This window comes from Arthrobacter sp. D5-1 (assembly GCF_017357425.1).
Classification (GTDB): domain Bacteria; phylum Actinomycetota; class Actinomycetes; order Actinomycetales; family Micrococcaceae; genus Arthrobacter.
In genome coordinates, this window is sequence record NZ_CP014571.1 from 3,541,718 (window position 1) to 4,003,090 (window position 461,373).

The following is a 461,373-nucleotide window of genomic DNA, read 5'->3' on the forward strand; positions in this document are numbered from 1 at the left end:
TCGTCGCCGTCGACCTGGCGGCTTCCGGGAGCACCGTTCACGGAGGCCTTGGCCGCAGCGAACTTCTCATTGAGCCGTGAGTGGCGCTGGCCGTAGGAGAAGTAGATGACCATGCCAATGACCAGCCAGATCGCGAAGAAGATCCAGGTTTCCACAGCCAGGTTCGTCATCAGGTAAAGGCAGAGGATTGCTGAGACCCACGGCAAGACCTTGCCGAACGGAACGCGGAAGGCGGGCTTGAGGTCCGGGCGCTTCTTGCGCAGCACCAGGATGCCCAGGCTCACCATCACGAACGCAGACAGCGTTCCGATGTTGATCATTTCCTCGAGCAGGTCCACCTTCGTTACGCCGGCCACCAGGGCTACGGCCGCACCGCAGATGATCTGCAAACGGGCCGGCGTGGAACGCTTTTCGCTGGTTTTGGACAGCGAACGTGGCAGGAGTCCGTCGCGGCTCATTGCCAGGACCACGCGGGACAGGCCCATCAGCAGCACCATGATCACGGTGGTCAAGCCCACCAGGGAACCGAAGGCGATGATCTTGGCAGCATCAGTGTTGCCCACGGCTTCGAAAGCTGTGGTCAGGGTGGGGTTCTTCACCTCGGCCAATTGTGTGTAGGAAACCATGCCAGTCAGCGCAAGGGAGACCAGGATGTACAGCAGCGTCACTACGGCAAGGCCACCGAAGATGCCCCGGGGAAGGGTCTTCTGCGGGTTCTTGACCTCTTCTGCGGAGGTCGCCACTACGTCGAAGCCGATAAAGGCGAAGAAGACCAAGGCTGCGCCGGCGAAGACGCCCAGGGTTCCATACTGGGCCGGAGCGGCGCCTGTGAGGAAGCCGAAGAAGGACTGCTTCATAACGTCGGCGGCGCCGGAGTCGGTGGGCTCGGAGGCTGGAATGAAGGGGGTGTAGTTGGAGAACTTCACGTAGCTGAAACCAACCACGATCACGAACAGCACCACCGCAATCTTGATCAACGTAAAGACGTTGCCGACGCGGGCGGACAGCTTTGTCCCCAGCACCAGCAGCACTGTGAAGATCGCAACAATGAGGAACGCACCCCAGTAGAGGTCAACGCCGGCTACCTGGATTGACGGTGGCATCTCCACGCCCATCAAGCCAAAGACCGTACTGAGGTAGATGCCCCAGTACTTGGCGATCACGGCTGCGGCGGTGAAGAGTTCAAGGATGAGGTTCCAGCCAATGATCCACGCAAGGACTTCGCCCATGGTGGCGTACGTGAAGACGTAGGCGGAGCCTGCCACGGGGATCGCCGTGGCGAACTCGGCGTAGCACATGATGGCCAAAGCACAGGTGACAGCTGCAATGGCAAAGCTAATGGTGACGGCGGGGCCGGCAAAGTTGGCAGCGGCCTTGGCGCCGACGGAGAAGATACCGGCGCCGACAGCAACGGCGACGCCCATGATCATGAGGTCCCAGGTGCTCAGGCTGCGCTTGAGCTTGCGACCGGGTTCGTCGGCATCGGCGATCGACTGCTCGATTGACTTGGTCCTGAAAATGTTCATAAAAATGCCACATTCTGGATGGGAGTGGTATAGGACTCATCAAGAATAGTGTCCGGCCAATGGACGGCCATATTTATCCCAGATAGTGAGACGCCTACGCAATTCCCGTGACAGGTGTGGCTGGTGTGATGAAGGCACGTAGCGTCGATCACACCAGCCAGCCACCCTAAATGCTGGGCACGTCCCAGTCCATGAGGGTTGAACGGATCAGGAACCGCTTCCCTTCGGGAGACTCAACGGAGAACCCACTCCCCCGGCCCGGAACCACATCTACGGTGAGGTGGGTGTGGGACCAGTAGTTGAACTGTTCCTTGGACATCCAAAACTCGAGAGGCTGTGGCTCGCCGCCGATTCCAATGTCGAACCTGCCAAGGAGGATATCGGAGTCGCCGGTCAGGAACTCCCCCGCCGGGTAGCACATGGGGGCGGAGCCGTCGCAGCAGCCGCCCGACTGATGGAACATGAGAGGCCCATGCTGGTCCCAAAGCTTACGGAGCAGTTCCACGGACACCGCAGTGAGCGCCACCCGGGAGAAGTCTTCCCCGGGCAGCGTCACCGCGGCTTCCAAGCCGTTGGGATTCATCAGAACTTCAGCACCACACGGCCGTCGATCTTGGCGTGCTTCATCTCGTCAAAGACCGCGTTGACCTCGGAGAGCTCCCGGGTAGAGACCGTTGGCTTGATCTTTCCCTGGGCGTAGAATTCCAGCGCCTCTTCAAGATCCTGCCTTGTGCCCACGATCGAGCCGCGGACGGTCAGGCCCTTGAGGACGATCTCGAAGATGGGCGCCGGGAAGTCTCCTGGTGGCAACCCGTTGAAGACGATCGTTCCGCCACGACGAGCCATACCGATCGCTTGTCCAAAGGCCGACGGGTGCACGGCCGTCACCAGGACTCCGTGGCAACCGCCGGTTTCCCGCTGAATGACTTCCGCCGGGTCCTCGTGGAGGGCGTTGACCGTCAGTTCGGCGCCGTGCTCGCGGGCCAGAGCCAGCTTGTCGTCGGCAATGTCCACGGCAACCACGCGAAGCCCCATGGCCACCGCGTACTGAACCGCGATGTGGCCCAGTCCGCCGATCCCGGAAATAGTGACCCATTGTCCCGGCCTGGCTTCCGTCATCTTGAGGCCCTTGTAGACCGTGACGCCGGCGCACAGGACGGGCGCCACTTCCACGGGGTCCGAGCCCTCCGGAATCCGAGCGGCAAAGCGTGTGTCCACCAGCATGTACTCACCGAACGAGCCATCCACGCTGTAGCCACCGTTCTGCTGGGACTCGCACAGGGTTTCCCACCCGGTCCGGCAGTACTGGCAGTCACCGCAGGCAGACCAAAGCCAGGCATTGCCCACCAGGTCGCCGACAGCAACATCCGTGACACCCTCGCCGAGGGCCACTACTTCTCCCACACCTTCATGGCCCGGGATAAACGGTGGCGTCGGCTTGACCGGCCAGTCGCCTTCGGCGGCGTGCAGGTCGGTGTGACATACCCCCGAGGTGATGAGGCGGACCAGCGCCTGGCCGGGACCCGGCGTCGGCCTTTCCACTTCCTTGATCTCGAGGTCGGTACCGAACTTGGTGACGACTGCAGCTTGCATGGTGGTCATTGACGATCTCCTTTGATCGGTAGACAAGACGGTTTAGAAGAAGCCGAGCTTGTTCTCGTTGTAGCTGACCAGGAGGTTCTTGGTCTGCTGGTAGTGGTCCAGCATCATGGCGTGGTTCTCACGGCCAATACCTGAGGACTTGTAGCCGCCGAACGCAGCCCCTGCCGGGTAGGCGTGGTAGTTGTTGACCCACACGCGGCCGGCCTGGATTTCCCGGCCTGCGCGGTAGGCGACGTTTCCATTGCGCGACCAGACTCCGGCACCCAAGCCGTAGAGAGTGTCGTTGGCGATGCCGATGGCGTCGTTGTAGTCGCTGAACTTGGTGACGGACACCACCGGGCCGAAGATCTCCTCCTGGAAGATCCGCATCCGGTTGTGGCCTTCGAAAATGGTGGGCTGCACGTAGTAGCCGCCTGCCAGGTCACCCGAAAGCTCCGCCCGGGCACCACCGGTGAGCACCTTGGCGCCCTCCTGCTTTCCAATGTCGATGTAGGACAGGATCTTCTCCAGTTGGTCGTTGGAGGCCTGGGCTCCAACCTGGGTGTCGGTGTCCAGCGGGTTGCCCTGGATGATCTTGCTGGTCCTGGCCGTGACGTCGGCCATGAAGGAGTCGTAGATGCCTTCCTGGACCAGGGCGCGGGATGGGCAGGTGCAGACTTCGCCTTGGTTGAAGGCAAAGAGCGTGAATCCTTCCTGGGCCTTGTCGTAGAAGGCATCGTTCTGGTCGGCGACGTCATCGAAGAAGATGTTCGGGCTCTTGCCGCCCAGTTCCAGCGTGACCGGAATGAGGTTGTTCGACGCGTACTGGCTGATCAAACGGCCAGTGGTGGTCTCACCCGTAAAAGCGATCTTGCGGATCCGGGAGCTGGAAGCCAGCGGCTTTCCGGCCTCAACACCGAAGCCGTTCACGACGTTCACCACGCCGGCCGGAAGGAGGTCTCCGATGAGTTCCATGAGGACCAGGATGGACGTCGGCGTCTGCTCGGCGGGCTTGAGCACCACGGCGTTGCCGGCGGCGAGCGCGGGTGCCAGCTTCCAGACCGCCATGAGGATGGGGAAGTTCCAAGGGATGATCTGGCCAACAACGCCCAGCGGCTCCTTGAAGTGGTAAGCCGTGGTGTCCTCGTCAAGCTGGGACAGGTGGCCTTCCTGCGCCCGGACGGCGGAGGCGAAGTAGCGGAAGTGGTCCGCTGCCAACGGGATGTCGGCGTTAAGGGTCTCGCGGACCGGTTTGCCGTTGTCCCAGGTCTCAGCAACCGCGAGGAGCTCCACGTTCTCGTCAATGCGGTCGGCGATCTTGTTCAGGATGGCTGCTCGCTCGGTGGCGGAGGTCTTGCCCCATGAGGGTGCAACCTTGTGGGCGGCGTCCAGCGCCAGCTCGATGTCCTCGGCGGTGCCGCGGGCAACTTCGCAGAAGGCCTTGCCCGTAACCGGTGTGATGTTCTCGAAGTAAGCGCCCTTGACCGGGGCAACCCATTCGCCGCCGATCCAATTTTCGTAGCGGTCCTTGAACGTGACCTTCGAACCCTCGGCACCCGGCTGTGCGTAAACAGTCATTGCTAGCTCCTTTGCTGCGAATCACGGTGGCTGTCGCCATTGATCCGAGCCTAGGAGTCGGGAGGTTGCAGCTACGTTGCAACCATGTGAGTCAGCTCACGCTTTGAGTTCCGTTTCGATCCGCTCAAGATCCGCGACGACGGCGGCCCGCTTGGGCGAGCGCGGCGGCAGCAGCTTCAGCACCGCAAGGCGGAGGTCGACGTCGTACTTCGCCTCGGGCAGCTCAGCGTACTTCAGGAGCGAATCAACGCTGCCGTCGCTGAGCAGCGCCTCACGCAGCAGATGCGAAACCCGCTCACGCAACTGCACGACGCCGGGCGCCTCCGAGCGTGGCAGGACCGCACCTTTGTAGATTTCCAGGGCAATGCGATGGGCGCCACGCTGTAAGCAGTTGAGCACCTGGCCGGAGTCGGGAAGCAACTCCACGGGGAGCCGGTATGGACGCGATTCAGGAACCGCGTCCGGGCTAAGCTCCTGGATCACTTTGCGGAGGCGCACCATCTCGGCCCGCAACGTGGCCGAGTAGCCGTCTCCGGGGTACAACTGGGCGCAGAGGTCCTCAGCGCTGAGCCCGTCAGGATGGCTGCCCAGGATGGCCAGGATTTCACTGTGCCGCGCGGAAAGGGACACGGTCCGGCCGTCGATGCTGAGAAGGGCCTGGTCGCGGCCCAACAGTTGCAGGCTGTTGCGGTACAGGGCATGGCCGGAGGTGGCGGCTGCGCTCCGGCGTCGTGGTTTCTCGCGGACGGCCGCGGCCAGCGTCAGGCGTTCGATCCGCAACTGGGCCTGCGCAGCGGCGACCGTGGCCTCCACCAGGGAGAGGGTGTGCGCGGCGACGGCGGTTTCGGTGCCCGTGATATCCACGACGCCCAGCACGGCACCGGAATCGGGGTCGTGGAAAGGAACCGCGGTGCAACTCCACGGGTGGACGGAGCGTTTGAAGTGTTCAGCACCGGAGATCTGGATGCTTCGGTCCAAGGCGAGTGCCGTGCCGGGTGCGCTGGTGCCCACGGAAGCCTCGGACCAGTCGGCGCCGGCCACGAACATCATGCTTTCAGCGCGGCGCTGCATCACCGGGTCGCCATCCACCCACAGGAGCCGGCCGACGTCGTCGCCCACCGCCACCAACAGGCCGCTGTCATGGCTGGGTTGGACCAGCAGCTTCTTGATCACGGGCATGATGGTGGCCAGCGGATGCTGCCGGCGGTATTCCTCCAGCTCGTCCTGGTCCATCGCGAGGGGAGCCTCTGCGACGTCGGGGTTGGCTTGCAGGCTGGCCGAACGCTGCCAGGACTCGCGCACCAAGCGGCGAAGGCCTGAGATCTCCTGGGTGGCTGCCGTGGTTCCGGGACGGATGGAGTCCAAGCGCTCGTGGCCCATCAAGGCACGCTTCTGCACCAGCGCCGCGGCCTCGCTGCCTGGAACAGGCGGATGGATTGGATTCCTCATCGAACTCCCTGGTAGTCCGCACTAACGGTGCTCTGCACGTGTGGTGGGCGGGACAGTACGGTGAAGTCTAGTTCGGGGAAGGGAGAATGTCAGCCGCGGGAGATACGGATCATTTCCTCGCGCGGAACAACCTTGATGCGCTCACGGACCACGCCGTCACCTTCGCTGTCGGGCCCTCCCCCGGAAGTCCACGCGGCACCCAGCGCAGCCTCGTGGGCATCGAGCCGGTTCCAGCCCTCCCAGGTGGTGTACTCGATCCCGCGCTCCTCAAGGAGATCGATAATCGCCTGCGGATCCGGGTTTTCGGCCGGGGGCAGGTTGAGCCTGTCTTCCAGAAGGAAGCCAATGGTCTCCAAGGCATCACCCTTGGTGTGGCCGATCAGTCCAACCGGTCCGCGCTTGATCCAGCCTGTGGCATAGATTCCCGGTACGGGCTCGCCGTCGGCACCCAGGACGCGACCGCCGTCGTTCGGTATGACGCCGCGGCGGGCATCGTACTCCAGCTCCTCCAGAGGGGAACCGTGATATCCGATGGCACGGTAGACGGACTGCACCGGGTACTCGATGAATTCACCCGTTCCCTTGACGTTGCCCGTTCCGTCCAGCTGCATGCGCTCGAATTTGATCCCCGAGACCTTGCCGGGAGTTTCCGGCGAGTCCAGGATTTCCACCGGGCTGTGCAGGAAGTGCAGGTGCAGGCGTCGGGAGGAGGGCTGCTCGGATTCGGTGTGCTCTTCCACCAGCCAGTTGGTCATGGTGTTGACCATGGTCTTGATCTGGTTGTTGGACTTGATGGCTTCATCCGAGGCCGCATCAAACTCGAAGTCCTCCGGGTACAGGACAATGTCCACGTCCTTGCAGTGGGACAGTTCGCGCAGTTCCAAAGGGGTGAATTTCACCTGTGCAGGGCCACGTCGGCCGAAGACGTGGACATCGGTGACCGGAGACTTCTTCAGCCCGGCGAAGACGTTGTCCGGGATCTCCGTGACCAGCAATTCCTCCGGGTGCTTGACCAGCATCCGGGCCACGTCCAAAGCGACGTTGCCGTTGCCGATGACCGCGATCTCTTTGGCGTCAAGGGGCCAGTCCCGGGGAACGTCCGGGTGTCCGTCGTACCAGGAAACGAAGTCCGCGCCGCCGAAGGAGCCCTCCAGCTCGACCCCCGGGATGTTCAGGTCCGCATCCTTGATGGCGCCCGTGGAGAAAATCACGGCATCGTAGAAAGCCCGGAAATCGTGGAGCGTCAGGTCCCTGCCGTAGGTCACGTTTCCCAGGAACCGGATATCACCGCGGTCCAGGACCTTGTGCAACGCGTTCACGATGCCCTTGATGCGCGGATGATCGGGAGCCACGCCGTAGCGGATCAGCCCGTAGGGCGCCGGGTACGCCTCGAAAAGGTCAATGCTGACCTCCACATCGCCGTCCTTGACCTCGTTGGATTTGGTCAGGATGTCCGCGGCATAAACACCTGCGGGACCTGCGCCGACAATGGCAACGCGAAGTGGACGTTGGGGGGTGGTTGCGGCTGAGTTGGACACCGTTAGCCCTTCCGAAGCAGTGAGCCACGCCGTTGTTGGGGCGCGCAGGTTCCAATTCTAGATGTCCACCCCACGCCCGGCCGCTTATATGGCAGGAGTCACGGAAATTCACCAAGATTGCGGAATATTGCGTGCCTAGGTGGTGTTGCCGACAATGTGTCGACTCCGGATCAGATAGCTGCCAGCTCTCCCACTACAAGCCAGCCCACGACGACGACAGCCGGGGGCGGCGGGCAAAGTACCGGCGGCGTCGGCAAACTTGGCAAGGGTTCCGGCAAGCCAGTACGCAGTGAGTCGACGGCGGGCATCCTCTTCGGTATAGGCGCCTACGGCCTGTGGGGCCTTCTTCCTCTGTACTTCTTCGTCCTGATGCCGGCCAGCGCCATCGAGATCGTGGCCAACCGGATCGTCTGGTCCCTGCTCTTCTGTGCGCTGCTCATCACCATCACGCGGGCATGGCGGGTTTTCGGTGCCGCGGTGAAGGACCGTAGCGTGTTCGGCCCCTTGGCCTTGGCAGCGGGCCTGATCGCCATCAACTGGCTCACCTACACTTTCGGGGTCACCACCGGCCACGCCGTTGAGACGTCACTGGGCTATTTCATCAATCCCTTGGTCTCAGTCCTCCTGGGTGTCTTTGTTCTCAAGGAAAAGCTGCGTCCCCTGCAGTGGGCAGCGGTGGGTATCGGCTTCGTTGCAGTGGGAGTCCTGACCTTTTCCTACGGCCAACTCCCGTGGATCGCCCTGATCCTGGCCTTCAGCTTCGGCCTGTACGGTTTCGTCAAAAAGCGTGTGGGACCTAAGGTGGACGCCCTCACCAGCCTGAGCGTTGAGACAGTCGTCCTGGCTCCATTCGCGGCCATCACCATGGTGGTCCTGGGTGTGACAGGCGCTGAAACACTCACCACCATGGGCGCCGGCCACTTCTGGTTGCTGGTGGCTTCCGGTGTGATCACGGCCGTGCCGCTGCTCTTCTTCGGTGCTTCAGCCCGCCGTTTGCCCATGACCACCATCGGCCTGCTGCAATACTTTGCCCCGGTCCTCCAGTTCGTCGTGGCCCTGACGGTGTTCAACGAAACCATGACCACGGCCCGCTGGATCGGCTTCTGTGTGGTGTGGCTGGCCCTGATCCTGCTCACCATCGACATGCTCCGCACCACCCGAAAGAACTCGGTGCTGAAGAAAAAGGCCCGACTGGCTGCCGCGTAAGCGCGAGGACAGTCCGCCAAATCGCGGGAATCCTGCCAACTCGCCGGAAGTTTCCCGGCGAACTGGCACGGTTCCCGCGAACTCGCTTTTTGGCCACATCACGGGCTGTGCAGTTCTGTTCATTTCTGTTGAGAGAGCCGGGACTCGGACATAAGGTTGCGGAAACTTTCCCCACCACGTCCACCTCTCGCCTTCAACGCCTGGTCGCCCTCTTAGCTGCTTGTCGTGGCCCTTCCCATCGCTGGGGAGACCGCCGTCGCATATCTGTTGGGTGGGGTGGCGTTCCGGGCCGCAGCCTTGAACGGAGCAGTTTTGAACTTCAACGGACCCACTATGAGCCGCCGGACCCTTTTCCAAACCGCAGGGGCAGCCGCCCTCGCGGGTGCACTTCTTTCCCACGCCGGACCGTCTTTTGCGGCCTCCGATCCAGGGTTGCAGGAGCTCATCAACCGCAGGCGCCTGGTGCTGACAGGTGGCCGAAACGCAGCAGACATCCCCGAACTCGCTGCCCAGCTTGAAGGAATGGGCAAGACCGCCGAAAAGTGGTGGACGTCCATGGACAAGACCGCTGCACGAACGTCGCTGTGGAGCGACATCCCTTTGACCGGGATCGGACAGTCCGCCGCAGCTACCGGCAACATGGGCCTGCACTTCAACCGGCTCTACGACATGGCACTTGGATACGCGGTCCAGGGCAACCCCTACGCAGGGAACCCTGAGCTGGCCGCAGACATTGTTGCCGGGCTTCAACTTCTCAGCAGCACTGCGTACAAGCCGTCCATCAAAGCAGCAGGGAACTGGTGGTTCTGGGAGATTGGCGTCCCCCGCAAGACCGTGGACATCCTGACGCTGCTTCATGCGGAAGTCCCGGAAGCCTTGCGGACATCCCTGCTGGCAGCCGTCCGCTGGTTCGCCCCCAACCCCAACTGGCGCGGCCGTGCTACATCCCTGGCAGAAACCGGCGCCAACCGGGTGGACAAGTCACTGGCCTGCTGCATGCGGGGCATCCTGGACAACAGGACGGACGAGATCACGCTGGGCCGGGACGCCCTGAGCGATACCGTGCGCGGCGGGACCAACAGCGTCTTTACCTACGTGACCAGTGGTGACGGCTTCTACGCTGATGGTTCCTACGTTCAGCACTCCTACCTCCCCTACGCAGGAACATACGGAGTGGTGGCCTTGGCAGGGATCGCCGAGATCATCGCAATGTTGGGAGGCAGCACCTGGGCAATCAACGACCCCAAACGTTCCGTACTCTTGGACGCCGTGGAGGACACCTACGCCCCGTTCGTGTGGGACGGCCGCATCATGGACACCATCCGGGGGCGTGCGGTCTCCCGTCAGCGCGAACCCGACTACGTCAGCGGGTTCGGACTCATCTCTGCGGTCCTGTTGCTGGCACCGGGTTGCGACGAGCCCTACCGTTCACGATTCCTGGCTCTGGCCAAGGGCTGGTTGGAACGCTGCGCGGACCAGAAACTCGTGGGGCATCCGACGCAGAGCCTGGCAAAGTCCTTGCTGTCCCTGGGCGTCCTCTCCGATTCCGCCGTAGTCGCTGTCCCGGCGCCCGTCTACAGCCGCATGTTCGCCGACCAGGACCGACTGGTCCATCACCGCCCCCAGTGGGGCTGCACGGTGAACCTCTCTTCCAAGAGGATCGGCCGCTACGAATGGGGCAACAGCGAGAACAACCTCGGCTGGTACCAGGGTGATGGCATGACCTTCCTGTACACGCGAACCGATCCGTCCCAGTTCAGCGCTGACTTCTGGCCCACCGTGGACCCCTATGCCCTGCCCGGGACCACCGTCAATGACCAGGTCCGGGCGAGCGGTGCAGGGGGAGCAGGGACCGGGATCCCCCGCGCTTTCCAAGCCTTCGCCGGCGGCCTCACAGTAGACGGCCGTTGGGGTGTGATCGGCATGGACCACCTCAACCACAACAAGACGCTTTCCGGCCGGAAGTCGTGGTTCTTCCTGGATGACGCGGTGGTCTGCCTCGGCGCGGGCATCACCGGCACGGGAGGTACGGCAGTCATGACCACTGTGGAGAACAGGTCGTTCGCCGCAGGTTCAGTGCCGGCTGTGAGGACCGATTCCCGAAATCGTCGGATGGGCGCCGGTGATACACCCGTTGTCGTGGAGCGTTCCGTGCACCTCGAAGGCCACGGAGGTTACGTGTTCCTCGACGCACCCGGCGTTTCGGGAACACCCGAGGTTGCCGTCGTCAGCCGGACGGGAAGCTGGTTCGACGTCAATTCAGGGGCAGACACCGGCGGCACCACCGATCCCGTCTCCCGGGATTATGTGACCATCACTCACCGCCATGGCAAAGACCCGGTGGCGTCCGGCTACGCGTATATGGTCCTGCCGGCTGCAGGCCACTCCACCACGTTCTCCCAGTCCGCAAGCCCCGACGTGAAGGTCCTGGCCAACTCTGCCGGGGTCCAGATGGTGGAAGTGGCCAAGGACAAGCTGGTGATGGCCAACTTTTTCGCGACAGGTTCCGCCGGCGGATACACAGCCTCCGGGCCGTGCACGGTGGCCGCAATGCAGTCCGGGGACAAGCTCACTTTGTCCGTGGCAGACCCGTCCCGGACGCAATCTTCAGTACGGATCACTCTCGATGACTCGGCGAGGTCCACGCTGGTGGATTCCGATGCCGGGGTGTCCCTGGTGAGCGCCAATCCGCTGGTCATCGAGGTCCAACTCGACGGACACGGCCACCAGAAAAACCTGACGCTGGGCAGCTAGGCGCGATCCGCCGTCGAGCGTTCAGTGTTCCCAGCGCCGAGATCGCGGGAACGGTGCGAGAACCCCCGGAAAGCTCCGGCGAACACGACGCGCTCCCACGATCTCGGCGCAGAGACACAAAAGGAGGGCCGGGAAATCCCGGCCCTCCTCCTGTCTACAGTGTGAAGAATTAAGCGTGTGCCTTGATGGCTGCGGCGAGGACCTCGAGGCCGTCGATGAGCAGCTCGTCGCTGATGACCAGCGGCGGGAGCAGACGGATCACGTTGCCGTAGGTACCACAGGTCAGGATGATGACACCTTCCTTGAGGCAAGCGGCAGCAACGGCCTTGGTGAGCTCAGCGTTCGGTTCCTTGGAGCCGGGCTGAACGAGCTCGATGGCCAGCATGGCGCCACGGCCACGAATGTCGCCCACCACGGAAACTTCGCCGGCCAGTTCGCGGAGCTTGCCCAGGGCGAGCTCTTCGATGTGGCGGGCGCGGCCGTTGAGGTCGTGCTGTTCCATGGTGTCGATGGCTGCCAGTGCTGCTGCGCAAGCAACCGGGTTACCGCCGTAGGTGCCGCCGAGGCCGCCCGGGTGAACGGCGTCGAGCAGGTCGGCGCGGCCGGTGATCGCGGACAGCGGGAGGCCGCCGGCGATGCCCTTGGCCAGGGTGATGATGTCCGGGACAACACCCTCGTGGTCAACGGCGAACCATTCGCCCGTGCGGCAGAAGCCGGACTGGACCTCGTCGGCGATGAAGACGATGCCCTTTTCCTTGGCCCATGCGGACAGTGCCGGGAGGAAGCCTTCGGCCGGAACGATGAAGCCGCCCTCGCCCTGGATGGGTTCGATGATGATCGCGGCAACCTGGTCGCCACCGATCTGCTTCTCGATCATGGTGATGGCGCGCTTGGCGGCCTCGGCACCCGTGATCTCCGGGTTCTCTTCACGGAACGGGTAGCTCATGGGCATGCGGTAGACCTCGGGCGCGAACGGGCCGAAGTTGGTCTTGTACGGCATGGCCTTGGCGGTGAGTGCCATGGTCAGGTTGGTGCGGCCGTGGTACGCGTGGTCGAAAGCTACGACGGCGTCGCGGCCGGTGGCCAGGCGTGCAACCTTGACGGCGTTCTCCACGGCTTCAGCGCCGGAGTTGAACAGCACGGTGCGCTTGGCGTGGTCGCCCGGGGTGAGGCGGTTGAGCTGCTCGGCAACTGCAACGTAGCCCTCGTACGGGGTCACCATGAAGCAGGTGTGCGTGAAGTGCGCGGCAGCTTCCTGGACAGCGGCAACGACGGCGGGGTCGGACGCGCCGACGCTGGTCACGGCGATGCCGGAGCCCAGGTCGATGAAGGAGTTGCCGTCGACGTCGCGGATGATGCCGCCGTCGGCGTCTTCAACGTAGACGGGGACGCCCGAGGCGACGCCGGCAGCTACGACGGCGGAGCGACGCTCTGCCAGTGCCTGCGACTTGGGGCCGGGGAAGGCGCCGTTGATGTTGCGCTTCTGCTCGATGCGGTACGAGAGTTCGTTCGCGGTGGTGGTCATGTGGTGGTTGCCTTTCTGGGAAATTCGTACGGGTGGGGCGAACGCGCTACGCGTCGAGTGCACTCATCACGTGCTTGATGCGCGTGTAGTCCTCAACGCCGTACATGGAGAGGTCCTTGCCGTAGCCGGACTGCTTGAAGCCACCGTGCGGCATCTCTGCCGTCAGGAGGATGTGGGTGTTGATCCAGACCGCACCGAAGTCCAGGTCGCGGCTCATGCGCATGGCCGTACCGTGGTCGGTGGTCCAGACGCTGGACGCCAGGGCGTATTCGACGTCGTTGGCCAGCTCGAGTGCTTCGGCTTCAGTGCTGAACTTCTGCACGGTGATGACCGGACCGAAGGTTTCCTTCTGCACGATGTCGTCGGTCTGCTTGGCCCCGGAGATGATGGTGGGCTCGAAGAAGAAGCCCTTCTCGCCTGCCCGGTGGCCACCGGTTTCGATCTTGCAGTTGGCCGGGAGGTGCTCCACTACGGAGGTGACGGCGTTGAAGTGGTTCACATTGTTGAGCGGGCCGAAGTAGTTGTCTTCGTCGTTCTGCGAACCGGTGTGCAGTGTCTTGGTGTGTTCCACCATGGCTGCCACGACGTCGTCGTGAACGGAGTCTTCCACCAGCACGCGGGTGATGGCGGTGCAATCCTGGCCGGCGTTGAAGAACGCGAACTCGGCAATGGCCGCGGCGCTCTTCTTGATGTCGGCGTCCTTGAAGACGATGGCCGGAGCCTTGCCGCCAAGTTCCAGGTGTGCCCGCTTGAGGCCCTTGGCTGCGCCGCTTGCCACGGCGATGCCTGCACGGACGGAACCGGTGATGGAGACCAGGCCGGGGACCTTGTGGTCCACCATCATGGCGCCGGTTTCACCGGTGCCGAGGACGACGTTGAGGACGCCGGCCGGGAAGATCTCACCGGCGAGGCGTGCCAGTACCAGGGTGGATTCCGGAGTGGTGTCGGAGGGCTTGAGGACAACGGTGTTGCCGGCAGCCAGGGCGGGGCCGATCTTCCAGATGGCCATGAGGAACGGGTAGTTCCACGGAGCAACCTGGGCTACGACGCCGATCGGTTCGCGGCGTACGTAGGAGGTGTGGCCCTCGAAGTACTCGCCTGCGGACTTGCCTTCCATGATGCGTGCAGCACCGGCGAAGAAGCGGAGCTGGTCTGCACCTGCGGCGACCTCTTCGGAGGCGATCAAGGAGCGCACCTGTCCGGTGTTGCGGTGCTGGGCCTCAACGAGTTCGTCGCTGTTGGCCTCCACTGCGTCGGCAAGCTTGAGCAGCATAAGCTGACGCTGGCCGGGGGTAACGTGCTTCCAGGTCTTGAACGCGTCGGCCGCTGCGGTCATGGCGGCATCGACGTCGGCCTGCACCGAAATCGGCGACTTGGCAACGATTTCCCCATTGGTGGGGTTCACGATGTCCAGAAGACCCGTACCTGCCGGCGTAACGAATTCGCCGTTGATGAAGTTCTGCAAGGTTTGAACCACGGTGTGCAACCTCTTTCGGTGTCTGGGCATGGGTTTTAGCTGATCAGAGCCTATGCCAGGGAGGGGGTGCAAGGAATAGTCAGCTGCACACACAACGAGCCCCGGCTTAGTGCGCTTGACCAGCCCCGGGTTACGCTTTTAAGCATGGCAATGTCCCTCGCTTCCCTCGTCGCTGTCCCCTCCCTGAAACTCCGCCAAGCCGGCCTCGCCGAGACAACGTGGAACCAGGACATCAGCTGGGTTGCCGTGACGGAATTGGAGGACCCACAGCGCTTCCTCAGCGGCGGGGAACTGGTCCTCACCACGGGGTTGCGCCTCAAGAGCGCTGCCGACCAGCGGCGCTTTGTCCGTCAGGTCCAGCGCGCAGGCGCCGTGGGCATCGGTTTCGGCATCGGCCTCACGCACGAGGCGGTTCCGGAAGCCCTCATTGCCGAAGCCAACCGCTGGGGCCTCCCGCTGGTGCAGGTGCCCTACGAAATCCCCTTCATCGCCATCGGAAAGCTCGTGGCGGAGTCGCACTCGGCGGACCACTATTCCAATTTGGAACGACTCCTGGCCGGACACCAGATCCTGGCCCGCTCGCTCCTCACCGGCGGCGGCTTGAACGAACTCCTCAAACAGCTGGGAAGTATGCTCCGCACTGAGGTTGTGCTCACCCAGTTCAGCGCGCAGCTCTACAACAGCGTGGCCGGGAAGCCGGCCCCGACAGCGGATGGCTGGGCGTCGTATCCGATTCCCACCGGCCGCAGGGACGCCTGCACACTTTGGCTCAGGCAGCCCTTTGTGGACTCCGGAATCGTCAGCTACGCGCAGAACCTCATCAGCGTTGAGCTCAATAACATGGTCAAGCAGCGCCAGTCCCAACGGGCCATGGCCGGGCAGGTTCTGGACGATGTTATCCACGGCACCCTGGAAACCATCGAAGCCGCCCGCCGCTTGGCCGGCGTTGGCATCAACAGCACCAGGAAGAACGTCGTGCTTGTTGCCGAATCCACCGCACACCACAAGCAACTGGTCAGCATTTCGCTGCCCCAAGCGCTTGAAGCGGGCGTCAGCGCCGTCGTCGGCAAGGACCTGGTCACGGTGGTCAGCGATGACGGCAGTTCCGCCACGGCTTTGGCCAAGAGCCTCAGCGATCATCTTCAGGAGGCCGGAATCCATGCCGTGATCGGCATCGGCGGCGCCTACACCAAGCCGAACGGTTTGCGCTGGAGCTACTTTGAGGCGCGCGACGCCGTGGCGCACGGCTTGCCGGTCAACGAGCCGGAACGCCTCAGCCTGACATCCCTGTTGCTGGCCAGCGAGGACGTTCCTCTCGCGGACATGGCCAGCGAGTCCCTCACACCACTGCGGAAGTTCGACGCCGCCCACGGGGCCGAACTGGTGGCCACACTGGAAAGCTATCTGAACCACAACGGGTCAGTGGCTGCAGTGGCGGAAGCCCTGACGTTGCACCGGAATACAGTGCGGTACCGCCTTGCACAGATCACCGAATTGACGGGCTACGACCCCTCCCAAACGCCGGACCGTGTGCAGCTGTGGCTGGCCTTGGCGGTGCAGCGTTTGGGCTCGCGCAACCCGCGCTGAAACGCCTCCCGCGACCATATGCGGAGAGCTTCGCCACATAACTCTAGACATTAGACGTCAAACGTCTAACCTTTAGGTATGGCCGCGACGACTCCTCTTACCCCCAGCACTGGAAACATCCCTACTGTTAGCCCTGCCCAGGTGACGCCCGGGCTTTCGGCAAGCCCGGCAGTCCCCAAGACGCGCGTCGTCGCCGTCGTCGGCATTATTGCCGTGGTGCTCATCGGCCTGAACCTGCGGGCCGGCATCACCAGCGCCGCAGCCCTGTTCCACGAACTGCAGCAGGTCCTGGGGTATGGGGCCTTGGTGGCTTCCATCCTGCCTTCCATTCCGCTTTTGTGCTTCGCCGTCGCGGGCATGGGAACGTCCTGGCTGACTCGGCGGGTCGGCGTCGAGAAAGCCATCGCCATTGCTTTAGCGCTGCTGGCCGGCGGATTGCTGGTGCGTGGCGTTCCGGTGACGGGCGCCCTCCTCGGTGGCACCGTCCTGGCCATGTCCGGACTGGCAGTATGCAACGTGGCCATGCCGTCATTCATCCGCGAGCACTACTCCGAGCGCACCTCCGTGATGACCGGCCTTTATACCTTCACCATGTCCGGTGGCGCCACCTTCGCCGCAGTCGTCAGCGTTCCCTTGGCGCAGGAACTCGGGTCACCCTCCATGGGTCTGGCTGCCTGGGGCCTGCTGGGTGTCGCAGCCCTCCTCGGCTTCCTGCCGATAGTCCTGCACACCCACCGGAACACCACCAAGACTGATCGGCCGCGGGTCTCCATGTGGCCGTTGCTCCGCACCCGGCTGGGCATCCTGATTACCGCGATCTTCACCTTCCAGGCTTTCCTGGCATACGCAGTGATGAGCTGGTTCGCCTACATCCTGACCTCCCAAGGCCTCAGCGCCTCTGAGAGCGGCCTGCAGTTCGGCGTGATGCAGTTGGTCTCCGTGGCCGCCGGCATGATCCTGCTCGCCTTCGGCTCCCGGCCCGGCATGCTCCGCCCCGCCCTCTACCTGGCCAGCAGCTCCACTTTGCTGGCGATTGCCGCCATGATTTGGCTGCCGACGTCACTGGCGGTTGTTCCGGCGGTGCTGTTCGGTTTTGGTTTGGGCATCTTCCCGCTGGTCCTGGTCATCATCAGCCGCAGCGGACGGTCGACTGCGGAAACCACCGCACTGTCCACCATCGCCCAATCGCTGGGATACTTGATTGCGGCAATCGGCCCGTTTGGCATGGGCCTGCTCCACAGCGCCACCGGCGGATGGGTGCTGCCCCTGGGCCTGCTGTCCATCGTGGCCGTGGCGCTCATGGTTACCTGCCACATGCTCACCAGCAAGCGCACTGCCACCAAGACCGGACCGAGGACTGCATGACCCTGACCCCTTCGCATCGCCCGGCCCTGGCCGAGGAGATCACCGCCAAGCTGCGGGACATGATCAAGTCCGGTGAATGGCCACTTCAGGAGCGCATCCCTGCTGAGCCTGAGCTGATGTCCACCTTGGGTGTTTCGCGGGGAACCCTGCGCGAAGCCATCAAGGCACTGGCCCACTCGGGCATGCTGGAGGTTCGTCGTGGGGACGGCACCTACGTCCGGGCGAACAGCGAGATGTCAGGCGCAGCCCAGCGGATGTACCTGGAGCACACGCAGGAACACATAGTGGAAGTCCGGCTCGGCCTGGATACGCAGGCAGCACGCCTGGCCACCAAGCACGCCACGGCCGAGGACCTGGCCGAGATGCGCCGACTCCTCGCGCTCCGCCATGACGCCTGGCAGGCCGAGGACTACCCCACGTGGGCCAGCGCCGACTGGGAATTTCATGAACGGGTTGCCTTGGCATCAGGTAATCCTTTGCTGCACCAGCTGTATGTTTCGTTTGGCGGGGTGTTCCACAATGACCTCCTCCGGCAGCAGCGCAAGGGCGGTTTCAACGGCATCCCCCGCGAAGGCCATGACGAGCTGGTAGACGCCTTGGAAGCCCACGATCCCGATGCCGCCGTGCAGAGCGTGTACCGAAACCTGGACTACTGCTCGGATCAGGCGCCGCGTTAGCTCAGCAACGGTTTACGGAGTCGTTTCGACCCCTGCCCCGGCGGCGTCCTTGAACCTGGCGTTGATCAGCACCACCTTCCGACCGGCCCGGTCCAGCAGGCTGGCGGCAACACTCGCCCTGTAACCCGTGGCGCAGTGTACCCAGATCCGGGCATCCGGTAACTCCGTGATCCTGCCGAGCAGATCGTAGACAGGAATATTGCGCGCTCCCCTGACATGCGAGACCTTGAATTCTTCCGGCCGGCGGACGTCCAAAACCATGTCTTCCGGCTCCCGGCTTTTCAGCAACGCAGTCCAGTCCCCGTGCGGGTAGCCCACCTGTGGAGACCCGGGCGCCAACGCACCCAGATCCAAGGGCTTGGCGTGAAGCCCGACGGCGGCATCCGGACTGTCGATGCCGATCCTCGCCAGGTCCCGGATCGCCTTTTCAACCTCTTCCACCGGGCCCAGCAACGTGAGCGGCTGGTTCCACGGGATTACCCAGCCAAGGTAGCTGGTGAAGTTGTCGCCCGTCCCATACTCGAAGCTAACGCTGCCGTGAAGATGACTGTCCGCGAAGGCCACGCGATGACGCAGATCCACCACCCACTCCCCTGCCCGCAAGCGACGGCTCAGTTCCTCAGGATCAACTGAGTCCGGAACGTCAAGGGTTGCCGGGCCAACACCGGCGGCATTGAGCGGGCTCATGTGGGCGTAGTACGCAGGGTAGGCCGTGATGTTCTCCAACAATTCCGAGACGAAATGGTCTTCATTGGGATCCGTCAAGGCGTGGTTGGACTTGGCCTGCTCGCCGATCGTTGATGATTCCTGGTGGCTCGCGGGGCCGATGGAACAGAACGATCCGAAGCCGTGGGTCGGGTAGAGCGCCGCATCAGGATCCGCAGAGTCCACCAATCGGCGGACCGACGAGTACTGGTCGTGGGCCAGCTTCGCGGTGTCGTCCCGCGAGACCAGGTCCGTCCGCCCCACCGAACCGTAGAGCAAGCTGCCGCCGGAAAACACGGCCTCCCGGCCGGCGTCGTGCGTGTCATCCCGGACCACGTACGAGAGGTGCGTGTGGGTGTGACCCGGCGTGGCCACCACTGTTACCGAGAGCCGGCCAACATGGAGAACCTGGCCGTCGGTAACGGGGACACGGGCGAATGAAACCTCATCGGCAGCGTTCACCAGATAGTCAGCGCTGTGCTTCCCGGCAAGAACCAGGCCGCCTGTGACGTAGTCGTTGTGGAGGTGGGTTTCCGCTACGTGCGTGATCCGGACGCCGGCTGCCAAGGCTGCGGCTTCAACCCGGTCAATGTCCCGTTGAGGGTCAATGACCAACGCCACAGTGCCGTCATGCACGAGGTAGCTGCGGTCCCCCAGTTGGGGAGTTTCGATGACGACGACGTCCATGGTTCAGGGTACCGCTGAAGGTTGACCCCTTTAAAAGCAGCGGCGGGGCCACACACGTGAAGTGCGTGACCCCGCCTGCCATTACAGAAGCTAGACCTGTGCGGCTACGCCATCACGGGAGATGTTGACCATGTCCTCACGCGGCACAACCTTGATGCGCTCACGCTTGACCTCCACACCGTGGGAGGTGCCGGCCTCGGTTGCTGCTGCACCGAGCGCGAGCTCGTGGGCGTCCAGAGCCAGCCAGCCTTCCCAGCTGGTGAACTTCACGCCGCGGGAGTCAAGGAGTTCCACCACTGCGTCAGCGGCGGGGACCTCGGCAACCGGCAGGTTCTCGCGGTCTTCCAGGAGGTAGGTGACGGTTTCGAGGGCATCGCCCTTGGTGTGGCCGATGAGGCCGACCGGCCCGCGCTTGATCCAGCCCGTCGCGTAGAGGCCCGGAACGTGCTGGCCGTCGGCGTCCAGGACGCGACCGCCGTCGTTGGTGACAACACCCTTCTTGTGGTCGAATTCGACGTCCGGCAGGGCCGAACCGAAGTAGCCGATGGCCCGGTACACGGCCTGGACCGGGTAGTCGATGAACTCGCCGGTGCCGCGGGCGTTGCCCGTGCCATCCAGTTCAGTGCGTTCGAACTTGATTCCCGCAACCTTGCCCGGGGTTTCGGCGGAGTCCACGATCTCCACCGGGCTGTGCAGGAAGTGCAGGTGCAGGCGACGGGAAGCCTTGAGCTCGGAGAGGTCCTCGGGCTGCTCGGCGATCCAGTTGGTCAGCGTGCCAACCATGGTCTTGATCTGGTTGTTCGTCTGGACCTGGCGGTCGGACTCTTCGTCGAATTCGAAGTCCTCGGCGTAGAGGATGATGTCCACGTCCTTGGAGTGCGAGAGTTCGCGCAGTTCCAGCGGGGTGAACTTCACCTGGGCGGGACCGCGGCGGCCGAAGACGTGCACGTCCGTGACGGGCGAGCTCTTCAGGCCGGCGTAAACGTTGTCCGGGATTTCCGTGACCAGCAGGTCATCGGCGTGCTTGGACAGGACGCGGGCCACGTCCAGGGCCACGTTGCCGTTGCCCAGAACGGCGATTTCCTTGGCCTCGAGCGGCCATTCACGGGGAACGTCCGGGTGTCCATCGAACCAGGAGACGAAGTCGGCGCCGCCGAAGGAGCCCTCGAGTTCGATGCCCGGGATGTTCAGGTCCGCGTCCTTGATGGCGCCAGTGGCGAAGATGATGGCGTCGTAGTGCTTACGAAGGTCCTCGATGGAGATGTCCGTGCCGTAGTCGACGTTGCCGAAGAAGCGGATGTCGCCGCGGTCCAGGACCTTGTGCAGGGCGTTGACAATGCCCTTGATGCGGGGGTGGTCCGGGGCAACGCCGTAGCGGATCAGGCCGTACGGTGCCGGGTAGCGGTCGAAGAGGTCGATGCTGACGGTGAGTTCGCCGCTCTTGACGGCTTCGCTTTTGGTCAGGATGTCCGCTGCATACACGCCGGCCGGGCCGGAGCCGATGACGGCGACGCGAAGCGGACGGTCCGCAGAACCTACGGGGGTGCTAATTGACACGGCTGTGTTCCTTCTTCTTCTCAGTTACTGCGGACGCGGGGACGATTTGGGGTAATAGTGCTGTAGTCAGCGGTCTTGAAGTGCTGCGGTGCAAAGGGGCTGACACGGACAACATCGCCGATCACAATGACCGCCGGGTTGGCCACGCCGACGGCTTCCGCCTGGTCCGCGATGGTTCCCAGAGTGCCGATGGTGACGCGCTGTTCCGGCAAATACCCGTTCTCTACGATACCTACTGGTGTGTCCAAAGGCAGACCCGAGCCTGCCAGCGCAGCCGCGGAATCACGCAATTGCGCTACTCCCATGAGCAACACCACAGTGTGATCGGGGCGTGCGGGGACTTCGGACAGCTCTTCATGGCCGGTCACCACGCTGAAGCCCTTGGCCAAGCCGCGGTGCGTCACGGGAATACCCGCAGCGGCCGGAACCGAGATTGCCGACGTCACGCCGGACACCACTTCAACCTCGACGCCGTTCTGCCGGCAGAATTCTGCTTCCTCGCCACCACGCCCCAAGACATAGGGGTCGCCGCCTTTGAGGCGGACCACGCGGTTACCCTGCAGGGCTTCGTCCACAAGGATTCGGTTGATCTCCAGTTGCGGAACCGGGTGGTGGCCGGGCGTCTTGCCTACCTCGATGACGCGGACGTCCGGGGCAAGTTCCTTCAGCAGCTCCCGCGGGCCAAGTCGGTCTGCAACCACGACGTCGGCCTGGCCAAGCAGGCGCCGACCGCGGACGGTGATGAGTCCCGAGTCGCCCGGACCGCCGCCCACCAAGGCGACAGAACCAGCCGGAGTCTTGCCAGCGGCGTCCGGCTTACGGTGGCGTCGCAGCGGCAGGTCACCTGTTTCCAGGGCAGTGGCAACAGCATTGCGGAGAGCCATGGCACGGCGTGGGTCTCCCCCGGCGTTGATGGCGATCTTGACGTCGTCCACCACGGCGACGGCGGGTGTCCACGCGGCTGACGCTTCGTGGTCCGAGGCATTGACGCACCAGAGGCGCTGCGCCTCGGCGTCGGCCGATACCTGGGTGTCCACAGCGGCGGTGCCAGTGGCTGTCTGAACGAACCAGACGCCGTCGAGGTCTGACGTGCGGTACTCGCGCTGTTCCAGGTTGAGCAGCCCGGAAGCGGCGAGTCCGTGGAGGTTTTCGGTGGCAACGGGCGCGACGACGGTAACTTTCGCACCGGCGTCGAGCAGCCCTTTGGCGCGACGCTCCGCGACGGGGCCGCCGCCCACCACCAGCACCGGGCGGCCAAGCAGCCGCAGCGCGGTGGGGTAAATGTCCTGTATTGCCATGAAAAAACTGTAGGGCGGCCCCGTAACATGCTTCAAAGGCTCGGAAACACCCGGTAACGCTGGGTAATCCAACGTCACATAATCCCCGGCCTAGTTCGGGGAAACCCTGTCTTTAAGCGTCAGGTAGTGGGCCCGCTGCTCCTTGCCCAGATGCTCGATCGCGTAACGTAACGCCGTCCGAGGCATGGTGGCGGCGTGCTCGTCCAGGAACGCCAGCAGGCGTTCGCGGCTGCTGCGCCCTGCGTCGCGGACCCAGCCGCCTACTGCTTTGTGGATGAGGTCTTCTTTGTCATGCAGCAGGATCTCTGCGATGGCGAAGGTGTCGTCCAGTTGGCCTTCACGAATGAATGCCGACGTCGCGACGATGGACGTCCGGCGCTCCCACATATCCTCCGAGCGCGCCAGTTCATACAACGGATCCCGTGGCTTATCCATGAGCCAGCCACCCACCACGTTTCCCGCGCCCAGGTCCACGAGGTCCCAATTGTTGATGCGATCGTGGCGGCGCAAGTACATCTCGTAGAGGTTGCGGCGCCGCTGTTCCGTGGTCTTCTTTTTCTGCGTTTGGAGTGCCATGATCTTCACGGCTCCAGCCCTGGCCTCGTGGATGTCCTGCTCCAGGAGCTTCTCGATCTCCTCCGGTGGCATGGCTGCAAATTCCTTGGCCAGTGTGAAAACCTCGCCCATGCGGACGCCCAGGAAGAAGTCGCCCTCGGCATAGTTACCCTTGCCGGTCTTGAAATAGCGCTGGTATTTGGCCTGCTCGACGTCGGACTGCCGGGCTTGGAGCCGCGCGAGGAACTCGACGGCGGTGGGCTCGGTTCCCGGCGCCAACGCCGCTTTGGGTGCCTTCCCTGCCTTGGGGGTCATCCCTCCATCATGCGCCTAAAACACCGACCAGCCAGTACGTGTGGTGAATTCGTCCAGCGCTGCGACACCCGCCACCGAATTCCCGGACCTTCCCAGACCGGGGCTCCACACGCTGATGGAGCACTTGTTCGGAACCACGGCCACGATGCCGCCGCCCACGCCGCTCTTGCCCGGAAGGCCCACGCGGTACGCGAATTCGCCCGCGGCGTCGTACGTTCCACACGTGAGCATGACGGCGTTGATCCTCTTGGTCTGCGCCGGTGACAACAGCAGTGTCCCGTCTGCGCCCAGGCCGTTGGAGGCGAGGAACCGGGTTGCGAGCGCAAGGTCTTCGCACGTCATGGCCACTGCGCATTGCTTCGCATAAGAGTCCAGGACATCCTCCACAGGGTTCTCCAGGTTGCCGCAGCTTGCCAGGAAGTGGGCCAAGGAAGCATTGCGGTGGCTGTTGGCCAGTTCCGAGCCAGCCACGTGGTGATCGGTATCGATGCTGTCCTTGCTGGTCTCCTGGCGCATCAAATCCCGCACGGCGTGGGCGGCGTTTCCTGTCAGGCTCAGGAGCCGGTCCGTCACAACTATTGCACCGGCGTTGATGAACGGATTTCGGGGAATGCCGTCTTCGCTTTCCAACTGGACCAATGAATTGAAGGGGTTGCCCGACGGCTCCCGGAACACCCGTTTCCAAATGCTGTCCCCGTCGAAGGCCAGCACCAAGGCGAGCGCAAAGACCTTGGAGATGCTTTGGATGGAAAACTCCACGTGGGCGTCTCCGGCTGAATACACTTCGCCGTCACGGGTGGCCACCGAAATGCCGAATTGTTGGGCATCCACGGCCCCAAGCTGGGGGATGTAGTCAGCCACGTTTCCTTGGCCGACATGCGGCTGCACGGCCCCGACGATGTCGTCGAGGAGATTCTGGATATCCATGGTTTCTAGACCTTGGTCCCTGCGTAGGTCCAGAGCCTGATCTGGAGGTGTGCCAGCAGGCGTTCATCTGCGGAGTGCAGGTCCAGGCCAGCCACCTCGCAGGCACGGCGGAGCCTGTAATGAACGGTGTTGCGGTGGACAGCCAATTCCTCGGCGCACCGGTTCACGTCGCCAAAGAACTCCAGATAAGTCAGGAGGGTCAGCGCGAATTCCGGATAACGGCTGCACAGCCGGGTAATTCCTGCATGACGCAGGGTGGTCCGCGATTCCAGCAGCTCCAACAATTCCCTGGTCAGGACTGTTGTTTCCACGTCGCTGTACGAGGCCACGCGCACGTCCGGTGTTGCTTCCATGACTTTGAGGACGCTGCGCACGTGATCAAGGGTGGCGTGCAGGGCGTCAAGGCGCGGAACGATGGGACCAACTGCTGCCTGCACCTGGAAATGAAGGTGGGTGGTGGCATCACGAACTATGGTGTTGACCAGCCGGTTGATGGCGGGGAGGGATTTCAGTGGATCCACGTCAGGCAGGATGATGGCCGTTTCCATTCCGAGGGCCCCTACCACCGCGCCTGGCCGGTAGGCTGCTGCATGGATTGATGCCACCTTGGAGAGCTCTCCCCTGCGGAGCTGAAGCCCCGCCGCGCTCTGGCTCAGCCCGCCCGCCGAGATCAGCACTAAAGCCGCTGGTTTCGACGGATCGATGCCTGCCGATTGGGCCTGCGAATGGACTTGGGCGGTGCCACTGAGCAGGCTGGACACCCGGTCCTCGCGCATCGACTGGGACTGCTCATTGCGGTGGCGTACCAACTCGATGGCGGCGTGCCGGGCCGCACCCACCATGATGCGGTCTGTGTTGGCCGCCAAGGGTTCAGCACCTTCCTGCAACCAGATGTATCCCATGACACGGCTGCCCGCGTGGATGCCGATTGCCACACGTTCACGAAGACCCGCATCAAGGTTGGCTTCCACATGGACAGGCGCTTCAGTGGCCTGCAGGTGCTTATAGACCCCTGATTCCTTCAGGAGTTTTTGGTACTTTTCAGGGCCACGCCTCGCCAGGATGGACAGCCGGCGGAGCTCGTCAACGTCATTGGATGCCGGGGAGTACGCAAGCACCCTGTTGCCCGGATCTTCGATCACCACGTGGCCATTGGTCAGCGTGGCCGTGGTTTGGGCGATCGCGAACAAGTCGCGGTGAACTGACGTGGGGGTTTCGCCTGGCACATCGTTCTCACGGACCCGGTCCAACGCGATGCTCTCGAACTTATCCCAGCGGAGCCCCGGGGCAACAGCCACCAGTCCAATGCCGGTCGGTTGGAGCAACTCTGCTGCGGCTTCCAACTCGCGTTCACTGCCCTTGACAGCAACTGCTGTGGGGCGGCCCACCATGATGCGGCGGAGTGCAGGGAGCGCCGCACGCCCGCGAACACCGATCAACATGACCAGTTCGCCTGGGCGGATCTCGTCGTCGTCTTCAGCATCAACAATGACAGTTTCGCGAACGGTTCTGTTGTCCTCTGCCGGGGCCAGCAGCAACCGGGCGTTGCCGACACCCAGGTCTTCCATGACGTCGCTCAATACGGTGACGACTCCGTCGTCGTCAATTTCCAGGGCTTTCAACGAAGCTATCGCTTCCTCTCCACATCAGTTTCTTCAGCAGTACGCTTCCTCGCCATTGAGGGGCTCCGCCGGTACATGTGCGCAGGCACGCACAGCGAGAAACATTACCGGCCCTTCAGAACACCAGTGTTGTCCCCCCGGCACAAGAGCCGGGCCCTGAATTTGGTTCGCCAGCCAATTTGTTGGTGACGGCAGCGACCTAGAGTTGGTGACTGTCCCACACACCACAAAGACTGACTGCAGCGCGGCCAATTTCAGGCACAACTGCGAGGCAGCCAGCCCCACGTTGTGGAGTATTGAGCCACCCTGTGGTGGCAACGGAGTCAAAGGAGACCCCCGAAGTGATACCCACCCCTGCGTCCACACAAACCCTTCCCTCCCCGACAGACCTGGCTGCCAGTCCGTCGTCGAACGCTTTCGCCCAAGAGGAAACCGGCTACCGGAAAACCCTTAAGCCCCGGCAGATCCAGATGATCGCCATCGGAGGTGCGATCGGTACCGGGCTCTTCATGGGCGCCGGAGGCCGCCTCAACGGGTCCGGGCCTGCGTTGGTCCTCGTTTATGCCGTCTGCGGATTCTTCGCGTTCCTGATCCTGCGGGCACTGGGCGAGTTGGTGCTGTACCGCCCCACCTCCGGCTCGTTCGTTTCCTATGCCCGCGAGTTCTACGGCGAGAAAATGGCCTACACCGCGGGCTGGCTCTACTTCCTGAACTGGGCCATGACCTCCATAGTGGACGTCACCGCGGTTGCCCTGTACGTGAAGTTCTGGGGCCAATATTGGGCACCCATCAACGACATCCCGCAGTGGTTGATCGCGTTGATCGCTTTGGTAGTGGTGCTCTCCCTGAACCTGGTGTCCGTGAAGATCTTTGGCGAGATGGAGTTCTGGTTCGCCATGATCAAGGTGGGCGCCTTAGTGACGTTCCTCGTGGTGGGAATCTGCTTCATTGTTTTCGGCGGCCGGACGGACGTTGGCGTTCCGGGCTTCAACGTCATCGCTGAGAACGGCGGCATGTTCCCCATGGGCTCCGTGGCGCCGCTCCTGGCCATCAGCGGCGTGGTATTCGCCTACGCCGCCGTGGAACTCGTGGGCACTGCAGCCGGCGAAACCGCCAACCCCCACAAGGTGATGCCCAAGGCCGTGAACACCGTAGTAATCCGCATCGGGGTGTTCTACGTGGGCTCCGTCCTGCTGCTCTCGCTCCTGCTTCCCTTCACGTCCTACAAAGCCGGCGAGTCCCCCTTTGTCACCTTCTTCTCCCACCTCGGCGATCCGCAGGCCGGAGCCATCTCCGCGTCCGTGATGAACTTCGTGGTCCTCACCGCCGCGCTCTCCAGCCTCAACGCCGGTCTCTATTCCACTGGCCGCATCCTCCGGTCCATGGCTGTGAACGGCTCGGCTCCGCAATTCACCGGACGGATCAGCGCGTCCGGAGTGCCCTACGGTGGCATCCTCCTGACAGCGGTCATCACCCTGGTGGGCGTTGGATTGAACGCCGTTGTCCCCTCGCAGGTCTTTGAGATCGTGCTCGAAGTCTCGGCCGTGGGAATCATCGGCGGCTGGGCCACCATCATGCTCTGCCACATCAAGCTCCAGCGATGGGTACGCAGCGGCAAGGTGGTACGCCCGGCCTTCCGGCTGTTCGGAGCTCCTTTTACCTCCTACCTCACGCTCGGGTTCCTGGCCTTTGTCCTGGTCACGATGGGGTTCTCGGAAACAGGTCGCTGGGTGCTGGCCTCGTTGCTGGTGTTGGCTCCGCTGCTGATCGCCGGCTGGTACGCGTATCGCGGCCGCATCCGCACAGCCCTGATGTCCTAGACCCCTTTTCAGTTTGAAAGTGAAACACATGAGCACCCCTTCCCCGTCCCCCAAAATCGGCACCCCCAGCAGGGCCTGGCGGTCCCGAGCCGATGCGTGGGAGTTTTTGGGATACGCCCTCAGGCAGCTCGCTTCGGCCCGACACCAGGAGTCTGGTTTGCTGTCCCAGATCGACCGGACTTTTGCCCTCCTGGCGGCGGTGGAACCCTATTGGGCCGAGCCTGGAGTCAACACCGTGGCCCAGTTGCGCCAATTAATCGACGACGGCGAACCCCAGGCCGCGCTCCAGCTTCTGGGCGGTTTGTCCCACCTCCCGCTCGCCTCTGCCGGGGAAACAGCTGCGGTGCCGCGCGCTGAGCTCCCGGACGAGGAAGCTGTTGACCAGCCCGAGCCGGCGGAGCGGCCACGCTTTGAGGTCCTGGTGGTGGACACCATGGATCCCGAAGAAGCCGAGGCGCTCAAGAACACCATGGCTGCGCAGCGCCGTCCTTCGGATGCGTTCACGTACACGGTCAACGTGGTTCCCAGCTATGAGGATGCGTTGGTGGCCATCATGCTGAACCCCGATATCCAGTCCGTTGTTCTTCGCCCGGGCTTTTCCCTCCGCAGCACCCATCTGTTGGGCAGCGACCTCCAGCGGTTCCTGGCCCGGCACACCTCGGCTGACTTGCAGGACTCGCGACCCATCAGACGGATCCTTGCGCTGGCCGATGCAATTTCCGGGCTGCGGCCGGAACTGGACGTCTACTTGGTGGCAGGGGTTTCCATCGAGTCCCTGGCGGGATCCCTCACCAGGAAGTTCCGGCGGATTTTCCGGCGACAGGATCATCTGGACCTGCATCTGTCACTGCTGTCCGGGGTGGCCGAACGCTACGAAACACCGTTCTTCACGGCGCTGCAGGACTACAGCCGCCGCCCGGCCAGCGTCTTCCACGCCCTGCCGATTTCCCGGGGTGCGTCTGTAGGAACGTCACCGTGGATCCGGGACATGGCCGATTTCTACGGGACAAACCTCCTGTTGGCCGAAACGTCCGCCACCTCAGGCGGTCTGGACTCTTTGCTGGATCCGCACGGGTCCATCAAACGCGCACAGGAACTCGCCGCCCGGGCCTTTGGGGCGCAACGAACCTACTTTGTCACCAACGGCACATCCACGGCCAACAAGATCGTGCACCAGTCCCTGCTTGCCCCGGGCGATGTTGTGCTGGTGGACCGCAACTGCCACAAATCGCACCACTACGCCTTTATGCTTGCCGGTGCCCGTGTGTCCTACTTGGATGCCTATCCCCTGGACAAGTACGCGTTTTATGGTGCTGTCCCTCTGGCCAGCCTGAAGCGCAGGCTCCTGCAGTACCGCCGGGCGGGCCGGCTCCACGAGGTGAAAATGGTGACCCTCACCAACTGCACCTTTGACGGCGTTGTGTACGACGTCGAAAGGGTCATGGAGGAATGCCTGGCCATCAAACCGGATCTCGTCTTCCTATGGGATGAGGCGTGGTTTGCCTTCGCCCGCTCCCATCCGGTGTACCGCCGTCGAACCGGCATGGCGGCAGCAGCCGCCCTGGAAGCTTCCTTCAGCGATCCTGCCTACGCCACCCGGTACGCGGAACAGGCCGCCGCCCTTCATGACCCGGTCACCGGCGAACCCGTTGATGACGAAGCCTGGCTCAACACCAGGCTTATTCCGGATCCTGCCAAGGCACGCCTCCGGGTCTACGCAACGCAGTCAACCCACAAAACGTTGACCTCGTTGCGGCAGGGTTCCATGATCCACGTGTATGACCAAGACTTCGCCGACTCCAACCGGGAGTCCTTCCGCGAGGCGTACATGACCCACACGTCCACCTCCCCCAACTACCAAATTCTGGCTTCCCTGGACATTGGCAGACGACAGGTGGAACTGGAAGGTTTCGGCCTGGTGCAACGGCAATCCGACCTTGCCGTATCCGTGGCCCAGGCCGTGGCCCGGCATCCCCTGCTGAAGAAGTACTTCCGTGTGCTGACCTCGCGGGACCTCATCGGTCCGCGCTATAGGGAAACCGGCTCCAGCATGCCGCTGCGGGATGGGCTGTCGGAGCTGGAGGACGCCTGGCAGCGGGACGAGTTCGTCATCGATCCCAGCCGCCTCACGCTGGACATCAGCAAAACAGGGATCGACGGCGACACTTTCCGCCACAGCTACCTCATGGACGATCACGGCATCCAGGTGAACAAGACGTCACGGAACACTGTGCTGTTCATGACCAACATCGGCACGTCCCGAAGCTCCGTGGCGTACCTGATCGAGGTCCTGGTGAAACTCGCTGAAGGCTTTGAGAACCCGCATCCTTCGGCGCGGGCTCGGACGCTACCTGCCTCGTCCGACGCTCCCCGCCCGACTCCCCCGCTCCCGGACTTCAGCACCTTCGCCGCGCGCTTCCGTAGGGATGATTCCTGCGAGGACGGTGATATCCGGGCCGCCTACTTTGAGAGTTACAAACCCGATTCCACGGTGTACCTGTCCGCGGCTGAGGTGGCTGCGGCGGTGGCCAAGGGACAGGAGGTGGTCTCGGCAGGATTCGTTACGCCGTATCCGCCCGGATTCCCCATCCTGGTCCCCGGGCAGGTGATCACCCGGCAAACCCTCGAATTCATGGCCGCCTTGGATACGCGTGAAATCCATGGGTTCGATCACGAACGGGGGTACCGGGTGTTCGCGGAGCCTGCTTCTTCTTCTGTTCTCGAGTTGGTGGCGGTGGCGTCCTAGACTTTGGCGCTCCAACCGAAAGCAGGGGCGACGTGCTTGGCGACGTTGCCCAGCAGCTTGGCGTTGTAGTCGACGCCAAGCTGGTTGGGCACTGTGAGCAGGACCGTGTCGGCTGCTTGCACGGCTGCGTCGTTCGCCAGTTCGTCTGCTAGTTGATCCGGCTCGCCGATGTAGCTCTTCCCGAAACGGGACAACGCGCCGTCGAGAATTCCCACTTGGTCTTGGCTGTCCGCTTGGGCGCGCAGACCGAAGTAGTGGTTGTCGACGTCGTCCACGATGGGGATCACGCTGCGGCTGACGGAGATCCTCGGTTCAAAGTCGTGCCCTGCGGCGGCCCAGGCTTCGCGGAACATTCGGATCTGCTCTGCCTGCAGTTCGTCGAAAGGAACACCGGTGTCCTCGGTGAGGAGGGTTGAACTCATGAGGTTCATGCCTTGCTCTGCTGCCCAGACTGCAGTCTTCCGGGTTCCGGCGCCCCACCAGATTCTCTGCGGGAGGCCGGGTGACTGGGGTTGGATGGGCAGCAGACCTGTGGCCCCGCCGGCGTAATGGGGGTCCGCTTCGGCCACCCCGTGCCCGGCGATGGCTTTGCGGAACAATGCAGTGTGGCGGCGGGCCATGTCGCCACCGTCCTCACCGTCCTCGGGGACGTAGCCGAAGTTCGCTGCTCCGTTCCGTGCAGGTTCGGGTGAACCACGGCTCACTCCGAGCTGCAACCGCCCATCACTGATGAGGTCTGTGGCTGCTGCTTCCTCGGCCATGTAGAGGCTGTTTTCGTATCTCATGTCGATCACGCCGGTGCCCATTTCGATCCGGCTGGTCCGTGCCGCAATAGCGCTCAGCAGTGGAAAGGGCGATGCTTGCTGCCGGGCGAAGTGGTGCACTCGGAAGAAGGCCCCGTCGATGCCCAGTTCCTCAGCGGCCACAGCGAGTTCGATGCCCTGTTTCAGGGCCTCCCCAGCCGTTGGCACGAGGGAACCCGGGACGCGGGCCCAGTGACCGAAGGAGAGGAAACCGATCCGTTTGTTGTGCATGTTCGGGACAACTCCGCGGGGGCCCGGAGAATTCCACGGAGCCGCTCGCCCACCGCTCAGCGCCTTCTGAAAGTGATTCAGGAATCGTCGAGCGCATTAGGTATAGTGGAGCCGTCGGGGGTTTATCTATTCGATGGAGTAAAATGAATTTCGACACGGGGGTTGCCGATCGTCTGATCGGTGCATGTCGAGACGCAGCGCGTACGCTGCAGGATCAACGCGGCGGACGGGAATCGATCTCGACTGCTGCTCTTACGGAATTCCGGGGCGTGTTCGCTGACTGTTTCCGGGAGAACGTTGCCGCTGAACGGGCGGCCCGTTCGGAGCTGGTCCATATGTTGGAAGATGTTGCCCGTCAGGTCCAGGATGCGAAGAGCGCCGCGGAGGTTGAGCAGCGTCGCTTGGATGACGTGACGGAGTGGGTGCTTGCCTCCGGCTGGGTGCGTGCTGGCGGCGGTGTTGGAGTGAATGTGGGGCCGCGCCCGTCGATGGAGGAGACTGACCGTCCGGTGGTGAGCGTGAACACTGTGCGGCAGGGGTTGCGTGTCTGGGCGAGTGGAAGCACTGCTGGGGCGAGTTCCGCTGATCCGGACACCTTGGAATCCGCAGTGTCAACCTTCAGGATCCAGGACGGCTCAGACCGGGGTGCGGCTGACAGAGTCAGTGCAGCTGGGTCCGAGTTCGAGGACAAGTGCTCCTGGGTGCACTCTGATCTCGACGCTGTCCGTGGCGGGCTGCGACGGTTCTTGGAAGACAACCATCAGGACGCGACCCGGCTTTCCGACATCGCTTCGACGTTACGCGCTGCCGGTGGCAGCGGAGACGTCGGACAGGTAACGGTATCGAACGGCCTTCTGGTGCTTGCCACGGTGCCGATGTCCTTATCGGGTGTGGCTCTGCTGAGCTACTTGTCCACTGCGACGGAGGCTGACGTCAAAGCGTTGGCCACAATGCCCGGATGGCAGCAGACCCTGCAAGGCTTGGACCCATCGAAGATCGGGACTTGGTGGGCGGGCATGAACGCGGGAGCCCACCCTGCAGCGAACGAGTCCGGGCTCACGCAGGTGCAGGAGCTCCTGCTGGCTGCGGCTCCGGCCATGTTCGGCGCTTTGGACGGGATGCCCGCACTGGCCAGGGTCCGGGCCAACCGGTTGAACTCGCCAAGCCTGCTCCGTGCGGCGGAGAAAGACCTGGAAACAGCCCGGAAGTTGTGGGGATCGGGCAAGCACACCACGACCCGAACCGAACAAAGATGCTGGAAAATGAGGTGGCCTACCTGAAGCAGGTGGAAGCCGGGGACGTACGGCTTTACCTCTATGACCGGGACCAGTCCCGGATTGTGCAAATGATCGGCACCCCAGACCCCAACACACGGCATGTGATCACCTACGTCCCGGGAACGTTCACCGGACTGAACATCTTCTACGAAGGCGGCGTACAGCAGGTCTCGAAATACCTCAATAGCAACGTGCCGGGGACGGTGGCTTTCGTCTATAAGGATGGGCGGTTCCCCGGGGAAGAGGACACCGCCGGCGGCCCCAACCTCGCGAGAATCGGTGAGGCGAACGATGAGAAACTCGCACGCACGTCCGGGCAGCAACTGGCAGGTTTCGAGACCGGGATGCGTATTGACCCCTACTTGAACGGTGCCGAACAAACCGGCATCGGACACAGCTGGGGCCTGGCGAACCTCACCAGTTCCGAGGTCGCCGGAGCCCGATATGACAAGGTGATTTCCCTCGCCGGGGCCGGAATGCTCCCGGACTGGAAACCACAGCCAACCACGGAATACTCAAACCTGTACTACCATGATCTGCTCGTCCAAGGTCAGGTAGTTCCCAACCCCATCACGAAAAAAGGGCTGGTGTGGGAGGGAAACAACCCGATCCATCGCGATGAGTTCGAACAGCACTTCTACCGCGGCCCCGACGACGACAAAATCAACGGTGCGATCAACACCCTCGAAGAAGGGAACATCCTCATGGAAAACCACAACCTCATCGCCTCAAACAGCAAGGACAACCGGAGGGTTTTGGATGAAGTGTCTGAGGTGTTGAAACGATGAAAATTTCCAACTTTGCAGCCTACATCGCCGCGATCGTGACCATTGGTGGCGTCTCAAGCTGCGCAACTTCGGACATTCCAAGAGAGGAACATAACGTGGTTACGCAAGTGAGGTGGCAGGAAGCTAAAGCAAGCACGGAAAAGGAAGCGCTGGAGATCGCGGCCTTGATCCCAAAGGACAAGATTACTTCCATAGTCCAGAAAGAGACGGGCGTTCTCCTATCCTGCAGCAATACCGAACACAACTGGAACGGTTCGACTTCGATCACGCTGACTCAGGGAAGCGAAGCTGAATCTGTCGTGAAAGAACTTGAGACGGCTGCTCGGGCGCACTACACGGATCATCGTTTTGAGGTCTCAAGCGACCGGACCATACAAGGCACCTTTCGTGTTGAGATAAGCGATCCGGCCACCTCGGAAATGTATCTCATCAGGGAGGACGATCCCGGCGTCATTCGCATTGCATCAGGTTCGCCTTGCTTCACTTTGCCCGAGGGCATCTACCCGGGTGGGGATTTCTAGATCCTCATGAGCAACCAGAACCTCATCGCCTCCACAAGCGAAGACAAGCAAGCAAGTACTCAAAGACATGCTTGGAATTGTGGCTAGATGAGGGCACGTCGCGGTGCCATGGCGTTGTGGCTGGTCGTTTCAATCGGGCTTGCCGGTTGCGCCGGGCCACCCACCGGGAGTTCGACGGAGTCGACTGTGCCAACTGCGGCCAAAACACAGGAGGCAACGATGAATGCTGAGCTGACATGGCAGCAAGCGAAAGCTCATACACAAGCAATGGAACTGGAGATCGCCGCCCTGATCCCAAAAGAAGCTGTTATCTCGATCGATCAGAAGAAGAAGGGCGTGCTCTTGTCCTGCAACAAGACCCAGCACAGCTGGAATGGTTCAACGACAATCACGGTCACCGGAAAAACCAAAATCGAGCCGATCCTGAAAGAAGTCGAAACCCACTATCAAATTGGAAAATACGAAGTCGGGAACAGGCTTGATATCAGAGGATCCTACGAAGTCCAAGTAAGCCCTCACAACACAAGCGATGAAAACTATATTGTCGCCGAAGGGTTAGCCCCACATCAGATTCGCATTGATTCCGGTTCGCCGTGCTTCACATTGCCCGAGGGCATATATCCCGGTGGAGATTTCTAAAACCGGAATTCATGGGGATGGTTGGTGTTGTCATGTTGCCTGCACATTCCTCATTCAGCCCGGCGATAATGCATCGCCACCGCTCCGTTACTGAGCGGCTCTGCTGAGATCAGCTCAAGATGCCGGGTGCTGGGCAGTCCGCCTTGGTAAAGGGTGGGTCCGTGGCCTGTGATCATGGGGTGGATGAGGAATTTGTACTCGTCGATCAGGCCCAATCGGTCCAACTCTGTTGCTAGTTTCCCGCTGCCAACAAGCACCCCTTTGGGAGTCCTGTCCTTAAGCTCCTGAACGGCCGTACCCAGTTGGCCAACCAGCCGATGACTGTTGGTCCAGGGGAAGTCGCTACGCGTTGTGGAAACGACGTACTTGGGTTTTCCCTCCAAGGTGATCGCCCACTCGCGTAGGGCTGGCGGCGCTTCTACTTCGCCACGGGCAACCAAGGGCCAGTAAACCTCCATCATTTCGTAGGTAGTCCGGCCCCAGAGCATTGCGCCGCTCTGATCCAGGAGACGCGTGAAGTGGGCGTGCGTCTCGTCGTCGGCGATGCCCTCCTGATGGTCCACGCAACCATCGAGCGTGACGTTGATGCTGAACGTTAGAAGGCCCATTCGACGATTCTAGGCCGCGAATCGCAATGGCGCAGCGGACAACGGAGGAATGCCAAGGGCAGGCAGCGCCAGCAGAAAATGAATCGCTCATTTATACCCTACCGGGGTATACTGTCAGCAGCGGAAGTAGACGAAGGTGGTGAAGCATCGTGAGCAAACTGCTGTCCCCTCAAGCTCTTGCCGCCTCCCTCGTGCGGGCGTTGCTTCTACTTCTGGTAACGGCCGTCATTGCAGGCATATTCGGAATGCACATCATCAGCGGTCCGCATGGGGCAGGGGGAACGCATGCGTCTCATGCGGCATCACCTGTAGTGAGCACCTCCTCATCCCACCACGCGCACGGCCCTTCTCATGAGGTGAGCGGTGCCTCGGCTGGCGACGATCACGGCACGGAATTTGGAAGCTGCTCCTGCACTCAGGCTGCCGGTTGCATCCCATCCCTCACAACAGCTTCTCTGAGCGCTCCCCCACCCGGCACGACAGGCGAAGTCACCCCTGCATCGTGGGAACTGCCCACCATCTTTCCGTCCTGGTCCTACCAACCCCACGGTCCTACACCCGGGCAACTCTGCATCAGCCGCACGTGAGCACTGGGTGGTCCGGTAACAGCCGGGACCGCACATCCATTCACTATCTGCTGACTACCGGGCGGCTGACTATCACCGCCGCCCGAAATGCAAAGGACTTTTACTCATGAACAGAACTCACTTCACTGTGACCGGAGCGGCTCTCGCAACTCTGCTTGCCCTGGCTGGTTGCGCTTCCAACCCCGGCTCCGGTTCCATGCCGGGCATGGACCATGGAAGTTCCGGCACCTCCATCAGCCCCTCTGCGAACAGCAGCGACGCCGGGCACAACGCCGCAGACACCATGTTCGCCCAGATGATGATCCCCCATCACTCCCAAGCGGTGGAGATGTCCGACGTCATGCTGGCAAAGGCTGACATCCCGGCCTCGATTACCAACTTGGCCGTGAAGATCAAAGACGCGCAGGCACCCGAAATAGAGAAGATGACGGGCTGGCTGAACAGCTGGAACATGCCTGTCATGGGATCCTCGGGGCATGGCGGCCACGGCATGGACGGCATGCTGAGCGAGGCGGACCTGCAGAAGCTTAGGGATGCCCAGGGTGTTGAAGCGGCCAAGCTCTTCCTCACGCAGATGATCGCGCATCACGAAGGTGCTGTGACCATGGCCAAAACCGAGATAGCCCAGGGCAAGAACCCGGAGGCTGTCCAGCTAGGCAAGGACATCGTCACGGCGCAGGAAGCAGAGATTCGGGAAATGCGGGATCTGCTGACCGGACTCTAACCTCACCGTCTGGTGACGCAAGGGCTCGACGGCGGGAGGTCGCCGTCGAGCCTTTGCGCGCCGTCCGGAAGTCGACTGTTATGCAGCGGCCGACGCGAAGTGCCGAGCGCCTAAAGCGTGTCTGGATCAACAATTGTCGTCGGGTAAGGCTTGCCCGGCCTGAGAGGGGAGATACTGACGATCTTCCAGCCTTCCCCGGATTTTGCCAGTTCAACTTTTTGGTCGTAGACGTAGCCTTCGCTGGGGCCTTGCACGCCGTTCACCGGACCGTGTTCCAGCTGTGTCTGCTCCGAAATCTCTATGTTGGCGCCGGCATCGGTGATGGTGAATTTCTTGATGGTGATCTCCGAGCCGCTGTCCGTCAAAAGAACGCCATGGGGAGCAATCGCGTCCCTGCGTTGGTGGAGCTGTCCGTACTCCAGCTCAATACGATCGACTGCGTCCGGCACAAAATCCTTGCCGATGTCTTCCTTGGCGGAAGAGAAGCCACTGACCACTTGATGGTTCCTGCGGTCGATCGCCCGCTCAATGAGGGCCTGGACAGCGGCCTTCGCTTCCGCATCCGGCTGCGGGGCTGGCGCTGCACACGACGTCACGGCAAGCAATGCAACTACCGCAACCATCGTGATTCTTTGCTGCCTGGTCATGACCTGCCACCCTTCACACGACTCCCGGGAATCGCCTCCCCCACATGCAAAGGCTGGTGGCAACGTAGCATTTCGTCCGGGTCGAAACCAGAACCGGTTAGCGGCTGCTGCCCGCCAGCAAACCCCGGCGCTGCAGCAGTCGCTTCTCGATCGGCCCGAACACCAGGAGCTCGATCAGGATGCCTACGAACAGGATCAGCAGGATCGCGGACATCACAATGGTCATATCGGAGAGCAGTCGACCCTGATCCAGCAGTGAGCCCAGCCCGAAGCCGATGGTGCCGCCCACTGCGATGATTTCGGCGGCCATGAGGGAGCGCCAGGAGAAAGCCCAGCCCTGCTTCAGCCCACCGATGTACCCGGGAAGCGCGGCGGGCAGGACAATCTGCAAGGCCATCTGGAGCCGGTTCGCGCCAAGGACTGTGCCCACGCTGCGGTACTGCGGCGGGATCTGGTCCACACCGGAGATGAGCCCGTTGATGATGGACGGAATAGCGCCCATGAACACCACGAAGTAGACGGTGGCGTCGGTCAGGCCGAACCAGATGATCGCAGCGGGAACCCATGCCACGGACGGCAAAACCTGCAACCCGGAGATCAGAGGCCCGAACGCACGGCGCAAGGGAGCTACCTGAGCCAGGATCAACCCCACGGGAGTAGCGATGACCACGGAGATCAGGAAGCCGATCACACCACGCTGCAGCGAAGTCCACACCGCTTCCTGGACTTTGCCTTCGCCCCACATCGTCACGAACTGGGTGAGGACGTCAAGGGGCCCGGGAACGAGGTCGCGCCGTTTGAATCCAAGGGAGACATAGAACTGCCACGCGAGGATAAGCACCACAAGTGCAGCGACGGGCAGCAGCACGCGCTTCCATTCGATGCCGGCCTTGCGCCCACTGTCGGACTGGAGGTTGTCCAGACCGGCTTCGAGGTCCCTGAGTTCCGAGGCGTTGCCCTTCAGCGACGGCGAAGTGATGTGCTCTTTGGAATCTGTCACGGGAAGGGTCCGCTCTTCGGTGGTGATGGGGTTACTTGGCATGGCGGCGGATCTCCTCGCGAAGACGGCGGGTAATGACACCGGTCAGCTCCCCGGCACGGCCAGCATCGGTACGGTGTTCCTCGGTGACATCCCATTCGGCCACCACACGGCCGGGACGTGAGGACAGCAGCAGCACGCGCTGACCCAGTCGAACAGCTTCGCGCACGTTATGGGTGACGAACACGATGGTCCGGCCCGTTTCCTTCCAGATCCGCTCAAGCTCGTCGTGCAGAAGATCGCGGGTGATCGCATCAAGGGCTGCAAACGGCTCGTCCATCAGCAGCAACTGCCGGTCCTGGGCCAGTGAACGGGCCAACGCAACGCGCTGCCTCATGCCGCCGGACAATTCGTGCGGGCGCTTGTCGCCGGCGCCACCAAGGTGGACCAGTTCCAACAGTTCGGTAGCGCGTTCGCGCCGGCTCGCCTTGGTGCTGGACTTGTCAGCCAGCTGCAACGCCAACTCAATGTTGCCGCGTGCCGTCAGCCACGGGAACAGGGCCGCGTCCTGGAACATGAAGGCAGCGCCGTCGCTGGGTACTTCAAGAGCGCCCGACGTCGGCGGTTCCAGTCCCGCCATGATGTTCAGCAAGGTGGACTTACCGCAGCCGGACGCACCGAGGAGGGCGACGAACTCGCCTTGAGCGATGGTGGCGTTGACGTCGTCCAGCACCGGGGCGCCGTCGCCGAAGCGCTTGCCCAGGTTCTCGAGTACGACTGGCATGGTCCCGTCCTTCGTGTTGATTGGTAAAGCTGATGCGGCCAAAAGCCGGCCCGCTTCCCCCGTGTGAACCGCAAGGGGAAGCGGACCAGCCCGTTACTGCTTAGTCCTGGCCAAGACCTGCGGCTGAGGTCTTCTTGCCTTCAACCTCGTTCAAGGTGCGGAGATCGAAGATGCCGTTGATGTCGGCCTGCTGGGTTGTCCCGGCTTTCACACCGTCTTCCAGCAGCTTGTTGTACGTTCCGGCCAAGGGGTCTGTAGTGAACTTGATGTTCTGGAGCGCGCGTTCAATCACGTTGGCCGGAAGCGGCTTGCCTGCCGTGTCCTTCAGGACCGCGTTGATGGTGGTCGCCTTCTCCTCAGCCGAGGCCGAGTTGAGCCAGTTCACGGATTCAACGTGACCCTTCAGGAGAGCCTTCACGGTTTCCGGGTGTTCCGCGGCGAACTTCTTGTTCACGATCAAGATGGTGGTGGTGAAGTCACCGTTTTCCCACAGGTCCTTCTCATCAACCAGCACCTTCGCCCCGGCTTCGAGCACCAGGCGGGAGGCCCACGGCTCAGGCAACCACGCGCCGTCGAGCTTTCCGTCCTGGAAGAGCTTCAGCGACTGGGCGTTTTCGGTCGGGTTGATGTTGACGTCGCCGCTGCCATCAGTGTTGGTCTTGAAACCTTGATCGCCCAGCCAGGCGCGAAGGGCCACGTCCTGGGTTCCACCGAGCTGCGGGGAGCTGAGGATCTTGCCCTTGAGATCGGCCGCGGAGTTGATCTCCGGCTTGACCACCAGCTGGGCGCCGCCCGATGCTGCGCCGGCGATGATGCTGATGGACTCGCCCTTGCTCTTGACGAAGGAGTTGATGGCCGGGTTCGGGCCGATGTACGTGGCGTCGATGGCGCCGGCGTTCAAGGCTTCGATCGCGGCGGGGCCGGCGTTGAAGACCTGGGTGCTGAGCTTGGTATCGCCGAGCTCCTTGGCGATCAGGCCCTTGCTGGTGCCTACCAGCGCCGGGCCGTGGGTGACGTTGCTGAAGTAGCCGAGCTTCAGCTCAGCAGCCGGGGACGTGGTGGGAGCCGGCGCGGCCTGGTTGTTCTGCGAAACAGCGGAAGCAACAGCGGCGCCTGCACCGATCAGCAGCACCAGGCCGACGGCCAGGGCGATCTCAACAGTGCGGCGGCGCTTGGGCTTGGGCGCGGTCTCACCGGCGACGATGCGGGTGGTGCCGGAATCGGGTTTCTGTGACTCGGGGGTGTTCGACATGAGGGTGGGTCCTTATGAATGTGGGATGCGAAGTGGGGGCGAAGATCAGGCCCCGTGACATCGCCCGTCGAGGGCAAGCAAGGACCATTCCGGAGAGGTCATGCCTTCACAGTAGGGACTGTCATATTTCGGCTTCAATCCCGTAGAAATCAAGGTTCACGCAGGTTCACGTGGCGTCATATTCGCCGCGAGGGCTTCAATGTCGCGCGGAGTTGTGCGGCAGCAGCCACCTATGAGATGGGCGCCCCGGTCCTGCCAAACGGCTGCGTTTCCAGCCAAGGTTCCGGTGCCCTGAACGCCCTCCGACGGACCCCACGTTTTGGTCACGGCATCGTACGTTTCACCGGAATTCGGGTAAGCCACCAGCGGCTTGTCGGAGGACTGCTGGAGAGTGCCGAGCGCGTCCGTCACCAGGTCCAGCGGCACACAATTGACTCCGACGGCGGCCACCCGCGGTTCCGCGCTCAGCAACGCCGCGACGTCCGCAAGGGGCGTTCCGTCACTGATGTGACCGCTGTCCCGCAGCGTAAACGTAAACCAGGATTCGACGTCGAACTCTGCCACGAGCGCCAACAGCGCCTCCGCTTCGGCGAAAGACGGCAGCGTCTCGCACGCCAGGAAATCCGCGCCGGCCTCCACCAGCGCCGCGATACGCGGGCGGTGGAAGTCCCGGAATTCCGCGGCAGAAAGCTTGTAATCACCGCGGTACTCGGAGCCGTCGGCAAGGTAGGCGCCGTAGGGGCCCACCGATCCGGCCACCAGCAAAGGGCCGTTCGCAGAACCCTCCGCCAAGGCTTCCTGGCGGGCTTCGTCGGCCAGCCGGACGCTCAACGCCACCAACTCCAATGACTCCTCCACGGACAACCCGCGCCGCGCAAAACCCTGCGGAGTGGCCTGATAGCTGGCCGTGATGGCCACGGAGGCACCGGCGTCGAAGTAGTCGCGGTGGACTTGCTTGATCAGATGCGGCTTCTCCAGCAGGACCTTGGCAGACCACAACGCGTCTTCCAGGTCGCAGCCGTGGGCCTCCAATTCCGTGGCTAACGCACCGTCCAGGACCAAGTCCTTGCCGGCGTTGAGGAGAGTGCTGAGCGTGGTGTTCTGTGGCATGGGTCCTTCCCCAAAAAGAAAACCGCAGCTTGTCCGAAATTCCCGCCGTACAACGTGAGGAGTCGCGAACAAGCTGCGGTTTTGTGACTACGTGTGACCCTAGATGACGTAACGTTCGTCTTCGTGGTCGCCCGGGTGGTCCTTCACCAAACCGGCGGCAAGGGTGTTGCCGTCGATGGGGTCGATCACCAGGAAAGCGCCAGTGCGGCGGTGGTGCAGGTAATTCTCCAACGGCAACGGAGCAGAGAGCCGGAGCTGTGCGTGTCCGATGTCGTTAAGTTCCAGGTTGGTCGCCGGCTCAACGTTGAACGTGGCGAGGTCCAGCTTGCCGGTGACGTTCCGGACCAGTGCCTGGACCGTGCGCGTACCGTGCTTCACCAGGACCTTCTGGCCCTCACGGAGCGGCTTCGGCGAGAGCCAAGCCAACGACGCATACAGGTCTGCAGTGCTTTCGCGGACCGTACCGGCAGCGGCGATGGTGTCGCCACGGGCGATGTCGATCTCGTCAGCCAGGCGAACAGCCACCGACTGCGGTGCTGCGGCCTCGTCCAACGACTGGCCGGCGAAGTCGATGCCGATCACCGTGGTGGTGCGCGGTTCGTGGCCCGGGCTGATGACACTCACTTCGTCGCCAACCTTGACCGACCCCTCGGTGATCTGGCCGGCGTAGGCACGGTAATCGCGGTACGCCTCCACATCGAGCCCGGCAGCAACAGCATCCGGAGCCAAGGCACCCTGCGGACGGATCACCAGCTGAACAGGAAAGCGGAAGCTCTCCAGTTCGGCCTCGAGCTCGTCAGCGGCCGGGAGGGTTTCAAGGACCTCCAACAGCGCAGGACCGGTGTACCAAGGGGTGCGCTCGGAGCGGTCCACCACGTTATCGCCATCAAGGGCGGACACAGGAACCACCAGCAAGTCAGCAACACCATCGGAACCCAGTCCGAGCTCGCGGGCAACCTTCTGCACATCGGTCTCGATGTCGCGGAACACCTGCTCGCTGAACTCCACCAGGTCAATCTTGTTCACGGCCACAATCACGTGGGCAACGCGCAGCAGCTGCAGAACGGACAGGTGACGACGGGTCTGCTCCAGCACACCCTTGCGGGCGTCAATCAGTACGACGACGGCATCCGCAGTGGACGCGCCGGTCACCGTGTTCTTGGTGTACTGAACGTGGCCGGGGCAGTCCGCCAGGATGAAGCTGCGGCGATCGGTGGCGAAGTAGCGGTAAGCGACATCGATGGTGATGCCCTGCTCGCGCTCAGCACGCAGGCCGTCGGTCAGGAGGGCGAGGTCGATCCCGCCCTTTTCGCCTCCGAAGCCACGGTCCGCAGAGGTGCGGGCAACGGCGTCGAGCGTGTCAGCAAGAATCGCCTTGGAATCGTGAAGGAGGCGACCCACCAGAGTGGACTTGCCGTCGTCCACCGAGCCGGCAGTGGCGAAACGGAAGAGTGTTGTGGGCAAGGCTGTTTCCAACCCGGCTGCCAGTGTTTCGGTGCTCATTTAGAAGTAGCCGTCCTTCTTGCGGTCTTCCATGGCTGCCTCGGAGATGCGGTCATCTGCTCGGGTGGCGCCACGTTCGGTCAGGGTGGAGGCAGCGACTTCAACAACGACGTCGGCCACGGTGCGCGCATCGGATTCCACAGCACCTGTGCAGGACATGTCTCCCACCGTGCGGTAGCGCACCAGTTTGGTGATGACGTCCTCGTTGGGCAGCGGCTGGGAGACTTCGCCCACCGCGCGCCACATTCCGTCGCGGGCGAAGACTTCGCGCTCGTGGGCGTAGTAGAGGCTGGGGAGCTCGATGTTCTCGCGCTCGATGTAGCGCCAGATGTCCAGCTCGGTCCAGTTGCTGATGGGGAACGCACGGACGTGCTGGCCCACCGTGTGGCGGCCGTTGTACAGGTTCCACAGTTCAGGACGCTGGTTGCGCGGATCCCACTGGCCAAATTCGTCGCGGAGGCTCAGGATGCGCTCCTTGGCGCGGGCCTTGTCCTCGTCGCGGCGGCCGCCGCCGAACACGGCGTCGAACTTGTTGCGCTGGATGGCGTCCAACAGCGGAACGGTCTGCAGCGGGTTGCGGGTGCCATCGGCACGCTCAGCCAGTTCGCCGCGGTCTATGAACTCCTGGACCGAGCCCACCACAAGCTTCAGGCCAAGACGCTCAACAGTGCGGTCCCGGAAGTCGATGACCTCCGGGAAGTTGTGGCCTGTGTCCACGTGCAGGACCGGGAAGGGAACCTTGCCCGGCCAGAACGCCTTCGTGGCCAGGTGCAGCATGACCACGGAGTCCTTGCCGCCGGAGAACAGCAGCGCAGGCTTCTCGAACTCGGCGACAACCTCACGGATGATGTGAATGGCTTCGGACTCGAGGGTGTCCAGGCTGCTCAAACGCTCGGCTGAGGGTCCGCCGTGCCCGCTTCGCGATGCCCGCCACGCCGCGGCGGACCCCTCAGCCTCACTCTGCAACTGGTTCAACTCGAGGTCCTCGCTGGTTGTTTGGGTGCTCATGTGTGTAGTCCGCATTCTGTCTTGTCGGAACCTGCCCAGCGGCCGGCGCGGGGGTCTTCACCCGGGGCAACCTGGCGGGTGCAGGGCTGGCAGCCGATGGACGGGTAGCCCTGGCTCAGGAGGGGGTTGACGGGAAGGATGTTGTCCTCGGAGTACTCGATCAGCTGGTCGAAGGTCCAGTCGACCATCGGGTTCACCTTGACCAGGCCGAAGCCCTCATCCCAGGTGACAACCGGTGTGTTGGTACGTGTGGGGCCCTCGTCGCGACGGACCCCGGTGAACCACACCTCGTAGCCGGCCAGTGAGCGGCGCAGGGGCTGGACCTTGCGGAGGGCGCAGCACTGTGCAGGGTCGCGGGCGAACAGGTCCTTGCCAAGCAGTCGGTCCTGCTGTTCCACGGTGGTTTCCGGGAGGACGTCCACCACGTTGACGCGCAGATTCGCGGCAACTTCGTTACGGGTGTCGTACGTTTCCTTGAAGTGGTAGCCGGTCTCCAGGAACAAGACGTCGACGCCGGGAAGCTGGTCCGCGACCAAAGCCGGAAGGACGGCGTCGGCCATGGAGCAGGCCACCGTGACGGTGGGCAGCTCAAAGTTGCGGGCCACCCAGGCGATGGCTTCGGTGGCGGAGGCGTTCCAGCCGAGCTCGGCGGCCCCGGCCTCAGCAAGTGCCTTGAGCTCTTCATGGGAACGCAGTGCCGGCCGGGCTGCCGCAGCGGCGAGGTTGGTGATGGTGACGGGATCTGTCATTGGAGATCTCCTTCATCGGCGGAGTGTGCCCACTCAGCGAAGGTCTGGCCCTCGGCGCCAACGGCGACGAACTTACGGACCACACGCTCCACGTAGTCGGGCAAGTCTTCCACGGTGACCTTGAGGCCGCGGACCGTACGTCCCAGACCGGCTTCCTCGCGCTCATTGTTGGCCAACCCGCCACCGAGGTGGACCTGGAAACCCGGGGTGGGGTCGCCGTCCGGCGTTGGCAGCATCATGCCCTTCAGGCCGATATCGGCCGTCTGGATGCGTGCGCAGGAGTTGGGGCAGCCATTGATGTGGAGGGACAGTGCCGACGGCAGCTGCTTGGTCTCCACGAGGTCGGCCAGGCGGCGTTCCAACTCGGCGATGGCCGTAGCGGCCGTGACCTTGGTTTCCACGATGGCCAGCTTGCAGAATTCAATGCCTGTGCAGGCAATGGTGCCGCGGCGGAACACGGACGGCCGGGCGGAGAGGCCCAGGGTGTCCAGTTCGGCGATCAGGGGTTCCACCTGCTCCTTGGCGACGTCCAGGATGACAAGCTTCTGGTGCGGCGTAGTGCGCAGGCGGTAGCTGCCGTGCTTCTCCAGAGTGTCAGCCAACTGAACCAAGGCCTCGCCAGAGGTGCGGCCCACAGTCGGGGTGACGCCGATGAAGAACTTGCCGTCCTTCTGCTCGTGGACGCCGATGTGGTCACCCGGAGCGGTGGGCTTGGGAGCGGCGGGGCCGTCCGGAAGCTTGAAGCCGAGGTATTCGTCTTCCAGGATCTGGCGGAACTTGGCCGGACCCCAGTCGTTCATGAGGAACTTCAGTCGGGCCTTGGTACGCATGCGGCGGTAACCGTAGTCGCGGAAGATGCTGGTGACGCCCAGCCACACTTCAGCGGCGACGTCAGCGGAGACGAACACACCGAGGCGTTCGGCCAGGCGGGGGTTGGTGGAGAGGCCTCCGCCAACCCAGAGGTCGTAGCCGGCGCCGAGTTCGGGGTGGACAACTCCCACCAAAGCGAAGTCGTTGATCTCGTGCACCACGTCCTGGGACGGGTGGCCCGTGATGGCGGTCTTGTATTTTCGCGGCAGGTTGGCCAGCTCGGGGTCGCCGATGAAGCGTTCGGCGAGCTCGTGGATCAGCGGCGTGGGGTCGATGATCTCGTCTTTGGCGATGCCCGCAACCGGGGAACCAAGAATAACGCGGGGAACGTCGCCGCAAGCCTCGGTGGTGGACAGCCCGATGCCCTCGAGGCGGCGCCAGATCTCCGGCACGTCTTCAACGCGGATCCAGTGCAGCTGGATGTTCTGGCGGTCCGTCAGGTCGGCAGAGCCGCGGGCGAAGTCCACGGAAATCTGTCCGATGACGCGCAGCTGTTCGGTGGTCAGCGCACCGCCGTCGATGCGCACGCGGAGCATGAAGTACTTGTCTTCGAGCTCGTGCGGCTCAAGCGTTGCCGTCTTGCCGCCGTCGATCCCGGGCTTGCGCTGGGTGTAGAGGCCCCACCAACGGAAGCGGCCGTGAAGGTCCGTTCCGTCGATCGAATCGAAGCCCTCTTTGGAGTAGACAGACTCGATGCGCTCACGGACGTTCAGTCCGTTGTCTTCCTGCTTCCAGGTTTCGTTGGCGTTCAGTGGCGCGGTGCCGTCAACCTTCCACTGGCCGTGGGGCTTGGCGGCAGGGCGGGTGCGCGCCGGACGCGAGGGAACTGCGGTGTCCGAGGACGCACCGGCTACAGCTGTATCTGTCATACATCGACTGTAGGTCTGGCCAGATTTCGCCAGCAAAGGTCCGGAAATGCTAAGTCACCTAGGGAAACATTTCGTCACGAACACGCCAGCGGCCTTGTCCGGAGGGCCTGTTTTGTGCAGGTCGATTTGGCCCCTTTTCCGCGTGAATAAAGGTTAGGAGAGCCTTTCCAACACTGCGTCGTACCGTTCCAGCGCGATCTCCGCGAGCACCTTTGACGGCAGCAACGGAGCCGCGACAACGTCCGCGCCGGCCTTCGCCAACTGATCGTGGAAATAGCCTGTCGCCAGCAGGTACGAGGCAATGAAAACCCTGCCTTCTGGTCCGCTCGGTCCGCTCGGCTCGGCGGCGAGTTCGGCACGCAAGGAGGCGACGCCGTCGGGCACTGTTGGCTGGGCGCTGGCACCATAGGCCACCCGCACCTTGTTCGGCAGCAGCTCGGCGAGCAGTCGCGCCTGCTCTACCGAATCAACCGAGCCGTCCGGAAGGGACGATCCCGCGGCAGCCAGCAGGACGCCGTCGTGCTCCTGCAGCCCCGCCGCGCGCAAGTGTGTGGCCAACAACTCAGCGAGCCGCGGGTCCGGACCCAACGGCCGGGCGGCCACTACCTCCGGGCGGGTCTTGATGGCCTTGGGCACGTCCACCTTGATGTGGAAGCCGGTGGACAGCAATAGCGGGACGACGACGGCGGCAGTCCCCTCGGGCAGGCCCTCCACCACGCCGCCCAGCTCGGGTTCCTGGACGTCGACGTACGCCTCAACCACGCGCAACCCGGGACGGAGGGCTTCAATTTCCGCCATCACGCGACGGATGGCGGCCTGCCCTTCGGCGTTCCGGGTTCCGTGGGCGCAAGCGATCAAAACGGGGCTGTTCATGGGAGCTAGCGTAACGTTGAGCCAGCATCTATTGAGAGTCGCAGCCAGAAAGAACCCGTCCACTTGATTTCCATCGACATCGTCCTCCTTTGGCTCGACCTGGTTGGCGTGTTCTTCTTCGCGGTCTCGGGATCCCTGCTGGCCGCCCGCAAACAGTTCGACATCGTTGGCTCCGTGCTCCTCGGCTCCATTGTTGCCCTCGGCGGCGGCGTGATCCGCGACATCGTCATTAACGTCGGTCCCCCGATTGCCTTCACAAATCCCGCCTACCTGGCTCCCCCGCTGCTCGCTGCGATGCTGGTCTACTTCCTGTTCTCCTCGGTCCAGCGTTTCACGTCCCTGTTAACACTGTTCGACGCCGGTGGGCTGGCTCTGTTCTGCATCACCGGAACGCTGAAGGCCCTGACTGCCGGAATGAACCCCGTGGCCGCGATCCTGCTCGGTGTCACCACCGCGGTGGGCGGAGGCCTGCTGCGCGACATTACGGCGAACGAAATTCCTACGCTGTTTAACGCCCGCGATCTCTATGCGCTTCCGGCGTTTGTGGGGGCAGGCCTCACCACCCTCCTCTGGAATCTGGGCACGTTCACTGGGCTCCATGCGTGCGTTGTGGCAGCGGTTGTTTTCGCCTTCCGCGTGACGGCCTGGCGACGCAGCTGGCACGTACCCCTGGCCGTTCGTGGCTGGCACCGCCCCGGCGCCGGCCCGGGCGCAATTTCGGGTGCCCGGGATTAGCTAGGATAAGTACATGACTGACATGTTCCTCGAGAAGTTCCGCGCGCTGGTCCCAAAGTATCTCGAGGATGAATGGCAGGAAGAAGACGGCCTCACGCCCGAGGAACTGGACGACGCCCTCTCCGATCACACGTTCACCATCCCGCTGGTCCTGCGCGAGTTCTACCTCGCAATCGGTGGCTGCGAGGACCTCATGGAGGCGTACCACTACTTCTGGGACCCCGAGGAACTCGAAGTAGATGACGAAGGTTTCCTCATGTTCCTTGAGGATGAAGACGAGCAGTTCACCTGGGGCTTCCGTACCGCCGACCTCAGCATCCCCGATCCCATTGTCTGGCGCCGCAACAACGCCCGCGGCCAGTGGAAGAGCGAGGAAGGCACGTTCTCCGAGTTCGTGTTCGACATGTTCGAGTGGGCCTTCAACGACGACGAAGACTAATTCCCCTGGGGCCTCCGTGGCTTCCCGACCCTGTTAGAACGACTTTCAGCCCCTATGTACCCTCTATTGGTTGCATAGGGGCTGTTCTGTGTTCAAAGAAGGTCAGGACGCCACGGAGTTTGAGGTTAAAAGGAATGGCCCCGGTTCGTTGCAACGTTACGAGTCATACGCTGCACCGAACCGGGACCACAATCTCCGTTCGCATCAGACCCACCGGAGGCATTTAGTGGATCCGTGAATAGCTTATGACAACTCTGTCACATATGCAACTTCCTGGGTCAATGTATTTTTTCGCATCCCGTGATCGATTTACAGCAACGTTGAGTTATCCACATAACGACGAAATGCCTATCCCGGACCCCGGCAGGCACGGCAACCATGGCCAGATGGACCTCGTCGAATTCCTCCGTCTCCGACACGGAGTCGCCCGCACACTCGACCTGCAACGAGCTGGATTCACTGAGCGAAAGCTGGCTGCCGCGATCGAGTCCGGGCTGGCCACCAGGTTGAAACGCGGCGTCTACGCTGCCAAGGGGGCAGACCCGGACGTCGTTGCAGCCTTTCGACTGAATGCCAGACTGACGTGCATCTCGGCAGCGAGGTTCTACGGACTGTGGCTGCTTCATAAGCCGCAAGACCTCCATCTCAGCTGCGGCAACGGTGTTCCCGCTCCGGCAATCATTGATCACACCTCCTGCGCCCATCCCCGGCACCCTTATCTTCCGGTTGCTGGTGTGGCCGATGTGCTGCTGCATGCTTTGAGGTGCCGGCCTGAGCTCGAGTCACTGGTCTTGGTTCAGAGTGCCGTAAGTCAGGCCCTGCTGGGCACTGACTTTCTCAGGTCAAGACTTCCCGGGAACCGGAATGGACGGGCCCGGCAGATACTCGATCTGGTCTTGCCTCGGGCAGACTCCTTACTGGAAGTCTTGGCGCACACCCACTTTCGGCGGGCCGGACTCCTGGTCCGCATGCATGTTCAGTTGCCCGGCGTCGGCGAAGTCGACTGCCTTATCAACGGTTCCCTGGTCATCGAACTCGACGGCGGCACTCACTTGGAAGGCAGGCAGGTGAAGAAGGACCAGTACCGGAACAATGCGAGCATGCGAGGCGGCTTCCTTGTCCTTCGCTATTACTACTCCGACGTCGTTCACCATCCGGAAAAGATGGTGGCTGAGGTGCTTGAAGTCCTGAATAACAGGGAAGCCGGGCGTTTCGGACCGTCACGCTGGACGCCAAAGTGGGTACCGGCGTCGTGATGTGAGCGGAAAGTGTGGCGTCCTGACCCTCTTTGGGACCACAACAGCCGCTATGCAACCCAATGAGGGTGCATAGCGGCCGTCATGTGCTCAAACAAGGTCAGGAACTAACGCAAAACTAGCTACTGCGGTCCACCACGGCATGCGCGAAGTTGGTCAGCGAGGCCTTCACCACTCCCTCGGGCAGCGGGGCCAGGGCGGCGACGGCTTCCGCGGACCACTGGCGGGCGATCTTCCAGGACTCGTTGGTCACCGGGTGCTCGCGCAGTCCGGCCACGGCCTCAGCCAGGGCGGCGTCGGAGGACAGGTCGCCGTCGATCAATTCCAGGAGAGCAGTGGCCGAGGCATCTCCTGCAGCGGCGTCACGGCGCAGCAGCAGCACAGGCAACGTGGGCACGCCTTCGCGGAGGTCGGTCCCCGGGGACTTGCCGGACTTGACCTTCACACCGGTGACATCGATGACGTCGTCGGCGAGCTGGAAGGCAACGCCCACCTTTTCGCCGTATTCAACCAGCAGGTTCTCGTAGGCTTCATCGGCGCCCGCAAAGATCGCACCGAGCTGCCCGGATGCGGCCACCAAGGACCCGGTCTTGTCCGCGATGACGGACAGGTAGTGGTCCACGGGATCTTCGTCTTCGCGCGGTCCCACGGTTTCGTGGAGCTGGCCAAGGCACAGGCGTTCGAAGGTTCGTGCCTGGATGCCCAAAGCGCGGGAGCCGAGCTCGGACACCAAAATGGAAGCACGGGCGAAAATCAGGTCACCGGTGAGGATGGCCACCGAGTTGCCCCACACTTCATGGGCTGTGGGAGCGCCGCGGCGGAAGGGAGCGGAGTCCATCACGTCGTCGTGGTAGAGCGTTGCCAAGTGAGTCAGCTCAACCACCACCGCAGCTTGGACAACCTCGGGACGGGAGGCATCGCCAAGGTGCGCACACAGCAACGTGAGCAGGGGGCGGATCCGCTTGCCACCGGCTTCAACCAGGTGACGCGACGTTGCATCAGCCAGGGGGTCGGAGTTGGAGATGGCTTCGCGGAGCTTCTTCTCCACCCGGGCGAGGTTGGTGGTGATGGCAGGACCCAGCTCCGGATCTCCGGCAATAGCGGCAAAACCGGCGGGCAGTTGGAGTCCCGTTGCGATCGCGGTGGTGTTGGGAGCAGGCTCAACAGCCTGCGGCAAGCCGTGCCCGGCATGAGTCCAGCTGTGTTCGGCAGAGTTCGTCACGGGTTAACCCTAACTAGTTGGTGCGGAAACCGCGGTGTCGGAGCCTGCCGGCGTCAGGGCACGGGCAGAGGAAGTGTTGGACGTGGCCGGAACCAGCATCTCGAGGACCCGGATGACACGGTCCTCGAAGCCCTTCGCTGCGGGGTCGGTGAGGTTGGCGAGCATCCGGACCACAAAGCGCATCAGCACAGGAATCGGCATCCCGGTTCGCAGGGCGAGCTTCATCACGGCAGGCTTGCCGATCAGGAATGCGAAGGCCCGACCCAGCGTGAAGTGCGATCCCCACTGGTCCCGCACGTAGTCCGCGTACCGCGAGAGGTGCGCGTCGGCGTCGTGCGTTGACCAACCGGCTGAAGCCGAACGCGCGGCACCGTCGATCAGGAACTCTGCCGCGAACCGCGCGGACTCCATGGCGTAGGAGATGCCTTCGCCGTTGAACGGGGACACCATGCCACCGGCGTCGCCCAGCAGGAGCAGCCCGGGTGAGTAGTGCGGGGTGCGGTTGAAGCCCATGGGCAGCGCGGCGCCGCGGATCTCCCCCACCTGGTTTTCAGGGGTGAAGCCCCATTCCGTGGGCATACCGGCGGTCCATTCGCGCAGAACCTGCTTGTAGTCGAGCTTGCCGAACTCCTTGGAGGAGTTCAGGATGCCCAGGCCCACGTTGGAGGTGCCGTCGCCAACACCAAAGACCCAGCCGTAGCCGGGCAGCGGCTTGCCGGATTTGCCGGGAAGTTCCAGCCAGCCTTCCATCCAGTCGTCGTCATGGCGGGGGGACGTGAAGTAGGTACGTACGGCGACACCCAGTGGACGGTCGTCGCGCTTATGCATCCCCAGCGACACGGCGGTTCGTGTCGAGTTGCCATCTGCGGCGAGGACGACGTCGGCATGGAAGTCGCGCGTTTCACCCGTCTTGCGTCCGGACTCGTCAAGGATGGACGCCCGTGCGCCGATGACGCGACCGTCGTCGGCGGTCAAAGCGGAGGTAACGCTGTGGCGTTCAAGAACGACGGCGCCAGCGGCCTCGGCGTGCCGGGCCAACGATTCATCGAAGCCAAGACGCGTGCGGATCAGGCCATACGTGGGAAAGTCGGAAACCTCGGGCCAAGGCAGTTCAATGGTGCGACCGCCGGCGATGAGGCGGAGGCCCTTGTTCCGGCGCCACCCGTCCTCCACAGCATGGGACAACCCAAGCTTCTGGATCTCGCGGACGGCGCGGGGGGTAAAGCCGTCGCCGCACACTTTCTCACGCGGGAAAGAGGTCTTTTCCAGCACCGTGACGTCGATGCCCGCCTGGGCGAGGTAATACGCGGCGGTGGACCCGGCCGGGCCCGCGCCAACAATCAGTACTTTCACGTCGTCCTAAATCAGCAGGCGGTACGGGGTCAGCCGGCCTGTTGGCGCGGCTTGATCTGGCGGCGAAGCTTGGCCACGGGAACACTTTCGCGGTGCTCGGCGGGCTTCTGTGCACGGTGCACGGCGACGATGCCGCCGCTGAGGTTGCGGTAAGTAATGTCGGTCCAGCCGGCGTCGCTGAGCCACTGCGCCAAGTGATCCTGGTCCGGCCAGGCACGGATGGACTCGGCGAGGTACACATAGGCGTCAGGGTTGGAGGACACCTTGGTGGCGATGGCCGGGAGCGCACGCATGAGGTACTCGGTGTAGAGGTTGCGCCACAACGGCACTACGGGGTGCGAGAACTCGGCGATGACCAGACGGCCGCCGGGCTTGGTGACGCGCAGCATTTCCTCGAGGGCCTTACGCGGTTCAACGACGTTGCGCAGGCCGAAGGAGATGGTGGAAGCGTCGAAGCTGTTGTCTGCGAACGGCAGGTTGGTGGCGTCACCGGCGATGAAGTCGATGTCCGGGCGGCGGCGCTTGCCCACTTTCAGCATCCCCAGGGAGAAGTCGCAGGCCACAACGTCCACGCCGGCGTCTGCATAGGGTTCGCTGGAGGTTCCGGTGCCGGCGGCGAGGTCCAGGACCTTCTGGCCAACCTTCACGTCTACGGCATCAACCACGATCCTGCGCCAACGCCGTGTCTGCCCCATGGACAGGACATCATTGACGACGTCGTATTTTGGGGCGACATCATCAAACATCGTCGCAACTTCGTCCGGACGCTTTTCCAAGGATGCTCGGTTCACCCTGTAATTGTCTCAGACATTCAGCCGACTTTGCTGCGCTGTAGAAGTCGGCTCAGATTCTGGTTGTCCTCGGGAGTACTGTTGTTCCATCATGACGAGCACGCTCCGCACCTTGACAGTCCCCCTCGATGTTAAATCATCCTCCGGGGGGCTGCCGTCGTTTCTGGTGCGGGACGACGTTCTTTGCTGGTCCCGCCGCGAGGCCGGACTGGTGGGCTACGGCGAGCTGACCCGCTTCAATGCCACCGGGCCCGAGCGTTTCCTTGAGGCCGATATCTGGTGGCGGCACCTCATTCTTGAGGCCGAAATCACTGATCACGTGGAGCTTCCCGGTACCGGCCCGGTGGCTTTCGGCTCGTTCGCCTTCTCCAAGACCTCCCCGCACGTGTCCCGTTTGATCCTCCCGGAGCTGGTGGTGGGAATCCGCGATGGCCGCGCCTGGGCAACCCAATTAACGTTCGACGACGCCGCCCTCACCGAAGCGGGCGTCCTCGCCTCCGTGCACCGCTGGCTGACTGAACCGGAACCGAACGGTGAGGATCCAGCGGCGGGAGGGTCCGGCGTCGTGCTCTCAACTGAGGTGATTGCCGCAGACGGTTCCGCCGGCCACCTCAGCCATGGTTCCCTCAGCGAGGCTGCGTGGATGCAGGCAGTGTCCAACGGCGTGGAGGAGATCCGCGCCGGGAAACTGGAGAAGCTGGTGTTGGCGCGCGACGTCGTCGCGAACCTTCCGGAGGGCGTCAACGCTGCGGAGGTACTTCGCCAGCTCGCCGCAAGGTACCGCGAGTGCTGGACGTACGGCGTGGACGGTTTGGTGGGCGCAACGCCAGAGATGCTGATTCAGGTGGAGGGCCGCACCGCACAGGCCCGTGTGCTGGCAGGAACCCTGGATCGACGTGACGCTGATGGCATGGACGGCTCCCCCATGGAATATGCGGAGCGTGTCCTGGCTGGATCCGAGAAGCAGCGGCATGAGCACGAGATTGCGATCGATTCCCTGACGCGTCAGCTTGCACCGTTCTCGGAAGCGATGAACGCGCACAGCGAACCGTTCATTCTTGAGCTGCCCAACGTGTGGCATCTGGCCTCCGACGTGAAGGCAGAGTTGGCGGACATCGAGGGTCACGTCCCCACGTGTTTGGCCCTGATCAACGCGCTGCATCCCACGGCCGCAGTGTGCGGAACTCCGACGCTGGTTGCCGGTGCGTTGATCCGCAAACTCGAACACTTGGACCGGGGCCCGTACGCCGGACCCGTCGGTTGGCTCGACGCCGCCGGCAACGGTGAGTGGGGTATAGCGCTTCGCGGCGCGGTGATCGAGGACGCCAACACGGTGCGCCTGTACGCAGGGTGCGGCATCGTCGAGGGCTCCCAGCCGGAAGCTGAACTGGCGGAAACATGGGCGAAATTCCGGCCGATGCTTGAGGCGCTGGGTATCCGCCGCTGAATCTGGGATTCCAGACAGATCCCTCTCGGACATGGTTGATAAGTGCGTAGACTTGTTATCCAATAGTGAAACTTCGTTTCCTGTGATGCACATCTCACGTTCGGCGCTACACTAAAACCGACTCAGTTCAGCATCCACCGCAACAAAAGGTAAACAACATGCAGATCTCCCGTTCGGTTCTGTCCGGCACCAAGATTGCCGCTGTGCTCGCAGCCGGCGCACTGGCCCTCACCGCCTGCGGTGGCTCGTCCACCCCGGCTGCCACGGACGCCTCCGGCCTCAAGCTCATCAACGCCGGCAAGCTCACTGTGTGCTCGGACGTTCCTTACGAGCCCTTCGAATTCCAGAAGGACGGCAAGATCGTCGGCTTCGACATGGACATCGCAGCCGAGCTCGCCAAGGACGTCAAGGCCGAACTCAACGTGGTGGACAGCTCCTTCGAAGCAATCGAGACCGGCACCGCCCTGACCGGTTGCGACGTGTCCATCTCCTCGATCTCCATCACCGACGTCCGCAAAAACGTCATGGATTTCTCCACCCCTTACCTGGATGACGATCTGACCCTCGTGGCCACCTCGTCCTCCGGCATCAGCAACATCGACGGCGCCAAGGGCAAGAAGGTAGGCGTCCAGCAGGCCACCACCGGTGCCCAGTACGCCAAGGACAAGGGAATCGACGCACAGCAGTTCGAGGATTCCGGCCTCCTGGTCCAGGCCCTCAAGGCAGGCACCATCGACGCCGCAATCGGCAACCAGTCCGTCCTGGGCTACGCCATCAAGGACGACTCCAACCTCAAGCGCGTTGAAGACTACGCAACGGGCGAGAAGCTGGGCATCTCCATCAAGAAGGGCAACACCGCTATGACGGACGCCGTGAACGCCACGCTGAAGCGCATCACCGACGACGGCTCCCTCAAGAAGTTCGAGACCACCTGGTTCGGCGAAGCCACCAAGTAGTCCGAGCCCAGGCTCCCCCAGATCCACGCAGGCGGGCCCCGAAACGACACGTTGTTTCGGGGCCCCACCTGCGCAACATGAATGTGAGAACCCCATGGCAATGACTGCACGTCAACGAGCCAAAGTCAGTTTGTACGTCCAGGCCGGAATCTTCGTCGTGGCCGTGGCCGCAGTGATCCTCGCTGTGGACTGGAAGACGATTGGCACCAGCGTCTTCAACTTCTCCAAAATCGGGCCGATGTTCCCGGACATCTTCCTGGTGGGCCTCAAAAACACCCTGATTTACACGTTCCTCGGATTCGTGGTGGGCTTGTCCGGCGGCCTTCTGCTGGCCCTGATGAAGCTCTCGTCCTTCCCGCTGTACCGCTGGCTCGCAACGGGATATATCGAGTTCTTCCGGGGTGTTCCCGCACTGCTGGTCTTCATCGCCTTCGGCTACGGCGTTCCACTGGCCTTCGGAATCCAATGGGACGTGAACATCATCGTGATGGTCTCGCTGGGTATGGTGGCAGCGGCGTACATCGCTGAAACCCTCCGTGCAGGCCTCCAGGCCGTACCCAAGGGTCAAATGGAAGCAGCCCGTTCCCTGGGCATGCCGCAGTGGCGGGCCATGGTTTCGATCGTCATCCCGCAGGCTTTCAAGATCGTCCTGCCGCCGCTCACCAATGAGATTATCCTTCTCACCAAGGACTCCTCGCTGATCTACGTCCTGGGTCTCACTGCGTCCCAGTACGAGCTCACCAAGTTCGGGCGCGACGGCATCTCCAGCCTCGGAGCCGGCCTGACGCCGCTGCTCGTGGCCGGCGCCTTCTACCTGGTCATCACCATCCCCTTGAGCCTCCTGGCACGGAAGTTCGAAAGCCGCTCCGCGCGGACGAAGCGATAGGCAGGACAGTCATGAATAACTCCACTGGGAGCACGTCCGGCGTTCGCGCTGCGGGCGTCGACATCAAAGACCTTCGCAAGTCCTACGGCAGCAACGAGGTCCTCAAAGGGATCTCCCTGACCGTTGAACCTGGTCAGGTAGTTTGCTTGATCGGGCCCTCGGGCTCCGGCAAGTCCACCCTCCTTCGCTGCGTTAACCTGCTCGAGCAGCCCAACGCCGGCACCATCAACGTGGGCAAGTTCGAGGCCACCGACCCCGACGTGGACCTCAACAAGATGCGCCAAAGCGTTGGAATGGTGTTCCAGCACTTCAACCTGTTCCCGCACCTCAGCGTCCTGGACAACTGCACCATCTCGCAGACCAAGGTCCTCAAGCGTTCCAAGTCCGAGGCCTCGGACGTAGCGCGCCACAACCTGGAGCGCGTGGGCCTGGGACACCTCGCCGACCGCTTCCCGGACCAGCTCTCCGGTGGCCAGCAGCAGCGCGTAGCTATTGCCCGCGCACTGTCCATGGACCCGCAGCTCATGCTTTTCGATGAGCCCACCTCTGCCCTCGACCCCGAAACCGTGGGCGATGTCCTGGCCGTCATGCGCAAGCTGGCACAGGAAGGCATGACCATGCTGGTGGTGACCCACGAGATGGGCTTTGCGCGGGAAGTGGCCGACCGCGTGGTCTTCATGGATGCCGGTGTTGTGGTCGAAGAAGGGCCGGCGGAAAACGTCATCAGCGCCCCCACCCAGCCCCGCACCAAGGAATTCCTGCGCCGCGTCCTGGATCCTACGCACATTGGTGTGGAGGAAGCCTAGCTCCTTCGCTTTGCTCCGCCGACGGGCGGGCGGCACTCCTTTTGTGGGTGTTGCCCGCCCGTTTTGCGTTGGGTAAGGCGCGGACGGGTTTAGCCATCCCGGGCCGGGCTTAGCCGGTTGTCAGGACCTGGCCCACAGCAGCCGAAATGGCCTCCTTGATCCGTGCATGGAGCGCCCGCAGGCCCGTCCGGTCCACGCTCACCTCCACAATGGTGCGTCCCTTGAGCGGCGCCCTGAGCGCCGAGGCAAGTTCCGCCGTCGTACTTACCGCTTGATGTCCGACGCCGTACGCCGCCGCGAGTGCCGCGATGTCCACTGAGTGCGGGGTGCCAAACAAGCGTTCGACGGCGGTGCCGTAGGCACCTGAGTCCTCCACGGCGCCGTGCTCAAGGAGGCTGAAGATCGCCCCGCCGGAGTCGTTGAGCACAACGATGCGCAGATCCGGCACAGGTTCACCGTGGCCGAGGAGCAAACCCCCGGCGTCGTGGAGGAAGGTGACATCGCCCAGAAGGACCGTGGTTTCGCGTCCGCTGCCCAAGGCAATGCCTGTGGCTGTGGCGATGGTGCCGTCGATGCCGGCGAGGCCGCGGTTGGCGTAAACACTGGCAACCGGTTCGGGGTGGGGCTGTCCGGCGAGGTCGACGTCGCGGATGCCGTTGGAGGACCCGAGCACCAGCTGCCCGCGGGAATGCTCCCAAACCGTGGCGCCGACGGATGGGCCGCTGGCAAGGGTCTCCCCCGCGAGCACTCCATCCAAGCCGTGTTGGGCGGCAGCGCCGGCGAGGAGCCAGGAATCCAACCATTCGGTTGACCCGCGGCCGGCGAATTCTGCTAGCTCGGGAAGGGTTTCGATGGGCACTTCGCGGCGACGGCCGGCTTCGTACCAAGCAACAGGAACGGGCTGGTAGATGGCTGTCTCTACTGATTCGCGTGCCAGCAAGGCGGCCACGGGACGGGACAGAGTGGCGCGGCCAAACAAGACCACACGTTCGATCGGAGATGCTGATTGGGGCCCGAAGTGCTCCAGCAACACCCGGTACGGTCCCACTGCATTCGGGCCAAAGCGTGCATTGGACGACGGCTCGGCGAGCAGTGGCAAGCCATGGGCGCGGGCGAAGGCCTCCGCCACAGGGCCAGCGTCGTGACCTGCGAGGACCACGGTGCGTCGCTCAGCGAGTTCTCTGGATGCTTCCGGGAGAACCAGTGCCTGGGGTCCGGCGTCGTAATGAAACACGCCATGTCCCCCAGCCGTCGGAAGCGCGTCACCGTCGGCTGGTACCAAGGGGTCGCGGAAGGCAAGGTTCACTTGGACGGGGCCGGGCGGGGTGTCCTCGAGGGCACCGGTTGCTGCGTACAGAGCCGTGGCAACGGCTTTTTGGGGATGGTCGCCGGCGGGAACGTCGACGGCGAATCTCACGTGATCGCCGAAGAGGTCCAGTTGGGTGGTGGTCTGGTTCGCCCCGGTTCCATGGAGTTCTTCCGGGCGGTCCGCGGAAATGACCACCACGGGAACGGCCGAATGGTTGGCTTCCATGACGGCCGGCAGGAGGTTGCCAACAGCCGTGCCGGACGTGGTTACCACCGCCACGGGAGCTTGGGTGGAGAGGGCCAGTCCCAAGGCAGTGAATCCAGCATCCCGCTCGTCGATGCGGACGTGGAGCCGGACGCGGCCCGAAGTTTCTGCTTCAGCGAGGGCGTAGGCCATGGGTGCGGAGCGCGAACCCGGCGCCACCACCACGTGCCGCACACCGCCGTCGAGCAGTGCCGTAACGGCGATCCGGGCGGCACCAATGGATGTCAGAGAGTCCTGGGAAGTCACCGTTCCAGTCTATTGGCGCAGGCGAGCCCTCAATGTTCTCTCACATCCCGGCCCACATCGGACATCCCTCTCTCACATCCCGGCCCACATCGGACATCCCTCTCTCACTAGGGTGTCGCCGTTGTTCCGCACCTCGGGCGCTACCAGTTGTGGCGCAAGCCGCCAGAACGCGGGAAGTGACAGAGCGTCCGGCTCAAAGACGCGGGAGGTGACAGAGCGTCCGGCTCAAACACGCGGGAGGTGACAGAGCGTCCGGCCCAAGCACGCGGGAGGTGATAGAGCGTCGGGGAATACAAAGTGCTCCCCCACCCGGCAACCCGGGCGGGAGAGCACTCGTCATGCGCAAGTACAAGAACCTACTTACGGAAGACCTGCACCACCGAGGGGCGGGGAGCCCGCGCCGCACCCGCAGCGGGCGTAGCTCCGGCCGGGACGTAGTCCGGGAAGAAGGAGTTCTGCGCCGCGAACGAGCCATCTTCACCTGGGTGCTGGACGGCGACGAACACTGTGCGCTCTTCGTCGTGGATGATCGGACCACAGGTTTCAGCGTCGCGGGGAACGGCAAGGAACTGCTCAACCTTGCCGCGCTCAGGTCCTTCGAGGGTGACCTTGAACAGGCCGTCGGCGTAGCCAATGGTGCCGGGGGCGCCGTCAGTGGAGATCCAGAGGTTGCCCACGGAGTCGAAGGCTACGTTGTCCGGGCAGGAGATCGGCGAGACCTTGTCCGCCGGGAAGCCTGAGAAGTACGTGGAGGTGTTCTTGGCGGGGTCACCGGCCACCAGCAGGAGGTTCCAATTGAACTTGGTGCCTGTCTGCTCGCGGCCCTCGGTAATTTCCACGACGTGGCCGTCACGGTTGAGGGTGCGCGGGTTGACCTCGGTAGCGCCTTCCTTGCCCGGCTTGCCGCGGTCCGTGTTGTTGGTGCAGGCCACGTAGACCTTGCCGGTACGCGGGTTGGGCTCAACATCTTCGCAACGGTCCATCTTGGTAGGCCCAACCTTGTCGGCGGCCAGGCGGGTGTAGACCAGGACCTCCGGAACGGTCATGCCGGGAACTGCGGAGGTGCCGTTGACTACCAGGGGCAGCCATTCGCCGGTGCCGTCGAAAGCGCCATCGGCGGGAAGCTTGCCGGTGCCGTCGATGTCGGCAGGCGAATCGCCCGTGAACTTGGCAACGTAGAGGTCACCTTCGGAGAGCAGGTTCATATTGTTCTTGCGGGCCTCGCGGGAGTCCCCGGCCTGGTACTTGCCCTTGGAGACGAACTTGTAGAGGTAGTCGAAGCGCTCGTCGTCGCCCATGTACGCCACTACCTTGCCGGACGGGGCAACAATGACGTTGGCGCCTTCGTGCTTGAAACGGCCCATGGCGGAGTGCTTCTTGGGAGTGGAGGTGGGGTCGAACGGGTCAACTTCAACAATCCAGCCGAAGCGGTTGGTCTCATTGGCGTAGCCCGGGTTGCGGGTGTCGAAGCGCGGCTCGTCGAGTTCCCACTGGCGGGTGGTCGGCTTCGCCGAAATTCCATAGCGCTTGTCGCCATCGCTGGTCCCCGGGGCAGCGAAGTAACCGTTGAAGTTTTCTTCGCCGGAGAGGATGGTTCCCCAGGGGGTGGTTCCACCGGCGCAGTTGCCCAGCGTGCCCTTGATCCAGCGGCCTGCCGGGTCATCGATCGTCTTGACCAGGTTGGTACCGGCCGCGGCGCCCGTCAGTTCGTAGACGGTGTCCGTGAGGAAGCGACGGTTCAGGGGTGCTCCCTGGACGTAGTTCCACGGCTTGTTCTTGTTCTTGCGCTCGAGCTCCACCACGGCAAGGCCATGCCCTGCCCGGCCGATGGCACGTGCCTCTTTGGGGTCGAAGCCCTCGGGCAGCATGATGTTCTCGTTGGTGTACTCGTGGTTGCTGAAGAGCACGGCACGGCGGTCCTTGGAACCCGGGATAGGCAGGATGTCCGTGTAGTCGTTGTTGTACCCGAACTGGCGGGCCTGGGCTGCGGCAGTCTGGGCGTTGAGGTCGAAGGCAGGCGAGTCGGCAAAGAGGGGGTCGCCCCAGCGGATGACAGGCTTCCAGTCGAAGCCCTCGGGTACGGTGAAGGCGTCCACCGCTGCGTCTACCGGCTTGATGGCAGTGAACTTGAGCTTGGACTTGTCGAAGCCCTTCTTCGCGGCATCGGAGAGTCCGTTTCCAGGGTCGGCTACGGCGGTCTCCCCACCGGTCACGGCACCACCGAGCACGATGGCGAGCGCTCCTGCGGCACCGAGGCCCAGGGCGGCACGGCGGGACATGGCTGTAGAAGCAATGTCGCGGAAGTAGCCGTTGGCGCTGGTGTTGCAGACATCGCCGGAGCAGGCGTTGTCGCACTTCAAAGCACAGGTAACCGCGCTTCGCTTGCCCTTGGTGTGGCCGAGCATGGGGAGCAGCGGAAACGTGCGTCCGGTGGTTTCAGACATGGGGAAGACCTTCCAGAGATGTACGAGGTTCCCGCTGAGCCTTTCAGCGGAAACCGAATCTGAGAGGTCTCTCCGGTTAAGAAACGGTGAACAAAGGATGCTGGTTTCCCGCCAGGACTGCATGCACCCTGCGAAGCCGGTCAAGCCACCAGTCCCTGCGTTCCCCCGAGGCCGCGTACTCCTCCAGCAGCCCGGGGTCTGCGACAGCCTCGCGGACGTGGATGGCGCCGTCGTCGGCCACCAAGGGGTCCAGCGAAACGTCGGAGGCAAACAGCGAAACGGTGCCAAGTCCGCATGCGTAGGGAAGTGAGGGCAACGCGGCTGCGAGCGCGAGTCCGGCGCGGATGCCCACAGAGGTATCCAGCGCGGAACTGACGACGGCGGGCAGCCCGGCTTGCTCCACGATGTCCAGCGCCCGCCGGACTCCCCCGAGTGGAGCGACCTTGACCACAAGGAGGTCCGCGGCGCCTGCTCTGGCTACCCGAAGGGGATCGTCTTCCTTGCGTACGCTCTCGTCCGCAGCGATGAGGACCGGCGTCCCAGCGTCAGTGAGCCTGCGGCGGACCTCGGCCAGACCCTCAATGGTGGGTACTGGCTGCTCGGCGTACTCAAGGCCGACAGCCGAGAGCCTGCCCAGCGCTTTCACTGCCTGCTCTACGTCCCATCCCCCATTGGCATCCACGCGGAGGGCGGCCTCCGGCAAAGCTTCACGTACTGCGTTTACCCGCGCAACGTCGTCATTCAACGACTGCCCACGCTCGGCAACTTTGATCTTGACCGCGTCCACCCGCCCGAAGCGCCCCAGCACGTCCGGGACGCGTTCTGCTGAAACGGCGGGAACCGTCGCGTTGACCGGGATGGTGTCCCTGAGCTGAGGGGGAAACCCAAGCCAGCCGGCTTCGAGGGCGGCCGCCAGCCAGCGGGAGGATTCGTCGTCGTCGTATTCGGGGAACGGACAGAACTCGCCCCAGCCCATGGGCCCGCGCAAGACGAGCGTCTCGCGCTCCATGATGCCGCGGAACTTCACGCGCATGGGGAGTGAGACCACATGGGCCGAATCGAGAAGTTCTTCGAGTGGGGGAAGCGCAGGCATAGTGCCACTGTACCGGCGGCCTGCCGGCTCGATCGCCGGTGAATCCGGCTATGTGGACAAGCTAACCGGACCAGTAGTTCCGGCCCCTGCCCAAGGCATCCCCCAGCTGGACGCCGGACAATTCGAGGGAGCTTTCCGGTAGTCCCAAGGCCTCCCACCTGGCTACCAGCGTTGTGTCCCCTTCCAGCGGCAACGGCCACAACCAGTAGCGGCCGGCGAACTGGACATAGTCGCCGTTATTACTCCCTCCGCCTCCACCCAAGGTGGTCAGCACAGGCCCAGTGACGTCGTCGGTGTCTTCGAATGCCGCCGGTCCGTGGAGGGCAGCGACAGCCTTGCGTCCGTCTGCAAAGGAGACGCCTAATTGCAGCCCCGTCCTGGGGTCCAGGCTGGAGCGCGGATGGTTGTACGACTCTTCCACGATCTCCCGCCATTCCTGATCGGATTCATCCATGCGTCGAATAGACCACACCAAGTCCAGCAGGCAACCCGTGGAGTAAACCTCCACCAGTTTCAGGGCCACCACCATCCGCGGACTGGTGTGGAGAAAACCACCGGGAACCACTCCTGGCAGTTCGTCCGACGGCGGCCCGGCCCACCCCGGCCTGAGCGGTTGTGGTTGACGCGCCTGTTCGGGAGGCTCCGGAAGGTCGTCGAAGAAGCTCATAAACCACTCTTACACCACCTCACAGGCGCTGGGGAGAGGTGTGTGGCAACCGAGAGACGGCAATCGCGATATTCTCGGAATACGACTCAATGTGGGGGAGATATGACTCAATCAACACCCGGTTCCACGACGCCTCCCGGCTGGTACCCGGACCCTTCGGACCCCCGGTTGGTCCGCTGGTGGGACGGCCGCGCCTGGACAGCCCACCAGGCTCCCCGGCAGGCTCCGCAGCAGGTGCAGTACGCACCGGCTTTCAAGGCTCCGCGTACCCCGATCAGCGAGCAAACACCGGTCTACAACCCTTTCATTTGGGCCATCACGTTGCTGCCCTTGGTCTCGGTATTGTTCATGCTCACCTGGCAGCCGGAGTTCCGCGTCATCACCACGCGTCAAGGCGTCACCACCCTTGACCCCTTCTCGATCTATACGCCGGGGTACTTCCTGCTGATGGCATCGAGCCTGGTGATCTATGGCCTTTCGGTGTTCTTCGCGTACCTGGACTATCAGCGGTTGGCGAGGTCCGGCGTCGTACGTCCCTTCCACTGGGCCTGGACGTTCCTGAACTCGGCGGTCTATGTCATTGGCCGTTCCGTCATCGTCAATAAAGTGGCGCCCAAGCGCGGGCTGTTGCCGGTGTGGATCACCATCGCCGTCTTTGTGATCAGCATGGTGGTGGCCGGCATTTGGACGTCCAACATGATGCAGACCATGATGTCGTCCTTCGGTTCGTCCCTCACCACGTAGCGCCAAAGGGAAACCTCACACGCGTTAGGTAGACTGCTGTCAACGACCGGAAGGACTCTCCGCCATGAATCGCAAGGCCACTGCCCTGGATGTCGCCAAACGTGCGGGCGTGTCCAGAAGCGCGGTCTCGCTGGTTCTGAACGGCCGGGGCGATGGGAATGTGGCCAAGGAGAGCCAGGACCGGATCCGGGCGGCGGCGCTGGAGCTGAACTACTCCCCCAACGCGATCGCACTCAGCCTGCGAAATCAGCGTTCACGGGTAATTGGCATCCTGTCCGATGAAGTGGTGGTCAGCCCGTTCGACGGCAACATCATCGGTGGCGCGGATGACATCGCCCGCAGCCGCGGCTTTGTCACAGTTGTCATGGACACCGAGCGGGACAGCGCCCGGGATGCCGGCGCCATCGAGACCCTCCTGGACCGGCAAGTGGATGGGCTCATGTACGTCACTGTGGGCTTGAAACCGATCGACGTGCCGCAGGGCATGCTCCGCGTACCGTCCGTGCTGGCCAACTGCTACGACGCCCTCCCCCAGCCGCAGCTGCACCACGTTATCCCCGATGAGGTCACCGGCGGCCGCGAAGCTGCCGAGCACCTGCTGCAGCTGGGTCACCGGGACATCGCACTGCTGGCAGGATATGAGGACTCACCGGCCGCGCCACTCCGCGTTCAGGGGTACCGGGATGCGCACGCGGCGGCCAACGTTCCTCTACGGAGCGACCGGATCTTCATGGCCGGATGGGATATTGATGCCGGCTACCACGGCGCAATGAAACTGCTCGACGGCGTGTCCCCGGCTGAACGTCCGACGGCCATTATGTGCGCGAACGACCGGCTGGCCGTCGGGGTGATGCTTGCGGCTGCACGGCTTGGGCTCAGCGTCCCTGATGACCTGTCCGTGATGGGCTACGACGACGAAACCCGGATCGCGGACACCATGGTCCCGTCACTCACCACCATGGCGTTGCCGCTGCGGGAGATCGGCCGCGCCGCCATGACCACGCTGCTGGACGCCATCGAGGGAACCAACACCATAGGAAAGGGGACCACCGTGGAAACGATGGTCCCCTGCCGCCTCGTCATCCGGGAATCGACCGGCCCCGCACCCACCCGCTGATTCCTCACGTTGCGAGGCCCACTCCGCACCCCTCGACACACCCATAACGTGCAGAACAGGCCCCACAACCAGCGCACGACGCCGGCCTGCCGCCTTATGCGGGGAGGCTCAACTCCCACACGTCGGCAGTCGCACCGTTGGGCAAGGTGAGCTGCCATTCCTCCCCCGGGGCCGGGTAGGCCCGAAGGGTGGTGGCGACGGAACCGGCACGGTATACCTCCACGAGGGAAGCGTCGACGAAGATCCGGAGCTCCTCCCCCGCAGCAAGGGAACCCGCGTAGACCACTTGGGCATCGGCACCCGCACCAAGCACCAGCTCCACGGAACCGGAAGAACCGCCCCGAACCAGTACCTCGGCAAACGCAGGCACAGCAACGGAGCCGGCAGCACTTTCAGCCACAGCAGCACCCCGGTACGCCTCAATCTCAGGCGCAGGAGTAACAGTCAGGGCCCCGTCAACCACGGACAAAACGCGGGGGTGCGTCAGGACACCCGCCCACCCGGCGTCGTCGATTTCTTCCTGGGTGCGGCCACGGCGGCCATCGCGTCCGGGACCCTCGTTGGCCCACCCCCACAACAGCGCCGCAGGAGCAGGAACAGCAGCAGCAGCAGCAGACCCGGCAGAATAGGCCAACTGCACAATCTGCGGTGCGTAGAAGTCGCGGCCAAGATCCGCCTTGCCACCCGAGGCAGGAGCAAACACGGGCAACCCCGTGACAGGATCCGCGGACAGGGAGCCGGTCAGGTATCCCACCCCGTTGGCGTGCTCGTGGTCGTCGCCGGAGAGCCATAGGGAGAACATCATGACCCACGTGGAGCCACCGGAAGAGAGAGGCACCTCCACCAGTTGCGGGCACTCCCAAATTTCAGCCGGCGTATGCACAGCGGCCACAGGATCAGCAGAGGTCAGCCAGATGCCTTGGTACTCCCAGACGTCAAGGGAGTCCACTGTGTACAGCAGCAAAGCGGCGCGCCCGTCGGAGAGCCCTGCACCCTGCATGGCGTAACGGGCACCGTTGAAGCGGAAGATGAAGGGGTCGCGGACGGCGGTCACCAACGGATCCTCAGGCATGGACGCAGCCACGTGCCCGTCTTGCTCCCACGTCACCAGATCAGCGGAACCGCGGGCGATCACCACTTGCGAGTGCCCGCCGTGGTCCTTGATCCCGGAGTAGGCGGCGGTGGGCACGCCATCGTCCGAGGTCACAACGCCCGTCCAGCAACCGGCGGAGTCGGGCCCGCCCGCCTGGGGAGAAAGCGCCACAGGGTGCTCTTCCCAACGCACCAAATCACCAGAGCTCACGTGCCCCCAGTTGATCTGCGAATGCCGCGCGGACGAGGGGTTGTACTGGAAGAACACGTGGTACCGGCCGTTGATGAAGCTGATGCCGTTGGGATCGTTGATCCAACCCTGCGCCGGACGAGGGTGGAAGCGCGGGAAGGCGGGATCCGGGTGTGTCGCCGCCATGGAAAGAGAGGAAGAGAGTGCAAGGTCCGTCAACGGAACCCCTTTCAAAAGAGGGTGTGAATTATTTGCCCGTGCCCGCGGTGAGTCCGTCCTGCAGCGCGCGCTGGCCGAACATGAACACCACCAGCGCGGGAATCATGGAGAGGACAACGCCGGCCAGGACCACGGAGATGCTTCCGGTGCCGAGGTTGCCTTGAAGGGAGACCAAGCCCAGCGGGAGGGTGAAGTTCTGCTCGGAGATGGTCATGATGAGGGGCCTGAAGAACTCGTTCCAGTGGAAGTTGAACGCCAGAATGCCCACGATCGCCAGGCCCGGCATGGCCAGCGGCGCATACACGGAGCGGAAGGTCCGCCACGGCGAGGCGCCGTCGATCGCAGCCGCTTCAGCGAGCTCACCCGGCAGCCCCATGAAGTACTGGCGCATCAGGAAGGTACCGAACGCCGTCGGAATGGCCGGAATGATCAGCGCGAGCAGCGTGTCCGAGAGGCCCACGCCACGGATCAGCATGAAAACGGGCACGATCGTCACCTGCGCCGGAACCATCATGGTGGCCAGCACGATCGAGAACAGGGCACCCCGCCCCCGGAACTTCAGGTGCGCAAACGCGTACCCTGCCAGTGCGGCGGTGATCATCTGCCCCACCGCGATCAAACCGGTCACCAGGGCGCTGTTCACTACCAGCGCCACAATGTTGAGCTGCTTGAACACTTGTTCGTAGGAGGTCAGGTCCGGATTCAGGGGCAGGAAGGTGGGCGGCAGCTGGAAGGATTCCGACGGCGGTCGCAGCGAGGTGGACAGCGTCCACAGCACCGGCCCCAGGACAAAGACGGACGCGATCAGCAAGACAACGACGCGGATGGCCACTGACCAGTCGCGCTTCTTCCGCTTCACTACAGGCGCCGTGGTGGTGACACGTTCTTGAATGGTAGTCATGGCGGGCCTTACTGGTAGAAGACGAATCGTTTGCTGAGCCGGAATTGCGCGGCGGTGATGGCCATGATGATGAGCGTCAGGATCACGCCGATCGCCGATGCCTCGCCGAACTCAAGGCGCTGGAATGCGGACTCGAAGATCACCATCACGGCTGTACGCGTCGAGTCGCCGGGCCCGCCGCGGGTGAGGACATAAGGCTGGTCGAACACCTGCAGCGCGTTGATGATCGCCATGACCGAAGCCACCAGGGTGGTGGGACTGAGCAGCGGCAGGGTGACGAACCAGTGCTTGCGCCAACCCGTCGCACCGTCAATCGACGCGGCCTCGTACGTCTCCACCGGAATGGAGGCCAGGCCACCGATGAACAGGAGGAATGAGAACCCGAAGTTTTGCCACACGTACACAAGAATTACGACGGCGGCAGACCCGGTCGGCGTCGTCAGCCACGGGACCGCTGGGATGCCCACGATGGACAGCAACCAGTTCACCACGCCGAATTGCTCGTTGAAGAGGTAGCGCATGAAGATCGATACCGAGGCCGCGGACAGGATCAGCGGGAAAAAGAAGGCGGAGCGGAAGAACACCCTGAGCCAGGCCGGGAGCTTCTCCTGCACCATGATCGCCAGGCCCAGCGCCAGTCCGAGTTGGAGGGCCACTGCCACCACAACGAACACGATGGTGTTCAGGAACGAGACCCGGACGGTGGGGTCCTGGACTACCTCGGCGAAGTTATCGAAACCCACGAACGTCGGCGCTGAGATGATGTCCCAGCGGAAGAAGGCGAGCGCAATGGAAGCGACGATCGGCAGGAGGGTAAAGATGCCCATGCCCACGATGGTTGGGGCCAGGAAGGCCCACGGCAGCCAGCGTTGTTGGACGCGGCCGCGCTTGGAGATTTGTCCGTTCTTATGGGCGGCCTGGCGACGACCCGGCTCACTCCCCGTGCCTGTAGGAGTACTGGTGGCGGTGCTCATGGCTGCCTCCTCAGGGCAATTTCGAGGTCACGCTGCATGGAGCTCAGGGCGTCTTTGAGTTGGCGCTCGTCCCCACTGACAGCCAGGCTGACGTTTTTCATGAGGGCGGTTTCGACGGCGGCCTGCTGGGGTGGCGCTGGAATGGGCCCTGTGGTGGGGAACTTGTCCAGGGTGTCGTAGAAGACCTTCCAGTTCCGTGGACCTGTTCCTGCGTAAAGCTGTTCGTTGACCATGGAGCGCCGGGCGGGTGTGGTGTTCGGTGTGGGGAAGACGATCTGCATGGCTTCGCGGCTGGAGCTGAACTTCACCCATTCCCAGGCGGCATCCTTGTCCTTGGCGGTCTTCATGATCGCGTACCCGGCTGTGCCGAACTGGTGCCGTTGGGTGCGCCATTTGGGGAAGAACTGAACGTCGAAGTCGTTTTCGGTCATCCCCGCCTCGTGGAGGCCTTGGACCCAGTAGCCGCCCGCCGGCGTCGTACCTATCCTGTTGGAGGCGAAGAGGCCGATCAGAGCGCTGCCGCCGCCTTCCTCCGGCCGGACACCCAGCCCGTCCTTGACCAGTCCGCGGAGGTAGTCGAAGGATTCGAAGACCCGGGGATCGTCGGCGTTGGGTTCCAGCCACTGGTAGCCGCCGGAGCGGAGGCTCCGCGAGGGATCGTTGGCGTAGAAGCCGTCCCACAGCCACTCGCCGCCCGGGGACTTGGTCTCCTTGAGGAAGCTGGTGTCGTTGGCGTAGAGCCATGGCACCACACCGCCGAAGAGGCGGTTGGTCCAGTAGTACGGCGTGAAGTCCTTGGGATTTGCCTTCTTCATGGCTGCGAGGGTGCTGCGGAAGTCGGTGTGCGTCCAGTTGTCGGAGGGCCGTTCCAGTCCCGCTTTAGTGAGCGCAGTGGTGTTGTAGTACATGTTGGCGGCATTCCAGTCGATGGGGAGCTGGAACAGGCTGCCTTTGTACATGAATGCTTCCACCAGGCTGGGGTGGACGTCCTCGAAGTACTCCTTCATGTGGTCCGCGTCCCGGCGAAGGTAGTCATCCAGCGGATGGGCCAGCTTTTCTGCAAAGAGCTGCGCGCCTTCCGTGGCCACGTACACCACGTCCGGCGGGGTGCCTGCTGCCACCATGGTGAGGATCTTGGTAAAGAAGTCCTTCCAGTCGACAGCTTGGATCGCCTGGACCTTGACCTTGATATCAGGGTGGACTTTCGCAAAGGCATCGATGACCTTTTGACGGGCTGCGGCGTCGGCCGCGGTGCCCATGATGGCGATGCTGAGGCTGTTGTCTCCCCGGCCGGGGATGTCCGTCCCGGTCAAGCGCGGCCACGACGCCGCGGTTACTCCAACAATCCCGGCGCCGAGGGCTGTGAGGGCACTTCTGCGTGTGAATTGACGCAAAGCCCCATTGGTTCCCGACATGTAGATTTCCTTCCCTAACACGTGTTAGGAAGCCTAAACCTGTCACCTAACACGTGTCAACCGTCACAGGAATGTTGCAGGGATCTCACTTTGCCGCGCCACGCTAAGGCCGAACTCACACCGGCCTTCCAGAGAACTGTGGCACCCTAGACAGAATGAGTTCCCAGCAATTCCGCACCAGCGGGAGGTCGAGCAAACGGCCGCTTCAACAGCGCGACGCAGGCATCGGAACAGGATTCCTTTTCATCCTGGCCACCATCACCAGCGTGGTGGGCCTGGCCGCAACGTACTACTTCTTTGTGCGCACCACCATGGGCCAGTTCATCGACGAATCAGCGCTTGTTGAAGCCACCGTGCTGGGCGGAACAGCCGGGAGGGCCTCTACGGAGTTCCTGGACATGCTGCCCATGCTGTCGCTCGCGATCGCCGCCATCATGGTGCTCTTCGTAACCATCGCCCGGCGCCGCTGGAAAGCCGCCGGCATCGCCGTGGCCGCCTGCATCGCCGCCAATGCAGCCACGCAGATCCTCAAGTTCCTCATCCCGGACCGGCCCGACCGCGGCGTCCAAACCCTGGAATTGAACTCACTTCCCTCCGGGCACACCACCCTTGCCGCCTCCGCTGCCGCCGCCGTGTTCCTCATGGTGTCGCCACGCTGGCGCCCGCTGGCCGGGTTCCTGGGCAGCACCTTCGCCGTGGCCACCGGCGTTTCCACGCTCATCAACCAGTGGCATCGCCCAGCCGACGTCGTAGCGGCCTTCCTGGTAGTCGGCGCCGTCATGGTCCCCGCGGGGTGGCTCATCCTCCGCACAGGGACCAGCTGGAACGTGTGGAAGGGTTACGGCGAGCACTGGGCGGCATCCCGGCTGTGGGTATGGCTCACGGTAACCGCGCTGGTGGTGGCCGGCGTTGTCGCGGCCTACTCACTACTGCAGGTCATGCCCGGCCTGAGCACCGACAGCACCATCGACTACTTCTGGGCCGGCACGGCCTTCATTGTGATCGCCGGCTATCTGTCAGCACTGGGCGGCACTTGGCTCTTCGGACTGGCTGCGCGGAAGAACTAGACGCTCCATACGCACGACGGCGGCGCACCCTTCCGCGCCGATCGCACCAGTGCTTACGGCGGCGATTCGCGCAAAACGGTGCGCCGACGGGTAGCGACAGGGCTGCTAGTCCTCCGGACCCACTGAATCGAAGAACATGGGGTCCTCCGCGGCCACATTCCCCCGAAGGTGCGCCTGTTCCCGGATGAAGAGTTGGTCATCCGCAGTGAGCAAAGTGCCGCCGTGGATGTCCACGGCCCCGTCCTCGCCGGTTTCGTCATTGAAGATGGCAGTCATGGTTCGGGGCACAATCTTGCTTCCCGGATTGTCGATGAGCCATTGTTGCGTGTCCGGAGAAAGCTGACTCCAAAATTCCCTGATGTGCATAGTGATCAGCGCTGCCGTTCATTGTTGGGGTGGATTTGTGGGACCTGAATGCGCTGCGCAATCTCTCTGGATACTGGGGCGGGTCCTCCTTCTTCAGGCTACGCCCCGTCGGGTCATTCCTGACCCAAATGCCAAGACCTTTCTGAACAAGACGTCGACGTAACCCCGTTCAGTGGGTTACAGTTAATCCACTCGTTGGATAAACAAGGCAACTTCCCAGGAGCACCCATGTCTTCCACCCTCAGTCCCCGCCCGGCCCCCGCCACGGCATCGACTCTCTCCCTCCCGGCGTCCCGCGATCTCGTGGTCGATTTCATTCGCGTCGCCTGCATGTTTGCCGTGGTGGCCGTCCACCTGCTCATGATGGGCATCAGCGTGGACTCCTCCGGCATCGGGGTGGGGAATCCCCTGACGTCCTTGAGCTGGTTCGCGCAGGGTACGTGGTTCGGCCAGGTCATGCCGCTCTTCTTCGTGGTGGGCGGCTTCGCGTCGCTTACCTCGTGGCGGAGCCTGCAACGCAAAGGCGGAGACGCCGGCGACTACCTCCGGAACCGCGTGCTCCGACTGGTACGTCCCACGGTCGCCCTCTACGCCTTCCTCACCATTGCGCTGTGGAGCGCGACGGCGGCCGGCGTCCCGGGCGACCTTCTTACCGTTATCGCTGCGGGCGCCGGAGTTCAGTTGTGGTTCCTGGCTGCATACCTGATCTGCCAGGCGATGGTTCCCACCATGGCCAAGCTCCACGGCCTGGCACCGTACCGGACCGTCGCAGCGCTGGCCGCTGGCGCCGTCGTCGTTGATGTTGTTCGCTTGGGCTTGGAGCACAATCCGTGGGGTTTCGACTCAAATCCGGTCGGACTGCTGAACATGGTGTTCGTGTGGGGGTTGCTGCAGCAGCTTGGCTTTTTCTACGCCGATGGCTTCTTTGACCGGTTTGCCCGCTGGAAGCTGGTCCTGGCCGCGGTTGCTTGTTATGGAGCGCTGGTCCCGCTGACGGGTGCCGGCCCCTACCCCGTGGATATGCTGACCAGCCAGAACCCGCCGATGTTCCCGCTGGTGTTGGTGGGCTTGGCGCACGTTCTGCTGGTGAAGGCCGTGTATCCGATGTTGCAGTGGTGCGTACGGGTGGGCTGGGTGCAGAAGGTGATGTTCGTGGTGGGCAGCCGTGCCATGACCATCTACCTGTGGCACCTGCCGTTGATCATTGCCTTGTTCGGGATCGCGCTGGTCCTGCGGCTGCCGTTCCCTGAGCCCGCCAGCACCGAGTGGTGGCTGAGCCGTCCCCTGTTCTACGTTGCAGCGTGGGCGCTGGTGTTGCTGGTCTCTACGCCGCTGGTCCGCTTGGAACTTGCCGGCACCGCGCTGGCTCCCGGTGCTTCAAGACCGTCCATGTGGCGTATCGCTCTTGGTACTGTGCTGGCGATCATCCCGCCCTTCGTGGTGATGAGGCAGGCCCTTGATGTCACCAATGCGACGTGGGGTTTGGTTCTGTTGGTGATCGCCGTGGCACTTGTTACCGGCAAGGTCCCGGACCGGGCGTGGAAGACGCCGCGGCTGATGGGGCGGACAGAAGCCTGACCGGCTCAATAAAGCAAGCCTTCACCAGCGGGCTCCCGCGGGGTAGATTCTGCGCTACCGCACCCGGCCACCCAATTACCGGGTCACCACAGGGAGATGCAGGACATGCATACAAAGCACAAACCACGCATTGAAAAACGAACCTCTGCCCTTGCAGCAGGAGTGGCGACCATCGCGATTCTTGCCTTAGCAATAACTCCACCCGCGCTGGCTGCCAAAGGGACGGACAGTCAGGCCCTTCGGGACGCCGTCACTGCGGACGCAATCGTCGGCCACCTCGAAGAACTCCAAGCGATCGCTGAGGCCAATGGCGGCACGCGATCTGCCGGTACTGCGGGCCATGTGGCCTCGGCGGAGTACATCGAGGATCAGCTTGAAGCCGCAGGATTCGTGACACAGCGCCAGTACTTCGAATACCTCAAGTTCAACCTGACGGGTGAATCTTTTGAGCGCCTTACGCCAACCCCAAGGACATACACCGAGGACGATTTTGCTGCGATGTCGTACTCCGGCTTCGGCGAGGTTACGGGGAATGTGACCCCGGTGGACATCAATCTCACAGGCGACCGTGCCTCAACCAGTGGTTGCGAGGCTATCGACTTCACCGGATTTGTAGCCGGAAGTATCGCACTCATTCAGCGTGGCACCTGTCCTTTCAACACCAAGGCCGTGAACGCCCAAGCTGCGGGGGCAGCAGGCGTGATCATCTTCAACCAGGGCGACGCCGATGATCGGCTGGGCAGGGTGGATGGAACCCTCGGCGCCCCCACAGCTGACAACCCGGAAGTGACCGTCCCAACGGTAGGTGCAAGCTTTGCGGTCGGTGAGGAACTGGCCGGTCTCACGGGTGCTACGGTGCGCATCGTGGTTGAGGGCAATACCCAGCCGATCGAAACCTTCAACGTCCTGGCAGATACGGCCGGGCGCGCAGACCGCACCGTGGTGGTGGGTGCGCACCTCGATTCCGTCGCTGAGGGTCCCGGCATCAATGACAACGGCTCCGGATCCGGTGCCATCCTTGAGACGGCCTTGCAGTTTGCGGCACTTGGAATTTCTCCGGAAAACCGCGTGCGGTTTGCCTGGTGGAGCGGCGAGGAAGATGGCCTGATTGGCTCCGACTACTACGTGGCCCAACTGAGTAAGAGTGACGTCAAGAACCATGCACTCAACCTCAACTTCGACATGGTGGCTTCACCCAACCCGGTCAGGTTCGTCTACGACGGTGATGGCAAACCACTCGGAACCGCGGGGCCCAACGGTTCAGCCTTGATCGAGAAGGTGTTCCTGGACTACTTCGCCTCTCAAGGTCTGGCTACGGAGCCCACAGAGTTCGACGGCCGCTCGGACTACTTCGGGTTCATCGAAAACGGCATTCCGGCCGGTGGCCTTTTCACTGGTGCTGAGGAGATCAAGACCGCGGAGCAGGCGGCCATTTACGGCGGCACGGCAGGCGTTGCCTACGACCCCTGCTACCACCAGGCCTGCGACGACATCACCAACATTGACACTGCGGTCCTGGAACAGATGGCCGACGCCATTGCCCACTCCACGCTGGTCTTCGCTGAAACCCAGTCCGCGGTGAACGGCACCGCGAAGGGCACGGGCAACCTGAAGCTCGATTTCAAGGGCAACCAGGCAGTCCGCTAGTAGTTCTGTTTAAATGCGACAACGGCCGCCGGGCAATCCCTCACGGGGCTGTCCTGCGGCCGTTGGTGTCGTTGCGTTGGAGAGCAGGCCTATGTGTCGGAAGCAGCCTTTGCTGGAGCTGTATCCAACACACGCCGTTTCACGTCCTGACGGGTCGTCTCTGCTTGGAATCCAGAGGCAGTGAGTCCCGCCCGCCAGTCCCCGCGACACTTCGCCAGTTCTTCGAAGCACGCCCTGATCAGTTCCTTGGGCGGGGGGATGTGGCCATCACCAGTGTCGGGTCCCCACCGGTCCATCAGCATGAAGAGGTTGTCCGAGTCACCAACAACATCAACAAATGGCAGCTGGTGCTTCTGGATATGGAACCAGTCCTTGGCGTTCTGAATAAGAGCCACTGTGTGACTGAAGCCCGCCGAATACGCCGGAATAAGGTTATGAGCCACGCTGGCCGGTAATTCGGACATATCCTTGCCGTCCATCTCCCAGGCGTAAGTCATGTAGCGCTCCACCGCCCCAGGGTAGAAACGGGAAATGGATGTCTGCGGATTGACAGCAAGCGCCAGCGATGTTGGGAAGAACCTCGACAAAGCAAGGCTGGCGTATCCGCCGGCTGAACTGCCGAAGAACACCAGGTTGTAACCTCCGGTCTCCCTCACAATGCGTCTAACAACGTCCGCCAGGGTCTCCTGAAGGTCGGGCTGCTCTTTTGAGCCCGCATACCAAGCCAGGTTGAAGTCAGTTGATTTGCGGAGGCTGGGATCTGAGATAAAAATGCGGTTGACAGGTAGCCCGGCGGTGACTCCTTGCCCCAGGAACCACGGGAGTCGGACGTCTTTGTCGACCGCTCCGTGGAAGCACACCAAGGTGGTATCGGAATCGGCGGGGACGTTCAGTATCTCAAGCGGCAAGCCCTGGTGCTGGATCTCGATCAGCCCTGCAGGAACCTCTTCAGCGGACAGGAATGAGTGAAGGTCCGGGAAGCTGGATGGCGTCGGGGTATCGACAACTAGGTTTTCAGACACCACGGTAGTCTAGCCGCGGAGGTCGGAGACCCCAGAATCCCGGAACATGACCAGCACACCTCAGTAATTCCGCCGGTGCTTCAATCTGGGAATTGCGACGGCGAACACTACTGCCGCTGCGAAGCCCAGTACGCCTGTGGCCCAGATCCCTGCGGACAGCGAGATGGCGGCCGTCAGCCCGGAAAGCAGCACCGGTCCCCCGGTTCCGCCCGAGTCAGCAATGAAGCGCCAGATGCCCAGAAAGTGGCTCCTGCCGTTGTCCGGCGAGAAGTCGGCACCCAAGGTCATAATGAGTCCTGAACTAATGCCGTTGCCGAACCCGATCAGCAGCGCGACCAAAAGCAACGGCACAAACCCGGCAGTGAACGGAATCAGGATCAAGGCCGATCCCATGATCACCGTGGACGGGATGGCCACCCATTGCCGGCCCTTCCTGTCCATAAGCTTTCCGGCAGGGTAGAACACCAGCATGTCGATTGCGCCGGACAGGCCGAACAACAGCGAGGCATGGGTGGCATCAAGCCCCAAGTGATCCGCCCACAACGGGATCACCACCTGACGCGAGGCACGCAAGGCACTCAACAAGAGAATTCCGAACCCAACGGTCAGGAACACGCCCGCATGGGAGGCAGCGACGCTCCGCAGCGTGGACGCTGGAGGGCGAGGGGCGCCGTCGGACGTATCCGGAGCCACTAAATCCGGGATGGTGAGCGACAAAGCCGCGGCCGCCATCATGCCCGCAAAGCCCACCCAATACGCGCCGCTTATGCCCGCAAACTGCATGACGCCGGCCCCAACGAACGGTCCAATGAAGAGACCGATCCTGGTCACGCCACCCAATGTGGACAGTGCCCGTGCGCGATAGAGAACCGGGACCGCTTCGGTGAGGAATTTCTGCCGGGCAAGGTTGAAGACGCTGGCTGACATGCCAACGAGTGTCATCGAGACCGCCAGCAGCCACAGGCCGTGCTCCATTTGCGGTGCGAAAGCCGCCGCACCCAGCGCTATTGCGCCCAAGGCACCGGCCCCGACGATCGACCATCGTTCGCCGAACTTCTCCGTGATGATCGACGCCGGAATGTTGAAGATCCAGGAGCCCAGTCCAATCAGCGTCACTATCAGCGCGGAAACTGCCACGGACGCCCCGAGGTCACGCGCCGAGAGCGCGATGACCGGCAGGACCGCCCCTTCACCAATACAGAACAGCAACGCGGGCCCGAAGGCCGGCAAAGCAACGCTGCGAAGGCTGAACGTTTGGTTTGTCTGGGTCTTGGTCATCCCTTTCATCCTAGGACTGCGATTACCGAGGTCAGGGGCAGCATTACGTTGTGCAATGCCCACCCGTGTCCCAGTGCGCTCCGCAGTCCGTTGCGGCCCCTGGGTCCGGAGCCGCAACGAACTACCTGCCGAGCGGGATTGCGCGCCGAGGACTACCGGCGGTTGGCTGCTTCCTTCCGGCGGCTACCTACTGCCAAGAGGAGACCCATGAGGAGCATGGCGCCCGCCCAGAAAACGACGGTGCCGTTCAGTCCCGTAGTGGCCAGTGCGTTTGAGCTCCCGACGGCGGTAGAGGCTGCCGCCGTGATCGAGCCCTGGGTTGAACCAGCCGGAACAATCGTGGCGGCTTGGGTGCCGACACCTGCCGTATCGATACCGGTGTTACCACCGGGGACGAGTCCGCCACCAGCAGGCGGGTTCACGGTCGGAGGGTTCACCACCGGAGGCGTAACAACCGGAGGGTTCACTACCGGAGGCGTAACAACCGGAGGGTTCACTACCGGAGGCGTAACAACCGGCGGATTCACTACCGGAGGCGTAACAACGGGTGGCGTGACAGTGCCCACCGATCCGCCGCCGACCCCCACCGAGGTGGAGCCGACGCTTACAGGAGCCGTAATCGGAACGATCACCTGGGTGCCTGAGAGGAGTCCATCATTGCCGGAAGTGGTGCTGCCACCCGTGGTACCAGCAGGAGCACTCCCACCGCTGGTTCCGGTGTTCGTAGCTGATGAGTCACCCAACACACCGGCCGAGGTAGAGCCCACGTTCACCGGAGCCGTAATCGGCGCGACGACCTGAGTGCCAGAGCCGATGCCATACGAACCATTCGTCGAGGCACCCGACGAGGTCCCACTAGGAGCAGCTGGAGCAACAGGCGCGAACGAACCGGACGTAGCCGCAGAGTCCCCAGCTACACCCACAGCAGTGGCTCCGATGTTAACAGGGACCGATATCGGAGCCACTACCTGAGCGCCGGATGCGATTGACTCTCCCCCCGACGTTGTTGCCTGCGCCGGCGCAGGAGCCGGTGCAGGAGCTGGAACTGATGCTGCGGGCGTGGTGGTGACTGATGAATCCCCCAAAACACCGGCCGACGTCGAACCCACGGTGATAGGCACCGTCACTGGCGCTACCACTTGGGTTCCCGAGGCGATGCCGCCGGAACCGCTGGTCCCGGCCGCCGGCGTCGAACCTGTTGCCGCTGCTGGTGCGGCAGGTGTGGCTGGGCTCGCCACAGTGGAGCCCCCCAGCAGACCCACTGACGACGAGCCCAGGTTCATGGGCACCGTGACCGGGGCGACTACTTGCGTCCCGGAGCCGATGCTGCTGGAACCATTGGTGGTGGCGGCAGGCGCGTGGCCCGAACCTCCAGCAGTTCCCGGCGCGGACGCCGTAGCTGCTGAATCCCCCAACAGTCCCAGTGATGTGGCGCCCTTGGAAATCGGCGCTGTTACTGGCGCTATGACCTGCGTTCCGGAAAGGATTCCATCCTTGCCGGAAGTGGTGTCCGCGGCATTGGCCGCGGTTGCGCTGAGGACAATCATGCCCCCGGCAAAGCACGTGCCGATGAGGCACCTGCGTAAGGTCCTGTTCATGGTGATCTTCTCCTGAAAGTCTTGTTCCCGTAGGCGTCCGTTGACGGATCGCCTGCATTGCCGTCGACTGCGTCTTGTTGCGCAGCGGGGCTGGGGAACTAGTCAGGAGAGGAGCCGGGATCGAATGAAACCGGCTTTGGATGTTGTTCATCGCTGACCGGCTCCAGGTCAGTGAGGGAATCTGCGGGAATGATCAATGCACCGTGCAGGAATGCCGCTGCGGCGCTCGGGGGCCCGTTCTGGGAGTTACCCGAGCCGGTGCCCGCGAGTCCGGCCGGCACTGATCCGGAGCCGGCAGGGAGGTCTGCGGGTTCCGCAGGCTCCTGGGCTGACCCAACTCCGACGGCTTGTTCTGAGCTTGCAGAACCCAGCACACGGGATATGGACAGCACCGGCGACGCCGCGGTGGCGGTACCCGGAGCATTGGCACGGGTGGCTGGCACGGTTCCTGCCGCTGCAGGTACCTTGACTTCATTTTCGGTCGCAGCCGCCCCCGGCTGTGAACTTACGACGCCGGAACCCGGCAGAGTGCCAACGCCCGGTGCCGCGTCTCCTCCCGGCGCTGCTGGAGGTGAGGTTCCCACGCCTCCAGGCAGAGGTGGCAGAACCGGCGCGGTGACCGATCCGACAGGGGGCAGACCCTTGTCAACGACGTCATCAACCACGTCGACGATCGGCTGAACAATCGGGTTGGTCACGTCGGTGACTGGTTCCAGAGCAACAGGTTTCAGCGCTTCGTTGACGGGAGGGACCATTGTCGTGACCGCGCGGTCAACGGTTCCGGTTACCGGCGCGACCACCGTGTCCACAACAGTTTCGGCGGTGTCAGCCGGAACCACAAGGTTGACGACTGGGACGTTCTCCCCAAGTGCGTCGACAGATCCCGCAACTTGCTCCACGATGGGTGTCACTACCGGAACTGGAACGGAGATTGGTTTTGCGGGCACGACCGTTTTGACCGGTGCGGGCAGCGGCACGTTGGGAAAAGGGAGGCTGACTGCAGGGGCCGTCGCCTGTGGAACCGCAGCCTTTGCAGCGGCCCCGACGGCGTCAACAGCCGCTGTGGTCGTCGCACCTATCATCCTGGTTGCTTGGTCGGAGGTACTGCTTACCGACCCGGTCGCCGAGGGCACAGTTGAGGAGACGGTGGACGTTACTTCACCAAGAAGTGAGCGATTATCAGCGGCTCCGGTATCGGCACTGGCGCCTGTTGCGGAGAGAGCCATCCAAAGTGCCGTTCCGGCTCCAGCGATCATGACTGAGCGGAGAATGTTGGTAGCACGCGGGAAGACGCGTGTGCCCTTCATCTCGACACCCCCAGGTAGTCGCGAACCGAACGGTCGCCTTCATCCTAGGACTGGAGTTACCCAATAGTCCATGGTTGGGAGTCAACAAGGTGACAAATTCATAAGGAACCTTGTTACGAAGGGTAGAACCCGGTCTTTTCAGGCCCGAAGTCCGGCGTGGCCAGCGACGCACGACCCTGGGCATTGGTTTCCTGAAGCCTCTTGATGAACCAACGGGACTGCTCAGGGCCGTAGGGAAGGACCGGAATCGCTTTGGTCGCGTCCGAGGGCATGTCACGGATGGACTGTGTGGCCTGCCGGACTGCCGTACCCATGGTGTCTGCCATGGTCTTCACGAACTCGTCACTGGCAGGTTTGCCGTGACCTGGAACCAGGAATTCATAGCGGTGGCGTAGAGCGGAGATGTGCCGCAAGGCATCGGCCCACTCTTCCGGATACGAGTCCTCGAATGACGGATGCGCGCCCTGCTCCACCAAATCGCCAACATACAGCGTGGTGCTGGTGCCCACCAGGAGGTCGCCATCAGTGTGGGCCCTTCCAAGATAGAAGAGCGTGGCAGTGATCCCACCGAGGTCCACCAACACGGGCTGGTCATGGACCAACGCGTTCGGAACAACGATGTCAACGGCGTCACCCTCCCCCGCTGCCATCTCAGGTTCGTTGGTAGCGACGAAGCGCCGCTGGTTGTCGGCGTCTTTCTCGATAGCCGCCGCACAGTTGGCATGCGCCCAAAACTCCGTGACGCCGTCGTCCGCGAAGACGGCGTTGCCGAAGTAGTGGTCGTAGTGGGCATGGGTGTTCACAACCACCAGTGGAAGCTGGGTCTTCTCGCGCACTGCTGCGAGGATCTCACGGCCTTGGCGGGGGCCACAGCCGGTGTCGATGACCATAGCGAGTTCGGAGCCCACTACGAGCCCGGTGTTCAGTAAGGACCCCTCGGTTTCCAGGACGTAGTTGTTGGGACCGAGTTCTAGCCAAGCTGACAATTGATTCTCCGTTTACAGTGCAATCCGGCGATGTTCAGGCCTCTACTCTACCCACGGAAAGCTGGGAGGGCGCGGAACCCGGACTATCGCGGCGCACTGATTTACGTGCAGTGCCTCAGAGGATGGCAGTCATGATGTTCCAGCCGGATCCTACCTGGGTGGCATAGATCCAGCCGCCCGAACCGTTGCCGCCGTAGAGAACCAGGTCGCCGTTGCTGGCGCGACCCAAGAGGTCTACGGTGCCGTCCCCGTTGAAGTCGCCCGGAGATTCGATGGCGGTCATGATGTTCCAGCCTTGACCGATCTGGCCAGCCGGGAGCCAGCCACCGGAACCATTGCCCGGGTAGAGCAGGAGTGCTCCGGAGCCGTTGCGGGCCACGACATCGGCTTTGCCGTCTCCGTTGAAGTCACCCACGCCCTCAATGGCGGTCATGACGTTCCAGCCCTGACCGATCTGACGGGCAGGAAGCCAACCACCGGAACCATTACCCGGGTACAGCCACAGGACACCGGCGGAGTCGCGGGCAATCACATCGGTCTTGTAGTCCCCATTAAAATCACCGGGAGCTTCAATGGCAGTCATCACGTTCCAGCCCGAGCCGATTTGGCGGGCAGCAAGCCAACCACCGGAACCATTACCCTGGTACAGCCACAACCGGCCGCTGGAATCGCGGGCCAGGACGTCGGCATTGCCGTCGCCGTCGAAGTCACCGGGAGCCTCGATGGCCGTCATGCCATTCCAGCCCGAACCGATTTGGCGGGCAGCAAGCCAACCGCGGTAGCCGTTGCCTGCGTACAGCCACAACCGCCCGGTGGAGTCGCGGGCCAGGACGTCGCTGCGGGAGTCGCCGTCGAAATCGGTGATCTTTCTCCTGTTGACCGGGGCCGTCCCGCCGTACGTGGCGAGTGCCTTGTTGGCGTCAATAAGGCCGGCACCACAACCAGCCGGGCACCCGGCCGGAAGAGGCCTCGAGGTTGCTTTCAATTGCTGCTCCACCTGGGCCGGTGTGACGCCGCTGCCCTCGGCCGAGATCAGCAACGCCGCCAGCCCAGCCACCTGAGGTGCCGCCATGGAGGTTCCCTGCATCCAGGCGTAGGCAGATCCGGCGCTGGTGGTTTTTCCGAAGTTGAACGTAGACAGGATCCCGTTCTTGGCAGCCTGGCTCATGTCGCCGCCAGGTGCTGTGACGTCCACTGCACTGCCGTAGTTTGAGTACTGCGCGCGGCCGCCGGAAGCGTTGCTGGCGGCCACGGTGATGACGTTTTCGCAGTTGGCCGGGCTTGCATCTGCAGCGGGACGGTTGGAGTTTCCTGCCGAAACCACAACTACGGCACCGGCGTTGCGGGCGAAATTAATGGCGTTTTGGTAGGTAGCCGAGCAGGGCTTGATACCGCCGAGGCTGAGGTTGATCACGCGGGCCGGATTGGGGTTGACCGGCGCACCGGTAACGGTTCCGCCAGCGGCCCAGATGATGGAATCAGCGATGTCAGAGGTGTATCCGCCGCAGTAGCTCATGGCCCGAACGGGCAGGATCTTGGCATTCGGAGCTACGCCGGTGACGCCTTGCCCGTTGTTGGCAACCGCTGCGATGATCCCGGCCACATGGGTGCCGTGCCACGACGAGTTTTGAGCGGGGCTTCCAACCTCGCACACGCCAGCCGGCTCCCAGTCACCTTGATCGGTGGGGTCCGGATCGCGGCCGTCGCCGTCCCGGGCATCCTCGGCGTAGGAGATCATGTCATAACCGGGCAGGACGTTCGCGTCCAAATCCTCGTGCCGGGTGATCCCGCTGTCCACCACGGCAACAACAACGTTCTCGCCCTTGACGTAGTCCCAGGCTCCCGCCGCATTGATGCCGGCAGGACCCTTCAGGTTCCACTGATCCGGGAAGCCGGGGTCAGTGGCATCCGCGGTGGCGTGCATGATGTCATCCGGCTCTGCGTAGGCAATGGCTGGATCGGTGCGCAGCGTTTTGACGAAAAGCGCGGACTCCGCAGCGGAAAGTGGCTTATCGAGCTTGATGACATGCCCGCCCGCGGCGTTCTGGCGGGAAGCCTCGGCCACAGCACCGAGCGAGCTGGCCGTTTTGCCGGCAACATCGCGCACTGCCTTGTCGGCGGACTGGGCCGTGGCGTCCTTCATCCCCACAATGAACTGATCTGTGGGTGATTCGGGGGCAGGCTTCAGCACCTGCGGCCCAGCGGGAACAATATCCAGGGTGTCTGCTGCGGCCGGCTGGACGGCCAGGCCACCGCCGATCAGAAGAGTAGTGAGCGCCAGACCTGCAGCTCTCAGGGACCGGATTCGGGAGTCTTTAACCATCAGGGGCATCCTTGGGACGTCGCGACCAACCCTGAGCGGCTGATTGCGGGCAACTGGAGACCACCAGTTGACCCCCAAAGAATTGTAAGCTGACTCCCGGCTTTCCGGTGTACGAATCGCGGGTTGTTACAGCTCCCGCGAAAGCAACCAGCCAAGGCGCCCCGCCCCTCGGCGGAAGGGACGGGACGGATGAATATCCAACGCTTACTCAGCCGACGCGCTCAAACACCATCGTCGCCTGGATGCGGTCGCCCCCGCCGATCACGCCCTTGCTCCCGCTGCTGGCAGTGGTGATGGTGTGGAGCCGGTACCCCTTTGCGGCTTGATCGTTGATGGCCTTTTCGAGGGAGGGAAGGTTCCCCGAACCGGCTCCCCACATTTTCTCTTTCAGGATCACTTGAAGAACGACGTACTGCTGCATTGCACCACTTCCTTCTGTTGCCGGACGGTTGCGTGCAAGGCTACTCGACGCCGGCGGGGAACCCATGGGATTCAGCCCAGTTCACGGAGTCCAGCGGTCATGTCACCACCAGCGTCGCCAGTGTTGACGGTACCTTTTGGCTCGAACAGCAGTGCCTGGACCTCGTTTTCAGCCTTGGGGCAGTGCTCGGTTCCTCTAGGGACCACGTAGATGTCATTCGGCCCTAGCTCCACATCGCCGTCGCGGAGTTGAATGGTGAGATTGCCACTGATGACCATGAACAGTTCATCGGTATCAGGGTGGGTGTGCCACACAAACTCGCCCTGGATCTTCACCACTTTCACGTCATAGTCATTGATACTGATCAGCCGGTGCGGCTGCCAATGCTCCGAGATCGAATTAAGGGCGGCATTGATGTTGCGAACGGAATCGGTCATGTTAGTCAGCTCTTTCTTTTGATGTCATCATTCGGGCGTCGGGCGTTTCACGCATGCATTCGTGCGCCCTTGACGATCCGATCAACAACGTTTCGGGGTCCGCGGAGGGCTATTCCCACGAGATCGAGATCCGGGGCAGCGACGGCCGCCACGGCCGCGCGATTGGCCTCATCGTGGCCCGTGGCAAAGAGGTCACGGGTATACACGGCGATGGGAATTTCACGGGAAGTCGCCCGCTCCCGAGCCGCTGCCAGAAGTTTCCGACCGGCAGTAAGAACCAGGACGGGTTGGCGAAGCATAGGAAGGTAGCTGTTGCCGTCCCGGTCCTGGTAGTGCTCCCCCGTCAGACCGGGGGCACTGGTGGCAATGGCACTCATCAGGAAGGCTGTCACGTTGAGCTCTTGCCACGGCAAAAGATCGTCGCGAAGGACCACCACCACTTTTGTCTCGAAGCGGCCGGTTGCGGGGTAAGTGGAATCAATAACTGTTGAGGAGTTTTCCTGCATGTTTCCCAGCATGGCCGCCAACAGAAGTGGTCGTCTTGTACATTTCTTGCATGGGGAACTCGGTGCAGGCATGGCATCCCGCTGTGCCATACGTGCGCGAGGTGCTGCATGCAACGTTTGAGGATCACAGCTACCCATCCCACACGCATGAGGACTGGACTGTGCTTCTGATCGACAAAGGCGCAGTGACTTACGACCTCGGACGCACCGAGCATCAGGCAGTTCCCGCCTCAATCACCTTGCTGCCCCCGCACGTCCCGCACGACGGTCGCTCCGCCGTCGGAGGTGAATCGTTCCGTAAACGAGTCCTTTACCTGAGCGAAGACTGGCTGCCTGCCAAGGCAACGGAGGCGGCAGTGGCGCAACCATTACTACTGGATCCGCAGACGGTGGCAACCGTGACCGGCATCCATACGGCGCTTACCTTGCCGGCGGATGCGATGGAGGCCGAATGCGGCGTTCTGGCTCTCCGCGAATCCGTGCGTTCACACTTGGGAACGCCTTCATCGCCGGCACGGGACGCTCCCTTGGCCCGCCAGTTGCGCGAGATGCTGGACGACCGTCTTTTTGAGTCCTTCACCATCGCCGAAGCAGCCAAGATACTGGGGGCCCACCCGAGCCACCTGGTGCGGGCCTTCTCCAAGGCTTATGGCATCGCCCCCTACCGCTATGTCACGGGGCGCCGCGTGGACCGCGCCCGACGCCTGCTTCTCGACGGCCGCCCGGCGTCAGAAGCGGCGGTAGAGGCGGGCTTTCATGATCAGTCTCACCTGACCCGGCATTTCCGGCGTGTTCTGGGAACAACGCCAGGCGCATTCACCGTCTGATTGTCACCTACCAGGAGCGCGGAAGGGATCGGCGTCGGGCGATACTTGACTCTGACACTGTGGAAGGCGAGAGAACTGAGTCATGTTATCCATCGGAGCTTTCGCGCAGATCGGTCAGGTGACCCATCGGATGCTGCGGCATTGGGACACCGCGGGTTTGCTCGTACCAGCCCACGTTGACGAGTTCAGCGGTTACCGATCCTATGACCCCTCCCAGCTTGAGCGCCTGCATCGAATCGTTGCACTGCGCCAGCTCGGCTTCGGCCTTAACGACATCTCGTCGATTCTTGACCAGGGCGTCGAGGCCGATCGCATCGCAGCTCTGTTGCGGATTCGCCGCGCAGAGGTCGAGCAGGAACACCGGATCGCTGCTGGCCGCCTCGTCGACGTGCAACGGCGGCTCCATCTCATCGAGAAAGAGAACCACATGTCCCAGATCGAGATTATCGAGAAGTCTCTGCCCGCTGTCCGCCTCGCAGCCCGCCGCGCGGTCGTAGCAGACCAACCTGAGGTCGCAAGTGTCGTGGGTCCCTCCTTTGACGCCGTTGCCCAGGTCATCGGCGATGAGCGTGGAACTCTAGAGACGCCAGTCGCGCTGTACGAGACGATTGAAGACGGCCTGCAAATCATCGCCGGTTACGCCTACACGGGACCCGCCCGCGACGGCATCGAAATCATCGAGCTACCCGGTGTTGAAAATGCCGTCTGCGGCGTCCATCCAGGCTCCATGGAACACATTGCAGAAAGCTGGCAGGCGCTCCACGCTGAGATCTTCGCTCGAGGGCTGGTTCATTCAGGGGCGTGCCGGGAACTTTACGTCCGAGCGGTTACAGAGGACCAGTCCGACTGGGTGACCGAGCTGCAGCAGCCTGTTCGTCGCCGCTGAAACGCTCCCGGGTTCGTACGACGGCGCCTGAAGAATTAGGTTTCCGGGGCGCTTCCAGGCCATTGCCCGCCGCCCCAGCGTTCAAGCGCGACGATCGCCTCGCGCAAGGCGAGCCCTTTATCGGTCAGCGCGTAGGCCCGGGTGTTGTGCCGGAGTGGCAGGCGGGAAAGTACGCCGGCGACCTCAAGCTCGCGCAGGCGCGTCGCAAGCATATTGGTCGGCACTCCCAGCTCGCGCTGCAGATCGCCGTAACGCTGTGGTCCGTCGAGCAGCCGCTCCACGATAAGCAGTGCCCACCGTGCTCCGACGACGTCGAGGGCCGCGGCGAGGTTGCTCACGCTGTCGGATCAGAGTCCGGCTTCATCCAAAACGGGGAATAGTGGTAGCCGTCGGGGTCATCGAACTGGCGTTGGTACATGAAGGGGTAGTCATCGGTGTCACCGATCCGTCCGCCGGCGGCTCCTGCGCGCTCAATGAGTTCGTCCACCGCTTCACGACTGCCGAGGTCGAATGAGACCGTAACTTTCGAGGGGGTGTCGGGTCCCCCGACCAGTTCCTCGGCCCCGCCGACGCTCGCGTACATCTCGCGACTGCCGAGCATGACGTACTGCTCAGGCGCGATCGCAAAGCATGACACGTTGTGATCGGACATCTCAGTGTTGAGGGTCCAGCCAAGGGCGCTATAGAAAGCTGTCGCTCGCTCGACGTTCTCAACCGGGCAGGTGATAAAAAGGTTCATGGGGCACATACTTGCAAAATGCAAGTATCGCGTCAAGACTTGTAAACTCTTCTCGACCCAAGTGCGTGTCTATGAGTTCCGCCCCGTACATCGCGAAGGTCAGGGCTTACGCGGGCCAATAGGCGGGCCGCCCGGAATGGGAGGCCCGCCTGTGGGTCGGTACCAACCGCCTGATCAGCGCACTCCTGGAATTGCATGCGCCGACACTGATCTCCTTGCAACTCTTATTGTCATGGGTTCTGCGCCGGAGGAGACTTGAGGCGACGGCATCCGGTCTGGGGCCGCCCGCGAGGCCACTGAGCTGCGGGGCCTGGCATTACCCTAAAGCGGCTTGGTGGACCGATGAGCTCCATGACACCCCTTGAACTGGCCACTCAGCGATGGCGCTATCTCTTACCCTTGCTGGTTATCACACTGGTTGGATGCCTCGGTGGGTGCGACTCCAAACCCGACGACGTCTCCCTACCGTCCGCCAGTTTTTCGATAACAGAGGCTCGCACGGCCCCGGCACTGCCGGACGGTGGCGACCCTCCAACGGTCCCACTGATGCCGGAGAGTGGCGACATCGATGCCGGCACCTACCGCGTCCTCGTCAAGGGCTACTCGGCGCCTTTCGAGATCACCGTCCCAGCCGGTTGGTCGACTGACGACGGCGATGGTGTGGCCAAGGACGACCCGAATCACCCGGATGAATGGGGGGTCTACGTGGGTTGGTGGCCCGCTGACTATGTGCCGACGGACGCATGCGCTTGGGAGGGCGCGCTCGTCGAGATCGATCCTTCGGTTAACGACTTTGTCGACGCGTTGACAGCGCAGACATCAACGGCGAGCACCCCTCCCGTCAAGGTCAAGGTGGGTGATTACTCCGGCTTCGAGTTCGACCACTCCGTCACGGGCGACGTGGACACCACAGCCTGCGACCGCGGCAAGTTCTGCATCCACTCAGAATTTTCAAACGAATGCACACGCTGGTACTCGAGCGCCGCTGAGCGCGAAACCTACCGGGTGGTGGACTTGAGCGGCAAGCGCGCTGTGAGCTGGGTGGTCCAATTCCACGAATCGATCAATCCGGAGCTGACGAGAGAGGCGCGCGCCGTTTTCGACTCGATCGTGTACAGGTCCGGCAACTGATCTGGTGATGAGCAAGTTTCCACGTTCTTTGGCCTCGAAGACTGAATACAGTCGTCTGCACGATCAGAAAGCGGCCGATTCCCGGCATGCCGAGCCAGCATAGTTGGGGAGCATCCTGGTGCTGCCCGTGATCTCGAGTCCCATCGATTCAGCTGCTCAAGCTAGCCCGACATGCCGCTAAGCTTCGCATCCGATGGCTTCACTTGGCAGTAGGCCTTGGCCGAAAGCTTGTAAGCAGTAACTTTGAGTGCGCTGGGATTCGTCTCGCCCTTATCTGCGTAGATCTTCTTGATGACGTTGGTCTGGTCCCCGGACTTCATGGCGTTGAAGTCCTTACAGTTGGTGTTGGCTCCAGGGGTGCCGCACGATGTCAGCCCGGCAACAAACATCACAACCAGTGCCAAAAGCCCAGCACGTTTGGCGCCCGAAACTCCGGATTGCCGCACAGCGATTCCGTTGAACCTGTGTGTAGTTTCCATGGTTAAGTTCCCTTCGGAAAGAATGAACCGCAGATTGCGGAAGTGGTTCAAACTATGAGTCCACGCGAATCATGGGGAACCGCTGCAGAGCTGAATGTCACCACAAATGATGACCCGCCCATGGGCCCATACTTCAAGCGTTCAAAGTGATACTCCACTTCAGCCCGAGTCCTCTGCCGTAGTTCGAGTGACAAACATATGCTGACGTCAAAAGAGTCAGGGCAGCAATACGAGGGGGCTGGTTTGAATCGTCGTGTGGTGAAGGTTGGAGTGGTTGATGACCATGAAGCAGTCCGAATAGGGTTTGCAGCGGCCGCATCGTTGGACGCTAAGACTGCCGAAGTTCCAGTCGTTGCAGTTCGCCTGGCAGACACTGTGAATTCTCTTTTATCCGGGGGGCATACGGTTTTTGACGTAGTTGCCTTAGACATGTCACTTGCCGATGGGTCACGCCCCAGGGATAACGTCCGCCGACTACTTGCGGCAGGGTACCCCGTGCTGGTGTTCAGCGTCGGGGACAGACAAGAGGATTTGCGGGAGGCATTAGCCGCCGGAGCTTCGGGGGTCTCCCGAAAGTCAGAAAACATACGCCAGACCCTGGAACTGATCCGGCAGGTTGCTCTTGGCAAGACCATTGACAATCAGGAACTGGCTGCCGCCATTGACGGTGACCGTGAGTTCGTCGCGGCTCAGCTCAGCGACCGCGAGCGGGAGACTCTCCGCTTGTACGCGGCAGGATTTACAAGATCCCAGACCGCATCCAGGATGAACGTCTCCCCCAATACCGTGGGAACGAACATAAGGCGCATCCGGGAGAAGTATGCGGCTGCCAACCGTCCAGCGGCCTCCAAGCTCGAGCTTTATCATCGAGCCGTGGAGGACGGCCTCTACACACCGCCGCATGGACGAGACTAGGCAGACCGGTGGGAACCAACCGTGTCACCTGTTCTGATGACGAAAAACGTGAAGGGCGAATCCCTCCTGAAATTCCTTGGAGCATCCGGATAGTCTTCGGACAATAGTTTGGAGGATACGCGTTGACCCAGACAAACGTCCGCACGGGGAACCAGCCGTACTCCAGGGCGAACATCGAGTACCTTGTTGCCCGCTGCTCTGGCTTGGTGGCTCTGGTTTTATACTGCTTGGCTCTTCCCGAGATTGTGTCTCAAATTCCGCTGCACTCGCCCCTTTGGGATCTGACCTTCATGGTGGGGATCCCGATTACCATCCTTGGAACGCTGATGATTCGCCGGTCTTTGGCGCGGATCAAAGTCAGTGCCGGAGCCGCGGCTGCCCTGATATTTTGCGGCTTCGCGCTCTGGCATTTCGGCCTGATCGGAGACGGCAGTCAGGTTGAGTCCAAGCCTTGGTCAAACGGGGCACCATCCATAGGTGTTGCTCTGGCAGCAGTCTCCGTCCGCCCTGCAGCAGCAACCTTCTACAACGTCCTTTTCAGCACGATGCTCCTGCTGGTACCAGCAACGGGATACGGCAACACACGGGATTGGTATGACTCAGCACAGGATGGCCTCCTGTCTCTGGCACTCGGAATTGTCATCGTCACGTTGATGTCTGCTCTCCGTGACGCGGCGTCGGCTTCTGACCGGGCTGCGGTGAGGGCTGTAGAGAGATTTGGAGAGGTAGCCCGATCCGAAGCCATAAGAACGGAAAGGTCCCGGCTGGACGGGCTGATCCATGACACGGTGATGGCCACGCTGATAGTCGCGGCCCAGGCACGCTCCCAGGAAGTATTTGATGCGGCCCGTAAAGCGGCGGAATTGGCGTTGGCCGAGCTCGGTGCGATTATGTCTGGGCGCGCGGACGACAGCACGTCCATAAGTCGTGAAGAATTTGTGAACAGACTCCAGGCAGCCACATCCCACTACTCCCCTGACTTCACCTGCGGACGGGGACGGGATCCGATTGAATTCCTCCCCCTCGGTTCTGCGCGTGCCATCATTCAAGCCACCACAGAAGCGGTCAGGAACAGCAGCATCCATGCTTCAGGAACCCCGGCGCACGTAGCTGTCAGGTTTGATCAGTCACAGCGAGCGCCCAACCGGGAAGTTGTTGTGGAGATATCAGATCAGGGGCCAGGCTTCGAAGTATCCCAAGTGTCGCCGCGCAGGTTAGGCGTTCGTGTTTCGATCATTCAGCGGATGACCGAAGCCCACGGCGAAGCCCAAATATCTTCCTCGAAACACGGGACGACGGTGCGATTGACGTGGCGTGAAGGATCTGGCGGCCGTGGATAGAACCATATCGCGTCGTGTCATCCTCGCTTGCAGCATTCCTTATCCCGTGGTCCACATAGTTCTTGGCCTTGCGAATCTGCATCGAGTCACGTCAGCCACACAGACACTGGCTGCGATGGTCATTTGTGTTGCCGTCATAGTCGTCGTTTCCATATCGGACGCGCAGCGGCCGCTTGGCGTGGCGCCCGCTTGGGCGGCAACTGTCGGCGTCGTCATTATTGAGGTTCTCGTCAAAAGCGCGCTGCCCGTAGGTACACACCCTGGCTACGCGGCTTGGCATTGCGGGGCAATCCAGATGCTCTTGGTAACCGTGGCCCTCCGAGGCCGAAAGGCAATCGCCTGGTTTGGAATTGGTGTCTTCGCTGTAGTCGATTTTGTGGCTTCCCTTGCGCAGCAACTGACGCTGAATGCGGCGCTTGCAATGGTTGTGACTCCGCTCTTATGGATGGGTATGGCCACGGCCCTTAGTTTCATCCTCAGGCGTTGTGCCCGGCAAACTGCCGCCTTCACCGACCAGGAACAGTCTTCGGCACAGATCCTGGCCACCCAAAATGCACGTGACCTTGCTCAAAATGAATGGATGAGGGATCTCAGCAGGGCGACCCAGCCAATGCTGGAACGCATCGCTGAAGGGGCAATCGGACCAGCAGAGCAGGAAGCGTGTGTCCTTTTGGAAGCGGAGCTGCGGGATCAAATTCGTGGGCGGGCATTGGCTACTCCGGCCGTGTTGCACGCAGCCCGGGACGCCAGAGGAAGAGGGGTCCGGGTAGATATTTTGGATGACCGTGCCACGGATCTTCCCGAGGACTTACTCGCGGAAGCAACCGCACAGCTGATCGGAGCTCTTGATCGCGCTGAGGACGGTGCCGTGAAATGCCGTGCCCTCCCGGAAGGCGCTGACGTCGCTGTGACAATCCTGGCCTTCAGCGAAGACGCAAACGATGAGGCTCTGTTCATGGAAATCCGACACGAATTGAATGACGCCGCCAGTCACCAGTTGTGGTGACAATTCCCGCGGACCAGGGGCCTGAACTACATCAGGCACTTAGCCTTCAAGAAGCCAGAGCCATACGATTCCGGAAAGTCCGGTGATCGCCACTCTGAGATGAGAGGGTCGTGATCATCATGTCGGCACAGCCAATCCAGGCTTCTCCCCTATCGGGTAACAGCCATCATGCGGAACTTTCGCCCGAAGCCGAAACCACCTTGGGAATGTTCGCCCACCTGAGTGGGCTGATCGGAATTGTGGGTCCTTTAGTTGTATATCTCGTTTTGCAGGAGCGATCCCAGTTCGCCCGGAAGCAAGCCTTGGAAGCGATCAACTTTCATCTCACGGTGATCCTGGCAGTCCCGGTGGGTATTGCCTTCGCATTCGCCGGGAACCTCTTCGGCTCATACCAACCCATCACTGTCATCGTGGCTTCCGCCTTCATCTTCCCCATCGTGGCAGCTACCAACGCAGGAGCCGGCCAGCTCTACCGGTACCCCGTGGCAATCCGTTTCATCAAAAACTGAACCAAAGGCTCGAGAGAAGAAAAACCCATGCCTACAAAATTGTCACGCACCGCGATCACCATGGTCACCCTCATCGGGCTTGCCTCGTTGACTGCTTGCGCGGCTCCGTCACCTGACGTGGCCGAGCAACCGTCAGCCGAAGACGCATCGACCAGCTATTCGGCTCCCGCCTCGGCTCCCCCTTCTCCAACATCGACGCCGGCGAAGACCACCTCAAACGCCCCGTCGGAGACCGGGACCGCCTCACCTTCCGCATCAGTCTCAGCTAGCCCCACGGCAACTTCGCGATCTACAACCGCCACGGCTGGCTCCTACAGGCTCACGGATGTGGCCTCGGCAGCGTGGGGAAACGGATTCAACACCGAGGATGGAGTCACCATCCAAACCACCAAGTTCGCTGAAGCAATCGTAGGCAGCTATCCTTCCAGCTCTACCAACAAGATGAACACGGCGTCGTGGGCTCTTAAAGGACTGTGTACCTCGCTCACGGTTTCGGTTGGTCAGGATGCTTCGTCTCCTGACGTTGGCGGAAGCACCCACTTCATCGTCTTTGTTGACGGAGCTGAGAAGGCCCAGGAGTCAAAAGGGCCTTACGATCAGCCGACTGAGCTGACGGTCGATGTAACCGGCGGCAATCGTTTGGAGCTTCTGGACCTACGAACCCAGAAAGACGGTCATAACGTCTGGGGCAGCCCCCGGATTGCTTGCTCACAAAACCCATCCCCCAAGAAATGACTCCGGAGAAGGTAAAGCTCATGGGCAACAAGCTTCTATCCATCCCAGTATTAGCCGCAGCCGTCGCACTTTCGGGGTGCTCAGCGAGTGCAGTCCCGGTAGGCCAACCTTTGCCGGCGTTTGACTCGACCGTACCGCCAAGTGCGAGTTCGTCGTCCGCGCCGCCAGTTCCGACTACGCCAGCAGTCACGCCGTCGATCGCCCCACCATCTGAAATCATCTCCCCAGCGCCCCACACCATGGACTGGAAATTCGCCAACGACAGCGGCTACAGCTACACGATGTCAATCGGCCTTTGGGACACTGTGGCGGTTCCAGCTGATGGAACAGTTGTTCACCCCGGGAAGAGCAGTTTCCTCTTGGGAGGGACCTGCGCCTACGACCCTCAACGCGATGCCGTCATTCCCGGCGCTCTTGGAGCAAAAGTAACCACCGAATCCTTCACCACAGCAGTCAGCATGAAGGCCATCATTTCCAGTTCAGGACTGGACCTTGAGAAATACTCCGGGGCCGGAGTAGCGCCGGCACGCGAGGATAAACGCATTCAAGTTGCCCAGTCCTTCGAATCAGGCCCGAGCTGTAAGGCATTCTCGAGCGAGAACTCTGTGGGCTACGGCGAAGCCGGAGGGTTTGGCGTGAAGTGGACAGATCCCCAACAGCCGGGGGCCACGTTGTCGCATCATTTCTTCATCATCGTTAAGAACTACCGCAGTCCAGCCACACCCTCTGGAGACCAGGATCTGCTCAACGCCATGGGTATCCGTCCAATTTCGAGCGGCGACACCTCGGACGCCGCGAGCGTATTCAAAGAAGTGGGAGAACCGACTCAGGGTAAACGCAATTACCGAGGGCTAACGCTCTCCGGCACGAGCGCCAGCGGTTCATAAAGAAACATCGGTGGCTATTCCCTTAGGTGGGAAGAGCCACCGATGTGAGAGAGCATCCCGCCCAAACCCGAGGATCTGATAGAGCGACTCGCTCAAGCCCGAGGGATGTGAGAGAGGGTTACATGTCCGCGAGCGCTCCACCCGGGTTCTCGATGGCGTCAGCAACGTACCGGAGGAAGCCGGCCGCGGTTTCGCCGTCGCATACGCGGTGGTCGAAAGCCAAGGTCAGTTCGGTGACCTTCCGGACGGCCAATTCACCGTTGACTACCCAGGGCTTGTCGATGATGCGACCCACACCCAGCATGGCAACCTCGGGGTAGTTGATGATCGCAGCCGAGCCATCCACGCCGAACACACCGTAGTTGTTCAGTGTGAAAGTGCCGGAGCCCAGTTCGGTGGGGGTCGCCTTTCCGTCGCGTGCGACGGCGGTGAGTCGACGGATCTCTGCGTCCAGTTCACGGGCACTCAACTCGTGCGCGTTCCGCACGGAAGGAACCACAAGGCCCCGGTCCGTCTGCGCGGCGAAGCCGAGGTTGATGCCTTCGAAGCCAACGATCTCCTGCGAGCCGTCCGAAGCAGTTTCAAAGCGCGTGTTCAGGGGCGGATACTTTTTTAACCCAGCCGTGACAAAACGGGCTATAAAAGCCAGTAGGCCCGGGGTGTCGTTCGGTGCGCGCTTTTTGAGCTCGGCCCGCATCTCCAGCAACGCGGTGGCGTCCACGTCCACCCACACGGTCGCTTCCGGAATCTCCGAGCGGCTGCGGGTCATGTTCGCGGCAACCGCCTTGCGGACACCACGAACCGGCGTCCGCGCCGAGACGGCCAAACCCGTGCGGCTGTCAACTGCTCCCGCATCAGCAGGAGCGGCAACGGGAGCGGCCACCGGAGCTGGAGCAGAAGGAGCATCAACAGAAGGCGCCGTAATAGCAGCCTCCACATCCCTGCGCATGATCAGCCCGCTGGCACCTGAACCTTCGATTGCGTCGAGGGAGACACCATGGTCGCGCGCCATCTTGCGGACGAGCGGAGAGATGACAGCACTGAGCTTGCCAGGGATGCGCGTCCCCGCCACACCCGGCTCCATCACAGGCGCAACAACAGGCTCAGCCACCGAAACAGAAGAACCGACGCCGACACTCGCCTTCCGCGGGCGGGTCCGGCCACCGGTAGCTCCCCCGGGCGTACCGTACCCAATCAGCACGTTGCCCGAGCCGGCCTTCTCCTCGGTCCGGTACGTCTCGGCAGCAGCTTTCACAGAGGGCGAAACATCAAGGCCCGAGGACACCGGGGAAGGATCCACGGAACCGGTCGGAACAGGCGCCGCGGCAGCGGGCGCAGCCCCCACGGAGCCAGCGCGGGCGATCGAGATCAGCGGCTTGCCGACGTCGAGCGTTTGACCAGCCTCACCGTGCAGCTCGGCAACCGTGCCGGCGTAAGGCGAGGGCACCTCAACCATGGACTTGGCGGTCTCAACCTCGGCGATGGGCTGGTCAACCACAATCTCGTCGCCCACGGCAACGAGCCAGTTCACCAGTTCGGCCTCGGTGAGGCCCTCCCCAAGGTCGGGCAGTTTGAAGACCTGCATATCTGAGCTCATGGTCAGTCCTCCCATTGAAGGTCGTCGACTGCGTCGAGGATGCGGTCGACGCTTGGCAGGTAGTAGTGCTCCAGCTTGGGAGACGGGAACGGGACGTCGAAGCCGGTCACGCGGAGGATCGGGGCGGCGAGGTAGTGGAACGCGCGTTCCTGGACGCGGGCCACGATCTCGGAGGACACGGACGCGAATCCATGGGCTTCGGCGATCACGACGGCGCGTCCCGTCTTGCGTACAGACGCGCAGACGGTCTCGTCGTCGAAAGGGACGAGGGTACGGACGTCGATGACCTCAAGTGAGCGGCCTTCCTCTGCAGCGGCCGCGGCTGCGGCGAGCGCGGTGGGAACCGACGGGCCGTACGCGATGAGCGTTGCATCCGTACCGGGACGAGCGACAGCCGCGCGGCCCTCGGTGGAGGTGCCGGCGTTGTGCTCTGCCCGCAAGGCGCCCAAGTCCACCTGGTCCTTGGACCAGTAGAGCTTCTTGGGCTCCATGAACATCACGGGGTCATCGGAGTCGATGGCTTCGCGAAGCATGCGGTAGCCATCGGCCACTGTGGCGGGCGTGTAGACCTTCAGGCCTGCGGTGTGGGCGTAGTAGGACTCGGAGGAGTCGCAGTGGTGCTCCACTCCCCCGATGCCGCCGGCGTACGGAACGCGGATGACCATGGGCATTTTGAGCTTGCCCTTGGTGCGGTTGTGCATTTTGGCGACGTGGCTGACGATCTGCTCGAAGGCCGGGTAGGCGAAGGCGTCGAACTGCATTTCAATGACGGGCCGCATGCCGTTGATGGCCATGCCCACCGCCATACCGACGATGCCTGACTCAGCCAACGGGGTGTCGAAGCAGCGTTGTTCGCCGAATTCGGCCATGAGGCCGTCAGTGATGCGGAAGACGCCGCCCAGCATTCCGACGTCTTCGCCGAATACCAGGACCGAGGGGTCGGCGCGCATGGCGTCGGCCATCGCGGTGTTCAGTGCCTTGGCCATGGTGAGGCTCTGCGGGCCGGTGGCTTCTGCAGTGGCCGCGGCGGAAGCGGCGGCGCTGGCGGTGGCGGCGCTGACGTTAGCGGTGGTGGTGCCTGTGGCAGCAGCGGTGACGGTCATTTTGCGCTCTCCTCTCGTGCGAGTTCGCTGGCGAGCAGTTCGGACTGTTCTTTCAGCTGCGGCGTTTGCTTGTCGAAGACGTACTTGAATAGGTCCAGCGGCTGGACCGGGACGTCCTCACCAAGGCCTTCGCGGAGCTGGGTTGCGACGGCTTCGGCATGCACGGCGATCCTGTTGCTGGCCTCGTCGTCGAGGAGGCCCTTGTCAGTGAGGTAGGACTTCATTCGGGCCAGCGGGTCCTTGGCCTGCCATTCGGCGACCTCGCTGTCCGGGCGATAACGCGTGGCGTCGTCGGCGTTGGTGTGGGCCTGCATGCGGTACGTGTGGGCCTCAATCAACAGCGGGCCGGATCCCTCGCGGGCCAGCTTCACTGCGCGGTCCATGACTGCGAGCAGCGCGACGAGGTCGTTGCCGTCAACGCGCTCACCGGCCATGCCATAGCCCACAGCTTTGTGAGCCAGGGACGGCGCCACGGACTGGTGGCTGAGCGGTACGGAGATCGCGTACTTGTTGTTCTGCACGAAGAAGATTACGGGTAGGTGGAAGACTGCGGCGAAGTTCAGGGCCTCGTGGAAGTCGCCTTCGCTGGTAGCTCCGTCGCCGCACATGGCCATGACTACCGTGTCTTCACCGCGAAGCTTGGCAGCATGCGCGACGCCGACGGCGTGCAGCAGCTGTGTGGTCAGCGGCGTGCACTGAATGCCCACGTTGTGCTCTTTGGGGTCGTACCCGCCGTGCCAATCGCCGCGGAAGATGGTCATCACCTCAACGGGGTCCACCCCGCGGGTCATGACGGCGACGGCGTCACGATAAGTGGGGAACAGCCAGTCGCCGTCGCTGAGGCACATGGCAGCTGCAACCTGGCAGGCTTCCTGGCCGTGGCTTGAGGGGTAGACGGCCATGCGGCCCTGCCGGACCAGTGCCGAGTTCTGGTCGTTGACGCGACGTCCGACGACGAGCTGCTCGTAAGCGGCCATCAGTTCCGCATCGCTGGGCGTGGGGTACTCGTGGCCGGGCTCGGTGCCTTGCTCGTCATGGGAGCGGAGGGTGCCGTCCGGGTTCACCATTTGGATCTGGTGCCGGGCGGGGAGCATGTAGTCCTCAACGCTGATGCCGAATTTTGTTCGAACGTCAGCGGCGTGGTCCTCTACAGCCGTTTCCGGCGCAGAGTGGTCTGCGTGGATCGTCATTGGTCCGTCCTTCTCTAGCCACTATGTGCTTCCAGTATGTTCCCGAGCCTTGTTTCGTATCCAGCTTTCCGCTGAATCATGGAAGCCCTTTCCTGGAATGGGTATTCTGAAAGACGAATTGCAATTGTGAGCTGGGTAACGTGCCCGTGCTGTAGACGAATTGGAGAGCCAGTGAGCGAGGCCGAGGCGGAGCAGACCGCCGTACCACTGGACAGTGTGGACCGGGACATCATCCGGGAGCTGACCACCGACGGGCGCATGTCCGTCACCCAAGTGGCCGAGAACGTGCACATAAGCCGCGCCCACGCCTATACAAGGATCGCCCGCCTCACGGGCGAAGGTGTGTTGACCAAGTTCACGGCCCTGGTGGATCCCATCAGAGCCGGCCTTCGGTCATCGGCCTACGTGACGTTGAAAGTTCAGCAGCACTCGTGGCGCGAACTCAAGGAACAGCTGCGCGCGATCCCGGAAATCCACCACATCGCCCTGGTAGGCGGGGACTTTGACGTCATTCTTTTGGTCCGGGCAACGGACAACATCCACCTTCGGCGTGTGATCTTCGACCAGTTACAGTCCATGGACGGAGTGCAGGATACCCAGACTTTCCTTGTTTTCGAGGATGTTGATACGCGGTAGTCGGATTGGGTGGCCTTTTTCTGGGAGAACCACACATTTCCGAACCTTAGACTGTCCCCGTGCCCCTCAAAATTGCCCCCGCCACACGCGCCATTGGCGTCTTCGTGGGGGCATGTCTGCTGGCAGCGGTTCTTTGGTTGATCGCCGCGTTTCAGTTCTTCTACGACCCTCCGCAGGCAACCCCTCACCGTACTGATGCGATCGTTGTTCTGGGCGGCATGAGCAAGGAACGGTTGCCTGTGGCTCAGAAATTGCAGAAGAAACTGGATATACCTGTCCTCGTGGTCTCGACGACTGGCCTGGCGGGCAACGTGGAGGGCGATGCGCTGTGCGACGAGGATCAAGACGATCCTGACCTGGTGTGCTTCCGCCCCTCACCGCTGAATACGAGGGGCGAGGCCGAAGCTCTTCGCGACTTGATTGCAGACCATGGTTGGAAGTCCGTGACGGTGGTGACGTCGGAGTATCACGTGATGCGCGCCGGCACCCTCATTGAGCAATGTACTTCCGCAGAGGTGCAGATGGTTGGTTCCCAGCCTGACCTCTCAGCGGGAGCTTGGCTGGACCGGTTTGTGGTGGAAAGCGGCGGTTTGATGGATACGTGGATTCGACCGGAGTGCTCGAGTAGTTAGAGCCGGCTCCACGGACTTGGCCGGTATGACAAAACTAGTAACACCATATCGATCGCCGTCGGCTTCGAAGTCAAAGCACTTCATAGGTTTTGCAAACTTTTTGGCTACATGAAGGTTCCGGTCAAGCTATTGAGTTTTCGGGATCCAGCGCGCCATCCTTTTGCCATAGGTCCAAGGTCTCACCCTACGAGCCCAAGGATCCTCCGTGGCCACTTTTAGAGCAGAGCCGACACCTTTTCCTCCCCGCAGGTCCCGTCACCTTATAGCCGGCCTTATGGCAGCGGTCGTTCTGGTGCTCGGTATCCTTCACGGGTCCCCGGCACAAGCTGCAACTTCTCCTGTTTATCCCATCAGCGGTTACTTCATCTATGGCAGCACCAGTGACGCAAACAATTTGAAGAAACTGACAGACATTAAATCAGTGGGTGGTGACACCGTCATCACCTTCGGTTCGCTGCTCAAGCCTGCAACGCTGTCAACCATCCCGGCTGGGTGCACAATATCAGGCGTCAACTGTGCGAAGGCCGCTGCCTCCGGGGTCAGCGTGAATCGCTACTTCACCTATTCGGACAACAGCTCATGGGGATCGCCGGCCGTGCTGTGCGGGCGTGACAAAACAGTCACCAATGGCACCACGAAATACACCATCCTGTTGCTACCCGTTCAAGGAAGCGGTTGCACTTCATCCACCAATACCTATGACGTAGTTGTGATAACGGGTGGCCAGTCTTCAATTTCCATTTCGCTGGGGAAGACGGCCACCAGCTTGGGTATGAAGTACTACGCTGGACTGCCTTCGCCGGTCAAGAGAACCGACATAACGTACTTGCCCGATCTCTCCTACCAAGCCACGTTTTCACTTTTCACTGCGCGATTCCTGCTCTATCAAGAGAAAGTAAACGACGTTCCAGGCTTGGCAGGTTTCTACCACCACACGGAGATGCCGCTCAGCAATGGGGCCGTCTGGGATGCGGTCCTGACGGTTTACGAAATCCAGAACTCGAGGATCGCCCAGTACCAGCCAACTCGCTCAGCAATTGTCAGCCCCTATATCGACTCACGAAGCGCCTTCTCCGGCAGAGTCACAGTTGATCAGGCACGGCAAGCAGTTGAAAACATTGCCAACACCGCCAATGGCGTTGATCTGGCGATCGCGGTCCAAGATGGCATGGGCACCGGCAAAGGCGCTTCATTCTTCGGAAGCGAATCCGGAAACAGTGTGGATCAGTATGCCGCCGCGATAGTGGGCAGCGGAACATGGGGCGGTAAGTACTTGGCACCAACTCGTGATTACTTCGTAGCTCTGGCTGAAGGGGTTGAAGGTACCGGGGCGGAGCTTTGGGCGAACTTGGAAGGTATGGCGCCAGCTACATCGCAGAATCCTTGCAACAACAGCCTGCGCGGTCAGACAACAAAGTCCAGAATTAACAAACAACTCCAGCAGCTGGGCAACACCCCGGGAAAGGTGATTTCCTTCATGTGGGATCCGTACTTCACATGTAGTGGGACGTACGCCCCGATGCTGGACCGGCTCAAAACCAGCAGCACCACTCCGGTGATCACCGACTCCATTTTTTACGGAAACGGCGACGTCCTGGTCACCGGTCACAACTTGAGTGGTGGGACGGTACAGGTCAAATGGACCGATGCTTACGGGAGGGTGTTCGACAAGACCGTAACTGCTACGAGCTACAACGCAGGGTACGGGAAGCAATTGGGCATCAACCCACTTCTTGAGTCGGTGACGGCAAAGCTTGGCAGCACCTCCTTGGGGTCGGGCAAGAATTACTTCGTCAACGTGACCAACGGTTCGGGAATGAAGAACGACGCACTCTATTCTGATCGAGGTTGACAGAATTGCGAAGGGGCGGTTCGAGGTTGGAGCCGCCCCTCTGACACCGGAGATCGAGCTTCCCGCGGCGCCCGCAAAAGTTAGCGCACACGGCACTTCAACTCCTCCGAATGTTGCAGTTGGCGGCGTAGATGTAAGAATTGCCTGTGGCCATGGTCTATCTGGACGCAACTGAGGAGAAAACGTGACGGACCAAGTCCGCCGGTCGGCGGCTATTTCGCCTGTCCCTCGGCATCTACGCAAACGTCGGTTCAGGTCTGAGATTTCGCCGAGCCTCATGGCTGGGTACGAAACGCACGACGTCAATGCTCCTCCGCGCCCGCATTCGCAAACTCCAGCAGAGGCCACTAGAGCAGCTGTGTCCATCAGCGCGAGTCCGGAACCCGAGGAAAAGGACGCCTCCCCAGACGAACTCACGCTCCGTCGCAAGCGCCTGATAGCTCTGCTAGCTGTGATACTCGTCTCCATCAGTATCCCTGTACTGGCCCTGACCTTGATTTTTGCGCCCTAGGCCGGCGACCCCTCGGAACACAAATTGAAGTCCACGATGTGCGGTGCGATACCATCGGGAGGTCACTCAACGCCACTCCCGGGGGAAATCCATGCCCAGCGTCATGCCAATCTTCGGCACCCGTCCGGAAGCCATCAAGATGGCTCCAATTGTCAGCGCCTTTCAAGCGTCTGAGGATTTCGACTGCATCGTCACGGTCACTGGACAGCATCGCGAAATGCTGGACCAAGTCAACGAGTTGTTTGGAATCGTCCCAGACCACGATCTGAATATCCTTCAGCAGCGTCAGTCTCTTTCAGCCATCATGACTCGGACTATCGACGGTCTGGACAAGCTGTTTGCTGACAACAAACCTGATGCAGTGATCGTCCAAGGCGACACCACCACCTCAACGGCCGGAGCCATTGCTGCTTTCTACCACGGCATACCTGTTGTTCACGTCGAGGCTGGCCTGCGCAGCGGAGACCTGTTCTCGCCTTTCCCGGAAGAAGCGAATCGTAAGATCACAAGCCAGATCGCAAGTCTTCACCTAGCCCCGACCAGCGTCAGCCGTGCCAACCTATTGGCCGAAGGTATTTCGGAGAGCAACATCGTCGTCACTGGCAACTCCGTGATTGATGCCCTTCTCACTACTGTTAACAAGCACATCCCGTTCTCCGACCCACAGCTTGAGGAACTTGCCGCCAGCGGCCGTCGAATCCTTCTGGTGACCACCCACCGCCGTGAAAACCAGGGCGACGCTATGCGTGGAGTGGGACGGGCACTGGCACGTATCGCTGAGGCTGAACCAGACCTTGTCATTGTCCTGCCAGTGCACAAGAACCCTGTGGTCCGGGAAGCAGTGCTACCCGCGCTTGAAGGCAAGACGAACGTCGTCGTTACGGAACCCTTGGCATACGGCGAATTCACGCGCATGCTGTCTATGGCCCACATCGTGCTCACCGACTCTGGTGGAGTTCAGGAAGAGGCCCCGAGCCTCGGCAAACCTGTCCTGGTGATGCGTGACAACACCGAGCGCCCGGAAGCCGTGGATGCTGGAACAGTATCTTTGATCGGCACCGACGAAGAAACGATCGTCAAAGAAGTAGACCGTCTTCTTAACCAACAGGACGCCTTCGACGCCATGGCCAACGCCGTAAACCCATATGGGGATGGCAAGGCAGCTGCTCGGACTGTTGCTGCAGTTGCCGAATTACTGGGTGTCGGCACTCGAATCGCGAGCTTCTCCTAAGTCATTCAGGAACGCCAAAGCGGAAGGGGTTGTCCTCGACACAGAGTCGCGGGCAACCCCTTCTTGTTGGTCTTCAAAGCCCCACATGACCGCAACCGTTCCTCCCAAATAGACAGCCTTATCGGCAGGGTCCCAATTTCGGTTAGCTGCGGAAGAATTTTGGTCTATTACCCCCGGGCATCCCAGAAGGCCATGGCTTCCCCGAAATGTCGATCAAATTCGGTACCAGTAATCTTTCCATGTCCGGGTACTTCGCCTTCCTCAAACACAAACTCGTAGCGTCCAACCCTCGATCCGGCCGTGCTCTTGACAGCCTCAGCGAAAGGCCGGGCGAACGTGTCTGAGTGCCACTTGTCGCTTGTTGACTGTCTGTAATAAACGAAGTTATCCGGGTCTAAGGTTGTGTACAGATAGCCCATGTCGAACCGCTCGGGAAATGCCTCAAGCAGCTCTCTCTGCCCCCAACCAGGCCAGCACTCGCTGAAGAGGCGATCGCGATGCCCCTGATGGTAGAGGCCGACGTTAGTTTGTGGATCTGTCACAAACGCCAAGGAGCCTGGGAATAGCGTAGAAATGCGCAGTGCGGCGAACCCCCCAGCAGAACCACCCAGGAACATGACTCGCTCCGCACCCACATGTAGCTGAGCCTGGCGAACAACATTGGCGATATCGAAGATGGGGTCCCATCCGGAGCGTCCCGTATACCAGCCTATTCCGAATTCCTGATTGACACTGTGCTGCAGCGTAGGGTCTGCAAATGATAGGAATGCATCGACTCGGTTTTTCATCGATGAGACCCGTTGAAACTTCGGATACCGCTCCGGGCCAGGACGCATGGCCCCGTGCAGACAAACGAACAAATCTCGCGATTGGGAGAGCTTTGAATAAAAGTCGATACTGCGGCCCGGTTGAATAGGGATTGTGTGAATTGCCCTCGGATGATCACCCAAGGACAGCTCCGAGATGCTCGATTGCTGGACTATAGGAATTTTGTAGACCGTGTGGAACGCCTCGTGCATACGGCTCGCCGCGCCTGCTGTCGAATTCACCAACTGACTCCCTTACGCAGCTATACCGGTGAAAACAACAGATGGCACTTCTCCTGAAACCGCCGAACCACTAGGTTTCACTTTGATTGTGAGAGGGGAACCCGCTGGCACATAGTATATGCCCACCACTGCTACCACGGCACCGGGAGCAATTTGTTTCGGGAGCGCAGTACGCGTCGTACCGTCCTGCGCTACGACGGACCCCTCCACCTGTTTCTTGTCGGTTCCAGAGAACACCGTAAGCGGAGCCGACTGCAGCGGAATCGTTTCGGCCGCTGTGTTGCGGTATTCAAACTGAACCACAACTGCAAGTCTGCCAGGATCCTGAGCAGCGCTAAGTTCAGCTGCCTCAGCTGGGCGTAGACCTTTAAACGTCACTTCGACACCGGTTGATGTCTTCCCGGACTTTGAGGTGGTGACATTGACATCCACGGAGGTACTCGTGGGGGTCGGCACGGCGATGCTCTCGGTTGCCGACAACTGCGCTTCTGCGGATGAGCATGATGTCAGCAGAAGCCCACAGGCAAACGTGGCAACGATCGCTGGCATAGAATGGCTTTTCAAAATGTGTCCTCGATCAGGTGAAGTCATGTCGTTATACCCTATCGTGCTCAAACTACTAATTCCCCATCTGACCAAATGTACATTTTCTGAAATATCGCCTCTGCATTGCTGAGTTCCGTCGGGCGTGGTCCAGCTCATGGAGTAGCTAATCGCTTCTACCGTTGCCTAGAACCGAATAGTCCGAGCAGCAGGGATTATTCGGCTCTAGGCAACTGGCATGACGTTGGAATATCCAGGGGGTCGGAACCTAGATCATTGTGGTTGGGGCGTTCAGAAATCCTTTGCGGGCAAAAGTGCACAGCAATCGCCTCAGAACTTCCCGAGTGATGAACCCGCGGCCATGCGCTTATCGCTACTCAAGATCTTGACGCCGCCCAGAAGTCAGCGGGAAGAACCCCAGCACCAGAGCTTAGCCTGCTCAAAATGCCACTCGAAATCTTTCGGGAGCGGGGGGCCATGGCCGTCTCGTTCTGAATCAACTAGTACGTGTTTCACAAGCCCATTCTCATCACACCCGTCGACGGAAGTCACACCAAGTCTGCGTTTGAAGGGCCGATAATGTCCAACGACGTGACTTCCATCGCCCAGATGCTGCAAGTAGTAGACTCGCCGACTTCCAACACCATCCGAATATGGCAATCGCATATCAAAGCGAGCAGCTTCTACGCGCAGCTGTTCTTCCTGTTCCACGTCAGGAAATGCCGCAGCGAAGTACTTGTCCACGACTTTTCGCGTGTAGTTCGCAATGACAGTCTGCGGATTGAACACAAAAACCAGACAGTCATCTAGAGCTGCACCGACTCTCAACGCGGCGAACCCACCACCGGAGCCACCGACTAAATTCACCTCCACCGCTCCACTTACGCGAATCACCGAGCGGATGACGTCGACGATGGTATCTAATGGATCCCATACTGAGTTTCCGAGATACCAACCCAGATCGATGTCCTCCGAGATCATTAGGGTCGGATCTGCGAAGGAGATCAGAGACGTCCCGCCCCCACCCAGCGAACCCACGCGGTCAAACCTCGGGTAAGTGTCCGCGTTCGGTCGTACAGCGCCATGAAACACTACGTTGAGGATTGGGCCACGGCGAACCTTGGCGTATGCGTACAATTCTGGGCCCTTGTCGATAGGCGCCGCGAGAATGTAATTTCCATACTTTAGGTCACTGCCGCTTGAATAGTTGACGACGTCCGCCTCATAACGCTCCAGTTCTATTGGCCGCATCGTTGACCTCCGGCTCTCCCGTACAGCATCGCGGGATGCAACGCAGTTTTTGTTTCGCTCATCTGCTGGCATCACCGTCGCCGACCACGTGGGCGGCTATGCGGTCGCCTGCATTTCCATCCCACAATTCGGGTGGACCTAGGATGGTCCGCGGGCTCGACAGCTCCGACCGAACAGAGTCCACTACGGCACTTCTTTCCACTAGCTGGTTTGTCCCAGCCCATATGGTGACCGGTCGTTCTGTATTGGGACGCACCGTAAGGCATGGCACTCCTAGTACGGTTGTCTCTTCTTGCACGCCACCTGAGTCAGTCACGACAACGCGGGCCCCTGCCATGGTCCCCATGAACTCGAGGTAGCCCATTGGCTCCGTTACTAGAATGTTGGGGTTGTCCAAAATGCCGTGCGCAGCCAAGCTTTCCCTACTCCGAGGGTGCACAGGGAAAACGACAGGTAGCACTTCCGCTAAACCGCTGAGCATCCTTCCAAGTTCGTACGCATCCTCGGGCCGGTCGACGTTCGCGGGCCTATGAAGTGTGACCAAGCTGTACGGTCCTTTGATCGCACTCACATAATCCGGAGTCTCGAAGGATTTCCGATGTGAAAGCAAAGAGTCGATCATCGGGTTCCCGACAAAGTGAATCTTCTCAGCAGGGATGCCCTCATGCCCCAGGTTCTCAGAGGCATCCTTGCTTGTTGTGAAGAGAACATCAGCAATCGAGTCGACAACCAATCGATTGATCTCCTCTGGCATGGATCGATCATTTGATCGAAGGCCAGCCTCCACGTGTGCCACGCGGAGACCCATCTTCACAGCGACTAGAGTTGCAGCAACGGTCGAATTTACGTCCCCATAGACCATCACGAGATCCGGAGTCTCGTTAGCCATGACCGGTTCAATCGCACTCATAATCTTGGAAGTCTGTTCAGCATGCGATCCTCCCCCGACACCCAGATTGATATCAGGCTCAGGAATCTGAAGCTGCTCAAAGAACATAGACGACAGATTCCGGTCGAAATGCTGACCAGTATGAACGAGAACTTGATCTACGTCCCTAATCCGTAGCGCCTTCTCGACGGGCGCCATCTTAGGGAAATTCGGCCGCGCTCCGGTTACGTGCAGTACTTTCATGATGACTCCCCTAGTAGTTTGTGCTCGTGCCAACCATCCCCGCGCCCAACAAGCGCGCGGCTGGCCCTATAGACGAGACTCTGCATCTCCGCGTCGGCGAGATTTATCGGACGGCCCGCCGACACCAGACTGTTTCCGACCACTTCTGATGCCAAAACCCGTTCGTCCTCAGTAGCTGAGCGCACTGTTTTCGCAGTTTCAGGGGATGTGGCGGTCAGTAGAGTTCCGTCTGGGGTTAAGCCGTCCAGAACCGACCCCAACATGAGTGACAATTCCTGGTCGCTGAACTGAAACAGGTCATCAAAGACAATGTAGCTCCAGCCCCGCCTCAGCGCCTCCCCCAGGATGCGGGTCAGGCCTTCCTGGTCCAAGCATTCTGCGTCGATAAGTATGGTGTCTCCGGAAGAACCTCTTCGTACGCGAATCTTTCCAACGACTTTGCCGGCGGAGACTGTGAATGAGGATTCATGTCCTACGACTCGATCAAACCAGCCTCTCCACCCCACAACAGATGACCCATCCACACTGACCGGTTGTTGTAGACCGCTCAGAACGTCGACTTTAGTCCCTGTCAGTGTCTCGATTTGGGAGAGAAAACCACGGTTATGACTAATCGGATCAGGCACAAGGACAGTAGCTACGTTCAAGAAATCAGAGACTGACTGTGCCCTTCGAAGTACAGCAGTGAGCCAGTCACCTGAGCACGAAAGTTCTAACCAGGTTCTTTCGTCAAGCACGTGCTCTATAACCCAGCCGTAAGGACGGACGGCCGAAAATATGTCCTGATCCGTGAACAAAATGGGTCTGAAACCCATTGTGATGCTCTGCGCCGCATATATGGTCTGAAGCAAATGAGCAACGTCTGACTTGTTCATGCTGAAGATTGGAACCAACGCGATCGGCAAGTCTTTTGTGTACTCATCTGGGATCGCGTTGCCACCTGTAAACCTTTTGCTCTTGGCCACGGGTCCTGTTGTCGCATACGCACCGATAGTCGTTCCTATATCTGCGGCGCGAAGGCGGTCCGTTCTGATTTGCTTCACACTCCCAAGCCTTCCATGATTGCGGTTGCCGCCGCGCGGGCACCGTCAGGCAGTACTAGACTCGCCATTTTCGTCCGCATCGAGTCCCTCGTTTCATCGTCGACCAGCCTTGCGATCTGTTCCACCAAACTCTCACCCGGTCTACCAGAAAAGCACAGTCCGACTTTCTCATCTTGGGCCCATCGGGCTCGTCCAAGCTGATCGTCAACAGAGGTCTGTTCGTTCGGTATCCACAGAGTAGGAATCTGCATCGACGTCCACTCATGGAAACTGTTGTAACCTGCAGCAGAGATCGCAAAGTCAAAAGCCCTAGCAATCCTAGCAAGAGGATATGTTTCCAATACATTGAGTGAACTCTTGCCGATAGATTCTGCAATGGGCGGCTTCGTCACATACACTTGCCATTCAGGATGGGACCTAGCGAAACACTGCAGAATTGCGTCCTGAATGTCTCCAATATCATTGATGTTGCCCGCGCCCATCGTCAAAAGAACAGACTTTTCATCAGGTGCCATCCCCATGTGGGCACGAGCGTCTTCTCTTGAAAGAGTTTCTTCAGCTTCTAGAACAGTGATTGGGTTGACCAGAAGCTGTCCATCGCGAGATGATGTAGGACCTTCATCGTAGTCATGCGCATATTCTCCTGGCTCAATCACGAGGTCAAAGTTCGACTCTCGCGAGAGTGATTTACCCGATGCATCCTTCTTCCACATGCCTCGACGGATCCAGACCTTGACCAAGTCAGACTCTTGCAAAAACTTCACCAGCCCGACGTACGGCACGGTGCCGTCAAATACGATTGCGGCTGGTCTAAGAACTCTGACTGACTGCCGTAAACGTTCGAGGAGATATTCGTTCCATTCCGGCGCCGGCATTGCCATTGCTCCGCTAGAAGCGATGTACTCAAAAGGAAAGCCCTGAGCGGCAACCACCGGTACCCCTTGGGACAGGGAGAGGAAAAATGGCTCGACACGTTCCTTATTAGAGGCCCGTGCGATAGCCAGTAGCCTGGTCAAGTGCCCCATCCCCGCACCATTGCTGGTCAAGAATAGGACCCGCCGTAGACCCATGGCCTCCGACGCTGAAACCTCTTCAGCGCTCGCGTCTTTCGTTCTTGGTTGAATCCCATAAGTAGCTAGGCGGTCAGTATGAATCTCAGGACCCATTTTGCGGGCAAAGTTCTGGCCGCGTGTTGACTGAGCAATAAACTTGTCTCGATCGGCCGAGAACTGCCTGACTACTTCACGTACCTCACTTGGTTCCGCATAGACGGCCGCCGCACCAAATGTCGGTTCTAGGTAACTCGGCAAAATGACAACACAACCCGAATCTAAGGCCTCCATGATTGCACGGCCGTAGGCTTCCAGGGTGTGCGGATGGTGGAAATAAACCCAAAAGTCGATTTCAGCCAGGAAGTCAGTTGGCGGCAAAGAACCGAACTCGTACACAGTCCAGTTACTTGGGCGTTTGTTCAGCACGAGTTCGGCAGCCCTGGATCCACCCAAGATTCTGACATCAAATTCCTTATCCATTGGATAGGCATCCTTGATGTCTTTCGCCACTGATGGCCACTTAGCGGGCTGAGGTCGTGAGTGCCGCCCAATTGTGGGCCGTGGAGAATGGACTGCAGTACGCCGAATCTGAGCTTGCTCAGAAACGATGATGTTCATCCAGTCTTCACCCACCTCGATTGTGGAAGAAAACTCCTGGAGCGTGGCCCGCACGACGGGACCAATCGGACGCCATTCTGGCGTGACTCCGTACGCTCTTCGAAGTGCGGCATCAATCTCGGCTACATCATAGTTCACAGTCCCATCGCCGTCTTTAGCCGCGTGGTTGGCTACAACAACCAAGCGGTCCGGACGGACGATGGCAGACACGCGGCCTAGATCCTTTACGGACGAAGGATGCCGGATCACAAGCAGGCGTGTTCTCATTACTTTTCCGGGCGTGATGACAGAAACCCCGGGCAAGCCAGCAGCTTTCCGCATGGGCGGTGACCATGGCAAGGCACGTCGAATCATCGCACTGGGAACGTGCACCAGGCCCGTCGAAAAACCGGATTCTGACTGAGCCAGGACCTCTTGGAAAATTGAATGCGAGGTGCCGCCCGGTAACCTGAAATCGGACAGGTTGACGATGTCATAGTCGTAACGATCCGCTGCGTCAGCGCTCAAAAGTTCACTCATCGTTGCCCCTTATGTGCCTCTCGCGTTGGGAAGTCTCCAGCTGCGTCAATATCTGATTCTGCCCTTCCAATACAGCCCCAAAGAGCCTCCTTATGGCCTGCTGCGCTCGCCTCTCTTCAGCCACCGCCACTTCTCGCTGCTCCTCGAAGCCGCGATTCATGAGCTCACCCTTGGCTTCCTCTCGGTGTTCCATAACCGCAATCCGGTTACTGACCTCTTCGAGCATTGTGCGCAGATTGGCAAGCTGGGGACGGAACCCATCGATAGCCGTTAGAATTTGATATTCCTTCCGCGACTGCTTCAACCGCGAATCCCTAATTAGTTCGATAATCTCAAATTCTTTCCGCGATTGCTTGACTCTCGAATCCCTGATTAGTTCCAAGATCTCAAGTTCTCGTTTTGACTGTTTTGCCCTTGTGTCGCGAATAAATTCAAGAGATCTTCTCTGGGCGTTATAGCTCCTGGAAAGAGCTCTGGCATGCATGAAGCTTAGAGTCAGCAGGCATAGGATAACTCCAGAAGTCGCTATTATAAGCGCAAGCCTGTCACTCGGCTGATAGAACGCCGCCACCTGACTAGCACAAAATATAGTAGCTATCAAGCAATGTTTCATCAGATTAGACAATTTCATAACGGCAAGTTGCCTCGACCATTTCTCTATATCCATCAACTGGCATGGATTGGGGATTCCTTAACTGTGCAAATTCCGTCTAATTGCACGAAGTTCTAACGCCGTCTTCGGCCGATATACGACTTCATGCCGTTCCAATAGCCGAGCGAATACTAGGCAGACAGAGAGCTAGGCACGGCAACTTGCGCCTCGGTGCCCCAGATGCCACGAGAGTCAATCACCGTCTTGCCCGCGTAGGCCGCAGGAGAGATGGACTTGAACTCGTCATGATCCACCAAGACAACGATGACGTCAGCCTTGGAAATTGCATCCTCGGTAGCCACCAGTTCGACATTTGCACGGTCCTTCAGGGCAGCCGGAAGGACTTCGACGTGTGGTTCCACAACAAGGAGCTTTGCCGTGGGAAGCTGATCTGCAAGATCAGCAGCAATGCCGATCGAAGGCGATTCACGCAGGTCATCAATGTTGGCCTTAAACGCCAGACCCAGCGTTGCGATGATAGGTGCGGCACCAAATTCTTCGGCAGCCTTGCGAGCCTTAGCCACCACCCACTCCGGCTTGGCATCGTTCGTCATGCGGGCCTGACGGATAAGCTGTGCTTCCTCCGGAGCAGCTGCAACGATAAACCATGGGTCCACTGCGATGCAGTGTCCGCCCACGCCCGGACCGGGCTGCAGGATGTTTACACGGGGGTGGTGGTTGGCGAGCCGGATCAGCTCCCACACGTCAATACCGAGCTTGTCGCTGATTATGGACAACTCATTGGCGAATGCAATATTGACGTCGCGGTAAGAGTTTTCCACGAGCTTAGCCATCTCTGCCGTGACATCGTCGGTGACCAGAATTTCCCCCTGGCAGAAGACCGCATACAAGTCCTTGGCCAGCTCGGCAGCAAGCGGCGTAACGCCACCGACAATACGGTCGTTCGTGACAAGTTCGATCATGACACGACCCGGAAGGACGCGCTCAGGGCAGTGAGCGAAGTGGATCACGGGAGCACCATCGGCCCCGTCCAGCGACAGGTCCGGGCGAAGAGCCAGAATGTAGTCGGCCAGGTGTCGGGTTGCTCGCGGAGGCGAAGTGGACTCAAGAATGACCAGTTCGTCACCCTTCAATTGGGGTGCTATACCGCGCGCGGCGGCCTCAATGTAGCTCAGGTCTGCCGAGTAGTCCGCACGAAACGGAGTTGGAACGGCAACAATGTAGGCCTCTGCAGCTGGAGTTTCGGTGGTGGCCCGCAGGTTTCCCTGGCTCACAGCGCCGGCAACATGTACACCGAGATCGGGTTCCACGAAGGGAACCTCCCCGCGGTTCACCGCGTCAACCGTGTTCCGGCTCACATCGACACCCACAACGTTAATGCCGTTGGTGGCAAGAATCGCGGCAGTAGGCAACCCAATGTATCCAAGGCCGACAACAGCTACAGTCTTGATATTTGTCATTATCTTTCCCCTTTTTGGTTATACAGTGATGTGTTCTTTGGGGTCTCCAAAGAACTTTATTTCGCCCGAAGCAGCCAGTTCTTCATCCGACACATCCCAAGTGTGTCCTTCACCTTTTCTATGCTGGCAGAAGTTGAATCTGTCTGCTGAGTAAATCAAACCTCCTGCTGAGGAGACGGCCTTAAGAAAGGCAGTGTCTTCGCCCCTGTTAAGCGCCTCAAAAGGATGTGCTTCGAAGACTTCCCGCCGAGCAGTCATGGTGGGCCCCATTACAAGCCGAGCTGGTCGGTGTTCCATATGGGAACTCCTTAGAATGGTCGCATTGGTCGCGGCAAAGTACATATAGTGTGCCTGCTTTCCCACTACATCCGCTTTCGAATAATCGAGGGCGTACAGAAGGTCCACAAGATAGCGCGGTCCGTAGTAGTCGTCGTCGTCCATCTTGGTCAGGACTTCACCCGTTGATGCGGCAACGCAGCGATTGAGGCACTCACCGAGCGTCACATTTCTAGACGCGGTCAACAACTTGAAGCGGCTCACTCCATACTTTTGTGCGAGTTCTTGTACTTTGACTTCCGGCACTTCAAAGCCGTGTGTCAGCAGGACAAGTTCCATCTGGACATCTGTTTGGCTGCCGACCGTTGAGAAGACATGCTCCAGCTGATGCGGACGGATTGTGGGCACCAGAGCGCTGACGGTGGGCACCTCAGGCAACCGGACACGCTCAGGGAGAACTGACGCCACGACGGATTCGGCCCGGTGGGCGTATGTATGTTCCCTCCAGATTCGCCTTTGCCCCCGGTGGACAACGCGGTCATTCAGCTCCGAGCTCCGAGCGAGCATGCGGATCTGGTTCTCTGCCTGCTGGCGCGATCCGGCAACGAAAACTTGGTCTGCGTCGAAGAAATGGCCGATTGCCGCACTGGGAGTTGAAACGACGGGCGTACCCGACGCTGTGATTTCAAAAATCCGCCTGGCGCACATGCTGGGTGAATCAACGACGGAGTTGACGTTGAGGAACACCTTGTAGGCACGGTATGCCGTCAGCATCGTTGCGTAGTCCAAGGTACCCACCACATGTTCGTTGTAGGGCACTGGGAATTGGTAGTTCGAGTCACCGCCCAGTTGGCGAGAAAAGATCTCAAGTTTCGGTCCCGACTGGTCCGAAGCGTCGCGCGCAGCGGAGAGCAAAATGTCCATTTGCTGCCGCCGTTCCGGATACTTGTGCGCAAAGTACATGCCGGCAAATGCCACCCCCCGCGAGTGGTGGCCCTGTCCAACGCGCACCGGATTGTGGATGGCCGGCTGAGCTGCAAAAGGAAGCGCCGCAACTCGGGCGTGCCCCAAATCCTCGATGTACGATCTGATGCGGTCCGAGTCGCTGGTGAAAACGGCATCAAACTCGCGCGCAGCCGGAAGGAAATCGTGGTAATGGGGTGGGTCCTCCTTATTCCAGAAGACTGTTGGAATTGCCTGATCTCGGCACCACTCCATGAGGTCAAGGAATTCCTGCTTTGGTCCAGATGTACCCATGAGCTGGTACTTCCAAGACCCTTGGTTCCCGTTCCATGCAGACTCAACAAATAGGAAGTCGATCTTTGTCTCTTCGAGCTGCTGTCGCCACGACTCTTTCCGCAGCTGAAGCAGATTCCACTCAAAAGCAAACGATGCAATTGAGAAGTCATCCAATATGACACCGACGGTTAGGTCTTCCCGGCGTGGGCACCTATCCGGAACTCGGTGCGGGGCAAAAGTGGGACGAGCCGCGCTTACCCCTGGTCGGGAAGGAGATGAACTTCGTCGGCCGCTGATGCGTTTCTCAATTTTCTGCCGCCTCAGCCACTCCCGGACTTGAGCTGCGCCACCCTGTCTGAAGTGCCACGCGGCCTTGCGAATATTACTCATCAAAGGAATCTCAACGACCTTCCATGCGGCGCCCACTGGCCCGTTCTAACACGCGCGTAGCAACAAGGTTTGCCCGCGCTTCGTCCTTGATCCTTGCAGCGCTCAAGTTGTTGCCTTGAGATAGATTTGAGGAAAAGTTCCGGTAAACAGCAGTCGTCTCCTCGGGCAGACCATCCATGATCAGTTCGCCTTTATCCAACCAGAGCACCCTGCTGCACATATCGCGAATAGTGTCCAGACCGTGACTGACGATGAACACGCAGCCCGCTTGTGAGCGCAACTCGTCCATTCGCGCTTTACTTCTGTTGTTGAATTGTGCATCACCAGTGTTCAGCGCTTCATCGACCAAAAGAATTTCTGGATTCACTGCGGCTGCGATGGCAAATCGAAGCCTGGCCGCCATGCCTGAAGAATATCCCTTCATTGGAAGGTAAATAGCCGCGTCCAAGCCGGATACTGCAACGATGCTCGCGAACTGGGCATCGATCTGCTCCATGCTCATGCCCATAGCAAGACAACCCAGTACCACATTTTGATCTCCCGAGAGTTCTGGGACCAAGGCAGCGTTGACGCCCAGCAAAACAGGCGTACTTGATGCGTAGACAGCGCCGTGAGTAGGAACAACTTGACCGCTGATTAGCTTCATCATGGTGCTCTTGCCCGAGCCGTTGCGCCCGATGATTCCCACTGATTCACCACGTTCAACTACCAGTGAGATTTCTTTGAGCGCGCTAACCGTCACCAGGTTGGGCCTTTCGAAGACCCGCCGGATACGGTTTTTGATGCCTTTGCCTGTTGGGGTTGTCTTGCCCTCCGAAGTAGGAACCCGATAGGTCATCCGGACTTTGTCGATCACCACACACGGCGGTCCGTCCAGGAATACTGCTTCATCAATCGCGCCCATACGTTTCCTCCCCCTGCCAGAAAAAGATGAAGCCCACTAGGAGGGCGCCCAAGGACACAACGCCAAGGCTGGCCCATGACTCCCATGCTGGCATTCGGTTATATACAACACTGCTACGCACTATGTCGATCACGTTGAATAAGGGGTTGAATTTCATGATGGCTAGCAGGGTGGGGTCGGAGACGAATCTTTCATAAGAATAGAAGACCGCCGAGCCGTACATCCACGCCCGAAGGAAAAACGGTAGAAGGTGTGTCACGTCATGGACCCTTGAGATGATTCTGGCGAGAATCATCCCGATTCCAAGGTTGAAGATCCCTTGTAGCAACAGGGCCGGAATAACTAGGAACCAAAGCAAACTGATTTTTTCGGCCGGTGGAACGATAATGATGAGCAGCAACATCCCCAAGATCAGCGGAACAGCTGAAAGCATCTCTCGGATATTCGCGCCGATGGGGAGGGCAGCTCTCGGAAAGTTGAAAGCCTGAACGACAGACTTACCGCTTCGGATTGAGCGGGCGCCCGAGGTTATGGCCCCGGAGCTGAACTGATACAGGAATACCCCTACGATCAAATAACCAACGAAGTTCTCGATACCCCGGCTTGTTTGAAGCAAAAGACCAAAGATTACGTAGTATGTCAACCCGTTGAAAACTGGGTTAAGCAGCAACCACGCACTACCCAGCCGGTCCTTGCGCGTACCGCTCTGGACGCGAGCCCGAGCGTCATAAAAAATGAACTGCCGGTAGTCCCAAAGCTGAACCAGATAGTCCAGGAATCCTGGTCGTGACCCCACTCGGGACAGCTTGCGGATATCCACCGACATCCGCTGAATAGCCGCCGGCGGTGGAAGCTTGGTCTTTTTCGCCGACATCAGCTGGCCCTCCTCATATATTTAGTCGCCAGGGTTTCGTAGGCCTGCACGTACGCTTCCGCGTTCGCCTTCCACGTTCTGGTGTCAAGCACTTCCTGCCTTCCGGCTGTGCCCATACGAAGACGCAGCTCGCTGTCCTCGAGCAATTCCTTCAGAACCTCGGCCAGTCCCGCGGGATTCTCGGCGTCCGATAGGCGACCGTTGACGCCGTCGTCCACTATCTCGGACAAGGCGTCCAGGCGGCTGGCAACCACCGGCCGCCCAGAAGCAAGTGCCTCCACGGGTTTCAATGGAGTCACCGAACGTGTGACTGCCAAGTCCTTACGGGGTACAACAAAAACATCCAAAGCTTGATGATAGATGCGCGCCTGGTCCGCCGGGACTCTTCCCGTGAAAACGGTTCTTCCGGACAGTCCCAGTCGCAGCACTTGGTCGTGAAGAGCCGGAGCAGCCGTCCCGTCACCCACCACAACCAGCCTCAACTGTGGCAGCCGTAGCGCAAGCAATGCAAATGCTGTGACGAGGTCATCCAAGCCCTCGTAATCAACCAGGCTGCTCACTGTGCCGATGTACAACCCTTCTGGATCAAGGCCCAAACACTGCCGTGCATCCAACTGCGTCATGGGCTCACGAAGGTAGTCGCCGCCCACCGCATTGGGGGCAATGAGGATCCGATCCTCAGGAACTCCGACAGCGAGGATGTTCCGCTTCATGGAGTTTCCAAGGGTGACCACCAAGTCAGCACTGCGCATGAGTTCGGCTTCACGCTCCACAAATAGCCTGTAACGTTCGCTGCTCCGCGCTTCAGGTCCCCTGGTCGAGGCCCAGGTATCAGCAAGTTGTCCTCGGACCTCATAGACCCATGGAATACTCAACGCGTTGGCAACTTCGCGAGCGACCAAGCCGTTCACGAAATGCGTTGTCGTTTGGATAACACTGGGGCGAAACTCGCGTGCCACCTGCAATAGTGCCTCTGCCTGCTGCTGGAGCCTCTCGTCCATGGTCTTGGCCATATTCCCGGGCAGTAAGCGCTTGTAGGAGATGCCGTCAACGACGTCACTTTCGCGAGCGGTAAGGACGCCGATTTGGACCGGATAACCCAGCCGGGTGACCGCTAACGTGTCCCATCCGGCTTCCTCTTGAGCTATAAGAATCGAATGGCTGCGCCGAGCATATCCACTCGCCGTGTGCGGGACGGAGTTCGTCAACAAGTGGAGGACACGGTGTGGTTCTGGCCGTATCTGCGTCTGTGACAGCGAGGGCCGCCAACCCTCAAAAACTCGAAGTTCGGACTCCAGCCGTCTGCGCTGTTTCGCGCGATTTCCTCCTTCTCCATCCAGGATCGCGACTGCGCCTGTCATGTCGCCGGAGTACCACAGACGACGCGCTGAAGTCGCCGATATGTGTTTGCTGGCAGTTGCCCTTGTCAGGAACGCATCCGCCCATTCGGACTGCCCTGCGGCCAAGGCGACCTCTGCCGCCTTTCGAGACTGATTCGGAGATCCGGGGCGGTTAGTGGCGTTCTCGAACCGACGAATCAAAGAGGCTTCGTCACCGGCGACCTGGCTGGCCAACATGAAAACGGGAAGGCTGGAAGCTGGGGCCACCGCGGCTATGGTCCGGGCCAGAGGACGCGAAATGGTGGATGGCAGGCGCCTCGAAACCTGAAGCATCAAGACGAAAGGCGCCTCAGTCAAGTGTTCAGCCAGAGCGTTGGCCGCGAGGATCAGATTTTTTATCAGGGAAATCATCGGGCCTCGCCCCTGGACGAGACAGTCGCTTCCCTGCCGACCAGGCTGGCGATTTTGGACATGTACTGCTGAGCTAGCTCCGCATAATCGGCATGCTTTTGTACCCAATCACGACCGCTGGGACCCGCGTCAAGCCGCCCACGATCCTGAGCGAGTTCGCGCCACAACTTTGCGACTGCTTCGGGGTCGGCGGCCACCACATCGCCACCCTTCGCATCCAGGATGATTCGCTCGGCTTCGCCCCTCACGATTGCCGTGACATGACGACCGACAGCGAGCACCTCATAAGTCTTGGATGGGACAGTGGTCTCAAATGACTTCCAGTCGTCGCGCAAGGAAACAATGCAAGTATCAGCCTCCCGATACTTGGCCAGTACGGCTGATCCGTGCATGGGAGGAAAAAAGGTGACGGGCGCATTGAGTTCGCGCGCCAGTTTCACCAGTTGCGGTCTGTTGGTCCCCTGACCAACCAAGGTCAGGTGAAATCCTTCGCCCAGAAGGGCGCTGGCGCGGATCGCAATATCCAACCGCTGGCTCTTACCGTGGTTCCCAAGGTACAAGGCATGAAAAATCTCGCGTTCGGGCGCCGGGGGTTCGAGAAACGGCACAGTGCGAAGATCTAGGCCGTTGCTCACCGTCCCCACGTTCAGCATCCCTCTGGCCCGCAAGATGTCGGCGAATCCCTCCGTAACGGTTATCACCAAGTCGGCACGGTGCTGCACAAACTCGACTACACGTTCAACCAGACTTTTGACACTGCCCCGAACAAGGCGCGCATCCCTGGCCAGATCCGGCCATGCGTCGCGCATCTCAACGATCAAGGGAACTCCTCGAAGTCTGGAAAGCACATAGCCTGTCGCCAATGTGGGAAGGCTGGGTGCGGTGGCCACAATCGCATCCGGCTTCTTGCCCCCCAGTCCAACTGGCACGGACATTATCGCCGAGAAGAGTTGGTCGATGAGGCGAGCCACTGCAGATTTTCCGAGGTGACGCAGGTACGGGACTCGCCGGATCCGCTCGCCATGCGGCCCCGTCTGGCTGCTAAACGCGAAGCCAGCCTCACGTCGTGGGAGATCGCGTCGTCCATTCGGGTAATGAGCGACTGGGGCAATGACCTCTACGTCCCAACCCGCATTGCGGAATTCTCGGGTGAGGGAAGACCATCGTCGCTGCGGAGGACTGTGTTCAGGCCAGTATGAGTGAGTGAGGAGCATGAGGCGCATAGGTGATGCAGGATTTCCATCAGCTTTGTCCCTTGGGAGGGAGGGAACCATGGGCCTACTTGCCGTTGAGTCGAGGCTTTAAAGCCCGCTTGGAACGTAGGGCACGGAAGTAGGCGACACCAAGCAGGATCAAAACAAGGACTGTTATGCCCTGAACGATGGGGTTGTTTTCAGCGACCGGAGCAAGGGCGACCTTCAAAGGACCGGCAATGTCCGCGCTAGCGACGGGGATCGCCGCGGTCTTGGTTACCACCGGGGTAGGTGAGGGCGTCGATTCGACAGCCGCAGGCGCTTCGGTCTCAATGGGTAGTTCCTGTTCAGGGATGTACGCCTGAACACCTGGTTCCACAGGAGTAACAACGACCGGTCGTTCCTGGGAGGGATCAGCAGGAACCACAGGCGGAGCAACAGGCTCCGCCGCAGGAGGGTTGACGGGTGCGGGCGCCACGGGGGGCTGCACGGGGACAGGTGGGGTCTCTGGGTCCAACGGAATGAGGGGGGGAAGCGGTTCAAAGGTCGGAAGTACCACCGGAGGTTCCGCTGGAGTGGTTGGCGTTTCCGGACTGGACGGTTCCGGGGATTCGACCCCTGGTCCAGGCTCCGTTTGAGTGGCCATTGCAGGCTGCACGCCGACGAACCCAAGAATGGTCAGCATCGAGACCACAATCACGGCTTGAACACGTTTGATTCCGGTGCCCAACTTTCCCCCCCGTTGAATAAATTTCAGAACGCTGTAACTGCTCTGTCGAACACAGCCGCCTGAGACTTGGCGGCGCGCGGACGTCCACCTTCGGAGGGCGACCCGAATTAGTTTATCGTATGGACTAGACTCACTGCGTTCTGCAGTGGCCACACTGTAACGCTGGCCCATCACGCTGCGCGTTCCTTTGGTAGAGTCGTCCCTGCTGATGCCGATTCAGAGGAATACATGTCACCCGCGAGGCTCTCCCGACAAGCAGGGCCATTTCCGCCGATTACCGCACCTGTCCGGCGCTGGCCTCTTGCACTGATTGCGGTCATGGTGATGATCGCTGGCGTGTCATACGTACCGCCCGCTGACACTCCCCAGCATTCAGCCGAGTCGGCGTCCCCGCCGTCCTATCCCATCAGCGGTTATTTCATCACCGCCAACACAGTCCCTTCAAAGAACCGCGAAAAGCTGGCCGATATTGCCGACGTTGGCGGTGACACCGCCATTACGTTCGGAACACTCCTAAGACCCGCAACTGCGGAGTCCATCCCCGAGGACTGTGTGGTCGAGGGAACTGGATGCGCCAGGTTCGCGGAGGGTTCCGTGAAGGTAAATAGATACTTTACGTACGCGGACGGAAGTAACTGGGGTGACTCATTGATGCCCTGCCCCCGAGACAAAAGCTTCTCAAGCAGCGACAAGTCCTACGCCATCCTGTTTCTTCCCGCTGAGGGCATGGGGTGCACGTCCCCTGACGGAACCTACGACGTAGTGATCGTCGGAGGAAGCAAAACATCAGTTGAGGATCCAACCATTACTTTGGCCGCTGCAGCAACTGAGCTAAACATGAAGTTTTACGCGGGTCTGCCGGCGCCCGTCAAGCGCTCAGATGTGGATTACCTTCCCGATCTTTCCTACTCCCAAACCCTTGAACGGTTCACGGAGCGGTTCCTCCAATACCAGGCATCAAGAAACGATGTGACTGGTTTGGCTGGCTTTTATCACCACATAGAGATGCCAGTCAGCTCCAGCCCATTCTTTGATCCCATCCTGTCGCTGTACGCAATGCAGAACCGAGCCATACATCGCGTTCTTCCGACGCGTACAGCAATCGTCAGCCCCTACATTGAGTCCAGGACAGGTGCTTCAAACGTGAGACCTGAAGACGCTCGACTCGGAACGCGAAAGATCGCTCAAACTTCCAGCGGCTTGAAGTTAAGCATTGCCATCCAGGATGGCATGGGAACAGGAAAAGGTGCGGCCTATCTCGCGAGCGAAGCCGATTCACCTGTGGATGTCTTTGCAGCGAGCATCGTAGGAAAGGGCATGTGGGGAGAGAAATACGTGGCCCCAAATAGAGACTATTTTCACGCTGCAGCTGCCGGCGTTTCGGGAACAGATGCCGTGCTCTGGGCAAACTTGGAGGGCATGGCACCGGCGACCAAGTCCAATCCATGTGGCAATAGCCTTCGCGGGCAGACGACGGTGGCAAGAATGGACAGGCAACTTCAGCAAATGGCCGAAGCCACCAAAGTGATCTCTTTCATGTGGGACCCGTATTTCACATGCACGGATACTGGTAAGGACCTCAAGTCTCAAATAACTGATGGATTTAAATCACCCATTGTGACTGGGGCTGTTGCGGATTCGGCCGCTGGAGTGGTCATGGTCACCGGGTTCAACCTTTCTGGTGGCAACGCGACGTTGAAGTGGGACGAGGCCGACGGTTCATCCCATGAACGTAAATCGAAACCCCTGAGCACCGAGATAGATTTCGGTGAGAAAAGGGGACTGAACCCGAGACTGGAGTCAATCACCATAGACCTCGGCGACTCGAGATTGCCCCAAGGGAAATCCTTTAGCGTTGATGTCACCAACCAATGGAACCTCAGCCTGAACAGGGAGTTTGCGGACGGCGTATTCACGCCTTGATAGAATCGTCTCTGCTGCCGCCGACACCAAGGAAGTCATGACGATCCCGACAGACACCGAAACTCTCTCTGCAGAGTCCCGTCCCCGACGTCAGAGAAGCGGCAAGAAGACCGCACGCAACGTGCTTCTAGGCTTCGCCGCGGCGGTGCTGGTGGCAGGACTCATCGGCGGCGCCTACGTCGCCAATCTTGCACAGACGTTCAACTCGGGCACCACCAAGATTGAAACCGCTTTCCCCGAAGAGTCGACTCGGCCACAGAAGACCGAGCCAATCAATGGCACTGCGGCGGTGAACATCCTTGTGATGGGCAGCGACACCCGCGGTTCCGCCGAGCTCGACGTCGACGCTGAGGTATCCACCGACCAGCGCTCAGACACGCTCATGCTCGTGCATATCCCAGCGGACCGCAAGAATGTTTACGCTGTGTCCCTAATGCGTGACCTATGGGTGGAAATCCCAGGAAGGGGCGAGTCGAAGATCAACTCCGCCCTTGCCCTAGGCGGTGTTCCGCTCGTGGTCCAGACCGTGGAGTCACTATTCCAGCAACGCATCGACCACGTAGCTATGATCGACTTCGAAGGCTTCAAGGGCCTCACCGACGCCTTGGGCGGAGTCGAAGTTGACGTCAAGATCCCGTTCGCACCAGCAAAGGGGCCCATGAAGGGGCACTATTACGAAGCCGGAAAGCAGACACTGAACGGTGATGAGGCGCTGGCTTTTGTTCGCGAACGCATGTCCTTCAGCGATGGCGATTACCAGCGCGTACGGAACCAGCAGGCGTACATGAAAGCAATCATTAGCAAGACGATTGCGCGTGAAACGCTGACCAACCCTGTGACCGTCAACAGCATGGTCAGCGCAGTGTCACCTTTCGTCAGTGTCGACAAGAGTTTCGACGCGGCCGCAATCGGTAGCCTGGCACTGGGCATGAAGGACCTTCGAGCCAACGACACTGTGATGTTCACGCTGCCCACCCTCGGCACCGGAGCGTCCGCGGATGGCCAGTCGATTGTTGTGGCTGATACCACAGCGATCTCGGAGATTGCGGCAGCTCTATCGAAAGACCAACTGGGTGCCTACGTCACCGCTCATGCCCTTGAAAAAGGTAACTAGTCAGCCAAGCTAGAGCTGACAGACTATATAGTCACCCTCCGCACGGCTTAGCTCTCAGACGGCGGGCAATGCACTGTCCGCTGCCAGTTGGCGCCGCACTGTAAAATTCCAAATGATGACGCGCTTCCGCGTCACTACTTCTGGGGGTTCAATGAGTGCTGCTATGGATGGTTCGCGCGCGTGGGGGACGGTGAACGCACGAAGCCGGCGCAGAACTGCGGTGGGGGCCGTTTCGGTCGGCTTGGCCTTTGCACTGTCGTTGGGAACCTCTGCTTTGCCTGCAACCGCGGACGCGGTAAATATTGTCGTCCCTGCGGGTGAGCAGCCTTCCAATATAGCCGTGAATTCGGTGACCGACACAGCCTACGTGTCGACTTTAGGCGGCATTTACAGCATCGGCGGGGGTGGCACGGCGAATGTGTATCAGCCCGATATCTTGTCGTCGCGCATCGCTGTAAACTCAGCGACGAACAAGATCTACGTCAGCGATTCCAGTTCGGTCGCAGTAGTTGACGGCGTGACCCACGCAGCCACCACCGTCTCAGTTGGCGCTAATGCAGACGTCATTGCGGTAAACGAAAAGACCAATAAGGTCTATGTCAGCACTGCAAATGGCCTCAAGATCATCGATGGCGCTACAAACGTGGCCTCTCCGGTCCTGAACTCCGCCGGTGCGCAAGACATTGCAGTCAATACCGCCACCAACAAGGTCTACGCTCTTTCCGCCGGGACTGTGAAAGTCATCGACGCCAGCGGAAAGATCACGTCAACTGTGTCCGTAGGTGCGGGCGGGATCGGTGCTATCGCGATCAATCCGTCAAAGAACAAAATCTACGTCACGACGACACCGAAGTATGGATCCAGCGTTAAGGTCATCGACGGTGCCACTGACAAGATCACGGGATCCATGTCATCCGGGGGCCCACTCGGAACTTTGGCGGTGAACCCCGCTACCGACAAGATCTACGTCGAATCCGGTACCTGGAACAGCGACGGATCCATCAAGGTGATCGACGGCGCCACCCTGACGGAAACTGCGCACATAGTCACGGCTACCCGAGTTCGCAGCATCGTGGTAAACCCGTCCAACAACAAGATCTACGCCACCATGACTGGCCGTGGAACCACCGTTATTGATGGCCGGAACAACACCAGCAGTGCGCTTTACACGGGCCAGGAACCCGACGCTGCAGTCGTGAACACGTCCAACAACAAGGTCTACGTGGTCAACTCCGAGAGTGATTCTGTGGGCGTCATTGACGGAAACGCGGAACAGCCCGTCAAGAACGACTTCAATGGAGATCTCAAGGCCGACATCTTGGCCAGAGATGCAGCAGGGGTGCTCTGGCTCTACCCCGGCGATGGCTCCGGCGGCTGGCTGCCGCGCCTCCAGGTGGGACAGGGCTGGAACGTCATGAACGCCCTCGTGGCTCCCGGCGACTTCAACGGAGACGGCAATGCAGATGTGCTGGCTCGTGACGGGGGCGGAGTGTTGTGGCTCTACCCAGGCAACGGCTCCGGCAGCTGGCTCACTCGTGTGCAGGTCGGCAGCGGCTGGGAAGGCATGAGCGCAATTGAGGCAATCGACTTTCATGGTGACGGATTCGCTGATGTCGTAGCTCGTGCCCGGGATGGCGCGCTCTGGGTATATCGCGGAGATGGCAAGGGCGGTTGGCTGCCCCGGATGTGGGCCGGTTCGGGCTGGGCCGGAATGTCCGAGATTACTGGCGTAGCTGACTTCAACGGTGATGGGGTCTCTGATCTCGTAGCCCGCGACGGCGCCGGAACTCTGTTCCTCTATCCGCCCAACGGCTATGGAAGCTGGCTCCCAAAGCAGACCATTGGACAGGGTTGGAACAGCATGAACTCACTTGTTGGTCCCGGCGACTTCAACGGCGACGGCAGGGCCGATATTCTCGCCCGCAACGCCGCAGGCGAGCTGTGGCTCTATGCGGGCAACGGCGGAGCATCGTGGCCCACCTCGAGCAAAGTGGGCTCAGGATGGAACGGCATGTCCGCCATTCTCTGATTCACACCATTTCATGACAACCAACGGCCAACCCTGATCGAATTTGGGTTGGCCGTTGGTGTATCAGCTATAGAATTCGAACACCGACGCTGTTGAGCGTCACGACTTATGGGGGGCTCTATGTCTGTTGCTATTGATGAATCGCGCGCCTTTAGAGAATCAAACCAACGACGACGCCGGGCGGCGGCTACGTTTGTCGCCACCGGCCTAGCGGTGGCTTTGTCGCTGGGAACCATGGCTGCGCCGGCCACGGCTGACATTGTTGGGGATGATTTCCACCTTGAAGGTGAGGCCGCATCCATCGCACTCAACTCCACAACAGACACAGCGTACATAAGGTCAGATGGCGCCGTGCTCAGGGTCAAAGACCGCAGCTCGAGTCAGGTTAAGTGGGTGGGTGACTCGCCGGGGGTGTTGGCCGTCAACTCGACGACGAACAGACTCTACGTCGCAAGTTCTGACGCATCGATGATGGAGAGAAATGCCCTTGTAGTGATCGATGAAGGGACTCAGGAATCCACCCTAATTCCGTTCGATTCATACGTCGGTGATATTGCTGTGAACGAGAAGGCCAATAGGGTCTACGTCAACACGGACGCAGGGATCACGGTGCTAGATGGAGACACTAATACCCCCACTCTCGTGGCGGGTTCCGCAGGCCGTGGTAGGACCATTGTCAATCCAGTCTCAAATAAGGCATACGTACTCTCAAATGCCGGCGTAAGTGTCATTGATGCATCTGGAAAAATCACCTCAGCTATGAACGTCGAGGGAATTGACGTCCTCAACTGGGCAGTGAATCCTGTGAAAAATAAGATCTACATCACAACCAAGACGATATCCGGTTCCAGCCTCAAAGTGATCGATGGCGTCAGCGACACCATCACCGCCACGCTATCTTGGGACGGCCCCCTGGAGAACTGGGCCCTGAATCCGGCGACAGACAGGCTCTACATCGGTTCGGCTGCTGCATCCAATAGTGGATCCGTCCGTATTGTCGATGGGACCACTATGAAGGAGACAGCAAAAATCCCCACGCCTACGCGGGTGAAGAAAATCGTGGTGAACCCGACGAATAACAAAATCTATGTTTCGATGGCCGACCGAGGTACCACAGTCATTGACGGTGGGAACAACGGCACAACGACGCTGAGGATTTCGCCGTGGCTCATGGCTGCCGTAAACCCGTCCAACAACAAGGTCTACACTGTGGTCGGTAACCACATATCCGTCATTGATGGGAATACAAAACCGCCCGTCAAGAACGACTACAACGGAGATCGCACGGCGGACGTCGTTGCCAGGGACTCGGCCGGATTGCTGTGGCTCTACCCCGGCGACGGTTCAGGTGGGTGGCTGCCCCGTAAACAGGTAGGACAAGGCTGGAACATCATGACAGCCATCGTCGCGCCCGGAGATTTCAATGGCGACGGTAATGCAGATGTTTTGGCCCGCGATGGAAGCGGACTGCTTTGGCTATACCCGGGTAACGGCTCGAGTGGTTGGCTTCCACGCGTCCAGGTCGGAAGTGGGTGGGAGAGCATGACGGCAATTGAGGGCATCGGACAGTTTAACGACGACGAGTTCGTCGATATCGTTGCGCGTTCCAGCGAAGGCTGGCTATTTGTCTATCGCGGCGACGGGAACGGCGGTTGGTTGCCTCGCTATTATGCAGGTTTTGGGTGGAACGGGATGTCCGAAATCACAGGCGTGGGTGACTTCAACATGGACAGCACTCCTGACCTTGTTGCTCGCGACGCAACCGGAGCACTTCAGCTTTACCGCAACGGTAATGGTTGGCTCCCGACTCAGCAGATCGGCCAGGGCTGGAACGTCATGAACTCCCTGGTTGGACCTGGTGACTTCAACGGTGACGGGAAGGCCGACATCCTGGCACGCAACGCGGCCGGCGAGCTGTGGCTCTACGCAGGTAGCGGGGGCGCAGCCTGGCCAACGGCCACAAAGGTGGGCACCGGCTGGAACGTCATGACGGCCATCCTCTAACGCACTCAGCCATCGAAGGAAAACGGCGGCTGGCCCTGTAAACGATCAGGACCAGCCGCCCCTCACACCACCCAGAAACTCCCGCACATCCCCCGCCACCCGCTCCGGGCACTCCCATAGCACCAGGTGACCGGTCTCCTCATATATCTTGAGGCGCGATCCCGGAATGCGGCTGGCAAGGGTCTCCTGATGATGCCGCGGAACCAGATGGTCGTGGGCGCCCCAGAGAATCAAGGCAGGTGCTGAAATGGTGCCTGCTTCCGTTGGCGGCACAGCTTCGTAGTAGCCGCGCAGCGACTCCTTCCAAATGGACGCCGGCATGGCCAAACCGTCCTGCACCCGGTCTTCAATGTAGGAAGCAGGCACGGTGTGCAACAGCCGGTACCAAGACAGAGACCCGCGCACCCATTCCTCTGAAATCGGATCAGTCAGCGAATCCATTTCGGCGGCGAACGCCGGCTTCCCATGGAGGCTCAACGGCGCGCCGACCAGAATCAGAGATGCCAGCAGTTCCGGATGCATCACGGCTAATTGTTGGGCAACGTATCCCCCGCTGGAAGAACCCACCACATGGGCACGGACAAGGCCCATGGCATCAAACAGAGCCACCACGTCTTCGGCCACCTCCACCAGCGAATAGCCGTCGGGAGGTTTCTCGGCAAGACCATGTCCACGAAGATCCGGGGCCACAACAACTGCATCCGGAACCGAGGCAATCAGCCGCTCGAAACTGCGCCAGGACTCGCTCCAGGCGTGTAACAAGAGTAAGGGCGTGCCGCCGTCGTCGACTGCTTGTTCGAGGCGACCTTGTACGAAACAGGGGACGCTGATACCCGTGCGCAAGGCGACAGTCCTGACCTCGGACTCCATAGGGCCAGCGTACGCTCAGAGCCCCCGCGCGACGAGGGCAAGGGCACCCGGCGAACTACCAGCTAGCGAGGTTATGGTTGCTGAGTCCCGCCTGATCCCCCATCAGGCGGGACACTTTCGTTCCAGCTTCATGACTGGCACGTCAGTCGCTAAGGGAAGCGCTCTGGGCGTCCCACGGAAGCACTCCACGCGGGCAAGGATCACAAGGCCTTCGACCTAGCCCCCTGGCCGATCACTCCGAACGTGAACACACCCACCACGATGGTGTGGACCAGCAGGACGACACCGATGGCGTTGTCACCCAGGGACGTACAGAGTTGCACGGCCCCGAGTCCAGAAAGCCTGTGTACTTGATTTGTTCGGCCGACACGTCAGGCATGGCCTTCTGCCGGCCGGTGAGCGTTCAGGCAACTTATGTGCGGACACGGATTGTTTAAGCGTGCGGGGCCGTCGACAGGTTTAATGGCCTAATTCATGGGTCAGGTCAACTTCAACCGAACCCCGCTTGCCACGCTGGAGAAGTGCGTTCTGAATGAAAATTCATTGAAGAAGTTTGATCAGAGGCGACAGAACTATTGTTTCTTTGGTTTTCCGGACTGTACCGTAATCAGCACCGTAAGCATTCTTACGGGTTCGCATCACTTTCTGGGGAGTAAGATATGAAACCTTCACGGTTTGCATTGGTTGGCGCGCTGACGCTCGCGCTTGCCGGGTCGGCTACACCGGCCCTTGCCGCCACCACACCAGCGCAGGTTACAACAGGATTCTCTGGTACTGCGTATGGTTCCTACATTTTCAACACCGATAAGTCTTTGACCTCTGGCCCTACGGCGGATTCAAGCATCGGCTGCACAGGCCTTACTGGCCGGACTAATTCGAACACTTCTGCCGCCCTAACTGTGCCCGCCGTGGGTAGCGTGGGCGCGGCAACAACGAGTGTGAAAACGTTACTAACCAATGCAGGAAAACGGCTCGAGAGTAAATCAACGATCGCGTCGACAAACCTCCTGGGCGGATTGGTCACGGCCGGCGCCATCACGTCCGAAAGCACCGCGGAAAAAAACACCGCCGGATCCTTCTCCGGAACCAACAAGGCGACGATTGCGGATTTGAAGGTCCTAGGCCTTCCGGTCGGAGTCAACCCGGGCGCCAACACGGTTTTGGATCTCAAGACGCCGTTGTTGGGTTCTATCGGCAAGATCACGCTCAATGGGCAGAAAAGAGCTCTAGTCAACGGCGTCTACAAGGTCACGACCACGGCACTTCGTGTTGAGGTTCTCAAGGCCGGCCTGCCTGGTATCAAGATAGGAACAGACATTCACTTGGGCGTCACCGTTGCCAACCTGCCACCAGCCCAAGCGGGTTACCTGTCGGGTACAGGCTTTAGCACCAAGGCGAACCTCGCCAACGGGCTGCTCAACTCTGGCCCCACCGCACTGGCTTATGCAGGGTGCGGCGGCGGGACCACGAGCGCAAACGTGGCCGGAGTCAGCCTCCCCGCCCTTGCGACCGGCGGCGCAGCCTCAACCACAACCAGCGGAGTCCTGACCCCACAACCGACGGTGACCGTCACCAACAACATTGCGGGGCTCAACGTCCTCAACGGACTAATCCAGGTGGATGCCATCAAAGCCGAGACCAGCACAACTCGGGCCGCTGGCGCCGCGACTGCGACTGTCACAGACACATCCACCTTCACCAACCTCAGGATCAAGGGGCTTCCTGCTGTAAATGCCTCAGTCGCACCGAACACTGTGGTGCAGGTGGCGGGCCTCGGACAAGTAACCCTGCACAAGGTCAGCAAGTCATCCAGTGGAATCAATGTCACCATGATTGATGTGCTGTTAAGCCAGCCCATCGGCGCACTGCCAACAGGCTCAAGGATCCAGATCGGATACTCCAGCTCAGGAGTAGGTCTCTAAGAGCTAGCCGTTTGGCCTCATTCGCTATGCGGGGGCGAACTACAAATCGAACGGTCCGTCGCCACTATCTGGGCGGCGGACCGGTCTAGGGCCGGGCCAATTCACTCAGAGCATAGGATCTTTCAACGTTCGGGAGCTAACTTCAGGCCTCCGGCTGTGCATTTTTCTGTCATTTTATACATTCGAGACCTTAGCAATTCCCATTCGTAAGTTCGAAACACAGGCCTTAGGGGGGGTGAAGCAGTGGCACAAGCGCAGCAGACGGAGTCTGGCACGGATCGGGCATAGTCTCGGGAAAGTGGTCGCTCGTCGCAGCTCGCGACCAAGTGTTAGCAGTGCAAGCAGGGCACAGCCTAATTTTGATTCGCGACGCTTTCAGGTGCCCCCATCAGCTGAACTGTGCCAGGCCTAACCCCATCGGGGCTTGGAGAGCGCCTCGCCCGCAGGCGTCATGTCGGAGCCAGCCCCGTTCCTATCTGCTGGCCGCGCTTGACTGAACCAGGCAGAGCGGAACGAGGTTGCGGGTCCCGTCGTTCATGAGATTATGGAGTTTCCTGCGGCCTGCCATTGAACAGTGCTGCAACTCAGTTGGCTCCAAAACAAGCCTGTGGGGGGCACATGACTGTGGAAGATACTGCGAGTCTCTGGCGTACTGACCCTACGACGTTCCGCGACGTGGCGATCAACCGCCAATCGGTGGAAGCTGCGTTGGCTGGCGAATGTCCACCGGTGGAGCGCGTCCGGTACTTGGCGCTGTTGGGCCGGGACAATGAAGCCCTCGACGAAGGCTTCAAGCTGCTGCCCCACACGCCTGACCGCCGCGAGCTGTTGCTCATACTTGCGCAGGTCAATCAACGCCAGTACCGCTGGCACGACGCAGCCGTTCTCCACGAAAAGGCGCTGCGAACAGTCCAGTCACCGGAAGAAGAGGCCTACGTTCGCCACCACATCGGCCGACGCCTTTTCGACGAAGCCCGTTTCCGCGCCGCTGCCGATGAGTTTCAGTGGGCAGCGGACCTCTACCGGGTCGCCGGCCAGCCTGAACTTGCCGAAGACAACCGCCAAGCCATGCGGCACGCCCTGCAGGTGCACGGCGCCGAGCGGGCCGTGGGACGTTCTGCATTCGACCTCTCCTGAACCCAACGGCGAGTCCCGCCGTCGCACGCTCACTGCAACGCAACCCCAGCTCAGCACCGTCCTGATGTAACCTAGTAAGGAAGCTGACTATTCTGGAGAGCCTGGGGGCCTGAATGCCTGACATGGACCGATGGCCAACCAGCCGGCTGCTGTCCACGGCGGCACGACTGGTGGAGCTGGCCTGGAACGATGAGTTGCGGCCTCTGGGGCTGACCTATCCGGCAGTATTGACGCTGGAAGCCGTGGCGACGGCAGGGCCTATCGCCCCCGGGAAACTTGCCCAAAGCGTCCGCGTTCAAGCACAAACCATGGGACCGCTGCTGTCCAGGCTGGAATCCCGGGGCTATATCCACCGACAGCCCAATCTCTTCGACCGCCGCAGCCAACTGGTATCGATTACCGATCTGGGGTTGGCGCTGCTGGAACAATCCCACCATTTGGAGAACGATGTTCTGTCCGCCATCATGTCGGACTCGGGGAACTTGCGCGAAGAGTTACTGGCAATCGTTCGCCACTCCAACTTCAGCTGAGAGTTAGGCAGTCCCACGTAGACGGAAGTCATCCATCAGGGCAGTATGGAGTTATCCGCTGATGAAGCCCGGCGTCCCAAGGAGAAAACTCTCTCTCCACCACCACACCGGGCCGGCCGCATTATTGGTGACACCCGGGCTAACCAAAAGGACACCATGAGTGATCTTCAAATCGGCGACACCCTTCCAATAGATCTCCTGAGCTTCAGGGCCACAGAATGCCTGGTATCAACACGTGCTCCAGAAGCAGAGGACGTCTGCATCCTTGATGCAGGGCATACCGGGCAACATCTCGCGGCAGGCGCAGACATGGTGGTTCGAGCCGCCTGGAGCTAGCCCCTAGGTGCCGCAGAAGGTTCGGTAGGGTCCGAAGCTCTCCGGCGCCGGCAGTGCGTACTCTTCCAGGCCGGGACGTTCGGTCCAAGGGTCGGAGACGGCTGTAAGCAAGTGCTCTACCGGTCCCATCTCTCCCTCAGTTGCGGCAGCGAGCGCCTCCTCCACCAAGTGGTTGCGTGGAATATAGACAGGGTTGATGCTGTCCATGGCATCGGCGTCCGGCGTGAGTGGACGCCAACGCTCCAGCCATGCGTCAAACGCTGCCAGGTCAAGAACGGTCCCGCGGGCGGGCTCAACCTGCCCTCGGGCCGCTTTGCCGAGGTTGCGGAAAAACGAGGTGTAATCCGCGCGCGCCTCCTGGACCAGCTCCAGCAGATCATCCACCAAGGGTGAGGCAACGTCGTCGTCAATGTTCTCCGGCAGCCCAAGCTTGGCTTTCATGCCGTTGAACCAGGCAGCGCTGTACTGCTGGCGGAACCCGTTAAGCGCCTCGACGGCGAGGGCCACTGCCTGCTCCTCATCCTCGTGGATGAGCGGCGCGATCGACTCGGCGAAACGGGCCAGGTTCCACTCCGCCACAACAGGCTGGCTACGGTAGGCGTAGCGTCCCATCTCGTCAATGGAGCTGTACACGGCTCCCGGATCAAAGCCTTCCAAAAAGGCGCACGGACCATAATCGATGGTTTCGCCGGACACTGTCATGTTGTCCGTGTTCATGACCCCATGCACAAACCCCACCAGCATCCACTTCGCCATCAGGGTCGCCTGGACCGAAATGACGCCCCTGAGGAGGCCAAGGTAGCGGTTGCTTTCACCGGCCGCCGACGGGTGGTGGCGCTCGATCGCATGGTCAGCAAGCCGGCGAAGCAAATCCAGGTCATCTGTGGCTCTGGCATATTGGAAACTGCCCACCCGCAAGTGGCTGTTGGCCACCCGCGTCAGAACCGCCCCAGGAAGGAGCGTCTCACGCTGAACCTGACGCCCTGTCCCGACGACGGCAAGGCTCCTGGTGGTGGGAATGCGCAAGGCATGCATCGCCTCGCTGAGGATGTATTCCCGCAGCATCGGACCAACGGCCGCCCGGCCGTCCCCATTCCGTGCGAAAGGCGTGCGCCCCGATCCCTTCAGGTGGAGATCGCGGAGTTTCCCGTCAGCTCCGGTCACCTCGCCGAGCAGCAGCGCCCGCCCATCGCCAAGCCGCGGTGAGTACCAGCCGAACTGGTGGCCCGAGTAGGCCTGTGCCACCGGAGTTGCCTCCTCCGGGACCGCATTACCAATCAACAGCCCAATACCCTCGGGGCTCCGGAGGAACGCAGGATCAAGACCCAGCTCGACGGCGAGTGGCTCGTTGAGTGCCAAAAGCTGCGGTTCGGGAGCCGCCTCCGCCCGCCAGGGAACAGCAAGCTCGGGGAAGTCCCGGGCGAAGTGCCCCTCGAAAGCGATGGTGGAACGCGCTATGTCACTCATCACTCAAGGATATAGATGCTGCTGCCGGCGCGAAATGACGGTACGGTCCGGCTAGCATGTGAACCACTGCCTGTGGCAGGAGATCCATTGGGGACTTGGGCTTTGCCTCACATCTGGTTTTGCCACGCGCGTCACGTTTTGCATTTGGATGTCACTCATAGGAGTGACGGGTACACCCCGCTTGGCTGTTTTTGCCCCCTGACCGAAGGATCAAGCATGCGAGTTCGCGACAACCTGAAAAATGTACGACGCGGCCGACGCCGACTTAGTACCTTACTGGCGGTGCTGACATTGAGCGTTGGTTCAGTGATGGGTTCTGCCCCGGCATCGGTGGCCTACGACTCAGGCGATTTTCATGTCTATACTCACGTGCAGAACGTCGGGTGGACGAGTGACAGCGGAACGGCCGGGCAAGGGCTACGGCTTGAAGCGATCCGTGTGTATCAGGTGAACACGCGTCAGTTTTGCGGTCGGGCGCACGTTGCCACACTGGGGTGGCAGTCCGTCCAGTGCACTTCAACCAGTAACAGACAGATCATACTCGGGACCCAGGGGCGGAGCCTGGCGATTGAAGCGGTGGAGCTCTGGACCCCGGGCTACAACCTCGGGGCAACGGCGCACGTCCAGAACATCGGCTGGATCCAGAAGGCAACCTCATACGCTGGACAGCACGTCACAATCGGTACAACCGGCCAGGGTCTCCGGATGGAAGCTTTCGTGTTTGCTATAAAGTGAGCCTCCCTCCGCCACGGGGCAACCGGGTGTCGGCAAAGTCAGTGCATGAAACCGCTGCCGTCCCAGTCGCGATCATATTTACCGCACCTGGTGCAGCGCCTGTAACGCCCGCTGCCATCCTCTGCTGACTCCACATGCCAGTGGTGGTGGAGGTTCAGTTTGCACATCATCTTCTGGAGCATGGCCATCTCCGTTCGAAGCACGCTCGGACTGCACTGCGCATTCAATGCGTGTCCTCAAAGTTTAAGCCGCTGATGCCTGCGGCGGCAGTACTCGTTGTGGGTCAGCCCCGCATCGGTCCATCAAACGAAGCGCTGTTGCTGCCTTGCGGCACCATGACTTGCACGGCGTTCCGCTGAACACTGAATTCGGTGGGAGTTACCGCTGCGATTTCGCCGTCGAGGTTCACGGACATGGGCGGCTCCGTGACCAAACGGACCTTTCGGGTCGCCAGGTGGTGGACCCGATCGTGATCAATAAAGCTGCCATCCTTGAGTAACCGTGCAATCTTGACGTGCTCTTTAAGCGGTGCCGCCAGGATCGCGTAGACATCCAGAGTGTGATCGTCGATCCCCGCCATCGGAGCAACCATGTTCCCGCCGCCGTAGTGCTTGCCGTTGCCCACTGCCACCTGAAGCACGTGGTCGAGGTCCATCGGCTCGTGATCGCCGTCCGGGAATTCCAGGCGAGCCCGGAAAGGTCGGTGCCGTGTGTAAGCCCGGATGGTCGCGATGCCGTAAGCCAAAGGCCCCATGTGCCGCTTCAGGCGAGGACTAAGAGCTTCCGTGACACCCACCGACAGCCCCACCGACGCGACGTTGAGGAACGGTTCGCCATTGGCCCGGCCAAGGTCAATGTCCACCACCTTTCCATCCGCGATAACGGCGCAGGCCTCAGGTACACCACTTGGAATATCCAGCGTTCTGGCCAGATCATTGGCGGTGCCCAAGGGTAGGACACCGAGTATGACGTCCGTCCCGGCAAGGAGTCCGGCAGCAGAGGTCACGGTGCCGTCACCACCACCCACAACCACCAGGTCATGTCCTTCTGAAATCACTTGGCGCAGGGCATCGAACAATCCCGCGCCCGAGGTCACAGGATGCACGGAACGGACTGGCACGCCGGACTTCTTCATTGCGTCCACGGCCAGTTGGCTCGCTGCAGCCCCGCGACGTGATGCCGCATTAATCACCACGGCCGCTGAGCGCACTTGTTGAGGAGCCATCATGTGACCAATGCTAGGCCGAACTACCTTGGAAGAACCTGCGGCTACCCCTTGAAAACCGGCGCCCGCTTCTCCTGGAACGCCCGGAAGCCCTCCGCGTAGTCGTCGGTCTTGCACAGCCGTGCCTGCTCGGCGTTTTCCTCGGTCATTGAAGCCCAGAGGCCCAGGCGCTGATCGCGGATGTGGGCCACGAGTTCCTTCGACGCATTGAAAGCTTCAGTGGCGCCGACGGCCACCCGCGCAACAATCTCCCGCGTCTCGTCCAGCAAAACATCGGCTGGCATGGCACGGCTGAACATCCCCTGCGCCACGGCTTCGGCCCCGGAGATGAGATCGGCCGTGTAAATCAGGTCCAGCGTGCGGTGCATGCCCAGGCGCTCGGTGAAGTACCAGTGCCCGCCCGAGTCCAACGTGGCCCCCAGCTTGGCAAAGGGTGAGCCGAACTTGGCATTCTCCGCCACGTACACGACGTCAGTGGCCAACAACAACCCCAGCCCAACGCCCAGGCAAGCACCATGCGCGGCTGCAAACGTGGGTGCCGGGAAGGCCGCCATCTTCTTCAACAGCGGCTCCACGAGACCGCCGAGGTAAGCCTGGGCGTCATCGGTTTCGGGAGTAACAGCAGCAATGTCACGGCCCGCACAGAAGGCACGGCCCTCGCCGCGAAGGAGCAGGGCCCGCACCTCACCACGTGAGGCGGCGGCAGCAGCGTCGTCGTACGCCTTATCCAGGCCGGCCAGCGCGTCCTCGTTAAGCGAGTTCAGCTTTTCGGGGGCATTGAGGACAATTTCGGCAATGCCGTTGGCAATGGAGAGCTCGATCATGGGGACTCCTTAGACGTCGAAGTCGACGGCAACTTCTTCGCTGGTGGGGTGGGACTGGCAGGTCAGGACGTAGCCCTTATCCAACTCGTCCTGTTCAAGGGCGTAGTTCTCATCCATGGTCACCGTACCGGTGATCAGCTTGGCGCGGCAGGTGCCGCAGACGCCACCGGCACATGCGAACGGAACGTCCGGGCGGACACGCAAAGCGGCGTTGAGGATGGATTCGCGGGCATGGGTGGGACTTGCGACGTCGCCGGTCAGGCCATCCAGCGTGAAGGTGATCTTGTACGTATCCTGCGACTCGTCCTCCACAACCGGGCGGCCGGCGTTGCCCTCGGGGCGGTCCGGACGGCCAGTGGTGAACAGCTCGAAGCGAACGTGCTCGGGCTCAACTCCGCGGGCAGCCAAGGTGTCGCGGCACAGCTGAACGAGCTCGAACGGCCCGCACAGGAACCACTCGTCCACATCCTCGGCGCGGATGGCACTGCTAAGCAGCGCCTGCAGCTTCTCGGAATCAATGCGTCCAGTCATCAGCGGCGCGATCCGCTGCTCGCGGGACAACACGTGGTGCAGCGCCAGGCGCGACGGGTACTTGTCCTTCAGGTCAGCCAGCTCTTCAAGGAACATGACGTCCATGGCAGCTTTGTTGGCGTAGACCAGGTCAAACGTGGTTTCCGGATTGGCCGCCAGCAACGTGCTCGCAATAGCGATAACCGGGGTAATCCCGGAACCAGCGGCGATCGCCACGAAGTTGCCCGGCTCCCCTGCCAGCTCCTCCGGGTGGTTCATGGAGTTCATGACGTTGTGCTGAACGGCCGAGCCGTCCTTGCCGTGCCGCGAAATGAACGCACCCTGCGGGCTCATCACGTCCAGAACGTCACCGGCCTTCAGCTCGGCATTGGCCCACGTGGAGAAGACGCCGCCGAGGTCCTTCTTGATGGCTACGCGGATCTCACTGCTGCCGTCCTCGAAGCTGCGCGGCTCTGCGCAAATCGAGTAGCTGCGGCGGACCTCGTGCGGCTCACCGTTCTCATCCGGCAGTGAGGTGCGCAAGGCCACGTACTGACCGGGAAGGTAGTCGTATTGCCCGGCCAGCTCGGCGGGCACACCGAACGAGACTTCAATGGCATCGTCCGTGAGGCGCCGGACTTCCGAGACGGTCAGGTTATGGAAAGACGCACGACGGCGGCTGGCTGTCTGGGTTTCGGTGGTCATGGAGTTCCTTAGAGGACTTTGAAGTAGTCGAACGGTTCCTTGCAGTCCTGGCAGACAAACAGCGCCTTACAGGATGTGGAACCAAAGCGGGTGAGTTCCTTGGTGTTCAACGACGAACACTGCGGGCATTTCACGGCCAGGCTCAGGCGGACAGGACCGGAATGGCCACCCGCGGCAGCCATACCGCTGGGCGGGGCAATCCCGTATTCCTCCAGCTTGGCCTTGCCGGAATCCGTCATCCAGTCAGTGGTCCACGCCGGGGACAACACCAGGTTGATGCGCACGCTCGCGTAGCCCTCCTTCTCGAAGGCTGTCCGCAGATCGTCGCCAATGGCGTCCATCGCCGGGCAGCCCGAGTACGTGGGCGTGATGGTGACCTCGACGGCGCTACCCGACGTGCCGCCGTCGTGCTGGTCTGTTGTTTCGGCCGCCGGGACAACCCGTACGCCGCGCAGGATCCCCAAGTCCTCAATGGTGAGGACAGGGATCTCCGGATCGCAGACCGTGGATGCTATGTCCCAGGCCCGCTGTTCAGCGGTTTTTGACTGCGTCCCTGACAGGGCGGTCATGCCGGTCACCAACTCGCGCCCGGGTGTTCGCGGGCCAGGACCTGCATTTCAGCGAGGATGTAGCCCAGGAACTCGGAGTGCTTGCCACGGCGACCGCCGCCCAGAGCCTGCGGGACGCCGGGAATGTCCAGCTCCGCTTCGGCCATGATCCCGCCAGTGAGGCGATCGAACCCAGCACGTAGGGTGGAGGGCTGAACGGTCACGCCGGCCTCGGCCAGTCGGGTGGTCAGCTCGTCGTCTTCGAAGAGTTCGTCCACGTAAGGCCACACAAGCTTGAAGCCCTGGATGATGCGTGCGCGGGACTCATCTGTGCCGCCGGCAAGGCGAAGCACCCACTGCGCGCTGTGATCGCGGTGGTAATCCACTTCCTTCACGGCCTTCGCGGAGATGGCTGCGAGGGTGGGATCGCTAGATGCCGCAAGCGCCGTGTAGAGCTCGTACTGGTAGTAGCTCACAATGAACTGCCGGGCGATGGTGACTGCGAAGTCGCCGTTGGGCTGCTCAAAGAGGTGCGCGGAACGGAACTCGTGCTCGCGGCGGAAGTACGCCAGATCGTCCTCGGACTTGCCCCACGCGGCGCCGGCATAGGTCAGGAAAGAGCGTGCGTGGCCCAACTGGTCAAGCGCAATATTGCCCAGCGCAATGTCTTCCTCGAGCTCAGGGGCACGGGAAATCCAGTGGCCCAGACGCTGGGCGAGGATCAGGCCGTCGTCGCCGATGCGCAGGGCGAACTCTGCAACATCCTCGGTGGGCTTGACCTGTCCCCGGCTGATCTCGAGCGCGATGTCCTCCGGGCGCAGTGCGTTGCCCGGCGTGATGCGGGTGGCGCTGGCCGAACCGTCGCCGGAGGCACCGGCACCGTGGACGCCGACGGAAATGTCGCCGTGGCCGTCGATGGCGAAGTCAGTGTCTTTTGTATTCACAGGTGCTTCACGCCTTCGCTCTTGGTGTAATACGTTGCGTGGCGGTAATCCTTGCCCTGCGGGGACTCGAAGAACGAGCCCTTGGAGTCAGGGTCGCTGGAGGAAATCGCCTCGGCCGGAACAACCCAGATGGAGACGCCTTCGTTGCGGCGGGTATAGAGATCGCGGGCGTTCCGGAGCGCCATGGCCGCATCCGGTGCGTGCAGGGAACCGGCATGCACGTGGGACAGGCCGCGGCTGGACCGCACGAAAACCTCCCACAGTGACCACGGCGTTTCTTCTGCGGCGCCACGCGGGGTGACGGCCGGGCCTGAGGCGGGTGCCGGCGTCGTGCTTTCAGCGTTGGTGGCCGCAACCTTGGGGGCCTCGCGGGCGATTTCGCTGGCGGCGCTGGCCGGTGCTTCCGGGTTACCGTGGGGGCTCATGCTGCATGTTCCTTCTGTGCTTGCTTACGGGCGTAGGCCACCGCGGCTTCGCGAACCCAGGCACCATTTTCGTGGGCCTCTCGGCGGCGCTCGACGCGCTGCGAGTTGCAGGGACCGCGGCCGGCCAGGACTTCCTTGAACTCGTTCCAGTCCAAAGGTCCGTGCTCCCACTTCTTGGTTTCTTCGTTGAAACGGATGTCCTTGTCGGGCAAGGTCAGGCCCAGGACCCGGACCTGCTCCACCATCATGCCGACAAACCGGCTGCGCAACTCGTCATTGCTGAAGCGCTTGATGTTCCACGCCATGGACTGCTTCGAGTTGGGTGAATCGTCATCCGGTGGGCCGAACATCATCAGCGACGGCGCGTACCAGCGGTTCACTGCGTCCTGGGCCATCTGCTTCTGCGCAGGCGTACCGTTGGCGAGCTCCAGCAGGATCTCGAAACCCTGGCGCTGGTGGAACGATTCTTCCTTGCAGATGCGCACCATTGCGCGACCGTAAGGACCGTAGGAGGCGCGGCACAGGGGAACCTGGTTGCAGATGGCAGCACCATCAACAAGCCAACCGATGGCTCCCATGTCCGCCCAGGAAATCGTGGGGTAGTTAAAGATGGACGAATACCGGGCCTTGCCGGCAATCAGGTCTTCCATCATCTGGTCCCGGGACTGGCCCAGGGTCTCGGCGGCCGAGTACAGGTACAGGCCGTGGCCGGCCTCGTCCTGGACCTTGGCCATGAGGATGGACTTGCGCTTCAGGCTTGGTGCCCTGGTGATCCAGTTGGCTTCCGGCTGCATGCCGATGATTTCCGAGTGTGCGTGCTGCGAGATCTGGCGCAGCAAAGTCTTGCGGTAAGCCGCCGGCATCCAGTCGCGAGGTTCAATGCGCGAGTCCTCCGAAATGATGCGATCAAAATACGCCTGTCCGGCTGCCTCCCGCTCCTGCTCTTCCGGGGACAGCTCAGCGGGCACTGACTGCAGATTCTGCGATGCCATGGTTGCTCCTAATAAATTACCGACCGTTCGTTCAGAATATGCGGAGCGGGTGTTTTCAGTCAAGGTCCGGGTTCCTTTACCTCCACCTCACTTTCCGTTCACGGGTGCTGACAAGAGTGGACTGCATGACTGACCTCACACGCCGCACCCTCGTCAAGACATCCCTCACCGGCATCGCCCTGGCCGGCCTTGCCACCAACGCAGCTCCCGCCACCGCCGCACCATCCGCTGTACCGCTGGTCCGCAAGCGGCTGACGCTCCCTACCGGCATTGCAACGGGCGACGTCACCACCGATTCCGCCGTCCTCTGGTCCCGCGCATCAGGCCCGGGCCGGCTGACGGCCCTGCTGCAGGCAGTGGACAAGTCCGGCGAAATCCTGCGCGGCCGCTACGGTTTCAGCCGCACCATCCGCGGCCCCCTCGCCACCGAAGCCAGCGACTTCACGGCCAAAATCCACGCCACAGGGCTCCCCGCCGGCACCCGATTCGCGCTGGAGCTGAACTTCGAGGACGAGAACGGAGCCGGCGAAGCAGTGCGCGGCACGTTCAGCACAGCGCCCGGAAAGCACGACGACGGCGCGAAAGACGAGCGCGGAGGCGGCAGGCCGTCGTCTTCCTCGCAGTCCTTCGTCTGGACAGGCGATACCGCCGGCCAAGGCTGGGGCATCAACGAGGACCTCGGCGGGATGCGCGGCTACAAGGCCATGCATGCCACCGGCCCGGACTTTTTCATCCACTCGGGGGACACCATCTACGCCGACGGCCCCATCGCGGCCACGGTCACGGAAAAGGACGGCCAAGTGTGGCGGAACATCGTCACCGAGGAAGTCGCCAAGGTAGCCGAGACCCTCAAGGAGTACCGCGGCCGCCACCGGTACAACTCCCTTGATGCCAACATGCGCGCCATGTTCGCCGACGTCCCCGTGATTGCACAGTGGGACGACCACGAAACCACCAACAACTGGTACCCCGGTGAAATCCTGGACGACCCCCGCTACACCGAACGGAACGTCAACGTCCTCGCCGCCAGGGGCCGCCAGGCGTGGCAGGAGAACATGCCGATCGCCGATGCAGCGGCGCTTTGGCGCCCAGGAAAGGTCGACGACGCCGGGCAGTACCAGCCGGCGCGCATCTACCGGAAGATTTCGCGCGGACCGCAACTGGACATCTTCTGTCTGGACATGCGGACCTTCAAATCGCCCAACACCGACGGCAAGGAACCCTACGCCACCAACATCCTGGGCCAGGAGCAAGTGGACTGGCTGATCAAAGAAGTCCGGAAATCCAAGGCGACCTGGAAAGTGATCGCCGCAGACCTGCCACTGGGCATCATCGTGCCCGACGGCGCCGTGAACCAGGAAAGCCTGGCCAACCGGGATCACGGCGCTCCCCTGGGCCGCGAACTGGAGATCGCCGGCGTGCTTTCAGCGTTCAAGAAGTACGGGGTCAAGAACACGGTATGGCTGACCGCTGACGTGCACTACTGCGCGGCGCACCACTACTCCCCGGAGCGGGCCTCCTTCACGGACTTCGACCCGTTCTGGGAGTTCGTGGCCGGGCCGATCAACGCAGGCTCATTCGGCCCGAGCGAAATGGACGGGACCTTCGGGCCCGAGGTGTTGTTCGCCAAGGCAGGGCGCTTCCCGGGCGAGTCACCGCGCAATGGCGAGAACCAGTACTTCGGCCATGTGGACCTGGCGGCCGACGGCTTGTTTATTGTGAGCCTCCGTAACGCCAACGGTGCGGTTCTGTATTCAAAGGCGCTTACTCCGGAGCGCTGAGCAGGGAATCTTCCTTGGCGGAGCCCCGGTCGAATTTCCCGTGACCGGGGCTCACCTCGCATTATGCTCATCCAATACCGCAATTGGATGAGAGCCAGCAGCGGGCTTAACTGTGCCAAAACTTTTTGAGCTCAAGCCGCTTGTTTTCCGGTTGATAGAATCAACGTTGCTGATGCCGACACCGAGGAACACATGACACTCCCAACAGATACCGACAATTCACCTGAAGCCTCCCCTTCCGGACGTCGAAAGAGTGGCAAGAAAACCGGACGAAACGTACTCCTCGGCTTCGCCGCCGCGGTACTGGTGGTCGGCCTGGTGGCCGGAGCTTACATATTCAATCTGGCCCAGACCTTCAATTCCGGGACCACCAAGATCGATGTCGCATTTCCGGACGAGTCCACCCGACCCCAAAAATCCGAACCCATTAACGGTACAGCTGCGATGAATATCCTCGTCATGGGCAGCGACACCCGGGGCTCCTCCGAGGTAGACGTGGAAACCGACGCTTCCACCGATCAACGCGCTGACACCTTGATGTTGGTGCACATCCCTGCTGATCGAAAGAACGTCTACGCCGTGTCCCTGATGCGGGATCTTTGGGTTGATATTCCGGGGAAGGGCGAATCCAAAATCAACGCAGCCCTTGCCTACGGCGGCGTCCCACTGATGGTTCAGACAGTGGAATCCCTCTTTCAGCAACGCATCGACCACGTGGCAATGGTGGACTTCGAAGGCTTCAAGGGCCTCACAGACGCCCTCGGCGGAGTGGAAATCGACGTCAAGATTCCTTTCTCACCCAACTCCGGCCCCATGAAGGGCCATGTCTATGAAGCCGGCCCACAGACGTTCAATGGCGATGAAGCACTCGCCTTTGTCCGCGAACGGAAGTCCTTCAGCGACGGGGACTACCAGCGGGTGCGGAACCAGCAGGCCTACCTCAAAGCGATCATCAGCAAGACCATAGCCAGGGAGACCCTGACCAACCCGATCACGATCAACAACATGGTCTCCTCAGTGTCACCCTTCATCAGCGTGGACAAGAGCCTGGATGCGGCCGCAATCGGAAGCCTTGCCCTGGGAATGAAAGACATCCGGGCCTCCGACACCGTGATGTTCACCCTCCCGACGCTGGGAACGGGCACCTCTGCCGATGGTCAATCCATTGTTGTAGCGGACACCACCGCAATCTCTGACATCGCATCAGCGCTGGCCAAGGACCAGTTGGGCCAGTACGTGACGGCGCACGGCCTCGAAAAGGGCAACTGACCAGTCGGGATTCACCGCCATCGACGCAAAAAGTACCATTGATTGCGCAATATAGACTTTATCAGCAGCCTTTGAATGCGCGATTATTATTATTTTCTGCGCGCAATAGACCTTCCCAGCAACCTTGCAACTCATGGCTTGAGGTAAATCACGCTGTGGGCATCTGCCGCAATTTGAGATGCATCTAAAGTCCCTTTACGATTACTTTGAAACGTCAAGTCACACCGTCTGGTGTTACGACGCATTCAACTTTGTTCGCTCCGCAGGGGGCGTTGGGGGCATGGCTATGGGGGCTGGTTCGTGAATAAACTGTTGTGTTGTGGTGCGGGGTATCACGGATCACCACAAGGAAACTCCGCGCTGCCACTCTGTTCTTGAGCTGACCGCAATGACTGCCTTTGTTTCTGCCTCCCGCGACGTCGCTTTCGCTGCGGGCTCTACATGGTTGCGAACCCAAAGCATCAAGATGAGATTCCTTGATCTTGCCTGCGAGGCCGTGCACCGCGACGTTGCCCAGCGCATTGCCGGGCATTGCAAAGACGTTGCCGACATCCTCCGGAAGCACCTCTAAGCAATAGCCGTCGCAAGCCTCTTCATCACCGCGAGGCCAAGCAAGGCGCCCAGGGTGTTCGCCACAACATCCGACAACGCTGTGACGCGCCCCGGAACCACCAGCTGCACCGTTTCGATCAATGCCGACGATCCGACGGCGAGCAGCCCCGCCGCCCACCAATTCCACAGCGCGGGCCGGAGGAGGCGGAGAAACGCCCCGAACGGGATGAACAGGACAATGTTGGCAGCGAACTCCACGCCCACTGCGGCGGCGCCGACCGGCAGGCCAAGCATCGAAAGCCACCCGGCAATGACCCCCACAAACCCAGTGACGGCGCTGGCTTCACGCGCCGGCAGGAAGACCACCAAGGCCAACGCCACCAGATACGCGCCGAACATGACCTGGATCCAACGACGGGCGACCTTAGGGTAAACCACCAGCAACCTCCTCCAGCGTGTGTGTGCCTGCAGCCATCAACTATAGGGGCGAGCCGCGTCTGCCCTTGATTTGTCAGGATTCCTTGCTGCCTGCCCTGCTATTGGGCGTGTTTTCGGCGAATGCTCTCCTCAGCGCAGGCAAGGCGCGTTGTTCGCTTTTGGTGGGGCCACTTTCGAAGGCAGGGGTTCAGTGGCAGGAGTGAAGCACGGGGTTCTTCCGATGCGCTCGTCAGCACGGCACGGTTGGCCGCTTTTTCTGGTGCCCGTGGCGTTGTGTTTGGTGCTCCTGGCCGTCGGACTGGCAAGCGGGACAGGAACGCCCACAGCGCAACTTGCCGGCGACTTGGCTATCCTCCTCGCCGTACTCACGGCCTTGACCACCCCACACTCGCGGCCCGGCGAGGACAAGACAAGTCCGCGGGCCGCTGCTTCATCGTGGCAGGCCTGGCCGTCTGGAGCGCCGGGCAAATTGTGTGGACCTTCAACGGCATCACGCTGAACCACCAGTACCCCTTCCCGTCCTTGGCGGACATTGGCTTTGTTTGGTACGCACTGCCCACCTCCATTGGCCTGATCCTGCTGCTGAGGGGCCAGGGACTGCGTCTTCCTCTTCGCCGCACCATACTGGACGCCGGAGTAGTGGCGAGCTCCACGTTCTTCATTGCGTGGAGCTCGGTACTGGGTCCCTTGGCGGGGACGTGGAACAGGAGACCGTTGCCCACATAACCCAGATGGCCTATCCCATTGCCGACGTCTTCATGGTTTCGGTGGTCATTGTCCTGACCATGCGCGCAGCCCGCGGCCGCAGGCTGCCGTGGCTGAGCATGGGCCTTGGCTTCTGGACCCTTGCCATCACGGACCTCACGTACATGCGCTTCACCTTGGAAGGCATCACCGGCGTCACCGGGTCACCCTTGGCGTTGGGATGGGTGTTCGCCTTCCTGCTGGTGGGGCTGAGTCCCTTGCTCCCCGAAACTGACAGCACCCACAAAGACGGACGTGCCTACGCCGCCGCCCTTGTGCTGCTTCCCTACCTGCCCGTTTTCAGCGCAGTATTCTTCTCGCGTAGCCGTCCCATTGGCGAGGATCCCATCCTGGTGGACGTTGCCCTCGAACGCACTCTCCAAGGAGCTTCATGAAAGTCCTGATCGCCGACGACGACCAGATCTCCCGGATGATCACCAAGGCCGCCGTCGAGCAGTCCGGCCATGAGTGCATCGTGGCGGAGGACGGCGACTCGGCCTGGCAGCTTTACCAGGAGCACAGCCCCGAAGCCGTAGTCACGGACCTCATGATGCCCGGCCTCAACGGGCTGGACCTCTGCCGCGCCATCCGTGCGTCCGAGGAGGACAGCTACACGTACATCATCCTGGTGACTTCGCACGGTTCCCGAAAGGATGTGCTGGCAGGCATGGAGGCCGGTGCGGACGACTACGTCACCAAGCCCTTGGACCCCTTCAGCCTTCACATCAGGCTCCTGGCTGCCCAGCGGATCACTTCCTTGCACGCAGACCTTGCCCGCTACCGATCGGCACTGACCGAGCAGGCGCGCACTGACCCTCTCACCAAGTTGCACAACCGCCTGAAACTCACCGATCGAGCACTCCGGAGATCCGGACGGTGTCCTGACCATCAGCGCCGGAGTCTCGGCCTTCACGGACGGGCACCGGGCAGGCAGCGAGCAACTCCTGCGTGAAGCCGATCTTGCCCTCTACGCGGCGAAGGCCTCCGGCCGGAACCGGGTGACTCTGGCCAGCGCGCTCCGCACGGAATGATCGAACAGGGTCAGTGGATCTCATCAGCACAACGCAGTGTAGGTATTCCGGGCATTGATGTTCCCTGTACCTGGAGGAAGACGATAGTCCCCCGAGTTGCACGCGGTGTTGTCCGTCATCGTCACGTACGTCACTGGCCTTTCGAAGTCAACGGCACCGCCCGTTGTCTTGATGTCATTATTCATAAAGGTGTTGCCCACAATCTGTATGTGGTGGATTTGCTCCGTGCCGTCATAGTATGCGTCGTGTAACCCACGCGGAGAGCCCCAGACGGTGTTACCCGTGAGATTGATGTTGTAGACGACGCCGGATCCTCCGGCGAGGTCAATCCCAGCACCATGCCGGCCTCCACGCACATTGTTGTTGGCGATCCGGATGTCGTGAACGTCTTCGTCGCCAAATGTGTGGACAGCTATACCGTCGTCACCATCCGTGCCTTTGCGCTGATCCACGATGTTTCCCACGATGTCACCGTCGCTGGTGTTCATCGCGTGGATGCCGTCCAGCTCCACGTACTTACCGTTTGTGGCTGACTGGGTGCTGCTGTCCCTGACACACCATCCGGAACCGCCAACAAAGGCGATCGAGTAAGTGAAGGGGTTCTTGGTATGGACGTCTTGGACGAGTGAGTTCCTGGACTCGCGGACATCAATGACGTACTCATTGAGGCGTCCCACAACATTGCCGTTCAAGGTGTCCCCGGAGTGGTCCGCTGTGAAGTGCGACAGCGTTGTATTGTCTGCACCAGCCGTAGTCACCAGGGGATATCCGCCGGCAGGTCCGGTGTTGTTCGTGAACGAAGGACCGGCCTTGAGGATTGTGCCCGGCCCCTGGCCTTCAAGCGTGACGTTGTTTTGCATCTGCAGTTTTCCATTGATGATGTAGGTTCCCGTTGCGAGTTTCACCACTCCTCCGCCGGCAATACCCGCCGCGTTGATTCTGCCTTGGATGCTTGCGGTGTCATCAATGGAGTCGTTGGGGGTGGCATTGACTGCGTAGGCGCTGGTGGAACTGCTGCCTGTGGCGCCGCTCTGGGCACAGGCAGAGGGCGCCGCGGCAACGGGCAGCGAACTCCGAACCGGCATGGCCGCTGCAGCCGGGATGGCAACGGGCGCCATCGACGTCAGTAACAAGAGCATGGGGCCCACGGCCGACAGGAGTCGAGGTGGACCCTGCTTCCGCCGATCCTCACGGCGCAATGGCCGGGCAGCTGTGAAGGAGGTGCTGCCCTTTGCACCGCTGGGTGACAGGGGCATGGGTACGGCGGCATTTTTGCCATTGGTCATGGATGTTCTCCTCATCGAACCTTGTCAGCAAGGCGACAACGCTATGTACGCAATTCCCGCGTCCACCCTGTGGTCGGCAGCGGGGTCCGCGGCCGACTCATCTAATAAGTGAGCGCAGCTCGCCGAACATGACGCAGGGCCGAGGACTGCCGCCAGAATCAGTGGCTCTGCTGGATGACCTCTTTGTAGTCATCCAGGGTGACCCCACCTTCGCCGTCGTCGAACAGATTCTCTTCAAAGCCGAACAGGAACATGGTCATTCCACAGTCCACGGCGTAGCCGGGAGCGGTCCGCAGTTGTTCGGCAAGACTGTCCGACAATGAGGAGCCGCCCGTAAACGGGAAGTCCGGCGGACCGGGGTTCTCCCCCACCAAGCCGAGTCCCGCACGTCGGGCCAAGGCGCTCGTATACCGCTGCGAGGACCAGGATGAGACGTCGTCCTTGACCGCCGTCTCTTCGTCGCCAGGGCTGCACCGATCCTGGCGCGGAGTGGTGGAACGGGCCGCGACTGCCGAGACGTCATCCAGTCCGGTGAAGTCAACGTCCACGCCGGGAACCATCGACAAGACGGCGAACTGTGCCAGGTAATCCAAGCCGCGCTCCTGGGCACCATCAGGGTTCGCCCGCCCATCCAGATGCCCGGCAACAGCCTTTGCTTTGTCAGCAGGCAGGACGCCGCGGCCTGCGACAGGAACGTGGACCCGTCCCTGATAACCCAGACTACGCAACGCCTTGACCTGCCACACCACTGCCTCCGCAGCCGATCCGGCGTACCAGTCCCACCACTCATGGACCTGTTGGCCAGTCACAGCCCGGCCATTCCATACAGCCGAGCCGGGTACCCATCCCGGCATCGGGGAGAGGGCCACCCCTTCGGCTAAACCCGTGCCCTTTTGTGGAGCGTCGCCGAACGCCCAAAACTCGCGCTCGTTGCCACCGTCGTCTGGCCCCGGATACCCCAGTTCCCCGCTGGAGTTTGTCCCGACCCTTATTGCTGCAATATTCTCCATTCCTTGGTCCGCCCCTAATCGCAAGACAAGGCGCGACAAGTACCTGTGGGCGGCTTTTCTCACCTCGGAGCTGAAGATCAGCTCGGCACCGCTGCCCCGTGGCACGCCTCCCTTGCTTCCCCTCAACTCACCACCAGGCAATCCTCGTACCCAAGCGGGCGGGTAGTGCAGACCGGGGGACAAAATCACCTTGATGCGGGCCTGACGGCACTGCTCCAGCTGTGCCACGACGGCGGCAATATACTGGCCATCCTCTCTTCCCTGGCGAGGCTCGAAACGGTCCCAAGCCACAGGCAGTTCCACGATCGAAACCCCGGCCTGGCGAAGCGCCGCGAGGCGTTGAGGTTCACAGGTTGCGCCTAAAACTCCAAATGCCAAAGGCTCCGGTACTGCGCGCTGGGAGCCAGCGCTGCATCCGGCAGCCATGGCAGCCATCACCGTCGACAGCACCAGCAAAAGGGCCACGCGCTTCACCTGTACCCACCTGATACAGGCGGCAGTACCAGTCCGCCTGCAACGGCCGCCTCCAGCTTGGTTCGATCCAATCGCCACACCACGGTCTCACCCGACGTTGGTCCACTAAAGGTAAAGACGGGCCGGGCATTGTTCTGCAGCCAGTCCAAAAAGCCAGGAGAAGCAAAACCGTACCCTTGGCTTAGCTGCCTGCCTTGGGTCAGAACGTATTGGGCGTCCCCGTCCCTCAAGGATTCCAACGAGGGCAGGACCTCCCAGTTCTCATGCGGAAGCAAGGCGAATTCACCCGTCACGGACGTCAAGCCCACTTTTGCCGACGCGGGCAGCTCGGCAATCATCCAATTCCTGGCCTGGATGAGCCCGTCATCCACTAAAGAGCGCGCTTGAACCCCCAGAAAAAGACTGAGGGCAGTGATGAGCGCCGTCGCAACAACCACCAACCGACCAAGCCGGGGCCGCCACGCCACCACCATCACTGCAGCCACAGGTAGTGACACCACGCCTGCAAGGACCACGCAGTAACCAAATTGTTCTTCTGCAGCACCAAAAAAGACCGAGTAGACGCCCACCAAGCCTGTGAATATCGAGAACAGACCGATAACGCGGCGATTGGCCGCAGGCGACGTGGCGGCAAGGGCGCCGGCCAGTACGGAAAGTCCCAAGAGCATGTAGCTGGTGCCGAACCGTCCCACTAGATCCACGAGGCGGTCTGCGAGGCTTACCTCGGAGACCGAGTTAAAACCGGTCATCTGAATGGCACCTACCATCCTCAGAATGCCTACCAATTTTTGGTCGACGAACTTTGGAAGAAGCCCCATGGAGGTCAGCAAACCAAGGTACACCGCATAGGGAACCAGGGCTGAGGCGAGAATCCGCCAGGCAGTCAACGGCGGTATGGTTCTGCGCCAGAACACCCCGGCGACGAACGGAACCACTGTGAACACGGCCGTCATGTCCTTCATGACGATGGCCAGCCCGAACACCAGGCCAGCGCTGATCTCCAGCCAGAGACGTGCCCGTCCTTTCCGGCGGTCAAGCACCACGAGGACCAGAAGCCAGCCCGTCAGAACGGCCAAACCTGCCGGCGTCTCCATCATTAAACGGCCATCCATGCGGAGGACAAAGGGATCGCTTGCCAGGACCACCCCTGCCACCGCGGCAGCTCCGATGCCCACCAGGCGGCGAACCACCAGGAAGCACACCACCACCGTCACTGCCCCCAGGATGCTGTTGACCCACCGCAATTGCAGCGCCAGGTCCATCGAACTCCCTTGAAGGCCCAAGCCACGGATGACCAGGGCGTTGAGGGCGTAGGTGCCCGGAGGATGCAGGAAAAAGGGAGTGCCCAGAATTGTTGGCATCTGCCCGTCTGCCATCTGTTGGGCCAAATCTGCGTACGTCACTTCGTCGATGAAGACATCATTTGCCCGCTGGACTCCGAATAGCCGAAATACCAGAGCCAGCACTCCCACAAGCGCTGCGACCCAGAGCGGGTGCCGGATTACCTGACGCCGTTTCCCGGCAGACCGGCGTGCTGTGAACTTTAGCGCTGGCGCATCAGCGCGGTGAAGCGAAGTCATCGCACGCCTGACGGCACTGCGGGCACAAAGTAGGTTTCCGGAATCAAAGGGATCTCCCCTGCAGGAAACAAGGCGTCGGCCTGCGTGGCATACTGTCGGATGCGGCCGGGCTTAGTATCCAGGCCCATGTCCCAGGACCACCGCACAAACCCCCTGTTGGACAGGTACGCTTCATCCGGTCCGGCCAACAGGTCGTAGGGAAAATCCGAGTACATCACGAGATTTGCAGGGTGGTCCCTGCCAAGGTCGCGGGTAATCAGATGGTCAACATGACGGCCCACTCCCGCGGGGCAAAAGAGCAGCTCCGCCCCGGTCAGCTGCAAGAGCCCGGCGACCCGTGCGCGAAGCAGACGTATCATCTCCCGGTCTCCCCGGGAGACTCTGCCCAAGGCGATGTCGAACCGGTAGGTGGGGTATCTGTGCGTCAGTTCCGGAAGAAGCCTGTCCCAGGTGCTGCTTCCCAACCTGGGTGGCTTGCTCCGGCGTCGAAACAGCGCATCCACTTCCCCTAGATGCAGGGACTGGACTCCCATGTCTTCCAGCACGGCCCGGTCCTCCGACCTCCTGGCCTCGAAGAGTTCCCCGGCATCCGGGACCGTGCACTGACGCAGGAACGAGCCTGCCGCGCGGGTGTGCGGAGCGGGAGATGACTCAGTGAAAAGAGTCGCAACGACGATCTGACGCCTCTGGGCCTGCGCTTCGATGAGAGCCCCGCAGGACAACACAGCATCGTCCAGATGGGGTGACAAGAACAGCCATGGAGCGTCTCCGGCCATGGAACGATCAACTCTGGATTGGAACGGCATTCAGGCCCTTTTCTGCGCGGCGGAGTTGCTCCTGCCGGGGTTGGGAGGTGTTCAATTCACCCAGTGCGGTGACGTAGGCCTGAGCCTGCAAATCTGCGAGCGCATCCCAGTTGTAGCCGGCGGCAAACCGGCGTCCTTCCACTGCCACGTGCTCCAGCCCTGGCTGGGAATAGCGGGTGGCAATCTCATGGGCGAAAGCAGTGACGTCAAAGGGGGTGACAAGCCATCCGGTCCCGGCAGGGAGGATCTCTCTGAGGCACGGGATATCGAAAGCAATCACTGGCGTACCAGCAGCCAAGGCATCAATGGCCACCAAGCCGAACGTCTCGTGCCGGGAAGGCACCGCCACCAGACGGGCCTCGCTGATGGTCCTTAACTTCGCCTCCCCGGACAACCAGCCCAGCAGCTGAACACGTTCGGACAGACCGGCTTCTTTCACGGCTGCACGCAATCTGTCTTCGTCCTGACCGGTGCCGGCAATCAGCAGATTTCCCTCGACCCTGCTGCACGCTTGGGACCAAGCCTGCAGGAGGAGGTCAAGCCCCTTATGCCCGTACTCCAGACGGCCGATGAAGAGGACATCCTTCCCAAGGCGCGGCGGGGTGCTCCACACACAGGGGTCCACACCGTTGCCGATCACGTCCACATGAACGTCTGGATTCAGTTTCTTCAACCTTTCGGCTATGCCTTGCGAGACAGCGATGAGTCTTCGGTGCTTTCGTACCCCCAGCCGCTCTATCCAATGCAGCGGCAACTTGTACTGCCGCGCCTTGTCCCTGGCATGGAGCCACTGGACAACCCCAATGGTGGGGCGTTGGGTCCATAGCGGGGCTGCCATGGTGGAAAACGGGGCGAAGAAATCTTCCACCACCAAGTCAACCGATGATCGGCGCCGGCTCACTTCGAAAGGCAGCCGTGCCACGTACGCCACCAACCGGGTCAGTCGATTGCGGCCGGATCCATACCCGATCGGCACGTAGCGCACGCCGTCCTCCACGCGTTCCGTCCAGCCCGGATACCGGGTGGTGAGCACCGTGATGTGATAACCCTTGTCTGCAAGCCGACGGTTGATTTCGTGCGTCCGCACGGATCCCCCTCCGGCCCCCGGCATGCGCGGATCTTCGAATCCCAAATGCAAAACTCTCATAGCTGTCTTTCCATCCTTCGGGCGTTGGGAGGCCACGTACTGTGGTCGCCGTGACTATGGCGGTCACCTCCGCGCTTGGAACCCCGACGGCGGCCGGCAGCCCGGCTGCCAGAGTGCCGTCGTCGTCGAATTTTGAAGTCGTTCCCGTGTGGCAACAGCCTCCGCTGGTGAGCGAGAACGAAGAGGCCGCTGACAGTGGCCAGGGCCAGCCACACCAGTGGCTGGAGTGAGGCGGCCACAGCCAGCGCCACTATCAAGGCGACGGCCAGAACCAGGAACGGGCCGGCTCCCCGGCCGGGGTGTGCCGCAATGAGTACCGGACGTGCCAGGAGCGCCAGAACCACGCCCGCTGCCAGTGCGCCCACAGCGGAGCCCACAGCCATGCCCGTGACCGCGTTCAACTGCCAACCAACCCAGAGTCCAACCACCACCAGGAGACACGCACAAGCGAGGCCGATCTGGCATCGGCGGTAGGCGCGCAGGGCCAGGAGAACCGTGGAAAGCACCATGAGGACCGCGTAACCAAGACCGGAAGCAGCCAGCCACGGCAGGAGCCCCAGGGAGCCGTGGTACTTCTGCGGCACGATGAATCCGGCCATCAGTGGTGGAGCTGTGGCGATGATGGCGAAAGCCACCACGGCAAGTTGCCCGAACGACGCGAAGGCAGCACCAAGAACCTCGCCCGCGTTGGCATCGGGCGTGCGAAGCAACGGGAAGGCCACCAAAGCGGTTCCGGCTGCCACGTAGACAGGCCCTTTGGCGATGGTGGCAAGCGCCTGGAAACCTGCTGCATCGGCCGATCCGCTGTCCAGGAAGCCGACCACCACGACGTCGACACCCACCAGCACGGAGACAACGCCGAGAACGGAGGCGATGTCACTGGTCTCGGCCCATCTCCACTTCTCCAGCACAACCCGCGGACGCCACCGTAAGTCCCGGTAGAAGGACCACGGCACTATTAACGGCGCCAGGCACCCCACTACGAAACCTAGGACCCCTCCCCCGGCACCCCATGCCATGGCGATCACCACCACGCTGAAGATCAGCCTCAGGAGAACCTCGCCCACAGTGGACAGCGCGTACCAGGTGAAACGGAGCTCACCCTGCAACCAGCCAGCGGGTGCATTCGCCACGAAGATGACAAAGGCCGCCAACGCCACCACTGCGGCCAGGACGGGGTCGGCGAGCGCGAGCGTCACGCTGCCTGAGATCACTGCAGCGGCAACGCCCGCCAGGCAGGACACGAAGACCGAGAAGGCCACGCCATTACGCCGTTCCTCGGAGCCTGCCGGGTGGACGGCAACAACGTGCGACAAGGGAAGCGGGACCAAGGCATTGGCCACGATCCCCACCACCCCCAGGATCATCGCCGCGGCGGCGAAGATCGTGTATTCCGCGGTATCCAGCATGGTGGCCATGAGAAGCGTGCAGGCGTAGCTCATCACGCCTACAACCCCTGCGGACACGGCAAGGAAGCCGCTGTTTGCTGCAATACCCGGGTCTTTTTCCGAAGCCCTGCGGTGTGACCGGGGTCTTTCCCGCACAGCAAGAGTCATTGTTTTCTGGGATAAATCCATGGATGAACGTCCGCTACTGGCCGTCAAGAGCATCGGCGGGAGCGAAGGCGCTCCCTGGGCCGGCCAGCAAAGCAGTGCGTCCGGCGGAACGGAGTTCGGCAGACGTCACGCCGATCTTCTGCATTGCCGCGAAGGCCTCAAACTCGTCACGGCCCTTCATCAGCACGGCGACATGTCCATCATCCGCAACTGCAACTTCATCCGTCCGGTGCAGGATGGACTGAAGATCAGCATCTTCAGGCAACACGAACCGGGCCAGGGTGGAAAGGTCCGAGTGGCACCACCCTGCATCCGCGCCGTCGCGCCGTATCTTCTCCTCCTCCAGAACTGCGCCTGTGAGCAGTCTGGTGCTGCGGTCCCAGGTGAAGCAGCGGGCCCATTCCCGGCACTCGGCTGAGACCAACGCTTCCGAGTCCGGCTCACTCAAGGCGGTGAGGGCCTCAACCATGGCGGCGCCAAATTCCTGGGGAGTATCCACCAGCCAACCGGTTCTGCCTTCCACTACGGAGTCCCGTATGCCTGGAACACGCAGGGCCAGGCAGGGCACGCCCCACGCGGCGGCTTCGATCACCGAGCAGCCCCAACCTTCTGACGCCGAGGTGGAGGCAGTCAGCCAAGCCCGGCTCAACAACCTGTCACGGACCTCATTGGGCTGGTAGCCATGGAACGTTACTTCGTGGTCCAGGCCAAGGTCTGTGGCCAACTGCTGCAACCGCGCCCGCTCCGGGCCGTCCCCCACAATGTCCATCCGCAGCTTCGGAATGCTCCGCACTGCCACGGCGAACTGGCCCATCAGCAGGTCCAGCCTCTTGTGCGGCACCAGGCGGCTGACGACGGCGATGGTCGGGTGGGGTGCACGGGCGGCAACCTCGTCCGGAATGTCGATGGTTCCGTTCGGAACCACGTGGACGGGACCCGAAAAACCGAGTTTCCTCAGTTCCAGCCGGGTAGAGGGTGAAACCGCCACAATGGATCGCTTGCCGTACACCGTCTTGGCTCCCGAACTTTCCAGGAACCGGCCCACGGCGGCCATAGGTGGCGAGAACCTTGTGCGGAACTGCTCCTGGTGGACGTGGTGGATTACCTGGATGATCGGCAGGTCCCGGGGCAGGAACAAGGGCGAAAAGAACGGTATCCCGTTTTGGCAGTCCACCACGGCATCAAATTGCCCGCCGTTCCGCAGGAGCCTGAGCGCGGCGTGTCCATAAGTGGACAGGGCTCCGCCTCCGCGCAGGATGCGGATGCCGTCAATGACATCCTCAGGTGACTGGCCGTCGTCGCGCCCTGTAAACCAGGTGACCTGGACGCCGTTCTGCACCCACCTCTTGGAAATCTCATGCATGTACTGCTCGGCGCCGCCGGCTTGTGAGTGCTGGACGTCGCGCCAGTTGAGGACCAGCACGTGCTTTCCGGCGAGAAGGGTTGGTGAGTTGATGTCAGGAAGGCCGGACATCATGGTGTTGCCCTCTGGAGTTGGATCACCGAGGCAAAGCTGGCCACCCCATCCTGGAAGGGACGGAACGTTGATGCAGCTCCATCGGTCCATGCCACGGGAAGTTCGATGATGCTGGCGTTGTTGTCCTGCAGGCGCAGCAGAAGCTCAACGTCGAAGGCGAAACCAGTGCTGCGGCACTGAACCATGGCTGCTGTGAGGGCATCGCGTTCGAAGAATTTGAAGCCGCACTGGGTGTCCTGTATGCCCTTGACCTTTGATTTGGTCAGCGCCCGGAAGGCCGTGCCGCCCACCCTTCGTCCGAGGTGTTGGGGCCGGACCAGGGTTGAGCCGGGTGCGTGGCGGGAAGCGATCACCGCTGCTGCACCGTCTGAGAGATGGGCCATGGCCTCGGTGAGGGTTTCCAGCGGCGTGGCGAGGTCGGCGTCGAAAAAGCCCGTGAACCTGGACGTGCCGCTGAGGAGGCCGCGACGGACTGCCGCTCCCTTCCCCTTCCGTGAGCACCCCACCACGGAAATGGGAACTGCGTCCCCCTCTTCCCGAGAGATCCTGCGGACCACTGCGGCGGTCTCATCAACGCTTCCGTTGTCCACCACAACAATCCGCGAAGACCACGGCTGGTTGGCCAGGAAATCGACCGTCTGTTTCAAGGTGTCGGGGATTCTCGCGGCCTCGTTGTAGGCGGGAATGACCACCTCCAGATCCACGCGGGAGCGGCGCAGCGAGTCTGAATGTCGGCGCGCCTGCAGGCTCCCTCTCTTGCCTATGTGCACACTGTGCTGTTGAAGAAGGACCATCTGAACCTCCATATATCCGGGTACGGCACAAAAACGTGCTCGCAATATAAGGAGTGGGGGCACCCCGGAAGTCATGACGCCAATCCAGCCGTAGTGCTCCAAGTCATGGACCACTCTCAATACCGGGAGCGGTGCCGGGCGCTCTGAGCGAAATTGCTGGTTCCTTGTCTGACCCCGTCTATAGAGTGGCCACATGAGCCACACATCTTCCGTCCCTGCCGCTGCTCCGGAACCAACAGCGGTGCCTCCTGTCGCCAAGCGGGTCCCCACACGCCGTGAACACCACGGCGACGTTTTTGTGGACAACTACGAGTGGCTCAGGGACAAGGAATCCGTTGAGGTGGTGGACCTCCTGAAGGCCGAAAACGCCTACCAGGAAGCCGTCACAGCGCACCAGGAACCATTGCGGGAAGCCATGTTCCAAGAGATCAAGGGCCGCACCCAGGAAACGGATCTGTCCGTGCCCAGCCGCAAGGACGGCTGGTGGTACTACAGCCGTTCGGTGGAAGGGAAGGAGTACAGCATCCAGTGCCGCGTCCTGGCCCACAACACCGGGGACCCCGTAGCGGACTGGACGCCCCCGTCCGTGGTGCCCGGCGTGGAAATCGACGGCGAACAGATCCTCCTGGACGGCAACATCGAAGCCGAGGGCCAGCCGTTCTTCAGCGTGGGCGGTGCCGCGGTGACAGTTGACGGCAACCTTTACGCCTATGCCGTGGACAACTCAGGCGACGAACGGTTCACCCTCAGGATCAAGGACCTGCGCACCGGGGAGCTCCTCCCGGACATCATCGAGGATATTTTCTACGGAGTGGCCTTCTCCCCCGACGGCACGCGCCTCTTCTACACGGTGGTGGATGATTCGTGGCGCCCCTACCAGGTGAAGGCCCACGTCCTGGGTACGCCGGTGGCCGATGATCAGGTTCTCTACCAGGAGGACGACGTCGCCATGTGGCTGGGGTTCGATCTCTCCGCGGACAGACGGCACTTGGTGCTCAGCATCGGCTGTTCGGAGTTCAGCGAGACGCAACTGCTCCGCTTCGACGACTACGACGCCGGCCTCAGCACTGTGATCTCCCGCGACCACCATATTCTGTACGAGGCTGAGCCCTTCCTCCTGGACGGCAGGGAAACACTCCTCCTGACCCACAACAAGGACGCCATCAACTCGATGGTCAGCCTGGTGGACCCCGCTGAGCTGACCAAGCCGCTGGCAGAGCAGGACTGGCGTACCGTCGTCGAACATTCCAACGACGTCCGGGTCAACGGCGCCGGCGTGACATCCACGCATTTGGTGCTCTCCGTTCGTAAGGACACCATCGAACGGGTCCAGGTGCTGCCCTTGGCCGGCCTCGGCACCGAGGCCCAGGGTGCGCCGGTGGAACCGGCCTTTGACGAAGAGCTCTACACCGCCGGGGTGGCAGGTTCGGACTACGAGGCGCCGGTCATCCGCATGGGCTACACGTCCTACTTCACGCCGTCGCGCGTCTACGACTTTGTGCTCCCCACCGCCGGACTGCCATCCGGCCAGCTGCTCCTCCGCAAGGAAAGCCCCGTCCTGGGCGGCTACACGGCGCAGGACTACGTGGCTACCCGCGAATGGGCAACGGCCGACGACGGCACCCGGGTCCCGCTGTCAGTGCTGCGTCACGCGTCGGTACAGCAGGACGGCACGGGCGCAGGGCTGGTCTACGGCTATGGCTCGTACGAGATGAGCATGGATCCAGGCTTCGGCGTAGCCCGCTTGTCCCTCCTGGACCGCGGCATCGTCATGGTGATCGCCCACATCCGGGGCGGCGGCGAATTGGGCCGCCAGTGGTACGAGGACGGCAAGAAGCTCACCAAGAAAAACACCTTCACCGACTTCATCGCGGCCACCGATTGGCTGGCTGGATCGGGGTGGGTTGACCCGTCCCGCATCGCGGCGATGGGTGGATCGGCGGGAGGATTGCTCATGGGAGCAGTCGCCAACATGGCCCCGGAAAAATACGCTGCCGTGGTGGCACAGGTGCCGTTCGTGGATGCGCTGACCACCATCCTGGATCCCGAGCTTCCGCTCTCCGCCCTGGAATGGGAGGAATGGGGAAACCCGATCACGGACCCAGAGGCCTACGCCTACATGAAGTCCTACACTCCGTACGAGAATGTGGGGGCCGTTGCCTACCCCAAGATCGCCGCGGTGACATCCTTCAATGACACCCGGGTGCTGTATGTCGAGCCTGCCAAATGGGTTCAGGCACTGCGCTCCGTGTCTACCGGTTCCGAGCCGATCGTCATGAAGATCGAAATGGACGGCGGGCACGGCGGGGCCTCGGGCCGGTACGTCCAGTGGCGTGAGCGGGCCTGGGACTACGCGTTCGTCGCCGACTCCCTTGGAGCCACCGAACTCCTGCCTGGAGCCGGCCTGAAGTAGGAGTTTTTTAGCGCTGGCGGGCCCGGAGGAGTGCGAAGTATCCAGGGATCAGGTCCGGGGTTGACGGATTGCTCAGCGGGCGCGTCTCGATGCTCGCCGAGCCTTCAACAATAAGGTTCCAGTCCGCCGCCGCGAAGGCCTTGGCCCGTTGTGCCGCCCCGAACCGGCCGGGCATCGGCAGCCCGCGGATGGCCCACTCCAACGGGGCGGGAATGGAATTGCGGGTGGCACCCAGATGGCTGACGTAGTCCACCGGCGTGCCCGGAAAGTTGGTTTCAGTCAGGAACACGCCTCCGCGGGTCCCGACGACGGGCAGCAGGTTCGCAGCCAACGCGGCGCGGCCGCTTCGGTCCAGAACGTGCAGGACACCACGGATGAAGATGTTCGCATCCCCCGTCCAGCCTGCCGCTTCGAGGGCCGTAGCGACAGTCTGCGCTGCGTCCGGTGCCGTCATGTCGCAGACCGCATATGACGCCGTCGTGGTTCCTGCTGACTCCTGCCGTGCCCGCTCAACCGCGTTTGCAGAGTAGTCCAGCCCTAATGCGTGCGGGAAGTGTTTGGCCAGCAGGCGCGTGAAACTGCCGTTGCCGCATCCGACGTCCACCACGGGCAAAGACGGGTCCAACTTAGCCATTTGGGGGAGGTAGCCGTTGAGTTCATGGTCGCTGCCCGAGTCCCACAGGACGTCGCCAGTGGCACCGGTTGAGCGGATATCGCCCCAAAACCGGTCCCAGGCAGTGCGGGGATCCTTGGGCGCAGCGGAAGAGAGCCTGATGAGGCGGGGAATCAGCAGGTACTTCCTGAAAGCGGAGAACATTCTCCAAATATAGGTGGCCCTACGCCTCCACCAGCCACTCCAACGCCTCTGTTTCAGAAGTGAAGAACTTGGTGGGGCACGGAGGCTTCATGATGCCCAGAAAAAAGTTGGCAATGACCCTGTCCACCGGAGATGAGCCCCAGAGCGCGATGCGGTTGGCCTGGCACGGTTTGGCAAACACGGAACGGGCACCCCGGGTGACATCGTCCGTGGTGGCCATGTCAACGATCATGGGATGGCGTTCCTCGCCGCAGAGCTCGTTCACCCGGTCCATGGCCCGCTGGGCGTCAGGTTCCTTGATCCTTGCCCCGCGCGGCCATGTCAGGCGAAGAATGCCTTGTTCTTCGAGCTCCAGCTCGAACGTCACCTGTTGGTGGTCCTGCGGTGTTGCTGGGTGGTCCACAGTGCTCCTCGCGCGGTTGGTGCTGCTGCAGCGGGTTACCTCTGCTGACACCCTCAAGGCTGTCGAATCCACAGGGCAAAGTAAAGGTGTGTCCCAGGACTCATCCAACCCATTTGCCGCGTGGTCACCTTTGGCCGCAGTGCCGCTGATAGGGTGTTGCCACATCATGAAAACACCGTGAATGAACCGTTGGAACGGAAGGGGCTCAGTGGGCGAGACCGTTGCCGGCGTACAGCATGCCCGCTCCGCCGTAGTGGCGGATTCAGACAAGGACCGTTTGGCCGCGACGACGGCCGCCCTTGCCGCCGCGGGATTCAGCGTGTTCCCCGCCGTGGATGCCGCCGCCCTGGCCGCCCATCTACAGCACCAGCGCCCCTCGGTTGCGGTGGCTGAGAGTTCCCTGGCACACGGACTGCGCAGCCCCGGGGTTCCCATGCTCCTGGTCCTTGCCTCCCAGGAATCCCTTGACCTCCGGGAAGTGGAATCCTGGCGCGTAGCGGACTACGTCATCAGCCCCGTGCAATCCGGGGAACTGGTCCACCGGGTTGAAACCCTTATCGGCCGGGCCGCCGAGCGCGCCCGTTCACGCGGCGAAATCGAAGCACTGCGCGAAAGCCTCCGCAATGTCTCCTCGGCGATCCGGGAGACCAATGATCCCCAATTGATCTCAGACCACGTGGTGCGTGGCTTCGGGGAGGCGCTGGACGTGGACCACGTATGGTTTGCTACCTTCCGCGACGAACGTGTTCCCACCATTCGTGCACAGTGGAACCGTCTTGGCCTTCCGCTGCTTCCCGCGAGGCTGGGTGAGAGCGAAAACGCCATTATCGAGGCCGCCAACAGGCTGTGGGCGGATGCGGACGTCCTGGCGGTCGCGGACCACCGCGAAGACCCCGACTCCAGGATCGCCACGGCACTGCGGGAGTGGTCAGGCGAGCTCGACCCTGTGTCCACCGTCCTTCTCCCCGTGGGTGAGGGAGCGACGGCGTTGGGCATCATCCTGCTCTCCACCGTCCGGGAACGGCACGATTGGACCCGCCCCGAGATCGCGCTGATGCAACACGTGGCCGGGAACGTGGCCCACGGACTCATCCAAGGCCACCTCATCAGCGCCCAACAGCGGGTCCTGCACCAGTTGAGGCAACTGGACAAGGCCAAGACCGACTTCCTGGCCACCGTCAACCATGAACTCCGGACTCCGCTGACCTCCATCACCGCCTACTTGGACATGATCCAGGACGGATCCGGCGGGCCGGTTCCCGACGGCATCAGGAAGATGCTCGATGTCATCGCCCGGAACTCCAACCGCCTCCGCAGGCTCATCGAGGACATGCTTACCGTGTCCATGCAGGACGGCAGCAACCTGGACCTCAAACCGGTGGATATTGCCAAGCTCCTCCAGGTGGTGGTGGCCACGCTTCGGCCGCTGGCAGAGTCCCGCCACGTTTCGTTGTCTTTTACCGATGGGACTGACGACATCGAGGTTACGGCCGACGAAGCGAAGCTGGAGCAGGTGTTCACCAACATCGTGGCCAACGCCATCAAGTTCACGCCCGAGGGCGGAAGGGTGGGCATCACCAGTTCGGTCTCGGACTCGGAGGGCGGCGGGCTGGCGCTGGTAGAGATCGCAGACAACGGCCTGGGCATTCCCGAGCACGATCTCCCCCACATCTTCACCCGCTTCTACCGGGCCTCCAACGCAACATCCGCGGCGGTCCCCGGCAGTGGGCTCGGACTGGCGATAGCGCACGACATCATCAGCCGCCACATGGGCCGCCTCCTGCTGGACTCCACCCTGGGGTCAGGCACCACGGTATCCGTGGAGTTGCCGGTGGGCGGGCCGTAGTCAAGCCCCTGCCCGGCGTGACAGGCGTGTCAACGTGAGGTCCGTACCAGTGCTCTACGGTCACTAATGCTCGACATACTGCGAAACAAAATTGATGCCCCGGGCCGCAGCCCGGGGCATCAATTGACGTTATATGGCCTTGAGAGGCGCTCCCCCAATGTTTAGTTCGGCCACCAACCGATGCTGGTGGTGTTCGTCTTAGTAGTGGTGAAGCTGTTGGGCCACCAACCGATTGCCGTGCTGTCCTGCGTGGGCTCGGCATTAGCCGGGGCAGCGAAACCCGTTACTGCCAGAACCGCCGCCATGAGCAGGGTTGCCGCAAATTTTTTCATCCGCTATGCCCTTTCGTACTGATGCGAATTTGTTGTCTGTGACTTGAATAAAGTCACGGTGCAAACTATACGAGCTTTTCTTCCGCAATGACATGGATAATGGGCACATGCAAAGTCCGCACCTCGCCTCCCACTTCGTTGCCGGTCTCACGGCACGCGCCAAGTGGAAGGAGCGGGATTTCGGCGAGGCCTACCGCCTGGCCGGAGAGGCTGCCGGACTGTCCACCGCGGCCGGAGATGACGAGTCCTGGTGGAACATGCGGTACCTGCAAGCGGAATGCCTCCGGGACCAAGGCCGCATTGAGGAATACCTCAACGTCGCCATGGAGCTCAACAACCACAGCCTGACCGCGTCCTCGCCCGAACTCGGGGCCAAAGCAGGAACCATGGTTGCCGTGGCATTCCAAGGCCTGGGCAGGCTCCCCGAGGCTGCCACCATGGCTGCAGAGGCGGCCAAACTTGCGGCCGGGGACGCCGAGTTGCTGTACGTTCAGATTCTCGCCCAGCGCGCCCTGATCGCGGCATTGGCGGAGAGCCGGCTCCTGAACGATGCCTGGCGCGAATGCCTCGTCCTGGAAACCCTGCTGACGGACGACGTCGACGAAGACACTGCCGGCAAAGGCTATTGGGTGATTGGCAACGTTGCCTTTCTTGCCAATCGTGTTGCCGACGGCGGCCTTTACCACGATCTGGCGGCCGAACGGCTTTCACCGTCCAAGGACGTTGATTTGTGGGCACGCTTCAACAGGGCATCAGCGGAAATGCGCCTTCAGGCAAAACTCAGTGATGCCGCAACCCTCCGCTGCATTGAAAGGGCAGAGCTCGCCACGGATATTGTGGGCGGCTCTGAACGGGACCACTTGGAAATGTCGCTGGTCCGCGCCCACTGGTATTTTCTCAGCGGCGATATGCAACAAGCCACCGCTATCCTTGAACCCCTGTGCGCCCGCTCCTCCATTCTGGCCACGCAAACCTCGGCGGAAGCACATTTCCTCTTGGCCAGGACCTTGCTTGAATCCGATCGACGGCAGGATGCACTGGTGACGTTCGAAAAAGCTGCCATGCTGTTCGAACAGGCTGCATTGCCCGAACGCAGCGCAGCCGTTCGGGAGTACCTTCGAAATAGCGATGAACAACGAGGCGAGCCACACGGGGGGTGAGCATGTCCGAAGGGAAAATGTACTCCGGCAACGACCCGCGCCTTGGGCTGCTCCTGGACGGAATCGTGAGGTTGGCCGCCGGGGATCTCAACACCAGAATCGAAGTCTCAGAGGCACGGGACGAAATCGATGCCGTGATCATGGGCACCAACCTCCTGGCCGAGGATCTCCAGATCGTTTACGAAGAGTTGGAGCAACGGGTGCGTGCCCGTACCCAGCAGTTCAATGAAGCCCACTTGGCGATGCAGCACATGGCAATGACTGATCCCCTCACAGGCCTGAACAACCGCTCAGCATTTGCCACGGCACTCAGCGAAGCCCAGTCCAGTGGGGCGCAGAGCGGCCGAAAGGCAGCCATCCTCCTCCTGGACATGGACGGGTTCAAAGCGATCAACGACTCCCTGGGGCACACTATCGGGGACAAGGTCCTGGAGACGGTGGCCTATCGGATCACCGGCGCCGTGCGGGATCAGGACATGGTGGCCCGCATGGGCGGAGACGAATTCGCGGTGCTGATCCCCGACGTGACTCCCGCTATCGCCGCCTCCATCGGCAACCGTATCCTTGCCGCAGTGGTGGGCGTTATGGAAGTCGAGGGCCATCACCTGCGTTGCGGTGCCAGCATGGGCCTCCGGATGGCCGATCCCGGCCACCGCGCGGAGGAACTGATGATGGAAGCAGACATCGCCATGTACGAATCCAAGGCCGACGGACGTGGCAAGCTCAAAGTCTTCGAACCCGCTATGCTGCACGCCAGGCAAATGCGGAACCAACTGGTGGGCGAACTCAAGGAAGCGATATCCGGCTCCCAGCTGGTGCTCTACTATCAGCCGATCATCCGGTTGGATACCCGCGAAATCGAGGGTGTGGAGGCGTTGGTCCGTTGGAACCACCCCACCCGCGGTCTCGTCATGCCGGACGAGTTCATTCCCATTGCAGAGGAAACCGGAATGATTTCCGATCTGGGCGGCTGGGTGCTCCGCACCGCCGTCGGGCAGTTGAAGCAATGGCGCACCGATCCCCTCACGTCGGGCCACAACTTCAGCATGCGCATCAACGTTTCGGCGGCGGATCTGCAGCGGCTGGAGTTCATTGAAGACGTCCGCGAGGCTTTGGCGTCCGCCGGGCTGGACCCGTCGCTCCTGGTCCTGGAACTGACAGAGAGCGCAGTCATTCAAGGTAATGACTTGGACCGCTACACGCTCAACAGCCTGCGCCGACTGGGTGTGGGACTGGAAATCGACGACTTTGGCACCGGCTACTCCTCCATCAGTTACCTGCGCCAGCTTCCAGTGGACACCGTCAAAGTGGACCGGACCCTGCTCTCAGCACTGGGCAGCGACCCCTCGCAACCCGCGCTGCTGGCCGCCGTGCTGCAGCTGATCCGGGCTTGCGGTTTGGCTGCGGTGTGGGAGGGCGTCGAAAGTGCCGACCAAGCCGAGTATCTCCTCAGCATCGGGTGCACCAGCGGCCAAGGGTACTACTTCAGCAGGCCGCTGCCTGAAGAGCAGCTGACCGAGCAGTTGAAGCACCACAAGACGTGGCCCGTCAGTTGATGGTCCGCGTCCATGGATGGTGGCGGGTCCGCCACTCGGAGTCGAGAATCGCGTAGATGTTCTCCGTGGCCCACTGGCCCTTGTAGTGCCAGTTGTCCACCAGCGTCGCTTCCAGGCGCATGCCCAGGCGCTTGGCGATGCCGGCCGATCCTTCATTGAGGGCATCCAACTTGGCGTCAACGCGGTGGAATGAGAGTGTCTCGAACGCAAGCCTCAACACGGCTTCCGCGGCTTCGGTAGCAATGCCGTGGCCCTGGGCATCAGGATGGAGAATCCAGCCCACCTCTGCCTGCCCTGTCCCCTCAAGCCATTTCAGCACCACCTCGCCCATGAGGCCCGGGTGGTCCTTCCTCTCGATGGCCAGGCAAATCCAATCTCCCTCCTGGTTGAACTCGAAGTTGGCGTACCGGCCCAGGACTTCCATGGATTTGGTCCTGGTCAGCTCATTGCGCAGAAGGAACCGGGCAGTTTCGGGAAGCGACTGGTATCCGTGGAAGCGATCGAGGTCCTCGGCTTCGAAGCGGCGCAGAATGAGTCGGTCTGTGGTGATGGGGAGCTCAATTTCGGGCATGTCTCCGAGGCTACTAGGTGTAGGCGAATACTGGTCCAGTCTTGACACGTGGCGCGATCTGGGATTACCTAATGAACATTCGGTAAATAAAGCTGGAGGCAATGACGCATGGTTGAAACAACCCTCTCCGGTGCATCGCACCACATCCTGACGAACGACTACGCGTCAGAATGGATGGGCATCGAGGTCCTCAAGCTCGACGACGGGCACGCCACCATCCGCATGCACCTCCGCCAGGAGATGCTCAACGGATTCGGCATGGCCCACGGCGGAATGATCTTCGCCTTCGGGGACACCGCCTTCGCGCTGGCCTGCAACCCAGCCAACCCCACGCCCAAGCAAGCCGCCAACATCACGGTGGCGTCCGGCGTCGACATCAACTTCATCAAGCCCGCGTTCCAAGGCCAGGTGATCACCGCCGTCGCAAACCGCCGCGCGAGCACCGGCCGAAGCGGCCTGTACGACATCCAGATCTACGCAGCTGCGCCCGACGCCGATTCAGCCCCCGACGCCGGGCATGGTGAACTCATTGCCGAGTTCCGTGGCCGCAGCCGCACCATCTCCAAGAAGTAGGAACCCCATGACGCAGAACACCGTGGCCGCACCCGCAGTTTCCTCCTCAAAAGCAACTGCCCCCGTGCTGGACCGTGAAGAAACCATCTCCCGCGACGAACTCGAGGCCCTGCAGCTCACCCGCCTGAAACACACCGTGGCGTACGCCTACGATCGCGTGCCTCTGTACAAGCGCAAGTTCGACGAAGCCGGCGTGCACCCCTCGGACCTCCGCGAGCTGAGCGACCTGGGGAAGTTCCCCTACACCACCAAGGAAGACCTCCGCCTGGAATACCCGTTCGGCATGTTCGCCGTCCCCCAGGACCAAGTGGCACGCATCCACGCGAGCTCCGGCACCACCGGCCGCCCCACCGTGGTTGGCTATACCAAGCAGGACCTCGCCAACTGGGCAACCTTGGTGGCCCGCTCCTTCCGCGCCTCCGGAGTCCGGCCCGGCATGAAGGTCCACAACGCCTACGGATACGGCCTCTTTACTGGCGGCCTCGGCGCACACGCCGGTGCTGAAGCGCTCGGCTGCACCGTCATCCCCATGTCCGGTGGCCAGACCGAACGCCAGATCCAGCTCATCCAGGACTTCAAACCGGACGCCATCCTTGCCACGCCCACCTACTTGCTGACCATCGCCGACGCCATGGCGCACCAAGGCATCGACCCCACCTCCACGTCACTCAAGTACGCCGTCCTGGGTGCCGAGCCGTGGACCGAAGAAATGCGCCACGAGCTCGAAACCACCATGAACATCAAGGCCTCGGACATCTACGGGCTCTCCGAAGTCATGGGCCCTGGCGTGGCCGGCGAAGCCGTTGAGACCCAGGACGGCTGCCACATCTGGGAGGATCACTTCCGCCCCGAAATCATCGACCCGTTCGATCACTCCACGGTCCTGGGCGACGGCGAACCCGGCGAACTCGTCTTTACTTCCCTGACCAAGGAAGCGCTCCCGATCATCCGGTACCGCACCAAGGACCTCACCCGCCTGCTCCCCGGCACCGCCCGCCCGGCGCACCGCCGCATGGGCCGCATCACCGGCCGCAGCGATGACATGATCATCCTCCGCGGCGTGAACCTGTTCCCGTCGCAGATCGAGGAAATCGCGCTCCGCATCCCGGAACTCAGCCCGCATTTCCAACTCGAAATCACCCGTCCCGAGGGCAAGCGCATGGATTCGCTGACCGTTAAGATCGAGCGCCGCGAGAACGTTTCCACCGATGCGGGCACGACGGCGGCGCACACCTTGCGTGAGCAGATCAAGATCCACATCGGGTCATCTTGCGTAGTGGACGTAGTAGAGCCCGGTTCCCTTGAGCGGTCCAACGGCAAGCTTCGCCGGATCTACGACATGCGCCCCAAGGGCTGACCTTGCTTGAGATCGTGAGAAAATGCCAGCATGCCTACTGAGACCACCACCAAGCGCGGACGGCCCGGTTACGACCAGCAGTCGGTGCTCCGCATCGCCGTCGACGTCTTCAACCGCCACGGGTACGATGCTACGTCCATGGGCATCCTGGCCGAGAACCTCGGGATCTCGAAGTCGGCTATCTACCATCACGTGCCGTCCAAGGGCGATCTGCTGAAGCTCGCCCTGGACCACGCGTTGGGCGGCCTTGAGGCCATCCTCGAGGAGCCTGCCGCCACGTCCGGGCCCGCCGATGCGCGGCTGGAGTTCGTGCTGCGGCAGACCATTGCGGTGCTGGTGGACCGGTTGCCCTTCGTCACGCTTCTCCTGCGACTCCGAGGCAACACGGAGATTGAGCGCGACGCCTTGGAACGCCGCCGCGCGTTCGACCACAAGGTAGCCGAACTCATCTCCGCCGCCCGCGAGGACGGCTCCCTGCGGCAGGACATCGATCCGCGCACCGTGACGCGCCTGCTGTTCGGCACTATCAACTCGATCGTGGAATGGTACAAGCCGGGCGGCTCGCTGTCCCCCGAGAAGCTCGCGGACGACGTCATCACCATGGCCTTCGACGGCCTCCACACGGCCGCCTGACCCTCTCTCACATCCCAAGGGCTTGAGCCGAACCCTCTCTCACCTCCCAAGGGCTTGAGCCGAACCCTCTCTCACCTCCCGCGCGCTCCCGTCCATCCCTCTCTCACATCCCAGGGGCTCCCGACGCCAGAGTCCGTGGTCTATCCATCCGGGCCCTTGCTCGGGTGCACCGGGTATCGAGGAGGACGGTCCGTTAGGCACTCGCGGCTGCGGTAGCGCCTGACCGGAAAGCCCCGGCGCGGCGGGCGACGAAGCTGGGTCCCTTGAAGGCTGCCCTTGACGCGAAGCTGCTCGCTGATCTGGATGCTCCACCAACGCAGCGCCATACCGCGCAAAGGGTTTTGACCGTCTGGTTGATGAACACCAGGCGGTCATTTCGTATTCATCGGTTCGTCAACACGTCAAAGCACGCCGGGCCATCATCGCGGTTGAGTCGGGCAATGCGCCGGTGGAACCGTTCGTGCCGCAGGAACACGCTCCGGGTGCGGAGGCGGAGGTGGACTTCGGCGATGTGTGAGTGGATCTGGACGGCGGGCAGACTCGTTGTTACATGTACGCTTTCCGGCTTAGCAACTCTGGAAAGTCCGTTCATGGGATATATCCGACCTGCGCGCAGGAGGCTTTCTTGGAAGGCCATATCGAAGCGTTCAACACTATTGGTGCTGTCTCTGCCCGGCATATCCGGCATGACAACTCACCTCGGCGGTGACCGATTTCATCGAAAAAGTGGTCCCGAAACGGGTTGCCATTCTCACTGGGCTTGGAAGCATCGAAAACGGTTTGAGGAGTCAGACCAGGTCACGAAAAATGGGTTTGGCGACAGGTCACAGTCGACAGGCAGCTTCGTCGGACGGTCTCGTGTCCGCCCACAACCGAAACGTCGAACGCCTTCCCCGTCATGTGGGAAGGCGTTCGATCGGTCGCCGGCACATCAGTTTCCATTTGAGCCCGCGGGACATGAGAGAGCGACCCACCCAAACCCGCGGGACATGAGAGAGCGACCCACCCAAACCCGCGGGACATGAGAGAGCGACCCACCCAAACCCGCGGGATGTGAGAGAGGGTTACTTCTCCACGAGGGTGAGGACGTCGTAGGTGGCCACGATTTCGTCGTTCTGGTTGGTCAGGACAGCGTCCCAAGCAACTTCGCCGTACTCGTCCGTCTCACGGGGGGTGATCTTCTTTGCGGTCAGCGTGACCCGGATCGAATCTCCCGCCGCTACTGGGGTGATGAAGCGCAGGTTCTCGAGGCCGTAGTTGGCCAGGACGGGACCGGGCGCAGGCTCCACGAAGAGGCCGGCTGCCCAGCTCAGGAGCAGGTAGCCGTGGGCAACGATGCCAGGGAAGAACGGGTTGGCTTCTGCGGCCTCCTGGTTGGTGTGGGCGTAGAACGTATCGCCCGTGGAGTTGGCAAACGCAGTGATGTCCTCGAGAGTGACCTCCCGAAGTTCCGAGCGAACCGCGTCGCCGATCCGGAGGGTGGAGAGGTGCTTGCGGAACGGGTGCTCGCCCTCGGTTTCCACCGTGAAGTTGCGGTCGGCGCCCGTGTGCCACTGGCCCGTGACGGCGGTCAGCATGTTCGGGGAGCCCTGGATGGCGGTGCGCTGCATGTGGTGCAGGACGGAACGAATGCCACCGAGTTCCTCGCCACCACCGGCGCGGCCCGGACCGCCGTGAACCAGATGCGGAACCGGGGATCCGTGACCGGTGGAGGAGCGGGCGTCTTCACGGTTGAGCATGTGGACGCGGCCGTGGTGGGCTGCGATGCCAAGCACCAACTCCTGCGCCACGGAAGGATCGTTGGTGCACACCGAAGCTACCAAGGAGCCGGAACCGCGGGCTGCGAGGCGGACGGCGTCGGCCAGATCCGAGTAACCGAGCACGGAGGAAACCGGGCCGAAGGCCTCGAGCGAGTGTACTTCCTCGGCTTCGGCGTCCGCCCAGCTCAGGAGAACGGGCGACATGAAAGCGCCGTCCTCCACGACCCCCACTTCGCCGCCAACTGAGGTGACCGACGGCGTATCGAGGGATCCGTACGCAAGCTCGCCGCCGGCGTCGAGCATTGACTGAACTGCCGCGCGGACATCGGCGAGCTGTTCCAGCGACGCCAGCGCACCCATGGTGACGCCCTCGGCGCGGGGATCGCCGACGACGACGCGTTCGTTGATACGGGCGCCGATGGCAGCAGCAACATCGGCCGTGAGCGACTGGGGAACAATGATGCGGCGGATGGCCGTGCACTTCTGTCCCGCCTTGACGGTCATCTCGGTGACGACGGCTTTGACGAAGGCGTCGAACTCCGGGGTACCGGGCACAGCGTCCGGGCCAAGGATCGCAGCGTTGAGCGAGTCGGTTTCAGACGTGAAACGGACGCCGCCTTGGACCACGTTCTTGTGGCCTTTCAACGAGTTCGCCGTTGAGGCCGATCCTGTGAAGGACACGAGGTCGCGGTAGTCGAGTTCATCCAGGATGGTCCGGGCCGAACCGGAGATCAACTGAAGGGCACCAGCCGGCAAAATGCCCGATTCGACGATGGCCTTGACCGCAGCGGCGGCCACGTAGCCCGTGGGCGTCGCCGGCTTCACTATGGTGGGAACACCGGCGAGGAAGGCGGGAGCGAACTTCTCCAGCATGCCCCACACGGGGAAGTTGAACGCATTGATCTGCACTGCGACGCCGGGGATGCGGGTGTAGATGTGCTCGCCCGCGAACGAGCCGTCCTTGGACAGCACTTCCATGGGACCGTCCACCACGACCTGCGAGTTGGGCAATTCACGGCGGCCCTTGGAGCCGAAAGTGAAGAGCACGCCAATGCCGCCGTCAATGTCGATCATGTTGTCGATCTTGGTGGCGCCGCTCTGCGACGAGGACTCGTACAACTCCTCACGGCGGCCGTTAAGGTACTGGGCAAGCTCCTTGAGCTTGAGCGCACGCTGGTGGAACGTCAGCTTCCCGAGTTCAGTTTGGCCTGTGGTGCGGGCGAAATTCACGACGGCGGCAAGGTCCAGTCCGTCGGTGCTCACGTTGGCCAGGACTTCACCGGTGCTGGCATCGCGGACCGGGACCTTCCTGGCGTCGGGTGCCGGGGTCCACCAGGCATCCTGAACGTAGCTGGGGACGGTTGCAACGGCTGTGGTTTCCGGGGCGACTGCGGTAGTGGTCATCGTCGACGGGTCCTTCCAAGGCACGTGAAATCGGCACGGTCATTGCTGGCTGGAGCCAACATTACTGACCGGCCGTTCGGTAATATATACAGGGTACATGAATGCCCGGAGGAGTACAGCAGTTATTTTGCGGGACGCCCCTATCCGGGACGTCCCTGCGGGGAGGCTTAGCCCTTGCCGCCCAACTTCTTCGCCAACAACAGCGGCTTCTTGAGGAACTCCCCCACACTGGTCCGGGCAATGACCGTCTGGTTCAGGGCATCCAGCCGCTCCAGAACATGGTCCAGCTTGGCACCTGCCTCGTCGAGGCGACGCTCCTGCGCGCGGATGAGCTCTTCCTGCTCAGCCAGGACGCGGGTCAGGTACAGCATCCCGCCAAGCCCTCCCTGGGCGACGCCATCGCGAAGATGCTCATCGCGGACCAAGGCATCGTAGCGGGCATGTTCGGCGGCCTTTGCGAAAATGCTGTTGCCATCATGTCCCTCGGACTCCGGCCGTTGAGACCAAAACGCGAGCGGTTCGCCGTCGATAAACCCCACGCGCGAGTGGCTGAGGGTGCGCAAGTGGAACTCCCAGTCGCCCACCACGGGGAGGTCCTCGTTGTAGTAGCCCACAGCATCGTGCAGGCTCCGGCGGTACAGGAAGGAAATGGGAACGGCCCGGTTGATCTTCAGCATGTCCGCAAGGGTGATCTGCTGCATACCCGCCCAGAAGAGCTCACGGCGGATCGGCTCAATCCGGTCCCCCACCAGTTCCTCGATGACGATCTCGGTCCGGACCATGACGCCGCTTTCGGCTCCATGCGCAGGCTCATCCAGGTAAGCCACGGTGCTCTCCAGGAAGTTCGGGGCCCAGAAGTCATCGTCATCATGGATCACAATGAACTCACCGGATCCGGCTTTGATACCCGCGTTCGACGCCGCTTCCATCCCCACGGACTCGGAATGGTGGAGCGTGGTGATCCGCTCCCGCTCGCCGTCGGCCCGCTGGGACGTGAGGCGATCGACGTCGGCCGGGTTGCCGCCGTCGTTCACAATCACCAACTCGAAGTCCTGGAACGTCTGGGCGAAAATGTCGTCCAAGGCCCGGGCCAGGAAAAGCGGGCGGTTCTTGGTTCGGGTCACGATGGTGACGCGGGCACCAGCATTCATGGCAGGTCCGTTCCGTTCGGCAAGTGTGATCAATCCTGCATGTTAGCAGCGCGCGGAAGCGCAGGGACCAGCTTCGCCCGAACCGCCGCGATCTCCAGCTCAGAGACCCCGTTGGCCGCCAGGAAAGCCACCGCGTCGATCGAACCAAGGAAGTCCCGCAGGCCCGCCCGCCGCTGCGCCAACAGGGCCTCAAGCTCGTCGTCAGAGAGGTACGGATCATGGGCGTGCGGGGCGCCATGCGTTCGATGCCGCTCGTTGATCCCACGGGCGGCGAGCTCGTAGCCACGAACGATGTCCTCGTCACCCATACCCGCCAGCCGCTGCAGCATCAGCGCGATCACCCCGCTGCGGTCCCTGCCCGCCGAACAATGAACCACCACCTTCCCCGGCGAAGAAGCTATCGCTTTGAAAACCGCCGCGATCTTCTCCCCGAAAAGATGCAAATAGTCACCGTACTGCGCCGGGTCCTTCAGATACGGGCCGAACAACTCATTGAAGTCGCTGTGGTCCGGATCCTCAGTGGGGCAATGGACGACGTCGATACGCGCCTTCACGTCATTTGGCACCTCGGGATCGGTGTCGCGTTGGCGACGCTCCCGGGAGGCGCGGAGATCGATCACGGTGCGGACGCCGTCGTCGTACATCTGCTGCCAACCCGTCTCGGTGACCCATTCGTGCCGGCCCATCCGGTAGACGTCCCCGGCAATTCTCCAGGCGTTGACTGCACCGTCCCAGCGAACGGCTTGGTGAGCTGACGTGGTTCCTTCCATAGGAGCCAGCTAAGCACATTGAGGATAAGTGCGTGAGGGTACCGCCGAGGGGTTGGCTCTCAGCACTTTCGAGCGTGCATACTGCCGAAAGCCCGCTCCTCGACGAACGCGTAGACCTAACGCTTGGCCAACTGGGCCGGCTTGACGGCGGAGACCAGCGCGGCTGCGTATGCCTGATGCCCTGCAATGTTTGGATGGAAGTTGGCGTCCGGGAGAGGCAGCCTGAAGTCCAGGACGATCCACGGCACCAGGGAATTCGCAGCGTGGCCGGCGAACCTCTTAGTGACGTCAATGAACTTCGCGTTGGTCCTACTGTCAGCGACCGCCTTGGCGATGGTTGAGTTCAGAGCGTCGATGGCCTGATTGACCTTTTCTTGGTTCTGGACAGGAATGACCGGCGCACCATTGACGGGATCAAAAAGTCGCGGGTAGCCCATGACAGCAATGGTTGCCTGCGGAGCCGAAGCTTGAGTGGTTTGGTAGATACCCTCAAGTCCGGCCTCAAGCACGGGGAGGTTGGCGATGATCGCGTTAACGGTCCCTGCACACGTCACGGTGTCCGGAGTCGCGCAAGCCTGAAGCGCCAAAAGGCTTCCCGCATCGATGGCGCCGGCGGTGATGCTCACCAACTCGGCATTTCGGAGTGCGGTTTGGCCGGACGCGATCTGTTCAACTACGGACGGTGCACCGTTGTAAAAAGGACCCCCGGGTACGAGCAGGGCTCCGTGGCAAGCGAGGTTCTCAAGTAAGTTGACCCGGCCAGTATCCGCAACCACGTCCACATAGCCAGGGTGGCTCTGCCAGCAAAGGGCGTCCCGGTAGAGCCCTCCTGCGCCAGTCCCCGCCGTGTACGAATCACCGAGCGCCACGTAGTCAGCTGATGGTGGCGGTGCGGCATTGGCAGGACTCCCAACGAATCCCAACGAAAGTCCCACGACAGCGAGCCCTCCCACTAAAGCCGCCAGCCGTCGTCGTGCTTGATGAGTTGCCATGATTTCCCCTTCGTACTCCTCAAATGGGGCTCCGGCACTCCGAAAGAGCGGAGGTCACGGCTCGCCCCACCACTCGGCCGCATACCGGGGCAATGTGTTGGCTAGAATACGCCTGATGGCGCGTGGGCAACAGGCCTTGACAGGGGCCCGAGGGGCGAGCTCTCGGGGGTAACGAGGGCACAAGCAGGCGAGAACCCACCTCTCGGCACACGCACACCCCACCACCCTCACCGAAGGGTCAGCTCTCGCGGGTAACAAGGGCACAAACAGGCGAGAACCCACCCCCCGGCGTGCAAAGCGAGAGGGACTTAGCGAGCAGGTTTCGGGAATCGAACCAGGCAAGACCCTTGCGAAGCCCGAGTGACCCATGTCATACTCATTCTCGATGCGCATCGACGATACGTATCGACAACCATCACAACTGTTCAGCAGCGAGCAAAAGGAGGCCAGCATGCCCACTAGCAAGGACGTAGCCCAGGCCGCCGGAGTAGCTCAAAGCACGGTCTCCTACGTCTTGAGTGGCAAGCGGCCCATCTCCGAGAAGACCCGGAAAAAGGTTGAGGACGCCATAGAGCAGCTCACCTACCAGCCCAACGCTGGGGCACGAGCCCTGGCTGGGCGCAGGACCCACGTGATCGGCCTGGTCATTCCGTTCATCCCTGAACTGGAGATGGGTTCGATCATGGAGTTCGTCTCCGTAATCGCTTCCACGGCACGGCAATATGACCACGACATTCTGCTGGTGACGGAAGACGAGGGGGCCGCCGGGCTGCGTCGCGTCGTCGGTCAACAAATCTGCGATGGACTGATCCTCATGCAGGTTGAGGACGAGGACGAACGGCTCCCCATCGCGCGGAGCCTGAACGTGCCGGTGCTACTGATCGGCATCCCCCGCGACCCGTCCGGGTTGGTGTGCATCGACGCGGACTTCGAAATGGCCGGCGATCAGTGCGTCCGGGACTTGGCCAAAGCCGGGCACGACGTCATTTCAATCATCGACTGGCAGCCGGCAGTGGTGAACCGGCATGTAAATTACGTGGAACGGTTCATGGGCGGAGCGGATGAGGCCGCCAAGAGCCTGGAGGTGACGGTTCAGCACTTCCCAGGCGGCGCGGACGTCAGCATCATCACCGACTCCGTGGATAAAGCACTGGCCGCAACCCACGGCAAGCCAGCGTTCATTGCACCGGACCGTACAGTCCAAGACATCTTGCGTCGGGCATTGGCCGCCCGAGGACTCACGCCAGGCGTAGATGTCTCAGTCATCGGCAGCGCATCTCCAACGCTTGCAGAACTCCAGCCCATTCCCCTCTCCACCATTGACCTCCGCCCGGCTGAAGTTTCCCGCCGCGCGGTGAAGATTATTTGCGACCTCCTCGAAGCCGAGAACCAGGGACCACACGAATCCCTGGAACTTGTACCTACGGTCATTACGCACCGTGCAAGCACGCTCCGCCCACCCAACGGCAGCTAAACACCCTCTGTAACCACCTGCTCTACCTCGATTCCGAAATCATCGATGCGCATCGTCGATACGCATCGATAAATCGATCCCCACAAAAGGAACAGACAATGAAGTCAGCACAAAGGACACGCCGTCCACTAGCTCTCGCCGTAGTTGCCTTGATCGGTTTGCCCCTGGCTCTTTCAGCCTGCGGTAGCTCCACTGCAGCTTCATCAACAGAAGCCGTCACCGAAATCTCCGTGATGGACTACTACAACAACGAGCCGGACAAGTCGTTCATTGGGGCCGCCCTGACCAAATGCGGCACCCAGTTGGGCGTGACCGTGAAGCGGGAAACCGTTCCGGGCAAGTCCCTCATTTCCAAGGTTCTCCAGCAGTCGTCTTCCAAGACGCTGCCCGATGTCCTCATGCTGGACAACCCAGACCTCCAACAGATCGCCGCCACAGGAGCACTGGCTCCCCTGGCCGACTTCAACGTCAGCACCGAGGACTTCGCGGAAGGCGTGCTGAGCGCAGGCACGTACAAGGACAAGGTCTACGGCCTGGCGCCCACTGTGAACACCATCGCTTTGTTCTACAACAAGGACATCCTGTCCAAGGCCGGCGTCACTCCGCCCACCACATGGGATGAGCTCAAGGATGCCTCCGCGAAGCTCACCGCGGGCGACCAGTATGGACTGGCTTTCAACGCAAACCCCACCTATGAGGGCACGTGGCAGTTCCTTCCCGTCATGTGGTCCAACGGCGGCGATGAGAAGAAGATCGACACCAAGGAGACCGAGCAGGCCTTGCAACTGTGGACCGACCTTGTGAAGAGTGGCTCGGTTTCGTCTTCCGCGCTCAACTGGACCCAGGCTGATGTCAAAGACCAGTTCCTGGCAGGCAAAGCCGCCATGATGGTCAACGGGCCGTGGCAGATCCCGGCCTTGGATAAGGAGCCCTCGCTTCAATACGGCGTAGTGAAGATCCCTGTCCGAGAAGCCGGGCAGACATCAGTGGCCCCGCTCGGCGGCGAAGTCTGGACGGTTCCTCAGACCGGAAACAAAGCCCGGCAAGCCAAAGCCGCAGAGATGGTGGCCTGCCTCAACAGCGACGAAAACCAGCTGGCTATGGCGACGGCCCGCAACACCATCCCCTCCAAGACCACGCTCTCGGACAAGTTCGCCAGCGACAACCCCAAGCTCGCCACGTTCACCGAGCTGATCAAGACCGCCCGTGCTCGCACTGGACAACTCGGAGAAGAATGGCCGGCGCAGGCTACCAAGATTTACACGGCCATCCAGACGTCGTTGACGGGCAATGCTTCACCGGCTGACGCCCTCAAGCAAGCCCAGGGTCAGTAGGCAGCCTCCATGTCTTTAGCAACTGATTTACCTCATTCAGGGGGGCAGGCTACCGGCGAGGCGGCGAAGGCTCACGGTACCGGCACCCAAAAGCCGGCACCCCGGCGTCGCACCCGCCAACGCCGCGAACGCATCTTCCAGTGGTTGTTCCTGGTTCCCGCAGTGGTCTATATGACGCTGTTCTTCGGTTACCCGGTAGTCAAGAACGTCATTATGAGTTTTCAGGAGTACACCACCTCCACGTTCTTCACCGGAGAAGCCCCATGGGTAGGGTTCGCCAACTACGTAACTGTGCTGTCGTCGTCGTTGTTTTCAACCTCGCTGCTGAATACCGCCTTGTTCACCATCGGCTCGATTCTGGGCCAGTTCGTGATCGGCCTGGCGCTGGCGATCTTCTTCCAGCGCAAGTTCCCGCTCAACGGCATCCTGCGATCGCTGCTCCTGCTCCCGTGGCTCCTTCCCTTGATCGTGTCCAGTGCTGTGTGGCGCTGGATTTTGGATAAGGACAGCGGTGCGCTGAACCGGTTCCTGGGAGACCTCGGCATCATCGATACCGGCATACCGTGGCTCACCAGCACATCCCTGGCGCTGATTGCCGTGGTGGGCGTGAACATCTGGATCGGCATCCCGTTCAACCTGACCATTCTCTACGGCGGGCTGCAGGAAATCCCGGACGAGCTCTACGAAGCCGGCTCCTTGGACGGCGCCACCGGATGGAAGGCGTTCCGCCACATCACGTGGCCCATGCTGCGGCCTGTAGTCAGCGTGGTGCTGGTTCTTGGGGTCGTATATACCCTGAAAGTGCTGGACATCATCCTGGGCCTCACCAATGGCGGGCCGGCCAACTCCACCCAAACCATCGCGACGCAGTCCTACAACCTCTCCTTCCACGAATTCAAATTCGGCGAAGGTGCGGCCCTGGGCAACGTGCTGGTGATCATCTCCCTGGTCTTCGCAGTCCTGTACCTGCGGGCCAGCCGACGCGCAGTGGACGAGTGAGGACAACATGACAACGGCACTGAAAGCACCCACGCTCCGGCGCGCCGGTGGAAAGGCCATGGGCCCGAAACCAACGGGCCGCAAAAACTGGGGCTACACAGCATTGGCCATCTTCTTCCTGGCCGTCATGCTCTTCCCCGTCTACTGGATGATCAACGCCTCCCTGCAACCAAACGGCACCACCCTGGAAACCTCGTGGTTCCCTGTGAAGCCCGACTTCACCGGCTACTCCACCGCCATCAATGAGCAAGCAGGCAATCTAGGAACCAGCCTCATCATCTCACTGGGCAGCGTGGCACTGAGCCTTGCCATCGCAGCGCCGGCCGCGTACGCGCTGGCCTACTTCAAGGTCCGAGGCGCTGGTGTGGTCCTGTTCGCCATCCTCATCAGCCAGATGATCCCGGGGATCGTGGTGGCCAACGCCCTCTACACCGCGTACAACGACCTCGGCCTGCTGAACTCCATCCCAGGCTTGATCCTGGCTGACTCAGCCCACGGGATCCCGTTCGCCATCCTCATCATCCGGGCCTTCATGAACGGCATGCCCGCATCAGTGATCGAAGCGGCCCGGGTGGATGGGGCAGGCCACCTGCGGGCGTTCTGGTCGATCGTCCTTCCACTCAGCCGGAACTCCCTGATCACCGCGGGTCTCTTCACCTTCCTGTTCGCCTGGAGCGACTTCCTTTTCGCACTGACCCTCACCACCACCGAAGCCGTCCGGCCCGTCACCTTGGGCATCTTCCAGTACATCGGTGCCTACGTGAATGACTGGAGTTCGGTCATGGCGACGGCGGTACTCGCCTCCGTCCCGGCCATCGTCCTGCTGGTCGCGGCCCAAAAATACATCGCCGCCGGCACCACCGGCGGTGCGGTCAAGTAGACCGCACACACACTTACAAAGGAGAAATCATGACTGACAGCAATCCCATCCGTGTCACCGTGTGGTCCGAGAACCGCCACGAGAAGCGCGACGAACTGGTGGCCCGCCTCTACCCGGACGGCATGCACGGCGCCGTCAAGGCGGGCATCGAAGAGAACCTGGGTGCCGCCGTCGAGGTCCGGACCGCAACCCTGGACGAACCCGACCACGGCCTCACCGAGGAAGTCCTCGCGAACACCGACGTCCTGACCTGGTGGGGGCACATGTCCCACGGCGATGTAGAGGACGAGATCGTGGAGCGCGTCCACCGTCACGTCCTGGCCGGAATGGGGCTGATCGTGCTGCACTCCGGTCACTGGTCCAAGATCTTCACCAAGCTCATGGGAACCTCCTGCACCCTGCGTTGGCGCTCCGAGCAAGACCGCGAACTCGTATGGACGGTAGACCCCACCCACCCCATCGCCAAGGGCATCCCGCACCCGATCGAGATCCCGCAGCAGGAAATGTACGGCGAGTTTTTCGACATCCCCACCCCTGAAGAACTCGTGTTCATCAGCTCGTTCAGTGGCGGCGAAGTGTTTCGCTCCGGCTGCACCTTCCGCCGCGGCCACGGCAAAATCTTCTTCTTCAGCCCCGGCGACCAGGACTACCCCGTCTACCACCACAAGGACGTCCGGCGCGTGATCGCCAACGCCGTGGAATGGGCCGTCACCGACCGCCCGGAACGCGCTGTTCCGGAGCTGCTCCGCTACGAAACCAACGACTTCTTCAACGGCAAGAGCTACCAGGGGGCCAACGCGTGAACCCGCCTTTCGCCACGAATCCCGACGACGGTACTCCCCTTCGCGTCATCGTTGTAGGCGCCGGGGGCATGGGCCGCGCGTGGCTTCGAACTGTTGAATCGTCGCCGCTGGTTGAGCTGGTGGGCATCGTTGACCTGGACCTTGCGGCTGCCGCTGAGGCGGCGGCATCCGTGGGCCGCCCCGACCTCCCCCTTGGTACCGGGACCGCCCGGTTGGCGTCCGACGTCGGAGCCCAGGCAGTCATCAACGTCACCACCCCGGCCGCGCACCATCCGGTCACCGCCGAAGCCTTGGCCGCAGGCTTGCCGGTCCTCGGTGAAAAACCGGTAGCTTCGACTGTGGCGCAAGGACTGTCCTTGGCCGCCGCCGCCGAACTCCACGGCCAGCTGTTCATGGTCAGCCAATCCCGGCGGTACAACAAGCACTTGTTCGCGGCAAAACGATTGTCGTCGACCCTGGGTTCAGTGGGCATCGTCTCGGCCGAGTTCTTCAAAGCCCCGCACTTCGGCGGATTCCGCGACGCCATGGATCACCCGCTCCTGCTGGATATGGCCATCCACCAGTTCGACATGGCCCGGTTCCTTCTCGACGCCGACCCCGTGTCCGTCTTCTGCGAGGAGTACAACCCCTCTTGGAGCTGGTACAGCGGTGATGCGGGATCCACGGCCATTTTCGAGATGACCGGCGGCGGGCGGTTTGTTTTCACGGGCAGTTGGTGCAGCCCGGGCCAGGAAACCTCATGGAATGCTTCGTGGCGTATCAGCGGTGAGCACGGAACTATTCTCTGGGACGGCGACAACGAGCCGGTGTCCTCTGTCCCTGCTTCCGGCGATGCCGCAGAGTCAGAGGATCCTGGCCAGGAAATCGCCGGGTCCTTGCGGGACTTTGTGGCCGCTGTGCGCACCGGAAGCACGCCTATGGGACGGGTTCATCAGAACATCATGAGCCTGGCCATGGTGGAGTCCGCGATTCTCAGCGCTTCCAAGGGCGTCCGGATTTCCGTGGATTCGCTGCTGGAGGACTCCTACCAGCAAGCGATCCTGGCAGAACGAGACCCCGCGGTGCTGGAGGTGCTCAAATCGTGGACGTCGGTTCGGAGTGCGTTGGCCGGGGAGCACCTGCCGTCGTGAGCAACACGCACACCTGCGAGCCGTCGAGGGGTTAGCTCTCGGGAGTAACGAGAACACTTACAGGCGAGAGCTCACCCCTCGCCGCACACACACCCCACTCTTCGTGGCTACGCGCCGTACTTTGACAACCGGAACTCCAGTCCGTTGCGCACGGCGGGCCATTCGTGCTCGAGGATGGAAAAGACCACGGTGTCGCGCAGCGCTCCGTCGGTGCTGCGCGAGTGGTTCCGGAGGACGCCGTCCTGCTTGGCGCCGAGCCGGGCAATGGCATCACGGGACTGGTGGTTCAGCCAATGCGTGCGGAACTCCACGGCCGGGCAGCCCAGTGTCTCGAAGGCGTGCCGCAGGAGCAGCAGCTTGGAATCCGGGTTGGTTCCCGTGCCGTGTGCAGACGCAGCGTTCCACGTCGAACCGATCTCCACGCGAGGGGTCGCGGCGTCGATGTTCATGTACGTCGTCATGCCGATGAGCTTGCCGGTGGCGTTGGAGCGCGTGGCGAAAGGCACCATGGAGCCTTTCGCCAACAAATCCAAGCGGCGATCGATTTCACCCGCCATGCCTTCCGGGGTGGGGACCGAGGTGTACCAAAGCTTCCAGAGGTCACCGTCGTGGGCTGCATCCACCAGCCCGTCATGGTGTTCCTGGCTCAACGGTTCCAGCGTTACGAATTTTCCGGTCAGGGTGATGGGTTGGATTGAAGTCACCCGGTTAGCTTAACCGTCCGCTGGCGTTAGTCTTTCCAGTCGAAGAAACCCTTGCCCGTCTTACGCCCGAGTTCACCCCGAGCCACTTTGTCGCGGAGGATCTGTGGCGGAGCGAAACGGTCACCCAACGTGGAATGCAGGTATTCGGCGATGCCCAGCCTGACGTCCAGGCCCACAATGTCGGTAGTTTTCAGGGGGCCCGTGGGGTGTTTGTAGCCAAGCACCATGGCGGCATCGATGTCTTCAGCCGATGCCACGCCTTCCTCCACCATGCGCATCGCTTCGAGGGCAATCGCCACACCCAGGCGCGAGGAAGCGAACCCGGGCGCGTCATTCACGACGACGGCGGTCTTGCCGAGTGCCTCAGTCCAGATTTTCGCCGCAACAGCGAGTTCGGGAGACGTCTCCTTGGCCAGCACCACCTCGATGAGGGTGGAGGCCGGGACTGGGTTGAAGAAGTGCAGCCCCACAAAGTTCCCCGGGCGGCGGAGTTCGTTGGCGAGGCCGGTGACGGAGAGCGAGGACGTGTTCGATGCCAGGAAAGCATCAGCGGACAAGTGCTCCTCCACAGCTTTCAGCGCCGACACTTTGAGGTCGTAGTCCTCAGGCACGGCCTCCACCACGAGGCCGCAGTGGATGAAGGATTCGTAGTCCGTGGAGGTGCTGAAACGGGACATCGCCTGGTCGGGGGTTTCGTTCAGGGTCCCGCGGGCAGCAGACTTGGCCACGGCCTCAGCAACGCGGCCCTGCGCTCCGGCCGCTGCCTCGTGATCGCGTTCCACCACAATCACAGTGGCTCCTTTGACGAGGAAGGCATGGGCGATGCCGGCACCCATCCGGCCTCCGCCCAATACTCCTACGACGTGCGGGATGGCGGGAGCTTCGGTCATTTCTGGGTCCTGTCGTTGTTGCCGGAAGTCGGAGCGGAGGTGGCGGATGCGTCCGTGTCTTGCGTAGCCTTCGCCGATTTTTTGTCCAGGAAAGCCTGCATCCGGTCAAACTTGGCCTGGGACTCAAAAAGGATTCCCTGGGCCAGCGTGTCGATCAGCGGGTGGGCTTCGGCCGGAGCGTGGAACACGGATTTGGTGATGCGCACCGCCAAGGGATCCTGGCGGCCGATCCGATCGGCCAGTTTGTGCGCCGCCTCCATAAGCTCAGGGGCTTCATGGATTTCGGTGATGAGGCTGATCCGCAAGGCTTCCTCGGCGCGAAGCACGGCACCAGCCAGGAGGATTTCCTTGGCCTTTGGTTCACCCACGAGTTCCTTGAGCCGCCAGCTGGCACCTGCCGCGGCGAGGATTCCCAGGCCGGTTTCCGGGTTACCAATCCTGACGCTCGGAGTCCCGATGCGGAAGTCCGCCGCATAGGCGAGTTCAGCGCCCCCGCCCAGGCAGTACCCGTCCAAGGCCGCGATGACGGGCATGGGCAGCTTGGCGATCCGGACAAAGATGGTGGAGTTGATACCCTGCAGGGCGTCGTCACGGCGTCGTTCGCGCAACTGCCCAATGTCGGCGCCGGAAGCGAACACCCCGTCCGTCCCGGCGATGATCAGTACTTTGGGGTTCCGCTCCAGTTCAGCACACACCTGGTGAAGCTCGTCCACCATGGTCTGGTCGATCGCGTTGCGGACCTCGGGACGGTTCAGCAGGACAGTGAGGCGGTCGTCGCGTTCCTCAAGCAGGAGGGTGGTGAAGTCTTCCGGGTTCAGTGCCATTACACGCCTTCCAGCAGCATTGCGGTACCCTGTCCAACGCCGATGCACATCGTGGCCAACCCCAGCTTCGGCCCGAAAACCGAGGCGAGTTCACGCTCCATGCGGCCCAGCAGCGTGATCGCGATCCGTGAGCCGCTGGAACCGAGAGGGTGCCCCAAACTGATGGCGCCGCCGTCGTTGTTCACAATTTCGGGATCCAGGCCGAGACGGCGCATGCTGGCCAGCGACTGCGTGGCGAAAGCTTCGTTGAGTTCCACCGCGCCCAACTGGTCCACGGTGAGCCCAGTGCGTGCCAGGATCTTTTGCGTGGCCGGGACGGGACCGATGCCCATGATCTCGGGCTCGCAACCCGCTGAAGCACCGTCGACGATACGGGCGCGGGGCACCAATCCGAACTTCTTGATGGCAGCTTCCGACGCGACAATGATGGCCGAGGCGCCGTCGTTGAGCGTGGACGAGTTGCCGGCCGTGACCACGGATCCGCCGGGCACAACGGGCCGCAACCCGGCCAGGACGTCCATGGTGGTGCCTTCGCGGGGTCCTTCGTCGGTGTCCACCACGGTCTCGGACTTCCGGGTCTTGACCGTCACGGGAACAATTTCTTCCTTGAAGCGACCGCCCGCAATGGCTGCCAGTGCGCGCTGGTGCGAACGGACGGCAAAGGCGTCAGCATCCTCACGTGAAATCTTGTCCACGCGGCCTACTTCCTCAGCCGTTTCCGGCATGGAATAGGTCATTTTGCCGTCGCGTGAGAGCTCGCCCTTGGTGAAGAGCGGGTTGGCGAAGCGCCAGCCGATGGAGGTGTCGAAGATCTGTCCGGGCTTGGCGAACGCCGTGGTGGGCTTCTCCTGAACCCACGGGGCGCGGCTCATGGATTCGACGCCGCCGGCCACCACGATGTCCGCGGCACCGGATTTGATCATGTGGCTGGCCATGATGATGGCGCTCAGGCCGGAGGCACACAGGCGGTTCACGGTGATGCCCGGAATGTGGAGGGGAAGTCCGGCAAGAATGGTGGCCATACGGGCCACGTTCCGGTTTTCCTCGCCTGCGCCGTTGGCGTTGCCGAGGATCACCTCGTCAATGGAGTCAGGATCGACGCCGGCACGCGCCACTGCTTCCCGGACCACCAGTGCTGCGAGATCGTCCGGGCGAACGGAGGACAGTGCCCCACCGTAGCGACCTACAGGCGTACGTGCGCCGCCAACAAGAAAAGCCTCGACCATGAGAACATCCTTCGCGAAAGTGAAAGGGACCGGTCTGGAATAATATACCGACCGTTCGTTCTATAAAGATTACACGGCCCGGCGTAACGGTCAACAGCTGACGTCATCTGTTGCACCGGCCCGCACAGGAACCGAAGCAGTCCCGGAAACCCGGGATCACACCACCCGGATCCCGAGGTGACCAGCCAGGAGGGGTGCCATGAGGCTGAGTTGGTAGTCATCGATAACAACCCCCGCCAGCCCGGCCAATCCGTTGATGCCACGGAACTCCGAGGTCCGCAGATCAACATCCTTGAGCTTTGCCCCGGTAACGTCCAAGGTGCCGATAGTGCAATTCTTCAGGGCGATCCTGGTGCCTGCGCAGCCACCGAGATCCAGCTCGTTGATGATGCAGTCCGAGATCTGGAGGTCCATGAGCTTGGAGCCGCGCAGGTTCACATAGTCCAGCTTGCCGCCGTCGATCCGGACCGAGCGCCAGTTCCCCTCATAAAGTTCAGCTGAGCCCCATCGAGGGTTGCTGATTTCCACGTCCTGCCAGGAGCTCCGCGCGGCGGTGAAGACCGGCGCGTACGGCTCGGCCAGAATGCACTCGCGGAACGTTGCACCCCGCAACTGCGCCTCATTGAAGGAGACACCGTTCAATTCGCATTCAATGAAGTCGGAGCCACTCAGTTCCTCTCCGTCGGCAGAAACCTTGGTCCACCTGACGCCGTCATACCGTTCGCCACGCTGGAAGTCCGGAGCGTCGTCGTCGCGCAATTCTTCCAAACGGAGCGGTGAAATCTTAGGGGCCGCAACCTTCGCAGCCGCCATCAGAGGGATTCCGCCTTTGCTGCGATCTCCGTCAGGTCCTTGGCGAGGGCCTTGCGCGTCATGCTCATGCCGATTTTCCCGAAGAGCGCCATACCTACCTTGCTGAGGAACGACGGCTTGAGGACCTCGGCGCCGAACGTCAGCGTAAGGTCCGTACCGCCGTCGCGCTCGGACAGGGTGAAGCGCGAGGTGTAGTCAGCGCCGCCCTGATGCGCCTTCACGGTAGTGCTGCGCGGCGGGTCAGCCTGGGCAACCCACATTTCGACGGTTTCCTGCTTGCCCATCATGGTCCTGGTTTCCTTCCAGCGCGTGCCTTCGCCGTACGGACCTTCGCTGAGCAACTGGACGGAGTCGATGCCGGAGAGTGTGCCGGCCGAGCCCGGGATGTCCGAGATAACGGCCCAGACTTTCTCCGGACCTGCCTTAATGTGCTGCGTCAGGGTGGTGGTGTGTTCCATACATCGAGCCTAGACCCGACCCCTGACAGTCCCAACCGAAAAGGCCTACGACGCCGGGCGCCCCTTCAGCACGTTTCGGAGCAGCACCACCGTGAGCCACGTGACCATAGCGCAGACACCAACACCCCAGGCGATGTCCGTCACGGCCACCAGTGCCGGGAAGTCCTTGAGGACAGCGAGCGCCGTCAGAGCCCAGGTTGTGTACGTGAAGAACCCAAACAGCGCGCCACCGAGAATCCGCCCGCGCAGCGCAATGTCCGCCTTCGCCGGCCGTACCCCGTAGTGCACGATCCCGGCAACGAAGACGAGGTAGAACAGCACAGCTGCGAGGGGTTGCGGGCTGGCCGCCAGGAGATGCCCCATCTGGCTCTGATACTGCCGCTGCGCCACGGTGACGATCCATACGACGTCGATCACGGCAAAGATCACCGCGGCCAGGGCGTAAGACAGGAGCCACCTTTTCATGGTTTGGCTCATCCCTGCCGCCGGGTGTCTGTGTAGAGGCTGTCAACGATATGGCGGGCTCGCTCGGTGAAGGCTCCGCGCTTGAGTTTCATGGTGGGTGTCACGATCCCGTTGGCTTCGGTGAGGTCAGTCAGCAGCAAGGCGAACCGGCGAACTTGCTCTGAGCGGGCGATTTTCGCATTGGCGGCACTGACGGCCTGGCCAATCACGGCGAGAAGCCGGACGTCGTCGATTTGGACTGCGCCGCCGTCGTCGGGGATCCGGAGGCCCTTCAGATCGGATATCCCTTCGCGCTCAGCCCATGCGGCCAAGGATTCGGGGTCCAGGAGCACCAGCCCGCCGAGATAGGGTTTCCCCTCCCCCACCATCACGGCATGGGCCACCAGCGGGTCGCCTTCAACGTAGCCTTCCCAAATGGCCGGGGAGATCGTTTTCCCGCCGGCGGTGACAATCACGTCCTTGATCCGGCCCTTCAACGTGAGCCGGCCCAGATGGTCCAGCTCGCCGAGGTCCCCGGTCCGGAAGTAGCCGTCGACGAACGCGTCTGCGTTGTCTGCCTGCCGACGGTAGCCGGCAAAGACGCCCACACCGCGGGCCAGCACTTCACCTTGGTCTGAGAGACGCACGGTGGTACCGGGCATGGGGACGCCCACCGACCCCGAGTTGATGGCGCCCGGCAGGTTCCCCGTCAGGGGGGCTGTGGTTTCCGTCAGCCCGTAACCTTCGATCACGGGCAGCCCGAGGCCGCGGAAGAAGAGGGACAGTTCCGCATCCAGCGCGCCGGCGCCGGAGAGCAGGTAATCGAGCCGCCCGCCCACCAGTTTCCGCAGCCGGCCGTAAAAAAGACGGTCGAACAGAGCCCGGCGAATGCGGAGGCCTGCAGAGGCACGGACAGTAGGGTCGGCGTCGTGCGCTTCGGCAAACCGGCCCCACTCCACTGCCGTACTTTGCGCCGAAGCCCACACGCGCCCCAGCCGTTTTTGTGTTGCGGCGGCCGCGGCCGATGCCTGGATCTTCTGGAGGACCCGCGGGACCACCACCAAAAACGTGGGCTTCAACGCACCCAGCGCGGGCACCACGTCGCGGGGATCGGAAAGGTGGGCGATCCGCATGCCGTTGGCCAGGCAGATCAGCTGGAGCCCGCGCGCCAGGACATGGGCCATAGGCAGGAAGATGATGGTGTTCCCGCCCTCACGGACCACCTCGGTGTAGGCTCCTGCAACGTTCAGGACCTGCCCCACGAAGTTGCCGTGGGTGATCAGTGCACCCTTGGGCGCGGCCGTGGTGCCCGACGTATAGACAATGGTGGCCACGGTATTGAGGTCTGCCAGCAGGCGACGCTCCTCCACGGCGTGATCCGGGATTCCGGCGCCGCCCTCCACCAGGTCTGCCAGGTCCGCTCCGGGCCTGGCATCGATGGTCCATATCCCCAAAGCCTCGATTCCAGCATCGTTGAAGCCTTGTTGCAGCAAAGCGGCGTGCTCTGCCGTGCCGCCCACAGCAAGCCTGACATCGGCGTCAGCCAGAATCGCCGTCACCTGCGGTGCCGCCGAGGTTTCATAGACAGGAACCACGACGGCGCCGGCGAACCAGGCGGCCATATCGGCCAGTGCCCATTCGTACCGTGTGGGGGACATGATGGCCAGGGATTCACCTGGCTGGATGCCTGCGGCGATGAAGCCTTTGGCCAGGGCCCGGACTTCTTCGACGAATTGTTCCGTGGTGACCTGCCGCCACGGATCGGTGATGGCAGCACCGGCCGAGCGGACTTCGAAAGCGATATGCCCTGGGCTTGTCCGCACGCGTTCCATGAGCAATTCGGTGGCATTGCGGTGGTTGGCGGCGTCAACCACCGGCGGGGAGGTGAATTCTCTCAACGGGCACCCTCTGTTGATATCGACTGCAGGTGGTCCTGCATGAGGTTCAGGACGGCGTCGAGGAAGTCCGTGACGAAGGCCTGGCGTTCGGGGGGCAGTGCGTCCAGCTGCTGGCTGGCGGCGGACAGCAATGGCAGCATCAGGTCCTTGACCTTGCCGGCTGCTGCGCTGGTGACGTTGACGCGCACTTGGCGCCGGTCTTCGGTACTGCGCATGCGTTCAACATAACCGTGTGATTCCAAGCGGCTGACCAGCGCAGTGGTGGTGGCCGCCGTCGCGCCCAGTTCCGCGGCAAGCGCTCCGACAGTGACGGGTCCGGAGTCCGCCAGGACGGTCAGCGCCCTGTAGTCAGTGAGGTTGAGGCCCAGCGTTCGGGCAACCTCACGTTCGGTCTCATTCGCGAGGCTGAAGAGACCTTGCAGGGTCCGGGAAGCCGGGTGGTCCAGCCCTCCGGTAGCCTTCTGATGGTTTTGCATGGTTATATAGTAATCAAATTAGATTGAACATCAAACAGGCTAGGTAAACCTCGATGAGACGTTACGGGGAACCACTGCGAAAGGAACCGCGCCGTGAAGGATTCAGACAGGAAGGGCCTGATTGCCCTTCCCGTAGTAGTGCTGCTGGGGGCGCTCGTCGCTTGGGCTGGAAGCCACCATGGGCAAGGCCTCGCTGGCATTCCCCTCTATACGGCAGCAGTCGCCGCGGCCTTCATCATTCAATGGATCGTCTTCATCCCGTCCTTTAAAGCCCAGACGGAAAAGTTCTTCGACCTCACCGGCTCACTGACCTACGTGGTGATCACGGTGCTCCTGGTGCTGGCCACCCCCGGAATCGATGCACGCTCGCTGCTCCTCGCGGCCATGGTTACCGCGTGGGCCCTTCGCCTGGGCACCTTCCTGTCGCGGCGCATCCACAAAGCCGGCAAGGACGATCGCTTCGACGAGCTCAAGCCCTCGTTCATCCGCTTCCTGAACGTCTGGACCATGCAGGGACTCTGGGTGGTCTTCACCGCGGCAGCGGCATGGGTGGCCATCACCAGCACCAACCGAGTGGCTTTGGACTGGCTGGCCATCCTCGGATTCGTGGTGTGGGCGGCAGGATTCGTCATCGAGATCGTGGCGGACCTGCAGAAGAGCCGGTTCAAGGCCAACCCTGCCAACAAGGGAAAGTTCATCTCCACCGGGCTGTGGTCCAAGTCCAGGCACCCCAATTACTTCGGCGAGATCCTGCTGTGGACCGGGGTAGCCATTATCGCGATTCCGGTGCTCCAAGGCTGGCAGTGGGTTGCGCTGATCTCCCCGATCTTCGTCACCCTCCTGCTCACCAAGGTCAGTGGCATTCCCCTTCTGGAGAAGAAGGCCGACAAGACCTGGGGCGGCGAAGCCGGGTACGAGGCCTACAAGAAGAGCACACCGGTGTTAATCCCCAAGCTCGGCTAGTCCGCAGAGCAGGCCCCACAACACGAAACCCTCCCGTTGTGGGGCCCGCTCTGCACCCTTTGCGCCAGGAATAGGGCGCAAAGCGGGCCTCGCAACGCGAAAACGGCGCGTGCCCCCGGAAGGAGGCACGCGCCGTCGTACGTTTGAAACGCAGGAAACCAGACGAGTCTTAGCTGAAGAGCTCGCTCTTGGGTTCGTTGTTCTTGACCTTCTGCCAGCCGAGCCACAGGACCAGGGCGAAGAACGGGATGGTCGCGAGGGTCCACAGGCCCAGCAGGAACACCTCGCCGGTTTCTTTGTCGGTCATGGAATCGAAACCGATCAGCACGGTGATCGCCAGCAAGGCAATGAGCCCCACCCAGCTGGTCCACGGCGAACCGGGCATCGGCAGGCTGGAGACGTTGCCGCGCTTCTTCCGCAAGGCAATCTGGCTCGCGAAGATGGATCCCCAGGTGAAGATCACACCAATGGACGCGGTGTTCAGCGCGAGGTCGAACGCGTGCGAGCCGCCCAGCCAAATGTTGAGCAGGATGCCCGCAAGGTAGACGCCGCCGATCGCCAGAATGGCTGCGTACGGCACGTAGCGGGTGGACATCTTGGTGAGCCACTGCGGGGCGTGGCCGTTGTTGGCCATGGTGCGGAAGATACGCCCGATCGAGTACAGGCCCGAGTTGCAGGAGGACAACGCGGCAGTGATGACGATCATGTTCATGACATCGCCCATCCAGCCGAGGCCCATCTGGCCGAACACAGTAACGAACGGCGAGGTGCCGGCGACGTACTGGTCGGACGGCAGCAGCATTGCGAGCAGCGTCACCGAACCAACGTAGAAGACCACAATACGGACCACGACGGCGCGGATCGCCTTGGGAACTTCGCGTTCCGGGTTTTCCATCTCACCTGCGGTGATACCAACGAGCTCGATGGCGTTGTAAGCGAAGATCACGGCGTTGAGGACCAGGATCATCACCAGCCCGCCCTTGGGGAACATGCCGCCGTCTTCGTGGAAGAGGTTGGCGACGGACGCGTTGCCGTCGCCCACCTTGGCGTTGGTGACAACCATGAAAGTGCCAACGGCCAGGAAGATCACGATCGCCGCGACCTTGAGGCAGGATGCCCAGAACTCGAACTCGCCGAACGCCTTGACGCTGAACAGGTTCACGGCAACCAGCAGCACCAATGCTGCGATCGCGGACAGTTCAATGGGCACGTTCGGGAAGAAGAACTGGAAGTACAGGCCGATGGCGATCAGCTCGGCAATGCCTGTCATGGCCCAGTTGATGAAGTACATCCAGCCGGAAAGGAACGCGCCCTTCTTGCCGAACATTTCGCCGGCGTAGCTCACGAAGGAGCCGGACGTCTGGCGGTACATGATGAGTTCGCCGAGGGCGCGCATCAGCAGGTAAGCGATGACGCCGGCAATGGCGTAGGAGAAGATCAGGGCCGGGCCGGTGGAGGCCAGGCGGCCACCGGCACCCATGAAGAGGCCGACGCCGATAGCGCCACCCATGGCGATCATGGTGACGTGGCGGCGGCTCAGGGTCTTCTGGTATCCCTCGGCGCTGAGGTTGGAGTCCGAGGCTGAAGATGAGGCCTTGGAGCTCTGGAGATCTGTGGGAGTACTTTGCGGCACAGCTGTTCCTTGTGGGTTGGGGTGTTGCTGTAGGTGTCACGCCCATGCCGGAACATAGGCGTCTTTGGCACACAAAATTCGAGCTTTTCCTCTTTGGAGGACCCGAAGTGTGACAAAGAACGCAGAACGCCGAAGCTTCGCGCAACCCGTCTATCTTACGGGATTAACCCGAATGCCCGTGACGCAGGCAACAAGGAGCCATGGACAAGGGCCAAAACCCGCTTGGAAATGGCTGCTGTTCAGCCCAATTCCAGCACCACATTTCCGGCCTCATCTGCGAAAACCCTGTAGGCGCGCAGGGGGTTGGCGCCCGTGGTGGAGCACCCTGTTTGGAGTTCGAAAGCGTGTTGATGAAGGGGGCACACCACCACCTGCTGGTCGATGGTGCCGTCCGCGATCGGGCCGCCTTTGTGCGGGCAGACACCCGAGACGGCCCGCAGGTTTCCATCCCGCAGGCGGAACACCGCCACCTGCTCGCCGTCGATTCCAAACGCCCGGCCTTCACCGAACGGAATTTGGTCAACGGGACCAAGGACGCGATGGGCCTTCGATCCAGCGGCAGATACTGACCCGGCACTCACTGGCTGCGCGCTCATCGGACCGGCACCTGCGGCAGGACTGTCAAGGGCAGGGAGGTCCGGAACTGGCCGGGCGTCAGCGGATCATCGCGTTCGCTCCAAGGATCCACATAACTGTCCACCGAGGTTTGCATGGAAGCATCCAAACGGGCCGCGATCCCCTCGGAATCGTCCAGGATGACGCTGCGGATGTGCTCGATCCCTACGCGCGGCACAAACGCATACGTCCGCTCCAGCCAGTTGGCGTTCTCCCTGTAGTACTGCATGAACCGGCCTGTCAGGAGGGTCACCTCTTCCGAAGTGTCCACTGTCGCGAGGAGATCGCCCTTGCGGATATGGGCGCCCGCGGCTCCGCCGATGTAAATTTCCCAGCGGCCACCTTCCACGGCCACTACTCCCACATCCTTGACCAGGGACTCCGCACAGTTGCGGGGGCAGCCGGAGACGGCGAGTTTCAGCTTGGCCGGCGCTTCAATTCCCTGGAACCTGGACTCCAGCCCGATCCCCAATCCCGTGGAGTCCCCCGTTCCGAACCGGCAATAGTCCTTCCCAACACACGTCTTGACCGTGCGGAAGCTCTTGCCGTAGGCGTAACCGGAGGGCATGTCCAGATCGGCCCAAACCTGTGGAAGCTCTTCCTTGGGCACACCCAGAAGGTCGATCCTTTGCCCGCCGGTCAGCTTGATCAGGGGAATCTTGTGCTTCTCGGCGACGTCCGCGATCCGCCGGAGCTGCTGCACCGAGGTCACCCCGCCTTTCATCTGCGGGATCACGGAGAATGTGCCGTCGCGCTGGATGTTGGCGTGGACCCGGTCGTTGATGAACCGGGCGTCGCGTTCGTCCACGTAGTCCCCGGCCAGCATCATTTTCATCAACGACGCCAGCCCCATCTTGGATTTGGCATCCTCAGCACTGCCCGGAGCCAAAGCGGCAAAGACCTCTGACACGGAGCGTAGCCCGCGGGCCCGGATCTCCGCCATCAGGGAAGCCTTGTCCAACGGAATTCCGGGAACGTAGTAGGTGGCTGCCGGGTCTTCCTCCACAGCACCGCCGGAGGCCCACTCCACCACTTGGGTCACCATGAGCTTGCACGAGCCGCAGCCCTTCCCAGCCCGGGTAGCGTCCATGGCAGCGGACACCGATGTGCACCCACCGTGGACCGCGGACACCAACGCCCCCTTGGAAACGCCGTTGCAATTGCAGACCTGGGCGCTGTCCGCCAGTTCGGCAACGCTCTCTTCCTCCCCCGGTGACCCGAGGTCGAACATCAGCGAGAGCCGCTCCTGAGGCAGGGGCCGGCCTTGATCAAAAGCCTGGGTCAGGTAGGCCACCTTACGGCTGTCACCCAGCAGGGTGGCGCCCACCATCTTGTTGTCCCGGATCACGATCGACTTGTACACACCACGGCTGGGTTCCGAGAACACAATGTGCTCGTCGCTGTCCCGTTCCGGGCCATGAAGTCCCATGGAAGCGACGTCGACGCCGGCCACCTTCAGCTTGGTGGCGGTCCTGGACCCCAGATATATCGAGGAGCGGTCCACGCCCGTGACATGGTCGGCCAGCACGGCGGCCTGTTCCCACAAAGGCGCCACCAGCCCGTACACCTCGCCGCGGTGCTGGACGCACTCCCCCACGGCAAAAATCTCCTCTTCGTCCATCACCCGCAGGTGGTCATCCACCACAATTCCGCGCTCCACTGCCAAACCACTGACGACGGCGACATCCACGTTGGGTCTGATGCCTGCGGTGACCACCACCATGTCGCAGTCGAGGTTGGGCTGATCGCGCAGGGCCACCCCGGTGATGCGGTCCGAGCCCAGGATCGCCGTGGTCCGGCTTCCGGTGTGCACCGCGATGCCCAGCGCCTCAATGCTTCTCCGCAGTATTGCACCGCCGTCGGGCCCCATCTGGGCGCTCATCAGATGACTACCCGAGTGGACCACGGCGACGTCCAGGCCATGGGCCTGCAACCCCCGCGCTGCCTCCAGCCCCAGCAATCCGCCGCCGATCACCACCACCTTGCCTTGCTGATCGTGCTGGAGCCCGTGTTGGGCACACTGGATCATCCTTCGGGTGTCGTCCATGGTCCGGAAGGTGAAGACTCCATGCCGCACCGTTCCGCTGGGCGTGTAGATGCCGTCCATGGGTGGCAGGAAGGAACGGCTGCCCGTGGCAATGATCAAGTAGTCGTACTGGACCACGCGGCCATCGGCGGCGAAGACATGCCGGCTGAACTTATCGATCCGATCCACACGGACCCCGGCGTGGAGGGTGATGTTGTTGTCCTGGTACCAAGGCAGGTCATTGAGGAAGATGTCCGCATCGCTTTCCTCACCGGACAGGACGTGGCTGAGCATGATCCGGTTGTAATTCCCGTACGGCTCGTCGCCGAACATGGTGATCTCAAACAGATCCGCACCACCCCTGGCCAGGATTTCCTCCACAGCCCGGCCGCCGGCCATGCCGTTTCCGATCACTACCAGCCGCTTTTTCATCAGTGCTCCACCATGCCCAGATCCACCACCACGGTTCCCCGCACCCCGGCAGGGGCCACGATGAACAGTTCGATCACGGACCCGCCTTCGGTGTCTTCCACCACCCTGAGCGGGATGTGGACATCGCCCTTGGCCCCGATGGGGAAATAGCGGAGGGGAATGCGGTCCCGCATCAACACCACGGTGATCAGTTCAGGGCTGGAGTTGCCGCCACGGAAGTACAGCGTCTGGTTGACCACGCCATCCGGAACAAAGTGCGAGAGTTCGGCGTGGATGGGAACCGGTTTATCCAGCCCGGTTCCTTCAAAGTGGTAGATCCCCTGCAGGAAGAGATTCTGGATGATCACGGGAAAAGTCCTTTCGGCCGGTTCCCTTCCCATGGTGCTCCGCCGTTGTTTCGGGACGCTCGATGCCGTGTTTCCACCTGCAGGACAGGGGGTAACGATCCCTTTGCCAACAACTCACCGCAGTGGAAACCGCGTGACGACCACCGCAACGTGCACTAGAGCAATTCGCCGCCCTGCATCCCGTACCGTACCCACGATCCTGCCGATGCGCTCCGCCCGGAGCCGTCAACGCGGGCGCAGTGATCGAACCACTCGCCCAAGGCGCGGTCGTGGCTCACGATCACCAGGGTCCCGGCAAATGAGGCCAACGCTGCCTCCAGTTGTTCCACCAATACTGGTGCCAAATGGTTGGTTGGCTCATCCACAATCATGATTTGGTAGCCGCCCAGGAGCAGCCGGGCCAGGGCGAGGCGGCGTTGCTGCCCCGCAGACAGGCCACCCACGGGCACGTGGAACTCGGCGGGCCGGAAGAGACCCAGGCGAAGCAAGCCTTCCGCGTGTTCATCGATGTTGCCACCCAGACCAGCGGCGAATGCCGGAAGCAAGCGCAGCCCCGGCCGCGTGGGAACGTCGAGCTCCTGCTGCAGGTAGCCCACCTTGCCGCGGACGCCCACCGACCCCGTGGCCGGTTCCAGGTTCCCCGTCAACACGGACAGCAACGTGGATTTACCGGCTCCGTTGGGCCCGGTGATGAGTACCTTCTGGCCGGTTTCAACCCTAAGATCGGTGGGTTGAAGCCTCCCGGGGACGCTGACGCCGTGGGCTTCCAGCGCAGGTTCGGACATCACGTCGGTCACAGAACCCAGCGGAGCTGCCAGTGTCAGCGGCACTGGTGGGCGGTCCACCGGATTCTCTTCGAGCCGGCGGAGCCGTTCCTGGGCGTTGCGGACCTTGCTGGTGACCGCGCTCTGCCAGGTTCCGGCCTTGAAATCGAAACCCATCTTGTCGTTGTCGCGCTTGCGTCCGTAACCCATACGGTCGGCCACCGTGGCAGCTTGGAGCCGTTCGGCAGCCATGGCGTCCAGCCATTGATCGTATTCCTGGACCCAACGGGCACGTTCGGCGGCTTTCTCGCGGAGGTAGCCTTCGTAGCCGTTCCCATAGCGGTTAACGGACCTGCGGTCGGCGTCCACTTCGATGATGGTGGTGGCGACTTTACGCAGCAGGACACGGTCGTGCGAGACCACCACTACCGTGCCGCGATGCGCAGCCAACCGGGACTCAAGCCAGGCGGTACCGTTCGCGTCCAAGTGATTGGTGGGCTCGTCCAGGAGCAACGCTTCGGCAGGATCGGCCAGCAAGCATGCCAGCGCCACCCGCTCCTGCTCGCCGCCGGACAAGGAACCAAGCGTTCGACGGCGGTCCAGGCCTCCCAGCCCCAGCTTGTCCAGCGCTGCTTCCACCCGGGATTCGGCAGCGTAGCCCTCGCGGAGTTGATACTCCGTTTGCAGGCTTCCGTAGAGTTCAAGTTCCTCGGTGTCTGCGTCGGCCAGGCCTGATTCGAGGTCCAGGATGCGGGTTTCAAGGGAACGCAGCGACGCCAAGGAAGAGTCGATGGCATCTCCTACGGTCACCGATTCAGAGAATCCATGGGTCTGGGCGAGGTAGCCCACGCGGTAGCCGGGGTTGCCGCTCAGGCCGGCCGCGCCGTCGTCGGGCGTTTCCACACCGGACAGCAGCCGCAGCAGCGTGGACTTCCCCGCGCCGTTTTCCCCGACGATCGCCACATGCTCGCCGTGGTGGATGACGAGATCAACGTTGTTGAGAAGTTCGCGATCCCCATAGCCGTGGGAAACGCCGGAAAGGTAAAGGTGGTCAGTCAAGAGGAATCCTCGCAAGTCCGCAGTGGGTGGCTAAAGCCGTGTGGGTACTGGGGATGCAGCCGCAGATAGGGGGCTGCGCTCAAGACTTCATCGCTCCAGCCTGCCCGGCGAACGTGGCGCCGTCAAGCCGGGGCACTTCGGGTGACGCCATGAGGGGACGGAAAACCCTTGGCATGACACCACAATGACGTCATAATGGTGTCATGCAGCTGAATCAGTACGTCACCGCGGTCCAGCACCAGCTGGAAACCGCAGCCGAAGCCGGCGGCCCGGAAGCACGGGCCTTGAGCGAACGCTTGACTGCCGCGCTTGAATCCACCGTGCGTCTGGTTCTGCTGGAGGCCCTTTCCGACGCAGCCAGTGAGATCACCCTGGAGCTTGCCCCCGGCTCGGTGGAGGTGAGGCTCCGCGGCCGCGACCCGGAACTCGTGGTCAACAATCCGCCCAACGGGGACTTCGAGGCAATGATCGAGCAATCAATCCTGGGAACCATGGCCCCGGAGGACTTCGACGGCACCAGCATCTCGCGCACCACGCTCCGGCTTCCGGATCAGCTCAAGCAACACGTTGAGGAGGCCGCCGTCAGGGATGGCGTGTCCGTGAACTCGTGGCTGGTCCGGGCCGTCGCCGAGGCGCTTCACGGCAGCCGCTCGGCCAACAAAGGCAGGCGCCGCGAAACCGGCGAACAGAACTTCACGGGATGGGCGCGCTGATGGCGACCTTTCAGACTCCCCGGCCGATCGCCGTCGTGGTGGACGTCTCCGTCCGCGGCGATATTCGGGTCATGGCCCGCGACCACCCCGAAACCGAGGTGACGGTCCAGCCCCGCAAGGCACAACGAAGCCTGGACGTCAGGATGGCTGAGCAAACCACCGTGGACTACTCGGATGGCCGCTTGCAGGTCAGGCTTCACCCCGCATTCCGCCACAGCTGGTTCAGCGACGGGGGTGCAGTGGAGATCACCGTGGAGGTTCCCCTGGGCAGCAGCCTGGAGTTGAAGACCGCCATGGGAGACCTCCGCTGCGAGGGCGAATTCAGCACCGCCGACCTGAAGACCGACTTGGGCCACATCCGCATCGACCATTGCGGCGAGCTCCGAGCCCACACCGACATGGGTGACGTCACCGTGGAACGCGCGGCAGGACGGTCCAGGATCAAGACCGGCTCGGGCAAAATCCGCGTCCGTCACATCGACGGGGCTGCCACCGTCAAGAACGGCAACGGCAACACCTACATCTCGCACGTTTCCGGCGAGCTCAGCATCAGCGCCGCCAACGGCGACGTCTCCTTGGAACGGGCAGGCCTCTCCACCACAGTCAAAACGTCCAACGGTGACATCACGGTAGGGGAAGTGGCCGCGGGCGCCCTCACGGTGCAGACGGCAGCGGGTGCGCTGTCCATCGGGGTGCGCCAAGGTACCGCGGCATGGCTTGACCTCAAGACCAAATATGGACGGGTACGCAACGCACTCGACGTCACCCATGGACCTGGCGAATCCACGGACACAGTGGAGATCCGTGCCCGCAACGCCTACGGCGACATCACAGTGACGCGTTCACCCGCAACAACGCACGCCTGACCTACACCGTAGCGAGAGCCCGCTTCCGACGAACTTTCGCCAGACGAGTCCCTATCAGCCCCTGCCGCGGACTGAAAAGATACACGAACGCGAACACCACGCCTTGGGTGAGCACCACCATGGCCCCCGATGCTGTGTCCAGGTAATAGCTGAGGTAGATGCCGGTCACGGAACACACCACGGAGATCACCGGTGCAATAACAAGCATCCGCGAGAACCGGTCCGTCAGCAGGTAGGCGGTGGCACCTGGGATGATCAGCATGGCGACCACCAACACCACGCCCACAGTTTGCAGGGCAACAACCGACGTCAGTGCCAGCAGACCCAACAACAGCGCGCCAAGCCTGCGGGGTAAGAGACCTATCGCGTGCGCATGCGTGGGATCGAAGGCGTACAGCGTGAGGTCGCGGCGTTTGAGGATCAGGATCGCAAAGGCCACCACGCCCAGCACCACCACTTGGATGAGGTCGGGGATACTGACGCCCAGCAGGTTGCCGAAGATGATGTGGTTCAGGTCGGTTTGGCTTGGAGTCACCGAGATCAGGACCAGTCCCAGGGCAAACAGCGAAGTGAACACGATGCCGATCGCGGCGTCTTCCTTCACCCGGCTCGTGTTGCGGACCACCCCGATCAACGTCACCGCGATCAGCGCGAACACCAACGCACCCACCGCGAACGGCGCACCGACGATGTAGGCCAGGACGACGCCGGGAAGCACCGCGTGCGAGACGGCGTCGCCCATGAGGGACCAGCCGATCAGGACGAGCCAGCAACTCAGCACCGCACAGACCACCGCAGCGATGGCCGTGGTTGCGAGCGCCCGCACCATGAAATCGTAGCTCAGGGGTTCCAGGAGGAATTCCACGGTTCAGCCCCTGTTCATGACGTCGAGGCCGAAGGCCATGGCCAGGTTCTCGGGCTGGAGCACGGTGTCCGGACTTCCGTGCATGAGCACCTTGCGCATCAGCAGCACGGCTTCGTCGCAGAGCTGGGGCAAGGCGTGGAGGTCGTGGGTGGAAATCAGGATGGTGGCGCCGTCTTCCGCCAACTCACGGAGGAGCCGGGTGATGGTGGCCTCGGACCGTTTGTCCACGCCCGCGAATGGCTCATCCAGCAGCATCATGGTGGCGCCCTGCGCGATGCCACGGGCCACGAAGGCCCTCTTCTTCTGTCCTCCGGACAGCTGACCGATCTGCCTGTCGGCGAACTCGCTCAGCTCCACCCGTTCCAAGGCGTGCTCGACGGCGTCCCGGTCGGCTTTGCGGGGCCGGCGCGTGAATCCCAAGTGCCCGTAGCGGCCCATCATCACCACGTCCCGGACGGACAGGGGAAAGGCCCAGTCCACGTCTTCGCTTTGGGGGACGTAGCCGATCCCGGCGTCCTTACGCATCTTCGCGGGTGGCTCTCCGTTGATGAGTACCCGGCCGGAATCGGGTTTCACCATGCCCATGATGACTTTGAACAGGGTGGATTTGCCCGAGCCATTCATCCCTACCAGGCCGCAGATCCGGGAATGCTCCAGGGTCAGGGACGCAGAGTCCAGGGCCAGGACCTCACCATAGTGGACCGTGACGTTCTCTACAGCGATTGCGGGGGTGCTCATGACGTTCCTCCTGTGAGTGCCGTGGTGATGACTTTGGCGTCGTGGCGGATGAGGTCAAGGTAGGTAGGAACCGGTCCGTCAGCTTCGGACAGGGAATCGACGTAGAGCACCCCACCGAACTTGGCATCAGTTGCACCCACCACCTGCTGCATGGGGGCGTCCGACACCGTGGATTCACAGAAAACGGCAGGTACCTGGTTTTCCTTCACGAACTCGATGGCCCGGGTGATCTGCTGCGGTGTGGCCTGCTGCTCTGCGTTGACTGCCCAGATATAGACCTCTTTGAGGCCGGCGTCGCGGGCCAGGTAGGAGAAGGCGCCTTCGCAGGTGACCAAGGCCCTCTGCTTCTCCGAGAGAACGGAAAGCTTGGACACCATCTCGTCCTGCACGCCCTGCAACTGGGCGTTGTAGGCCTTGGCATTGGCTTCGAACTCTGAAGCATGGGATGGATCCAGCTTCGCAAAGGCCTTGGCCATGTTGTTGGCGTAGATCTGGACGTTCTTGGGCGACATCCAGGCGTGCGGGTTGGGTTTGCCCTGATAGGAGTCCTCGGCGATGGGCATGACCTCGACGCCGTCGCTCACCACAGCGTGCGGCACGTCCAGGTCTTCCACGAACTGGGCAAACCAGGCTTCGAGGTTGAGCCCGTTGTCCAGGATAAGGTCCGCTTGGGCTGCTTTGCGGATGTCGCCGGGCGTGGGCTCGTAGCCGTGGATTTCGGCCCCGGCTTTGGTGATGGACTCGACCCGGAGTTTATCCCCGGCCACGTTCTTGGCGACGTCGGCCAATACAGTGAATGTTGTCAGCACCACGGGTTTGTCATCACCTCCCGCGGAGGAATTCCCGCCACAGGCGGAGATCCCCAAGGCGAGGGCGATGACGGTCAGGGCAGCAGCGAAACGGCGGACATCTTTGGCGCGCCGAAACGAAAAGTTAGGCATACCGAAAAGTGTAGCCAAGCAAGGGCCACCCGGCAAAGCTAGGCTGGTCACATGGGCACTCTTTCCACCAAGGCATCTTTGTACAGATTCACTGCCCTTGACGCCGCCGCAGTGGCCGCCTACCTCACCTTTACCGCCTACTTCACGTTCGCGGGTGAATCCGTGGAACGGCTGATGCTGCAGCTCTTTCCCGAGCCAGCCACCGCATCCTACGCCGTCAATGCGGTCTTCTATGCCGGTGTCGGAATATTCGCGGTGGCCTCGGCCTGGCGGGTGATGGGCAGGGACCTCAAGATCCTTGGCACCCGCCCATGGTTCACCCTGGGCATGGTCCCCTTGGCGATCGTGGTGATGCTCATTCTCACGGCGCTGCTGGTGGCGGCCTTCGGCACAGCACAAAGCTCAGAGAACCAACTGGGCATCCAAGGTCTCCTGCAGCAGGTGCCCGCATGGCTCATGGTGCCCCTGCTGGTGCTGCTGGGCCCGTTTGTTGAAGAGTATCTGTTCCGGCATTTGCTGATCGGCAAATTGTCGCGGTACCTGAACATCTGGATCTGCTGCGTGATCTCCGTGGTGGTCTTTGCCTCCATTCACGTAGTGGGCCGCGAAGGACTGGTGCTGTCCGCGTTGGCACCGTATCTGGGCATGGCCGTGGTCCTCGTAGCGGTTTATGTCTGGACGGGAAAGAACCTGATGTTCTCCTATTTTGTCCACGCCGCCAAGAACCTCATGGCCGTTGTCCTGATCTACGCCATCCCGTCCGAGCTGCTTCCAAGCTAGAAGCTGGCCCGCCCAACTAAAACGGGCCTGCCCCAGCTACGACACGCTCTTCCCCGTCAGCACCACCCGGTGGCTGCCTGAGGTCCGTCCTGTGATGTAGACCTTCACGCCGTAGCTGGCGTTCGAGCCTCCTGGATATCGGTAAGCCTCCCCCGGGTTGTACACAGGCGGGCTGTCCGGGTCTGCTGCGTTGCCGGGGCCAAATTCGATCACGTCATTCCCCACGCGGTAGGCACCCGTCCCAGAGGTCAGTTGGAAGGTCCCGGACCCAGTACCGGCCTCCTCCACCCCGCTGAGCTGCCCACCCGCACGGAAGGTCAGCTCCAGGGCGTACGAGGTTTCGGCACCGTCGAAGTCCAGCTCCAGTACCACCGTTCCGTCCGCAGCATTCGGTGTGACCGTGATGGACGTTGCCAAGCGGTGCTCCACGGTGGGCCGGTTGTCGAAGTCCATGGAGGCGCTGAAGCGTCCTTCGTGGACCAAAGGATAGATGCCGTCGGAACGCTGCACATCCACCGGCAGCGGAAGGTAGAAGTTGGCGCTCAGCTCATCGCGGAGGCGGACCGCGGGACCATCAACGGCGGCGCTCCGGCTGCGGAACGGCCCCAGGTCGAAGAAGCTCCGCGAGAGCCGCACATCCGTCAGGACCGCCTCGCCGTGACTGAAGCGCAGGAAGGTGGGATTGGTGGCAAGTCCGGAGCTGATGCCGGCCGAGACGTCGTCACACCCGCCAAAGACCGTGGCCACGCTCCGGCCACCGCGGAATCGATGGATTCCACAGCTGACCAAGCCGGCATGCCCGGGAGCCATCGCTGCCGGCAGGCTTTCCCACGCCTCCACGGCCGGAAGCTTGGCGGCCAACCACGCATCCAGCCGAACCCTGGCCAGAGCCTTGGCCGGTTCCAGCAGCTGGAATTGCTCTAACCAGGCCGCAGCAGCTGCAAAGTCGCCGTTCCGGTCCTGATTGGCCAACCGGCGGTACAGCAGCTGGAAAGCTTCGCCGTCGAATTTGATCCATTGGTCCTGCCTGCGCGAGAACAGGGACTCAGCACTGCCATCGCTGCCGAACCACGGCAGGAACGCCGTCAGGTTGGCCCGGACATGGTCAAGGAGTTCGGGCCGGCCGGCATGGTCGGCGATCGCCAGCAGGGACGGATTGGTCACTGCGGTGGCATAGAGGGGGCTCCTTTCGGAGTACATTCCATCCGGCAGTTGGTCGATCCCCTCGGCAAGCCACTGGCCGATGCGCTGCTGGATGTCCGGACGCGGATTGCCCTCCGTTTCGTGCAGTGCGTGAAGACGGGCCAGCGCGGCACACAGCTCCCAACGATGGTTGGGGGTGTGAACGCCGCCGCTGACCAGGGCGTCAGTGATACGCCCGACGACGGCGCGAAGCCGGCTTACGGTCCCGGCCAAGCCATCTTTCGGGGACCCCAGGATGTCCAAGGCCATGCAGGCGTCATTAATGGTGAAGGCAGAGTCCGGCGGCGAACTGAGGTTGGTGCCGTCGAACAAACCGGTCGGCCCTTGCAGGTACTCCAGCCTGGCCACACAGTCCGCCATGAGCCCGGGCAGCCTGGACGAACCGACGTGAACGGATCCGGGTTGGGTGTAGACGGTGGCCAAAGCCAGCAACCTGCCCATAGCGGGGCGGTGCGCCAAAGCCGCCACGCCGCCGTCGGACTCTTCCAGGAGCGTGTCCACTTGGCGGTCGGCCGCCTCGATCAGTTTGTCGAGGAACGCTGTATCCACCGCAACTGACGCTGTTTGGTGATTCACTCCGGGCCCCTAGTCCTTCAGTCCTGCGCTGACGTCAGCGTTGAGTACGTATTTCTGGAAGACCGCGAACACCAACACCAGCGGGAGGATGGAGATCACGGAAGCGCCCAGCAGCACGGGCCAGTCGATGTTTTCCGCGCCCACAATGCTGCGAAGTGCCACCTGCAGGGTGTACCACTTGGGGTCGTTCAGCACGATCAGTGGCCAGATGTAGTCGTTCCAACGCCACTGGAAAGAGAAAATGGCCAGCGTGAACAGGATGGGCTTGGACAGCGGGAGCATGATCCGGAAGAAGATGGCCAGTTCGCTGGCGCCATCGATCCTGGCCGAATGCAGGAGGTCGTCCGGGACCGTCAGGAAGAACTGACGGAACATAAACACACCTGTGGCTGTCAGCACGGAGGGCACAATGATGCCCGCCAGGGAGTTATACAGGCCAAGGTCACGGATCACCGAGAACGTGGGGTTCAGGATCACTTCGGTGGGCAGCATGGTGGTAGCCAGGATGCACACGAAGAACAATCGTGTTCCCTTGTTGTTGTACTTGGCCAGCGCATAACCAGTGCACGCGCTGAAGAACACCGTGAGGACTGTGGTGACCAGCGAAACCGTGGCCGTGTTCAGGAAGTACTGAGCAAAATCCACCCGCTCCCAGGCATCCACAAACCCCTGGAACGTCCACTCCCGCGGAATCATGGACAGCGGATAGCTGAAAAGTTCACTCCCGGGCTTGAACGAGCTCAGGAGGAACCACAGCAACGGCAGCGCGTAGATGGCCACGATGACCCAGAGCACGGCCGTCAGCGGAGCGGACAGGTTCTTCCGCCTGGCACGGGCCTCACGGGTCTTGTCCGCGGGTTTGGCCCCTGCAGCAGGAGGCAGTTTGGTAGCTGTTGCCATGGTTCAGCCCTTCTTCTTGTTGAAGCGCAGCTGGATGAGCGCTATAGCCAACAGGACCACCATCAGCACCATGGAGGCGGCGCTCGCGTAGCCCACCTTGGATTGTTCGAAGCCGGTCTTGTAGATGTACTGGACGATCAACGTGTTCTCTGTTCCCGGTCCGCCGTTGGTGAGCGCCTGAATCATGGCGAACTCCTTCATCGCATGGATGGTGGAGAGCAGGATGACCATGAACGACGTCGGCGCGATGCCGGGCAGGATCACATGCCGGAACCGTTGCCAGGCGTTGGCGCCATCCAGTTCGGCCGCCTCCAGGAGTGCCTCAGGGATGTTCTTCAGCGCCGCGATGAACAGCAGCATGTTGAAGGCCGTACCGCCCCAGGCCGAGGCGAAAATGACCACCATCAACGCAAGGTTGCCGTTGCTGGACCACGGCACCGGGCCGCCACCCAACGTGGTGATGACGAAGTTGACGAAGCCGAAGTCCTGGCCGAACATCCATTTCCAGATGACGCCCACCACGATCGGCGAGATCAACCACGGCAGGAAAATGATCACCTTGGCCGCTGTACGCCCCCGCGTGGCTTTGCTGACCAGCAGCGAGGCGATACCCAGGGATGAGACGTATACCAACGGCACCGAAAGAACCGTGTACAGGAACGTCCGGGTCAGCGCCGCGTAGAAGGTGCTGTCAGCGAAGAGCTTTTGGAAGTTCGCCAGGCCGATGAAGTTCAGCTTGCCCACACCGCGGTAATCCGTGAACGAATAGATCAGCCCCAGGGCGCCTGGCCACACAAAGAACACCAGGAACAACACCACGTTGACGCCGATGAGGATCAGTGGCGCGATGACATAGCGGTTGCGCCGCCGTTGCTGGGACTTGCTGCGCACGGCCGGTGAGCCGGGCTGTTCCGGCCGCACCGCCGGGCTGAGCGTTGAATTGGCCATGGCCTAGGCGCCGTTGTAGAGCTTCACGATGTTCTCCACCGTGGTCTTGGCATCCTGGCTGCCGCCCAACATCTTCACGGTTTCCTCCCTCAAGGGTCCCCGGAGAAGGGGGTCTCGGCATAGGCCTCGGCCACGACACGTTTGATGGCGTTATCGCCCTTGGCCTGGTTCCCGGCAATCTGCTGCTGGTAGAGCTCAAAGGAGGCCTGCTGGTACGGATACTCCACCTTGAGGCTTTCCTTGACCGGCAGGTAGCCGCCGAGCTTGGCGAACTCGGTGTAGTTGGCGTCGTCGTAGAACCAGTCGATGAACTTTTTGGCTTCTTCGTCCGCGCCCGTGTCCTTGAAGGCCACCATGAAGCCGCCACCGAGGTTGGTGGCGTTGACTTCCTTCTTGGGCAGCGGCACGGACAGCCACTCAAAGTCCTTGATGTTCTTATTGAAGTCGGCCACCTGCCAGCTGCCGGAGTAGTAGGCAGCTACCTGCCCGCTCTTGAACATGGCGTTGCCGTCTTCGCCGCTGAGCCACACTGATTTGGGCATCGTGGCGTCATCGTTAATTTTCTGGAAGTACTCCAGGGTCTCTACGGCCTTGTCATCCGCGGCGTACTTATCGCCGTTCTTCGCAAAGGCGTCGCTGCCGAACTCGTACATCATGGCGCGCAGGCGGTGGCCTGAACGGTCCATCACCATGCCGTACTTGGCACCGGCCTTCTCGCGGACCTGGTTCACGGCTGCTACGAACTCGTCCCAGGTCCAGCTGTTTCCGATAGCGGTGGGGTAGGCCACTCCGGCTTTGTCGAAGAGGCTCTTGTTCACAAACAAGCCCACTGCGGTGAGGTCTGACGGGATGGCCGGGAGCGTTCCGTCAGGGGCCGTCTGCAGGAACTTCCCATCGATGTTCCGCGCCTTGGCGATGTCGCTGAGATCCTGGAGTTGGTTGACCCAAAGGGGGTCCAGGCCCGTCACCCGCGCCAGCGCCGGAAGGTCATTGGCCGTTGCCGCATTCTTGAGCTTGGTAGTGATGTCCGCGGTGGGGACGTCCACTACCTCGATGGTGATGCCGGTGGCTTCCTTGTATTTCGCGGCGGCCGCGGCGAAAGCGCCGCCCTGGTTGGTGTCCCCGGAAAGGACCAACTGGAGGGTCTTGGCGCCACTCTCAGCGGAGGTGCCGCCACCACTACAGGCAGAAAGTCCGACGGCAAGGGCGGAGAGGCCAAATGCCGTCATTCCGAATTGCCGGCGGCTGATGCTGGAGATGCGTGTCTGCTCTGACAATGCTTCTGTCCTTTTCTCACGGGGCTGCCAGTCCACGGAGGCCTGGCTGCGGAAGTAGGACGTGGCGCGGGGGCCACGCTGCCTTGGTAGGAAAAGCCTTTCCTGCACCCACTGTGATCTATGTCATGACAATATGTCAAGAAAACGTATGCACATCTCCAACGTTGGAGATGACCACTAGGCCGTGACTGCCGACCATTTGGAACCCGGACCAAACATGACCGCAAAGGCCTACCAGCTACCCGGCGTCGGGAATAGCGTGGAGACCATGACATTGAACATCCAGGTAGTAGTCGATTGCCAGAAGCCGCATGACCTCGCCGACTGGTGGGCCGAGACCCTCGAGTGGAGCGTGGAACCACAGGACGAGGCGTTCATCCGATCGATGATCGAGCAGGGCTACGCCAACGAGGACCAGACCATCACGCACAACGGCAAGCTGGTCTGGGCCGAAGGCTGCGCGATCGTGCCTGCCGAGGACACGGACCCCAAGACCGGCCGGCGCATCCTGTTCCAGACCGATGCCACCCAAAAGACCGTCAAGAACCGCGTGCACTGGGATGTCCGCCTGGACGGCCGGGACAAGGATGCGGTGCGGAAACAATTGGAGGCCCGCGGAGCAAAACACCTCTGGACCGCCAGCCAGGGACCCCACGAGTGGCACACCATGGCCGACCCCGAGGGCAACGAGTTCTGCATCAGCTAAGGCCATTACTAGACTCGGACTGTGAACAACCAACTCCCTGCCAAGGTTTCCGACGTCTTTGACCCCTCACGCTGGCGCACTGTTTCCGGCTTTGATGACTTCAAGGACATGACCTACCACCGGCAGGTGGAGCGTTCCGCGGACGGCACAGTCAAGGACCTTCCCACGGTCCGGATCGCGTTCAACCGCCCCGAAGTCCGCAACGCCTTCCGGCCGGGAACGGTGGACGAGCTTTACCGTGCCATGGATCACGCGCGCATGACCCCTGACGTCGCCACGGTGCTGCTCACTGGCAACGGTCCATCGGAAAAGGACGGCGGGCACTCGTTCTGCTCGGGTGGGGACCAAAGGATCCGTGGGCGGGACGGCTACAGATACCAGGTAGAAGGCGCTGCCGGTGATTCCGCTGAATTTATCGACCCCGCCCGTGCCGGCCGGCTCCACATTTTGGAAGTACAGCGACTCATGCGGACCATGCCCAAGGTGGTCATCGCCGTCGTGAATGGATGGGCGGCGGGCGGCGGCCACTCACTGCACGTGGTCAGCGACCTCACCATCGCTTCCCGCGAGCACGGCAAGTTCAAGCAGACGGACGCCACAGTGGGAAGTTTCGACGCCGGATACGGCTCTGCGCTGCTGGCCCGCCAGATCGGGCAGAAAGCGGCGCGCGAGATCTTCTTCCTTGCCCGCGAATATTCGGCCGACGACATGGTTCGCATGGGTGCGGTCAATGAGGCGGTGGACCACGCCCGCCTGGAGGAAGTAGCCCTGGAGTACGCCGCGGACATCGCCCGCCAGTCCCCGCAGGCCATCCGCATGCTCAAATTTGCGTTCAACCTGGCCGATGACGGCCTGGCAGGACAGCAGGTTTTCGCCGGCGAAGCCACCCGCCTCGCCTACATGACGGACGAGGCCGTGGAGGGGAAGGAAGCGTTCCTCCAGAAACGCGACCCCGACTGGTCCAGCTTCCCCTACTACTTCTAGGACTCACCCTGTGGACATCGATCCCGTTCTCAAAGCACTGATGGCTGCCCTCCATGGCGAGGGTCCCGCCGTCGAAATCGTCACTGGCGACCACGGCGAGCCGCAGGCGATCCCGGTGGAGACCGGCGTCGAGGATGCCGCGGTGGTGGTCCGCACTTCCGGTTCCACGGGCACGCCCAAGGCAACCGTCCTGACCATCGACGCCCTCGCGGCCTCGTCCGTGTCCACTGCCATGGCCCTGCGCGGTGAGGGCCAGTGGTTGCTCGCGCTCCCGCTGCAGTATGTGGCCGGAGTGCAGGTCCTGGTCCGGTCGCTGTACGCAGGCACCCGGCCGTGGGTCATGGACTTGTCTGACGGCTTCACGCCCGAGGCCTTCACCGCGGCGGCCGAGGAACTCACGGACAAGATCCGCTTCACCTCACTGGTTCCCACGCAGCTGCAGCGGCTCCTGGACTCCCCCGCGCCCGAAACCCTGGCCGTGCTGCGCCGCTTCAACGCGATCCTGCTGGGTGGCGCTCCGGCGTCACCGGATCTCCTTGCCTCCGCCCATGCGGAGGGGCTCAAGGTGGTCACCACCTACGGCTCAGCCGAGACCTGCGGCGGGTGCGTGTACGACGGCCAGCCGCTGGACGGCGTCGAGGTCCGCATTGGCGAGGGCGGGCTGGAAGGCCGCATCCTGCTCGGTGGCGACACCGTGGCCGCCGGCTACCTTGACGCCGCCCGCGCGTCGAAGGCTGCCTTCTTTGAGGAGGAAGGCGTTCGCTGGTACGTCACTGGCGATCTCGGCGAATTGGACGACGACGGCAAGCTCACCGTCCTGGGCCGGGCGGACGATGTCATCATCACCGGCGGCGTCAAAGCCTCCGCCGCCTACATTCAGGGCGAGCTGGAAAAGCTCGACGGCGTCACAGCGGCTTTCGTCACCGGTGTCCCGTCGCGCGAGTGGGGCCAAGCCGTGGCAGCTTTCGTAGCAGTGACCGATCCCAGCCCCGAAGGCATCAAGGGCTTCACGTCCCGGCGCGAGGCTGCGCTGGGAGTCCTGGCTCCGAAAACAGTGTTCGCTGACAAGGAACTGCCCATGCTGCCCAACGGGAAACCGGACCGACTGGCCATGATTGAACGGCTTTCCGAACTGCATCAGGGACAATAGACACGTTCTTCCTCCCGAAACTGACTCAAGATCAACCGCGAAATACACGAGGTACTACACGTGGCGACAGCTGCACAATGGATCCAAGGAGCCCGGCTCCGCACACTGCCCGCGGCCATCGCGCCCGTCCTGATTGGTTCGGCAGCGGCGTACGAGCTCCAGGCATTCCGGCTGCCGAACGCGATCCTGGCTGCGCTCGTGGCGCTCCTGCTCCAGATCGGCGTGAACTACGCCAATGATTACTCCGATGGCATCCGCGGCACCGACGAGGACCGGGTAGGTCCCCTGCGTCTTGTCGGCTCCGGTGCTGCGCTGCCGGAGCAAGTGAAGTGGGCAGCGTTCGGGCTGTTCGGCGCCGCGATGATTTGCGGCCTGATCCTGGTGATCATCACCCAAACGTGGTGGCTGATCCTGGTGGGTATCGGCTGCGTCCTGGCAGCCTGGGGCTATACGGGCGGCAAGAATCCCTACGGCTACATGGGCTTGGGCGATGTCTTCGTGTTCGTGTTCTTCGGGCTCGTGGCCACGCTCGGCACCACCTATACCCAGGCCGGACAAGTCAGCCTGGCCGCCGTGATCGGTGCGATTGGTACAGGCCTCATCGCCTGCGCCCTGTTGATGGCAAACAATGTCAGGGACATTCCCACTGATACGGCCGCCGGAAAGCGGACCCTGGCAGTGCGTCTTGGCGACCGGCACGCCCGTGAAAGCTACGTGTTGATGCTTGCCGTCGCCATCCTGCTGGTCATCGTGCTGGCGCCCACCAAGCCGTGGATGCTAATCGTCCTGCTGCTGATCCCCGCGTGCTTGATGCCGGCCTGGCTGATGGTCAATGGGAAAAAGCGCAAGAGCCTCATTCCCGTGCTCAAGCAGACCGGCATGATCAACCTCGGGTACAGCCTGCTGTTCTCGCTGGGCTTGATCCTGAGCCGCGGCTTCTAAGTTCAGATACAGCCAACGCCCCCAGGAATCCTTCCTGGGGGCGTTGGCTGTACAAAGACTTTTTACAAGGAGCCCGGGCGTTTGTCGTTGTTGACAGCGATATCCGGGTTTTTCTCTACCAAGCGGTCCTCGACCGTGGCGTCCTCAACTTCGCCGGCAGTGCGAATGGGCTTGGCCCGCCCGGAGAAACGTTCGCGCATGGCTGCAGTGGCGGCGTCGCGCTGTTTCTGGAAGAAGAGGTAGCTGATGGCGAACGCGATCAGCCCGGCGAAGATGACCGCCAGGATCCAGCCAACCCCCAAAAAGGCGAAGAGGACGAACAACGGCACGAACAGCGCCAGGCGAATGAGGGAATACTTCAGGAAAGCCACCATCCAAGTTTAGCGGGCCGGATGGTTGCACTCTGATCACAGCCGGTAGAGGACGTCCAGTAATGGGCTTCCGGCGACTAGACTTGGTGCATGCTCCGGGTTGTAGGCGTCGTCATTGTTCTGGTCATCTTCGTCTATGCCCTGGTGGACGTCATCCGTACGGACAGCCACCAGACACGCGGTATTTCCAAACCCGCGTGGATCATCGTGATGATTGTCCTGCCGCTCCTGGGCGCCATCCTCTGGTTCATCTTCGGCCGGCCCTATGGCAAACCCACGGCAAAGCCGGTCCGCCGCTATCCCACTGCTCCGGACGATGACCCCGAATTCCTCCGTAACCTGGAAACCCGCCGTCGCAACCAGGCCGAGGATGACCGCCTGAAGAAGCTCAAGGCGGACCTTGAAGCCAAGGAACGCGAGCTTGGCGACAAACCCTCCGATGGTTCCGGTGAGGCAACAGGCAACGGCTTCAAACCCGGCGATACCAAGCGAAGTGAGCCGGACCCCCATGACACCGACGAGCTGAAGTAGGCAAACATGGCCCAGCAAGCTGATGGTTCACGGCAGTTACCTTCCACCACACCATCAGTCATTGGGCCAACAGCGCGTCCCGCACCACCACCCCGTCCGGGCATGTCCCTGTCAGTGCCGCCTCCCATTACCGCGGCCATCGTGCCACCGGGCACCGCACGGCTCTCCCGCTCCCTCTGGGTTGCCAGCTTTGTGGCGGGAATCGCCGTCGCCGTTTTCGGTTTCCTCGGCCGTGATGCCCACTTCGAGCGTCTGAAAGGCGTCATCGGAGGCATGGTTCCCGACGGTGACGCCCAAGCTGTCGAGGGATCCACCGCCGTCGTGTTCCTGGGCAGCCTCGCCATGATCGCGCTGGTGGTGGCCATGGAAGCCGTCCTGCTGATGGTGCTTTTCAAACGCCGTGTCTGGGCACGGTGGACCTTGGCGCCCTTGGTCCTCCTGCACGCGGTGGTCACAGTGATCACCGCAGACTTCGTGGTGGCTCCCGGTGCGGACGGCGTCTTGCCCACGGTTTTACTGGCGTCCCAGTTCATCCTTGCCGCGGCGGGGCTGATCCTGCTGTTTTTCCCCTCAACTACTGTCTGGCTCCTGAGCGAAAAATTCAGCGAGCGACTCAGCGAACGGCCGGCATAGCGGCCAACATCCCTTCGCAACTCCGCACGACCACACGGCACGCTTCCAGTGCCGACGGCTCGGTCAACGGATTTTCCGCGATCAGCCGCCAACGGCTCAAACAGCTCCGGGCAGCCTCGCTGATCTGCCTGGGATCCGCCTCCGGGTTCACGCCCAACCTCAACGAGGCAGTGCTGCCGCGGCCACCCACCAGCCGTTCCGCTTCAGCTTCCTGCACCTCATCCAGTCCCACGCCACCGGTCCGCAACGCGGCGAGGAGCTTGAGCTCCCGGAACTCATGAGCGCCAGCCTGGAGCCGTTCCAACGCCGCTTCCAGCGGCGCCGTCCGCTCCCTGGGAACCCCGCGGACCAATGACTCCAAACCCACGACGACGGCACGCGCCTTGAGTGCGTCGGCACGGTTCTGGAAGAGATAGCTGATGGCGTCCAGCAAAGTGCCCAGCCCGCTTCGACGTGCCAGTTCATGGGCCAGTTCGGTGGGATCAGCAGTCCCGCCCCGGATCAGGGCAACACCCAGCCGAATCCCAAACAGGCCAAACCTTTGCACCAGCGATGCTTTGGTGGCCGGGCGGAGGCCTTGCGGAGCCTCGAAACGGACAAAACGGTCTGCGGACAGCATCATTCGTTCCCGCTGGCTCCGGTCCATCTGCGCCAGCATTGCCATGGCCTCATAGTCCGCCTGGCGCATGGTCCGTGAACTTTGTGCCAGCAGCCCGGCCACGGGCACCACACCCAAGGCCAAGGGTCTAAGGTTCTGGTCCCGGCTGTATCTGTCGGCGATGACCGCTGCCGAAATCAGGGAGTCAATCCTTCCGGCGCCGATCTCGTCGGCCCGGGACAAGACAGCCAAGGCATTGACGGTACCGGATCGTCCGGCGGCGGTGTCCTTGAAGGATTCGAGGAACCGGACATCGGAGGCATGCAGGTGCCGCAGGAGATAGATGACGGCGTCCGCTGCCGTAGGTTCGTCTTCCGGCAGCAGGAAAGCCGCCGATCTCCCGGAAATATCCTCGGACATCGAGGCGATGCCGGGAGTATCGATCAACGTGAGATTGCGCAGGCCGGCTGATGGCCAGTCCACCACCAGACGCTCCACATCCCCGGCCGGGATATCGCCCAAGGACAGGACCAAGCGGCCGTCTTCGCGGGTCACGGGGAGGTTTTGAGGTCCGCCCCGGAACGGGTAAACCGTGATTTTCGGAGTGTGTCCGTACTCGTACCACGTGACCACACGGGTGCATTCACCGGCGTCAGTGGGCGCGATTTCCTCGCCAATGATCGCGTTGAGGAGTGTTGATTTCCCGGCCTTGACCATCCCGGCCACCGCGATGCGCAACGGCCCTTTCAGCCGGCTGTCCAATTCGTCCACCACCGCGAGCGCAGCGGCGTCATCGCGGAAGACTTCCCGTGCGTGCCGGAGCAGGTCCGCGGCTCCGGCCATTCCCGGTTCCATCAGCCGGCCGGGACGGTTGAGGGTTTGGGTTGGTTTTCCATGGAGGGAGCTTCAAGCAGCTGCTGCGCTTCCCTGGCCATCGTGTCCACTGCCTTGAGATGGCCCCGGATTTCCTTGATCCGCAGGTCCCGTTCCACTGCGTAGGTTGCGGCAGCTTTTTGGGCAGCCGCCACGGATTCAGCCAGGGAGCGGTGGTGCTCCTCGGCGATCTCCGTGAAGTGGTCCCGTGTGGCCCTTTGGACCAGCCGCAGCCTGTCCCTCAGCTGTTTTCCGACTTGGAACACAACATCGTCCACGTGCTTCCTTACCAGGATCTTGGCTTCGGCTTGCCGCTGCTTGAGCCGGGCCTCTTTGTCTTCCCGGAAGGCTTTCCGTCCCAGCAGGAGGCCGGCGCCGACGGAGAGCGGGTTGATGAGGGCCATCCCAAAGATGCCAGTGAGGAGGCCGAACATCAGCACGCCGCCATAGGATCCACGCATTCCGATCAGCACTTTTTGCAGGGGTCCGAGACGCCCGTTGTCCACCTCCTGGATGTCAGCCACGGGGTCCAGCACGCCGCCCGTATCGGCCACCTTCAACGCCGGCAGGGCTACCTCGTCCTCGGAAAAGTGGTCCGCCACCTGGGTGGCCAGCCACTGGGCCCGTTCGCTGGTCCAGACGAAGGTATCCGAGACCGCAGCAGCGGTGCTCTGCTCCAGCCACTGGGTGAACTGCTCCCAGGCGGGGCCGGGGTCCCCCTGGTCAATGGCGGTTTCCGCTTCGCGCTGGATCCGGCGCAACCTGTCCTTCAGGTCGTACTCCATGTCTGCGATGAGGTCCCCGATGCCATCGTTGAGGGTGATCTGCCAGCGCGCCGACCGTTTGCGCAGCGAGTCCGCGTCCTCCTTGGCCGCATTGAGGCCGGCGATCATCTGCGGCGTGCCCTCGGGATTCTCCAGGGCACCAAGCTCCGACTGCAGGGCGAGCCTCAGGTTTTCGGTCACGGACAAGAGATCATGGCCAACGGATCGACGTTGAATTCGGGCGGCCTCCCCCACAATGTTGTGCCTCAGGTGGTGGATCAGCTCAGGAAACCCTGATTCGGCGTTCAGTTCCGTGTCCTGCAGACGCGCCGCCTGGAGGCGAAGCTCCGAAGAGACCGGGAACAGGGGTATGTCCGGCCCCACCTCGGCAAGGTGTTTCCGGTCGAGGTCCTCGATTTGCCGCCAGCTCGGATAGAGGTCGGTCTTGGACAGTACGCACACCACGTTGGGGCTGATGCGCATGGCTTGGCGCAGGAACCGCATTTCCGGTTCGGTGTATTCCTGGGACGCATCGGAGACAAACACCATGGCATGCGCTGACGGAAGGGCCGTCAGTGTGGTCAGCGTGTGCGTTGACCCCAGCCCACCCACCCCGGGCGAATCCACTATTGCCAGTCCACCCGCCAGCAGTTTCCTCGGCAAGACAACCTCAGCCGCCACGATGTTCTTCGCGTTGCCGGGATTGCCTTTTTCGGAGACGTAGTCAGCCAGGTGGTCCAACTGCACGGGCTGGCGTTCCAGCGTTCGTTCGTGGCCGTCGCTGTCGAGCTCCGTACGAGTGCCTTCCAGCGTGCCACCCTCCGCAGCGGGAACCAGGACAACGGCCGACGCCGGTTCCCCCTGCCGGACCACCGTCGGCACAGTGGTGGCAATGTCGTCATCCACAGGGCAGACGGGCGCATTCACCAAAGCATTGATCAGTTGGCTCTTGCCTTGCTTGAACTCGCCCACCACGATCACGCGAACGCTGGGATCCTGAAGGCGGTTGTGGGTGTTTTCCAGGCGTCGCCGAAGGTCGTTCCGCTCCCCCACCAGCGCCATGCCCTGCTCCACCAATGTGGTCATCCGTACTGTTTCCGCCATGGTGTGTCCTTTGTTCTGCCTGTTCCGGTGCTGCTGTCCGGAGGGGCCACGAAGTGCCCGACAGGCGTCCATCCGCCTGCCGGGCACTGCTGGGGGTGCTCTGCGCCGCAGCTTCCGCTACGCCGTGTGGACCTCTTTGCCGCTAGTCGATCTCAACGTCGTTCTTGGCGATGACGTTCGAATGGTCAATGTCGTTGTATTCGACGTCAACTTCGTTGTCCTCGATGTTGGTGTAGCTCGACTTATCAACTTCGAGCTCGTTGTCCTGGATCACCGTGGAGTCGTAGTTGACCTGGACGTCCTCCACGTCGATTTCCTTGGAGTTGTCGATCTCCAACTCGTTGTCCTGGATCACCGTGGAATCGTAGTTGACCTGGACGTCCTCCAGTTCCACGTTGGTGGAGTGATCGTTGGTGTATTCCAGCTCCACCTCGTTGTCCTTGATGATGGTGGAGTTCTCGATGTTCGTGTACTCCACGTCCACGTCGCCGACTTCCAACTCGTTCTCCGTGTTGTAGGAGTCCTTGTTGAACGAATCGGTGTTGTGGATGGTGGTGTGGGAGTTGTCGGTGTGGGAGGAGTTGTCCTCATTGAAGGAGTCCTCGATGTCCACGTCGACATCAACGTCGGTGTTGTAGGAGTCCTTGGTCACCGAGTTGTCCGAATTGTCGTTGAACGAATCCTTGACCTCGATGTCCGTGTTGCCCACCTCGACGTCGCCAGGGCCCGACTCATTGATGGTCAGCGAATTATCTGTTGAGTGGTCATCCGTGGAGGTGGTGTTGCCGGAGTCCTTCACGTCGTCGCCGGCGGCAATGGCACCGTCGCCCGAGGCGATGACAGCGTCCTGGTTGAAGAGCTGCGTGACATCGCCGTCAGCCCAGATGTTTTGGTTCACCGACTGATCGGTGATCGTATCGCGGTCATCGATAGTGGTGGTGTAGGAGTAGTTGTTCACCACGTGGACCAGTTGTTGAACGGCGTGGGCGTGGTCATCGTGGTCGTCGTGTCCGCCCCAGCCACCGCCGCCACCGCCGTGGCCGTGATCGTCGTCGTCATCATGGCCACCCCAGCCACCGCCGCCACCGCCACCGCCGTGGCCGTGATCGTCGTCGTCATCATGGCCACCCCAGCCACCGCCGCCACCGCCACCGCCACCGCCGTGGCCGTGATCGTCGTCGTCATCATGGCCACCCCAGCCACCGCCGCCACCGCCACCGCCGTGGCCGTGATCGTCATCATGGCCACCCCAGCCGGCGCCGCCGCCAGTGGAGGCATGGTTGCCGCCGGTGTTGTATTCGCGGTCGAACGACGAACGGGCGTTGATCGGTGCGTAGTCCAGGACCACCGGGCGAACAGCATCGACGTCGGCCGAGGAAACGTCACGGAGGCCGGCTGCGGCCAGGGCAGCCTCGGGGTCGCGGACAAAGTCCTCGGCTGCATCGGGATCGTTGAACAGGCTCATCAGGAACTGCACGAGCTGTTGTGCGAGTGTAGGCATTGGAATGCTCCCTCAAATTCTGTGGTGGGTGGTAAATGGCCCGGCGCTTTGCCGGGCTCCCCTTCAACGTATGGCCGTGGTGAGGGACCGGGCATCGGGGGTGGTCCCCCTACCGCTTGCCCCAGCGTTAGGGGGTAGCGGGGTTTTCCGTTAGGGGGTGGAGGGGGTTGCCGCTCACGGAGGCGGGTACCCCTCCCCCAAGGCAAGGCGCAGGCGGACCAGGAGGTCCGATCGGTTGTCGGCCCCCAAGCGCCTGCGCATGCGTGCCACGTGGTGTTCGGCAGTGCGTGGCGAGATGTAGATGGCTTCACCGATCTCCCGGTACGTCTTGCCTTCAAGAAGAAGCCGAGCCACTTCGCGTTCCCTGGCGCTCAGCCCGGACGGATCCCCCGCACCCGGGCTGGTGCCGTCCGGTGCAGGGGTACCCGCACCACCATGGTGCGGCTCCTCCACCCGATCGTGGCCCGCCCCGGCCGGAGCGCCTTGGGGATGGATGTCCCTGGCGCAGGCCAGCAGGCGCACCAGGTCGCGCCGTTCCTCCGCGTGCGCGGCGGCATGGCCCGCCAATCGCGCCCCTTCCCAAGGCATCCCGACGGCGGCCAACCCGCGGGCCGCCGCTTCGACGTCGGACGCTTCAAACCGGCCGGCCAACACCGAAACCCAGGCTTTGCCACCCACGGCAAGGACGGACGCCAGGTGGCTGTGTTCCGAAGCCCGAACCAGCGCGGCAGCGTGCGGCGCAAGCTCAGCGGGGCTTTCGCTCAGCAGTGCGGCCTGCACTGCCGCCCAGTGCAGCGGCACTGACCACAGTGGCGGGTTCCCCAACCTTTGTAAGAGCTCCCAGGCGCCGTCCACATAGTGCGAGACCCGACGTGTCTCGCGCAGCCGTGCAGCAGAAACCATCAGCTCACCCCAGGGCAGGAGACTGTAGAGATCCACGGCTACGTGCATCATGGCTTCCCGGGCCCGGTCCCACGCCAACACCAGCGCGTGCACGTCGCTGCCACGCCGTGCGAGCCCCACCTCCAGCGCTGACAGCAGCAGCTCGTCGCGGGGTGCCAAGGACCAATGGTTTGCCTTGACTGCCTCGTTGATGGCCAATCGGGCCTCGTCAGAGTTGTCCTGCTGCATGGCAGTCCAGGCCTGCAGGAGGAACAACCGGGGTCGGGCAGCATCCCCGCCCTGGCCCGCGGCCAACGCCGCCCTGAGCACAGTGTCTGCTACCGCCGGTTCCCCACTGTGGAGTGCGCAGAGGGCCGCCAGGGCCCCCGGGGTCTCCGGCAATGGAATCGCTGCGCCAGAGGCGTTCATCATGTCCGAGGCCCTGATGAGCTCCGGCAGGGCCAATTGAGGGTTGGGTCCAAGGGTCTGCCGCAGGCCCTCCTGGGTGAGCGTCAAAGCCACCGCCAGGAGCGTTGGCGAACCGGACGGCACGGCGGCAGCCATGATCTCTTCAGCCAGCACGGCATTTCCGGCGCCGATCATAGCCACTGCGGCCAGCGGGGCAGACCCCTGCAACCTGTCCGGCCCCAGCCAGCTGTACGTGTCAGCACTCCGGGACAACATTCCCCGCTGTGCCCACACGGCGGCGGCCACGTCCACCCCCAGGCGAAGGTGGGGAGGTTCGGGCAAAGCGAGCAGCCTGTCAACGATCCTGCCAGCTTCGTCCAGATCCCCGGTGGCGGCCAAGGCCTGGGCACGCTTCGCGGCAATGTGGAGCTCCTTGTTCCCGGCAAGAAGCGCTTCGGCATAGAGATCCACGGCCAGACGCGGATCCGAGTCCAGGACGCTGTTTGCCACCTCTTCGAGTTCTGCGGCAACGCGGGCATCCTGCATCCCACTTCTAGCGAGGTCGCGGGCCAGGTCTCCCAAGGGACGGCCTTCGTCCAGGACCTTGTCCACGAGCTCACGCTGCAGCGCCCGGATGCGGGAAGGCGGGGTTCCATGCAGCAAGGCATGCTGGACCGTCCCCACTACGGACCCGTCGGCCAGCAGCAAGCCCGCATCCATGGCTGCAGTGATGATCGAGTCCAGGCCATCATGGCCTTCAAGGCCACGCGGCAGGGGTGAAGGCAGCGTGAACCCCACGGATAGGGCTAGGAGCAGCTCGCGGACTTTCGCGGAATCCCCGGAAAGCTTCGGGACAGGGTGTGGCGCTGCCTCGTGAAGGGCGGCAGGTTCCTTGAACGGGTGATCGTCCGGCCCGGGTGGAAGGTGCCCGGGCTTAGGGTCATGTCCCGTCATGGGCTACACCGCCGGAAGCATCGCTGGATCCGGAATGGGGCCCGTTTGCGAGGGCTCGGGTAAGGGATCAGCCGTGACAGGCGGGGGTACCGGTTCCGGCGTTGGCTCGGGTGACGGCGGTGGGGGGTCTTGCGTGAGCGTCGGTTCAGGCTGCGGCACTGTTGGCTCGGGCGACGGCGGTGGAGGTGGCGTGACAGGATCAGCCGGGGTTGTAGGCGGAGTTGTGGGTTCGATGACCGGTGGCGGCGTGGTGGGGGGTGTTGCAGGCGGCGGTGTAGGCCCACTGGCGGCGCCACCAGTAGGCGCCGGTGTGGGTGTGCTGGGAGCCGGGGTGGTGCCCGGAGCAGCGGGGGTTCCCGTGCCCGGCGCCGCAGGAGTGGCGGTGGCGGTTCCGCCGGATGAGGTGCCCGGGGAGGTGCCGGCAGCAGGTCCTGCACCGGGTCCCGCAGCGGCCCCCGATCCAGTTCCGGCATTCGTTGTTCCGGTCCGGGCCGGGCTCTTCCCCATCCCATTCCCTGCCTTGGTAACCCCGGCCCTGGCGCTGGCTTCAAGTCCACCCGCCGGCTTGCCTACCGTCGGGGTTTCCCCGTTCTTCCCGCCACCGGCAACACTGCCTTGGCCCCCTGAAGCCTGAGGACCGCCGTCGCGCATGACATCAGCGGCCTGGTTCCCCAACACGGTTGCCAGCAACCCACTGCCTTCGGGACTCTGGGCCGCCGTCGCCGTCGCGATGGTCAAGGCGGCCGCCGCTGCAGCCGCGGCCGCAGCCATCCGGACACGCGGCCGGGGAGCCGGCCGGCCCTGCTTTGCGGACGCTGCTGCGCGGACGCCCAGGGCTGGGGGCCGGCTGGCGGTATGCGGGCGCCCCAGCGCGCCGATCGCCACCACGTCGTCAGCCGCTGCCCCGACAGCGGCCGCAGCCGCCGCGTCCACGGCCTCTTCGGCCCTAGAGCGCAAACCAGCCACCGCTGCCCCCAGGCAGATGGAGGACTTGGGATCGGCGTCGACGGCGATGGGCCGGCCAAGTTCCACCGAAATCATCTGGGCCACGAGGGGAATGCGCGATGACCCACCGATGAGCAGCACGGCGCTCAGATCCTGAGAGTCCACGTTGACGCTCTGCAAGCTTCGTTCCAGTGCTTCCACGGTTTCCCGGAGGGGCTCCTCGATGAGCGCTTCGAATTCGGCGCGGACCAACCGCACAGACTGCTGTGTTCCCGGCAGGGAAACTGCCACACTGGATTCGCTGTCCAGGGACAGCGCTTCCTTGGCCTCACGGCATTCCCTCCGCAGTCTCGAAAGGGCTGCGAGGGTGTCCGGCGCCTCCGGATCCACGTCCCCGGATGCCTTGACGTGGCCCATCACGTGCCGCAGGACGGCGGCGTCGAAGTCTGCGCCGCCAAGGGTTTCAATACCGTCGGGACGTCCCAGCAACTCAAAGTTCCCGGCTCCGGCTTTGCGCAGGATGGCAGTGTCGAACGTACCTCCGCCGAGGTCGTACACAGCGATGATGCTGCCATCTTCCACCCGCGTTTGGGAGGCGTAGTGCAGGGCCGCTGCTTCCGGCTCACTGATCAGGGTGATGTCATGGAGGCCCGCCGCGTTGAGCGCTGCGAGAACCACCGAGGTCCGGTGCTGGCCCCAGGCAGCGGGGTGCGTCATGATGATCGACGACGGCGCCGTCCCCTCCCGCTCCCCGGCCCTGTCCACCACCCACCGGGCCATTGTGGCGTACACATCCTCCGGGGCCAGCCAGCCCTCGCCGACAGCGAGGGGAACGGAATCCCCGATCCGACGCTTGAACTCACGCACCATATGGTGGGGATCGTCCAGGCCCCGGCGTTCGGCGGCTTCGCCTACCAGCACTCGGCCGTCGTCGGTATAGAACAACACCGATGGCACGGCGTTGCCATGTAAACCCAACGGGAGGATTTCCGGTGTAGGGGTTGGACCTTGGTCAGGCTTAACCAGGGCTGCTGCGGTAAAACTCGTCCCGACGTCAATGGCGAGAACATAGTTCATAGCTACCTCAAAAGAACACGGCGCGTCGCTAGCGGGCTGCATCACAAGCGGGTTCTGAACAAGGTAGCACCTGCTTTGGACAGGCAAAAGGCTTGTTTAGTGCACCGTTTTGTTGTTTCTTGAGGGACGGGCCCGAGCCACTGACAACGCCCCTGCTCAGGCCCGCATTGGCGCCGAGGCCCCGATTTTAGAGCCCGGAGTAGGAATGCAGGCCGTTGAAGACCGTGTTCACCAGCGTGAAGTTGATGATGACGCAGGCGTAGCCAACAATCGACAACCAGGCTGCGCGTGTTCCCGTCCAGCCACGGGTGGCCCGTGCGTGCAGGTAGCCGGCATAGACCACCCAGATCACAAAGGTCCACACTTCCTTGGGGTCCCAGCCCCAGAAGCGGCCCCAGGCCTTTTCGGCCCAGATGGCGCCGAACATGAGGGTAAACGTCCAGCCGATGAAGGCGATGGCATTGATGCGGTAGGAGAGATTCTCCAAGCTCAGCGCGTTGGGGACCAGGCGCATGAAGCCCAGCTTGTCCGGACGGCCAGCAGCAAGGCTCTTCTGGCGGTACGACTGCAGCAACTGCAGCACGGACATGGCGAACGTCAGCGTGAACAACGCTGAAGAGAGCACTGCGATGGAGACGTGGATGATCAGCCAATAGCTCTGCAGTGCCGGAACCAGGTGACCCACCGGGGTCCAGAAAGCAGCAGATGCGGCCACCAGCATGATGATAGCCAGCCCGATCACAAAGGTGCCCAGGAAGCGCAGATCCCGGCGGATGAGGACGATCAGGAAGACAGCTACCGCAACGAAGGCGCCGGTGGTGAGGAACTCGTACATGTTGCCCCACGGCACACGGCCCGCACCGAAGGCTCGGGTCACTACACCCGCGCCGTGGATGAGGACACCCAATACCGTCAGGGCCACGGCCACACGGGCAGGTGCGCGGCGTTCGCCGGCGTATTTCATGTCGCCGGCGGCGGTGCCGCCCTCAAAGGTGAGGCCCGACGTCGGACGCTCAGCGCGGCCTGCCGGCCCACCGGCGTCGGGACCTCCCAAGCCTCCCGCGACGCGGCCGGCAGCAACCGTGACCTTCTCGCCGGCAGTGCTGGCCGCAGCCTTCAGGTCCACGGCGCGGAGCATCTTGCTGCTCTTGGCCAGGTCCCAGGCAAAGGCGATGAACGCCACGGTGTACGTGCCGGCGGCCAACAGCATGAACAGCTCGCTGTACTGGCCCAGGGTTTCGTTGATGACGGGCATTACTGGTCCTTCGAGGTTGAGGAAGATCCTGCTGTAGTTGTTGCGGTGTCCTGCGTCTGTGGGATGTTCCATTCCCGGGCAAAGATCTCGCGGAGTGCCGCGGCTTCGCCGGCCAGGCGGTGATCTTCACCGCGGGCCAGCAGGCCGTACTCCACCATGGTGCGGCCGTCGGCGTGGGTTCCGGTGCGGACCCAGACACGGCGCCGGTTGATATAGAGGGACATGACCAGGCCACCGACTGCGAGGAAGCCGAAGATCAGTGCGTAGAGCTGTCCGGGGTTGTGGTGGATGTCCACGCCGATGTACTTCTTCACGCCGTCGAACGTGATGCTGCCCTTGCCTTCGGGCAGGTTGACGGTTGCGCCCGGGGTCAGGGTGATGCCGCCCGCCGCGAGGTCGCGGGCATTGAGCGGTTTCAAGTCCTTGACGTCCAGTTCGAACACGTTCTGGGGCACGCCCTTGTCCAGGCCGAGGTCTCCGTAGAAGGAATTCAGGCTCAACTGGGGGTTGAAGAGTTCCGGGGAAGCGCTGAACGAGGTGCCGTCTTCGGTGACGAACGCCGTGGGAAGGAAGAAGCCCACAAAGCCAAGCTGTTCCGGCTTCGCGTCGGGGACCTTGATGACCACCGACGAGTAGTAGTTGTCTCCCTGGACCTTGGCCGTGACGGGACCCTGGAAGGAAACATTGCCTTCGCCGTCCCGGACGGTGACCAGGGGCGCGTAGCCGTTGCCGGTCAGGTAGAGGCTGGTACCACCGAGGGAAACGGGGTCGTTGACCTTGAGGGTTTCCTTCTTGACCGGTGAATCCGGTCCTTCCTTGGTGGATACCTCGGCCGTGTAATCGATCGGCTGGCCTGCTTTGCCCGGGGATTCACGGTCGAACTTGGCTTCGAACTTGTCCAATTGGACCGAATACGGCTGCAGCGCGCTGCTCTGGAAGTTGGTGCCCGGAGTGAACTGATCGTAGCCCACCAGGGTGTTGACGAACGTGTCACCCTCCACCAGGATGCGCTGGCCGCTGTACCCGTACAGGCCGCCGATGGCCACGGACACCAGGACGCCGATCAGCGAGGTGTGGAAGACCAGGTTGCCCACTTCCTTCAGGAAGCCGCGCTCGGCACCCAAGGACGGCAGGGCGCCGTCGACGTCCCTGACCTCCACGCGGTAGCCGCGCTTCTTCAGCAGCCCGGCGGCATCGTTGATGGCCTTCGACGCCGGGATCCCGGCGTCGGCGGGTACTGCCAAAGTACCGTACTCGGGCAGGCGCGAAAGGCGCTTGGGAGTACGGGGCGGCTGGGACTTCATGGCCTTGTAATGGGCAATGGCGCGGGGGGTGACGCAGCCGATCAGCGAGATAAAGAGCAGGATGTAGATGGCCGAGAACCAGGCCGAGGAGTAGACGTCGAACATCTGAAGGGCGTCCAGGATCTCACCGTAGGACGGGTTGTCCTTAATGTACTGCGTGACCACCGAAGGGTTCGCCGGCCGCTGCGGGAACAGGGAACCAGGCACCGCTCCGACGGCGAGAAGGAGCAGCAGGAACAACGCTGTGCGCATGCTGGTCAGCTGGGTCCAAGCCCACCGGAGCATGCCCTTGAAACCGAGGGCAGGAAGTGCGGCCTCGGACTTGGCCTGCTGGAGTTTTCCTTCCGCTGCGCTGGTGGTTTCAGCGGACGGTGACTTCTTTGTGGCTTTCACGGACTCGCTCATCAGATTGGCAACTTCACATCGTTTTGGAACCAGTACTGCAACTCGGTCACCCAGGTTCCCCACACACCGGTGGCCATCAGGATGCCGAGCAAAATCAGGATGCCTCCGCCAATCCGCTGGATGGCCAGACGGTGCTTGCGGAAAAAGGACATGACTCCCATGCCCCGGCGGACAGCCAGCGCAATCAGGAGGAACGGGATACCCAGCCCAAGGCTATAGACGAACGCCAGGAGCGCGCCCTTGGCTGCCGAGGAACCACCGGACAGGCTCAGCAACTGTACCGCGGAGTACGTCGGACCAATACAGGGCGCCCAGCCCAGGCCAAAGGTCAATCCCAGGAGCGGTGCTCCCCATAGGCCGGCGGGCGGTTTGGCATGGATCTTCGCGTCGCGCTGCAACCAGCCGAAGCCGCCCATGAAGACCACGCCCATGATGATCACCAGGATGCCCAGCAACTGCGTAATCCAGGCGTTCTGCGGGCCGGTCAGCAACGTGCCCAACTGCCCGAAGGCGCCGCCCAAAAGAACAAAGATCACCGAGAAGCCCAGGACGAACAGGCCGATTCCGGCCAGCATGCGGCCGCGCCGCTGCTTTTGGAGATCGACGCCGGTCAGTCCCGTGACGTAGCCAAGGTAACCGGGGACCAGTGGCAGCACGCACGGCGAGAGGAAGGAGACCAGCCCGGCCAGCAACGCCACCGGCACAGCCAGCAGCAGCGATCCATTGAGGATCGTCTCGGCGAAGGGACTGTTCATGGGTGCTACTCCGCCACTGCGGAGGTGATGAGGGCCTTCAGGGTGCTCTTCTCGATCTCGCCGAGCACGCGGGAGGCAACCTTGCCCTCCTTGTCCAGGACCAACGTTGTGGGCACTGCACCCGGCGGAACGATGCCGGACACGGACAGGAGAACAGCCCCGTCCTTGTCGTTGAAGCTCGGGTAGGTGATGTTGAAGGTTTTGTCGAAGGCCTCAGCGGTGGCTTGTTCGTCGCGCAGGTTAACGCCGAAGAACTGGACGCCCTGGTCCTTGAAGTCCTGGTGCAGGGCTTCAAGCTGGGGCGCCTCGATGCGGCAAGGTGCACAGGCAGCAAACCAGAAGTTCAAGACCGTGACTTTGCCCTTGAGATCCTCGGGCTTTACCGTCTCCCCGTTAAAGAGGGTGCCCTTGAGCGCCACTGGGGCGGCACGGTCCGCCTTCGCGAACTCTGTCACCGAACCATCGCCGGCTACGTAGTTCTTGTTGTCGCCTGCCTTGGCTTGCTTGGCGAGGGAATCTTCCTGGGCACACGCCGACAGGCCCATGGTCAGTCCCGCGAGAAGGACGCCACCGGCAGTCAGCACACCGCGACGTGAGAGGTTGTTGTCCATGCTTCTATGCCCCCGGGGTGCTCGCCGCGCCGGGGAGCAGGACGGCAGCAGGTTCGGTGTACTCCACTCGCACGATCTTGCCGTTCCCGTCCAGCGTCAGGGACGTCAGGGAAGTGAGCGTGCATTCGCGCTTGCGGGGATCGTGTGCCAGCCGCCGTCCTTCAGCGGTCAAACGGGTTGACCAGATGGGGAGCTGATGGCTCACGAGGATGGCTTCGGCACCGTCGCCACCCAACTCAACCGCCTTGGCACGGGCGTCTTCAACGGCGGCCAGAACCCGGGCCGCCTGCTCTTTGTACGGCTCGCCCCAGGATGGCCGCAGCGGATTGCGGAAGTACAGCCAGTGCTTGGGCTTCAGGAATTCACTCTTGGTGGGGTGGAGCCCCTCAAAGTGGTTCTCGGCCTCGATAATCCGGGGCTCGGTGGTGATTTCCAGGTTCAGGGCCTCTGCAGTGGGCATGGCCGTTTCCTGGGCGCGGGTCAGCGGTGAGGCGACCAAGTGGACGATCTTGGCCCCCTGGCCGACACGTGCCACAAAGTGGTCGGCCAGCATACGGGCCATCTCCCGGCCACGCTCGGAGAGGTGGAATTCCGGCAGGCGACCATACAGGACGCCGTCGGGATTATGGACCTCGCCATGGCGAAGCAGGTGGACAGTTGCTTGGGGCATGTTTACCAGTTTCTCAAAGAAGCGGGGCGATCCGAAATCTTCTACCGCTAGTAGAACTCAAAGTTTTTCCGAAATGTTCCCCGGAGTCGGAATAAAAGATGCATATGCATGTTTATACTGGACACGAAGCTCGGTTGACGCTTCAAGCAATGAGCTCGACCCGGCAAGCACGCAGTAACAACCAATCGATATAGGAGCAACACCATGATGACTCTCCCCGCTTCCGTCACCACCGGCACCTGGACCCTCGACGCTTCCCACAGCGAGATCGGCTTCACTGTCCGCCACGCAGGCATCAGCAAGGTACGCGGCCAGTTCAAGGACGCTTCAGCCACCCTCGAAGTTGGCGAAACCCTGGCCGACTCCAAGGTCACCGCCACCATCCAGACCGCCAGCTTCGACTCCGGCGACGTCAACCGCGATGGCCACGTCAAGGGAGAAGACTTCTTCGACGTGGAGAAGTTCCCGGAGATCACGTTCGTGTCCCGCCACGTCAAGGCCAACGGCAACAGCTTCGACCTCGTGGGCGATCTCACAATCAAGGGCGTGACCAAGGAAGTATCCATCGAAACAGAATTCAACGGTGTCGCAGTGGATCCCTTCGGCAACACCCGCGCCGGCGTTTCCGGCGAAACCACCATCAGCCGCAAGGACTTCGGCCTCACCTGGAATGCCGTTCTCGAAGCCGGTGGCGTGTTGGTCAGCGACAAGGTTGTCATCAACCTGGAACTCGCTTTCATCGCACCGGCCGCCGCATAGGCCCTCTCTCCAGACGCGGATTCACCCCAACGGCGCCACCCACAGTCCCCGGCTGTGTGGGGGCGCCGTTTCGCATTTCCGGAAGTCACCCCGCAATTGTTCGGCAAACAGCCTGTATTTACCTGCGAGTTGGCTCCGAAGTTCCTATGCAACCTTCAACCTGCGGTCTACAGTGATGCCATGAGTACCCCAGACGAAGCACCACAGCCACAGCAGCCCGGCTCCCAGCCTCCGCAGCCCGGCAATGTTCCTCCTGCGGGTTACCAGCCTCCGCAGGGCTACCAGCCACCCCAGGGTTACCAGCCGCCGTCGCAACCGGGACAATATTCACAGCCCGGCCCCACGCAGCCCGGGCCACCGCAGCCTGGCCCTGGACAGCCAACCCCGGGGCAGCCTGGTCTCCACTTCGAGATGCCCACTGACGGGCCCCGCAACTTCAACGACGTCATGCCCCAGGGCGGATTCTCGGGAATGTTCAAGACCCAGGGCCTCCCCACCGAGCTGAAGGTTTCATACTTCATCTGGGTGATCTCCGGACTCCTTGGCCTGCTGTTCGGGCTGATCGGATTCTTCGCGATCATTGCCCTCTTCGCTTTCGCCCCTGGCGTTGCAGCCATCCTGCTGATCATCCTCATCCTCACCCTGGCGGTGGCAGCGGCACAGGTAGTCCTTGCGATGAAGATGAAGGAAGGCAAAGAGTGGGCCCGCCTCGCCCTCACCATCGTGGCCGGCATCTCCTTGCTCCTCACCATTTTCAGTGCGGCCAGTGCCGGCGGCTCCAGCACGGGCCTTGGCAGCAACTGGTTCGGCTTCCTCGTCAGCGCCGTAGCCGTAGTCCTGATGTGGCTTCCGAATTCACAACTTTGGTTCAAGGCAGTCAAGGGCCACGCTTAGCGTTGAGGCAACTGCCGTCGTCGTGCCTTATCGGCGCCAATACAGGCTGAAGGCCGCGGTAAATCCTGTCGGATTGCCGCGGCTTTCATCATGAAGGCGTAAGCCAACATGATGATTTTTGCCGCGAGCCGGAAATACCTGCGTGGGATCACCTGCAGGGTCAGACCCGGGAGGTACGGTGGAAGCAGAACCACGCTGGGGGCAGGGTCATTTTGCTGATCCCGGCGGCCGCACCAGCAGTCGAACAAGCAAAGGAATGCCATGAGCAACCCTCCCTACCCGCCGTCAAACCCGGGCGATGCCAACCAGCCCGAGCAGCCGGGCACCCAGCCAGCCGCGCCGCAGTACGGCCAGCAGAGCCCCGCCGCGCCGCAGTACGGCCAGCAAAGCCCCGCCGCGCCGCAGTACGGCCAGCAGTCATCCCCGTACGGCCAGGCTCCCGGCGCTCCGCAGTACGGACAGGACACCAACTGGCCCAGCCAGCAGCCCGGTCCCACCGCTGTGCCGCCCATGGTTAACTACGCCTTCTGGATGATCGTTGCCGCCGGCATTCTTTCCGCTATCAGCTCGCTTCTGTTGGCCACCACTGGTGCTGATGCCTTCATCAGCGCCATGAACCAGCAGGCAAGCCAGCAGGGTACGGACCTCCCCGAAGGGTCCATGGAAGGCATGCGCGGTGTGATCGGTGTCAGCGCCGTCGTAGGCGCTGTTCTGGCCCTCGGTCTCTACGCCTTGGTCGCTTTCCCCGTCCGCAAGGGCAAGAACTGGGCACGGATCCTGGGCACCGTCTTCGCCGCCATCTCCGTCCTGGGCCTCACCGGCCTGTTCCAGTTCGGTGCCACCTACGGCATCCTGCAGCTCATCGTGATCCTGCTGGGAGTCGCGGCGATCGTCATGCTGTACCTGCCGGCGTCGGCCCCGTACTTCCGCAAGGCGCAGCCCTTCGGCAACCCATACCAGAACCCGTACGGCCGCTAAACACCCAGAGTTCCAGACGCTTCAAACGCGGGCGCGGACCCGGCGAAGGCTAAACAGCCTGGCCCGGTGTCTGCGCCCGTTGTGCGTGGTACGCCAAAATCTGGAGTTCCGTGGCCATGTCCACCTTGCGGAGGTTCACGTGCGGAGGAACCTGCAACAGCACCGGCGCGAAGCTGAGGATGCTCCGGATCCCGGCGGCAATCACGCGGTCGCATACAGCCTGCGCTACGGTGGCGGGCAGGGCCAGCACCACCATGTTGGTGTGGGTCCGTTCAAGGACCCGCTCAAGCTCCGCGGAGTCGCTGACGCGAAGCCACCCTACTTCGTTGCCGATCACCATGGGGTCGGCGTCGAAGATGGCTACAACGTCGAAACCGCGGGACTCAAAGCCGCCATACCGGGCCAGGGCCTTTCCGAGGTTACCGGCGCCCACAATGGCAACTTTCCAGTCATGGGTCAGACCCAGGGCGGCGGCAATGTGGCGGCTCAAGTACTGGACTTCATAGCCGACACCGCGCGTCCCATACGAGCCCACATAGGAAAGATCCTTGCGCAGGGTGGACGAGCTGACACCTGAGGCTTCCGCCAATGCTTCGGACGAAACCCGCTCCACGCCTTCAGCCAACAGGGAGTTGAGCGCGCGCAAATAGAGCGTCATCCGGGCCACGGCCGCGGGTGGGATCTGCTTTGTGGCAGGTTCGTTGTCCCCGGTTGCAGCCTCCGGGGACGGTTCCAGCGCAGTCACGGTATTCTCCATTGCGTCGCTTTGTTGTTCCACTCTATGACCCCCGGGCGGACTCAACAAAAGCCATTACCAACGGGTAACCCCTCAGCCCTCCAGGACCTTCTTCAGGGTGCGGGTGAGCCGTTCCTCGTCAATCTTCCAAAAATCGCGCTGGACGCCGTCCACCAGCACCACGGGAATCTCTTCCGCGAAGCGCTCCTGCAGTTGGGGGTCGTCGTCGATCAGCTGCTCCTTCCACTGCACGCCAAGACTTTTAGTGACACGCTCGACGGCGGCACGCGCCGCGGTGCACAGGTGGCAGTCAGCTTTGGTGAGGAGAACGACGTCGGGAATAGCCATATCTCAAAGGTACCGGCCAACCCTCTCTCACATCCCACGCCCTTCCGGCCAACCCTCTCTCACATCCCACGCCCTTCCGGCCAACCCTCTCTCACATCCCGAGCCCTTCTGTGACGCCACCGTGCGCCCTCGAACGCGGACCGCGGCGATTGACTAGACTCAAGGCATGCCCGAGGAGAAGAACGCCGCCGTGGTCGCAGATGCCTTGGTGCAGAAGCCCATAGTGCAGAAGGACAACGTGCAGAAGCGCACGGGCGAGGCCGCCTTCTTCGACGTCGACAACACCTTGATGAAGGGCGCCAGCCTCTTCCATGTGGCCCGCAAGATGTACGAACGCAAGGCCTTCACATTGTCGCAAGCGGCCGGATTCGCCTGGAAGCAGTTCAAATTCGTCATGCGCGGCGAGAACATGGAAGACGTCCACTCGGTCCGCGACTCCGCGCTTACCCTTGCTGCCGGCATCACCGTGGATGACATCAAGGCCCTGGGTGAAGAGGTCTACGACGAAATGATCGAGTCGCGGATCTGGCCGGGGACCAAGGCCCTCGCGGAACAGCATCTCAGGGTTGGACGCAAGGTCTGGCTCGTCACGGCTACACCCATCGAGGTGGCCACGGTCATTTCCACCAGGCTCGGACTCACCGGCGCCCTTGGCACCGTGGGTGAAGTGGAAGGTGGCATGTACACAGGGAAACTTGTGGGCGACATCCTGCACGGGCCGGCGAAGGCAGTCGCAGTTCAGCTCGTCGCCGATCGTGAGGGCCTGGATCTGGATCATTGCTGGGCGTACAGCGATTCCGCCAACGACATACCTTTGCTCACCATGGTGGGTCATCCCGTGGTGATCAACCCGGACGCCAGGTTGCGCCGGCACGCCCGCGAGAACAACTGGCCCGTGTACGACTTCCGTTCCGGTCGCCGCGCAGCAACGCTTGGGCTCAAGGCCGCCACGGTTGGCGGAGCGGTCTACGGCCTGTGGCGGGGTTTCTCAAGGTTCCGCGGCCCCCGCATCTGACCCTCTCTCACATCCCTCGGGCTTGACCCGGGCCCTCTCTCACATCCCTCGGGCTTGACCCGAACCCTCTCTCACATCCCTCGATGGCCTCAACGAGCCTGTGGATAACTTACGATGACTCAAGCGTTTCTGGGCGAGAATGCCAGATATGCAGAACGCCAGGCCCCTTCCGCCCCGACTGACCAACGCACCATTCACCATTGACGAGGCCGAGGCCGCAGGCCTGAAGCAATCGCACCTGTGGAATCGTGTAGGAATAGATGGGGTGAGCCGGGGCCTTTACCGTCCATCGGATTGGGATTTTGAGCTATCGGCGGCTGCAAGGTCACTGTCAGCCGCAAGTCCAGGGGCCTGGATATCCCATGTAACGGCTGCGAGGCTACATGGCGTGTGCCTTCCACCGTGGCTGTCTGATTCCAATGAATTGCATCTCAGCAAGCCGAGGCATCTCCCGTCCGTCCGCCGCAAAGGCGTAATCGGACACACGGTAGTGGCCTCCGCCGACGAGATCGAGAATGTTCAGGGCATCCGGATCAGCACTCGGTCGCGTACCTGGTTGGATCTTGCAAGACGCCTTCCGCTCGCCGACCTGGTCTGCATGGGTGACGAGCTCATTCGCAGACCCAGGCCGGACTTCGAAGCACGCGATAAACCGTTCACCACGCTGGAGGCACTTCGCGGGCTGGTGGGCAGGCACCGCAATCTACAGGGCGTCGTCAGGGCACGAGAAGCATTGGAGCTCATGCGTATTGGCTCCGACTCCGCGCCCGAGTCACTGCTCCGCTTGGCAATGTTGGACGCCGGTATCCCCGAACCGGAGTTGCAGGTGCTACTCCGCCCGAACGATCCTTTTTCGCCGTCCGCGGACTTGGGCTTCCGTGGCCGGCGGGTAGCAATACAGTACGACGGCGGCCATCACCTTGGGCGCGAACAGATATTTAGCGATCGGCGACGCGACAAGGCGTTCGAAGCAGCAGGCTGGACGGTCCTGAAATTCGGAAGGGATGACTTGGCGGACAACTTTTCGTCAGCCACGCAGAAGATCAAGAGCGCTCTTGGATCAGCATGGCGGGACCCCGCGGTCAGTTCGGGTTTCTCCCGAGGGACCTGAGAGAGGAACCCCACCAAACCCGAGGGATGTGAGAGAAGGACCCCCCCAAACCCGAGGGATGTGAGAGAGCGTCGGGGACGCAAAAATGCCCGCCACCTCGAGAGGCAACGGGCATTCACGCTTGGTGAAGTATCTCTACTTCTTATTGCGGCGCTGGTGGCGAGTCTTGCGAAGCAGCTTGCGGTGCTTCTTCTTGGCCATACGCTTGCGGCGCTTCTTAATAACTGAACCCACGAAAGTTCCTTACAAACTAGAAGTTCCTGTCTGTTGGAACAGATCCGCGGAAGCAGACAAGTACAACTGACAGATTCTTACATTGACGTAAAACGTTCCTTAACAGAGTACCGCTTCAAAGGGGCACCCTGTGACCACGGTCCGCGGGACGGACCCCGGCAGCCTCAGGCGGTCTCGGATTGTCCGTCCACCACGGCACCCTTGAGGTACTGGGCAACGGCCTCTTCAGGAACCCGGAAGGAACGCCCGAACCGTACGGCGGGCATTTCCCCTGAGTGGACCAGGCGATACACGGTCATTTTGGAAACACGCAGGACGTCGGCCACTTCGGCCACCGTCATGAAACGCGCATTCGAGAAGTTAGTCTCTGCGGACATTTCCCATATTCCTTTGCTCTCAGCCGGTTAGGACACCCCCAGTAGAACGGTGTGCCGATGCTGAGCCATCCAACAACCATGTGCTAGATACTCTAGAGGCTGATGGGGCCAATGTGAAAGCCTTTCCCGTAAGTGGGATGCCGCTCCCCCGGCCGAGCAAGACCATAACGGGGACTCGCTGCGGGCATGCCGAACTTACGGCATGATGCGCAGCGAAGCCACGAAACGGATCTACTCCGCAACCACCGCGCGGCGTTTCCGGGCCGAGGCAGCGAGCTGCTCCAGCACGGAAGCCGTAACGTCCCATTCCATGCAGGCATCGGTGACGCTCTGGCCGTAAACGAGTTCCTGCTCCCCCGCAAGCTGCTTGGCGGTGTCCAGGTTCTGGGCTCCGCCCACCAGGAAGCTCTCCAGCATGACGCCGGCGATCGGCGAGGTCTCCCCGGCTTCGAGCTGCGCACCGATTTCCAAGGCAACCTCAGCCTGGCGGTGGTGGCTCTTGCCGCTGTTGGCGTGGCTGGCGTCCACGATCAGGCGCGGGTTCAGGCCCTTGGCAGCGAGCTTGGAGGAAGCAGCCGCGACATCATCCTGGGAGTAGTTGGGTCCCTTGCGTCCGCCGCGCAGGATCACGTGGGTGTCAGGGTTGCCTGAGGTGGCTACGAGAGCCGCCCGACCGTCGTCGTCGATTCCCAGGAAGGCCTGCTCGGCGGCAGAAGCGCCGCAAGCGTCGATGGCCACCTGGAGGTCGCCGTCGGTGCCGTTCTTGAAGCCGATGGGCATGGACAGTCCGGAGGCGAGTTGGCGGTGGATCTGGCTTTCGGTGGTGCGGGCACCGATCGCGCCCCAGGAAACGAGGTCAGCCATGTATTGCGGACTGATCGGTTCGAGGAACTCGGTGGCCGTGGGTAGTCCGAGGGCGGTGACCTGCTTCAGGAACCCACGGGCCGCGCGCAGTCCGGCGGCGATGTCGTGGCTGCCGTCCAGGTGGGGATCGTTGATGAGGCCCTTCCAGCCAACGGTGGTGCGCGGCTTTTCGAAGTAGGTCCGCATGACGATCAGCAGGTCTTCCTTGTGCTTCTCCGCCTGGCTCACCAAACGGCGGGCGTATTCGAGGCCGGCCTTGGGATCGTGGATGGAGCACGGCCCGACGATCACCAGCAGCCGGTCGTCCACGCCGTCCATGATGGCGCGGACCTGGTCACGGCCACGGTCGACGACGGCAGCTGAGCGGGCGTCCAGCGGCAGCTCTGCGATCAGGTCCTGGGGTGCCGGCAGCGGCTCGAAGCGGGCGACCCGCAGGTTGGACGTGGAAGGATGCGCGGCATCAGGGGAGTCGAGCGATTCGGTGGGTTCTGCAGCGATGCTTGTCATGTCTGGGTCCTGTTCCGGGATGCGGAGCGGGCCCCTTTTCAGAACCCGCCGGATATGGCGAAGGGCAGAGAATGATCTCTGCCCTGTTGGCTCTGAAGGAAAGTTGGATGCGTGTCAGTTAGACGCGGGCCCCTCCAGAGCCAACGAAAAATACGCATACCAACGGTTTGTCATAGCCACACCATAACCGCGGTTCTTCACACCGGGCAAATCGCGTCCGCCATCATGACAAATGTTTGCGCAGGAACTGCAACTGCTTGATCCAGTGGTGTTCCTGCCCGCCCTCATGGTTGTTGAAGCGGTAGACCTCGATGTCCTTTACGGGCACACCCTCGGGCGCACCGCCGGGCGCAGCCGAGGAGCCGGTGCCGTAGCTGTTGTAGCTCGCGAAAACGGTGGACGGAGGGCAGATGTCGTCCATCTGCGCAGCGGAGAACAGTGCAGGAACGGTGGCGGCACGGCCTAGGTGGACGCCGTCGAAATAGTTCAGGACGGCCAGCGTTGGCTCATACTTTTCGCGGTGCCGGCCCAGGAAACCGGCGATCTCCGGATAGGGCCCGCGCGGGGTGATGTCAATGGCGCGGGGGAAGTCCTGCAGGAACGGGACGTCGGACAGCGCGGCGACGACGCCGTCGAGCCTTCCAGCCGTCAGCCCAGCGGCAGCAACAGTAATGCCGCCACCCTGGCTGACGCCTGTCAGGACTACCTTGGAGGGGTCGACGGCGGGATGGCTCTGCGCCGCTTCTACCGCACGGAACGCGTCCACGTACACCCGCCGGAAGTAGTAGTTGTCCTGGTGGTCGGCGCCCCTGGTCATGAGCCCGGCATAGTTGTTTCCGCCAGCGGACGGATGCGGATCCGGGGTGTCGCCCGAGACGCCGCCGTAGCCCTGCCCGCGGGTGTCCATGATGAAGTGTGCGTAGCCTGCTTGGGCCCACTTGGTGTTCTGGTTGACCAGCCCGCGGCCACCGGAGTAGCCGATGTACTCCACCACCACGGGAAGTTGCTGGCCCGGCTGGCGGTGTGACGGCAGGTGCAGCCAGCCCTTGATGCGGTCTCCCCCGAAGCCGGCATAGGACACGTCGAAAGTGTCGATCACTGCGAGGTAGTTGTCCACGGGTTCGAACACAGCGTCAAGAGGCAAAGCCCTGGCCTCGGTGATGGTGCGGTCCCAAAAGGCATCGAAATCGGCTGGCGGGACCACGCTTGAGGTGTAGTCGCGGAGCTGCTCAAGGGAAAGGTCAAAGAGGGGCATGTGGACATCCTACGTCATGGTTTCGTGTGCGCTGTCACAGGGCGCCAGGGCTGCAACTGGGTAATGGAGAGGTTCCGGTAGGCGGCTCTCAGGGGTGCCATCTGGCGAATACCGAAGTACCCGCCCCTGAGGGGTGCGCCCGCAGGATCGGTCCATTCAAAGAGCAACAGCTGGTTGATGGAGAAGGCTACCCGGGGGCCGTCCTTGATCACTTCCATACGATAAAACCCATCGGCATCCGCGGCAGGTGGAAGCGGGTCGGCTCCCTGCGCCACGAGCTCGAAGCCCGCGCTCTTGCGCAGATTGCAGGTTCGGAACGCGCGCTCGGAAGCGTGCTTGTGCCGAAAGTATGAGACGTGGAGGGCGTCCATATCTCCCGAATGGTATTGCGGATAAAAGCCTGTGCGGGGAGCCAAAGCGGGAGAGAACAGATCTTCGCCTCTGTGGCCGGCGGCTGCGAAGAACACCATGGCGAGGCCTGGCTCCTCCAACGGGAGGAACTCCCACGAGATCCTCACGTGATCAGGAAGTTTCTCCGGGCACCAGAGCGTCCAATGAGCGTGGTCTCCGTACTCCTCCGCATCGAGGGAGCCCGACAGAACCAGGGCGCTGGTGCCGTCGCCGCCCGAGCCCGGGCCGCCGTCGTCGTGCGCCACCTCATGCGTTCCGAACTGAACCGGCCCCTCCGCCACCCAATCAGCCACATCCGCAGGACCGCGCAGCGGGTTGGAGTGAATCATGCACGTGCGCCCGCGTTGAGGGTTGCCGACAGGCCGTAGCCGAGGGATTCCAGCTGCTCCGCCACGAAGGAAGCGATCCGCCGGGCGCCCTTCTCATGGAAGTGGGTGTTGTCCTCAAGGCCGCCGGCCCAGTGTGCGTGCTCGCCCGGAGCAAAGTGGAAGAAGAGCTCCTTGGAACCTTCCTCTCCCAACTCCTGGTAGAGGGAACGCGTCCACTGGTTGAGGTCGATGACGTCCAGGCCGAGCTCGAGACCAAGCTCCCGGACCACCACGGGGTAGTCCCCCAGGGTGACCTCCAGTTGTCCGTCCAAAAAATGCCTGCGTTCCACCGAGGTGCACAGGATGGGAATGCCACCCTTGCTGCGGACCTCGGCCACCATGCGCTTGAGGTTGTCCGCGTAGCCCGTGCGCGCGGCCAGCTGTTCACGTTTCTGGTCGTTGTGCCCGAACTGGATGAGGACCAAATCGCCCTGGACGGTCTGGTTGATGAGCTGGTACCAGAGGCCTTCCTCGCGGAACGACTCCGTGGTGGCACCGCCCTTGGCGTAGTTGTGAACGGCAGCCCACCAGTACGTCTCGGGCGCAAGATGGGCGCCCCAGCCACTCATGGGGTACTCGAAGCTGGGGCAGGCGGCAACGGTGGAGTCGCCCGCGAGGAGGATTTTCATGGGTGTCCTTTCAGATGATGCAGCGGCAATACACGGCCGCCTTGCTGCAGCGGCGTCTAGCCCTTGACCGAACCGATCAGCATGCCCTTGGCAAAATGCTTCTGCAGGAAGGGGTAGAAGATCAGGATGGGCAGGGTGGCCACCACGATCACGGCGAACTTGATGCCCTGTTCCGGCGGAATATAGGAGGGATCCACATTGCCGGTGCCCAGGAGGTCCGAGGCTGCCGTGACCTGGCGCAGGTACATCTGCAGGGTCCACATGTTGTTATCGCTCAGGTAGAGCAAGGGTGACATGAAGTCGTTCCAGATTCCCACCGCGTAGAACAGCGCGAACGTAGCCAACACCGGCTTGGACAACGGCAGCAGGATCCGCCAGAGGATGCCAATTTCCGTGGCACCGTCCATTTTGGCGGATTCTTCCAGCTCCTGGGGGAGTTCCTGGAAGAAGTTCTTGATGATGATCAAGCTGAACGGGTTGATGGCCGCGGGCAGGATCAGCGCCCAGTAGCTGTTCAGCAGGCCCAGGTCCTTGACCAGCAGGAACGTGGGAATCATGCCGCCGGAGAACACCATGGCGAAGACCACCAGGGACATGATCAGCTTCCGGCCCCGCAGGTTTTTCTTCGCCAACGGGTACGCCATGGTGACAGTCAGGATGAGCTGGATCAAGGTGCCGACCAGCGTCACCAGGACGGTGGTGATGAGAGCCCGTGTGAAGGCGGGTGTGGAGAAGATGTATTCGTAGGCGCCCAGCGTGAATTGCTCGGGCCAGACGAAGAACGCCCGCCGGGTGATCTCGGCCTCGTTGGCGAAGGACCCGGCGATCACGTAGACGAACGGCAGCAGGGTGATGATGCCTACCAGGCTCAGGAAGACGTAGTTTGCGGCATCAAAAACCCGTCCGCCGCGGGTGTTGTGGATCTTCATTAGAAAAGTCCGCTCTGGTTGAACCGCTTGGACAGCCAGTTGGTGCCAAAGATCAGCACGATTCCCACGAGGGACTTGAACAGCCCGACGGCGGTGCTGTAGCTGTAGGCGCCTTGGGTGATGCCCACGAAGTAGACGTAGGTATCGAAGACGTCGGCCACGCTGCGGTTAAGTGCGTTGGTCATGAGGTAGATCTGCTCAAAGCCGGTGTTGAGCATCTGCCCGATGGCCAGGATGAGCATCACAATGATGGTGGAGCGGATGCCCGGCAATGTGATGTGCCAGACGCGACGAAACCTGCCGGCGCCGTCGATAATTGCTGCCTCATACTGGTCCTGGTCCACCGTGGCCAGCGCGGCGAGGAAGATGATGGTGCCCCAGCCGGTGTTCTTCCAGATTTCCTGGAGAACGATCAAGGGCCGGAACCAGTGGGGATCGGACAAGATGTCCACGTTGGTCCCGAACAAACCGTTCACGAACTGGAACAACGGTCCGATGTCCAAGGCGAAGAGCAGGAAGCTCAGCGACGCCACGATGGTCCAGGACAAGAAATGCGGGATGTAGACGAGCGTCTGGACGGTGCGTTTGAGCACCGACAGACGGACCTCGTTGAGGAGCAACGCCAGGATGATGGTGAGCGGGAACGCGATGCCCAGGTTCAGGAACGCCAGGATCAGCGTATTGCCCAGCAGCCGTGGAAAGTCCGGGTTCGAGAAGAAGTCCGTGAAGTGGGTGACACCCACCCAAGGGCTGCCATTGACGCCAAGGAACGGAACGTAGTCCTTGAAAGCGATGGACACGCCGTACATGGGCCCGTACCTGAAGATCGCGAAGTACAGGACTCCAGGCAGCAACAGCAGATACAGCCACTTGTAGTGCGCGAAGTGGACGGCGAACCCGCGCCGCCGCACCGGCGCGGGCGGCTTGGTGGCCGCCCGCTCCGAGGCCTTGGCTTCCATAACCGGGGTTGTCACTTCTTGTTTTCCTGCCAGAGTTTATTAATTTCTTCCTTGACCTTGTCACCGCCGCTGGTGTTCCACAGCTTGATGGCGTCCTTCAGGCCCTGCTCGTCGGTCTGCCCGGCGAGGTACTTGATACGGGCGTCCGCCACGATGTTGTCCAACTGCGCGCCCTTGGCAACGTAGGTGGGCGAGACGAAGGCAGCTGCCGGGTTGTACACGGCGCTCTTGAGGTCCTCTGCCATGACGGCGACGCGGTCATCGAAGACCTTCTGCTCGTACTCGGAGGCCTGCTTGACCGGGTAGAAATTGTTACCCGTGACGTTGGTGCCAAGCTGGGCGAAGCTCTTGATGTCAGTGTTGACCACCTTGCCCTCAGGGGTTTCAGGCTTGATGGTGGCAGCCAGGCCCTCTTCGAGGGTGAAGTTCACGCCCTCGATGCCATTGTTCATGAGAACGGCAACGTCCTTGCTGTTCAACTTGTCCAGGAAGCTGAGGACGTTCTTCAGGTCAGCCTCGGTCTTGACGCTGGACTTGGGAATGGCCAGGAAGCCGGAGTAACCGTCGGTGGGGTGGGCGTGCAGTTCGCCGTCCGGTCCCTTGAGGCTGCCCACGAAGCCCACTTTGTTTTCAAAGTCGTTCGGGTTGGCCTGCTTGAAAAGGTTGATCAGCACGCTGACGCGGGAGTCAACGTCCACGATGATGCCGCCCTTGCCGTTGAAGAACGGTTCGTTCCACTTGGTGCCGTCGAACGTGGCGAAATCGGGGTTGATGAGTTTCTCGTCCACCATCTTCTTGATGAAGCGGTTGGCTTCGAGGAATTCGTCGGTTTCGAAGCTGGGGACCAGCTTGCCGTCCCGCTCGGTCCAGCGGTTTCCGGCGCCGTACCAGGTCTCGATCAGGTCATAGGGGCTGTTGGTTCCCAGCGCGCCCCATTTGGGGATGGTGATCCCGTAGGTGTCGTTCTGGCCATTGCCGTCAGGATCCTGTTCGGTGAACGCCTTGGCTACTTTGTAGAGGTCTTCGGTGGTCTCGGGCGCCTTCAGACCCAGCTTGTCCAGCCAATCCTGACGGAACATGACCGCTGCACGGATCGGGTTGCGGCCGCGGTAAACGCCGTAGACCTTGCCGTTGACGCTGGCATTCTGCTGGACCTCCGGGAAGGTGGTCTTCAGGTTCGGATAGTCGTTGAGCTTGTCCGTGAGGTCCCAGAAGGCGCCCGCTTCAGCGTTCTTCACGAAGCCCGGCGTTTTGCCCTGCACCACCAGGACATGCGGAATCTCCGAAGATGCCAGCGTGATGTTCATCTTGTCTTCGTAGGACGCGTTGGGCGTCCACGTGATGTTGACGTCCTTGCCCGTGAGTTCCTCAAGCTTCTTCTGTACGGCGCCATCGGCTGTTGGCGGCTGCGCCTCCAGGAACGGCGCCATGATCTTGACGGAGGAAAGGTCCGACGCCGGCGCTTCGCCACCACAGGCGGTCAGCGCCAGGGCTGCGGAAACGACGACGGCGGCGGCCAGCGTGTGTTTTCTACGGATCATTTTCTTACCTGCTCCACTTCATCGGGGTTGGTGTCTTTCGACTCTTGGTATGACGGCACACCCGGGAATCTTTTGAGGGTCCACATGTGCTGGCCACGTGCATCTTGATACGTTTCATTAGTACTCGCGCCGGAGGCATTCGGGACGAGTTCGCTGCTTCCTTGGACATCGAGGGAACGGTGAAGGACCGGCGGCCCGCTCAATGCGGGGCGGGCGCGGGTGGGTTCAGACAAGGCTGGCCTCCGTACTGTGGGTCGTGATGGAAACAGGGCCGCCGCCAGTGGCTGACATCGCCTCATCGTTGGCCGTAAAGAAGCGGTCACAGAGCCACCCCGTGACATAAAGCCATGCGCCAACGCCGAAGAACGGAATCAGCCCCGGAACCGACCGGCATACGAACAGGGCGGCCGCTGTGACGAACAAGAGAATCACAGTTCCCGCCAGATGGCGCATCGCAAAGCGTGAGGACATCAGGAAGTACTGCGGAATGGAAAGCTCGTAGCGGGCGAACATGGGGAACAAGTAGCAGACTGCGCCGGCGGCAAACAGGGCCGCCATGAGGATTCCAGCGGAAGCGATCTGCGAGCCAAAGTCCCAGCCTGCAGAGAAGTAGCCCCAGTTCAGGGTCAGGGCAATGCCCACCGCAATCAGGGGCAAGCCCAAGGCGTTGCCCTTGCCGAAGTTGCTGAAGTACTCCTTCGCGAAGCGCCGCATCAACGGCGCGGCATCTCCCCGTACCTTGTTGCGGACCAGGACGTGGGCCGCAGCGGTGCTGGGGCCGATTCCCAGGACAACTCCACCGAGGACAGTGAAGGCAATCCACAACACATTCAGGCAAGCTATCCAGACGAGTGTGTCGAAGAGCGTGTACGCACGGAATCCAAATCCACCCGAGGCCATGGCGCTCCCCCTTTCTCCATCGTTGCAGAATAGGCCCGCGTGACCATGGATGGCGATTGCTGAGGAGTCTCATAGCAGCCGCTGCAGCCGGTCAGTTGGGGTCGGCCCATGTGGGCCGCATCACTAAGCAAACGCTTTCCCGTCAACTTAGACGCTGGGCAAGGGTGGAGTCAAGATCATTCTTGAATCGTTACATTAGTCGTGAAGCCGCGCTACACTGGGCGGGAGCCGGAACTGGGAAAGCGCTTGCTGGGTATAGCCTGAACCCGCCGGATACTTACATGAACACCCTGACGACGGCGTCACCGCCTTCGTTGCAGCGCCAGCCGAGGAGAGCCATGGACACCCCTTCCATCGAGTCCATCACCAGCCCGCGCGGGGCCGCACCGTCGCCCGCGCCGGTACCCGCACCCCGGACCGCTCCCGCCAGGATTGCCCTGGTAGGAGTCCACGGCTTCGGAGCACACCACCTCCACAACCTTCATAGGCTGAGCGCGCAGGGAGCGGTGGAACTCGTTGCCGTGGCGGACCCCAATCCCCCGTCCGCCGGCGCGTTGCCCGGGACAACTGCTGTCCATGCCACCCTCGATGACCTGCTGGCCGGCGATCACCACCCGGAGGTGATCATCGTGGCTACTCCGATCCAGACCCACGCCCCGTTGGCTTTGTCCGTCCTCGCATCCCACTCCCACCTCTACCTGGAAAAACCCCCGGTAGCCTCCATGACGGACTTCCGCCGACTCAAGGAGGCCGCAACCGCAGCCGGACGCAGCGTACAGATCGGTTTCCAGAGCCTGGGTTCCCATGCATTGGGCGCTTTGGAGCAGCTGGCCAACGGCGAAGCCACGAAGGAACTTCCCGGCATCGGCACGCTCAAGGGCATCTCCGCTACCGGCCGCTGGGTCCGCGACCGCGCCTACTACAAGCGCTCGCGCTGGGCGGGCAAACGCAGCCTCGACGGAGTGGACGTGGTGGACGGCGTCGCCACCAACCCATTGGCCCACGCGATTGCCACTGCCCTCCGCATCGCCGGAGCCCGCCAGGCAGAAGACCTGGCATCGGTGGACACGGACCTCTATCGCGCCAACGACATTGAAGCGGACGATACCTCCGTGATCCGCATGAAGACCGTCAACGGACTGCCCATCACGTGCGCCCTCACGCTGTGCGCCACCGAATCCGTGGAACCGTACGTCACGCTCCACGGCACCGAGGGAACAGCGGTGTTCCATTACACCGAAGACCGTGTCACGGTCCGCACCGAAGCAGCTGAAACCACCCATGTCTTCGGGCGGGACGATCTGACCGAGAACCTGCTCCAGCACCTGAGCCAGGGCACCGCCTTGCTCAGCCCCTTGGATCACAGTGGCGCTTTCATGCGCGTCCTGGAAGCCATCCGGACAGCCGCGGCTCCTGCCGTGATTCCCCCGGAATTCCTGACCTGGGTGGGATCCGGCGATCAAGCCCATGCAGTGATCCCCCGCATTGAGGACATCCTGGAACGGGCCACCTTGTCCCATGCAACGTTCTCCGAACTCGGCCTGCCGTGGGCGCGACCAGCCGCGGCGGGCTCCGAGGCTCTCTTCGCCCCCGCTGCGGATTCTGAGGGTGCCGGTGATGGAGATCCCAAGGAAGAAGCTCCTACTGCCATCTTCCGCAGTGGAAGCGGGCTCAACACGGCGTTGTCGCCGCGGCCTTACCTTCATCCGGTGACCACCCGCGGCGGCATCGTGGTGACAGACCACCTTGCTTCGGACCACGTGTGGCATCTCGGCGCCGGATTCGCGCTGCAGGACGTCAACGGCAGCAACTTCTGGGGTGGACGCAGTTATCGCCGGTCCGCAGGAAAATACGTGGATCTGAACGACCACGGCAGAATCGAGGTCGCCGCAATCACCCAGGGCCCGGAGCACTCCACAGCGGACCTCCACTGGCTGGCCGCCGACGGCGGCTTGCTCCTGGAGGAACGTCGCTCGTTCCGTCGTTCGCTCATCACCCCACGAACGTGGCGGCTGGACATCACAACGGAACTCACCGCCGTCGTGGATGCCTCGCTGGGTAGTCCTGGCTCGCACGGTGCCGCGGGAAGTGGCTACGGCGGCTTCTTCTGGAGGCTTCCTGCCAATGCCTCTCCGCGCGTGTTCTCCTCCACAGCCGAGGGCGAACCCGCCGTACATGGTTCAGTGACGCCGTGGCTGGCGTGGACCGGAGAGTTCGACGGCGGCCCGGCCACGTTGGTGTTTGGCGCACCTTCCGAGTCCCCGGACCCATGGTTTGTGCGATGCAGCGGCTACCCGGCCGTGGGTTCGGCGCTGGCGTGGGACTCCGCCGTGGAGTTGGCTGCGGGCGAAGCACTGACCCGTTCCATCGCGGTGTGGATCAGTGACGGAATACTCGGCACCCCTGACATCGAGGACTTGGTGTCGGCTCGATGATTTCCAACGCCCCGGCATCACCACTCCTCGCGACGAGCCTCACGGTGGAGGGCCGGACGCATTGCCTGATGGCCCCGGCACGGCCCAGGTTCGCCTGGCTGCTGGATGCCGGTCCTTCCGCAGACACGCGGCAATCGTTCCAAGCCGCGTACCGAATCCGGGTGATGGACCGCGGCGGAACACAGGTGTGGGATTCGGGCACTGTGGTCACAGACCAGCAGCACCACCAGTCCTCCACAAGCCCCGAAAACAGCCCCAACCTCAGCCCTGACAGTGACTACCAGTGGACCGTCCAGGTCACGGACTCCACCGGTGCTGTGGGTGAGCCGGGCGCTCCGGCATGTTTCAGCACAGGGCTCGCCGAATCGGGAACCAGCGGTTGGAACGCCGAGTGGATCCATCGTGCCCCGGGAGGCCGCGCGCCACTGGAAATGGTGGAAGGGTTGCTGCGTGTGAGCGGCTCGCCACATCTTCCCTGGCCTGTATCAGCCAGCGGCAGCACGGTGATCGCCGCCCGCTTCCGCTTGCGTCTTGGTACTGCCGGGATTCTCCTCCGCAGCGAAGGACCCGGAACCGGGCTGCTGCTGGAAATGAAACCCAACAGTACAGCCGTCCTCCGGCAGGCTCCCGCCTGGGAGATCGGCGCCATGGCTGCGCCCGCCACGGAGGCACTGGCTGAAACCCCGGACTTTGGGGCAACCGCTGTTTCACGGGCGGGTGCCACTCCCCACGACGGCTGGCAGGACCTGGTGGTCACCGACGACGGGCAGCGCATCACCGTCACCATTGACGGCGCCACGGCCTTGGACTCGGACGTTGAAAACACCGGGGGCACGGGCATCGCCTTCCACCAAGGACCACGGAGCCAGGCCGAATACCTCTCCCTTGATGTCCGGAGTGACGGGAAGACCCTCCTCAGCAGCGACTTCACCGCCCCTGGCTCCCTGGCAGGCTGGACCAACACCACGCCCCTCCGCCAGCCCGACGAATGGACCCTTGCCAAGGCAACCTGCAACCTCAAGCGTCCTGTGGTCCGTGCCCGCCTCTGTTCACCCTCAACGGCACTCCTTGCCTGGAGACCACCAACTTCGGCTACCCGGGCGAACACTTCTACAACGCCGCCGACGTCACGGAGACACTGCAGTCGGGCGGCAGCGCCACCCTGACCGCCGTCGCGCATTGGTACGGTCCGGGCCAGGGCCGGGCGGCCGTCCGCCCGGGTGTGCTGGCCCAACTGACGGTGGAGTACGACGACGGCACGCGCGACGTATTCGGATCCGGGCCGGGGTGGCTGGTGGCCGAGGGGCCCTACCGCCAGAGCGGGTACCGCAACGATGAAGGCGACCCGGTAGAGCACTTCGATGCGACTGCGTGGCCGGCCCCGGAAGGCTGGCACCCGGCGCTCTCGCTCGGGGTCCACCCCGTCCCGGATTTCCCGGCCCTCAGCCCCAACCACGCAAGCGTCGCTCGGAACCATGCCCCCGCCGTCGCCATTTTCACGGCCGCGGACGGCACACCGGTGGCGGACTTCGGCACAGTGATCCCCGGGCGCCCGGTTGTGGAGTTCCTCCGGGGCCGGCACGGGCGGACCGTGATGCTCCGTGCCGGGTACAACCTGCAGTCCGATGGCCGTGTGGACCCGGGAAAGACTCCCAGCCAAAACACGGACATGGCGTTCCCTTACACACAAAAGGACGGCCCGCAGCGCTACGAGGCAGCGGTGCATCTAGGGTTCCGCTACCTCGAATTTCCCGGTGTGGGCATCGAGGACCTCGGTGCGGTGGGCGCAACGGTCATCCATGCCGAACACCCGGCCGAAGGCAGCTTCCACAGCTCCGACGGCACGCTGAACCGGGTCTTCACGCTCCTTCGCGACTCTGCGTTGCTGGGTGTGCAGGAACAGTTCGTGGACACGCCCACCCGCGAAAAGGGCCAATTCCTGGGCGACGCCGTGAACATCTCCTACGCCACCATGGCGTTGTTCGGTGAGCGTCATTTCACGGCCAAGGCTCTGCGCGAATTCGCGGGATCTGCCAGGCGCTACTGGGATTCGCCCGATCAGCGGGGCCGCTACAACGCGGTGTATCCCAACGGCGACGGCAAGCGCGACATCCCCGACTTCTCGCTCATGATGCCCGAATGGGTGGAGGACTACCACCGGCTCAGTGGGGATGACGCCCTGGTCCAGGAACTCCTCCCCTGCCTCCAGGACACGGCCGGTTACGTGCTCCGGCACATCCCCGCCAGTGGTCCCACCGCCGGGTTGGTCACCGAGCTTGGCGGCGGCGCGGGTCCGTACCTCCACGGCATCGTGGACTGGCCGGCACCGGGCCGCTTCGGCTACGACATGGACTGCGCGGCGCGCACCACGGTGAACGCCCAATCCTGGTCAGTGCTCGACGCCGTCAGCCGGCTCTGCGGGTCTGCAGGCCTTACACCCGAGGCCGCCCGGTACAGGAAAGCTGCGGATGGGTTGGCCGGGCACATCAACACCCGGCTTCGCGTGGACGGCGTGATGGTGGATGGTTTGTACGCCGACGGCCGGCCGAGCCTGAATGCCTCACAGCATGCGACGTCGTACCCGTTATCGCTGGGCATTACCCCGACCGTGCACGCGGCCAAGGACGCCGAACGCATCGCCGGAATGGGCATGCGGCAAGGCCCCATGACGGTGCACCGGCTGTTCCGGGCGTTGCTTTCGCAGGGGCGCGTGGACGCTGTCCTGGATCTCCTGACGGAGCCAGGCCGGCCCGGCTGGGCACGATTGCTGGAAGCCGGCGGGTCCTTCACCTGGGAGGCCTGGGAACTCGACGAGGGCAGCGACTACAGCCAGTCCCACGCTTGGTCTGCCTCCGTAATCCGGGAGATCCTTGAGTACCTCCTCGGTGTCCGGGTGACAGCGCCGGGAGCGTCCGCCGTCGTGATCCAACCGCCGGTGTGCCGTCTGGAAGGTGCCGCGGGCAGCGTGCCCACGCAGCGCGGAGCGGTTGCCGTTTCCTGGCAGCGGACGGCCGACGGCATTGAACTGGAGTGCAGCATTCCCGCAGGCGTAACGGCCCAGGTGGTCCTTCCCGACCGTACAGTTTCGGCCAGGCCCGGCACGTGGACCTTTGGCCCACGAGACGGGGTCTGACGTGGGCTAACCCAGCGCGCTCTTGGCTTCGTCCATGGCCTTCTTGGCAGCTTCTGTGGGTGACATCCGGTTGAAGTGCACTTCCAGTCCGTAACGGCCAAAAGCCTCGACGGCGGAACTGGAACCTGCCGGAGGTACCGGCACTGCGTCTCCCAACTCGGAGGAGATCTCGTCAATGAACTTTGCCGTGGCTGCGTCTTCCGGTGTCAGCTTGGGCAGGACTGCGGCGCGGACTTCCGAGTTGCCCGGGATACCGCGATCTGCGAGGGCAATCTCGCCGGCCTCAACATTGTTGGCCAGGAAGTCAATGAACTTCTGCACCTCGGCCGGGTGCTTGGTGCGGGAACTCGCCGACCAGAACTGTGAGGACTTGTAGAACTGCTTGGCACTCGCGGCGCTGCCGTCCGTGCTCGGTGGACGGTGGATCTCCAAGGGGTGGCCGGACGCTTTGGTCAGGGCGCTCAGCTGGTTGGACCAGTACCAGGCAAGCCCGAACCTGTTGGTAGCCAGGCCCTGCTGGTCCACGGAAGCGGTGGCGTCCTCGGTCATCACCGAGGCGGGCGGCACGGCCTTGGAATCGCGGAGTTCGGCCTGGTATTCGTACCAGCCCGTCAGGTCGCCCTCGTCAAAGCCGAACTTGCCGTCAGAGGTAAAGAGCGACTTGCCGTGCTGACGGAACCAGAGATTCATGGGAGCGTCGCCGCTGACGGCTCCGGAACCATAGACGCCGCTCTTGCTGCCTTCGGTGATGGCGGCCGCCGTCTTGTTGTATTCGTCCCAGGTCCAGGTCTTGTCATCGGGCAACGTGACACCGCTGGCCGACAGGAGCGATGGGTTGGCCAGAACTACCTGGGCGTTCACGCCGGCAGTGACGGCATACTGCTTGCCTTCAACCTTGCCTGCGTCTGCAACGGCAGCATCGAACTTGCCCAGGTCTACGTCCTTCAGTTCCAGGAGGGCGCCGCGCTCGGCGTACTCGCCCAGGTAAGCGGCATCCATTTGAATGATGTCCGGGGCGTCCTGCGAGGCAACCTGCGTAGCGAGCTTGTCCCAGTAGCCGGACCAGTCGCCGTATTCGCCCTTGACCTTGATGGTGGGATTCCGGGCCTCGAAAGCGTCAATAAGTTTTTGGGTCATCTTGTGGCGGACGTCCGAGCCCCACCAGCTGAAGCGCAGGGTGACTGTGCCATCGGGGGCGGACTGCGGCGAGCTCCCGCAGCCTGTCATGGTGATGGCTATAACGGCCGTGGCTGCTGCAGCTTTGAGCGCGAACTTCTTTGTTGCACGGATCGACATCTGGGGTCCTTGTCTTGGCAGGGGAATCTTGCAGATGCACGTCGGAGAAAACGCTTTCTCAGCCTAGGTGTGCTCTACGTCACCCGTCAAGGAACTTTTGTGTGTTGATCTCAAACGTTCACAAATCCGCTCATCGCGGGGAACGGGCTCATCGCCGGCGTCGTGAGCAGCTCCACAGCACGAAACCAATCACAGCGGCCGAGGCCATACCCAACGCACCGGTCACTACCAATCCGGTACGGACGCCAAAATCCTCCGTCAGCCATCCCGCCAGCAAACCACCCAGCGCGTGCCCACCCAGAAGCAACGGGAAGTAGAGGGCCAGAACCCTGCCACGAACGCTGGCGCCAGCCTCCAACTGGACGGCGGTAGCTGCGCTTGTGAGGAACAGCAGCGTCATGAAGCCCACCACAATGAGCATCACCACAAACGATTCCTGTGTAGGCATCACGGCGGCCAGCAGTTGTGTCAAGCCGAACAGCCCGGCACTGGCCACAATGCCCTTGCGGCCAAAGCGCTTGATCCGGGTGGCCACCAACGCACCCGCCAAGGCCCCCAGGGCGCTGACTGTGTTGAAGAGGCCGAAACCAGCAGGACCGCTGTGCCACACCTGGTCCGCGAAGGCCGCCAGGACCACGGGTCCGTTCATGCCGAAAGCGCCCAGCAAACCTGCCAGCAGCATGGTCAGGAGTAACGGCGGACGCTCCCGGACAAAGCGGAAACCTGCCAGGATCCGGCCCCGCCGCGGCTCGTGCCCACCGATCTCGGGTGAGTGGTGGAGCTCGCCTGGCCGGATGGACACGATCATCACCAGGACGGCCATTCCCAAGCCGGCATTGGCAGCGAACGCCGCGGCCGGACCTGCCTGGGCAATGACCACGCCGGCAAGTGCGGGTCCAACCATGGCACCCAGTTGGCTAACGGCGCTGTTCAGGCCGATGGCTGCGGGGAGTCCGGTATCGCCCACCACCTCGTTGACGAACACCTGCCGCGCTGGTCCGTCGATGGCACTGGTGATGCCCAAGGCGATGCAGGAGGCGTAGACCACCCAGACGTCGGTACCACCGGTGGCGTTCCACACGGCCAGCCCGGCAGCCAGCAAGACGGCGACGGACTGGCAGGCAAGGAGGATGCGTCGTTTGGGGAAGAGATCCACCAGCACACCACTGATGGGCCCCACCACCAGCATGGGAAGGAACTGCAACGCCACGGCCAGGCCCACCGCCGCCGGGCTCCCCGTGAGCTGGAGAACCAGCCAGTCCTGCGCCAGCCTTTGCATCCACACTCCGCCGCTTCCCACCAGGGAGAGGGCCACGAAGATCCTGTAATTGTGGTGGCGCAGCGGGTAGTGCCAGGTCTCCGTGGAGCGTGTCCGTGGGGCGGATGCTTCGTTTGTCGTGGTGGATTTGGGGCGCAGTGGGAACGGGCGCGGCGACACGGGGTGGACTGCTCGATTCAGCGGGTTGGGTGGTTAACTTCGGTGCGAGCGGATCTTGATGGCCGCGGCGGCCAGGACCAGGGTCCCGGGAACGATCACGAACAACGCCTGCAACATCCAGACAAAGACGACCGTCATGAAGAGGGCGGCGAGCAACAGCAAGGAACCGCTCCAGTCACGCACCGAGTCATCTTTGGCGCTGGAGTAGGCAGCGGCCCAGCGTTGCCGGCCCGGTACTTCAGCAGGCTGCAGGCCTGCATCGCCGTCCCAGTTCACGCCACCGCTCCAGTTGGCCGCGGTGCGGAGCAGGAGAACCGCCCCGGCCGCGGCCAATATCAGCGTGGCCGGAAGGATAACGGCGCGGCCAGGAAGTTGACCCACCAGGGCGAGCAACAGGTTCAGGACAATCACGACGGCGGCTGCCGCCGTCGTGATGCCAAACTTCCAACTGCCGGGAAGCGCGCGACGGAAATTGCCCCACAAGCTGCGGAGGGAATCGTCCCTGCCGCTGAGGTGCCTTTCCAGGTGCGCGACGCCGGCCGCGTAGGCAGCCGGCGCCGTCACCAAGGGGACTGACAAGAGGAGCACGATGACCCCCGCCAGGATGGTCTCGGCGAAGAGGGCAAAGCGGTTGACCGGAATTCCGGGCTTCCCCGATGACGTGCCAGTGGCATTCATAGTGCTCATTCTTCAGTATTCTCTTCCGTGTCCGTCAGCCTTTGAGGCCTTGTGTTGATACGCCTTCTACGATGTAGCGCTGGAAGACGAGGAAGAAGACCAGGACCGGGAGGAGCGCCAGGACGGACATGGCGATCATGGCTCCGTAGTCCGAGGACTGGGTTTGGTCAACGAAGAGCCGCAGCGCGAGCGGGAGCGGGTATTTTTCGGGGGTGTTCAGGTAGAGCAGCGGGCCCAGGAAGTCGTTCCAGCTCCAGATGAAGGAGAAGATCGAAGTGGAGATCAGGGCCGGTTTCATCAGCGGGAGCATGATGGAGCCGAAGATGCGGACGTGTCCGGCGCCGTCGATGCGGGCTGCCTCATCCAGTTCGGCCGGGAGGCCACGCATGAACTGGACCATGAGGAAGACGAAGAACGCGTCGGCGGCGAGGAACTTGCCGATCAGCAGCGGCACGTAGGTGTCCACCAGGCCAAGCTGCTGGAACACGATGTACTGCGGGATGATCACCACGTGGAAGGGCAGCAGCAAGGTAGCGATCATCATGCCGAAGAACAGTCCGCGGCCGGGGAAGTTGATCCGGGCGAACGCGTAGGCGGAGATGGACGCCGAGAGCACGGTACCCACCACTGCGCCAACGGCCAGGATCAGGGAATTGGTGAAGAACGTCAGGGTGGAGACCCCACCTATGCCTTCCATGGCCGTGACGAAGTTATCGAAGCTGAAGTTGGCTGACCACAACGCGTTGTTGGCGCCGCCGATCTCGGAGTTCGGCTTGAAGGACGCGGAGATCATCCACAGTGCCGGGTAGAGGACCATCGCCACCAAGGCCAAGGCAACGACGTGGAAGATGGTGCTCTTGATCCGCTTGACCGTGGTGGACTCGGACTTCGGGTTGTAGACCGGTGCCGTTGAGGGCTTCGTGGGTGCGGGCTGGGTGGGGGTTGCCATGGTTGTCACTTTGCATCACCGCTGTAGTGGACCCAGGACTTGGAGGTCTTGAAGAAGATCAGCGTGATGATGCCGACCACGATCACCAGGAGCCAGGCCATGGCCGAGGCGTAGCCCATCCGGAAATCGGAGAAACCGCGCAAGTACAGGTAGAGGGTGTAGAAGAGGGTGGAGCCTGCCGGGCCGCCTTCACCGTTGGAGATGATGTAGGCCGAAGCGAAGATCTGGAACGCGTGGATGGTTTCCATGAGCAGGTTGAAGAAGATCACCGGGGAAAGCATGGGCCAGGTGATGTTCATGAACTTCCGTACCGGGCCGGCACCGTCCATCGACGCTGCCTCATACAGGTCCGTGGGGATTTGCTTCAGGCCGGCCAGGAAGATCACCATGGGGGCGCCAAACTGCCAGACGGTCAGCAGGATCATCATGCCCATGGTCATGTTGGGGTTACCCACCCAACCGCCGAGGTTGATCCCGAAAAAGGACAAGCCCTGGTCCACTGGGCCGGAATCGCCGAACATGGCCTTCCAGACGATCGCGATGGATACCGAAGCACCGATCAGTGACGGCGCATAGAACGCGGACCGGTAGAAACCCTGGCCCTTGCGTTTGCTGTTGAGCAGCATCGCGATCGCCAACGCCGCCGCGAGCTTGAGTGGGGTTCCGAAGACCACATATTGCATGGTCACGCCCACCGACTGCAGGAACCGTTCGTCCTGGAAGAGGGTGAGGTAGTTATCGAAACCGATCCACTTGGGGGCATCGAAGAGGTTGTAGTTGGTGAAGGACAGGTACAGCGAGGAAATCATCGGCCCCACGGTCAGGGCGATGAATCCCAGCAGCCAGGGCAACAGGAAGGTGTAACCGGCGCGGGTGTTCGCCCCACGCCGCCGCGATTTGCGCGGCGGCGTGGGAGCGGAGGCGGCACGCCTGCTCAGGGTTGGGCTTTGCGTCACGAGAATAGTCCGTCAGTTGTGAAGGCCGGATCAGACACAGAAGGTCTGCTTAGGCGTTCTGCTTGATAAGGTCTTCGGCTTCCTTGAACCACGCATCAGCTGCGCCGTCCACGGTCAACTTGCCGTAGTTCAGGTCCTGCGTGACCCGTTTGAACGTGGACTCCAGGGTGCCGAAACCAACAATGGGCGGCTCCGGGGCATCCTTGAGGTACTTCTCGATGGACTTCTCGTAGTCCACCACCAGCTTGTCCGTGCCTTCGAACGTGGTGCCATCGCGCTGGGTCTTCGACGCCGGGACACCGCGGGAGGTCTTGAAGATCTGGCCCACCTCCGGATCGTTGACCATGAAGTCGATGAAGCGGGCAGCGGCGTCCTTGTTCTTGGTTTTCGCGCTGGCCACCATCAACATGGAGGGCTTGAGGAACAGGCCCAGGTTGTCGGGGTCGTCCGACGGAACAGGAACGAGCTTGAGTTCCTTCGCGCCACTGTCCGCGAGGTAGCCGGCCATGAAGTTGTCCCACGTGACTTCCGTTGCCGTGACGTTGGAGCCGAACGGGGACTTGGGCAGCAACTGGGTTGCCTTGTCCTCGCCCACAATCGCCGCGGTGCCGCGCAGGTCACCGGTCAGGTTCCACCACTTCTTCAGATCATCCTTGGAGAAGCCGAGCTTGCCGTCCTCGGTGAACGCCTGGATGTTGTTCTGGCGCAACCAGATGTTGAAGTTCCACCAAATTCCGGTGTAGTCGGTGCCGCCAAACAGGGTGCCGTTGCCCTTGGCGCCGACCTCGGCCAGGAAGGCGTTGAACTCTTTGTAGTTCCAGGATCCATCCGGCTCCGCGATGCCCAGGGAAGCGAGCTTGGCGGGATCGTAGTAGACCGCGAAAGCGTTGGTGCTGGTGGGGATGCCGTAGGTCTTGCCGCGGATCTGGCCCGAGGGAAGGAGGGACTTGTCGAATGCGTCCGTGTTGATCTTTACCGTGCCCAAGTCAAGGAGCTGGTTCCGCTGGCCGTAATCACGCAGGTAGGACAGGTCCCACTGCATCACGTCCGGCAAGCCGCCGCCGGCAGCTTCCGTTGCACGCTTCTGCCAGTAGCCGGCGAAGTCGGAGAAGTTGCCGTTGACCTTGACGTCTGGGTTCTTGGACTCGAACAGGGCAATGGCCTTGCGGGTACGTTCTGCACGGTCATCGTTGCCCCACCACGTGTACGTGATGGTCACGGGGTTCTCCGCCGAGCCAGTCTGGGCCGGCGATGAGGACTGGCCGCACGCGGCCAGGAACGCGGCAGATGCAGTGCCGAGAGCCACCGTACCCAGGAATTTCCTTCTATCGATCATGAGAGCCTCCTTGCTCAGTTGGTGCAAGCTTGTCGAGTTCTCTACAACGTGGCAGTGATCTCGCTTACACTCGTTCTGAATCGATACAATATCCCTAATTGCGAATCTGGGCAAGCGTTTTCCAAAGAACCTGTTTGCCGGTGATTTCATCGGTACGCTGCTCTTATACGCACCAGCGACAGCAGAGACCCAAACCGCCACCATGACGAAGGAGTCCCCTTGACCTCCCCCGAAAACACCGGCAGTCCATCTGTCTGGAACAGCATCAACGGCCTCGCCTACGGTGGCGACTACAACCCTGAGCAGTGGCCCACAGACATCCGGCTTGAAGACGTCGAGCTGATGAAGGAAGCCGGCGTGAACTTCCTGAGCGTCGCCATCTTCTCCTGGGGCCTTCTGGAACCTACCGAAGGCAACTACGATTTCGGCTGGCTGGACGATGTCCTGGACAACCTCCATGGAGCCGGGATCAAGGTGGCGCTCGCCACCGCCACCGCTTCTCCCCCGGCCTGGCTTGCCCGCAAATACCCCGAGATCCTGCCTGTTACCTCGGAAGGAGTGCGGCTGGAACGTGGCTCCCGACGCCACTACACGCCGTCGTCGGCTGTCTACCGCAAGTACGCCACCGCCATCACGCGGGTTATCGCTGAGCGGTATAAGGACCACCCCGCCCTGGCGCTGTGGCACGTGGACAACGAACTAGGCTGTCACGTTGGCGAGTTCCACGGCGAAGAAGACGCCGCTGCTTTCCGGGCTTGGCTGGAACGCCGCTACGGCTCCATCGAGGCCCTGAACGAGGCGTGGGGAACAGCGTTCTGGTCCCAGCACTACGCTTCCTTCGAGGACATCATCCCGCCGGGCGCAGCACCCACCACGCTCAACCCGGGCCAGCAACTGGATTTTGCCCGCTTCAACTCGTGGGTGTTCATGGACTACTACCGCGAACTGCTGGCCGTGCTCCGCCAGGTCACCCCGGCCATCCCGGCCACCACCAACTTCATGGTTTCCAGCGCCACCAAAACCCTGGACTACTTTGACTGGTCCAAGGACATGGACGTAATTGCCAACGACCATTACCTGGTGGCCGCGGACCCGGAACGCGAAATCGAGCTTGCGTTCAGCGCAGACCTCACCCGTGGCGTAGCAGGCGGCCAGCCATGGATCCTCATGGAACACTCGACGTCGGCGGTGAACTGGCAGCCGCACAACCAGCCCAAGATGCCCGGCGAAATGCTCCGCAACTCACTCGCCCACGTGGCGCGAGGTGCCGATGCCGTGATGTTCTTCCAGTGGCGGCAGAGCAAGGCCGGCTCGGAGAAATTCCACTCGGCCATGGTCCCCCACGGTGGCCGCGACACCCAGGTGTGGCGCAACGTGGTGGACCTTGGCGAGGCACTGGCCAAGCTGGAACCCGTCAAAGGTTCGCGGGTGGAATCCCGGGTCGCGGTCGTGTTCGATTACGAGGCCTGGTGGGCGTCGGAGCTGGACTCGCACCCCAACAATTCCCTGAAATACCTCGATACGATGCGGGCGTTCCACCGCTCCCTGTTCCTCCGCGGAATCACTGCGGACTTCGTCCACCCTTCAGCGGACCTCGCAGGCTACGACCTCATCCTCGTCTGCACCTTGTACTCCGTGACGGACCAGGCCGCTGCCTCGATTTCCTCCGCCGCGGAACGTGGCGCCACGGTCCTCATCAGTTACTTCAGCGGCATCGTCGATGAGCGCGACCACGTCCGTTTGGGCGGCTACCCCGGCGCTTTCCGTGACTTGCTGGGCATCCGCAGCGAGGAATTCCACCCGCTGTTCCCCGGCACCACGGTCACGTTGAACGATGGAACTGCTGGCTCTGTGTGGAGCGAGCACGTACACGTTGCCGGGTCCGCCGGGGCTTCGGCGGAGGTCCTGGCGACCTTCACCGACTACCCGCTCGACGGCGTCCCGGCACTGACGCGCCGATCCGTCGGAACCGGTTCGGCCTGGTACCTCGCTACACTCCCGGATGCCGCCGGCATCGATGCCCTGACCGCTCGGCTGGTGGACGAAGCGGGGGTGACGGCCGCGGCCGAGGCGACTGCCGGCGTCGAACTTTCCCGCCGGCGCGCCGACGACGGCCGCAGCTTCCTGTTCGCCATCAACCACAGCCGGGAAGACGTCACGGTCAAGGCCGACGGTGCCGAACTGCTCAGCGGATTGCGCTTCACCGGCGTCGTCCCCGCCGGAGCCGTGGCCGTCATCGCGGAAGACTGACCCAAAAGCAGGTGGCGCGCAAGAAAAAACCGCGCCCCGGCCGGATCACGAATGATCCGTCCGGGGCGCGGTTGTTTTCTGAGGAAAGCTAGCTGATGGCGGACTTCATTTCATCCACAGCCTTCTTGCCGGCCTCTTCAGTGGAGAGCCTGTTGAACAGGACCTCCGAGGTGTAGCGTTTGATGATTTCCTGGATGGCGCCTGCACCCTTCGGCGGTGCTGCCGGGGCGTCGCCAAGTTCTCCCTTGATCCCGTCGATGAAGCTGACAACCTTGACGTCGGCCTTGGCCAGCTTGGGGGCGATGGCCTCACGGACCTCGGAGTTCGGGTACACGCCGCGGTCTGCCAGCAGTGCCTCGCCGGCCTTGACGTTGTTGGTCAGGAAGTCGATGAACTTGGCAGTCTCTTCCGGGTGCTTGGTGCGCGATGATGCGGACCAGAACTGGGAAGCCTTGTACCAGAGCTTGGCGTCTTCCGCCTTGCCCGTTTTGGACGGGAAACGCAGGATCTGGAGTTCGCCGCCGGCAGCCTTCTCGAGTGCCGGGAGCTGGTTGGACCACCAGAAAGCCAGGCCGTTTTTGCCGGTAGCCAGGCCACTCTGGTCCAGCGGAGCGGCTTCGGCTTCAACAACCTCAGATGCCGACGGAACTGCCTTCTTCTCGCTGAGTTCCTTCAGGAAGCCCCACCATTCGGCGATGTCCGAAGGCTCAAAGCCCAGCTTGCCGTCCTCCGTGTAGAGGGACTTGCCGTTCTGGCGGAGCCATACTCCGAGGGAAGCTTCGTCCGTGCCGTAAGCGGCGGCGCCGTAGGTGCCCTTGGGCGACTTTGCGGTGACCTCGGCGGCAACGCGCTCGAAGTCCTCCCAGGTCCAGGTCTTGTCGTCCGGAATGGCGACGCCCGCTGCCTGGAAGACTGCCGGGTTGGCCAGGATAGTCGCGGCGTTGATGCCTGCAGCGATGCCGGTCAGGCCCTTCTCGCCCTTGCCGGCTTCCAGCGCGGCTTCATCGAGCTTGGAGGTATCGATCTGGTACTTGGAGAGGTCCAACAGGGCACCGCGGGTGGAGTACTCGGTGATGTACTTCTCGTCCATCTGGATGATGTCGGGAGCATCGTTGGCTGCCACCTGGGTGGCCAGCTTGTCCCAGTAGCCGCTCCAGTCGCCGTACTCGGGCTTGATCTTGATGTTGGGGTTCTCCGCTTCGAAGGCTGCGATGGCCGCCTGGGTTACCTGGGCCCGCTTGTCACCGCCCCACCAAGCGAAGCGCAGCTCCACCTTGCCGTCGGCGCTCTTGGCGTCCGATCCTCCGCCGCCGCCGCAAGCGGTGAGGGCGAGGACGGCTGCTGCGGTGGCTGCGACCAGCGCTGAGGCGCGAACTCTGCGCTTCCTGCGCTGGGCCGTGGGGGCCTGGGCTGTGGGAGCCGAAGGTGTTGCCCCTGCTCCGGGGGCGACTGCCTCACCTTTGGGATGTACCGGCACTGTTGTCTCCGATCTTCATTGATCCTGATGCGATTGGGAAAGCGTTTTCTTGCTGAGAATTATGATACAAGTCACAATCTTGTATTACAAGATGCAAACTTGTCTTAGTTGTTGAAGGGCGCGACGCCGGTACCCAGCATCGCCGGTGCGCATGACGACGGCGGTACGCACCGCCGTGGACCCCTGACCCGGGCGGCACCCACCACAAGGGGGCGGCAACCGCCGCCCCCTTCAGGCGCTGCTCCCGGCCTATTTGATGCCGGTGGTGGCGATGCCCTTGATGAGGAACCGCTGGCCGAACAGGAAGACGAGGAACACGGGGAGCAAGGACACAATGGACATCGCGAAGAGCGATCCCCAACTGGTGGCCGACTGCGAGTCAACGAAGGCCCTGAGGGCCACAGGGACGGTAAACATGTCCGGGTCCGTCAGGTAGATGAGGGCTCCGAAGAAGTCGTTCCACGTCCAGATGAACGTAAAGATGGTGGTGGTGGCCAGGGCCGGGACCATCAGTGGCAGGATCACGCGGAGGAAGATCCTGGGGTGGCCGGCGCCGTCGATGCGGGCTGCTTCGTCGAGGTCCTTCGGAATACCGCGGATGAACTGGACCATAAGGAACACGAAGAACGCGTCCGTGGCCAGGAGCTTGGGAACGATCAGCGGCCAGAAGGTGTTCACCCAGCCGATCTGCGAGAAGAGGATGTACTGGGGCACAATCACCACGTGAAACGGGAGCATGATAGTCAGCAGCATGATGCCGAAGAAGATCTTCTTGCCGCTGAACTGCAGCCGGGCGAAAGCGTACGCCGCCATGGAGCAGGAGATCAGGTTGCCCAGGATGGAACCCAGGACCACGATTGCCGAGTTGACCATGTAGTGCCCGAACGGGTGCGTCAGCGCGGACCAGCCATCGGTGTAGTTGCTCATTTCCAGGTTTTCCAGCCAGAGGCCGGGTTCGCGGAAAATCAGATCGTTGGGCCGCAAGGAGGAAACCACCATCCACAGCAGCGGGTAGATCATCACACCACCCACGACGATCAGGATGGCGTGCTTGATCAGGCCTTTGATGCGGGCGCTGCGGCTGAAGGCGAGGCTGCCACGGGATTCGCGGCGGCGCGGGCTTTTTCCGGGCTTGCCGGCTTTGGCGTCGTCGGATGAAGCTGCGGGGAGGGTTTGGAGTTTAGTCATCGTAGAACACCCAATACTTTGAAGCGATGAAGTTGATGGCAGTAAAGACACCGATGATGACCAGCAAGAACCAGGCCATCGCTGAGGCGTAACCCATATCGAACTGGCCGAAGCCCTTTTGGTACAGGTAAAGGGTGAAGAACATGGTGGAGTCGGACGGGCCGCCGTTGCCGCCGGAGACGATGAACGCTTGGGTGAACGACTGGAACGAACCGATGATCTGCAGCACCAGGTTGAAGAAGATGATGGGGCTCAGCATCGGCAGGGTGATCCGCCAGAACTTCTGCAACGTGGTGGCACCATCAACTTCGGCCGCCTCGTAATACATCACGGGGATCTGTCGCAGGCCGGCCAGGAAGATGATCATGGGGCTGCCGAAGGTCCAGACGTGCAGCAGGATGATGGAGCCGAGGGCGGTGTTGGGGTCGGAGATCCAACCGGGGCCTTGGATGCCTACCATCGCCAGGACCTGGTTGACCAGGCCGGTGGTGCCGAAGATCTGCTTCCACAGGATGGCAACGGCAACGGAGCCGCCCAGCAGGGAGGGCAAGTAGAAGATGGACCGGTAGAACGGAAGCCCGCGGAGACCCTTGTCCAGGACCAGTGCAATGATCAGCGCCACCGCCAACTGCAGCGGAACACCCACCAGCACGTACGTAAAGGTCACACCCAGCGAGTTGTGAAGCCGGGCATCGCCGAACATGCGGACGAAGTTATCCAGGCCCACCCATTCAGGCGGCTGCAGAAGGTTGTAGTCCGTGAAGGACAGGTACAACGACATCAACATGGGGCCAACAGTGATGGCCACCAAACCCACCAACCACGGCGAAAGGAAGATGTACGCGGCCTTGTTGTCGCGGCCGTTCGCCTTCTTCTCCTCCTTGGTCATGGGGCCCTTGCGGCGGGTCATCGTTGAGAGTTCGCCTATGGCGCTCATCGCTTCCCCCTCGCCGGCCCGCGAACGCCTTGCGGCGTCCCCGTGTGCAGTACAGCGGCCATGTGGTCTCCTTTGGTCATCGTGGCCATCCACGGACTTCGAGTCTGGTTGGTGCTTGCCTTCCGGGACGCCGACGCTCCGGCCCTTCCCCTTGAAGGACCGGAGTGCAACTCCCGGGCTTCAGCGGCTCCGTACCAAAGTAAACGTTTTCTTGACCCATGTACAGCCTTTTGCTAATTTTTGAGAAAGCGTTTTCTGACGAAGCCGCCCCATCCGATTTCCCCCACGCTGAAGAGGTCCGGCGTGCGCCCCCGCACACCTTGATGCATCGAAAAGGCAGGACATCATTGTTCCCCACCGACTGCCACTGCCATGAGCGCGGCTGACATGGAAGATACGCCCGTCCGCCCCAGCGCATTGACGCGCTACGAAGACTGGCCGGACTACGCCGTCCGCCATCGCTTCAACGCGGCTTCTCCGGCCGCCCAGGAACTGGCCGACACACTTGGCGTCCCTTCCGTAACACCGGACCTTGAGTACACGGTGCACTCCGAGACAGTGCACGACGACGTCACCACCTCCCACTTGTCATGGCAGTTGGGCTTTGGGCCGAGGACAGCGGCTTGGTTCGTCCGGCCCGCCGGGGAAACCGGCCCCCTGCCCGGCGTACTCGCCCTGCACTGCCATGGCGGAGTCAAGGCCTACGGCGCGGAACGGCTCGTGGCCCTTCCGGATAACTCCCTCCCGGCCGAGGTGCGAACGAAACTCTATGACGGCCGTGCTCTCGCCACCTGGATGGCGCAGCAGGGCTTCGCAGTGCTGGCCCACGACACTTTCATGTGGGGAAGCCGGGGCTTTGGCCTTGACACCCTGCCTTGGCGGACCGCCACCGCCGTTAACGGGCAGCGGGCACTTTGGCGGGAGTCCGGCGTCGAACCTTCCGCAGCGGAACAATACAACGCGGCCGCAGCCGCCCACGAGGAAACCGTGGCCAAAGCCGCAACCCTGCTCGGCAGCAGTATCGCCGGAACCGTGGCGCATGACGACCTTGCCGCGCTGGGCATCCTCGCGACGCTCCCGGGGGTGGATCCCGGACGACTCGGCTGCCTCGGCTTCTCCGGCGGAGGCGGGCGTGCCATGGTGCTCGCTGCCTTGAGTCCCCTGATCCGCAGCTACGTGGTGACGTGCATGATGACCACCTTTGGCTCGCTGCTGCCGGCGTACCTGGATGCCCACTCGTGGTTGCTGCACTCCCCCGGTCTAGCCAAGCTGGGTGACTGGCCGGACCTGGCCACGCGCTCCACCGCCAAGATCCTGGTCCAATACGGCATGGCTGACCAGCTTTTCCCTGAACAAGGAATGCGCGATGCCCACCAACACCTGGTGGAGAACCTTCCCTCCCGGTACACCGGCAGTCTTTGGCAGGAACCCCATGTCTTCACCCAGGCCATGCAGGACGAGGCCGCGGCCTTCCTTGCCGCCGCCCTGAAACCGACCCCCTCCGGCAGTTCCCCCGCACCTGACCCCACTAGGACAGCCTCATGACCCAGCCCCTGACAGTCTCCGCTGCGGAGGTTCACTCCCGGCTCCCCCGTGTCGCACTGGTGGGTGTCCACGGTTTCGGCGAACGGCACCTCGACAACCTGGATCGGCTGGCTGCTGCCGGTGCATTGGACCTGGTGGCCGTCGCCGATCCGCGTCCTCCCGCCGACGGAAAACTTGGCCCCGGAGTTGAGGTCTTCCCTTCCCTCGATGCGCTGTTGGCGGCGGGAGTCGAGCCGGATGTCGTGATCATTTCCACGCCGATCCAAACGCATGCGCCCCTGGCCATGGCTGCACTCGAGGCCGGCGCCGACGTGTACCTGGAAAAGCCCCCGGTGGCTTCCATGGAGCAGTACCAAGAAGTCATGGCAGCGGCCGCGAGCGCCGGCCGCTTGGTGCAGGTGGGGTTCCAAAGCCTTGGCTCCGAAGCCCTTCCCGCCATTGAAGAACTGGTGGCGGCGGGGGAAATTGGTGAGGTCCGGGGCCTCAGCGCAACAGGTTTGTGGCTGAGGACCCAGTCCTACTTCAAGCGTTCCCGCTGGGCCGGCAAGCGCAGCCTGAACGGGACAGACGTGGTGGACGGCGTGGTCACCAACGCCCTGGCACACGCTGTGGCGACGGGGCTCCGGCTTGCCGGGGCACGAACGGCATCCGACGTTGCCTCCGTGGAGACGGACCTCTACCGGGCCAATGACACCGAGAGCGACGACACTTCAGTGGTGAGGGTCCGAACCACCAGCCGCCCTGGATTGCCGGGAGGACCCGTGCTGATGCGAGGCCCTGTGCTGACGTGTGCCCTGACGTTGTGCGCACCGGTGCAGTCGGCGCCCGCAGTCACCATCTACGGCACGTTGGGGCAGCTGACGCTCTTCTATACAGAGGACCGGGTTGAGATCACCACAGCCCATGGTGTCCGGAGCGAGACCTTCGGACGGACCGACCTGCTGGAGAACCTGCTGTCCGCCAGCAGCGAGGAGGATCTCCTCAGCCCCCTCAGTGGCGTCGGCGCGTATGTGTCGGTGCTCGAGGCGATCCGCACGGCAGAGGCTCCCCGGCTGATCCACCCGGACTACGTCACGTGGGAAGGCGAGGGCGACGACGCCCACCCCGTGGTGCGCGGCATCGAATCGTTGATTCGCCGGGCAGCGTTGGGGCAAGCCACCTTTGCTGAGCTCGGAGCGCCGTGGACGGAATCCGATGTCGGCTCTGGGGCCGTCCCCTCAAACCTGGCCGAATTCCGCGTCAATGGCACGCCCGTCGCAATGCTCCAGGCCGGAAACAGCATCCGCCCCACGTCGTCACCCCGTCCTTACCTGCACCCCGTTCGAACACTTGCGGGAACCGTGGTGACGGATCACGTCCCGGAAGACCACGTGTGGCATCTGGGCGCGGGCGTCGCCATCCAGGACGTGGACGGCATCAACTTCTGGGGCGGGCGCACCTACACCAGGGACGCCGGCGCCTACGTCTGGCTGAAGGACCACGGCCGCATCGTCACAGACTCCGCGGACCACGCTGAAGGACATCGGCGCGAACAGTTGAGCTGGCTCGGTCCCGACGGATCACCAATACTCCGCGAACAGCGCGAATGGCGCTGGGCCGCCGTCGGGCTTTCAGCGTGGAAACTGACGCTCGACTTCACGCTGGAACCCGCCAGCGGACGTCCGGTGCAGCTGGGAAGCCCGGGTTCCAACGGGCGGCCACAGGGTGGTTATGGAGGCTTCTTCTGGCGGCTGCCGAAAGTCAGCGATGCCACCATCTGGACCCCTGATTCGCGCGGCGAGGACGCTGTTCACGGCACCACGGCGCCGTGGTTGGCATGGTCGGGAACCTTCGACGCCGGAACGGCCAGCGCCGCGCGCGTCACCGGCGACCCTGGACTGGGGCACCCGGCAACGCTGGTGTTCCTTGCCGCACCGCAGGCACCGGACCCGTGGTTCGTGCGGCACTCGGGCTATCCCGGCGTCGGACTTTCCCTGGCCTGGGACGCACCGGTGACCACCGCGCCCGGCAACCCGGTCCACCGGACGGTCACCGTGCTCGTCACGGACGGCTTCCTGGCAACACAAGACATTGAACAACTCATCTCACCTTTGGGGGAACCGGCATGACCACGCCCACTCAATCCACGCCGTTAGCCGACCAGGCACGAACACCGGCATCGACGCCGGCGGGCGCCATAGCCCGCACGGCACCCGGCAACGCCGCAGACCGCGCAGTGAAGCGCCGGCGTGTGCTGGATATCCTGGACGCCGCAGGCCGCGACTCGCTCCTTCTGACGACCAACACAGCGCTCACCTGGTACCTGGATGGGAGCCGTGTCCACATCAGCCTGGCCGGCGACCCCATCGCAGCCCTCCTGGTGGACCGCGACGGCGACCACCTGGTGACGTTCAACAACGAGGCCGGGCGCATCGCTGCCGAGGAATTGCCCGACGGCGTCAGCCTTCACACCGTGCCGTGGCACGGTCAACTGCATGCGGCGGCGGCTGGCCTTGCCGTTGATGGTGACCCTTTGGTGGAAGCAGCCGTCACCGCAGAACTGCGCGCGGCCCGCCAGGAAATGCTCCCGGCCGAGGCTGCCCGCTATGCCGGGCTGTCCGCTGATGCCGCCGCTGCCATGACGGATGTCCTCACCGCGGCAACCCCGGAGACTACGGAGTTCCAGCTCGTCTCGGACCTGGCCGCGCGGATTGTGGCGGTGGGCGCCGAGCCGCTGGTCCTGCTCTGCAACGGTGCTTCCCGCAGCGACTTCCGCCATCCGCTGGCTACGCACTCCCCCATTGGACGGCGCGCCATGGCGGTGGTGTGCGCCCGCCGGAATGGCTTGGTTGCCAACGTGACCCGGTGGGTAGCGTTCGACGCCGGTACGCCCCAGGAGCTCGACGCCGAGGCCCGGATTGCCGCCGTGGAGGCCGACATCTTCCGTGCCACGGTCCCCGGAGCCCGGCTCAATGGGATCTTCGCCGAGATCAAGCTGGCTTACGCGCGGCATGGCTTCGGCGAAGATCAGTGGACGCTGCATCACCAGGGCGGGCCGGCCGGTTATGCAGGCCGCGATCCGCGGGTCACTTCAGAGGCCACGGATACGGTGGTGCTCAACCAGCCCTTCACGTGGAACCCGTCCGGGCCCGGCGTAAAGATCGAGGACACTGTCCTGCTCACGGATTCCGGCGTGCGCGTCCTGACCACCGACGACCGGTGGCCGACCACCGACGTGGACGGCCGCCGTCGTCCGCTGACGCTGCGCCCGTAACGCCTGACTCCTCACACGAAAGGGGCGGGATCACCGGTGTGGTGATCCCGCCCCTTTCGTCTCCCGTGACCCAAGTGGTGGTTTAGCTGAGCGTCAGCACGCCGTCCACACGCCGGGGGATGCCCAGGGGGTTGGCGTCGCGCAGGGCCGGGTGCAGGACGGTCTCCGGAGCATCCTGGTAGGCCACCGGACGCTGGAAGCGGCGTACAGCGGTAGCCCCTACGGAAGTGAACAGCGATGTGGTGGCCGGGTATGGGCCGCCGTGCTGCTGGGCCCAGTTCACGGCAACACCTGTGGGCCAGCCGTCGAACAGGACCCTGCCAGCCAAACCGCTGAGCTGCTCCACAAGTGCGGAGACGTCTTCACCCGGTTCCGCGTGCACCGTGCCCGTGAGGCTGCCCGGAACCTTGGCCAGGGCCGCGGACAGTTCCTCCTGGTTGGCGTACTCGATAAGCAGCGTGGTGGGGCCGAAGCACTCCTCCAAAAGCTCGTCGGGGCGCTCCAGCACGTTGGCTGCACTGGTGGAGAACACCACCGGTGCGGCGCCGTCGGCCAGGCTGTCCTGCTGCACGGTGCCACTGACCACGGCGACACCCGGCTGGTCTGCGACGTTACGGAGTCCGTCCGGGTAGGCCTCGGCGATGCGCTCGGTGAGCATGGCAGCGGTGGGCTTGTCCTTGCTGGCCTCGGCCAGGTGCGAGGCGAAGTCAGTACCGGCCGGGATGAACACGAGTCCCGGCTTGGTGCAGAACTGGCCCGCGCCCATCGTGAATGAACCGGCAAGGCCTGCGGCGAGCTGCCGGCCACGCTCGGCCAAAGCCTCCGCAGTGATGACCACGGGGTTCAGGCTGCCGAGCTCACCGTAGAACGGGATCGGCTCCGGACGGGAGGCCGCGAGATCAAACAGTGCGCGCCCGCCGGGAATGGAGCCGGTGAAGCCAACGGCCTTGATGGCGGGGTCCTGGACCAAGGCGGTGCCCGCCTCGCGGCCACTCACCAGGGCGAAGATCCCTTCCGGCGCGCCGGCCTTGGCCAGGGCATCGGTGACGATCTCGGCGGTCCGCTCGGAGAGACGGATGTGGCCCGAGTGCGCCTTGACGACCACCGGGCAACCCACTGCCAGTGCCGACGCGGTGTCTCCACCGGCCACGGAGAAAGCGAACGGGAAGTTCGACGCCGAGAACACAGCTACCGGACCGATCGGACGCAGGATGCGGCGCAGGTCGGGCTTCGGCGGTGTGGAGGCCGGGTCGGCGTGGTCGATCACGGCTTCGAGGTAGGACCCCTCGGTGATGACCTTGGCAAACAGCCTCAGCTGGCCACTGGTCCTGGCCACCTCCCCGGTGAGCCGGACGGTGCCCAGGCTCGTCTCGGAATCGGCGATGGCCACCAGTTCGGTGACGTTGGCGTCCAGGGCGTCGGCGACGGCGGTCAGCCAGGCCGCGCGCTCGGCATCGGTTGCTGCTGCGGTCACCTTTGCTGCTGCCGTGGCTGCGGCGGTGATGGCTGTCAGGTCAAGAGTTGCTGTACTCAATGCAGTTTCCTTTACTCTCAGGGGCGGCGGTCTCAGATGCGGCGCTCTCAGATGCGGGCAGCGGCGGTGCGGGCGCTCCGGCGAAGTCAAAGCCCAGTCCGGGGCGGCCTGTGCTGCTCAGTGTGCTCTGGCCCTTGCTGTTGTTGATCCGTACCGGCGAAGGCCCGGCCAGTATTCCGAGTTGTTCGAAGGACGCGTCTTCCACGTCCTCCACGCTTACGGTTTCGGCAAGGGTGAGCGCCAGCTGCCCGGAGAGCTCCGGAAGCAGGTGCGGCGCCACCCTGATGCTGTTGGCCCGGGCCAGCTCAACGATCCTGCGGAACGGCGTAATGCCGCCCACCCGGACGATGTTGGGCTGGATGATGTCCACGGCTTCGGCTTCGATGAAGTCGCGGAAACGGTAGATGGTGTGGACGTTTTCCCCCAAGGCAATGGGTACCGGAGAGTGCTTTCGCAAACGCCGGTAAGCCCAGAGATCGTCGGCCCGGATCGGTTCTTCCAGCCATTCCAGTCCGTACTCCCCCAAGACGTCCAAAGCACGGAAGGTATGGGCCAGGTCCCAACGCTGGTTGGCGTCGATCATGAGCAACCGGTCCGGGCCGATGACCTGCCGGACAGCGGCAACGCGTTCGGCATCTTCACGGAGTTCGGGCTTGCCCACCTTGATCTTCACGGCCTGATGCCCGGCAGCAACCCATCGCTGTGCCTGCTCCACGAGCTGCTCCAGGGTGTAATGGAGGTTCACTCCGGAGCCATAAACCTCCACCGATTCCCGGCGTTGGCCCAACAGTCCTGTGACCGAGGTGCCCGCCTGCCGTGCTTTCAGGTCCCACAGGGCCAGGTCCACGCCGGCCATTGCGATGGTGGTGAGGCCTCCCCCACCGGCCTCATGCAGCCGCTTCCAGAGTTGGTCCCACACCATCTCCGGGTTGGCTTCGAGGCCAAGGATGAACGCTGCAATGTCGTAATCCAAGAGGGCTTTGACCGCCTGGGGACCAATGGTGGGTGTCCATGAGAAACCGTGGCCCCTGCCGCCGTCGTCCGTGGTCAGCTCTGTAACGATCACATGGTTCTCGGGTGCCTCGGCGCCCCAGCTGCGCAGCAGCGGAACCGTGATCAGCCGGGTGGTGAGGCCCGTGATGCGGGCCGTCATCAGCTGCCAGCCAGCTCGTGGCCCTTGGCCAGGATGGACTTGAGCTCCAGCAATTGCTCTTCACTGGGGTCCACCAGCGGAGGACGGACCGGGCCAACAGGCAGCCCGGCCAGGCGCAGGCCTGCTTTGATGAGGGAAACGCCAAAGCCCGGGGTCTGGTCGCGAAGCCGGACCAGCGGGGCGTAGAAGCCTTCGAGCAGAGCATGGCGGCGCTCTTCATCACCGGAGACGTAGGCGTCGTAGTAGGCCTTGGCGATTTCGGGGGCCATCGCGAACGCTGCCGAGGAGTAGAGCGGAATGCCGAGGCCACGGTAGGCACCCTGGGTCAGCTCTGCGGTCAGCAGGCCGTTGAACAGGGCGAAGTCGGTGCGGCCGCTGGCGTTGATCGCGGAGACGATTTCCTGGGCCAGGCCGACGTCGCCGATTCCGTCCTTGAAGCCAACAACCTTCGGGTTGGCGGTGAGGTGCGTGATGGCCTCGGCGGTGAACTTGGCCGTACCGCGGTGGTACACGATCACGGGCAGGCTGCTCGCGGCGGCGATGGCCTCGACGTAGGCCACTACACCGTCCGTGGGACCTGTGACGAGGTAGGGCGGGAGCACCAGGAGGGCATCCGCGCCGGCTTCCTCGGCCACTTTGGCTGCCGCGATGGCGTGACCCAACGGTCCACCGGCACCGGAGACCACGGGAACTGCTCCAGCAACAGCCTCGACGGCGGCGGTCACCACGGTGCGGATCTCATCGATGGACAGGGCATGGAATTCGCCAGTGCCGCAGGCGGGGAAGACACCGCCGGGACCGAACGGCAGGCGGGAGGTGATGTGCTCCTTCAGCAACGCCACATCTACGGTGCCGTCTTCAGCAAAGGGAGTGACGGGGAAGAACAGTACGCCGTCGAATTTCATGGGGTCTCCTTGGTTGCTCCCGCCGGGACCAGTCCGGCGTGGTTCTCGTCATTGAGTGCTGCATGGTTGAGTGCTGCGGCGTTCTGGTGGTCAGACGCAGTGTCCGCGCCTTCGTACGGCGGGGTGAGTTCGGTGCGCCACGAACGCTTGGGTTCCCAGCCGAGGAGCTCGCGGGCTTTGTCGATGGAGAACGCCGGGCTGGTGCCGGTCAGGTGTTCAGTGAGCGGTCCGCTGCCAGGCAGGAATAGCGGGAACAATTCCGCCAGGGGCGCGGTAGCCAAGGCATCCTTGGCGCCAACAAAGAAGACCTGGCCGTTGGGGATGCTGTCCATCTTCTGCAAAAGCACGTCCAGGAAGTCAGCCACATCCCGTGCGTCCACATAGTTGAACAAGGCCGGTGCGGACAATGCGGGATCGTCCAGTCGCTGCCGGATGGTGTGCCCCTGTTGCGTCAGGGCGCCTTCCCATTCCTCCGGGGACAGGACGTAGCACGGGCGGAATGCCGCGTACCGGATCTTGTCGCCCTGTGCTGCGGCGAACATCTGCACGGTCTGCTCGGCGATCAGCTTGGACAACGCGTAGGCGTTCCAAGGCTTGGGCGGTGTCTGCTCGTTCAGAGGGAACGACGGCGGCAGCCACCCTGCCGGTGAGCCATAACCCAGGGCGGTGGGGCTGGACGCCGTCACGATCTTCGGGACGCCCGCTTCGGTAGCGGCACTGACCACCGCGTAGGCGAGACGGGTGTTCGTGCTGAAAATGACGTCCTCGGGTGCGCTGAAAGGTACGGCAATAGCAGCGAGGTGGATGACGGCGTCGGGCGCTGTTTCGCGGATGAGCCGCTCCGCTTCCCCCGGTGCCAAAAGATCAGCGGTGTACTGCTCGGCTCCGGCGGGCAGTTGCTCCGCGGGGATGGCGTCCCGGTCCACCGAGATCACCTTGTGGCCGGCGTCTGCCAGTCCAGCCACAACGCTGCGTCCCAGGCGGCCGGAACCTCCGGTAACGAAAATCCTGCTCATGGTCTTGTCCTTGATTGGTAGTGAACCGGTCAGGCCTGGCTGCGGCTGAGGTCGGCGCCGAGTCCCAGTTCGCTGATACGAACGGGCTGGCCGGTGTCCAGGGACTGGTTGCCGGCAATGCCCACCGACACGGAACGGAGTCCGTCGATGTAGCCGGACGGACGGCCCAGTGGATCAATGCCGGGACCATTGAAAAGGTCCGAAAGCAGCAGGTTGTCGCCGCCGCCGTGGCCGCCCTCACCGTTGACGATCGGAACTTCGTAGGCAGCTTCCCAGTGGCGCTGGACCACCAGGCGCTCACCGTTGCGGCGTACGGCATCCTCTTCCTCGATGGGAGTGGCGCTCGGGTCCACCACGGTCTTCTTGTCGGTGCTGGACTCGACGGCGGCGCGTTCCACCACTTCGAGTTCAGCCCGGCCTTCGGTGCCGTTGACGGTGACGCGGTAGCCTTCCCACGGGCTGTGGGCGTTAAGCGAGTAGCTCAGCGTCGGGCCGCCCTGGTAGTCCACCACGAGGGCCAGGTTGTCCTCGATGGTGATGCCCTCGGTGAAGACGTCCTGGTCACGGATGTAGCCGTCGAACTTTTCGTTGTCGTAGTACAGGGCCTTCAGGCGCTCGTCGTCGCGCATGTCCAGGCGGAAGGGATCGTGCTCAAGGCCATCTACGGTGCCGCGCTCCGGACGTGCTCCCAAGCCGCGCTCTGCTGCGTTTTTGTCGCCGTAAAAGCGCAGGCCACCGGAGGCAAAAACGCGCTCCGGAACATCGTTGATCCACCAGTTAACAAGGTCGAAGTGGTGGGAGGCCTTGTGGATGAGCAGGCCGCCGGAGTTTTTCTTTTCACGGTGCCAGCGGCGGAAGTAGTCCGCGCCGTGAACGGTGTCCAGGACCCAGCTGAAGTCGATGGAGGTGACCTTGCCGATCACGCCGTTCTTGATGACTTCCTTCAGTGCCGTGTTGCGCGGCGAGTAGCGGTAGTTGAACGTCACCACCACGTTCTTGCCGGTCTTCGCCACCGCTTCCGTAATACGGCGGCATCCGTCAACGTCAATCGTCAGCGGCTTTTCAACCACGACGTCGGCACTCGCCTCGAGCGCCTCAACAATGTAGTCCGCGTGGGTGTAGTCGGGCGTCGTGACGATGACGCGCTCGATGTCGTTGGACTGGATGAAGCTGGTGAGCTGGCCCGGCTCAAAGGATGCAACGGGTTCTGTTCCGCCAAGCTCCTTGATGAGCTCCTGGTAGAAGTCCACCCGGCCCGGGTTGACGTCGGAGAGCGCAATAAGTTCCGCAACGTCCGAGTGCTGCCCATAGATGGCCCGGATATACATTTCCGAGCGGCCACCGGTGCCGATGAGGGCGATGCGTGTCCGGTGATGGCCTTCAGTCCGGGCAGTGGGTGCGGCCGTTTCGGTCTGGGTCTCGGCTGAGCCGACGGTGACCATGTTTGCCATGAGGGATGCCCCTTTCAAAAGGCAGGAGTGAACCGCTTGACGGCTCGGCTTCGTATGGGAAGAATCATGAGAAAGCGTTTTCTCAGAGCGTTATAAGCTTTGTATCAAGACTCTGGTGGTCACGTCAACCACTGCTCCAACGACGGCGCATTCGGGGGACGACCAATGGGAAGGGGCCACATGGCACGCAGGAACACCAACAGGCGCGTCGGGATAGCTGATGTCGCGGAGAAGGCCGGCGTCTCTCACGCCACCGTTTCACGCGTCATGAACGGTAACGCCGCAGTGGATCCCGGAATCGCGGCGCGGGTTCGGACAGCCGCAGCGGAATTGAAGTACCAGCCCAACCCGGTGGGGCGCAGCCTCGCACTGGGAAAGACGGACACCATCGGCATCGTGGTTCCGGATCTGGCCAACCCCACCTTCCAGGCCATCCTCCGCGGACTCAGTATCGCCGCCGCACAGGATGGTTACCGCGTCCTGATTGCCGACTCGTCCGAAGTCACCAGCGAGGAAGCCATCCTGGCCGGCGAAGCCCGGCGCCGCTGCGATGGCGTGGTCCTTTGCGCACCCCGCATGGCCGACGCCGAACTTGAAGAGCTGGCGCCCACCCTGCACCCGCTGGTGCTCATCAACCGCACCACCATCGCCACCAACACTCCGAGCCTGAGCGTTGACTACGGGCAGGGCATCCAGGAACTGGCGCAGCATCTGGTCTCCCTGGGACACCGCCGCCTCGTTTTCCTGTCCGGCCCCGAGCACAGCGCTTCCAACCGCCAACGCCTGGTGGGCCTGGACCAGTTCCGCGCCGAGCATCCGGAGATCGAACTGCAGATGCTCCACGGTGGATCCAACTTCGATTCCGGCCATGAGTCCACGGAGGCCATCATTGCCAGTGGTGCCACCGGAATCCTGGCCTTCAACGACCTCGTCGCCATGGGGTTGCTCAGCGGCCTGCATGAGCGCGGGGTGCGGGTTCCGGAGGACATCTCCGTGACAGGCTTCGATGACATCCCCTTCGCCAAATACACCACTCCCCCGCTGACCACTGCTGCCGTGCCCATCAACGAGCTCGGAAGCCTCGCTTGGCGGAGAATGCGCGAACAGATCCAGCAAGCCGGCGAAGCCACCACCCAGGCGCAGGACGAGTTCTCGCCCAGGGTGGAAATCCGCAAGAGCACCGCAGCGCCCGCCCTCAAGCCCGCAAGCTGACACTTAGTGCCCATGTCACGCGCGGACATTGGCCTTGAGTGTCACCGGGATGAGGAATTTGCGCCCACTCCGGCTTCTTTGTAGAAACCCTGGATGTGGGCGGCCACCAGCTCGGCTGCCTTGCCGCCGTCGTGATTGTTCACAGCGTCAAGGATGGCGCGGTGCTCGGCCCGGAGCCTTGCGGACGTCGCGTTCCAGTCGGGAAGGTTCCCGGTCAGCTCACCTGCATAGTTCTCGATCGCGCCCCGGAGCGAGGCCATCATGGCGCTGACCACGGCATTGCCGGCAGCCTGCGCGAGCGCCACATGGAAGCGGGCGTCCAAGGCAAGGAAAGTATCGATATCCGGGGCGGCGTCCATCTGCTCCAGCAGCTCCGCCGCTTCCTCCAGCTCCGGCACCCCCACCTTGGCCCTTTCAGCCGCCCAGGATTCCAGCAGGACGCGGGTCTCCACGATGTCCGCCACGGGAAGATGGCGCGTTGCCACGTGCAGCCTCAGCGTGGAACCCAGTGCAGAGCCAGGCTCAGCGATGACCACGGTCCCGGCGTCTTTTCCGGACCCCACGCCGGCACGGACCACGCCCATCGCCTCAAGGATGCGGACTGCCTCGCGCACGGAGGTCCGGGAAACCTTCAATTGCTCGGCCATGGCGCGTTCACCCGGGAGCCTGCCGCCGAGGGCAAGGTCTCCATCGGACAGCTGCTTCTCGATCCATTGCAGGACCAACTCGTGGGTACGCATAACGGAATACTAGTTGATGTGGTCCAACCACATGGATTACAGTGTGGTTAGACCACAGTGGTAAGACCACAGAATTCAAGGGAGCACCGCATGACCGACACCCTCGATCCCAAAATCACGGCCGCGCCCGCCAACGCCGGGAGCGACGAAAACGTGACACGTCCGCCCCAGCCGCGTCCCGCCGTCGTGCTTCCGCCGGCACTGAAGCGCCGCGTCCCCAAGGTTTCCGACCTGGCTCCGCTCATGCAGTTCAAGAAGCCCGAATTCAGCAAGACTGCCCGACTCAAGCGCGCCAGCACCATCTGGGAACTGCGGGACATCGCCAAGCGCCGCACCCCGCAGGCGCCCTTCGACTACACCGACGGTGCCGCCGAAGAAGAGATCACCCTCCGCCGCGCCCGCCAGGCCTTCCAGGACATCGAGTTCCGTCCCGGCATACTGCGCGATGTCTCCAGGATCGATCTCCGCACCGACATCCTGGGCAAGGAATCACGCCTGCCGTTCGGCATCGCTCCCACAGGATTCACGCGCATGATGCAGTCCGAGGGCGAGTACGCCGGCTCGCAGGCCGCTGAAGCCGCAGGCATTCCCTACACCCTGTCCACCATGGGCACTGCGTCCATCGAAGACGTTGCCACGGCTGCACCGAACGGCCGCAACTGGTTCCAGCTGTACTTGTGGACGGACCGCGACCGCTCCCTGGAACTGATCGAACGCGCAGCGAAAGCCGGCAACGACACCCTCATGGTCACCGTGGACACTGCGGTTGCCGGCGCCCGCCTTCGCGATGTCCGCAACGGCATGACCATCCCGCCGGCGCTGACCATCAAAACCGTCCTGGATGCGTCCTACCGCCCGGCCTGGTGGTTCAACTTCCTCACGCACGAGCCCCTGACCTTCGCTTCGCTTTCGCGTTACACCGGCACCGTGGCAGACCTCATCAATTCGATGTTCGACCCCACCCTGACCTACGAGGACCTGGACTGGCTCCGCGAAACCTGGAAGGGCAAGCTGGTAGTCAAGGGCATCCAGACCGTGGAAGACGCCCGCAAGGTAGTGGACCACGGCGCGGATGGCATCATCCTGTCCAACCACGGCGGCCGCCAACTCGACCGCGCACCCATCCCGTTCCACCTGCTGCCGGAGGTCACCACGGCACTGAAGGCGGACAACAGCAAGGCCGCAGTCATGCTGGACACAGGCATCATGAGCGGCGCGGACATCGTTGCAGCCCTCGCCCTGGGCGCGGACTTTGCCCTGATCGGCCGCGCATACCTTTACGGCCTCATGGCCGGTGGACGCGAAGGCGTGGACCGCACCATCCAGATCCTGGAGAAGGACATGACCCGGACCATGGCGCTGCTGGGCGTCAGCAAGGTAGCGGACCTGAACCCGGACCACGTGCGGCTGCTCCAGCGCTGACCGCACCCATGTAAGTAACAGCAACTGTCGCAATGAGCGTTCATTGCGACAGTTGCTGTTGCTCAGTTGGGTAAGGGGGCTAGATCAGGCCCTGGGCCAGCATTGCGTCGGCCACCTTGACGAAGCCGCCGATGTTGGCGCCCACCACGTAGTTCCCGGGCGCACCGTATTCATCAGCGGTGGCGGCGCAACGGTCGTGGATGCCCACCATGATCTCGGTGAGGCGCTGCTCGGTGTGCTCGAAGGACCATGAATCGCGGCTGGCATTCTGCTGCATCTCCAAGGCTGACGTCGCCACACCACCGGCATTGGCGGCCTTGCCCGGCCCGAAGAGGATCCCGGCTTCCTGGAACACGGATACCGCGGACCGCGTGGAGGGCATGTTGGCACCTTCGGCAACCGCGATCAGACCGTTGCTGACCAGCTTGGCGGCAGCATCGCCGTCGAGCTCGTTCTGGGTGGCGCACGGCAACGCTACGGTGCCGTTGACGTCCCACACCGAACCGCCGACAACATGGCTGGCCCCATTACGGCGCGCGGCGTACTCCGTGAGGCGGCCGCGCTCCACTTCCTTGATCCGGCTCAGAAGCGCGACGTCGATCCCCGCCTCGTCCACGATGTAACCGGCCGAATCCGAACAGGCCACTACGGTGGCACCGAGGGACTGGGCCTTGGCGATCGCATGGATGGCCACATTGCCGGAACCGGAGACCACTACGCGCTGACCGTCGAAGGACTGGCCGCGGGTCTTGAGCATCTCCTGGGCGAAGATCACCGTGCCGTAACCGGTGGCCTCGGGGCGAACCAGGGAACCGCCCCAGGAAATGCCCTTACCCGTCAGGACGCCGGATTCGTAGCGGTTGGTGATCCGCTTGTACTGGCCGAAGAGGTAGCCGATCTCGCGACCGCCCACACCGATGTCGCCGGCGGGAACGTCGGTGTATTCACCGATATGCCGGTACAGCTCGGTCATGAAGGACTGGCAGAAGCGCATGATTTCGGCATCGGAACGTCCACGCGGATCGAAGTCCGAGCCGCCCTTGCCACCACCAATGGGCATGCCGGTGAGTGCATTCTTGAAGATCTGCTCAAAGCCGAGGAACTTCACGATTCCCAAGTACACCGAGGGGTGGAAGCGGAGCCCGCCCTTGTAGGGACCGAGCGCGGAGTTGAACTCCACCCGGAAGCCGCGGTTCACGTGGACGCGGCCGGCGTCGTCGGTCCACGGGACGCGGAAGATGATCTGGCGCTCCGGCTCGCAAAGACGCTCCAGGACGGCGCCCTCAAGGAATTCAGGATGGCGATCGTGCACGGGGCCGAGGCTTTCGAAGACCTCAGTGACGGCCTGGTGGAATTCCTTTTCGCCCGGGTTCCGTGCCAACACGGTGTCGCGGACAGCTTCGAGCCTTGAATCCATGCGTGTTCCTATCCTCAGTGCGCCGACCCGCGGCGAGACGATCAGTCCCGCTCATGGTTGCATCGAGGGAGATGGGATCTCCATCCGGAGCCAATGTGACCCTCACCGCTGAGTTAACACAACTGTAGAAAATCGTTGAAAACACAAGGAAACGCAAGGTAAACAAAAACTCACAATGTGACGAGGATCACGTTAAGTAGGGCTGCGCTACCGCTTACGCCCGAACTTGGGAAGGTTGGGCAGGTTCGGAAGGTTGGCCAGGAGGTCAGCAGCCTTAGTGGCAGCGCGGCCTACGGTGCGGCCGATTTGCTGGGGAACGGTGTCGTCGGAGGCGGGGTCAAGGGAGACGGGCGTTCCACTCGCGTGGACCTTGACGGCCTGGCCAATGGCGTCGGCGCGGTTGGGGACTGACGCGACGGCGGCTACGGCGGGAGCCACAGCGGCGGGCACGTCCGTGGCGGCAGCCGCTGAAGTCGCCTCAGCATCAGGCACGACGACGGCGGGAGCCGGGGTTCCGACGTCGAACGTTTCAAGCCAGCTCGCGACGCCGGCAAGCGGCTTGGGATTCAGGGCATAGAAGCGCTTCTGGCCTTGCGCGCGCATGCTGACCAGATCAGCCTCGCGGAGCACCTTCAGATGCTTGGAGATCGTGGGCTGGCTTGCAGCCAGTTCTTCCACCAGTTCGCCTACTGCTTTATCCCCAGAGCGGAGGGAGACCAGGATGTCGCGTCTGGTTGCCTCAGCTATGACGGCAAATACGTCGTCAGTCACCATGCCTCCCACCCTAGCGACATATACGCCAATTGGCATCCCTGTTTCCTGCCGCGACGGGTACCAAATCGTTGACCCATTGGTGGGCCGATGCTACAACGGAGACACGGTCCGTCCGGGCTCCCAGGCCCCGGCCGCCACAAGCACGGGGTGCATGGCCATGACTGAATTTTTCCGGCGTCGCATCTTTGACATCATTGCCGGCGTGTTCCTCGCCTTGTTTGTCCTCGTATGGACCACTGTCCTGGTGCGGGTGGGGACATGGGTGCCCACAGGAACGGCCGAATCTCCGGAGTTGAACGGCGCCTTGGTGACCGCCGCGGGAGTCCTGGCAACGTCGCTGAGTTCACTCACGGCGTCGGCCCTTGGCTTCACCATTTCCGAGGTCAAACGTGACAATGCCGACGCCGGAGCTCCCAGCCCGTTGGTCAGCCCGGCCGACGTGGCCACGAGGCTTTCCGGGCGGGTGATCTTCGCGATCATGGTTTACATGACCATGGGCATGCTGGTCCTGGTGCTGTGGCTCTTCAAGGGGCAGGCCTCCACGGACCTCATTGGCGCGTTCGCGCTCTCGCTGCTCGGGTGGCTGGTAGGGGCCGCCGGGGTGGTTTTCCAGACGGAGAGGACCGGGCTGTAGCTTTCTGGAGCCAAACGTCAGTCGAACCAGGGGTCCAGGCCGTACAGGGGGAAGATTTCCTTACGTGTGGCAATGATGGTCCGGTCCACTTCGTCCGCGGGGTCGTAGCCCACCTCCCAGGATCGCCACCACACGTCCACGTCGTCGCCCATGGACTCCGGAGCCCACACGCCGTAGGTTTCGCGCACATAGGTCCGCCAAGCTTCGGGCACCGGAGTGCTGAGCGGCACTGGGCGTTGCGTCACCATCCCGATCAGGTGGCTCCATGCGCGCGGCACAACACCGGTGACGTCGTAGCCGCCACCGCCCGTAGCGATCCAACGGTTGTCGCAATAGCGGGCGGCAAGGCTTGCGACGGCGGACGCCGCCTCACGCTGTCCGTCGATGCTGAGGGTCAGGTGGGTCAGGGGATCGTCCCGATGGGAATCGCAGCCGTGTTGGCTCACGATCACCTCGGGCTGGAAGGCACCCACGAGCTGCGGGACCACGGCATGGAAGGCCCGCAACCAGGCCGCGTCCCCCGTGAAAGTGGGCAGCGCTACATTGACCGCGGTCCCGGGCGCGTCCGGGCCACCGGTTTCGTTGGCAAAGCCGGTGCCGGGGAAGAGCGAAAGGCCTGTTTCATGGAGGCTGATGGTCATGACGCGGGGATCGTTCCAGAAGATACTCTGCGTCCCATCGCCGTGGTGCGCATCGACGTCGATGCAGACGATCCTTTGCACCCCGCCGTCGAGCAGCCTTTGGATGGCCAGCGCGACGTCGTTGTAGACGCAAAAACCGCTGGCCCGCTCGCGTGCAGCATGGTGCATCCCGCCGCTGAAGTTCACGGCGCGGACGGCCCGACCCGACAGGATGGTGTCAGCGGCCAGCAGCGACCCACCGGCAAGGCGGGCACTGGCCTCATGCATCCCGGCGAACGCGGGATCGTCCTCCGTGCCCAGTCCACGGCCCTCCTCCGGAGTGGACGGATCCTCGCTGACGCGTCGAACGGCCTCAACGTAGCCGGCACTGTGGACCGTTAAAAGTTCGACGTCGGATGCCACAGCGGGTGCCTCGACGGCCACATGCTGGTGTCCGAACAGGCCCAGGGACTCGGCCAGCCGCGCTGTCAGTTCCAGCCGCTGCGGTGCCATGGGGTGGCCGGGGCCAAAATTGTAGGCAGTCATGGCTGGGTCCCACACCACCGTCGTTGGCAGTGCGGAGCGCGTAATGCTGGAAGCCGTTGTCCCAAGCCTGGAGTTCATCCAGAACAGGCTACCTGAGCCTGACGGGCCCTACTGCCCGGTTACGCCGCGGGAATAGTGGTTTACTACTCAGGAAAGCTTGTTCAACCGAGGAAGAGCGCCATGTCTCAAAGCCAGTCGCGGTCCACGAGCCCGGCCAACTGGCAAACCAACCAGCAGGAGCGGGAAGGTCTCTGGATCTTTACCCGCGTGCGCGACTTCATCGACAACATTGCCAACACGTCACCGGCCCGCTTGGCGTTGACCGTCTTCGCTGTAGTGATCCTGGTCTTCACCGGCCTGCTGTCCTTGCCCGCTGCTTCTGCGGCAGGCACTGTCACGCCCCTGCACCAGTCCATGTTCACGGCGGTCTCCGCCGTCTGCGTCACCGGGTTGACAGTGGTTTCCACGGCCACGCACTGGACCTTCTTCGGCCAGTTGGTGATCCTGATCGGTATTTTCGTAGGTGGTCTGGGCACCTTGACCTTGGCCTCGCTGTTGGCTCTCATGGTCAGCAAGCGGCTGGGCGTGCGCGGCAAGCTGATCGCCCAGGAAGCCATGAACAACGCAGGCCGGCTCGGTGAAGTGGGTACCCTGCTCCGGATCGTCATCGTGACCTCAGTGGTGATCGAGGCCGCCTTGGCCATCGTCCTGATTCCCCGCTTCATGGTGCTCGGTGAGAGCTTCTGGCAATCCGTGTGGCACGGCGTCTTCTATTCGATTTCCGCGTTCAACAACGCCGGATTCACGCCGCACTCCGATGGCATCGTCCCGTACGAGACCGATTTGTGGATCCTCATCCCGCTGATGTTGGGCGTGTTCCTGGGCAGCCTGGGCTTCCCTGTGGTGATGGTGCTCCAGCAGAACGGGCTCAATTGGAAAAAGTGGAACCTCCACACCAAGCTCACCATCCAGGTCTCGTTCATCCTGCTGGCAGCGGGCACGGTCCTGTGGGGCCTGATGGAGTGGGACAACGTTCGGACCATCGGCACCATGGACCTTGGCGACAAGATCACCCATTCGCTGTTCGCGTCCGTGATGACGCGGTCGGGCGGCTTCAACCTGGTGGACCAGAACCACATGGAATCCACCACCATGCTCCTCACCGACGCCCTGATGTTCGCCGGCGGCGGCTCGGCGTCCACGGCGGGCGGCATCAAGGTGACCACCATCGCCGTCATGTTCCTGGCCATCATGGCCGAAGCCCGCGGCGACGCCGACGTGAAAGTCTATGGCCGCACCATCCCCCAAGGCACCATGCGCGTGGCCATCTCGGTGATCGTTGCCGGCGCCACCCTGGTATCAGTGGCCGCGTTCCTGCTGCTCTCCATCAGCGGAGCGTCGTTGGACCGGGTACTCTTCGAATCCATTTCCGCCTTCGCCACCGTGGGACTGAGCACCAACCTCAGCGCCGAGCTGCCGCCGTCGGGCGTTTATGTCCTCACCGCTTTGATGTTTGCCGGCCGCGTCGGCACCGTAACCCTTGCCGCCGGCCTGGCCCTGCGCCAGCGCAGCCAGCTGTACCACTATCCGGAAGAGAGGCCAATCATTGGCTAGTACCACGGGGGCTGCCAACCGCCCCGCACACAACGCACCAGTGCTGGTCATTGGCCTCGGCCGGTTCGGATCCGCCACCGCTGAGCAGCTGGTCAAGCAGGGCCGTGAAGTCCTGGCCATCGAGCGCGATCGCACCCTGGTCCAAAAGTGGGCGCCCGTGCTCACGCACGTGGTGGAGGCCGACGCCACCAACATCGACGCCCTGCGCCAGCTCGGCGCCCAGGAATTCAGCTCAGCCGTAGTAGGCGTAGGCACGTCCATCGAGTCCTCGGTGCTCATCACCGTGAACCTGGTGGACCTCGGCATCCAGCATCTGTGGGTCAAAGCCATCACGCCCTCGCACGGCAAGATCCTCACCCGCATCGGCGCCAACCACGTGATCTACCCCGAGGCCGACGCCGGGGTCCGTGCAGCGCACCTGGTGTCCGGACGCATGCTGGACTTCATCGAGTTCGACGACGACTACGCGATCGTCAAGATGTACCCGCCCAAGGAAACCGTGGGCTTCACCCTGGAGGAATCCAAGGTCCGGTCCAAGTACGGCGTAACCATTGTCGGCGTGAAAACCCCGGGCGAGGACTTCACCTACGCGCGGCCGGAAACCAAAGTGTCCGGCCACGATATGTTGATCGTGTCCGGACACGTGGACTTGCTGGAGCGCTTCGCAGCCCGCCCGTAGTATTCAGCCCAGCTGCTTGGTGATTTCTGCTGCGCGGGCGGCAGCGGCGCGGGCACCGTCGGCGATGATCCTGGGCATGCCGCCGTCGTCGAAGGCCATGATGGCCCGCTCGGTGGTTCCCTTCGGGCTGGTGACGGCGACGCGAAGTGCGGTGGGATCCGCGCCCGGTTCGGCCAGCATGAACCCGGCGCCTGCCACGGTTTCGCGGGCCAGCATGACGGACAGCTCCTGGTCCAGTCCGAGCTCGACGCCGGCCGCAGCCATGGCCTCGGCCAGATAGAACGCGTAGGCCGGGCCGGAACCGCTGATGGCGGACAGCGCGTCCACCTGTTCTTCGGGAATCTCCACCACAGTGCCGGCACCAGCCAGCGCCGTCTTGGCTTTTTCGAGCTGCTCAGGCGTGCAATGGGTTCCCGGCGAGACAGAGATGACACCGCGGCCCAGCCTTGAAGGCGTGTTGGGCATGGTCCGGATCACCGGCTGGCCGTCAGGCAGCGCTGCTTCGAGCTGGGCGATGGAAACCGCTGCGGCGACGCTGACAACAATCGTGTCCTTCGCCAGGGCCGGGCTGATCTCGCGAGCCAGGTCCAGGATGCCCACCGGCTTGACGCCCAGGATGACCATGCCGGAGCCCTTGGTGGCCAGCTTGTTGTTGTCAGGCTCCTCTTCGCCCGCGATGGCCATGACGCCATGGCGCTGGGCGAGTTCATCGGCCCGCTCAGCCCGGCGGACGGTGGCGACAATGTCTGACGGGTCCGTCCCTGCGGCGAGCAGGCCTCCCAGGATTGCTTCGTTCATGGATCCACAGCCAAGGAATGCGATTCGGTTGCTCATGGCTCCATCATGGCAGTTGGCCTTGGACGGGGTCTAACGGATTCCAGATTCCCAGCTTGCTCACAAGGTTATTGCAGGCAGCACTCATGGTTGGTCCGTAACTTAGTAGTTACCTCATTGAGGGTGCGAGTGATGAGGCGGGCATGGGGATGTCCGCCACAAGCACCGGTGGCCGGGCGGGTTTTCCCCCATTTCCCGATTCGGCCGCCGGTGCTTTCGCTTTTAACCGCTGATACGGCTGCCGTCGTCCCGCAGTCAGCCGCCTGACACACCCGTGAAGGGCGCGTCAGGCGGACAGACTAAGGATCAGCGCTCGACGCCGTTAGTTGTCTACGCTGCGCAGCAGCGGAACGCTCAGGTGCTGCCGCGCGAAGCGCAGTGTTTCCGCCAGCATTTCCTCACGCTCCCCCGCTACCTTCGCCTTGCGGGTGGAAATCTCCGCCACCACCACGCCGTCGAAACCCGTGGATGCCAAATGCTGGAGGGCGTCCGCGCACTGCTGCGTACCGGTACCGGGCACCAGGTGCTCGTCCTTGCCGGACCCCGACCCGTCCGTGAGGTGGACGTGCCGGAGCTTGCTGCCCAGCGCCTTGATGGCTTCCAAACTGTTGGCCCCCGCAGTGGCTGCGTGCGAGAAGTCCCACGTGACGTCGTCGTAATCCTGGCCGAGTGGATCCCAGTGCGGCAGGTACGCCACCGCTTCCCGTCCGCGGACACGCCACGGGTACATGTTCTCCACGGCGATATGCACCTGGTACATGGCCGCGATCTCCCGCACGCCTTCCACGAAATTCTCTGCGTAGTTGGACTGCCAGCGGAACGGCGGGTGGACAACTACGGTGTCGCAACCAACGTCCGCGGCCATCTGGCACGACTTCTCGATCTTGTTCCACGCGGTGCCCCACACCTGTTGCGTCAGCAGCAAGGTGGGCGCGTGAATGGAGACGATTTCCTGGTGGTAGCGGTGGCTCAATTGGATGAGGGCGTCCGGGTTCTGGCTCACCGCGTTGTTGGTGACCATCACCTCCACGCCCTCGTACCCCAGGTCCTGCGCCACGGCAAAAGCGTCGTGGACGCTCAAGGGGTAGACGGACGCGCTGGACAGCGCTACGGGGATCTGGCGGTCATTCACTTCAGGTTCGACGTCGTTGCTCATCTCAGGAGGCCAGCCCGCCTGCCACGGGGGCTGGGATTGGTGCAGGGGACGGGGTGTTTACGGGGACAGGAAATTCCTTGATTCCGGGGTGGGGCTCGTTCTTTTCCACCGTTTTGGCACCGTCCTTGGCTGCTTTCTTTTTGGACTTGTCCTTCTTCCGCTTGCCCACATGTGGAGCCGGGTCGAGGGCCTCTTCGAACACCAGCTGGTCCAGTCGCCGCAGGATCAGGCCTTCCCGCAGCGCCCATGGACAAATTTCCATGGTGGGGAACTCAAAGAGCTCCAGCGCAGCCTCGGCCACCAGTGCGCCTGCCAACAGTTGGCGGGCACGGGCATCCGAGACACCCGGGAGGTACAGCCTGTCCTCCACCGTCATGGCGGAAATGCGCTGGGCCCAAAGGCCGAGGTCGGCTGCGTGGAGTTCGCGTTTCACGTATGGTCCAGCTGCACTGGGAGCGGCACCGGCGATGCGGGCCAGCGAGCGGAAGGTCTTGGAGGTGCCCGCGACCAGGTTCGCGCGTCCCAGCTCGTGGAAATTGCGGACCACAGGCTTCAGGGTGGAACGGATGTAGCGACGCAGTTCCTTGACGCTCTTGGCTGTTGGCGGATCATCGTGGAGCCAGTCCCGCGTCAGGCGGCTGGCACCCAGGGGAACGGAGGTGGCGAACTCAGGGAGTTCGTCCGTTCCGTAGGCCATCTCAAACGAGCCGCCCCCGATGTCCAGGTCCAGGATGGCCCCTGCGCCCCAACCATACCAACGGCGTACAGCGAAGAAGGTCATGGAGGCTTCTTCACTGCCCGTGAGTTCCTGGAGGGTCACCGTGGTTTCGTGTTTCACCCTGGCCAGGACCTCCGGGCCGTTGGTGGCCTCGCGGATGGCGGACGTACAGAACGCCAGGAGGTCCTCCGCTTTGTGGCTGGCCGCGAACTCCCAGGCTTCCAGCACAAACTCGATGAGCTCATGCTGGCCGGCGTCATTGATGTTGCCGTCACCGTCAAGGTATTGCACCAAGGACAGAGGACGTTTATGGGATGCGAAAGCCACCGGACGCGCGCCCGGATGAGCATCCACAAGCAGCAGATGGACGGTGTTGGAACCGATGTCTAGAACGCCAAGACGCATTCTGCCATTATTCACCGATTCGAAGCCCGTGAAGCAACTTGGCGACGACGTTTCGTCGACGGAAGAGTGGCCGGATGGTTGGTCCGCCCTATTCCGTGGGCTCCCCTACTTCGTCAGCGCGCTTGAAGTCGCGGCGGATGTTGGCGATGCCTTCGGGATCAATTTCGAAGCCGAACTCGCTGCCCGGGTTGATGACCATGCCCAGTTCATCACCGATGTTGCCGAGGATCGCCGAGCCCATGGTGCCCAGGACGTGCGGGGCTGCTTCGAGGAAGCGCTCATCGACGCGGCTCGGGTGGCTGAAGACTGCCAGGACGGGCTGGCCGTCGGCGTTGGAGAGCACCAGCGGCTCCACCGACGAGTCAGGGCCGTCCACGGCTTCGGAGCTGACCAGGTAGACCTCGTTGTTGAGGAAAGCGAGGATGACATCCACCGGGTTGGCGTCCGGCTGCTCGGCCGAGGCGAGCTTCGCCTCGAGGTCGTTCAAGGGTTCGTTGTCCGGTGAAACAGTCTGTTCAGTCATGGTTCTACTCGACCACGATGCCGGCCGGGACGCAATTCGCGCATGCTGTCCCGGCCTTCGCTGAAGCTACTTCTTGGCTGCGGTCTTCCTGGCCGGCGCTTTGCGGGTGGTGGTCCGCTTGACCGGGCCCTTGGCCCTTTTTTCAGCCAAAAGTTCGACGGCGCGTTCCCGGGTCAGTTCCTCCAGCGAGGTGGTGCGCGGGACCGTGATGTTGGTGATGCCGTCTGTGATGTACGGGCCGAACCGGCCTTCCTTCACCACGATGGTCTTTTCCGAAACAGGGTCCGGGCCGAACTCGGCAAGCGGCGGTACAGCCGCACGGGCTCCCCGCTGCTTGGGCTGTGAATAGATCTCCAGTGCCTGTTCCAAGGTAATCGTGAAGATTTCCTCTTCCGAACCGATGGAGCGGGAATCCGTGCCCTTCTTCAGGTACGGACCAAAGCGGCCGTTCTGCACCGTGATGGGGTTCCCATCAGCATCCTCACCGAGTACCCGCGGCAGGCTCATGAGCTGCAGCGCCTCGTCAAGGGTAACCGTGTCCACGGTCATGGACTTGAACAGCGAACCTGTGCGCGGCTTGGCCTTGACGGGCTTCTTGGGCGGCTTCGGCTTGCCGTTCTTGTAGTACTCAACCGGCTGGTTTGCCAGCTGTTCCTCGGTCATCTCCGGGATGATCTCGGTGACGTATGCCCCGTAACGGCCGTTCTTGGCCACCACGGTGTGCCCGGTGTGGGGATCAGTGCCCAGGACGCGTTCCTCCGGGGCGGCAGTCTCCATCAACTCAATGGCTTTGGCTGCCGTGAGTTCATCCGGGGCAAGTTCCTCGGGGACGTTGGCCCGAGAGGACTCAACTACCTCGCCGGTCTTCTGGTCGATGGTGGGGATCGAGCTTTCCAGGTAGGGCCCGAACTTGCCTACGCGGAGTGTGATGCCGTCAGCGATGGGCACGGAGTTGATCTCGCGGGCGTCGATTTCGCCGAGGTTGTTGACGATGCTCAGCAGGCCCGGATCGGCGTCTTCACCGTAGTAGAAGTGCTTGAGCCAGGCAGCGCCTGCGGCCTGGCCATTGGCGATCTTGTCCAGGTCGCCTTCCATGTCCGCGGTGAACTCGTAGTCCACGTAGTCCGTGAAGTGCTGTTCCAGCAAACGGATCACCGAGAAAGCGATCCAGCTCGGAACCAGGGCGGAACCCTGTTTCCGGACATAACCGCGGTCCTGGATGGTGGAAATCGTGGAGGCATAAGTGGACGGACGGCCGATGCCCCGCTTTTCCAGTTCAGCAGTCAGCGATGCTTCTGTGTACCGCGGCGGTGGCGACGTTTCGTGTCCCACAGCCTGGATTTCCGATGCTTTAAGGGAGTCGCCCTTGGCAACATTGGGCAAGCGACGGGCTTCGTCCGACTCGTCGTCGCCCCGGCTCTCGTCCTTGCCTTCTTCATAGGCCGCCAGGAAGCCGGGGAAGGTGATGACGGTACCGGAAGCCGAGAATTCGGCGTCGCGTCCGTCTGCCGCCACCGCACCGAGGCGGATGGTGGCGGTGGAGCCCTTGGCGTCGGCCATCTGCGAGGCGACGGTGCGCTTCCAGATGAGCTCGTACAACCGGAACTCATCGCCGCTCAGCTGCTTGGCAACCTGTGCCGGGGTGCGGAAAGAGTCTCCTGCGGGACGGATGGCCTCGTGCGCTTCCTGCGCGTTGGCTGCCTTGTTGGCGTACACGCGGGGGCTCTGGGGCACGTACTCAGGGCCGTAGAGCTCGGCGGCCTGGCGGCGGGATGCCGTGAGGGCTTCATCGCTCAACGCCGACGAGTCGGTACGCATATACGTGATGTAGCCGTTTTCATACAGGCGCTGGGCTACCTGCATGGTGCTCTTGGAGGAGAAGCGCAGCTTGCGGCCGGCTTCCTGCTGCAGCGTCGATGTGGTGAACGGTGCGGCCGGACGGCGGGTGTACGGCTTGGTATCTACGGAGCGTACGCGGAATTCGGCGTTTTCCAGGCCCGCGGCCAAGGACGTGGCCAGTTCCTCGTTGAGGTGCACCACTGTGGAGGAGGTGAGCTGGCCGTTGTCATTGAAGTCACGGCCACTGGCAACCTTGGAACCGTCCACAGCAGCAAGCTTGGCCTTGAAGGAACCGGAGTCAGCACCGAACTGGCCGGTGAGGTCCCAGTAGGAGGCTGCCCGGAAGGCCATGCGTTCACGTTCTCGGTCCACCACCATACGGGTCACCACGGACTGCACACGGCCGGCCGAAAGCCCGCGGGCAACCTTGCGCCACAGGACAGGAGAGATCTCGTAGCCATACAGGCGGTCGAGGATGCGGCGGGTTTCCTGGGCATCCACCAAAGCGGTGTCCACATCGCGCAGGTTGTCCATGGCGCGGTGGATGGCTTCCTTGGTGATTTCGCCAAAGGTCATGCGATAGACGGGAACTTTGGGCTTCAGGACCTCCAGGAGGTGCCACGCGATGGCCTCGCCTTCGCGGTCCCCATCGGTTGCGAGGTAGAGCGCATCAGCGTCTTTCAGCTGGGCCTTTAGCTCGGCAACCTTCTTCTTCTTGTCCGGGGAGACAACGTAGTACGGCTTGAAGTCGTTTTCGATGTCGACGGCGAACTTGCCCAGCGAGGTCTTCTTCAGTTCTGCAGGGAGATCAGACGGCTGCGGGAGGTCCCGGATGTGGCCGATGGAAGCCTCGACGATGAAGCCTTCGCCAAGGTACTTGGCGATGGTCTTACTCTTGGCGGGAGACTCCACGATCACGAGTTTCTTGCCGGTTTTTGCCTTGCTGGGCACGGTGCTCCTACAGAAAAAATGTGTAATTGGGCTGGTGCCCATATTGGCCTAGTTCACCATAGTTTGCAGAATCCTGCGTTTTGGTACGGAAACCAGGGCGGTCATTCGGTGACCAGGCCGGAGGGTTATTGCCCGGGCGCCACGCGGTCATCCGGGATCATTGACCACAAGGTTGCCACACGTTCGGCACCTTCCGGAATCTGCGTGGGATCCTCGAGTTCGTACTCCCTCACGACCTCGCGGATTCTGTCCGCCAGTTCCTTCCGTTGCGGGTTGGTGAGATAAAGCAGGTTGCTGGAGAGGACCACCGATACCGGCTCGTCTCCCCCTTCACCACGCTGGCGGCGCTCCCCCCGGGCTTTCGCGAAGGCAGAAGCGCGTCGACGGAACGCATCGAGCTCCAGGTCAACCACGGCAATCTCTGGGCTGGCGACACTGCCTCCCGAGATGGTGAAGTCTGTTCCGGCAGCCTTCCAACGCCGCTCGCGTGCATCACCGGCGTTTTCGGCCGGTGCCACGATTCCCCATTTCTGGAGGGCGCGGAGGTGGTAGCTCATGGCGCTGGGGGTCAGGCCGGTCCGGGCAGCGAGTTCGGTTGCTGTGTGGCTCACCTGGGTGGCGTAAAGCTCAGAGATGACCTCGATGCGGGCAGCGTGCGCCAAGGCGCGGATAGCCTTGGGATCGGTGATCTCAACCGTCTTCTCGGCCCGCTTCCGCCGCGGAACGTCGCCTGACGTTTGGGATGTCTCGTTGTTCGCAATCACTTGATCAGTGTAGTCAGGGTCACTTGCGGGACCATCGGAGTTCATCGCCGGCGGCGTCGCGTCGCTGCTCATTCGCTGGTCTGCGTCGGGTCCGGAAGCAGGAAACCTTCAAGGACGAGGTTGGTGACATCCCTGTACAGGCCCTCCGTGAAAGCATCCTCGTCAAAGTCCTCGTCGCCTCCCAACAGCGAGACCAGGGCCGCCACGATCTGGCGGACCGACAACTCTCCGTCGCAGGCAGAGGCGAACCCTGCAAGCTCCGTGCTGAGCAGGTTGGTCCTGCGGAGGCCTGCACCCTGCCTCAGGAGAATGACACCAGGATGGGCAGCTCCGGGTCGCTGGTGGCGTTCTTCGGTTACGTCCTCCGCTACAACCAGATGCGCGTCGGCCACCGGGGTGGCGGCCACCCAATCGGCCCGTTCCACGGCCGCGCCCAGATGCGGTCCGATGGGTTGTTCGATGGGATAGGTGATCTCTTCGAAGCGGCTGATGGTGGACCGGTGTCCTGGCCCAGGGCGGCGCAGCCAGATCATGCCGAAGCCCACCCCTTCCACGTTCCTGGAGGCGAAGTCGTCCAGGTATGCAGCGTACGACTCCTTGTACTGCTCACGGTCACGGTTCTGGGAGGCATCCTGCAGCCAGGTCTCGGCGTACTGTTCCGGATCCACTTGCTCGCGCTGGATGAACCACACGTCAAGACCCGAGTCCTTGAGCCATGCATTGGGACGGTCCTTCCAGTCCGACCCCTCGGTAACCTCCCAGTTGCCCAGCATTTGTGCGGTGCCGCCGGGTTCCAGGACGCTGGCGAGTGATTGCACCAACGAAGCCACGATCCCGTCACCCGGAAGTCCGCCGTCGCGGTAGGTGAACTGGTCCGACGACAATTCCCCGCCCGTCCTGGGTGTGATCACGAAGGGAGGGTTGGACACCACCAAGCCGAACTGTTCACCCTCCACAGGGTCCAGGAGCGATCCCAGGCGAAGGCTTACCCGGCTCTCCAAGTTCTGGGGATCCAGGTCAAGCTCCGCCGCATTCAGCAGCAGATTGAACCGGGTAAATGCCAGTGCCCTTGGGGAGATGTCCGTAGCTGTAACGTGCTCGCAATGGTGCAGCAGGTGGAAAGTCTGGATCCCGCAGCCAGTCCCCAGGTCCAGGGCGCGTTTGGTGTGTTGCCTGAAAGTGGTTTGGACCAGCGTTGTGGAGGCGCGGCCAATGCCCAGGACATGGTCATGACGCAGGACTCCCGCCTGTTGGTGGGCTGCGAGGTCACTGGCGACCCAGAGTTCGGCGCCACCGCTGCCGTCTGCATTCGCGTCCCAACCGTACGGTCGCAGGTCTACCGTGACCCGGACGACCTCGCCATCCACAGCGGCCAAGCCGAGCTCCACGAGTCCTTGGGTACGGATTCCGGGCAGGGCGGAGTCAACGTCGGCCACGGACTGTGGGACGGCCAGAAGCCAGAGACGGACAATCACAGCCAGCGACCGGACCGCGGGATCGTGCGAGTCTTTCAACCGCTCGGTGGCCAGGAGCGCAGGAACCACTTGGTCCCTGCCAAGCGCTGCTGACGCCGACTCCCCCAGCAGGGCAGCCACGCCATCCACGGTGTAGGAGAGGGCGAGAAGGTCCCGGGCAAGCACCTGGAGCAGTGCGGGTTGGTCGCTTCGGGGAGCATCGTCAGTGTTGCCGGCGGTAAACAGGAATGCAGTGTCAGTCACCCTGCAAGTGTAGGGGCGGCCTCCCGGGCCGGGTGGTCCCCTACCGGGCTATGTGGACAAAGGACGCCGCTGGAACCCGGTAGCGTGGAATCATGCTCAACTTCTCCTCCACAAGGCGCCGCGCGGGCCTTGGTGCCCTGGCCGCTGGTGTCCTGCTGGGGGTCGCCGCCTGCCAGGCGCCGGTCAACATCGCAGATGCAGACGTTCCCGCTTGGAAGGAAAAGGTCCTCCCGGCAGCAAGCGGCGCGGTCTTGGAGGACTCCGGCAAGATCCTCAACCGGGACCCCTTGGTCAAGGAATCGCCCAGCGTGTCCGCCGGGACCTATACGCTCACCATGGCGTGCGACGGCGGCGGCAAGGCCTACTTCGCCGTCTCCTTGAGCGGAAACAAAATCGCCGATGCGGCTGCAGCATGCAACGGCAGCCTCGATGTGGTGAAAATCAAAGTGCCTGCTGCCGGCCCCCTCAACATCTCGACCAGCAGCGTCGATGCCCCACTGATCTACGCTTATCACCTGGCTCCGACGGCAGGCTAGAAGCCCCCGGATTCTTCCTCCAACAAGCCTTCAGACAGCGGCCGCCCGGGCGTAAAGTCAGTGCATGGGCAGCAAGGCAGCTTGCTCGGTGATGTCACAGCGGCTGGCGAGGGCCGCCGTCGTGCTTCTCGTTGTCCTGAGCGGAGGCGTAGCCGGTTGCGAATACACCTATGAGGACGGCGGCAGGCCGGAGGCCACCGCCACCTCCACTGCAGGAAACGTCGCCCTTCCACCCGATCCGGCGCTGGAAGACACCGTCAGCGGCGATGCCCTGGAAGAATGGGCAAAGGCTGCGCTGCCTGAGTCGCAAGGTCAGTCGTTCTACTCCAGCAGCGGCTATCTGAACCCCGGTGAGTCCAAGTCCGAGCAAACAGTGCAGCTGCCCGGAGGAACATACGCCGTGACGCTGGCATGCCGTGGCACCCGCCGGGTCACGTTCGCCGTGACGCTGAACGATGTGGCTCTGGTGGACCTGACGTTGGGGTGCGCCAACGCGCGGGTCAGCGTTGTCCAACTGGACAAGGACGCCATCCTGTCCATCACCGTCGGGTCCAGGTCCGATGCCAATTTCGCCTACCGTGTGAGCAGGCTTTGAGACCGCGCTAAGCGGCTTCGCAGCCTCCGGGGCAGCGCAGCGTTTCCGGGCTTGAGGCGCATTCGGCACAGTACAGGGTCAGAGTGCGGCAACTGAGGTTGGAGCAATTCTCGAACTTGTTGGTGGGGGCAGCGCAGCGGACGCATTCGCCGATGGTTTTGGCGTCCTCGCTGAACTCGACGTGCATGCGCTTGTCGAAGACATAAAGGGAACCTTCCCAGAGCCCTTTGTCCTTGAACGTTTCTCCGTAGCGGACAATCCCGCCATCCAACTGGTAGACCTCTTTGAAGCCCCTGTTGACCATCAGGCTGGATAGGACTTCGCAGCGGATTCCACCGGTGCAATAGGTGACGACCGGTTTGTCCTTGAGGTCGTCGTACTTGCCCGAATCCAGTTCCTTGATGAAGTCGTGCGTGGTGTCCACGTCCGGAACGATCGCATCCTTGAACTTGCCGATCTGTGCCTCGAACGCGTTGCGTCCGTCAAAGAACACCACGTCCTCGCCACTGGACTTCCTTGCCTCCACCAGCGCGTGGAGTTCCTCCGGCTGGAGGTGCTTGCCGCCGCCCACCACGCCGTTGTCATCAACCTTGAGTTCCCCGGGAGCACCGAACGACACGATTTCATCGCGGACCTTGACGCTGAGACGCGGGAAATCTGCGGCACTTCCCTCCGACCATTTGAAGTCGATCCCATGGAAGCCCTTATATTCACGCGTGGTCTTCACGTACTGCTTCATGTTGTTCAGCTCGCCGCCCACCGTGGCATTGATGCCGTCCTTCGAAATGAGGATCCGACCGGTGAGGCCCAGTTTTTCGCACAGGGCACGCTGCCATAGACGCACGGCGTCGGGGTCGGCGATCGGGGTAAAGCCATAGAAGAGGACGATTCGGTTCAAAGCCACTATTCAAGGGTACTTGGTGCAGTAAAATCGCCGACCGGCCACGCTTCAGGCCCGTCCGGCACCGCGCCTGCCGATAGGAGAAGTCACAATTCCATAAGCAAGCATTCCGGGGCTGATCCGGCTCTGTTGCTTCATGATGCGCTGGCATACTCTCTCTACATGAGTCCAGACGCCTTGGTTGAAGACATTGCGCACCTTTTGGAAGTCTGGGTAGCCGGCTGGTCCGGCTGCCGCGGCTATGAGTCACGCCAAGAAGGCCGCTTCCCTGCTGCGCTTCGCGCCGACAAAACCGGTGACTGGGAGTATTTTGCCCACGATCCCTCGGACGAAGAGTTCACCGCCCTTGCGGCCAAGACCGCAGAAGCCCCCACCCGGATCCTGACGGTCCTCACCAACGACGTCCAACGGTACAAGTACCTGGCTGAACAGCACGGGCTGACCGTGACGTCCGCATCGCAAACCATGATGATCGTGGACATGGAAACCCAGGATTCCGAGGATCCGTGGCTGCCCGACGACGACCTTGAACTCGCTACCTCCGAATCCAACGGAGTCCACTACGCCGTGGTCCATTCCGGCGAGCAGGTGGCCGCCAGCGGACGGGTCTTCGTAGTGGACGGTACTGCAGTCTTCGACAAAATCGTCACCGAACCGGACTTCCAGCGCCGTGGGCTGGGAAGCTTTATCATGAAGGCCCTCGCCGCCCAGGCGTTCTCGCATGATGTGGAGAACGGGCTATTGCTGGCATCCCTGGACGGCCAGAAGCTCTACTCCCATCTTGGCTGGGACGTGGTGTGCCACGTTCTCATGATGTCCGCCAGCGGCACCGAAGGATCGGACCTTTCAGGAGCGTAGCTTCTGCTTCCGACGGCTGGTTGAGCCAAGTTCGACGGCGACGCCCTCGGGTGCCGCCGTCGGCGTGCCCGCACAATGACAGAATGATTCGGTGGCTGCACCTCATTCATTGATCTCCCTGCTGGGCCGGACGCCGGACCCTGAGCAGTTGCGCCATGTCCATACCATTCCCGCCAGGAAGGCCGTCAACGAGCCGTGGCCGGGCTGGGTCCACCCCGACGTCGTGGGGGCATACGAGGCCTTGGGGATCCGCGAACCGTACCGGCACCAGGTCCAGGCCGCCGACCTCGCCCACTCCGGACAGCACGTGGTCATCGCCACTGGAACGGCATCCGGAAAGTCGCTCGCCTACCAACTGCCGGCTTTGGACGCGATACACCGTTCCGAATTGCGAGTCCTGGCCGACCCAGGGAAGATCCACGACGACGGTGCCGTCACCCTGTACTTGTCCCCCACCAAGGCACTGGCGGCCGACCAGCTTGCCGCGATCCGCTCGCTGAAGCTGCCCACCGTAAGAGCAGAGACCTACGACGGCGACACCGACGTTGCGTCGCGCCGTTGGATCCGTGATCACGCGAACTTCATCCTGGCCAACCCGGACATGCTGCACTTCGGAATCCTGCCCAACCACACCTGGTGGGCAAAGTTCTTCCGTCGGCTGCGCTACGTGATTGTGGACGAGGCCCACAGCTACCGCGGTGTCTTCGGCTCCCATGTGGCCAACCTGATGCGGCGGCTCCGGCGGATCTGCGCCTACTACGGTGCAGGAAACACGTTCCCCGAGCCGGTGTTCATTGCCGCGTCTGCCACTGCCTCCGACCCCGGCGTTTCTTTTGGCCGGCTCATCGGCGCCCCTGTCAGGGAGGTTTCCGAGGACTGCTCGCCCCACGGGTCCACCACAGTTGCCTTTTGGGAGCCGGCGCTCACGGACGTCAAGGGTGAGAACGGGGCCAAACAGCGGCGGACCGCCGTAGCCGAAACAGCGGACATTCTGGCAAACCTCGTGTCCTCGCGCGTGCGCACCATCGCATTCATCAAGTCGCGCCGCGGAGCCGAGTCCATTGCCTCCATCACCAAAAGACTCCTCGACGAGGTGGACCCCAGCCTGCCGGGGCGGGTTGCTGCCTATAGATCCGGGTACCTGCCCGAAGAGCGCCGGGCCTTGGAGCAAGCCCTGAGGTCCGGTCAGTTGCTGGGCGTTTCCAGTACCTCGGCCTTGGAACTGGGCATCGATATTTCGGGGCTGGATGCGGTGCTGGTGGCTGGATGGCCGGGCACCCGGGCTTCGCTTTTCCAACAGATTGGCAGGGCCGGGCGGGCAGGACAGGATGCCATCGCCGCTTTCGTGGCCAGCGACGACCCCTTGGACACGTACCTGGTGAACCATCCCGAGGCCATCTTTGACGTCTCTGTGGAAGCCACCGTCTTTGATCCCGGCAATCCGTACGTGCTTGGTCCCCATTTGTGTGCCGCGGCCGCTGAGTTGCCGATCGGGCCGGCCGAGCTCGATCTGTTTGGCCCCACCTCCGAGGGGCTGCTGGACCGTCTTGTGGTCCAGGGATACCTCCGCAAACGGCCTGCTGGTTGGTTCTGGACCCATCCGGAGAGTGCTGCCGGAATGGTGAATCTCCGGGCGGACGGAGGCGGTCCGGTGAGTATCGTTGATGCCGAAACAGGATCGCTCCTGGGGACCATGGATTCGCCGCAAACCCACTATCAGGCCCACACGGGTGCGATCTACGTCCACCAAGGTGAAAGCTACCTGGTGGAGGACCTCAACGAAGCCGACCATTGCGTGATGGTGCGCCGGGTCAACCCCGACTTCTACACCACGGCGCGCGACGTGACCCAGATTGAGGTCCTCGAAACGTCGCGCTCGGTCCAGTGGGGCGACATCACCGTGCATTTCGGCGACGTCAAAGTGACCACGCAAGTTGTCTCCTTCCAACGCAAGGCCCTGATTTCCAACGAGATCCTCGGTGAAGAACCCTTGGAATTGGGCGCCCGTGACCTGTTTACCAAGGCCGTCTGGTTTGTGGTGGATAACCGCTCTCTTCATGGGGCAGGTCTGGTGGAAGCCGAGTTCCCGGGGGCGCTTCATGCGGCCGAACACGCCGCCATTGGGCTTCTTCCCTTGGTTGCCTCCAGTGACCGCTGGGACATCGGCGGCGTCTCCACTGCCCTCCATGCCGACACCGGTGTGCCCACGATTTTCGTCTACGACGGTCATCCAGGTGGCGCCGGGTTCGCTGAGCGGGGCTTTGAAAAGGCCAAGATCTGGTTGACTGCAACCAAAGAAGCCATCCAGGCCTGTGAGTGTGACAGCGGCTGCCCGTCCTGTGTCCAGTCCCCCAAATGCGGTAACAAGAACAACCCGCTGGACAAGGCAGCCGCCATCACGCTGCTGGGTGTGTTGCTGAAGGACGCCATCTAGGCCCCCATAGGTTGACCCTGCGACCACGGACGCCTACGGGGGTGGCCCTGCCCGCGCCCGTCCCGTGGCGACTCCCCAGTCGAAGGGATGAGCCAACTCGGTAGCCACGTCAGCTACGTTCCCTCCGGTTACGGTGCAGGATGTAACTGTTGCATCGTGCCGCGCCGCTACTTCGGAGGCCACCGCACACGGTTCCCCTGAAGTGAGGCCCCTGGCAGCATCGGCGGCGGCGAGCGCAGCCAGGTCCGCAGCGGACGCAGCCCTGGACTCCATCACCCCTGCCTGGGCCAGGACCAGGACGCCCACGAGCAAGGCCATCACCACTGCACCCAGTGTCAGCGCGAGAACTGTTCCCGCCCCGCGCTCAGGAGGGACAACAGGTAGTGAAAGCGGGTTCATGGGATGCCTGCCCTTGAACCAGCTGGTTCGGCACCAGCCCCCGAACCCGTTGACTCTGCGCGGGCGGAGGCCGACGCTGTCAACGTCCAGGGGATCAGCGATCCCACGGCTCCGCCTACCCGGGCCGAGGCTGTCACCGTGAGCCACCCGGAGTCGTCGGTGACAGAGGAACTGACGCCGTCACCGGCAAGCCGCCTCACAATTCCTTCCACGGCACCACCTGTCTCGCCCCGCGCGGAGGCCCGGGCTCCTGCCGTAGCAGCTTCCTCCAGCCGCAGTTGTGTGATCCCCGCAGCACCGCCTGCCAGCAGGAAGGCCAAGAGCAAGACCACGGCCGGCAAGGCAACGGCGAACTCCGCAGTCACGGCGCCCGACTCCTCCCCTCCCTCCTTCCGGCTGGATGATGGTCCGGCCTTCTGGCCGGATGTTGGTCCGGCACAGGCGGCAGATGACCTCCCGCCGGCAGGCAGTACGTGCGTCATGGCAAGGACAGGGCCGTGCGAATCAAGTTGAGCAGGAAGCCGCGGACTTCTTCGCTCCGAAGGAGGACCACCAATAGCCCTGCGAGCCCCACTGCGGCGAGGGTAGCGATGGCATACTCGGCCGTGGCCATACCGCTCTCCGAGCCAGGAAGCATTTCCCGTGTCCGGCGACGTTCATGGCTCCTCCACAGGCTCCTCCGATGATGCCGCCCTGGTCGCCTCCGCAGTGTGCCCTGATCCCGGATTTCCCCTGGGTACCGCAGGGCCAGCGCACCGTGTGACGTGGTGAGCTGAAGGTCCGCACCAGTGGCCCGGAAGCCCGCGTCTCCGAAGCCGGAATCCGTGAATTCTTCGAGTTCAAACTGCTCGATTCCAAAGGTCCTCATTCCTTGCTTCCCGCTAACGGCGGCTCGATCCTGGCCAGCAGCACGGCGGCCCTGGCGGCGGCCGGATTCGGCCTTGAAGAGTGTTCTCACTGTGGGTTCCTTTCAAAAAAAGCCAGCGGGTCCGCCGACTGATTCGACTCTTCCGTGGCTCGGTGCTGCCTGTAAGAAGGGGAATCCTCCAAGTGGATAACCCCTCACGATCAGCAGGATGTGGAGGGAGAGTGGGCGCTATTCGCAGCCCACTCTGTGCCGATCATCATGTCTGTGCCGACCATCGTGGACAGGTCATCCGACGGGAAGCATGGCGATCAAGACAGGCACGATCCCCAGGCATATGAAGGCCGGCAGTGAGCACAGGCCCAGAGGTACTACCAGTTTCACGCCCAAGGCAGCGGCTCGCTTCTCCGCAGCCCGGAACTGTTCGCGCCGTTCCCTGGCCGCTTGTGCGTAGAGGATCGATGCCGAGGGGGCGCCGGTTAGGGCTGCGAAAGCCAGTGCATCCTTGAGACGGACCACCTCGGGCGCGTGCTGGGTGTGGGTCCGCCACGCCGTCTCCCAATCCGCGCCGATGGCCAGCGCGGCCACAACTGGCCTGAGCGACCGCTTGATGGGTGGTGATGCACACGCGGAGATGAGTTCCAGTGCCCTTCCGATTCCAGCTCCGGCGTCGAGCATTGACGCCACCAGTTCCAGCATCATCGCGGTGTCTCGGAGACCGTCGGACGGACCTTTCGGATCAGGAGGATCCGTTGGGGCTGGCCCTTCCCCGGCAGCCGTCCGCGTTCGGAGGTCCAGAGTACCGGCCGGACCACGGCGGGAGGAGCGCGTCAGTGACGTGGCGTCGGCATTCCGGATCAGCACGCGCGCCCTGGCACGCGTCGGCCCGGTGAACCACACGAAAGCCGCCAAACCCAGGACGACGATGATCACCAGCACCAGCGCCCCGGGCATCACGCACTCCCGGCTGCGGAGGCCACCAGCCGTGAGGACCACACGCGGCCGGCCACGGTAAGGAGGAGACCGGTGGCGAAGGTGGCAACTCCCAGGACGTTGTCCAGCAGGATTCCCAACGGGTCCACGCCCAACGCCATCCCCAGCACCAGCCCGAACACCGGAAGCCAGGACAACAGCTTGACTGTGGCTTTTGGTCCGGCGAGCGCGGTTTGCCGTGCGGCCTCTGCGTCTTCTTCGGCTTCCAACTGGGCGGCAAAACGGGTAAGGAGGTCAGCAAGCGGGCAACCGCTGGTTTCTGCCACCTCCAAGCACGCCGCCAGTTCCATCCAGACACGTCGTTCAGAGCTTCCACGCCGGGGATATGTCCGGGCGGCAGTATCCCGGATGGCTTCAGCCGCAGAATTTCCCAAGCTGGATGCTGACCTGGCTGCGGCCACAACCAGCAGCGACTCCTGGCTGAGTGCGGCAGTCGCCGGTTCTGTCTCTGTGTCCGGGCCGCCATCTTTGATCAACCGTGAGCCATGGACCATCCAGAGTTCCTCCCACAGCCGGGACGTTCCCCGCCCACCACGCAGCAAGGCCGCCAACTGTTGTACCAGCACCACAAGCGGCAAGGGCTCAGTTCGCTTTCGCCGCCAGCGGTGACGAAAGCTCACACCCGAACGGGCACGGAGGGCGGCACCAGTCCCTCCTCCAGGCTTTCCCAAACTTTTCCGTACACGTCGGCCATCAACACAACGGCCCCGAAAGTGCTGCCAGGCCGCGAGTCCTGCAACCAGGACGAACGCGCCGATCATAGTGCGTCCACTGACCACGTCTCAGCTGATGTACCCGGCGCCCCACCAGAGCCGGACCAGTCGAAACCGGCGGGCAACGCCGGACCGAGCCGTCGGGCAAGGGCAGGCCACGCGGGCCCACACGTCATTCCTGTCGGATGCCAGCGGAGGGCGGAGACCACCTTCTGGCCTTCGGAAGTGTCAGTCAGTACCCCTATGGAAGCCACCTTCCGTCCAGTGGAGGTCCGGTCCACGTGAATGACGACGTCCAGGGCACTGGAAACCTGCAGCCGAACGGCCTCAGCGTTCAACCCCGCCAGCGCACCGAGGGCCACCAGCCGCGCAGGCACGGCCTCTGCCGCGTTGGCGTGGATGGTCCCGCCGCCGCCTGTATGCCCGGTGTTGAGGGCCGTCAGCAGTTCACGGACTTCAGCCCCGCGGCATTCTCCGACGATCAGCCGGTCCGGCCGCATGCGCAGTGCCTGGCGGACCAGTTCGCCCAGATCCAGCGCACCACCGCCCTCGAGGTTTCCGTGCCGGGATTCAAGCGTCACTACGTGGGGATGGACGGGGTTGAGTTCGGCGGCATCCTCGATCAGGACCAACCGCTCTGTCGGGTGGCTCAAGCCGAGCAGGGCGGACAGCAGGGTGGTCTTTCCCGAGCCAGTAGCGCCGCTGATCAGGAAACTCAGTCTTTGGCTCATGATTGCCCTCAGAACCCATTCACCTTGCTCGGAAAACATGCCGCCTTCCCTCAACTCCGGCAGGGTGAACACTTTCTCACGGCGTATACGGATGGACAGAAGGGTTCCGGTAGTGGATATCGGCGAGAGGACCGCGTGCACCCGGTAACCGCCGTTCAGGCGCACGTCTACACAGGGCGACCCATCATCCAACCGACGGCCACCGGCCGAAACCAGGCGGGACGCCAAGGACCTGATCTGTTGCTCGGTGTCGAAATGCACCGATGACCTTTCCAACCCCTGTCCACGGTCCAGCCAGACGGAGTTGGGGCCGTTGACGAAGATGTCCGTCACTGCCGGATCCTGGGCCAACTGTTGAAGGGGGCCCAGCCCGTTCAGCTCGGCGTTGATGGACTCTGCGGCCTCCAAGGCGCCGGCGGTGCCCAGCAACCTGCCACTTGCCTGTACCGCCGCTGCGACGGTGGACGGCGTGACTGGTCCGTGGCCCGCGAGCACAGACTCCCGTACGGTTTCAAGGAGCAGGGAATCAAGTTTCCGGCCCTGCCTGCGTCGCGGTGCCTCGAACGGGTTCACTGGACACCACCGTCGAATCCCAGGACTGACATGGCAAAACGGTTGACCGGCCTGCGTCGGCCGAATTCAAGGATGCGTCCCACTTCGGTACCGGCGGCCACGCCCCTCACCTCAGGGAGGATGCCCAACAGTGGCAGTCCCAGTGACTCGGCAATGAAGCCCGCATCCACGGAGGAGGCACTGCTGCCTCGGACCACCAACCCTGCATCGATAGGCGGGAGCTCGTTCAGGATGCGCCCTGCCGCTACCGCGGATTTGAGGTGAGCCTTAGCGAGCAGGACCATCCTGTCGCAGTCCCACGCAAGGTTCCGCACTCCTTCTCCGCTCCGCCCTATGTCCACCAGGATGAGCTCAAAGCTGCGGCGAGCGGCGTCCATGACCGCGGCTACTGCACGCGTGTCCGGGCTGTGGATCGCGTCCCGTGTTCCGGGCCAGGACAAGTAAGCGAAGCCGCCGGCGAAGGGCAGGGAATCCCGAAACTGCGTGGGATCCATGCTTCCGCGGGTTTCGGAGAAGTCAGGCCACCTGAGTCCGGGGATGTCCTCGGCCGTCACCGCCAGTTCAAGGCCGCCACCCCAAGGATCGCCGTCGATAAGCATGGTGCTCACTCCGTGATCGGCAGCCGCTTGGGCCAGCCAGATGGCTGTAGTGGTTGCCCCCGCGCCGCCACTGCCACCGATGATGCCCATGACCATGCCCCCGGGATCTGGAGACCCGGACATGCTGAGGTGTTCGGCCAGCCAGGCCGCAGCTTCGGGAAGAACGGCGACCCGTTCAGCGCCCAGGGCAGCGGCCAGCTCCCAGAGACCGTCGCCGTCGGAAGCCCTGCCCAACAGCACCGTGGGCGAGCGACGCCGAGGGGGTAACTCACGGACATCGCTGCCCACCAAAACAACGTCGGCACTGTCCCAACCGTGCACAGCTTCGGTCACATCGATAGCTGTCGCGAGGCTTCCACCAGCGGCTGCGACAATCCGTTTGGCCTCTTCCTGCAGGTAGGGGTCTGCAGAGACGAGCAAAATACCGGCAGTATCGTGTGGGACCCAAGTTCCGTCCATGTCCGGTTCCAATGGCTTGCTGTTGGGTTGCCTATGCCGGCGATCTCGCTTGCTCATGGATCCACCATGGTGGACCTGGCGGAACACCATAAGGGGCTGAAGCCCGTATGTGAACAACGTGCAATGGAACCACCTGGCCTGACACCGACTGTGGAGGAACAGTGCCACGACAGCACCACATACAGGGCAGAATGGAGATCATGTATTTGCTGCTCGCCGCCCACCCGGAAGGCGCAGCCATACAAAGGATCTCCCCCACAGGAAAAGCCACGGCGGATCCGCGCGTCGTCACCCGCGGTGACTTGGCCGGCGTCGTGCGTGAATTCGAAGCCCAGCGGCCGCGCTGGGTGTGGCATCGCGCCACGGACTGGTATCCGGAACTGCTGGCGCACGGCGTGGAGCTGGAGCGATGCCACGACCTGGCGCTGAGCGGGGCAATCCTGGCACACTCGGAGTTCACGGCACACACGGACTACGCGCGGCACGCGATCAAGCTCACCCAGGATGATGACACCGGGCCGCCACGCGCCCTCCAGCCCCCGCCGCCTCCAGCGGACCAAGGCGCCCTGTTCGAGGACCTGTCGCCGTCCAACCCCAAAGCAGGGCTGGCCGAACTCAGGGAGGAGTTCTCAGCCCAACAGCATGCTGTCGCCCAGGTCACCACGGACGAGCAGCGAAAGCAACGCCTCCAACTTCTGCTCGCCGCCGAATCAGCCTGCGCCATCATCGCTGTTGAGATGCAACACGCCGGTGTCCCGTGGCGCGAAGAGCTGCATCAACAGATCCTCGCCGATGTTCTGGGGCCCAGGCCGCCCATGGGACACCGGCCTCCGGCCCTTGAAGCACTCTGCGCAGAACTCCGGCACATTCTCAACTCCCCCACCTTGAATCCGGACTCGCCGCAGGACCTCATGCGCGCCCTGCACCGGAACGGGATCGAGGTGAAGAGCACGCGCCAATGGGAACTCCAGGAATCGAAGCACCCGGCCATCCAGCCCTTGCTTGCCTACAAGAAACTCTCCCGCCTCCACACGGCCAACGGCTGGGCATGGCTGGATGCGTGGGTGCGGGATGGACGGTTCCACCCCGAATACGTCGTGGGCGGCGTGGTGTCCGGCCGCTGGGCCTCGCGGGGCGGCGGAGCCTTGCAGATCCCGCGCAATATCCGCGGCGCGGTCCATGCCAATCCCGGCCACAAGCTCATCGTCGCGGATGCTTCGCAACTGGAACCCCGCGTCTTGGTTGCATTGGCCCAGGACACGAAAATGGCCGAGGCCGCCCGCGACAAGGATCTCTACGCCGGCATCGCCGCGCAGGGTTTCGGCGGTGACCGGGCGAAGGCCAAGATCGCACTGCTGGGTGCTATCTACGGTGCCACCACCGGTGAATCGGGCAGGCTTATGCCCCAGCTGACGCGCACCTATCCGCGTGCCGTCGGGTTCGTGGAGCAGGCGGCCCGCGAGGGCGAAGGCGGCAGAACGGTGACAACACGGCTCGGCCGAAGCAGTCCACCGCCGTCGGCAGGCTGGCTGCGAAGCCAGCAATCCACCACTGCGGAAGAACAGCGACGCGCGGATAACCTGGCCCGCTCCCGTGGCCGGTTCACCCGCAACTTCGTAGTCCAGGGCTCGGCTGCTGAATGGGCGGCATGCTGGCTCGCTGAATTACGACGGCGGTTGCGGGCCATGCGTGCCGAAGGCTCACCTTCCGGAGAGCTGGTCTTCTTCCTGCACGACGAAGTGATGGTTCACGCCCCGGACGACGCGGTGGAAGCCTGTATCCAAGCCATCGAAGAGGCAGCCGCCGCGGCCAAGGAGCTCATGTTCGGACGTATCCCGGTCGAATTCCCGGTGAGTGTCGCCGTCGTCGAATCCTACGACAAGGCGAAGTAGCGGCACAGTACCCACAACCTCGTGGACTATCCAGTCATATCTCGCCATATGAGGCCCAATGACCGGTACCGCCAAGTAACTTTTGTTCTCCCTCGGTTCTGGCTACTTTCACTATGTGGATACATCGCTGGTCCACGTATGTGTGCAAGGAAGCATAAGGGGGAGCATCAATGGCTGGCAGGTTCGAAATTCTTATGGAAAACGACGAAACGTACCGGTTTCGCCTGACCGCGGCCGACGGAACCGTCGTGGCCGAATCACCCACGTTCAGACACCTTGAGGATGTCATTGCAGGCATCAACGCCGTCCGCGAAAATGCTGCGACCGGACTGGTAGTGGACCGTTCGACGGCGGCACGCAGGGCCGCCTGACACACTGCCGGCGTTACAGGAGATCGACGTCGCGGAGTTTTTCCGTGTCCCAGGGAACAGTCCAGCCGAGTTCATCAAAGAGCCCGCTCAGGACCATGCCTGTAAAGCCCCAGACCAGTACGCCGTTCACGGTGAAGCCGGGGCTGGTGTAAGTGCGTCCGAAACGGGAAATGGTGGCCGTGACCCGGTTGACGGGATCCAGGAGGTCGCGCACCGGCACCCTGAATACCTGCGCGGATTCGGCGTAGTCGACTACCCGGACCGGCGACGGCGCGTCCCACCAGCCCAGCACCGGTGTCACACGGAAATTACTGCGGATCAGTCCAAGCTCTGGGATGGTGCCGAGAACGCGGACACCGCTGGCGTCCAGCCCGGTTTCTTCCACGGCTTCCCGCAACGCCGCAGCCACCACCGACTCATCCTCCGGGTCCACCATGCCGCCGGGGAAGGCTACCTGCCCTGGATGGTCGTCGAGGGTGTGTGCCCGCTCCAGCAACAGGACGTCGAGGTCGGCCGGGGCTATGGGGCGCCCGGACTCAGCCGGCACGTCATCCAACACGCCAAAAAGCATGAGTACAGCAGCGGGCCGGTTGGTCTCCGGGATGACGGGAAGCCTCTCCCACAGGGCAGAGTGCTGCTGTTCGCCTGCTTCGAAGCGGGTCACCAGCGCCGACAATTCCTCTAGCGCGGTCACCCGGGCCTCCTTTGCGATTCCATACGGATTTCCGCGGCGCGGTGGGTCTCCGCCAAAAGCTGCTCCAGCAGTGCCTCATTGCCCGGGGCGAGCTCGTACTTCAGGAGCTTGGCTGCTTTGACCGGATCAGTCTCGCCGTCTCCGTAGCTGGGACAGAGACTGGCCACCGGGCAGGCACCGCATGCAGGTTTCCTGGCATGGCAGACCCTTCTACCGTGGAAGACCACCCGATGCGACAACATGGTCCAATCCTTGGGTTCGAACAGTTCCGCGACGTCGAACTCAATCTTCACGGGATCATCCGAGGCCGTCCATCCGAAGCGCCGTGCCAGTCGTCCGAAGTGCGTGTCCACGGTGATCCCGGGGACTCCAAAGGCATTTCCGAGGACCACGTTGGCCGTTTTCCGTCCGACGCCAGGCAGCGTCACCAGGTCCTCCAGCCTGCCCGGGACCTCGCCGTCGTACTCATCCACCAGCCTGTTGCTCAGTGCCAGGACGTTCCGCGCTTTTGCCCGGAAGAAGCCGGTGGGCTGAAGGATGGTCTCCAGTTCCACGGGATCAGCCTCCGCCATGGCCCGCGCATCCGGGTACCGGGCAAACAGGATCTTGGTGACCTGGTTGACCAACACATCGGTGGTCTGGGCTGACAGGACCGTGGCAACCACCAGTTCAAACGGGTTGCGGAAATCCAGCTCCGCATGCGCGTACGGATACTTTTCCGCCAGGACCCGGTTGATCTTGCGGGCCCGTCGTTTGAGTGCGAGCAGCGAACCAGCTTCAGCGATGGCCACGGGATCCCTGCTTAGCCGCGTTCGATGTTGCTGAGCTCCCGAAGAACCCCAACCTTGCCGTCGGTGTCCTGCACCAGGAATTCATGGCCCCGGTCCTCCAGCGCGAGCACCCAGCCACCGGGTTCGATGGTGAAGGCAGGAGCTCCCGAGCGTTCGTCGTACGCGGTCCTGGGCTGGGCCACAGCAAACCAGAATGCCTCATAGTGCGGGGAATCGGATTCTTCCGGACGGCTGGCCGGGTCCACGGTGGCACCGATCGAGTCGCTGACTCTCCGGGTGTCGCCGGAAACGATGGGAGTGGCCATGGTGGCAGCCCACGGCTGCTGGGCGGCAGGCTGCTGCGCTGCTGGTTGCGTGCCGTGCTGGGTAGTGGCAGGCTCAGCGGCCGCCGGGGACTCACCAGCTTCCGTCCCTGCCTCAGCACCCTTCTCAACCTCCTGCGCCGGAGTGGGCGCGGAAGACGGAGCATCCGATGCTGGGCTCGTTGCCGAACCAGCTGCTGAGGGGCTGCCCACGTCTGGCTTACTTTCAGTTGAAGGACGGCCGGCGGAAGACTGGCCTACCGGAGTGCTGCCTGTTGAGGCCACGTCCGCTGAATGCACGACGGCGGGAGCCTCCTTCGCGGCCGACGGTGCGGCTCCGTAGCTGGATGGCGGAGCGAACGGGCTGGAACCAGCGGCACCAGGACCTCCTGCAGCCGCCGTGGAGGCTGCGGGTTCCTTGGGCGCTTTGGGTGCTGCGGGCTTGCGGCTCGGCACAGCGGCTTCGCGGGCAACAACATGGGCCGGCGTTTCGGTGCGGCCCTTAAAATCAGCCGACAGCCACGGAAGGTGCGGAGCAAGGACCGTCGCGGCCAGGAGGCCCACGGAGCCGATCAGGCCCAGCAGGACGCCGCCGTTGAAGGAGTTGGCGATAGTCAGGAAGAAGAGCGGGAAAGCGAATGACGCAGTGACGGAAGCGAACTGGTCAACAGACAGCGAACCTACGCGAACGATGGTTCCCGGCTGCAATCTGCGGGCAACGAAAAGTGCCACCACAACCAACGGCAGAATGATGCCCAGCAGCAGGAAGAACAGGTTTCCAAGGTTCCAGAGGTTGTAACGCTCTCCGAACATGGGCAGCAGGGACGCGACGAACATCAGCAGCGTGGAGCCGAAGACCGTCAGGTCACGGATGGTGAACGGCCCTGCGACGGCGTCGTACTTGGTGGCGCCGTTCTTGGCAGCGTCGTTATTGGCGGCGTCAGGGTTCCCAGCAGCGTTGCCACCTGGTGTGGTGGCCGTTCCAGCCGTGGTGTCCGGTCCCGTCCGGGGTGAGTCGTGCGGGCCTGGGCTCAGCTGGTTCATCTATTTCTCCTTCGTACGGCGGCGTCTTGGGCAGTCCGGACAGGTGACCCCCGCAGGATTCCGCGGAAAACCGGCCACGCTCGAGGTGCGTCCCAAGACTTCTTCAGCCTATGCCACCCCACTGACAGGGTTCTAGCTGAAAACGGCCATCCGGCTTCGCCCACAGCAAACTCCAAGGTCCCTTACAGATAGTGACCGGCTTCGGCAGCGCATACTACGGCGGGAGGGGGGCCGCCGTCGTGCGTCATGTAAACGGTTCCCGGCCGCCGGTGCCGCCATTCGTCGCTAAATTTGCGCCGCTCACTGGCGCGTTTGTGACGACGCACACGTAGGACCTTTCAAAGCGATAGTGTTGATGGCGGACAGCACTCTGCGGACCTTTCGGGGAGACGTTCGACGCCGACGACGGCCCGGGCGGGAACCTCGCGGCAGGTTCCGCGCAGCAAAGATCGATGAATGATGAGGTTCACCATGTCCCAGGACACCACCGGATCCACGGCCACCGCTGCAGCTTCAACTGCTCAGAACGGGGCACACGTCGAGGCGCTTGAAAATCTCCTCCACGAGAACCGCAAGTTCGCGCCTTCCGCAGACTTCGCCGCGAACAGCGTGACAAACGCGGACGCCTATAAAGAGGCAGAAGCGGACCGTCCCGCGTTTTGGGCCAAGCAGGCCCGTGAGCTGTTGACCTGGGACAAGGACTTCACCGAGGCCTTGGATTGGTCCAACCCGCCGTTCGCCAAGTGGTTTGTCGGCGGCGAGATCAACGCTGCGTACAACGCGCTGGACCGCCATGTGGAGAATGGCTTGGGCGACCGGGTCGCCATTTACTTCGAAGGCGAACCCGGGGACACCCGGACCTACACCTATGCACAGCTGACCGAAGAGGTGAAGAAGGCCGCCAACGCCTTTGAGTCCCTCGGCGTGGCCAAGGGCGACCGCGTGGCTGTCTACCTGCCCATGATCCCCGAGGCCGTCATCACGCTCCTTGCCTGCGCCAGGATCGGGGCCGTGCACTCAGTGGTGTTCGGTGGCTTCTCCGCTGACGCGTTGCGCTCCCGGATCGAGGACGCCGAGGCCAAGCTGGTGGTCACCGCCGACGGCACCTACCGCCGAGGCAAGCCCAGCGCCCTGAAGCCCGCAGTGGACGAAGCCCTCTCCAAAGAAGGTCACACTGTCCAGAACGTTGTGGTGGTCAAGCGCAACGGCGAGGACGTCAACTGGGTGGAGGGCCGCGACCTCTGGTGGTCCGACACGGTTGATAAAGCCGACACCGAGCACACCGCCGTCGGGCATGACTCCGAGCACCCGCTGTTCATCCTCTACACCTCCGGTACCACCGGAAAGCCCAAGGGCATCCTGCACACCACCGGCGGCTACCTCACCCAGGGCGCCTACACCCACAAGGCCGTATTCGACCTCCACCCGGAAACGGATGTGTACTGGTGCACCGCAGACGTCGGATGGGTTACCGGCCACTCCTACGTCACCTACGCGCCGCTCATCAACGGCGCCACCCAGGTCATGTACGAAGGCACCCCCGATTCCCCTCACCAGGGCCGCTGGTGGGAAATCGTGGAGAAGTACAAGGTCTCCATCCTCTACACCGCGCCCACCGCAATCCGGACGTTCATGAAATGGGGCCGGGACATCCCGGACAAGTACGATCTCTCCTCCATCCGCGTCCTGGGCTCCGTGGGCGAATCCATCAACCCCGAAGCGTGGATGTGGTACCGCGACGTCATCGGTGCCAACGCCGGCAAGAACGGCGAAAAGAAGGAACACCCGGCACCGATCGTGGACACCTGGTGGCAGACCGAAACCGGCGCACAGATGATCGCCCCGCTTCCCGGCGTCACAGCCACCAAACCCGGCTCGGCCCAGGTCCCACTGCCCGGCATCGCCGTAGACGTAGTGGACGAAGCCGGCCAGCCAGTAGCCAACGGTGAAGGCGGCTACTTGGTTGTCCGCGAACCGTGGCCGTCCATGCTGCGAGGCATCTGGGGCGACCCCGAGCGCTTCAAGGACACCTACTGGTCCCGCTTCGAGGCCATGTACTTCGCCGGCGACGGTGCCAAGAAGGACGAGGACGGCGACGTCTGGCTCCTGGGCCGCGTGGACGACGTCATGAACGTCTCCGGCCACCGCCTGTCCACTACGGAGATCGAGTCCGCACTGGTCAGCCACCCGTCCGTGGCTGAAGCAGCCGTGGTGGGTGCCGCTGACGAGACCACCGGACAGGCCGTGGTGGCGTTCGTCATCCTTCGCGGTGACGCCGTGAACAACGGCGACGAAACCGTCCTGGAACTGCGCAACCACGTGGGCAAGGAAATCGGCCCGATCGCCAAGCCCAAGCAGCTGCTGATCGTCCCGGAACTTCCCAAGACCCGCTCCGGCAAGATCGTCCGACGCCTCCTGAAGGACATCGCAGAAGGTCGCGACACCGGTGACGCCACCACCCTGGCAGACCCCGGAATCATGACCCAGATCGCTGATTCGCTCCGCAAGTAAGTAGTGGACGACGGCGCCGCTCGCCTCCCAGGGTGAGCGGCGCCGTCGTGCGTTAATGCAGGTGCGTGACGCTTGAGTGAGGACGCCGCGACCCGATGAGCCGCCGGGCGGACGGGCCGCGTCCTAGACTGGAGCCAGACTCAGCCCCCTGTTTGACGAAGTTCCAGAAAGGCCCTGATGCTTCAGGCAGCACGCCACTCCGCCATCATCGACGCCGTCCAGCGTGAGCGCGTGGTCCGGGTCTCTGACCTCGCGCAATTGTTGGGGGTCTCCCCCATGACCGTCCGGCGGGACATCGAAGCACTGGAGGAATCCGGCCGCGTGGAACGTATCCATGGCGGAGCCAAGCTGCCCGGTGATGCAAGCACCCATGAACCGGGCTTTGAGCTGAAGTCCACGCAGCTTACCGCGGAGAAGCATGCCATTGCCGTCGAGGCTGCCTCGATGGTCCAAGAAGGCATGGCGATCGGACTCAGCGCCGGAACCACCACGTGGGCCCTTGCCCAGGAACTGGTCCACGGCCCCCGCATTACTGTGGTCACCAACTCCATCAGGATCGCCGACCTCTTTCATCACGGGTCCTCATCAGGGCCCGCCCGGTTCGGCTCCACAGTGATCCTGATCGGCGGCGAGCGCACACCGTCGGACGCGCTGGTGGGTCCCATTGCCACCTCTTCGCTCAAACAACTTCACCTGGACGTCCTGTTCCTGGGAGTCCACGGCATGGATGCCCAGGCCGGCTTCACCACCCCGAACCTGCTGGAAGCAGAAACTGACCGGGCCTTCATGACGTCCGCACGGAGCACCGTTGTGTTGGCCGACCACAGCAAGTGGGGCGTGGTGGGCATCGCTTCGATCGCCCAGTTGGAAGAGGCCGACGAGCTGATCACCGATTCGCTGCTGGGCGAGGACGCCCGACGCGTGCTGGCCGAGAATGTGGCCAAGTTGAAGATCGCCGGAGTCTAACCCAGCCACCTGCGTCTCATACCCCGGGTGGAGGCGTGGCCGCAGAGTTCAGCCGCGGGACTGACGCCGGCGGAGGTGCCCTTCGGGGAAGCTGGATTTATGAACGCCATCCTCCACGCCCAGCAACTCACCAAGCATTACCCCGGCAGCATTGCGCTGGACCACGTCGACTTCACCGCGAACTCCGGCGAATCCATCGCGATCATCGGACCCTCCGGGTCGGGCAAGACCACCCTGCTGCACTGCCTCGCCGGAATTTTGAGGCCCGACGCCGGTTCGATCACCTTGAACACGCCAACGGCACCTTTGCGCCTGGATACCCTGGACGACGCAGCGTTGTCCCGCCTGCGCAGGGAAGAGTTCGGCTTCGTGTTCCAGCAGGGCATGCTCCTCCCGGAACTGACCGCCGTGGAGAACGTTGCACTGGCGCTGATGCTCAACGGCACAGACCGCACAACCTCCGAGACCCGTGCCGCCGAATGGCTTGGAGCATTGGGGCTTGCAGGCATGGAGCAGCGCCGCTTGGGCGAGCTGTCCGGCGGACAGGTACAGCGTGTAGCCATCGCCCGGGCACAAGTCACGGGCGCCCGGGTTGTCTTCGCCGATGAGCCCACCGGCGCCTTGGACTCGACCACGTCCAATGAAGTCCTGGACGTCCTGCTTCGCTCGGTGGCAGCCAACGGTCGCACGTTGCTGGTAGTCACCCACGATCCCAACGTGGCAGCCCGATGCCAGCGCGTGGTCGAGTTGCGCGACGGCAGAATCGTGGCGGACAGCGGCGGAACCGCCCAGCCAGGGTCACCCGCTCAGCCGGGCACCACCCCCGCTGCACCGGTTGCCACGGCGGCACCGTCCACCCACAACTTCAAGGGTGCCTTCAATGTCTAGCCTCTCCATGGCCCTCAGGCTCACCCCGTACCTTGCGCGGAGCAACGGCAGCAGCCTCCGCGAAACAGGCCTCCGCGACGCCGGCCTGCCGGTCCTCGCTTTCGGAACCGTCACGGCCCTACTGCTCACTGTTGCCGGCGGCTCGCAGGTTTTCTGGTCCTGGTCCGACGACATCGCAGGCACTTACCAAGCGCTCGCCGTCGTCGCCATGGTCTTGCTCATCATCCCGCTCCTGACGCTGGGCGCCTCGGCCGCGCGACTGGCCGCCCGCCGTCGTGATGACCGCTTGGCTTCCTTGCGCCTGCTGGGCGCCAACAGCGCCACCGTGGTGTGGATGACCGTCATCGAGTCCACAGTGCTCGCGGCGGTGGGAGCGCTGGCGGGCGCGGGACTATACGCGTGCGTTGCACCGTTCCTCGGCCTGATCCAGTTCCGCGGCCAAGCCATAGGCGGCCATGCTTGGCTGTCCGTGCCCTCCATCCTCGGTTGCATCCTGGGCGTCTGCGTGCTGGCCGCTGCGAGCGCCGCCCTTGGACTGCGGAAAGTCGTGGTCACCCCGTTGGGCGTCAGGACCAGGCAAACGGCCGACGGCGCGCATTGGGTTCGCGGACTCATCGCCGCTGTCGTGGTGGTGGTCGGAGTCATCGCGATGGGGATGCTCAGCAGCTTTGGTGCGTACATCGTCATCATCGCGGTGATGGGCGGCTGCTTTGGCTTGGCACTGCTCGCCTTGAACCTGATGGGTCCTTGGATCCTGCGGTTGCGCGCGTCCTCGCAGCTCAAGCGGGCCAAGCGACCCGAGCAGCTGCTGGCCGCCCGGACAGTTCTGGAGAGCCCCAAGGAATCGTGGCGGCAAGTTGGGGGCGTCGCGATGACCAGCTTTGTGGGGGTGTTCGTGGGCGTCGGCATGGCAGTGGCCGACACCATGGGCGGCAGCGCCACGGATGAGACGGCGTTGTTGGTCCGGGACATCAACACCGGGGTAATGATCACCCTGTTGGGTTCATTCCTGATGGTGGCCTGCTCAGCCGGCGTGAACCAGGCGGCAGCAGTTCTTGACCGGGCGTCCACCTTGGTGGCCCTGGACCGGGTGGGCATGCCGCGCAAACTCATGGTCGCTGCGCGGGTCAAAGCCGTCATGTCCCCGCTGTTCCTGGTGGCCGGCATCTCTGCGGCTGCTGCGGCCGCGCTGGTCCTGCCGTTGACGGGCATGGTGTTGTTGACCCAGCCCGTGGTGTTCCTGACCATCGGCGGAGTGTTCGCCGCCGGTTTCCTGCTGGTCCGTCTGGCCGTCGCTGCCGGGACAGCGCAGATCAGCCAGGTGCTGGCCCGCCCGGAGCGTTACGCGAGCATGGACTCCTGACCCGGCCGTCCGCCGTCGCAACCTCCCGCGGGCTATTTGCAGCCGCAGGACTGTCGGATGATCAGCTCGGTGGGCAGGATGTGGTGCTGTGGTTCCTCGGCGCGGCCCTTGCCTACCAACGCACGAACGGCGGCTTCGGCCATCAGTTGGACCGGCTGCGCCACCGTAGTCAGTGCGGGCCAACTGTATTCGGAGTCCAACGACCCATCGAAGGACACCAGCGCCATGTCCTCGGGCACCCGGACTCCGGCCTCGTGGAAGGCCCGGAGGATGCCGATGGCCTGCATGTCGTTACTGGCAAAGATCGCAGTGGGCCGGTTGGCCATGGACAGGAATCGCTTGCCCACTTCGTAGCCGCCGGGCCGGGTGAACGGACTGTGCAGCATAGGGCCATCCGGCAGGCCCGCTTCACGCAGCGTGGCCAGCCAGCCAACTTCGCGTCCGTCCAGTTGATTGCCGGTGTTGGTGCCGATGGCCAGGCCGATGTTCGTGTGTCCATGGCCTATCAGGTGCTGGACAGCGGCACGGCCGCCAGCTTCCAAGTCCACGCCAACGCTGGCGAAACCCGGCGGGGATCCTGCGTTGTTCAAGAGGACTGACGGGATTTCCGAGGCCTCCAACTCCGTGACGTCAGGGTCGAACACACAGCTGGCCAGAAACACGCCGTCCACCTGGCGTGCGGCCAGGGTCCGGATATTCTTCCGCTCGCGGGTCAGGCTGCCATCCGAGTTGGTGAGAACCATGCCGTAGCCCAAGTCCGATGCCGCTTCTTCCACGGCATGGGCCAGATGCGTGAAGAACGGGTTGGTGTTGTCCGGCACCACAACGCCGATTGTCTCGCTGGAACCGAGCTTCAGCGCCCGCGCCGCAGCGTTGGGCCGGTACCCCAGCACACGGATGGCATCACGCACTTTGGCTTCCGTGGCGGGGGCAACGTTCTTGGGCCCACCGTTCACCACATAACTCACGACGGCGGTACTCACCCCGGCGTACCGGGCCACGTCTTTGCGTGTAACCGGGCCGCGCGGGGTTTGTACTGCTGTTGTTGTCATGAGGTAAATGCTAGCTACTCCACAGGAGCATCACCGAAGTCGCGGATGGGGAGCCGTTCCCCATCACGAAGTGCGGATTCGTGGGCGACGATCCCGGGGAGGGTGAAGCGGGCCGCCACCCAGGCGTTGACCGGTGGAAGCGTCCGGTTGTTCACCGCCGTCACAAAGTCGTCCACCAGGAATTGGTGGCTGCCTTCGTGCCCGTTGGGTGCGCCCAGGAACTCGTCGGGCAAACGGGACTGATCGTGAACCGGCGCAAGGCCTGAGATGAAGGCGTCGCGCAGTTCCGGCGCCACGTCTGCCAGGGAGGGATCATCGGCGGACATGGTCGGTTTGGTTTCCACCTGCTCGGATACGTCCTGCACGGAAGACTTGTCCTGCCACACGGTGGTGGTGGCGAGTTGTTCAAAGCTGGCCTCCGTGCCAAAGAAACGGAAGCGTGATTCCCGGATGTGCGAGGGGTAGCCGACGCGGCGCATCTCATTGGTGCGCATCGCGCCGCCGTCGTTCATTTCGAACAGCGCCGTGGCGTTGGAAAAGTCGTTGGCGAACATGCTGACTTCCTTGTCGAAGACACCGTCGCCGCGCTGGTCCTTCACTCCGATGCAGCTGACACTGACCGCGTGTCCGGGAACAGCGCCAAGGACACCGCCGATTGCGTGGGTCGGGTAGAGCATGGGCGGGTAGCTGGCAGTTTCCTTCCAATGCTCTCCGCCGCTGTACTGGTAGGCCTCGTAGAATCCCAGGTCCATGTCGTGGACGTAGTCGCCCTCGGTATAGAAGATCCTGCCAAATTTGCCGGCGGCGTGCTGCTGGCGGGCGAACACCGTGGCGGGGTTGTAGTAGCTGGTCTCCCCCATCGCATACACAAGCTTGGTCTCCCGTACGGCTTCGATGATCCGGGCGATTTCTTCTTCGGAAATGGCCATCGGCACGGCTGAATAGACGTGCTTTCCAGCGCGCAGGGCACGCTCGACCAAGGGCCCGTGGGTCCACCGCTGCGTGAAGATGGCAACAGCATCGACGTCGGACTCCAACAACTCCTCAAAGCTGCCCTTGACGCCGTCCAGGCCCCAGCGTTCCTGGGCTGCAGCTGCACGTTCGGGGAGTTCATCCACTGCGTAAACCGCACTGACGCCCGGGTGGAGCTTGAACAAGTGCGCGAACTGGCTGCCGAACTGCCCGACACCCACAACACCGATCGAAAACGTCATTGTTTGCCTTTCCTGAAGCTGCAGGCGCAGCTTGCGAAGCGTCCCTTTTTGGGTTCCACATGAGTCTTCCATCACGATCTACACGAGTCAACAAAAGAAACAGATTCGAACAATTTTCACCAAAATTTCCAGTCATGTCTTGCGCTTGCCAAATCTACTCGTGTAGATTCGCCTCCAGTTGTTACCCACATCACAGTCAGGAAAGGGTCGACGATGACCACGCTAACCAAGCAACCCGGGAAGGCTTCGGGGCGTTCCGGAGACAGCCACGGGCGCAAGCTCCAACCTGCCAAACGCAGCATGACCAGCCGCCTCGGCGACCTGAAAATCGCTCTCTTCTTCATCTTCCCGGCCGTGATCGGCTTCGTAGCTTTCTTCCTGGTCCCCACCATCCGCGGCATTTACCTCAGCTTCACGGAATACAGCATCCTGGGTGAACCCACCTGGATCGGGATCAAGAACTACACCGCGATCTTCGCCGATGAACTGTTCTGGAACGCCATGGGGGTCACCCTCCAGTACGTCGGCCTCAACATCGGATTCCAGACCGTCATTGCCTTGGGGCTGGCCTTGCTGATGCACCGGGTTGCCAAATCCACGTTCGTCCGCGGGGCACTGTTGCTCCCCTTCTTGGTGGCCAACGTCATCGTCGCCCTCCTTTGGTTCTGGATGCTTGACTACCAGCTGGGCATCGTCAATGAAGTCATGAGCTGGGTGGGACTTCCCCGCGTCGCCTTCTTCGGCAGCGAACAATGGGCCATCCCCACCATCGCGTTCGTGAACGTGTGGCGGCACATGGGCTACACCGCGCTCCTGATTTTCGCCGGGCTGCAATCCATCCCCAACCACCTCTATGAGGTTGCAAACCTCGACGGCGCGTCCCCCACCAGGACGTTCTGGAGCGTCACCATGCCGCTGCTCCGCCCCGTGTTGGTGTTGGTGTTGGTAGTCACCGTGATCGGTTCCTTCCAGGTGTTCGACACTGTGGCCGTCACCACCAACGGTGGCCCCGTCAACGCCTCCCGCGTGATCCAGATGTACATCTACCAAAAAGCCTTCGGCGAGTCCGACTTCGGCTACGCCTCCGCCCTGTCCGTCATCCTCTTCGTCATTCTCGCCCTGGTGGCCTTCGTGCAAATGAAGTTCCTCAAGGGCAATGAATCGGACCTGGACTAAGCCGGATGTGGACTAAGGAAACCGCCATGACTACCTCAACCATTTCGCGTAAGAAGCCCCTCAACTGGCGCCGGATCGGCGCGTGGGTGCTGGTCGCCGTCGCCCTCGCCATCACCATCGCACCGTTCCTGTGGATGCTGCGGACGGCATTGTCGAGCAACAGCGCGCTGGCCTCCAACGCCGGAAACCTCCTGCCGGCCGATTTCAGCTGGGGCGCGTTCAAACGCGTACTTGGCCTGCAAACCACCGAAGAAGCGATAGCCGACGGCGGCTCAGGTGCGGCCATCAACTTCTGGCTTTACCTGCGCAACTCCATCATCTTCGCCACCATCACCACGGCCGGCCAGGTGTTCTTCAGCGCGATGGCCGCCTACGCCTTCGCACGGTTGCGATGGCCAGGCCGGAACAAAGTGTTCGCCATTTTCCTGACCACCATGATGGTTCCCCCGATCTTCACTGCCCTGCCCAACTTCCTGATGATCAAGAACCTCGGGCTGCTGAACACCATGGCCGGAATGTCCCTGCCGTTCCTGTTCATGACGCCCTTCGCCATCTTCTTCCTGCGGCAGTTCTTCCTGAGCATGTCCCGCGAGGTGGAGGAAGCGGCAATGCTCGACGGCGCCAAGCACCTGCGTATTTTCTTCCAGATTGTGCTTCCCAACGCCGCCGCCCCCATCGCCACCCTGGCGCTGCTGACCTTCATCGGTCAATGGAACGAATACTTCTGGCCACTGCTGGTGGGCCAGGACGAGAACGTCCGCGTGCTCACCGTGGGTCTGAGCGTCTTCAAATCGCAGTCCCCGCAAGGCGCCCTGGACTGGTCCGGGCTCATGGCCGGGACCCTCGTGGCTGCGCTGCCGATCTTCCTGCTGTTCATCGCCTTCGGCAAGAAGGTAGTCAACTCCATCGGATTCTCCGGAATCAAGTAACCCCTCTGTAAAACCCCCGAAAGGTTCGCTATGAAGAAAACCCTCGGCGTCGCCGCTGCTGCCGCCGCCATCGCCCTGACCCTGTCCGCCTGTGGCGGTTCCTCCCCTGCTTCCACCGATGCCAAGGGTGAGATCAACTATTGGCTCTGGGACGCCAACCAACTCCCGGCGTACCAGCAATGCGCGGACGATTTCACCAAGGCCAACCCGGACATCAAGGTCAAGATCACCCAGCGCGGGTGGGACGACTACTGGACCACCCTGACCAATGGCTTCGTGGCCGGAACAGCACCTGACGTCTTTACCAACCACCTCTCCAAATACCCCGAGTACGCAGCCAAGAAGCAGTTGCTCTCCCTGGATGAGGCTGTGGAGAAGGACGGCATCAAGCTGGACGCGTACACCAAGGGACTTGCGGAGCTTTGGGTAGGCCAGGATGGCAAGCGCTACGGCCTTCCGAAGGACTGGGACACCGTGGGCCTGTTCTACAACAAGGCCATGACTGACGCCGCCGGAATCACTGCGGAGCAAATGGCTTCGCTTGATTGGAACCCGAAGGATGGCGGCAGCTACGAGAAGACCATCGCCAGGCTGACCGTGGACAAGAACGGCAAGCGTGGCGACGAGGCAGGCTTCGATAAGAACAACGTCGCTACCTACGGGCTGGGCCTGACGGGCAGCGGCTCGGGCCAGGGCCAGACCGAGTGGAGCTTCCTCACCGCCACCACCGGCTGGACCGCAACCGACAAGAACCCGTGGGGCAGCAAGTTCAACTACGACGACCCCCGCTTCCAGGAGACCATCGCTTGGTGGGCCGGCTTGGTGGACAAGGGGTACATGCCCAAGCTGGAGACCACGGTGGGTGCCAGCATGCCGGACAGCTTCGGCGCTGGAAAGTCCGCGATCAACACCAACGGTGACTGGTTGATCGGCCAGTACCAGACCTACAAGGGCATCGAGACTGCCTTCGCCCCCACCCCCAAGGGCCCCAACGGCGAGCGCGCTTCCATGTTCAACGGCTTGGCCGACTCCATTTGGGCCGGCACCAAGAACCCGGGCGCCAGCATCAAGTGGGTCGAGTACCTCGGCTCCTCCGCTTGCCAGGACGTAGTGGCCAGCAAGGCTGTGGTTTTCCCGGCCCTTACCAGCTCCTCCGAGATTGCCGCCAAGGCCTTCGCTGACAAGGGCACCGACGTCTCAGCCTTCACCACCCATGTCAAGGACGGCACCACGTTCCTCTTTCCCATCGCAGACAAGGCGGCCAAGGTTGACGGCATCATGAAGCCGGCCATGGATGCAGTGCTGTCCGGCAAGAAGCCCGCGTCCTCATTGACCGAAGCGAACAACCAGGTCAACAACCTCTTCAAATAGCCCCACCCCGTTCCAATCCCACACCCGTTGTAACCCCACCCGTTGTGTGGCCCGCTCTGCACGCTATTTCCCTCGCGAAGCGTGTAGAGCGGGCCCCGCAACACCCCTCCCGAACCCGAAACTGAAAGTGACCCACCTTTATGCAACCGCTCCACCTCCGTTCCGCAGGTATCAGCCTGGTGATCAGCACCCACCGTGGAGAGGCCGAGATATCCCACTGGGGAGCAGATTTGGGCGACACCCTTCCGGACCTGGCCATCCTCAACGAGCCCATCCCACCGTCCTCGATCGACGCCAACGTCTCCGCCGGCCTCCTCCCCCAGGCTTCCTCGGCGTGGCAGGGCAGGCCCGGACTCCGTGGCCACCGCATCACCGACGGCGTCCCCGGCTTTGATTTCTCCGTTCGCCTGCGCGTGGTGAGCGCGACGACGGACGGCAGCACCGCGGGCGGGTCCACCGCCGTCGTGGTTCAGTCAGATCCCGACGCCGGAATCACCGTCACGTCCAACCTCACCCTGCACCCGGGCGGACTGCTCGAACTGAAGCACACTGTGAGGAACGACGGCACCTCGCCTTACCAGGTGGACGAGTTGGCGACGATGCTCCCGGTGGCGCCGGACGCCGTCGAACTTTTGGATTTGACCGGCCGCTGGTGCCGTGAACGTCACCCGCAGCGCAGGTCCATCCAGCAGGGAACATGGGTCCGCACCGGGCGGCACGGCCGCACCGGGCACGACTCTTCACTCCTGCTGGCTGCCGGAACATCCGGCTTCGGCAACAGGCACGGCAAGGTGTGGGCCACGCATTTGGCATGGAGCGGCAACCACGAGGAATTCGCGGACAACGTTGCTGATGGGCGCACCGTGATAGGTGGCTCCGAGCTGCTGGGACCGGCTGAAGTGGTCCTGCAACCCGGTGAAGGTTACACCACCCCTGCCCTGTTCGCGGCGTACTCAGACCGCGGCCTGGATGGCATCAGCGAGGCGTTCTACAGCTGGTTCCGCTCGCGGCCGCACCATGTGGGCGCGCTTTCGGGCAAGCCCCGCCCAGTAGTCCTCAACACCTGGGAAGCGGTCTACTTCGACCACAACCTGGACACCCTGATGGAGCTGGCCGAGTCCGCTGCCGACCTTGGCGTGGAGCGGTTCGTGCTCGACGACGGCTGGTTCCGCGGGCGCCGCGACGACCACGCCGGGCTGGGCGACTGGTACGTGGACGAGACTGTGTGGCCCCACGGGCTGACGCCGTTGATTGACGCCGTGACCTCGCGCGGCATGGAGTTTGGCCTCTGGGTGGAACCAGAAATGATCAACCTCGACTCCGACATCGCCCGGGCGCATCCGGAATGGCTCGTAGGCCCCTCTGCCGCTTCCCACAAGGACGGCGGCAGGCTGCCGCTGGAGTGGCGGCAGCAGCACGTGATCGACCTCGTGAATCCGGACGCGTGGCAGTACATTTTCGAGCGCATGGACACTTTGCTGCGCGAGAATGACATCAGCTATCTCAAGTGGGACCAGAACCGGGACCTCGTGGAGCACGGGCATGCAGGCCGGGCCTCCGTTCACGAACAGACCTTGGCTGCGTACCGGCTCTTCGACGCGCTCCGTGCGGCCCACCCGGGGGTGGAGATCGAGAGTTGCTCCTCCGGTGGCGCGCGGGTTGACCTCGGGATCCTTGAGCGGACGGACCGCATCTGGGCTTCGGACTGCAACGACGCCCTGGAACGCCAAACCATCCAACGCTGGACCGGCATGGTGGTTCCGCCGGAGCTGGTGGGTGGGCACATTGGTCCTACGACGTCGCACACCACGGGGCGGACGCACGACCTCTCCTTCCGTGCCATCACCGCATTGTTTGGGCATTTCGGCATGGAGTGGGACGTCCGGTCCGTCACCGGGGCGGAACGCGGGGAACTCAAGCGGTTCATCGGCCTCTACAAGGACCACCGCGGCCTCATCCACAGTGGACGAATGGTGCGCGCCGATGTGCAGGACGAGTCGCTGATGCTGCATGGCGTCGTGGCAGACGAGTCCGACGCCGACACCCCGGTGGGCGACACTGCGGCGCTGTTCGCTGTGGTGAAGACCCGGACAGGATTCGCTGAGCAGACCGGGCGGGTGGTGGTTCCGGGGCTCGATCCTGCGCGGTCGTACCGTGTAGAGGCGATCTTCCCCTCCCCAGGGGACGCCGACTACGGGCACACGTTCATTGAGGCAACACCTGCGCCATGGCTGGCATCCGGAGCAGAAGCAACGGGACTGTTCCTGGGCGAAGTGGGCCTCCCCATGCCGGTCTTGAACCCTGAGCACGCCATCCTGCTGCGGTTCACGGCCCTCTGACCCTCTCTCACATCCCTAGGGCTTCCCGGGAACCCTCTCTCACATCCCTAGGGCTTCCCGGGAACCCTCTCTCACCAAAAGCGTGGTTTAGACGGCGTCCGCCAAGTAGTCGATAGCCAGCTTGTAGCCAAGGACTCCTGCGCCCACGATGATTGCGCTGCAAACACCAGACAGGTACGAGTGGTGACGGAACTCTTCGCGCTGGTGGACGTTGGTGATGTGGACTTCGACGGCGGGTAGCTGCACTGCGGCCAGGGCGTCACGAAGTGCGACTGATGTATGCGTGTAGGCGCCGGCGTTGATCACTATCCCGACAGCGGTGCCGCGCGCCGAGTGGATGGCGTCGAGCAGGTCACCTTCGTGGTTCGACTGCACACAGTCAACAGTGAAGCCATGGGCGGCAGCCGCCGACATGGCGAGTTGCTCGACGTCCGCGAGTGTTGACGTTCCGTACTTCTCTGGCTCGCGGGTGCCAAGAAGGTTGAGGTTGGGTCCATTGATGACAAGGATGGTGCCGCGACCGGCTTCGGTGGCGGGGGTGGCTTCAGTCATGGCTCCCAATCTATAGCGGCCCGGGAACGCAGGGTAAATATGCCCGCTCCATGAGCGGTGGCAGCCCGAAAACACCCACGATGCGGGAGGGCCCCTACTTACGCGTGCATTGACCTGGCGATACGGGGCTGTTGAGTCCCGGGGCCTGCGCTGCCACAGGCGACAGGTCTGCCATGGTGAGGGCAAAGCCGAGGGCGGCATCGGTGGTGGTCTTGGCGAAGATCAACCCGGCCACCTCGCCCTGCATGGTCAGCAGCGGACCGCCGGAGTTCCCCGGCTGGACGTCACCGGCCAGCTTGTAGACGAGCTCCGGAGAGGGATTGTCGCCGTAGATGTCCGGGACAATGATGGTCGAAATTCCTTGGACGGTTGCGGGCTTCGATTGGAAGGGACCGCCGTGCGGGTACCCGGCAAAGGCCGCAGGGCTGCCTTCGGGCAGGTCGACACTCATCGGCAGTGGACTGGACTGCAGGCCGTCCACGGCCAGGACTGCGATGTCCCGCTGGGGGTCGAAGTACACCACCCGACCCGGCAACGCACCGCCGTCGGGAACTTCCACCACCGGCTGCGACACGCCCGCCACAACGTGTGCGTTGGTCACGACGCGCCCGGGCGATACGACGAATCCGGAACCCGTCTGGTTCTGGCCACATTCAAACGCTGTACCCGCGATCTTGAGGACGGACTCTGCAGCCTGGTTAAGGGCAGGAGTGTCCGTTGAGGCATTGGGGACGGGGACCGGAGTCACGGGGCCGATGCCCTCGATGAGCTTAGGGATGCCGTCGCCGATCACCGTGGACCGCAACTGCGCCATGGTGCTCTTGACGGGCGTTGGAGTGATGGTGTCGATGTAGCGGATCACGCGGGAGCCGGCCAGTTGCTGCGAAACAAAGGGCACACCCAGCGAACTGATGCTGAACGCCAGCATGGACATGACCAGCGCCGCCACCACCACGCTCACCACGCCACCGATCAACCGGTCAACGGCGTGCAGCGGCTTGATCCGCACGGCGTGGCGGATTTTGCGCCCGATCATGGTTCCCAGCCCATGACCCAAAGCAATAAGCACGACGGCGGCACCCACCGTGGCGGTCAGCCTCCAGCCGCTGTCCGTCACCCAGCCACTCACGAGCGGCACGGCAACGAACGCAGCGATGGCGCCGACCACAAATCCTGCAATTCCACCCAGCGTGACCATAAAGCCGTTGCGCAGGCCATAGATCAGGTAGGACAGCAGCATCAAGATCAATGCCAAATCCAATATCGTCAAGCCAAACACCAATGCTCCTCATAGCCGGGTAGCGCCAATTGTAGTTGTGGACCCTGACAACCAACCGTTAGTCACATCACCCGCAGCAGCCACCAAAAGCCGGTTCGGGGCAGCCATTTGCGGTGTTCCGTGGCCGAAATCCGCGTCGTTTCAGCGTTTCACGTGCCAAGTACGTCACAGAAGCCTAAAAATTCTGAAACAATGGCCTGAGCGCCACGACCGAAACTTATATTCAGGAGATTTCATGGACATCGAGGTATTGCGCCGCGCACCCCTCTTCGCCACCCTTGACGACGACGCATTCCGCTTGCTGACGGACGAACTCACCGAGGTGGACCTTTCACGTGGGGCTTCGGTGTTCCGCGAAGGCGACCAGGGTGACCAGCTCTACTTCATCGTTTCCGGCAAGGTGAAGCTCGGCCGCACCTCCCCCGATGGCCGCGAGTCCCTGCTGGCCATCCTCGGCCCGGGCGAGCTCTTCGGCGAAATGGCGTTGTTCGACCCCAGCCCGCGTACCGCCACGGCGACCGCCGTTTCTGAGACCCGCCTGGCCGGCCTCAAGAACGAGAGCCTTAACGCACTGCTCCGCACGCGTCCCGAGGTTTCCGCGCAGCTGCTGCAGGCCCTGGCCCGCCGCCTCCGCCGCACCAACGACTCCCTGTCCGACCTCGTCTTCTCGGACGTTCCGGGCCGCGTGGCCAAGGCCCTGCTGGACCTGGCCGACCGCTTCGGCCGTCCGGCGACCGACGGCGTTCTGGTGGCACACGAGCTCACGCAGGAAGAACTGGCCCAGTTGGTTGGCGCTTCCCGCGAAACCGTCAACAAGGCACTGGCCGAGTTCGTTCAGCGCGGCTGGCTCCGTCTGGAAGCCCGCGCCGTCGTGATCCTGGACATGCAGCGACTCCGTCAGCGTTCACGCTAAACGCCTCAGCTCAAAAGCCGCCCCGGTCGTAACCGGGGCGGCTTTTTTTGGTTGAAAGTGAGAGAGGGTCCGGCTCAAGCCCTAGGGACGTGAGAGAAGGTCCGGCTCAAGCCCGAGGGATGTGAGAGAGGGACCCGCTCAAGCCCGAGGGATGTGAGAGAGGGTCCTGCTAGCGTTCGCGCTGGGGCTCTCCGGCGACGGTACGGGCGGCTTCGACCTCGAGCATCAGGATTCCGCCCTCGTCGATGAGCTTCGCCTGGTACACGTGTGCTTTGCGTTTGTAGCTCAGGTAGGCGATGCACCCATTGGAGGCCGCCATTTTCTCGAGCATGATTTCGGACCCGGGAACCAAAAGCTGACCCAGGGTGAGGCCCACAGTATTCGGCTGGCCAATCTCATCTCCGAGCGCCGGGGTGTCCCTGAGGGCAATCGCTTCGGCGGCCGTAACCCAGCGCCCCCATACGCCTTTGCTTCCCAGGATGCTGGGTTGCTGGTTCACGGGGACCGTTGCGGCAAAGTATCGCGTGTTGAAGCGGGTATGGGCAAAATCCGGGCTGAGCCAATTCACCAAGGGCTTCAACAGATCCGTCCGGAGGGAGAGCCCGCGCTTGGAGAGCATCTCCGTGAAGGACTTTTCCTGGGCCGCCACGGCTTCACGGGCCCGCATCCAATCGACCGTCGAGTTGGCCTCAACGGTGGAGGAAGCATCCGGTCCGGCGAGCAGCACGCCGGTTTCTTCGAAGAGTTCGCGGATGGCGCCCACCACGTGACGGCGGGCGAGTCCGACGTCGTCCGTTCCCATGTGCTCAGCCCACTGCTGCGGCGTGGGGCCTACCCACCCGACGGGATCGTCGTCGGACGCGTCCAGGGAGCCGCCCGGGAACGCGACAACACCCAACGGCGAGGATCCCGGCCTGTAACCAAGCCAGGTCTCCAAACCGGTGGGCGAGTCGCGCAAGAGCACAACGGACGATGCGTAGCGGGCGGCCCTGGGGGTCCGCTCGCCGAGCTCAAGCCAGTTTCGTGCTGCCCCTTCGAGTTCGGGAGGCAGTACAAACAGGCGACGGGCAAGCTGCGGCAATTGGGTGAACCGGTTCCTTAGCTGAATTCAGCGATGAGCTCGACTTCAACAGGAGAGTCGAGCGGCAGGACAGAAACGCCGACGGCGGAGCGTGCGTGCTTGCCCGCGTCGCCAAGGACCTGGCCGAGGAGTTCGGACGCGCCGTTGATGACGCCAGGCTGGCCGGTGAACGTCGGTTCGGAGGAGACGAAGCCGACGACCTTCACGATGCGGGTGATGCGGTCGAGGTCGCCGATGACGCTCTTGACTGCCGCCAGGGCGTTAATGGCGCAGACGGCGGCGTAGCGCTTGGCGTCTTCGGGATCAACGGTGGGTTCGTCGGATGTGCCCAACTCGCCGAGGGAGACCTTGCCCGTAGCTTCGAGTTTGCCGTTAATAAAGGGCAGCTGTCCGGACGTGTAAACGTAGTTGCCGGAGACGATGGCCGGGACGTAGTCCGCAACGGGTGCGGCGACCTCGGGGAGGGTCAAACCGAGCTCGGCCAGGCGCTGCTCGACAGCCGACGTGGGTGCGCCGGATTCCGCGGGAGACGTGGTTTCTGCGGGGGTGGTCATGGTTACTGCTTCTCCCTCTTCAGGTATGCAACAAGGCCTTTGCCATCGGGGCCACCGACGACCTGGACAAGCTCCCAGCCGTCTTCGCCCCACTGGTCCAGGATCTGCTTAGTGGCGTGAATAATGAGCGGAATCGTGGCGTACTCCCATTTGGTCATGACAGAAAGCCTAGCCCTTGACGGTAAAGTGGAAAACATGGTGACTCGCAAGAACCCACTATTCGACACTGCCACCACCCTCGGAAAGATTCTAGGTTTCCTCGGTGTGAGCGCGATTTGTGGCGTCCTGGTGGCGGGCCTTTTGGTCCCCGCAGCCGCCGTTTCGGGCAGTGCCGCCAGTGGTTCAATACAGTTCTTTGACACTCTGCCGGCGGAACTGCAGGTGGATCCGCCCAGCCAGAACACCACGATCCTGGCCAAGGACGGTACGCCGATCGCTTCGATCTACGCGGAGAACCGGACCAAGGTTCCCTTGGATTCGATGAGCCCGTTCATCAAGGACGCTGTCATCGCGATCGAGGACAGCCGTTTCTATGAGCACGGCGGCATCGACACCACGGGCATCATGCGAGCCATCGTCAGCACCGCCCGCGGCAACAAGCAGGGCGCGTCCACCATCACGCAGCAGTACGTGAACAACGTCATCAACGAGTCCCTGGTGGCGTCCGACCGTGAAGAAGACGTCAAGCTCAACGGTGGCGGCAAGGGCGTGGGCGACAAGCTCCGCGAAATGAAGCTCGCCATCGCGTTGGAGAAGAAGTTCTCCAAAGAGCAGATCCTTGAGGGCTACCTCAACATCGTATTCTTCAACCGTGACGCCTACGGCATTGAAGCCGCCTCCAAGTTCTTCTTCAGCACCACCGCCAAGGACCTGACGCTTCCGCAGGCCGCCCTGTTGGCCGGCCTCGTGAACAGCCCCTCGGCCTTCGATCCCATCGCGAACCCGGACAACGCGCAGAAGCGCCGCGACCTGGTGCTCGCTGCCATGGTGAACCAGGGCAAGATCACGCAGGCCGAGTACGACGAAGCCGTAGCCACCCCGGTGACCACCAAGGTCACTCCCGCCCGCCAGGGTTGCGCGTACGCCACCATGGCGCCTTACTTCTGTGACTACGTCCTGCACCTTCTGTTCAACAACCCGGCATATGGCGACACCACCGAAGAGCGTGTCAAGCGCGTCCAGCGTGGCGGCCTCACCATCCAGACCACCCTTGATCCGACAGCCCAGACCGTGGCCCAGCAGCAGGTTGATGCCACGGCCGGCGCCAACCCGGATAAGTGGGGCGCGTCCATCACCTCCGTTCAGCCGGGTACGGGCCAGATCGTCAGCATGGCCCAGAACACCGTCTGGCTGCCTCAAGAAGGCAAGTTCGATCAGACCCAGAACTTTAACGTTGACGTCCTGGACGCCAACGGAAATGACCTCAACGGCATTGGTGGCTTCCAGCCCGGCTCGACCATGAAACCCTTTACGTTCGCCCAGTGGCTGAACGAGGGCAAGTCGATGAACCAGAACGTCAACGCGAGCGTCCGCAGGTACGGTGTGAACTTCCCTTGGCGGAACACCTGTCCCACGCCCGTGAATGGTTTCTACGACAGGAACGTGGCCGGTAGCTTCGACCTCCAGAACTCGGATGAGGGCTACTACCGGAACATGACCGTCCTGTACGGCCTCATGAACTCCATCAACACCGCGACGTTTGCTTCGGCTTCCCAGGTTGACCTCTGCGGCATCCAGGGCATCGTGGACGCCACCGGCATCCACGGCGGACTGCCGACGCGCGATGACACAGGCAAGGTCACCGACCCGAACCCCAAGGTCCCGATGACCACACTGTCCAACCTGATCGGCGCCACCCAGACTGCGCCGTTGACCATGGCGGCTGCTTTCGCGACCTTCGCCGCTGACGGCAAGTACTGCGAACCGATCGCGATCACGTCGGTGAAGGACCAGTCAGGCGCTGAACTGCCGGCGCAGTCCTCCAACTGCAAGGACGCCGTGAAGCCCGAGGTTGCCCGTGGCGTGGCCTACGCCATGCAGGAAGTCCTGAATGCCGGCTCGGGCTCACTGATCCGCCCATCGCTTTCCACGAAGGGCAACTTCCCGGTTGCGGCCAAGACGGGTACCAACGACTCCAACGGCTCCACCTGGGTGGTGGGTTACACCACCGGCTTGGCCACAGCCTCTTGGTTCGGTGATCCGCTGGATAACCAGCTGCGCCCGGGCCGCAATCTGACCGTCAACGGCAAGTTCTACCCGGCCATCGACGGTTACATGATCGCCGGTCCGCAGTTCACCAACTACATGTTGTCGGTGGCTCCTGCCTACGGCACCAACCCCTTCCCTGCGCCGCCGTCCAACCTGCTGGGCACGGCGGCCCCGCAGCGCAACACCACGCCTGCGCCGTCCAATCCGAACCCCGCCCCGCCTTCCAATAACGGAAACGGCGGCAACGGAAACAATGGCAATAACGGCAACGGCAACAACGATAAGGACTAAGCGTGTCCTTCCGTGATTCACTGGCAAACCGCGTCCGCACCGTCGGGCGCGGTTTCGCCGTCACTACAGCTCTCGGTGCAACAGCCGGGGCAGCAGCCGCCGCCTATGGCTGGTGGGAGAAGGACCAATTTGAGGTCCGCCAGGAAACTTTGCCAGTCCTCCCTGAGGGTTCAGCACCATTCCGGATCCTGCACCTCAGTGACATCCACTTCGTGCCGGGCCAGGACAAGAAAGCCCTCTGGCTTGAGTCGTTGGCTGAGTTGAAGCCCGACCTCGTGGTCAATACAGGCGACAACCTGAGCCACGCGAAAGCCATCGATCCCCTGATCCAGGCACTGCGTCCGCTCTTGGAGTTCCCCGGCGTGTTCGTTCCAGGGTCCAACGACTACTACGCCCCGCGGATCAAGAATCCTGCCGGCTACTTCCGCGGACCGTCGAGGCACAAGAAGGACCCCATCAAGCTCGATTGGCCAAAGCTCCGCTCCGCGTTCGGGATGGGTGGTTGGATCGATCTGACCAACCGCGCCCAGTCGGTGGTCCTGAATGGACTCCGCTTCGATTTCTCCGGAGTGGACGATCCCCACCTCAAACGCGAACGGTACGCCGGTTGGCCCCGCGGAACCGTGAACCAGGATGCGCGCCGCCACCTGAAAGTCGCTGTGATCCACGCTCCCTATCAGCGCGTACTGGACCACTTCACCGAAGCCGGAGCTGACCTCATCCTCGCCGGCCACACACATGGCGGTCAGATTTGCATCCCCGGCTACGGCGCTTTGGTCTCCAACTGCGACCTCCCCACGTGGCGCGCCAAAGGCCTCCACGACTGGGAAAGCAATGAATTCACGACGCCGGTGAACGTCTCAGGCGGCATCGGCACGTCGCGCTTCGCGCCAGTCCGGATCGCCTGCCGCCCGGAAGCAGTGCTGCTCACCCTCACGGCACGCAGCTGAACGTCGGGGATCATTACGATCCTCAATAACTGGGTCAAACATTTCACCTAGGTTGCGTGGTCCTGTGAAACGAATCACGCCATGGCATAGGGTAGTTGCTACGGGAAACTACCTCCGCACCATCTGAAGATCCAGCTGTTGAGAAGCGGGCATGTCCAAGCAAACGTCATTTTTCACCTCCGTCGGCCGCCTGTACCCTCATGTGCGGCCAATCCTCCCACGCCTGTTCATGGGCCTGATCTGCGCCTTGCTCGCGAGCATTGTTGCACTGACGATTCCGCAGGTACTGCGGGTACTCGTCAACAACTCTTTGCAGCCCGGCGGTTCCACGGACGCAGTCTGGATTGCCGCCGTCGTGATTCTTGCGTTGGGCGTGGCTGAAGCGGGTCTGGTGGCATTGCGCCGGCAGTTCGTTATCAACCCGGCCACCACGGTTGAGACCAGGATGCGCGTGACCCTGTACGGCCACCTGCAAGAGCTCACCGTGGCGTTCCACGATCGCTGGGGCTCGGGCCAACTGCTTTCCCGCGCGATGACGGACCTGAGCTTCCTGCGCCGCTGGATGGCCTTCGGCGCCATCATGCTGGTGGTCACCACGCTGACGGTCATCATTGGCGTCGGCGTGATGTTCTCCATGAGCTGGCAGTTGGCGCTGATCTTCCTGGCAGCGGCCGTGCCGATCATGATCAACTCCTTCCGTTTCCGCCGCCGCTTCAGCCTGGTCACCCGCCTCAGCCAGGACCAGGCCGGCGACCTCGCCACCACCGTGGAGGAATCCGTCCACGGCATTCGCGTGCTGAAGGCTTTCGGCCGGAGCCGCGAAGCACTGGAAAATTTCAACGGCCAGGCCGAGGAACTCCGTCAGACCGAGATCGCGAAAGCCAAGCAGCAGGCCGGCTTCACGCTGGTGGTCACGCTGCTGCCCGAACTTGCCCTGGGCGTCGGGCTGGTGGTGGGTATCATGCTCGCTGCCAGTGGCCAGCTGAGCATTGGCTCGTTGGTCGCCTTCTTTGCCACAGCCGCGGTAGTAGCCACTCCCGTGGAATTCTCGGGCATGCTGCTGGCCATGGCTCTGACCGCGAAGACCGCGCTGGACCGCCACTTCGAAGTCATGGACACCGAAAACACCATCACCTCCCCGGTTCACGCGAAGGTACCGGAGACCGTGCAGGGCGCCTTGCGCTTTGAGCACGCTGGCTTCGGGTTCGAGGACGGCGGTTCGCTCCTCCACGATCTCACCCTGGATATCCGTCCCGGCGAGACCATGGCCCTGGTGGGTATCACTGGCAGCGGCAAGAGCGCCATGCTCCAGCTGGTCCCCCGCCTCTACGACGTGACCGAGGGCGCTGTGACGATCGACGGCGTGGATGTCCGCGACTACGACATTGACGAGCTTCGCAGGATCGTCGCCGTGGCCTTCGAGGACACCACGCTGTTCTCCAGCTCAGTGCGCGACAACGTCCTTCTGGGAGCTCCCGATCCCAGCGATGCCGCTTTGGACGAGGCCTTGGATGTGGCGCAGGCCCAGTTCGCCTACTCGTTGCCCGATGGCGTGGACACGCTGATCGGTGAAGAGGGATTGAGTTTATCCGGCGGCCAGCGCCAGCGTATTGCCTTGGCGCGGGCCATCGCGGCCAAGCCGAAGGTCCTGGTACTTGATGATCCCCTGTCCGCGTTGGACGTGAACACCGAGGAACGAGTGGAAGCCCGTCTACGGGAGGTCCTCCGCGAGACCACCACGTTGATCGTCGCGCATCGCCCATCCACTGTGGCGTTGGCGGACCGGGTGGCGTTGCTCGAAAACGGCACCATCACCGCCGTCGGGACCCACACGGAACTGTTGGCCGAAAACGACCATTACCGCTACGTCATTGCCAGCCTGGACACCGGTCCCAAAGACCTGGACACCGAACTGGACGAGCTCGAAGAAGCTGAGGAGGCCCGCCGGTGAGTGCCACAACGTTTGGAACCGCCAACGAGGACAACACGCTCCTCACCAAAGCAGACAGCAAAGCCGTACGACGCCGGTCGCTCACCTTGCTTGCCTCGCTCATCCGCCCGGTGCGGTTGCGTTTCTGGCTGACGATCGTGATGGTGGTGGTCTCGCAGCTCACCCGGGTTGCCGGTCCGGCGCTGATCGCCTTCGGCATCGACAACGCCCTCCCGGCGCTGCAGGCGGGTGACAACGGGCCGCTGGTACTTGCGGGTGCCCTGTATTTGGCCGCTGCGATCGCCACCGCCGGCATGACTGCGCTGTACGTGACCTCCACGGCTAGGCTCAGCCAAGCCATGCTCCTGGATCTCCGGCTCCGCGTCTTCCGGCACACCCAGCGGCTGAGCTTGGAATTCCACGAGAAATACACGTCCGGGCGCATCATTGCCCGGCAGACCTCGGACCTTGAAGCACTCCGCGAACTCCTCGATTCCGGTGTCAGTTCCCTGGCGTCCGGCATGCTGTTCATGGTGTTCACCGCTTTTACGATCTTTGCGCTCGACTGGCGCAGTGGACTGATCGTCCTCGGCGCCGGCGTCCCCATGTTCTTCCTGGCCCGCTGGTACCAGAAGCACTCGCAGATCGCGTTCCGTGAATCCCGGGTGGTGTCCGCCCGCTTGATTGTGCACTTCGTGGAGACCATGACCGGCATCCGCGCTGTGAAGGCCTTCCGCAAGGAGCCTGAGAACGCTGAGCGTTACGGCGAGTTGGCTGAGGATTACCGCAAAAACACCGTCCGCTCCATCAACCTGAACGGCATCTTCCAGCCGGGCCTGGTGCTGATCGGCAATGTTTGCGTGGCCGTGGTGCTGCTGTTCGGTGGATTCCGGGTGCTCAGCGGTGACCTCGCGGTCGGTGTGTTGCTCGCGTTGATCCTCTCCACCAAGCGCTTCTTCCAGCCCGTGGACCAGATGGCCATGTTCTACAACTCCTTCCAGAGCGCCCAGGCCGCACTGGAGAAGGTATCCGGGCTCCTCGAAGAAGTTCCCACGGTCCGCCCACCCAAGAACCCGGTGCCGCTGAAGAGTTCCCGGGGCGAGATCGACTTCAAGGGCGTGGAATTCGGCTACGGCGACGGCAACCTGGTTGTTCCCAGGATGGATCTGCATATCCCGGCCGGACAGACCATCGCGCTGGTGGGACAGACAGGGGCCGGCAAGTCCACGTTGGCCAAGCTCGTAGCGCGTTTCTACGACGTCACGTCCGGTTCGATCACTCTGGATGGGGTGGATCTCAGGGACTTGTCCACCACCGACCTCCGCCGAGCGGTAGTAATGGTGACCCAGGAAGCATTCCTCTTCAGCGGTTCCGTGGCGGACAACATCGCGTTGGGCCGGCCTGAGGCTTCACGGGCCGAGATCGAGGCTGCTGCAGCCGCTGTGGGAGCCCACGAGTTTATCGTGAGCCTCCCTGAGGGCTACGACACGGACGTCAACAAGCGCGGTGGGCGCGTGTCCTCAGGCCAGCGCCAGCTCATTGGTTTCGCCCGGGCCTTCCTTGCCGCGCCGGCCGTGCTGATCCTTGACGAAGCAACGTCCTCGCTGGACATTCCGTCAGAGCGGATGGTTCAGCAGGGACTCGCCCAGCTCTTGGAAGGCGTGGCCGGCGGGAACTCCGCCCGCACCGCGATCATCATCGCCCACCGGCTCTCCACGGTAGAGACGGCCGACAGGGTTTTGGTGGTCCATGACGGACGCATCGTGGAGGATGGGACGCCAGCAGAATTGATCAGCGGAGGGGGGCGGTTTGCCCAGCTGCACGGGGCCTGGCGGGACTCGTTGGTGTAGCTCCCCTTGGCCGGCCGCTGTGAGGAGCGACACCTACCCTCCGATTTCGCATCACGGGACGTTTCGGCTATTCTTGAACAGTTGCTTTCGCAGCGGATCGGGATGTAGCGCAGCTTGGTAGCGCGCTTCGTTCGGGACGAAGAGGTCGCAGGTTCAAATCCTGTCATCCCGACCAGAGTCGCTTTATTCGAACCATGGTTCAAGTAGATCGACTTTAGTTGAAGCAACAGAGATGGCGTTGAGAAATCGGCGCCATTTTTGGTATCCGCGAACTGGGTAGAAAGTACGCCGGAAACGTCCAAAATCGCGCATTTATCGGACGATTGGGTCGATCCATGGACGGACATCGCCAACGAGGGTTTGATCGACCGGTAGGCCGTCTGGGCGGCGAAGATGTCATCGAACGGTTGATTCAGGTCCGTTCCAACCGAGCCGTCTTGATCCACAAGGAAGCGGTGATAAAAAGATTCATTGAGTAGCCTCCGGACCTTATCTGTTGCCTTCTCATAGTAAGACTTCGGATCGGCGATCTGATCAATCGCCTTGGCAAGAAGCTGACCGCCCACAGCAATCTGCTCGCCGATATTCGCCAGGCTGTCTTCGATACGAGAACGTTGGACGCGCAGCTCATGCATCTTCTCCCGAACCTTCGACTGCGGCAGGATGCCATCGGCCGCAATGTCAACGAGCCGGCTTTCCTTGGCCTCAACTTCTTTGAGTCGATTCCTGTACTTCGCGTACATCTCCTTTATGTCCTGCTGCTCACCCAGAAGGGCTTCTTCGAGCCTGGCGCGAATATCCTCCTCGAAGTCCTTGTCGAGCACGAGCTGACCGTAGGATTCTGCAACGCTGTCTTCAACGAGATAAGCGGGTAGATATGGAAGATCACACTGTCCTTCCTGCCGAGCACGACAGAAGAAGTACTCGTGAATCGTGCCTCCGCGCCCTTTCGCCTGCGTGTAGATAACGCGGCTTTCCCGGCCCTGCCGATGGCACTTACCGCAGTAGACCATCCCCTTGAGGAAGTGATTGTGAATGCGATCCCTAGTGCCTGATCCGCTGCGCGAGCTCATGATTTCCTGGACCTCATCGAAAAGGTCTTGCCCGATAATCGGTTCGTGACGTCCCGGATAAGCATCGCCCTTGTAGACGACATAACCGACGTAGTACGGATCCTTGAGCATCTGATGCAGCCTGCTCGCGGAGACTGGCTTCTCCGGGTATCGAGCTGTCCGACGGCTCGTCAACCCGAGGTCCGCCATCGTCGCTTCCAGCCGCTCGATTGAGTATTTCCCGGTGGCGTACAGTTCAAAGGCCTTGAGCACGAGCGGCGCTCTGGTTTCATCTAGCCCGACACTGTTGATCATGCGTCCGTCGATGTCTTTTCGGATGTTGAGGTACCCAATCTTGGCCTTGCCGACCGTGCCCCCGTTAATCGCCTTATTGCGCATCTTGATCCGAATGTCTTCTCCGCTGAGCTGGTTCTGCACCTGGTTCATGATGTCGGTGACGGCCTCCATCGCTTCCGCGTAGGTGCCTTCACCGAAGTCCTCACGGGCGGAAAGCAAGCGCACGCCCAGCTTGTCGAGATGTCGTCGCGTGATGGCGGCATCCGTGAAGTTACGAAACGCACGGGATCGGGCATACACGATGACATAGTCAACGTCGCGGTGCTCCTGCAGAAACTTCAGCAAGGCTTGGAAGACCGGCCGCTTCTCGATCGTTTGCGCCGACACACCAGGCTCCACGAATTCCTGGACGATGTCTGCGTTGACGGCTACCGCCTTCTGTTCGCAGATATCGCGCTGGGTAGCTATTGAGTTGCCATCTTTGTCGATGTCGACGGCTGTTTCGGTCTGCTTCTTGCTCGACACCCGTAGGTACAGAACTGCCTTACGTGGTTTCGATGCCTCGATTTCCTCGATGGTCATAGTCATACTCCTTGTGTTTGGGCGCGGTGACTCATGCGGTACTGCCATGAACGGGAGAACGGTGCGCTTTTGGGTGTGCAACGCGGAGCGGCCTCGGCGATGCCTGTTTGTCGCAGTCGCACGGTCATTGCGGCCTCGGATACTTGAAAGTGTGCAGCGAGATCGGCCGTTCGCTGCATGCCACCGTAGTATGCGCGCTTGAGAAGCTTTTTTGGAACGAGCAGGCATCCCGCGAAGTAGTCGGCAGCTTGCTCGGCTTGCTCGGCAGGAGTGACGTCGCGGTTTCCGATGTATAGTGCATCGGCCCGATTGTGGTCGACGATGTGCTTGTACTCATGAGCGAGCGTGAACCGCTGTCGACTGTAACTCTCATACTTGTTCAGCTGGATGATCCAATTGCTACCGTTCCAGAAGCTAGCCCCTGAGACTGGAGCATTAACCATCTCAATTTCAATCTTGGGCAGGTCGGCGATAAGTTCAACCGGCACTGGCCCATCCTCGATGCCGTGCAGCTCCAGTAGTCGGGTGGCTTGGTGCTCAGCTACTTGTTTCGCCTCAGAGTGGGAACGAACCTCTCGGTTCGGGATAAGCGCGCGGAGAGTAGCCAGGACGCTCCGTTCGATAAATGGGGTGATAGTTTCGTTGGTCATGGCTTTCTCCTTTCTCTGAGAAGTCGTTGGTTATTCGTCCTCGCCGGGTGCGGGGCCGGTATTTATATTGATGCCATGCCGGGCGGCGACATCGCGAAAATGCTCTTCGATCTCACGGACCGCGCTGTCCGGCATACCTTTGAATTTCGTGCGCAGGTATGGATTGAGTGTTGGTAGGTCAGAGCCGCGCAGCATGCTCGATTCGGCCAGAAGGTCGGTCAGTGGAAGTTGGAGGACGTCGGCGATGGCACGAAGATTGTCCATGCGGGGATTGGCAATCTGTCCCAGCTCCAGCCGGGTGATGGTTCCCTTGGCGACCCCCGCTTGCCGAGCAACTTCGCTTGCTGAAAGTGCCAGCTTCTGGCGCTGCTTCCGGATTGTTTCGGCTAGGCCTTGTATGTCTTTTTCCTGCATTTTTCCTGTCTCCAATTTCTGTTTGTATTATGAATCGATCGTTCAATTCCTTCAACGATTTAAGAGAATTCCACAACAGAAAATTCGTCAAGAAAGGAAGGGCTTCCTAATATCGGGGAAGGTCAAATTCGGCTATTGAAAACGTAGACCCCGGAGTCAGATTCGATCACGTAGATCTCACCACTGAGTCGCAAGTCCTCCCCCATCGCTTCCGCATCGATCTTGGCGTACGTCTTCAGCGATTCAGGCAAGTACGCGTCGATTTGCTGCTGCCATCCCATGTCGGCGATGATCCGCTCGGCGTAAGCCTCCAGCGTGGGATAGTCGCCGAGGTAGGCATCCTCGAAGTAGTGCCAATCTTCAGCATCTAAGCCGGAGTAATCCACCCACGCGGCGAAGGCGGGACCATGTTTGGCGATACCTTCCGCCAGCGCGGCGACTTCCTCAACGCGTTCAAATTCACTAAGTTGTTTGCTGCCGAAGCCTTCGTAGTCATGGATGGCCCATTCCTCTGGCGCAGGTTCACGAGACCGCGCCAGCATGGCATGGATCTGCTCGTAGATGGCATCCGCGCCTATGGTTGCGTCTATCCAGGTACCGAGTAGTCGCCCGTTGTTGTAGTCAGCCAGCGACGCGACGTAGATGGCGGGGGCCGTGCGATTCTCTCGTTCCGGAGTGGGCTCGGATAGTTGTTCGTGGTTCATGTGTCCTCCTTTCATTTATTCGGATGGATGGGCGGCAAGGACAGCGGAGGCACTCTCGATAGAGCGCTGCTCACGCCGTCCCTGCCGGTGGTGCTCGAACTAGCGTCCGCGCGATGCGCGGGGCTTGGTCGCCTCCTGATCGTTGCCGAACAGATGTGCGATAGCCTCACGTCGGGCAGCAGCTTCCCGGTCGATTTCCGCAATGGCGGTTTCGGCTTGAGATGCCAGATCGGTGTTTTCCTTAACGCTGGCGATGTGCGCCGTCAAGGCCTTTCTGATCTCATCGGTGATAGTGCTTCCCCGTAGCTGCGCGATGAGCGTCAGCTGGGTGTGGACGTCCGGTTCGAGCCGGATAGCAAGAGTCTTCACTCCTGCCGGATTCTGGCGTTCCCCGCCAGTCGTGGGTGTCGTCATGACAACTCCTCGGATTGTGCGACCGGCGAGATTCCGGAATGGAATCCTCTTCACCGGCCGCAGCGCACCGACGAGCTGTCCGAGTGCTATCCCCCTGGTGGCGAACGCGGACGAGCTGCGGTGATCCGATCTCGCGCCTCCTTCGCAAAGATCGGATTGAGTTCAATACCCAACCAATTACGACCAAGCGATTCAGCGACGACGGCGGTCGAGCCACTGCCAATAAATGGGTCAAGGACCATGCCGGGCTCTGGATCACCTTTATGGCTGCAGCCCGCCTGAAGCGCCAGCCGCGTTGCGATCTGTCCTAGTCTGCGGATCGGTCGCCGCCACGGGGCGCGGCAAATGGCGCAGCGCGCTTCGGGGGTTCCGGCCTGGATACATCGGATGGCAAGCGGCTCAGGAAATGTGGCATGGTGACTGCCCTTGCCAGCGGCTGTGGCGATTGTCCATACGTCTCCAGGGTTCTTGCCGAGCGGATGGCCGACAATTCCTCGAGCCTTCATGGCGGTGAGGCCGGTCGTCGTATCGGCATTCGGACCCCGCCATCTTTCCTTGGCGGGACGCCGCGATGCGGCACGAGGCGGGCGACCTGGCTTCGACAGATGGGGCACACGAATCGCGTCGAGATCGAAGTAGTAACGTTCCTGCTTCGCGAACAGGTAAATCACCTCATGGGACGCTGTCAGCCGGTCACGCACGCTAGTTGGCATCGGGTTTGGCTTGGCCCAGATGATCTTGTTGCGGACTATCCACCCGTCCTCTTGCAGCAGCTGCGCTACACGTTCCGGTGCCAGAAGCAGACTCTTGGACGGCGCGCCTTGCCGAGGATGGTTGGCGTACGTATCGCCGAGATTGAGCCAGAAGGTGCCCGTCGGGACCAGCACGCGGTCGATCTCGCGTGCAACGGCCCGAATCACTTCAGCCCACGCCTCCACATCTGCTTCGAGCCCTATCTGGCCGTCAGCATCATAGTCACGTAGACGGAAGTACGGCGGGCTCGTCAGACACATATCCACCGACCCGGTTGGGAGCTTTCGGAGCTTGTCCAACGCGTCCCCAACGTACAAGACATTTACCGGATTAGTCATGGCGAACCTCCCGGACAAGTTGAGTCGAAGCCTCCGCCAAGGCGCTGATGCGGTAGAGCTCCGGCGTCACCCTGGTGCTCCGATTCAGCGCCAGTGAGAATGCTTGGCGACGGCGCTCTGCCACGTTCGGACGGTAGGCATCCATAGCCCAGACGACCTTCGGAAACGCCCCGAATTCACGTTGCTCGATACCCGTTTCGAGATATTCCTCGTACAACAGACACTTGCCGAGGACAGTTGGTAGGCTCTCATGACCAAGGTCCACTTCAACGAAGAACGCCTCAACATCCTGGTCCCCGACACGGGCAGCGAGCTCAACATACAGGTCTGGTCGAAGCACTTGACCGACGCCGAGACGGTCCGTGTAGTGGCGACGAGCCTCGCCCTCCGGAACCAGTTTCACAACTTCCGCACCCGACTCGGATGCAGCGGCGATGATGCCGACGGCAACGTCAGCTATTGCCAAAGTGTGATCAAGGAACCGTGACGATGGTTCGTCAAACCGCCGGCGTCGGCGATGAGTGTCCTCCTTGCGTTGGATACGTTCGCCTGCCGTATCCATGAAATAAACCAGCCCCTCCGAGCCTGCCCGAACACCACCGATCCGCCGATTGAGAACGCCCAGAATGCGATGGCGTCGTAGTCTTGCCAGGACTCGGCGGCAGGTTCGAGCACCCGATTCCGCTGTCGCGTGCTCTGCAAAATGCAAGGTTTCGATGTGCCGTGCCGTCAAGAAGCGATACCGACCAACAGACGACAAGACAGCTCGATCGCGTTCGCTGAGGCGGTCTTCGATGTCGCTTAAGCGGCGCCGACTTATCCGCGGGCCAGTGTGGGCTCCGGTGCTAGGTACAGCACCGGTATTCGGCGCCCCAATTCGTGCAGATTCGTCGCTGACCTGCGCAGACGCACCCGATGGCTTCGACGCGGGCGGGTAGCCGGTCGGTAGAGCCCGTTCGACACTCATGGCTGACTCCTTCTGCGGCGGCCATCAGTTCCGCCGGTTTCTGGAGAAGGAGTCAGAATGCTTCGAAGCCCACGTTCGATGACGTCTTTTGATTGTCCGTACTGACTGCGACTTAGGGCCCGGATCTTGTCCGGTGACGAGGTCGGTTTCGGGATGTCTAACGTGACGCCAGATGCCCAGTCGGTCACTGCGCTCTTGCGGACGAGCTGCGCGTAGATGTGACGCGACGACAACGCCATGAAGTCTTCTGGTTCAAGACCAGGTGCCATAGCGGCGGCCGCTTTGGCATCCCTGGATGCAAGTTGAAAGAAGACTCGAGATCGGCAGTTGGCCTCGAAGGCCGTCCGCATGCTTTGGGGCAATTGGTCAAGGTACTGGTGCGCCACATGGAACCCAGCCCCAAGACTGCGTGAAGTTGCCAGCGCATCGCTTATATCGGTCGGTAGTCGCAGGTACTCCTGCACCTCATCGAGATAGATCATGACCGGGTGACGATTCTTGGCTGCGATACTGGCGCGCTCCTGAATCGCCTGCCACAGTTCCGCGACGACCATGGCGCCTAATAGTTGCGCCGCCTCAGGACCGAGCACCCCCTTCTGCAGTGGGACGAGCAGAATCTTTCGCTCTGTCAGCACTTGGCGAAGATTGAATTGTGGAGTTGGCTGTGCCAGAACGTGACGAAGATGCGGGTCGAGCAACGGGCGCAGCTTGTTCATTAGCGGTGCCGTCACCTGCGCACTGGCCTCTGGAGATAGCTGGTCGTACCAGTGCCAGAAAGGTCCTGCCGAAAAGGGGTCGTCACTCGCGCTCTGGCGTGTCACCTGCTGACGGAACTTTCTGTTATTGAGCAAAACAGGCAGCATGGCCAGGCTCGCATCATCCCGCTGAGCGAGGGCTAGTAAGGAGTGCCGCAGAATGTCCGAGCTTCGAGGCCCTAGCTGGTCGCCGTAGAGGGCATGGAACGTGCCGAAGAGCTGGTCGGCAACGAGCGCCGGACTTCGCCCATGACCATCGAGTGGATTGATCCCTACAGGCAAGTCATCCAGCGGATCCAACACGATGACATCACCCTGACGGTCTGGAGGAACATGCTTTAGTACATCGCGAATCAGATCCTTGGGCTCGACGACGACACAGCTGCGCCCAGCTTCCATGTCACCGATAATGAGTGAGAGGAGCATCGAGCTCTTGCCCACGCCGGTCGGCCCCATCGCCCACAGATGGTGGCAGCTATCCTCTGGTGTTAGGCCCAGCCGGGCATCGCTAGCACCGGGGGCCGTCGCTCGCCCCACAATGCGATCTGTGTCCGACGCGGCAAAGGAAGGCCGGATTTGCCGTGGATGAGCTGGCGGCTGCCCGGGGTAGGCAACCTTCCCATCGCCAACCGGCCAAGCACTAAGCATGCCCACCTCGACGGCAGATAGTCGCTGGCCGAAAGCGAGGCGCGGCCATTCAGGGCTAGGGTTATTCAGCTTATGGCTCTGATCGAAGTGAACACGGAAGCGGAGCCCTGGCGCCACCATCGAGCGGAATGCATTGACGACACCGCCTATTAGCGCTCGCCGACGATCTTCCTCGGAGGCGCTGACTCCTATGCGAACGAAGGTAGCGAACCCGTGGTCGCCTTGCTTTTCTTCGATTCGCCGGCTGATCGCCCGACGTCGCTCTGGCCGAACGCCAGTGAGGATAAGCGACGTGATTCCCTGATCGACTTGGGCAATTGCGTGGGGAGTCAGCTGAGGCCTGAACCTCGGGCCCAATACGATCTGGACCACCAGGCTTTCATTTCCACGGACCGCCGTCAGGCTTGCCAAGAGAGCTCGCGTTGAACCTTCCGGATTCCGAGGCTCCAGAGATTGGGCAGGCGTGTTGACAGTAACCCGCCGCGCAGACTGGGCCGGTAGCCGGTCGGCATCATCGGCAACAACGATGGTCCCAACGACCATACGTTCGATGTCGCGGCGGACAGCAGATGCGTGCCGTCGCTGCGTGCCGACAATGTAGCGGATGCCCTGTTTATCCGATCTGGCTTCCAGAATGATCTGCGGTGCGTGGCTCTGCGCACTCCATACGCGGAGCAGGTTGATGGCTTGCTCGTCGTCGAGTGGGCGGGGCCAGAAAACCTCCTGCCACACCAATTTTCGAAGGCTAGGCGCGGAGTTATTCATCGTTCAGATCCTCCGTCGTGCGCCGGACGCTTTTCTGCTCGTACTGAATCTGGGCTTCCCGCTCGGCTTCCGCCTGAGCCATGGCGATGACGGCGCGGCTCAACTTACGTAGATCAGGACGATCGCGCTCAACTCCCCTGATGACAATTCTGCCGTCCCTACGTGGTCGCGCCTGGCGGCTCCGATTAGGACGTTTATTGCTAGTAGACATAGTTGTTTCCCTCCTTCCTTCGGTGTTGTGATTTGCGGCAATCGTTCAACGAATTGAACGGTGTCTGGGGCTTAGTATGCGTTCAACATGTTGAACGTTCAAGCATTTTTGCGCAAACCACAACACCGACTGGAAGAGCTGTAGTTGCCGCGTTGCGGCGATGGATTTAGTACCTATCTCGTCGATACTGGACGACGGCCCATACAGCCCAGATGATGGCAACGACACCGACGCATGCGACCAGAAACGGCAGAATGGACTGCAACACCTGGGTCGCGCAGTAGAGTGCAACGACGGCAAGCAGGACCGACATGCAGGCGCCTATCGCCCGGTCAAACCAGGACCTGGGACTCGGATCAACACTCACCGTTGACGCTCCATCTCCAGGAAGATCCCGGTGCTCAGGCCGTGCCGTACGCAGTCGAGTGCGAACTGCAGTTGGTCCCCCACGTACTGCTTAGTAACGGCATAGAACATGACTTGGCCTACCGCATCAGCTTCGAACAGATGCCATTCGAGATCACCCCGGCTGAAGCCCGCGCGCTCGAATCGCCGCATCAGCCATCGAGCCAACACGAACTCATCGGGCGACGAGAAGCTCAGGCCCTGTTCGACGTGAGCAACATCGTGAACGTAGCGGTAGGCCATATTGACCTCGGGCGAGCCGAAAACGACGCTGCCAGTATTCTCGTTCGAGACAGGCAGTGGACGTCCATTCTCGCGCGAGGAGACGAACGCTTCGCACAGGTCCTTATACCTTTCCGGCGCGTCACCGGCAGGCTCCCATCCGAAGTACAGACGCTGCTCAATCTTGTGGGCTTGGTCGAGGACGTAGTCAGAGAGTCGCTGTTGCGCTGCGAGCAGCTCCGTTGAAGTGAAGGATTTGGGCATGACAAGTAACCCCTTTCTAGAGGCGTGTAATGGTGGGGGTGATCGAGAGGTCGGGCTGAGTGGCCGACCGTTACTGGCGGCGCATATCTCGCAAGGCTTGTTGATATGCCGCATCGAGACGGCTAGTCGTTTCCTGAGCATCCTGAGCGATACGGACAATCTGGGCCCGAGAGTGAGGCGTCCGGTCGCGCCAGTAGTCTGCAACGACAAGGTAAGCGGCAACGATAGATGCCGCGCACGTAATTATGATGGCAATCGAAAGCACGGCAGTCATGACCGTCGTGGTCCCTTCGGCCAAGTTTCCAGCGCCGTCAGCGCCATGGACGACATCTGCTGCGAAACGAGGCGAAGATGACGCGCAGTCGCTGGGGAGTCAGCATTCACTGCCCTTGCTACGGCATCCATCTCATCCACCAGGCTCGCGACCCGTCCAATGAAGAGACGGACAGCGGCCTCATGCTGCAGCACTTCGGGATCCGGGGAGCCAATAGGCTTCAGCGGATTTGTAAATTCGTGATTCATGACCAAGCCCCCGTTACCGCTGAAACCGTCGTACTTCCCATGCCGCGTACTCGGCGAAGGAATCTGCGATGTAATTGAGCCGCTCGGATGTGCGTGGGTCGCCATCGGACTGAAACTGCGCTTCCCGGCTCAACATGCCGGTCAGGTGCATGCCCGTTGCGGCGACATAACCGGCCGCCTGGACGCGCGTTGCCGCAACGATGCCATTGGCCGCTTCGGCGTTCTGGCGGCGTTGGAGGGACTTGCCCTCGGAACGCGCGAACCCCTCGGGGGCGCTGAATGGGGTGATTTTGCCACTCGGGCGGGGAGTGAGGTCTGTCATGACCCTGCCTTTCGATTCTGAATTCTTCCTGCTCCGGTGAGCAGCTGATAAAGCTATTGGACAGGGCGATCGGTAGGCATGTCGTGACAGAAAAGTGCACATCCGAGAGATTCCGGCAACGATGGAATCTATGGAAGGAGTCATCACCCAGGATCTTGGCGATCACAGCGAGTTAACCTCGCGCGTTCTGAGCGAGCTGACCGCGCTTCGCAGTAAGCCGGGTCGGCTCACCATTCAAAAATTCATCGACTTCGAGACGCTGCACCTGGTATGCGGCGGCAACGATCTGCTTGACGCGTACATGATGTTCGAACGCGAAATGCGTCGTTTTCAATCTGGCGCACGAAACGAGGCCGCCGCCGCCTTCTCAATATGTGCCGAAGCTGACAGCGTTCTCGACAGGCTACAGCTGACCGCGGAGGCACTCTCTGGTGTAGATGATGTGAAGGATCAACGAAGCGCACGACGATGGAGTGACGCCGGCCTAAAAACGATTGCTACGGAGCTGGTTTATCTAGCTGATATCCAGGGGCGGCTCGGCAGTGAGCTACTCGGCATTGAAGTGACGGGAACAGCCGAATCAGGCCTGATGGTAGTTATCGACCAGATGACAACAGCCTCCCTGCCTAGTCGCGCACCCCTGATCCGATTGTGGGCCTATAGCGTCGACGACGAACCAGAGGAACGCGAGCTCGTGGTCGACCTCGAAGACCACCCCGTCACCACCGCGAGTCGTGGCATATACGCGATGAGGCGACACCGCGTCACCCTCCCGCTGCCCCATTTGCCCGCTACCGATGACGAGTTGAAACTGCTCAGCATCTCAGTTGAAGGACGGGACGCACCTATGCGCACAGTCACGCTCGAAAACCACGCCAAGCTCCCCCATGGCTTCGACGTCCGCTTCGCCATCTACCGCACGATCGCGACTATCGACCTTCTGGCTATTGGCAATGACTGACACATTCAGGGACCTATAAGATATATGCCGAATGTGGTATAATTTAGGCCAGTTAGCGGGGCGTGGTTGAGACCTCTCCCCACCCGCAAACCTACCTAGCGCAGCCCGACTTCACCTGATTTGTCGTTGCTCCCCGGTAGATTGAAATCAACACTAAGTGGCTGCCGTCGTGTGGCTGGAGACTGCTGCATGACAAGTTCAACTGAATCAGGACTAACGCAAGGGGTACGAGCCGTGGCGCTCAAGAAATCGGATCTCTACAGCTCGCTTTGGAAGAGCTGCGACGAGCTGCGTGGCGGCATGGACGCCAGCCAATACAAGGACTACATCCTCACGATACTGTTCGTGAAGTTCGTTTCCGACAAGGCCAAGACCGACCCGAATTCCCTAATCGATGTTCCTGCCGGCGGTTCATTTGACGACATGATCGCGCTCAAGGGCGATAAGGAGATCGGCGACAAAGTCAACAAAATCATAGCCAAGCTCGCCGAAGCCAATGCCCTGCAAAAGGTCATCGACCTGGCCGACTTCAACGACGAGGAAAAACTCGGCAGTGGCAAAGACATGCAGGACCGCCTGAGCTCACTGATCACAATATTCCAGGACCTCGACTTCCGCGGTTCCCGAGCGGAGGGCGACGACCTCCTAGGTGACGCATACGAGTACCTGATGCGCCATTTTGCCACCGAGTCAGGCAAGTCTAAGGGGCAGTTCTACACGCCTGCGGAAGTATCGCGAACCGTGGCGAAGCTAATCGGCGTCGATTCCAAGACTCAACGGTCAGCAACTGTCTATGACCCGACGTGCGGTTCTGGATCACTTTTGCTCAAGGTGTCTGCCGAAGCCCCTAACGGGCTAACCATCTACGGTCAAGAGAATGACGTAGCCACGTGGGCACTCTCAAAGATGAACATGATTCTGCACGGCAATGAGATCGCAGACATCCGCAAAGGCAACACCATAGCAAGCCCTCAGTTTGTTACTGGGAACAATCTCGACACTTTTGACTTCATTGTTGCGAATCCACCGTTCTCTAACAAGACATGGACTAACGGTCTTGAAAATGAATTCGGCCGATTCGAGTTCGGGCGCCCACCCGAGAAAAATGGCGATTACGCCTTCCTGCTCCATGTCTTGAAGTCGATGAAGAGCACTGGCAAAGCGGCTGTAATTCTTCCCCACGGTGTTCTATTTCGAGGGAACGCCGAGGCTTCTATCCGCAAGCAATTGCTGAAACGCGGCTTCATCAAGGGCATCATCGGCCTTCCTGCCAACCTCTTTTACGGCACCACCATCCCTGCCTGCATCATTGTCCTCGACAAAGAAAATGCTCAAAGCCGTACCGGAGTTTTTATGATCGATGCTTCGAAAGGGTTCCTGAAAGATGGCAACAAGAACCGCTTGCGTTCCCAAGACATGCACAAGATTGTCGACGTCTTTACCAAACAACAAGAAGTTGAACGATACTCGCGAATGGTTCCTCTAGCCGAAATAAGTAATGAGGCAAACGAGTTCACGCTCAACATTTCACGCTACATAGATTCATCTGAGCCAGAAGACATTCAAGACCTCTATGCGCACCTCCATGGGGGTATTCCTAACCGCGATATCGATGCCCTCAGCCCCAGCTGGGACGCCTTTCCATCGCTGCGTCAACACTTGTTCACCAACAAAGACCAGGCGGGCTACAGCCAGCTCACCGTAGATATTTCCGAAGTTCGTCAGGCAATCCTTGATTCGCCGGAGTTCAAAATGTTCTCTGACGATGTCCGCCGGCAGATATCTGACTGGTACGCAGCTCACAGACATGCTCTGGAATCGATCGACTCCAACACCAATCCGAACGACCTAATCGCTACTATTGGCGACGACCTGCTTGAACGATTCAAGAAAACGCCATTGCTGGATGAATACAACGTTTATGAACAGCTCATGACCTATTGGCACAGTGTGATGCACGATGATGTCTTCCTGATCATGAACGAAGGCTGGGAGTCCGCAGCGAAACCACGCAAGACCATAGAAGATAAAGACCGCAAGATCACTGAAACCCCAGATATTGTCATCGGTTCCGGTCGGAATTCGAGCAAATACAAGACAGATCTCATTCCGCCCTCGCTCATCGTAGGGAGATATTTTGACGCTGATCGAACATCTATAGAGAGCCTCACCGCGATTGCCGAAGGTGTCGCGACTCAAATAGAGGAGTACGTCGGGGAACACGGCGCCGAAGATGGTCTCCTGTCTGAAGCCATGGAAGACGGCAAAATCAGCAAGGCATTGGCCACGTCCAGACTTAAGGATGCGAAGCGAGATAACTCAGACCCGGAGGAGATAAAGGCGCTTGAATATTTAGTGAAGCTTTATAATGGCGAAGCCGGCGCTAAGAAATTGGCAAAGGACGCTCAGACCAAGCTCGATATTGCCACATTGGCCCGTTATGGAACTCTCACCGAACAAGACATCAAGTTCCTAGTGTTAGATCAAAAGTGGGAGCAAGCAATTTCCACGGCGATCATCCGCGAAGTCACCAAGCTTACTCATCACCTCGTCGCCCGCATTAAACAGTTGGGCGTTCGTTACGATGAAACAGTTGGCGATCTGGAAAGTGAGCTTGAGCAGCTGAACGAAAGGGTTTCTCAACACTTGGCAGAAATGGGGGTGAAATAACGTGAACCCTTCGGCGGCGGAACCCAGTTATAACACGACTGACGCAGGCGTAATACCCCAAGACTGGCAGGCGCTTCCCCTTGCAGACTTCTGCTCGACGTACAGTGGTGGTACGCCATCAACTTCACGGTCAGACTACTACGGAGGAGATATTCCCTGGATTGCCTCCGGCGATCTCAATCAAGGAATTATCGAGGACGTTAACGGCCGAATTACTGCGGCCGGACTGCAGAATTCGTCAGCGAAGTTGGTCGAGGCCAACACTCTTTTAATGGCGCTGTACGGTGCAACCGCAGGCATTCCTGCCATCACTAAAATTTCCGGAGCTATTAATCAAGCCGTTTTGGCAATCAAGCCTCGAGGTGCAGATCCGGAATACCTCTACGCATGGCTCGCACACAACAAGGATCGGATAATCGATACCTACACACAGGGCGGCCAGCCGAACTTGAGTGGCGAGATTGTCCGGAAAATAGTCGTGCCACTTCCTGGAAAAACCGAACAGCGACAGATCTCAAGTCATCTCAGCGACGTGACCTCGCTTATTTCTGCCCTTGAGCGATCGATCACGAAGAAGCAGTCCATCAAGCACGGCATGATGCAGGAACTCCTGACCGGCAGAACTAGGCTGCCTGGTTTCACAAAGCAGTGGGAGGATGTTCTCCTTGGCCAGCATGTCACCTACGTCAAAACCATCGCTCTTTCGCGGGCTCAGCTTGATGAAGAATCGCCTTGTCGGTATCTCCACTATGGAGACATTCACACGACTAGAGACATTAGGCTTGCGGCAGCCACCCGCGATATGCCAAGAGCTGCCGCTGCGCTAGTAGGCGCGGCCGGTTTTCTAAAGGTTGGTGATCTTGTTTTCGCTGATGCTTCTGAAGATCCGGATGGGGTTGGCAAATCCATTGAAATCACATCGGTCCCAGCCGAAGGTGTAGTTCCTGGCCTTCACACCATTGCGGCACGTTTCGACAAGAAAGTGCTTGCTGATGGGTTCAAAGCCTACTTGCAGTTCATGCCAGATCTTCGAAATTCGCTCTTGCGCTTAGCTGCTGGGACTAAGGTATTGGCAACGACAAGAAGTTACATTTCGAGCATTACACTTCATCTACCGGACGTAGAAGAACAGATTGCAATAGCTCAGATACTCCATGATGTAGATGATGAGATCGACGCACTACAACATCGTCTTCTCAAAGCCAGGGCAATGAAGCAAGGCGTTATGCAGGAACTCCTGACAGGACGGACAAGATTACAGCCAGTTAGTGAGTCCTCACTATGAGCGTAGGTAAGTCAGTCCGCCTCTTCCTGGCTGACGGCACACCCGGCGGCCTTCTGACGGCTGAAATCATGAACTGGACTGGTCACGTTGCTGCTGCCCCACGATCAGACCTTGGTGCGCTGTTGAAACGTCCCGAAGCGTCGCGGACGGGCATTTATATTCTTCTTGGAGACGATCCAGAAAGTATGGGTGGATCGCTCGCTTACATCGGCGAAGGTGATGATGTCGCCAAACGTCTCTATCATCACTCTCGCAATGAGGATCAGGGTGGAAAGGACTTCTGGGATCGGGCAATCGTCCTCACCAGCAAGGACACGAACCTAACCAAAGCACACGCCCGCTACTTGGAGTCGCGGTTCATCTCACTTGCGCAAGAGGCCAACCGTTCACGGCTAACCAACGGCACAGCGCCTCCCCTCCTGCCACTTCCAGAGTCCGATATATCGGATATGGAGTACTTCGTGACACAGGCCAAAATCATCTTGCCCGTCCTGGGTGTCAACATCTTTCGAACAACGACAACACTCCGGCAGCCGTCAGACCCGATAGATTTAGCAGCTCCGGCCGATCCTTCTGTCTCGCCGATTTTCGAGATATTCGTCAAGAAGTACGGCATCAGAGCGGCGGCGCAAGAAATTGATGGTGAGTTCACCGTCAAGAAGGGGTCAATGGCCCGACTCTCCTTCACCGAGAATTCAAGCAATTACGAACTCCTCCACGGCGAGCTCCTCAAGAGTGGGCAGCTTGTTCAGGACGGAGAAGACACCGCGATCTTTGCCCAAGACATCGTCTTTCGCAGCCCATCGGCTGCGGCGGCAATCGGGCTCTTCGCGGTTGATGGTGAAACAGGTTCCGTGTCTTGAAATCTGAAGGGCTCGTAGCCCTGCTGTGATGGATGTTCTCTACGCATTCATCAAGAGTCAGGAGCTACGAGCCTTGAACGAGCCTACTTCGCCGCGCCCCGATGCTGCCACCGCCATTTTCAACCTGCCCGACTACCGGGTCACCGGCACCGAGGTCCTCGCCTTCGGGCAGCGACGGATCCGCGTCGTGGCCACCGCCGAGGCCGGCTGCCCGTCCTGCGGCGTGATCAGCACCCGCGTGCATTCACGCCGGTCACAACGCCTGCGTGACATCCCTGTCGCCGGCCCGGTCGAAGTGGTCTGGGCCAAGCGGAGGTTCTTCTGCGATGAGTACCTGTGCCCCCGCCGGACATTCACCGAGGAGACAGCCGAGGTACCGCGCCGGGCACGGTCCACCCGCCGGCTCCGTGAGGCCCTGGTGGCCGCCGTGATCGGTTCCGGGAGGGCCGCCGCCGAGGCTGCCTCTTCATTCGGTGTCTCGTGGTGGCTTGTCCAGCGGGCACTGGATTCCGCGGCGCTGACGCTGCCCGATGTCGATGCCCTGGCACCGCGGATGCTCGGCATCGATGAACACCGCTACCGGTCCGTGCGGTTCTTCCGCGACCCTGCCACGAAGGCCTGGAAACGCTACGAACCCTGGATGACCACCATCGTCGATCTCGACACCGGACAAGTCCTCGGGATCGTTGACGGCCGCGACAGCGAGGGGGTAGGAGACTGGCTGTTCGCCCGCCCGCTTCAGTGGCGGCTGGGCGTGCAGGTCGTTGCCATCGACCCCTCGGCGGCGTTCCGCAAGGCCCTGCGGATGTGGCTTCCACGCACCGCTGTCTCAGTCGACGCGTTCCACCTGGTCAAGCTCGGCAACGACATGCTCACCGAAGTCCGGCAACGACTCACCCAGCAGACCCATGGTCGGCGGGGGCGCTCCATCGATCCGGTCTGGGCCAACCGGCGACTGCTCCTGCGCGCCGGGGACACGCTCTCGGATCGGGCCCGGGACAGGCTCAGCAACGTGTTCGCGACCGACGATGTCACCGGGAAGCTGCAGGCCGCGTGGCTGGTCAAGGAACAGCTCCGGGCCCTGCTGACTACCGGCTCTCTTGCCGACGCTGCCGCCGCGAAGGACCGGCTGCAGGTCCTGGTCGAGCGAGCCGCGCAGCCGGAGACGAACCGGCTGTGGCGCACAATCTGCCGGTGGTGGAAAGAGATCGAAGTCCTCATTGTCACCGGTGCGACAACCGCGAAAGTGGAAGCCAACAACACCGCGATAAAACACATAAAGAGGACGGGTCGGGGATTCACCAACGCACGCAACTACAAAACCCGTATCCTGTTGCGCAGTGCCGCCAGAACAGCGGCATGAACATCCCTCACGGCAGAACGTTCACCACGAACCGTGAAGAGCCGGCAATCGTGGCGGGCAGAGCGGCAAACGGCCGAGTCGAATGGCGTATTCCAGGAACGGGCATAAGCTTCGGAAGCTGGCAGAATCAGGATGTTGAAAGTAATTTTGGGGGAAATGAATCATGAGCACAGTCGGACAGATTGAACGTAAGACACAGGACCGTGTTGTCGACCTGTTCCAAAATGAACTTGGATACGAGTACCTGGGCAACTGGGAGTATCGCGAAAACAATTCGCACATCGAAGTCAGCCTGCTTGAGCAGAATCTAGAGGCCCGTGGCTATGACGCCAATCTGATCAACAAAGCCGTTGAGCAGTTCAAGAAGACCGCGTCGCTCGGCGGCGGCCGCAACCTATACGAAGCTAACCACGAGGTCTACAACCTTCTCCGTTACGGTGTGAAGGTCAAGCCCGGTATTGGCGAACAGACCGAGACGGTCTGGCTCGTGGACTGGCACAACCCCGAGGCAAACCACTTCGTGGTTACCGAAGAAGTCTCGATCAAGGGTGAACACAACAAGCGACCGGATGTCGTTCTCTACGTCAACGGCCTGGCGCTCGGCGTCATCGAACTCAAGCGCTCAAAGGTCGCTGTCTCCGAAGGTATCCGCCAGAATATCGGCAACCAGAAGAAGGACTTCATTCGTCCCTTCTTTTCCACTGTGCAGCTGGTCATGGCCGGCAACGACGTCGAGGGCCTGCGCTACGGCGTCATCGACACGGCCGAGAAGTACTGGCTTGAATGGAAAGAGCCGTCCGACATCGAGGAACCGCTCGATCGTGCGCTCGTTCAGATGTGTTCAAAGAGCCGTTTCCTGGAGATAATCCATGACTTCATGGTGTTTGACGGTGGTACGAAGAAAACTTGCCGCCATAACCAGTTCTTCGGCGTCAAGGCTGCCCAGGACCGCATCGCCAAGCGCGAAGGCGGAATCATCTGGCACACCCAAGGTTCGGGTAAATCCCTCACAATGGTGTGGCTGGCTAAGTGGATCCGCGAACATCAGACGCGCGGCGATAGCCAGGCGCGCGTCCTAATTATCACCGACCGTACTGAGCTGGACGATCAGATCAAGCGAGTCTTCAGCGGTGTCAACGAGGATATCTACCGCACGAAGAGCGGCGCCGATCTTATCGGTTCCCTAAACAGCAATGACCCCTGGCTAATGTGTTCGCTCGTGCACAAGTTCCGCGGCGGCGATGACGATCAGGCTCAGAATGACGCCGACGGAGACTTCATCGCCGAGCTCAACTCCAAGATTCCGCCTGGCTTCTCAGCTAAGGGCAATCTGTTCGTCTTCGTCGACGAAGCCCATCGCACCCAGTCCGGCAAAATGCACAAGGCCATGAAGCAATTGCTGCCTGGGGCTATGTTCATCGGTTTCACCGGTACCCCGCTGCTGAAGGCGGACAAAGCAACCAGCATCGAGACGTTCGGAAGCTTCATCCACACGTACAAGTTCAACGAAGCGGTCGAAGACGGCGTGGTGCTCGACCTACGCTACGAGGCCCGCAACATCGATCAGGATCTCATCTCGTCAGCCAAAATCGATCAATGGTTCGAGGCAAAGACTAAGGGCATGACTGACCTTTCCAAGGCTGAACTCAAGAAGCGTTGGGGCACGATGCAAAAAGTCGTCAGCTCCGAGCCGCGATCCAAGCAGATCGTCAATGACATCCTGCTCGACATGGAGACGAAGCCGCGCCTCATGGACAACCAGGGCAACGCCATGCTCGTTGGATCCAGCATCTATCAGGCATGCAAGTTCTACGAAATGTTCTGCCAGGCCGGGTTCAAAGGCAAGTGCGCCATCGTCACGAGCTATGTCCCTCAGGCCAGCGACATCTCCAAAGAGGATTCAGGCCACGGTGCAACTGAGAAGCTGCGCCAATACGACATCTATCGGCAAATGTTGGCCGATCATTTCGATGAACCGGCTGACCAAGCGGTGACGAAGATCGAGCAGTTCGAAAAAGAAGTCAAAGACCGCTTCATCAACGAGCCCGGTCAGATGCGCCTCCTGATCGTTGTCGACAAGCTGCTGACTGGCTTCGACGCGCCAGCAGCCACGTACCTGTACATCGACAAGAAAATGCGTGATCACGGACTCTTCCAAGCCATCTGCCGCGTCAACCGTCTCGACGGTGATGACAAGGATTACGGCTACATCGTTGACTATCAGGACCTCTTCAACTCTCTGGAAGACGCCATCACGGACTACACGTCTGGGGCTCTCGACGGTTACGAGAAGTCCGACATCGAGGGGTTGCTCAAAGACCGCGTCCAACAAGCACGTGAAGACCTCGACGAAGCCCTCGAACGCATCAGAGCTCTCTGTGAAGCCGTCGAGCCACCCCAGGGAACCCTTCAGTACCAGCGCTACTTCTGCGCGATTGAACAGGGCAACGCCCAGCAGATCAAGAACAACGAAGCCAAGCGCGTCGAACTCTACAAGTCCGTGGCCGCATTGGTTCGTACCTACGGAGCAATCGCCAACGACATGGCGGAGGCTGGATACAGCGCGACTGAAACTGCAGCTATTGCCAAGGAAGTCACCCACTACGTCGCTGTGCGTGATGAAGTGAAACTCGGTGCTGGCGAGAATGTCGACTTCAAACAATATGAAGCCGGCATGCGGTTCCTGCTCGATACATACATCCGGGCCGATGCATCTGAAGTCGTCGCCGACTTCCAAAGCGTTGGGCTCGTTGACCTGATCGTTGAACAAGGAGCGGCTGCGGTTGACAAGCTCCCCTCTGGGATCAAAAAGGATCCTGAAGCTGTCGCCGAAACCATCGCGAACAACATCCGCAAAGTCATCATCGATGAGAACGCGATGAATCCGAAGTACTACGAGAGCATGTCCACCCTTCTCGACGCCATAATCGAGCAACGCCGCAAGGGTGCTATCGATTACAAAGAATATCTTGAGCAGCTAATCGCCCACGCTAAGAAGGTTGGCTCAAAAGAGTCTGACACTGTCTACCCTGCCTGGGCATCAAACGGTGCGCAGCGTGCCATCGTCGACTTCGGCTGGCCAGATCCGGCCACTCCGATCCAAGTCGACACCGCGATCATGACCAGCAAGCCGCACGGTTGGGTTGGCAACACGTTCAAGGAGAAGGAAGTGGCACGAGCAATTCGTCGTATCCTACCGCCTGACTTCGACCGTTTCGATGAACTCTTTGAGTTGGTAAAGGCCCGAAATGAGTACCGCTAGCGCCTACCTCACCGTCTCCGGGATCGATGTCGATGTCATCTACAAGAACATCAAAAACCTGCATATCGCCGTTTACCCTCCCCTTGGCCGGGTGCGCGTAGCAGCGCCTGAACGACTCGATGACGATGCCATCAGGCTTGCTGTAGTGCAGCGATTGCCATGGATCAAAAAACAGCGCGAGCAACTTCGTAGTGCCGTACGTCAGACCGAACGCGAAATGGTCACAGGCGAATCCCACTATGTTTGGGGCCAGCGATACCGCCTAAGCGTCGTAAACGAACCTGGTCGGATTCGGTTTGATATCACCGGCAAGCGACTGACCTTGCACGCCCCCGAAGAAAGTACTCCGGACACTCGTCGCGAAGCTATGGACGAGTGGTACCGCGCTGCTCTCAAGCACGAAATCCCTGAACTCATAGACAAGTGGCAGCCGATCATTGGGCGCAATGTGGCGAAGTGGACTGTGCGCCGCATGAAGACCAAGTGGGGCAGCTGCAACCGCGAGTCTGCACACATCTGGTTCAATCTGGAGCTCGTCAAAAAGCATCCAAACTGCCTGGAATATATCGTCGTACACGAGATGACTCATCTCCTGGAACGGAATCACAACGACCACTTCACCGAACTGATGGACGGGTTTCTGCCGGACTGGCGAGCCCGCCGCGACGAGCTAAATACAGCGCCATTAGCTGAAGAGAACTGGGGGAAGAAATGAAAACAAGAGACATATCGATTCCACGCTCCGCGGCACCATCCAGCCGTGTGAACAACGCATCGGTTCCTAGTCATTGGAATCTCACTTGTGGTGTGAATTCAAAGGGGCGCGCACTATGAAAGCGACATTCCCGCTGTTGTCGGATGAACCAGCCATCCAAGACCTTCTGGCCTTCCGCGCAGTTGCCGAAACTGTTGCCGATGCCTTGTTCGATGACGAACTTGATCCGGTCGCCGTTGGCCTTTCAGGCGCGTGGGGTAGCGGCAAGACCAGTGTCTTGGAACTAGTTAAGGCCGAAATCGAAGAGCGATCCGACACCGCGGACGGAAAGGTGTTGGTGATTCCGACGCAACCCTGGGGCTACGACCCTGCAGTCGGGCCCAAAGAGAGCCTCATTGCCGAAGTTCTTACCGCATTGAACGATGAATTCGATACCGAGGACCCCATCGGCAAGGCGGGTCTCGAGGCCTTCAAGAAACTCGTAAAAAAGGTCAATTGGTCGAAAGCGGTCAAGATGGCCACTCGCACGGCTATCACGATGCAGCTCCCCCGCGTCGATGACGTCTTCGATCTTGTCAGCGATGACCCGGAAAGCCTCGAAACTGAAAAGGGGATGGCGGCATTCCGGAAGGATTTCGAAGATCTCCTCGCCGATCCTGCCCTTCAACACCTGTCTCGGGTGGTCGTGCTTGTTGACGACCTTGATCGGTGCCTACCCGACACAGTCGTCGAAACACTTGAGGCCATCCGACTCTTCCTATCTGCCAAGGGAATGTCATTCGTTATTGCGGCGGATGAGGATCGTGTTGCCGAAGCTATTCAGCAGAAGTTTGGAACGCGCCCTGGTGGCCCAGAAGATGAAGACCCAGCGAAGCTCTATCTACACAAGATCGTCCAAACCACGATCCCATTGCCAGCCCTGAGTCGTTTCGACACTGAGGCCTACCTCTTTCTCTTGCTAGCGAAGAGCGACAGCGAAATCGATGATGCCACCTACGAGGAACTCGTTACCCAGTGCGACGATCTTCGAATCGACGGCGGCAGCCTCGATGACATTGAAGTGCAGGAAGGCGGTGGGCTTGGCGACCACCTGATTACGGCCGCACGTCTGACGCCGATTCTTTACGAGAAGTTCCACGGGAACCCGCGCCGCATCAAGCGCTTCCTAAATGACCTGAATGTCCGCCGAGCTATTTCAAGCCGCCGAGGGTTCACGCTGAAAGCCGACGAGGTCGCCAAGCTGATGGTGCTTGAGCGAATTCTTACCGATGACTTCCGCATCGTTCTCGGTTGGCTGGCGTCTAATCAATTACGAGACAAGCTTGAAGCGCTGGAACTCGCTGCCAACGGCACCGCACAGCCGACGGACACTGAGAGTAGCAACACGGTCGAGGAAACACCCGTCAAAGGCAAGCGCGCATCAACAGCAAAGCCCGAGGAGAAGACACCTGCTGCAACGCGAGAGGATGCTTTCACAGACACCCTCCGGCGCTGGGCAAAGCTCCCCCCTGCCCTGGACGCAACAGCAATATCCGGTTACCTGTACTTGGCGGCGTCGTTCGCAAAGATCGAAGTTATCGATACTGGCCTGCCGGAACGTCTTCGTGACCTTGCCGCTGCACTGACCTCTGGCCTCAAACTTGATCGTGCCGGCGTTACCGATGAAACGCTCAAGGCTCTGCCCGAGCTCGATGCTCAGACATTAGTGAGTCATCTTGGCCGGCGTACCCGTGATCAGCCAAGCATCCAGAAATTCACCGTAGAGAGTCTCCTTCGTATAGCACACGAACAACCTGTCACTCTGCCGAACGTCATTGCTGCACTCAAGGGATTGCCGGCTGCCGACGTAGAGCCTGCAACCATCGTCAAGCTGCGGCCACTCGATGCAGCATCATTCCAACCTGTACTCGACGTCTGGAAGACATCAACTGACGACGAGCAGCTACAGGCGGCGATCAGAGTTGTTGAGGGAGGCTGGAGCAAAATCAATGGGAACTAGCGGCTCATTTGGGGGAAGCGGCGGCAAAGACGCTAGTGATCTGCGCGATAACATCGCCGACTGGCTTGACGGGCCGGGGATACCTGGACCTGCCGACGGCGCGGATTCGAGCGGCCCTGATGAATCGGGCAACCCTAGCGAGTCATCGCCATCCACACTTCCGGTGCAGGGCCCCGGAATAGATCTTGGGCCAGCGCTGCGCGTGCTCCTGCGCCCGCGTGGTGGCGGCGGAGGAGGTGACGGCCCTGGTTCCGGTGGCGGTGGTGGCCGGGGTGGCGGCGGAGGCCGATCCTCGGGTGGCGCCACACGCTCTGTCGGACGAGTATCGCGAGCTGCCGGCCGAGCTGGTCGCCTCGCTTTGGCGTACTCATCTGCAAATCGCGAAGTTCTGCAGCAGGCTGGACTCAACTATGACGATCTGAAGGCGCTTGGTGATCCTGTATCGATCGGTATCAAGATCGTCGAGGCTGCGTTTGGAGCCCCGGCGGATAGCACCATTGCAGACGCCGAGGAGCGCGACATCGTCGCTGATGTCGTCGCCTGGATTCTTGAGCAGCCAATCAATCAACCGCCGACACCAGAAGAGGTTGTACGGAAGTCAATCGAGACGACCATCGCTGAGACTGCACTGACGGAGGTTTCGTCTACCATCTACGCGAAGGACATCAGTTATGAGAAGCGCCACGGCGTCGAGCGGCAGATCCGCGATGTTGCCGCCGAGTATGCGGCGCAGGCATCTCTTAATCCCACTGGTGCAACCGAACAAGAGATGGCGCAGGCTATCGAAACTGGCATCCGGGATATCGGAATGATCTTCGGAGTGCAGTCATGACCCGGATACTACTGACCATCTCTGACGCTAACGCTGAGGCGGCTCAACAAAACGGCGGCTACGACGAGACGTTCCTGTGGACACGAGATGGACGATCAACATTCGTTGGATCAGTCGACCCTCATCTGGGCGGAATCGGAGCTGTTAATCCACTGAATGTGGATTTGGTGCGGATTGCCCTAGCGGTTTTCGGGGCCGATAGATCAGTACGCCGCAAAGGTGGAGGATCGAACTGGAATGCCCGCGACTTCGATATCACAGTCGAGGTTAATGATCCCTCCACGTGGACCGCGCACGCCCAGAAGCTCAGTCAGACGGTCGGATTCCTTTCTGGCGACCGCTGGTCGTTTCAGTTTGCACAAGCTACAGCCCCTGAGGTGGCTGCACTACCCCTCGACGAACAACATTTCGACCGTACGGTACTCCTTAGTGGCGGCGCTGACTCCGCAGCGGGCGCCCTGTTGTCAGCGATAGAGCTTGGTGAAGGCAAATCCCATGCTTTAGTTTCCCAATTCAGCTCGACCGCGCTCTCGCCCGTTCAACAGAACATCGTGTCATCAATTGGAGAACTCGCGCCGGGAGTACGACAAGTTCATCACCAATTCAGACTCCACCGCGGGTCGAAACGGCTCGATGGTTCAACGTTTCGAGATGAGCCCTCGAGCCGATCGCGCTCATTGCTATTCCTCGCCCTTGGACTTGCCGTGGCTGAACGGGCCAACTCGAAACTATGGATCCCCGAGAACGGTTTCGCATCACTGAACCCTCCACTTGGTGCTGATCGCCGCGGCAGCCTATCCACGCACACAACCCATCCCCGGTTCCTCTGTGAATTGAGCGAACTAATGCGAAGCGTCGGAGGTCACGGAGAAATCGAAAATCCTTTCGAGCGCCTCACTAAAGGAGAGATGTTTCAACGGGTCGCAGATGCGATTGGTGCCGACGCGGCATCAACGTATCTCTCTGCAACCAACTCTTGCTCCCACACGGATGCGCGCTATAGCGGCGCGCCAGCAGGCTCCTCTTGTGGGGTGTGCTTTGGATGCCTTGTAAGAAAGTCGTCGTTCACTGCCTCAGGAGTGCCGGACAAGAGTACCTACCTCGTCGATGACACTAGCGGCCAGTTCAACGCTTTCGTCAAGCAAAAGTCCATTGTGGAACCTATGCGCGACTTCGCTCGTCGCGGCATCCGTTCACGTGACGTGATGACTATGTCGTTACCGCAAGATTATCCCGCAAAGGGCGCACTTGCACTCTGCCAGCGCGGCATCGACGAGCTTAGGAGTGTCCTCGGATGACCAAGTCCCTTCCCCCATTAGATCTTCACGCGCATGTCAGCCCAAAGATCAGCACCGCTGATCTGGAGCGGCTAGGCGCCGTTGTTTTTGCGGCCACAAGGACACTCGACGAATACAAGAGCGTCAAGAGTCGCAAGGATCAGGTCACCATCTGGGGGGTGGGCTGTCACCCTGGCATCACCGAAGCACAAAATGCCTACGAACCATCTAAGTTTGCAGAACTCATATCCTCGAGTGCCTATGTCAGTGAGGTTGGGCTGGATGGTCGATCCAGGGTATCGATAGCAGACCAAGACAGGGTCTTCCGGTCGATCCTCACACAGCTACAAGAAACCCCAAGAATTCTGTCCGTACACAGCGCGGGCGCTGCAGGACGAACCATCGACGCCCTAGAAGCTGTAAGAGTCAAGGGTGTAGTACTTCACTGGTGGCGAGGCACAGAAGCCCAGACGAAACGAGCCCTTGATCTTGGTTGCCGATTCTCCGTCAACGCGGCCAACATGCAGAGAGCTAACGAACTAGCAATGATCCCGCTTGATCGACTCCTAGTGGAGACTGATCATCCGTCCGGGAACCGTCACTCCTCGTCTCCCAGGCAGCCGGGTGCTATTGCCGAAGTCGAAATAGCGCTGGCCATGCTGCACGGAACGACAGCGGAGAACATTCGACAACAGACCTGGGTCAACTTCTCTTATCTGGTCGATGAGGTCAAAGTTCTGTCGATGCTACCGAAGGCAGTCCGGAATATGATCGCGGCCGCCCAGAACTGAGAGCCCACGCCATGGTCCTCGAATTGGATATACGGACTAGGAAAAGCTCTCCTCTCACTCCGAGTCAACAAAGACGAAGCACTACCGAGTAGAAGAAGACTCACTATGAAGTGCACATCGGGTGCGCCCGGTGAGAATATCAAACTCGATCGCTACCGATTCCGGGCGAGCAGGAATTTTCCACCACCGCTACCCAAGGTGTTCGGGTACAACAGACAGCTGTTATACTGGATCAGTTTGACTACGGGACGGTTCTTGCTTGTACCTGCGTCAAGCGACATAGCAGCTTACTAGGGAGGGGCTATCGTGATAAAGGAACTGGCTCGAGGTCAACTTGAGACGCTGTGCGGAGAATGGACACACATCGTCTACTGGGACGGGATGCAGCAGGCTATCGCTATGGTCTATGGCGACGTAGCTGGTCAGGAAGACGTATTGTGCCGAGTCCATTCGTCATGCATCACAGCCCACGTTTTCCTCAGTACTGAGTGTGATTGTCGCGAGCAGCTCGCGATCACCATGGAGTACATTCGCGAACAGGGTCGAGGCGTCGTGCTATGGCTGGATCACGAGGGCAGAGCGAACGGCATGATGGCTCACATCGCTTCGCAGTCGATAAAGCGTACGGGTGTCTCGCAGTCGGAAGCTTACGAGCAGCTCGGATACCCGCGAGATAGTCGCCGTTACTTCGTCGCTTCAGAAATGCTTAAAGATCTCCAGGTGAAGTCCATCGTTGTCATGACTAACAACCCATTGAAGGTTGAAGCGCTTCGTAGCGCGGGGCTTCCTGTAGTTCATGGTGATAGGCGCGTCATGATCGAGCCCACGAATGACCTGCTGAAGAAGCAGTACAGCGACAAACTCTACGTCGACAACCATTTCCTCGAGGATCCGGCCTAAAACGGTCAAACACAGGTGCGGCGGCGCAACCGCCCGCCGCACCTGTGTTTACAGCATCCAAGGCACTCAGACTCACAATTCAGATATGGTCGCCACTTAATTCGATGACGACACATCCAGGAGCTTACAGATTCAATGATTTCATCAACCACGGTAAAAGGTGCTATTTCTGATGCGGTGGAGAGTGGCGCTCCCGTAGAACTGGATCGCTACGAGGGCACCACAAGTGTTGTGAACGAACTCTGCCTCTTCCTGAAGCCTGAGATTACATCCCTGCCGGCCAGTAACTTTGACAAGATTCTCAATCTTCTTCTTACGGCCCTCGACGAGTATGGGCTTGAGATCGCCGGAGCGTTCGTGATCCCTGGCGCGTGTCTGGCCTCGCATTCGGTTATGCGAAGCCACTACGGCGTTATAGACAAAGTGTCACGAGAAGGCGCGTCGGCGCTCAATGTAGACGCATTAGAGAACCTGTACGCGCAAGCCCCCGAGAAAGGTCGCGATGCGGAACTCCTCGGCGGACATCAATTTCTTGAATCACATCCTAGTTTCACCGGTGAAGCGCTAACGGTCTTATACGAGAACTCAACGTCTTACCGCGCGGCTGGCGGTGTTCATTGCGGCTGGATCAAGTATCGCGGCCGACTTACAGGCATACTGAATGGCTTCCATCCAGACCAAGTGGACCGCTACGAGGATTCTGAGTCAGCAATTCTGATGCTGGTCCTGCGAGGCCAGACTGATTGGGCGTCGTTGCGCAGAAATATGGTAGGCGCAACCAATCCGGCAGTTGCAGAACCAGGATCATTGCGACGAACAATTTTCGACAACGCGGAGGCCCTCGGGCTGCACTACTTCAATCCGAGTCTCAATGGAGTACACCTATCAGCTGGCCCCGTGGAGGGGATGGCTGAAATCGTGCGCTTCGTTGCTTTGACTCGATCGAAGTTCGCTGCCGAAGACACTTCGTTCGGCAAGCTTCTGCTGAAGGCGGGAAGCAACGTCGATCAGCTGCACGCTTTAGTGAGCGATGCGATCATCGACACGGTGGATGGGCCAGTCAATATTTATGACATCACGGAGGAGAAGGACGCCGCTGAAGCATTGAACGACGTCATAAAGATAGAGAACTAGTTGTGGACGATGTTGCATCCCAGTTGACTCGAATGACAGGCACTTCTCTTCTCACGGTTGCCCTGGCGCGTCTTGGGATCATCGAATCCCCGGATGACAACTTCGAGATCAGACAACACGGAGAGTGGACCCTTGGCGGCGGGGAGACGTACGTCCTGCCGTTTGACGTAGTGAAGGCATCCGGAGATTTGGAGGCCTTCATTTTGAAGGCTTGCGTGACAATGTCGCGACCCATTGCAGAGACATTGTCAACGTGGCAGCAGAGACACGCTGACCTCCGTGAGCTCGGTCTAGATGTCCCGCGGCGGTTCTGGGTGGGTGACGGCACGATTCTTGAAGAGCGTATCGAGTACTCCTTTTGGGAGAGACTCAACGCGGCCGATGCGCCTCGACGGAGTGGCATGATCGGTGCGCTGTCGGCAGCTTTTGAGATTCTTGCCGAGGGGGGATATCTGCCTCTGGGGTTTCATGACTTGCGATCAAGAGACCGAGACTGCGTTTGGATAGACTTCGGGCAAGACCTCGGCACCGATAGTCAGTCCGGCGCGACAGCTGAGACTGTTCTAAAGCGTTTCACCCAGGGAAACTCTGCCAGGAACATAAGACCAGATGAATTAGCTTATCTGAGGAAAGCCGCAAAGCAGAAAAATACGCCAACTTACGTGCATAATAGCACTGAGGATATGTAATGATTGATTTAATTCCTTTTGTGGATAAATACCAAACCCATCGAGGCGGATACTCCGTTTTTCTACGATGCACGTGTGCTGCCTGTGGTCATCCGTTGTTCGTTTACCAGAAGGATGGGCCAGGTCCGCTCCTCCGTTGCTACTGGAATCGAATCCGGATAAATATCGGTGCTGGCATGGACGACGGACTGTCGTGCTCTGCGTGTGAGCGCCAGTTGGGTGAACTTTTTCAGTATAAGGACGGACGCCCTGCATTTGCGCTCAATGAAGACGCCTTGAAAACTGAAGAAATGGGCGAATCCGTCGTGCTCGATATCTTGGACGCTAAGAGCAAACCGGCTTTCCACTAAGCTTCGTCAGCCTCATAGATACTTCGTGGTAAGAAGCTACAGCCGACGCGCTTGAAGATCTCTGATGATAATTCCCCGCTTAGATGGTCAGCATGCTCGGTACGCTGAGGGCCAAGAAACGAAAATTAGCCAGCTTCTACATTCCGCTTCAGTCCTTGCCCAACCACCCCGTACCATAGCCGTTCAGGAAGCTTTTGTGTCACTCTCAGCGGCTATGTCAGTCCACCGATACGGCGGGCTGGGGGCCTTTTCAGCCTACTACTTGGCATCACCGGGGTCTTGAGGAAGGCCTGTATTCGAGGAGAAGACAAAGATAACAAGACCCGGGGACTAATCCGAGACACTGGCCAAGAGAAACAGTCGGGCGGTGTCATAGCTGCAGCCGACGCGCTTCGCGATCTCACGGATAACCATCCCTTGCTTACGCAGTCGAAGAATCTCCTTCTTTTTGGCTGGCGTTAGGCCGCGAGGTCGAGCGTCGACGCCATGCTCGGTAAGCATCCGAAGGAAGGTTGACGGCTCTTCACGGTTCGTGGTGAACGTTCTGCCGTGAGGGATGTTCATGCCGCTGTTCTGGCGGCACTGCGCAACAGGATACGGGTTTTGTAGTTGCGTGCGTTGGTGAATCCCCGACCCGTCCTCTTTATGGGCTCTTCGCGGTTGATGGTGAAACAGGTTCCGTGTCTTGAAATCTGAAGGGCTCGTAGCCCTGCTGTGATGGATGTTCTCTACGCATTCATCAAGAGTCAGGAGCTACGAGCCTTGAACGAGCCTACTTCGCCGCGCCCCGATGCTGCCACCGCCATTTTCAACCTGCCCGACTACCGGGTCACCGGCACCGAGGTCCTCGCCTTCGGGCAGCGACGGATCCGCGTCGTGGCCACCGCCGAGGCCGGCTGCCCGTCCTGCGGCGTGATCAGCACCCGCGTGCATTCACGCCGGTCACAACGCCTGCGTGACATCCCTGTCGCCGGCCCGGTCGAAGTGGTCTGGGCCAAGCGGAGGTTCTTCTGCGATGAGTACCTGTGCCCCCGCCGGACATTCACCGAGGAGACAGCCGAGGTACCGCGCCGGGCACGGTCCACCCGCCGGCTCCGTGAGGCCCTGGTGGCCGCCGTGATCGGTTCCGGGAGGGCCGCCGCCGAGGCTGCCTCTTCATTCGGTGTCTCGTGGTGGCTTGTCCAGCGGGCACTGGATTCCGCGGCGCTGACGCTGCCCGATGTCGATGCCCTGGCACCGCGGATGCTCGGCATCGATGAACACCGCTACCGGTCCGTGCGGTTCTTCCGCGACCCTGCCACGAAGGCCTGGAAACGCTACGAACCCTGGATGACCACCATCGTCGATCTCGACACCGGACAAGTCCTCGGGATCGTTGACGGCCGCGACAGCGAGGGGGTAGGAGACTGGCTGTTCGCCCGCCCGCTTCAGTGGCGGCTGGGCGTGCAGGTCGTTGCCATCGACCCCTCGGCGGCGTTCCGCAAGGCCCTGCGGATGTGGCTTCCACGCACCGCTGTCTCAGTCGACGCGTTCCACCTGGTCAAGCTCGGCAACGACATGCTCACCGAAGTCCGGCAACGACTCACCCAGCAGACCCATGGTCGGCGGGGGCGCTCCATCGATCCGGTCTGGGCCAACCGGCGACTGCTCCTGCGCGCCGGGGACACGCTCTCGGATCGGGCCCGGGACAGGCTCAGCAACGTGTTCGCGACCGACGATGTCACCGGGAAGCTGCAGGCCGCGTGGCTGGTCAAGGAACAGCTCCGGGCCCTGCTGACTACCGGCTCTCTTGCCGACGCTGCCGCCGCGAAGGACCGGCTGCAGGTCCTGGTCGAGCGAGCCGCGCAGCCGGAGACGAACCGGCTGTGGCGCACAATCTGCCGGTGGTGGAAAGAGATCGAAGTCCTCATTGTCACCGGTGCGACAACCGCGAAAGTGGAAGCCAACAACACCGCGATAAAACACATAAAGAGGACGGGTCGGGGATTCACCAACGCACGCAACTACAAAACCCGTATCCTGTTGCGCAGTGCCGCCAGAACAGCGGCATGAACATCCCTCACGGCAGAACGTTCACCACGAACCGTGAAGAGCCTCTTTATGTGTTTTATCGCGGTGTTGTTGGCTTCCACTTTCGCGGTTGTCGCACCGGTGACAATGAGGACTTCGATCTCTTTCCACCACCGGCAGATTGTGCGCCACAGCCGGTTCGTCTCCGGCTGCGCGGCTCGCTCGACCAGGACCTGCAGCCGGTCCTTCGCGGCGGCAGCGTCGGCAAGAGAGCCGGTAGTCAGCAGGGCCCGGAGCTGTTCCTTGACCAGCCACGCGGCCTGCAGCTTCCCGGTGACATCGTCGGTCGCGAACACGTTGCTGAGCCTGTCCCGGGCCCGATCCGAGAGCGTGTCCCCGGCGCGCAGGAGCAGTCGCCGGTTGGCCCAGACCGGATCGATGGAGCGCCCCCGCCGACCATGGGTCTGCTGGGTGAGTCGTTGCCGGACTTCGGTGAGCATGTCGTTGCCGAGCTTGACCAGGTGGAACGCGTCGACTGAGACAGCGGTGCGTGGAAGCCACATCCGCAGGGCCTTGCGGAACGCCGCCGAGGGGTCGATGGCAACGACCTGCACGCCCAGCCGCCACTGAAGCGGGCGGGCGAACAGCCAGTCTCCTACCCCCTCGCTGTCGCGGCCGTCAACGATCCCGAGGACTTGTCCGGTGTCGAGATCGACGATGGTGGTCATCCAGGGTTCGTAGCGTTTCCAGGCCTTCGTGGCAGGGTCGCGGAAGAACCGCACGGACCGGTAGCGGTGTTCATCGATGCCGAGCATCCGCGGTGCCAGGGCATCGACATCGGGCAGCGTCAGCGCCGCGGAATCCAGTGCCCGCTGGACAAGCCACCACGAGACACCGAATGAAGAGGCAGCCTCGGCGGCGGCCCTCCCGGAACCGATCACGGCGGCCACCAGGGCCTCACGGAGCCGGCGGGTGGACCGTGCCCGGCGCGGTACCTCGGCTGTCTCCTCGGTGAATGTCCGGCGGGGGCACAGGTACTCATCGCAGAAGAACCTCCGCTTGGCCCAGACCACTTCGACCGGGCCGGCGACAGGGATGTCACGCAGGCGTTGTGACCGGCGTGAATGCACGCGGGTGCTGATCACGCCGCAGGACGGGCAGCCGGCCTCGGCGGTGGCCACGACGCGGATCCGTCGCTGCCCGAAGGCGAGGACCTCGGTGCCGGTGACCCGGTAGTCGGGCAGGTTGAAAATGGCGGTGGCAGCATCGGGGCGCGGCGAAGTAGGCTCGTTCAAGGCTCGTAGCTCCTGACTCTTGATGAATGCGTAGAGAACATCCATCACAGCAGGGCTACGAGCCCTTCAGATTTCAAGACACGGAACCTGTTTCACCATCAACCGCGAAGAGCCAGGTTGACTTGGCGATGCCGCATTCACGTGCCAGTGCCGTACTCATCTCGCCGGCTTGGTAGCGAGCTACGAACTGAGCCAGTTCATCCGAGCTGAAGCGATCGGCGATGCGGTAGCGCTGAGTCTTCAGAATAGCTTGCGGCGGGCGTGACTTCATATGGCCAGCATCCACACGTTCGAGGGCAGCGGCGATCGTCATGAGCTGGTCCAATTTGTGGAGGGCATGCCTGGAATAACATGCAAGGACCTCGACCAATTGATACCTAAGGATGCTTACTCGAAACAAAAAGCATCAATCGATAAGAAAAGAGCTCTCTGGAGCTCTTTTTGTATAGAGATACAAAAGCAAACAGCCAACAATGCTTGACATTTCAAGTAAAATCGTATATAATGATTAGGTCGTAAGCCTCCCTTTAGGTCGAGCGCTCTTCGAGTACATAATCATCACTCAGCTCACGAGACATGTGGCAACCAGCCCTTCTGACGACGGAATTATCAGTCGCCTGTTCAGCTGGTTGCCACACAGGCGCAACCTCCCTTGCCAGGAAAGGCCAGCAGAGAGGTTTCACATGTCTACAGTCATTGAAACGAAAGAAATTGCAGGTCAGATCTGCCACCGTCATCCAAATGGCGGAGGGTGGGTATCTGAGTCTGCAACTGTCGCCGAGACAGCGTACATTGGCCCTCGCGCCATGGTCTTAGGCCATGCGAAGGTTCTTGATACGGCTCGTATCGACGGCAACAGCAGTGTCTTCGGCAATGCTGTCGTGTGTGACAATGCGAGAGTCCAAGATGCCAGCCCCGTTGACATACTCAAATCCATATTTGAGCGAACTACCAAGGGTCCCGTGGGCGGCGTCCGGATTTGCGGCAATGCCCGCGTATCCGGCAACACCTGGATCGCTGGCAATGCCCTCATCACAGACCACGCAGTCATTTCCGGACAGGCATGGGTATATGACCATGCCGAAGTTGGAGGTAACGCGCAAGTGGGCGACAGGTCGAGAGTTTATGGTCACGCAAAGGTGCGAGGTAACGCTCGCATCGGCGACAGAGCCTTTGTCTTCGACCAGTCAACTGTCTCCGGCGCCTCTGAGGTCGCCGACCACGCACACGTCAAGGGCAAAGCCAAGATATATGGCAAGTCCAAGATCGGTGGCAAGTCGGTTGTCTCCGGAGATCAACGACTCGTTAGCCGAGTTCTGAGTGACTGAGTACGCAAGCCCCGCACCACATGCGATTTAGCATGGTGGTGCGGGGCTTTCTCATTTCTACGCACTTTTTCCCTCGCTGCTCGTCAGCAAGAAGATTCTCGCCGTGTCGTAGCTACAGCCGACTTGCTTGGCGATAGTACGGATGGTCATTCCCTGCCTTCGGAGCTGGAGAATCTTCTCTCCTTGGGCGGCGGTGAGCTTACGCGACCGAGTGCGGACATTTCGTTCAGCCAGGAGGCGAAGGAAAGCCGTTTTTGAGATACCGCTCTCTTTTGCCAGTGCCGTGCTCATCTCGCCGGCTTGGTAGCGAGCGACGAGCTGATTGAGTTCGTCGGGTGTGAAGCGATCAGTCAGGCGGTAGCGATGCGCGGGACGAGGCTTCTTGGCTGGAGGACGGCGGAGTTCAGCTGCATCGATCCGATCCAGGGCGTCGCGGATGACATCGAGCTTGTCGATAGTCCAGCTGGCCCGGTTCGAGTAACATCCTAGGACCTCGACCAAACAAAGAGGGTCTTCCACATGGAAGACCCTCTTTTGTGTTTCCCCTGTCCTTGCGAATGAGCAAAAAGAAAACCCCGGAGCATCGCTCGTCACGCTCCGGGGTTTCTTTTACTACAATTGATTTACATGGGGTCCGGCCAGTTGCCGATGGACATCGGCGTGTACGTGGTGTCCGTTGACTTGGTCGGCGCCGCTACGCGCATAGGATCGGGCCAGTTGCCAATAGCACTGACGGTGCTGGAATCGGCTGCGGGAGCAGCAGAGACCACACCGGGAGCCGCGACTGCGAACGTCAGTGCGCCCGCCACGGCCACTGAAGCGATGATTTTCTTGAACATGATGTAGTACCCCAATGCGAGTCGGATTCGTTACGGAAATTGCACGGTCCCTGTTGACATACATTGTAAAATGTTTTCCACAGAGACTGTCAAGGTTTTGGTCAAAAGACACCTGTAGGAGGGACCCGTGGGAAACGGATTCGGCGAGAAGCTACGTGCCGAACGGCTCGAACGTGGGTTGACGCAGGCAGAGCTCGGCAAAAACCTGTATTCGCCCAGCTACATTTCGCTGCTGGAAACAGGCCGTCGCGAACCAACGGCTGAGGTCATCGAAGAACTGGCGCGCCGGCTCGAACTCGCGCCCAAAGCCTTGGAAGCGTGGAGCCAACCCGTTTCCGTGAGCGACGCAGAGTACGTCCTCGCCGGACTCTACGCCCGGCAAGCCTGGGACCTCCGCGACTACCAACTCGCTGCCAGCCACGCCGCCACCGCCGCGCAGATCGCCCTTGAGGCCAAGAACAACAGCGCCTGGTGGAACATGACGTACATGCAGGCCGAATGCGTCATGAAACAAGGGCAGCTGAAGGAATGCCAGCAAATCGTTGAGCACCTCCTGGAGCACCCTATGGGCACCGAATCCGCCGGCCTGGGAGTGCGCGCCTGGCAGATGCTTGCCGCGGTGTGTCACGGACAAGGTCAGCTGGCCACCGCCGTCGAGCATGCCAAGCAAGCCGTCAAACTCAGCGAACAGCTGCCCAAGGGTTCCACTCTCATCATCGGCGCGCACCGCGCGCTGATTGGTGCACTTGCCGAGAGCGGCAAGCTTGATGAGGCCTGGGAGTATTGCCTGGCCATGATCGAGCACATGGACGAGCACTCCATGTCCCAGCTCGCCGGCGAGGTGGCGTGGGTGGTAGGCAACGTGGCCTTCATGCGCCACGACTATGTGGAGGGGATCAAGCACCACGAGCGCGCGGCCAAGCTCCTCTCCCCCGCCAACGACATCGAACTGTGGGCCCGCTTCAACAAAGCCTCCGCAGCGGTCCGGCTGTCCTCGGGGATCGTGGAACCGGAAACCCTTTCCGCCATTGAACGTGCGGAACTCGCGCTGTCCATTGTGGGCGGAAACAAGACGGATCAGCTGGAGGTTGCCTTCATTCGCGCCCGCTGGCTGTACCTGACCGGCGACATTCCGGCCGCCGTCGAAAAGCTCCGCGAAATCCATGCAGACCGCAAGGTCCTGGCCCGCCACACTGCCGGCGAAGTCTCGCTGTTGCTCGGGAAGTCACTAAAAGCCGCCGGCGAAGCCTTTGAGGCCCTCCAGTTCCTGGAAGAGGCCCAGCACGACTTCAGCGCGGCCGGAGCTTCAGACAGGGTCCAGCAGGCCATGGACGCCGTGCTGGAGATCCGACTGGCTGAGCGCCGTGCGGCGAAGGAGCACTCGGAAGCGTAGCCCGCGTCAAAGCATAACTGCCCCGGACCAGACGGTCCGGGGCAGTTTGCGTTAACGCTTAGGCGAACGTACGGCCGGTGAGTTTCTCGTAAGCCTCCACATAGCGGGCGCGGGTGCGCTCCACAACCTCGGCAGGCAGGGCGGGCGGCGGTATGTCGGAGGACTTGTCCCAGCCGGACTCGGCGGACGTCAGCCAGTCGCGGACGTACTGCTTGTCATAGGAGGGCTGCGACTTGCCCGGGGCGTACGTGGACGCGTCCCAGAAGCGCGAAGAATCCGGGGTGAGGACTTCGTCGCCCAGCGTGATGATGCCAGTGGCTGCATCAATGCCGAACTCCACCTTGGTGTCGGCCAGGATGATGCCGCGTTCGCGGGCGATCTCCTCGGCGCGGGTGTAGATCTTCAACGTCAGCTCGCTGAGTCGTGCGGCGATATCATCGCCCACCATGGCCACAACGTCGTCGTAGGTGATGTTGACGTCGTGTTCGCCCACCTCGGCCTTGGCCGACGGAGTGAACAGCGCCTTGTCCAGGCGGGAGCCGTCCACGAGGCCTTCGGGCAACGGAATCTCGCAGACCGTACCGGATTCCTTGTACTCCACCAGGCCGGAGCCAGTGAGGTAGCCGCGGGCAATGCACTCCACCGGGAACATGTCCAGCTTCTTGCAGATCATGGCCCGGCCCTCGACGGCGGCAGGAACGCCACCGTCAACCGTGGACGCCAGCACATGGTGCTCCACGTCCAACTGGTCGAACCACCACAGGCTCAGCTGCGTCAGGACGCGGCCCTTGTCCGGAATTTCGCTGCTCAGAACATGGTCGTAGGCGCTGATGCGGTCGCTGGCCACTACCAGGACGCACTCTTGGCCGATCTTCTCCGTGATGGCTTCATCGGCCGGGATGTAGAGGTCGCGGACCTTGCCGGAGTAGACGTGCGTCCAGCCCGGAAGCTCCAGGGTCTCCGTTTCGAACCCGCCGGTGGGGAGTCCTTCAGTCATGCCTAGGCCTGCACTTTCGGGATGGTTCCGGTGGCCGTGTGCGGTACGCGGATTTCACCCCGGGCGGCCTTGCCACCGATGTCCGTGCGGAACTGTGAGCCTTCAAGCTGAACCAGCTCCACGCCGTCGTACGCTTTTTCGCGCGCTTCCACCAGATCGGAACCAAGCGCGACAACCGCAAGGACGCGGCCGCCTGCGGAGATCACCTTGCCTTCGTCATCCAGCTTGGTGCCGGCGTGGACCACGTGCACGCCGTCCAGCTCATCAACCTTCTTCAGCCCGCGGATGCGGTCACCCGTCCGGGGTGCGTCCGGGTAGTTTTCGGCGGCTACGACGACGGCGACTGCTGTGTCCTTGGACCAGCGCAGCTCCTCGGCGGTGTCCAGTTCGCCCTTGGCAGCTGCCAGCAGCAGCGCGCCGAGCGGCGTCTTGAGGCGGGCCAGGACAGCCTGCGTCTCGGGATCGCCGAAGCGGACGTTGAACTCGATGACTCGGGTTCCGCGGGAGGTCAGGGCCAGGCCGCAGTAGAGCACGCCGACGAAGGGGGTGCCGCGGCGGGCCATCTCGTCCACGGTGGGCTGGGCCACGCGGTCGATGACTTCCTGGACCAGGCCTTCGGGAGCCCACTCAAGCGGGGTGTACGCACCCATGCCGCCGGTGTTGGGGCCTTCGTCGTTGTCGAAGATGCGCTTGAAATCCTGCGCCGGGGACAGCGGGACAGTGGTGCGGCCGTCGCAGAGGACGAACAGGGAAACCTCGGGGCCGTCAAGGAATTCCTCGATCACCACGGTTCCACCGGCGTCGAAGCAAGCCTGCGCGTGGGCCAAAGCCTCCGCGCGGTCCTTGGTGACCACGACGCCCTTACCTGCGGCAAGGCCGTCGTCCTTGACGACGTGCGGCGCGCCGAACGTGTCCAGGGCGTCAGCAGCTTCCTCGGCGTTGGTGGCCACGCGGGCCATGGCCGTGGGGACGTTGGCTTCGGCCATGATCTGCTTGGCGAAAGCCTTGGAAGCCTCCAACTGGGCAGCTTCCTTGCTGGGACCGAACACCGGAATGCCGGCTTCGCGGACGGCGTCGGACACACCGGCAGCCAGCGGCGCCTCGGGTCCTACCACAACCAGGTCCACGCCGAGCTTGGTGGCGAGGGCAGACACGGCTTCCGGGTTGTTCCCATCAATCGCATGGGTGGGAACGAGTTTGCTGATGCCCGCGTTGCCCGGGGCCGCGTGGACCTCGGAAACGTTGGGATCTTCAAGCAGAGAGCGGACAATGGCGTGTTCGCGGCCGCCTGGGCCAATGACGAGTACCTTCACAGTCCTCAAGGGTACTTTGTGAAGGGCGCGCGGCCTAAGCTGTGTCATTCACCGGACCTTGCTGCGCCCTAGACTTGGCTTATGCCCATGAGTTCGCATGAAACGTTCAGCGTTGAGTCCGCGGTGGAACTGGCAGTGATCGAACGAAGTGGCTTTATAGAGTCCCGGCACATCGGCGCGGCCGTTGTTCTCGCCGGCGACGGCTCGGTGGTCACCCGTCTCGGTGACATCGATGCCCCCATCCTCGCCCGCTCCACTCTCAAGCCCTTCCAGGCCCTGGCCTCCATGCAGTCCGGCGTGCCCCTGCGTGGCGCACAGGTTGCTGTTGCCTGCGGCAGCCACACCGGGTCCCTGGATCACATGGACGTTGTAGAGGGAATGCTCAAAGCGGCTGGAGTGAAAGAAGAGAACCTCCAGTGCCCCACCGCCTGGCCGCAGGACGAGACTGCCCGAAACTGGCTGGTCCGGTCGGAGCGGGGCCAGTCCAAGCTGGCCTTCAACTGCTCCGGCAAGCACGCCGCTTTCCTGTGGGCCTGCACCGAAAACGGCTGGGACCTGCGCAGCTACCTTGAGCCGAACCACCCGCTCCAACAGAGGGTCCGGTCCGTCATTGAGGAATACAGCGGCGAACCCATCTCCCACCTGGGGATCGACGGGTGCGGTGCCCCTGTTGCCGCCATCTCGTTGACCGGCATTGCCCGCGCCTATTCCCGGTTGGCCAAGTCCCCGGGGGATAAATCCTCCAACGCCCGGGCTGCCACCATCGCCACCTCCATGCTGGACTACCCTTGGGCCGTCCAAGGAACGGGCGAGTCCAACACCATCGTCATGGAAGAACTTGAGGTCCTGGCGAAAATCGGCGCCGAGGGCATTCTGGTCCTGGCCACGTCCACCGGCGCAACGGTGGCCGTGAAGATGCTGGACGGGAACCTCCGCGCCACGTCCTTGGTGGGACTCACCCTCTTGGCCGTGAGCGGAGCCGTGGACATTCCGGCCGTCTCCAACGTCCTGGAACGAGTAGTGGAGCCCGTCCTCGGAGGCGGACGCACCGTGGGCAAAATCCGGCTGGGCCACGCCGTCTCGGCCCTGCTCGACTAGTACTTCAGAGGAGAAAACCCATGGCCGTTGCACGACGCCGCGTCAACATTGAGGAAGGCCGCGCCGCGCTGGGAGCCTGGCGGGCCGCCGTCGAATCTTCCGGCACCGTTGGTTCGCCGGGCACCGTTGCCGGGAACCCGCCGTCGCGCTCGTTAATTGCGACGGCGGTCCGCTACTCGCTGGAGGAAGTCACCGCCCGCGCTCCCGGCAATTCGGTGGAGGTCCGCGTGCCGCCGTTCGGCGTCACCCAATGCGTGGAGGGTCCCCGCCACACGCGCGGAACTCCTCCGAACGTGATCGAGTGCGACGCCGCCACGTGGCTTTCGTTGGTGACCGGCAGCCTTTCGTGGGCGGACGCGGTTTCAACCCACCGGGTGACCGCGTCCGGCCTGCGCGCGGACCTCTCCGGGCTCCTCCCCCTCTAGGGAGTTTTTCTACAGCCAATGCCCCTAAGACCGTGTCTTAAGGGCATTGGCTGTCTAAAACTCTGGAGTTAGTCCGGGGTGGACGCCTGGCCACTCCGCTTGCTCATTTCGAATTGCGGGATGTCCTCCGCCGCGGGGCCACCGCGGAACTTCGGGGACGGTTCCTGGCCACCGCTGATGCGTTCGAGTTCTTGCTCCTCAAACACCTCTTCCTTGCCGAGCATGATGGCGGAGTCATGGTTGGTGATTTCGCCGTTGAAGGCGCGCAGCATGACGCTGCGGTCAAACTGGCCTTCCCATTTGGCCACCACGAACGTTGCCACGCAGTTGCCCAGCAGGTTCACCACCACGCGCATGGAGTCCATGAGGCGGTCGGCTCCGAGGAGGAGTGCAACACCGGCTACAGGGAAGATGCCCAACGCTGCTGCCGTGGCGGAAAGCGCCAGGAAGGAGGAGCCCGGCACGCCCGCCATGCCCTTGGAGGTCAGGAGCAGCACGCCGAGGGCAGCCAACTGCTGGCCGAGGTCAAGATTGTGGCCGAACGCCTGGGCCAGGAACAGCAGCGAGATGGAGAGGTAGATCGCGGCGCCGTCGAGGTTGAAGGAGTAGCCCGTGGGAACTACCAGACCCGTGGTGGCACGCGAGCAGCCGGCATTGGTCAGCTTGGTCATGATGCGCGGCATGACCGCTTCGGTGGAAGCCGTACCGAGCGCCAGCAGGAACTCTTCACGGGTGTATTTGAGGAAGGACCAGAGTGGTACGCGGGCGAAGCCCCAGGCCACCAGGAACAGCAACGCGATGAAGACAATCGCTGCACCGTAGCAGGCAGCTATCAGGAGGGCGTAGGTACTGAGCGTGCCCAGCCCGTACTGGCCGATGATGAACGCCATGGCACCGAACGCGCCGATGGGGGCCACCTTCATGATCCAGGACATGATCTTGAAGATCAGCTCCAGGACGGTCTCCATGAGGCTGATGACCGGCATGCAGCGTTCCCGCCCGATAACCACGATCGCCGCACCGAAGAAGACCGAAAAGAACAGGACCTGGAGCAGGCTGTTGTTGGCGAAGGCGCCAATCACGCTGACGGGAATAACATCCAGGATGAATGCTGCTGCGTCCTTGGGAGGCGCGTTTCCGGTCTTGGCGTTGAGGGCGTCCTGGGACAGCGTGGAGGGGTCGATGTTCAGCCCGGCGCCGGGCTGAACGATGTTTCCCACGATGAGGCCGAAAACCAGGGCAAAGAGGGTGGCGCCGGTGAAGTACAGGAGCGCCTTGACCCCGACCCTTCCGACCGCCTTGACGTCGCCCACTGCCGAGATGCCTGTGACGATCACGAGGAAAATCAGCGGGGCAATGATCATTTTGATGAGTTGAATGAATCCATCACCCAGTGGCCGGAGGGCGGACCCGATGGTCGGCCAAAAATGGCCGATGAGTACACCTGCGACGACGGCGATCAGGATTTGAAAAAAGAGCGACTGGTACAGCCGCTTTTTCTTCTGCGGGGCCGAACTCGCCTTCAGCGCCGCGGGGTCTGGGATCTTCATTGATCTGAACCAATCAGTTTGGGAACAGCCCCACATTTTCGGGGGATATTTTCAATGTAATCCCGCTCACATCATTCCGCAAGGGGGAAATGCGTTTCCGTATTATGGAAGTCACATTTGGTTTAGAAGGTCCGCGCCTGCACCTCCACAACCTTCTTTGAGCACGGAAATGCCCGCGACACACCCCTTGTGAGGCGTGTCGCGGGCATACGGCTTTCAAAGTGGGTGGTGGCGGTACGCGGCCTGGCGGTCGGGGCAGGCTCTTGGGTTAGCCGCGGCCTACGAAGGGCATGCCGGCAGCCGTCACCACCAGGGAACCCACACTGGCTGACGCCGGCATGTTGGCCATCATCAGCACAGCCCGGGCGGCGTCGTCCACGGGGAACATGGGTTCCACTTTGCGGCTCCCGTCTGCCTGCAACGCGCCGGAGCCGACGCCGATGGTGTCCATGATTTCGGTGCGGGTATTGCCGATGTCGATCTGCCCACAGGTGATGCCAAACTCCCGGCCATCCAACTCGATGCTCTTGGTCAACCCCGTCATCGCGTGCTTGGTCACCGTATACGCCACAGATCTGGGCCTGGGCGAATGCGCCGAAATGGAGCCGTTGTTGATGATGCGGCCACCCTGGGGCTCTTGGGACTTCATCGCCCGCACAGCCTCGGCCGCACACAGCATGGAGCCGGTCACGTTGACCCGCAGCGTCGCTTCCCACTCGTCCACACTGATCTCGCCGACGTCTCCGGCCGGCCCAAAGATCCCGGCGTTGTTGAACAGCACATCAACCCGGCCCCAGCGCTGGCGGACCTCCGCGAAAAGATGCGCGACGTCGTCGGGCGCTGTCACGTCGCACGGAACCGCAAGCGCCTCCGGATGGTCGCCGGCGGTCTCCAGCAGTTGCGCCTCACGGCGCCCGGCCAGCGCAACGCGGTAACCCTCGGCGAGCATCAGCCGGGCAACGGCCCGCCCGATCCCCGAACCTGCCCCGGTGACGACGGCGACCCTCGGGTTGGTGGGCGGACTGGAGTCGGTCATGTGGTTGCCTTTCGGGGAAATGAGAGGGTGGCAGCGTCAGCCCGCGGCTTGGCTTGCGGCTGGCTGGGGTGGCGTTGCTGGGGCTGAGGTTATCGGCCAGCCTATGACAGTCTTCGGACGCGGCGTGGCATAAGTCCTGACCTTGGACGTGGACAGGCCAAGACGGACCAAGGACTCGGCAATGGTGACCGCCGCCGCCACGCCGTCCACTACGGGGACGCCGGTGCGCTGACGGATCTCCTCATCGAGTCCGGCCATACCGCCACAGCCAAGGACTATCACTTCGGCTTTGTCTTCATGGACTGCCTGCTCGGCCTGGCCCACGATCGCCTCCACAGCACGCTCCGGATACTCCTCGAGTTCCAAGACAGCCATGCCGCTGGCCCTCACAGAAGCACAGCGCGCCTCCAGGCCAGCGAGCTTGAGGCGGTCCTCGATGAGCGGAACCGCACGGTCCAGCGTGGTGACCACCGAATACTTGTGGCCCAGGAACATCGCGGTGCTGGCTGCGGCCTCGGTGATATCGACCACCGGGACATCCAGGAGTTCCTGGAGGCCCTCGCGGCCGTGCTCGCCATAGCCGGCCTGGATGACGGCATCGAAAGGCCCGGCGTAGTTGACCACGGCGTCCATGACAGCGATCGCGGCGAGGTAGCTCTCAAAGTTCCCCTCGCAGGAGTCGGCGCCGAAACGCGGGGTGATGCCGATGATCTCGGTGCCGGGGGCAGCTGCGGCACGGGCCTGGGCTGCGATGGAGTCCGTCATGGACTGGGTGGTGTTGACGTTTGCGACAAGGATGCGCATGGAGTTCCTCTCAACGGCAGCGCCCGTCCCCTGCCGGCTGGCTTGGATCCGCTTGCTGGAACTCGTTATGCCAGTGGGATCCGGGAGGACGGGCGACGCCGTGACGTTCGGTGGGTCAGTGGGTGCTGGCGACGGCGATCGGCTCGCCGGAGACGTCCTCGTGGACCTGCTTCTTGTCCGCGACAGCGAAGTACGTCAAAGCGGCGACGCCGGCTCCGATGAACCAGGCGAACGGTGCAGCTGCTGCCAGCCCGGGAATGAAAGCGATGGCAATGGCAATGCCGGCTGCCGGAAGCATGGCAATGATCGCTTTCGGGTTCACGCCGCGCTTGTAGAAGTAGGCACCCTTGGGATCCTCGGTGTAAAGCTCGGGGACGTTGACCTTGCCGCGGCGGACCAGCCAGTAGTCGGCCATGACGACGCCGAACAGCGGGCCAAGCAGCGCACCGAGGCCACCCAGGAAGTACACGATGACAATCGGATTGTTGTAGAGGTTCCACGGAAGGATGACCAGGCCAATGGTGCCGCTGACCCACGCAGCCTTGCGGAAGTTCAGGTGCCGCGGGAACAAGTTGGTCAGTGCGTAGACCGGAGCCACGAAGTTGGCCATCAGGTTCACCGCGATGGTGAGGATCAGGAGGGCGAGGCAAGCCAGGACCAGCAGGAGGGTATTGGGAATGCTCTCCACAATGTCCGAGGGACTCTCAATGACAGTGCCGTTGATCTTGTACTGACCACCGGCCATCACCACAACGATGGCGCCGAAGAGCAGCATGTTGATGGGGATGCCCCAGAAGTTGCCCTTGACGATCGACTTCTTGGAAGCCGAAGAGCGCGTGAAGTCGCAAAAGTTCAGGACGAAAGTTCCGTAGATGGAAACCCACAGTGCACCACCGGCAAAAATGGTGAGCCACATTTCGGTACCTTCCAGGCCCTTGATGCCGCTCCACTGGATGGCTCCGCCTGCTTCGATGAAGACCCATACCGCGATCGCAGCCATGGTCACCAGGATGATGGGCCCGGCGAAGGCCTCGTACTTTCGGATCATTTCCATGCCGAAGCTGACGATCACCAACTGCACAATCCACAGTGCCACGAAGGAAAACCAGCCCAACGTGGAGAGGCCAAGGATGGAGTTGCTGTCCAGGTCCTTCAGGCCGGGGGCCATGGCCACCAGCATGACGCGGAGGACCACCGAAGCCAGGTAGGTCTGGATGCCGAACCATGCCACTGCAACGGCGCCGCGGACCAGGCTGGCAATTTGTGCTCCGCGGATGCCAAAGCTGATCCGGCTCATGACCGGGAAGGGAACCCCGGTCTTCTCGCCCATGAACCCCGAGAAGTTCAGGAGGGCGAAAAGGAGGATGGCGCCGATTCCGAGGGCCACCAGAATCTGCCAGCCGCCCAGACCAAGGGAGAACAGGCCGATGGCGAAGGCATAGTTACCCAGGCTGTGGACGTCATTGGCCCAGAGGGTAAAGATGCTGTAGCTGGTCCACTTGCGGCCTTTGGCCTTGGTGGGAGCGAGGTCGATGTTGTAAAGACTGGGGCTGATGGTACGGCCTGATGCTTCGGAAGCAATGGCGCAGAGGTCAGTGTTGCCTACGACCGGATGGTTGGGGCCACCTGCGTCTTTGTCTCCCGGAGTCTCAGTGACGCCGACTGATGAAGTCGTCTGCATCGTGGATCTCCACTTCGTACTGATTCCACAATGCGGAATCTAGTTATTGAATAGTGAAAGCACTCTATGACTCAGGTCACGTAACGTCAAGGGTTGCGGGTGTATGCAGGGTCACATTCGGTTGCTTGGGCAAAGCTTTCCCAGTTGACTGATGCGGATACGCAATCCGTGTTGACGCTGCCCATCAGCAGACGTAATCTCGAATTGCAGAATTTTATTCTCACAATACGAAATTCCTTGAGCGCCCCCACAGAGCAAGCGCCCAGACATTCAATGAAGAGAGGTTGGACGTGGCTGCAGGAGAAGAGACCTCACACATCCTCAGCGGGTTGACTGCCCAGCTGCCTGATCGTGATCCGGAAGAGACCGCGGAGTGGATTGAGTCCCTTGATGCGTTGATCGCGGAGCAGGGTACCGAGCGTGCCCAGTACATTATGCGTTCGTTGCTCCAGCGTGCCGGCGCGAGGTCGGTGGGTGTGCCGATGGTGACGACCACTGATTATGTGAACACGATCCCGGTGGACCAGGAAGCGCCGTTCCCGGGGAACGAGGAGTTCGAGCGCCGGTATCGTGCGTACATGCGGTGGAATGCCGCGGTCATGGTCCACCGTGCGCAGCGTTCCGATATTGGTGTGGGCGGGCATATTTCCACCTATGCCGGTGCTGCGACGTTGTATGAGGTGGGGTTCAACCACTTCTTCCGCGGCAAGGACCACCCCTCCGGCGGGGACCAGGTGTTCTTCCAGGGCCATGCTTCCCCTGGCATGTACGCCCGGGCGTTCATGGAAGGCCGTCTGACCGAGGAGGATTTGGACGGGTTCCGTCAGGAGAAGTCCAAGGCCGGCCATGCGTTGTCTTCGTACCCGCACCCGCGCCTGATGCCGGATTTCTGGGAGTTCCCGACCGTGTCGATGGGTATCGGCCCGATGAACGCGATCTACCAGGCCCAGTCCAACCGGTACCTGCAGAACCGTGGCATCAAAGACACCTCGGACCAGCAGGTCTGGGCGTTCCTCGGTGACGGGGAAATGGACGAGCCCGAGTCCCGTGGTTTGTTGCAGCTCGCCGCGAACGAGAACCTGGACAACCTGAACTTCGTGATCAACTGCAACCTCCAGCGCCTGGACGGACCGGTCCGCGGCAACGGCAAAATCATGCAGGAACTCGAAGCGTTCTTCCGCGGTGCGGGCTGGAACGTGATCAAGGTCGTTTGGGGCCGGGAATGGGATTCCCTGCTGGAAGCAGACCAGGACGGGGCGTTGGTGAAAATCATGAACGAAACCCCCGATGGTGACTACCAAACCTACAAAGCCGAGTCCGGCGGGTTCGTGAGGGAACACTTCTTCGGCAAATCCCCGCAGACCAAGGACATGGTCGCGGATTTGGACGACGAACAGATCTGGGGCCTCAAACGCGGCGGCCACGACTACCGCAAGGTCTACGCCGCGTACAAGGCCGCGACCGAGTTCAAGGGCAAACCCACCGTGATCCTGGCCAAAACGGTCAAGGGCTACGGACTGGGCCCGCACTTCGAAGGCCGCAATGCCACCCACCAGATGAAGAAACTGACCATGGAAGACCTCAAAGCCTTCCGTGACCACCTCCGCATCCCCATCAGCGATGACCAACTCGACGCTGACCTCTACCGGCCCCCGTACTACCACCCCGGCATGGACGCCCCCGAAATCAAGTACCTCATGGAACGCCGGGCCGAGCTCGGCGGGTTCGTCCCCGAACGCCGCCGCAAACACACCGAGGTCACCTTGCCCGACGCGAAGTCCTACGACGTAGCCAAACGCGGATCCGGGAAACAACAAGCCGCCACCACCATGGCCTTCGTCCGTTTGCTCAAGGACCTGATGCGGGACAAGAACTTCGGCGCCCGGTTCGTGCCCGTCGTCCCCGACGAATCCCGGACCTTCGGGATGGACGCGTTCTTCCCGACCGCGAAAATCTACAACCCCAAAGGCCAGAACTACCTCTCCGTGGACCGCGACCTCGTCCTGGCCTACAAAGAATCCCCCGCCGGACAACTGATCCACCCCGGCATCAACGAAGCCGGCGCCGTCGCAGCCTTCACCGCCGCCGGGACCGCCTACGCCACCCACGGCGAACCCCTGGTCCCGATCTACGTGTTCTACTCCATGTTCGGCTTCCAACGCACCGGCGACTCCTTCTGGGCCGCAGCAGACCAAATGACCCGCGGCTTCATCATCGGCGCCACCGCAGGACGGACCACCCTCACCGGCGAAGGACTCCAACACGCCGACGGACACTCCCCCATCCTGGCCTCCACCAACCCCGCCGTGAAAACCTACGACCCCGCCTACGGCTACGAAATCGGCCACATCATCCGCCACGGCCTCGAAGAAATGTACGGCGAGGCCTCCGAGGACCACAACGTGATGTACTACCTCACCGTCTACAACGAGCCCATCACCCAACCCGCGGAACCAGAAAACCTGGACATCAACGGACTCCTCAAAGGCATCTACAAACTCGCAGACGCCCCCACCGCGGACAGCACCAACACAGCGAACCGCCCCACCGCGAACATCCTCGCCTCCGGCGTGTCCGTGCCCTGGGCCCTCGAAGCCCAACGGATCCTCGCCGAAGACTGGAACGTCGCCGCCGAAGTCTGGTCCGTGACCTCCTGGAACGAACTCCGACGCGACGGACTCGCCGCCGAAGAACACGCCTTCCTCAACCCCGGCCAACCCGCCCGCACCCCGTTCATCACCGAACAACTCGCCGGCCACACCGGACCCGTCATCGCCGTCACCGACTACATGAAAGCCGTCCCCGACCAAATCCGCCAATTCATCCCCAACGACTTCGCCGCCCTCGGAGCAGACGGCTTCGGCTTCTCCGACACCCGCCAAGCCGCACGCCGCTACTTCAAAAACGACACCCACTCCATCGTCGCCAAAACCCTGCAGTTGCTGGCGGCGAGGGGCGAAGTCGAGGAGGGCGCGCCGTCGTACGCCATTGACCGTTACAAACTGCTGGACGTGAACGCCGGCACCACCGGCGGCGCAGGCGGCGACGCCTGACAACCCGCACAAAAAAGTTGGCGGCTGTGTTCGTATGGAACACTGCCGCCAACTTTTTTTCGCTGGTTTCTTTGGACCGGACCTAGGTACCCAGGTTCCTTCGGTCCACCACAAAGCCCGTTGCCGCATTTTCGCGGACGGCGTTGATGCCGGCCACCACGGCCTTGAGGTTCGGAAATTGTGGCGACACTGCCACAACCGTGCCGTCCTCGGCGGTGAGCCTGAACCGGAATGAGTTGGATCCTGCTTTGAGAATTTCGAAAGTGCCAGCCATATTTTCTGTTCCTTCACGCGTCGTTGCGTCTACGAGCTGACTGCACAACTCCCCCATCGACAATAATGGCCATTTACGCCGATCAAAAGGCCTACCCGCGGGTAATCTGCAACCGAATTAGGTAGATGTACCAGAAAGCAAGCCAGGAGCTAGAGACCGCATGCACCCCCGCGCGTATCGTGAGGATATGACTGACTCCGGCATGGCCCCCACCACGGGCGTGCTCCTCGCTGCAGGGGCCGGCACCCGCTTGGGGCGCGGCCCGAAGGCGCTGCTCCCATTCCGCGGCCGGACGTTGGTAGAGGTTCTGGCCAACACCCTGTTCGACGGCGGTTGCCGCGAGGTTGTGGTGGTACTCGGCGCCGAAGCCGACCGCGTCAGAAGCGTCACGGATCTGGGCCCCTACGTGGTGGTGGAGAACGAGCAGTGGGGTAAAGGCATGGCGGGCTCTTTCCGCGCCGGAATCGACGCCGCCACCCCTGGCAACAGCATCATGGTGGCGCTGGTGGACCAGCCCGGATTAACTCCGACGGCGGTGAGCAGGCTGCTGGGCAGCCACCGTCCCGGCCGGGTTACCGCGGCCGCGTACCCTGATGAGTCGGGCCACCTGAAGCGCAGGCACCCGGTGATTTTCGACGTCGGACTCCGCGCCGAAGCCGCTGCCGCGGCTCATGGCGACACGGGAGCGCGATCGTTCCTGAAGGCCCATCCCGGCCTGGTGGACCTGGTGGACTGCAGCGACCTTTGCTCCGGCGAGGACCTGGACACGAAGGACCAGCTGCACTTGCTGGAGATGTAAGTATTGGTGCCTGAGTCAAGGGCCCGGGTAACTTTGGACGCATGATCCGCATTGATCTTGACGATCCCGCACGCCCCGATGTCCACCAACTCCTCAGCGAGCACCTGGCCGACATGTTCGCCACGTCGCCCGCTGAGAGCGTGCACGCGCTGGACCACTCGGCGTTGTCACACGAATCCATCACGTTCTGGACGGCACGCGAGGATGGTGTGTTGCTGGGATGCGGTGCGTTGAAGACGCTCTCCGCCGGGCAGGCCGAGATCAAGTCCATGCGCACTGCGGCCAGCGCGCGGGGACGCGGAGTGGCCACCTTGATGCTGGGGCACATCGTGGCCGAAGCCCGTGTGCGAGGGTTCGAGCGCCTGAGCCTGGAAACGGGAACCGAGGATTATTTCGCTCCGGCCCGCCGGTTGTATGCCCGGCATGGTTTCACCGAATGCCCGCCTTTCGGGGACTACACCCTGGACCCGAACAGTGTGTTCATGGAGCTCGCCGTCTCACCCAAGTGAGTAACAGCAAACGTCGCACTGAGGGCTCATACCGACGTTTGCTGTTACTCAGTTGGGCTACACGGGCGCAGTGGTGCGGTCGCGGAGGGCCAGGTAGATCTTGTCCCGCGCGATGGGCAGCTCGCCAAAGCGGATCCCCGTCGCGTTGCGGATGGCGTTGGCCAGCGCGGGCGCCACCGGGTTGAACGGGCTCTCGCTCATGGACTTCGCGCCAAGGGGGCCAGTGGAGTCGTTGGTAGCGGCGAAGTACACCTCGCTCCGGGGCACGTCAGCGAACGACGGGATGTGGTACTGCCTCAGGATGTCCGTGGTGACCCGTCCGGCGTCGTCCACTTTCACTTCCTCGTACAGCACCGCTCCGAGGGCCTGCGCAATGCCGCCCTCGATCTGTCCACGGCATTGCCGCGGATTCACCACAACACCGGCGTCGGCGGCCTGGACACTCTGCAGGATCCTCAGCTCACCGGTTCCCGTATTAACGGCAACCCGGAAGCCATGGACGTTGAACGCGACAGATCGCGGCGTCCCACCCCAGTTGCCGTCGGTGGCGAGCCGAACGCCCTGCAGCCGGGCGGCGTCGACGATTTCCGCCAGCGTCACCGTGCGGTCGCCACACTCGACGGCGCCATCCACCAGCCGGCAATCCGCCAGGGCCGCTCCGGTCAGCGAAGCGGCCACCGTCTGGATCCGGGTGGCGAGTTCCAACGCGGCACCGAGTGTCGCCTTGCCGGCCACCACGGTTCCAGCCGAGCCAAAAGCCCCGGTGTCGTGCTCCACGAGGTCGGTATCGGACTGGCGGACCGTCACCTTGGACGCCGTGGTCGCAAGCGCCGTGGCGGCCAGCTGCGCGTGAACAGTTGTGGTGCCGTTCCCAAATTCGGCAGTACCGACGTCGACGGCGAACCTTCCGTCCGCTTCCAGGCTCACCCGGGTGTGGGCGAAATGGCCGCGCGGCGGGACGGTGTCGATCATGGACAGGGCCGAGCCCTCCCCCACCACCCAGTCCGGTCCGAGGTCGTCCAGTCCGGCGGCGCGGTATCGTTCCTTGCCCCGGTCCAGGGCGTCCCGCACCAAAGCAACACACTGGTCCAGGCCGTAGCTTCCGTAGTGCACGTCTTCTTCCGGCTCGGGGGTGGTGGACAGCATGTGATCGCCGGGCCGGACCATGTTCTTGAGCCGGAATTCGAGCGGATCCATGCCGATGCCGACAGCCAGCTCATCGATGGCCGACTCGATCGCGAAGATCATCTGGCTCAGCCCATACCCGCGGAAGGCACCGGCGGGGACGGTGTTGGTGTACACCGCGCGCGCGTCCACTTTCTTGTTCACGCACTTGTACACGGCCAACGATTCGCCACAACCGTGGAACATCACGCCCGGCGCATGGTTTCCGTAGGCACCGGTGTTGGTGAGGACGTTCAGTTGAAGCGCGGTGAGGGCACCGTCACGGCTGGCACCCGCCTTGAGGTGAATGGTGAAGGGGTGGCGCGTAGTGGTTGCCGTGAACTGCTCAGTACGGGTGAACTCCAGCTGGACGGGCCTGCGAAGAGCCAAAGCGGCAAGCGCCACCAGGTCCTCGGTGAGGACTTCCTGCTTGCCACCGAATCCGCCGCCAACCCGGCCGGCCACCACCCGGATGGTCTCCGGCGCCAGGTTGAACACCCGGCTCAGCGTCCGCTTTACCAAGAAGGGAACCTGCGTGGAGGAACGGATCATCAAGCGTCCCTCCTCGTCCAACCAGGCAATGGAAGCATGCGTTTCCATTGCCACGTGCTGCACCCGTTGGGTTTGGTACGTGTGCTCGTGGATGAAGTCCGCAGCCGCAAACCCATCAGCAACACTCCCAAGTTCGGCATGGACCTCTGCCACCACATTCTGGAGCGGGCGGGAAATGCGGGAGAAGACTCCGTCCTTTTCTCCGTGAATTGCCGGGGCTCCGGGAAGGATGGCTTCCTGCGGAGTGAAGACCGGTTCCAGCAGTTCGTACTCAACAGCCAAGGCGCGGGCGCCGGCCTCTGCCGCCCCAACGGACTCGGCGACGACGGCCGCAACCCGCTGGCCGATGAACCGCACCACGTTATCCAACACACGGGTGTCATCGGGATCGTCGGTGTAATTCTCGTGTTGGGCCGTGGAGAACAGCAGCTGCGGTGCGTCCTCATGCGTGAACACCGCCACGACGCCGGGAACCGCCAGCGCCGGGGCCTTGTTGATGGACACAATCCGGGCATGCGGGTGCGGCGAACGAAGGAGCTTCATGTGCAGCGGGCCCGGAAGTTGCCCGGCCGGGACATCAAGGGTGTAGCGGGCGGTTCCGGTGACCACAGCCTGACCGGCGGGTGCGGGAACGTTGTCGCCCAGCTGACCGGGAGTGGCGGGCACAACCGCGGTGGGAACGGCAGCTGGCGACTGCGCCCCCGAAACGTCAACTCCGGCGTCGTGCTGGTGATCGCCGCCGTGGCCGCAGACCGCGTCCGCGATGGAGCGGTAACCGGTGCAGCGGCATAGGTTGCCCTTGAGGTTGCGCGGCAGGTTGGCGCGTTGCTCGTCGTCGAAGGTGGCCGCGGTCATCATCATTCCGGCGGTACAGAACCCGCACTGGAAACCCTGGGCTTCCAGGAACTGCTCCTGCACTGGATGCAGGCCTTCTGCGCTGCCCAAGCCCTCGATGGTGGTGACTGCTTTGCCCTCGGCACGGACAGCCGGGTAGATGCAGCTGTGGACGGGTGTTCCGTCAACGTGGACGGTGCAGGCTCCGCAGTCGCCGCCGTCGCAGCCCTTCTTGACGCCAAAGTTGCCCTCTTCGCGGAGGAACGTGCGGAGGCACTGGCCGGGGCGGGGTGTGGCCTGCGAGGCAGTTCCGTTGATCTCAATTGCCATTCGGGGCCTCCTTCTGCTGGGTGGTGGATGGTGCGGGCTGCGTGGACGGCTGGGGCGAGGTGTTGTGTGGCGGCCAGAAATCGCCGGACACGGTCATGGGCTCGCCCAGCAGTTCCGCCCGGATTTCTTCGGCCAGCTTGAACGTCATGTCGCGGCGCCAAGCGGGGAGCCCGTGGATATCGTCGTGGTACAGCGGCCAGGGAATTGATTCGCCGACGGCGTCAGCCAACGTCCCGGCGTCGGGAACCTGCCCGGCAGGGAACCTCAGTTGTACCGGCCTTTTGGTCGAGGCAGTCACAGTGATGACCAAGGCGCCGTCGGGGTCGAGCCGTCCGATCAGCAGCACGCCTGAGCGCCCGAGGTTGCTGAGGGACAAACGCCGGAAGGCAACCCTCGCGGAAAGGGCGCCGGCGGGGAGATGGATACTGCGCAGCAGCTCTCCCGGCGCCAGGTCAGTCTGCATATCCCCTGTAACGACGTCGGCCACCGGAACTTCCCGGCTGGTGCCATCCGCACTGAGGATGGTGGCGATGCCGTCCAGTCCGGCGCACAACGACGTCATGGGCCCTGCCGGGAGGCCGGTGCAAATATTGCCGCCCACCGTGGACATGTTCCAGATCTTGAACGAAGCCACGAACGAGTCGCAGCAAGGGCGGATCAAGGCCAAGCCAGGCCATTCACGGCTGGCTGCTTCGGCAGTTTGCGGCAAGGCGTACAGCTGCGCAACGGTGCAGGTGGCGGCGAGTTCGATGCCCTTGTCCGTCACGGTCACGGCGGGCCAGCCGGCCTGGCCAAGGTCAAGAAGCCGTTTGAGGACGGTGCTTCCGTAGGAGAAAAGGACCGTGCCACCGGCGAGCCAGGCATCGCCGTCGCGCCATTGTGCGGGGTCCGTGGTGGGGACCACGGCCTCGATGGTGTTCATGTCCATGGGTCCTCCTGAGTGAGGTGTTGAGGTGCTGGGTGGATCGGAGCCGGGTGAATCGGGCCAATGCTGTCCTTGAGTGAAGGGAAGCCCGGGGTCTTTCCGGCCGCACTGCCCCCTCGCTCCTGGGCGGCCGCCCCGCGTTCCGCCACGATTTCCGCCGTAATGGATACCGCTACTTCCGCGGGGGTCACGGCGCCAAGGTCCAGTCCGATAGGTGAATGCAGCCGTTCCAAGGACTCCGGCGTCGTGCCGGCCTCGAGCAAAGCGTCGACGCGCTGGCGATGGCTTCTACGTGATCCCATCGCCCCGACGTAGGCCAGGTTGAACCGGAGTGCCGTCTCCAGCAAGGGAATATCAAACTTGGGGTCATGGGTCAGGACGCACACCACAGTCCGGTTATCGATGCGGCGGGCCGCTGCTTCGGCTTCCAGATAGCGGTGCGGCCAATCAGTGACAACTTGGTCTGCCCCCGCGAAGCGGCTTTGCCGGGCGAAGGCAGGCCGGGCATCGCAGAGGGTGACGTTGTAGCCGAGCAGTTGTCCGGCGGGGAGCAACGCGGCGCCAAAGTCGTTGGCACCAAAGATCAGCATCCGCGCGGCCGGCAAGCGGCTTTCGACGAATAGTGTGATGGGCTCGGGCTGGGTTTCCTCTTCCTGGTGCTCAGCTGCCCACCTGTCCGTGGTGACCCAGCCATCGATGCAGCCCTCCGGCGGAGCGAGCCGGACCAAGCCGGCACGTCCGCCCTGGAGCAGCGGCTCCACCTGCGCGGCGGCCGCGAAGAGTGTGGAGGGATGGTCTCCCACCAGCTTGGCCAGTTCTTCCGATTCCATCGCGCGGAACCTCACAGGATCATGCACGACGACGACACCGCCCGCCGCATCCAGCCTGCGGATCAGCGCCACGGCAGGAGGGGCCACGGAAGGCTGGGCTTCGGAAGGGTGTGCCGTGGTGGACTGGCCTTTGAAGGATGACAGTCCGGATAAAACCGAAAGTTCAGTGAAAACGGAAAGTTCCGGAGAGCCTGCTCCGAGCGGCTGGATGTGGACTTCCAGTTCTCCTCCACAGGTGAGCCCTGCAGCGAAGGCGTCCTCGGAACTGTAGCCGAACGACTCAAGGCGGGGGCCGCCGTCGCGCATTGCTTCCAGGGCCGCTTCCACCACGGCACCTTCCACGCAGCCTCCGGACAGGCTGCCCAGTATTTCGCCATGTTCGGAGACCATCATGGAGGTCCCCATGGGCCGCGGCACGGAGCCGCCGGTCCCTACGATCGTGGCCACAGCACATCGCTGGCCGGAGACCGCAGGCCGCCAGCTGCCCAGTGAAGGCATCAGATCCAGCATGGCAACACGTCCTTTTTCCAGGTGTCCCGGCCGGGTGGCCCGGCCGGAGCAGTGCGCGATCTTGCCTCATATTCTCATTTCCAGAGGTTGTTGAGGGGAAGTCGCGGCTAAGTCAGTAAGAGTTCAGTCAGTCAGAGTTCATAGGAACGGGGGCAAGGGCTTCATCTCCCTGCCCCCGTTCCTTGACGGAGCGTCGACCGCCCAACCGCCGCCCGCCGTCGTGCCTGTATTAAGAGGACGACGACGGCGGACGCCTATTCGTGCGGTGGGTACCGACGGACCGCCGATCAGAGTGCCGGAATGACCGCCGGCGCGGGGTGCGGCTCCGGGTCAGACGCCCATCAGGGCGTTGATGGGGCCGCGGGCGAAGTAGATGATGAAGCCTGCCGTGACCACCCACATGAGCGGGTGAACTTTCTTGGCCTTACCCGACGCTGCGCTGATCACGGCGAAGGAGATAAATCCGACGCCGATGCCGTTGGCGATCGAGTAGGTCAGCGGCATGGTCACGATGGTCAGGAACGCAGGGAGCGCGATGGAGAACTTGGTGAACTTGATCTCGCGGATCTGCGCCATCATCATTGCACCCACCACCACCAGGGCTGCTGCTGCAACTTCCAGCGGCACCACCGAGGTGAGCGGCGTGAAGAACATCGAACCCAGGAACAACAGGCCGGTGACCACGGAGGCCAAGCCGGTACGGGCACCTTCGCCGATGCCGGCAGCGGAGTCGATGTAGACGGTGTTGGATGAACCGGACGTTGCGCCACCCACCACTGCGCCCATGCCTTCAACAATGAAAGCCGACTTCAGCTTGGGGAAGGTACCGTCCTTGTGTGCCACGCCTGCGCTCTTGGCCAGGCCGGTCATGGTGCCCATGGCGTCGAAGAAATTGGTGAACACCAGGGTGAAGACCAACATGGTGGCCGCCAATCCACCGATCCTGGCGAAGGAGCCGAAGAGATCGAACTGGCCCACCAGGCTAAGGTCCGGGACGGACACCAGCTGGCTGGACAGGATGGGTACGTTGAGGTGCCAGCCGCCGGGGTTGTCGGCGCTGCCTGGACCAATGCGGAACACGGCCTCGGCAACAGCGGCGAGGACAGTGGTGGCGACGATGCCGATCAGGAGGCCGCCTTGGATTTTGCGTGCCACGAGGATGCCCATGGTCAGCAGTCCGATGATGAAGACAAGGGTGGGGATGGAGGTGATGGAGCCGTTGTCGCCGAGCTGAACCGGTGGGCCGCCCGTGGTGGCGCGGACAAAGCCGGAGTCCACAAAGCCGATGAAGGCGATGAACAAGCCGATGCCAACGGTGATGGCTGCCTTGAGCTCCTTGGGAACTGCCTTGAAGATCGCCGTCCGGGCGCCGGTGGCACCGAAGATGACAATCAGGATGCCGTTGATGACCACAAGTCCCATGGCTTCAGGCCACGTGACTTCCTGGATCACCGCGACGGCCAGGAAGGAGTTAATGCCCAGCCCGGCCGCGAGGCCGAAGGGCAGGTTGGCGATGAGACCGAAAACAATGGTCATGACGCCGGCGGTCAGGCCGGTGACGGCGCCAACCTGTGCAGCCGAAAGCCAGCCGCCGGCGACGTCGGTGGGAGCGTTTTCTGCCGAGAAGCCGCCAAGGATCAGCGGGTTCAGGATGACGATGTACGCCATGGTGAAGAACGTGACCAGGCCGCCGCGGAATTCGCGGGCCAGCGTGGATCCACGCTTGGAGATCTGGAAGAACTTGTCCAGGAAGGAGTTCGACACCGGGGGCTTCTTGTTGCCACCTGCCAGGCCGGTTGCCGTGTGCTTTGCCGCTGTGGGCTCTGCGCTGTCTCCCTGGGGAAAGAGCGCAGCCTGCTTTTCAGCTGCTGTCTGCTTTTCAGCGGAATTATCCAGGATTGTCATGTCAGCCACCGGGCCCTAGTAGTCAATCCTGGAATCAAGCGTGTTCCATGTGTTGAACGGCTGGAGGGCCGCCGGAGCCTGGGGGTCGCCCAGTTCCAGCTTGGCTACCGGCATCAGCGCGTCCCGGTTGTCATTCTCGAAGTACTCGTAGAAGACAGCGTCATCGAAGCCGACGGATGCGGCGTCGTGACGGTCTGCGGCAAAGAACACGCGGTCAACGCGTGCCCAGAGTGCGGAGGCCAGGCACATGGGGCATGGCTCGCAGCTGGTGTAGAGGGTTGCTCCGCTGAGATCGAAGGTTCCCAGTTCGCGGCAGGCGTTGCGGATGGCCGTGACTTCTGCGTGGGCGGTGGGATCGTTCGTGGCGGTGACGCGGTTGACGCCTTCGAAGGCTCGTCCGTCCGCGGTGACAATGACGGCGCCGAACGGGCCCCCACTGTTGAGGACATTGGCTGTAGCCAGCTCAATGGATGTGGCCAGGAATTGCTCGGCCGTGACGGTTGTACTCATGTTGCGACTTCCTTAGTGCTGAGGAAGCCAGGTGACCTATGTGGGGGCGCTACAGAGAAGAGCTCCAGTTAGCTTGGTTACCAGGCTTCAGCATGTGCGATGAAGGTTAAGTTGCGCCTGGTAGATAGCTTCCCGAGGTCCGGGTGCCCGCCTTTGGCAGTTAGAGCGTAGCACCAGCTTTGTGAGCCGCGCCATAGTTTTTTGAAAACTTAATTTCGTCATGCGAAATTACTTATTCCACGGTTCTGGTGGCCGAATGTGACCGGGGACGCCCCACGGACGTTGACCGCCGCCGTCGGGCATTCTACGCTTTTCGGACTGGGCCGCATTCTGACGGTCCGGCACCTGGATCAGCAGACAGGGCCTAACTGAGCTGGAACGCGTACACGCCGACCAGACAAGGAACCTGTCATGACCCCACTTTGGATCAAGAATCCGTTGGGCATTTTCACCGCTAACGACCTCGACGCCGGTGGCGGCCTGGTGGTTTCCGACGGGAAAATCGTAGAGCTGGTGCCTTCGGGCGGGCAGCCTTCATCTCCCGCCGACGTCTTTGATGCCTCCTCCCACGTGGTCCTGCCCGGCCTCATCAACACGCACCACCACTTCTACCAAACGCTCACCCGCGCGTGGGGTCCCGTGGCCAACGCTCCCCTGTTCCCATGGCTCCAGAACCTGTACCCGGTGTGGGCGCGGCTGACGCCCCGGAGCCTTGAGCTTGCCGTACAGGTTGCGCTGGCTGAGCTGCTGCTTTCCGGCTGCACCACCGCTGCCGACCACCACTACCTCTTCCCCGACGGCATGGAAGACGCGATTGACATTGAGGTTGCAGCCGTACGTTCCATGGGCATGCGCGCTACCTTGACCCGCGGGTCCATGACCTTGGGAGAGGACGACGGCGGACTGCCGCCCAGGACCACGGTCCAGTCACCTGAGGCGATCCTTGCGGACAGCGAACGGCTCATTCGCCAGTATCACGAGACCGGTGACGGAGCCGTTGTGCAGATCGCGCTGGCCCCCTGCTCGCCCTTCTCCGTGACCAAGGAAATCATGGCCGAGAGTGCCGCCATGGCCGAACGATTCGATGTCCGGTTGCACACGCATTTAGCCGAGACCATTGATGAAGAAGACTTCTGCCGGTCCATGTTTGGACTGCGGACCGTGGATTACCTGGAGTCCGTGGGTTGGCTGGGCAACCGGACCTGGCTGGGACACGGCATCCACTTCAACGACGAGGAGATCGCCAGGCTGGGAGCGGCCGGCACAGCCGTCGCGCATTGCCCCACCTCCAACATGCGCCTGGCCTCCGGAACCGCGAGGGTCCTGGAACTCGAGGCTGCGGGTGTTCCCGTAGGGCTGGGAGTGGACGGATCGGCGTCGAACGATGCTTCCAACATGATCCTCGAAGCCCGGCAGGCACTGTATTTGCAGCGGCTCCGCTACGGCGCCTCGGTTCCTGTAGAGCGGGCCCTTGGCTGGGCCACCCGTGGATCCGCCGCGGTTCTTGGGCGCTCCGACATTGGGCAACTGGCTCCGGGTTTGCAGGCGGACTTGGCCCTGTTCAAACCCGACTCCTTGCGATTCTCGGGCAGCCACGACCCCGTTGCCGCGTTGCTGCTCTGCGGTGCGGACCGTGCCGACCGGGTGATGGTGGGGGGTGCTTGGCGGGTGGTTGACGGTGCGATTCCGGGGCTGGACGTCGCCGGTCTGATCGCTGAGCACTCGGCGGCGGCACGGAAGTTGGTTGCGGGGTAGGTTCGGTGCCGCTTGCGCGAGATCGCCGGAACGCGTCCATTTCACAGGGAACGTTCCGGCGATTTCGCACTATTCCGGCGATCTCGCTGCCGACCGCCAGTTGTATCAGATCGTGATCTTGTAGATGTGATGTGTGTACTCGTTGGCGAACGAGTCTGTGAACTTTCCGTTCTGGACAGAGATGGTGCGGTTCTCGCCCACAACCTCCACCTGCGTACCGGTGATCCCGGCCGGGAGGGTGAACGTCTTGGAACCTGTACCGCCGTTCAAGCCGATGCCTGCGAAGAGGTAGGCACTTCCATCCTTCGCCTTAAGCATCGTGTCCGTGCCCGCGGCGCCTGCGTCCCACACATAGCTCTGCGTGTTGAGTACAGGTGCCAAGGACTGGATACCGGCTAGGGCAGCCTTGATCTTCGCCTTCCTGTCAGCCGGCGCCTGAACCAGTGAGTACGTCCCGAAGCCTGCCTGGCCATTGTTGTTGTGCTGGAAGATACTGATCCCGCGTGCCTCATGGATGATGCCGGACCACATAGCGCCTTCCATCTGTTCCGGTGTGATGGTGCGGTCATTGGAGGCATTCAGGAACGGGCGTGCCGACTCAACAAATATCCAGTTCGGATGGATACCCGGCGTCGACTGGAACTTGCGCATCTGGTCAATCTGCCAGCCGTAGGCCGCCGAGGTAGCAGTGTTCGCACCCTCCGGCCATGCCGGCGTCCGGTTCAACTCGTCCTGCAGATCCGCCCGCGTGTACATGTAGTTATCCACGGATGCCGCGTCAACAGCAGACATGAAGTCATCCATGAGCCCCGGCGCCCAATAGGTTCCCAGGATGCCCTTGGAATAGTTGGCGAACGCAAACCTGCCGTCGTTGAACCCACGGATCTGGGCCACCTTGTTCTTCATCTGCTGAAGGTTCTGCTCATATGTTGAACCGTTGCAGCCAAGCCCCAGCATGTCGCACTCGTCATAGGTGTCCCAGCCAACCACGTTCGGGTTGCTGCCCACTTCACTCCGGGACCATTCTGTTCCGGCGATGACCAGCATTCCCGTGTTCGTAATGGACGCCATCGTGGAACCGTCATGCTCGGCGTTCTGGTAAACGTTCACGCCAATGTCCTTCAATTGGGTGGCGTGCTCAGGTTTTCCGTAATAGACGCTGACGGGGAACAGATTAGGGTTGTTAAGCTTCGCTGCGCCGGGGAACTTTGCCCAGTACGCAGGGCCACCATCCCAGGGAACCCGAGCCAGATTGGCGAGGGTGCCGGTGGTTGGAGTTGTGGGGGTTGGGGTGGGCGTCGGGGTGGGCGTCGGCGTCGGCGTCGGCGTCGGGCTTTCGCTCGTCTCCGTCGGCGTCGGCGTCGGCGTTGGCGTCGGGCCAACCGTCGCCGCACTCGGCGAAGGCGTCGGGGACGGGCTTTCGCTCGTCTCCGTCGGCGAAGGCGTCGGGGACGGGCTTTCGCTCGTCTCCGTCGGCGAAGGCGTCGGGGACGGGCTTTCGCTCGTCTCCGTCGGCGAAGGCGTCGGGGTCGGGCTTTCGCTCGTCTCCGTCGGCGAAGGCGTCGGGGTCGGGCTTACGGTAGTCGGACTCGGCGATGCTTCCGTGGCAGTTATAGTCGGTGTCGGTGTCGGCGTCGTGCACCCTGCCAGAGCCAACGCGATCACCGCCCCAAGCATTGAGACCTTGAGTTTCATGACAGTGTTCCTTTGGGGTAGCAGCCACAAGCAGGCTGCTGCGTTGCCGGAATCCCCACACCCGGCTCTCGTTGTCACCTGCCGAGGCAGGGATTTTCGGCCGGGGATCGTGACCCGGCACGGCTCGATGACGAGCGTCCGTATTACTCGACATGCTGCGGTGCGACGCGTGCGGACGTAAGGCCGGCGCCATCGAGCGAGCAAACGCAACCCCTCAGTCAGGGTCGCCACGGCCTTCAAGACCCAAGGGGGTGGCCGTCAGCCCAGCTTACGTGAAGCCCCCAGCGCCCCGCCGATTGTTACGCAGATCACATTCCACCATTTCGATGCTTCGCTGCGCATAAGACGGTAGGAGTCGCCCAATGCGCAGGGATTCGTCTATTCGGCCGCGCGGAGAGTTCGCAGCACGCGCATCTTGAAGTCGCGCTCCTGGAACAGATCCCGCCATTTGATGCGAATGAACCTCCAGCCGAGCTCAGTCAGGGCCTTTTCGCGCTGACGTTCTTGGAAGACAACCTCATCCGTTGGCGCGTAGTCGAAGTACTTGATCCTGCCGTCGAACTCCAAGGCCACCTTCTTGTCGCGCCAGGCTAAGTCCAAACGGTGCCGGCCCTCAACCGTGCGGACTTCCACCTGAAGTTCCGGTGACTCAATGCGGAGTCGCACCAGAAGTTCCCGACTTAGGGTCTCACCCGGAGACTCAGAGCGGGGATCGGCATTTTCCAAAGCCCGTCGCAGCGAAAGCACTCCGTTTCTGCCGGAGAGAGCTGCGCACAATTGGGCCAGCCTCGTCGCATCCGCACCAATGCGGAGAGCATGATCCATCAAGACAAGGCTCTGCCGGTAGTCCAACATCAGGCAACAGTCCACCACTGTCCGCTCCAGCGAAGTACACGGCAGCCCGTCCATGAGGACCACCTCGCCCTCCCCAAGCACTCTGGAATGGGCCGCTACATCGCGGCCATGCGAAATCGGCGACGGCGTCTTCTTCTGCGTAATGTGCACGCGGTCGTCAACATCCCACAGGAACAGGCGGTGGAGGCGGGCAGCGGAGGTGTGGCTGTAGACCAAGCCACCGCCCGACGTCGTGAGTGTCCCGTGGGCGTGCGCGGCGATCAGTTGCCGGCTTCGGACCCAAGGTTTTTGCGCCGCCTAGGTCCGCCCACGAATGTAGCAGCCTCGGCGGAGCCTCACCAGAACTCCCCCTCGCACTAGGGCTGCTATGGCCCGGGCATTGAATCCTGCCTCATTAAGCTGGCCTGTCCTCCACAAATCCATGCCGGGTGGGAGTTCCTTGGGGGCGGTAGTAGTCATGAGCCAACTTTCGCCAAGCCCGCGAGTCCGGGACAGGTGCGTACGGCCCTATGTGGAAAAGTCCGATTCGATGGCTTGCTGCGGGCTGGATGACTCCTACCGTCTAATCTGCAGCGAAGCATCTGCCTGGAGTCATTCCCGAGTTCCGGACAGACCGGGATCTCCCCCGAACCAGAATGCGTCGCGAGGCTAACCCAGCCCGATTCGATGGCTTGCTGCGGGCTAGATGACTCCTACCGTCTAGTCTGCAGCGAGGCATCGAAACGGGGGCCACAGCACTCGAGGCGGGCGGAGCGCACAGAAGGCGCACAAAAGCGGGCGACACCTCCCCAGGTATCGCCCGCTTCGTTGGCTCTGTTGCGCAGAGTCCGCGCCCCGAAGATGCAGGGTCTCAGGGGCGCTGCCGGCCGAATACCGGGAGTGCGCGCAGCCAACGGGAGAACCCGCCAGCCTTGCGGTCACAGTCGGCCGGAATGTAGAAGTCCGGATCTGTTGCACCGAAGGGCAGGTACAGCTCCTGACCGGGCGCCGGGAATTCCACGACGTTGTTCGTATCCTTCGAGTCCATCTGTTCCTCCTCTTTCTCATGCATGCAGTTTCCGCTCTTCGGAAAACTTTTATTGTTATGTGGAAAGTGTAGGCAGGCGGCAAGGCAAGCGTCAAGACCCCCGAAAAGCCAAACCGAGTTGCCCCGGTCACATTTGGATGGTTCATAACGATCCTTCGGAATCCATATACACAAGCCGAAATCATGCGCTACTCTCGAATGAGTTCGTGGCGTAGGTCACGTAACCTGAGAGCAGCAGGCAGGGTCGTAATGAGCTGGCATCAATGGATGTCGGCTCTTTTTTGTTGGGTCGGCTCCACCAGAAACGCGGTGGAAACACGCGCTTAATTTCATTGATGGAACGTAGGTTCCACCTCACAGAAGTTGGGATATGACCATGAGCAACAACATCGTCCTCGGCGAAAACCAGTACGGCAAAGCAGAAGTCCGCGTCGTCAAAGTCACTCGGGATACGGACCGCCACCACATCGAAGACCTGAACGTCACCTCGCAGCTGCGCGGCGACTTCCAGGCCGCGCACCTCGAAGGCGACAACGGCCACGTCGTTGCCACCGACACCCAGAAGAACACCGTTTATGCGTTCGCCCGTGAAGGCATCGGCTCCCCCGAGTCCTTCCTCCTGCGTCTTGCAGACCACTTCACAGGTGGGTTCGACTGGGTCACCGGCGGCCGCTGGGAAGCCGAGGCCTACAGCTGGGATCGCATCCAGGCCCATGGCGAGGGACACGACCACAGCTTCGTCCGCAACGGACAAGAGGTGCGTACCGCCGTCGTCGTCCGTGATGGCGCAACCACGCACCTTATTTCCGGCCTCAAGGACCTGACCGTCCTGAAGACCACGCAGTCCGGCTTTGTCGGCTACCCGCGCGACAAGTACACCACCCTGCCGGAGACCACCGACCGCATCCTGGCCACCGATGTATCCGCCCGCTGGCGCTACAACACCAACCTGGACTTCGCCGGCACGGACTTCAACAAGAGCTACGAGGACATCAAGGCACTCCTGCTGGAAGGCTTCACCGAGAACTACTCCCACGCCCTGCAGCAGACGCTGTTCGACATGGGCAAGAAGGTCCTGGAAGCACACAGCGAAGTGGACGAGATCAAGTTCTCCATGCCCAACAAGCACCACTTCCTGGTTGACCTGAGCCCATTCGGCCTGGACAACCCCAACGAGGTCTTCTTCGCCGCGGATCGCCCGTACGGCCTCATCGAAGCAACCGTCCAGCGCGAGAACATCGCCGCTGCCCCGGTTGCCTGGAGCGGCATCGCCGGCTTCTGCTAAGCCAGCACCTAAACCGCACTAAACCGCACCATCCAAGGGTTTGTGTGCAGGTCCCACTACTTGCGCCCCGCAAAGGACCTGCACACAAACCCAACCCTAAAACCCCAAGATTTTGTTAGCCAGACACAGTTAGCCAGACGAAGACGTCTGCCATGAACCCAGAAAGTCTGCCATGAACATCAAAAAGAAGTCCCGCCCTGCGAATACCACCTCTTCGCGGAAGCATCAGCCGGAACGCCCCGAGGACAAGCGCCTGTCAATTGGCAGCACCTTCGCTTACGGCTTCCAGCACGTCCTCACCATGTACGGCGGAATCATTGCCCCGCCGCTCATCATCGGTGCAGCTGCCGGCATGAACTCGCAGGACATCGGCCTCCTCATCGCCGCCTGTTTGTTTGTTGGCGGCCTGGCCACCATCCTGCAGACGGTTGGTATTCCGTTCTTCGGCTCGCAGTTGCCGCTGGTCCAGGGCGTGTCCTTCGCCGGTGTTTCCACCATGGTGGCGATCGTCCAAGGCGGCGGCGGGATACAGGCAGTGTTCGGCTCGGTCATTGTGGCATCGCTGATTGGCTTGGCGATCACCCCCCTGTTCTCCAAGATCATCAAATTCTTCCCACCAGTGGTCACGGGCACAGTCATCACCACCATCGGCCTGACGCTGATGCCGGTGGCGGCAAACTGGGCCATGGGCGGCAACGCCAAGTCCGACAACTACGGCAGCATGGCCAACATTGGGCTCGCAGCGGCAACCATGGGCGTCGTCCTTCTCCTGAGCAAGGTTGGCAACGCCGCCATCTCCCGGCTCTCCATCCTGCTGGCCATGGTCATCGGCACCATCATCGCCCTCATTGCAGGCATGGCCGACTTCTCCAAGGTTGGCCAAGGCGACATCGTCGCGTTCCCCACACCGTTCGCTTTCGGCGCGCCGACCTTTGAAATCGCCGCCATCATCTCCATGCTCATCGTCATCCTGGTCACCCTGACAGAGACCTCGGCCGACATCATCGCAGTGGGCGAGATCGTGGACACCAAGGTGGACTCCCGCCGCATCGGCGACGGCCTCCGCGCAGATATGCTCTCCAGCGCCATCTCCCCGCTGTTCAACTCCTTCACGCAGAGCGCCTTCGCCCAGAACGTGGGACTGGTGGCCATCACGGGCATCAAGAGCCGCTTCGTGGTCAGCGCCGGCGGCCTTATCCTGGTGATCCTCGGCCTCTTGCCGATCCTGGGCCGCGTTGTAGCAGCGGTTCCGACGCCCGTTTTGGGCGGCGCCGGTGTGGTGCTGTTCGGCACGGTGGCCGCCAGCGGTATCCGCACCTTGGCCAAGGTGGAGTACAAGAACAACATGAACCTGATCATCGTCGCGGCATCCATCGGCTTCGGCATGATCCCCATCGCCGCACCGTCCTTCTACGACGCGTTCCCGTCCTGGTTCTCCACGATCTTCCACTCCGGCATCAGCTCGGCAGCCGTCATGGCCATCCTGCTGAACATCCTCTTCAACCACTTCAAAGCCGGCAATTCAGACAACCAGTCGGTGTTCGTCGCCGGTACTGACCGGGTTGTCAGCGAAGAGGACATCAAGTGCCTGAGCGAAGGCGACCGCTTCGAAAACGGCAAGCTCATCGACGCCGACGGCAAGGAAGTCCCGCTCAAGACCTCCAGCGCGTCGGAGCACTAGCTTTCAACCGGGCAAACAACAGCAGGCGGCAGTGTTTCCTTGGGGGACACTGCCGCCTTTTGTCGCCTCGCGCGGAAAGCGGACAGGAACAGAATGTACGACGCCGGAACCCGCCCACGTGGCGCCCTCGCCACCGCAGGCACTCGCTTCCCACGCGCCGCGCCGTAGGATCAGCCCATGACCGAACAGGCTCCTTGCTTCCACTCATTGGCCTTACGCAAGATCCCGACGCCGGACTATGCGGACGTCTGCTTGGCCGTCCTTCCCCAAGGGGCCGGCACGGACCCCACGGAATGGGCAGAGCGGCTGTTCGCCGTGGAGTCCATGCCCCGCTGGGTTGCCGGAGCCATGGGTTTGCGGCAGGCACTGGTCCCTTTGATCGGCGTTCCCAAGGCCCCGCTGGACACATTCAGAGTGACGGAGCAGTCCGGGGAAGAAGCCCTGATTTTTGTCCGGGACAAACACCTGGACTTCGCGGCCGCCGTCGGAGTCGATCCGGTGGGCCGACTGATCAGGGTGACCACCGCCGTCGTACTTAAGGGGTGGCGGGGGAAGCTGTACTTCAGCCTCGTGCGGCCGGTGCACCCCATTGTGGTGAACTCCATGCTGAAGAAAGCCACCCGCCCACAACCAACGCCGAGGTAACAAAAGATGGCAATGCTTTGGGAAACATTGCCATCAAATGACACCTCGGCGGGTGCGGGCGGTAAGCCTAGTTCTGGTTCAGCTCCGCGGAGATCGCCATGGCAGCTTCACGCAGCATGGGCACGGCGCGGTCAGCGAAGCTCTGGTCAACGCGGGTGATCGGTCCGGACACGGAGATTGCGGTGGGCGTGGGCGCGTTGGGCACGGCCATCGCGAAGCAACGGACGCCGAGCTCCTGCTCTTCCTCGTCAATGGAGTAGCCACGTTCGCGGATGAGCTTGAGGTCAGCAAGCAGGGAGTCGATGTCGCCGATGCTCTTGGCCGTGGGAGTGGGCATGCCGGTGCGGGCCACGATGCCGCGGACAACCTCGTCGTCCAACTGGGCGAGGATGGCTTTGCCCACGCCGGTATCGTGCGTGTGGGCGCGGCGGCCGACCTCGGTGAACATGCGCATGGAGTGCATGGACGGGACCTGGGCCACGTAGATGACCATGTCCGAATCAAGGACGGCCATGTTGGAGGTCTCGCCGAGGCGTTCCACCAGTGTCTTGAGCTGCGGACGGGCCACTGCGCCGAGTTGCTTGCTGGCACCTTCGCCGAGCCGGATCAGGCGCGGGCCCAAGGCGTAGCGGCGGTTGGGCAGCTGGCGGATGTAGCCCAGGGACACCAGCGTGCGGAGCAGGCGGTGGATGGTGGGCAAGGGCAGGTCGGTGGACGACGAGAGTTCGCTGAGCGTGACGTCGCCGCCCGCGTCCGTGATCAGTTCCAGCAGTTCAAAGACGCGCTCAACGGACTGCACGCCTCCGGAGGCTTTTTCAGCCATTCCCTTGTCTCCCATGACTCAGATTCCGACAACTCTTATCCGCATCGTGAAAAGAATTGCTTAGAACACCCAACATACAGCACAGCGCGCACCTGCGCGATGACACCGAACATGACCAAGCAAGGGGTTGTGTTTCCACTTTGTAGATAATAATATCCATAATACGAAAACATTCAGTTTGGAACGGCGGCCCGGGAACGGGCCTTACAGGAGGAATTTCAATGGCGAATCCGAGCCCCGGAAACTCGATCACCCTGCGCGTCGCCGCACCGTCGAGCTTCACCGCTACCAGCGAACTGGCAGCAGCCGTCGGCGCAGCCGGTGCAGCAATCACCGCCCTGGACGTCACGGAATCCCACCACGAGACGATCGTTGTTGACGTCACCTGCAACACCACCGACGACGACCATGCAGCCCGCGTGAAGGACGCCCTGAACGCCCTCGACGGCGTCACCGTCCAGCACGTCTCGGACCGCACCTTCCTCATGCACCTCGGCGGCAAGCTCGAAGTCGTCCCCAAGGTAGCCCTGCGCAACCGTGACGATCTTTCACGCGCCTACACTCCCGGCGTCGCGCGTGTTTGCATGGCCATTGCCGAAGACCCGGCCGCAGCCCGCAACCTGACCGTCAAGCGCAACACCATCGCCGTCCTCACCGACGGCTCGGCCGTGCTGGGCCTGGGCAACATCGGCCCCGCCGCTGCACTTCCCGTGATGGAAGGCAAGGCAGCACTCTTCAAGCAGTTCGCCAACGTTGACGCCTGGCCGGTCTGCCTGGATACCCAGGACACTGAAGAAATCATCATGATCGCCAAGGCCATGGCCCCCGTCTACGGTGGCATCAACCTTGAAGACATCGCCGCACCGCGCTGCTTCGAGATCGAGAACCGCCTCCGCGAAGAACTCGACATCCCCGTCTTCCACGATGACCAGCACGGCACAGCGATCGTCACGCTGGCTGCCCTTGTCAACGCCCTCCGCGTGGTGGACAAGAAGCTCTCCGAGGTCAAGATCGTGGTTTCGGGCGTCGGCGCTGCCGGCTCGGCCATCATCCAGCTTCTCAAGGCCCAGGGCGCGCAGCACATCATCGCCGCCGGCCGCTCCGGCGCCATCCACTCCGGCGAGGAATATGGCGACGAGCACCGCAGCTGGATTGCCGCGAACACCAATGAAGAAGGCTTCTCCGGAACCCTGCACGACGCCCTCAAGGGAGCGGACGTCTTCATCGGCGTCAGTGCCCCGCACGTGATCGGCGAAGAGCAGGTGGCCTCCATGGCCGAGGATGCAATCGTGTTCGCCATGGCCAACCCGACGCCGGAAATCGATCCGGTGATCGCGTCGAAGCACGCAGCCGTGGTTGCTACCGGCCGCAGCGACTTCCCGAACCAGATCAACAACGTGCTGGCCTTCCCCGGCTTCTTCCGCGGACTGCTGGACGCCGGAGCATCGGACATTACGCCGAACATGCTGGTGGCCGCAGCCGAGGCCATTGCCAACCGGGTAGCTGACGATGAGCTCAACGCGAGTTACATTATCCCCAGCGTCTTCGATCCCCATGTTGCCGCCGATGTGGCCAGTGCCGTAGCAGCAGCTGCGCATGCCAACGCCGCCAGCGCACTCTAGAAAAAAGGAATCCGCTCACATGGCTATCACAGTCACCGATCCCCGGCCGATCGATCGCGCCGAGGAAATCCTCACTCCCAAGGCACTGGCCTTCGTCGAGGAACTGCACAGGCGCTTCGCCGGCACCCGCAACGACCTCCTTGAAGCCCGTAAAGTCAAGCGCCAGAAGGTTGCCGACACGTCCCGCCTGGACTTCCTCCCGGAGACCCAGGACATCCGCGACGGCGACTGGAAGGTCGCCGAGGCACCGGCAGCCTTGCAGGACCGCCGGGTCGAAATGACCGGCCCGGCAACCCCGGCCAAGATGGCCATCAACGCCCTGAACTCCGGCGCCAAGGTGTGGCTGGCGGACCTCGAAGATGCCAGCACGCCCACGTGGCCCAACGTCATCGACGCCATCCTCAACCTTCGCGACGCCGCCCAGGGAACCCTGAGCTACACCTCGCCGGAAGGCAAGGAATACCGACTTCGCACGGACGCTCCCCTGGCTGTCGTTGTCGCCCGCCCCCGCGGCTGGCACATGGAAGAACGCCACCTGCTGATCGACGGCGAACCCGCCGTGGGTGCGTTGGTGGACTTCGGCCTGCACTTCTTCCACATCGCCAAGCAGCTGCTCCTCAACGGCCACGGCCCGTACTACTACCTGCCCAAGATGGAGAGCCACCTGGAGGCACGCCTCTGGAACGACGTCTTCGTTTTCGCCCAGGATTTCCTCGGCATCCCGCAGGGCAGCGTCCGCGCCACGGTGCTCATCGAAACCATCCCGGCGGCGTTCGAGATGGACGAGATCCTCTACGAACTGCGCGATCACGCCTCGGGCCTGAACGCCGGCCGCTGGGACTACCTCTTCAGCATCATCAAGTACTTCCGTGATGCCGGCGAAGAGTTCGTCCTCCCGGACCGCGCCACCGTTGCCATGACGGCACCGTTCATGCGGGCCTACACCGAACTCCTGGTCAAGACCTGCCACAAGCGCGGCGCCTTCGCCATGGGTGGCATGGCCGCCGTCATCCCCAACCGCAAGCAGCCCGACGTCACCGCCGCAGCCTTCGACAAGGTCCGCGCCGACAAGACCCGCGAGGCAAACGATGGCTTTGACGGTTCCTGGGTGGCCCACCCGGACCTGGTTCCCACGTGCCGCGAGGTGTTCGATTCCGTGCTGGGTGACCGTCCCAACCAGCTGGACAAGCAGCGCCCCGAGGTGAGCGTCACGGCTGAGCAGCTGATCGACGTCGCATCAGCCGAAGGCCACGTCACCGAAGCCGGCCTGCGGCTGAACCTGTACGTCGCCGTCGCTTACACGGGCGTGTGGATCTCCGGCAGCGGTGCCGTGGCCATCCACAACCTCATGGAGGATGCCGCAACCGCGGAGATCTCCCGCTCGCAGGTCTGGCAGCAGATCCGTAACAAGTCAGTGCTCGCGGACACGGGCAACACCGTGACCCGCGAACTCGTCACCCGGATCCTGGGCGAAGAGACCGAGCGCCTGCGCATCGAATTCGGCGACGAGAACTTCACCAAGTACTACGAGCCGGCGTCGAAGCTGATCGAGGACATCTGTTTGTCCGACGATTACACCGACTTCCTCACCACGCCCGCGTATGAGCTGGTGGGCTGAGATGGGCTCATTCTCTGCATCCGATCTGGCCCACATCGAGTCGCAGCTTGCCGCGACGGACCAGCTGCTCGACCGGAACTACCCTGGCGACGACGGCTCACGACAGCCCATCCACACCGTCTACATCCCGGCTGACCGCTTCACACCAGCTCTCGCAGCTGAGTGGGGCGCCCAGGCCCTCGCGACGGCGGAAGCGCACGGCGGCCTTGAAAAGCTGGGTCAGCTGTTGGGCCAGGAGCCTCACTTGGCTGCTGCTGTTGCCGAACGGGTTGCTGCAAAGCTTTCGGCTGAGCCGATCGAGGACCTGCGTTTGGACTTCGAAGACGGCTACGGCGACCGCGGGGATGAGGCAGAAGACGCCGACGCCGTTGCTGCCGCCAAGGCTGTTGCAGCCGCAGTTGCGGCCGGAACAGCTCCGCCGTTCATCGGCATCCGCTTCAAGTGCTTCGAAGCCCCCACCCGGGCCCGCGGCCTCAAGACCCTGGACCTGTTCGTCTCTACTTTGGCTGAGTCCGGCGAGCTCCCCGCCGGCCTGGTCCTTACCCTGCCCAAGGTCACCACTGTGGCACAGGTCCAGGCCATGGACTTCGCAGTGTCCCGCCTGGAGGAAGTCCACGGGCTTCCCGCCGGACGGCTACGTTTTGAGGTCCAGGTGGAAACACCGCAGCTCATCATCGGCGCCGACGGAACCTCACCTGTTGCCCAGCTCCCCCACGTTGTTCCGGGACGCATCAGCGCCCTGCACTACGGGACCTACGACTACAGCGCATCATTGGGAATCTCCGCGGAATACCAGTCCATGGAGCACCCGGTGGCCGACTTCGCCAAGGAAGTCATGCAGCTCGCTGTTGCCGGCACGGGCATCCGTCTCTCCGACGGTTCCACCAACATCATTCCCGTGGGCGATGCCGTGGAAGATGCTTGGAAACTGCACGGCCGACTGGTCCGACGTTCCCTGGAAAACGGCTACTACCAGGGGTGGGACCTCCACGCCGCCCAACTGCCCAGCCGCTTCTCGGCGTCGTACGCTTTCTACCGCGAAGGCCTGCCCGCCGCGGCGCTCCGCCTCCGCAACTACGTCGAACGCACCGAAGGCGGCGTTATGGATGAGCCCGCCACCGCCCGCGCGCTTGCCGGCTTCGTCCTCCGCGGCGTCCAGTGCGGCGCAGTGGGGACCGACGAGGTCAAGGCGCTTGCCGGCGTCGAACTTTCACAGCTGACCGCACTGGCGCACCCGCGGCTCGCACAACCAACTTCGCACTGATAGGAGCAATTCGCATGGGCAAGTATTACTACCCGCAGGGCGGCCTGCCGCCGCAGACGCAGCTGACCACCGAACGGGCGATCGTCACCGAGGCCTACACGGTGATCCCCAAGGGCGTGATGACGGACATCGTCACCAGCAACCTGCCGGGTTTCTCCAACACGCGGTCATGGATCATCGCGCGGCCGATCTCCGGTTTCGCCACCACGTTCTCGCAGCTGATCGTTGAGATCGGCCCTGGCGGCGGGGCTCCCAAAGCCGAGTTCGAGGCCGGGGTTGAAGGCGTCATCTTCGTCACCAAGGGCCAGGTGAACCTGACCCTCGACGGCGAACTGCACCACCTCGAAGAGGGTGGCTACGCCTACCTCGCTGCCGGTGCAGAGTGGGGCTTGGAGAACGTTTCCGACGACATCGTGTCCTTCCACTGGATCCGCAAGGCCTACGAGCGGCTCGAAGGGTTCGAAGCCAAGTCCTTCGTCACCAACGAGAAGGACGTGGAGCCCACCTCCATGCCGGACACCGACGACGTCTGGAAGACCACGCGCTTCACGGACTCCAGCGACCTCGCGCACGACATGCAGGTCAACATCGTCACCTTCCAGCCCGGCGGTGTGATCCCCTTCCCGGAGACGCACGTCATGGAGCACGGCCTGTACGTGCTTGAGGGCAAGGCCATGTACCTGCTCAACAACGACTGGGTTGAGGTGGAGGCCGGCGACTTCATGTGGCTGCGCGCGTTCTGCCCCCAGGCTTGCTACGCCGGCGGTCCGGGCGAGTTCCGTTACCTGCTCTACAAGGACATGAACCGCCAGGTGAAGCTCACCTAGTCTGTTGTTTGCTTGCGCCGAGATCGCCGGAACGCTGCCAGTTCGCCTGGAGCTTTCCGGCGATTTCGCGTTTCTGCGGCGGACTCAGCGCTCTGGGTGGCTTCTGCGACGGCCGACGGCGAGTCCCGCCCAGAACGCGAGGACCAACAGGCCACCCCCCGCCACGGCCAAGCCGAGCTGGGTCCCTTTACTCACGAAGGAGCCGTTGTCCCCTACGAACACACTGTCGCTCAGTGGCGCGTAGGCAAACCAGCCAATCTGGTCACTCATGCCGTTCCACGCCACGATCACGCCCACAACCACGGCGATTAACCCCAGCAAAGGTACGACGACGGCTGCCAGTTTGCGGGCAGGCTGCGGTGTGTTGTGTTCCCCAAGTGTGTTGTGATCCCCCATGCGGCCGAGTCTAGCCCGACCGCCCGCATCCAACTGGGTAACAGCACATGTTCTACTGAGCGCTCAATGGGACGTTTGCTGTTACTCAGTTGGGTTTGCCTGGGCCGCCGGCGATTCGGTACGACTCCTGCAGCAGCTCATCCAACTCGTCCGTGCCGATTCGCTCGAGCCTGATCAGCATGAGTTGCGGGGATTGGTCGTGATGTGGGGTCCAGAAGAAGGTATCCGGATTCATGGCTGCGAGCGCTTCGCGTTCATCGGTTTTGACGGTGCCCACGCCTTCTTCCCAGATGCGGGCCATGAGGGTCTTTGCGAACCAGGCGGGCTGTCCCCAACTGGGACGCTCACTTACACCGGGCATGCCCAGGCAGATGCGCCGGATATCGTCTTCTGTGGCCATGGTTCACTGTGGCACTGGTGCTGCGCAATGGACAAGACATGCCAGTTCACCGCCGCTACGCTGGCCCCATGTTGACTATCGGCAGCACAGTCCTGGGCATCAATGACATGGCCCGCGCCACCCGGTTCTGGCACCAAGCCCTTGGATACGTCCCACGGGAACCGGGCGATGACACGTGGGTGATCCTGGAACCGGCGTCCGGCACCGGACCCCAACTGGCCCTCATGCTCAGTGAAACACCGGTACAGGATCACCCCCGCACTCACCTTGACCTCTACGCGGATGACCAGGCTGCCGAGGTGGAGCGGCTCATCGGGCTCGGCGCCCAACGAGTTGACTGGGACCTGTACCCCGAGGATCCGGACTTCGTGGTCCTCGCTGACCCGGACGGCAACCGCTTCTGCGTGATCGACAAAAGTCCGCGGTAGCCCCGGCGTCGGGGGTCTATTTGCCCATCCCCAGCGTCAGTCCCTCGGTGAGGCGCCTGCCCAGCCACACGTAGATAACCAGCATGGGCAGCACAACCATCACAAGGCCGGCAAACAGCCCGCCCCAGTCAGCGCCCGAGTAAGTCTGCTGCTGAACGAACGAAATCAGCGCTACCGGGAGCGTGTACTTCTCAGTGGATTGCAGCAGGGTCAAGGCCAGAAGGGTTTCGTTCCAGTGCGAGATGACCTGGAGGATGAAGGCTGTGAGGATGCCTCCCTTGGCCAAGGGCAGGGTGATGCGCCAAAACGTTCCGAAGGCCGTGGTCCCGTCCAGGGCTGCGGCTTCTTCCATCTCCAGGGGGAGGGAACGGAAGAAGGCGGTCAGCAGGAAGACCGTGAAGGGCATGGAAACCCCAATGTAGACGAGGTTCAATCCGATGATGCTGTCCGTGAGATACACCTTGTTCAGCATGACGAAGAGTGGAATCAGAATGACCTGCGCCGGAATACCCAGGCCCAGGATGAAGTAGAGGCTCAGGCCGCGGGTCAGCCTGTTGTCCACACGGCTCAGGTAGTAGGCACACGGCGCGGCGATGGCGACCGTCAGGACCGAGGACACCACCGTGGTCAGCAGGCTGTTCCATGTGGCCACCGCGAAGTCTCCCACCGTCCAGGCCCGCACGAAGTTGCCGAAGTCCAGGGACGACGGCACCCCCCAAGGGTCATCAAGAATGGCACGGGTATCCCGAAATGCCTGTGCCACCATCCACACCAGTGCCGCGATGCTGATCGCGACCACCAACCACAGCAGACCCACCCCGATCCCACGGACCACGCTGCGCTCGCCGCGCAACGCGGGACTGACGCCCCGGCGTCCCCGCCTGCGGGTGGTAGCCATGGGTCCCAGCAGTTTGTATTCGCTCATGACATTTCCTTTAGAACTCGACGGCGTCGCGACGCATTGCGCGGCGCAGCAGGACAACCAGGATGGAGATCAGCGCCAGGGACAACACGGCAGAGGCCGTTGCGGCTCCATAGGCCGGCGTGGACTGTCCGGAGAAGGCGTTGACGTAGGTGTAGACGGCGGCCGTCCAGCTCTGGGTTGGCGGCACCCCGGCCCCGGAACTTCCACCGAAGACCCAGACGATCTCGAAGATCTTCACCGACGAGATGGTCCACAGCACGGCACAGGTACCGAAGACGTCCCAGGTCAGCGGGAGGATGACATACCGCAGCCTCTGGAACGCGGTGGCCCCGGCCAGTGCACAGTCCTCGTAGTAGTAAGGCGGAATACGGTCGACGCCGGCCATCAGGATGGTGGTGAAGTAGCCGGTGGTAGTGCAGACCAGCGTGACCATGATGAGCGGGAAGATGTTGTCCTGCGCCAGCCACTTTGGCGGATCCGTCACACCAAGAGGTGCCAGGATGCTGTTCACCATGCCGCCCGGGTTGAAGATGAAGCCTGCCAGGACGCCGAACACGAGCGCGTTGATGAGGTGCGGGAAGAAGATGACGTTACGGACCACTTTCTTCCCTGCCATGTCCCGGAGGACGAGCGTCATGGCAAAAGCGAGAATGAAGATCGCGGCTCCCACCACGAACAGCAGAAGCAGGGTGTTGCCGAACGATGACAGGAACAGCGGGTCCCGGAAAATCCGGCCGTAATTGTCCAGGCCCACGAATTTCATGGGTCCGGAACCTGCCCACTTGTGGAGGCTGATCCAGACTGCGCCCAGGGCGGGGACGATGAAGAGGACGGTGTACAAGACGAATGCCGGACCCACGAAGGGAATCAGCAGTTTCTTGCGCTGCACGTCAATGGAACTTCCCGGCCGGCGGCCTTGAGCTGATGCCCTTGTGGCCACTGGATTGCGGGAGGCCGGATTCTGCAGTGCCGCTTTCCTGGCGCGTGGCTCCTTCAGACCCACGGACATCAGCCGTTGTCCTTCCAGTACTGGATCTGGGCTTCCTTCATCTTGGCCACGAACTCTGCGGCTGTGGTCTTTCCAAGGAACAGTTCATCGTCCCTGGGGAAGAAGACTTTCTCGGTGTAACCGGGGAACGTCACGCCGTCGTTCTGCAGGTGCGTGGCCGGAGCGGCGTCGATGGCGGCTTTGACGCTTGCGACGGCGGGGTCCACCGGTGCGTCCTGCCTCACCGGCAGCACCTTGGCGTCTGTTCCGAGGGCGTCCTGGTACTTGGCGCCCAGCAGGTACGCCGCAAGTCGCTGGGCAGGAACCTGGTTCTTGGATTTTGCTGGAACAGCGAAACCAATGAAGTCCACGCGGGCACTGGCTGGCTTGCCGCCGATGGCCGGAAACTGGAAGGAGGAATATTCGAAGCCGGGTGCGGCATATGAGCCGGTTTCCGTGGGCGTCCATGAGCCGTTGAGGATCAGTGCCGCATCGCCGTTCGCCCAGAGCTGTTGTTGCGCCGGGAACTTGCTGGCGTTGTAGCCACTGTTGAGGTATCCGCCCTTAACCAGGGTTTCCACCTTTCGGGCTGCTTCAAGGACAGCGGGATCGTCCCACCCTTCACCGGACTTGTCTTCGGCGAGGGCCTTGAAGCTGCCTGCGCCTTTGAGCCGGAGCAGCGCGGTGACGAACCATGTGGAGTTGTAGCCGGCGATGTCACCGTCCGCGGCAATGGGTGCTGTTCCACCGGCCTTCAGCTTGTCCAGGACCTCAATAAATTCATCCCAGGTTGCGGGCGGCGTGGCTTTGAGCTCCGGGTGTTTGGCGGCATCGAACCAGATGCCGTCGGAGCTGATGCTGTAGGGAACCATCCAGGGCTGTCCGTCTTCTCCCTTGAAGACGCCGTTGCTGGTGAACTTCTCCGGGATCACTGAGCTGACGGTCTTCCCATCCAGCTCGTACGAGTAGACGGACGTCAGGGGGCTGGCTTGCCCGGTTTCGCCGATCACCGGGGCGAGCTTGGCGAGCGTTCCGTCCACCAGGTCCGGGACGTTGTTGGTGTTCAGCGCGGGGACGAGCTTTTCGGTGTTGCTTCGTCCCTGCCATTGGACGCTGACTTTGGCTCCGGTTTCTTTTTCGAAGTCCGCGATGGCAGTGGCGATGACCTTTTGCTGTGGTTCGCCGTCCTTCCACATCGACCAATAGTTGATGGTCTGGCCGGAAATGGACCCGGAAATATCCACGGCTTCGGCGGCCGGGGAGGCATCGGTGGCTCCGCCGCAAGCAGTGGTGGACAAGGCAAGCGCTGCACCCAACAGTGCGGCCAGCGGGCGAAGATGACGGGCTGTTTTGCCCATGGGAATCACCTTTCGAGTGAGGGGGAACCAGCCGGATGCGGTTCAGTGAGACGACTCTCACAGCCCCCGAAAGCAGGATTCAATGAGTATTTTGGAAAGTTTCGATGATGGTTTGGCATCCCCGGCGTACCCCAGGTGAGTCCGGCCCAATTAGGCATTTATTCCTCTTTTCAGGCTGCCCAACAATCGAGGAGACCTGCGCGGTGTTCCGATCAAACGGGCCCGCGCTCCGGCTCCGAGCTAAAGAGGGAAATTGATACGACTTGGGATCATTGGCGCGGGCGCCGTGGCACACTTCCATGCAGCATCCGCAGCGCGGATCAGCAACGTGGAGTTGGCCGCCGTCTGCGACCTGCGGGATGAAGCCGCACAGAGGGTCGCATCGCCATGGGGGGCTTCCGTCTATGGGGACTATCGGGCCATGTTCCGTGAGGCTGGCCTGCACGCGGTCATCATCAATACTCCGCATGCACTGCACCTCGAGATGGTGGTGGCCGCAGCGGACCACGGGTTACACGTGCTGGTGGAAAAGCCCATGGCCACCACGGTCGCCGACTGTGATCGCATGATCCGTGCCTGTGACGAGGCCGGAGTGGCCTTGGTGATCGGCCAGATTCAGCATTTCCTTCCGGAGAAGCTGGCGGCGGAGGAGGTGCTGGCGAGCGGAGAACTCGGCCGTGTCCTGATGATCCGCGATTACAGGACTACCGACTACCGTCCCGGGAGCCGTCCGGACTGGTTCTTCAGCGAGGCCATGGCTGGTGGTGGCGCACTCATGAACATCGGCGGCCACTGCCTTGACCGCTCCATCTGGTTTGGTGGCGCCGCAGTTGGCTCGTTGAACGCCTCCACCCTCAATCGCTTCGGTGTTCCCGTAGAAACCGACGGTGCCATCGCGCTGACGCTCAGAAACGGAGTCCACGTCAGCATCTCGGTGGTGTCCGATGCTGCCCAACGCGTGGACGAGGTCCTTGTCGTGTGCGAACACGGCACCATTTCCTGCAGCCCACACAACGGAACGTTGGTCCGCAGCAATGGTGCCACCCGCACCGTGTGGGAGCCACAGCCGGAGGATATCCAGCAAGGCTTCTTCCTGCAGTTGCAGGACTTCGTCACAGTACTCGACGGCGGAACACCGAAAGTCAGCGTCGACCACGCCCGCCACATCGTCGAGGTAGTCCTGGCGTCCTACGAGGCAGCCACATCAGGCAACCCCGTGGTTCTCAACGCGTCCCGCGATGCCACGAATACCGCTCGGATCCTGAGCGAAGTCCCCTAGAAGGCGTGGCCGGCTGCGGCTGTGCCATCCCAGTTGGGTGGAATGAATGCCCCCAGGGGATCGTCCAGCACGGACGCAGTCTGGCCTGCGCCGGCCACCGGAAGCCAGCTGCCATCGAGCCCGGGGGCAGCGTGGCGCTGGAACCATTCCTGCAGTTGGGCCCGCATGCCGGCCACCCGCGTTGAATGCGCCGGCAGATCCACCAGATTGAGGCGTTCACCCGGATCAGCCACGAGGTCGTAAAGTTCGTGGGGACCATGAGGAAAGCGGTGCACATACTTCCACTCCGTGCTGCGAATCATCCGGACCGGTCCGTATTCGTCAAAGACCACGACGGCGCGGTCCCCGGCAGCGGCGGGCGGGCCGCCGCCGTCGGGGTTCCTACCGCCAGCGTCCCCCGCGGGGTCCGGCAGCGCGCGCAACAGCTCCGCGAAGGACTGCCCAGGCCCGCGCTCGAAGGGACGGGAGTCCAGGCCCGCTAGCTCCAGCACGGTGGCAGCTACGTCATAAGCGGACAACAGCTCCGTCAGCACCAGCCCCTGCTGGACCCTGCCCGGGAGCGCGAAGATCGCGGGGACCTTGACGGAGGAATCGTAGACGTTCTGCGGGAACGTCCCGTTGCCCTTGCCCCAAATACCGTGGTGGCCGCAGTTGAAGCCGTTATCACTGCTGAAGACCACAAGGGTGTTGTCCCTGATCCCCAGTTCCTCCAGGCGGCGCAGGATCTTGCCAATCCCGGCGTCCATGGCGCTCACCGCGGCAAAGTACCCCACCAACGCGGCCCGCACGTCCGCCTCGCCGCCGACTGGGACACCCTCCACGGTTGGAGTCCATGGGTGCATTGCCTCCTGCGGGCAACTGATGAACTCGCAGTCGCTGTAGAGTTCCTCGAACCCGGGCGGGTGCTGGCCCTTCCACGGCTTGTGGGGAGCCGTGTAGTTCACGGCAAGGAAGAAGGGTTCGGATTCCTGCGAAGCCTCATCGACGAAGCCCACTGCGTCGCGGGTAATCGCGTCCGTCAAGTATTCGGTGACCAGTTCCCGGTGGCTGGTGCCGCCGTCGAACCTGTACATCACCGAGCTGTCATAGGGACTGCCGCCACCCTCCAGCGCAAACCAGTGGCTGAAGCCTTTCCTCGGAACGTCATTGGCCCCCAGATGCCATTTGCCGGAGAGGCCCAGGCGGTAGCCGGCATCGGCCAGGGCATCCGTGAACAGTGCTTGCCCTTGGAGGTAGTCCACTGCTTCAGGTCCCGTTTCAACGCCGGCCAAGTAGTCGTGGACGCCGTGCCGTGAGGGGATCTCCCCGGTCATCAGGCTGGCGCGCGCTGGTGAGCACACGGGAGAGACGCAGAAGAAATTCTCCAAGCGCGTCCCACGGGCAGCGAGGGCATCAAGATGTGAGGTGTGGATCTCAGTGTTTCCCGCGCAGCCCAGGGCCCACGCACCTTGGTCGTCGCTGAGGATGAAGAGAATATTTGGCTTCTTGTTGGACACCCTCCATTGCTACGGACGGCGAAGGCAAGGAATCAATGAGCATTCCCGAACAGCATAAAAATACTCACGAGGGGAGGAAATTACTCCCTGAATACTCTCTAAATTGTGAGGCATGATAAGAGAAATTGTCTGTCCACAGGTGGAGATGGATCATGCCAAAGAGGAAACAGGAACCGCAAGCGGACTCCGGTACCACAGCACTTCGAGACACGGCCAAGGCCAATTTGAAGTTCCAGGACCTGAGTGACGACCTCCGCAGGGACATCATCGCCGGTACGTGGGCGGTGGGGACGAAGCTCCCCACAGAGCAGCAACTGGCAGCAGAGACCGGACTCTCCCTGACCACGGTGCGGCGGGCCTTCGAGGACCTTGTGGGCAAAGGGCTCGTGGTCCGGCGGCAGGGTGCAGGCAGTTTCGTCGCCGCACCCCAGCGTGCGCAGAAGCGCTCCCGTTTTGTCATCGGCGTACTGCTCCCGGACACGCAGCTCTATTACCCGCGCGTTCTTCAGGGGATCGAGGAACATCTCTCCGCCCGCGGTGCAAGCCTGCAGTTGTCCACGTACCATTACGACTTCACCCGGGAGAACGCCAGCATCCAGTTCCTCCTGGACGCCGGAGTGGATGGCCTCATCCTGGTGCCAACGCTGACCGGCTTGGCCAACCCCCAGCAGCGCGTTGCCGAGCTCATGGCCTTGCCCGTGCCGGTTGTCCTCCTGGAGCGGAGCCTGGACGACCTGGGGCCAGGCGACCTCACAGAACACGTCTGCTCTGATCACCAAGGCGGAGCGTACGACGCCGTCATGCACCTCCACCGCTTGGGTCACCGAAAGATTGGGCTGCTCACGCGGGCGAACGAGGCCGCTCGCAGCAGCAATCCCACGCAGGCTGCGGTCATCGCAGGGTATACGGCTGCCATCGCGGCGTTGGGGTTGGAGACCGACACGCGCATGGCATTCAGCGCAACGAAGCCGGAGTGGGAAGCCGATCAGGCGGAGCACATGTTCGAGCTGCTGGCAGGAAGTGGCGCCACAGCGGCCTTGGTCTTCGGAGACCGGGAAGCGGCTTTGCTGGAAGGAGCGGCGTCCAGGCACGGGGTTCGGGTGCCGGAGGACCTCGCCCTGGTTTCTTACGACGACGAAATGGCCGACCTCGCCCGAATACCACTCACGGCGGTCTCGCCGGCCAAGCACAGACTGGGCGTCATGGCCGCCGATGTCCTGTTGCGTCGGCTGACCGAAGGCGACGCATGTCCGTTGTACCAAATCCGGTTGCGGCCACGCATTGTTGTCCGTGATTCGTGTGGGGCCAGGAAGAGCGGGGTTCCCCAGGTTTCGCGTGCGTTGTGAGGCCCGCTTAGCAGCCGTTCAGGGCGAAATGGGGTGCAGAACGGGCCTCACAACGAGGGTCTAGCGGCTGAGCTTGATAAGCTTTGTCTGGCCGCTGAGCCCGGCGGTGTCCAACGTCAGTGTGGTTTGTCCCGCAGCATTTGTCCCCAGTGTGCCGGCACCCTCCACCACGCTGGACCACGTGCCCTCGGGCAGGGTCAGTGTGAGGCTGGCAGCCTTTTGCGTTGGCTCGCTGAAAGCCAGATTGAGGACGTTGCCGTGCCTCGAGAACACCACACAGGCAGCTCCGGACGCTCCCAAGTCCCCTGCTGTCCCGGGCTTCCAGAACGTAGCTGCCGTGGTCTTCGCGGCTTTGAATTCCACGGATTGCGCTGTGGAATCATTGCGGATCACCCTGTATTTGTTTCCCTGCACCAGTTCTTGGGTCACGTTCAGCGAGGCTCCTGGCGCCACCACATACGCATAGCTGGCCGGGGCAGATCCGGCGCCGTGGTCTATGTAGAGCGTGGCGAAGTTACGCTGGTGGACCGTGGTACTGCCGTTGACGTTGACCCCAGCCCAACTGCCTGACCTGGTTTCCCGAAGCACGTGAAGTGGAGAATCGTCCAGCATGGCGTAGCCTCCGAAACCCTCCAAATGGACCCAGCGCCCATCGCTCAGTACCTCAGCGCTGCCAGCCGATCCGGCGATGGTGCCTGCCGTCGTCGTGAGTGCATTGCTGCCTTGGTGGAGGTTGCGGTGGTCAACGATGGTTTCCACGCGGGCGCCGGACCCAGTCCTGATGTCCGCCCCGAGGCATACGGTGACATCGCCGCTGACAAACCAGGACTTTCTTGCAGACAAGCCCGTGCGGCCCGGCCCCACCAGATGCTGCCCGACGGCGGCAACCTCGCCCAGCGCTGTGGCGCCGCTCCACTCATTGGCCGGGACCGCAGCGCCCCATTCACCCTCCACCTTGTCCGGCAAGGGCGTGGTGTCCACGGTGGTGCCGGGGAGGCGGTTGTAGTTGGCCGTGGCCCAGAACGCGTCATCGTACTGGGCGAGGTCGGACGTGTAGAAGTAGGTCATGCCGGAACCCGTGTGATAGCCGCGGTTATTCTCTCCATTGCCGCATTCGTACCAGGCAATGCGATTGCTGGACATGGAGAGCGACAATGCCCATCCGGGTCCCCGGTGCATGGTGCGGTCCATCGCCGGGAAGAGCCTGTGGCCTGCCGGTTCTGCTACGGGAGCAACGCCTGTGGCTTGGAGTTCCTTCACCAGTGCCGTCCTGGGCACGCTTGCACTGCCAAGGATCGGGCGGTAGGTATTGCGGGTAATCCAGCCAGCGCATAATCCCCTCCACCGGGCGGCAGTGGCCGGATCCATGGCCCGGGCCAGGAGCAGGATGGCCTCGATGGCCGACGCCCCGAGGTCGTAGCCGGTGTTGGCCTCCCTGCTGATGCTTCTGCCGCGAACAGAATCGGCCATGGCTCCGTTGATCATCACGGGAGCAAACGAACCCTCCACGGCGTCGAAGAAGATGTTGCGCGACGGGTCGGAAACCTCGAATGCCGAGCCTCCCAGCACCGAGAACAGCTTGGACAAACCGGTGAGGAGGACTACACCGTAAGAGCCCGTGTAAGGGGTGGTGCTGTGTTGGATGAACGAACCATCGCGGAAGATTCCATCCCCGCTGGTGACGAACTGCCACACTTGGCTGAGTCCGGCGACTGCATGTTTGAGTTTGGCCGGATCTTCGCCAGCCAGGGACCGGATGATGATTCCCTGGCACAGGTCCACCCTGTTGGCCCCACGGACGTGATCTTTCCGCGTTTGGGTGGGAACTGCAGCCAGGGGTCGGGCACAAAGTGGTCAATCGCCGCTGAGTAGGCCTGGATTTCGACGGCGGACAGCTCGGCGTGCAGCAGGACCATGGCGTCCGCGAGTGCACGGGGAACGCCGATCTCCCACGACCACCAGTTGCCAACCTCTTCCTTGGCGTCGTTGTAGCAAAGGGTGTTGGCATCAGCAAGCCCGGCTTTGATATCTGCCAGCACTGAGGCATCCCCAAACACCGCCGCCGTGGGTGTCGCCCAGGCAGTGGCGAGCTGGGAAAGGCGCGTGTACGTGGTGACCATCTCCGCATCCTTGGCGAAGGACAGATCCGTGAAGACCGATGTCCGCCCGGACGCCCGGTTGAGTTTTGCCAAGGAGTCGGCGGCTTTGGTGTTCACGGCAGCGACCGCTTTGGCGAAGTCCGGATCGCCCGCTTGGATGACATTACGGCCGGTGATCTGGTCCACCCAACGGTTTCGCAGCGCTGCGAACTCCGCTGCGCCCGGTTCGGTTTCGGCCCACGCGTTCTGGGCGAACATCGAGCTGACCATTGCTGCCAGGGACAGGGCACCGGCGCCCTGAAGAAGCGTTCTGCGGGGGAATTGAAGTGACAAGGAGTTGCTCCTAACACTCGTGGCTGGACAGGGTCCGGCGTCCTTCGCCGGGTCCGCCACTGGCTTGGGTTGAAGTCAACGCGATGCCGAAGAGAGGAATAAAGCAGTACCTGGTACGTCCCCGTCGCTGGAAACGTGCGAGACCGCTGGAACTTTCCGGCGAAGCCACAGTGTTCCAGCGAAGTCGCGGGTCCCGCCTTTCTGTAGAGTGCTCCCCATGGATGACAAAGCGATGTTGCTCGGCTATTTGCGGCTCCGGAGGGCGGACCTGCTCGGCAAGGTGGAGAACCTCAGCGAGTACGACGCCCGCAGGCCCATGACTCCCACAGGAACCAATCTGCTGGGCCTCGTGAAGCACGTGGCCAGCGTGGAGCTCGACTATTTCGGGGTGACATTCGGGCGGCCCAGCGGCAGGGAGATGCCGTGGCTGGCGGAGGACGCCGAACCGGATTCCGATATGTGGGTCCCTGCCACCGAGAGCCGGGAAGAAGTCCTGGAGTTGCACCGCTTTTCCGCGAAGCACAGCGATGAAACCATCGAGACCCTCCCGTTGGATGCTCCGGGCGTGGTGCCGTGGTGGTCGGAGGAGAAGAAGAACGTCACGCTCCACCAGATCCTGGTCCACATGTGCGTGGAAACCGCCAGGCACGCGGGGCACGCAGACATCATCCGCGAGCTCATCGATGGCTCCGCGGGGCAGAGGCCGGGCGATCCCAACATCCCCGGCCGTAACTCCGAGGAGTGGGCAGCCCACCGGTACCGCATCGAAGAAGCAGCCCGGGAGGCAGACCGCCGGCACTGGTGAACCTTCACAGCCCCTGCATATGTTGGGCAAACCTCCGGCGTAGCCTCGCTCCGTAGAAACGAGGCATGACTCCTGCACAGACCAAGAACCGTAAGGGCAGCCGGACCCGGCGCGCCGTCGTCTCCGCCGTTCTGGCGGTCACTCTCTCTGCCGGGGGCGCCGCCGCCTGGGCCCTGGACCGCTTCGTCATTCCGCACGCACAGATCACCAACGTCTCCGAATACGAAGCAAGCCAGGCCGGCACTACGACAAACAGCTCGACGGAGGGGACTTCCGCTGACACGGCCGCGACCGCCGTTGTCACCGATACTTCGTACACCTCCGGGGACACCGGCGTCACCATCTCAACGGTGACCACCGGCAGCGGTGACGACACCGTGACGTACTACGTTGCCGACGTCGTGCTTGAGGATGCCACCACGCTGAAGTCGGCGTTCGCCGAGGATACCTACGGCGGGAACATCACAGAAACAACGTCTGCGATCGCAGGGGACCACAACGCCATCTTCGCCATCAACGGCGACTACTACGGCTTCCGGGACACGGGCATCGTGATCCGCAACGGCGTGGTGTACCGCGACGAGGGAGCGCGCCAAGGCTTGGCGTTCTACAAAGACGGCTCCGTCAAGGTCTACGACGAAACCACCACCTCGGCCGACCAACTCATCGCGGACGGTGTCTGGAACACCCTCTCGTTTGGCCCGTCGCTGCTGGACAACGGTGAAATTGCCTCGGGCATCGAGGACGTGGAAGTAGATACCAACTTCGGCAACCACTCCATCCAGGGCGAACAACCACGAACCGCCGTCGGCGTCATTGATGGGAACCATCTGGTGTTCGTGGTGGTGGACGGCCGCAGCCCGGGCTATTCCGCCGGCGTCACCATGACCGGCCTGGCGCAGATCATGAAGGACTTGGGTGCCACCACCGCCTACAACATCGACGGCGGCGGCTCCTCCACCATGTACTTCAACGGCTCCCTGGTGAACAACCCGCTCGGCGAGAACAAAGAGCGCGGTACCTCGGACATCCTCTACATCGCCCAGTCATGATCGTCCTGATACCGGCGTACGAGCCGGACCACCAGCTCACTTCCCTTGTCCGCAGTCTTCGGGAAGCCGATCCGTGGCTGACCATCGTGGTGGTGGACGACGGCTCCGGACCGGACTACCAGACCACGTTCGACGACGCCGCCCGGCTTGGGTGCCAAGTGCTCAGTTACGCGGTGAACGGCGGAAAAGGCCACGCCCTCAAGAGCGGGTTTACCTTCGTCGCGGAACGTTTTCCGGGCCACGACGTTGTCTGCGCTGACAGCGACGGACAGCACGGGGTGGCCGACATCCTCGCCGTTGCTGACCGCGTCCGGCACGTCACAGCTGCGATGGTACTTGGCTGCCGCAATTTCACCGGTGATGTCCCGGCCAAAAGCAAGTTGGGAAACACGGTGACGCGCTGGCTGTTCAGGCTCGCGACGGGTCAACGGATCACGGACACGCAGACAGGCCTTCGCGGCTACAAGGCTGACATGCTTCCGTGGCTGGTGACAGTCCGCGGACAACGCTACGAATACGAACTCAATCTGCTGCTCGAGGCGAAACAGGCCGGATACGGCATTGAGAGCGTGGAAATAGCCACGGTCTATCTCGACGGGAATTCGGGATCGCACTTCAGGCCCGTTGCCGATTCGCTGCGGATTTATGCGCCCTTGCTGAAGTTCCTTGGCTCGTCGCTGTCCGCGTTCGTGGTGGACACGGTGATGTTCGTGGTCCTCAGTGCCCTCACGGACTCCCTGCTGATGGCGGTGGTGGGGGCCCGCTTGTTCAGCGCTTCGGTGAACTTCATGGTTAATCGAAGGCTGGTGTTTGAGCATGGCCAAGACACGTCGTTCCGTGCCGCAGCCACGGGATATGTGGCCTTGGTGACTGTCCTGTTGTGCGCCAATTACGCCGCGATGTGGGCCCTGACGTCCCTGGCCGTCCCGGACCTGCTGGCCAAACTGGTGGCCGAAGTGACCCTCTTGGGTGTCAGCTATGCCGTGCAGCAGCGCTTCCTTTTTGTGCGCACGGCGCGGGCAGCCGCAACGAAACCGGCCCCCGTCGAAACGCATATCCCAGCATTGGTCCCGACACAGTTTCAGCACAGCATGACCGGGAAAAGTGGAGACCAATCCCCCAAGAGATTCCGGAGTAACTGATGAACACCATCATTCTTATCGCGGCAGATTTGGCCGCCATCGCCATTCTGACGCTCGCTCTCTACCTCCGCCGGCACCGGCGCCGCGACCTGGTGGTGTCCTACTTGGGCATGAACGTTGGCGTCCTGGCCGTGGCAACGGCGTTGTCCGGATCAGCTGCCGGTGTTGGCTTGGGACTTGGCCTGTTCGGAGTGCTGTCGATCATCCGGCTCCGGTCCACGGAACTCGCCCAGCACGAGGTGGCCTACTACTTCTCAGCCCTGGCCCTGGGCCTGATCGCGGGTATCGGCGTGGAACCGCTCTGGCTGACCCTGTCCCTCATGGCGCTGGTGCTCCTGGTGATGTTCGTCGGCGACAACCCACGGGTCCTGCCGGCCTACCGTCACCAGACCGTAGTCCTGGACCGCGCCATCAACAACGAGCCCGAGCTCTACGCCCGGCTGGAGGAGGTTCTCGACGGCACGGTCCATTCGGCCACCATCCAGGAGTTGGACATGGTCAACGACAAGACGATCGTGGACGTCCGTTACGCAGTCCACCCCCAGCAGCAGCCACAACCCCCACAGCTTGGTTTCAACCAGCCTGCCGGCGCCCTCTCGCCCGCACCTCAGGAACTGCCCGCGCAGCCCGGGCCGGCAGCGGAGCACACCCAGCAGTCCGTGCCCACCTCGGCTGGTGTAGCGTGAGCCGCGTCGATGCCGCACCGATCATGCCGCAGCTGGGCGGCCTGCCCGCCGTCGGACTTGAAGAACTCACCACGGAAGCCGCACTGCTGACCCGGGTCGACCGAAAGTACCTGGTTCCGTCGGCGACGGCCCGCCAGATCCTGAGCACGTTCAGCACAGAGGCCCGGGTCCTGGAAATGGACGGGAAACGCACCTTCGCCTACGACTCCGTCTACTTCGACACCCCGGGATTGGACAGTTACCTTCTGGCCGCCCATGGACGGCGCCGCCGGTTCAAGATCCGTACGCGGACCTACCTCGACAGTGCGGTCAGCTTCCTGGAAGTGAAGACCGAAGGCGCCCGGGAGGCAACGGTCAAGGAACGGATTCCGTACGAGGTGTGCGACCGGGACCGGCTGACCGCGGAAGGCCTGGCCTACGTGAACGAGACCTTGGCCGCCACGATTGGAGATGTCACCTTCAGCCCCTTGGAGCCCGTCCTTTCCACACGATACGACCGCACCACCTTGTTCCTCCCCGGGTCCGGCAGCCGCGCGACCATCGACAACGACGTCACGTGGCAGAGCCCCTACGGCCAACCATGGGTGCTGGACAACGCCGTGGTGGTCGAGACGAAATCCGGCTCCGCCCCCGGCCCTTTGGACAGGCATTTGTGGGCGCACGGCGTCCGGCCGTGCCGCATCTCGAAGTTCGCCACCGGGATGGCTGCGCTCCACCCGGAGCTCCCTGCCAACCGCTGGAACCAGACCCTTCGGCGCAGGTTGCCCCTGACCCCCCTCCACTGACCTTCCCTCCACAGACTAAGGAATCCCACCATGCGCTCCTTCCGCACGTCCCTTTCCGTTGCCGCCGTCGCCCTGGCCATCTCCCTGGCCGGGTGCTCCACGGCCGCCACCAACTCCACCTCCACAGGCACCACCGGTACTTCCACCACGACAACAACCACCCAGCAGGCAGTCACCGCCGCCACCATCGAGGAAGACACCCACTACGACAGCGACGACCTCAACTGGGATACCGCTGCTGAAGTGGCAATCAGCCTGGCCGACGGCGGCAGCAAAGTGACGTCGTCGTCGTCCACCGGCGTGGCGGTAGACGGCAACACCATCACGATCAGCGCAGCCGGAACGTACCGCCTCAGCGGCTCGCTGACGGACGGCCGGATCGAGGTGGCTGCCAGCGATTCGGACACCGTGCGCATCATTCTGGATGGAGTCGAACTGGGCAACTCCGGCGGTTCGCCGTTCGTGGTGCAGAGCGCCGACGAAGCAATCGTGTACCTGGAAGAGAGCAGTACCAACGCGTTGACCGACGCCGCCACGTACACAGACCAAGGCGACGACGCCCCCAACGCTGCGCTTTACTCCATGGCGGACCTGACCATCGCAGGAACCGGATCCCTCAGCGTCAACGGCAAGTTCAACGACGGCATTGTTTCCAAGGACGGACTGGTGATGGCCGCCGGCAAGGTCACTGTGGACGCCGTGGACGATGGAATCCGTGGCAAGGACTACACGGTCCTGCTGGACGGCGCCTACCAAGTCACAGCCGGCGGGGACGGCGTCAAGGCCGACAACGAAATGGACGAAGGCCGGGGCTGGCTGCTCGTCAGCGGCGGCTCACTGACGGTCAACGCCGGCGACGACGGCGTAAAAGCCTTCAACACCCTCACGGTTTCGGGCGGGACGGTCACTGTGGCCGAATCGGAAGAAGGACTCGAAGCGCAGCACATCGCCATCTCCGGCGGCGATGTCACCGTCACCTCACACGACGACGGCGTGAACGCCTCGGGAAGTTCGTCCACATCAGCGGATGCCGGTGCGGGGGACGCCGGTGCCGCCGCCGGCGGGATGGGTGGACCCGGCGGTGGCGGCATAGGCGGTGAGTCTGCCGCCGGGGATTACACCGTGGACGTTTCGGGTGGAACACTGACCATCAATTCCGACGGAGACGGGCTGGATTCCAACGGCAGCGCCACGATCTCCGGCGGCACCGTGGTGGTCAACGGCCCCACCAACGACGGCAACGGCGCACTCGATGTGAACGGCGAACTGGTAGTCACCGGCGGAACCGTGGCAGCAGCAGGAAGCGCCGGAATGGCAGTCACCCCGGGGACCTCGTCCACGCAGTCGGGCGTACAGCTGACCTTCAATTCCTCGGTTGCCGCCGGCACTCCGGTGCACATCGTTGACCCGTCCGGGGCTGTGATTGCCACGTTCGTGACCACTAAGTCCATTGCGTCCTTGGTGTTGTCCTCCGCAGCGATCACCGCTGGGGAAAGCTACACGGTGTACACGGGTGGCACCGCAGATACGAAAGCGGGTCTGACCACGGGATCCATTGAGGGTGCTGAGGAACAGGGAACCGTCACCGCTGGGCAGTACACCCAGGCCCAGGGGCCCGGGGGTGGTGGCGGCCGCCGCTAGATCCGCCGTTGGTCCGACGCAAGGAGCGGGCAGGGTACCGGTCCTGCCCGCCCCTTCGCGTGTTTACGATGGCATACTACGTTGCGTTCGGGGCTCGGATACTCGGCGGGTCCTTGGTGAGGCCCCGTGGTCATGACAGCGAGGCTTCCTGACGTCTGTTGATGCTTTTTAGCCTCAAAATCAACCTTTTTCGAGTGTATTCCGACCCTTACCCGTCTGGAAAAGCTCGGGAAGCCACGGCCCACTCTCCGCGTTGAGCTCACGGTCACATTCTGTTTACACGCCAACCATGGCCTTTTGGTATCCCAAAGTGTAATCTCCATCACATTCCCTCATGTGATATTCGCATTCCGCATGACGGAACCATTCGCGTGGCAATGAATGAACCTTCAGAGCTCAGATAGGAGCGCACTGTGGAAAAAGACCTTGCCCAGGAGGCTGCAAAACCGCGGACCGGATCCCTGGCCAAACAAATCGAAGGCGCGTATCAGCGGATCGGGGTGACCGGCGCCCACCGCCAGATCGTCTTCATGATCCTGTTGGGCGTCTTCTTCGACGCCCTCGAACAAAATGCCGTGGGCATTACCGGCCCCATCCTCCGTCAGTCCTGGGGATTGGGTGCCACCGAAATCGGTTTGCTGAACACAATGACGTTTACGGCAACCGCACTCGGACGGCTGGCAACGGGCCTCATTGTCGACAAATACGGCCGGCGGCACATGCTGGTCATCAACCTCATCATCTTCGCCGGTGGCTCATTGCTGTGCGCCGTGGCTCCCAACTACCCCATCCTCGCAGCAGGCCGCTTCGTAGTAGGCTTCGGGCTCGGCGGTGAAATCGCTGTTGCCGTGATCATGATGGCTGAATTCTTCGCAGCCAAACACCGCGGCACTGCCGTAGGACTCATCAACGTTACAGCTGCAGGTCTGGGCAATATGTTGGCCCCGGCATTCGGCATCCTGGTCTTCACGCTCTTCGATGGCCCCGACAAATGGCGCTGGGTGTTCGGCCTGTTGTTCATCCCCGCCCTTCTGGTGATGTTCTTCCGGCGCTTCGTTCCCGAAACGCCCCGGTTCCTGGCCTCGCAGGGAAAGATCGACGAAGCCAACCTCGTCATCACCCGGCTGGCACGCAACAAACTCTCCGGCCCCATCACCGATCCCGAAACCTACATCACCGCAGTCCCCGACCCCGTCGTGGCCAAGTCCTCCGGGCACTGGAAGGATGCACTCCGCGGCAAGCTCCTCAAGCGCACCGTCCTGCTGTGCATCGCCGTCTGCATGTCCTATGCCGCCCAGATTTCGATGCTCACTCTGATGCCAACCATCCTGGTTTCGCGGGGATATGCCGTGAACACCAGCCTCTGGTTCACCCTGATCATGCAGTCCGGTTCGTTGCTGGGCGCCTGTACCGCCGCCTACCTTGCAAGCAGGTTGCCCCGTAAGAAGGTCCTGACCGCCGCAGCGATACTGGGTTGCCTGTCCGGGCTGTCCATGGCGTTCCTGGCCAGCGACATCGTTCTCATTGTCATCTTCGGGGTTCTGTTCAACTTCTCCGTCATCATCCTGAACACCACCATTTGGCTGTTCGCGCCGGAGCTGTATCCAACACGCACCCGCGGCTTCGGAACCTCGATCATCCTTGCAGCGGGTTCCCTTTCCGGCGGCTTGTTCCCGCTCATCTCGGGAGCCGTGTTCGACTCCGCCGGGCTGCCCGGCATGTTCACCACGCTGGCCGTGCTGTTCATTGTTCTGGCCATCGTGGTCCAATTCCCGCCGGAAACCTTCAACAAGCCATTGGAAGAAGACGCTGAACCCAGCGGCGACGAGGAAGCTGCGATCTATGGACACTAACGTTGCCGGTACCGACGGAAAGCTCCAACCCACCACCGTTCTGCTGGTCAATCCCAACACCAACCGTGGCACCACCGCCATGATGGTGGACCTGGCCACGGAGACCTTGGCACCACAGGGCTTCCACGTAGTGGGCATCACGGCAGCCGCCGGACCGTCCATGATCGTGGACCCGGTGTCCTTGGCGGAGTCTGAGGTGCACGTCCGCGAGGCAGTGCACGGCTATCTTTCAGGGCCCGACGGCGAAAGGGTCACCGCGGTGATCATCGCGGCGATCGGTGATCCGGGGCGGGCCCGGTTGGACGCCGAACTGGGCATTCCGGTGATCGGCATTGGACAAGGCTCCGTCCATGCCGCGGCCCATGGCCCCGACGGTTCGACCCGGCGCTTCGGTATGGCAACAAGCACGCCCTTGCTGGTGGATGCCTTGGCCAAACTGGTGGCGGACCACGGGTTCCAGGAGCACTTCACTGGCGTGCGACTGACGCAGTCGGAGCCCTTGGCGTTGGCCGCAGACCCTGAATGGCAGTTCCAGGAGTTGGCCCAGGCGGTCGCATCGGCCACGGAGGCTGACCGTGCCGAGGCCGTCATCATCGCCGGGGGCCCGCTCAGTGCCACCGCCCGACGGCTGGCCGGAGTGACCGCCGTCGACATCATCCAGCCGATCCCCAGCGCCTGCCAGCTGGTGGTCACCGCCCTGCGTCAGGAATAGTAGCCCGCGCCCGACGACGGCACCCGCCTGCCGTCGTCGGGCGCTTCCAACCGACCCACCACGCACGAGGCATGACTCCTGCAAGCCTCCCCCACAAACTTGATGCGAACTTGAGCCAAACGAAAAGGTTCCTTGATATAGCGGCGCCACGCTGGAATCAGTCGGAACACCAATACCGAGGGGTTTCGGCAACGAATCTCAAGTATGAAAGACATCGATGTGGGGGACGCAATGGAGCAGTCATCAGCACTCAGTGAGGTAGTTGCCGTTAAGGGCATCATCCAGGATCAACACCCCGTGGATTTTTACGCGCTGGGCGTCGCTGGATGCATCGACCGACTCGCCGCGCCGCTCCGACGCACCGGCGTCACCGTGCACTGGCACACCCCGCATCATGGCATCGAGATCTCATCGAAAGCCGCCGCCCTCCTTTATCACGTGGCGCAGGAAACCTTCAGCAACACCCTCAATTACGCCGGCGCCAGCGAGCTCACCGTCCGCCTCAACGCCGTCTACCACGGCATCCAGCTGACCATCACGGACGACGGCGCCGGTTTTGAAATCCACGCCTCGCCCAGCGGCCGGCGGCACGGTTTTGGCTTGCTGCTGATGTCCATCGCAGTGCACGACGCCGGCGGGACAGTAGACATCGACTCCGCACTCGGGCGGGGCACCAGCGTCAGGGTCACGCTGCCGCTGGATTGAGTCCGATTTGCGACCTTATTTGGGCTCCCAGCCATTTCCCAACCGCATTGCCGGACGTATTCTGTAGCTACTTTTCAGCCTGACATCCCGACGGAATGGCACGAAAATGGCGCGCAACAAGGGTCCAAAGATCGGTCTCGGCAAGGTCCTCCTGAGGGTCTTCGGTTACTTCCTGGTAAGTATCCTCTGCGGAGTGTTGATCTCCGGGTTGGTGGTCCCCGTGGTGGCCTTCACCAGCACCACCGTGGGCGGGTCGATCGGCTTCTATGAGGACCTGCCGAGCGAGCTGAACGTCGATTCCCCCTCCCTTTCCAGCACTATGGTCTCCGCAGACGGCCAACACATCGCCACGTTCTACGCAGAAAACCGGGTCAAGGTTCCCTTGGAGGAGATGTCGCCGTTCATCCGGGAAGCCATCGTGGCCATCGAAGACAGCCGCTTTTACGATCACGCCGGCGTAGACGCGCAAGGCATCATCCGGGCGTTGAGTTCCAACCTGACAAAAGGGACACGGCAAGGGGCATCCACGCTGACCCAGCAATACGTCACCAACGTGCTCAACGAGTCGCGGCTGTCCGAGGGGCGTCCTGAAGACGTGGTGCTCAGCGGCCAGAAAACCATGGGAGACAAACTCCGTGAGGTCAAACTCGCCCTCGAGCTGGAGAAGCGGTTCAACAAGGAACAGATCCTTGAGGGCTACCTGAACATCGTGTTCTTCAACCGGGACGCCTACGGCATTGAAGCCGCATCGCGATACTTCTTCAGCACCTCCGCGAAGGACCTGACCCTTCCACAGGCCGCGCTCCTTGCCGGCCTGGTCAATGGGCCCAGCATTTACGACCCCACCGTGGACCCGGATGCAGCGTTGAGCCGGCGCAACCTCGTCCTGGACCGGATGCTGGAACAGGGCATGATCACGGCAGTAGACCACGGCGTGGCAGTGGCAACACCCATAGGGCTGAACATCACGCCTTCCCGGCAGGGGTGCGCGGGGGCAGCTATAGCCACCTACTTCTGTGACTACGTCTCCCACCTGATCCTCAACGACGAGACGTATGGTTCCACCGTTAACGAGCGCGAACGCCTGCTCTACCGGGGCGGCCTCACTATCACCACCACCTTGGACAGCAGGCTCCAAGCAGTTGCCCAGGCCCAAGTGGACGCCTCGGCCGGGGACAACCCGGACAAGTGGGGCGCGGCCATGACCACAGTGCAGCCCGGCACCGGAAAGATCCTGTCGATGGCCCAAAACACGGTCTTCGTGCCGCAGGAAGGAAAATACGATACCCAGCTGAACTTCAACGTGGACGCCAAGGACGAGAACGGATACGACCTCAACGGCGCCGGCGGGTTCCAGCCGGGGTCCACCATGAAACCGTTCATTTACGCCGAGTGGCTCAACCAAGGCAAGCACCCCACCGCCGTGGTTGACGCCTCACGCAGGGTCTACCCCGTGGGGTTCCCGTGGCGTTCCAGCTGCGGAAGGGTGTTGGGCGGCTACAGCTCCGCCCAGAAGGCACAGAACCTGGGGGCCGACGACGACCTGCAAAACAACGATCCGGGCTATTACCGCGCCATGCCTATCAACTACGGCCTCTACAACTCCATCAACACGGCCACTTTCGCTACCGCAGCCCAGTTGGATTTCTGCGGCATCCAGAAAATGGTGGATACGGTGGGCCTGCACAGCGGGCTCGACAACGCTCCGGTGAACATGCACCAGATCGGCAATCTGCTTGGCTCCATCGGCGTTGCGCCACTGGTCCTGGCGAGCGCCTACGCAACCTTCGCCAATGACGGCACGTACTGCGCCCCCATCGCGATTACTGAGATCAGCGATGCCCAGGGCCGCCAGTTCGAAGCCCAAACACCCCAATGCCGGGAGGCGGTGAAACCAGCGGTGGCCCGTGGTGTTAATGCCGTCCTGCAGGATGTACTCAAGATGGGCTCCGGTGTGTGGATCGAGCCCAAGGTCCACACCAAGGTTCCCGTGGCTGCCAAGACCGGCACGTCCAACAACAACGGGGCCACGTGGGTGGCCGGCTACACCACCTCTCTTTCCACGGCGTCGTTCTTCGGCGATACGACGGCTGGACAGCAGCGGGCCGGGCAGAACGTCACCATCAACGGAAAGTTCTACAAATCCCTGGACGGCTACATGATCGCTGGACCCCAATGGGCCAACTACATGGTGGAAGCCACTGCCCTTTACCCCAGCGGACCCTTCGCAGCACCTGCTCCCCCACCGGCTCCGGCACCCGTCACCACGGTGCCCGCGGTTCCGCGGTTGACGGGACGGTAGCTGGAGCCCTGCGTTGCCGGCAGTTCCGGGCTAGTGAGAGATCTCCGCGTCAGCGCGCGTGCCGTCGTCCTCGTAGCTGTCCACGCCGGCGAGGTGACGGCCCGCGATGTACCCGAACGTCAGCGCCGGGCCCAGGTTGATGCCGCCCGCCGGGTAATGCCCGCCCATGACGTTGGCTTGGTCGTTGCCGGCGACGTACAGGCCCTCGATGGGGACGCCGTCGTCATTGAGGGCCCTGGACCGGCCATCCGTGTCGACCCCCGCAAACGTGCCGAAGCTGCCCGGCACCACACGCACCGCGTAGAACGGCCCCTTCTCGATGGGCCCCAATGACGGGTTCGGCTGGTTGGTAGGATCGCCGCCGTAGCGGTTGAAGGCCGTCTCGCCGCGTCCGAAGTCGGGATCTACGCCGTCACGGGCGTTGGCGTTGAACCTCGCCACAGTGCGGCGCAACTCTGCGGGGTCGATGCCGCATTTCGTGGCAAGTTCTTCCAGCGTCCGGCCCTTGAGGAGGTATGCGGAACGCAGATAGGGAAACAACGGCACGGGCAGCGGTTTGGCCATTCCGAGCGGGAATTTACGCACAAACCGGCTGTCCGCGATCTGCCACGACTCCACGGTCTCCCCTTCCGGGGTCGCTGCGATGAGTGCGTCAACGTAGTCGTAGTAACCGTTGGCCTCGTTCACGAACCGCTTCCCATCCGAACGGACACCGATGCTGCCGGGCTTGGCTCGGTCCATGATGTGCGGGAACACCCCAGTCCGGCCGTTGCGGTATGGCACCAGCGACACCGGGCACCATGCGGCCGGCGACTTCACATCCGTCTTGAAGCGCGCACCGACGGATTGGGCCAGGTTGATGCCGTCGCCGGCCGTCTCGCGCGGTGAAAGTGTCCAGTGCTCCCGTCCGGTGGGAGTCTTGGGAAACAGCTCCTTGCGACGCTGGACATCGTTGGGGAAACCGCCGGTGGCCAGCACGACGCCGCGGCCAGCGTTGATCTGCAGCCCGCCTTCCGGAGAACGCACGACGGCGCCGGTCACCTTGCCGTCGTCGTCGCTGAGCAACGCTGTGGCAGGGGTAGAGACGCGGATGTCGACGCCCAGGTCATCCGCGGACTTCATAAGCCTGCCGGTGAGCGCTGTGCCGTTGACCAACTGCATGTTGCGGCGGTGGGTCAGCAGGTCCAGGAGGTGGAAGCCGAAACGCCACCCCGCGTGGAAGATCCCTTTGAGGTTGCCCTGTGACGCTGAGAGGAACTTGCTGAGGTCCGGCCCTGCCATGATGCCCATGCCGAGGAAGGACGTCTCGTACAGCTGATGGCGCATCTTGTGACGAAGGGCCGGCTTGATGGTCCGGGCATTAAGGGGTTTGGGCCCTACAGAGCGGTTGCCTTTGCCGGCGCCTGGGAGCTTGCCGTAGATGTCGTTGATCTTGCTGCCCGGAACGAATTGCAGTGACGTCTTTTCCTGGAAGAAGCCCACCATGTGTGGGGCAGCCTCGAGGAAGGCCTCTACGTTCTGCTCCCGATAGTCGTCGCCGAGGACGGCACGGAGATAAGCCCGGAATGTCTCCTTGTCTTCGTTGACGCCCCCGGCTTTCGCCAGTGGGTTACCGGGAGCCCACGCCCAGCCGCCGGACCACGAGGTTGCGCCGCCGCAGACTCCGGACTTTTCCACGACGATGACTTTCAGCCCGTGGTAGGCCGCTGTCACTGCCGCAGCGAGGCCTCCGGCTCCTGAGCCGATGACGAGGACATCGCAGTCAAGGGTGGGGAGGGATGGGGTGTTGTTCACGTGGTGCTCCAGGTAAATACGGGGGTGGTGAGGACTGAGTTGGCTGCTGCCTTCAGCTGTTTGGCCCATGCGAGTTCGCCCATGACGGCCACTCTGCTTCCGGAAGGGGTTTCGACGCTGACGGGGGTGTCGGCGGGGAACGACGCGAGCATGGCTGGAAGGTCGAATTGGCCTTCACCCGGCACACCCCGTTCCGAGCGTGACTCAAGGATCAGTCCTTCCCTGCCGGGCGGCGGGATGGACGGACCGTCGCAGAGCTGGATCATGGGGACCAGGCCCGCGGCGTCTTCGAGTTGGGCCCATGTGCCGCCGAAGCGGTTGACGTGGAGTGCATCCACCACGATCTTGCAGCCTGCCCGGTCCGCGAGTTCAACGGCCTGCGGGATCGAACGGACGGTCTGATATGCGATGGGTTCCAACGTGGGGACGATTCCGTAGGCTTTGCCGTCCTGGGTCATCTGCGCCAGATGATCCCCGAAACGGTCCAGGTCCTGATCCGCACACGCAACTGTCAGCGTGGACGCTCCCAGAGCTTGACCCGCCTCCATCATCCGCAGCCAGGCTTCGCGTTGATCGGCGCCATTCTGCAGGCCGGTTCCGTCCAGAAGCAGGAACTCGATGTCTTCAACGGTGATTCCCGTGTCGGCCATTCGAACCAAGGTTTCGCGAAGCATGGGCGAGCCGGGCTGGAGGTTGTACGGGCGCTCCGTGGGTGTCACTGGACGTACGCGTGCTCCGATGAAGTCGAAGCCGGCCTCAGCGGCGATGCTTACCAGGTCCGGGGGTGCGGTTCCCACAAGGGAGAGCTGTGCAAGTCCGAGCCGACGCACTGGCGTGCCGAGGGGTGGATTGGCGACGGGGGCAGAGGCACCGGGAGAAGCGGGATCGCCGGTCAGCTGCGAGATCGCCGAAAAGCTACGGCGATCCGGCACGTTTCCAGCGAGCCCGGCACCATCAGTGTCATCACTCGCAGTCAGGGCAGCGGCAATTCGTTGGGCTGCGTCGTAGCCGCTCTTGACCGCGTTGGACACGATGGCTGGCGTCTTATCTACGACCGTTCCGGCCACTGCGACGGGAACGGAAGCGGACAGGCTGAGCCCAGCTTCCCGTTGCTCCAGAGTGAGGGGACCGTCCAAGGGCAGGACCGAACTCGAGACCAGCAGTTCCCCCGGGGCTTCAATCCACTCGTCCTGAACACCCGCCCGGCTGATCCGTACGCGGCTGCCGTCAAACTCCTCGATGGTGCTGGCCAGGAAGATCCGCACTTTCGGGTTGGCTTCAAGGCGCGGCACGGCCAGGATCTTGGCGCGACGTCCGGATTCCGGGGCCAGCGCTTCCTGCGGTCCGACCACCAGCACGGAAGTTCCGAGGGCCGCCAGGGTGTCGGCCACGCTCATGGCCACGGAATCAGCGCCCCAGATGGTCACGGCTTCCGGAAAGACCTCCGCAGAACCGTCCAGAATCTCCGGGTGGGCAGCGAGCCAGTCACGGATATCGGAGACGAGAGGCAAGCCGCCGCCAACAAACCCTGCCTCAGGCCGACGACCACCAGTAGCGATGACAACTGCGTCGGCGCCGAAATCGCGGACCAACCCACCGACGTCGGACGTGTCAGCGTGGGTACCCAAGCGGACCTCCACGCCGAGGCGCTCGTTCTCCGAGGCTGACCAGTCGGCGAAACGGTGGAAGTCCGGCGTGGACCTCATGCGCTCGGCGAGCGCGAACTGCCCGCCGGGCCGTGCGCCGTCGTCCACCAAGGTCACAAGGGCGCCCGCTTCGGCGAGTTCGCGGGCAGCGGTAAGCCCGGCGGGACCGGCACCCACCACCAGCACTCGCGAGGCGGAGCGGACGGCCGGGGTTGAAACGGGAACACGCGAACGACCCACGGCAGGATTGACCGTGCAGGTGACTTGGCCGAGCCCTAAGTTATCAATGCAGACGTTGCAGGCGATGCACGGCCGGTAGCGTTCGCCGCGCAGCACGCCGCCCACAAAAGCAGGATCCGCGTGGATGGCGCGCGCCAGGCTCACGAAATCGCAGGTGCCGCTTGCGAGGACTTCTTCAATGATTTCCGGGCTGTTGAGTCGTCCGGCCATGCCCAAAGGGAGACCGAACTGGCGGTAGGCCTGGGCGTAGTCGGACAAGATTCCGGGCTTCCACTCCCCCGACTGCACAATCCATTCGCCGGCGTCGTAGCTGCCTGCGGAAAGGTCCAGGAAGTCGAGCTTGTCAAGATGGGCTTTCCCGATGATGGCCACTTGCTGTTCTGCGCTGATGCCATCGGCTGGACCTTCCAGCACGGAAACGCGCATGCCCACGATCGTGTCCGGCACTGCTTCGCGAACGGCATCGATGACCAGGTTCATGAAGAACTCCGGGGCCGCGAACTCGTCCTTACGGTGATTGGAAATGGGCGACATGAATTGGTGGATCAGGTACCCGTGCGCGCCGTGGAGGTTGATGACATCGAACCCGGCAGCCACCGCGCGCTTCGCCGCAGCAGCGTAGGCAGCCACGAGTTCATAACACTCGGCGGCGGTGAGTTCCCGCGGAACCTCGCCACCCGCCGTCGAGCAGGGAACCGGCGACGGCGCGAGGTTCTTGAACCCGGAAACGGCGGACTGCGCGGTGCGGCCACCGTGATTAAGTTCGACGGCGGCCAGCGCACCTTCGGCGTGCAGGGCGTCGGTGAGGCGGCGGAGCCCGGGGATCATGTGGTCCGTGTGCAGGCCGAGTTGGTGCGTGCGGCCCTTGCCGTCGGCGCGGACAAACGTCGCTTCGGTGGTCACCATGCCAAGGCCGGCCTTGGCGCGGGTCACGAGGTAGTCAATGTATTGCTCGGTGATGTGCCCATCCGTGGTGCCGTAATTGCGTTCCATGGGGGCCGACGCGAGGCGGTTGCGGAGTGTCTTGGGGGTGCGGCCGTTGCGGCCCAGGGTCAGCGGCGTGCCCGCTGAGGGCGTGGTGGAAACCATGGTCAGCGAGCCACCTTTTCACGTCCGCGCAGCTCTGGAATGGCTGCGTGGGTAGGCTGTACTGCGGCGAAGCGGACGGGTTGGCCGGTGCGTGAGGACTCGTAGACTGCCAGCAGGATCCGCAAGGATTTCAGCGCGTCTTTGCCCGTGATGGCCGGTTCGGCGCCGGTTTCCAGCGCCTGCACGAAGTCCTTCACCTGCAGTTTGTGGAACGGGATCAGCTGGCCGTTGATGACGGACAGGTCGACGTTCGGTTCAACGCCTTCAGGATGGACAGGCTCGACGACGATTCGCTCACCCACCGCCCACAGGTCGAGTCGACCATCGCTGCCTTCCGGGAACTCCGTCAGGGAAGCCGAGGCGCCCGTTTCGCCGGTAATGCGGAGCTGGATTCCAAGGTTGGGCGATACCGCGGTGGAGGCCTCCAGCGTTGCCATGGCTCCGGAGGTGAAGGTGATCACCGCCGTTGCGGAATCTTCTACCTCTATGTAATCGCCGTGGCGGTAGGTGTTGACCTTTCCGTAAACCTCGGCCACGTCCCCCAGGTACCACTGGAGGAGGTCGATCTGGTGCACGGCCTGGGACATCAGCACCCCGCCGCCGTCGTTCTCCCACGTGCCACGCCAGGTGTCGCGGTTGTAGTAGTCCGGGTCGCGGTGCAGCATGACCGAGCACTGGGCCATGATCGCCTTGCCCAGCGTGCCATCGTCGATCGCGGTGCGGATCTTCTGCGACGCCGGCCAGAAGCGGCGCTGGAAAAGGACCCCCAGCTGGACTCCGGCGTCTTCACAGGCTGACACCATGCGCTCAGCGGACTCCAGTCTGGTAGCTATGGGTTTCTCGCAGAGAACGTTGATCCCGGCTGCGGCTGCCCTCAGCACCACGTCCTCGTGGGTGGGATGCGGCGTACAGACGGAAACGATGTCCAGGTCCAGGGCGAGGAGCTCGTCCACGCTGGTGACCGCGTTCGGGACTCCCCAGGTCTTGGCTGTTGCTGAGGCCCGGTCCGGATCCACATCGCAGACGCCCACCACCCGGACGTTGTCCAATGCAAGGAAAGCTTCCAGGTGGTTGCGGGAAATGGCGCCGCAACCCGCGATTCCAACACGGAAGATGCGGGGTGCGGTTGCTGACGAAGTCATCGGGTAATCCAACTTTCGGGGCAAATGAGTCGTTTGCTGTGGTTCTGACGTGGAAGGGACCGCGCCGGGCGGCGGAAGCTGCCGCCCGGCGTCGTGCGTGCTGTTTGCTACTTGAGGGAAGTGCGCGGTTTGCCAAGGTCTTCGAGCGGGACGTTGTACGTTTCCCGGGCCGTCATGATGGCGATGCCCGAAGCCACCAGGCACAGGATGGTGAAGCCCGCTACCGGCCACCACCCGTTCGGTCCGGGCTGGGCCAAGAGGGTTGCGATGGCCGGTGCGAAGCCAGCCAGGATCAAGCCGATCTGGCTGCCGATCGCCATGCCGGAGTAGCGGACTGCTGCGGGGAACATCTCAGGGAAGAACACCGTCCACACGCCGTTCCAGCAGGAGTAGAAGACCGTCATGTTCAGGAAACCGAACAGGAAGATCAGGGCGATGTTCTGCTCGCTGATGGCCCAGAAATAGCCGATGGTGGTCAAAGCGCAGCCAAGGGCACCCACCAGGAGGACCTTCTTGCGGCCAACGCGGTCCGAGATCACGGCCGAGATGGGGATGGTCACCATGGACAGGCCGATGGTCACGGCGTTCACGGTGAGCATGAGGGTGCGGTCGATCCCCACGGCGGGGCCGGTGGCGTAGGCCAGGGCGTACACGGTGAAGGTGGTCTGCATGACGGAGAACAGCATCACCACGCCAACGCGCAGGACGTCGCGCCACTGGGTTTTCATGACCGCGACGGCGGGAATGGCCTTGGGCTTGTCATGCTCCACGATTTCCTCGAACACCGGGGGCTCATCCAAGCGGGTCCGGATCCAGTAGGCCACCGCAAGCACTACTACCGAGAGCCAGAACGGCACGCGCCAGCCCCAGCTGAGCAGATGCTCTTCGGGCAGGGCTGCCAAGGGGATAAAGACGACCGTGGACAGCACCATTCCAGAGGCATATCCGGTCATCACGAAGCTGGTGAAGAACGCGCGACGGCCTTCGGGTGAGTGTTCCATTGTGAGGGTCGAGGCACCTGCGGCTTCAGCGCCGGCAGAGAAGCCCTGGGCCAGACGGCCCACCAGCAACAACGCCGTTGCCCAGTAGCCGATTTGTCCATATGTGGGCAGGAATCCGATGCCGATGGAGGCAACGCCCATGATCACCAGCGTGACCATCAGTGCCTGCTTGCGGCCGATCTTGTCACCGTAGTGGCTCATCACCAATCCGCCGAGTGGCCGGGCAAGGTAGCCCACGCCGAACGTCGCCATCGCTCCGAGCAATGCCACTACGGGGTCGCCGCCGGGGAAGAAGATCTTGGGGAAGATCAGGGCGGCGGCAGTGCCGTAGATGAAGAAGTCGTAGTACTCCAAGGTGGATCCGAGGAAGGAGGCGAGTGCCGCCTTCTTGGGCATTTTGACGTGTTCAACCGGCTCTGTTCCAACCGGTTCTGTTCCAAGCGGCGAGGCCGCATTGTTGGCGTCCGAGGGCGAGTGCTGCTGCACGTGTCCCATACTGTCTCCTCATTGAGTGCCGCGGGAAGTGGCACCGCCATGGTGCCTTGCCCGGCAAAGAATTGGACGAGGTACAAACCGCCGGCTGCTGCTTTGTTGTGCAGCCCGCCCGGTAGCCGTTGATAACGACTCCCGTAGCTGTGCTCCAGATCACAGGCGATTGTTCCTCTGGAATCGACTGTAGGACCCAGGTCACACGCAGCGGCACAACTTCCCGTTGAACGGGATACGTCTCTTATCTGACCCGTCAGGGCTCCAGGTGGGACAACCACGGACGGGAGCCATAAGGCCGGCGTTCAGCACCCATGGTCCGGGACAAGCCGCGGCCTGCGGCCACCAGGACCGGGAGTATCAGCCCGGCGTCTTCGTCCACAGAGGGCACGACGACGGAAATGGCACCTATGACGGCTTGGCCCTGGCCAAACACCGGCACGGAATAGGCCGTGTTTTCCTCCACCAGGACACCCACCAAACGGGCATAGCCACGCTCACGGATCTGGGCGAGGTGGCTCCTGATCCTGGCAGGGTCCACCTCCGTTGCCTGCGTGGTCTTCTCCAGCTTTCCTGCCAGGAATCGGTCCTGAACCCAGCCCGGCATGTGCGCCATCATGGCCATTCCCGACGACGTCGTGTGGATGTCCAGACGGCCGGCAACCTCCGCCAGGTTCATGACCGTTCCATGCCGGTCCAGGCGTTCGAGGTAAAGAACACTGTTGGTTTCCACATCCGGAATGGACAGGGCAACGTGTTCCCGCACCGCCGCGTGCACACCTTCCAGGAACGGCAAACCGCGACGTCGGAATTCCTCCAGGGGATTACTGCGGGAGGCCAGTTCCCACATCTTCATTCCGACGCCGAACTCGCCGGCCGCGTTGCGCTCCAGGAGTCCGTTGGCCGCCAGGTCCATGGCCAGGCGATGCACCGTGCTGCGGGACATGCCGGTAATCCGGACCATGTCCTTCAGGGGAAGCCACGGCTGGCCTTTGGAAAACGCGTCCATGATCTTCACGACGCGTTCGATCACGGACTCCCCCGACGCCGAGTTGGCCATGATGCCTCCGTAGTGCTTTTCCGGTCGGCTGCATCGCGGACCGCAAACCCAATATAGCCTTGCACTGAAGCGCGAGAATCCGGGAGGCAACGTGGAACTGCGGCAAATCGAGGCCTTCCTGGCAGTAGCAGAGGAATTGCACTTCGGCAGGGCGGCAGAACGGCTCCGCATGGCCCAGTCGCCGTTGAGCCAAACCATCAAGAAGCTCGAAAAGGGCTTGGGCGCACCGCTCTTTGTCCGCAACACCCGGTCCGTCACGCTGACTCCGGCCGGGCATTCCCTGTTGCCGCACGCACGCCGGATCCTGGACGAAGTGGACCTGGCACGCAGGGCTGTCAGCGCCGGAACGGGGACCGTCTATGGCAAAATCGCCATCGGCTTCTCGGGTGCGCTGAACCATGCCACGCTTCCCCCACTGACACGGGCCCTGCGCCAGCGCTACCCGCAACTCGACGTGACGCTGCGGGGAGGCTTGCTGACCCAGGAAGCACTTCACCAACTGGGCAACGGTGCACTGGACCTGGCCTTTATCGGCCTACCCATCGACGCTCCGTCGCTGGCCACCCGCCGGATTGCCATTGAGCGCCTGGGGGTTACCCTGCCGGCAGACCACCCCCTTGCCGGACAGGCCTCCGTGGAAATGGCCGAGCTGGCCAATGATCCGTTCATCACCATGCCTGCCGCCCAAGGGTCCACGCTGCGTGAGGTCACCTTCGCGGCGTGTGCTGCCGCCGGTTTCCGCCCCAGGATCGCCCAGGAGGTCTCCGACCCCTACACGGCACTGTCCTTGGTGGCCGGTGGCGTGGGCATCAGCCTGATGCCCGGGTCCATTGAGGGGATCATGCCTGCGGGCATCGTCTTCCTGCCGCTTCAAGGCGACGACGTCCTCCTGTTTTCCGGACTCGCCTGGAACCCTGGCTCCATGTCTCCGGCCGTTCGGGCGGCAATCCAACTGGCTGAGGAGGTGCTGCCAACACCTGGGGACTAGCCCACTATGTGTTTTCTGCACATGGTGAGAGACCAACTAAGTATTGGACAAGAGCTAATGCGTTGCCCAGCATTGAGAAAAGCCCCACTCACTCAATGAAGAGGACACCCTCATGGCCACGTTTGCCGTTACATACGCCTACTCCGACTCGACGTCTGCCGGCCGGGATACAGTCCGGCCCGCTCACGTGGAGTTCCTCAAAGCCCAGTTCGACGGCGGTCGCCTCCTCAAGAGCGGCCCTTTCGGTCCGGAGGAATCACCAGGCGCGCTGCTGATCATCGACGGTGACACCAAAGCCGACGTCGAAGCCCTTATGGACCAGGACCCGTTCCATCAAGCAGGGCTCATTGAGGAACGGACCGTGCGGCAGTGGAACATCTTCTTCGGCGCTGATGCTGCGCAGCCGGCAGCCGCGCAGACCGCCGCGCAGCCCGCAGCCGGGCAGCCAGCCGCGCAGACCCCCGCGCAGAACTGAGGTCCCCCAGTGCTGTCCGCGATCACCGTCTCCAAAGAGACCATTGCTTTTCGGGATTCTCCTGAGCCCGTCCTTGAACCGGGCCACGCCCTCGTCCGGGTCCACAACGTCACCCTCTGCGGCACCGACCTCCATATCTGGGAGGACGACTATCCCACGGAGCTCCCCCTGGTCCAAGGCCATGAGTTCTCCGGCATCGTGGAGGCCCTCGCGCCTGCGAAGACCGGCGCCGGGGGCTCCGGAAGGGACACAGTCCAGGAGATCAGCATCGGCGACCGCGTTGCCGTCAACCCCATCATCTACTGCGGCGAGTGCCGCCCGTGCCTCACCGGCCGGTACAACGTCTGCCAGAACGTGGGCTGCCTGGGCTGCTACTCGGATGGGGCACTGACAGAACTGATCAGCGTCCCGGTGGAGAAGCTGTGCCCCGTTCCCGACGATCTCCCGCTGGACATCGCCGCCATGGGCGAACCCGCATCCATCGCCATGCAGGCCGTCAACCGCGGTCGGCCCGAGCCCGGCGACACCGCGCTGGTGTTGGGAAGCGGCCCCATCGGATTGCTGGCCACGCTGTACCTGACGGAGCTTGGAGTCACGGTGATCTGCGCCGATACCGAGCAGCACCGGCTGGATCTTGCGGTCGGGTTCGGTGCCGCGGAAACGCTGCTGGTAAGGCCGGGAAGCGACTTCCCGGATGAACACCAAGCACAACGCCTTCACTCCATGACGGACGGGTACGGTCCGCAACTGGTCATCGAAGCCACCGGGGTTCCTTCCTCCTTGGAGAATGCCATCAGGCTGGTTGCCAGCGCCGGCAGGATTGTCCAAGTGGGCATCTCGCCGCGGCAAGCCAACGTCTCCATGAAGGACATCCCCTACAAGGAACTGGATCTCATGGGCAGCCGGATGAGCCTCAACCTCATCCCTGACGGGCTCGCCCTGCTGTCCCGTCACCCTGAACAGGCACGCGCCCTCATGACCCACCGCTTCGCATTTGCGGAGGTCCAGAAGGCCTACCGATTGATGCAGGGACGAACCGGGAAGATCGGCAAGATCGTCATCGAGATGCCTGCGGGAAGCGTCGCATGAGCACCTCAATCCTCACCGCGCCCGAACAACTCAACGCCAGCTACGACGTCGTGATCATGGGCAGCGGCGCCGCCGGGCTGGTGGCCGCCGTCCGTGCTGCCGATGCCGGACTGAGCGTCCTGGTGGTGGAGAAGGCGCCGCTGCTGGGCGGCACCACGGCTGCCGGTGGCGGCGTGATGTGGGCACCGAACAACCACCTCGCCAAGGCTGCCGGGTACCAGGACAGCCATGCCGACGGCGTCGCTTACCTCACGGAGGCGGCCGGCCACGTGATGACGGCCCAGGAAATTGAGTGGTACGTGGCCACTGCGCCGCGGGCTGTGGACTTCCTGAACCGGAACACCAAAGTGTCCATGGTTCCCATTGCCCGCCCGGATTACCACATGGACTGGAAAGGGTCCGCGAACGGTGGCCGCGGCCTGGACAACAACGCTTTTGATCCCCAGGACTACCCCGGCCTTTCGGAGCTGATCCGGCCGTCGTCGTACTTCCCTCTGCTCACCATGACCGAACGCGATGAACTCAACGGCCGCGCCGCTGATCCGTTGCTGCTGGAACGCCGGGCGTCCACCGGGATCCGGACCATGGGCGGCGCCTTGGTGGGGAGCCTGGTGGCGAGCGCTGTGGACCGGGGCGTGCACCTTGTGGTGTCCAGTCCGGTGGAGGAATTGTCACCGCCATGTGCCGGGTGGATGGTGAGTCTCGGCGGCGTTTCTGCCGACGCGACCGTGGCCGCGACCGCCGTCGTGCTTGCCTCTGGTGGGTTCGAATGGAATCCGCGGCTTCGCAGCGCGTTCCTGCCGTATCCGGTGACGCCCATCAGCGCCCCGTCCAACGAGGGCGACGGCTTGGAACTCGGGCTGAAGGCCGGAGCGGCTGTGGAGGACATGACGGCAGTGTGGGGCGTTCCGGTGATTTCGACGGCGGCCCATCAGTACGACGGTCAGCAGTCGGGGCGTATGGGAAACGTGGAGATGACGTTGCCGGGATCCATCACCGTGAACAGCGACGGCAAGCGTTTCGTCAACGAGGCGCTCAACTATCACGACGCCAGCAGGGTCTTCGCCTCGATCAACCCGCATACGGGCAGGCAACAGAACAACCCGGCGTGGTTGGTTTTTGATTCCGCCTATGTGGCCAAATACCCGGTGGCGGGCTCCTCGCCGGGCGAACCCGCAGAGTGGATGGTGTCCGCGCCCAGCCTGGAACTCCTGGCCAAGGAGGTGGGCATCAACCCAGCCGGTCTCAACGCCACAGTTTCCCGGTTCAACGCCGACGCGGTCCTCGGCGTGGACACGGAATTCGGCAGGGGCGCCACTGCCCAGGACCGATTCCTGGGCGATGCCGGAAACACCCCCAATCCTTGTCTGGCGCCCTTACTGGTGGCTCCGTTTTATGCGGTTCCCATCCGGGCAGGCGTACTCGGCACGTCGGGCGGGTTGGCTACGGACTTCAGTGGTCGCGTCCTGGACCATCGGCAGCAGCCCATTCCGGGACTTTATGCGGCGGGCAACGTGTCGGCCGGGGTCTTCCGCAACAACTACCCCGGCGGCGGTGCCACCCTTGGTTCCGCGATCACCCGTGCCTTCGCTGTTGGGGAAGATCTCGCGGCCCGGCTGAAGTAGCCGACCCTTGGGGGGACGGAAACGCCCGACGGCGACTACCGCCGTCGGGCGTTTGCGTTGCCAGGCCCGCTCTACGCGCCTCGCGCCCGAAATAGGGCGCAGAGCGGGCCCCCACAACGGATGGGCTAGCGGGCGTAGAGCTCGGTGAAGTTCCTGAGAACCCGCATGGGTTCCGTCACGGATGATTCAAGGGCAGCGGCGATGAGTTCATCGGCCTCGTGGGGCGGGAAATAGCCTGCGTTCTTGTAGATGTTGATGCGCGTGATGATCCCGTCAGCATCCAGTTCCGGGTGGAATTGTGTGGCGTAGAGGTTGTTTTTGATGCGGAACATGTGCACCGGGCAGGCAGCTGAGCTGGCCAACAGCACTGCATGTCCGGGTAGTTCGCTGCACGCTTCCTTGTGACCTACAAAGGCGTCGAAGGTGCGTGGGACGCCCCGAAGCATGGGGTCACGTTCCCCGTCGGCGGTGAGCGTGATCTCCGTGGGCCCCACAGGCTCGCCAAAGCGGCGGTCAATCGTGGCCCCTTGGTGAACACCCAGGGTCCCGACGCCGTAGCAGGCACCAAGGAACGGGAAGTCCTCGGCCACTATCCGGTCCAGAAGGGATGAGAGTTCCGTCTCAACCCGGATCTGGTCGGAGCTCTTCTCCTCCACAGGATCGCTGGACGTATAGGGGCTGCCGCCAACAATCACCCCGGAATAGTCCGACAGTTCAAGCGCCGGCAAAGGCCCGGATTCCAGCCGGATACGGACCAATTCTTCCGGTTTCAGGCCGCAGTAGCGGAGGTAGGCCTGGTATTCGTCATCGGCTGCTGCGTCTTCGGCGCGGGTGGCCAGCAAAAGGAAGGGCTTCACAGGCCCAGTCTGCGCGAGGAATGCCTGACGAACAAAGTGTGTTGGCCCGAAGGGGGTTTCTGACAGAGACTCCCTTGCATCGCCGTGGCTGCATAACGTTGGTAGGGACCCCTATGACACACCTATGACTCATTTCTGAGGAGCAATCTTTGAAGCAGGACCCTCTGGTCGTCGGCACGCAATCGCCCAAGGCGTCAGTTGCTGCACCGCAACTCCCCAAGAAGATCCCGTGGGGTGGCCTTCTGGTTCTGGCTGCGGCAGGGTTCACGGCTGTGACCACAGAACTCCTGCCCTCAGGCCTGCTTCCCCAAATCAGCCGCGACCTCGGAGTGGACGAGTCGGCGGTGGGTTCGCTGACCGCGGTCTATGCGGCCATCATCGTTTTCACGGCCCTCCCGTTGTCCCGGTTCCTGGCCGGGCGGCTTCCCCGGAAGACCCTGCTCATTGCCACCGTGCTGGCCTTTGCCCTGAGCAACGTGCTCCTCGCTTTCAGCCCATCCTTGGGTTGGGCGATCGGGGCGAGGCTCCTTGGCGGCATCGCCCACGGCATGTTGTGGTCCAGCATGGCACCGTATGTGGCCCGCATCGTCCCCGCACATTCCGTGGGCAAGGCCATGGCTGTGGTCTTCAGCGGCAACAGCATCGCGTTGGCCGTCGGTGCTCCCATCGGAACGCTGATGGGTTCGCTCATGACCTGGCGCGCCTCGTTCCTGGTCCTGGCCGGAGTTGGTGTGTTGCTGGCTGTCTTGGCTTTTTGGCTGCTCCCCGGCGCCCATGACCAAGCCAGCCAGAAGACCCCATCCCTCCGAGCAGCCATGAAACTGCCCGGCGTCATCGCCATCGCCATCGCATGGCCGCTCCTGCTGCTGGCCCACTTCACACTCTTCACCTACGTTGCCCCGTTCCTCCTCGCCTCCGGACTGCCGGAATCCGCTACGAGCCTGTCCCTTTCCGTGGTGGGCATCGCCAGCCTGGTGGGTATCTGGATTGCCGGCATGACCGCGGACTCCCGCCCGCGCACCTCGGTGATTGCCGCCGTCGGACTCTTGACCCTTGCTTTCGCCCTGCTGCCCGCGCTGGGCGGCACCTGGGTGGGCGCGTTTGGACTGATGACGCTCTGGGGCATCGCGTTCGGAGCGGTGGGCATCTACAACCAGGCGGCGATTCTCCGTGCGGGCGGTGAGCACAAGGATGCTGCCAACGGGCTGACTGTGGTAACCATCCAACTGGGGATCGCCATCGGTGCTGTGTACGGAGCCTTCGCCCTCACCACCGTCGGTGCGCACCTGGTGCCCTTGGCCGCCGCGGTTCCCACTGCGGTTGCGCTGGTGATCATCATTGCCAGCCGTCGCGGCGGCTACCCTGCCGGGGGTCGCGAGAAGCGCCGTTAACATTCCCGAAACACGCCGGTGACGTGATCTTCACGAACAGTGGATTTCTGTAACTTACCTGCAACTTAGCTCTTCTGAGTCGGAAACATAGCTCACCGAACATTGATCGGGGGGTTGGTGTGGGCCGTGCAACAACGGCCCCGTTTCGGACAAGCTTGAAGGGAACGCAGGTGGAGATCTCTGCGCAACACGTCTGGCTGATGTTGTCATCGGCGATGGTGCTATTCATGACCCCGGGCCTCGGCCTGTTCTACGGCGGCATGACCCGCGCCAAGGCAGCTCTGAACATGATCATGATGAGCTTCATCTCGGCCGGCATCGTTGGTGTTGTCTGGGTCCTGTGGGGCTACTCGATGACCACCGGCGACGGCTTCCTCGGCCTGTTCGGCAACCCATTCGCACACTTCGGCCTGCAGGACCTCATGGGTTCGCCGGACCTCATCAAGGCAGGCTTCGCTGCTACGTTCGCCATCATTACCGTGGCCCTCATCAGCGGTGCCATCGCCGACCGTGCCAAATTCGGCGCCTGGGCTTTGTTCGTACCGATCTGGGTGACGGTGGTTTACTGCCCGCTTGCTTACATGATCTGGGGCGGTGGCCTCATGAGTGCAGGGGGCGCCCTCACCCAGATCTTCGGCCAGGTCATCGACTTCGCTGGTGGCGCAGTGGTTGAGGTCAGCTCCGGAACCGCCGCTTTCGTCCTCGCACTGATCGTGGGAAAGCGTCACGGATTCGCCAAGGACCCCAACCACCGCCCACATAACGTGCCGTTCATCATGATCGGCGCAGCCATCCTCTGGTTCGGCTGGTTCGGATTCAACGGCGGAGCCGCCGCCACGGTGGAGCAGGCAGGCCTCATCTGGGTCAACACCCTGGTCACCCCGGCCGCGGCCATGCTGAGCTGGCTGGTGGTGGAGAAGATCCGTCACGGTCACCCCACGTCCTTGGGCGCAGCGTCCGGCGTAGTGGCGGGCCTTGTAGCCATCACCCCGTCCTGCGCGAACATCACCCCGCTCGCAGCTCTCGGCCTGGGCTTGGTGGCCGGCGCTGCCTGCGCAGTGTTCGTTGACCTGAAGTACAAGTTTGGCTTCGACGACTCCCTCGACGTTGTGGGCGTTCACTTCGGGGCCGGCGTCATCGGCACGATCTCCCTCGGCTTCATCGCCTTCCCCACCGAGGGGACGGCCGGCGGCCTCTTCTACGGCGGCGGCCCCCAGCAGTTGATCGCGCAGACCGTGGCCGTCTTGGTCACCATGGCGCTCTCGGGCCTGGGCACTCTGGTCATCGGCCGGGCCATCCACAGGACCATCGGCTTCCGTGTTGCCCACGAGCACGAAATCACCGGTGTTGACCTCACCCAGCACGCCGAGTCCGCCTACGAGTTCGGCCTCACCGCCCACGGCCACTTCCGTCAGCAGCAGGCGCACCTGTCTGCTTTGATCAGGCGGAAGCCCGAAGAGGCCAAGGAAGACAGCTTCGCCTAACGGCACCCTCACCAAACAGCGCCCGCCCACCCAAGTAGGTGACAGCAAACGCACCACTGAGGGCTGATTGGGACGTTTGCTGTTACCTAGTTGGGCTAGCCGGAGCCGTTCCAGATCCGCTGCCACCACGTCCGCTTGCCCGGCTGCTCGGGTTCCGGCTCCGGCGGAGCTGCGGCTGACCTGCGTTCCCGCCATTTTTCCAGTTCAGCGTCCACGTCGCGGAGCTTGGTGATCACCGGAGGCCCGCCCTGAAGTTGCCGCCTGGCCTCGATCACGCGTTTGTTGAAGTCCTCAAGAATGTCCCGGACCTGTTTGTCCGTGTACTGCTGGTCCAGCTTGGCGTCGAGCTCGGAGTCCTCGATCCGGAGCAGAATGGCCGGCGGACCGATCCCGCTGAGGCGTTCGCGTTGGATGAGGCCTTTGACCCACCAGTCGGGATCGTAGTGCTCCCCCAGCCCGGGGATTGGTTTTCCGGCGTATTTCAGGTTGTCGAACTTGCCTTGGTTCATGGCGTCCCGGATGAGGTACTCGACCCGCGCGGCGTCGTCCACTTTGCGGCGTTTCTCGCGTTCCTCGGCGTCGGCGGCCTCGAGCTCTGCGTCTTCTTCCGCGTTGCCGCCCCATGACCGGACTGCCCGCAGTTCGGCGCCGCGCTCAAGCCTGCGCCTGAAGACGTTATTCTCGGCGTTCACGTCCTGCCACCTCCTCGCACGGCAGCCCTCGCCTGCCGGACATCGTGATTCCAGTATTCCGCACGTTGCCGTGGTTGGGGCACGTACCCCCACCACCTGCTTTGAAACCGCAACGACCCCCGACACGCCGCCAACAGGCGTGTCAGGGGCCGTTCGGTGCCCGAAATGGGTGGTGGTGGTCCGGCGAAAAAACTAGGAACGAACAGCCATGCCCGGATCCAACTGTTCGATACCCTCAGGCGTCACCAGCACTACCCGGGCGGTGCAGATGTCGTAGAACAGCCCTGTGGCTTGCACGCTGCCCGAGGCAAGGACTGGCCCAGTGACGGGGTGGTCCTCCAGCTTCCGGAGCTGCACGGCAATGTTCACCATGCTCAGCTGGTCCAGCCGGCTGTAGCCCTCGGCCTCGGCCGCGCGGGCAACAGGATGGCCGGCGAGCAACGCCGAGTAGCTGGGCCGTGCGTGCTCCAGCCAGGTATTAAAGCCCGTACCCAGGGCAGGGGCAGAACCCTCTGCATCAGCAATGACGGCCTTCATTGCGCCGCAGTTGGAGTGCCCGCAAATAACGATCGAATCCACGGACAGCGCCTTGACCGCAAATGACAGCGTTGAATCAATGGAGGCATCACGGCCATCGCTGCACACCACGTTGCCAATGTTGCGGAGCGTGAGAAGGTCACCCGGTCCGCTGCTGGTGATCAGGTTGGGGTTGACGCGGGAGTCGACGCACGCCACGAACAGCGTGTCCGGGTTCTGGCTTTCGGTGAGGTCCTGAACCAGGGGGCGGACCTTGTCAGCGTGCCGGCGATGGTATTTGTCGATGCCCAGGAGGATGGACCGCAGCGGCGGCTGCCCGCCGTCGTCGTCCGCTGTTGGATTGTCACCGGGCGGCAGCCAGGACGTGCGCGGCGGCAGCGGGAATTCGCGCGGGTCCTGCCGCTGCGGGGTGTTGTCCTCGGCATCGGTGAAGGCGGTGGTGCCGTGTTCCTCAAGGATTACCGAGGCGCCCGTGCTCCGATGCTGCTTCTGCCAGGCGACCAACGCTTCGCGAAAGGCGTGGTCCAGGTAGTCTGCGTTGAGCTCCACCACGGCGTCCTGGCCTTCGGGCACTGAGTGGAGGACGCGGTTGAGCCGGGGCAGCGCGAAGAAGCTGCACGATCCGGCGATGACAACGCGCCACGGAAGGGCAGCACCGGCGGGCGCATGGGCATTGATCTGCGCCCGGAGAACCCTCCACAGCACGCAGAGGGCGGCGAGGGCCAGGCCGATGATCACGCCTTCGAGGAGGTTGAGCACCACGACGCACACCAGCGTGACGCTGTAGACCAGGAGCTCGCCGGTACGGAGGCTGGTGCGGATGTCGGCAACCTTGATGAGCTTCGCGCCGATGACCAGCAGCAGGCCGGCCAGCACCGACAGCGGAATCAGTTGGATCAGCCCGGCGAACAGTGCGGAGAAGACGAGGACCCAGACGCCGTGCAGGATGGCGGAGATGCGGCTTTTCGCGCCGGCTTCAACATTGGTGGCGCTGCGGACAATCACGCCGGTCACCGGAAGTCCGCCGAGCATGCCGGAGACAACGTTCGCGGAGCCTTGGCCCACCAGTTCGCGGTTGAGGTTGGTGCGCGAACCGCCGTGCATTTTGTCGACGGCGACGGCGGACAGGAGCGACTCGATGCTCGCGATCAGGGCCACCGTGATGACGGCCATGGACGCTGCCCGCCAGGTGCCGTCGGGCAGGCTTGGCAACGCGACGGCGTCGAAGATGGAGCCGCTGAAGCTGATGCGCTCAACGCCTGGCGCCACCGCGACGGACAGGGCCGTGACTGCGACGACGGCGGCGAGCGGTCCGGGGATCTTTCGCACCGACGCCGTGAGGAACTTCCAGGCCATCAGGATCGCGACAACAGCAAGACCCAGCAACGCCGAGTGCAGCTCCACGTTGGTGATGGCCGCCGGCAATGCCGTGAGGTTTTCGACGGCGGACCCAGCAGCTTGGCCGCCGAGCAGCACGTGGAGTTGCTGCAGGATGATGGTGATGCCAATGCCCGCGAGCATCGCCTTGACCACCACGGGCGACACTGCCAGCGCGGCCCGGCCAATGCGGCTGACACCCATGAGTAACTGCACGACGCCGGCACCGACTGTAATGGCACACGTCACCGCCCAGCCGAATTCGTCCACAAGACCGGCGACGACGACGGTCAGGCCGGCAGCGGGGCCGCTCACCTGCAGTGGGGAGCCACCCAGGCTGCCTGCGACGATGCCGCCCACGGCCGCGGCGATGAGGCCGGCCATGACAGGAGCTCCGGAGGCGGCGGCGATACCCAGCGACAGTGGGAGTGCGACGAGGAAGACTACTAGGGACGCGGGAAGGTCCGCGCCGAGGTTGCTGATGAAACTTGGCTTGGCTGTACCTTTGCCCGGGTTCTTTCCCGGCGGGCTGTGCGAGTCAGTAGGGACGGTAGCGGAATCGTTGGGCTGCGGCATGGGGTTCCTTGAGCTTGGGAATGCTGACCCTTCCAAGCTACGGAACCTGTCACCGTTAATGACAACAAGATGTGACAAGTGTGACAAAAGCTGTGAAGATGCGCTTCATGTTGGGACCCATGGGAACTTTCGCGGGGGTAGGGATCGTTGGGGCGTTCGCGGGTAAGAGACCTCGGCACGCAACAATGCGGCGCGGATCACAATTCGGCCTCTGCGGGCTGTAGGATTCGCTGGTTGACGCGATAGTCGCGCATTGGATTTTTTGGGGGTTGGGCCGTTGGCTGCTCTGGGTAGATCTTTGTCTTTCAGCAGCGGCGTCGGCCGGGTTGTTGCCGCTGCACTTCTGGCAGTGATCACTGCGCTGACGTTCCTGATGGTCCCGGGGGGCCAACAGGCTAAAGCCGATACCCTCATGGATCACATTGTTAACAGCAGCAACCCCAACGACGTAGCCGTCAACGTCACGACCAACAGGACGTACGTCGCCAACCAGTATGGGAAATCCGTGACAGTCATCGACGGTGCCACTTCGGCGTCAAGGTCGATCGCCGTGGCAGACTACCCCGAGAGCGTAGCCATCAATGAGAAGACCAACAAGATATACGTCTCTCATTCAGCCAGCTATACCATTACCGTCATTGACGGGGCATCGGAAGCAACGAAAAGAATTTCAACAGTTGGCCAACCGGAAAAAATGGTGGTGAATCAGACCACCAATGAGCTCTACGTCGCCAACGGGGAATCAACAGGCGGCATCTATGTCATCAACGGAGCCAGCTTGGCCGTCACCCAAATTCCAATTTATGGGGAGATCAGAAGTCTCGCCATCAATGAGATAAGCAACAAGCTCTATGCCACCGCGTGGGAGAGCAGCAAAGTGGCCATCCTGGATGGGGTCAGTAAAAAAGTCACCCAGCTTGACCTCGGCACCCCGGCACAGTCCGTGGTCCTGAACCCCATTACGAATATGGTCTACTTCAGCTGCCCGGACGCCAAGGGATTTGCCGTACTCAGCGGACAAACCAACCAAATATCCATGATTCCCACCGGGTCGAACGCCCGCCCTGGAGTGATGGCAATCAACCGCCAAACCAACACGGTTTATGCAGCCGACGAAGGCAACCAATATCTGACAGCCCTCGATGCGACAGCAAGGACTCTGGTCAATACGCCGACTGAGCGCACCCATTACCTCAGCATTGCCGTCAACGAGGTCACCAATAAGGTCTACGCCTCAGACTATTACCGGCACCGGGTAACCGTCTTCGACACCAAGGCAAACGTCCTCGGGCACGTACAGGGTTTCGATAATCCCGAGACTCTGGCAATTAACCAAAAGACCAACAAGATCTACGTAGCCGATCGCGGTGGAAGTCGGGTCCGGACCATCGATGGAAGAAACGTCGCCCCCTCATTCACGTCGACCCTCCCTCCCAACAGCGGTTCTGTGGGGGCTCGATACCACCATGAGATGACGGCGAGCGGCTCCCTGACACCGCAGTTCAAAGTTGCCAGCGGTGCACTGCCCCCAGGCCTTACTCTGGTGTCACAGAATCCAAATGGACTCCTTTCCGGCGTGCCCAGCATCCCTGGAACCTTCAGCTTCCGCATATCTGCCAGCAACGGTTACGGCCCGGATGCACTGACCCCAACCATCACGATCACCATCAAGCCGGCTGATATCAGGCACGACTTTACCGGCGACAAAAGACCGGACGTCCTGGCTCGTACCAACAGTGGAGACTTGTGGCTTTATCCTGGCAACGGCAGCGGCGGCTGGCAGTCGCCATCCAAGGTCGGCCAAGGTTGGAACGTCATGACAGCTCTCGTCTCTCCCGGGGATTTCACGGGTGACGGCAAAGCCGATGTACTGGCCCGTGACACCAGCGGAGTCTTATGGCTATATCCAGGTAACGGCAAGGGTGGCTGGCAAGCCAGGCTGCAAGTAGGCCAAGGCTGGAACGCCATGACCGCCATCACGGGAATTGGTGATCTTGACCTGGATGGAAATGCCGACGTTGCTGCCCGCGACAGCTCCGGACAGCTGTGGCAGTATCGCGGCAACGGCCGGGGCGGCTGGCTAACCCAGGAGTTGGTTGGCAGAGACCTGAATGGCATGAACTTCATCTCCGGCATAGGAGATATCGCGAAGGACGGGACCGAGGATTTGGTGACCCGGGATGCCAACGGGGCGCTATGGAGTTTCAGAGGCTATCCGCGAACTTCCTTTGGCTGGGGCGATCAAATCGGTTGGGGCTGGAATGCCATGACTGCCATAGCCACTCCAGGCGACTTCAACGGCGACGGCAATGTGGATCTCCTGGCCCGCGACTCAGCCGGGACACTCTGGCTCTACCCCGGTAACGGCAAGCAGGGCTGGCTCCCCCGGGTCCAGGTCGGCTCCGGTTGGAACGTCATGAACACCATCATCTAGAGTCCAGAACCACAACACGCAAATCACCAAGAACGACGGCGGCAACCACCCGCCGTCGTTCTCTTGCCCTCCACACGCATAACCTAAGGCTCCTTAGAATAGGCTTGGGATCATGAGCGACTCCGAAGCCCAGCCTGTACGCATCAGTTCCGAGCCCGTCCAGCTCCAAGCCCTCGAGCCGATGCTGGAAAAGGTGCGGGAATCCGTGGGCGATGTCCCTGCTCTGCTTGCCATCGCTACGGAGATCGGGATGACGGCCCCCCAGCCCGGCGAAGGAAATACCGCCAAGCTCTGGGAAATGCTGGCATCGGTCACAGCCGTGGATGTGGCGGCCGGGAGGGTGCTGGAACCACATCTGGATGCCGTGGCCATCCTTGCCCAAGCAGACGTACCCGCTACACCGGATGGCGCCTGGGGAGTCTTCGCTGCGGAGGGCCCCGGCTTGAAGCTCGAGGCCAAGCGGGACAACGCCGGGAACTACGTCCTCAACGGGTCCAAACCCTGGTGCTCGCTCGCGGCCCAACTGAATGGTGCAGTGATCACGGCCCACACCGAAGACAACAGCCGGGCCGCATTCGCTGTGAACCTGAAGCACCCCGGAGTGTCCTGCGAAACACCCCAGTGGACCAGCCGGGGTCTCCAGGAAATTCCCAGCGGCACCGTCCACTTCGACCAAGTCCCCGCAACCCCGGTCGGAGGCGAAAGGTGGTACTTCACCCGACCCGGTTTCGCCTGGGGCGGCATGGGCGTTGCCGCGTGCTGGCTCGGCGGAGCAGTTGCCGTGGCCAGGGATTTCAGGAGCGCACTGGCCAAGGGCGCGGAAAATGGCAGGGAGCCGGACCAGATCGCCCTCGCCTCCTTGGGTGAGGTGGACAGGATCATCACGTCCGTCACCGGGTACCTGGCCCAAGCCGCAGAGCAAATCGACGCCGGCGAACTGGACGAGCGCGGCGAAGACCCCACAGACACAAACGGCCCCAGCGCCTGGAGCGAAGCCCTGCGTATCCGCGGAACTGTTGCCGCCGCCGTCGAGCGCGTCCAAACAGTGGTGACGCAGAACCTCGGTCCCGCGCCGCTGGCGTTCAATGAAGCGTATGGAAAGCGCATGGCCGATCTCTCGCTGTACATCCGGCAGCACCACGCCATGCGGGACGACGCCCAGCTGGGCGCGCTGACCCTGAAGGGAGAATGCCAGTGGTGACCTTTTCCCACACTGACACCGGAACGTCGGAGCAGGAATGGGCAGCGTCGGGAGTGGCCGCCCTCCCCGAACTGCCGCTGGATACAGCAGAACTTGCGGCCAGGAAGTTCGTTGTCCTGGCCGCGCACCCGGACGACGAATCACTCGGCGCCGGCGGCTTCCTGGCCAGACTGCACGCAGCCGGCGCGGCAGTCGACATGATCCTGTGCACCGCGGGCGAGGCATCGCATCCAGACTCGCCAACCACGACGCCGGAACAGCTTGCCGCTGTCAGGCTCACGGAGTTCGACACTGCTTTGTCAGGGCTGGCGCCCAGCGCGACGTGGCGGTTCCTGGAACTGCCCGACGGACAGTTGGCTGCCAACGCTGACCGTATTGCTGCGGCAATCAGCGAGAGCATCGCGGGGCGAGCGGCGGAGGAAGTAGTGATCGTGGCTCCCTACCGTTCCGATGGCCATACGGACCACGACACCCTTGGCACGGTCGCCGCGGACCTCGCCACACAAAACGGCTACGGGCTCCTGGAATACCCCATTTGGTACTGGTTGTGGGCAGGAACTGAGGACACCACCTGGAATGGTTGGGTCCGCGTGCCCCTGAGCCAGGAAGAACAACAGGCCAAGGCCAAAGCAATGCACGCCCACGCCTCGCAAACAGAGCCGCTGTCCGGACAACCGGGCGACGAGACTTTGCTTTCCGGGACATTTCTGGAGCACTTCGAGCGGCCTTGGGAAACGTTCGCCTGGCATCCCTCCACAGCTGGGAGCAACAGCGCAGCAGATGCGGAACGCATCTTCGACGAAGTCCATTCAAGGGAAGAGGATCCGTGGAGCTACACCACCAGCTGGTATGAACGCCGCAAGAGGGCGCTGACCCTCGCGGCCCTGCCCGAGGAAAGCTATGAGTCCGGGTTGGAACTGGGCTGTTCCATCGGCACACTCAGCGAGGAGCTGGCCCGGCGTTGCCGGACATTCCTGGGAGTGGACGCCAGCAGCGCAGCCTTGGCCCAGGCAGCGGAGCGTCTCGCGAGCTACCCATCAGCGGAGGTCAGGCACCTCACCATGCCGCATGAGTGGCCTGAGGGCATGTTCGACCTGGTGGTGCTGTCCGAAACGGGCTATTACCTTTCGCGGAAAGAACTCACCGAACTGCTAACAAGAATCCAGGCCTCAACTACGCCTGGCGGAACACTGCTTCTGTGCCATTGGCGGCATCCGATTTCGGGCTGGGAGTTGGACGCGGAGTCTGTGCACACCATGACACGCACCCACCTCGGCTGGCCCACGCACGGACTCTACCAGGAGAAGGACTTCATGCTGGAAGTCCTGGTGGCACCGGATAGCTCACCATGACCCATTCACAGCAGCCAGGAATCAGAAACGTGGCGGTAGTAATACCTGCCCACAACGAGGAACAGCGCCTTGGCCGGGCGCTGACCGGACTGCGCGCCGCACTGGATACCCTTGGACGCGAACGCCCCGGAGTGGGCGCCTCAGTCACCGTGGTCCTGGATAACTGCACGGACGGTTCGGAGGCGATTTCCGCTGCGTTTGGAGCCAAAGATGCCCGCTTTCACAATCTCACCGTGAAGCTCCACAGCACGGGTGCCAGCCGCGATCATGGTGCCAGGGAAGCCCTGAACCGCCTGCAACTCCAGCAGGAGGAACACGCGGATGCAACCGTATGGCTCGCCAACACCGACGCCGATTCCACCGTCCCCGGGCACTGGCTGGTGCGGCAGGTCGATCTGGCAAACGCCGGGGCCGATGCCGTCCTCGGCTCGGTGGAGCCGGACCCCACCGATGTGGACCCTGTAGTTTTGGGGCGCTGGCTGGAGTTGCACCCCTTCCGCGAGGACCACCCGCATATCTACGGAGCCAATTTAGGCATCAGGGCCTCGGCCTACCTCGCGGCGGGCGGCTTTCCCTTGCTGCGTTCCCACGAAGACCGAGGTTTGGTGGAGCGGCTTCGTCGGCAAGGTTTCACGGTGACACCTACGGACACCATCCGTGTGGTCACCTCAGGCAGGACACACGCCCGCGCCCCCGAAGGATTCGGTTCCTACCTCCGGGCTCTCGGCGCTGAGCTTCCGGCCCCCGCCAGCGGCTAACCTGCCAGAGCGCCCTCCACCGCCGCTATGGCAGATGCCGTGATCGCTTCCCGATCGCCGGATCCATCAACGGTCACCAAGATCCCGCGCTTCGAGTAAGCCGTCAGAACCGGCTGGGTCTCGTCCCGGTACAGCTCCAGCCGACGCTGGATCACGGCTTCGGTGTCATCGCTGCGACCTTGCTCTTGAGCACGGCGGAGCATCCGGGCCAGCAACTCGCTGTCCGAGGCCGTGAGCGCCAGAACAACTTGCAAGGGCTGTCCCCGGCCCGCGAGCATCTCGTCCAAAGCGCCGATCTGGATCACCGTTCGCGGGTAGCCGTCCAACAGAAAGCCATCGGCAGCATCGGCTTCTTCCATCCGCTGCTTGAGCATGTCCGTGGTGACGTGGTCCGGCACAAACTCACCTCGGTCCATGAACTCACCGGCCTCAAGGCCGAGATCCGTCTTGTCCCGGACATGGGCGCGGAAAAGATCACCCGTGGAAATGGCGGGTATCCCGAAATGCCGCGCAAGGTGCTCCGCCTGCGTGCCTTTGCCGGAACCGGGAGGGCCCATGATGATCAATCGCGCCATGTAACTGGTCCGTTCGAAAGGCGGCCGGGACTTAAACAATACGCCGACGACGGCGGGAGGCACCCGTCGTCGTCGGCTTCTTTTAGGATGCGGTTCAGTTCTCAGGCGTTGGCAAGCACGCCATCGATCTGTTCGATCGCCTCCCGCATTCCTTCTTCCATGCCCATCTCAGCCATCTTCTGCATCTGCTCTTCGGATTCGAAGCTGGAGGTGATGGTCATTCGGGTGCGGTTGTCCACGGGTTCAAGCTTCACTGTGGCGTGGGTGATGCCCAGGTCGTCTACGGGCTCACCGTGCTCGTCGGCGAAACCATCGTCAAATTCCAGATGATCCGGGGCGTTAATGGCGGTGAACTTCCACCAACCGCGGGCTTTGGTGCCATCCGGGCCGGTCATGTAATAAGCAGCCTTGCCCCCGGCGGTGAACTCGTGGGTCTCAAAAGTGGCCGGCCACGTGGGCGGACCCCACCAGCGTTCGAGCTGCCGGGGGTCTTCCCAGATCCTCCACACGCGCTTCACGTCGGCATCGAACTCGGCCACGATGGTGAAGCTCAGGGCCTCAACATCCTTGTTTACGCTGACAACAGTCATGGCAGTTCCCTTTCGTCATCTTCAGCGAGTATGTCCGCAATCCGGCTGGCACGTTGCCGCCAGATCATTTCGAAGTGGTCCAACAGGTGCCGGGCTTTCTGCAGTCCCTCATGGTTTCCCCGCACAATCTGCTCCCTCCCACGCTTCTCCTTGGTCACCAGGGAGGCCCGTTCCAAGACCGCAACATGCTTTTGCACGGCCGCGAAACTCATGGTGTACAGCGCAGCCAATCCGGAAACCGAGTACTCCCCCGCCGTCACCCGGGCCACGATGTCCCGGCGGGTTGCGTCGGCGAGGGCCTGGAACAGGCGGTCGAGTTCGTCGCCGGAGGGTTTTTTGCTGAGCTGATCTACAACCATTTGGTTGTACGATACGCCCGGAAGGGCCCGATGTCAACGGATGTGATGGCCAAAACACGGCCACCCCTTGCGGCCCTACGCATCGCCCGGGTAAGTTGTTGAAACGTCTCAAAGAAAGCGTTTTCCCGAACATTTAGGTGGAATTGACCATGACTCAGCACGCCCCGATCACGTGGATCGATGGCGAACCGCCCGCCGGACTCAGCGGCGGCACGACGTGGGGAATGCCGTTCCAACGCGGCACCGTTCAGGACGCAGCCGTCCTGGGGGTCCTCGACTCCAGCGGCAGCACCGTCAACGCCCAAATCTGGCCCCTGGCCACTTGGCCCGATGGCTCCCTGAAGTGGGCCGGCATTGCCCTCGGCGCCACGGATCAGCCAGCGGCCGCTTACCGGGTCACCCACTCAAACGAAACGCACGACGGCGGCGCGGCAGCCGTCGTCGAACGCTCACACGGAGTGACGGTCGCCGAAGACGACAACACCATCACCGTATCTACAGGCACACTGGACATGGTCCTGCACCGGAGCGGCAACACCCTGTTCAGCGAGCTTCGCCGCAACGATGCGGTGGTGGCCAAAGACGGCCGCCTGGTGAGCCTGCTGCAGTCAGGGCTGCCCGAGGGAACCGGCACCACCACCCGCACGGGCTTCACCGGCCACACCACCAGTGTCACCGTGGAGCAGGCTGGTCCTGTGCGCGCGGTGGTCAAGGTGGAAGGCCTGCACCGCGAAGAAGACGGCGCCAAAGAATGGCTCCCGTTCACCGTCCGCTTCTACTTCTACGCGGGCGCCCGCAGCGTCAGAATGATTCACTCGTTCGTCTGGGACGGCGACGCTGAGCAGGATTTCCTGGCAGGCTTGGGCGTCGCGTTCACCGTGCCGCTGGACAGCGAACTGCATGACAGGCACGTCAGGATCGCCGGCGCCGACGGGGGATTCCTGGTGGAGGCCGTGCGCGGGTTGACTGGACTGCGACGGGATCCGGGCGACGAAGTACGCGCCGCGCAGATCGCCGGCCGGCCCACCCCGCCCCTGAGCGAGTGGAGCCCACTGGTCTCCGAACGACTCCACCTCATCCCGGGCTGGAACGACTACACCCTGACGCAACTGACGGCCGACGGCTTTGACCTTCGCAAAAGGACTGCTCCCGGCCACGGCTGGGTGGGTATCTCGGGCGGCACCAGGGCGGCCGGGTTCTGCTCGCTGAGCGATGTCCATGGCGGCTTCGGTGTTGGCATCCGGGACTTCTGGCAGTCGCACCCGGGGCAGCTGGACATCCGGGGGGCAGCCACCGCGGAAGCGAAAGTCACCGCCTGGCTTTACTCCCCCGAAGCCCAGCCGATGGACCTCCGTTTCTATCACGACGGCCTGGGCCAAGACACGTTCGAGGACCAGCTTGAGGGGCTCGAAATCACGTATGAGGACTACGAACCCGGCTTCGGCAAACCCACAGGAATTGCACGCACCCACGAGCTGACGCTGTTCGCCTACGACTCGACCCCCAGCACGGAAAGCCTCGCCGCCGATGCCAAGGCAGCGTCCACTCCCCCGCTGTTGCAGCCCTCACCTGAGTACCTGCACGCGGCAGGGGTCTTCGGGGATTGGTCACCGGTGGATCGCAGCACCCCGGCCCGGGCGGAACTGGAAGACAAGCTGGACTTCCTGTTCGACTTCTATCAAGGCCAGACCGAACAGCGCCGCTGGTACGGATTCTGGAACTACGGCGACGTCATGCACACCTACGACACCGATCGGCATGTGTGGCGCTACGACGTGGGTGGCTACGCGTGGGACAACTCCGAGCTGTCGCCCGACCTTTGGCTTTGGTACATGTACCTCCGGACGGGCCGCGCGGACGTCTTCCGCTACGCCGAGGCCATGACCCGCCACACCGGTGAGGTGGATGTCTACCACCTCGGTCCGTGGCGCGGATTGGGTTCGCGGCACAACGTCCAGCACTGGGGCTGCAGCGCCAAGCAGCTGCGCATCAGTACTCCGGCCTACCGGCGCTTCTACTACTACCTGACCGCCGATGAACGAACCGGCGATCTCCTCACCGAACTGGTGGACAGCGACCAGAACTTCCTCGGCTTGGACCCAGTCCGCAAAGTCAGGCCCGACGCCGATACGTACCGCCCGGACCGCGGCGCCCTGGGCGTGGGGCTGGGTACGGACTGGGGCTCACTCGCCGCCACCTGGCTGACCGATTGGGAGCGTACCGGCAACCCGCGCTCACGGGATCGACTCCTCGGAACCATGGCAGACATCGGCGCCCTGAAGTACGGATTCCTCACAGGCGAAGCGCTGTATGACCTTGATGCCGGGAGGTTCGACGCCGGCCGGGAAGTCATCAGCGTCTCGCACCTGAGTGCCGTGTTCGGTTTGGTGGAAATCTGCAGCGAACTGATCAGCCTGGTTCCGGACAAGGACTTCGAGGAAGCCTGGATGCAGTATTGCCGACTGTTCCTGGCCACTCCGGAAGAGCAGGTCGCGGAGGTAGGGCAACCCTTGGCCGGCATCTACCTCACCCAGGCACACAGCCGGCTCACGGCCTACGCCGCGGCGAAGCTGGGGTCCCCGGAACTCGCGGAGTTGGCGTGGGAGAGCTTTGCCGAGGGCGGGGAGAACCTCAACCATGCCGAGGCCTTCACATTGAAGAAGATCCTGCCCCCGTTCGTGCTTCTGCCGGTCGATGAGGCTCCCACCGTCTCCACCAACGACACCGCCCAGTTCGGCTTGGCCGTCATCCAGAACCTGGCCCTGATCGGTCACCAGCTGCCGGCGGCGGCCGATGCACCTCAGGAGGACCCGGCGTCGTAATTCCTGCTGCTTCCTGACCTTCTTTGCCGCTGATATGGGTGGCCAGCAACCCCAGAGGGTTGATTCCGCACTCGAGTCGGCCCGAAGAAGGTCAGGAAGCCACAGCCATCAGGAACTGCTGCGCGGATGCATGATCCGCATCTGGTCCCAGGTCCGCTCCGAAGCGGCGATGTTCTGGTTGGAACGCTCGCGGTCCAGGGAGGCAAGCTCGACGGCGATCGCCTGGACCGCAGCCACGGCACCTGTCAGGGATGGGAAAAAGCCTGCGCCTTCAGTGGGCACCACAATCCGGTGATCGGCATGCACCGCTACAGGCGAACCCGCGCTGTCCGTGATGGAAACAATGGGCGCGCCCAGGTTGTGCGCAATATCCACTGCCCGCATAGTGCTGTCGTAGACCCGCCAAAGGCTGATGGCAATGACCAAATCTTCTGCACCGAGCCGTGCAATGGCATTGGTGAGGGCTGCGACATCGGCATCGAGGAGCCGCACGTTGTAGCCGGCAATGATGGCATTGTGCTCCAGCGCCTTGCCGGGGATAGCGTAGCTGCCTGCCGCGACAATGAAGGTCTGCCGAGCACCTGCAATAGCCTTCGCAATTGCATGGATTGAGCCGGCGTCCAGGGTGCGTTCAAAATGGGCCAAATTGGCACGATCCGTGGAGACCGCGGCTTGCGCAGGGCTACTGATATGGCCATTGTGTTCAGCCGCGACTTCCAGGGCGCTGAGCGACGCCAGGAAGCGGGACCGGAGCTCGAACTGGAAGTCCGCCCACCCCTTGAATCCCAGTGTTTGCGCGGTCCTGGTGACGGTGGAGGCATTCGAAGCGGCCACTGCGGCGATGTCGCTGACGGAGCCGTAGGAGGCCAGTCGCGGCTGGGACCGCAGGATGCCGATGACCTGCATTTGGCGTGCCGCGAGCTTCCGCCCTTGGACGCGGCTGTCGAGCCACTCGGTCAACGTTGACGAGTCGAAATCTTCTTGCACCTATTGACCTACCTCACACTTTGGCCTTAACTTCGATACATCACATCTGCACAGATCCGTGCATATTCCTCAAAATGTACAACTTGGCCCACTTTGCTAGGAATCCCCATGTCTCTCACAGCACGCTTGGATCGACTGGCTCTCAGTCGACCACACTACAAGCTTCTCCTCATCGGAGGCCTCGGCTACTCCTTCGACGGCATGGACGGTGCCGTGGTGGCCTTCCTCCTCCCACGGATCCAGGAATTATGGGGCCTCAGCACCGCCAGCCTCGGCCTGGTGGGCTCCGCGGCCCCGTTCGGTTTCTTTTTCGGCGCGATTCTGGCCGGCTGGATGGGCGATCGGTTCGGCCGCAAAAAGGTCATGCTCTGGGCGCTGGCCTTCTACTGCGTCATGTCAGTGGTTGCAGCCATGGCCCCCAACTTCGAAATCTTCCTGATTGCACGGATCTTTGCAGGATTGGGCGCTGGCGCTGAAAGCGTGATCATCGCGCCGTTCCTCTCTGAGTTCATTCCCCCGAAGCGCCGCGGCTGGTTCATTGGGACCTTGGCCGGATTCTTCTCCTTTGGCTTCGTGGCTGCAGCGCTGATCGGCCGCTTCGTTGTTCCACTGGGTGAGGACGGCTGGCGCTGGGCGCAGGTCATCACCGCTGTTCCCATCCTGCTCCTGCTCTGGTGGCGGCGCAGCCTGCCTGAATCGCCGCGCTATCTCATCAGCCGGGGCCGCATCGCAGAGGCGACGGAAGTGGTGGACCGATTTGAGCAGAGTGTAGTGAAAGCCACGGGCAAACCACTCCCGGCCCTGCCACCGGCAGAGGAAGAGATCACCAAGCACGAACAAAAGATCAGCATCTGGAACGCCCTGAAGTTTATGTGGTCCAAGGCAATGCGCCGCCGGACTGCCGTGATCTGGCTGATCTGGTTCGTGATTACGTTCTCCTACTACGGCTTCTTCTCCTGGATTCCCACCCTGCTGGTTGGACGCGGAATCACCATTACCAAGAGCTTCGAGTTCTCCATCCTCATCTATCTGGCACAGATCCCCGGCTACTTCTCCGCCGCCTGGTTGTGTGACCGGATTGACCGCAAGAACACCATCGCCCTGTACCTGGCGGGATCGGCCATCAGCGCTTTCTGGCTGAGCCAGTCCAACGATTCCGGCATGATTCTGCTGGCCGCCGCCACACTGTCCTTCTTCCTCAACGGCACCTACGCCGGCGTCTACGCCTACACTCCGGAACTCTTTCCCACATGGATGCGTGCCACGGGTGTTGGCCTGGCCAGCGCAGTGGGTCGAGTGGGCAGCATTCTGGCGCCATCCATCATCGGCATCTTCGCCGCTTCCCTCGGCTTCGGCGGTGTGTTCACCATGACTACGGTGGTGCTGACCATCGGCGTCCTGGGCGTGGTGATCTTCGGCGCCTCCACCGCGGGCAAGTCCCTGGAAAACATCAATGCCCGTGCTGAACATGACCCGGCCGCGGCAGGAAGCAAGTGATAACTGTGAACACGGACGCAGTCTTCCAGCAGACCCTCGAGGCCATGCAGAAGGAGCCAGGAGTCATTCTGTTCACTGCCCTGCAGTGGATCCCGCAGCGCTCCAGCCTTAAACGGCTCTTCACCAGCCACCCGGCCGACTATCCGGTGGGCGGCGAGAAGACAGTGGAAATCTCTCCCGGCTGGCTGGGCACGGTTATTGAGGACAAGACGCCCTTCCTGGCCGCAGACCTGGCCGCACTCCGCGGCGTCTTCACCGATTCCGCGCTCATTCAGCAGCTCGGCTGCGGTGCCGTGATCAACGTGCCGGTCCTCGACCAGCAGAACAACGTGGTGGGCGTCCTCGCGCTCCTGGACGCCGAAGGCAAGTACACGCAGCAGAGTGTGGAAACCGCCGTCGACGTCACCCGTGCGAACCTGACCGAACTCGTTCAGGCCTTTGAAGCCCATCCCACTGAAATCCCCGAAACACCTGCGAAGGACACCGTTTAAATGAGCACCACCCCAGAAAGCACCCCCTTGGTCATCCGCAACGCAAGCGTCCTGGACGTGCAGGCAGGCACCTACTCAACTGCCGACGTCGTCAGCGTTGATGGAAAGATCAGCAGCGTCGAGCCGACCGCCGAGGCACCCTCAGCCGCACGCGTCATCGATGGCACCGGCAAGTTCGTCATCCCCGGCCTGATCGATGCCCACGTCCATGTGGTCGCCTCGAGCGCCGACTTCCGCTCGCTGACCTACACGCCGGCTTCATATGTCTACGCGCAGACTGCCCGCATCATGGGCGCCATGCTGCGGCGCGGCTTCACTACTGTGCGCGACCTGTCCGGCGCCGACTTCGGGCTTGCCATGGCACAGGAGGAAGGACTGCTGGAGGGTCCCAAGATCCACTTTTGCGGCCACGCCCTCAGCCAAACCGGCGGCCACGGAGACATGCGGTTGCCGGGCGAAGACCACGATCCCAATGGCCGTGGATGCTGCGGCATTGGACGCGTGGCGGACGGCGTTGACGCTGTCCGCGCCGCCGCCCGCGACGAGATCCGCAAGGGCGCCCACCATATCAAGATCATGGCATCCGGCGGAGTTTCCTCCCCCACCGATCGGATCGACTCCACGCAGTACTCCATGGAAGAGATGCGGGCCGCGGTGGAGGAGGCCGGGGCCGCCAACCGCTACGTCGCAGCCCACGCCTACACGGCGCGAGCCATCAATCGGGCACTGGAAGCCGGAGTTCGTTCGATTGAACACGGCAACCTCCTGGACGACGAAAGCCTCAAGCTCTTCCTTGAGAAAGACGCGTTTTTGGTCCCCACGCTCGTTACGTACTGGGCGCTGAAGGAAGAGGGCAAGGAATTCGGACTCACCGAAGAAATGTGGGGCAAAGTGGACTCCGTGCTGACCAGCGGCCTCGAAGCGATTTCACGCGCCCACGAGGCCGGCGTCAAAATGGCCTTCGGCTCGGATCTTTTGGGCGGCATGCACCGCCACCAGAACGAACAGTTCAGGCTGTTGGGCAAAGTTCAGCCCGCGATTGACGCCATCCGCTCGGCAACCACGACGGCGGCAGAGCTGCTGGAGCGCGAAGGGGAAATCGGTGTGATCGCGCCTGGCGCTGACGCCGACCTGTTGGTGCTCGACGCCGATCCGATGGCAGACATCGCTGTGCTGGCCGACATCTCCGAGCACCTGGAGCACCTCGTCCAGAATGGCCGGATCATCCACTGACTCCCCTCCTTCAAGCTCTGTATTAACGCTTCAAAAGGCCCGATACTGTAAGTATGCTGATCAATATCGACCTGAGGAGGAGACGGACATCATGACCACGAAAGTAAACAAGACAATCATGGTCAACGTTCCGATCAGTACGGCTTACTGGCAGTGGACGCAGTTCGAGGAATTTCCGCATTTCATGGGCGGAGTGGAACGCGTGACGCGGCTCAGTGAGGACCGCCTCGAATGGGTGGCCGAAATCGCCGGCGTCCATCGTCGCTGGGAAGCCAAAATCGTTCAACAGGACCATAACCGGGCCGTGGCCTGGGCCGCCGTGGAGGGTGCCAAAAACGCCGGCTGGGTTGAGTTCAAGGAAGCTGGTCCCAGCCAGACGTCACTGCACTTGTCCCTGGAGTACGAACCGCATGGCGTTCTGGAGTTCCTGGGGGACAAGCTGCATATCGTTGAAAGGCAGGCTGAGTCAGACTTGAAGAAGTTCAAGGAGTACATCGAAAAGCAGACCCCGGAGACGGGCACGACTGCAGGAACCACCGCGGCACCTGCGGCCGCGTCAGGAACTGCGGCCGCGTCAGGAACAGCGGCCGCGTCAACGCCAATCGTCGATCCTGTCACCCACCCGTTCGACCAGACCAACGGTCTGGCAGACGTTGATGGGGACTCGGACGAGACCGCCGAGAGCGACACCCGCAGCGCTGCGGAGCGGAAGGAAGGCGAAGGTCAAGGTCCGGGCTTTATTCCGCCGATGGGCGGCCTGCCAGGACAGCGGTAGTGTCCACAGCAAATGAATCAGTGCCGCCCGGGTCAACGCGACCCGGGCGGCACTTTTCATTGACAGCTGCGGCTAGTTCTTGGTGCCGGTGTAGACAACGGCGGGAATCGCCGGAGCCTGCATGCCCTCGCCAATGAAGAAGCCCGGGTGCGGCGGCTGGTTATAGGCAACATTCTCGCGGGCTACAGCTGTCCGATACACGGTGTCGTGCATCAGGGTCCGCAGCCGCACCTCGGTAGGAGCCGTGGTGGTGTAGATCCGCAGCTCGGTACTGTCAGTGGACGGCCACGCGATCTCTTCCCGCCAGTCGCCAAGGATGTCAGCCTGGATGGACGGGTTGCCCTTGGTGGTGTTGTTGCTGCGGGCACCGTCGGCGGTCAGGAGCCGGTCACTGGTTTCCGTTTCCCAGTTCCACTTGGAGATCGTGGGAACGCCGCGGGACACTGTGGCGTCGTAGTCATGGTCCACGATTTCGCGGAGCAGGTCACCATCCCACCAAGCCAGGAAGTTGGCGGCCGGGATCTTTTCCGCAATCAACTCACCCTTGGCGGACATGAGCTGGCCAACGGGTGAATCCCAGGCAGCAGAACCGCCGATGGCCCACCCTTCGGCGCCTGCATAGCGGGGATCGATGTCGCCTGCCGCCCCACGTCCGGTGTCTTTGATGGCCGGGATGCTCCACAGGACCTCACCGGTTGCGGCATCACGGAAGGTTGCTCCGCGGTTGCCGCTCTGGCTCATGCTTTCGTGGACGGCGAACGTTTCCAGCCCTGGCCTGGACGGATCGAGGTCACTAGTGTGAATGGCATCGCCGTGGCCGAGCTTGGTGTTGTAGAGCGGCTGGCCGTTGTCATCAATGGTCATGGAACCGAAGATGAACTCGTCCTTGCCATCCTGATCGACGTCGGCGACGGACAGGTTGTGGTTACCCTGCCCCTTGTACTGATCGCCGGCCAGGTTGGAATCAAAGGTCCAGCGCTTCACGAGCTTGCCGTTGACGAGGTCGTAGGTGACCAGGACCGTCCGGGTGTAGTAGCCGCGGCTGAACATCATGGAGGGGTGCTCGCCATCAAGGTAGGCCACGCCTGCCAGGAAACGATCCACGCGGTTGCCGTAGTTGTCGCCCCAGCCGGTCACAGCACCGCGCTCGGGCTCGTAGGTCACCGTGTCCAGGATGGTGCCGGTCTCACCCTTGAAGACGGTAAGGAATTCCGGACCGGTCAGGACATATCCAGCGGCGTTGCGGAAATCGGCGTCGGCGTTCCCGATCACTGTCCCTGCCGCATCGCGGGTGCCGTCCGCTGTCTTGAGGGAAACCTCAGCCTTGCCGTCGCCGTCGAAGTCGTAGGCCAGGACCTGCGTATAGTGTGCGCCAGCCCTGATGTTGCGGCCCAGGTCAATGCGCCACAGCTTGGTGCCGTCCAGTTTGTAGGCGTCCACGTAGACATTGCCCGTGTAGCCGGACTGGGAGTTGTCCTTGGCATTGGACGGCGACCACGTCTGGATGACCTCGTACTTGCCGTCGCCGTCGAGGTCCGCCACGGTGGCGTCGTTGGCCGAGTACGTGTAAGTCTTGCCGTCCGGCGTAACACCCTCGGCAGGCTTGTCCAGCTTGATGGCCAGATAATTCTGGGGCAGCGGCTTCACGGCTTCAGTCAGCTTGTCCTGGCCCCGTCCGTTGCCAACGGCCTTAATGACGTAGCTCGACTCCGCAGTGCCGCCAGCGTCCACGAACATGGTGGCATTGCGGAGGGGCTCCGGGGTGATGTTGACGCCGTCACGCAGGACCTGGAAACCGATGCTGTCCTTGTCCAGGCCCAGCATGCGCCAACTCACGGTGACACCCTGGTCCGTCAGGACTGCCACCGGCGCCCGGTCGAGGTTTTCCACTTGGCGCTCCAGCGATGCTGCGTCCTTCGCGGCAGGCACGACGCCGGGAAGGTTGGCTTGCGCTGCCTGCTGGACCTGGGCCGGGGCTGCTTGGGCGAGGGGCACGCCGGTCAGGGCGATGGCGGCGGCAGCAAGGGAAGCGGTGGCGGCGATGGGGACTGCTTTCCATGCAAGGCCACGGGAGGAGCTGTAGGAACATTTCGAGGGGTAAGCCAAAGAACATCTCCTTTGATGCTGGGCAGCAGGGGGTCTGCGAGCCGATATTGGAACGTTTCACATACGGAGCCAACACCGCCTTGCTTGGTGGACAAGAGGCTGAAGTCTGCGAGAAAACGCTTTCCGCCAACAAGGTTTACCAGCGCTTCAACCGTTCGGTCAAGGGTTTGACAGGAAATGACTGTGAGTGTTCGGTGCTATTTGTTCGGAAATGTCCCTACCCTAGCCTGTCCGCGGCACCCTCCTGGTACGTCTTTCGCGGCTCGCTTGTGACGGTCCGTTTCGCAGGATTTCGTAGGATTTAGCCCCGTTGAGCGGGGTGACTGATGGGCTTTGGCTTGTGTGGGTGCGTCCGTAGTGTCGTCCCATGCCGAAGCATTCCGCCACTCCCCTGTCCGTTCTTGACCTGACTCCGGTTTCCGCCGGGCAGACCCCCGGCGACGCCCTGCGCAGCACACTCGCCCTCGCCGGCGTCGCTGAGGCTGCAGGGTACTCGCGGTACTGGCTGGCCGAGCACCACCTCAACACCGGCGTTGCTGGTTCTGCCCCGCACATCCTCGCCGGGTTGGTTGCGTCGGCCACCAAAACCATCCGTGTCGGCACGGCAGCCACCTTGTTGGGAAATTACAGGCCGCTCCAGATTGCGGAGAGCATCGGCACTCTTGCTGCGGTGTTCCCGGACCGTGTGGACCTTGGCTTTGGGCGTTCCGGGCCGCCGAAGTCGCCCAGCGATCCGGCTCCCGGAGTAGTGCCCCCGACTGACACACCAGACGATCGCGTGGTTGACGGTCTGCTGATCCCAGCGCCGCGGCCCATCTTCGGTGCCGTCCTCCCCAGGAAGTTCCGTTTGCAAGGTGAACTGCTGGGCCGCTTCCCGGGAGATACCGACAACTTCGAGAACGACGTCCAGGACATCATCGGGTTCTTCACCGGCGGGTACCGCACCAGGCATGGCGAGGAAGTCACCGCGACGCCGGCCCTCGGGCAGTCGCCACAGTTCTGGATCCACGGTTCAACAGCGGGTCCCAGCGCCCGCCTCGCCGGCAAGTTGGGCCTTCCCTTCGGCGCGAATTATCACGTAGCCCCGGCCGGCGTCCTGGACTCCATTGCCGAATACCGGGCCCACTTTGAACCGTCTGCTTCCCTGCAGGAACCACAGGTGATCGTCTCGGCGGACGTGCTGGTGGCCCCGGACGAACACCAAGCACAGCGCCTCGCCCGCGGCTATGCCCAGTGGGTACACGGTATTCGCAGCGGACAGGGCGCCATCCCCTACCCCTCCCCGGAGTATGCCTTGGATCTGCCCTTGGATGCTGACGCCAATGACCTTGTCAAAGACCGTGTGGACACCCGGCTGGTGGGCGACCCGCACCAGGTCAGGGACAAGCTGC

General features: G+C 62.2%; 405 protein-coding genes, 1 tRNA gene and 2 pseudogenes (2 of these 408 only partly in view). 174 read left to right on the forward strand and 234 right to left on the reverse strand.

Features of this window, described 5'->3' with window-relative positions; all coding sequences use genetic code 11:
- The 6 genes from AYX22_RS16335 to AYX22_RS16360 all read right to left on the reverse strand — a co-directional run.
- On the reverse strand, positions 1-1,526 hold the 5' portion of the coding sequence (locus AYX22_RS16335) for an amino acid permease (RefSeq protein ID WP_207594321.1). Its footprint begins 28 nt before the window's first position; 1,526 of the gene's 1,554 nt are visible here — the first part of the coding sequence; its start codon is at positions 1,524-1,526; the stop codon falls past the left edge of the window.
- 166 nt (positions 1,527-1,692) lie between these two features.
- Positions 1,693-2,109, reverse strand: a complete 417-nt coding sequence (locus tag AYX22_RS16340; protein ID WP_207594322.1) for a DUF779 domain-containing protein — start codon at positions 2,107-2,109, stop codon at positions 1,693-1,695.
- Positions 2,109-3,119, reverse strand: coding sequence for an alcohol dehydrogenase AdhP (gene adhP, locus AYX22_RS16345; RefSeq protein WP_207597620.1), 1,011 nt, complete (start codon positions 3,117-3,119; stop codon positions 2,109-2,111). The genes AYX22_RS16340 and adhP overlap by 1 nt, the downstream gene beginning before the upstream one ends.
- Before the next feature lie 42 nt (positions 3,120-3,161).
- Entirely contained in the window at positions 3,162-4,685 is a 1,524-nt protein-coding gene (locus AYX22_RS16350; protein ID WP_207594323.1) for an aldehyde dehydrogenase family protein, read from the reverse strand.
- Positions 4,686-4,781: 96 nt separating this feature from the next.
- Positions 4,782-6,134 (reverse strand): GAF domain-containing protein, encoded by a 1,353-nt coding sequence (locus AYX22_RS16355; protein ID WP_207594324.1) that lies wholly within the window; start codon positions 6,132-6,134, stop codon positions 4,782-4,784.
- An 89-nt stretch (positions 6,135-6,223) separates the two neighbouring features.
- Positions 6,224-7,672 carry an FAD-dependent oxidoreductase gene (locus AYX22_RS16360; protein ID WP_207594325.1) on the reverse strand — a complete coding sequence of 483 codons (1,449 nt, stop codon included), beginning with the start codon at positions 7,670-7,672 and terminating at the stop codon, positions 6,224-6,226.
- A gap of 117 nt (positions 7,673-7,789) precedes the next feature.
- Between AYX22_RS16360 and rarD the strand changes: the two genes are divergently transcribed.
- Together rarD and AYX22_RS16370 are read left to right on the forward strand one after the other, a co-directional pair.
- The gene (gene rarD / locus AYX22_RS16365) at positions 7,790-8,878 is read left to right on the forward strand and encodes an EamA family transporter RarD (protein WP_207594326.1); all 1,089 of its coding nucleotides are present in this window, start codon (positions 7,790-7,792) and stop codon (positions 8,876-8,878) included.
- Between the two features lie 225 nt (positions 8,879-9,103).
- A complete protein-coding gene (locus AYX22_RS16370; RefSeq protein WP_242703359.1) occupies positions 9,104-11,632 on the forward strand; it encodes a polysaccharide lyase 8 family protein in 2,529 nt (842 codons plus the stop codon).
- Positions 11,633-11,801: 169 nt separating this feature from the next.
- On the opposite strand, the gene gabT is transcribed toward AYX22_RS16370, so the two are convergent.
- Together gabT and AYX22_RS16380 are read right to left on the reverse strand one after the other, a co-directional pair.
- The gene (gabT, locus tag AYX22_RS16375) at positions 11,802-13,157 is read right to left on the reverse strand and encodes a 4-aminobutyrate--2-oxoglutarate transaminase (protein WP_207594327.1); all 1,356 of its coding nucleotides are present in this window, start codon (positions 13,155-13,157) and stop codon (positions 11,802-11,804) included.
- Positions 13,158-13,203: 46 nt separating this feature from the next.
- Positions 13,204-14,634 (reverse strand): aminobutyraldehyde dehydrogenase, encoded by a 1,431-nt coding sequence (locus AYX22_RS16380; RefSeq protein ID WP_207594328.1) that lies wholly within the window; start codon positions 14,632-14,634, stop codon positions 13,204-13,206.
- 144 nt (positions 14,635-14,778) lie between these two features.
- On the opposite strand from AYX22_RS16380, the gene AYX22_RS16385 reads away from it, so the two are divergent.
- The 3 genes from AYX22_RS16385 (at position 14,779) to AYX22_RS16395 (ending at position 18,263) form a co-directional block, all read left to right on the forward strand.
- Entirely contained in the window at positions 14,779-16,221 is a 1,443-nt protein-coding gene (locus tag AYX22_RS16385; RefSeq protein ID WP_207594329.1) for a PucR family transcriptional regulator, read from the forward strand.
- 78 nt (positions 16,222-16,299) lie between these two features.
- The gene (locus AYX22_RS16390) at positions 16,300-17,586 is read left to right on the forward strand and encodes an MFS transporter (RefSeq protein WP_207594330.1); all 1,287 of its coding nucleotides are present in this window, start codon (positions 16,300-16,302) and stop codon (positions 17,584-17,586) included.
- Positions 17,583-18,263: a FadR/GntR family transcriptional regulator gene (locus tag AYX22_RS16395; protein ID WP_207594331.1), complete on the forward strand. Its 681-nt coding sequence runs from the start codon at positions 17,583-17,585 to the stop codon at positions 18,261-18,263. The genes AYX22_RS16390 and AYX22_RS16395 overlap by 4 nt, the downstream gene beginning before the upstream one ends.
- A gap of 12 nt (positions 18,264-18,275) precedes the next feature.
- Here the strand turns inward: AYX22_RS16395 and AYX22_RS16400 are convergent, their stop codons facing one another.
- The 6 genes from AYX22_RS16400 to AYX22_RS16425 form a co-directional block, all read right to left on the reverse strand.
- Entirely contained in the window at positions 18,276-19,655 is a 1,380-nt protein-coding gene (locus AYX22_RS16400; protein ID WP_207594332.1) for an MBL fold metallo-hydrolase, read from the reverse strand.
- Positions 19,656-19,745: 90 nt separating this feature from the next.
- Complete coding sequence (locus tag AYX22_RS16405; protein ID WP_207594333.1) at positions 19,746-21,212, reverse strand: FAD-dependent oxidoreductase; 1,467 nt, start codon at positions 21,210-21,212, stop codon at positions 19,746-19,748.
- Between the two features lie 20 nt (positions 21,213-21,232).
- Complete coding sequence (gene cobA / locus AYX22_RS16410; protein ID WP_207594334.1) at positions 21,233-22,510, reverse strand: uroporphyrinogen-III C-methyltransferase; 1,278 nt, start codon at positions 22,508-22,510, stop codon at positions 21,233-21,235.
- 90 nt (positions 22,511-22,600) lie between these two features.
- Positions 22,601-23,380 (reverse strand): DNA alkylation repair protein, encoded by a 780-nt coding sequence (locus tag AYX22_RS16415; protein WP_207594335.1) that lies wholly within the window; start codon positions 23,378-23,380, stop codon positions 22,601-22,603.
- A gap of 15 nt (positions 23,381-23,395) precedes the next feature.
- Complete coding sequence (locus AYX22_RS16420; RefSeq protein WP_207594336.1) at positions 23,396-24,307, reverse strand: glutaminase; 912 nt, start codon at positions 24,305-24,307, stop codon at positions 23,396-23,398.
- A 5-nt stretch (positions 24,308-24,312) separates the two neighbouring features.
- Positions 24,313-25,929, reverse strand: coding sequence for a helix-turn-helix domain-containing protein (locus AYX22_RS16425; protein ID WP_207594337.1), 1,617 nt, complete (start codon positions 25,927-25,929; stop codon positions 24,313-24,315).
- Between the two features lie 389 nt (positions 25,930-26,318).
- Here AYX22_RS16425 and AYX22_RS16430 point away from each other — a divergent pair, with 389 nt between their 5' ends.
- Together AYX22_RS16430 and AYX22_RS16435 are read left to right on the forward strand one after the other, a co-directional pair.
- The gene (locus AYX22_RS16430; protein ID WP_242703644.1) at positions 26,319-27,749 is read left to right on the forward strand and encodes an amino acid permease; all 1,431 of its coding nucleotides are present in this window, start codon (positions 26,319-26,321) and stop codon (positions 27,747-27,749) included.
- A 28-nt stretch (positions 27,750-27,777) separates the two neighbouring features.
- Positions 27,778-30,495 carry an aminotransferase class I/II-fold pyridoxal phosphate-dependent enzyme gene (locus AYX22_RS16435; protein ID WP_207594339.1) on the forward strand — a complete coding sequence of 906 codons (2,718 nt, stop codon included), beginning with the start codon at positions 27,778-27,780 and terminating at the stop codon, positions 30,493-30,495.
- Here AYX22_RS16435 and AYX22_RS16440 read toward each other — a convergent pair.
- On the reverse strand, positions 30,492-31,529 hold the full coding sequence (locus AYX22_RS16440) for an LLM class flavin-dependent oxidoreductase (RefSeq protein WP_207594340.1): 1,038 nt from the start codon (positions 31,527-31,529) through the stop codon (positions 30,492-30,494). The two genes, AYX22_RS16435 and AYX22_RS16440, sit on opposite strands and share 4 nt — an antisense overlap.
- Positions 31,530-31,672: 143 nt before the next feature.
- Here AYX22_RS16440 and AYX22_RS16445 point away from each other — a divergent pair, with 143 nt between their 5' ends.
- The 4 genes from AYX22_RS16445 (at position 31,673) to AYX22_RS16460 (ending at position 34,754) form a co-directional block, all read left to right on the forward strand.
- A complete protein-coding gene (locus tag AYX22_RS16445; protein WP_207594341.1) occupies positions 31,673-32,809 on the forward strand; it encodes a hypothetical protein in 1,137 nt (378 codons plus the stop codon).
- Positions 32,782-33,594, forward strand: coding sequence for a hypothetical protein (locus tag AYX22_RS16450; RefSeq protein WP_207594342.1), 813 nt, complete (start codon positions 32,782-32,784; stop codon positions 33,592-33,594). Before AYX22_RS16445 ends, AYX22_RS16450 begins: the two co-directional genes overlap by 28 nt.
- Positions 33,591-34,115 (forward strand): hypothetical protein, encoded by a 525-nt coding sequence (locus AYX22_RS16455; protein ID WP_207594343.1) that lies wholly within the window; start codon positions 33,591-33,593, stop codon positions 34,113-34,115. The genes AYX22_RS16450 and AYX22_RS16455 overlap by 4 nt, the downstream gene beginning before the upstream one ends.
- 219 nt (positions 34,116-34,334) lie before the next feature.
- Positions 34,335-34,754, forward strand: a complete 420-nt coding sequence (locus AYX22_RS16460) for a hypothetical protein (RefSeq protein WP_207594344.1) — start codon at positions 34,335-34,337, stop codon at positions 34,752-34,754.
- Positions 34,755-34,804: 50 nt separating this feature from the next.
- Here AYX22_RS16460 and AYX22_RS16465 read toward each other — a convergent pair whose 3' ends face one another.
- Entirely contained in the window at positions 34,805-35,362 is a 558-nt protein-coding gene (locus tag AYX22_RS16465; protein WP_172322583.1) for a dihydrofolate reductase family protein, read from the reverse strand.
- A 693-nt stretch (positions 35,363-36,055) separates the two neighbouring features.
- On the opposite strand from AYX22_RS16465, the gene AYX22_RS16470 reads away from it, so the two are divergent.
- On the forward strand, positions 36,056-36,673 hold the full coding sequence (locus AYX22_RS16470) for a DUF305 domain-containing protein (RefSeq protein WP_207594345.1): 618 nt from the start codon (positions 36,056-36,058) through the stop codon (positions 36,671-36,673).
- 110 nt (positions 36,674-36,783) lie between these two features.
- Here the strand turns inward: AYX22_RS16470 and AYX22_RS16475 are convergent, their stop codons facing one another.
- The 10 genes from AYX22_RS16475 to AYX22_RS16520 all read right to left on the reverse strand — a co-directional run bounded on the left by AYX22_RS16475 (position 36,784) and on the right by AYX22_RS16520 (position 47,380).
- Positions 36,784-37,320, reverse strand: a complete 537-nt coding sequence (locus AYX22_RS16475; protein ID WP_207594346.1) for a hypothetical protein — start codon at positions 37,318-37,320, stop codon at positions 36,784-36,786.
- A 97-nt stretch (positions 37,321-37,417) separates the two neighbouring features.
- Positions 37,418-38,362, reverse strand: coding sequence for an ABC transporter permease (locus AYX22_RS16480; protein ID WP_207594347.1), 945 nt, complete (start codon positions 38,360-38,362; stop codon positions 37,418-37,420).
- The gene (locus AYX22_RS16485) at positions 38,352-39,083 is read right to left on the reverse strand and encodes an ABC transporter ATP-binding protein (RefSeq protein ID WP_207594348.1); all 732 of its coding nucleotides are present in this window, start codon (positions 39,081-39,083) and stop codon (positions 38,352-38,354) included. Before AYX22_RS16485 ends, AYX22_RS16480 begins: the two co-directional genes overlap by 11 nt.
- 100 nt (positions 39,084-39,183) lie before the next feature.
- The gene (locus AYX22_RS16490) at positions 39,184-40,335 is read right to left on the reverse strand and encodes an ABC transporter substrate-binding protein (RefSeq protein WP_207594349.1); all 1,152 of its coding nucleotides are present in this window, start codon (positions 40,333-40,335) and stop codon (positions 39,184-39,186) included.
- 156 nt (positions 40,336-40,491) lie between these two features.
- Complete coding sequence (gene mmuM / locus AYX22_RS16495) at positions 40,492-41,445, reverse strand: homocysteine S-methyltransferase (protein WP_207594350.1); 954 nt, start codon at positions 41,443-41,445, stop codon at positions 40,492-40,494.
- Between the two features lie 99 nt (positions 41,446-41,544).
- Complete coding sequence (locus AYX22_RS16500; protein WP_089595925.1) at positions 41,545-42,948, reverse strand: GTP-binding protein; 1,404 nt, start codon at positions 42,946-42,948, stop codon at positions 41,545-41,547.
- Complete coding sequence (cysD, locus tag AYX22_RS16505) at positions 42,949-43,956, reverse strand: sulfate adenylyltransferase subunit CysD (RefSeq protein ID WP_207594351.1); 1,008 nt, start codon at positions 43,954-43,956, stop codon at positions 42,949-42,951.
- On the reverse strand, positions 43,953-44,705 hold the full coding sequence (locus AYX22_RS16510; protein ID WP_207594352.1) for a phosphoadenylyl-sulfate reductase: 753 nt from the start codon (positions 44,703-44,705) through the stop codon (positions 43,953-43,955). Before AYX22_RS16510 ends, cysD begins: the two co-directional genes overlap by 4 nt.
- Positions 44,702-46,444, reverse strand: coding sequence for a nitrite/sulfite reductase (locus AYX22_RS16515; RefSeq protein ID WP_207594353.1), 1,743 nt, complete (start codon positions 46,442-46,444; stop codon positions 44,702-44,704). The genes AYX22_RS16510 and AYX22_RS16515 overlap by 4 nt, the downstream gene beginning before the upstream one ends.
- Positions 46,445-46,597: 153 nt before the next feature.
- Positions 46,598-47,380 carry a CbiX/SirB N-terminal domain-containing protein gene (locus AYX22_RS16520; protein ID WP_207594354.1) on the reverse strand — a complete coding sequence of 261 codons (783 nt, stop codon included), beginning with the start codon at positions 47,378-47,380 and terminating at the stop codon, positions 46,598-46,600.
- Here AYX22_RS16520 and AYX22_RS16525 point away from each other — a divergent pair, their 5' ends adjacent.
- The 3 genes from AYX22_RS16525 to AYX22_RS16535 all read left to right on the forward strand — a co-directional run bounded on the left by AYX22_RS16525 (position 47,381) and on the right by AYX22_RS16535 (position 49,747).
- Complete coding sequence (locus tag AYX22_RS16525; protein WP_207594355.1) at positions 47,381-48,052, forward strand: trimeric intracellular cation channel family protein; 672 nt, start codon at positions 47,381-47,383, stop codon at positions 48,050-48,052.
- 13 nt (positions 48,053-48,065) lie between these two features.
- The gene (locus tag AYX22_RS16530) at positions 48,066-48,491 is read left to right on the forward strand and encodes a hypothetical protein (protein WP_207594356.1); all 426 of its coding nucleotides are present in this window, start codon (positions 48,066-48,068) and stop codon (positions 48,489-48,491) included.
- Between the two features lie 386 nt (positions 48,492-48,877).
- Entirely contained in the window at positions 48,878-49,747 is an 870-nt protein-coding gene (locus AYX22_RS16535; RefSeq protein ID WP_207597622.1) for a type IV toxin-antitoxin system AbiEi family antitoxin domain-containing protein, read from the forward strand.
- A 118-nt stretch (positions 49,748-49,865) separates the two neighbouring features.
- Here AYX22_RS16535 and AYX22_RS16540 read toward each other — a convergent pair whose 3' ends face one another.
- The 3 genes from AYX22_RS16540 to AYX22_RS16550 are packed head-to-tail and all read right to left on the reverse strand — an operon-like array spanning position 49,866 to position 53,113.
- Entirely contained in the window at positions 49,866-50,969 is a 1,104-nt protein-coding gene (locus AYX22_RS16540; protein ID WP_207594357.1) for a polyprenyl synthetase family protein, read from the reverse strand.
- Positions 50,970-50,978: 9 nt separating this feature from the next.
- Positions 50,979-52,322, reverse strand: coding sequence for a geranylgeranyl reductase family protein (locus AYX22_RS16545; protein ID WP_207594358.1), 1,344 nt, complete (start codon positions 52,320-52,322; stop codon positions 50,979-50,981).
- 29 nt (positions 52,323-52,351) lie between these two features.
- Positions 52,352-53,113, reverse strand: a complete 762-nt coding sequence (locus AYX22_RS16550) for a demethylmenaquinone methyltransferase (protein ID WP_089595934.1) — start codon at positions 53,111-53,113, stop codon at positions 52,352-52,354.
- Between the two features lie 91 nt (positions 53,114-53,204).
- Between AYX22_RS16550 and AYX22_RS16555 the strand changes: the two genes are divergently transcribed.
- From AYX22_RS16555 to AYX22_RS16570, 4 genes are all read left to right on the forward strand, one after another.
- Complete coding sequence (locus AYX22_RS16555) at positions 53,205-54,560, forward strand: isochorismate synthase (RefSeq protein WP_207594359.1); 1,356 nt, start codon at positions 53,205-53,207, stop codon at positions 54,558-54,560.
- Between the two features lie 158 nt (positions 54,561-54,718).
- Positions 54,719-55,516, forward strand: a complete 798-nt coding sequence (locus AYX22_RS16560) for an ABC transporter substrate-binding protein (protein ID WP_207594360.1) — start codon at positions 54,719-54,721, stop codon at positions 55,514-55,516.
- Between the two features lie 94 nt (positions 55,517-55,610).
- Positions 55,611-56,402 (forward strand): amino acid ABC transporter permease, encoded by a 792-nt coding sequence (locus AYX22_RS16565; protein ID WP_089595937.1) that lies wholly within the window; start codon positions 55,611-55,613, stop codon positions 56,400-56,402.
- Between the two features lie 11 nt (positions 56,403-56,413).
- The gene (locus AYX22_RS16570) at positions 56,414-57,208 is read left to right on the forward strand and encodes an amino acid ABC transporter ATP-binding protein (protein WP_207594361.1); all 795 of its coding nucleotides are present in this window, start codon (positions 56,414-56,416) and stop codon (positions 57,206-57,208) included.
- 109 nt (positions 57,209-57,317) lie between these two features.
- Here AYX22_RS16570 and menD read toward each other — a convergent pair whose 3' ends face one another.
- From menD to AYX22_RS16590, 4 genes are all read right to left on the reverse strand, one after another.
- Positions 57,318-59,027, reverse strand: a complete 1,710-nt coding sequence (gene menD, locus AYX22_RS16575; protein ID WP_207594362.1) for a 2-succinyl-5-enolpyruvyl-6-hydroxy-3-cyclohexene-1-carboxylic-acid synthase — start codon at positions 59,025-59,027, stop codon at positions 57,318-57,320.
- A 356-nt stretch (positions 59,028-59,383) separates the two neighbouring features.
- Positions 59,384-61,471, reverse strand: a complete 2,088-nt coding sequence (locus tag AYX22_RS16580; RefSeq protein WP_207594363.1) for a PhoX family phosphatase — start codon at positions 61,469-61,471, stop codon at positions 59,384-59,386.
- A 76-nt stretch (positions 61,472-61,547) separates the two neighbouring features.
- A complete protein-coding gene (locus tag AYX22_RS16585) occupies positions 61,548-62,564 on the reverse strand; it encodes an o-succinylbenzoate synthase (RefSeq protein ID WP_207594364.1) in 1,017 nt (338 codons plus the stop codon).
- 61 nt (positions 62,565-62,625) lie between these two features.
- Positions 62,626-63,231 (reverse strand): hypothetical protein, encoded by a 606-nt coding sequence (locus AYX22_RS16590; protein WP_207594365.1) that lies wholly within the window; start codon positions 63,229-63,231, stop codon positions 62,626-62,628.
- Between the two features lie 102 nt (positions 63,232-63,333).
- On the opposite strand from AYX22_RS16590, the gene AYX22_RS16595 reads away from it, so the two are divergent.
- Together AYX22_RS16595 and AYX22_RS16600 are read left to right on the forward strand one after the other, a co-directional pair.
- Positions 63,334-63,975 carry a DUF2510 domain-containing protein gene (locus tag AYX22_RS16595; protein WP_207594366.1) on the forward strand — a complete coding sequence of 214 codons (642 nt, stop codon included), beginning with the start codon at positions 63,334-63,336 and terminating at the stop codon, positions 63,973-63,975.
- Positions 63,976-64,039: 64 nt separating this feature from the next.
- Positions 64,040-65,092 (forward strand): LacI family DNA-binding transcriptional regulator, encoded by a 1,053-nt coding sequence (locus AYX22_RS16600; protein ID WP_207594367.1) that lies wholly within the window; start codon positions 64,040-64,042, stop codon positions 65,090-65,092.
- Positions 65,093-65,186: 94 nt separating this feature from the next.
- Here AYX22_RS16600 and AYX22_RS16605 read toward each other — a convergent pair whose 3' ends face one another.
- Genes AYX22_RS16605 through AYX22_RS16620 form a run of 4 tightly spaced genes read right to left on the reverse strand, consistent with a single transcriptional unit; the run spans position 65,187 to position 69,883 of the window.
- Positions 65,187-66,593 (reverse strand): glycoside hydrolase family 32 protein, encoded by a 1,407-nt coding sequence (locus AYX22_RS16605; protein WP_207594368.1) that lies wholly within the window; start codon positions 66,591-66,593, stop codon positions 65,187-65,189.
- A 28-nt stretch (positions 66,594-66,621) separates the two neighbouring features.
- Positions 66,622-67,494, reverse strand: a complete 873-nt coding sequence (locus tag AYX22_RS16610; RefSeq protein WP_207594369.1) for a carbohydrate ABC transporter permease — start codon at positions 67,492-67,494, stop codon at positions 66,622-66,624.
- Positions 67,495-67,502: 8 nt separating this feature from the next.
- A complete protein-coding gene (locus tag AYX22_RS16615) occupies positions 67,503-68,468 on the reverse strand; it encodes a sugar ABC transporter permease (protein ID WP_207594370.1) in 966 nt (321 codons plus the stop codon).
- Positions 68,465-69,883, reverse strand: coding sequence for a sugar ABC transporter substrate-binding protein (locus AYX22_RS16620; RefSeq protein WP_207594371.1), 1,419 nt, complete (start codon positions 69,881-69,883; stop codon positions 68,465-68,467). The genes AYX22_RS16615 and AYX22_RS16620 overlap by 4 nt, the downstream gene beginning before the upstream one ends.
- Before the next feature lie 155 nt (positions 69,884-70,038).
- On the opposite strand from AYX22_RS16620, the gene AYX22_RS16625 reads away from it, so the two are divergent.
- Positions 70,039-70,950, forward strand: a complete 912-nt coding sequence (locus tag AYX22_RS16625; protein WP_207594372.1) for a phosphatase PAP2 family protein — start codon at positions 70,039-70,041, stop codon at positions 70,948-70,950.
- Between the two features lie 105 nt (positions 70,951-71,055).
- Here AYX22_RS16625 and AYX22_RS16630 read toward each other — a convergent pair whose 3' ends face one another.
- Entirely contained in the window at positions 71,056-71,226 is a 171-nt protein-coding gene (locus tag AYX22_RS16630) for a hypothetical protein (RefSeq protein WP_242703360.1), read from the reverse strand.
- 318 nt (positions 71,227-71,544) lie between these two features.
- Here AYX22_RS16630 and AYX22_RS16635 point away from each other — a divergent pair, with 318 nt between their 5' ends.
- Positions 71,545-72,894 (forward strand): acyltransferase, encoded by a 1,350-nt coding sequence (locus AYX22_RS16635; RefSeq protein WP_207594374.1) that lies wholly within the window; start codon positions 71,545-71,547, stop codon positions 72,892-72,894.
- A gap of 105 nt (positions 72,895-72,999) precedes the next feature.
- A complete protein-coding gene (locus tag AYX22_RS16640) occupies positions 73,000-74,541 on the forward strand; it encodes a M28 family peptidase (protein WP_207594375.1) in 1,542 nt (513 codons plus the stop codon).
- Positions 74,542-74,630: 89 nt separating this feature from the next.
- Here AYX22_RS16640 and AYX22_RS16645 read toward each other — a convergent pair whose 3' ends face one another.
- From AYX22_RS16645 to AYX22_RS16685, 9 genes are all read right to left on the reverse strand, one after another.
- Entirely contained in the window at positions 74,631-75,563 is a 933-nt protein-coding gene (locus AYX22_RS16645) for a hypothetical protein (RefSeq protein WP_207594376.1), read from the reverse strand.
- A gap of 60 nt (positions 75,564-75,623) precedes the next feature.
- On the reverse strand, positions 75,624-76,841 hold the full coding sequence (locus tag AYX22_RS16650; protein ID WP_207594377.1) for an MFS transporter: 1,218 nt from the start codon (positions 76,839-76,841) through the stop codon (positions 75,624-75,626).
- A gap of 152 nt (positions 76,842-76,993) precedes the next feature.
- Positions 76,994-78,439 (reverse strand): cell wall anchor protein, encoded by a 1,446-nt coding sequence (locus AYX22_RS16655; RefSeq protein ID WP_207594378.1) that lies wholly within the window; start codon positions 78,437-78,439, stop codon positions 76,994-76,996.
- A gap of 98 nt (positions 78,440-78,537) precedes the next feature.
- A complete protein-coding gene (locus AYX22_RS16660) occupies positions 78,538-79,746 on the reverse strand; it encodes a hypothetical protein (protein WP_207594379.1) in 1,209 nt (402 codons plus the stop codon).
- Between the two features lie 113 nt (positions 79,747-79,859).
- Positions 79,860-80,732, reverse strand: a complete 873-nt coding sequence (locus AYX22_RS16665) for an MBL fold metallo-hydrolase (protein ID WP_242703361.1) — start codon at positions 80,730-80,732, stop codon at positions 79,860-79,862.
- 115 nt (positions 80,733-80,847) lie between these two features.
- Positions 80,848-83,055 carry a S8 family serine peptidase gene (locus tag AYX22_RS16670; RefSeq protein WP_242703362.1) on the reverse strand — a complete coding sequence of 736 codons (2,208 nt, stop codon included), beginning with the start codon at positions 83,053-83,055 and terminating at the stop codon, positions 80,848-80,850.
- A 208-nt stretch (positions 83,056-83,263) separates the two neighbouring features.
- Positions 83,264-83,476: a DUF4177 domain-containing protein gene (locus tag AYX22_RS16675; RefSeq protein WP_024817767.1), complete on the reverse strand. Its 213-nt coding sequence runs from the start codon at positions 83,474-83,476 to the stop codon at positions 83,264-83,266.
- A 71-nt stretch (positions 83,477-83,547) separates the two neighbouring features.
- The gene (locus AYX22_RS16680; RefSeq protein WP_207594381.1) at positions 83,548-83,913 is read right to left on the reverse strand and encodes a cupin domain-containing protein; all 366 of its coding nucleotides are present in this window, start codon (positions 83,911-83,913) and stop codon (positions 83,548-83,550) included.
- A 47-nt stretch (positions 83,914-83,960) separates the two neighbouring features.
- On the reverse strand, positions 83,961-84,419 hold the full coding sequence (locus tag AYX22_RS16685; protein ID WP_242703363.1) for a DUF2000 family protein: 459 nt from the start codon (positions 84,417-84,419) through the stop codon (positions 83,961-83,963).
- A gap of 50 nt (positions 84,420-84,469) precedes the next feature.
- Between AYX22_RS16685 and AYX22_RS16690 the strand changes: the two genes are divergently transcribed.
- Together AYX22_RS16690 and AYX22_RS16695 are read left to right on the forward strand one after the other, a co-directional pair.
- Complete coding sequence (locus AYX22_RS16690; protein ID WP_242703364.1) at positions 84,470-85,246, forward strand: AraC family transcriptional regulator; 777 nt, start codon at positions 84,470-84,472, stop codon at positions 85,244-85,246.
- 82 nt (positions 85,247-85,328) lie between these two features.
- Positions 85,329-86,132 (forward strand): MerR family transcriptional regulator, encoded by an 804-nt coding sequence (locus tag AYX22_RS16695; RefSeq protein ID WP_207594384.1) that lies wholly within the window; start codon positions 85,329-85,331, stop codon positions 86,130-86,132.
- A gap of 35 nt (positions 86,133-86,167) precedes the next feature.
- On the opposite strand, the gene AYX22_RS16700 is transcribed toward AYX22_RS16695, so the two are convergent.
- Entirely contained in the window at positions 86,168-86,470 is a 303-nt protein-coding gene (locus AYX22_RS16700; RefSeq protein WP_207594385.1) for a helix-turn-helix domain-containing protein, read from the reverse strand.
- Positions 86,467-86,871, reverse strand: coding sequence for a VOC family protein (locus tag AYX22_RS16705; RefSeq protein ID WP_207594386.1), 405 nt, complete (start codon positions 86,869-86,871; stop codon positions 86,467-86,469). The genes AYX22_RS16700 and AYX22_RS16705 overlap by 4 nt, the downstream gene beginning before the upstream one ends.
- A 546-nt stretch (positions 86,872-87,417) precedes the next feature.
- Between AYX22_RS16705 and AYX22_RS16710 the strand changes: the two genes are divergently transcribed.
- Positions 87,418-88,002, forward strand: coding sequence for a hypothetical protein (locus AYX22_RS16710; RefSeq protein ID WP_242703365.1), 585 nt, complete (start codon positions 87,418-87,420; stop codon positions 88,000-88,002).
- 161 nt (positions 88,003-88,163) lie between these two features.
- Here AYX22_RS16710 and AYX22_RS16715 read toward each other — a convergent pair whose 3' ends face one another.
- On the reverse strand, positions 88,164-88,481 hold the full coding sequence (locus AYX22_RS16715) for a hypothetical protein (RefSeq protein WP_207594388.1): 318 nt from the start codon (positions 88,479-88,481) through the stop codon (positions 88,164-88,166).
- A gap of 255 nt (positions 88,482-88,736) precedes the next feature.
- On the opposite strand from AYX22_RS16715, the gene AYX22_RS16720 reads away from it, so the two are divergent.
- The 4 genes from AYX22_RS16720 (at position 88,737) to AYX22_RS16735 (ending at position 92,251) form a co-directional block, all read left to right on the forward strand.
- Positions 88,737-89,396 (forward strand): response regulator transcription factor, encoded by a 660-nt coding sequence (locus AYX22_RS16720; RefSeq protein ID WP_242703366.1) that lies wholly within the window; start codon positions 88,737-88,739, stop codon positions 89,394-89,396.
- Between the two features lie 122 nt (positions 89,397-89,518).
- Positions 89,519-90,736 carry an ATP-binding protein gene (locus tag AYX22_RS16725; RefSeq protein ID WP_207594390.1) on the forward strand — a complete coding sequence of 406 codons (1,218 nt, stop codon included), beginning with the start codon at positions 89,519-89,521 and terminating at the stop codon, positions 90,734-90,736.
- Positions 90,729-91,742: a hypothetical protein gene (locus AYX22_RS16730; RefSeq protein WP_207594391.1), complete on the forward strand. Its 1,014-nt coding sequence runs from the start codon at positions 90,729-90,731 to the stop codon at positions 91,740-91,742. Before AYX22_RS16725 ends, AYX22_RS16730 begins: the two co-directional genes overlap by 8 nt.
- A gap of 119 nt (positions 91,743-91,861) precedes the next feature.
- The gene (locus tag AYX22_RS16735) at positions 91,862-92,251 is read left to right on the forward strand and encodes a DUF4870 domain-containing protein (protein ID WP_207594392.1); all 390 of its coding nucleotides are present in this window, start codon (positions 91,862-91,864) and stop codon (positions 92,249-92,251) included.
- Between the two features lie 155 nt (positions 92,252-92,406).
- On the opposite strand, the gene AYX22_RS16740 is transcribed toward AYX22_RS16735, so the two are convergent.
- Positions 92,407-92,553, reverse strand: a complete 147-nt coding sequence (locus AYX22_RS16740) for a hypothetical protein (protein ID WP_207594393.1) — start codon at positions 92,551-92,553, stop codon at positions 92,407-92,409.
- Between the two features lie 25 nt (positions 92,554-92,578).
- On the opposite strand from AYX22_RS16740, the gene AYX22_RS16745 reads away from it, so the two are divergent.
- Both AYX22_RS16745 and AYX22_RS16750 read left to right on the forward strand, forming a co-directional pair.
- Complete coding sequence (locus AYX22_RS16745) at positions 92,579-92,986, forward strand: NPCBM/NEW2 domain-containing protein (RefSeq protein WP_024817787.1); 408 nt, start codon at positions 92,579-92,581, stop codon at positions 92,984-92,986.
- Positions 92,987-93,225: 239 nt separating this feature from the next.
- Complete coding sequence (locus tag AYX22_RS16750) at positions 93,226-93,873, forward strand: hypothetical protein (protein WP_207594394.1); 648 nt, start codon at positions 93,226-93,228, stop codon at positions 93,871-93,873.
- Positions 93,874-93,991: 118 nt separating this feature from the next.
- Here AYX22_RS16750 and AYX22_RS16755 read toward each other — a convergent pair whose 3' ends face one another.
- From AYX22_RS16755 to pdhA, 3 genes are read right to left on the reverse strand one after another with little or no spacing between them, the layout of a single operon-like run.
- Positions 93,992-95,470 (reverse strand): dihydrolipoamide acetyltransferase family protein, encoded by a 1,479-nt coding sequence (locus AYX22_RS16755; protein WP_242703367.1) that lies wholly within the window; start codon positions 95,468-95,470, stop codon positions 93,992-93,994.
- Between the two features lie 2 nt (positions 95,471-95,472).
- A complete protein-coding gene (locus tag AYX22_RS16760) occupies positions 95,473-96,573 on the reverse strand; it encodes an alpha-ketoacid dehydrogenase subunit beta (RefSeq protein WP_207594396.1) in 1,101 nt (366 codons plus the stop codon).
- Entirely contained in the window at positions 96,570-97,763 is a 1,194-nt protein-coding gene (pdhA, locus tag AYX22_RS16765; RefSeq protein WP_207594397.1) for a pyruvate dehydrogenase (acetyl-transferring) E1 component subunit alpha, read from the reverse strand. The genes AYX22_RS16760 and pdhA overlap by 4 nt, the downstream gene beginning before the upstream one ends.
- A gap of 171 nt (positions 97,764-97,934) precedes the next feature.
- On the opposite strand from pdhA, the gene AYX22_RS16770 reads away from it, so the two are divergent.
- The 4 genes from AYX22_RS16770 (at position 97,935) to wecB (AYX22_RS16785) (ending at position 102,625) form a co-directional block, all read left to right on the forward strand.
- Complete coding sequence (locus tag AYX22_RS16770; RefSeq protein WP_207594398.1) at positions 97,935-98,399, forward strand: Lrp/AsnC family transcriptional regulator; 465 nt, start codon at positions 97,935-97,937, stop codon at positions 98,397-98,399.
- Between the two features lie 59 nt (positions 98,400-98,458).
- The gene (locus tag AYX22_RS16775) at positions 98,459-99,031 is read left to right on the forward strand and encodes a YdcF family protein (protein WP_242703368.1); all 573 of its coding nucleotides are present in this window, start codon (positions 98,459-98,461) and stop codon (positions 99,029-99,031) included.
- 274 nt (positions 99,032-99,305) lie between these two features.
- The gene (locus AYX22_RS16780; RefSeq protein WP_207594399.1) at positions 99,306-100,883 is read left to right on the forward strand and encodes a hypothetical protein; all 1,578 of its coding nucleotides are present in this window, start codon (positions 99,306-99,308) and stop codon (positions 100,881-100,883) included.
- Positions 100,884-101,485: 602 nt separating this feature from the next.
- On the forward strand, positions 101,486-102,625 hold the full coding sequence (gene wecB, locus AYX22_RS16785; RefSeq protein WP_207594400.1) for a UDP-N-acetylglucosamine 2-epimerase (non-hydrolyzing): 1,140 nt from the start codon (positions 101,486-101,488) through the stop codon (positions 102,623-102,625).
- A gap of 167 nt (positions 102,626-102,792) precedes the next feature.
- On the opposite strand, the gene AYX22_RS16790 is transcribed toward wecB (AYX22_RS16785), so the two are convergent.
- From AYX22_RS16790 to AYX22_RS16855, 14 genes are all read right to left on the reverse strand, one after another.
- A complete protein-coding gene (locus AYX22_RS16790) occupies positions 102,793-103,674 on the reverse strand; it encodes a hypothetical protein (protein WP_207594401.1) in 882 nt (293 codons plus the stop codon).
- Positions 103,675-103,686: 12 nt separating this feature from the next.
- A complete protein-coding gene (locus AYX22_RS16795; RefSeq protein ID WP_207594402.1) occupies positions 103,687-104,265 on the reverse strand; it encodes a hypothetical protein in 579 nt (192 codons plus the stop codon).
- 354 nt (positions 104,266-104,619) lie between these two features.
- Positions 104,620-105,468 (reverse strand): hypothetical protein, encoded by an 849-nt coding sequence (locus AYX22_RS16800; RefSeq protein ID WP_207594403.1) that lies wholly within the window; start codon positions 105,466-105,468, stop codon positions 104,620-104,622.
- Positions 105,469-105,526: 58 nt separating this feature from the next.
- Entirely contained in the window at positions 105,527-106,600 is a 1,074-nt protein-coding gene (wecB, locus tag AYX22_RS16805) for a UDP-N-acetylglucosamine 2-epimerase (non-hydrolyzing) (RefSeq protein ID WP_207594404.1), read from the reverse strand.
- Positions 106,597-107,565 (reverse strand): hypothetical protein, encoded by a 969-nt coding sequence (locus AYX22_RS16810; protein WP_207594405.1) that lies wholly within the window; start codon positions 107,563-107,565, stop codon positions 106,597-106,599. The genes wecB (AYX22_RS16805) and AYX22_RS16810 overlap by 4 nt, the downstream gene beginning before the upstream one ends.
- Positions 107,566-107,639: 74 nt before the next feature.
- Entirely contained in the window at positions 107,640-109,832 is a 2,193-nt protein-coding gene (locus tag AYX22_RS16815) for a glycosyltransferase (RefSeq protein ID WP_207594406.1), read from the reverse strand.
- Entirely contained in the window at positions 109,825-110,403 is a 579-nt protein-coding gene (locus tag AYX22_RS16820) for a hypothetical protein (protein WP_207594407.1), read from the reverse strand. Before AYX22_RS16820 ends, AYX22_RS16815 begins: the two co-directional genes overlap by 8 nt.
- A 212-nt stretch (positions 110,404-110,615) precedes the next feature.
- Entirely contained in the window at positions 110,616-111,905 is a 1,290-nt protein-coding gene (gene wecC / locus AYX22_RS16825) for a UDP-N-acetyl-D-mannosamine dehydrogenase (protein WP_207594408.1), read from the reverse strand.
- 18 nt (positions 111,906-111,923) lie between these two features.
- A complete protein-coding gene (locus AYX22_RS16830; protein WP_347565670.1) occupies positions 111,924-113,594 on the reverse strand; it encodes a glycosyltransferase in 1,671 nt (556 codons plus the stop codon).
- A 226-nt stretch (positions 113,595-113,820) separates the two neighbouring features.
- Entirely contained in the window at positions 113,821-114,714 is an 894-nt protein-coding gene (locus tag AYX22_RS16835; RefSeq protein ID WP_207594409.1) for an ABC transporter ATP-binding protein, read from the reverse strand.
- On the reverse strand, positions 114,701-115,588 hold the full coding sequence (locus AYX22_RS16840) for an ABC transporter permease (RefSeq protein WP_242703369.1): 888 nt from the start codon (positions 115,586-115,588) through the stop codon (positions 114,701-114,703). Before AYX22_RS16840 ends, AYX22_RS16835 begins: the two co-directional genes overlap by 14 nt.
- Positions 115,588-116,796 (reverse strand): glycosyltransferase family 4 protein, encoded by a 1,209-nt coding sequence (locus AYX22_RS16845; RefSeq protein WP_242703370.1) that lies wholly within the window; start codon positions 116,794-116,796, stop codon positions 115,588-115,590. The genes AYX22_RS16840 and AYX22_RS16845 overlap by 1 nt, the downstream gene beginning before the upstream one ends.
- 539 nt (positions 116,797-117,335) lie before the next feature.
- Entirely contained in the window at positions 117,336-118,613 is a 1,278-nt protein-coding gene (locus AYX22_RS16850) for a glycosyltransferase family 4 protein (RefSeq protein ID WP_207594411.1), read from the reverse strand.
- 4 nt (positions 118,614-118,617) lie between these two features.
- Positions 118,618-119,010 carry a hypothetical protein gene (locus AYX22_RS16855; RefSeq protein WP_207594412.1) on the reverse strand — a complete coding sequence of 131 codons (393 nt, stop codon included), beginning with the start codon at positions 119,008-119,010 and terminating at the stop codon, positions 118,618-118,620.
- Positions 119,011-119,580: 570 nt separating this feature from the next.
- Between AYX22_RS16855 and AYX22_RS16860 the strand changes: the two genes are divergently transcribed.
- The 4 genes from AYX22_RS16860 to AYX22_RS16875 all read left to right on the forward strand — a co-directional run bounded on the left by AYX22_RS16860 (position 119,581) and on the right by AYX22_RS16875 (position 126,332).
- The gene (locus AYX22_RS16860; RefSeq protein ID WP_207594413.1) at positions 119,581-121,185 is read left to right on the forward strand and encodes a hypothetical protein; all 1,605 of its coding nucleotides are present in this window, start codon (positions 119,581-119,583) and stop codon (positions 121,183-121,185) included.
- A gap of 37 nt (positions 121,186-121,222) precedes the next feature.
- Positions 121,223-122,299 (forward strand): LCP family protein, encoded by a 1,077-nt coding sequence (locus AYX22_RS16865; protein ID WP_207594414.1) that lies wholly within the window; start codon positions 121,223-121,225, stop codon positions 122,297-122,299.
- Between the two features lie 340 nt (positions 122,300-122,639).
- A complete protein-coding gene (locus AYX22_RS16870) occupies positions 122,640-124,328 on the forward strand; it encodes an FG-GAP-like repeat-containing protein (protein ID WP_242703371.1) in 1,689 nt (562 codons plus the stop codon).
- A 234-nt stretch (positions 124,329-124,562) separates the two neighbouring features.
- Positions 124,563-126,332: an FG-GAP-like repeat-containing protein gene (locus AYX22_RS16875; RefSeq protein WP_207594416.1), complete on the forward strand. Its 1,770-nt coding sequence runs from the start codon at positions 124,563-124,565 to the stop codon at positions 126,330-126,332.
- A gap of 45 nt (positions 126,333-126,377) precedes the next feature.
- Here AYX22_RS16875 and AYX22_RS16880 read toward each other — a convergent pair whose 3' ends face one another.
- Together AYX22_RS16880 and AYX22_RS24335 are read right to left on the reverse strand one after the other, a co-directional pair.
- Complete coding sequence (locus AYX22_RS16880; protein ID WP_207594417.1) at positions 126,378-127,202, reverse strand: alpha/beta hydrolase; 825 nt, start codon at positions 127,200-127,202, stop codon at positions 126,378-126,380.
- Positions 127,203-127,402: 200 nt separating this feature from the next.
- Positions 127,403-127,525, reverse strand: coding sequence for a hypothetical protein (locus AYX22_RS24335; RefSeq protein ID WP_278251933.1), 123 nt, complete (start codon positions 127,523-127,525; stop codon positions 127,403-127,405).
- A 336-nt stretch (positions 127,526-127,861) separates the two neighbouring features.
- Here AYX22_RS24335 and AYX22_RS16885 point away from each other — a divergent pair, with 336 nt between their 5' ends.
- From AYX22_RS16885 to AYX22_RS16900, 4 genes are all read left to right on the forward strand, one after another.
- Positions 127,862-129,124, forward strand: a complete 1,263-nt coding sequence (locus tag AYX22_RS16885) for a choice-of-anchor P family protein (RefSeq protein ID WP_278251934.1) — start codon at positions 127,862-127,864, stop codon at positions 129,122-129,124.
- Positions 129,125-129,742: 618 nt separating this feature from the next.
- A complete protein-coding gene (locus tag AYX22_RS16890) occupies positions 129,743-130,261 on the forward strand; it encodes a hypothetical protein (protein WP_242703372.1) in 519 nt (172 codons plus the stop codon).
- 122 nt (positions 130,262-130,383) lie between these two features.
- Complete coding sequence (locus tag AYX22_RS16895) at positions 130,384-130,791, forward strand: MarR family transcriptional regulator (RefSeq protein WP_242703373.1); 408 nt, start codon at positions 130,384-130,386, stop codon at positions 130,789-130,791.
- A gap of 156 nt (positions 130,792-130,947) precedes the next feature.
- Positions 130,948-131,127, forward strand: a complete 180-nt coding sequence (locus tag AYX22_RS16900) for a hypothetical protein (RefSeq protein ID WP_207594420.1) — start codon at positions 130,948-130,950, stop codon at positions 131,125-131,127.
- 3 nt (positions 131,128-131,130) lie between these two features.
- On the opposite strand, the gene AYX22_RS16905 is transcribed toward AYX22_RS16900, so the two are convergent.
- The 8 genes from AYX22_RS16905 to paaA form a co-directional block, all read right to left on the reverse strand.
- Positions 131,131-132,594 carry a protein adenylyltransferase SelO gene (locus tag AYX22_RS16905; protein WP_207594421.1) on the reverse strand — a complete coding sequence of 488 codons (1,464 nt, stop codon included), beginning with the start codon at positions 132,592-132,594 and terminating at the stop codon, positions 131,131-131,133.
- A 1,018-nt stretch (positions 132,595-133,612) separates the two neighbouring features.
- Positions 133,613-134,557 carry a lipid kinase gene (locus AYX22_RS16915; protein WP_207594423.1) on the reverse strand — a complete coding sequence of 315 codons (945 nt, stop codon included), beginning with the start codon at positions 134,555-134,557 and terminating at the stop codon, positions 133,613-133,615.
- A gap of 41 nt (positions 134,558-134,598) precedes the next feature.
- Positions 134,599-135,378 (reverse strand): enoyl-CoA hydratase-related protein, encoded by a 780-nt coding sequence (locus AYX22_RS16920; RefSeq protein WP_207594424.1) that lies wholly within the window; start codon positions 135,376-135,378, stop codon positions 134,599-134,601.
- A 9-nt stretch (positions 135,379-135,387) separates the two neighbouring features.
- The gene (paaE, locus tag AYX22_RS16925; protein WP_207594425.1) at positions 135,388-136,593 is read right to left on the reverse strand and encodes a 1,2-phenylacetyl-CoA epoxidase subunit PaaE; all 1,206 of its coding nucleotides are present in this window, start codon (positions 136,591-136,593) and stop codon (positions 135,388-135,390) included.
- An 8-nt stretch (positions 136,594-136,601) separates the two neighbouring features.
- Complete coding sequence (gene paaD / locus AYX22_RS16930; RefSeq protein WP_207594426.1) at positions 136,602-137,162, reverse strand: 1,2-phenylacetyl-CoA epoxidase subunit PaaD; 561 nt, start codon at positions 137,160-137,162, stop codon at positions 136,602-136,604.
- 5 nt (positions 137,163-137,167) lie between these two features.
- Positions 137,168-138,085: a 1,2-phenylacetyl-CoA epoxidase subunit PaaC gene (gene paaC, locus AYX22_RS16935; RefSeq protein ID WP_207594427.1), complete on the reverse strand. Its 918-nt coding sequence runs from the start codon at positions 138,083-138,085 to the stop codon at positions 137,168-137,170.
- On the reverse strand, positions 138,082-138,510 hold the full coding sequence (gene paaB, locus AYX22_RS16940; RefSeq protein ID WP_207594428.1) for a 1,2-phenylacetyl-CoA epoxidase subunit PaaB: 429 nt from the start codon (positions 138,508-138,510) through the stop codon (positions 138,082-138,084). Before paaB ends, paaC begins: the two co-directional genes overlap by 4 nt.
- Positions 138,507-139,502 carry a 1,2-phenylacetyl-CoA epoxidase subunit PaaA gene (paaA, locus tag AYX22_RS16945; protein ID WP_011775851.1) on the reverse strand — a complete coding sequence of 332 codons (996 nt, stop codon included), beginning with the start codon at positions 139,500-139,502 and terminating at the stop codon, positions 138,507-138,509. The genes paaB and paaA overlap by 4 nt, the downstream gene beginning before the upstream one ends.
- Before the next feature lie 125 nt (positions 139,503-139,627).
- Between paaA and AYX22_RS16950 the strand changes: the two genes are divergently transcribed.
- The 3 genes from AYX22_RS16950 (at position 139,628) to AYX22_RS16960 (ending at position 143,123) form a co-directional block, all read left to right on the forward strand.
- Complete coding sequence (locus AYX22_RS16950) at positions 139,628-141,283, forward strand: alkaline phosphatase D family protein (protein WP_207594429.1); 1,656 nt, start codon at positions 139,628-139,630, stop codon at positions 141,281-141,283.
- Positions 141,284-141,475: 192 nt separating this feature from the next.
- Positions 141,476-142,552, forward strand: a complete 1,077-nt coding sequence (locus AYX22_RS16955) for an LCP family protein (RefSeq protein ID WP_207594430.1) — start codon at positions 141,476-141,478, stop codon at positions 142,550-142,552.
- Between the two features lie 388 nt (positions 142,553-142,940).
- Complete coding sequence (locus AYX22_RS16960; protein WP_207594431.1) at positions 142,941-143,123, forward strand: hypothetical protein; 183 nt, start codon at positions 142,941-142,943, stop codon at positions 143,121-143,123.
- Here AYX22_RS16960 and AYX22_RS16965 read toward each other — a convergent pair.
- Positions 143,120-143,542 carry a VanZ family protein gene (locus tag AYX22_RS16965; protein ID WP_242703374.1) on the reverse strand — a complete coding sequence of 141 codons (423 nt, stop codon included), beginning with the start codon at positions 143,540-143,542 and terminating at the stop codon, positions 143,120-143,122. The two genes, AYX22_RS16960 and AYX22_RS16965, sit on opposite strands and share 4 nt — an antisense overlap.
- A 435-nt stretch (positions 143,543-143,977) precedes the next feature.
- Here AYX22_RS16965 and AYX22_RS24130 point away from each other — a divergent pair, with 435 nt between their 5' ends.
- The 4 genes from AYX22_RS24130 to AYX22_RS24145 are packed head-to-tail and all read left to right on the forward strand — an operon-like array spanning position 143,978 to position 145,317.
- A complete protein-coding gene (locus tag AYX22_RS24130) occupies positions 143,978-144,268 on the forward strand; it encodes a hypothetical protein (RefSeq protein WP_242703375.1) in 291 nt (96 codons plus the stop codon).
- Positions 144,241-144,681 carry a hypothetical protein gene (locus tag AYX22_RS24135; protein WP_242703376.1) on the forward strand — a complete coding sequence of 147 codons (441 nt, stop codon included), beginning with the start codon at positions 144,241-144,243 and terminating at the stop codon, positions 144,679-144,681. The genes AYX22_RS24130 and AYX22_RS24135 overlap by 28 nt, the downstream gene beginning before the upstream one ends.
- Positions 144,678-145,238, forward strand: coding sequence for a response regulator (locus tag AYX22_RS24340; protein WP_278251935.1), 561 nt, complete (start codon positions 144,678-144,680; stop codon positions 145,236-145,238). The genes AYX22_RS24135 and AYX22_RS24340 overlap by 4 nt, the downstream gene beginning before the upstream one ends.
- Entirely contained in the window at positions 145,174-145,317 is a 144-nt protein-coding gene (locus AYX22_RS24145; protein WP_278251959.1) for a diguanylate cyclase, read from the forward strand. Before AYX22_RS24340 ends, AYX22_RS24145 begins: the two co-directional genes overlap by 65 nt.
- Before the next feature lie 23 nt (positions 145,318-145,340).
- Here the strand turns inward: AYX22_RS24145 and AYX22_RS16980 are convergent, their stop codons facing one another.
- From AYX22_RS16980 to AYX22_RS17015, 8 genes are all read right to left on the reverse strand, one after another.
- Entirely contained in the window at positions 145,341-146,603 is a 1,263-nt protein-coding gene (locus AYX22_RS16980; protein ID WP_207594432.1) for a glycosyl hydrolase family 28-related protein, read from the reverse strand.
- A 158-nt stretch (positions 146,604-146,761) separates the two neighbouring features.
- Positions 146,762-147,613, reverse strand: coding sequence for a hypothetical protein (locus tag AYX22_RS16985; protein ID WP_207594433.1), 852 nt, complete (start codon positions 147,611-147,613; stop codon positions 146,762-146,764).
- A 470-nt stretch (positions 147,614-148,083) separates the two neighbouring features.
- Positions 148,084-149,667 carry a glycosyltransferase family 39 protein gene (locus AYX22_RS16990; protein ID WP_207594434.1) on the reverse strand — a complete coding sequence of 528 codons (1,584 nt, stop codon included), beginning with the start codon at positions 149,665-149,667 and terminating at the stop codon, positions 148,084-148,086.
- The gene (locus tag AYX22_RS16995; protein ID WP_242703377.1) at positions 149,664-150,473 is read right to left on the reverse strand and encodes a PIG-L family deacetylase; all 810 of its coding nucleotides are present in this window, start codon (positions 150,471-150,473) and stop codon (positions 149,664-149,666) included. Before AYX22_RS16995 ends, AYX22_RS16990 begins: the two co-directional genes overlap by 4 nt.
- Positions 150,451-151,560 (reverse strand): glycosyltransferase family 4 protein, encoded by a 1,110-nt coding sequence (locus AYX22_RS17000; protein WP_242703378.1) that lies wholly within the window; start codon positions 151,558-151,560, stop codon positions 150,451-150,453. The genes AYX22_RS16995 and AYX22_RS17000 overlap by 23 nt, the downstream gene beginning before the upstream one ends.
- Positions 151,561-151,616: 56 nt before the next feature.
- The gene (locus AYX22_RS17005; protein ID WP_207594435.1) at positions 151,617-153,164 is read right to left on the reverse strand and encodes an oligosaccharide flippase family protein; all 1,548 of its coding nucleotides are present in this window, start codon (positions 153,162-153,164) and stop codon (positions 151,617-151,619) included.
- 46 nt (positions 153,165-153,210) lie between these two features.
- A complete protein-coding gene (locus AYX22_RS17010) occupies positions 153,211-154,653 on the reverse strand; it encodes a glycosyltransferase family 4 protein (protein ID WP_207594436.1) in 1,443 nt (480 codons plus the stop codon).
- Positions 154,650-155,447: a glycosyltransferase gene (locus AYX22_RS17015; RefSeq protein ID WP_207594437.1), complete on the reverse strand. Its 798-nt coding sequence runs from the start codon at positions 155,445-155,447 to the stop codon at positions 154,650-154,652. Before AYX22_RS17015 ends, AYX22_RS17010 begins: the two co-directional genes overlap by 4 nt.
- Positions 155,448-155,640: 193 nt before the next feature.
- On the opposite strand from AYX22_RS17015, the gene AYX22_RS17020 reads away from it, so the two are divergent.
- Positions 155,641-157,860 (forward strand): S9 family peptidase, encoded by a 2,220-nt coding sequence (locus AYX22_RS17020; RefSeq protein WP_207594438.1) that lies wholly within the window; start codon positions 155,641-155,643, stop codon positions 157,858-157,860.
- 7 nt (positions 157,861-157,867) lie between these two features.
- On the opposite strand, the gene AYX22_RS17025 is transcribed toward AYX22_RS17020, so the two are convergent.
- The gene (locus AYX22_RS17025) at positions 157,868-158,677 is read right to left on the reverse strand and encodes a class I SAM-dependent methyltransferase (protein ID WP_207594439.1); all 810 of its coding nucleotides are present in this window, start codon (positions 158,675-158,677) and stop codon (positions 157,868-157,870) included.
- Between the two features lie 19 nt (positions 158,678-158,696).
- The gene (locus AYX22_RS17030; RefSeq protein ID WP_207594440.1) at positions 158,697-159,080 is read right to left on the reverse strand and encodes an STAS/SEC14 domain-containing protein; all 384 of its coding nucleotides are present in this window, start codon (positions 159,078-159,080) and stop codon (positions 158,697-158,699) included.
- 208 nt (positions 159,081-159,288) lie between these two features.
- Between AYX22_RS17030 and AYX22_RS17035 the strand changes: the two genes are divergently transcribed.
- Complete coding sequence (locus AYX22_RS17035) at positions 159,289-160,926, forward strand: ATP-binding protein (RefSeq protein WP_207597630.1); 1,638 nt, start codon at positions 159,289-159,291, stop codon at positions 160,924-160,926.
- A gap of 161 nt (positions 160,927-161,087) precedes the next feature.
- Here AYX22_RS17035 and AYX22_RS17040 read toward each other — a convergent pair whose 3' ends face one another.
- The gene (locus AYX22_RS17040) at positions 161,088-161,258 is read right to left on the reverse strand and encodes a hypothetical protein (protein WP_207594441.1); all 171 of its coding nucleotides are present in this window, start codon (positions 161,256-161,258) and stop codon (positions 161,088-161,090) included.
- A 107-nt stretch (positions 161,259-161,365) separates the two neighbouring features.
- Here AYX22_RS17040 and AYX22_RS17045 point away from each other — a divergent pair, with 107 nt between their 5' ends.
- Complete coding sequence (locus AYX22_RS17045; protein WP_207594442.1) at positions 161,366-162,418, forward strand: hypothetical protein; 1,053 nt, start codon at positions 161,366-161,368, stop codon at positions 162,416-162,418.
- Positions 162,419-162,420: 2 nt separating this feature from the next.
- The gene (locus AYX22_RS17050; RefSeq protein ID WP_207594443.1) at positions 162,421-163,974 is read left to right on the forward strand and encodes an EAL domain-containing protein; all 1,554 of its coding nucleotides are present in this window, start codon (positions 162,421-162,423) and stop codon (positions 163,972-163,974) included.
- Here AYX22_RS17050 and AYX22_RS17055 read toward each other — a convergent pair.
- Positions 163,967-164,545, reverse strand: a complete 579-nt coding sequence (locus AYX22_RS17055; RefSeq protein ID WP_207594444.1) for a GNAT family protein — start codon at positions 164,543-164,545, stop codon at positions 163,967-163,969. The genes AYX22_RS17050 and AYX22_RS17055 overlap by 8 nt on opposite strands.
- 108 nt (positions 164,546-164,653) lie before the next feature.
- Here AYX22_RS17055 and AYX22_RS17060 point away from each other — a divergent pair, with 108 nt between their 5' ends.
- Genes AYX22_RS17060 through AYX22_RS17070 form a run of 3 tightly spaced genes read left to right on the forward strand, consistent with a single transcriptional unit; the run spans position 164,654 to position 167,108 of the window.
- Positions 164,654-165,118, forward strand: a complete 465-nt coding sequence (locus tag AYX22_RS17060; RefSeq protein ID WP_207594445.1) for a hotdog fold thioesterase — start codon at positions 164,654-164,656, stop codon at positions 165,116-165,118.
- 7 nt (positions 165,119-165,125) lie between these two features.
- A complete protein-coding gene (gene paaK, locus AYX22_RS17065; RefSeq protein WP_207594446.1) occupies positions 165,126-166,475 on the forward strand; it encodes a phenylacetate--CoA ligase PaaK in 1,350 nt (449 codons plus the stop codon).
- A 30-nt stretch (positions 166,476-166,505) separates the two neighbouring features.
- The gene (locus tag AYX22_RS17070) at positions 166,506-167,108 is read left to right on the forward strand and encodes a TetR/AcrR family transcriptional regulator (protein WP_089596031.1); all 603 of its coding nucleotides are present in this window, start codon (positions 166,506-166,508) and stop codon (positions 167,106-167,108) included.
- A 1,064-nt stretch (positions 167,109-168,172) separates the two neighbouring features.
- Here AYX22_RS17070 and paaZ read toward each other — a convergent pair.
- The 4 genes from paaZ to AYX22_RS17090 all read right to left on the reverse strand — a co-directional run bounded on the left by paaZ (position 168,173) and on the right by AYX22_RS17090 (position 173,185).
- A complete protein-coding gene (gene paaZ / locus AYX22_RS17075; RefSeq protein WP_207594447.1) occupies positions 168,173-170,272 on the reverse strand; it encodes a phenylacetic acid degradation bifunctional protein PaaZ in 2,100 nt (699 codons plus the stop codon).
- Between the two features lie 167 nt (positions 170,273-170,439).
- On the reverse strand, positions 170,440-171,456 hold the full coding sequence (locus AYX22_RS17080; RefSeq protein WP_242703379.1) for a glycosyltransferase family 2 protein: 1,017 nt from the start codon (positions 171,454-171,456) through the stop codon (positions 170,440-170,442).
- Positions 171,453-172,193 (reverse strand): tyrosine-protein phosphatase, encoded by a 741-nt coding sequence (locus AYX22_RS17085; RefSeq protein ID WP_207594448.1) that lies wholly within the window; start codon positions 172,191-172,193, stop codon positions 171,453-171,455. The genes AYX22_RS17080 and AYX22_RS17085 overlap by 4 nt, the downstream gene beginning before the upstream one ends.
- Before the next feature lie 116 nt (positions 172,194-172,309).
- Positions 172,310-173,185 carry an SGNH/GDSL hydrolase family protein gene (locus AYX22_RS17090; RefSeq protein ID WP_207594449.1) on the reverse strand — a complete coding sequence of 292 codons (876 nt, stop codon included), beginning with the start codon at positions 173,183-173,185 and terminating at the stop codon, positions 172,310-172,312.
- Positions 173,186-173,636: 451 nt separating this feature from the next.
- On the opposite strand from AYX22_RS17090, the gene AYX22_RS17095 reads away from it, so the two are divergent.
- The 6 genes from AYX22_RS17095 to AYX22_RS17120 all read left to right on the forward strand — a co-directional run bounded on the left by AYX22_RS17095 (position 173,637) and on the right by AYX22_RS17120 (position 179,805).
- Positions 173,637-174,659 carry a LacI family DNA-binding transcriptional regulator gene (locus AYX22_RS17095; protein ID WP_207594450.1) on the forward strand — a complete coding sequence of 341 codons (1,023 nt, stop codon included), beginning with the start codon at positions 173,637-173,639 and terminating at the stop codon, positions 174,657-174,659.
- A gap of 98 nt (positions 174,660-174,757) precedes the next feature.
- Positions 174,758-175,993, forward strand: coding sequence for an extracellular solute-binding protein (locus AYX22_RS17100; RefSeq protein WP_207594451.1), 1,236 nt, complete (start codon positions 174,758-174,760; stop codon positions 175,991-175,993).
- Positions 175,994-176,002: 9 nt separating this feature from the next.
- Entirely contained in the window at positions 176,003-176,992 is a 990-nt protein-coding gene (locus tag AYX22_RS17105; RefSeq protein ID WP_207594452.1) for a sugar ABC transporter permease, read from the forward strand.
- Between the two features lie 7 nt (positions 176,993-176,999).
- Complete coding sequence (locus AYX22_RS17110; protein WP_207594453.1) at positions 177,000-177,872, forward strand: carbohydrate ABC transporter permease; 873 nt, start codon at positions 177,000-177,002, stop codon at positions 177,870-177,872.
- 29 nt (positions 177,873-177,901) lie between these two features.
- Complete coding sequence (locus tag AYX22_RS17115) at positions 177,902-178,675, forward strand: ThuA domain-containing protein (RefSeq protein ID WP_207594454.1); 774 nt, start codon at positions 177,902-177,904, stop codon at positions 178,673-178,675.
- Positions 178,672-179,805, forward strand: coding sequence for a Gfo/Idh/MocA family oxidoreductase (locus tag AYX22_RS17120; protein WP_207594455.1), 1,134 nt, complete (start codon positions 178,672-178,674; stop codon positions 179,803-179,805). Before AYX22_RS17115 ends, AYX22_RS17120 begins: the two co-directional genes overlap by 4 nt.
- A gap of 107 nt (positions 179,806-179,912) precedes the next feature.
- On the opposite strand, the gene AYX22_RS17125 is transcribed toward AYX22_RS17120, so the two are convergent.
- From AYX22_RS17125 to AYX22_RS17165, 9 genes are all read right to left on the reverse strand, one after another.
- Positions 179,913-180,509: a GNAT family protein gene (locus AYX22_RS17125; protein WP_207594456.1), complete on the reverse strand. Its 597-nt coding sequence runs from the start codon at positions 180,507-180,509 to the stop codon at positions 179,913-179,915.
- Between the two features lie 26 nt (positions 180,510-180,535).
- Positions 180,536-181,399, reverse strand: coding sequence for a 3-hydroxyacyl-CoA dehydrogenase family protein (locus tag AYX22_RS17130; RefSeq protein WP_207594457.1), 864 nt, complete (start codon positions 181,397-181,399; stop codon positions 180,536-180,538).
- Positions 181,396-182,223 carry an enoyl-CoA hydratase/isomerase family protein gene (locus tag AYX22_RS17135; RefSeq protein WP_207594458.1) on the reverse strand — a complete coding sequence of 276 codons (828 nt, stop codon included), beginning with the start codon at positions 182,221-182,223 and terminating at the stop codon, positions 181,396-181,398. Before AYX22_RS17135 ends, AYX22_RS17130 begins: the two co-directional genes overlap by 4 nt.
- Complete coding sequence (locus AYX22_RS17140) at positions 182,223-183,449, reverse strand: acetyl-CoA C-acyltransferase (protein ID WP_207594459.1); 1,227 nt, start codon at positions 183,447-183,449, stop codon at positions 182,223-182,225. The genes AYX22_RS17135 and AYX22_RS17140 overlap by 1 nt, the downstream gene beginning before the upstream one ends.
- A 156-nt stretch (positions 183,450-183,605) precedes the next feature.
- Entirely contained in the window at positions 183,606-184,262 is a 657-nt protein-coding gene (locus tag AYX22_RS17145) for a pentapeptide repeat-containing protein (RefSeq protein ID WP_207594460.1), read from the reverse strand.
- A complete protein-coding gene (locus AYX22_RS17150; protein WP_207594461.1) occupies positions 184,262-184,720 on the reverse strand; it encodes an SRPBCC family protein in 459 nt (152 codons plus the stop codon). The genes AYX22_RS17145 and AYX22_RS17150 overlap by 1 nt, the downstream gene beginning before the upstream one ends.
- Before the next feature lie 45 nt (positions 184,721-184,765).
- On the reverse strand, positions 184,766-185,185 hold the full coding sequence (locus AYX22_RS17155) for a DUF2177 family protein (protein WP_242703380.1): 420 nt from the start codon (positions 185,183-185,185) through the stop codon (positions 184,766-184,768).
- An 8-nt stretch (positions 185,186-185,193) separates the two neighbouring features.
- Positions 185,194-187,062, reverse strand: a complete 1,869-nt coding sequence (locus AYX22_RS17160; protein WP_207594463.1) for an AMP-dependent synthetase/ligase — start codon at positions 187,060-187,062, stop codon at positions 185,194-185,196.
- The gene (locus AYX22_RS17165) at positions 187,059-187,538 is read right to left on the reverse strand and encodes a MarR family transcriptional regulator (RefSeq protein WP_207594464.1); all 480 of its coding nucleotides are present in this window, start codon (positions 187,536-187,538) and stop codon (positions 187,059-187,061) included. Before AYX22_RS17165 ends, AYX22_RS17160 begins: the two co-directional genes overlap by 4 nt.
- A 93-nt stretch (positions 187,539-187,631) precedes the next feature.
- Between AYX22_RS17165 and AYX22_RS17170 the strand changes: the two genes are divergently transcribed.
- Positions 187,632-188,501 (forward strand): DUF1295 domain-containing protein, encoded by an 870-nt coding sequence (locus AYX22_RS17170; protein WP_207594465.1) that lies wholly within the window; start codon positions 187,632-187,634, stop codon positions 188,499-188,501.
- Between the two features lie 169 nt (positions 188,502-188,670).
- Here the strand turns inward: AYX22_RS17170 and AYX22_RS17175 are convergent, their stop codons facing one another.
- The 5 genes from AYX22_RS17175 to AYX22_RS17195 form a co-directional block, all read right to left on the reverse strand.
- Positions 188,671-190,134, reverse strand: coding sequence for an amino acid permease (locus AYX22_RS17175; RefSeq protein WP_207594466.1), 1,464 nt, complete (start codon positions 190,132-190,134; stop codon positions 188,671-188,673).
- 239 nt (positions 190,135-190,373) lie between these two features.
- A complete protein-coding gene (locus tag AYX22_RS17180) occupies positions 190,374-190,730 on the reverse strand; it encodes a Rieske (2Fe-2S) protein (RefSeq protein WP_207594467.1) in 357 nt (118 codons plus the stop codon).
- Positions 190,727-193,207 carry a nitrite reductase large subunit NirB gene (gene nirB, locus AYX22_RS17185; protein WP_207594468.1) on the reverse strand — a complete coding sequence of 827 codons (2,481 nt, stop codon included), beginning with the start codon at positions 193,205-193,207 and terminating at the stop codon, positions 190,727-190,729. Before nirB ends, AYX22_RS17180 begins: the two co-directional genes overlap by 4 nt.
- Positions 193,207-193,554, reverse strand: a complete 348-nt coding sequence (locus tag AYX22_RS17190; protein WP_089596049.1) for a molybdopterin oxidoreductase — start codon at positions 193,552-193,554, stop codon at positions 193,207-193,209. The genes nirB and AYX22_RS17190 overlap by 1 nt, the downstream gene beginning before the upstream one ends.
- A 155-nt stretch (positions 193,555-193,709) precedes the next feature.
- Positions 193,710-195,377, reverse strand: coding sequence for an ABC-F family ATP-binding cassette domain-containing protein (locus AYX22_RS17195; protein WP_207594469.1), 1,668 nt, complete (start codon positions 195,375-195,377; stop codon positions 193,710-193,712).
- A gap of 203 nt (positions 195,378-195,580) precedes the next feature.
- Here AYX22_RS17195 and AYX22_RS17200 point away from each other — a divergent pair, with 203 nt between their 5' ends.
- Both AYX22_RS17200 and AYX22_RS17205 read left to right on the forward strand, forming a co-directional pair.
- Positions 195,581-196,090, forward strand: a complete 510-nt coding sequence (locus AYX22_RS17200) for a histidine kinase (protein WP_207594470.1) — start codon at positions 195,581-195,583, stop codon at positions 196,088-196,090.
- Positions 196,090-196,956: a DUF4097 family beta strand repeat-containing protein gene (locus tag AYX22_RS17205; RefSeq protein ID WP_207594471.1), complete on the forward strand. Its 867-nt coding sequence runs from the start codon at positions 196,090-196,092 to the stop codon at positions 196,954-196,956. The genes AYX22_RS17200 and AYX22_RS17205 overlap by 1 nt, the downstream gene beginning before the upstream one ends.
- Position 196,957: 1 nt before the next feature.
- Here AYX22_RS17205 and AYX22_RS17210 read toward each other — a convergent pair whose 3' ends face one another.
- From AYX22_RS17210 to AYX22_RS17220, 3 genes are read right to left on the reverse strand one after another with little or no spacing between them, the layout of a single operon-like run.
- Positions 196,958-197,821, reverse strand: a complete 864-nt coding sequence (locus tag AYX22_RS17210; protein WP_242703381.1) for a metal ABC transporter permease — start codon at positions 197,819-197,821, stop codon at positions 196,958-196,960.
- Between the two features lie 3 nt (positions 197,822-197,824).
- Positions 197,825-198,559 carry a metal ABC transporter ATP-binding protein gene (locus AYX22_RS17215; protein ID WP_207594472.1) on the reverse strand — a complete coding sequence of 245 codons (735 nt, stop codon included), beginning with the start codon at positions 198,557-198,559 and terminating at the stop codon, positions 197,825-197,827.
- The gene (locus AYX22_RS17220) at positions 198,556-199,500 is read right to left on the reverse strand and encodes a metal ABC transporter substrate-binding protein (RefSeq protein WP_207594473.1); all 945 of its coding nucleotides are present in this window, start codon (positions 199,498-199,500) and stop codon (positions 198,556-198,558) included. Before AYX22_RS17220 ends, AYX22_RS17215 begins: the two co-directional genes overlap by 4 nt.
- Positions 199,501-199,551: 51 nt before the next feature.
- Between AYX22_RS17220 and AYX22_RS17225 the strand changes: the two genes are divergently transcribed.
- On the forward strand, positions 199,552-200,280 hold the full coding sequence (locus AYX22_RS17225; RefSeq protein WP_207594474.1) for a CPBP family intramembrane glutamic endopeptidase: 729 nt from the start codon (positions 199,552-199,554) through the stop codon (positions 200,278-200,280).
- A 36-nt stretch (positions 200,281-200,316) separates the two neighbouring features.
- On the opposite strand, the gene AYX22_RS17230 is transcribed toward AYX22_RS17225, so the two are convergent.
- The 4 genes from AYX22_RS17230 to AYX22_RS17245 form a co-directional block, all read right to left on the reverse strand.
- The gene (locus AYX22_RS17230) at positions 200,317-202,059 is read right to left on the reverse strand and encodes a hypothetical protein (RefSeq protein ID WP_207594475.1); all 1,743 of its coding nucleotides are present in this window, start codon (positions 202,057-202,059) and stop codon (positions 200,317-200,319) included.
- A gap of 9 nt (positions 202,060-202,068) precedes the next feature.
- Complete coding sequence (locus tag AYX22_RS17235; protein WP_207594476.1) at positions 202,069-202,959, reverse strand: carbohydrate ABC transporter permease; 891 nt, start codon at positions 202,957-202,959, stop codon at positions 202,069-202,071.
- Positions 202,960-202,962: 3 nt separating this feature from the next.
- Positions 202,963-203,907, reverse strand: coding sequence for a sugar ABC transporter permease (locus AYX22_RS17240; protein WP_207594477.1), 945 nt, complete (start codon positions 203,905-203,907; stop codon positions 202,963-202,965).
- Positions 203,908-203,996: 89 nt separating this feature from the next.
- Positions 203,997-205,184, reverse strand: coding sequence for an extracellular solute-binding protein (locus AYX22_RS17245; RefSeq protein ID WP_242703382.1), 1,188 nt, complete (start codon positions 205,182-205,184; stop codon positions 203,997-203,999).
- A 268-nt stretch (positions 205,185-205,452) separates the two neighbouring features.
- On the opposite strand from AYX22_RS17245, the gene AYX22_RS17250 reads away from it, so the two are divergent.
- From AYX22_RS17250 to AYX22_RS17265, 4 genes are read left to right on the forward strand one after another with little or no spacing between them, the layout of a single operon-like run.
- Positions 205,453-205,890 (forward strand): VOC family protein, encoded by a 438-nt coding sequence (locus AYX22_RS17250; protein WP_207594478.1) that lies wholly within the window; start codon positions 205,453-205,455, stop codon positions 205,888-205,890.
- A gap of 21 nt (positions 205,891-205,911) precedes the next feature.
- Positions 205,912-206,874 carry a 1,4-dihydroxy-2-naphthoyl-CoA synthase gene (locus AYX22_RS17255; RefSeq protein ID WP_089596058.1) on the forward strand — a complete coding sequence of 321 codons (963 nt, stop codon included), beginning with the start codon at positions 205,912-205,914 and terminating at the stop codon, positions 206,872-206,874.
- 10 nt (positions 206,875-206,884) lie between these two features.
- The gene (locus AYX22_RS17260; RefSeq protein ID WP_207594479.1) at positions 206,885-208,024 is read left to right on the forward strand and encodes an AMP-binding protein; all 1,140 of its coding nucleotides are present in this window, start codon (positions 206,885-206,887) and stop codon (positions 208,022-208,024) included.
- A 60-nt stretch (positions 208,025-208,084) separates the two neighbouring features.
- Complete coding sequence (locus tag AYX22_RS17265; protein WP_207594480.1) at positions 208,085-208,966, forward strand: 1,4-dihydroxy-2-naphthoate polyprenyltransferase; 882 nt, start codon at positions 208,085-208,087, stop codon at positions 208,964-208,966.
- Positions 208,967-209,028: 62 nt separating this feature from the next.
- Here AYX22_RS17265 and AYX22_RS17270 read toward each other — a convergent pair whose 3' ends face one another.
- Positions 209,029-209,340 (reverse strand): DUF4229 domain-containing protein, encoded by a 312-nt coding sequence (locus tag AYX22_RS17270; protein WP_207594481.1) that lies wholly within the window; start codon positions 209,338-209,340, stop codon positions 209,029-209,031.
- Between the two features lie 87 nt (positions 209,341-209,427).
- On the opposite strand from AYX22_RS17270, the gene AYX22_RS17275 reads away from it, so the two are divergent.
- Positions 209,428-209,868, forward strand: a complete 441-nt coding sequence (locus AYX22_RS17275; protein WP_089596062.1) for a PLD nuclease N-terminal domain-containing protein — start codon at positions 209,428-209,430, stop codon at positions 209,866-209,868.
- A 6-nt stretch (positions 209,869-209,874) separates the two neighbouring features.
- The gene (locus tag AYX22_RS17280) at positions 209,875-210,501 is read left to right on the forward strand and encodes a hypothetical protein (protein ID WP_207594482.1); all 627 of its coding nucleotides are present in this window, start codon (positions 209,875-209,877) and stop codon (positions 210,499-210,501) included.
- Here AYX22_RS17280 and AYX22_RS17285 read toward each other — a convergent pair.
- The 10 genes from AYX22_RS17285 to AYX22_RS17330 form a co-directional block, all read right to left on the reverse strand.
- Complete coding sequence (locus AYX22_RS17285; protein WP_242703383.1) at positions 210,482-211,942, reverse strand: dynamin family protein; 1,461 nt, start codon at positions 211,940-211,942, stop codon at positions 210,482-210,484. The genes AYX22_RS17280 and AYX22_RS17285 overlap by 20 nt on opposite strands.
- A gap of 11 nt (positions 211,943-211,953) precedes the next feature.
- A complete protein-coding gene (locus AYX22_RS17290) occupies positions 211,954-213,840 on the reverse strand; it encodes a dynamin family protein (protein WP_207594483.1) in 1,887 nt (628 codons plus the stop codon).
- Positions 213,841-213,982: 142 nt separating this feature from the next.
- Positions 213,983-215,341 (reverse strand): IniB N-terminal domain-containing protein, encoded by a 1,359-nt coding sequence (locus AYX22_RS17295; protein ID WP_207594484.1) that lies wholly within the window; start codon positions 215,339-215,341, stop codon positions 213,983-213,985.
- Between the two features lie 174 nt (positions 215,342-215,515).
- Positions 215,516-217,585, reverse strand: a complete 2,070-nt coding sequence (locus tag AYX22_RS17300) for a LuxR C-terminal-related transcriptional regulator (RefSeq protein ID WP_207594485.1) — start codon at positions 217,583-217,585, stop codon at positions 215,516-215,518.
- Between the two features lie 3 nt (positions 217,586-217,588).
- Positions 217,589-219,607 (reverse strand): Hsp70 family protein, encoded by a 2,019-nt coding sequence (locus AYX22_RS17305; RefSeq protein ID WP_207594486.1) that lies wholly within the window; start codon positions 219,605-219,607, stop codon positions 217,589-217,591.
- Between the two features lie 187 nt (positions 219,608-219,794).
- Positions 219,795-220,862 carry a c-type cytochrome biogenesis protein CcsB gene (ccsB, locus tag AYX22_RS17310; protein ID WP_207594487.1) on the reverse strand — a complete coding sequence of 356 codons (1,068 nt, stop codon included), beginning with the start codon at positions 220,860-220,862 and terminating at the stop codon, positions 219,795-219,797.
- Complete coding sequence (locus AYX22_RS17315; RefSeq protein WP_207594488.1) at positions 220,862-222,571, reverse strand: cytochrome c biogenesis protein ResB; 1,710 nt, start codon at positions 222,569-222,571, stop codon at positions 220,862-220,864. Before AYX22_RS17315 ends, ccsB begins: the two co-directional genes overlap by 1 nt.
- Positions 222,571-223,326, reverse strand: coding sequence for a cytochrome c biogenesis CcdA family protein (locus tag AYX22_RS17320; RefSeq protein ID WP_014922639.1), 756 nt, complete (start codon positions 223,324-223,326; stop codon positions 222,571-222,573). The genes AYX22_RS17315 and AYX22_RS17320 overlap by 1 nt, the downstream gene beginning before the upstream one ends.
- A 5-nt stretch (positions 223,327-223,331) precedes the next feature.
- Complete coding sequence (locus AYX22_RS17325; protein ID WP_207594489.1) at positions 223,332-223,937, reverse strand: TlpA disulfide reductase family protein; 606 nt, start codon at positions 223,935-223,937, stop codon at positions 223,332-223,334.
- Between the two features lie 4 nt (positions 223,938-223,941).
- Entirely contained in the window at positions 223,942-224,607 is a 666-nt protein-coding gene (locus tag AYX22_RS17330) for a histidine phosphatase family protein (protein WP_207594490.1), read from the reverse strand.
- Positions 224,608-224,814: 207 nt separating this feature from the next.
- Here AYX22_RS17330 and AYX22_RS17335 point away from each other — a divergent pair, with 207 nt between their 5' ends.
- From AYX22_RS17335 to AYX22_RS17345, 3 genes are all read left to right on the forward strand, one after another.
- On the forward strand, positions 224,815-225,366 hold the full coding sequence (locus tag AYX22_RS17335) for a YceI family protein (protein WP_026541313.1): 552 nt from the start codon (positions 224,815-224,817) through the stop codon (positions 225,364-225,366).
- Between the two features lie 180 nt (positions 225,367-225,546).
- Complete coding sequence (locus AYX22_RS17340) at positions 225,547-226,260, forward strand: hypothetical protein (RefSeq protein ID WP_207594491.1); 714 nt, start codon at positions 225,547-225,549, stop codon at positions 226,258-226,260.
- Between the two features lie 261 nt (positions 226,261-226,521).
- Entirely contained in the window at positions 226,522-227,238 is a 717-nt protein-coding gene (locus AYX22_RS17345; RefSeq protein ID WP_207594492.1) for a hypothetical protein, read from the forward strand.
- Between the two features lie 49 nt (positions 227,239-227,287).
- Here the strand turns inward: AYX22_RS17345 and AYX22_RS17350 are convergent, their stop codons facing one another.
- Together AYX22_RS17350 and AYX22_RS17355 are read right to left on the reverse strand one after the other, a co-directional pair.
- Positions 227,288-227,983, reverse strand: coding sequence for a redox-sensing transcriptional repressor Rex (locus AYX22_RS17350; protein WP_198318262.1), 696 nt, complete (start codon positions 227,981-227,983; stop codon positions 227,288-227,290).
- An 84-nt stretch (positions 227,984-228,067) separates the two neighbouring features.
- A complete protein-coding gene (locus AYX22_RS17355; RefSeq protein ID WP_207594493.1) occupies positions 228,068-228,322 on the reverse strand; it encodes a glutaredoxin family protein in 255 nt (84 codons plus the stop codon).
- Between the two features lie 166 nt (positions 228,323-228,488).
- On the opposite strand from AYX22_RS17355, the gene AYX22_RS17360 reads away from it, so the two are divergent.
- Complete coding sequence (locus tag AYX22_RS17360) at positions 228,489-229,337, forward strand: HAD-IB family hydrolase (protein ID WP_207594494.1); 849 nt, start codon at positions 228,489-228,491, stop codon at positions 229,335-229,337.
- A 490-nt stretch (positions 229,338-229,827) separates the two neighbouring features.
- The gene (locus tag AYX22_RS24370; protein WP_337339179.1) at positions 229,828-230,448 is read left to right on the forward strand and encodes a DUF559 domain-containing protein; all 621 of its coding nucleotides are present in this window, start codon (positions 229,828-229,830) and stop codon (positions 230,446-230,448) included.
- A gap of 135 nt (positions 230,449-230,583) precedes the next feature.
- Here AYX22_RS24370 and AYX22_RS17370 read toward each other — a convergent pair whose 3' ends face one another.
- From AYX22_RS17370 to AYX22_RS17415, 10 genes are all read right to left on the reverse strand, one after another.
- The gene (locus tag AYX22_RS17370) at positions 230,584-230,682 is read right to left on the reverse strand and encodes an AURKAIP1/COX24 domain-containing protein (RefSeq protein WP_003792170.1); all 99 of its coding nucleotides are present in this window, start codon (positions 230,680-230,682) and stop codon (positions 230,584-230,586) included.
- 164 nt (positions 230,683-230,846) lie between these two features.
- The gene (locus tag AYX22_RS17375; protein ID WP_017199160.1) at positions 230,847-231,059 is read right to left on the reverse strand and encodes a helix-turn-helix domain-containing protein; all 213 of its coding nucleotides are present in this window, start codon (positions 231,057-231,059) and stop codon (positions 230,847-230,849) included.
- A 231-nt stretch (positions 231,060-231,290) separates the two neighbouring features.
- Positions 231,291-232,430 carry a 3-deoxy-7-phosphoheptulonate synthase gene (locus tag AYX22_RS17380; RefSeq protein WP_207594496.1) on the reverse strand — a complete coding sequence of 380 codons (1,140 nt, stop codon included), beginning with the start codon at positions 232,428-232,430 and terminating at the stop codon, positions 231,291-231,293.
- Between the two features lie 223 nt (positions 232,431-232,653).
- Positions 232,654-233,685: an acetylxylan esterase gene (locus AYX22_RS17385; RefSeq protein WP_207594497.1), complete on the reverse strand. Its 1,032-nt coding sequence runs from the start codon at positions 233,683-233,685 to the stop codon at positions 232,654-232,656.
- Positions 233,686-233,699: 14 nt separating this feature from the next.
- Positions 233,700-234,425: a DUF1961 family protein gene (locus AYX22_RS17390; RefSeq protein ID WP_207594498.1), complete on the reverse strand. Its 726-nt coding sequence runs from the start codon at positions 234,423-234,425 to the stop codon at positions 233,700-233,702.
- A complete protein-coding gene (locus AYX22_RS17395; RefSeq protein ID WP_207594499.1) occupies positions 234,422-235,093 on the reverse strand; it encodes a rhamnogalacturonan acetylesterase in 672 nt (223 codons plus the stop codon). Before AYX22_RS17395 ends, AYX22_RS17390 begins: the two co-directional genes overlap by 4 nt.
- A 56-nt stretch (positions 235,094-235,149) precedes the next feature.
- Positions 235,150-236,022 carry a carbohydrate ABC transporter permease gene (locus AYX22_RS17400; protein WP_172325940.1) on the reverse strand — a complete coding sequence of 291 codons (873 nt, stop codon included), beginning with the start codon at positions 236,020-236,022 and terminating at the stop codon, positions 235,150-235,152.
- Positions 236,022-236,996, reverse strand: coding sequence for an ABC transporter permease subunit (locus tag AYX22_RS17405; protein WP_207594500.1), 975 nt, complete (start codon positions 236,994-236,996; stop codon positions 236,022-236,024). Before AYX22_RS17405 ends, AYX22_RS17400 begins: the two co-directional genes overlap by 1 nt.
- Positions 236,993-238,522, reverse strand: a complete 1,530-nt coding sequence (locus AYX22_RS17410; protein WP_207594501.1) for an extracellular solute-binding protein — start codon at positions 238,520-238,522, stop codon at positions 236,993-236,995. Before AYX22_RS17410 ends, AYX22_RS17405 begins: the two co-directional genes overlap by 4 nt.
- A 225-nt stretch (positions 238,523-238,747) precedes the next feature.
- The gene (locus AYX22_RS17415) at positions 238,748-239,422 is read right to left on the reverse strand and encodes a DUF624 domain-containing protein (protein WP_207594502.1); all 675 of its coding nucleotides are present in this window, start codon (positions 239,420-239,422) and stop codon (positions 238,748-238,750) included.
- 338 nt (positions 239,423-239,760) lie between these two features.
- Here AYX22_RS17415 and AYX22_RS17420 point away from each other — a divergent pair, with 338 nt between their 5' ends.
- From AYX22_RS17420 to AYX22_RS17425, 3 genes are read left to right on the forward strand one after another with little or no spacing between them, the layout of a single operon-like run.
- Positions 239,761-241,857, forward strand: coding sequence for a DUF6807 family protein (locus AYX22_RS17420; RefSeq protein WP_207594503.1), 2,097 nt, complete (start codon positions 239,761-239,763; stop codon positions 241,855-241,857).
- On the forward strand, positions 241,854-243,023 hold the full coding sequence (locus AYX22_RS24150) for a hypothetical protein (protein WP_242703384.1): 1,170 nt from the start codon (positions 241,854-241,856) through the stop codon (positions 243,021-243,023). The genes AYX22_RS17420 and AYX22_RS24150 overlap by 4 nt, the downstream gene beginning before the upstream one ends.
- Positions 242,930-244,990 carry a family 78 glycoside hydrolase catalytic domain gene (locus AYX22_RS17425; RefSeq protein ID WP_242703646.1) on the forward strand — a complete coding sequence of 687 codons (2,061 nt, stop codon included), beginning with the start codon at positions 242,930-242,932 and terminating at the stop codon, positions 244,988-244,990. Before AYX22_RS24150 ends, AYX22_RS17425 begins: the two co-directional genes overlap by 94 nt.
- A 6-nt stretch (positions 244,991-244,996) precedes the next feature.
- Here the strand turns inward: AYX22_RS17425 and AYX22_RS17430 are convergent, their stop codons facing one another.
- The 6 genes from AYX22_RS17430 to AYX22_RS17455 form a co-directional block, all read right to left on the reverse strand.
- On the reverse strand, positions 244,997-246,286 hold the full coding sequence (locus AYX22_RS17430) for an extracellular solute-binding protein (protein WP_207594504.1): 1,290 nt from the start codon (positions 246,284-246,286) through the stop codon (positions 244,997-244,999).
- A gap of 148 nt (positions 246,287-246,434) precedes the next feature.
- Positions 246,435-247,724: an MFS transporter gene (locus tag AYX22_RS17435; RefSeq protein ID WP_207594505.1), complete on the reverse strand. Its 1,290-nt coding sequence runs from the start codon at positions 247,722-247,724 to the stop codon at positions 246,435-246,437.
- A 33-nt stretch (positions 247,725-247,757) separates the two neighbouring features.
- A complete protein-coding gene (locus tag AYX22_RS17440; protein WP_207594506.1) occupies positions 247,758-248,402 on the reverse strand; it encodes a Poxvirus protein I5 in 645 nt (214 codons plus the stop codon).
- Positions 248,403-248,436: 34 nt separating this feature from the next.
- Positions 248,437-249,360 carry a carbohydrate ABC transporter permease gene (locus AYX22_RS17445; RefSeq protein WP_207594507.1) on the reverse strand — a complete coding sequence of 308 codons (924 nt, stop codon included), beginning with the start codon at positions 249,358-249,360 and terminating at the stop codon, positions 248,437-248,439.
- Positions 249,357-250,307 (reverse strand): sugar ABC transporter permease, encoded by a 951-nt coding sequence (locus AYX22_RS17450; RefSeq protein ID WP_207594508.1) that lies wholly within the window; start codon positions 250,305-250,307, stop codon positions 249,357-249,359. Before AYX22_RS17450 ends, AYX22_RS17445 begins: the two co-directional genes overlap by 4 nt.
- Before the next feature lie 49 nt (positions 250,308-250,356).
- Complete coding sequence (locus AYX22_RS17455; RefSeq protein WP_207594509.1) at positions 250,357-251,643, reverse strand: ABC transporter substrate-binding protein; 1,287 nt, start codon at positions 251,641-251,643, stop codon at positions 250,357-250,359.
- A gap of 219 nt (positions 251,644-251,862) precedes the next feature.
- Here AYX22_RS17455 and AYX22_RS17460 point away from each other — a divergent pair, with 219 nt between their 5' ends.
- Positions 251,863-253,893, forward strand: coding sequence for a beta-galactosidase (locus AYX22_RS17460; RefSeq protein ID WP_207594510.1), 2,031 nt, complete (start codon positions 251,863-251,865; stop codon positions 253,891-253,893).
- An 88-nt stretch (positions 253,894-253,981) separates the two neighbouring features.
- Here AYX22_RS17460 and AYX22_RS17465 read toward each other — a convergent pair whose 3' ends face one another.
- The 3 genes from AYX22_RS17465 to AYX22_RS17475 form a co-directional block, all read right to left on the reverse strand.
- The gene (locus AYX22_RS17465) at positions 253,982-255,370 is read right to left on the reverse strand and encodes an extracellular solute-binding protein (RefSeq protein ID WP_207594511.1); all 1,389 of its coding nucleotides are present in this window, start codon (positions 255,368-255,370) and stop codon (positions 253,982-253,984) included.
- Positions 255,371-255,619: 249 nt separating this feature from the next.
- Positions 255,620-256,558, reverse strand: a complete 939-nt coding sequence (locus tag AYX22_RS17470; protein ID WP_207594512.1) for a carbohydrate ABC transporter permease — start codon at positions 256,556-256,558, stop codon at positions 255,620-255,622.
- Positions 256,551-257,495 (reverse strand): sugar ABC transporter permease, encoded by a 945-nt coding sequence (locus tag AYX22_RS17475; protein WP_089596094.1) that lies wholly within the window; start codon positions 257,493-257,495, stop codon positions 256,551-256,553. Before AYX22_RS17475 ends, AYX22_RS17470 begins: the two co-directional genes overlap by 8 nt.
- Positions 257,496-257,867: 372 nt before the next feature.
- Between AYX22_RS17475 and AYX22_RS17480 the strand changes: the two genes are divergently transcribed.
- From AYX22_RS17480 to AYX22_RS17490, 3 genes are read left to right on the forward strand one after another with little or no spacing between them, the layout of a single operon-like run.
- Complete coding sequence (locus AYX22_RS17480; RefSeq protein ID WP_242703385.1) at positions 257,868-259,040, forward strand: dienelactone hydrolase family protein; 1,173 nt, start codon at positions 257,868-257,870, stop codon at positions 259,038-259,040.
- Positions 259,037-261,148, forward strand: a complete 2,112-nt coding sequence (locus AYX22_RS17485) for a DUF6807 family protein (protein WP_207594513.1) — start codon at positions 259,037-259,039, stop codon at positions 261,146-261,148. Before AYX22_RS17480 ends, AYX22_RS17485 begins: the two co-directional genes overlap by 4 nt.
- A complete protein-coding gene (locus AYX22_RS17490; RefSeq protein ID WP_207594514.1) occupies positions 261,145-262,293 on the forward strand; it encodes a M24 family metallopeptidase in 1,149 nt (382 codons plus the stop codon). Before AYX22_RS17485 ends, AYX22_RS17490 begins: the two co-directional genes overlap by 4 nt.
- A gap of 82 nt (positions 262,294-262,375) precedes the next feature.
- On the opposite strand, the gene AYX22_RS17495 is transcribed toward AYX22_RS17490, so the two are convergent.
- From AYX22_RS17495 to AYX22_RS17515, 5 genes are read right to left on the reverse strand one after another with little or no spacing between them, the layout of a single operon-like run.
- Entirely contained in the window at positions 262,376-263,827 is a 1,452-nt protein-coding gene (locus AYX22_RS17495) for an aldehyde dehydrogenase (NADP(+)) (RefSeq protein WP_207594515.1), read from the reverse strand.
- Entirely contained in the window at positions 263,808-264,980 is a 1,173-nt protein-coding gene (locus AYX22_RS17500; protein ID WP_207594516.1) for a mandelate racemase/muconate lactonizing enzyme family protein, read from the reverse strand. Before AYX22_RS17500 ends, AYX22_RS17495 begins: the two co-directional genes overlap by 20 nt.
- A complete protein-coding gene (locus tag AYX22_RS17505) occupies positions 264,980-265,885 on the reverse strand; it encodes a 5-dehydro-4-deoxyglucarate dehydratase (protein WP_207594517.1) in 906 nt (301 codons plus the stop codon). The genes AYX22_RS17500 and AYX22_RS17505 overlap by 1 nt, the downstream gene beginning before the upstream one ends.
- Positions 265,882-266,901: an NAD(P)-dependent oxidoreductase gene (locus AYX22_RS17510; protein ID WP_207594518.1), complete on the reverse strand. Its 1,020-nt coding sequence runs from the start codon at positions 266,899-266,901 to the stop codon at positions 265,882-265,884. Before AYX22_RS17510 ends, AYX22_RS17505 begins: the two co-directional genes overlap by 4 nt.
- A 29-nt stretch (positions 266,902-266,930) precedes the next feature.
- The gene (locus AYX22_RS17515; protein WP_207597635.1) at positions 266,931-268,343 is read right to left on the reverse strand and encodes a Gfo/Idh/MocA family oxidoreductase; all 1,413 of its coding nucleotides are present in this window, start codon (positions 268,341-268,343) and stop codon (positions 266,931-266,933) included.
- Between the two features lie 189 nt (positions 268,344-268,532).
- Between AYX22_RS17515 and AYX22_RS17520 the strand changes: the two genes are divergently transcribed.
- A complete protein-coding gene (locus tag AYX22_RS17520) occupies positions 268,533-269,564 on the forward strand; it encodes a LacI family DNA-binding transcriptional regulator (RefSeq protein ID WP_207594519.1) in 1,032 nt (343 codons plus the stop codon).
- Positions 269,565-269,605: 41 nt separating this feature from the next.
- On the opposite strand, the gene AYX22_RS17525 is transcribed toward AYX22_RS17520, so the two are convergent.
- Positions 269,606-270,304, reverse strand: coding sequence for an FCD domain-containing protein (locus AYX22_RS17525; protein WP_207594520.1), 699 nt, complete (start codon positions 270,302-270,304; stop codon positions 269,606-269,608).
- 90 nt (positions 270,305-270,394) lie between these two features.
- Between AYX22_RS17525 and AYX22_RS17530 the strand changes: the two genes are divergently transcribed.
- Positions 270,395-271,726, forward strand: coding sequence for an alpha-hydroxy acid oxidase (locus AYX22_RS17530; protein WP_278251936.1), 1,332 nt, complete (start codon positions 270,395-270,397; stop codon positions 271,724-271,726).
- Positions 271,727-271,805: 79 nt separating this feature from the next.
- Here the strand turns inward: AYX22_RS17530 and gdhA are convergent, their stop codons facing one another.
- Positions 271,806-273,143: an NADP-specific glutamate dehydrogenase gene (gene gdhA / locus AYX22_RS17535; protein ID WP_207594522.1), complete on the reverse strand. Its 1,338-nt coding sequence runs from the start codon at positions 273,141-273,143 to the stop codon at positions 271,806-271,808.
- A gap of 207 nt (positions 273,144-273,350) precedes the next feature.
- The gene (locus AYX22_RS17540) at positions 273,351-273,917 is read right to left on the reverse strand and encodes a metalloregulator ArsR/SmtB family transcription factor (protein ID WP_207594524.1); all 567 of its coding nucleotides are present in this window, start codon (positions 273,915-273,917) and stop codon (positions 273,351-273,353) included.
- 157 nt (positions 273,918-274,074) lie between these two features.
- Here AYX22_RS17540 and AYX22_RS17545 point away from each other — a divergent pair, with 157 nt between their 5' ends.
- Entirely contained in the window at positions 274,075-274,551 is a 477-nt protein-coding gene (locus AYX22_RS17545; RefSeq protein ID WP_207594526.1) for a hypothetical protein, read from the forward strand.
- A 17-nt stretch (positions 274,552-274,568) separates the two neighbouring features.
- Here AYX22_RS17545 and AYX22_RS17550 read toward each other — a convergent pair whose 3' ends face one another.
- On the reverse strand, positions 274,569-275,795 hold the full coding sequence (locus AYX22_RS17550) for an acetoin utilization protein AcuC (RefSeq protein WP_207594528.1): 1,227 nt from the start codon (positions 275,793-275,795) through the stop codon (positions 274,569-274,571).
- A 102-nt stretch (positions 275,796-275,897) separates the two neighbouring features.
- Between AYX22_RS17550 and AYX22_RS17555 the strand changes: the two genes are divergently transcribed.
- Positions 275,898-277,331, forward strand: a complete 1,434-nt coding sequence (locus tag AYX22_RS17555; protein WP_089596106.1) for a potassium transporter TrkG — start codon at positions 275,898-275,900, stop codon at positions 277,329-277,331.
- A complete protein-coding gene (locus tag AYX22_RS17560) occupies positions 277,324-278,010 on the forward strand; it encodes a TrkA family potassium uptake protein (protein WP_026541351.1) in 687 nt (228 codons plus the stop codon). Before AYX22_RS17555 ends, AYX22_RS17560 begins: the two co-directional genes overlap by 8 nt.
- A gap of 3 nt (positions 278,011-278,013) precedes the next feature.
- On the opposite strand, the gene proC is transcribed toward AYX22_RS17560, so the two are convergent.
- The 7 genes from proC to AYX22_RS17595 all read right to left on the reverse strand — a co-directional run bounded on the left by proC (position 278,014) and on the right by AYX22_RS17595 (position 286,918).
- Entirely contained in the window at positions 278,014-278,844 is an 831-nt protein-coding gene (gene proC / locus AYX22_RS17565) for a pyrroline-5-carboxylate reductase (protein ID WP_089596108.1), read from the reverse strand.
- Positions 278,845-279,166: 322 nt separating this feature from the next.
- Positions 279,167-280,000, reverse strand: a complete 834-nt coding sequence (locus AYX22_RS17570; RefSeq protein ID WP_207594530.1) for a sugar phosphate isomerase/epimerase — start codon at positions 279,998-280,000, stop codon at positions 279,167-279,169.
- Position 280,001: 1 nt separating this feature from the next.
- Positions 280,002-281,123, reverse strand: coding sequence for a Ppx/GppA phosphatase family protein (locus AYX22_RS17575; RefSeq protein WP_207594532.1), 1,122 nt, complete (start codon positions 281,121-281,123; stop codon positions 280,002-280,004).
- A gap of 88 nt (positions 281,124-281,211) precedes the next feature.
- Entirely contained in the window at positions 281,212-281,646 is a 435-nt protein-coding gene (locus tag AYX22_RS17580) for an SseB family protein (protein ID WP_207594534.1), read from the reverse strand.
- 66 nt (positions 281,647-281,712) lie between these two features.
- Complete coding sequence (gene topA, locus AYX22_RS17585; protein ID WP_207594537.1) at positions 281,713-284,436, reverse strand: type I DNA topoisomerase; 2,724 nt, start codon at positions 284,434-284,436, stop codon at positions 281,713-281,715.
- Between the two features lie 125 nt (positions 284,437-284,561).
- Positions 284,562-285,272, reverse strand: coding sequence for a winged helix-turn-helix domain-containing protein (locus tag AYX22_RS17590; RefSeq protein ID WP_207594539.1), 711 nt, complete (start codon positions 285,270-285,272; stop codon positions 284,562-284,564).
- Entirely contained in the window at positions 285,269-286,918 is a 1,650-nt protein-coding gene (locus AYX22_RS17595; protein ID WP_207594541.1) for a methyltransferase, read from the reverse strand. Before AYX22_RS17595 ends, AYX22_RS17590 begins: the two co-directional genes overlap by 4 nt.
- Positions 286,919-287,010: 92 nt before the next feature.
- Here AYX22_RS17595 and AYX22_RS17600 point away from each other — a divergent pair, with 92 nt between their 5' ends.
- Positions 287,011-287,454 carry a hypothetical protein gene (locus AYX22_RS17600; RefSeq protein ID WP_207594543.1) on the forward strand — a complete coding sequence of 148 codons (444 nt, stop codon included), beginning with the start codon at positions 287,011-287,013 and terminating at the stop codon, positions 287,452-287,454.
- Between the two features lie 64 nt (positions 287,455-287,518).
- The gene (locus AYX22_RS17605; protein ID WP_207594545.1) at positions 287,519-288,049 is read left to right on the forward strand and encodes a hypothetical protein; all 531 of its coding nucleotides are present in this window, start codon (positions 287,519-287,521) and stop codon (positions 288,047-288,049) included.
- 7 nt (positions 288,050-288,056) lie between these two features.
- Here AYX22_RS17605 and AYX22_RS17610 read toward each other — a convergent pair whose 3' ends face one another.
- Positions 288,057-288,953, reverse strand: a complete 897-nt coding sequence (locus AYX22_RS17610) for a rhodanese-related sulfurtransferase (protein WP_089596116.1) — start codon at positions 288,951-288,953, stop codon at positions 288,057-288,059.
- Positions 288,954-289,112: 159 nt separating this feature from the next.
- Here AYX22_RS17610 and AYX22_RS17615 point away from each other — a divergent pair, with 159 nt between their 5' ends.
- Positions 289,113-289,808, forward strand: coding sequence for a GNAT family N-acetyltransferase (locus tag AYX22_RS17615; protein ID WP_207594547.1), 696 nt, complete (start codon positions 289,113-289,115; stop codon positions 289,806-289,808).
- A gap of 91 nt (positions 289,809-289,899) precedes the next feature.
- On the forward strand, positions 289,900-292,242 hold the full coding sequence (locus AYX22_RS17620; RefSeq protein WP_207594549.1) for a DEAD/DEAH box helicase: 2,343 nt from the start codon (positions 289,900-289,902) through the stop codon (positions 292,240-292,242).
- Between the two features lie 33 nt (positions 292,243-292,275).
- Here AYX22_RS17620 and AYX22_RS17625 read toward each other — a convergent pair whose 3' ends face one another.
- From AYX22_RS17625 to ssd, 7 genes are all read right to left on the reverse strand, one after another.
- A complete protein-coding gene (locus tag AYX22_RS17625; protein ID WP_207594551.1) occupies positions 292,276-292,641 on the reverse strand; it encodes an Rv3654c family TadE-like protein in 366 nt (121 codons plus the stop codon).
- Entirely contained in the window at positions 292,638-293,006 is a 369-nt protein-coding gene (locus tag AYX22_RS17630; protein WP_242703387.1) for a TadE family type IV pilus minor pilin, read from the reverse strand. The genes AYX22_RS17625 and AYX22_RS17630 overlap by 4 nt, the downstream gene beginning before the upstream one ends.
- Before the next feature lie 113 nt (positions 293,007-293,119).
- Positions 293,120-293,599, reverse strand: coding sequence for a DUF4244 domain-containing protein (locus AYX22_RS24155; RefSeq protein WP_242703388.1), 480 nt, complete (start codon positions 293,597-293,599; stop codon positions 293,120-293,122).
- A gap of 195 nt (positions 293,600-293,794) precedes the next feature.
- Positions 293,795-294,460, reverse strand: coding sequence for a type II secretion system F family protein (locus tag AYX22_RS17640; protein WP_242703389.1), 666 nt, complete (start codon positions 294,458-294,460; stop codon positions 293,795-293,797).
- Positions 294,460-295,065: a hypothetical protein gene (locus AYX22_RS17645; protein ID WP_242703390.1), complete on the reverse strand. Its 606-nt coding sequence runs from the start codon at positions 295,063-295,065 to the stop codon at positions 294,460-294,462. The genes AYX22_RS17640 and AYX22_RS17645 overlap by 1 nt, the downstream gene beginning before the upstream one ends.
- A gap of 191 nt (positions 295,066-295,256) precedes the next feature.
- A complete protein-coding gene (locus AYX22_RS17650) occupies positions 295,257-296,516 on the reverse strand; it encodes a TadA family conjugal transfer-associated ATPase (RefSeq protein WP_207594557.1) in 1,260 nt (419 codons plus the stop codon).
- Positions 296,513-297,574, reverse strand: a complete 1,062-nt coding sequence (ssd, locus tag AYX22_RS17655; protein ID WP_242703391.1) for a septum site-determining protein Ssd — start codon at positions 297,572-297,574, stop codon at positions 296,513-296,515. Before ssd ends, AYX22_RS17650 begins: the two co-directional genes overlap by 4 nt.
- Positions 297,575-297,774: 200 nt before the next feature.
- On the opposite strand from ssd, the gene AYX22_RS17660 reads away from it, so the two are divergent.
- On the forward strand, positions 297,775-299,466 hold the full coding sequence (locus tag AYX22_RS17660; RefSeq protein WP_207594561.1) for a bifunctional 3'-5' exonuclease/DNA polymerase: 1,692 nt from the start codon (positions 297,775-297,777) through the stop codon (positions 299,464-299,466).
- 170 nt (positions 299,467-299,636) lie between these two features.
- Positions 299,637-299,837 (forward strand): DUF1508 domain-containing protein, encoded by a 201-nt coding sequence (locus AYX22_RS17665; protein ID WP_207594563.1) that lies wholly within the window; start codon positions 299,637-299,639, stop codon positions 299,835-299,837.
- Positions 299,838-299,850: 13 nt separating this feature from the next.
- Here the strand turns inward: AYX22_RS17665 and AYX22_RS17670 are convergent, their stop codons facing one another.
- The 3 genes from AYX22_RS17670 to AYX22_RS17680 are packed head-to-tail and all read right to left on the reverse strand — an operon-like array spanning position 299,851 to position 302,668.
- Positions 299,851-300,531 carry a CoA pyrophosphatase gene (locus AYX22_RS17670; RefSeq protein ID WP_207594564.1) on the reverse strand — a complete coding sequence of 227 codons (681 nt, stop codon included), beginning with the start codon at positions 300,529-300,531 and terminating at the stop codon, positions 299,851-299,853.
- Positions 300,528-301,322, reverse strand: coding sequence for an endonuclease III (nth, locus tag AYX22_RS17675; protein WP_207594566.1), 795 nt, complete (start codon positions 301,320-301,322; stop codon positions 300,528-300,530). Before nth ends, AYX22_RS17670 begins: the two co-directional genes overlap by 4 nt.
- A gap of 11 nt (positions 301,323-301,333) precedes the next feature.
- Positions 301,334-302,668 carry a hypothetical protein gene (locus AYX22_RS17680; RefSeq protein WP_207594568.1) on the reverse strand — a complete coding sequence of 445 codons (1,335 nt, stop codon included), beginning with the start codon at positions 302,666-302,668 and terminating at the stop codon, positions 301,334-301,336.
- Positions 302,669-303,139: 471 nt separating this feature from the next.
- Between AYX22_RS17680 and acs the strand changes: the two genes are divergently transcribed.
- From acs to AYX22_RS17700, 4 genes are all read left to right on the forward strand, one after another.
- Positions 303,140-305,179 carry an acetate--CoA ligase gene (gene acs / locus AYX22_RS17685; RefSeq protein WP_207597638.1) on the forward strand — a complete coding sequence of 680 codons (2,040 nt, stop codon included), beginning with the start codon at positions 303,140-303,142 and terminating at the stop codon, positions 305,177-305,179.
- A 177-nt stretch (positions 305,180-305,356) separates the two neighbouring features.
- Positions 305,357-306,145, forward strand: coding sequence for a DeoR/GlpR family DNA-binding transcription regulator (locus AYX22_RS17690; RefSeq protein ID WP_207594570.1), 789 nt, complete (start codon positions 305,357-305,359; stop codon positions 306,143-306,145).
- A 99-nt stretch (positions 306,146-306,244) separates the two neighbouring features.
- Complete coding sequence (locus AYX22_RS17695; protein ID WP_207594572.1) at positions 306,245-307,033, forward strand: ABC transporter ATP-binding protein; 789 nt, start codon at positions 306,245-306,247, stop codon at positions 307,031-307,033.
- Positions 307,026-308,396, forward strand: coding sequence for an FtsX-like permease family protein (locus tag AYX22_RS17700; protein WP_242703392.1), 1,371 nt, complete (start codon positions 307,026-307,028; stop codon positions 308,394-308,396). The genes AYX22_RS17695 and AYX22_RS17700 overlap by 8 nt, the downstream gene beginning before the upstream one ends.
- A gap of 32 nt (positions 308,397-308,428) precedes the next feature.
- On the opposite strand, the gene AYX22_RS17705 is transcribed toward AYX22_RS17700, so the two are convergent.
- Positions 308,429-309,448 (reverse strand): LacI family DNA-binding transcriptional regulator, encoded by a 1,020-nt coding sequence (locus tag AYX22_RS17705; RefSeq protein WP_207594574.1) that lies wholly within the window; start codon positions 309,446-309,448, stop codon positions 308,429-308,431.
- Between the two features lie 14 nt (positions 309,449-309,462).
- Positions 309,463-310,662 (reverse strand): Gfo/Idh/MocA family oxidoreductase, encoded by a 1,200-nt coding sequence (locus AYX22_RS17710; protein ID WP_207594576.1) that lies wholly within the window; start codon positions 310,660-310,662, stop codon positions 309,463-309,465.
- Between the two features lie 300 nt (positions 310,663-310,962).
- Between AYX22_RS17710 and AYX22_RS17715 the strand changes: the two genes are divergently transcribed.
- The 4 genes from AYX22_RS17715 (at position 310,963) to AYX22_RS17730 (ending at position 316,477) form a co-directional block, all read left to right on the forward strand.
- Positions 310,963-311,838 carry a sugar ABC transporter permease gene (locus tag AYX22_RS17715; protein WP_207597640.1) on the forward strand — a complete coding sequence of 292 codons (876 nt, stop codon included), beginning with the start codon at positions 310,963-310,965 and terminating at the stop codon, positions 311,836-311,838.
- A 26-nt stretch (positions 311,839-311,864) separates the two neighbouring features.
- The gene (locus AYX22_RS17720) at positions 311,865-312,767 is read left to right on the forward strand and encodes a carbohydrate ABC transporter permease (RefSeq protein ID WP_207594578.1); all 903 of its coding nucleotides are present in this window, start codon (positions 311,865-311,867) and stop codon (positions 312,765-312,767) included.
- Between the two features lie 30 nt (positions 312,768-312,797).
- On the forward strand, positions 312,798-314,138 hold the full coding sequence (locus AYX22_RS17725; RefSeq protein ID WP_207594580.1) for a sugar ABC transporter substrate-binding protein: 1,341 nt from the start codon (positions 312,798-312,800) through the stop codon (positions 314,136-314,138).
- 140 nt (positions 314,139-314,278) lie between these two features.
- The gene (locus tag AYX22_RS17730; protein ID WP_207594583.1) at positions 314,279-316,477 is read left to right on the forward strand and encodes an alpha-galactosidase; all 2,199 of its coding nucleotides are present in this window, start codon (positions 314,279-314,281) and stop codon (positions 316,475-316,477) included.
- 87 nt (positions 316,478-316,564) lie between these two features.
- Here AYX22_RS17730 and aroQ read toward each other — a convergent pair whose 3' ends face one another.
- Entirely contained in the window at positions 316,565-317,029 is a 465-nt protein-coding gene (gene aroQ, locus AYX22_RS17735) for a type II 3-dehydroquinate dehydratase (protein WP_207594585.1), read from the reverse strand.
- Positions 317,030-317,123: 94 nt separating this feature from the next.
- Positions 317,124-318,308 (reverse strand): MarP family serine protease, encoded by a 1,185-nt coding sequence (locus AYX22_RS17740; RefSeq protein ID WP_207594587.1) that lies wholly within the window; start codon positions 318,306-318,308, stop codon positions 317,124-317,126.
- A 235-nt stretch (positions 318,309-318,543) separates the two neighbouring features.
- Between AYX22_RS17740 and AYX22_RS17745 the strand changes: the two genes are divergently transcribed.
- Entirely contained in the window at positions 318,544-319,221 is a 678-nt protein-coding gene (locus AYX22_RS17745; protein ID WP_011775987.1) for a Crp/Fnr family transcriptional regulator, read from the forward strand.
- Between the two features lie 169 nt (positions 319,222-319,390).
- Here AYX22_RS17745 and AYX22_RS17750 read toward each other — a convergent pair whose 3' ends face one another.
- Genes AYX22_RS17750 through AYX22_RS17760 form a run of 3 tightly spaced genes read right to left on the reverse strand, consistent with a single transcriptional unit; the run spans position 319,391 to position 321,014 of the window.
- The gene (locus tag AYX22_RS17750) at positions 319,391-320,302 is read right to left on the reverse strand and encodes an NUDIX hydrolase (RefSeq protein ID WP_207594589.1); all 912 of its coding nucleotides are present in this window, start codon (positions 320,300-320,302) and stop codon (positions 319,391-319,393) included.
- A gap of 17 nt (positions 320,303-320,319) precedes the next feature.
- Positions 320,320-320,856 carry a RidA family protein gene (locus AYX22_RS17755; protein WP_207594591.1) on the reverse strand — a complete coding sequence of 179 codons (537 nt, stop codon included), beginning with the start codon at positions 320,854-320,856 and terminating at the stop codon, positions 320,320-320,322.
- A 2-nt stretch (positions 320,857-320,858) separates the two neighbouring features.
- Positions 320,859-321,014 (reverse strand): DUF4177 domain-containing protein, encoded by a 156-nt coding sequence (locus AYX22_RS17760; RefSeq protein ID WP_011775990.1) that lies wholly within the window; start codon positions 321,012-321,014, stop codon positions 320,859-320,861.
- 37 nt (positions 321,015-321,051) lie between these two features.
- On the opposite strand from AYX22_RS17760, the gene AYX22_RS17765 reads away from it, so the two are divergent.
- The 7 genes from AYX22_RS17765 to AYX22_RS17805 all read left to right on the forward strand — a co-directional run bounded on the left by AYX22_RS17765 (position 321,052) and on the right by AYX22_RS17805 (position 329,905).
- The gene (locus tag AYX22_RS17765; protein ID WP_242703393.1) at positions 321,052-323,355 is read left to right on the forward strand and encodes a transglycosylase domain-containing protein; all 2,304 of its coding nucleotides are present in this window, start codon (positions 321,052-321,054) and stop codon (positions 323,353-323,355) included.
- Between the two features lie 2 nt (positions 323,356-323,357).
- Positions 323,358-324,305, forward strand: a complete 948-nt coding sequence (locus tag AYX22_RS17770) for a metallophosphoesterase (RefSeq protein WP_207594595.1) — start codon at positions 323,358-323,360, stop codon at positions 324,303-324,305.
- Between the two features lie 151 nt (positions 324,306-324,456).
- Positions 324,457-326,256, forward strand: a complete 1,800-nt coding sequence (locus AYX22_RS17775; RefSeq protein WP_207594597.1) for an ABC transporter ATP-binding protein — start codon at positions 324,457-324,459, stop codon at positions 326,254-326,256.
- A complete protein-coding gene (locus AYX22_RS17780) occupies positions 326,253-328,085 on the forward strand; it encodes an ABC transporter ATP-binding protein (protein WP_207594599.1) in 1,833 nt (610 codons plus the stop codon). The genes AYX22_RS17775 and AYX22_RS17780 overlap by 4 nt, the downstream gene beginning before the upstream one ends.
- A gap of 98 nt (positions 328,086-328,183) precedes the next feature.
- A tRNA-Pro gene (locus tag AYX22_RS17785) sits at positions 328,184-328,260 on the forward strand.
- A 454-nt stretch (positions 328,261-328,714) separates the two neighbouring features.
- The gene (locus AYX22_RS17790) at positions 328,715-328,960 is read left to right on the forward strand and encodes a hypothetical protein (RefSeq protein WP_207594601.1); all 246 of its coding nucleotides are present in this window, start codon (positions 328,715-328,717) and stop codon (positions 328,958-328,960) included.
- 714 nt (positions 328,961-329,674) lie between these two features.
- Positions 329,675-329,905 carry a hypothetical protein gene (locus AYX22_RS17805; RefSeq protein ID WP_207594603.1) on the forward strand — a complete coding sequence of 77 codons (231 nt, stop codon included), beginning with the start codon at positions 329,675-329,677 and terminating at the stop codon, positions 329,903-329,905.
- A gap of 113 nt (positions 329,906-330,018) precedes the next feature.
- On the opposite strand, the gene AYX22_RS17810 is transcribed toward AYX22_RS17805, so the two are convergent.
- The 10 genes from AYX22_RS17810 to AYX22_RS17855 form a co-directional block, all read right to left on the reverse strand.
- A complete protein-coding gene (locus AYX22_RS17810) occupies positions 330,019-330,666 on the reverse strand; it encodes an ImmA/IrrE family metallo-endopeptidase (protein ID WP_207594605.1) in 648 nt (215 codons plus the stop codon).
- Between the two features lie 30 nt (positions 330,667-330,696).
- Positions 330,697-331,080, reverse strand: a complete 384-nt coding sequence (locus tag AYX22_RS17815) for a helix-turn-helix transcriptional regulator (RefSeq protein WP_207594607.1) — start codon at positions 331,078-331,080, stop codon at positions 330,697-330,699.
- Positions 331,081-331,202: 122 nt separating this feature from the next.
- Positions 331,203-331,784 (reverse strand): antirestriction protein ArdA, encoded by a 582-nt coding sequence (locus AYX22_RS17820; RefSeq protein WP_207594609.1) that lies wholly within the window; start codon positions 331,782-331,784, stop codon positions 331,203-331,205.
- Positions 331,785-331,883: 99 nt separating this feature from the next.
- On the reverse strand, positions 331,884-332,198 hold the full coding sequence (locus AYX22_RS17825) for a hypothetical protein (protein WP_207594612.1): 315 nt from the start codon (positions 332,196-332,198) through the stop codon (positions 331,884-331,886).
- Positions 332,199-332,284: 86 nt separating this feature from the next.
- Positions 332,285-333,289: a site-specific DNA-methyltransferase gene (locus tag AYX22_RS17830; RefSeq protein WP_207594614.1), complete on the reverse strand. Its 1,005-nt coding sequence runs from the start codon at positions 333,287-333,289 to the stop codon at positions 332,285-332,287.
- The gene (locus tag AYX22_RS17835; RefSeq protein ID WP_207594616.1) at positions 333,282-334,256 is read right to left on the reverse strand and encodes a replication-relaxation family protein; all 975 of its coding nucleotides are present in this window, start codon (positions 334,254-334,256) and stop codon (positions 333,282-333,284) included. Before AYX22_RS17835 ends, AYX22_RS17830 begins: the two co-directional genes overlap by 8 nt.
- Positions 334,253-336,424 carry a hypothetical protein gene (locus tag AYX22_RS17840; RefSeq protein WP_207594618.1) on the reverse strand — a complete coding sequence of 724 codons (2,172 nt, stop codon included), beginning with the start codon at positions 336,422-336,424 and terminating at the stop codon, positions 334,253-334,255. Before AYX22_RS17840 ends, AYX22_RS17835 begins: the two co-directional genes overlap by 4 nt.
- A gap of 574 nt (positions 336,425-336,998) precedes the next feature.
- Positions 336,999-337,526, reverse strand: coding sequence for a hypothetical protein (locus tag AYX22_RS17845; RefSeq protein WP_207594620.1), 528 nt, complete (start codon positions 337,524-337,526; stop codon positions 336,999-337,001).
- Between the two features lie 270 nt (positions 337,527-337,796).
- The gene (locus AYX22_RS17850; protein ID WP_207594622.1) at positions 337,797-338,048 is read right to left on the reverse strand and encodes a hypothetical protein; all 252 of its coding nucleotides are present in this window, start codon (positions 338,046-338,048) and stop codon (positions 337,797-337,799) included.
- 13 nt (positions 338,049-338,061) lie between these two features.
- Complete coding sequence (locus AYX22_RS17855; RefSeq protein WP_207594624.1) at positions 338,062-338,370, reverse strand: hypothetical protein; 309 nt, start codon at positions 338,368-338,370, stop codon at positions 338,062-338,064.
- 130 nt (positions 338,371-338,500) lie between these two features.
- Between AYX22_RS17855 and AYX22_RS17860 the strand changes: the two genes are divergently transcribed.
- From AYX22_RS17860 to AYX22_RS17940, 16 genes are all read left to right on the forward strand, one after another.
- Positions 338,501-339,331, forward strand: a complete 831-nt coding sequence (locus AYX22_RS17860; protein WP_207594626.1) for a hypothetical protein — start codon at positions 338,501-338,503, stop codon at positions 339,329-339,331.
- 234 nt (positions 339,332-339,565) lie between these two features.
- Positions 339,566-342,001, forward strand: coding sequence for a class I SAM-dependent DNA methyltransferase (locus tag AYX22_RS17865; RefSeq protein WP_207594628.1), 2,436 nt, complete (start codon positions 339,566-339,568; stop codon positions 341,999-342,001).
- Between the two features lies 1 nt (position 342,002).
- Entirely contained in the window at positions 342,003-343,286 is a 1,284-nt protein-coding gene (locus tag AYX22_RS17870) for a restriction endonuclease subunit S (RefSeq protein ID WP_207594630.1), read from the forward strand.
- Positions 343,283-344,149, forward strand: coding sequence for a GIY-YIG nuclease family protein (locus AYX22_RS17875; RefSeq protein WP_207594632.1), 867 nt, complete (start codon positions 343,283-343,285; stop codon positions 344,147-344,149). Before AYX22_RS17870 ends, AYX22_RS17875 begins: the two co-directional genes overlap by 4 nt.
- A 28-nt stretch (positions 344,150-344,177) precedes the next feature.
- Positions 344,178-345,512, forward strand: coding sequence for an ISL3 family transposase (locus AYX22_RS17880; protein ID WP_231941989.1), 1,335 nt, complete (start codon positions 344,178-344,180; stop codon positions 345,510-345,512).
- Positions 345,513-345,675: 163 nt separating this feature from the next.
- Positions 345,676-348,774: a type I restriction endonuclease subunit R gene (locus AYX22_RS17885; RefSeq protein WP_207594634.1), complete on the forward strand. Its 3,099-nt coding sequence runs from the start codon at positions 345,676-345,678 to the stop codon at positions 348,772-348,774.
- Positions 348,761-349,489: a SprT family zinc-dependent metalloprotease gene (locus AYX22_RS17890; protein WP_207594636.1), complete on the forward strand. Its 729-nt coding sequence runs from the start codon at positions 348,761-348,763 to the stop codon at positions 349,487-349,489. Before AYX22_RS17885 ends, AYX22_RS17890 begins: the two co-directional genes overlap by 14 nt.
- A 115-nt stretch (positions 349,490-349,604) precedes the next feature.
- A complete protein-coding gene (locus AYX22_RS17895) occupies positions 349,605-351,488 on the forward strand; it encodes a P-loop NTPase fold protein (RefSeq protein WP_207594638.1) in 1,884 nt (627 codons plus the stop codon).
- Between the two features lie 358 nt (positions 351,489-351,846).
- Entirely contained in the window at positions 351,847-352,320 is a 474-nt protein-coding gene (locus AYX22_RS17900) for a hypothetical protein (protein ID WP_207594640.1), read from the forward strand.
- Complete coding sequence (locus tag AYX22_RS17905) at positions 352,317-353,618, forward strand: hypothetical protein (protein WP_207594642.1); 1,302 nt, start codon at positions 352,317-352,319, stop codon at positions 353,616-353,618. The genes AYX22_RS17900 and AYX22_RS17905 overlap by 4 nt, the downstream gene beginning before the upstream one ends.
- Positions 353,615-354,388, forward strand: a complete 774-nt coding sequence (locus AYX22_RS17910; protein WP_207594644.1) for a TatD family hydrolase — start codon at positions 353,615-353,617, stop codon at positions 354,386-354,388. The genes AYX22_RS17905 and AYX22_RS17910 overlap by 4 nt, the downstream gene beginning before the upstream one ends.
- Before the next feature lie 306 nt (positions 354,389-354,694).
- Positions 354,695-355,288: a hypothetical protein gene (locus tag AYX22_RS17915; RefSeq protein ID WP_207594646.1), complete on the forward strand. Its 594-nt coding sequence runs from the start codon at positions 354,695-354,697 to the stop codon at positions 355,286-355,288.
- Between the two features lie 135 nt (positions 355,289-355,423).
- Complete coding sequence (locus AYX22_RS17920; RefSeq protein WP_207594647.1) at positions 355,424-356,422, forward strand: hypothetical protein; 999 nt, start codon at positions 355,424-355,426, stop codon at positions 356,420-356,422.
- 2 nt (positions 356,423-356,424) lie between these two features.
- Entirely contained in the window at positions 356,425-357,111 is a 687-nt protein-coding gene (locus tag AYX22_RS17925; RefSeq protein WP_207594649.1) for a hypothetical protein, read from the forward strand.
- A complete protein-coding gene (locus AYX22_RS17930; RefSeq protein WP_207594651.1) occupies positions 357,111-357,461 on the forward strand; it encodes a hypothetical protein in 351 nt (116 codons plus the stop codon). Before AYX22_RS17925 ends, AYX22_RS17930 begins: the two co-directional genes overlap by 1 nt.
- A gap of 717 nt (positions 357,462-358,178) precedes the next feature.
- The gene (locus AYX22_RS17940; RefSeq protein WP_231941989.1) at positions 358,179-359,513 is read left to right on the forward strand and encodes an ISL3 family transposase; all 1,335 of its coding nucleotides are present in this window, start codon (positions 358,179-358,181) and stop codon (positions 359,511-359,513) included.
- Here AYX22_RS17940 and AYX22_RS17945 read toward each other — a convergent pair.
- Positions 359,465-360,811 carry an ISL3 family transposase gene (locus AYX22_RS17945; RefSeq protein ID WP_242703394.1) on the reverse strand — a complete coding sequence of 449 codons (1,347 nt, stop codon included), beginning with the start codon at positions 360,809-360,811 and terminating at the stop codon, positions 359,465-359,467. The two genes, AYX22_RS17940 and AYX22_RS17945, sit on opposite strands and share 49 nt — an antisense overlap.
- Positions 360,812-360,839: 28 nt before the next feature.
- Positions 360,840-361,079, reverse strand: a complete 240-nt coding sequence (locus tag AYX22_RS17950; RefSeq protein WP_207594654.1) for a hypothetical protein — start codon at positions 361,077-361,079, stop codon at positions 360,840-360,842.
- A gap of 370 nt (positions 361,080-361,449) precedes the next feature.
- On the opposite strand from AYX22_RS17950, the gene AYX22_RS17955 reads away from it, so the two are divergent.
- Entirely contained in the window at positions 361,450-362,094 is a 645-nt protein-coding gene (locus AYX22_RS17955) for a hypothetical protein (protein ID WP_207594656.1), read from the forward strand.
- Positions 362,095-362,151: 57 nt separating this feature from the next.
- On the opposite strand, the gene AYX22_RS17960 is transcribed toward AYX22_RS17955, so the two are convergent.
- Both AYX22_RS17960 and AYX22_RS17965 read right to left on the reverse strand, forming a co-directional pair.
- Positions 362,152-362,688 (reverse strand): helix-turn-helix domain-containing protein, encoded by a 537-nt coding sequence (locus AYX22_RS17960; protein WP_207594658.1) that lies wholly within the window; start codon positions 362,686-362,688, stop codon positions 362,152-362,154.
- Between the two features lie 29 nt (positions 362,689-362,717).
- A complete protein-coding gene (locus AYX22_RS17965; RefSeq protein WP_026546560.1) occupies positions 362,718-362,933 on the reverse strand; it encodes a hypothetical protein in 216 nt (71 codons plus the stop codon).
- A 127-nt stretch (positions 362,934-363,060) separates the two neighbouring features.
- On the opposite strand from AYX22_RS17965, the gene AYX22_RS17970 reads away from it, so the two are divergent.
- Positions 363,061-364,326, forward strand: coding sequence for a helix-turn-helix transcriptional regulator (locus tag AYX22_RS17970; RefSeq protein ID WP_207594660.1), 1,266 nt, complete (start codon positions 363,061-363,063; stop codon positions 364,324-364,326).
- Positions 364,327-364,384: 58 nt separating this feature from the next.
- Here the strand turns inward: AYX22_RS17970 and AYX22_RS17975 are convergent, their stop codons facing one another.
- Entirely contained in the window at positions 364,385-365,323 is a 939-nt protein-coding gene (locus AYX22_RS17975) for a phosphoribosylaminoimidazolesuccinocarboxamide synthase (RefSeq protein WP_207594662.1), read from the reverse strand.
- A gap of 2 nt (positions 365,324-365,325) precedes the next feature.
- Positions 365,326-366,684: a phosphoribosylamine--glycine ligase gene (gene purD, locus AYX22_RS17980; protein WP_207594664.1), complete on the reverse strand. Its 1,359-nt coding sequence runs from the start codon at positions 366,682-366,684 to the stop codon at positions 365,326-365,328.
- A gap of 33 nt (positions 366,685-366,717) precedes the next feature.
- On the opposite strand from purD, the gene AYX22_RS17985 reads away from it, so the two are divergent.
- Both AYX22_RS17985 and AYX22_RS17990 read left to right on the forward strand, forming a co-directional pair.
- Entirely contained in the window at positions 366,718-367,734 is a 1,017-nt protein-coding gene (locus AYX22_RS17985) for an asparaginase (RefSeq protein WP_207594666.1), read from the forward strand.
- Between the two features lie 20 nt (positions 367,735-367,754).
- Positions 367,755-368,159, forward strand: coding sequence for a sterol carrier family protein (locus AYX22_RS17990; protein ID WP_207594667.1), 405 nt, complete (start codon positions 367,755-367,757; stop codon positions 368,157-368,159).
- A gap of 68 nt (positions 368,160-368,227) precedes the next feature.
- On the opposite strand, the gene AYX22_RS17995 is transcribed toward AYX22_RS17990, so the two are convergent.
- From AYX22_RS17995 to AYX22_RS18010, 4 genes are all read right to left on the reverse strand, one after another.
- The gene (locus AYX22_RS17995; protein ID WP_207594669.1) at positions 368,228-369,709 is read right to left on the reverse strand and encodes a cation:dicarboxylase symporter family transporter; all 1,482 of its coding nucleotides are present in this window, start codon (positions 369,707-369,709) and stop codon (positions 368,228-368,230) included.
- A 268-nt stretch (positions 369,710-369,977) separates the two neighbouring features.
- Positions 369,978-370,745: an SDR family oxidoreductase gene (locus AYX22_RS18000; protein WP_207594671.1), complete on the reverse strand. Its 768-nt coding sequence runs from the start codon at positions 370,743-370,745 to the stop codon at positions 369,978-369,980.
- 36 nt (positions 370,746-370,781) lie between these two features.
- Positions 370,782-371,549 (reverse strand): aspartate/glutamate racemase family protein, encoded by a 768-nt coding sequence (locus tag AYX22_RS18005; protein WP_207594673.1) that lies wholly within the window; start codon positions 371,547-371,549, stop codon positions 370,782-370,784.
- Positions 371,550-371,664: 115 nt separating this feature from the next.
- Positions 371,665-373,230: an NCS1 family nucleobase:cation symporter-1 gene (locus AYX22_RS18010; RefSeq protein ID WP_207594675.1), complete on the reverse strand. Its 1,566-nt coding sequence runs from the start codon at positions 373,228-373,230 to the stop codon at positions 371,665-371,667.
- Positions 373,231-373,520: 290 nt separating this feature from the next.
- Between AYX22_RS18010 and aceE the strand changes: the two genes are divergently transcribed.
- Positions 373,521-376,283 carry a pyruvate dehydrogenase (acetyl-transferring), homodimeric type gene (gene aceE / locus AYX22_RS18015; RefSeq protein ID WP_207594677.1) on the forward strand — a complete coding sequence of 921 codons (2,763 nt, stop codon included), beginning with the start codon at positions 373,521-373,523 and terminating at the stop codon, positions 376,281-376,283.
- An 82-nt stretch (positions 376,284-376,365) separates the two neighbouring features.
- On the opposite strand, the gene AYX22_RS18020 is transcribed toward aceE, so the two are convergent.
- Positions 376,366-376,557 (reverse strand): DUF1508 domain-containing protein, encoded by a 192-nt coding sequence (locus AYX22_RS18020; RefSeq protein WP_207594679.1) that lies wholly within the window; start codon positions 376,555-376,557, stop codon positions 376,366-376,368.
- 160 nt (positions 376,558-376,717) lie between these two features.
- Between AYX22_RS18020 and nboR the strand changes: the two genes are divergently transcribed.
- Both nboR and AYX22_RS18030 read left to right on the forward strand, forming a co-directional pair.
- Positions 376,718-377,356 carry a nicotine blue oxidoreductase gene (nboR, locus tag AYX22_RS18025; protein WP_207594681.1) on the forward strand — a complete coding sequence of 213 codons (639 nt, stop codon included), beginning with the start codon at positions 376,718-376,720 and terminating at the stop codon, positions 377,354-377,356.
- A gap of 41 nt (positions 377,357-377,397) precedes the next feature.
- Complete coding sequence (locus tag AYX22_RS18030) at positions 377,398-377,865, forward strand: GNAT family N-acetyltransferase (protein ID WP_207594683.1); 468 nt, start codon at positions 377,398-377,400, stop codon at positions 377,863-377,865.
- Between the two features lie 57 nt (positions 377,866-377,922).
- Here AYX22_RS18030 and AYX22_RS18035 read toward each other — a convergent pair whose 3' ends face one another.
- The 5 genes from AYX22_RS18035 to AYX22_RS18055 form a co-directional block, all read right to left on the reverse strand.
- On the reverse strand, positions 377,923-380,745 hold the full coding sequence (locus AYX22_RS18035) for a molybdopterin cofactor-binding domain-containing protein (RefSeq protein WP_207594685.1): 2,823 nt from the start codon (positions 380,743-380,745) through the stop codon (positions 377,923-377,925).
- Positions 380,735-381,673, reverse strand: a complete 939-nt coding sequence (locus AYX22_RS18040) for an FAD binding domain-containing protein (RefSeq protein ID WP_207594687.1) — start codon at positions 381,671-381,673, stop codon at positions 380,735-380,737. Before AYX22_RS18040 ends, AYX22_RS18035 begins: the two co-directional genes overlap by 11 nt.
- Complete coding sequence (locus tag AYX22_RS18045; RefSeq protein ID WP_207594689.1) at positions 381,664-383,010, reverse strand: XdhC/CoxI family protein; 1,347 nt, start codon at positions 383,008-383,010, stop codon at positions 381,664-381,666. Before AYX22_RS18045 ends, AYX22_RS18040 begins: the two co-directional genes overlap by 10 nt.
- A gap of 330 nt (positions 383,011-383,340) precedes the next feature.
- Entirely contained in the window at positions 383,341-384,924 is a 1,584-nt protein-coding gene (locus tag AYX22_RS18050; protein WP_207594691.1) for an NCS2 family permease, read from the reverse strand.
- 6 nt (positions 384,925-384,930) lie between these two features.
- The gene (locus tag AYX22_RS18055) at positions 384,931-385,425 is read right to left on the reverse strand and encodes a nucleoside deaminase (RefSeq protein WP_017200639.1); all 495 of its coding nucleotides are present in this window, start codon (positions 385,423-385,425) and stop codon (positions 384,931-384,933) included.
- 411 nt (positions 385,426-385,836) lie between these two features.
- Here AYX22_RS18055 and AYX22_RS18060 point away from each other — a divergent pair, with 411 nt between their 5' ends.
- Positions 385,837-387,180, forward strand: coding sequence for an 8-oxoguanine deaminase (locus AYX22_RS18060; RefSeq protein WP_207594693.1), 1,344 nt, complete (start codon positions 385,837-385,839; stop codon positions 387,178-387,180).
- A 105-nt stretch (positions 387,181-387,285) separates the two neighbouring features.
- Here the strand turns inward: AYX22_RS18060 and AYX22_RS18065 are convergent, their stop codons facing one another.
- The 4 genes and pseudogenes from AYX22_RS18065 to AYX22_RS18080 all read right to left on the reverse strand — a co-directional run bounded on the left by AYX22_RS18065 (position 387,286) and on the right by AYX22_RS18080 (position 390,757).
- On the reverse strand, positions 387,286-388,290 hold the full coding sequence (locus AYX22_RS18065; protein ID WP_242703395.1) for a hypothetical protein: 1,005 nt from the start codon (positions 388,288-388,290) through the stop codon (positions 387,286-387,288).
- 73 nt (positions 388,291-388,363) lie between these two features.
- A complete protein-coding gene (locus tag AYX22_RS18070; protein ID WP_207597695.1) occupies positions 388,364-388,903 on the reverse strand; it encodes a hypothetical protein in 540 nt (179 codons plus the stop codon).
- A 350-nt stretch (positions 388,904-389,253) separates the two neighbouring features.
- A pseudogene (locus AYX22_RS18075) lies at positions 389,254-390,189 on the reverse strand (hypothetical protein).
- Between the two features lie 391 nt (positions 390,190-390,580).
- Positions 390,581-390,757, reverse strand: a complete 177-nt coding sequence (locus tag AYX22_RS18080) for a hypothetical protein (RefSeq protein WP_014922716.1) — start codon at positions 390,755-390,757, stop codon at positions 390,581-390,583.
- Between the two features lie 370 nt (positions 390,758-391,127).
- On the opposite strand from AYX22_RS18080, the gene pucL reads away from it, so the two are divergent.
- The 3 genes from pucL (at position 391,128) to AYX22_RS18095 (ending at position 394,368) form a co-directional block, all read left to right on the forward strand.
- Positions 391,128-392,042, forward strand: a complete 915-nt coding sequence (gene pucL, locus AYX22_RS18085) for a factor-independent urate hydroxylase (RefSeq protein WP_207594695.1) — start codon at positions 391,128-391,130, stop codon at positions 392,040-392,042.
- Between the two features lie 172 nt (positions 392,043-392,214).
- A complete protein-coding gene (locus AYX22_RS18090; protein WP_207594697.1) occupies positions 392,215-393,723 on the forward strand; it encodes a nucleobase:cation symporter-2 family protein in 1,509 nt (502 codons plus the stop codon).
- A 177-nt stretch (positions 393,724-393,900) separates the two neighbouring features.
- Positions 393,901-394,368, forward strand: coding sequence for a DUF2867 domain-containing protein (locus AYX22_RS18095; protein ID WP_207594699.1), 468 nt, complete (start codon positions 393,901-393,903; stop codon positions 394,366-394,368).
- 67 nt (positions 394,369-394,435) lie between these two features.
- Here AYX22_RS18095 and AYX22_RS18100 read toward each other — a convergent pair whose 3' ends face one another.
- Positions 394,436-395,191 carry an IclR family transcriptional regulator gene (locus AYX22_RS18100; RefSeq protein WP_011776026.1) on the reverse strand — a complete coding sequence of 252 codons (756 nt, stop codon included), beginning with the start codon at positions 395,189-395,191 and terminating at the stop codon, positions 394,436-394,438.
- 221 nt (positions 395,192-395,412) lie between these two features.
- On the opposite strand from AYX22_RS18100, the gene AYX22_RS18105 reads away from it, so the two are divergent.
- From AYX22_RS18105 to AYX22_RS18120, 4 genes are read left to right on the forward strand one after another with little or no spacing between them, the layout of a single operon-like run.
- Positions 395,413-396,813 (forward strand): NAD-dependent malic enzyme, encoded by a 1,401-nt coding sequence (locus tag AYX22_RS18105; protein ID WP_207594702.1) that lies wholly within the window; start codon positions 395,413-395,415, stop codon positions 396,811-396,813.
- Between the two features lie 19 nt (positions 396,814-396,832).
- The gene (gene aceB / locus AYX22_RS18110) at positions 396,833-398,431 is read left to right on the forward strand and encodes a malate synthase A (protein ID WP_207594704.1); all 1,599 of its coding nucleotides are present in this window, start codon (positions 396,833-396,835) and stop codon (positions 398,429-398,431) included.
- A gap of 1 nt (position 398,432) precedes the next feature.
- Entirely contained in the window at positions 398,433-399,695 is a 1,263-nt protein-coding gene (locus tag AYX22_RS18115; protein ID WP_207594706.1) for an aldolase, read from the forward strand.
- Positions 399,696-399,709: 14 nt separating this feature from the next.
- Entirely contained in the window at positions 399,710-400,522 is an 813-nt protein-coding gene (locus AYX22_RS18120) for a bifunctional allantoicase/(S)-ureidoglycine aminohydrolase (protein WP_207594708.1), read from the forward strand.
- A gap of 84 nt (positions 400,523-400,606) precedes the next feature.
- Here the strand turns inward: AYX22_RS18120 and AYX22_RS18125 are convergent, their stop codons facing one another.
- A complete protein-coding gene (locus tag AYX22_RS18125; protein ID WP_207594710.1) occupies positions 400,607-400,918 on the reverse strand; it encodes a hypothetical protein in 312 nt (103 codons plus the stop codon).
- 85 nt (positions 400,919-401,003) lie between these two features.
- Positions 401,004-401,318 carry an MmcQ/YjbR family DNA-binding protein gene (locus AYX22_RS18130; protein ID WP_207594712.1) on the reverse strand — a complete coding sequence of 105 codons (315 nt, stop codon included), beginning with the start codon at positions 401,316-401,318 and terminating at the stop codon, positions 401,004-401,006.
- 68 nt (positions 401,319-401,386) lie between these two features.
- Here AYX22_RS18130 and AYX22_RS18135 point away from each other — a divergent pair, with 68 nt between their 5' ends.
- Positions 401,387-401,746 (forward strand): VOC family protein, encoded by a 360-nt coding sequence (locus tag AYX22_RS18135; protein ID WP_207597642.1) that lies wholly within the window; start codon positions 401,387-401,389, stop codon positions 401,744-401,746.
- A 16-nt stretch (positions 401,747-401,762) separates the two neighbouring features.
- Here the strand turns inward: AYX22_RS18135 and AYX22_RS18140 are convergent, their stop codons facing one another.
- The 3 genes from AYX22_RS18140 to AYX22_RS18150 are packed head-to-tail and all read right to left on the reverse strand — an operon-like array spanning position 401,763 to position 405,017.
- Complete coding sequence (locus AYX22_RS18140; protein ID WP_207594714.1) at positions 401,763-402,671, reverse strand: carbohydrate ABC transporter permease; 909 nt, start codon at positions 402,669-402,671, stop codon at positions 401,763-401,765.
- A gap of 10 nt (positions 402,672-402,681) precedes the next feature.
- The gene (locus AYX22_RS18145) at positions 402,682-403,680 is read right to left on the reverse strand and encodes a sugar ABC transporter permease (protein WP_207594715.1); all 999 of its coding nucleotides are present in this window, start codon (positions 403,678-403,680) and stop codon (positions 402,682-402,684) included.
- Entirely contained in the window at positions 403,680-405,017 is a 1,338-nt protein-coding gene (locus tag AYX22_RS18150; protein ID WP_207594717.1) for an extracellular solute-binding protein, read from the reverse strand. Before AYX22_RS18150 ends, AYX22_RS18145 begins: the two co-directional genes overlap by 1 nt.
- 253 nt (positions 405,018-405,270) lie before the next feature.
- Here AYX22_RS18150 and AYX22_RS18155 point away from each other — a divergent pair, with 253 nt between their 5' ends.
- Positions 405,271-406,296: a Gfo/Idh/MocA family oxidoreductase gene (locus AYX22_RS18155; RefSeq protein WP_207594719.1), complete on the forward strand. Its 1,026-nt coding sequence runs from the start codon at positions 405,271-405,273 to the stop codon at positions 406,294-406,296.
- Here the strand turns inward: AYX22_RS18155 and AYX22_RS18160 are convergent.
- Complete coding sequence (locus tag AYX22_RS18160; RefSeq protein WP_207594721.1) at positions 406,293-407,792, reverse strand: sulfatase-like hydrolase/transferase; 1,500 nt, start codon at positions 407,790-407,792, stop codon at positions 406,293-406,295. The two genes, AYX22_RS18155 and AYX22_RS18160, sit on opposite strands and share 4 nt — an antisense overlap.
- Positions 407,793-407,944: 152 nt before the next feature.
- Here AYX22_RS18160 and AYX22_RS18165 point away from each other — a divergent pair, with 152 nt between their 5' ends.
- Entirely contained in the window at positions 407,945-409,138 is a 1,194-nt protein-coding gene (locus AYX22_RS18165) for a substrate-binding domain-containing protein (protein WP_207594723.1), read from the forward strand.
- A 60-nt stretch (positions 409,139-409,198) separates the two neighbouring features.
- Here the strand turns inward: AYX22_RS18165 and AYX22_RS18170 are convergent, their stop codons facing one another.
- Both AYX22_RS18170 and AYX22_RS24160 read right to left on the reverse strand, forming a co-directional pair.
- A complete protein-coding gene (locus AYX22_RS18170; protein WP_242703396.1) occupies positions 409,199-410,920 on the reverse strand; it encodes a polysaccharide lyase 8 family protein in 1,722 nt (573 codons plus the stop codon).
- A 68-nt stretch (positions 410,921-410,988) separates the two neighbouring features.
- Positions 410,989-411,507, reverse strand: a pseudogene (locus tag AYX22_RS24160) (hyaluronate lyase); the annotation flags it as partial.
- A 280-nt stretch (positions 411,508-411,787) separates the two neighbouring features.
- Here AYX22_RS24160 and AYX22_RS18175 point away from each other — a divergent pair.
- From AYX22_RS18175 to AYX22_RS18220, 10 genes are all read left to right on the forward strand, one after another.
- Positions 411,788-412,375: a DinB family protein gene (locus AYX22_RS18175; protein WP_207594725.1), complete on the forward strand. Its 588-nt coding sequence runs from the start codon at positions 411,788-411,790 to the stop codon at positions 412,373-412,375.
- A gap of 65 nt (positions 412,376-412,440) precedes the next feature.
- Positions 412,441-413,427, forward strand: a complete 987-nt coding sequence (locus tag AYX22_RS18180) for a phosphodiester glycosidase family protein (protein ID WP_207594727.1) — start codon at positions 412,441-412,443, stop codon at positions 413,425-413,427.
- Positions 413,424-414,569 carry a bifunctional glycosyltransferase family 2/GtrA family protein gene (locus AYX22_RS18185; RefSeq protein ID WP_207594729.1) on the forward strand — a complete coding sequence of 382 codons (1,146 nt, stop codon included), beginning with the start codon at positions 413,424-413,426 and terminating at the stop codon, positions 414,567-414,569. Before AYX22_RS18180 ends, AYX22_RS18185 begins: the two co-directional genes overlap by 4 nt.
- Positions 414,569-415,255: a DUF4956 domain-containing protein gene (locus tag AYX22_RS18190; protein WP_207594731.1), complete on the forward strand. Its 687-nt coding sequence runs from the start codon at positions 414,569-414,571 to the stop codon at positions 415,253-415,255. The genes AYX22_RS18185 and AYX22_RS18190 overlap by 1 nt, the downstream gene beginning before the upstream one ends.
- A 23-nt stretch (positions 415,256-415,278) precedes the next feature.
- Complete coding sequence (locus tag AYX22_RS18195; RefSeq protein ID WP_207597643.1) at positions 415,279-416,040, forward strand: polyphosphate polymerase domain-containing protein; 762 nt, start codon at positions 415,279-415,281, stop codon at positions 416,038-416,040.
- Positions 416,041-416,070: 30 nt separating this feature from the next.
- Positions 416,071-417,681 (forward strand): carbohydrate-binding domain-containing protein, encoded by a 1,611-nt coding sequence (locus AYX22_RS18200; protein ID WP_207594733.1) that lies wholly within the window; start codon positions 416,071-416,073, stop codon positions 417,679-417,681.
- A gap of 413 nt (positions 417,682-418,094) precedes the next feature.
- Positions 418,095-419,534: an MFS transporter gene (locus tag AYX22_RS18205; protein WP_207594735.1), complete on the forward strand. Its 1,440-nt coding sequence runs from the start codon at positions 418,095-418,097 to the stop codon at positions 419,532-419,534.
- Positions 419,524-420,246: an aspartate/glutamate racemase family protein gene (locus AYX22_RS18210; RefSeq protein WP_207594737.1), complete on the forward strand. Its 723-nt coding sequence runs from the start codon at positions 419,524-419,526 to the stop codon at positions 420,244-420,246. Before AYX22_RS18205 ends, AYX22_RS18210 begins: the two co-directional genes overlap by 11 nt.
- Before the next feature lie 204 nt (positions 420,247-420,450).
- Positions 420,451-420,951 (forward strand): ATP-binding protein, encoded by a 501-nt coding sequence (locus AYX22_RS18215; RefSeq protein ID WP_242703397.1) that lies wholly within the window; start codon positions 420,451-420,453, stop codon positions 420,949-420,951.
- A 106-nt stretch (positions 420,952-421,057) separates the two neighbouring features.
- On the forward strand, positions 421,058-423,253 hold the full coding sequence (locus tag AYX22_RS18220) for a transglycosylase domain-containing protein (protein WP_207594739.1): 2,196 nt from the start codon (positions 421,058-421,060) through the stop codon (positions 423,251-423,253).
- Between the two features lie 30 nt (positions 423,254-423,283).
- Here AYX22_RS18220 and AYX22_RS18225 read toward each other — a convergent pair whose 3' ends face one another.
- From AYX22_RS18225 to AYX22_RS18250, 5 genes are all read right to left on the reverse strand, one after another.
- A complete protein-coding gene (locus AYX22_RS18225) occupies positions 423,284-425,047 on the reverse strand; it encodes an FAD-dependent oxidoreductase (RefSeq protein ID WP_242703398.1) in 1,764 nt (587 codons plus the stop codon).
- The gene (locus AYX22_RS18235) at positions 425,044-428,022 is read right to left on the reverse strand and encodes an FAD-dependent oxidoreductase (protein WP_242703399.1); all 2,979 of its coding nucleotides are present in this window, start codon (positions 428,020-428,022) and stop codon (positions 425,044-425,046) included. The genes AYX22_RS18225 and AYX22_RS18235 overlap by 4 nt, the downstream gene beginning before the upstream one ends.
- 2 nt (positions 428,023-428,024) lie before the next feature.
- The gene (locus AYX22_RS18240) at positions 428,025-429,164 is read right to left on the reverse strand and encodes a Gfo/Idh/MocA family oxidoreductase (protein WP_207594743.1); all 1,140 of its coding nucleotides are present in this window, start codon (positions 429,162-429,164) and stop codon (positions 428,025-428,027) included.
- Between the two features lie 107 nt (positions 429,165-429,271).
- Positions 429,272-430,660: an MFS transporter gene (locus AYX22_RS18245; RefSeq protein WP_207594745.1), complete on the reverse strand. Its 1,389-nt coding sequence runs from the start codon at positions 430,658-430,660 to the stop codon at positions 429,272-429,274.
- 247 nt (positions 430,661-430,907) lie between these two features.
- Entirely contained in the window at positions 430,908-431,711 is an 804-nt protein-coding gene (locus tag AYX22_RS18250) for an IclR family transcriptional regulator (RefSeq protein WP_207594747.1), read from the reverse strand.
- A 91-nt stretch (positions 431,712-431,802) separates the two neighbouring features.
- Between AYX22_RS18250 and AYX22_RS18255 the strand changes: the two genes are divergently transcribed.
- The 4 genes from AYX22_RS18255 to AYX22_RS18270 all read left to right on the forward strand — a co-directional run bounded on the left by AYX22_RS18255 (position 431,803) and on the right by AYX22_RS18270 (position 435,888).
- On the forward strand, positions 431,803-432,699 hold the full coding sequence (locus AYX22_RS18255; protein ID WP_207594749.1) for a LysR family transcriptional regulator: 897 nt from the start codon (positions 431,803-431,805) through the stop codon (positions 432,697-432,699).
- Between the two features lie 112 nt (positions 432,700-432,811).
- A complete protein-coding gene (locus AYX22_RS18260; protein WP_207594751.1) occupies positions 432,812-433,174 on the forward strand; it encodes a YciI family protein in 363 nt (120 codons plus the stop codon).
- Between the two features lie 9 nt (positions 433,175-433,183).
- Complete coding sequence (locus AYX22_RS18265; protein WP_207594753.1) at positions 433,184-434,263, forward strand: alcohol dehydrogenase catalytic domain-containing protein; 1,080 nt, start codon at positions 433,184-433,186, stop codon at positions 434,261-434,263.
- Positions 434,260-435,888, forward strand: coding sequence for an FAD-dependent oxidoreductase (locus AYX22_RS18270; RefSeq protein ID WP_207594756.1), 1,629 nt, complete (start codon positions 434,260-434,262; stop codon positions 435,886-435,888). The genes AYX22_RS18265 and AYX22_RS18270 overlap by 4 nt, the downstream gene beginning before the upstream one ends.
- A gap of 125 nt (positions 435,889-436,013) precedes the next feature.
- Here the strand turns inward: AYX22_RS18270 and AYX22_RS18275 are convergent, their stop codons facing one another.
- Positions 436,014-436,745: a glutamine amidotransferase gene (locus AYX22_RS18275; RefSeq protein ID WP_207594758.1), complete on the reverse strand. Its 732-nt coding sequence runs from the start codon at positions 436,743-436,745 to the stop codon at positions 436,014-436,016.
- 164 nt (positions 436,746-436,909) lie between these two features.
- On the opposite strand from AYX22_RS18275, the gene AYX22_RS18280 reads away from it, so the two are divergent.
- Positions 436,910-438,136, forward strand: a complete 1,227-nt coding sequence (locus tag AYX22_RS18280) for an MFS transporter (protein ID WP_207597646.1) — start codon at positions 436,910-436,912, stop codon at positions 438,134-438,136.
- 170 nt (positions 438,137-438,306) lie between these two features.
- Positions 438,307-439,620 (forward strand): ammonium transporter, encoded by a 1,314-nt coding sequence (locus tag AYX22_RS18285; protein WP_207594760.1) that lies wholly within the window; start codon positions 438,307-438,309, stop codon positions 439,618-439,620.
- 95 nt (positions 439,621-439,715) lie between these two features.
- Here the strand turns inward: AYX22_RS18285 and AYX22_RS18290 are convergent, their stop codons facing one another.
- Both AYX22_RS18290 and AYX22_RS18295 read right to left on the reverse strand, forming a co-directional pair.
- Positions 439,716-440,312 carry a DUF1992 domain-containing protein gene (locus tag AYX22_RS18290; protein WP_207594762.1) on the reverse strand — a complete coding sequence of 199 codons (597 nt, stop codon included), beginning with the start codon at positions 440,310-440,312 and terminating at the stop codon, positions 439,716-439,718.
- Between the two features lie 192 nt (positions 440,313-440,504).
- Positions 440,505-442,802 carry a bifunctional SulP family inorganic anion transporter/carbonic anhydrase gene (locus tag AYX22_RS18295; RefSeq protein ID WP_207594764.1) on the reverse strand — a complete coding sequence of 766 codons (2,298 nt, stop codon included), beginning with the start codon at positions 442,800-442,802 and terminating at the stop codon, positions 440,505-440,507.
- Positions 442,803-443,100: 298 nt separating this feature from the next.
- On the opposite strand from AYX22_RS18295, the gene AYX22_RS18300 reads away from it, so the two are divergent.
- The 4 genes from AYX22_RS18300 to AYX22_RS18315 all read left to right on the forward strand — a co-directional run bounded on the left by AYX22_RS18300 (position 443,101) and on the right by AYX22_RS18315 (position 448,547).
- Positions 443,101-445,236, forward strand: coding sequence for an FG-GAP-like repeat-containing protein (locus tag AYX22_RS18300; RefSeq protein WP_207594766.1), 2,136 nt, complete (start codon positions 443,101-443,103; stop codon positions 445,234-445,236).
- 112 nt (positions 445,237-445,348) lie between these two features.
- Positions 445,349-446,437, forward strand: a complete 1,089-nt coding sequence (locus AYX22_RS18305; protein ID WP_207594768.1) for an acyl-CoA dehydrogenase family protein — start codon at positions 445,349-445,351, stop codon at positions 446,435-446,437.
- A complete protein-coding gene (locus AYX22_RS18310; RefSeq protein ID WP_207594770.1) occupies positions 446,431-447,789 on the forward strand; it encodes a bifunctional PIG-L family deacetylase/class I SAM-dependent methyltransferase in 1,359 nt (452 codons plus the stop codon). Before AYX22_RS18305 ends, AYX22_RS18310 begins: the two co-directional genes overlap by 7 nt.
- 29 nt (positions 447,790-447,818) lie before the next feature.
- A complete protein-coding gene (locus AYX22_RS18315) occupies positions 447,819-448,547 on the forward strand; it encodes a glycosyltransferase (RefSeq protein ID WP_347565690.1) in 729 nt (242 codons plus the stop codon).
- Here the strand turns inward: AYX22_RS18315 and AYX22_RS18320 are convergent.
- The 3 genes from AYX22_RS18320 to AYX22_RS18330 form a co-directional block, all read right to left on the reverse strand.
- Entirely contained in the window at positions 448,544-449,122 is a 579-nt protein-coding gene (locus AYX22_RS18320; protein ID WP_207594774.1) for an adenylate kinase, read from the reverse strand. The two genes, AYX22_RS18315 and AYX22_RS18320, sit on opposite strands and share 4 nt — an antisense overlap.
- A 101-nt stretch (positions 449,123-449,223) precedes the next feature.
- On the reverse strand, positions 449,224-449,712 hold the full coding sequence (locus tag AYX22_RS18325) for an SRPBCC domain-containing protein (protein ID WP_207594776.1): 489 nt from the start codon (positions 449,710-449,712) through the stop codon (positions 449,224-449,226).
- Complete coding sequence (locus tag AYX22_RS18330) at positions 449,709-450,071, reverse strand: metalloregulator ArsR/SmtB family transcription factor (RefSeq protein ID WP_207594778.1); 363 nt, start codon at positions 450,069-450,071, stop codon at positions 449,709-449,711. The genes AYX22_RS18325 and AYX22_RS18330 overlap by 4 nt, the downstream gene beginning before the upstream one ends.
- A 149-nt stretch (positions 450,072-450,220) precedes the next feature.
- Here AYX22_RS18330 and AYX22_RS18335 point away from each other — a divergent pair, with 149 nt between their 5' ends.
- Positions 450,221-452,893, forward strand: a complete 2,673-nt coding sequence (locus AYX22_RS18335; protein ID WP_207594780.1) for a Tat pathway signal sequence domain protein — start codon at positions 450,221-450,223, stop codon at positions 452,891-452,893.
- 108 nt (positions 452,894-453,001) lie between these two features.
- Here AYX22_RS18335 and AYX22_RS18340 read toward each other — a convergent pair whose 3' ends face one another.
- The gene (locus tag AYX22_RS18340; RefSeq protein WP_207594783.1) at positions 453,002-453,880 is read right to left on the reverse strand and encodes a MurR/RpiR family transcriptional regulator; all 879 of its coding nucleotides are present in this window, start codon (positions 453,878-453,880) and stop codon (positions 453,002-453,004) included.
- 108 nt (positions 453,881-453,988) lie between these two features.
- Between AYX22_RS18340 and AYX22_RS18345 the strand changes: the two genes are divergently transcribed.
- From AYX22_RS18345 to AYX22_RS18360, 4 genes are all read left to right on the forward strand, one after another.
- The gene (locus AYX22_RS18345; protein ID WP_207594785.1) at positions 453,989-455,377 is read left to right on the forward strand and encodes an MFS transporter; all 1,389 of its coding nucleotides are present in this window, start codon (positions 453,989-453,991) and stop codon (positions 455,375-455,377) included.
- Positions 455,374-455,868, forward strand: coding sequence for a GAF domain-containing protein (locus tag AYX22_RS18350; RefSeq protein WP_242703400.1), 495 nt, complete (start codon positions 455,374-455,376; stop codon positions 455,866-455,868). The genes AYX22_RS18345 and AYX22_RS18350 overlap by 4 nt, the downstream gene beginning before the upstream one ends.
- Positions 455,869-457,101: an amidohydrolase family protein gene (locus tag AYX22_RS18355; protein WP_207594787.1), complete on the forward strand. Its 1,233-nt coding sequence runs from the start codon at positions 455,869-455,871 to the stop codon at positions 457,099-457,101.
- A gap of 91 nt (positions 457,102-457,192) precedes the next feature.
- A complete protein-coding gene (locus AYX22_RS18360; RefSeq protein WP_207594789.1) occupies positions 457,193-457,876 on the forward strand; it encodes an SRPBCC family protein in 684 nt (227 codons plus the stop codon).
- Between the two features lie 72 nt (positions 457,877-457,948).
- Here the strand turns inward: AYX22_RS18360 and AYX22_RS18365 are convergent, their stop codons facing one another.
- Entirely contained in the window at positions 457,949-459,982 is a 2,034-nt protein-coding gene (locus tag AYX22_RS18365) for a rhamnogalacturonan lyase (protein ID WP_278251937.1), read from the reverse strand.
- Between the two features lie 367 nt (positions 459,983-460,349).
- Between AYX22_RS18365 and AYX22_RS18370 the strand changes: the two genes are divergently transcribed.
- Positions 460,350-461,373: the 5' portion of an LLM class flavin-dependent oxidoreductase gene (locus tag AYX22_RS18370; protein WP_207594790.1), read on the forward strand. It continues 113 nt past the right edge of the window; the window shows 1,024 of its 1,137 coding nt (coding positions 1-1,024); it begins with the start codon at positions 460,350-460,352; the stop codon falls past the right edge of the window.

Bases quoted from the DNA above. Each gene is read 5' to 3' on its own strand.
- AYX22_RS18125 (WP_207594710.1), bottom strand. From the start codon at position 400,918: ATGGGGGATCACAACACACTTGGGGAACACAACACACCGCAGCCTGCC.
- AYX22_RS16980 (WP_207594432.1), bottom strand. From the start codon at position 146,603: ATGACCAATGGCAAAAATGCCGCCGTACCCATGCCCCTGTCACCCAGC.
- AYX22_RS17540 (WP_207594524.1), bottom strand. From the start codon at position 273,917: ATGGTGACTGACGACGTATTTGCCGTCATAGCTGAGGCAACCAGACGC.
- AYX22_RS16485 (WP_207594348.1), bottom strand. From the start codon at position 39,083: ATGCCAGTCGTACTCGAGAACCTGGGCAAGCGCTTCGGCGACGGCGCC.
- AYX22_RS17590 (WP_207594539.1), bottom strand. From the start codon at position 285,272: ATGAGCAGCGACGCGACGCCGCCGGCGATGAACTCCGATGGTCCCGCA.
- AYX22_RS16480 (WP_207594347.1), bottom strand. From the start codon at position 38,362: ATGCCAAGTAACCCCATCACCACCGAAGAGCGGACCCTTCCCGTGACA.
- AYX22_RS18115 (WP_207594706.1), top strand. From the start codon at position 398,433: ATGGGCTCATTCTCTGCATCCGATCTGGCCCACATCGAGTCGCAGCTT.
- AYX22_RS17475 (WP_089596094.1), bottom strand. From the start codon at position 257,495: ATGAGCGCCATAGGCGAACTCTCAACGATGACCCGCCGCAAGGGCCCC.
- AYX22_RS17430 (WP_207594504.1), bottom strand. From the start codon at position 246,286: ATGTCGATCCGTGCAACAAAGAAGTTCGCGCTCAAAGCTGCAGCAGCC.
- AYX22_RS17525 (WP_207594520.1), bottom strand. From the start codon at position 270,304: ATGCGTACCCACGAGTTGGTCCTGCAATGGATCGAGAAGCAGCTGTCC.
- AYX22_RS17910 (WP_207594644.1), top strand. From the start codon at position 353,615: ATGACCAAGTCCCTTCCCCCATTAGATCTTCACGCGCATGTCAGCCCA.
- AYX22_RS17850 (WP_207594622.1), bottom strand. From the start codon at position 338,048: ATGAATCACGAATTTACAAATCCGCTGAAGCCTATTGGCTCCCCGGAT.
- AYX22_RS18325 (WP_207594776.1), bottom strand. From the start codon at position 449,712: ATGACTGTTGTCAGCGTAAACAAGGATGTTGAGGCCCTGAGCTTCACC.
- AYX22_RS17930 (WP_207594651.1), top strand. From the start codon at position 357,111: ATGATTGATTTAATTCCTTTTGTGGATAAATACCAAACCCATCGAGGC.
- AYX22_RS17135 (WP_207594458.1), bottom strand. From the start codon at position 182,223: ATGGCACTGAACCCGGAAGACTTCACCACCCTCCTGCTTGAGGAACGC.
- paaZ (WP_207594447.1), bottom strand. From the start codon at position 170,272: ATGACCACTACCGCAGTCGCCCCGGAAACCACAGCCGTTGCAACCGTC.
- AYX22_RS17605 (WP_207594545.1), top strand. From the start codon at position 287,519: ATGGGCAGCAAGGCAGCTTGCTCGGTGATGTCACAGCGGCTGGCGAGG.
- AYX22_RS17420 (WP_207594503.1), top strand. From the start codon at position 239,761: ATGGACACCCCTTCCATCGAGTCCATCACCAGCCCGCGCGGGGCCGCA.
- AYX22_RS18295 (WP_207594764.1), bottom strand. From the start codon at position 442,802: ATGCCGCAGCCCAACGATTCCGCTACCGTCCCTACTGACTCGCACAGC.
- paaA (WP_011775851.1), bottom strand. From the start codon at position 139,502: ATGGCATCGCAGAATCTGCAGTCAGTGCCCGCTGAGCTGTCCCCGGAA.
- AYX22_RS16355 (WP_207594324.1), bottom strand. From the start codon at position 6,134: ATGAGGAATCCAATCCATCCGCCTGTTCCAGGCAGCGAGGCCGCGGCG.
- AYX22_RS16420 (WP_207594336.1), bottom strand. From the start codon at position 24,307: ATGGATATCCAGAATCTCCTCGACGACATCGTCGGGGCCGTGCAGCCG.
- AYX22_RS17165 (WP_207594464.1), bottom strand. From the start codon at position 187,538: ATGCAAAACCATCAGAAGGCTACCGGAGGGCTGGACCACCCGGCTTCC.
- AYX22_RS17355 (WP_207594493.1), bottom strand. From the start codon at position 228,322: ATGGCTATTCCCGACGTCGTTCTCCTCACCAAAGCTGACTGCCACCTG.
- AYX22_RS17320 (WP_014922639.1), bottom strand. From the start codon at position 223,326: ATGAACAGTCCCTTCGCCGAGACGATCCTCAATGGATCGCTGCTGCTG.
- AYX22_RS17775 (WP_207594597.1), top strand. From the start codon at position 324,457: ATGTCCAAGCAAACGTCATTTTTCACCTCCGTCGGCCGCCTGTACCCT.
- AYX22_RS16595 (WP_207594366.1), top strand. From the start codon at position 63,334: ATGACTCAATCAACACCCGGTTCCACGACGCCTCCCGGCTGGTACCCG.
- AYX22_RS17570 (WP_207594530.1), bottom strand. From the start codon at position 280,000: ATGAGCAACGACGTCGAACCTGAAGTGAATGACCGCCAGATCCCCGTA.
- adhP (WP_207597620.1), bottom strand. From the start codon at position 3,119: ATGCAAGCTGCAGTCGTCACCAAGTTCGGTACCGACCTCGAGATCAAG.
- AYX22_RS17400 (WP_172325940.1), bottom strand. From the start codon at position 236,022: ATGAAGATCCACAACACCCGCGGCGGACGGGTTTTTGATGCCGCAAAC.
- AYX22_RS17225 (WP_207594474.1), top strand. From the start codon at position 199,552: ATGGGCACTCTTTCCACCAAGGCATCTTTGTACAGATTCACTGCCCTT.
- AYX22_RS16735 (WP_207594392.1), top strand. From the start codon at position 91,862: ATGTCGGCACAGCCAATCCAGGCTTCTCCCCTATCGGGTAACAGCCAT.
- AYX22_RS18305 (WP_207594768.1), top strand. From the start codon at position 445,349: ATGAGCGACTCCGAAGCCCAGCCTGTACGCATCAGTTCCGAGCCCGTC.
- AYX22_RS17180 (WP_207594467.1), bottom strand. From the start codon at position 190,730: ATGAGCGCGCAGCCAGTGAGTGCCGGGTCAGTATCTGCCGCTGGATCG.
- AYX22_RS16515 (WP_207594353.1), bottom strand. From the start codon at position 46,444: ATGACAGATACAGCTGTAGCCGGTGCGTCCTCGGACACCGCAGTTCCC.
- AYX22_RS17530 (WP_278251936.1), top strand. From the start codon at position 270,395: ATGACCGACACCCTCGATCCCAAAATCACGGCCGCGCCCGCCAACGCC.
- AYX22_RS16630 (WP_242703360.1), bottom strand. From the start codon at position 71,226: ATGACTGCCATCTTCAATGACGAAACCGGCGAGGACGGGGCCGTGGAC.
- AYX22_RS17845 (WP_207594620.1), bottom strand. From the start codon at position 337,526: ATGCCCAAATCCTTCACTTCAACGGAGCTGCTCGCAGCGCAACAGCGA.
- AYX22_RS17545 (WP_207594526.1), top strand. From the start codon at position 274,075: ATGACTGAATTTTTCCGGCGTCGCATCTTTGACATCATTGCCGGCGTG.
- AYX22_RS17380 (WP_207594496.1), bottom strand. From the start codon at position 232,430: ATGACAAGCATCGCTGCAGAACCCACCGAATCGCTCGACTCCCCTGAT.
- AYX22_RS18355 (WP_207594787.1), top strand. From the start codon at position 455,869: ATGAGCACCACCCCAGAAAGCACCCCCTTGGTCATCCGCAACGCAAGC.
- AYX22_RS16660 (WP_207594379.1), bottom strand. From the start codon at position 79,746: ATGAAGGGCACACGCGTCTTCCCGCGTGCTACCAACATTCTCCGCTCA.
- purD (WP_207594664.1), bottom strand. From the start codon at position 366,684: ATGACACAGCTTAGGCCGCGCGCCCTTCACAAAGTACCCTTGAGGACT.
- AYX22_RS16535 (WP_207597622.1), top strand. From the start codon at position 48,878: ATGGACCTCGTCGAATTCCTCCGTCTCCGACACGGAGTCGCCCGCACA.
- AYX22_RS17815 (WP_207594607.1), bottom strand. From the start codon at position 331,080: ATGCAGGAAAAAGACATACAAGGCCTAGCCGAAACAATCCGGAAGCAG.
- AYX22_RS17875 (WP_207594632.1), top strand. From the start codon at position 343,283: ATGAGCGTAGGTAAGTCAGTCCGCCTCTTCCTGGCTGACGGCACACCC.
- AYX22_RS16905 (WP_207594421.1), bottom strand. From the start codon at position 132,594: ATGAGTGACATAGCGCGTTCCACCATCGCTTTCGAGGGGCACTTCGCC.
- AYX22_RS17835 (WP_207594616.1), bottom strand. From the start codon at position 334,256: ATGAGTGTCGAACGGGCTCTACCGACCGGCTACCCGCCCGCGTCGAAG.
- AYX22_RS18335 (WP_207594780.1), top strand. From the start codon at position 450,221: ATGACTCAGCACGCCCCGATCACGTGGATCGATGGCGAACCGCCCGCC.
- AYX22_RS18130 (WP_207594712.1), bottom strand. From the start codon at position 401,318: ATGGCCACAGAAGACGATATCCGGCGCATCTGCCTGGGCATGCCCGGT.
- AYX22_RS18095 (WP_207594699.1), top strand. From the start codon at position 393,901: ATGACCGAACAGGCTCCTTGCTTCCACTCATTGGCCTTACGCAAGATC.
- AYX22_RS16385 (WP_207594329.1), top strand. From the start codon at position 14,779: ATGGCAATGTCCCTCGCTTCCCTCGTCGCTGTCCCCTCCCTGAAACTC.
- AYX22_RS16955 (WP_207594430.1), top strand. From the start codon at position 141,476: ATGACACTCCCAACAGATACCGACAATTCACCTGAAGCCTCCCCTTCC.
- AYX22_RS17360 (WP_207594494.1), top strand. From the start codon at position 228,489: ATGCCCGAGGAGAAGAACGCCGCCGTGGTCGCAGATGCCTTGGTGCAG.
- AYX22_RS17335 (WP_026541313.1), top strand. From the start codon at position 224,815: ATGACTCTCCCCGCTTCCGTCACCACCGGCACCTGGACCCTCGACGCT.
- AYX22_RS18330 (WP_207594778.1), bottom strand. From the start codon at position 450,071: ATGGTTGTAGATCAGCTCAGCAAAAAACCCTCCGGCGACGAACTCGAC.
- AYX22_RS17885 (WP_207594634.1), top strand. From the start codon at position 345,676: ATGAGCACAGTCGGACAGATTGAACGTAAGACACAGGACCGTGTTGTC.
- AYX22_RS17270 (WP_207594481.1), bottom strand. From the start codon at position 209,340: ATGGTGGCTTTCCTGAAGTATTCCCTCATTCGCCTGGCGCTGTTCGTG.
- AYX22_RS17050 (WP_207594443.1), top strand. From the start codon at position 162,421: ATGTCCGAAGGGAAAATGTACTCCGGCAACGACCCGCGCCTTGGGCTG.
- AYX22_RS17040 (WP_207594441.1), bottom strand. From the start codon at position 161,258: ATGAAAAAATTTGCGGCAACCCTGCTCATGGCGGCGGTTCTGGCAGTA.
- AYX22_RS16680 (WP_207594381.1), bottom strand. From the start codon at position 83,913: ATGACCGATTCCGTTCGCAACATCAATGCCGCCCTTAATTCGATCTCG.
- AYX22_RS16510 (WP_207594352.1), bottom strand. From the start codon at position 44,705: ATGACAGATCCCGTCACCATCACCAACCTCGCCGCTGCGGCAGCCCGG.
- AYX22_RS17100 (WP_207594451.1), top strand. From the start codon at position 174,758: ATGAAGTCAGCACAAAGGACACGCCGTCCACTAGCTCTCGCCGTAGTT.
- AYX22_RS16885 (WP_278251934.1), top strand. From the start codon at position 127,862: ATGAAACCTTCACGGTTTGCATTGGTTGGCGCGCTGACGCTCGCGCTT.
- AYX22_RS17985 (WP_207594666.1), top strand. From the start codon at position 366,718: ATGCCCATGAGTTCGCATGAAACGTTCAGCGTTGAGTCCGCGGTGGAA.
- AYX22_RS17095 (WP_207594450.1), top strand. From the start codon at position 173,637: ATGCCCACTAGCAAGGACGTAGCCCAGGCCGCCGGAGTAGCTCAAAGC.
- AYX22_RS18100 (WP_011776026.1), bottom strand. From the start codon at position 395,191: ATGGCTGAAAAAGCCTCCGGAGGCGTGCAGTCCGTTGAGCGCGTCTTT.
- AYX22_RS18010 (WP_207594675.1), bottom strand. From the start codon at position 373,230: ATGCAGACGACTTCATCAGTCGGCGTCACTGAGACTCCGGGAGACAAA.
- AYX22_RS18215 (WP_242703397.1), top strand. From the start codon at position 420,451: ATGAAAGACATCGATGTGGGGGACGCAATGGAGCAGTCATCAGCACTC.
- AYX22_RS17300 (WP_207594485.1), bottom strand. From the start codon at position 217,585: ATGACGGGACATGACCCTAAGCCCGGGCACCTTCCACCCGGGCCGGAC.
- AYX22_RS17855 (WP_207594624.1), bottom strand. From the start codon at position 338,370: ATGACAGACCTCACTCCCCGCCCGAGTGGCAAAATCACCCCATTCAGC.
- aceB (WP_207594704.1), top strand. From the start codon at position 396,833: ATGGCTATCACAGTCACCGATCCCCGGCCGATCGATCGCGCCGAGGAA.
- AYX22_RS16610 (WP_207594369.1), bottom strand. From the start codon at position 67,494: ATGACTACCATTCAAGAACGTGTCACCACCACGGCGCCTGTAGTGAAG.
- AYX22_RS17205 (WP_207594471.1), top strand. From the start codon at position 196,090: ATGGCGACCTTTCAGACTCCCCGGCCGATCGCCGTCGTGGTGGACGTC.
- AYX22_RS16350 (WP_207594323.1), bottom strand. From the start codon at position 4,685: ATGACTGTTTACGCACAGCCGGGTGCCGAGGGTTCGAAGGTCACGTTC.
- AYX22_RS16915 (WP_207594423.1), bottom strand. From the start codon at position 134,557: ATGATGGCTCCTCAACAAGTGCGCTCAGCGGCCGTGGTGATTAATGCG.
- AYX22_RS17305 (WP_207594486.1), bottom strand. From the start codon at position 219,607: ATGAACTATGTTCTCGCCATTGACGTCGGGACGAGTTTTACCGCAGCA.
- AYX22_RS18240 (WP_207594743.1), bottom strand. From the start codon at position 429,164: ATGACTTCGTCAGCAACCGCACCCCGCATCTTCCGTGTTGGAATCGCG.
- AYX22_RS16560 (WP_207594360.1), top strand. From the start codon at position 54,719: ATGCAGATCTCCCGTTCGGTTCTGTCCGGCACCAAGATTGCCGCTGTG.
- proC (WP_089596108.1), bottom strand. From the start codon at position 278,844: ATGAGCAACCGAATCGCATTCCTTGGCTGTGGATCCATGAACGAAGCA.
- AYX22_RS16600 (WP_207594367.1), top strand. From the start codon at position 64,040: ATGAATCGCAAGGCCACTGCCCTGGATGTCGCCAAACGTGCGGGCGTG.
- ssd (WP_242703391.1), bottom strand. From the start codon at position 297,574: ATGGACGGAACTTGGGTCCCACACGATACTGCCGGTATTTTGCTCGTC.
- AYX22_RS16815 (WP_207594406.1), bottom strand. From the start codon at position 109,832: ATGAGTGAACTTTTGAGCGCTGACGCAGCGGATCGTTACGACTATGAC.
- AYX22_RS17745 (WP_011775987.1), top strand. From the start codon at position 318,544: ATGGACATCGAGGTATTGCGCCGCGCACCCCTCTTCGCCACCCTTGAC.
- gdhA (WP_207594522.1), bottom strand. From the start codon at position 273,143: ATGGATTCAAGGCTCGAAGCTGTCCGCGACACCGTGTTGGCACGGAAC.
- AYX22_RS17830 (WP_207594614.1), bottom strand. From the start codon at position 333,289: ATGACTAATCCGGTAAATGTCTTGTACGTTGGGGACGCGTTGGACAAG.
- AYX22_RS17680 (WP_207594568.1), bottom strand. From the start codon at position 302,668: ATGAACCAGCTGAGCCCAGGCCCGCACGACTCACCCCGGACGGGACCG.
- paaD (WP_207594426.1), bottom strand. From the start codon at position 137,162: ATGACCGCCCTGTCAGGGACGCAGTCAAAAACCGCTGAACAGCGGGCC.
- AYX22_RS17020 (WP_207594438.1), top strand. From the start codon at position 155,641: ATGAGCCACACATCTTCCGTCCCTGCCGCTGCTCCGGAACCAACAGCG.
- AYX22_RS16690 (WP_242703364.1), top strand. From the start codon at position 84,470: ATGGGGAACTCGGTGCAGGCATGGCATCCCGCTGTGCCATACGTGCGC.
- AYX22_RS16460 (WP_207594344.1), top strand. From the start codon at position 34,335: ATGAATGCTGAGCTGACATGGCAGCAAGCGAAAGCTCATACACAAGCA.
- AYX22_RS18250 (WP_207594747.1), bottom strand. From the start codon at position 431,711: ATGGCCAACTCGGCGTCGGGGGAGTCCGTGATCGAACGCGTCGTGAAG.
- ccsB (WP_207594487.1), bottom strand. From the start codon at position 220,862: ATGCCCGTCATCAACGAAACCCTGGGCCAGTACAGCGAGCTGTTCATG.
- AYX22_RS17700 (WP_242703392.1), top strand. From the start codon at position 307,026: ATGTCTAGCCTCTCCATGGCCCTCAGGCTCACCCCGTACCTTGCGCGG.
- wecB (WP_207594404.1), bottom strand. From the start codon at position 106,600: ATGAAAGTACTGCACGTAACCGGAGCGCGGCCGAATTTCCCTAAGATG.
- AYX22_RS16530 (WP_207594356.1), top strand. From the start codon at position 48,066: ATGACTGACATGTTCCTCGAGAAGTTCCGCGCGCTGGTCCCAAAGTAT.
- AYX22_RS17965 (WP_026546560.1), bottom strand. From the start codon at position 362,933: ATGTTCAAGAAAATCATCGCTTCAGTGGCCGTGGCGGGCGCACTGACG.
- AYX22_RS17955 (WP_207594656.1), top strand. From the start codon at position 361,450: ATGTCTACAGTCATTGAAACGAAAGAAATTGCAGGTCAGATCTGCCAC.
- AYX22_RS17825 (WP_207594612.1), bottom strand. From the start codon at position 332,198: ATGACGACACCCACGACTGGCGGGGAACGCCAGAATCCGGCAGGAGTG.
- AYX22_RS16995 (WP_242703377.1), bottom strand. From the start codon at position 150,473: ATGCCGTTCCAATCCAGAGTTGATCGTTCCATGGCCGGAGACGCTCCA.
- AYX22_RS17240 (WP_207594477.1), bottom strand. From the start codon at position 203,907: ATGGCCAATTCAACGCTCAGCCCGGCGGTGCGGCCGGAACAGCCCGGC.
- AYX22_RS16640 (WP_207594375.1), top strand. From the start codon at position 73,000: ATGCATACAAAGCACAAACCACGCATTGAAAAACGAACCTCTGCCCTT.
- AYX22_RS17990 (WP_207594667.1), top strand. From the start codon at position 367,755: ATGGCCGTTGCACGACGCCGCGTCAACATTGAGGAAGGCCGCGCCGCG.
- AYX22_RS17730 (WP_207594583.1), top strand. From the start codon at position 314,279: ATGCAACCGCTCCACCTCCGTTCCGCAGGTATCAGCCTGGTGATCAGC.
- wecC (WP_207594408.1), bottom strand. From the start codon at position 111,905: ATGACAAATATCAAGACTGTAGCTGTTGTCGGCCTTGGATACATTGGG.
- AYX22_RS17840 (WP_207594618.1), bottom strand. From the start codon at position 336,424: ATGAATAACTCCGCGCCTAGCCTTCGAAAATTGGTGTGGCAGGAGGTT.
- AYX22_RS17600 (WP_207594543.1), top strand. From the start codon at position 287,011: ATGCTCAACTTCTCCTCCACAAGGCGCCGCGCGGGCCTTGGTGCCCTG.
- AYX22_RS17880 (WP_231941989.1), top strand. From the start codon at position 344,178: ATGGATGTTCTCTACGCATTCATCAAGAGTCAGGAGCTACGAGCCTTG.
- AYX22_RS16415 (WP_207594335.1), bottom strand. From the start codon at position 23,380: ATGACCCCCAAGGCAGGGAAGGCACCCAAAGCGGCGTTGGCGCCGGGA.
- AYX22_RS18270 (WP_207594756.1), top strand. From the start codon at position 434,260: ATGAGCACCTCAATCCTCACCGCGCCCGAACAACTCAACGCCAGCTAC.
- AYX22_RS17330 (WP_207594490.1), bottom strand. From the start codon at position 224,607: ATGCCCCAAGCAACTGTCCACCTGCTTCGCCATGGCGAGGTCCATAAT.
- AYX22_RS16880 (WP_207594417.1), bottom strand. From the start codon at position 127,202: ATGGAGTCCGAGGTCAGGACTGTCGCCTTGCGCACGGGTATCAGCGTC.
- AYX22_RS17705 (WP_207594574.1), bottom strand. From the start codon at position 309,448: ATGACAACAACAGCAGTACAAACCCCGCGCGGCCCGGTTACACGCAAA.
- AYX22_RS17890 (WP_207594636.1), top strand. From the start codon at position 348,761: ATGAGTACCGCTAGCGCCTACCTCACCGTCTCCGGGATCGATGTCGAT.
- AYX22_RS17490 (WP_207594514.1), top strand. From the start codon at position 261,145: ATGACCACGCCCACTCAATCCACGCCGTTAGCCGACCAGGCACGAACA.
- AYX22_RS16580 (WP_207594363.1), bottom strand. From the start codon at position 61,471: ATGTCTGAAACCACCGGACGCACGTTTCCGCTGCTCCCCATGCTCGGC.
- AYX22_RS16875 (WP_207594416.1), top strand. From the start codon at position 124,563: ATGGCTGCGCCGGCCACGGCTGACATTGTTGGGGATGATTTCCACCTT.
- AYX22_RS17390 (WP_207594498.1), bottom strand. From the start codon at position 234,425: ATGATTCACTCCAACCCGCTGCGCGGTCCTGCGGATGTGGCTGATTGG.
- AYX22_RS16500 (WP_089595925.1), bottom strand. From the start codon at position 42,948: ATGAGCACCGAAACACTGGCAGCCGGGTTGGAAACAGCCTTGCCCACA.
- AYX22_RS18345 (WP_207594785.1), top strand. From the start codon at position 453,989: ATGTCTCTCACAGCACGCTTGGATCGACTGGCTCTCAGTCGACCACAC.
- AYX22_RS17725 (WP_207594580.1), top strand. From the start codon at position 312,798: ATGAAGAAAACCCTCGGCGTCGCCGCTGCTGCCGCCGCCATCGCCCTG.
- AYX22_RS17285 (WP_242703383.1), bottom strand. From the start codon at position 211,942: ATGGCCGGAGCCGCGGACCTGCTCCGGCACGCACGGGAAGTCTTCCGC.
- AYX22_RS17045 (WP_207594442.1), top strand. From the start codon at position 161,366: ATGCAAAGTCCGCACCTCGCCTCCCACTTCGTTGCCGGTCTCACGGCA.
- AYX22_RS24150 (WP_242703384.1), top strand. From the start codon at position 241,854: ATGATTTCCAACGCCCCGGCATCACCACTCCTCGCGACGAGCCTCACG.
- AYX22_RS16615 (WP_207594370.1), bottom strand. From the start codon at position 68,468: ATGAGCACCGCCACCAGTACTCCTACAGGCACGGGGAGTGAGCCGGGT.
- AYX22_RS17130 (WP_207594457.1), bottom strand. From the start codon at position 181,399: ATGACCGAAGCTCCCGCCATCCCGCACGTCGTAGGAGTATTGGGCGGA.
- AYX22_RS16860 (WP_207594413.1), top strand. From the start codon at position 119,581: ATGGTGATGATCGCTGGCGTGTCATACGTACCGCCCGCTGACACTCCC.
- AYX22_RS16670 (WP_242703362.1), bottom strand. From the start codon at position 83,055: ATGGTTAAAGACTCCCGAATCCGGTCCCTGAGAGCTGCAGGTCTGGCG.
- AYX22_RS18035 (WP_207594685.1), bottom strand. From the start codon at position 380,745: ATGGCAATTGAGATCAACGGAACTGCCTCGCAGGCCACACCCCGCCCC.
- paaK (WP_207594446.1), top strand. From the start codon at position 165,126: ATGACGCAGAACACCGTGGCCGCACCCGCAGTTTCCTCCTCAAAAGCA.
- AYX22_RS16650 (WP_207594377.1), bottom strand. From the start codon at position 76,841: ATGACCAAGACCCAGACAAACCAAACGTTCAGCCTTCGCAGCGTTGCT.
- AYX22_RS16440 (WP_207594340.1), bottom strand. From the start codon at position 31,529: ATGCACAACAAACGGATCGGTTTCCTCTCCTTCGGTCACTGGGCCCGC.
- AYX22_RS17940 (WP_231941989.1), top strand. From the start codon at position 358,179: ATGGATGTTCTCTACGCATTCATCAAGAGTCAGGAGCTACGAGCCTTG.
- AYX22_RS16585 (WP_207594364.1), bottom strand. From the start codon at position 62,564: ATGCCTGCGCTTCCCCCACTCGAAGAACTTCTCGATTCGGCCCATGTG.
- AYX22_RS18260 (WP_207594751.1), top strand. From the start codon at position 432,812: ATGGCCACGTTTGCCGTTACATACGCCTACTCCGACTCGACGTCTGCC.
- AYX22_RS16475 (WP_207594346.1), bottom strand. From the start codon at position 37,320: ATGACCAGGCAGCAAAGAATCACGATGGTTGCGGTAGTTGCATTGCTT.
- AYX22_RS18060 (WP_207594693.1), top strand. From the start codon at position 385,837: ATGACCCCACTTTGGATCAAGAATCCGTTGGGCATTTTCACCGCTAAC.
- AYX22_RS18175 (WP_207594725.1), top strand. From the start codon at position 411,788: ATGGATGACAAAGCGATGTTGCTCGGCTATTTGCGGCTCCGGAGGGCG.
- AYX22_RS16795 (WP_207594402.1), bottom strand. From the start codon at position 104,265: ATGACTTCACCTGATCGAGGACACATTTTGAAAAGCCATTCTATGCCA.
- AYX22_RS18080 (WP_014922716.1), bottom strand. From the start codon at position 390,757: ATGGACTCGAAGGATACGAACAACGTCGTGGAATTCCCGGCGCCCGGT.
- AYX22_RS16675 (WP_024817767.1), bottom strand. From the start codon at position 83,476: ATGCAGCAGTACGTCGTTCTTCAAGTGATCCTGAAAGAGAAAATGTGG.
- AYX22_RS17860 (WP_207594626.1), top strand. From the start codon at position 338,501: ATGGAAGGAGTCATCACCCAGGATCTTGGCGATCACAGCGAGTTAACC.
- AYX22_RS17580 (WP_207594534.1), bottom strand. From the start codon at position 281,646: ATGACTGAACAGACTGTTTCACCGGACAACGAACCCTTGAACGACCTC.
- nboR (WP_207594681.1), top strand. From the start codon at position 376,718: ATGCACCCCCGCGCGTATCGTGAGGATATGACTGACTCCGGCATGGCC.
- AYX22_RS16465 (WP_172322583.1), bottom strand. From the start codon at position 35,362: ATGGGCCTTCTAACGTTCAGCATCAACGTCACGCTCGATGGTTGCGTG.
- AYX22_RS18000 (WP_207594671.1), bottom strand. From the start codon at position 370,745: ATGACCGACTCCAGTCCGCCCACCAACCCGAGGGTCGCCGTCGTCACC.
- AYX22_RS18180 (WP_207594727.1), top strand. From the start codon at position 412,441: ATGACTCCTGCACAGACCAAGAACCGTAAGGGCAGCCGGACCCGGCGC.
- AYX22_RS17690 (WP_207594570.1), top strand. From the start codon at position 305,357: ATGCTTCAGGCAGCACGCCACTCCGCCATCATCGACGCCGTCCAGCGT.
- AYX22_RS18135 (WP_207597642.1), top strand. From the start codon at position 401,387: ATGTTGACTATCGGCAGCACAGTCCTGGGCATCAATGACATGGCCCGC.
- AYX22_RS18320 (WP_207594774.1), bottom strand. From the start codon at position 449,122: ATGGCGCGATTGATCATCATGGGCCCTCCCGGTTCCGGCAAAGGCACG.
- AYX22_RS17550 (WP_207594528.1), bottom strand. From the start codon at position 275,795: ATGAACTCCAGGCTTGGGACAACGGCTTCCAGCATTACGCGCTCCGCA.
- AYX22_RS17280 (WP_207594482.1), top strand. From the start codon at position 209,875: ATGGCCCAGCAAGCTGATGGTTCACGGCAGTTACCTTCCACCACACCA.
- AYX22_RS24340 (WP_278251935.1), top strand. From the start codon at position 144,678: ATGAAAGTCCTGATCGCCGACGACGACCAGATCTCCCGGATGATCACC.
- AYX22_RS16655 (WP_207594378.1), bottom strand. From the start codon at position 78,439: ATGAACAGGACCTTACGCAGGTGCCTCATCGGCACGTGCTTTGCCGGG.
- AYX22_RS18210 (WP_207594737.1), top strand. From the start codon at position 419,524: ATGGACACTAACGTTGCCGGTACCGACGGAAAGCTCCAACCCACCACC.
- AYX22_RS17510 (WP_207594518.1), bottom strand. From the start codon at position 266,901: ATGAGCAGGATTTTCGTTACCGGAGGTTCCGGCCGCCTGGGACGCAGC.
- AYX22_RS17110 (WP_207594453.1), top strand. From the start codon at position 177,000: ATGACAACGGCACTGAAAGCACCCACGCTCCGGCGCGCCGGTGGAAAG.
- AYX22_RS16755 (WP_242703367.1), bottom strand. From the start codon at position 95,470: ATGAGCTCAGATATGCAGGTCTTCAAACTGCCCGACCTTGGGGAGGGC.
- aroQ (WP_207594585.1), bottom strand. From the start codon at position 317,029: ATGACTGAAGCCACCCCCGCCACCGAAGCCGGTCGCGGCACCATCCTT.
- cobA (WP_207594334.1), bottom strand. From the start codon at position 22,510: ATGGCAATACAGGACATTTACCCCACCGCGCTGCGGCTGCTTGGCCGC.
- AYX22_RS17625 (WP_207594551.1), bottom strand. From the start codon at position 292,641: ATGAACCCGCTTTCACTACCTGTTGTCCCTCCTGAGCGCGGGGCGGGA.
- mmuM (WP_207594350.1), bottom strand. From the start codon at position 41,445: ATGCCACAGAACACCACGCTCAGCACTCTCCTCAACGCCGGCAAGGAC.
- AYX22_RS18040 (WP_207594687.1), bottom strand. From the start codon at position 381,673: ATGGACATGAACACCATCGAGGCCGTGGTCCCCACCACGGACCCCGCA.
- AYX22_RS17410 (WP_207594501.1), bottom strand. From the start codon at position 238,522: ATGATCCGTAGAAAACACACGCTGGCCGCCGCCGTCGTCGTTTCCGCA.
- AYX22_RS17810 (WP_207594605.1), bottom strand. From the start codon at position 330,666: ATGACCAACGAAACTATCACCCCATTTATCGAACGGAGCGTCCTGGCT.
- AYX22_RS17340 (WP_207594491.1), top strand. From the start codon at position 225,547: ATGAGTACCCCAGACGAAGCACCACAGCCACAGCAGCCCGGCTCCCAG.
- AYX22_RS18200 (WP_207594733.1), top strand. From the start codon at position 416,071: ATGCGCTCCTTCCGCACGTCCCTTTCCGTTGCCGCCGTCGCCCTGGCC.
- AYX22_RS17090 (WP_207594449.1), bottom strand. From the start codon at position 173,185: ATGGCAACTCATCAAGCACGACGACGGCTGGCGGCTTTAGTGGGAGGG.
- AYX22_RS16895 (WP_242703373.1), top strand. From the start codon at position 130,384: ATGGACCGATGGCCAACCAGCCGGCTGCTGTCCACGGCGGCACGACTG.
- AYX22_RS16710 (WP_242703365.1), top strand. From the start codon at position 87,418: ATGCCGGAGAGTGGCGACATCGATGCCGGCACCTACCGCGTCCTCGTC.
- AYX22_RS16750 (WP_207594394.1), top strand. From the start codon at position 93,226: ATGGACTGGAAATTCGCCAACGACAGCGGCTACAGCTACACGATGTCA.
- AYX22_RS16390 (WP_207594330.1), top strand. From the start codon at position 16,300: ATGGCCGCGACGACTCCTCTTACCCCCAGCACTGGAAACATCCCTACT.
- AYX22_RS17070 (WP_089596031.1), top strand. From the start codon at position 166,506: ATGCCTACTGAGACCACCACCAAGCGCGGACGGCCCGGTTACGACCAG.
- paaB (WP_207594428.1), bottom strand. From the start codon at position 138,510: ATGAGCCCCCACGGTAACCCGGAAGCACCGGCCAGCGCCGCCAGCGAA.
- AYX22_RS17995 (WP_207594669.1), bottom strand. From the start codon at position 369,709: ATGAAGATCCCAGACCCCGCGGCGCTGAAGGCGAGTTCGGCCCCGCAG.
- AYX22_RS16635 (WP_207594374.1), top strand. From the start codon at position 71,545: ATGTCTTCCACCCTCAGTCCCCGCCCGGCCCCCGCCACGGCATCGACT.
- AYX22_RS17555 (WP_089596106.1), top strand. From the start codon at position 275,898: ATGTCTCAAAGCCAGTCGCGGTCCACGAGCCCGGCCAACTGGCAAACC.
- AYX22_RS17975 (WP_207594662.1), bottom strand. From the start codon at position 365,323: ATGACTGAAGGACTCCCCACCGGCGGGTTCGAAACGGAGACCCTGGAG.
- AYX22_RS16950 (WP_207594429.1), top strand. From the start codon at position 139,628: ATGACTGACCTCACACGCCGCACCCTCGTCAAGACATCCCTCACCGGC.
- gabT (WP_207594327.1), bottom strand. From the start codon at position 13,157: ATGACCACCACCGCGAACGAACTCTCGTACCGCATCGAGCAGAAGCGC.
- AYX22_RS17145 (WP_207594460.1), bottom strand. From the start codon at position 184,262: ATGGCGGCTGCGAAGGTTGCGGCCCCTAAGATTTCACCGCTCCGTTTG.
- AYX22_RS18090 (WP_207594697.1), top strand. From the start codon at position 392,215: ATGAACATCAAAAAGAAGTCCCGCCCTGCGAATACCACCTCTTCGCGG.
- AYX22_RS17155 (WP_242703380.1), bottom strand. From the start codon at position 185,185: ATGAAAAGGTGGCTCCTGTCTTACGCCCTGGCCGCGGTGATCTTTGCC.
- AYX22_RS17715 (WP_207597640.1), top strand. From the start codon at position 310,963: ATGACCAGCCGCCTCGGCGACCTGAAAATCGCTCTCTTCTTCATCTTC.
- AYX22_RS16985 (WP_207594433.1), bottom strand. From the start codon at position 147,613: ATGGAGAATATTGCAGCAATAAGGGTCGGGACAAACTCCAGCGGGGAA.
- AYX22_RS17505 (WP_207594517.1), bottom strand. From the start codon at position 265,885: ATGAAATTCGACGGCGTACTGTTCTTCCCCGTCACTCCCTTTGCTGAA.
- AYX22_RS17710 (WP_207594576.1), bottom strand. From the start codon at position 310,662: ATGACGTTTTCGATCGGTGTTGTGGGTGTCGGGCAGTTCGGCAGCCAG.
- AYX22_RS16960 (WP_207594431.1), top strand. From the start codon at position 142,941: ATGACTGCCTTTGTTTCTGCCTCCCGCGACGTCGCTTTCGCTGCGGGC.
- AYX22_RS17385 (WP_207594497.1), bottom strand. From the start codon at position 233,685: ATGCCCCTCTTTGACCTTTCCCTTGAGCAGCTCCGCGACTACACCTCA.
- AYX22_RS17010 (WP_207594436.1), bottom strand. From the start codon at position 154,653: ATGATGTCCGGCCTTCCTGACATCAACTCACCAACCCTTCTCGCCGGA.
- AYX22_RS17945 (WP_242703394.1), bottom strand. From the start codon at position 360,811: ATGGATGTTCTCTACGCATTCATCAAGAGTCAGGAGCTACGAGCCTTG.
- AYX22_RS17455 (WP_207594509.1), bottom strand. From the start codon at position 251,643: ATGATCGATAGAAGGAAATTCCTGGGTACGGTGGCTCTCGGCACTGCA.
- AYX22_RS16450 (WP_207594342.1), top strand. From the start codon at position 32,782: ATGCTGGAAAATGAGGTGGCCTACCTGAAGCAGGTGGAAGCCGGGGAC.
- AYX22_RS18005 (WP_207594673.1), bottom strand. From the start codon at position 371,549: ATGCGCATCCTTGTCGCAAACGTCAACACCACCCAGTCCATGACGGAC.
- AYX22_RS18220 (WP_207594739.1), top strand. From the start codon at position 421,058: ATGGCGCGCAACAAGGGTCCAAAGATCGGTCTCGGCAAGGTCCTCCTG.
- AYX22_RS16490 (WP_207594349.1), bottom strand. From the start codon at position 40,335: ATGTCGAACACCCCCGAGTCACAGAAACCCGATTCCGGCACCACCCGC.
- AYX22_RS17395 (WP_207594499.1), bottom strand. From the start codon at position 235,093: ATGAAAATCCTCCTCGCGGGCGACTCCACCGTTGCCGCCTGCCCCAGC.
- AYX22_RS16850 (WP_207594411.1), bottom strand. From the start codon at position 118,613: ATGGTTCCCTCCCTCCCAAGGGACAAAGCTGATGGAAATCCTGCATCA.
- AYX22_RS17480 (WP_242703385.1), top strand. From the start codon at position 257,868: ATGAGCGCGGCTGACATGGAAGATACGCCCGTCCGCCCCAGCGCATTG.
- AYX22_RS17060 (WP_207594445.1), top strand. From the start codon at position 164,654: ATGGTTGAAACAACCCTCTCCGGTGCATCGCACCACATCCTGACGAAC.
- AYX22_RS17485 (WP_207594513.1), top strand. From the start codon at position 259,037: ATGACCCAGCCCCTGACAGTCTCCGCTGCGGAGGTTCACTCCCGGCTC.
- pucL (WP_207594695.1), top strand. From the start codon at position 391,128: ATGACCATGAGCAACAACATCGTCCTCGGCGAAAACCAGTACGGCAAA.
- AYX22_RS17115 (WP_207594454.1), top strand. From the start codon at position 177,902: ATGACTGACAGCAATCCCATCCGTGTCACCGTGTGGTCCGAGAACCGC.
- AYX22_RS16890 (WP_242703372.1), top strand. From the start codon at position 129,743: ATGACTGTGGAAGATACTGCGAGTCTCTGGCGTACTGACCCTACGACG.
- AYX22_RS16340 (WP_207594322.1), bottom strand. From the start codon at position 2,109: ATGAATCCCAACGGCTTGGAAGCCGCGGTGACGCTGCCCGGGGAAGAC.
- AYX22_RS17235 (WP_207594476.1), bottom strand. From the start codon at position 202,959: ATGGCAACAGCTACCAAACTGCCTCCTGCTGCAGGGGCCAAACCCGCG.
- AYX22_RS16840 (WP_242703369.1), bottom strand. From the start codon at position 115,588: ATGTCGGCGAAAAAGACCAAGCTTCCACCGCCGGCGGCTATTCAGCGG.
- AYX22_RS16625 (WP_207594372.1), top strand. From the start codon at position 70,039: ATGAGTTCCCAGCAATTCCGCACCAGCGGGAGGTCGAGCAAACGGCCG.
- AYX22_RS16455 (WP_207594343.1), top strand. From the start codon at position 33,591: ATGAAAATTTCCAACTTTGCAGCCTACATCGCCGCGATCGTGACCATT.
- AYX22_RS17905 (WP_207594642.1), top strand. From the start codon at position 352,317: ATGACCCGGATACTACTGACCATCTCTGACGCTAACGCTGAGGCGGCT.
- AYX22_RS17105 (WP_207594452.1), top strand. From the start codon at position 176,003: ATGTCTTTAGCAACTGATTTACCTCATTCAGGGGGGCAGGCTACCGGC.
- AYX22_RS17055 (WP_207594444.1), bottom strand. From the start codon at position 164,545: ATGCCCGAAATTGAGCTCCCCATCACCACAGACCGACTCATTCTGCGC.
- AYX22_RS16620 (WP_207594371.1), bottom strand. From the start codon at position 69,883: ATGTCGGGAACCAATGGGGCTTTGCGTCAATTCACACGCAGAAGTGCC.
- AYX22_RS17790 (WP_207594601.1), top strand. From the start codon at position 328,715: ATGCATCTTCTCCCGAACCTTCGACTGCGGCAGGATGCCATCGGCCGC.
- AYX22_RS18105 (WP_207594702.1), top strand. From the start codon at position 395,413: ATGGCGAATCCGAGCCCCGGAAACTCGATCACCCTGCGCGTCGCCGCA.
- AYX22_RS17520 (WP_207594519.1), top strand. From the start codon at position 268,533: ATGGCACGCAGGAACACCAACAGGCGCGTCGGGATAGCTGATGTCGCG.
- AYX22_RS17345 (WP_207594492.1), top strand. From the start codon at position 226,522: ATGAGCAACCCTCCCTACCCGCCGTCAAACCCGGGCGATGCCAACCAG.
- AYX22_RS17660 (WP_207594561.1), top strand. From the start codon at position 297,775: ATGTATTTGCTGCTCGCCGCCCACCCGGAAGGCGCAGCCATACAAAGG.
- AYX22_RS17575 (WP_207594532.1), bottom strand. From the start codon at position 281,123: ATGCGTCTTGGCGTTCTAGACATCGGTTCCAACACCGTCCATCTGCTG.
- AYX22_RS17290 (WP_207594483.1), bottom strand. From the start codon at position 213,840: ATGGCGGAAACAGTACGGATGACCACATTGGTGGAGCAGGGCATGGCG.
- AYX22_RS18045 (WP_207594689.1), bottom strand. From the start codon at position 383,010: ATGCTGGATCTGATGCCTTCACTGGGCAGCTGGCGGCCTGCGGTCTCC.
- AYX22_RS16760 (WP_207594396.1), bottom strand. From the start codon at position 96,573: ATGACCGTCACCGCTGCTGCCACAGGCACCACCACCGCTAACGTCAGC.
- AYX22_RS18185 (WP_207594729.1), top strand. From the start codon at position 413,424: ATGATCGTCCTGATACCGGCGTACGAGCCGGACCACCAGCTCACTTCC.
- AYX22_RS17015 (WP_207594437.1), bottom strand. From the start codon at position 155,447: ATGGTCCTTCTTCAACAGCACAGTGTGCACATAGGCAAGAGAGGGAGC.
- AYX22_RS18055 (WP_017200639.1), bottom strand. From the start codon at position 385,425: ATGAGTACAACCGTCACGGCCGAGCAATTCCTGGCCACATCCATTGAG.
- AYX22_RS16445 (WP_207594341.1), top strand. From the start codon at position 31,673: ATGAATTTCGACACGGGGGTTGCCGATCGTCTGATCGGTGCATGTCGA.
- AYX22_RS17325 (WP_207594489.1), bottom strand. From the start codon at position 223,937: ATGGACAACAACCTCTCACGTCGCGGTGTGCTGACTGCCGGTGGCGTC.
- AYX22_RS16435 (WP_207594339.1), top strand. From the start codon at position 27,778: ATGAGCACCCCTTCCCCGTCCCCCAAAATCGGCACCCCCAGCAGGGCC.
- AYX22_RS17470 (WP_207594512.1), bottom strand. From the start codon at position 256,558: ATGACTAAACTCCAAACCCTCCCCGCAGCTTCATCCGACGACGCCAAA.
- AYX22_RS17085 (WP_207594448.1), bottom strand. From the start codon at position 172,193: ATGGAAGGAACCACGTCAGCTCACCAAGCCGTTCGCTGGGACGGTGCA.
- AYX22_RS16865 (WP_207594414.1), top strand. From the start codon at position 121,223: ATGACGATCCCGACAGACACCGAAACTCTCTCTGCAGAGTCCCGTCCC.
- pdhA (WP_207594397.1), bottom strand. From the start codon at position 97,763: ATGACGATCCACGCAGACCACTCTGCGCCGGAAACGGCTGTAGAGGAC.
- AYX22_RS16920 (WP_207594424.1), bottom strand. From the start codon at position 135,378: ATGATCGAGCTCTCCATTGCCAACGGCATTGCCGAAATTGTCCTCAAT.
- AYX22_RS17760 (WP_011775990.1), bottom strand. From the start codon at position 321,014: ATGACCAAATGGGAGTACGCCACGATTCCGCTCATTATTCACGCCACT.
- AYX22_RS17805 (WP_207594603.1), top strand. From the start codon at position 329,675: ATGTCGTCGCGTGATGGCGGCATCCGTGAAGTTACGAAACGCACGGGA.
- AYX22_RS18140 (WP_207594714.1), bottom strand. From the start codon at position 402,671: ATGAGCGAATACAAACTGCTGGGACCCATGGCTACCACCCGCAGGCGG.
- AYX22_RS18020 (WP_207594679.1), bottom strand. From the start codon at position 376,557: ATGGCTGGCACTTTCGAAATTCTCAAAGCAGGATCCAACTCATTCCGG.
- AYX22_RS16780 (WP_207594399.1), top strand. From the start codon at position 99,306: ATGGCAGCGGTCGTTCTGGTGCTCGGTATCCTTCACGGGTCCCCGGCA.
- AYX22_RS17275 (WP_089596062.1), top strand. From the start codon at position 209,428: ATGCTCCGGGTTGTAGGCGTCGTCATTGTTCTGGTCATCTTCGTCTAT.
- AYX22_RS16990 (WP_207594434.1), bottom strand. From the start codon at position 149,667: ATGACTTCGCTTCACCGCGCTGATGCGCCAGCGCTAAAGTTCACAGCA.
- AYX22_RS17920 (WP_207594647.1), top strand. From the start codon at position 355,424: ATGATTTCATCAACCACGGTAAAAGGTGCTATTTCTGATGCGGTGGAG.
- AYX22_RS16590 (WP_207594365.1), bottom strand. From the start codon at position 63,231: ATGAGCTTCTTCGACGACCTTCCGGAGCCTCCCGAACAGGCGCGTCAA.
- AYX22_RS17615 (WP_207594547.1), top strand. From the start codon at position 289,113: ATGAGTCCAGACGCCTTGGTTGAAGACATTGCGCACCTTTTGGAAGTC.
- AYX22_RS18245 (WP_207594745.1), bottom strand. From the start codon at position 430,660: ATGGGACACGTGCAGCAGCACTCGCCCTCGGACGCCAACAATGCGGCC.
- AYX22_RS16705 (WP_207594386.1), bottom strand. From the start codon at position 86,871: ATGAACCTTTTTATCACCTGCCCGGTTGAGAACGTCGAGCGAGCGACA.
- AYX22_RS17315 (WP_207594488.1), bottom strand. From the start codon at position 222,571: ATGAGCGAGTCCGTGAAAGCCACAAAGAAGTCACCGTCCGCTGAAACC.
- AYX22_RS18195 (WP_207597643.1), top strand. From the start codon at position 415,279: ATGCCGCAGCTGGGCGGCCTGCCCGCCGTCGGACTTGAAGAACTCACC.
- AYX22_RS18120 (WP_207594708.1), top strand. From the start codon at position 399,710: ATGGGCAAGTATTACTACCCGCAGGGCGGCCTGCCGCCGCAGACGCAG.
- AYX22_RS17665 (WP_207594563.1), top strand. From the start codon at position 299,637: ATGGCTGGCAGGTTCGAAATTCTTATGGAAAACGACGAAACGTACCGG.
- AYX22_RS18165 (WP_207594723.1), top strand. From the start codon at position 407,945: ATGCCAAAGAGGAAACAGGAACCGCAAGCGGACTCCGGTACCACAGCA.
- AYX22_RS17695 (WP_207594572.1), top strand. From the start codon at position 306,245: ATGAACGCCATCCTCCACGCCCAGCAACTCACCAAGCATTACCCCGGC.
- AYX22_RS16715 (WP_207594388.1), bottom strand. From the start codon at position 88,481: ATGGAAACTACACACAGGTTCAACGGAATCGCTGTGCGGCAATCCGGA.
- nirB (WP_207594468.1), bottom strand. From the start codon at position 193,207: ATGAAAAAGCGGCTGGTAGTGATCGGAAACGGCATGGCCGGCGGCCGG.
- AYX22_RS16835 (WP_207594409.1), bottom strand. From the start codon at position 114,714: ATGGGCGCGATTGATGAAGCAGTATTCCTGGACGGACCGCCGTGTGTG.
- AYX22_RS18030 (WP_207594683.1), top strand. From the start codon at position 377,398: ATGATCCGCATTGATCTTGACGATCCCGCACGCCCCGATGTCCACCAA.
- AYX22_RS17640 (WP_242703389.1), bottom strand. From the start codon at position 294,460: ATGCCCGGGGCGCTGGTGCTGGTGATCATCGTCGTCCTGGGTTTGGCG.
- AYX22_RS16555 (WP_207594359.1), top strand. From the start codon at position 53,205: ATGACGAGCACGCTCCGCACCTTGACAGTCCCCCTCGATGTTAAATCA.
- acs (WP_207597638.1), top strand. From the start codon at position 303,140: ATGTCCCAGGACACCACCGGATCCACGGCCACCGCTGCAGCTTCAACT.
- AYX22_RS16900 (WP_207594420.1), top strand. From the start codon at position 130,948: ATGAGTGATCTTCAAATCGGCGACACCCTTCCAATAGATCTCCTGAGC.
- AYX22_RS17500 (WP_207594516.1), bottom strand. From the start codon at position 264,980: ATGACGGCCCGCATCACGGGCCTCACCACCCGGCTGATCACGGTTCCG.
- AYX22_RS17820 (WP_207594609.1), bottom strand. From the start codon at position 331,784: ATGAACCACGAACAACTATCCGAGCCCACTCCGGAACGAGAGAATCGC.
- AYX22_RS16800 (WP_207594403.1), bottom strand. From the start codon at position 105,468: ATGCGGCCAATAGAACTGGAGCGTTATGAGGCGGACGTCGTCAACTAT.
- AYX22_RS17295 (WP_207594484.1), bottom strand. From the start codon at position 215,341: ATGCCTACACTCGCACAACAGCTCGTGCAGTTCCTGATGAGCCTGTTC.
- AYX22_RS18145 (WP_207594715.1), bottom strand. From the start codon at position 403,680: ATGTCCGTGGGTCTGAAGGAGCCACGCGCCAGGAAAGCGGCACTGCAG.
- AYX22_RS18190 (WP_207594731.1), top strand. From the start codon at position 414,569: ATGAACACCATCATTCTTATCGCGGCAGATTTGGCCGCCATCGCCATT.
- AYX22_RS18360 (WP_207594789.1), top strand. From the start codon at position 457,193: ATGACCACGAAAGTAAACAAGACAATCATGGTCAACGTTCCGATCAGT.
- AYX22_RS18235 (WP_242703399.1), bottom strand. From the start codon at position 428,022: ATGGTTTCCACCACGCCCTCAGCGGGCACGCCGCTGACCCTGGGCCGC.
- AYX22_RS16695 (WP_207594384.1), top strand. From the start codon at position 85,329: ATGTTATCCATCGGAGCTTTCGCGCAGATCGGTCAGGTGACCCATCGG.
- AYX22_RS16400 (WP_207594332.1), bottom strand. From the start codon at position 19,655: ATGGACGTCGTCGTCATCGAAACTCCCCAACTGGGGGACCGCAGCTAC.
- AYX22_RS17765 (WP_242703393.1), top strand. From the start codon at position 321,052: ATGGTGACTCGCAAGAACCCACTATTCGACACTGCCACCACCCTCGGA.
- AYX22_RS17140 (WP_207594459.1), bottom strand. From the start codon at position 183,449: ATGGTCGAGGCTTTTCTTGTTGGCGGCGCACGTACGCCTGTAGGTCGC.
- AYX22_RS17950 (WP_207594654.1), bottom strand. From the start codon at position 361,079: ATGACGATCGCCGCTGCCCTCGAACGTGTGGATGCTGGCCATATGAAG.
- AYX22_RS17375 (WP_017199160.1), bottom strand. From the start codon at position 231,059: ATGTCCGCAGAGACTAACTTCTCGAATGCGCGTTTCATGACGGTGGCC.
- AYX22_RS17215 (WP_207594472.1), bottom strand. From the start codon at position 198,559: ATGAGCACCCCCGCAATCGCTGTAGAGAACGTCACGGTCCACTATGGT.
- AYX22_RS17755 (WP_207594591.1), bottom strand. From the start codon at position 320,856: ATGACCACCCCCGCAGAAACCACGTCTCCCGCGGAATCCGGCGCACCC.
- AYX22_RS17150 (WP_207594461.1), bottom strand. From the start codon at position 184,720: ATGGAACACACCACCACCCTGACGCAGCACATTAAGGCAGGTCCGGAG.
- AYX22_RS17515 (WP_207597635.1), bottom strand. From the start codon at position 268,343: ATGGTCACCGTCGGCTCAGCCGAGACCCAGACCGAAACGGCCGCACCC.
- AYX22_RS17440 (WP_207594506.1), bottom strand. From the start codon at position 248,402: ATGAATGCCACTGGCACGTCATCGGGGAAGCCCGGAATTCCGGTCAAC.
- wecB (WP_207594400.1), top strand. From the start codon at position 101,486: ATGCCCAGCGTCATGCCAATCTTCGGCACCCGTCCGGAAGCCATCAAG.
- AYX22_RS17220 (WP_207594473.1), bottom strand. From the start codon at position 199,500: ATGCCTAACTTTTCGTTTCGGCGCGCCAAAGATGTCCGCCGTTTCGCT.
- AYX22_RS17895 (WP_207594638.1), top strand. From the start codon at position 349,605: ATGAAAGCGACATTCCCGCTGTTGTCGGATGAACCAGCCATCCAAGAC.
- AYX22_RS17250 (WP_207594478.1), top strand. From the start codon at position 205,453: ATGACATTGAACATCCAGGTAGTAGTCGATTGCCAGAAGCCGCATGAC.
- paaE (WP_207594425.1), bottom strand. From the start codon at position 136,593: ATGACCACCGAAACCCAGACAGCCAGCCGCCGTCGTGCGTCTTTCCAT.
- AYX22_RS16685 (WP_242703363.1), bottom strand. From the start codon at position 84,419: ATGCAGGAAAACTCCTCAACAGTTATTGATTCCACTTACCCCGCAACC.
- AYX22_RS17200 (WP_207594470.1), top strand. From the start codon at position 195,581: ATGCAGCTGAATCAGTACGTCACCGCGGTCCAGCACCAGCTGGAAACC.
- AYX22_RS18150 (WP_207594717.1), bottom strand. From the start codon at position 405,017: ATGGGCAAAACAGCCCGTCATCTTCGCCCGCTGGCCGCACTGTTGGGT.
- AYX22_RS17720 (WP_207594578.1), top strand. From the start codon at position 311,865: ATGACTACCTCAACCATTTCGCGTAAGAAGCCCCTCAACTGGCGCCGG.
- AYX22_RS17025 (WP_207594439.1), bottom strand. From the start codon at position 158,677: ATGTTCTCCGCTTTCAGGAAGTACCTGCTGATTCCCCGCCTCATCAGG.
- cysD (WP_207594351.1), bottom strand. From the start codon at position 43,956: ATGAGCACCCAAACAACCAGCGAGGACCTCGAGTTGAACCAGTTGCAG.
- AYX22_RS16470 (WP_207594345.1), top strand. From the start codon at position 36,056: ATGAACAGAACTCACTTCACTGTGACCGGAGCGGCTCTCGCAACTCTG.
- AYX22_RS16395 (WP_207594331.1), top strand. From the start codon at position 17,583: ATGACCCTGACCCCTTCGCATCGCCCGGCCCTGGCCGAGGAGATCACC.
- AYX22_RS16565 (WP_089595937.1), top strand. From the start codon at position 55,611: ATGGCAATGACTGCACGTCAACGAGCCAAAGTCAGTTTGTACGTCCAG.
- AYX22_RS17415 (WP_207594502.1), bottom strand. From the start codon at position 239,422: ATGGCCTCGGGTGGATTTGGATTCCGTGCGTACACGCTCTTCGACACA.
- AYX22_RS16570 (WP_207594361.1), top strand. From the start codon at position 56,414: ATGAATAACTCCACTGGGAGCACGTCCGGCGTTCGCGCTGCGGGCGTC.